The 418,875-nt window shown below is 66.8% G+C and carries 364 protein-coding genes, 11 tRNA genes and 3 pseudogenes (2 of these 378 running past the window's edge); 166 read left to right on the top strand and 212 right to left on the bottom strand.

Annotated features, from left to right (window positions below; all coding sequences use genetic code 11):
- Positions 1-29: the final stretch of an FtsW/RodA/SpoVE family cell cycle protein gene (locus tag LE190_RS10080; protein WP_225238572.1), read on the top strand. The gene continues 2,320 nt to the left of window position 1, outside the view; 29 of the gene's 2,349 nt are visible here — the last part of the coding sequence; the start codon falls outside the window, past its left edge; it ends in the stop codon at positions 27-29.
- Positions 1-1,564, top strand: the 3' portion of a protein-coding gene (locus LE190_RS10085) for a hypothetical protein (RefSeq protein WP_225238573.1). Its footprint begins 11 nt before the window's first position; 1,564 of the gene's 1,575 nt are visible here — the last part of the coding sequence; the start codon falls outside the window, past its left edge; it ends in the stop codon at positions 1,562-1,564. The genes LE190_RS10080 and LE190_RS10085 overlap by 40 nt, the downstream gene beginning before the upstream one ends.
- Positions 1,565-1,572: 8 nt before the next feature.
- Positions 1,573-2,034: an SH3 domain-containing protein gene (locus tag LE190_RS10090; protein ID WP_225238574.1), complete on the top strand. Its 462-nt coding sequence runs from the start codon at positions 1,573-1,575 to the stop codon at positions 2,032-2,034.
- Here the strand turns inward: LE190_RS10090 and LE190_RS10095 are convergent.
- Positions 2,020-2,487, bottom strand: coding sequence for a GNAT family N-acetyltransferase (locus tag LE190_RS10095; RefSeq protein WP_225238575.1), 468 nt, complete (start codon positions 2,485-2,487; stop codon positions 2,020-2,022). The genes LE190_RS10090 and LE190_RS10095 overlap by 15 nt on opposite strands.
- Before the next feature lie 160 nt (positions 2,488-2,647).
- Between LE190_RS10095 and LE190_RS10100 the strand changes: the two genes are divergently transcribed.
- The 4 genes from LE190_RS10100 (at position 2,648) to LE190_RS10115 (ending at position 7,545) form a co-directional block, all read left to right on the top strand.
- Positions 2,648-3,643, top strand: coding sequence for a PP2C family protein-serine/threonine phosphatase (locus tag LE190_RS10100; protein ID WP_225238576.1), 996 nt, complete (start codon positions 2,648-2,650; stop codon positions 3,641-3,643).
- A 99-nt stretch (positions 3,644-3,742) separates the two neighbouring features.
- Positions 3,743-5,302: an FHA domain-containing protein gene (locus tag LE190_RS10105; RefSeq protein WP_225238577.1), complete on the top strand. Its 1,560-nt coding sequence runs from the start codon at positions 3,743-3,745 to the stop codon at positions 5,300-5,302.
- A gap of 381 nt (positions 5,303-5,683) precedes the next feature.
- Entirely contained in the window at positions 5,684-6,913 is a 1,230-nt protein-coding gene (locus tag LE190_RS10110) for an MFS transporter (protein WP_225238578.1), read from the top strand.
- A complete protein-coding gene (locus tag LE190_RS10115; RefSeq protein WP_224944640.1) occupies positions 6,910-7,545 on the top strand; it encodes a helix-turn-helix transcriptional regulator in 636 nt (211 codons plus the stop codon). The genes LE190_RS10110 and LE190_RS10115 overlap by 4 nt, the downstream gene beginning before the upstream one ends.
- A gap of 13 nt (positions 7,546-7,558) precedes the next feature.
- Here the strand turns inward: LE190_RS10115 and LE190_RS10120 are convergent, their stop codons facing one another.
- The 8 genes from LE190_RS10120 to LE190_RS10155 form a co-directional block, all read right to left on the bottom strand.
- Positions 7,559-8,452: a pirin family protein gene (locus LE190_RS10120; protein WP_225238579.1), complete on the bottom strand. Its 894-nt coding sequence runs from the start codon at positions 8,450-8,452 to the stop codon at positions 7,559-7,561.
- A gap of 21 nt (positions 8,453-8,473) precedes the next feature.
- Positions 8,474-10,696, bottom strand: a complete 2,223-nt coding sequence (locus tag LE190_RS10125) for a bifunctional serine/threonine-protein kinase/formylglycine-generating enzyme family protein (RefSeq protein WP_225238580.1) — start codon at positions 10,694-10,696, stop codon at positions 8,474-8,476.
- 19 nt (positions 10,697-10,715) lie between these two features.
- Positions 10,716-12,713, bottom strand: coding sequence for a coiled-coil domain-containing protein (locus LE190_RS10130; protein ID WP_225238581.1), 1,998 nt, complete (start codon positions 12,711-12,713; stop codon positions 10,716-10,718).
- Between the two features lie 76 nt (positions 12,714-12,789).
- Positions 12,790-13,797 (bottom strand): hypothetical protein, encoded by a 1,008-nt coding sequence (locus tag LE190_RS10135; protein WP_225238582.1) that lies wholly within the window; start codon positions 13,795-13,797, stop codon positions 12,790-12,792.
- Positions 13,794-14,870: a hypothetical protein gene (locus LE190_RS10140; protein WP_225238583.1), complete on the bottom strand. Its 1,077-nt coding sequence runs from the start codon at positions 14,868-14,870 to the stop codon at positions 13,794-13,796. The genes LE190_RS10135 and LE190_RS10140 overlap by 4 nt, the downstream gene beginning before the upstream one ends.
- Before the next feature lie 2 nt (positions 14,871-14,872).
- Positions 14,873-15,433: a hypothetical protein gene (locus tag LE190_RS10145; protein ID WP_225238584.1), complete on the bottom strand. Its 561-nt coding sequence runs from the start codon at positions 15,431-15,433 to the stop codon at positions 14,873-14,875.
- On the bottom strand, positions 15,430-16,725 hold the full coding sequence (locus LE190_RS10150; protein ID WP_225238585.1) for a hypothetical protein: 1,296 nt from the start codon (positions 16,723-16,725) through the stop codon (positions 15,430-15,432). The genes LE190_RS10145 and LE190_RS10150 overlap by 4 nt, the downstream gene beginning before the upstream one ends.
- 90 nt (positions 16,726-16,815) lie before the next feature.
- Complete coding sequence (locus LE190_RS10155) at positions 16,816-19,908, bottom strand: penicillin-binding transpeptidase domain-containing protein (protein WP_225238586.1); 3,093 nt, start codon at positions 19,906-19,908, stop codon at positions 16,816-16,818.
- Positions 19,909-20,143: 235 nt separating this feature from the next.
- On the opposite strand from LE190_RS10155, the gene LE190_RS10160 reads away from it, so the two are divergent.
- Together LE190_RS10160 and LE190_RS10165 are read left to right on the top strand one after the other, a co-directional pair.
- The gene (locus tag LE190_RS10160; protein WP_224944618.1) at positions 20,144-20,359 is read left to right on the top strand and encodes a hypothetical protein; all 216 of its coding nucleotides are present in this window, start codon (positions 20,144-20,146) and stop codon (positions 20,357-20,359) included.
- Between the two features lie 200 nt (positions 20,360-20,559).
- A complete protein-coding gene (locus LE190_RS10165) occupies positions 20,560-21,141 on the top strand; it encodes a YXWGXW repeat-containing protein (RefSeq protein WP_225238587.1) in 582 nt (193 codons plus the stop codon).
- 115 nt (positions 21,142-21,256) lie between these two features.
- On the opposite strand, the gene LE190_RS10170 is transcribed toward LE190_RS10165, so the two are convergent.
- Positions 21,257-23,194 (bottom strand): S9 family peptidase, encoded by a 1,938-nt coding sequence (locus LE190_RS10170; RefSeq protein ID WP_225238588.1) that lies wholly within the window; start codon positions 23,192-23,194, stop codon positions 21,257-21,259.
- A gap of 34 nt (positions 23,195-23,228) precedes the next feature.
- Here LE190_RS10170 and LE190_RS10175 point away from each other — a divergent pair, with 34 nt between their 5' ends.
- The 4 genes from LE190_RS10175 to LE190_RS10190 all read left to right on the top strand — a co-directional run bounded on the left by LE190_RS10175 (position 23,229) and on the right by LE190_RS10190 (position 26,738).
- Complete coding sequence (locus tag LE190_RS10175; RefSeq protein WP_225238589.1) at positions 23,229-23,981, top strand: reverse transcriptase-like protein; 753 nt, start codon at positions 23,229-23,231, stop codon at positions 23,979-23,981.
- Complete coding sequence (locus LE190_RS10180; protein ID WP_225238590.1) at positions 23,962-24,639, top strand: HD domain-containing protein; 678 nt, start codon at positions 23,962-23,964, stop codon at positions 24,637-24,639. Before LE190_RS10175 ends, LE190_RS10180 begins: the two co-directional genes overlap by 20 nt.
- An 89-nt stretch (positions 24,640-24,728) precedes the next feature.
- The gene (locus tag LE190_RS10185) at positions 24,729-26,006 is read left to right on the top strand and encodes a TCR/Tet family MFS transporter (RefSeq protein ID WP_225238591.1); all 1,278 of its coding nucleotides are present in this window, start codon (positions 24,729-24,731) and stop codon (positions 26,004-26,006) included.
- Between the two features lie 114 nt (positions 26,007-26,120).
- Positions 26,121-26,738, top strand: a complete 618-nt coding sequence (locus LE190_RS10190; protein ID WP_225238592.1) for a hypothetical protein — start codon at positions 26,121-26,123, stop codon at positions 26,736-26,738.
- A gap of 114 nt (positions 26,739-26,852) precedes the next feature.
- Here LE190_RS10190 and LE190_RS10195 read toward each other — a convergent pair whose 3' ends face one another.
- Complete coding sequence (locus tag LE190_RS10195; protein ID WP_225238593.1) at positions 26,853-29,069, bottom strand: TonB-dependent receptor plug domain-containing protein; 2,217 nt, start codon at positions 29,067-29,069, stop codon at positions 26,853-26,855.
- A gap of 234 nt (positions 29,070-29,303) precedes the next feature.
- On the opposite strand from LE190_RS10195, the gene asd reads away from it, so the two are divergent.
- Positions 29,304-30,134 (top strand): archaetidylserine decarboxylase, encoded by an 831-nt coding sequence (gene asd, locus LE190_RS10200; RefSeq protein WP_501039616.1) that lies wholly within the window; start codon positions 29,304-29,306, stop codon positions 30,132-30,134.
- On the opposite strand, the gene LE190_RS10205 is transcribed toward asd, so the two are convergent.
- On the bottom strand, positions 30,067-31,056 hold the full coding sequence (locus LE190_RS10205) for a LysR family transcriptional regulator (protein ID WP_225238594.1): 990 nt from the start codon (positions 31,054-31,056) through the stop codon (positions 30,067-30,069). The two genes, asd and LE190_RS10205, sit on opposite strands and share 68 nt — an antisense overlap.
- Positions 31,057-31,162: 106 nt before the next feature.
- Between LE190_RS10205 and LE190_RS10210 the strand changes: the two genes are divergently transcribed.
- From LE190_RS10210 to LE190_RS10220, 3 genes are all read left to right on the top strand, one after another.
- Positions 31,163-31,759: an FMN-dependent NADH-azoreductase gene (locus LE190_RS10210; protein ID WP_225238595.1), complete on the top strand. Its 597-nt coding sequence runs from the start codon at positions 31,163-31,165 to the stop codon at positions 31,757-31,759.
- Between the two features lie 82 nt (positions 31,760-31,841).
- Complete coding sequence (locus LE190_RS10215) at positions 31,842-32,705, top strand: pirin family protein (protein ID WP_225238596.1); 864 nt, start codon at positions 31,842-31,844, stop codon at positions 32,703-32,705.
- A gap of 51 nt (positions 32,706-32,756) precedes the next feature.
- Positions 32,757-33,230 carry a hypothetical protein gene (locus LE190_RS10220; protein WP_225238597.1) on the top strand — a complete coding sequence of 158 codons (474 nt, stop codon included), beginning with the start codon at positions 32,757-32,759 and terminating at the stop codon, positions 33,228-33,230.
- Here LE190_RS10220 and LE190_RS10225 read toward each other — a convergent pair.
- Positions 33,211-34,353, bottom strand: a complete 1,143-nt coding sequence (locus tag LE190_RS10225; protein ID WP_225238598.1) for an acyltransferase family protein — start codon at positions 34,351-34,353, stop codon at positions 33,211-33,213. The two genes, LE190_RS10220 and LE190_RS10225, sit on opposite strands and share 20 nt — an antisense overlap.
- 117 nt (positions 34,354-34,470) lie before the next feature.
- On the opposite strand from LE190_RS10225, the gene LE190_RS10230 reads away from it, so the two are divergent.
- The 5 genes from LE190_RS10230 (at position 34,471) to LE190_RS10250 (ending at position 40,449) form a co-directional block, all read left to right on the top strand.
- The gene (locus tag LE190_RS10230; protein WP_225238599.1) at positions 34,471-35,442 is read left to right on the top strand and encodes a succinylglutamate desuccinylase/aspartoacylase family protein; all 972 of its coding nucleotides are present in this window, start codon (positions 34,471-34,473) and stop codon (positions 35,440-35,442) included.
- Between the two features lie 111 nt (positions 35,443-35,553).
- On the top strand, positions 35,554-35,850 hold the full coding sequence (locus LE190_RS10235) for an ArsR/SmtB family transcription factor (RefSeq protein ID WP_225238600.1): 297 nt from the start codon (positions 35,554-35,556) through the stop codon (positions 35,848-35,850).
- Positions 35,851-35,861: 11 nt separating this feature from the next.
- Entirely contained in the window at positions 35,862-36,917 is a 1,056-nt protein-coding gene (locus tag LE190_RS10240; protein ID WP_225238601.1) for an alkene reductase, read from the top strand.
- Positions 36,918-37,056: 139 nt separating this feature from the next.
- A complete protein-coding gene (pepN, locus tag LE190_RS10245) occupies positions 37,057-39,720 on the top strand; it encodes an aminopeptidase N (RefSeq protein ID WP_225238602.1) in 2,664 nt (887 codons plus the stop codon).
- 12 nt (positions 39,721-39,732) lie between these two features.
- Positions 39,733-40,449, top strand: coding sequence for a hypothetical protein (locus tag LE190_RS10250; protein WP_225238603.1), 717 nt, complete (start codon positions 39,733-39,735; stop codon positions 40,447-40,449).
- Positions 40,450-40,510: 61 nt separating this feature from the next.
- On the opposite strand, the gene LE190_RS10255 is transcribed toward LE190_RS10250, so the two are convergent.
- The 3 genes from LE190_RS10255 to LE190_RS10265 all read right to left on the bottom strand — a co-directional run bounded on the left by LE190_RS10255 (position 40,511) and on the right by LE190_RS10265 (position 41,974).
- Entirely contained in the window at positions 40,511-40,999 is a 489-nt protein-coding gene (locus LE190_RS10255) for an Imm44 family immunity protein (protein ID WP_225238604.1), read from the bottom strand.
- Positions 40,996-41,493 carry a hypothetical protein gene (locus tag LE190_RS10260; protein ID WP_225238605.1) on the bottom strand — a complete coding sequence of 166 codons (498 nt, stop codon included), beginning with the start codon at positions 41,491-41,493 and terminating at the stop codon, positions 40,996-40,998. Before LE190_RS10260 ends, LE190_RS10255 begins: the two co-directional genes overlap by 4 nt.
- 82 nt (positions 41,494-41,575) lie before the next feature.
- Positions 41,576-41,974: a hypothetical protein gene (locus LE190_RS10265; RefSeq protein WP_225238606.1), complete on the bottom strand. Its 399-nt coding sequence runs from the start codon at positions 41,972-41,974 to the stop codon at positions 41,576-41,578.
- Between the two features lie 238 nt (positions 41,975-42,212).
- On the opposite strand from LE190_RS10265, the gene LE190_RS10270 reads away from it, so the two are divergent.
- Entirely contained in the window at positions 42,213-42,656 is a 444-nt protein-coding gene (locus LE190_RS10270) for an acyl-CoA thioesterase (protein ID WP_225238607.1), read from the top strand.
- A 207-nt stretch (positions 42,657-42,863) separates the two neighbouring features.
- A complete protein-coding gene (locus tag LE190_RS10275) occupies positions 42,864-44,063 on the top strand; it encodes a right-handed parallel beta-helix repeat-containing protein (protein WP_225238608.1) in 1,200 nt (399 codons plus the stop codon).
- 47 nt (positions 44,064-44,110) lie between these two features.
- On the opposite strand, the gene arsC is transcribed toward LE190_RS10275, so the two are convergent.
- Positions 44,111-44,458 carry an arsenate reductase (glutaredoxin) gene (gene arsC / locus LE190_RS10280; RefSeq protein ID WP_307734697.1) on the bottom strand — a complete coding sequence of 116 codons (348 nt, stop codon included), beginning with the start codon at positions 44,456-44,458 and terminating at the stop codon, positions 44,111-44,113.
- A 178-nt stretch (positions 44,459-44,636) separates the two neighbouring features.
- On the opposite strand from arsC, the gene LE190_RS10285 reads away from it, so the two are divergent.
- Positions 44,637-45,269 (top strand): 1-acyl-sn-glycerol-3-phosphate acyltransferase, encoded by a 633-nt coding sequence (locus tag LE190_RS10285; RefSeq protein ID WP_225238609.1) that lies wholly within the window; start codon positions 44,637-44,639, stop codon positions 45,267-45,269.
- A gap of 39 nt (positions 45,270-45,308) precedes the next feature.
- Here LE190_RS10285 and LE190_RS10290 read toward each other — a convergent pair whose 3' ends face one another.
- The gene (locus LE190_RS10290; RefSeq protein ID WP_225238610.1) at positions 45,309-46,961 is read right to left on the bottom strand and encodes a SulP family inorganic anion transporter; all 1,653 of its coding nucleotides are present in this window, start codon (positions 46,959-46,961) and stop codon (positions 45,309-45,311) included.
- Positions 46,962-47,039: 78 nt separating this feature from the next.
- The gene (locus tag LE190_RS10295; protein ID WP_225238611.1) at positions 47,040-48,515 is read right to left on the bottom strand and encodes a GGDEF domain-containing protein; all 1,476 of its coding nucleotides are present in this window, start codon (positions 48,513-48,515) and stop codon (positions 47,040-47,042) included.
- Between the two features lie 171 nt (positions 48,516-48,686).
- Here LE190_RS10295 and LE190_RS10300 point away from each other — a divergent pair, with 171 nt between their 5' ends.
- The 5 genes from LE190_RS10300 (at position 48,687) to LE190_RS10320 (ending at position 54,078) form a co-directional block, all read left to right on the top strand.
- Entirely contained in the window at positions 48,687-49,652 is a 966-nt protein-coding gene (locus tag LE190_RS10300) for an SDR family oxidoreductase (protein ID WP_225238612.1), read from the top strand.
- 14 nt (positions 49,653-49,666) lie between these two features.
- The gene (gene ku / locus LE190_RS10305; RefSeq protein WP_225238613.1) at positions 49,667-50,773 is read left to right on the top strand and encodes a non-homologous end joining protein Ku; all 1,107 of its coding nucleotides are present in this window, start codon (positions 49,667-49,669) and stop codon (positions 50,771-50,773) included.
- A 3-nt stretch (positions 50,774-50,776) separates the two neighbouring features.
- Positions 50,777-51,013: a hypothetical protein gene (locus LE190_RS10310; protein WP_224944534.1), complete on the top strand. Its 237-nt coding sequence runs from the start codon at positions 50,777-50,779 to the stop codon at positions 51,011-51,013.
- Positions 51,014-51,069: 56 nt separating this feature from the next.
- Positions 51,070-52,524 (top strand): App1 family protein phosphatidate phosphatase, encoded by a 1,455-nt coding sequence (locus LE190_RS10315; protein WP_225238614.1) that lies wholly within the window; start codon positions 51,070-51,072, stop codon positions 52,522-52,524.
- Positions 52,525-52,614: 90 nt separating this feature from the next.
- Positions 52,615-54,078 (top strand): catalase, encoded by a 1,464-nt coding sequence (locus LE190_RS10320; RefSeq protein ID WP_225238615.1) that lies wholly within the window; start codon positions 52,615-52,617, stop codon positions 54,076-54,078.
- 16 nt (positions 54,079-54,094) lie between these two features.
- Here LE190_RS10320 and ligD read toward each other — a convergent pair whose 3' ends face one another.
- Positions 54,095-56,770, bottom strand: a complete 2,676-nt coding sequence (ligD, locus tag LE190_RS10325) for a DNA ligase D (protein WP_225238616.1) — start codon at positions 56,768-56,770, stop codon at positions 54,095-54,097.
- Between the two features lie 134 nt (positions 56,771-56,904).
- Between ligD and LE190_RS10330 the strand changes: the two genes are divergently transcribed.
- Positions 56,905-57,852 carry a D-2-hydroxyacid dehydrogenase gene (locus LE190_RS10330; RefSeq protein WP_225238617.1) on the top strand — a complete coding sequence of 316 codons (948 nt, stop codon included), beginning with the start codon at positions 56,905-56,907 and terminating at the stop codon, positions 57,850-57,852.
- 2 nt (positions 57,853-57,854) lie between these two features.
- Here the strand turns inward: LE190_RS10330 and LE190_RS10335 are convergent, their stop codons facing one another.
- On the bottom strand, positions 57,855-61,823 hold the full coding sequence (locus LE190_RS10335) for a sensor histidine kinase (protein ID WP_225238618.1): 3,969 nt from the start codon (positions 61,821-61,823) through the stop codon (positions 57,855-57,857).
- Positions 61,824-61,931: 108 nt separating this feature from the next.
- On the opposite strand from LE190_RS10335, the gene LE190_RS10340 reads away from it, so the two are divergent.
- The 3 genes from LE190_RS10340 (at position 61,932) to LE190_RS10350 (ending at position 62,589) form a co-directional block, all read left to right on the top strand.
- Positions 61,932-62,008, top strand: a tRNA-Arg gene (locus LE190_RS10340).
- A 185-nt stretch (positions 62,009-62,193) separates the two neighbouring features.
- Positions 62,194-62,270 (top strand) — tRNA-Arg (locus LE190_RS10345).
- Positions 62,271-62,512: 242 nt separating this feature from the next.
- Positions 62,513-62,589 (top strand) — tRNA-Arg (locus LE190_RS10350).
- A 1,454-nt stretch (positions 62,590-64,043) separates the two neighbouring features.
- Here the strand turns inward: LE190_RS10350 and LE190_RS10355 are convergent.
- Genes LE190_RS10355 through LE190_RS10365 form a run of 3 tightly spaced genes read right to left on the bottom strand, consistent with a single transcriptional unit; the run spans position 64,044 to position 68,521 of the window.
- Positions 64,044-65,939 (bottom strand): sensor histidine kinase, YfiR-like protein-associated, encoded by a 1,896-nt coding sequence (locus tag LE190_RS10355; RefSeq protein ID WP_225238619.1) that lies wholly within the window; start codon positions 65,937-65,939, stop codon positions 64,044-64,046.
- Positions 65,936-66,562, bottom strand: coding sequence for a TOL_0243 family YfiR-like periplasmic protein (locus LE190_RS10360; RefSeq protein WP_225238620.1), 627 nt, complete (start codon positions 66,560-66,562; stop codon positions 65,936-65,938). The genes LE190_RS10355 and LE190_RS10360 overlap by 4 nt, the downstream gene beginning before the upstream one ends.
- 15 nt (positions 66,563-66,577) lie before the next feature.
- Complete coding sequence (locus LE190_RS10365) at positions 66,578-68,521, bottom strand: TOL_0244 family TonB-dependent receptor (protein WP_225238621.1); 1,944 nt, start codon at positions 68,519-68,521, stop codon at positions 66,578-66,580.
- A 371-nt stretch (positions 68,522-68,892) separates the two neighbouring features.
- Here LE190_RS10365 and LE190_RS10370 point away from each other — a divergent pair, with 371 nt between their 5' ends.
- From LE190_RS10370 to LE190_RS10385, 4 genes are all read left to right on the top strand, one after another.
- Complete coding sequence (locus LE190_RS10370; protein ID WP_439847486.1) at positions 68,893-70,068, top strand: ISL3 family transposase; 1,176 nt, start codon at positions 68,893-68,895, stop codon at positions 70,066-70,068.
- A 172-nt stretch (positions 70,069-70,240) separates the two neighbouring features.
- A complete protein-coding gene (locus tag LE190_RS10375) occupies positions 70,241-71,095 on the top strand; it encodes a response regulator (protein WP_225238622.1) in 855 nt (284 codons plus the stop codon).
- Between the two features lie 195 nt (positions 71,096-71,290).
- Positions 71,291-74,359: an ATP-binding protein gene (locus tag LE190_RS10380; protein ID WP_225238623.1), complete on the top strand. Its 3,069-nt coding sequence runs from the start codon at positions 71,291-71,293 to the stop codon at positions 74,357-74,359.
- Positions 74,360-74,487: 128 nt separating this feature from the next.
- Complete coding sequence (locus tag LE190_RS10385; protein ID WP_225238624.1) at positions 74,488-75,483, top strand: GGDEF domain-containing response regulator; 996 nt, start codon at positions 74,488-74,490, stop codon at positions 75,481-75,483.
- A gap of 138 nt (positions 75,484-75,621) precedes the next feature.
- Here the strand turns inward: LE190_RS10385 and LE190_RS10390 are convergent, their stop codons facing one another.
- Positions 75,622-76,071 (bottom strand): hypothetical protein, encoded by a 450-nt coding sequence (locus LE190_RS10390; protein ID WP_225238625.1) that lies wholly within the window; start codon positions 76,069-76,071, stop codon positions 75,622-75,624.
- 250 nt (positions 76,072-76,321) lie between these two features.
- Between LE190_RS10390 and LE190_RS10395 the strand changes: the two genes are divergently transcribed.
- Positions 76,322-77,974 (top strand): response regulator, encoded by a 1,653-nt coding sequence (locus LE190_RS10395; RefSeq protein WP_225238626.1) that lies wholly within the window; start codon positions 76,322-76,324, stop codon positions 77,972-77,974.
- Positions 77,975-78,004: 30 nt separating this feature from the next.
- On the opposite strand, the gene LE190_RS10400 is transcribed toward LE190_RS10395, so the two are convergent.
- Positions 78,005-78,460 (bottom strand): hemerythrin domain-containing protein, encoded by a 456-nt coding sequence (locus LE190_RS10400; protein WP_224944486.1) that lies wholly within the window; start codon positions 78,458-78,460, stop codon positions 78,005-78,007.
- Between the two features lie 198 nt (positions 78,461-78,658).
- Between LE190_RS10400 and LE190_RS10405 the strand changes: the two genes are divergently transcribed.
- Entirely contained in the window at positions 78,659-79,390 is a 732-nt protein-coding gene (locus tag LE190_RS10405; protein ID WP_225238627.1) for a sensor histidine kinase, read from the top strand.
- 19 nt (positions 79,391-79,409) lie between these two features.
- Here the strand turns inward: LE190_RS10405 and LE190_RS10410 are convergent, their stop codons facing one another.
- A complete protein-coding gene (locus tag LE190_RS10410) occupies positions 79,410-80,723 on the bottom strand; it encodes an NAD(P)/FAD-dependent oxidoreductase (protein ID WP_225238628.1) in 1,314 nt (437 codons plus the stop codon).
- 170 nt (positions 80,724-80,893) lie between these two features.
- Between LE190_RS10410 and LE190_RS10415 the strand changes: the two genes are divergently transcribed.
- Together LE190_RS10415 and LE190_RS10420 are read left to right on the top strand one after the other, a co-directional pair.
- On the top strand, positions 80,894-81,877 hold the full coding sequence (locus tag LE190_RS10415; RefSeq protein WP_225238629.1) for an aldo/keto reductase: 984 nt from the start codon (positions 80,894-80,896) through the stop codon (positions 81,875-81,877).
- A gap of 91 nt (positions 81,878-81,968) precedes the next feature.
- Positions 81,969-82,283: a hypothetical protein gene (locus tag LE190_RS10420; RefSeq protein WP_225238630.1), complete on the top strand. Its 315-nt coding sequence runs from the start codon at positions 81,969-81,971 to the stop codon at positions 82,281-82,283.
- A gap of 21 nt (positions 82,284-82,304) precedes the next feature.
- On the opposite strand, the gene LE190_RS10425 is transcribed toward LE190_RS10420, so the two are convergent.
- The 3 genes from LE190_RS10425 to LE190_RS10435 all read right to left on the bottom strand — a co-directional run bounded on the left by LE190_RS10425 (position 82,305) and on the right by LE190_RS10435 (position 84,952).
- Positions 82,305-82,802 carry a hypothetical protein gene (locus tag LE190_RS10425; protein WP_225238631.1) on the bottom strand — a complete coding sequence of 166 codons (498 nt, stop codon included), beginning with the start codon at positions 82,800-82,802 and terminating at the stop codon, positions 82,305-82,307.
- A gap of 103 nt (positions 82,803-82,905) precedes the next feature.
- Positions 82,906-83,676 carry a LytR/AlgR family response regulator transcription factor gene (locus tag LE190_RS10430; RefSeq protein WP_225238632.1) on the bottom strand — a complete coding sequence of 257 codons (771 nt, stop codon included), beginning with the start codon at positions 83,674-83,676 and terminating at the stop codon, positions 82,906-82,908.
- Positions 83,669-84,952: a sensor histidine kinase gene (locus LE190_RS10435; RefSeq protein ID WP_225238633.1), complete on the bottom strand. Its 1,284-nt coding sequence runs from the start codon at positions 84,950-84,952 to the stop codon at positions 83,669-83,671. The genes LE190_RS10430 and LE190_RS10435 overlap by 8 nt, the downstream gene beginning before the upstream one ends.
- Positions 84,953-85,177: 225 nt before the next feature.
- Between LE190_RS10435 and LE190_RS10440 the strand changes: the two genes are divergently transcribed.
- Positions 85,178-85,864: a hypothetical protein gene (locus LE190_RS10440; RefSeq protein WP_225238634.1), complete on the top strand. Its 687-nt coding sequence runs from the start codon at positions 85,178-85,180 to the stop codon at positions 85,862-85,864.
- A gap of 12 nt (positions 85,865-85,876) precedes the next feature.
- Here the strand turns inward: LE190_RS10440 and LE190_RS10445 are convergent, their stop codons facing one another.
- On the bottom strand, positions 85,877-86,845 hold the full coding sequence (locus LE190_RS10445) for an IS1595 family transposase (RefSeq protein WP_225238635.1): 969 nt from the start codon (positions 86,843-86,845) through the stop codon (positions 85,877-85,879).
- Between the two features lie 168 nt (positions 86,846-87,013).
- Here LE190_RS10445 and LE190_RS21820 point away from each other — a divergent pair, with 168 nt between their 5' ends.
- Together LE190_RS21820 and LE190_RS10450 are read left to right on the top strand one after the other, a co-directional pair.
- Complete coding sequence (locus LE190_RS21820) at positions 87,014-87,142, top strand: hypothetical protein (RefSeq protein WP_267875311.1); 129 nt, start codon at positions 87,014-87,016, stop codon at positions 87,140-87,142.
- A gap of 82 nt (positions 87,143-87,224) precedes the next feature.
- Positions 87,225-88,472 (top strand): DEAD/DEAH box helicase, encoded by a 1,248-nt coding sequence (locus LE190_RS10450; protein ID WP_225238636.1) that lies wholly within the window; start codon positions 87,225-87,227, stop codon positions 88,470-88,472.
- A 42-nt stretch (positions 88,473-88,514) separates the two neighbouring features.
- Here the strand turns inward: LE190_RS10450 and LE190_RS10455 are convergent, their stop codons facing one another.
- The 6 genes from LE190_RS10455 to LE190_RS10485 form a co-directional block, all read right to left on the bottom strand.
- A complete protein-coding gene (locus tag LE190_RS10455) occupies positions 88,515-91,187 on the bottom strand; it encodes a bifunctional acetate--CoA ligase family protein/GNAT family N-acetyltransferase (protein WP_225238637.1) in 2,673 nt (890 codons plus the stop codon).
- A 139-nt stretch (positions 91,188-91,326) separates the two neighbouring features.
- Entirely contained in the window at positions 91,327-91,728 is a 402-nt protein-coding gene (locus LE190_RS10460) for a hypothetical protein (RefSeq protein WP_225238638.1), read from the bottom strand.
- Positions 91,729-91,815: 87 nt separating this feature from the next.
- Complete coding sequence (locus LE190_RS10465; RefSeq protein WP_225238639.1) at positions 91,816-94,464, bottom strand: ATP-binding protein; 2,649 nt, start codon at positions 94,462-94,464, stop codon at positions 91,816-91,818.
- Between the two features lie 246 nt (positions 94,465-94,710).
- A complete protein-coding gene (locus tag LE190_RS10475; RefSeq protein ID WP_307734699.1) occupies positions 94,711-97,233 on the bottom strand; it encodes a heavy metal translocating P-type ATPase in 2,523 nt (840 codons plus the stop codon).
- Positions 97,234-97,366: 133 nt separating this feature from the next.
- Positions 97,367-99,235, bottom strand: a complete 1,869-nt coding sequence (locus tag LE190_RS10480; protein ID WP_225238640.1) for a PAS domain S-box protein — start codon at positions 99,233-99,235, stop codon at positions 97,367-97,369.
- 202 nt (positions 99,236-99,437) lie between these two features.
- Positions 99,438-100,016: a flavin reductase family protein gene (locus LE190_RS10485; RefSeq protein WP_225238641.1), complete on the bottom strand. Its 579-nt coding sequence runs from the start codon at positions 100,014-100,016 to the stop codon at positions 99,438-99,440.
- Positions 100,017-100,262: 246 nt separating this feature from the next.
- On the opposite strand from LE190_RS10485, the gene LE190_RS10490 reads away from it, so the two are divergent.
- The 3 genes from LE190_RS10490 to LE190_RS10500 all read left to right on the top strand — a co-directional run bounded on the left by LE190_RS10490 (position 100,263) and on the right by LE190_RS10500 (position 102,463).
- A complete protein-coding gene (locus LE190_RS10490; protein ID WP_225238642.1) occupies positions 100,263-101,096 on the top strand; it encodes a PP2C family protein-serine/threonine phosphatase in 834 nt (277 codons plus the stop codon).
- 317 nt (positions 101,097-101,413) lie between these two features.
- Positions 101,414-101,938 (top strand): M23 family metallopeptidase, encoded by a 525-nt coding sequence (locus LE190_RS10495; RefSeq protein ID WP_225238643.1) that lies wholly within the window; start codon positions 101,414-101,416, stop codon positions 101,936-101,938.
- Between the two features lie 105 nt (positions 101,939-102,043).
- Complete coding sequence (locus tag LE190_RS10500) at positions 102,044-102,463, top strand: hypothetical protein (RefSeq protein ID WP_225238644.1); 420 nt, start codon at positions 102,044-102,046, stop codon at positions 102,461-102,463.
- A gap of 58 nt (positions 102,464-102,521) precedes the next feature.
- Here the strand turns inward: LE190_RS10500 and LE190_RS10505 are convergent, their stop codons facing one another.
- The 17 genes from LE190_RS10505 to tssA (LE190_RS10585) all read right to left on the bottom strand — a co-directional run bounded on the left by LE190_RS10505 (position 102,522) and on the right by tssA (LE190_RS10585) (position 124,872).
- Entirely contained in the window at positions 102,522-102,935 is a 414-nt protein-coding gene (locus LE190_RS10505; RefSeq protein WP_225238645.1) for a hypothetical protein, read from the bottom strand.
- A gap of 154 nt (positions 102,936-103,089) precedes the next feature.
- Complete coding sequence (gene tagF / locus LE190_RS10510; protein ID WP_225238646.1) at positions 103,090-103,749, bottom strand: type VI secretion system-associated protein TagF; 660 nt, start codon at positions 103,747-103,749, stop codon at positions 103,090-103,092.
- Positions 103,750-103,763: 14 nt separating this feature from the next.
- Positions 103,764-107,309, bottom strand: coding sequence for a type VI secretion system membrane subunit TssM (tssM, locus tag LE190_RS10515; RefSeq protein WP_225238647.1), 3,546 nt, complete (start codon positions 107,307-107,309; stop codon positions 103,764-103,766).
- Positions 107,310-107,366: 57 nt separating this feature from the next.
- Positions 107,367-108,680, bottom strand: a complete 1,314-nt coding sequence (gene icmH / locus LE190_RS10520; RefSeq protein WP_225238648.1) for a type IVB secretion system protein IcmH/DotU — start codon at positions 108,678-108,680, stop codon at positions 107,367-107,369.
- Between the two features lie 6 nt (positions 108,681-108,686).
- Positions 108,687-110,018 carry a type VI secretion system baseplate subunit TssK gene (tssK, locus tag LE190_RS10525; protein ID WP_225238649.1) on the bottom strand — a complete coding sequence of 444 codons (1,332 nt, stop codon included), beginning with the start codon at positions 110,016-110,018 and terminating at the stop codon, positions 108,687-108,689.
- A gap of 27 nt (positions 110,019-110,045) precedes the next feature.
- Positions 110,046-111,686: a type VI secretion system-associated FHA domain protein TagH gene (tagH, locus tag LE190_RS10530; protein WP_225238650.1), complete on the bottom strand. Its 1,641-nt coding sequence runs from the start codon at positions 111,684-111,686 to the stop codon at positions 110,046-110,048.
- Between the two features lie 31 nt (positions 111,687-111,717).
- On the bottom strand, positions 111,718-113,586 hold the full coding sequence (locus LE190_RS10535) for a type VI secretion system Vgr family protein (protein WP_225238651.1): 1,869 nt from the start codon (positions 113,584-113,586) through the stop codon (positions 111,718-111,720).
- A 13-nt stretch (positions 113,587-113,599) separates the two neighbouring features.
- A complete protein-coding gene (locus tag LE190_RS10540) occupies positions 113,600-113,989 on the bottom strand; it encodes a DUF4280 domain-containing protein (RefSeq protein ID WP_225238652.1) in 390 nt (129 codons plus the stop codon).
- Positions 113,990-114,097: 108 nt separating this feature from the next.
- Entirely contained in the window at positions 114,098-116,812 is a 2,715-nt protein-coding gene (tssH, locus tag LE190_RS10545; RefSeq protein WP_225238653.1) for a type VI secretion system ATPase TssH, read from the bottom strand.
- Positions 116,813-116,825: 13 nt separating this feature from the next.
- Positions 116,826-117,854, bottom strand: a complete 1,029-nt coding sequence (gene tssG / locus LE190_RS10550) for a type VI secretion system baseplate subunit TssG (RefSeq protein WP_225238654.1) — start codon at positions 117,852-117,854, stop codon at positions 116,826-116,828.
- Positions 117,839-119,707, bottom strand: a complete 1,869-nt coding sequence (tssF, locus tag LE190_RS10555; protein WP_225238655.1) for a type VI secretion system baseplate subunit TssF — start codon at positions 119,705-119,707, stop codon at positions 117,839-117,841. Before tssF ends, tssG begins: the two co-directional genes overlap by 16 nt.
- Positions 119,704-120,216 (bottom strand): type VI secretion system baseplate subunit TssE, encoded by a 513-nt coding sequence (tssE, locus tag LE190_RS10560; protein ID WP_224944374.1) that lies wholly within the window; start codon positions 120,214-120,216, stop codon positions 119,704-119,706. Before tssE ends, tssF begins: the two co-directional genes overlap by 4 nt.
- The gene (locus tag LE190_RS10565) at positions 120,209-121,030 is read right to left on the bottom strand and encodes a type VI secretion system accessory protein TagJ (RefSeq protein ID WP_225238656.1); all 822 of its coding nucleotides are present in this window, start codon (positions 121,028-121,030) and stop codon (positions 120,209-120,211) included. The genes tssE and LE190_RS10565 overlap by 8 nt, the downstream gene beginning before the upstream one ends.
- Before the next feature lie 95 nt (positions 121,031-121,125).
- Complete coding sequence (locus tag LE190_RS10570) at positions 121,126-121,623, bottom strand: Hcp family type VI secretion system effector (protein ID WP_224944370.1); 498 nt, start codon at positions 121,621-121,623, stop codon at positions 121,126-121,128.
- Positions 121,624-121,724: 101 nt separating this feature from the next.
- The gene (gene tssC / locus LE190_RS10575; RefSeq protein ID WP_225238657.1) at positions 121,725-123,212 is read right to left on the bottom strand and encodes a type VI secretion system contractile sheath large subunit; all 1,488 of its coding nucleotides are present in this window, start codon (positions 123,210-123,212) and stop codon (positions 121,725-121,727) included.
- Positions 123,213-123,234: 22 nt separating this feature from the next.
- On the bottom strand, positions 123,235-123,735 hold the full coding sequence (gene tssB, locus LE190_RS10580) for a type VI secretion system contractile sheath small subunit (RefSeq protein WP_224944368.1): 501 nt from the start codon (positions 123,733-123,735) through the stop codon (positions 123,235-123,237).
- A gap of 87 nt (positions 123,736-123,822) precedes the next feature.
- Positions 123,823-124,872, bottom strand: a complete 1,050-nt coding sequence (tssA, locus tag LE190_RS10585; protein WP_225238658.1) for a type VI secretion system protein TssA — start codon at positions 124,870-124,872, stop codon at positions 123,823-123,825.
- 738 nt (positions 124,873-125,610) lie between these two features.
- Between tssA (LE190_RS10585) and LE190_RS10590 the strand changes: the two genes are divergently transcribed.
- Positions 125,611-127,404 carry a serine/threonine protein kinase gene (locus tag LE190_RS10590; protein WP_225238659.1) on the top strand — a complete coding sequence of 598 codons (1,794 nt, stop codon included), beginning with the start codon at positions 125,611-125,613 and terminating at the stop codon, positions 127,402-127,404.
- 6 nt (positions 127,405-127,410) lie between these two features.
- Here LE190_RS10590 and LE190_RS10595 read toward each other — a convergent pair whose 3' ends face one another.
- Entirely contained in the window at positions 127,411-127,953 is a 543-nt protein-coding gene (locus tag LE190_RS10595) for an OmpA family protein (RefSeq protein ID WP_225238660.1), read from the bottom strand.
- A gap of 509 nt (positions 127,954-128,462) precedes the next feature.
- Here LE190_RS10595 and LE190_RS10600 point away from each other — a divergent pair.
- Genes LE190_RS10600 through LE190_RS10610 form a run of 3 tightly spaced genes read left to right on the top strand, consistent with a single transcriptional unit; the run spans position 128,463 to position 131,066 of the window.
- Positions 128,463-129,992 carry a pilus assembly protein TadG-related protein gene (locus LE190_RS10600; protein ID WP_267875312.1) on the top strand — a complete coding sequence of 510 codons (1,530 nt, stop codon included), beginning with the start codon at positions 128,463-128,465 and terminating at the stop codon, positions 129,990-129,992.
- The gene (locus tag LE190_RS10605; protein ID WP_225238662.1) at positions 129,989-130,468 is read left to right on the top strand and encodes a TadE/TadG family type IV pilus assembly protein; all 480 of its coding nucleotides are present in this window, start codon (positions 129,989-129,991) and stop codon (positions 130,466-130,468) included. The genes LE190_RS10600 and LE190_RS10605 overlap by 4 nt, the downstream gene beginning before the upstream one ends.
- Before the next feature lie 10 nt (positions 130,469-130,478).
- Positions 130,479-131,066, top strand: a complete 588-nt coding sequence (locus tag LE190_RS10610; protein WP_225238663.1) for a TadE/TadG family type IV pilus assembly protein — start codon at positions 130,479-130,481, stop codon at positions 131,064-131,066.
- On the opposite strand, the pseudogene LE190_RS21910 reads toward LE190_RS10610, so the two are convergent.
- From LE190_RS21910 to LE190_RS10625, 4 genes and pseudogenes are all read right to left on the bottom strand, one after another.
- Positions 131,015-131,332: pseudogene (locus tag LE190_RS21910) on the bottom strand (hypothetical protein); the annotation flags it as partial. The gene LE190_RS10610 and the pseudogene LE190_RS21910 overlap by 52 nt on opposite strands.
- A 1-nt stretch (position 131,333) precedes the next feature.
- Positions 131,334-131,618: pseudogene (locus LE190_RS21915) on the bottom strand (benzoate/H(+) symporter BenE family transporter); the annotation flags it as partial.
- Positions 131,619-131,861: 243 nt separating this feature from the next.
- Entirely contained in the window at positions 131,862-133,607 is a 1,746-nt protein-coding gene (locus LE190_RS10620) for a peptidoglycan D,D-transpeptidase FtsI family protein (RefSeq protein ID WP_225238664.1), read from the bottom strand.
- Entirely contained in the window at positions 133,607-134,245 is a 639-nt protein-coding gene (locus tag LE190_RS10625) for a trimeric intracellular cation channel family protein (RefSeq protein WP_225238665.1), read from the bottom strand. The genes LE190_RS10620 and LE190_RS10625 overlap by 1 nt, the downstream gene beginning before the upstream one ends.
- A gap of 155 nt (positions 134,246-134,400) precedes the next feature.
- On the opposite strand from LE190_RS10625, the gene argP reads away from it, so the two are divergent.
- On the top strand, positions 134,401-135,294 hold the full coding sequence (gene argP / locus LE190_RS10630) for an HTH-type transcriptional regulator ArgP (protein ID WP_225238666.1): 894 nt from the start codon (positions 134,401-134,403) through the stop codon (positions 135,292-135,294).
- Positions 135,295-135,432: 138 nt separating this feature from the next.
- On the opposite strand, the gene LE190_RS10635 is transcribed toward argP, so the two are convergent.
- From LE190_RS10635 to cysS, 7 genes are all read right to left on the bottom strand, one after another.
- Complete coding sequence (locus LE190_RS10635) at positions 135,433-135,666, bottom strand: hypothetical protein (RefSeq protein ID WP_225238667.1); 234 nt, start codon at positions 135,664-135,666, stop codon at positions 135,433-135,435.
- An 845-nt stretch (positions 135,667-136,511) separates the two neighbouring features.
- Positions 136,512-136,604 (bottom strand) — tRNA-Ser (locus LE190_RS10640).
- 100 nt (positions 136,605-136,704) lie between these two features.
- Positions 136,705-137,952: an aspartate kinase gene (locus LE190_RS10645; protein WP_224945452.1), complete on the bottom strand. Its 1,248-nt coding sequence runs from the start codon at positions 137,950-137,952 to the stop codon at positions 136,705-136,707.
- Positions 137,953-138,093: 141 nt separating this feature from the next.
- Entirely contained in the window at positions 138,094-139,536 is a 1,443-nt protein-coding gene (gene tilS, locus LE190_RS10650; RefSeq protein ID WP_439847481.1) for a tRNA lysidine(34) synthetase TilS, read from the bottom strand.
- Complete coding sequence (locus LE190_RS10655; RefSeq protein ID WP_224945453.1) at positions 139,533-140,510, bottom strand: acetyl-CoA carboxylase carboxyltransferase subunit alpha; 978 nt, start codon at positions 140,508-140,510, stop codon at positions 139,533-139,535. The genes tilS and LE190_RS10655 overlap by 4 nt, the downstream gene beginning before the upstream one ends.
- A 122-nt stretch (positions 140,511-140,632) precedes the next feature.
- Positions 140,633-141,301 carry a DNA-3-methyladenine glycosylase family protein gene (locus tag LE190_RS10660; RefSeq protein ID WP_225238668.1) on the bottom strand — a complete coding sequence of 223 codons (669 nt, stop codon included), beginning with the start codon at positions 141,299-141,301 and terminating at the stop codon, positions 140,633-140,635.
- On the bottom strand, positions 141,301-142,686 hold the full coding sequence (gene cysS / locus LE190_RS10665; protein WP_225238669.1) for a cysteine--tRNA ligase: 1,386 nt from the start codon (positions 142,684-142,686) through the stop codon (positions 141,301-141,303). The genes LE190_RS10660 and cysS overlap by 1 nt, the downstream gene beginning before the upstream one ends.
- A 207-nt stretch (positions 142,687-142,893) precedes the next feature.
- Here cysS and LE190_RS10670 point away from each other — a divergent pair, with 207 nt between their 5' ends.
- The 3 genes from LE190_RS10670 to LE190_RS10680 all read left to right on the top strand — a co-directional run bounded on the left by LE190_RS10670 (position 142,894) and on the right by LE190_RS10680 (position 144,892).
- Positions 142,894-143,565, top strand: a complete 672-nt coding sequence (locus tag LE190_RS10670) for a peptidylprolyl isomerase (protein ID WP_225238670.1) — start codon at positions 142,894-142,896, stop codon at positions 143,563-143,565.
- Positions 143,566-143,627: 62 nt separating this feature from the next.
- Entirely contained in the window at positions 143,628-144,119 is a 492-nt protein-coding gene (locus LE190_RS10675) for a peptidylprolyl isomerase (protein ID WP_225238671.1), read from the top strand.
- Positions 144,119-144,892, top strand: coding sequence for a UDP-2,3-diacylglucosamine diphosphatase (locus LE190_RS10680; protein WP_225238672.1), 774 nt, complete (start codon positions 144,119-144,121; stop codon positions 144,890-144,892). The genes LE190_RS10675 and LE190_RS10680 overlap by 1 nt, the downstream gene beginning before the upstream one ends.
- 29 nt (positions 144,893-144,921) lie before the next feature.
- Here LE190_RS10680 and LE190_RS10685 read toward each other — a convergent pair whose 3' ends face one another.
- A complete protein-coding gene (locus LE190_RS10685; protein WP_225238673.1) occupies positions 144,922-145,311 on the bottom strand; it encodes a type II TA system antitoxin MqsA family protein in 390 nt (129 codons plus the stop codon).
- A 189-nt stretch (positions 145,312-145,500) separates the two neighbouring features.
- On the opposite strand from LE190_RS10685, the gene LE190_RS10690 reads away from it, so the two are divergent.
- From LE190_RS10690 to LE190_RS10705, 4 genes are read left to right on the top strand one after another with little or no spacing between them, the layout of a single operon-like run.
- Positions 145,501-145,890, top strand: a complete 390-nt coding sequence (locus LE190_RS10690; RefSeq protein ID WP_224945473.1) for a GntR family transcriptional regulator — start codon at positions 145,501-145,503, stop codon at positions 145,888-145,890.
- The gene (locus LE190_RS10695; RefSeq protein WP_225238674.1) at positions 145,887-146,759 is read left to right on the top strand and encodes an ABC transporter ATP-binding protein; all 873 of its coding nucleotides are present in this window, start codon (positions 145,887-145,889) and stop codon (positions 146,757-146,759) included. The genes LE190_RS10690 and LE190_RS10695 overlap by 4 nt, the downstream gene beginning before the upstream one ends.
- Entirely contained in the window at positions 146,756-147,721 is a 966-nt protein-coding gene (locus tag LE190_RS10700; protein ID WP_225238675.1) for a hypothetical protein, read from the top strand. The genes LE190_RS10695 and LE190_RS10700 overlap by 4 nt, the downstream gene beginning before the upstream one ends.
- Positions 147,722-147,726: 5 nt before the next feature.
- Positions 147,727-148,650 carry a hypothetical protein gene (locus LE190_RS10705; RefSeq protein ID WP_225238676.1) on the top strand — a complete coding sequence of 308 codons (924 nt, stop codon included), beginning with the start codon at positions 147,727-147,729 and terminating at the stop codon, positions 148,648-148,650.
- Here the strand turns inward: LE190_RS10705 and LE190_RS10710 are convergent.
- From LE190_RS10710 to rnr, 4 genes are all read right to left on the bottom strand, one after another.
- Entirely contained in the window at positions 148,610-149,284 is a 675-nt protein-coding gene (locus LE190_RS10710) for a YceH family protein (protein WP_225238677.1), read from the bottom strand. The genes LE190_RS10705 and LE190_RS10710 overlap by 41 nt on opposite strands.
- Positions 149,285-149,292: 8 nt before the next feature.
- Positions 149,293-150,039, bottom strand: coding sequence for a serine O-acetyltransferase (gene cysE / locus LE190_RS10715; protein ID WP_225238678.1), 747 nt, complete (start codon positions 150,037-150,039; stop codon positions 149,293-149,295).
- A 136-nt stretch (positions 150,040-150,175) separates the two neighbouring features.
- The gene (gene rlmB / locus LE190_RS10720) at positions 150,176-150,919 is read right to left on the bottom strand and encodes a 23S rRNA (guanosine(2251)-2'-O)-methyltransferase RlmB (RefSeq protein WP_225238679.1); all 744 of its coding nucleotides are present in this window, start codon (positions 150,917-150,919) and stop codon (positions 150,176-150,178) included.
- A 3-nt stretch (positions 150,920-150,922) separates the two neighbouring features.
- Complete coding sequence (gene rnr, locus LE190_RS10725) at positions 150,923-153,499, bottom strand: ribonuclease R (protein ID WP_225238680.1); 2,577 nt, start codon at positions 153,497-153,499, stop codon at positions 150,923-150,925.
- 319 nt (positions 153,500-153,818) lie between these two features.
- Here rnr and LE190_RS10730 point away from each other — a divergent pair.
- From LE190_RS10730 to LE190_RS10740, 3 genes are all read left to right on the top strand, one after another.
- A tRNA-Leu gene (locus LE190_RS10730) sits at positions 153,819-153,903 on the top strand.
- A gap of 62 nt (positions 153,904-153,965) precedes the next feature.
- Positions 153,966-154,050 (top strand) — tRNA-Leu (locus LE190_RS10735).
- A gap of 62 nt (positions 154,051-154,112) precedes the next feature.
- Positions 154,113-154,197, top strand: a tRNA-Leu gene (locus LE190_RS10740).
- A 58-nt stretch (positions 154,198-154,255) separates the two neighbouring features.
- On the opposite strand, the gene cueR is transcribed toward LE190_RS10740, so the two are convergent.
- Positions 154,256-154,672: a Cu(I)-responsive transcriptional regulator gene (gene cueR, locus LE190_RS10745; RefSeq protein ID WP_307734700.1), complete on the bottom strand. Its 417-nt coding sequence runs from the start codon at positions 154,670-154,672 to the stop codon at positions 154,256-154,258.
- 101 nt (positions 154,673-154,773) lie between these two features.
- Between cueR and LE190_RS10750 the strand changes: the two genes are divergently transcribed.
- Positions 154,774-154,974: a hypothetical protein gene (locus tag LE190_RS10750; protein ID WP_225238681.1), complete on the top strand. Its 201-nt coding sequence runs from the start codon at positions 154,774-154,776 to the stop codon at positions 154,972-154,974.
- A gap of 48 nt (positions 154,975-155,022) precedes the next feature.
- On the top strand, positions 155,023-155,574 hold the full coding sequence (phaP, locus tag LE190_RS10755) for a TIGR01841 family phasin (RefSeq protein ID WP_225238682.1): 552 nt from the start codon (positions 155,023-155,025) through the stop codon (positions 155,572-155,574).
- A gap of 70 nt (positions 155,575-155,644) precedes the next feature.
- Here the strand turns inward: phaP and tssA (LE190_RS10760) are convergent, their stop codons facing one another.
- Complete coding sequence (tssA, locus tag LE190_RS10760) at positions 155,645-156,610, bottom strand: type VI secretion system protein TssA (RefSeq protein WP_225238683.1); 966 nt, start codon at positions 156,608-156,610, stop codon at positions 155,645-155,647.
- 13 nt (positions 156,611-156,623) lie between these two features.
- Positions 156,624-157,163, bottom strand: a pseudogene (locus LE190_RS10765) (AAA family ATPase); the annotation flags it as partial.
- 63 nt (positions 157,164-157,226) lie between these two features.
- On the opposite strand from LE190_RS10765, the gene LE190_RS10770 reads away from it, so the two are divergent.
- The 3 genes from LE190_RS10770 (at position 157,227) to LE190_RS10780 (ending at position 162,002) form a co-directional block, all read left to right on the top strand.
- Positions 157,227-157,943 (top strand): hypothetical protein, encoded by a 717-nt coding sequence (locus LE190_RS10770; RefSeq protein ID WP_225238684.1) that lies wholly within the window; start codon positions 157,227-157,229, stop codon positions 157,941-157,943.
- Between the two features lie 113 nt (positions 157,944-158,056).
- Entirely contained in the window at positions 158,057-159,712 is a 1,656-nt protein-coding gene (locus LE190_RS10775) for a VRR-NUC domain-containing protein (protein WP_225238685.1), read from the top strand.
- 10 nt (positions 159,713-159,722) lie between these two features.
- Positions 159,723-162,002, top strand: a complete 2,280-nt coding sequence (locus tag LE190_RS10780; RefSeq protein ID WP_225238686.1) for a helicase C-terminal domain-containing protein — start codon at positions 159,723-159,725, stop codon at positions 162,000-162,002.
- Here the strand turns inward: LE190_RS10780 and LE190_RS10785 are convergent.
- From LE190_RS10785 to LE190_RS10815, 7 genes are all read right to left on the bottom strand, one after another.
- Positions 161,999-162,736 (bottom strand): LytR/AlgR family response regulator transcription factor, encoded by a 738-nt coding sequence (locus LE190_RS10785; protein WP_225238687.1) that lies wholly within the window; start codon positions 162,734-162,736, stop codon positions 161,999-162,001. The genes LE190_RS10780 and LE190_RS10785 overlap by 4 nt on opposite strands.
- A 3-nt stretch (positions 162,737-162,739) precedes the next feature.
- Positions 162,740-163,810 (bottom strand): sensor histidine kinase, encoded by a 1,071-nt coding sequence (locus LE190_RS10790; RefSeq protein WP_225238688.1) that lies wholly within the window; start codon positions 163,808-163,810, stop codon positions 162,740-162,742.
- A 13-nt stretch (positions 163,811-163,823) separates the two neighbouring features.
- The gene (locus LE190_RS10795; protein ID WP_225238689.1) at positions 163,824-164,537 is read right to left on the bottom strand and encodes a LiaI-LiaF-like domain-containing protein; all 714 of its coding nucleotides are present in this window, start codon (positions 164,535-164,537) and stop codon (positions 163,824-163,826) included.
- Positions 164,527-164,919 carry a LiaF transmembrane domain-containing protein gene (locus LE190_RS10800; protein WP_225238690.1) on the bottom strand — a complete coding sequence of 131 codons (393 nt, stop codon included), beginning with the start codon at positions 164,917-164,919 and terminating at the stop codon, positions 164,527-164,529. The genes LE190_RS10795 and LE190_RS10800 overlap by 11 nt, the downstream gene beginning before the upstream one ends.
- Positions 164,920-165,111: 192 nt before the next feature.
- A complete protein-coding gene (locus LE190_RS10805; protein ID WP_225238691.1) occupies positions 165,112-165,285 on the bottom strand; it encodes a hypothetical protein in 174 nt (57 codons plus the stop codon).
- 71 nt (positions 165,286-165,356) lie between these two features.
- On the bottom strand, positions 165,357-165,518 hold the full coding sequence (locus tag LE190_RS10810; RefSeq protein ID WP_225238692.1) for a hypothetical protein: 162 nt from the start codon (positions 165,516-165,518) through the stop codon (positions 165,357-165,359).
- A 286-nt stretch (positions 165,519-165,804) separates the two neighbouring features.
- Positions 165,805-168,804, bottom strand: coding sequence for a TonB-dependent receptor (locus tag LE190_RS10815; RefSeq protein WP_225238693.1), 3,000 nt, complete (start codon positions 168,802-168,804; stop codon positions 165,805-165,807).
- A gap of 256 nt (positions 168,805-169,060) precedes the next feature.
- Between LE190_RS10815 and LE190_RS10820 the strand changes: the two genes are divergently transcribed.
- Positions 169,061-170,032: an N-acetylmuramoyl-L-alanine amidase-like domain-containing protein gene (locus LE190_RS10820; RefSeq protein ID WP_225238694.1), complete on the top strand. Its 972-nt coding sequence runs from the start codon at positions 169,061-169,063 to the stop codon at positions 170,030-170,032.
- Positions 170,033-170,417: 385 nt separating this feature from the next.
- Positions 170,418-172,382 (top strand): polysaccharide biosynthesis protein, encoded by a 1,965-nt coding sequence (locus LE190_RS10825; RefSeq protein WP_225238695.1) that lies wholly within the window; start codon positions 170,418-170,420, stop codon positions 172,380-172,382.
- Positions 172,383-172,508: 126 nt separating this feature from the next.
- Here the strand turns inward: LE190_RS10825 and LE190_RS10830 are convergent, their stop codons facing one another.
- The 5 genes from LE190_RS10830 to LE190_RS10850 all read right to left on the bottom strand — a co-directional run bounded on the left by LE190_RS10830 (position 172,509) and on the right by LE190_RS10850 (position 177,283).
- Complete coding sequence (locus LE190_RS10830) at positions 172,509-172,652, bottom strand: hypothetical protein (protein WP_225238696.1); 144 nt, start codon at positions 172,650-172,652, stop codon at positions 172,509-172,511.
- Between the two features lie 62 nt (positions 172,653-172,714).
- Positions 172,715-173,875: a polysaccharide biosynthesis/export family protein gene (locus LE190_RS10835; RefSeq protein WP_225238697.1), complete on the bottom strand. Its 1,161-nt coding sequence runs from the start codon at positions 173,873-173,875 to the stop codon at positions 172,715-172,717.
- A 104-nt stretch (positions 173,876-173,979) separates the two neighbouring features.
- The gene (locus LE190_RS10840; protein ID WP_225238698.1) at positions 173,980-175,722 is read right to left on the bottom strand and encodes an energy transducer TonB; all 1,743 of its coding nucleotides are present in this window, start codon (positions 175,720-175,722) and stop codon (positions 173,980-173,982) included.
- Between the two features lie 124 nt (positions 175,723-175,846).
- On the bottom strand, positions 175,847-176,785 hold the full coding sequence (locus LE190_RS10845) for an MBL fold metallo-hydrolase (protein WP_225238699.1): 939 nt from the start codon (positions 176,783-176,785) through the stop codon (positions 175,847-175,849).
- Positions 176,786-176,947: 162 nt separating this feature from the next.
- Positions 176,948-177,283, bottom strand: a complete 336-nt coding sequence (locus LE190_RS10850; RefSeq protein WP_225238700.1) for a DUF5710 domain-containing protein — start codon at positions 177,281-177,283, stop codon at positions 176,948-176,950.
- Positions 177,284-177,580: 297 nt separating this feature from the next.
- Between LE190_RS10850 and LE190_RS10855 the strand changes: the two genes are divergently transcribed.
- From LE190_RS10855 to LE190_RS10880, 6 genes are all read left to right on the top strand, one after another.
- Positions 177,581-178,837: a tyrosine-type recombinase/integrase gene (locus LE190_RS10855; protein WP_225238701.1), complete on the top strand. Its 1,257-nt coding sequence runs from the start codon at positions 177,581-177,583 to the stop codon at positions 178,835-178,837.
- Positions 178,827-179,348 carry a hypothetical protein gene (locus tag LE190_RS10860; RefSeq protein WP_225238702.1) on the top strand — a complete coding sequence of 174 codons (522 nt, stop codon included), beginning with the start codon at positions 178,827-178,829 and terminating at the stop codon, positions 179,346-179,348. Before LE190_RS10855 ends, LE190_RS10860 begins: the two co-directional genes overlap by 11 nt.
- A gap of 147 nt (positions 179,349-179,495) precedes the next feature.
- Positions 179,496-179,693 carry a helix-turn-helix domain-containing protein gene (locus LE190_RS10865; protein ID WP_225238703.1) on the top strand — a complete coding sequence of 66 codons (198 nt, stop codon included), beginning with the start codon at positions 179,496-179,498 and terminating at the stop codon, positions 179,691-179,693.
- Between the two features lie 70 nt (positions 179,694-179,763).
- Positions 179,764-180,453, top strand: a complete 690-nt coding sequence (locus LE190_RS10870) for a hypothetical protein (protein WP_225238704.1) — start codon at positions 179,764-179,766, stop codon at positions 180,451-180,453.
- A 52-nt stretch (positions 180,454-180,505) separates the two neighbouring features.
- Complete coding sequence (locus LE190_RS10875; RefSeq protein WP_225238705.1) at positions 180,506-183,187, top strand: bifunctional DNA primase/polymerase; 2,682 nt, start codon at positions 180,506-180,508, stop codon at positions 183,185-183,187.
- A 1,171-nt stretch (positions 183,188-184,358) separates the two neighbouring features.
- Positions 184,359-185,467, top strand: a protein-coding gene (locus tag LE190_RS10880) for an IS3 family transposase (protein WP_225238706.1) whose coding sequence is annotated in 2 segments (ribosomal slippage) — positions 184,359-184,611 and positions 184,611-185,467 — 1,110 coding nt in all. Because the reading frame shifts where the segments join, the coding sequence is not laid out codon by codon here.
- Between the two features lie 101 nt (positions 185,468-185,568).
- On the opposite strand, the gene LE190_RS10885 is transcribed toward LE190_RS10880, so the two are convergent.
- Entirely contained in the window at positions 185,569-188,097 is a 2,529-nt protein-coding gene (locus tag LE190_RS10885; RefSeq protein WP_225238707.1) for a hypothetical protein, read from the bottom strand.
- A 201-nt stretch (positions 188,098-188,298) separates the two neighbouring features.
- On the opposite strand from LE190_RS10885, the gene LE190_RS10890 reads away from it, so the two are divergent.
- From LE190_RS10890 to hsdR, 6 genes are all read left to right on the top strand, one after another.
- Positions 188,299-188,889 carry a recombinase family protein gene (locus tag LE190_RS10890; protein ID WP_225238904.1) on the top strand — a complete coding sequence of 197 codons (591 nt, stop codon included), beginning with the start codon at positions 188,299-188,301 and terminating at the stop codon, positions 188,887-188,889.
- Between the two features lie 200 nt (positions 188,890-189,089).
- Positions 189,090-190,619: a recombinase family protein gene (locus tag LE190_RS10895; RefSeq protein ID WP_225238708.1), complete on the top strand. Its 1,530-nt coding sequence runs from the start codon at positions 189,090-189,092 to the stop codon at positions 190,617-190,619.
- On the top strand, positions 190,613-192,130 hold the full coding sequence (locus LE190_RS10900; protein ID WP_225238709.1) for a recombinase family protein: 1,518 nt from the start codon (positions 190,613-190,615) through the stop codon (positions 192,128-192,130). Before LE190_RS10895 ends, LE190_RS10900 begins: the two co-directional genes overlap by 7 nt.
- Positions 192,131-192,605: 475 nt before the next feature.
- Entirely contained in the window at positions 192,606-194,057 is a 1,452-nt protein-coding gene (locus LE190_RS10905; RefSeq protein WP_225238710.1) for a class I SAM-dependent DNA methyltransferase, read from the top strand.
- Entirely contained in the window at positions 194,054-195,292 is a 1,239-nt protein-coding gene (locus tag LE190_RS10910) for a restriction endonuclease subunit S (RefSeq protein WP_225238711.1), read from the top strand. The genes LE190_RS10905 and LE190_RS10910 overlap by 4 nt, the downstream gene beginning before the upstream one ends.
- A 12-nt stretch (positions 195,293-195,304) precedes the next feature.
- Positions 195,305-197,620 (top strand): EcoAI/FtnUII family type I restriction enzme subunit R, encoded by a 2,316-nt coding sequence (gene hsdR, locus LE190_RS10915; protein ID WP_225238712.1) that lies wholly within the window; start codon positions 195,305-195,307, stop codon positions 197,618-197,620.
- Positions 197,621-197,689: 69 nt separating this feature from the next.
- Here the strand turns inward: hsdR and LE190_RS10920 are convergent, their stop codons facing one another.
- The 12 genes from LE190_RS10920 to LE190_RS10975 all read right to left on the bottom strand — a co-directional run bounded on the left by LE190_RS10920 (position 197,690) and on the right by LE190_RS10975 (position 212,503).
- Positions 197,690-198,313 carry a hypothetical protein gene (locus LE190_RS10920; protein ID WP_225238713.1) on the bottom strand — a complete coding sequence of 208 codons (624 nt, stop codon included), beginning with the start codon at positions 198,311-198,313 and terminating at the stop codon, positions 197,690-197,692.
- 709 nt (positions 198,314-199,022) lie between these two features.
- Positions 199,023-200,666, bottom strand: a complete 1,644-nt coding sequence (locus LE190_RS10925; RefSeq protein WP_225238714.1) for a hypothetical protein — start codon at positions 200,664-200,666, stop codon at positions 199,023-199,025.
- A complete protein-coding gene (locus LE190_RS10930) occupies positions 200,663-202,171 on the bottom strand; it encodes a hypothetical protein (protein ID WP_225238715.1) in 1,509 nt (502 codons plus the stop codon). The genes LE190_RS10925 and LE190_RS10930 overlap by 4 nt, the downstream gene beginning before the upstream one ends.
- A gap of 24 nt (positions 202,172-202,195) precedes the next feature.
- The gene (locus tag LE190_RS10935; RefSeq protein WP_225238716.1) at positions 202,196-203,650 is read right to left on the bottom strand and encodes an ATP-binding protein; all 1,455 of its coding nucleotides are present in this window, start codon (positions 203,648-203,650) and stop codon (positions 202,196-202,198) included.
- A gap of 2 nt (positions 203,651-203,652) precedes the next feature.
- Positions 203,653-206,148 carry an Hsp70 family protein gene (locus LE190_RS10940; protein ID WP_225238717.1) on the bottom strand — a complete coding sequence of 832 codons (2,496 nt, stop codon included), beginning with the start codon at positions 206,146-206,148 and terminating at the stop codon, positions 203,653-203,655.
- On the bottom strand, positions 206,145-206,594 hold the full coding sequence (locus tag LE190_RS10945; RefSeq protein ID WP_225238718.1) for a hypothetical protein: 450 nt from the start codon (positions 206,592-206,594) through the stop codon (positions 206,145-206,147). Before LE190_RS10945 ends, LE190_RS10940 begins: the two co-directional genes overlap by 4 nt.
- Before the next feature lie 585 nt (positions 206,595-207,179).
- Positions 207,180-207,256 (bottom strand) — tRNA-Arg (locus LE190_RS10950).
- Positions 207,257-207,327: 71 nt separating this feature from the next.
- Positions 207,328-207,404, bottom strand: a tRNA-Pro gene (locus LE190_RS10955).
- Between the two features lie 62 nt (positions 207,405-207,466).
- On the bottom strand, positions 207,467-208,807 hold the full coding sequence (gene glmM, locus LE190_RS10960; protein WP_225238719.1) for a phosphoglucosamine mutase: 1,341 nt from the start codon (positions 208,805-208,807) through the stop codon (positions 207,467-207,469).
- 19 nt (positions 208,808-208,826) lie between these two features.
- The gene (folP, locus tag LE190_RS10965) at positions 208,827-209,675 is read right to left on the bottom strand and encodes a dihydropteroate synthase (protein WP_225238720.1); all 849 of its coding nucleotides are present in this window, start codon (positions 209,673-209,675) and stop codon (positions 208,827-208,829) included.
- A 71-nt stretch (positions 209,676-209,746) separates the two neighbouring features.
- On the bottom strand, positions 209,747-211,630 hold the full coding sequence (ftsH, locus tag LE190_RS10970) for an ATP-dependent zinc metalloprotease FtsH (RefSeq protein ID WP_225238721.1): 1,884 nt from the start codon (positions 211,628-211,630) through the stop codon (positions 209,747-209,749).
- 225 nt (positions 211,631-211,855) lie between these two features.
- Positions 211,856-212,503 (bottom strand): RlmE family RNA methyltransferase, encoded by a 648-nt coding sequence (locus tag LE190_RS10975; protein WP_225238722.1) that lies wholly within the window; start codon positions 212,501-212,503, stop codon positions 211,856-211,858.
- A 41-nt stretch (positions 212,504-212,544) separates the two neighbouring features.
- On the opposite strand from LE190_RS10975, the gene yhbY reads away from it, so the two are divergent.
- The gene (gene yhbY / locus LE190_RS10980) at positions 212,545-213,015 is read left to right on the top strand and encodes a ribosome assembly RNA-binding protein YhbY (protein WP_225238723.1); all 471 of its coding nucleotides are present in this window, start codon (positions 212,545-212,547) and stop codon (positions 213,013-213,015) included.
- Between the two features lie 198 nt (positions 213,016-213,213).
- Here the strand turns inward: yhbY and LE190_RS10985 are convergent, their stop codons facing one another.
- From LE190_RS10985 to alr, 16 genes are all read right to left on the bottom strand, one after another.
- Complete coding sequence (locus LE190_RS10985; RefSeq protein WP_225238724.1) at positions 213,214-213,684, bottom strand: DUF4149 domain-containing protein; 471 nt, start codon at positions 213,682-213,684, stop codon at positions 213,214-213,216.
- The gene (greA, locus tag LE190_RS10990) at positions 213,684-214,163 is read right to left on the bottom strand and encodes a transcription elongation factor GreA (RefSeq protein ID WP_224945633.1); all 480 of its coding nucleotides are present in this window, start codon (positions 214,161-214,163) and stop codon (positions 213,684-213,686) included. The genes LE190_RS10985 and greA overlap by 1 nt, the downstream gene beginning before the upstream one ends.
- Positions 214,164-214,275: 112 nt before the next feature.
- Positions 214,276-217,506, bottom strand: a complete 3,231-nt coding sequence (gene carB, locus LE190_RS10995; protein WP_225238725.1) for a carbamoyl-phosphate synthase large subunit — start codon at positions 217,504-217,506, stop codon at positions 214,276-214,278.
- Positions 217,499-218,689, bottom strand: coding sequence for a glutamine-hydrolyzing carbamoyl-phosphate synthase small subunit (gene carA / locus LE190_RS11000; protein ID WP_225238726.1), 1,191 nt, complete (start codon positions 218,687-218,689; stop codon positions 217,499-217,501). Before carA ends, carB begins: the two co-directional genes overlap by 8 nt.
- Positions 218,690-219,008: 319 nt before the next feature.
- Positions 219,009-219,422, bottom strand: coding sequence for a GlcG/HbpS family heme-binding protein (locus tag LE190_RS11005; RefSeq protein ID WP_225238727.1), 414 nt, complete (start codon positions 219,420-219,422; stop codon positions 219,009-219,011).
- A gap of 10 nt (positions 219,423-219,432) precedes the next feature.
- Positions 219,433-220,347 (bottom strand): patatin-like phospholipase family protein, encoded by a 915-nt coding sequence (locus LE190_RS11010; RefSeq protein WP_225238728.1) that lies wholly within the window; start codon positions 220,345-220,347, stop codon positions 219,433-219,435.
- Positions 220,348-220,501: 154 nt separating this feature from the next.
- Entirely contained in the window at positions 220,502-221,818 is a 1,317-nt protein-coding gene (phoR, locus tag LE190_RS11015) for a phosphate regulon sensor histidine kinase PhoR (RefSeq protein ID WP_225238905.1), read from the bottom strand.
- 13 nt (positions 221,819-221,831) lie between these two features.
- Positions 221,832-222,518 carry a response regulator gene (locus LE190_RS11020; protein WP_225238906.1) on the bottom strand — a complete coding sequence of 229 codons (687 nt, stop codon included), beginning with the start codon at positions 222,516-222,518 and terminating at the stop codon, positions 221,832-221,834.
- A 2-nt stretch (positions 222,519-222,520) separates the two neighbouring features.
- Positions 222,521-223,222: a phosphate signaling complex protein PhoU gene (phoU, locus tag LE190_RS11025; protein ID WP_225238729.1), complete on the bottom strand. Its 702-nt coding sequence runs from the start codon at positions 223,220-223,222 to the stop codon at positions 222,521-222,523.
- Between the two features lie 33 nt (positions 223,223-223,255).
- Positions 223,256-224,029, bottom strand: a complete 774-nt coding sequence (pstB, locus tag LE190_RS11030; protein ID WP_225238730.1) for a phosphate ABC transporter ATP-binding protein PstB — start codon at positions 224,027-224,029, stop codon at positions 223,256-223,258.
- 17 nt (positions 224,030-224,046) lie between these two features.
- Positions 224,047-224,907, bottom strand: coding sequence for a phosphate ABC transporter permease PstA (pstA, locus tag LE190_RS11035; RefSeq protein WP_225238731.1), 861 nt, complete (start codon positions 224,905-224,907; stop codon positions 224,047-224,049).
- A complete protein-coding gene (gene pstC, locus LE190_RS11040; protein ID WP_225238907.1) occupies positions 224,907-225,839 on the bottom strand; it encodes a phosphate ABC transporter permease subunit PstC in 933 nt (310 codons plus the stop codon). Before pstC ends, pstA begins: the two co-directional genes overlap by 1 nt.
- A 114-nt stretch (positions 225,840-225,953) precedes the next feature.
- Entirely contained in the window at positions 225,954-226,991 is a 1,038-nt protein-coding gene (pstS, locus tag LE190_RS11045; protein WP_225238908.1) for a phosphate ABC transporter substrate-binding protein PstS, read from the bottom strand.
- Positions 226,992-227,447: 456 nt separating this feature from the next.
- The gene (locus LE190_RS11050; protein WP_225238732.1) at positions 227,448-227,804 is read right to left on the bottom strand and encodes a PilZ domain-containing protein; all 357 of its coding nucleotides are present in this window, start codon (positions 227,802-227,804) and stop codon (positions 227,448-227,450) included.
- Positions 227,805-227,824: 20 nt separating this feature from the next.
- Entirely contained in the window at positions 227,825-229,201 is a 1,377-nt protein-coding gene (gene radA, locus LE190_RS11055; protein WP_225238733.1) for a DNA repair protein RadA, read from the bottom strand.
- Positions 229,194-230,300: an alanine racemase gene (gene alr, locus LE190_RS11060; protein WP_225238734.1), complete on the bottom strand. Its 1,107-nt coding sequence runs from the start codon at positions 230,298-230,300 to the stop codon at positions 229,194-229,196. The genes radA and alr overlap by 8 nt, the downstream gene beginning before the upstream one ends.
- A 148-nt stretch (positions 230,301-230,448) precedes the next feature.
- Between alr and lplT the strand changes: the two genes are divergently transcribed.
- Positions 230,449-231,699: a lysophospholipid transporter LplT gene (gene lplT, locus LE190_RS11065; RefSeq protein ID WP_224945668.1), complete on the top strand. Its 1,251-nt coding sequence runs from the start codon at positions 230,449-230,451 to the stop codon at positions 231,697-231,699.
- Positions 231,700-231,743: 44 nt separating this feature from the next.
- On the opposite strand, the gene LE190_RS11070 is transcribed toward lplT, so the two are convergent.
- Genes LE190_RS11070 through tsaB form a run of 4 tightly spaced genes read right to left on the bottom strand, consistent with a single transcriptional unit; the run spans position 231,744 to position 234,796 of the window.
- A complete protein-coding gene (locus tag LE190_RS11070; protein WP_225238735.1) occupies positions 231,744-232,727 on the bottom strand; it encodes a DUF1853 family protein in 984 nt (327 codons plus the stop codon).
- On the bottom strand, positions 232,711-233,604 hold the full coding sequence (locus LE190_RS11075; RefSeq protein WP_225238736.1) for a uracil-DNA glycosylase: 894 nt from the start codon (positions 233,602-233,604) through the stop codon (positions 232,711-232,713). The genes LE190_RS11070 and LE190_RS11075 overlap by 17 nt, the downstream gene beginning before the upstream one ends.
- Positions 233,605-233,612: 8 nt before the next feature.
- The gene (gene rimI, locus LE190_RS11080; protein WP_225238737.1) at positions 233,613-234,083 is read right to left on the bottom strand and encodes a ribosomal protein S18-alanine N-acetyltransferase; all 471 of its coding nucleotides are present in this window, start codon (positions 234,081-234,083) and stop codon (positions 233,613-233,615) included.
- Positions 234,080-234,796: a tRNA (adenosine(37)-N6)-threonylcarbamoyltransferase complex dimerization subunit type 1 TsaB gene (tsaB, locus tag LE190_RS11085; protein ID WP_225238738.1), complete on the bottom strand. Its 717-nt coding sequence runs from the start codon at positions 234,794-234,796 to the stop codon at positions 234,080-234,082. Before tsaB ends, rimI begins: the two co-directional genes overlap by 4 nt.
- 67 nt (positions 234,797-234,863) lie before the next feature.
- Here tsaB and LE190_RS11090 point away from each other — a divergent pair, with 67 nt between their 5' ends.
- Positions 234,864-235,280 (top strand): thioredoxin family protein, encoded by a 417-nt coding sequence (locus tag LE190_RS11090; RefSeq protein ID WP_225238739.1) that lies wholly within the window; start codon positions 234,864-234,866, stop codon positions 235,278-235,280.
- Between the two features lie 26 nt (positions 235,281-235,306).
- On the opposite strand, the gene LE190_RS11095 is transcribed toward LE190_RS11090, so the two are convergent.
- Together LE190_RS11095 and LE190_RS11100 are read right to left on the bottom strand one after the other, a co-directional pair.
- Positions 235,307-237,640, bottom strand: a complete 2,334-nt coding sequence (locus tag LE190_RS11095; RefSeq protein WP_225238740.1) for a xanthine dehydrogenase family protein molybdopterin-binding subunit — start codon at positions 237,638-237,640, stop codon at positions 235,307-235,309.
- Entirely contained in the window at positions 237,597-240,779 is a 3,183-nt protein-coding gene (locus LE190_RS11100; RefSeq protein WP_225238741.1) for a bifunctional diguanylate cyclase/phosphodiesterase, read from the bottom strand. The genes LE190_RS11095 and LE190_RS11100 overlap by 44 nt, the downstream gene beginning before the upstream one ends.
- A 183-nt stretch (positions 240,780-240,962) precedes the next feature.
- Here LE190_RS11100 and LE190_RS11105 point away from each other — a divergent pair, with 183 nt between their 5' ends.
- Positions 240,963-241,469, top strand: coding sequence for a DUF1993 domain-containing protein (locus LE190_RS11105; RefSeq protein WP_225238742.1), 507 nt, complete (start codon positions 240,963-240,965; stop codon positions 241,467-241,469).
- Positions 241,470-241,485: 16 nt separating this feature from the next.
- Here the strand turns inward: LE190_RS11105 and LE190_RS11110 are convergent, their stop codons facing one another.
- A complete protein-coding gene (locus LE190_RS11110) occupies positions 241,486-241,719 on the bottom strand; it encodes a DUF1289 domain-containing protein (RefSeq protein ID WP_439847482.1) in 234 nt (77 codons plus the stop codon).
- Positions 241,679-242,248 carry a DUF1415 domain-containing protein gene (locus LE190_RS11115; RefSeq protein ID WP_225238743.1) on the bottom strand — a complete coding sequence of 190 codons (570 nt, stop codon included), beginning with the start codon at positions 242,246-242,248 and terminating at the stop codon, positions 241,679-241,681. The genes LE190_RS11110 and LE190_RS11115 overlap by 41 nt, the downstream gene beginning before the upstream one ends.
- Before the next feature lie 328 nt (positions 242,249-242,576).
- On the opposite strand from LE190_RS11115, the gene LE190_RS11120 reads away from it, so the two are divergent.
- Both LE190_RS11120 and LE190_RS11125 read left to right on the top strand, forming a co-directional pair.
- Positions 242,577-243,908 carry a transglycosylase SLT domain-containing protein gene (locus LE190_RS11120; RefSeq protein ID WP_439847483.1) on the top strand — a complete coding sequence of 444 codons (1,332 nt, stop codon included), beginning with the start codon at positions 242,577-242,579 and terminating at the stop codon, positions 243,906-243,908.
- 416 nt (positions 243,909-244,324) lie between these two features.
- Complete coding sequence (locus tag LE190_RS11125; RefSeq protein ID WP_225238744.1) at positions 244,325-245,974, top strand: DEAD/DEAH box helicase; 1,650 nt, start codon at positions 244,325-244,327, stop codon at positions 245,972-245,974.
- An 87-nt stretch (positions 245,975-246,061) separates the two neighbouring features.
- On the opposite strand, the gene LE190_RS11130 is transcribed toward LE190_RS11125, so the two are convergent.
- Positions 246,062-246,319 (bottom strand): hypothetical protein, encoded by a 258-nt coding sequence (locus LE190_RS11130; RefSeq protein ID WP_225238745.1) that lies wholly within the window; start codon positions 246,317-246,319, stop codon positions 246,062-246,064.
- A 158-nt stretch (positions 246,320-246,477) separates the two neighbouring features.
- Between LE190_RS11130 and senB the strand changes: the two genes are divergently transcribed.
- Both senB and selD read left to right on the top strand, forming a co-directional pair.
- Positions 246,478-247,476: a selenoneine biosynthesis selenosugar synthase SenB gene (gene senB / locus LE190_RS11135; RefSeq protein WP_225238746.1), complete on the top strand. Its 999-nt coding sequence runs from the start codon at positions 246,478-246,480 to the stop codon at positions 247,474-247,476.
- The gene (gene selD / locus LE190_RS11140; protein WP_225238747.1) at positions 247,473-248,528 is read left to right on the top strand and encodes a selenide, water dikinase SelD; all 1,056 of its coding nucleotides are present in this window, start codon (positions 247,473-247,475) and stop codon (positions 248,526-248,528) included. Before senB ends, selD begins: the two co-directional genes overlap by 4 nt.
- Before the next feature lie 19 nt (positions 248,529-248,547).
- On the opposite strand, the gene LE190_RS11145 is transcribed toward selD, so the two are convergent.
- The 5 genes from LE190_RS11145 to egtD all read right to left on the bottom strand — a co-directional run bounded on the left by LE190_RS11145 (position 248,548) and on the right by egtD (position 252,446).
- The gene (locus tag LE190_RS11145; protein WP_225238748.1) at positions 248,548-248,907 is read right to left on the bottom strand and encodes a hypothetical protein; all 360 of its coding nucleotides are present in this window, start codon (positions 248,905-248,907) and stop codon (positions 248,548-248,550) included.
- Between the two features lie 107 nt (positions 248,908-249,014).
- Positions 249,015-249,191, bottom strand: a complete 177-nt coding sequence (locus tag LE190_RS11150; protein ID WP_225238749.1) for a hypothetical protein — start codon at positions 249,189-249,191, stop codon at positions 249,015-249,017.
- Positions 249,192-249,325: 134 nt separating this feature from the next.
- Positions 249,326-250,255 (bottom strand): YihY/virulence factor BrkB family protein, encoded by a 930-nt coding sequence (locus LE190_RS11155; protein WP_225238750.1) that lies wholly within the window; start codon positions 250,253-250,255, stop codon positions 249,326-249,328.
- Positions 250,252-251,487 carry an ergothioneine biosynthesis protein EgtB gene (gene egtB / locus LE190_RS11160; RefSeq protein WP_225238751.1) on the bottom strand — a complete coding sequence of 412 codons (1,236 nt, stop codon included), beginning with the start codon at positions 251,485-251,487 and terminating at the stop codon, positions 250,252-250,254. Before egtB ends, LE190_RS11155 begins: the two co-directional genes overlap by 4 nt.
- Positions 251,487-252,446, bottom strand: coding sequence for an L-histidine N(alpha)-methyltransferase (gene egtD / locus LE190_RS11165; RefSeq protein WP_225238752.1), 960 nt, complete (start codon positions 252,444-252,446; stop codon positions 251,487-251,489). Before egtD ends, egtB begins: the two co-directional genes overlap by 1 nt.
- A gap of 203 nt (positions 252,447-252,649) precedes the next feature.
- Here egtD and LE190_RS11170 point away from each other — a divergent pair, with 203 nt between their 5' ends.
- The 6 genes from LE190_RS11170 (at position 252,650) to LE190_RS11195 (ending at position 257,112) form a co-directional block, all read left to right on the top strand.
- Positions 252,650-253,537: a putative selenate ABC transporter substrate-binding protein gene (locus tag LE190_RS11170; RefSeq protein WP_225238753.1), complete on the top strand. Its 888-nt coding sequence runs from the start codon at positions 252,650-252,652 to the stop codon at positions 253,535-253,537.
- A gap of 18 nt (positions 253,538-253,555) precedes the next feature.
- On the top strand, positions 253,556-254,383 hold the full coding sequence (locus tag LE190_RS11175) for a phosphonate ABC transporter ATP-binding protein (protein ID WP_225238754.1): 828 nt from the start codon (positions 253,556-253,558) through the stop codon (positions 254,381-254,383).
- Complete coding sequence (locus LE190_RS11180) at positions 254,383-255,207, top strand: PhnE/PtxC family ABC transporter permease (RefSeq protein ID WP_225238755.1); 825 nt, start codon at positions 254,383-254,385, stop codon at positions 255,205-255,207. The genes LE190_RS11175 and LE190_RS11180 overlap by 1 nt, the downstream gene beginning before the upstream one ends.
- A complete protein-coding gene (gene phnE / locus LE190_RS11185) occupies positions 255,207-255,989 on the top strand; it encodes a phosphonate ABC transporter, permease protein PhnE (RefSeq protein WP_225238756.1) in 783 nt (260 codons plus the stop codon). Before LE190_RS11180 ends, phnE begins: the two co-directional genes overlap by 1 nt.
- 13 nt (positions 255,990-256,002) lie before the next feature.
- Positions 256,003-256,647 carry an ABC transporter ATP-binding protein gene (locus LE190_RS11190; protein WP_225238757.1) on the top strand — a complete coding sequence of 215 codons (645 nt, stop codon included), beginning with the start codon at positions 256,003-256,005 and terminating at the stop codon, positions 256,645-256,647.
- Between the two features lie 177 nt (positions 256,648-256,824).
- Positions 256,825-257,112: a hypothetical protein gene (locus LE190_RS11195; protein WP_036211798.1), complete on the top strand. Its 288-nt coding sequence runs from the start codon at positions 256,825-256,827 to the stop codon at positions 257,110-257,112.
- Here the strand turns inward: LE190_RS11195 and LE190_RS11200 are convergent.
- The 6 genes from LE190_RS11200 to LE190_RS11225 all read right to left on the bottom strand — a co-directional run bounded on the left by LE190_RS11200 (position 257,109) and on the right by LE190_RS11225 (position 264,418).
- A complete protein-coding gene (locus LE190_RS11200; RefSeq protein WP_225238758.1) occupies positions 257,109-257,678 on the bottom strand; it encodes a hypothetical protein in 570 nt (189 codons plus the stop codon). The two genes, LE190_RS11195 and LE190_RS11200, sit on opposite strands and share 4 nt — an antisense overlap.
- Before the next feature lie 93 nt (positions 257,679-257,771).
- Positions 257,772-258,893, bottom strand: coding sequence for a response regulator (locus LE190_RS11205; RefSeq protein WP_225238759.1), 1,122 nt, complete (start codon positions 258,891-258,893; stop codon positions 257,772-257,774).
- Positions 258,890-261,976, bottom strand: a complete 3,087-nt coding sequence (locus LE190_RS11210) for a response regulator (RefSeq protein ID WP_225238760.1) — start codon at positions 261,974-261,976, stop codon at positions 258,890-258,892. The genes LE190_RS11205 and LE190_RS11210 overlap by 4 nt, the downstream gene beginning before the upstream one ends.
- A complete protein-coding gene (locus tag LE190_RS11215) occupies positions 261,963-262,874 on the bottom strand; it encodes a substrate-binding periplasmic protein (protein ID WP_225238761.1) in 912 nt (303 codons plus the stop codon). Before LE190_RS11215 ends, LE190_RS11210 begins: the two co-directional genes overlap by 14 nt.
- 84 nt (positions 262,875-262,958) lie before the next feature.
- The gene (locus LE190_RS11220) at positions 262,959-264,131 is read right to left on the bottom strand and encodes a GGDEF domain-containing protein (protein ID WP_225238762.1); all 1,173 of its coding nucleotides are present in this window, start codon (positions 264,129-264,131) and stop codon (positions 262,959-262,961) included.
- Positions 264,132-264,142: 11 nt separating this feature from the next.
- Positions 264,143-264,418 carry a hypothetical protein gene (locus LE190_RS11225; RefSeq protein WP_225238763.1) on the bottom strand — a complete coding sequence of 92 codons (276 nt, stop codon included), beginning with the start codon at positions 264,416-264,418 and terminating at the stop codon, positions 264,143-264,145.
- 127 nt (positions 264,419-264,545) lie between these two features.
- On the opposite strand from LE190_RS11225, the gene LE190_RS11230 reads away from it, so the two are divergent.
- The 3 genes from LE190_RS11230 to LE190_RS11240 all read left to right on the top strand — a co-directional run bounded on the left by LE190_RS11230 (position 264,546) and on the right by LE190_RS11240 (position 268,743).
- Positions 264,546-265,316 carry a spermine/spermidine synthase domain-containing protein gene (locus LE190_RS11230; protein WP_225238764.1) on the top strand — a complete coding sequence of 257 codons (771 nt, stop codon included), beginning with the start codon at positions 264,546-264,548 and terminating at the stop codon, positions 265,314-265,316.
- Between the two features lie 108 nt (positions 265,317-265,424).
- Positions 265,425-268,370, top strand: coding sequence for a bifunctional diguanylate cyclase/phosphodiesterase (locus LE190_RS11235; protein ID WP_225238765.1), 2,946 nt, complete (start codon positions 265,425-265,427; stop codon positions 268,368-268,370).
- Between the two features lie 136 nt (positions 268,371-268,506).
- Entirely contained in the window at positions 268,507-268,743 is a 237-nt protein-coding gene (locus tag LE190_RS11240; RefSeq protein WP_225238766.1) for a hypothetical protein, read from the top strand.
- Positions 268,744-268,809: 66 nt separating this feature from the next.
- Here the strand turns inward: LE190_RS11240 and LE190_RS11245 are convergent, their stop codons facing one another.
- On the bottom strand, positions 268,810-269,181 hold the full coding sequence (locus LE190_RS11245) for a hypothetical protein (protein WP_224945704.1): 372 nt from the start codon (positions 269,179-269,181) through the stop codon (positions 268,810-268,812).
- A 149-nt stretch (positions 269,182-269,330) separates the two neighbouring features.
- Here LE190_RS11245 and LE190_RS11250 point away from each other — a divergent pair, with 149 nt between their 5' ends.
- Positions 269,331-269,537: a hypothetical protein gene (locus LE190_RS11250; RefSeq protein ID WP_225238767.1), complete on the top strand. Its 207-nt coding sequence runs from the start codon at positions 269,331-269,333 to the stop codon at positions 269,535-269,537.
- 337 nt (positions 269,538-269,874) lie between these two features.
- Here the strand turns inward: LE190_RS11250 and LE190_RS11255 are convergent, their stop codons facing one another.
- Positions 269,875-270,057, bottom strand: a complete 183-nt coding sequence (locus tag LE190_RS11255; protein ID WP_225238768.1) for a hypothetical protein — start codon at positions 270,055-270,057, stop codon at positions 269,875-269,877.
- 160 nt (positions 270,058-270,217) lie between these two features.
- On the opposite strand from LE190_RS11255, the gene LE190_RS11260 reads away from it, so the two are divergent.
- Positions 270,218-271,150: an alpha/beta hydrolase gene (locus tag LE190_RS11260; protein WP_225238769.1), complete on the top strand. Its 933-nt coding sequence runs from the start codon at positions 270,218-270,220 to the stop codon at positions 271,148-271,150.
- 4 nt (positions 271,151-271,154) lie between these two features.
- On the opposite strand, the gene LE190_RS11265 is transcribed toward LE190_RS11260, so the two are convergent.
- Positions 271,155-271,457, bottom strand: a complete 303-nt coding sequence (locus tag LE190_RS11265) for a 2Fe-2S iron-sulfur cluster-binding protein (RefSeq protein WP_225238770.1) — start codon at positions 271,455-271,457, stop codon at positions 271,155-271,157.
- Positions 271,458-271,569: 112 nt separating this feature from the next.
- Here LE190_RS11265 and LE190_RS11270 point away from each other — a divergent pair, with 112 nt between their 5' ends.
- Both LE190_RS11270 and LE190_RS11275 read left to right on the top strand, forming a co-directional pair.
- Positions 271,570-272,580, top strand: a complete 1,011-nt coding sequence (locus LE190_RS11270) for a L,D-transpeptidase family protein (protein WP_225238771.1) — start codon at positions 271,570-271,572, stop codon at positions 272,578-272,580.
- A 33-nt stretch (positions 272,581-272,613) separates the two neighbouring features.
- The gene (locus tag LE190_RS11275) at positions 272,614-273,330 is read left to right on the top strand and encodes a M23 family metallopeptidase (protein WP_225238772.1); all 717 of its coding nucleotides are present in this window, start codon (positions 272,614-272,616) and stop codon (positions 273,328-273,330) included.
- 4 nt (positions 273,331-273,334) lie between these two features.
- Here the strand turns inward: LE190_RS11275 and LE190_RS11280 are convergent, their stop codons facing one another.
- On the bottom strand, positions 273,335-275,464 hold the full coding sequence (locus tag LE190_RS11280; protein ID WP_225238773.1) for a TonB-dependent receptor: 2,130 nt from the start codon (positions 275,462-275,464) through the stop codon (positions 273,335-273,337).
- A 119-nt stretch (positions 275,465-275,583) separates the two neighbouring features.
- On the opposite strand from LE190_RS11280, the gene LE190_RS11285 reads away from it, so the two are divergent.
- Positions 275,584-276,813 (top strand): PepSY-associated TM helix domain-containing protein, encoded by a 1,230-nt coding sequence (locus LE190_RS11285; RefSeq protein ID WP_225238774.1) that lies wholly within the window; start codon positions 275,584-275,586, stop codon positions 276,811-276,813.
- A gap of 88 nt (positions 276,814-276,901) precedes the next feature.
- Here the strand turns inward: LE190_RS11285 and LE190_RS11290 are convergent, their stop codons facing one another.
- The 4 genes from LE190_RS11290 to LE190_RS11305 form a co-directional block, all read right to left on the bottom strand.
- Positions 276,902-277,531, bottom strand: coding sequence for a hypothetical protein (locus LE190_RS11290; RefSeq protein ID WP_225238775.1), 630 nt, complete (start codon positions 277,529-277,531; stop codon positions 276,902-276,904).
- A gap of 9 nt (positions 277,532-277,540) precedes the next feature.
- Positions 277,541-278,725, bottom strand: coding sequence for a zinc-dependent alcohol dehydrogenase (locus LE190_RS11295; protein WP_225238776.1), 1,185 nt, complete (start codon positions 278,723-278,725; stop codon positions 277,541-277,543).
- A 190-nt stretch (positions 278,726-278,915) separates the two neighbouring features.
- Positions 278,916-279,776, bottom strand: a complete 861-nt coding sequence (gene ypfJ, locus LE190_RS11300; protein WP_225238777.1) for a KPN_02809 family neutral zinc metallopeptidase — start codon at positions 279,774-279,776, stop codon at positions 278,916-278,918.
- Positions 279,777-279,820: 44 nt separating this feature from the next.
- Positions 279,821-280,018: a hypothetical protein gene (locus LE190_RS11305; protein WP_225238778.1), complete on the bottom strand. Its 198-nt coding sequence runs from the start codon at positions 280,016-280,018 to the stop codon at positions 279,821-279,823.
- Positions 280,019-280,207: 189 nt separating this feature from the next.
- On the opposite strand from LE190_RS11305, the gene LE190_RS11310 reads away from it, so the two are divergent.
- The gene (locus LE190_RS11310) at positions 280,208-281,143 is read left to right on the top strand and encodes a N5-glutamine methyltransferase family protein (RefSeq protein ID WP_225238779.1); all 936 of its coding nucleotides are present in this window, start codon (positions 280,208-280,210) and stop codon (positions 281,141-281,143) included.
- Between the two features lie 20 nt (positions 281,144-281,163).
- Here LE190_RS11310 and LE190_RS11315 read toward each other — a convergent pair whose 3' ends face one another.
- Entirely contained in the window at positions 281,164-281,862 is a 699-nt protein-coding gene (locus LE190_RS11315; RefSeq protein ID WP_225238780.1) for a YjjG family noncanonical pyrimidine nucleotidase, read from the bottom strand.
- 218 nt (positions 281,863-282,080) lie between these two features.
- Here LE190_RS11315 and LE190_RS11320 point away from each other — a divergent pair, with 218 nt between their 5' ends.
- Entirely contained in the window at positions 282,081-283,271 is a 1,191-nt protein-coding gene (locus tag LE190_RS11320) for a family 1 glycosylhydrolase (RefSeq protein WP_225238781.1), read from the top strand.
- 210 nt (positions 283,272-283,481) lie between these two features.
- On the opposite strand, the gene LE190_RS11325 is transcribed toward LE190_RS11320, so the two are convergent.
- From LE190_RS11325 to LE190_RS11365, 9 genes are all read right to left on the bottom strand, one after another.
- A tRNA-Ser gene (locus LE190_RS11325) sits at positions 283,482-283,571 on the bottom strand.
- Positions 283,572-283,781: 210 nt separating this feature from the next.
- A tRNA-Ser gene (locus LE190_RS11330) sits at positions 283,782-283,871 on the bottom strand.
- A gap of 95 nt (positions 283,872-283,966) precedes the next feature.
- Positions 283,967-285,259 carry a serine--tRNA ligase gene (gene serS, locus LE190_RS11335; protein WP_225238782.1) on the bottom strand — a complete coding sequence of 431 codons (1,293 nt, stop codon included), beginning with the start codon at positions 285,257-285,259 and terminating at the stop codon, positions 283,967-283,969.
- Positions 285,260-285,432: 173 nt separating this feature from the next.
- Positions 285,433-285,630 (bottom strand): hypothetical protein, encoded by a 198-nt coding sequence (locus tag LE190_RS11340; protein WP_225238783.1) that lies wholly within the window; start codon positions 285,628-285,630, stop codon positions 285,433-285,435.
- A 224-nt stretch (positions 285,631-285,854) separates the two neighbouring features.
- Positions 285,855-286,520 (bottom strand): hypothetical protein, encoded by a 666-nt coding sequence (locus tag LE190_RS11345; protein ID WP_225238784.1) that lies wholly within the window; start codon positions 286,518-286,520, stop codon positions 285,855-285,857.
- 18 nt (positions 286,521-286,538) lie between these two features.
- Positions 286,539-288,659, bottom strand: a complete 2,121-nt coding sequence (locus LE190_RS11350) for a hypothetical protein (RefSeq protein WP_225238785.1) — start codon at positions 288,657-288,659, stop codon at positions 286,539-286,541.
- Positions 288,659-290,410 (bottom strand): hypothetical protein, encoded by a 1,752-nt coding sequence (locus tag LE190_RS11355; RefSeq protein WP_225238786.1) that lies wholly within the window; start codon positions 290,408-290,410, stop codon positions 288,659-288,661. Before LE190_RS11355 ends, LE190_RS11350 begins: the two co-directional genes overlap by 1 nt.
- Positions 290,411-290,428: 18 nt before the next feature.
- A complete protein-coding gene (locus LE190_RS11360; protein WP_225238787.1) occupies positions 290,429-290,956 on the bottom strand; it encodes a hypothetical protein in 528 nt (175 codons plus the stop codon).
- Positions 290,957-291,106: 150 nt separating this feature from the next.
- The gene (locus LE190_RS11365) at positions 291,107-291,640 is read right to left on the bottom strand and encodes a hypothetical protein (protein WP_225238788.1); all 534 of its coding nucleotides are present in this window, start codon (positions 291,638-291,640) and stop codon (positions 291,107-291,109) included.
- 146 nt (positions 291,641-291,786) lie between these two features.
- On the opposite strand from LE190_RS11365, the gene LE190_RS11370 reads away from it, so the two are divergent.
- Positions 291,787-292,143, top strand: coding sequence for a winged helix-turn-helix domain-containing protein (locus tag LE190_RS11370; RefSeq protein ID WP_225238789.1), 357 nt, complete (start codon positions 291,787-291,789; stop codon positions 292,141-292,143).
- On the opposite strand, the gene LE190_RS11375 is transcribed toward LE190_RS11370, so the two are convergent.
- The 3 genes from LE190_RS11375 to LE190_RS11385 form a co-directional block, all read right to left on the bottom strand.
- Entirely contained in the window at positions 292,140-293,444 is a 1,305-nt protein-coding gene (locus tag LE190_RS11375; protein WP_225238790.1) for a replication-associated recombination protein A, read from the bottom strand. The two genes, LE190_RS11370 and LE190_RS11375, sit on opposite strands and share 4 nt — an antisense overlap.
- 91 nt (positions 293,445-293,535) lie before the next feature.
- Positions 293,536-294,171, bottom strand: coding sequence for an outer membrane lipoprotein chaperone LolA (gene lolA, locus LE190_RS11380; RefSeq protein ID WP_225238791.1), 636 nt, complete (start codon positions 294,169-294,171; stop codon positions 293,536-293,538).
- Positions 294,172-294,253: 82 nt separating this feature from the next.
- Positions 294,254-296,764, bottom strand: a complete 2,511-nt coding sequence (locus LE190_RS11385; RefSeq protein ID WP_225238792.1) for a DNA translocase FtsK — start codon at positions 296,762-296,764, stop codon at positions 294,254-294,256.
- Between the two features lie 205 nt (positions 296,765-296,969).
- Here LE190_RS11385 and trxB point away from each other — a divergent pair, with 205 nt between their 5' ends.
- The 4 genes from trxB to LE190_RS11405 all read left to right on the top strand — a co-directional run bounded on the left by trxB (position 296,970) and on the right by LE190_RS11405 (position 301,657).
- Complete coding sequence (gene trxB / locus LE190_RS11390; RefSeq protein ID WP_225238793.1) at positions 296,970-297,941, top strand: thioredoxin-disulfide reductase; 972 nt, start codon at positions 296,970-296,972, stop codon at positions 297,939-297,941.
- An 8-nt stretch (positions 297,942-297,949) separates the two neighbouring features.
- Entirely contained in the window at positions 297,950-298,627 is a 678-nt protein-coding gene (locus LE190_RS11395; protein WP_225238794.1) for a Smr/MutS family protein, read from the top strand.
- A 113-nt stretch (positions 298,628-298,740) separates the two neighbouring features.
- The gene (locus LE190_RS11400; RefSeq protein ID WP_225238795.1) at positions 298,741-300,927 is read left to right on the top strand and encodes an ATP-binding protein; all 2,187 of its coding nucleotides are present in this window, start codon (positions 298,741-298,743) and stop codon (positions 300,925-300,927) included.
- Between the two features lie 124 nt (positions 300,928-301,051).
- The gene (locus LE190_RS11405; protein ID WP_224945730.1) at positions 301,052-301,657 is read left to right on the top strand and encodes a trimeric intracellular cation channel family protein; all 606 of its coding nucleotides are present in this window, start codon (positions 301,052-301,054) and stop codon (positions 301,655-301,657) included.
- Here LE190_RS11405 and LE190_RS11410 read toward each other — a convergent pair.
- The 4 genes from LE190_RS11410 to LE190_RS11425 all read right to left on the bottom strand — a co-directional run bounded on the left by LE190_RS11410 (position 301,654) and on the right by LE190_RS11425 (position 307,390).
- Entirely contained in the window at positions 301,654-303,324 is a 1,671-nt protein-coding gene (locus tag LE190_RS11410) for an ATP-binding protein (protein ID WP_225238796.1), read from the bottom strand. The genes LE190_RS11405 and LE190_RS11410 overlap by 4 nt on opposite strands.
- Positions 303,317-304,813: an ATPase domain-containing protein gene (locus LE190_RS11415; protein WP_225238797.1), complete on the bottom strand. Its 1,497-nt coding sequence runs from the start codon at positions 304,811-304,813 to the stop codon at positions 303,317-303,319. Before LE190_RS11415 ends, LE190_RS11410 begins: the two co-directional genes overlap by 8 nt.
- 156 nt (positions 304,814-304,969) lie before the next feature.
- Positions 304,970-305,308 carry a P-II family nitrogen regulator gene (locus LE190_RS11420; RefSeq protein ID WP_224945732.1) on the bottom strand — a complete coding sequence of 113 codons (339 nt, stop codon included), beginning with the start codon at positions 305,306-305,308 and terminating at the stop codon, positions 304,970-304,972.
- 24 nt (positions 305,309-305,332) lie between these two features.
- Positions 305,333-307,390: an NAD(+) synthase gene (locus tag LE190_RS11425; protein WP_225238798.1), complete on the bottom strand. Its 2,058-nt coding sequence runs from the start codon at positions 307,388-307,390 to the stop codon at positions 305,333-305,335.
- Between the two features lie 35 nt (positions 307,391-307,425).
- Here LE190_RS11425 and LE190_RS11430 point away from each other — a divergent pair, with 35 nt between their 5' ends.
- Positions 307,426-308,565 (top strand): GNAT family N-acetyltransferase, encoded by a 1,140-nt coding sequence (locus tag LE190_RS11430; RefSeq protein WP_225238799.1) that lies wholly within the window; start codon positions 307,426-307,428, stop codon positions 308,563-308,565.
- Between the two features lie 67 nt (positions 308,566-308,632).
- Positions 308,633-309,019 carry a response regulator gene (locus tag LE190_RS11435; RefSeq protein WP_224945735.1) on the top strand — a complete coding sequence of 129 codons (387 nt, stop codon included), beginning with the start codon at positions 308,633-308,635 and terminating at the stop codon, positions 309,017-309,019.
- A gap of 38 nt (positions 309,020-309,057) precedes the next feature.
- On the opposite strand, the gene LE190_RS11440 is transcribed toward LE190_RS11435, so the two are convergent.
- From LE190_RS11440 to LE190_RS11450, 3 genes are all read right to left on the bottom strand, one after another.
- Entirely contained in the window at positions 309,058-310,263 is a 1,206-nt protein-coding gene (locus LE190_RS11440; RefSeq protein WP_225238800.1) for an alpha/beta hydrolase-fold protein, read from the bottom strand.
- 190 nt (positions 310,264-310,453) lie between these two features.
- Positions 310,454-310,594 (bottom strand): hypothetical protein, encoded by a 141-nt coding sequence (locus LE190_RS11445; RefSeq protein ID WP_225238801.1) that lies wholly within the window; start codon positions 310,592-310,594, stop codon positions 310,454-310,456.
- A gap of 173 nt (positions 310,595-310,767) precedes the next feature.
- On the bottom strand, positions 310,768-311,661 hold the full coding sequence (locus tag LE190_RS11450; RefSeq protein WP_224945739.1) for a LysR family transcriptional regulator: 894 nt from the start codon (positions 311,659-311,661) through the stop codon (positions 310,768-310,770).
- Between the two features lie 283 nt (positions 311,662-311,944).
- On the opposite strand from LE190_RS11450, the gene LE190_RS11455 reads away from it, so the two are divergent.
- From LE190_RS11455 to LE190_RS11485, 7 genes are all read left to right on the top strand, one after another.
- Positions 311,945-314,233, top strand: coding sequence for a TonB-dependent receptor (locus tag LE190_RS11455; protein ID WP_225238802.1), 2,289 nt, complete (start codon positions 311,945-311,947; stop codon positions 314,231-314,233).
- Between the two features lie 119 nt (positions 314,234-314,352).
- On the top strand, positions 314,353-315,237 hold the full coding sequence (locus LE190_RS11460; protein WP_225238803.1) for an alpha/beta fold hydrolase: 885 nt from the start codon (positions 314,353-314,355) through the stop codon (positions 315,235-315,237).
- Between the two features lie 20 nt (positions 315,238-315,257).
- Positions 315,258-316,460: a substrate-binding domain-containing protein gene (locus LE190_RS11465; protein ID WP_225238804.1), complete on the top strand. Its 1,203-nt coding sequence runs from the start codon at positions 315,258-315,260 to the stop codon at positions 316,458-316,460.
- Between the two features lies 1 nt (position 316,461).
- Positions 316,462-317,268: an ABC transporter ATP-binding protein gene (locus tag LE190_RS11470; RefSeq protein ID WP_225238805.1), complete on the top strand. Its 807-nt coding sequence runs from the start codon at positions 316,462-316,464 to the stop codon at positions 317,266-317,268.
- Complete coding sequence (locus tag LE190_RS11475) at positions 317,261-317,986, top strand: ABC transporter ATP-binding protein (RefSeq protein WP_225238806.1); 726 nt, start codon at positions 317,261-317,263, stop codon at positions 317,984-317,986. The genes LE190_RS11470 and LE190_RS11475 overlap by 8 nt, the downstream gene beginning before the upstream one ends.
- 13 nt (positions 317,987-317,999) lie before the next feature.
- Positions 318,000-319,040, top strand: coding sequence for a branched-chain amino acid ABC transporter permease (locus LE190_RS11480; RefSeq protein WP_225238807.1), 1,041 nt, complete (start codon positions 318,000-318,002; stop codon positions 319,038-319,040).
- Between the two features lie 4 nt (positions 319,041-319,044).
- Entirely contained in the window at positions 319,045-320,124 is a 1,080-nt protein-coding gene (locus LE190_RS11485; RefSeq protein ID WP_225238808.1) for a branched-chain amino acid ABC transporter permease, read from the top strand.
- A gap of 85 nt (positions 320,125-320,209) precedes the next feature.
- Here LE190_RS11485 and ppa read toward each other — a convergent pair whose 3' ends face one another.
- The 5 genes from ppa to hemC all read right to left on the bottom strand — a co-directional run bounded on the left by ppa (position 320,210) and on the right by hemC (position 325,045).
- On the bottom strand, positions 320,210-320,749 hold the full coding sequence (gene ppa, locus LE190_RS11490; RefSeq protein WP_225238809.1) for an inorganic diphosphatase: 540 nt from the start codon (positions 320,747-320,749) through the stop codon (positions 320,210-320,212).
- 132 nt (positions 320,750-320,881) lie between these two features.
- Positions 320,882-322,078 (bottom strand): heme biosynthesis protein HemY, encoded by a 1,197-nt coding sequence (locus LE190_RS11495; RefSeq protein WP_225238810.1) that lies wholly within the window; start codon positions 322,076-322,078, stop codon positions 320,882-320,884.
- A 1-nt stretch (position 322,079) separates the two neighbouring features.
- On the bottom strand, positions 322,080-323,198 hold the full coding sequence (locus tag LE190_RS11500) for a uroporphyrinogen-III C-methyltransferase (protein WP_225238811.1): 1,119 nt from the start codon (positions 323,196-323,198) through the stop codon (positions 322,080-322,082).
- 40 nt (positions 323,199-323,238) lie between these two features.
- Positions 323,239-324,024: a uroporphyrinogen-III synthase gene (locus LE190_RS11505; protein ID WP_225238812.1), complete on the bottom strand. Its 786-nt coding sequence runs from the start codon at positions 324,022-324,024 to the stop codon at positions 323,239-323,241.
- Entirely contained in the window at positions 323,996-325,045 is a 1,050-nt protein-coding gene (hemC, locus tag LE190_RS11510; RefSeq protein WP_225238813.1) for a hydroxymethylbilane synthase, read from the bottom strand. Before hemC ends, LE190_RS11505 begins: the two co-directional genes overlap by 29 nt.
- 117 nt (positions 325,046-325,162) lie before the next feature.
- Here hemC and ppc point away from each other — a divergent pair, with 117 nt between their 5' ends.
- Positions 325,163-328,009, top strand: a complete 2,847-nt coding sequence (gene ppc, locus LE190_RS11515; protein ID WP_225238814.1) for a phosphoenolpyruvate carboxylase — start codon at positions 325,163-325,165, stop codon at positions 328,007-328,009.
- A gap of 79 nt (positions 328,010-328,088) precedes the next feature.
- Here ppc and LE190_RS11520 read toward each other — a convergent pair whose 3' ends face one another.
- From LE190_RS11520 to rpoD, 3 genes are all read right to left on the bottom strand, one after another.
- Positions 328,089-329,687, bottom strand: coding sequence for a methyl-accepting chemotaxis protein (locus LE190_RS11520; RefSeq protein WP_225238815.1), 1,599 nt, complete (start codon positions 329,685-329,687; stop codon positions 328,089-328,091).
- Positions 329,688-329,698: 11 nt separating this feature from the next.
- Positions 329,699-330,472: a transporter gene (locus tag LE190_RS11525; RefSeq protein ID WP_225238816.1), complete on the bottom strand. Its 774-nt coding sequence runs from the start codon at positions 330,470-330,472 to the stop codon at positions 329,699-329,701.
- A gap of 189 nt (positions 330,473-330,661) precedes the next feature.
- Positions 330,662-333,385: an RNA polymerase sigma factor RpoD gene (rpoD, locus tag LE190_RS11530; protein ID WP_225238817.1), complete on the bottom strand. Its 2,724-nt coding sequence runs from the start codon at positions 333,383-333,385 to the stop codon at positions 330,662-330,664.
- 574 nt (positions 333,386-333,959) lie between these two features.
- Between rpoD and LE190_RS11535 the strand changes: the two genes are divergently transcribed.
- Complete coding sequence (locus tag LE190_RS11535; RefSeq protein WP_225238818.1) at positions 333,960-334,466, top strand: ProQ/FINO family protein; 507 nt, start codon at positions 333,960-333,962, stop codon at positions 334,464-334,466.
- Positions 334,466-335,104 (top strand): 3'-5' exonuclease, encoded by a 639-nt coding sequence (locus LE190_RS11540; protein WP_225238819.1) that lies wholly within the window; start codon positions 334,466-334,468, stop codon positions 335,102-335,104. The genes LE190_RS11535 and LE190_RS11540 overlap by 1 nt, the downstream gene beginning before the upstream one ends.
- On the opposite strand, the gene LE190_RS11545 is transcribed toward LE190_RS11540, so the two are convergent.
- The gene (locus LE190_RS11545) at positions 335,079-335,816 is read right to left on the bottom strand and encodes a class I SAM-dependent methyltransferase (protein ID WP_225238820.1); all 738 of its coding nucleotides are present in this window, start codon (positions 335,814-335,816) and stop codon (positions 335,079-335,081) included. The two genes, LE190_RS11540 and LE190_RS11545, sit on opposite strands and share 26 nt — an antisense overlap.
- A 102-nt stretch (positions 335,817-335,918) precedes the next feature.
- On the opposite strand from LE190_RS11545, the gene LE190_RS11550 reads away from it, so the two are divergent.
- Together LE190_RS11550 and LE190_RS11555 are read left to right on the top strand one after the other, a co-directional pair.
- The gene (locus LE190_RS11550) at positions 335,919-336,629 is read left to right on the top strand and encodes a c-type cytochrome (RefSeq protein ID WP_225238821.1); all 711 of its coding nucleotides are present in this window, start codon (positions 335,919-335,921) and stop codon (positions 336,627-336,629) included.
- The gene (locus LE190_RS11555; RefSeq protein WP_225238822.1) at positions 336,626-337,909 is read left to right on the top strand and encodes a c-type cytochrome; all 1,284 of its coding nucleotides are present in this window, start codon (positions 336,626-336,628) and stop codon (positions 337,907-337,909) included. Before LE190_RS11550 ends, LE190_RS11555 begins: the two co-directional genes overlap by 4 nt.
- A 23-nt stretch (positions 337,910-337,932) precedes the next feature.
- Here the strand turns inward: LE190_RS11555 and LE190_RS11560 are convergent, their stop codons facing one another.
- The 4 genes from LE190_RS11560 to LE190_RS11575 all read right to left on the bottom strand — a co-directional run bounded on the left by LE190_RS11560 (position 337,933) and on the right by LE190_RS11575 (position 341,270).
- The gene (locus LE190_RS11560; RefSeq protein WP_225238823.1) at positions 337,933-338,712 is read right to left on the bottom strand and encodes a DUF3108 domain-containing protein; all 780 of its coding nucleotides are present in this window, start codon (positions 338,710-338,712) and stop codon (positions 337,933-337,935) included.
- Positions 338,713-338,799: 87 nt separating this feature from the next.
- Positions 338,800-339,591, bottom strand: a complete 792-nt coding sequence (locus tag LE190_RS11565; protein WP_225238824.1) for a hypothetical protein — start codon at positions 339,589-339,591, stop codon at positions 338,800-338,802.
- Positions 339,575-340,696: a type IV pilus twitching motility protein PilT gene (locus LE190_RS11570; RefSeq protein WP_225238825.1), complete on the bottom strand. Its 1,122-nt coding sequence runs from the start codon at positions 340,694-340,696 to the stop codon at positions 339,575-339,577. The genes LE190_RS11565 and LE190_RS11570 overlap by 17 nt, the downstream gene beginning before the upstream one ends.
- A gap of 100 nt (positions 340,697-340,796) precedes the next feature.
- Positions 340,797-341,270, bottom strand: a complete 474-nt coding sequence (locus tag LE190_RS11575; RefSeq protein WP_224945762.1) for a DMT family transporter — start codon at positions 341,268-341,270, stop codon at positions 340,797-340,799.
- A gap of 214 nt (positions 341,271-341,484) precedes the next feature.
- Here LE190_RS11575 and LE190_RS11580 point away from each other — a divergent pair, with 214 nt between their 5' ends.
- A complete protein-coding gene (locus LE190_RS11580; protein ID WP_225238826.1) occupies positions 341,485-342,258 on the top strand; it encodes a head GIN domain-containing protein in 774 nt (257 codons plus the stop codon).
- 21 nt (positions 342,259-342,279) lie between these two features.
- On the opposite strand, the gene LE190_RS11585 is transcribed toward LE190_RS11580, so the two are convergent.
- Positions 342,280-342,744: a copper chaperone PCu(A)C gene (locus LE190_RS11585; protein ID WP_225238827.1), complete on the bottom strand. Its 465-nt coding sequence runs from the start codon at positions 342,742-342,744 to the stop codon at positions 342,280-342,282.
- Between the two features lie 34 nt (positions 342,745-342,778).
- Positions 342,779-343,321, bottom strand: coding sequence for a YaeQ family protein (locus LE190_RS11590; protein ID WP_225238828.1), 543 nt, complete (start codon positions 343,319-343,321; stop codon positions 342,779-342,781).
- A gap of 116 nt (positions 343,322-343,437) precedes the next feature.
- On the opposite strand from LE190_RS11590, the gene LE190_RS11595 reads away from it, so the two are divergent.
- The 10 genes from LE190_RS11595 to LE190_RS11640 all read left to right on the top strand — a co-directional run bounded on the left by LE190_RS11595 (position 343,438) and on the right by LE190_RS11640 (position 354,543).
- Positions 343,438-344,469: an NADP-dependent oxidoreductase gene (locus LE190_RS11595; protein WP_225238829.1), complete on the top strand. Its 1,032-nt coding sequence runs from the start codon at positions 343,438-343,440 to the stop codon at positions 344,467-344,469.
- Positions 344,470-344,592: 123 nt separating this feature from the next.
- On the top strand, positions 344,593-344,925 hold the full coding sequence (locus LE190_RS11600) for a KGG domain-containing protein (RefSeq protein WP_225238830.1): 333 nt from the start codon (positions 344,593-344,595) through the stop codon (positions 344,923-344,925).
- Positions 344,926-345,065: 140 nt separating this feature from the next.
- Positions 345,066-345,572, top strand: coding sequence for a YgjP-like metallopeptidase domain-containing protein (locus LE190_RS11605; protein WP_225238831.1), 507 nt, complete (start codon positions 345,066-345,068; stop codon positions 345,570-345,572).
- Positions 345,573-345,736: 164 nt separating this feature from the next.
- Positions 345,737-347,032: a hypothetical protein gene (locus LE190_RS11610; protein WP_225238832.1), complete on the top strand. Its 1,296-nt coding sequence runs from the start codon at positions 345,737-345,739 to the stop codon at positions 347,030-347,032.
- A gap of 8 nt (positions 347,033-347,040) precedes the next feature.
- Positions 347,041-347,484 carry a type 2 periplasmic-binding domain-containing protein gene (locus LE190_RS11615; RefSeq protein ID WP_225238833.1) on the top strand — a complete coding sequence of 148 codons (444 nt, stop codon included), beginning with the start codon at positions 347,041-347,043 and terminating at the stop codon, positions 347,482-347,484.
- Between the two features lie 3 nt (positions 347,485-347,487).
- The gene (locus tag LE190_RS11620; RefSeq protein WP_225238834.1) at positions 347,488-350,181 is read left to right on the top strand and encodes a bifunctional diguanylate cyclase/phosphodiesterase; all 2,694 of its coding nucleotides are present in this window, start codon (positions 347,488-347,490) and stop codon (positions 350,179-350,181) included.
- A 50-nt stretch (positions 350,182-350,231) separates the two neighbouring features.
- Positions 350,232-351,341, top strand: coding sequence for a GGDEF domain-containing protein (locus LE190_RS11625; RefSeq protein WP_225238835.1), 1,110 nt, complete (start codon positions 350,232-350,234; stop codon positions 351,339-351,341).
- Positions 351,342-351,442: 101 nt separating this feature from the next.
- Positions 351,443-353,284, top strand: coding sequence for a glycoside hydrolase family 13 protein (locus LE190_RS11630; protein ID WP_225238836.1), 1,842 nt, complete (start codon positions 351,443-351,445; stop codon positions 353,282-353,284).
- A 91-nt stretch (positions 353,285-353,375) separates the two neighbouring features.
- On the top strand, positions 353,376-354,215 hold the full coding sequence (locus LE190_RS11635; RefSeq protein ID WP_225238837.1) for a carbohydrate kinase family protein: 840 nt from the start codon (positions 353,376-353,378) through the stop codon (positions 354,213-354,215).
- The gene (locus LE190_RS11640; RefSeq protein WP_225238838.1) at positions 354,187-354,543 is read left to right on the top strand and encodes a response regulator; all 357 of its coding nucleotides are present in this window, start codon (positions 354,187-354,189) and stop codon (positions 354,541-354,543) included. Before LE190_RS11635 ends, LE190_RS11640 begins: the two co-directional genes overlap by 29 nt.
- A gap of 16 nt (positions 354,544-354,559) precedes the next feature.
- On the opposite strand, the gene LE190_RS11645 is transcribed toward LE190_RS11640, so the two are convergent.
- From LE190_RS11645 to LE190_RS11685, 9 genes are all read right to left on the bottom strand, one after another.
- Positions 354,560-355,705 (bottom strand): DUF1501 domain-containing protein, encoded by a 1,146-nt coding sequence (locus tag LE190_RS11645; protein WP_225238839.1) that lies wholly within the window; start codon positions 355,703-355,705, stop codon positions 354,560-354,562.
- A 1-nt stretch (position 355,706) separates the two neighbouring features.
- Positions 355,707-357,080 (bottom strand): DUF1800 domain-containing protein, encoded by a 1,374-nt coding sequence (locus tag LE190_RS11650; protein WP_225238840.1) that lies wholly within the window; start codon positions 357,078-357,080, stop codon positions 355,707-355,709.
- 150 nt (positions 357,081-357,230) lie between these two features.
- On the bottom strand, positions 357,231-357,770 hold the full coding sequence (locus LE190_RS11655; RefSeq protein ID WP_224945776.1) for an LOG family protein: 540 nt from the start codon (positions 357,768-357,770) through the stop codon (positions 357,231-357,233).
- 15 nt (positions 357,771-357,785) lie between these two features.
- The gene (locus LE190_RS11660) at positions 357,786-358,481 is read right to left on the bottom strand and encodes a TetR/AcrR family transcriptional regulator (RefSeq protein ID WP_224945777.1); all 696 of its coding nucleotides are present in this window, start codon (positions 358,479-358,481) and stop codon (positions 357,786-357,788) included.
- A gap of 76 nt (positions 358,482-358,557) precedes the next feature.
- Positions 358,558-359,025, bottom strand: coding sequence for a phasin family protein (locus tag LE190_RS11665; RefSeq protein ID WP_225238841.1), 468 nt, complete (start codon positions 359,023-359,025; stop codon positions 358,558-358,560).
- A 94-nt stretch (positions 359,026-359,119) separates the two neighbouring features.
- Positions 359,120-359,908, bottom strand: coding sequence for a response regulator (locus LE190_RS11670; RefSeq protein WP_225238842.1), 789 nt, complete (start codon positions 359,906-359,908; stop codon positions 359,120-359,122).
- Positions 359,909-359,972: 64 nt separating this feature from the next.
- Positions 359,973-360,962 (bottom strand): alpha/beta hydrolase, encoded by a 990-nt coding sequence (locus LE190_RS11675; protein ID WP_225238843.1) that lies wholly within the window; start codon positions 360,960-360,962, stop codon positions 359,973-359,975.
- 17 nt (positions 360,963-360,979) lie between these two features.
- Positions 360,980-362,602, bottom strand: a complete 1,623-nt coding sequence (locus LE190_RS11680) for a GMC family oxidoreductase (RefSeq protein WP_225238844.1) — start codon at positions 362,600-362,602, stop codon at positions 360,980-360,982.
- Positions 362,599-363,117 (bottom strand): twin-arginine translocation signal domain-containing protein, encoded by a 519-nt coding sequence (locus LE190_RS11685; protein ID WP_225238845.1) that lies wholly within the window; start codon positions 363,115-363,117, stop codon positions 362,599-362,601. Before LE190_RS11685 ends, LE190_RS11680 begins: the two co-directional genes overlap by 4 nt.
- A gap of 116 nt (positions 363,118-363,233) precedes the next feature.
- Between LE190_RS11685 and LE190_RS11690 the strand changes: the two genes are divergently transcribed.
- On the top strand, positions 363,234-363,854 hold the full coding sequence (locus LE190_RS11690; protein ID WP_225238846.1) for a DUF6058 family natural product biosynthesis protein: 621 nt from the start codon (positions 363,234-363,236) through the stop codon (positions 363,852-363,854).
- 78 nt (positions 363,855-363,932) lie between these two features.
- On the opposite strand, the gene LE190_RS11695 is transcribed toward LE190_RS11690, so the two are convergent.
- Positions 363,933-364,766 (bottom strand): RNA methyltransferase, encoded by an 834-nt coding sequence (locus tag LE190_RS11695; RefSeq protein WP_225238847.1) that lies wholly within the window; start codon positions 364,764-364,766, stop codon positions 363,933-363,935.
- Between the two features lie 176 nt (positions 364,767-364,942).
- On the opposite strand from LE190_RS11695, the gene LE190_RS11700 reads away from it, so the two are divergent.
- The 6 genes from LE190_RS11700 to LE190_RS11725 all read left to right on the top strand — a co-directional run bounded on the left by LE190_RS11700 (position 364,943) and on the right by LE190_RS11725 (position 370,767).
- Entirely contained in the window at positions 364,943-365,722 is a 780-nt protein-coding gene (locus tag LE190_RS11700; protein WP_224945836.1) for an inositol monophosphatase family protein, read from the top strand.
- A 242-nt stretch (positions 365,723-365,964) separates the two neighbouring features.
- The gene (locus LE190_RS11705) at positions 365,965-367,359 is read left to right on the top strand and encodes a DEAD/DEAH box helicase (RefSeq protein ID WP_225238848.1); all 1,395 of its coding nucleotides are present in this window, start codon (positions 365,965-365,967) and stop codon (positions 367,357-367,359) included.
- A gap of 300 nt (positions 367,360-367,659) precedes the next feature.
- Positions 367,660-368,130 (top strand): MarR family winged helix-turn-helix transcriptional regulator, encoded by a 471-nt coding sequence (locus LE190_RS11710; protein WP_225238849.1) that lies wholly within the window; start codon positions 367,660-367,662, stop codon positions 368,128-368,130.
- A 22-nt stretch (positions 368,131-368,152) separates the two neighbouring features.
- Positions 368,153-369,493 (top strand): MFS transporter, encoded by a 1,341-nt coding sequence (locus LE190_RS11715; protein WP_225238850.1) that lies wholly within the window; start codon positions 368,153-368,155, stop codon positions 369,491-369,493.
- Positions 369,494-369,523: 30 nt separating this feature from the next.
- Entirely contained in the window at positions 369,524-370,309 is a 786-nt protein-coding gene (gene hyi / locus LE190_RS11720) for a hydroxypyruvate isomerase (RefSeq protein WP_225238851.1), read from the top strand.
- Between the two features lie 92 nt (positions 370,310-370,401).
- Positions 370,402-370,767, top strand: a complete 366-nt coding sequence (locus LE190_RS11725; protein ID WP_225238852.1) for a VOC family protein — start codon at positions 370,402-370,404, stop codon at positions 370,765-370,767.
- Between the two features lie 25 nt (positions 370,768-370,792).
- Here the strand turns inward: LE190_RS11725 and LE190_RS11730 are convergent, their stop codons facing one another.
- The 4 genes from LE190_RS11730 to LE190_RS11745 all read right to left on the bottom strand — a co-directional run bounded on the left by LE190_RS11730 (position 370,793) and on the right by LE190_RS11745 (position 373,934).
- Positions 370,793-371,350: a hypothetical protein gene (locus tag LE190_RS11730; RefSeq protein ID WP_225238853.1), complete on the bottom strand. Its 558-nt coding sequence runs from the start codon at positions 371,348-371,350 to the stop codon at positions 370,793-370,795.
- An 88-nt stretch (positions 371,351-371,438) separates the two neighbouring features.
- Entirely contained in the window at positions 371,439-372,350 is a 912-nt protein-coding gene (locus tag LE190_RS11735; RefSeq protein ID WP_225238854.1) for a M90 family metallopeptidase, read from the bottom strand.
- A 1-nt stretch (position 372,351) separates the two neighbouring features.
- Positions 372,352-373,119 carry a glutathione peroxidase gene (locus tag LE190_RS11740; RefSeq protein ID WP_225238855.1) on the bottom strand — a complete coding sequence of 256 codons (768 nt, stop codon included), beginning with the start codon at positions 373,117-373,119 and terminating at the stop codon, positions 372,352-372,354.
- A 200-nt stretch (positions 373,120-373,319) separates the two neighbouring features.
- Positions 373,320-373,934, bottom strand: coding sequence for a winged helix-turn-helix domain-containing protein (locus LE190_RS11745; RefSeq protein ID WP_225238856.1), 615 nt, complete (start codon positions 373,932-373,934; stop codon positions 373,320-373,322).
- Positions 373,935-374,339: 405 nt separating this feature from the next.
- On the opposite strand from LE190_RS11745, the gene LE190_RS11750 reads away from it, so the two are divergent.
- Positions 374,340-375,368, top strand: a complete 1,029-nt coding sequence (locus LE190_RS11750) for an OmpA family protein (protein ID WP_225238857.1) — start codon at positions 374,340-374,342, stop codon at positions 375,366-375,368.
- A 114-nt stretch (positions 375,369-375,482) separates the two neighbouring features.
- Positions 375,483-376,433 (top strand): YihY/virulence factor BrkB family protein, encoded by a 951-nt coding sequence (locus LE190_RS11755; RefSeq protein WP_225238858.1) that lies wholly within the window; start codon positions 375,483-375,485, stop codon positions 376,431-376,433.
- A gap of 27 nt (positions 376,434-376,460) precedes the next feature.
- On the opposite strand, the gene LE190_RS11760 is transcribed toward LE190_RS11755, so the two are convergent.
- The 3 genes from LE190_RS11760 to LE190_RS11770 all read right to left on the bottom strand — a co-directional run bounded on the left by LE190_RS11760 (position 376,461) and on the right by LE190_RS11770 (position 378,754).
- Positions 376,461-377,735, bottom strand: coding sequence for an AI-2E family transporter (locus LE190_RS11760; RefSeq protein ID WP_225238859.1), 1,275 nt, complete (start codon positions 377,733-377,735; stop codon positions 376,461-376,463).
- 73 nt (positions 377,736-377,808) lie between these two features.
- A complete protein-coding gene (locus tag LE190_RS11765) occupies positions 377,809-378,123 on the bottom strand; it encodes a BON domain-containing protein (RefSeq protein ID WP_225238860.1) in 315 nt (104 codons plus the stop codon).
- An 82-nt stretch (positions 378,124-378,205) separates the two neighbouring features.
- Positions 378,206-378,754, bottom strand: a complete 549-nt coding sequence (locus LE190_RS11770; protein ID WP_225238861.1) for a hypothetical protein — start codon at positions 378,752-378,754, stop codon at positions 378,206-378,208.
- A 216-nt stretch (positions 378,755-378,970) separates the two neighbouring features.
- Here LE190_RS11770 and LE190_RS11775 point away from each other — a divergent pair, with 216 nt between their 5' ends.
- Complete coding sequence (locus LE190_RS11775; protein ID WP_225238862.1) at positions 378,971-379,438, top strand: outer membrane lipoprotein; 468 nt, start codon at positions 378,971-378,973, stop codon at positions 379,436-379,438.
- Positions 379,439-379,547: 109 nt separating this feature from the next.
- On the top strand, positions 379,548-379,910 hold the full coding sequence (locus tag LE190_RS11780) for a hypothetical protein (RefSeq protein WP_225238863.1): 363 nt from the start codon (positions 379,548-379,550) through the stop codon (positions 379,908-379,910).
- Positions 379,911-380,097: 187 nt separating this feature from the next.
- Here LE190_RS11780 and LE190_RS11785 read toward each other — a convergent pair whose 3' ends face one another.
- The 6 genes from LE190_RS11785 to LE190_RS11810 form a co-directional block, all read right to left on the bottom strand.
- On the bottom strand, positions 380,098-380,484 hold the full coding sequence (locus tag LE190_RS11785) for a hypothetical protein (RefSeq protein WP_225238864.1): 387 nt from the start codon (positions 380,482-380,484) through the stop codon (positions 380,098-380,100).
- 24 nt (positions 380,485-380,508) lie between these two features.
- The gene (locus LE190_RS11790) at positions 380,509-380,895 is read right to left on the bottom strand and encodes a phage holin family protein (protein WP_225238865.1); all 387 of its coding nucleotides are present in this window, start codon (positions 380,893-380,895) and stop codon (positions 380,509-380,511) included.
- An 18-nt stretch (positions 380,896-380,913) separates the two neighbouring features.
- Entirely contained in the window at positions 380,914-381,267 is a 354-nt protein-coding gene (locus tag LE190_RS11795; protein ID WP_225238866.1) for an ElaB/YgaM/YqjD family protein, read from the bottom strand.
- A gap of 42 nt (positions 381,268-381,309) precedes the next feature.
- Positions 381,310-381,843 (bottom strand): ferritin-like domain-containing protein, encoded by a 534-nt coding sequence (locus LE190_RS11800; RefSeq protein WP_225238867.1) that lies wholly within the window; start codon positions 381,841-381,843, stop codon positions 381,310-381,312.
- Positions 381,844-381,894: 51 nt separating this feature from the next.
- On the bottom strand, positions 381,895-382,815 hold the full coding sequence (locus LE190_RS11805; RefSeq protein WP_225238868.1) for an OmpA family protein: 921 nt from the start codon (positions 382,813-382,815) through the stop codon (positions 381,895-381,897).
- A gap of 79 nt (positions 382,816-382,894) precedes the next feature.
- A complete protein-coding gene (locus LE190_RS11810; protein ID WP_225238869.1) occupies positions 382,895-383,320 on the bottom strand; it encodes a DUF4398 domain-containing protein in 426 nt (141 codons plus the stop codon).
- A gap of 194 nt (positions 383,321-383,514) precedes the next feature.
- Here LE190_RS11810 and LE190_RS11815 point away from each other — a divergent pair, with 194 nt between their 5' ends.
- From LE190_RS11815 to LE190_RS11825, 3 genes are all read left to right on the top strand, one after another.
- Complete coding sequence (locus LE190_RS11815) at positions 383,515-385,569, top strand: AsmA family protein (RefSeq protein ID WP_225238870.1); 2,055 nt, start codon at positions 383,515-383,517, stop codon at positions 385,567-385,569.
- Positions 385,570-385,669: 100 nt separating this feature from the next.
- Complete coding sequence (locus LE190_RS11820; RefSeq protein WP_225238871.1) at positions 385,670-386,005, top strand: BON domain-containing protein; 336 nt, start codon at positions 385,670-385,672, stop codon at positions 386,003-386,005.
- A gap of 22 nt (positions 386,006-386,027) precedes the next feature.
- Entirely contained in the window at positions 386,028-386,249 is a 222-nt protein-coding gene (locus tag LE190_RS11825; RefSeq protein WP_224945809.1) for a YMGG-like glycine zipper-containing protein, read from the top strand.
- 108 nt (positions 386,250-386,357) lie between these two features.
- On the opposite strand, the gene LE190_RS11830 is transcribed toward LE190_RS11825, so the two are convergent.
- Positions 386,358-387,086, bottom strand: a complete 729-nt coding sequence (locus LE190_RS11830; protein WP_225238872.1) for a Crp/Fnr family transcriptional regulator — start codon at positions 387,084-387,086, stop codon at positions 386,358-386,360.
- Between the two features lie 207 nt (positions 387,087-387,293).
- Here LE190_RS11830 and LE190_RS11835 point away from each other — a divergent pair, with 207 nt between their 5' ends.
- The 4 genes from LE190_RS11835 to LE190_RS11850 all read left to right on the top strand — a co-directional run bounded on the left by LE190_RS11835 (position 387,294) and on the right by LE190_RS11850 (position 389,479).
- The gene (locus LE190_RS11835) at positions 387,294-388,061 is read left to right on the top strand and encodes an outer membrane lipoprotein (RefSeq protein ID WP_225238873.1); all 768 of its coding nucleotides are present in this window, start codon (positions 387,294-387,296) and stop codon (positions 388,059-388,061) included.
- Between the two features lie 190 nt (positions 388,062-388,251).
- On the top strand, positions 388,252-388,479 hold the full coding sequence (locus LE190_RS11840; RefSeq protein WP_225238874.1) for a hypothetical protein: 228 nt from the start codon (positions 388,252-388,254) through the stop codon (positions 388,477-388,479).
- Between the two features lie 99 nt (positions 388,480-388,578).
- Positions 388,579-388,725 (top strand): lmo0937 family membrane protein, encoded by a 147-nt coding sequence (locus tag LE190_RS11845; protein ID WP_020652694.1) that lies wholly within the window; start codon positions 388,579-388,581, stop codon positions 388,723-388,725.
- Positions 388,726-388,816: 91 nt separating this feature from the next.
- Entirely contained in the window at positions 388,817-389,479 is a 663-nt protein-coding gene (locus LE190_RS11850) for a YiaD family glycine zipper/OmpA-like lipoprotein (protein ID WP_224945837.1), read from the top strand.
- A 75-nt stretch (positions 389,480-389,554) separates the two neighbouring features.
- Here the strand turns inward: LE190_RS11850 and LE190_RS11855 are convergent, their stop codons facing one another.
- Complete coding sequence (locus LE190_RS11855) at positions 389,555-390,391, bottom strand: branched-chain amino acid aminotransferase (RefSeq protein ID WP_225238875.1); 837 nt, start codon at positions 390,389-390,391, stop codon at positions 389,555-389,557.
- A 120-nt stretch (positions 390,392-390,511) separates the two neighbouring features.
- On the opposite strand from LE190_RS11855, the gene LE190_RS11860 reads away from it, so the two are divergent.
- Both LE190_RS11860 and cls read left to right on the top strand, forming a co-directional pair.
- A complete protein-coding gene (locus LE190_RS11860) occupies positions 390,512-392,635 on the top strand; it encodes a site-specific recombinase (RefSeq protein WP_225238876.1) in 2,124 nt (707 codons plus the stop codon).
- Positions 392,632-394,020 (top strand): cardiolipin synthase, encoded by a 1,389-nt coding sequence (cls, locus tag LE190_RS11865; protein WP_225238877.1) that lies wholly within the window; start codon positions 392,632-392,634, stop codon positions 394,018-394,020. Before LE190_RS11860 ends, cls begins: the two co-directional genes overlap by 4 nt.
- Positions 394,021-394,036: 16 nt before the next feature.
- Here the strand turns inward: cls and LE190_RS11870 are convergent, their stop codons facing one another.
- Together LE190_RS11870 and LE190_RS11875 are read right to left on the bottom strand one after the other, a co-directional pair.
- The gene (locus LE190_RS11870) at positions 394,037-394,873 is read right to left on the bottom strand and encodes a metallophosphoesterase family protein (RefSeq protein WP_225238878.1); all 837 of its coding nucleotides are present in this window, start codon (positions 394,871-394,873) and stop codon (positions 394,037-394,039) included.
- A 13-nt stretch (positions 394,874-394,886) separates the two neighbouring features.
- Positions 394,887-395,624: a phosphatase PAP2 family protein gene (locus tag LE190_RS11875; protein ID WP_225238879.1), complete on the bottom strand. Its 738-nt coding sequence runs from the start codon at positions 395,622-395,624 to the stop codon at positions 394,887-394,889.
- Positions 395,625-395,782: 158 nt separating this feature from the next.
- Between LE190_RS11875 and LE190_RS11880 the strand changes: the two genes are divergently transcribed.
- A complete protein-coding gene (locus LE190_RS11880; protein WP_224945818.1) occupies positions 395,783-395,995 on the top strand; it encodes a hypothetical protein in 213 nt (70 codons plus the stop codon).
- Positions 395,996-396,116: 121 nt separating this feature from the next.
- The gene (locus tag LE190_RS11885; RefSeq protein WP_225238880.1) at positions 396,117-397,130 is read left to right on the top strand and encodes a sulfate ABC transporter substrate-binding protein; all 1,014 of its coding nucleotides are present in this window, start codon (positions 396,117-396,119) and stop codon (positions 397,128-397,130) included.
- A 23-nt stretch (positions 397,131-397,153) separates the two neighbouring features.
- Here the strand turns inward: LE190_RS11885 and LE190_RS11890 are convergent, their stop codons facing one another.
- Complete coding sequence (locus tag LE190_RS11890) at positions 397,154-397,696, bottom strand: hypothetical protein (RefSeq protein WP_225238881.1); 543 nt, start codon at positions 397,694-397,696, stop codon at positions 397,154-397,156.
- Positions 397,697-397,886: 190 nt separating this feature from the next.
- Between LE190_RS11890 and LE190_RS11895 the strand changes: the two genes are divergently transcribed.
- The gene (locus LE190_RS11895; protein ID WP_225238882.1) at positions 397,887-398,909 is read left to right on the top strand and encodes an SDR family oxidoreductase; all 1,023 of its coding nucleotides are present in this window, start codon (positions 397,887-397,889) and stop codon (positions 398,907-398,909) included.
- Here LE190_RS11895 and LE190_RS11900 read toward each other — a convergent pair.
- The 3 genes from LE190_RS11900 to LE190_RS11910 form a co-directional block, all read right to left on the bottom strand.
- The gene (locus LE190_RS11900; protein WP_225238883.1) at positions 398,886-399,305 is read right to left on the bottom strand and encodes a hypothetical protein; all 420 of its coding nucleotides are present in this window, start codon (positions 399,303-399,305) and stop codon (positions 398,886-398,888) included. The two genes, LE190_RS11895 and LE190_RS11900, sit on opposite strands and share 24 nt — an antisense overlap.
- A 108-nt stretch (positions 399,306-399,413) precedes the next feature.
- Positions 399,414-400,373 carry a porin gene (locus LE190_RS11905; RefSeq protein ID WP_225238884.1) on the bottom strand — a complete coding sequence of 320 codons (960 nt, stop codon included), beginning with the start codon at positions 400,371-400,373 and terminating at the stop codon, positions 399,414-399,416.
- A gap of 163 nt (positions 400,374-400,536) precedes the next feature.
- Positions 400,537-401,310: a helix-turn-helix domain-containing protein gene (locus tag LE190_RS11910; RefSeq protein ID WP_225238885.1), complete on the bottom strand. Its 774-nt coding sequence runs from the start codon at positions 401,308-401,310 to the stop codon at positions 400,537-400,539.
- A 138-nt stretch (positions 401,311-401,448) separates the two neighbouring features.
- Between LE190_RS11910 and LE190_RS11915 the strand changes: the two genes are divergently transcribed.
- Entirely contained in the window at positions 401,449-402,576 is a 1,128-nt protein-coding gene (locus LE190_RS11915) for a serine hydrolase domain-containing protein (protein WP_225238886.1), read from the top strand.
- Between the two features lie 69 nt (positions 402,577-402,645).
- Here the strand turns inward: LE190_RS11915 and LE190_RS11920 are convergent, their stop codons facing one another.
- Positions 402,646-403,290 (bottom strand): YitT family protein, encoded by a 645-nt coding sequence (locus tag LE190_RS11920; protein WP_224945825.1) that lies wholly within the window; start codon positions 403,288-403,290, stop codon positions 402,646-402,648.
- Positions 403,291-403,647: 357 nt separating this feature from the next.
- On the opposite strand from LE190_RS11920, the gene LE190_RS11925 reads away from it, so the two are divergent.
- The 5 genes from LE190_RS11925 to LE190_RS11945 all read left to right on the top strand — a co-directional run bounded on the left by LE190_RS11925 (position 403,648) and on the right by LE190_RS11945 (position 410,502).
- Positions 403,648-404,127: a DUF1795 domain-containing protein gene (locus LE190_RS11925; RefSeq protein ID WP_225238887.1), complete on the top strand. Its 480-nt coding sequence runs from the start codon at positions 403,648-403,650 to the stop codon at positions 404,125-404,127.
- Positions 404,128-404,160: 33 nt separating this feature from the next.
- A complete protein-coding gene (locus tag LE190_RS11930) occupies positions 404,161-408,420 on the top strand; it encodes an RHS repeat-associated core domain-containing protein (protein WP_225238888.1) in 4,260 nt (1,419 codons plus the stop codon).
- The gene (locus tag LE190_RS11935) at positions 408,417-409,043 is read left to right on the top strand and encodes an imm11 family protein (RefSeq protein WP_225238889.1); all 627 of its coding nucleotides are present in this window, start codon (positions 408,417-408,419) and stop codon (positions 409,041-409,043) included. The genes LE190_RS11930 and LE190_RS11935 overlap by 4 nt, the downstream gene beginning before the upstream one ends.
- A 98-nt stretch (positions 409,044-409,141) precedes the next feature.
- On the top strand, positions 409,142-409,588 hold the full coding sequence (locus LE190_RS22165; RefSeq protein ID WP_225238890.1) for an RHS repeat domain-containing protein: 447 nt from the start codon (positions 409,142-409,144) through the stop codon (positions 409,586-409,588).
- Positions 409,489-410,502, top strand: coding sequence for an RHS repeat domain-containing protein (locus tag LE190_RS11945; RefSeq protein WP_225238911.1), 1,014 nt, complete (start codon positions 409,489-409,491; stop codon positions 410,500-410,502). The genes LE190_RS22165 and LE190_RS11945 overlap by 100 nt, the downstream gene beginning before the upstream one ends.
- Before the next feature lie 62 nt (positions 410,503-410,564).
- Here LE190_RS11945 and LE190_RS11950 read toward each other — a convergent pair whose 3' ends face one another.
- The gene (locus LE190_RS11950; protein WP_225238891.1) at positions 410,565-412,757 is read right to left on the bottom strand and encodes a type VI secretion system Vgr family protein; all 2,193 of its coding nucleotides are present in this window, start codon (positions 412,755-412,757) and stop codon (positions 410,565-410,567) included.
- A 371-nt stretch (positions 412,758-413,128) separates the two neighbouring features.
- Complete coding sequence (locus LE190_RS11955) at positions 413,129-418,009, bottom strand: metallophosphoesterase (protein WP_225238892.1); 4,881 nt, start codon at positions 418,007-418,009, stop codon at positions 413,129-413,131.
- Positions 418,010-418,401: 392 nt separating this feature from the next.
- On the opposite strand from LE190_RS11955, the gene LE190_RS11960 reads away from it, so the two are divergent.
- Positions 418,402-418,656, top strand: a complete 255-nt coding sequence (locus LE190_RS11960; protein WP_225238893.1) for a helix-turn-helix transcriptional regulator — start codon at positions 418,402-418,404, stop codon at positions 418,654-418,656.
- The last annotated feature ends 219 nt before the right edge of the window (positions 418,657-418,875 follow it).

The raw sequence follows: 418,875 nt of genomic DNA on the forward strand, positions 1-418,875 counted from the left end.
TGTGCAACACGAAGTCCTGGCCAAGGTAGGCGATGTCTTCAACGCCGAGGCGCTGTGGCAGGCGCCCGGCCTGGCACTGTTCGCGCGCCGCCCGCTGCTGCGCGACCTGCTCGAGCGCGCGCCGCGCGAGCAGCGCGGGCGCGCCGCCACCCGCTGCTTCTCGCACGTCACCCTGATGCTGCCGCAGGACGAAGTGGACGACGACCGCCACCTGACCCGCGGCGCCCGCGTGCGCGACCTGGCCCAGTCCCTGGCCGCGCTGCACCAGAAGGATTTCGCCGACCTGCTCGGCGGCGACGAGGTGCGCTACCACGTGGTCGGCACGGAGGCGGTGGCGCCGGGCGAGGTCAAGGTCAAGTTCGGCCACGCCGTGTACCTGCCCGCGCCCGCGGAGCAGCTGCTGTACACGGTCAGCGCCTCGCGCGACAGCGCGGTCTGGCAGCCGGTGTGCGCGGTCTATCCGAACCAGCGCCTCACCCTGGTCGGGCAGGACGAGGCCCACGCCACCTTCGCGGTGCCGGGCTGGCCCTTCGGGCTGGACAGCGGCATCCTGCTGGTCAACGACGGCCCGGACGCCGCAATCGAAGTGCAGGTACGTCCAAAGGACAGCCTCGAATGCCGCTTCGACACCGCCAAGGGGTATTACGTGATCCGCGCCAAGCAGCCGGGCGGCCAGCGCCTGCTGCTGCGGGTCAGCCGCGCCGATGGCGCGCCCCTGCAGGCGACTGGGCCTGCGCCCGCCATCGGGCCCGCCGCGGGATCGGCGCCACTGCGCGCGCCCGCCGTCTGGAAGCCGCGCGACGCCGTGCTCGAATCCAGCGGCGCCGACCTGACCGCGATGCCGCTGGCCGCCGGGCAGCCGCACGCCGCGCCCGGGCCCGGCCCGGAAAGCGACGCCACCTACGCTCCGGTGGCGCGCCACCGCATCACCCTGGCCGCGCTGGCGCTGCCGCGCCTGAGCCGCTACCGCGACACGGGCGCGCAGTCGCTCGAGGTCGGCCTGGACACCGCCCTGGCGCCGGCCGCGCCCGGCCAGGACAGCGTGCTGCGTTTCGCCGTCGACGACGCCGACCAGCTGCACGCGGTCAGCGCCGCCGGCCGCCAGCGGGTGCAGGCGCCGGCGCGCTTCGATCCGCTCGACGGGGCCAGCGTGCAGTTGCATGCCGCGCCGCCGCCGATGGCGGAGCGCTATGCGGCCCTGCTGGCGCTGCCGCAAGGCCCGGTGCAGACCGCGCTGGCCGGCACCCGCCAGGTCTTCGGACGCGGCGCCCCGGCGCTGGCCGGCCTGCGCGTACTGGACGCCCCGCACTGCCTGCGCCAGGCCGACGGCAGTGCCGCCCCCAGCGCCGACCGGCTCGGCCTGTCGCGCAGCGCCTTCGCCTGGGAGGCCACGCCGGAAGGCCTGCGCGTGGTGCGCCTGTCGGACAGCCAGGCCCTGTACCACCTCGACCCCGCACTGCGGCTGGTGGAGCAGATTCAGGAGGCGGGCGAGGACCGGCCCTACCTGATCCCGCCCGGACACCATCTCGTGGCCGGCCACTACGTGCTGCGCTACGACGCCTGAGGCCCGCCATGCCTTCCGCGACGGGTATCGCCGCCCATGCCGCCGGGCTGCTGCTGACCCTGTGCCTGGCGGCCTGGCTCACTCCGCGCGCCTGGTGGCGCCGGCCGAACCTGCGCGCGCTGGCGGTACTGGCCGGCGGCACGGCGCTGCTGGGAGGTCTGCTGGGCATGATATGGGGACCGGAACGCGCCGGACCGGCGCGCGCACCGGTGCTCGCCAGCCCGGTCAGCACCATGGCGCCGGTGGCGGGCGCGCGCTACCACGTGCGCGAACACCTGAACCTGCGCGCCGGCACCGGCGTCGGCGCGCGTCGGCTGGCCGTGGTGCCGGCCGGGACCCGGGTGGTCACCACCGGGCGGCGCCAGGGCGACTGGTGGCAGCTCAGCGTCGAGCTTGGCGGACAGCGCCTGGAAGGCTGGGCCAGCAGCCTGTGGCTGCGGCGCGCCGACGAGCAGCTAGCCCGCTTCTGACGCCGAGAGGCGCATCGGATTGAAGTACAGGCCCTTGGCGCACTGGGTCGGGCCGACCCGCACGAAACCGAAGGACTCGTACACCGGCACCGCGAAGTTCGACGAGTTCACCGTGAAGCTGCCATCGCCGCCGCCGGCGAGCGCGGCCGCGCGCGCCGTTTCCCACAGGGCGCGCGCCACCCCGCGCCGGTGCCAGCGCTCACCGACGAACAGGTGGAACAGGTGGCTGCAGTCGCGTACCGCGACGAAACCGGCCAGCTCGCCGTCGATCACGGCCACATGGTAGACATGCCCGCGCGCCAGGAAGCCGCGCACGCCCATCTCGCCGTTCTCGGCAAGAAAGGTGGCCGCGCCCTCCGGCGGCGATTCGTGCACGATGTATTCGCGTGCCAGCGCGTGCAGCAGGGTGGCCACCGCCGGGATGTCGCTGGCCACCAGGGAACGGATCAGCATGTCGGTACAGGATTGAACAGGAAAGCGCACCTTAGCATACAAAATAATTTCTGTGCGGCAATTTTTTCGCGCGGGACGGTTCCGCACGCCCAGCGGATGGATCGTCCTTGCCGGGCTGTCCAGGGTGTACAGTAGCAACATTGCCACAACCAGTTTTCCCATGCCGACCGCTCCACCCGCTATCCAGGCCGAGTTCGACTTCGGCGCCATGTATGACGTGGCGGCCGCCAGCCTGCGTGGCAGCGGCCCGGTCCAGCGTCCCGAGAACCAGGATAACTTCCTCGTTGTCGATGGCCAGGGCCACGCCTGCCACCTGCTCGACCAGCTGCCCCGGCACTGCCGGCTGCCCGGCTGGCCGGCCGGCCACGGCCGCGTGGCGGTCCTGGACGGGATGGGCGGGCACGGCCACGGACGCGAAGCGGCGGAAGCGCTTGTCACTAGCCTGCTCACGCTGCCGCCCTGCCACGGCGTGGCCGATCTGGGACGCCGGCTGGACGTCCTGCACGCCGAGTTGCAGCGCCACTTCGCCCACGATCCGGGAGCCCGTCCAGGCACGACGCTGACCCTGGTCGAGTTGCCGCCCGGCGCCCCGCCCCTGCTCTACCATGTGGGCGACTCGCGGCTGTACGAGATCGGTCCCGAACATGCGCACTCGCTGACGGTCGACCATGTGCCGGCCACGGCCGAGGCCATGGCCGGCCGCATCGACGAGCGCGGCTGGTGGCGCCAGGTGCATGGCCGCCATGCGCCACAGATCGCCCAGGCATTCATCCTCGGCAATGCCTTCGGCGAGCCGGGCCGGCTGTCCGATCCGCTGCTCGCACTGACCCCGCTGAACCTGCCGTCCTGGTTGTGCCACCTGCCGGACCGGCGCGTACTGCGCCTGCGCCAGGGCGCCGTCTACCTGCTGGCCACCGACGGTTTCTGGTCCTGTGCCGCGCCGGACCGGTTCGTGTCGGGCTGGCCGGCACTGCTGCAGGGCGCCACCGACGCCCGGGGCATGCTGGCGCGCCTGTTCGGCAGCCTGGAACAAGCCCCGCCACCGGGCCTGCATCCCGACAATCTCACCGCCCTCGTACTGCGTCCGCTGGCGCCGGCCGGCCTGGAAGCGGATGAGACGGCGCTGCCGGACGGTGCCCGTTCTGAACATTCCTGATAGAAAATAATGTTGCCAATCAATTCGGAGCGCGCCACTGGGACCGAAAACAGCGTAAGCTTGCGCTGTCGACGAATTCCGCACCTGTCCGCCTGACCGATGAACCGCTGCCGCAATCCCGCGCATCCGCACTGCACCGTCTGGGTCATGCCAGGCGCGGACTGCTGCGCGCACGGACATGCCCAGCCGCAAGCCGCGCCGCCCGCGACCGGCGAAGCCCCGGCCGCGCGGGGCCTGCCGTCGGGCTTCGAGGCGATCAGCGCGCTGCGCGCCGCACGCGGCGCCACCACCCTGCCGGGCGCGCAAGCGCTATCGGGGCGTCCGCAGCTGCACATCAGCGGCTTCGACCCGCGCGCCGCCGGCGGACGCCAGGCGATCCGGCTCGACCTGCGCGGCATGCCGGCCGACTGCGCGGCCGAACTGCGCATGCTGGTGCGCTCCGGCCTGCGCCTGGGCGCCGAGCAGCATGCCTTCCAGCGCACCTCGCGCGGCGACTGGCGCCCCGTATTCCTGGAATTTTCCTCGCGCGGCCTGGAGCACGGCCAGTACCGCATCGACATCGAACTGCACAGCCGCCAGCCGGGACATCCCGGCTCGGCGCGCACCTGGAGCTGCTCGCCGGTGATCCTGGTACCGCGTCCCGACGCCAGCCTGGGCGAGATCCACCAGACCTTCCTCGCCACCCACAAGAACGTGCGCGTAACGGCCGACGACGCCGGCATCGCGCGGGTCCAGGCGCCGGGCGGCGGACGTCTCGACATCGAGGTGCATGCCAGCAATGCCTCGATCGCCCAGCTCGACCTGCGCGACCCGCGCGAACAGGGCGGCCGGCTCGACCTCGCCTTTTCCAGCATAGCCTGGGACGAGGACCTGATCGAGATCGACGTGCCGCTGGCAGCGGCGCCCCATCCCTGCCCGGCGGACCGCGCCTGCCTGGTGCACGTGGAGCCGGATTCGGCGGCCCAGCGCCACCTGCGCCTGTTCGCCCTCGACGAGTGCGTGCTCGGCCGCTTCGAGGACATCGAGCCAGACGCCGACCTGCTGCTGGCCCACCATGGCGAGCACGGCCTGGAGACGGGCGGGCTGACGCGCCGCCTGTCGGGCCGCCACGCCCTGATCCGCCAGGGCCGGCACGGCTTCGAGATCGAGGACGTGTCGCGCTATGGCCTGCTGCTGGACGGCGTGTGGCCGGGCAAGCATGCGCCCGTGCCGCTGCGCCTGGGCATGCGCATCGCGCTCACGGCCAGCATCCGTGGCGTGGCCGAGCTCGAGGTTACGGCCTTGTGGGCGCACGGGCTGGTGCTGCACCGCGTGGACGCGGGCGCGCGCGCCGAGGCATTCTGCCTGCTGGCGCCAGAGACCGATCCGGGCAGCGGCGACGCCGCTCAGGCCGGCGTGCAGCCGCGCGCGGCCGCCTTGCCGCCGCTGTTCCACCGCGGCGGCGGCTTCTGGCACCGCGATCCGGCCACCGGCATCGATACCCCGCTGGCCCCCGGCATGGCGCTGGAGCGGCTGCGCGGCCTGGGCGCGGCCCTGCGCTTTGCCGCCCGGCCCTATCCGGAACAGGACCGCGGCCGCGACAGGCGCGCGCTGTCCCATGCGCCGTCCGTCCGGGACCTGCGCAGCCCTGCCCGCTCTCCTTCCTGGCTGGGCGCCTGAGGGAACCGGGGCTCAGCCGCCTGGCGGTCGCAGCACCAGGAAGATCAGCGTGGTTCCGGCCAGCAGCGCCGCCTGCAGCGCGAAGACGATGAACGGAATCCTCAGGTGGTCTGGAATTCTCATGGCGACTCCCTCCCTTGCATGAGCAAGAACACCGGCAGGACCTGGCGACGATCCTTTCGGGGTGTTCCAGTCTACGCCCGCTGCGGACGGCACGCCAGCGCCGCCTCGTTCACGCCGACACGCCCGGCGCCGGCCAGGTTGCGCGCAAGAGGCTCTCTCTTTGGTGGGAGATTCCAGAATAAATAAACTGATCCGTTTACTTATTCTGGAGGCACGCCTACACTCGGGGTTCCTGAGGATTGCCAGCCAAGGAAGTGCATGAAGAACGCCCTGCTCATCGCCAGCGCCTGCCTGCTGGGCCTGCTCTCGACCATCGGGGCTTCGCTCGCCTATCCGCTGCTGCCGCCGCTGTTCGCGGCTGGCGAGGGCGGCCTGGCCGCCTTCCTCGGCCTGCCGCCCAAGCTGCTGTTCGGCGTCGCGCTGATGGCGAATCCGCTCGGCATGCTGCTCGGGAATGCCGTGCTGGGTTCCTGGTCCGACGCGCTCGGGCGCCGCCGCCTGCTGCTCCTGACCACCGCCGGCGCCGCCGCCGGCCACCTCCTGACCGCCTACGCGCTGCTGGTCCAGTCGTATCCGCTGCTGGTGGCGGCACGCTTCGTCACCGGCGTCCTGGAAGGCAATGGCGCGATCCTGCGCGCCCTGCTGGCCGAGCGCCTGGCGGGCGGACTGCGCCAGCATGCGCTGTCCTGGCTGAACGGCGCCTTCAACCTCGGCTGGCTGGCCGGACCGCTGCTGTCCGGGCTCAGCGCCAGCCACAGCATCACCCTGCCTTTCGAGATCGCCGCCGGCGGCCTGCTGCTGGGCGGCCTGCTGGCGGGACTGGTGCTGGATGCGGGTGCGCCGCCGGCCCAGGCGGGGGCTGCGCGCGGATGGCGGTCGCTGCTACGCGAGCGGCATGCCTTCGTGTTGCTGCGCCACCGCCCGCTGCAGACCCTGTTCCTGATCCACCTGGCCTATGCCTGCTGCGTGGCCGGGTTCTACGAATTCTTCCCGCTGTGGCTGGTGGAGAACGGCGGCTACGACGCGCGCGGCATCGCCTTCGTCAACATGGCGATGTGCGCGGTGATGACCTGCACCGCCCTGTTCGCCGGCCGCGCCCATGGCGGCGAGGCGCGCGCGCGCCTGTCGCGGCAGGCGGCCGCGGTGGCGCTGGCGGTGCTGGGCGTGGGACTGGGCTCGCTCTGGACCGGCATCGCCGCCATCATCCTGTTCGGCCTGCCCCATGCCTTCTATAATGCGACCCTGCAGGCCTGGGCCGCCGAACGCTTCGCCGGCCACGGCCAGGGCGCCGTGATGGGACTGCTATCCACCACTTTCTGCCTGGCCCACATCCTGATGGCCCTCGGCGGTGCGCTGCTGGCCCTGGTCGATACCCGGCTGGTGCTGGTGGGCGGCAGCCTGTTGGCGGGCTGGGCCGCGCTGTCGCTGCGGCGCTGGGGCCGCAGCGAGGAGCACTTGCTCGACAAGCACATGAACGAGGCCGCATGAATACCGCTGAACAGATCCTGCTGCTGCTGAAGACCCGCGGCGCCCAGACCGCCCAGGCGCTGGCCGACGTGCTGCACCTGAGTTCGATGGGGGTGCGGCGCCAGCTCGAGGCCGCCGAGGACAAGGGCCTGGTGGCCCACGTCGACCGCCCGGGCAAGGTGGGACGCCCGGTGCGCCTGTGGCAGCTCACCGCCCTCGGGCATGCGCGCTACCCGGACCGCCACGCCGCGCTCACGGTCGAGCTGCTCGGCCAGGTGCAGGCCCTGTTCGGCGAAGCCGCGATCGACCGCCTGATCGACGCCCGCGAAGCGGCCAGCGAAGCGGCCTACCGCGCCGCGGTCGACCCGGCCGCGACGCTGCCGCAGCGCGCCGCCAGCCTGGCACTGCTGCGCGATGCCGAAGGCTACATGGCCGAGGCCGCGCCGCAGGCCGACGGCAGCGTGCTGCTGGTGGAGAACCACTGTCCGATCTGCGCCGCCGCGCGCAGCTGCCAGAACTTCTGCCGCTCCGAGCTGGACGTGTTCCGGCGCGTGCTGGGACCGGACGTGCAGGTCGACCGGGTCGAGCACCAGCTGGCCGGCGCGCGCCGCTGCGCCTACCGCATCGTGCCGCTGGCGCCGGCCGCAGCCTAGGACGCGATCGGCCTCAGTCGCCGCGGCGCCAGGCCGCAGGCCAGGCCGGCAGCGGGATCCGTTCGTGTTCGCCCGGCACCGGCGCGAAGGCGTCCGCTTCCCAGTCGCGCGCGGCCTGCTCGATGCGCTCGCGGCTGGACGAGACGAAGTTCCAGAAGATGTAGCGGCGCCCGTCCAGCGGCGCCCCGCCCACCAGCACGAAGCGCGCGCCGGCGGCCGACGACACCCGCGCCGGCGCACCCGGCGCCAGCAGCGCCATCGTGTTCGGCGGCACCGCTTCGCCATCCACCGCGATCGCGCCGATCGGCGCATAGACCGCGCTTTCCTCGGGCAGGCCATCCAGGTCGAGGAAAGCGCCCGGGGCCAGTTGCACGTCCAGGTACAGGGTGTCGCTGAAGGTGGGCACCGGCGAAGCCCGGCCGAAGGCGCTGCCGACCAGCACCCGCACGGCGGCGCCTTCGAACGCGATCTCGGGAATGGCGTCGGCCGGCGTATGCGAGAACGCGGGCGCGGCCTCCTCGTGCTCACGCGGGAGCGCAGCCCACAGCTGCAGGCCGTGGGTGCGGCGGGTGCGGTCCAGCAGGTCTTCCGGAGTACGCTCCGAATGCACGATGCCGCTGCCGGCCGTCATCCAGTTGACCGCGCCCGGCTCGATGCGCTGGGCGCTGCCCACGCTGTCGCGGTGCATGATGGCGCCCTCGAACAGGTAGGTCACCGTGGCCAGCCCGATGTGCGGGTGGGGCCGCACGTCGTGGCGCGCGCCGGGCTCGGCCTGCACCGGCCCCATGTGGTCGAAGAACAGGAACGGACCGACCGACTGGCGGCTCGCGGCCGGCAGGATGCGCCGGACCGTGAAGCCGCCGCCGAGGTCCTTGTCGTGCGATGGCAGCAGCTGCGCGATGGGCATGGCGAACTCTCCTTAGGGTGGTTACAGCAGCTCGCGCGCGACGCGAAAGCCGACGATGTCGTTCGACAGCACGCTGGAAAAACCGTTGCGCAGGGCCGAACGCAGGTAGCGCGGATTGTACAGCCAGCAGCCGCCGCGCAGGATACGGCGCGCAGGATCGCCGCCGCTGTCCCAGGCGCTGCCGTCCAGCGGCGCGCCCTGGTAGCTCTCGTGCACGACGTCCTGCACCCACTCCCACACGTTGCCGTGCATGTCGTACAGTCCCCAGGGATTGGGCGGGAACATGCCGCTCGGGGTGGTGCCGCGCCGGCTGGGGCCGCGCGGGCCGCCGTTGTAGCTGAAGCCGGCGTCGTAGTTGGCCTGGTGCGGCCCGATGCTGTCGCCGAAGCTGAAGGCGGTGCGGGTACCGGCGCGGCAGGCGTATTCCCACTCGGCCTCGCTCGGCAGGCGGTAGCGCTTGCCGGTGGCGCCGGACAGCCATTCCAGGTAGCGCTGCGCATCGTGCCAGGTAACGCCCACCACCGGGTGCGCGTCGGTCTGGGGAAAGCCGGGCGCGCGCCAGTCGACCTCGCCCGTCGGCTCCCAGCCGGTGGCCTCGGCGAACACGCGCCACTCGCCCACCGTCACCGGATAGCGTCCCAGCGCGAAGGGCCGTTCGATCCCGACCCAGTGCGGCGGGGTCTCTCGCTCCAGCCATTTCTGCTGCGACCCGGCCGCCATCGCGATCTTGCGCTCGTGTTCGTGGGAGCCCATCTGGAAGCGCCCGGTCGGGATCAGAACGAGCGACGGACCGCTGCCTTCGCCGTCCAGCAGTGGATCGCACAGCACGCCGTCGCCGTCGGCCACGGGGCTGGCCGCGCCGGGCAGCAGCTGCGCCAGCTCGGCCGCGCTGCGCGCCGCCTGCAATTCGCGCGTGCGCTTCTGCTCGTCCAGGTAAGCCGCCGCCGCGCGCGCCTGCTCCGCCTTGCGCGCCGCTTCTTCCTGCGCCAGGCGGGCCTTGGCGGCTTCCTCCTCGCGGCGCGCCAGCAATTGCTGGCGCAGGGCTTCCTTGCGCGCCGCGCGCGCCGCTTCCTGGGCGGCGCGCTCGCGGCGCTGCTGTTCGCGGCGCTGGCGTTCCAGCTCGGCGCGGGCGGCGGCGCGCGCCCCTTCCTCGGCCTGGCGCCGCGCTTCCAGCTCGCGGGCACGGCGTTCCTCTTGGGCGCGCGCGGCCGCCGCCTGCGCCGCCAGTTCTTCCGGCGAAGGCCCGCGCGCCGCTTCCAGGCGCGCCAGCAGCGCGCGCACGGTGGGCGGACGCGCCGCCGGGTCCGGCGCGAAACCGCTGCGCAGCACTTCCCACTGGTGCGCCGGCAGCCCGGGCGGGGCCTGCGCCGGCTGGACGGGCAATGCGCCATCCAGCATCTGGCAGGCCATCACGGCCAGCGCATACACGTCGAGCGTGGGCGCCGGCTGCCCCCGGCCGGCTTCGGGGGCGCGGTAGCCGGCGGTGCCGGAGCTGCCCGGGGCGTCGAGCGCCACGCCGCCACCGTGGCCGCTGCCGCGGGCACGCGCCGCGATGCCGAAGTCGAGCAGCTTGACCTCGCCGCGCCGTGTCAGGAACAGGTTGGCCGGCTTGATGTCGCGGTGCACCAGGCCGTGCTTTTCCCAGGCATAGTCGAGCGCCTCGGCGACCGGCGCCAGCAGCGCCAGCACCCGCTCCAGCGGCAGGCGGCCTTCGCGCGCCAGCAGGCTGTCCAGGTCCTCGCCCTCGAGGCACTCCATGATGATGAAGTAGCTGGCCGTGGCCGGATCCTGCGCCCATTCGTAGACGCGCACGATGTGCTCGTGCGCCAGGCGCCGCGCGCGCGTGGCTTCCTGCACCAGCAGCCTGGCCTGCAGGCTGGACGCGGTCAGTTGCGGCGGCAGGATCTTCAGCGCCACCTGGGCGCTGTGGCCCAGCTCGGCCTGGGTGGCCAGGTCGGTGGCCTGCCACACCTGTCCCATGCCGCCGTGGGCGAGCAGGCGTTCGAGCCGGTAGCGCCGGTTCTGCGGTCCCACTTCCTGGCCCGCCATCAGGCCGATCTCGGTACCGGGACGGATCGGTTGTGCGGCGGCGTCCCCGTCCCCCGGCTGCGCGCCGCTGTCCGTGGCGGGACGGTAGGCCGCGTCCAGGATGGCATTCTTGCGCAGGTCGAACTCGGTCCGGCTCAGCAGGCCATCCTCGTGCAGGGCACGCAATTCACGGATCTTGTCGATGGCGGTCTGCATCGCTGGCGGTGCGTGCCCTTCAGTGCGCCAGCGGCGCGCCGCAGGAGGAGCAGAAGCGCTCGCCCGCCGCCGGCGCGCGCACGGCGCAGCCGCAGGCGGCGCGCGCATGGCCGCCCTGCGCGACCGCCAGCAGCGCCACCTGGTGGTGGCGCTCGCGTTCCAGCATGCGCTGCGCTTCGGCCGCACTGCGCGCGGCTTCCTCGCGCACGGCGGCCAGGGCCTCGGCCGGCGCCAGGCTGCCCTCCCGGGACACGCCGGGCAGCGCCGCCAGCTGGTCCGCGTCCATGCCGGCATGCACACGCGTCTTCAGGTAGTCGTTCAGCAGGGCGGCATTCGGCGCGGCCGCCAGCGCCAGCTTGGCACTGTCGTCCAGCGCGCCGAAGCTTTCCATGCGCCGCAATTCGAGCGCATGGCGGCGCTCCTCTCCTTCGAGCTGCAGCTCCTGCCCGGCACGCGCCTGGCGCGCATCGAGCTCGATGGTGCGCTGCAGTTTTTCCTGCTGGGCGAGCGCGCGCTGCGACTCGATCCGCTGGCGCACCTCCTCGTCCTGCCACTCCTGCAGGCGCTCGGCCTCGCGCCGGTGCGCGGTATTGGCCAGCGCCAGCGCCTGGCGCCGCGCCAGGTGTTCTTCCTCGTCGATCTCGCGCGCGCGGCGCGCGGCATCGGCCTCGCTCGCGCGCAGCCGTTCCAGCACGGCCTGGCGCCGCGCGCCGTCCTCGATCAGCGCCGCCTGTTCCAGCTTGTTGCGGATCTGTTGCTGCAACAGCTGCTGCGAAAAGCGCTGGCGCGCGATCGCCAGCGCCTGGCGCGACTCCTGCTGTGCCACCTCGAGTTCGCCGCGCATGCGCACCTGGGCCAGGGCGCGCAGCTGCTGCCAGGCGCGGGCTTCGTCGGCGCGCTGCTCGCCCTTGCGTGCCAGGTCGTGCTCGAGTTCGGCCAGGGCGTCGCCGGCACCGCGTTCCAGCGCCTGCTGGCGCGAGCGGGCGTCGAGGATGCGCGCATACAGTTCGATCTGGCGCGCGCGCACGGCATGGGCGCGGTCGGCGCCCTGCAGCGACAGCTCGGCGCGGGCGATGGCGTCGTCCTGGCGCAGTTCGCGTTCGCGCTGGCGTACCCGTGCCGCCGCTTCGGCGCGGCGCAGGCGCTGCCATTCCTCGGCATCGTACAGCTCGTCCAGGTGCTTCGCGTGCTCGACCTGCACATGGCGCTCGTCGAGCGCCAGCCACAGGCTACCGACGCGGGCCCGGTTGGCGTCGTACTTGTCGTGGCGCAGCTCGACGGTGTCGACCTTGGCCACGGCCAGCCCGTATTCGGCCAGCAGCAGCGCCAGGCCGCCCTGCAGGCGCTGGTCGAACTCGTCGCGCAGGGCGCTGGCCCCGGCCATCTCGCGCATCGAGCGTGCGCCGATGAATTCCTCGGCCAGCTGGCGCAGCGGACGCGCCAGCAGCTCGCGCAGCTCGCGCACGCCGATGGTGCCGGGCTCGGTCATGAAGTGGCGCGCAAAGGCCGGCACGTTCTCGATGCGCAGGCTGACCGTGCAGCGCACGCTGACCGCCAGCTGTTCGCAGGTCAGGACATCGTCGAAACGGAATTCGACCGGCAGCGCGCCGGTGCGGGTGACCAGGATCTCGGCATGCTGGTCGCGCAACAGGTGGTTCAGGCGGGTGAAGAAACCTTCGATCTCGTACTCGCCCTGCGGCACCTCGGTCGCCTTGCCGCCCTGCAGGATGTAGGCGCGCGCCGTGGCCGGCACGCGCAGGGTCTTCACGAACAGGCCGGACAGCGCGCGTACGCCGAAGAACACGGCCAGTTCGTCCGGTCCGGCCACCCAGCGGTTGTCGCGCAGCACCGGCGCCGGGCGCTCCCCGCTGCCTGCGGATACCCTGCCCCGGCCCTGCTCCTGGTCCTGCTCCTGGCCCAGGTCCAGGCCGCAGCCAGCGCAATAGCGCGCCTCGCCGCCATGCTTGCGCGCGCAGCGCGGGCAGCTGGCGCCGCCCTTTCCGAACATCTGCAACATTTCCGACTCCGTTTCCGCTGTCTGCACAGCCCTGCCTGCATATCCCGCCCTGCCGATTCTAGCAAAGCATGACGCTTCAAATGATTCCGATCCGCTCGACGCAGGCCACGCTGGCCCCGCGCGCCCGGATGTCCTCGCGCCAGCCGGGCGCCAGGCCGCCTTCCCACGCGCGCGGCAGCAGGATGCGGTCGCCCGGGGCCGCCTCGCGCAGCAGCAGCGCGCACTTCGGCGCCAGCCCTTCCACCGTCTCGACCCGCCCCGCATGCCAGGACGACGACTGGCCGGTGGCGAGCAGGCGGCCGCGCGCCAGGAATTCGCGCCCGCGCGCCATCCGGTCCGCCATCACCAGCGCCAGTTCGAAGGACGCGCCCTGGAAGCGGCTCTCGCCGAAACGCACCGTGGTGCGCCATTCGCCGCTGCCGCGACCGTCGAAGTGGCGGGCGCCGGCCAGCACGGCGCGTACCCGCGCCTGCAGCGCCGCGTCCACGCCGGGAGCGGCGATGGCGCTGTCCTCGTCTTCCACGCCCGCGGTCCCGGCCGGGCGCACGCTGACCTCGACCCAAGCCAGGGCGTCGCCGGCGCCGCCGCTGTGCAGCGGGAACCAGGCGCGCGCCGACGACACCGCGGCGGCCGGATCCGGATGCCCGTTCAGGGCGCCGAGGTGGGGCAGCCCGTCCGCACCGCCCACCAGCACACCGGGCGGCGGCGCCCCCAGCGCGTGGCCGTCGATGCGTCCCAGGTGCCAGGCGTCCGACCAGCCGTTGGCCACCAGCGGCGCTGGAGAACGCGCCGGCTGCCAGGCGCCGCGCACGATGCGGTCGGCCAGCACGCAGGCCAGCTCCCAGTCGCGGCAGCCCGCGGGAGGAGCGCGGTCCAGGCCCAGCACCACCTGGGTGCGCGCGTCGTAGCGTGCTTCGGTATGGCGCGCCAGGCGCACCACTTCCTGCACGCGCCGGGCCAGCTGCGGCGCGTCCGGCACGTTGCACTTGACCTCGGCCCGGCCGTCGCGCGCGCGGGCGGTGGCCGTCACCGCCAGCAGGCTGCCGTCGGGCGCGATGCTGTGTACCACCACCGGGGCGTTCATGGCGCCTCTCCACCGTCCACCGCGCGGCGCGCGGCGCAGTCGGATGCGAGGTTGGCGACGATACGCTCGGCCTCGCCGAGCAGCACCGGCAGCAGGGCCGCTTCGCCCAGCTCGAGGCGCGCCAGCAGCGCCCAGGCTTCGTCCAGCGACGCGGCCGCGCGCCGGCTGTGGCGCGCGCGGCGCAGCTGGCCGGCACCGTCCAGCGGCTGGCCGGGCGCGGCCAGCTCCAGCGCCGGCATGGTGCCGACCGACAGGCTGACGAGGTCCAGGCGCCGCAGCAGGTCCTGGTGGCGGCGGAAAATGGCGCAGTCGGCCGGCATCACGGCCAGGCGCAGGCCGCACAGCACCGCCGGCAGCTCCAGGAACAGGCGGCGCAGCGCGCGCGCGTCTTCTCGCGCCGGGTCGAAAGCCTCCTGCGCCGGCACGGCCGCCCCGGCCCGCGGGCCGGGCCGCCGCTCCTGCTCCTGCTCCTGCTCCTGCGCCTGCTGCTGCGCCAGCCGGGCCGACAACTGCCCCGCCAGGCTGTGGGTGGCGCCCAGGTCGGCCGGGACGCAGTCGTCGACCATCACCCCGAAGCGGGTGTACAGCAGCTGGTTGAAGCCGCCGCGGAAGGCATTCCACTCGTCGAATCCGGTACACGGCGGCAGCTCCAGCGCGCCCTGGGCCAGGGCGTCCTGCAGGGCCGCCTCCAGCGCCGTGACCATGGCCTCCAGGCCGACCCGCTCACCGGCTTCGCTGGCCAGGAACAGGTCGAAACGCTGCTGCGCCGTGCGCGGGTCGGGCGTGTCGATCGCGAACGCCACCCGCAGCCCGATCTCGGGGGCCGCCGCGAACGGCAGCAGTGCGCAGGCGTAGGGGCCCGGATGCACGCACCAGGCGCGCTCGCCGGGCAGGATGGCGACACGTGCGCCTTCGCTCAGGCGCCGGCTGCGGCCATCGGCGCCGGCCAGCACCGCGAAGCAGCCGGCCGGCACGCTGCAGCCGTCCGGCAGCGGCAGCGCGATCCACGCCGTTCCCAGGCCTGCAAGGTCGGGGGGCGGCTGGCGGAACGGCCTGGTGAACATCTTCAGCATCGCTAGTCTCTCTGGTCGGCCGCGGCCGGCTCCACGCTGAAGCGCGCCCCGCAGCGCTGCAGGTGAACCGCCGGCGCGTCGGCGCAGGGCCAGTCGCCCTCGCACTCGCCGTCGCTGTCGAGCGTCCCCTGCAGCAAAACAGCGCCGGCAGCGTCCACGACCCGCAGCGCTTCCCCTGCGCGCAGCAGCGCCGGCGCCAGCGGCGACTGCGGGTCGAGCTGCAGTACGATGCGCCAGCGCGGGCCGTCCACGAAATGCAGGCGCCAGGCGCCATCGTCGGTCACCAGGGCACCGGGCGCAGCGCCACTGTCGGCGGCGCGCAGCATGCCGGTACTGCCGCGCCAGGCTCCCGCCTGCGCGCGGCGCGCCAGGGCCAGGCTGCGCAAGCGGCGCGCGGTCAGCGGCGAGGCCTGCAAGGCGGCGCGCTCGCCCGCGCTCAGCGGCCGGCTGCCATCGAGCGCCGCCAGCAGCACCGCGTCGTCCAGGCGCAGCCAGTCACCCTCGGCGCGCCGCGTTTCCAGCAGGCGCGCCTGCAGCCTGCGGTCCAGTTCCGTCATGCTCATCGAATCTCCTCCTGTACGCCAGCCGCCGCGCGCAGGCTGGCGATGGCGGCATCGCGCCGTTTGCGCAGGGTCGGCAGCGAAATCCCGTCCAGCAGGGCCAGTTGCGCCATCGTCGGCAGCTCGCCGGTGGCGGGCACCAGCCATTCGCCCGGATAGCTGTCGTCGACAGGCCCGAGCAGCTTCAAGTAGACCGCCAGCCGCACCGGCAGCGAATCGCCTTCCATCACCCGCAGCGCCCAGCTGCCGCGCGCCTGCGCCGCGGCCGCCATCTCCAGGTAGCGGGGGGACAGGCAAAGCTGGCGCGCCAGGGCCTCGTCGAGCGGCGCGGGGGGCGGCTCGGCCGCTTCGGGGCCGGCGTCTTCCTCAAGGAGGCCGGCAGCCAGGTCCAGTTCGTCCTGGCGCGCCTCCAGGATCCGGTCCGGGCCCGGCGTGGCGTGGGCCTGCGATTCGCCCAGCACGCGCCAGTAGTCGTCCAGCCAGGCGCCGGCATCGTGCGCGTCCTGGCGCCAGTCACGGTCGGCGTTGGCCGACAGCGCTTCGTATTCGCCGATCTCGCGCAGCATGGCGCCGATCTTGTCCGGGCTGTCCTTCAGGCTGGCGAAGCGCTTGGAGCGGGTATGCAGGGGCCCGGGCGCGCCGCCGAAGCGTTCCAGGCTGGCGCTCCAGCGCAGGATCCATTCGGGCCGGCAGTCGCCCGCCCCGCGCAGCATGCGCGCCTCGATCGGCTCCGCGTCCACCGCGCGGCCGAGGATGGCGCCGACCTGCTCGCGGTGCTCGCGCCAGGCCGCGAACAGGCGCGCCACCTCGGCCCGGGCCGTATCCAGCATGCGGTAGGCGTAAATCCGGTTCGGGCTGCAGGGGCGGCCGCAGGCGGCCTGGTAGTTGTCGCTGTCGACCTTGTCGCGCAACACCGCGTACAGGTCGTTGAACTTCTTGCGCAGCTGGGCTTCGCCGCCGGGCAGGTCCCAGAAGGCGCCCATGCGCGCGACCTCGCCGGCCACCGCCGCGCACAGCGCGTCCCAGTCGGCGGGGCGTGCCGCCAGCTCGGCCAGCAGGCCCTGGGCCAGCGCCAGCACCGTGTCGCCATAGCTGTTGCCGGGCAGCGCGGCGCGGCCGCCATGGGCCTGCAGCGCCGGCGCCATCGCCTCCACGTAGTCGTCCAGCGACGCCGCGCCGGGCGCCAGCAGCCGGGCCGGGCCGATGCGGGCGAGCGCGGCCAGCGAGCATTGCCCCAGCAACTTGCGGACCTGCTCCCAACCCTGCTCCTGGTACCGGGTTCCCGGCAAACGCATACCTTCCTCATCCTCGATGGCCATCCGCAAGCAGCGGATTGTCAACAGATGATGCCATACAAACACATAACGGAGGCGCCCAGCTGAGCCTCAATTCCCCTTCTGTTCGGGGGAATGGGATGGCATGCTGCGCAGCAGCGCGGCCACCACCGGCGCCGCATGGCCCCCGCCGGTCAGCTGCGAGGCGCTCACGAAGACGGCGAAGGCCAGGCGCCGGTCCTGTCCGGGCAGGCTGCCCGGCTCCAGCCAGCCCATGAACCAGACCGTCGCCTCGCCGTCCTTGCCGGTGGGCGCGGTGCCGGTTTTCCCGAACAGTCCGGCGCGCACCCGATCGAAGGCGGGGCCGCGGAAGGCGGACGCCGCGGTGCCATGCTCGACCACGCCTTTCATCCCGGCCCGGATCCGGTCCAGGCGCACGCCCAGGTCCTCGCCCGCAGGAGCGGCCGCCACGCGTCCGTCCAGTTCCAGCAGCAGGCGCGGCGCCACGGTGCGACCCTGCCCCACCGCCGCCGCCACCAGCGCCATCTGCAGCGGGGTGGCCTGCATGCGCAGGCCGATCGCCATCTGGCGCACTTCGTGGCGGGTCAGGATCGGATCGAGCTGGGCGGGGCTGGCCTGCAGCGCATCCCAGGACGACCAGGGATAGTCGGCCGGCAGCAGGCCGCCATCCAGGCGCAGCGGGCTGCCGAAGCCGAGCCGGCGCGCCATGCCCGCCAACGGGCGCAGGCTGTCGAGCGCACCCGGCTCGAGCTCGCGCACGCCGGGCACCCCGCCCTGCGGACCGCCACCCAGGCTGCGGTCGCCCAGCTCGGCGGTCCAGGCGAACCAGGTGTTGATGCTATGGGTCAGGGCCTGGGCCAGGCCGAGACGGCCGCCGGCGGCGCGCGCGCTCGCCTCCTGCTCGCGGAAATTCGTGATGCGCGCCGCCGCGCCCGACGGATAGCTGGGCGCGCCGGAGGCGAAGCCGTAGCCGGCCGCGCGCGCGCGCGCATCGAGCTCGGCCAGCGGCAGGCCGTCCAGCAGGCGATCGAGCGCGCGGTCGGTGCGCGCGGCCGCCTCCAGCCCGAGGGCGGTGACGACCTTGAAGGTCGAACCGGGAGCGCGCCCGGCCCCGCCGTCGTGCTGGAAGGCGGGCAGGCGCAGCGGGCTGCGGGCCGGTTCGGCGCGGTCGAAATCGCGCAGCTCCGGCCAGCGCGCCGGGTCGGTCGAGGCGCCGCCGGTCCCGGCGCCGGCCGCGGCCAGCAGCTCGCCGCTGGCGGCGTCGAGCAGTACCAGCCCGGCCTGGCGCCCGGCCGGCGCGGCCTGGGCGTCGTGGCAACGCCCCTGCTCCCAGTGTCCCTGGCGCAGGCCGACGCAGTCGAGCACGGCCTGGGCCGCGGCCTGCAGGCCCAGGTCCAGGCTGAGGCGGGCGGCGTGGGCCCGGCCGGGCAAGCGGCCCAGCATGCCGGCCACGCTGGCGCTGTGATCTGGCCGCAGGCCCAGCAGCGGCGCCAGACCCGCCGCCTGCGCCGCGGCGCTCGGCGCCCCGGCCTGCCACAGCGCGGCGCCGTCGCGCGCCTGCAGCCGGACCTCGGCCAGGACCGCGCGCGGCGCCATCCCCGCGTCGGGCAAGGCCTGCCAGGCCAGGCGGCCGTTCTCGGTGCGCAGGTGACGGTAGGCGGCGTCGGCGCCGCCGGTGAGCGCGGCCAGGTCGAGCGGCGCGAGCTCGAGCTCGATGCGGCGCGCCCCCGGCAGTGGCGCCAGCCGCAGCAGCTGGACGGCGTCGCGGTCGCGGCAGGCGCGCCCGTCGCAGGCCGGGCTGGCGCTGGCAACCGCGCCGCGCACGTCCAGCAGGCGTCCGGCCACCAGCAGCTCGACCGGCTGCGCGGGGGGATCGTCCAGGCTCAGCCGCGCGCTGGCCGCCGCGCCCTCCCAGGCACCGATCCGGCGCCAAGGCTCCCAGCCTTGCGGCAGGCGTGCGAACAGGCGCATCGCCGCCACCGGCAGGCCACCGTCCTCGCGCACCGGCGCGGCCCCGGCACTGGCCTGCCAGCGGTCCTGCCCACCCGCACGCACGCGCCAGGCCAGCAGCCGGCGTTCGCTGTTGAACACACGCAGCTGCTCACGCACGAAGGCGCCGTCGGCGCGGTAGTAGAGACGCTCGAGCAGGCGGCGTCCGCCTTCGTCCAGGTGCAGATGCTCCCAGCCCGGTAGCGGCGCGCGGCTGGACGGCGCGGCGGCCTGCCAGGCCGCCAGGTCGCGCGGCGCGATCTCGGCAAGGCCGTCCGTTCCGAGCCGCACCAGGCCGCGTTCCTGCAGCTGCGCGAACAGGCGGGCGTCTTCCAGGCCACGCGGCGCGGCCGCCGGTACCTGATGGCTACCGGGCGCCAGCTGCAGCAGCGGCAAGGCCAGGCCGGGGCCGAAGGCCTGTACCAGCCCGCCGGCCTGCGGATCGGGCAGCACCCGCTGCAGCAGTAGTTCGCCGGCCTGCGGGCAGGCACTGGTGGCGCGGCGCGTGAAGCGCAGCGCGCCGCCCTCCCACACCAGCCAGCCGGCGCGGCCCAGCAGGCCGGTGGCGCGGGAGCCGCGCGGACTCACCCCCGGGCCGGCATCGCCCGCCCAGGCGGCGCTGCCCGCGCCCGCGTCCCAGGCCAGGCGCAGCGCGCCGTCCACCGCACCGGACAATTCCATGCGCGGCATGGCCGAACCGGGCGCCGCCAGCAGGACGGTGCGGACCGGGGCCGCTGCCGATTTTGCCGTGCCGAACGGCTGGCCGATCGGCAGCGGCAGGATGCGCTTCGCCTCCGGATAAGGCAGCTGGGCGCACAGGTCGATCCGCAGCGGCGCCGCGAGGCGCATGCCGGAACCCACCACCAGCGCGGCCGGGCCGTGGCGCTGTACCGTGATGCCCGCTTCCTGCGGTACCCGCAGCGTGACGCCGCCGAGCAGGGGCCGCAGCAGGTCCAGCCGCGCGGCGTCGGCGCCGCCGGCCGTGGTCCCGGGCGGCAGGCCGCGCGCGGCCTGCGCCAGCACCACCGCGCCAAGCAGCGCCGCGGCGCAGCCCAGCAGGGTCCAGGCGGCGGGCGGCGCGGCCAGCCGCAGGCGCGGCGTGCCGGTGATGCCGAGGCGCAGGTTGCGCGCCCGCCGGCGCGCGGTGCGGCCGGCGGCAAGGTAAGCCATCAGGGAGGCGAAGGTGGCACTCATCGGATGCGTAGTGGCTGCATGGGTGGCGGCGTAGTGCGGCCAGGCGGCCGCTTCTCCCGGGCCTAGCCGGGGGCGGGTGAAAGCCCGGCCGCGCAGCACCGGCCCGGCGCGGGTTCGCGCGCCGTTTTCGACAGGTCATGCCGCGATTTTCGCGGCCCGTCGCACGCCGCTCGCGCAGCGCCGGCCACGCGCCTACAGTGCACACATCGACCACCCACCTGCAAGGAGAAACACCATGAACATCATCAAGCACATGGAAGCCGTCTTCGTCGTCGCGATGGGCCTCGCGGTGTCCGGCAGCTACCTGATCGACGCCATCCCCGAAGCCCGCGCCCGCAGCTACAGCGCCGACCCGGCCATGGTGGCGAACGGCGACCGGATCGCCGTCGTCAAGGTCACCGCCAAGCGCCTGTCGGCGGCTGAAAAACAGGCGGCCGAGGTGCGTGGATGAGCATGCAAACGACCGTGGCCGGCTGCCGCGCTGTCGCACCCGGGCGACAGCGCACCGACTGCGGCGGCGCCAAATGTATCCGCCCACTGCGCAGTCCGCAGGCCGATCTGTTTCAGTTGTAAGCATCTGCTTCAGGGCCCCCTTTTCTGCGGCGCCCGGCGATATAGTGGGTCATCCGCTTCCGGATCTGGAGACCCGACATGAAACCGACCCTCACCCTCTCTGCCCTGATCGCCCTTGGCGCCGCCCTCGCGCCCCTGCCCTCGATGGCGCAGACCGACATCCAGCTGTACATCGGCTCGGCCCCGCCCGCGCCCATCTATGAATACGTGCCTGCCGCGCGCCCCGGCTATGTCTGGGCGCCCGGCTACTGGGAGTGGCGCGGCCGCCGCCACGCCTGGGTGCCCGGCTACTGGATCGCCGCCCGTCCCGGCTACGTGTATGCGCCGCCGCGCTGGCACCAGCGCCAGGGAGGCTGGTACATGGAACCGGGACGCTGGGACCGCGACCGCAACGGCATTCCCGACCGCTATGAACAGCGCGGCTATGCGCCGGTGTACGCCGGCGGCGGCTACGGCTACCGTGACGGCTACTACCGCGACGGCCGGCGTGACGACCGTGGCCGTGGCGGCTATCGCGACACCGACCGCGACGGCATTCCGAACCGCTACGACCGCGACCTCGACAACGACGGCATCCGCAACGACCGCGACCGCGACCGTGACGGCGACCGCGTGCCGAACCGCTACGACAGCCGGCCGGACAATCCCTACCGCCGCTGATTGCAGCGGTCCGGAAACGGCGAAAGGCAGCCACGGCTGCCTTTCTTCGCTTCCGGCGCACGCCATGGCGCGCGCCGCCCCCGTCACGTCATCAGTTCATCACGTCCTCACTGCCTCACTTCTTGAGGTGCTTGTCAAGGAAGGCCAGGATCCGCGCGCTCGCCTCGATCTGGTTCTTCTTCTTCGAGAAGCCGTGCCCCTCGTCCGGGAACACGACGTACTCGACCTCCACGCCGTTCTTGCGCACGCTTTCGACGATCTCATCGCTTTCGGGCTTGATCACGCGCGGGTCGTTCGCCCCCTGGATCACCATCAGCGGCTTGCGGATGTTCGATGCGTGGAACAGCGGCGAGGTCGCCACCAGGAACTCCTTGTCCTTCACCGGGTCGCCGATCTCGTCGTACAGCGCCTTGCGCTGCGCTTCCCAGTAGGGCGGGATGCTCTCCAGCGTGCGCACCCAGTTGCTGACCCCGAAGATGTCGATGCCGACCTTGAAGGCTTCCGGCCGGAATGCCATGGCCGCCAGCGTCATGTAGCCACCGTAGCTGCCGCCCATGATAGCGATGCGCTCCGGATCGACGTAGCCCAGGCTGGCGAGCCAGGTCTTGGCCTCGACGCAGTCCCACAGGGGCTCGCGCCCATGCTTGCGGTCGTCGGCGGTAAAGAAGGTCTTGCCATAGCCCGAGCTGCCACGGTTGTTAATGCCGAGCACCGCGTAACCGTGGTTCACCAGGTACTGGATCTGGGCGTTGTAGCCGCGCGTGGTCTGCCCGCCCGGCCCGCCGTGCACGTAGACGATGGCCGGCACCTTGCTGGTGGCCGAGGCGCCTTTCGGCTTGTAGTAGATCGACGGGATCACCATGCCGTCGAAGGAACGGAAGCGCACCACCTCGGCCTCGACCAGGTCGGCCGGGTCGATTTCCTTGTTCAGGCTGCGGGTGAGCTGGGTGGTCTTGTTGGCGCGAAAGTCGTGCACGTACAGGTTGTTCGGCGAACGGTCGCCGTTCAGGTAGAAAGCCACCAGCCTGCCGCTCGGCGAGAAGGTGGTCTGGCGGATCTCGCCGCCGGGCAGCTTCGGCATCGCCACCGGCCTGCCGGCCGCATCGACCACCCGCACGTCGATGCTGCCGTCGCGGTTGACCACGCTGACGCGATGCTGGCCGTTGCGCGAATAACTCGTTCCCAGCAGGTCCCAATCGGCCTTCTCGACCTGCGCCACCTGGCCGCTGGCCAGGTCGTAGCTGGCGATGCGCGCGAATTCGCCGCCGTCGTTGGTGGTGAACAGCAGGCGCTTCGATTCCGGGTCGAAGGTCGCGGCCGCATAGCTGGCCGTGCCCTTGTGCGGCGTGATGTGCTTCATCTCACGGGTGGCGACGTTGTACAGGTAGACGTCGCTGTCGGCGGTGGTGTTGGGCTTGTCGAAGGCCAGCCACTTGCTGTCGCGGCTGATGGCAGACACGTTCATGCCGCTGTCGTTCCGGTACACCACGCTGCGCTTGTAGTCGCTGGCGTCGTAGAAGTAGAGGTCGAAGAACTTCGGGTCGCGCTCGTTGGTCGCCACGTAGAAGCCGCTGCCGTCCGGGCGCCAGCCGGCGAACATGGCGCGGTGCTTGTCACCCGGGGTCAGGTCGCGCTCGCTGCCGTCGAGCTCGCGCACGTAGAGATGGTTGCGTTCGTTGCCGCCGCTGTCGCGCGTGAACAGGATGCGGTCGTCGTTGTAGAAGTAGCCGATCGCATAGGTGCTGTCGGTGGTCGAACGGGTCATGGGGGTCGGGGCGCCGCCCGTGACCGGCATCGCGTAGACATTGAAGATGCCGGACTCGTTGCTGCTGAACAGGATCCGCTGCTCGTCCTTGCTGAACGAGGCGCCGGTCACCGAGGTGGTCGCCATGAACTGTTCGATGGTGTACTGCTTGTGGGCGCGCGGTGCCTTGGACGCCGGCGCGGCTTTCTGGGCCTTGGCGGCGGGAGCGGGAGCTTGTGCCTGGGCGTGGGCGGCATGCAGGCACAGGGCCAGCACGGAGAGGCGGACGGCGGTGCGGATCGACGGCATGGTTTCTCCTGTTAGCATCAAGAAAGATTGCCGGATGAGTGTTGCAAAAGCCACCACGCCTGTCAACACGGAAAAAAGCGGTTATGCTGCCGCCATGATCGAGTACGACGAACTGGTGCTTGCCGCCTCCAAGGGGGAGCGCGCGGCGAGCCGCAAGCTGGCCGAACGCCAGGGCATCCCCGAATCCGAGGCGCTGCGCGCCACCCTCCTGCTGCGCGCCGGCGCGGCCGGGCTCGCGCACCTGCTGGCCGAACGGGCCGCGCGGCGCCAGCGCGACGCGCAGGCCGCGGACGTGCGCCGCGCCCTCGCCAGCGCCGCCCAGGCGCGGCGCGCGGGTGGCGCCGCACCGTCCGGGAGCGCGTGGCGCGCCTGGTTCGACGGCTCCGCCCATCCGAACCCGGGACGCTGCACGCTGGGCGCCGTGCTCGAAGGGCCGGACGGCCTGCAGGTCGAGCTGTCGCGCGCCGCCGGCTACGGCAACAGCAGCGAAGCGGAGTACGCGGCCCTGGTCGCGCTGCTCGAAGCCGCTGTCGAGCATGGCGCCTGCGCCCCCGCCATCCATGGCGACAGCCAGGTGGTGATCGACGACGTCGAGGCCCCGGACTGCGCCAGCGCGCCTTCGCTGCGGGCCTGGCGCGCACGGGCGCGCGCCCTGCTTGCCCGGCTGCCGGGGGCGACGCTGCGCTGGATTCCGCGCCACAGGAACGGCCGCGCCGATGCCCTGTCGCAGCGCGCCGCGCAACAGGCAATCCCGATGGAAACGATGCATGAACGAAGCGACGACTGATCTTGCCGGCTGGCGCCCGCGCCTGGCGGCCCTGGCGGCAGGCGCCGCCGGTGGCGACGGCGCCCATGACGGTGCCCACGATGGCGCCCACCTGGAACGGGTCTGGCGCAACGCCCAGCTCCTGCTGGCGCGGCATCCCGAGGCCGACGCCCTGGTGGTGATGGCGGCCTGCTACCTGCACGACCTGGTGAACCTGCCGAAGAACGACCCGGACCGCGCCCAGGCCTCGACCCGCTCGGCCAGGCTGGCGCGCCACCAGCTGGCCTGGATGGGTTTTCCTCCCGAAAGACTGGACGCGGTCGCCCACGCGATCGCGGCGCACAGCTTCTCGGCCGGGATCACGGCCGCGTCGCTGGAAGCGAAGATCGTGCAGGACGCCGACCGCCTCGACGGCCTGGGCGCGATCGGCCTGGCGCGCATGTTCTACATCGCCGGGATGATGGGCAGCAGCCTGGCCCACCCGGATGACCCCCTGGGCCAGGCGCGCGATTTCGACGACCAGCGCTACGCCCTGGACCACATCATGGTCAAGCTGGCGAAACTGCCGGGCATGATGCAGACCGACGGCGGCCGCGCGCTGGCCGGCGAACGGCTGGCGCGCCTGCTTGCCTTCCGCGCGGAATTCGCCGCCGAGAGTGGCGTTCCCGTGTCGCGCTAGCGCTTGCCGGCGCCCGTGCGTGGCAGCGCGCCGGAACGGGGCGCTTGCACGATGTTAAGATCGACCTTCGTCATCTTTCGAGGCACGCCATGGCAAGTTCGACCCCTCCCCGGTCCGCACCCGTCGATTCCGGCAGCGGCAAGCTGAACTTCGTCCTGGTCTGCATCTTCATCGACATGCTCGGCATCGGCCTGATCATTCCGGTGATGCCGCTGCTGGTCGGCCAGTTCGTGCCCGGACGCGACGACCAGGCCCTGTGGTTCGGGGTGCTGGCCTCGACCTTCGGCGTGCTGCAGTTCCTGTTCATGCCCGCGCTGGGCGCGCTCAGCGACCGGGTCGGGCGCCGCCCGGTGCTGCTGTATTCGATGGCCGGCATGTGCATCAACTTCCTGGTCACGGCCTGGGCGCCGAGCCTGTTCTGGCTGTTCGTGGGGCGCGTCATCGGCGGCATGTCCTCGGCCAGCATGTCGGTGGCCTCGGCCTACGCCTCGGACATCTCGACCGCCGACAACCGCGCCAAGAGCTTCGGCAAGATCGGCGCCGCCTTCGGCCTCGGCTTCATCTGCGGTCCGGCGCTGGGCGGCCTGCTGGGCGACAGCGACCTGCGCCTGCCCTTCTATGTCGCCGCGGCGCTGGGCGCCGCCAACCTCATCTATGGCTACTTCATGGTGCCGGAATCGCTCGCGCCTGGCCAGCGCCCGCCCTTCGCGTGGGCGCGCCTGAACCCGCTCGGCGCCCTGCTGCGCCTGGCGCGGCGCCAGGACATCCGCGGCCTGGTGCTGGCCATCAGCCTGGTCAGCCTGTGCCAGATGATGCTGCAGTCGACCTGGGTGCTGTACACCACCTTCCGCTTCGGCTGGACCCCGCGCGACAACGGTCTTGCCATGTTCTGCATCGGGCTGGTCTCGGCCGTGGTCCAGGCCGGGCTGCTGGCGCTCTTGATCCGGCGCTTCGGCGAGCGCCGCCTGGCCCTGCTCGGCATCGCGTCCGGCGCCCTCACCTATGTCGGCTACGGGCTGGCAAGCCAGGGCTGGATGATGTACGCCCTGATCCTGGCCAATGTGCTGGCCTTCGCCGCCGGTCCGGCGCTGCAGGCGATCGTGTCGCGCAGCACGCCGGCCAGCGCCCAGGGCGAGCTGATGGGCTCGCTGCAATCGATCAACAGCCTGGGGGTGATTGTCAGCCCGGTCATCGGTACGGCGATCCTGGCCAGGGTGAGCCACCTGCCGGCGGGCGACTGGCGGCTCGGGACCCATTTCCTGCTGTGCGCGGGCATGCAGGCGCTGGCGGTGCTGGTGGCCTGGCGCTATTTCCGGCAGCACCGGACGCGCGACAGCCAGGACGAGGCCCGCAGCGTACAGGCGTGAGAAAAGCGCTGCTGCTTGTTCCAAGGGCAACAAGCCCGTACACTGCGCCATTCCCATTGTCCGCTGTCGACCGGCGGCGGACAGTCCTTTCCTTACCTCCTGGATTGGCCCGCCATGTTCAAATCCGCGATCGGTGTCTTGTTGGCGATGTTCTGCAGTACCGTTTCTGCGCAAGAAGCCGTCCCCTTCAGCGAATTGCTGTTCCAGGGGCCCAGTGCCTATCGGCCAGGTATCAATCAGGAATATTTTTTGTTCGGGCGCGGATTTCCGCCAGGCGTCGGTCCGGACGAAGAGGCTGCCCTGATTGCTGAATGGAAAAGCCAACACCCGCGTGCCAAGCTGGTGCCGGTATCGATTCTGGGCGAACGATCGCGATTGCCCATCGTCTATGTCTGGGCGGTGGACGGCGAGGCCACGCTCAATCTGGTCCTGGTCAGGAATGGGGTCTATCCCGGCATCGCCATGCTGGACGGCACCCATTTCAGCCAGGTCTTGCAGTCATCCAGGGGGCTACCGTCTGTCGATGTGCTCGACGCGCAGCAGCGTCTGGGGAATCCAACCCGGATACCGGCGCGCAGGCTTGTTCCCGACACCAGCTACGAAAAATTCCTGAAGCAGCTGATGACTGCCGAGTCGCAGGCCCGTGCCGAGCTGAAGGGAATCTGGTCGGACCGATTCAAGCAGCAGCGGCATCGCCTGGGCATCGTTCCGCTGGACGCAGTACGGCTATAGGAGCGACGCCAGCCGCAAGGACCTAGAACTTCATCTCGAGCGTCGTACGCAGCTTCACCCCTTCCGGATAGATCCAGCGCCGTTTCTCCAGCCCCGACACCGGATCCTGGTAACTCAGAACTTCAGCTCATAGGTCGCGCGGTAGCGCACCCCCTGCGGGAACACGAAGCTGCGGGTCTGGGTGCCGAAGCGCGCATCCTCGTAAGTGTTCTCGGCCAGGAAGTCCTGGCGCAGTGCGTTGCTGATGGCAAAACGCAGCTGGCGCTTGGGATCGAACTTCCACAGCGCGTACAGGTCGAGGTCGCGGCGCGCCCAGGCGTAGGCGCGCTGGTTGACCGAGACGCGCGTCTCGCCGCCCTGGCGGAACACGAAGCTGCCTCCCGTGGTCAGCTGGCCCACCTTGTAGTCCGCGCTGAGGTTGATGGTGAGCGGCGTCTGCTGGTCCAGGCGGTTGTCCGGGCCCGGCACCGATTCGACGCGCGACCAGTTGCGGTTGATGCTGGCGCGCAGGTCGACCGCCGGGGCGTTCTCCATGATGGCCTTGAGCGGGAAGCGGGTCTCGATTTCCAGCGAGCGCGTGACGGCGCTGTCCTGGTTGGTCGGCATCGCGATCCAGCGTCCGTTCTCGAAGAACACCAGGGTGCGGGTGAAATCGCTGATGCGGCGCGAGGACACGCTGACCGACACCAGGGCCCCTTCGGCCCAGTAGTGCTCGTAGGCGGCGTCGATGCCGAAGGCCAGTTCCGGCTTCAGGTTCGGGTTGCCCTGGAAGTCCGGCTCGGTCGAGCTGTTGTTCTCGTTGGTGACGCGGCGCGGGCTGAGCGACTGCAGGCCGGGGGCCTTGTAGGTGCGGGTCAGCGCCAGGCGCAGCTGGTCGCCGCCCTTGCCTTTCGCGGCCGGGAACTTGTACAGGGTCTGCATGATCGGGCTCCACACGCTGGAGCGGTTGTCGGCCACGCCGAAGGTATTGCCCTCGGCATGGGTGCGGATGCCTTCCCAGCGCGCGCCCAGGTACATCGACCATTGCGGCGTGATGTTCCACTCGTCCTGGGCGAACATGGCCAGGCGCTTCACGCGTGCTTCCGAGCGTTCGTCGGCCGGCTGCGGGGCCGCGCCGCGCAGCGCGTCGCGTTCGGTGCGCAGGTCGTCGCGGGTGTCCACGCCGCCGTCCCAGCCGAAGGCCAGGGTGTGGCCCTTCTGCAGCGTGCGCGCGTACTTGCCGGTCGAGTTCAGGCCGCGTTCCTTGCCCTCGATGTCGATGTCGGTATCGAGGATGGGCGCATTGTTCGCGGCCCAGGCGGCGCGGTGCGACCGCGAATCGCTGGTACCGAACGAGACGCCCAGTTTCAGGTCGAGCTTGGCGCCATCCTCGAACTTGCGCGCCCACATCAGGTCGGAACGCAGGTAGTTGCCTTCGTTGTCCGGCTCGGTCAGCAGGTTCGGGTACAGCGGCGGCGGGCCGATCAGGGTGGTGGTCGGCTGGAAGAAGCGGTTGTTGAAGCGGTTCAGGTTGATGAAGGTCTGCGAGGTCAGGGTGTTGTCCTGGCCCAGGGTCCAGTTCAGGCGCGGGCTCAGGTTCAGGAAGCTGAACTTGCCCTTTTGCGGCAGGACCATGGTGCGCAGCATGTTCACGCTGCCGTCCGGCGCCGTGCCCCGTTCCACGCCGCTGGACTCGAACTCGAAGCGGTCCTGGGCGGCATTCGCCGAGACCGAGTACGAGAAGCCGCCGTCGCGGTCGGACAGCTGCAGGTTGGCGTTCGGCCCCCAGCCGTTGCTCGAGCCCTGCATCGCCAGCTTCAGTTCGCGCATCCGGTTCTTCACCGAACGTTTCAGGATCACGTTGATGGTGCCGGCCACCGACTGGGTCGAGAACTCGGCGCTGGCCGCGCGCAGCACTTCGATGCGCTCGATCGAGTCCGGCGCCAGCGACTCCATCGAAAAGCCGGCCGGGGCGCGTTCGCCGTTCACCAGGATCTGGGTATAGCCGGCGCCCAGGCCGCGCATGCGGATCTCGCCGCCGCGGCCGTTCGAGCTGTTGACCGTGATGCCGGGCACGCGCTTGAGCACATCGAGCACGCTGGTGTCGCCGTACTTGGTGAGTTCCTCGCTGTTGATGACCACCTTGGTCGCGGTGTCGTCACGGCGCGGATCGTAGCTGTCGGCCGCGCCCTTCACTTCCACCTGCTGGATCTTCTTGCCCTGCTCCGCCTTGGGCGGATCGGCGCGGACCGGCGCCTGCTCCTCCTGCGCGGACACGCCATGGCTGGACAGGGAAAGGCTGATGGCGGCGGCAAGCGCGGTCAGACGGAACGGGCTGAGAACTGGAGACATGGCTACTTCAAAAGTGAGAGTGCAAAAAAGGATGCCGATTGTCTCAGAAGCAATGTGGACTGTCTGCAAGAATCGAATATGCATGTGGCAGCTATCCGCGCCGCATACGCCCTGTACCGACAGCCGGTCCGCCCGGCCCGGGGGGCGATAAACATGTCTGCTTTACATGTTCGTCGCTATAATGCGTTATCGATTCCACAGCGAGAGGCCTGTCAAGTGTCCCGGATTAAAGTCCTGCCCCAATATGTGATGCCGAAGACGGCGCTGACCAACTTCGCCGGCCGCGTGGCTGGCGCCAAGGGCGGCGCCATGACCACGCGCCTGATCCGCTGGTTCGTGGCCAAGTACGGCGTCAACATGGACGAAGCGGCCAATCCGGACATCGCCAGCTACACCAGTTTCAACGAATTCTTCACCCGCCCGCTGCGCGAGGGCGTGCGCCCGCTGGCCCAGAGCGATTTCGTGTGCCCGGTGGACGGCGCGATCAGCCAGTTCGGCGACATCGACGACCATCACATCTTCCAGGCCAAGGGCCACAAGTTCACCAGTGCCGAGCTGGTGGGCGGCGACGCGACGCTGGCAGCCCACTTCCAGCACGGCCACTTCGCCAACCTCTACCTGAGCCCGAAGGACTACCACCGCATCCACATGCCGTGTGACGCACGCCTGACCCGCATGATCTATGTGCCCGGCGCGCTGTTCTCGGTGAACCCGACCACGGCGCGCGGCGTGCCCGGCCTGTTTGCGCGCAACGAGCGCGTGGTGTGCGTGTTCGACTCCCCGGAACACGGCCCCTTCGTGATGACCCTGGTGGGCGCCACCATCGTCGGCAGCATGGCCACCGCCTGGCATGGCGTGGTCAACCCGCCGCGCATGGCGCGCATCTGCGAATGGCGCTACGACGACCAGCAGGTGCACCTGAAAAAGGGCGAGGAGATGGGCCGCTTCCTGCTCGGCTCCACCGTCGTCATGCTGTTCCGTAAAGGGACGATCGCCTTCAACGCCGACTGGGCGCCCGAGCGTCCGGTGCGCCTGGGCGAGACGATGGGGAACCGTCCGCGCTGAGCGCTTCGGCGAGGGCGGGCCGGTGGCCGCGCGCCACGCAGGCCTCGTCCATCATGTCCAGGAAGGCCCGGGTCTTGGCCGGCATCAGGCGCCGTCCCGGGAATACCGCCCAGCCGCTCGAGCTGGGCAAGTCCCATTCCGGCAGCACCCGCACCAGTTCTCCCGTCTGCACATAGGGCCCGGCGAAGGTCAGCGAACTGGCCGCGATGCCGGCGCCGTGCGCCGCGATGCGCGCCAGCAGCTCGGGCGAATTGGCGTTCAGGCGCGCCGGCAATGCGCGCTCCCAGCGCAGCTTGCCGCGCTGGAGCACCCAGGGCACGGCCCCGCCATGGCGGCTCAGGAGGCACAGCAGGTCGTGCCGCAGCAGGTCGTCCGGATGCTCGGGCAGGCCGCAGCGCCCCAGGTAGGCCGGCGCCGCGTACAGGCCGAACTGCTCGAGCATGATCGGCCGCGCGTTCAGCGAGGCGTCGTCGGGCAGCTCGCCCATGCGGATCGCGATGTCGAAGTTTTCGGCGATCAGGTCGACCCGGCGCGGCGACAGGTCCAGTTCCAGCGACACCGCCGGATAGCGCGCGATGAAGCGTGCGATCACCTCCTGCAGGCCGCTGTTGGCGAAGTCCCCCGGTGCCGAGATGCGCAGCTTGCCGCTCGGCTCGCCCTGGCGGTGCTGGGCCAGGGCGCCGGCCGCCTCCACTTCCTCCGCCACCTTGCGCGCGTGCTCCAGCAGGATCGCGCCGAATTCGGTCACCACCAGCTTGCGCGTGGTGCGCTGCAGGAGGCGCTCGCCCAGCTTCTGCTCGAGCAGGGCGATGCGGCGCGAGACGGTCGATTTCGGCTGCTGCACGCGCAGCGCCGCGCGGCTGAAACTGCCTGCCTCGACGATGCGGGCGAAGAGCAGCAGGTCGTTCGGTTCGACATCCATGATTGTTCCACCAGTAGGATAATGTTATCCATTCTACTGTCTTCCGCGCGGGTTTTGGAACCATTAAAGTAGGTCCATCGAGAACCCACAGCGAAGGACAGCCACCATGAACATCCTGCACATCACCTCCAGCGTCCGCGGCGCCGATTCCGAATCGAGCCGCGTCACCCAGCGCATCGTCGACCGTCTGCTGGCCAGCCAGCCCGGCGCGCAAGTCGTGCGGCGCGACCTCGGCGCCCAGCCGCATCCGGAACTGGACGCGGCCGCGGTCGGCGCCCTGTTCACCCCGGCCGCGCAGCGCAGCCCGGAGCAGGCGGCGCGGGTGGCCCTGGACGACGCGCTGATCGCCGAAGCGCAGGCGGCCGACGTGATCGTGATCGGCGCGCCGATGTACAACTTCGGCATGCCGGTGCAGCTGAAGAACTGGTTCGACGCCATCGCCCGCTCCGGCGTGACCTTCCGCTATACGGAGAACGGTCCGGAAGGCCTGCTGAAGGACAAGAAGGTATTCGTGGCCACCGCCCGCGGCGGCGTCTACCCGGTGGAAGCGGACCCGCAGGTGCCGCACATCCGCATGCTGCTGAACTTCCTTGGCCTGACCGACCACAGCTTCATCTATTCGTCCGGCCTGAACATGGGACCGGAAGCGGCGGCCAAGGGCCAGCAGGCAGCCAACGACGCCGTCGAAGCGGCGCTGGCGTAACATTGCGCCTGCGGGCGGCGCGGCAGCGCGAACACCCGAACACCGGCAGCAGCACGGACAAGCACACAACCAGGAGAGCAGCATGAGCAAGCAAGTTTCCATCACCAGGTCGCGCGGCGTCGAACGCCTGGTCCAGGGCCAGTTCGTGATGGACGGCGCCGGCGTCAAGATCAACCGGGTGCTGACCGGCACCCTGCAGCGCCGCCTCGATCCCTTCCTGATGCTCGATGCCTTTGGCAGCGACAAGGCGGGCGACTACATCGCCGGCTTTCCGGAGCACCCGCACCGCGGCTTCGAGACCGTCACCTACATGATCCACGGCCGCATGCGCCACCGCGACAGTGCCGGCAACGAAGGCCTGGTGAGCGACGGCGGCGTGCAGTGGATGACGGCCGGGCGCGGCGTGATCCACTCCGAGATGCCGGAACAGAGCGAAGGCCTGATGGAAGGCTTCCAGCTGTGGCTCAACCTGCCGGCGCAGGACAAGATGATGGCGCCCTGGTACCGCGACATCCCCTCGGCGGAGCTGCCGCGCTTTACCGACGCGCAGGGCGTGACGGTGCAGGTGATCGCCGGCGAGACCCACGGCGTGGCCGGCGCGGTGCAGCGCCCCCGTACCGAGCCGCTCTACCTCGACCTGACGATCCCGGCCGGCGCCAGCTTCGAGCAGCCGATCCCGCAGGGCCACAATGCCTTCTTCTACGTGTACCGTGGCGAGGCGGTGGTCGAGGGCAAGGGCGTGGGGCAGGCGCGCATGGCGCTGCTGGACAACGCGGCAGGGGCCGACGGCGTGCGCATCAAGGCGCTGCAGGAGACCCGCCTGATCCTGCTGGCGGGGCGCCCGCTGAACGAGCCGATCGCCCAGCACGGGCCGTTCGTGATGAACAGTACCGACGAGCTGTACCAGGCCTTCGAGGACTTCCGCGCGGGGCGCTTTGCAGCCTGAGCCTCCGTAGCTGATAGACTGGCGGGATGACATTCGTGCATCCCGTTTCTTATGCCCCTGATCGATACGGCGCTTGAACTGCTGGCGCGTGCCAGCCGCGCGCTCGGCTTCGAGACCGCCGACGCCTTCCCTCCCGGCCATGCCTACGCGCGCACGCGCTGGAACAAGGCCTATTTCGACATCCCCTCGGACATGAAGCCCGAGGCGATCGAGCAGCGCATCTGCGAGGCCATCGCCAACACCCCTTCCCTGTTCGGCGAAATCCTGAACCCGACCCCGCGCATGCAGCGCACCCTGCTGGGAATCATCGAGGCGCGCCTGCGCCGCGGCCAGGGCGCGCCGGTCGACCTGGCGCAACTCCTGGTGGCGGCCTACCGCAGCCCGCACACGGCCGAAACCGTGCCGGGACTGCGCCGGGCGATCGCGGACACCTCCGCCTACGAGCCGCAGGTGCAGGCGAACGCCATCCTGGCCTACCTGGCGGACGCGCCGGCCGCGTTCGGGGTCATCGAGGCGCGGGGCTGAGCGCGGGCGCCGCGTTGCCCGGAACGTAGCGCTCGCGCAGCAGCATGAAGGGCGTCTCCACCAGCCGGTACAGCAGCCAGCCGCCCAGCACCGACAGCGCCAGCAGCGTGGCGATCGTCAGCGGGTGTTCGGCGCCGAAGCCCAGCTCCCGCATCCACCCCGCCGCCAGCACGCACAGCGGCTTGTGCAGCAGGTAGATCGCATACGACCACAGCGCGAGCGGCCCGGCCCCGGGCACGCGCAGGTCGCGCAGCAGCGAACCCGGCGCCACGGCGCTGACGATCAGCAGCGCGAAACCCAGCCCCATCAGCGGGAAGCCGAACACGGTGATGCCGAAGCCGTAGCGGTCGTCGAGATAGAAGTAAAACGCCAGCGCGCAGGCCAGCAGGCCGAGTGCACCCATCAGGTTGCCATGCCGGGTCAGCCGCGCCCAGGCGCCCGCATGGTGGGTGCGCAGCAGGGCCAGCGCCACGCCGGCCAGCAGTTCGTCGAACCTGCATAAGCTGGAGTAATAAATGTACTTGAAATAGAAGTAAAGCTGATGGTCTTGCGCCGCCATCTCCCGCCACAGCGAGGCGCGCACCAGCATCCCGGCCAGGAAGGCGAGCGCGATCGCGCCCCAGGCCAGGCGCAGCGAGCGGCCCAGCAAAGCGCCCAGCATCGTGCCGAGCAGGGCCAGCGCCGGCAGCAGCAGGTAGAACTGCTCCTCGATCGCCAGCGACCAGCTGTGCGAGAAGGCGCTGCCCGGCTCCAGCGCGAAGTTCTGGACGAAGGCCGCGTATTCCCATAGCGGCAGCAGCGGCGCCGTACCGCGGAAGGCCGGCCACAGGAAGTACAGGGCCAGCACCACCCAGTAGTTCGGCAGCGTGCGCAGCAGGCGCCGGGCATAGAAGCGCCGCAGCGAGAAGCCGCCGGGGCGGCTCAAGCCCGCGAAGATCTGCCGGCCGATCAGGTAGCCCGACAGGGCGAAGAACAGGTCCACCCCGACCCAGCCGATCTCGCCGACCCAGCCGAAGGTCGGCGCGTCGCTGACGAACAGCACGTAGTGGTGCAGCACGACCAGCGTGACGGCGAGCGCGCGCAGCGTGTCGAGGCCATGGATGCGGGTGGAGGAAGCCGTCATGCGAGAGGAACCGTGAAATGGCGGATCATGCCACGCCGCCCTTTCCGGCGCCAGCCTCGGGCGTGCATTGTCCGATAAAATACCGCCACCCATTCTTCTACCCGGATCAGCACCGCCATGACTTCCCCCAGCCAGTACCAGTTCAAGTCCGTCAACTACACCGGCCTGCAGCCGGGCCCGCGCGTCATCATCATGGGCGCAACCCATGGCAACGAAGTCTGCGGCACGATCGCGATCCGCCGCGTGATGGAAGACATCGACGCTGGCCGCCTGCACATCGCGGCCGGCAGCGTGACCTTCGTCCCCGTGGTGAACCCCAAGGCGTATGAACAGAACACCCGCAACGGCGACCGCAACCTGAACCGCAACCTGTTTCCCAAGGACGACCCGCAGGACTTCGAGGACCACATCGCCAATTGGCTGTGCCCGCTGCTGGCCCGGCATGACGTCCTGCTCGACCTGCACTCCTTCAACGCGGTGGGCGGCGAGCCTTTTGTCATGGTCGGGCCACTGGACAACGACGGCGCGCTCCAGCCCTTCAGGCATGCGCGGCAGGAACGCGCGTGGGCGCGCCGCCTCGGCGTGAAGCGCTTCGTGGACGGCTGGATGATCGCCTACGGCGACGGCGTCAAGCGCCGCAGCCGCAGCGTCGACGAACTGGAAACCGTGCTGCGCTACGGCGTCGGCACCACCGAATACATGCGCAGCACCGGCGGCTACGCGCTCACGCTGGAATGCGGCCAGCACCTCGACCCGGCCGCCCCGGAAACGGCCTACCGCGCCATCATGAACACCCTGGCCCACTTGAAGCTGATCGATGCCCCCGACCCGGCGCCGGTGCCCTTCGATGAGATGGAGGCGCTGTCGATGGTCGTGGTGCACGACAAGCTGCACCTTGACGACCGCTTCTCGCGCGCCTGGGCCAGCTTCGACCCGGTGGCCGAAGGCGAGGAGATCGGCGTGCGCGCCGACGGCAGCAAGGTGGTGGCCGAGTTCAGCGGCCGCATCCTGTTCCCGGACGTGAAGGCGGTAGCCAACGCCGAGTGGTACTACCTGACCCGCCCGAACCCGTCGTTCGGGCGCGAATAAGGCAGGGCGTCGCGTTCCTGCGCGGCGCCAGCAGGATTTCCGTATATATCGTAAGATGGCGATATTCGGATCGAAAGAACCCGATAAACACAGTACGTGAAGGAAGAGCGGATGGACATCGACGCGATCCACAAGGCCCTGGCCAACCCGGTGCGGCGCCAGATCCTGCACTGGCTGAAGGAGCCGCAGCGCCACTTCGCCGACCAGGAACACCCGCTCGACATGGGCGTGTGCTGCAAGCTGATCGACCAGCGCGCCGGACTGTCGCAATCGACGGTCTCGGCCCACCTGGCGACCCTGCACAAGGCGGGGCTGGTGAGCACGCGGCGCGTCGGCCAGTTCATCTTCTTCCAGCGTAACGAGGAAACCATCCAGGCCTTCCTCGACCAACTGAACGACGGACTTTAGGAGTACCCCATATGACGACGATGTTTGACCCGATCAAGGTAGGCGCCCTCGAGCTGCCGAACCGCATCATCATGGCGCCGCTGACCCGCGCCCGCGCCGTCGGCCCGAACCGCGTGCCGAATGCGCTGATGGCCGAATACTACGTGCAGCGCGCATCCAGTGGCCTGATCCTGTCGGAAGCCACGGCCGTGACCCCGATGGGCGTCGGCTATGCCGATACCCCGGGCATCTGGTCGGACGAACAGGTGGAAGGCTGGAAGATCGTCACCGAGGCCGTGCACAAGGCGGGTGGACGCATCGTGCTGCAGCTGTGGCACGTGGGCCGCATCTCGGACCCGCACTTCCTGGACGGCCGGGCGCCGGTGGCGCCGTCGGCCATCCAGCCAAAGGGCCACGTCAGCCTGCTGCGCCCGATGCGCGACTACGCCACCCCGCGCGCACTGGAAACCGATGAAATCCCCGCCATCGTCGCCGCCTACCGCAAGGGCGCCGAGAACGCGAAGAAGGCGGGCTTCGACGGCGTCGAGATCCACGGCGCCAACGGCTACCTGCTCGACCAGTTCCTGCAGGACCGCAGCAACCAGCGCAGCGACCAGTATGGCGGCCCGGTCGAGAACCGCGCGCGCCTGATGCTGGAAGTGACGGACGCCTGCATCGCCGTGTGGGGCGCCGACCGCGTCGGCATGCACCTGGCGCCGCGCGGCGACTCGCACGACATGGGCGACTCGAACCCGCGCGAGACCTTCGGCTACGTGGCGCGCGAACTGGGCAAGCGCGGCATCGCCTTCATCTGTGCGCGCGAAGCGATCGGCGACGACAGCCTGCGCGCCTACCTGAAGCAGGAGTTCGGCGGCGTCTACATCGCCAACGAAAAGCTGACCAGGGAAAGCGCGGAGCAGCTGATCGCCTCGGGCGAGGCGGACGCCGTGGCCTTCGGCGTCTGGTTCATCGCCAACCCCGACCTGCCCAAGCGACTGAAACAGGGCGCGCCGCTGAATGCGCCGAAGCCGGAACTGTTCTACGGCGCCGGCCCGGAAGGCTATACCGACTATCCGGCCCTGCACTAGGCCTGCGCAGCGCGGCTCCGCGCGGGGAGTACATGTCTTCTACAAACGGATATGTATGTGGTGTAAATGACAGCGCGGCCATGCTATTCTTGCGCGATTATTCTTATCGCGCACGATGCTGCGCCGCCCTGGAGACCACGTGAAACAGTTCGCCCCCCGCGTGATGGCCTGCGCCATCGCTTCCGCCTTCGTCCTTGCCGCCACCACCGCGCAGGCGGCCCCGGCGCCCGCCCGCGCCGAGAATGCCTACCTGTCGCAAGCCGACGCCATGGCGCGTTCGGCGCGCGTGTCGAACGTGGACTACGTGCTCGACTTCACCCTCACCAGCAAGGAAAGCTTCGCCGGCACCACCACCGTCAGCTTCGACCTGAAGGACACCGACACGGCCCTCACGATCGACCTCGACAAGGCCACCATCAAGTCGATGAGCGTGAACGGCAAGGCCGTCACCCCGGTCTACAACCATTGGTTCGTCACCCTGGCGCCGCAGGATCTGGTCAAGGGCCGCAACAGCGTCACCATCAGCTACGAACGCCTGCACAGCACCAATGGCGAAGGCCTGCACCGCATGGTCGACCCGGTCGACCAGCGGGTGTACACCTATTCGCATTTCGAGCCGGCCGCCGCGCACCAGATGTTCGCCGTGTTCGACCAGCCCGACCTGAAGGCCACCTACACCGTCACCGTCAACGCGCCCGCCGACTGGCACGTGATCACCACCACCCGCGAGTCGGACGTGGCCGATGCCGCCGGCGGCAAGCGCTGGACCTTCCCGCGCACGAAGAAACTCAGCCCCTACAACTTCTCGCTGCACGCCGGTCCCTACCAGGTGTGGGAAGACAAGAGCGGCAAGTATCCGATGCGCCTGTTCGCGCGCCAGTCGGTGGCCGCGCAGGTCACGCCCGCCGACTGGTTCCGCTACACCAAGGCGGGCCTGGCCTTTTTTGATGACTACTTCGGCATCCCCTACCAGTTCGAGAAATACGACCAGCTGCTGGTGCCGGACTTCCTGTACGGCGCGATGGAAAACGCCGCGGCGATCACCTTCGCCGAGGGCGGCTTCCTGTACAAGTCGGCCATGACGCCGGCCCAGAAGGCCAGCCTGGCCGAAGTCATCATGCACGAGATGGCGCACCAGTGGTTCGGCGACCTGGTCACCATGAAGTGGTGGAACGGCCTATGGCTGAACGAGAGCTTCGCCTCCTTCATGGCGACCCTGGCCACCGCCGAGGCCACCGAGTTCAAGGACGCCTGGCAGTCCTTCTACCAGCAGGACAAGCAGGGCGCCTACGCCCAGGACCAGCGCGTCTCGACCCACCCGATCGAAGTTCCGGTGCCCTCCTCGGCCAACGCGTTCGACAACATCGACGCGATCACCTATTCGAAAGGCGCCTCGACCCTGAAGCAACTGCGCCACATGCTGGGCGAGGAAACCTTCCGCAAGGGCGTGCACAACTACCTGGTCAAGTACGCATGGCAGAACGCCAGGCTGGAAGACTTCATCGGCAGCCTGGGCCAGGCGGCCGGGCGCGACCTGGGCAAGTGGACCCAGGACTGGCTGTACCAGGCCGGCGTGAATACCATCAGCGCCAGCTACAGCTGCAGCGCCGGCAAGATCAAGGACTTCGCGCTGCTGCAGACGGCGCCGAGCAAGGCGCTGCCGACCCTGCGCGAGCAGCACGTGCAGGTGGCCGCCTTCAAGCTGGAAAACGGCAAGCTGGTGCTGGCCAAGAACGTGCCGGTCACCTATGCCGGTGCCAGGACCAGGGTGCCGGCCATGGCCGGCGCGGCCTGCCCGGACCTGGTCTATCCGAACTACCAGGACTGGGGCTTCGTGAAGGTCAACCTCGACGGCCGCTCGTTCCAGACCGCGCGCAGCACCCTGGGCAGCGTGGACGACCCGCTGCTGCGCGCCATGCTGTGGCAGGCGCTGTGGGACGGCGTGCGCGACGCCAAGCTGCCGCTCGACGAGTTCATCGAGGTGGCCCTGGCCAATGCGCCGCAGGAAAAGGACTACACGCTGCTGGGCGACGTGCTGGGCAAGGTGGGCAGCGCCAAGTACTACATCGACGCCATGGGCCTCGACGCCGGTCCGAACCGCGCCTGGGCCCAGCGCACCGGCAAGGCAATGGAAGACATGGCCTGGCGCGGGGTGGTGGCGCACAAGGGCAACGAGAACTTCCAGCGCCGCTGGTTCAGCACCTACCTCGGCCTGGCCAGCAGCCCGGAAGCGCTGGCGCGCCTGGCCGGCATGCTGGAGGGGAAAGGCACGGAAGGCCTGCAGATCGGCCAGGACCAGCGCTGGTCCATCATCAAGCACCTGAACCGCTACGCCTATCCGGGCGCCGATGCCCTGCTGGCGGCGGAAAGCGCGCGCGACAAGTCCGACACCGGCCAGGCGGCCGCGCTGGCCGCCACCGTGGTGCGTCCGGATCCGAAGGTGAAGGCCGAGTGGCTGGCGACGATCGAAGACCTGCAGACCAAGCTGCCGTTCTCGCGCGTGCGCACCGCCATGGGCAGCCTGTATCCGAACGAGCAGAGCGCCCTGGCCGAACAGAGCGCGGCCGCGCGCCTGGCGAAGCTGCCGGCGATCGACAAGGCGGCCGGCCCGGTGTTCATGCGCAGCTACGCCGGCACCATGATCCCGTCCGGCTGCACGCCGCAGAGCGTGCAGCGCCTGCAGCGCGCCGCCGACAGCATGAAGGGCTTGAGCGCCGGCACCCGCCGCGCGCTGCTCGACACGCTGCAGGAAGACCAGCGCTGCGTGGCGATCCGCAAGACCCTGGGCACGCCGAAGTCCTGATCCGGCGCCCCGGTGCTGCTGCCCTACCGGCGCTCCCACCCCGGCTGGCCGCTGCTGGCCACGCTGGGCGTGCACCTGCTGCTGGCCTGGAGCTGGCGGATCGCCCATGCGCCGGCGCCGGCGCCCGATGGCCGCAGCGAGCGGCTGATCGAACTGCTGGCGCTGCCGGCACCCACCCCGGCGCTGCCGCGCGTGCGGCCCGCGCCACCGGAACGCCCGAGCGCCGCCCCGCGCCGGCCAGCCCCTGCCCCGGCGCGGGTGCCGGCACGCGACGGGGAGACGCCGGTAGCACCAGCCGCCCAGGCGCCGGCGGCGCCGGCCGATCCCTTCGGTGACACCGCACAGCCAGCGCCCACGTCGGCGCCGCCCGGCGACCTGCTCGGCGCGGCCAGGCGCGAGGCCGGCCGCATCGACCGGGAACTGCGTCAGGGCAAGCCGGGCATTCCCGATGCGCCGGACACGGCCTGGGCCCGCTTCCAGGGGACGCTGGAAGGCGCCCACAGGGAGCGCGGCCTTGGCGTGACGAGCCAGACCTATACGGCGCCCGATGGCCAGGTGATCTACCGCTTCATGCGCGGCGGGAAGTTCCGCTGCCGGGCCGGTGGCGGTGTGCGGCCGAAGATCGGCGGGGCGGTGGGCGGCGGCGCCGAGTTGTTCGACGTGCGCGGCGGCGAAGGCAGCGCGGGCGAGGTGCGCTGCCCGAACCATGTGGAGTGGAAGAACGACTAGGCACGTCCGGGGAGGGGCCGCAAGAGGGATGCATGGTCCAGGCCGCTCAGGATGCGTCGGTTCAGGCCGTTACCTCCGATACATCGCATGCATCAAGGGCTTCGCGTAAAACACGCGCGAATCCCGCATGGTCGAAGTCCCTTGGCCTTCGCTTGGCAATGCCGACCCGCTCCACCGCCGCAACCAGCGCATCGCCAATGGCGCGTAATTGTGCTTGAGCAGACAGTTCCTTGACCGCTTTCCACTCGACCTGGCCAACAGAGATGAAGAGTTTGCTTTTCGGTCGATAGCTCATGTACTCGCGCGTCTCCCGGAACCATCGGCCCCATTCCTCGAGTTCGGCGATTTCGAATCCAAAGATAAACGCGTCGATCGATGCGCCAAACGAGTGGTGCTCCAGCTTGCCTGAAATGTAGTCTTCGAGCTTCGGAAGATTGATTTTCCAGATGCCCGTTTCAGGCGCGGCGCCATGATAGATCGGCCGGTCAGCCTGCGACTGGCCTGCAAACACCACTTCGCCGCCGGACGTTGTCTCGATACGAAACTTCATGGCCAGTCCGGCTCCTGATCCGCTTCGTTGACAATGCGCGCGTAGCCGGCGAATTCGGTACCGGCAAGGTCCTGCGCGACGACCGCCCTGGCAAGCGCGAAGTCAACGACGTGGCAACAGACTTCCATCGAGCCGCTACCGATGCTGCCTCCGTCGCACATCCCCAAACCAGTCCATCCCAGGGTCTCGCTCATCCGGTCTTCGAGCCGGTGCCGTTTTTCGACGTCGCCGGCTGAACCCATGCCATCGACGGTGTACTGGATCAGCAAGGTGTGGTGATCCTCCAGGTCGATCGGACGAAACCCCAGCGCAAGCAAACGATCGATTTCTTTTTGAATCCTCTTCCCGGCCTTGGCGAAAAGAGATGGACGAACATTCCTGGATGCTCCGCGATCGCCCAGTTCGCCCCAATGAATGGTGTGGGTACCACGACCGTCTTCCCAGGTTTCCCAATATTCCTGTTTGCCGTTGGCAAATCGATACAGCTTCAGCACAGAGATTCCTTTCGGCTTTGGACGGACGGAGCGGCAGGAGCGGGAGGGCGCCGCACCGCCTTGCATGCGGCTGTGTTCCAGCTCAGTCCGGGTCATCCTGCAGCGGGCCCTTGAAGCTGGCAGGCCTGGGCACCAGCTTGCGCCGCGCCTTGCGCAGCAAGGCCGACGTCGGCGGGGTCCCGTTCATGCCGCGCAGGAAACGGGATTGCAATGTCCGCGCGACGTAGTCACCCAGCGCAGCGTCCGGAATCTTGCGCCAGGTGTTCCGCGCCGTTTTCCGGATGAGCGGATCGGCCTCGTCGAGCATGGCGGCCGCCCTGGCCGTTGCGCTGTCCTGTGCATGCCTCAGGGCCCGGTGCGTCAGCGCCTTCCTCTTGGCGATGGCGTTGCGGCTCCGGGCGCGCGACTCGGCATGGGTATTTCTACGGTCCTTTTCATAGCGCAGCACTTTCTTTTCCTGCGGTGTCAGGAAGCGTTTCATCGTATTTTTTCCTGGTCGCCCGACACGGCGTTCGGGTTGGATCGGTGCCCCTGGATCAGGCGCGGACGAGGAGGCATGGGCTCGCCTGCGCAGCGGTAGTATGGGGCCAGGTGGCGCCCTGGGCAAACCTTCTTGCGTCCGCGGCAAGGTGCCCTGGCTGACCCGGCGACGCCGCAGCACGTACAATGGCGTCCTGGCGGCAGCGCCGCCTTCCGATTCGCTTTGACAAGGACTACGCTTGGACTGGGACTACGCGCATCCATTCACCCTGCCCGTCACGCCGGGCGCCGCCGATATCGACGGCCTGGACCATACCAACAACGCCGTCTACGTGCGCTGGTGCGAACAGGCAGGCTGGGCCCATTCGCAGCGCCTGGGCCTGACGCTGGACGACTACCGGCGCCTCGACCGCGCGATGGCGATCCGGCGCGGCGAGTACGACTACCTGCTGCCCACCTCCGCCGGCGAGGCGCTGACCCTGGGCACCTGGCTGGTGGGTGGCGACGGCAAGCTCGCGATGGAACGCCGCTTCCAGCTGCGCCGCGACAGCGACGGCGCCACCGTGCTGCGCGGGCGCTGGGACCTGGTCTGCATCGAGATCAGCAGCGGCCGGCCGCGCCGCATGCCGGCCGAGTTTCTCGACACCTACATGCCGGCGCTCGCGCAAAACGCCGGCGGATAGGGCAAACGGGAACGCGTACCTGGCGTATTGAGAACGCTCAAGGGAGAGATTGAGCCAGGCGTCCCCGCTCCCCCTTGTGCCGGGTCAAACTGGCCGGGTCACGTCCTCCGCCCCGAGGGAAAGATGCGCCACCCTGCCAACGCCCCCCATGCTCTTGTCCGCCCAGCGCCGGGCACCCAGGATTCACCGCTTGCGTCGCGATGGGCCATGCCGTGGCCCCTGCCGTGGTCCATGCTGTGCTCCACCTTGTGGGCCATCCTGCTGGCGATCCCGCTCGCCAGCTGCAGCCTGAACGAGAGCGGCCAGGAAGACCTGGTGATTCCCGAACTGGTGCGCACCCACCTGTACGTCTCGCCCTCGGGCTCGGACAGCAATCCCGGCACCCGCGACGAACCCTTCCGCACCCTGGGCCGCGCCGCCCAGGCGCTCACCCCCGGCACCACGGTGCACGTCGCCCCCGGCACCTATTTCGGCGGGGTGCGCACCAGCACCCACGGCACGGCGGAAGCGCGCATCGTGTTCGAATCCACCGAGCGCGGCGGCGCACGGCTGGTGCCGCCGCTCGATTCGCGCCAGCCGGCGGCCTGGGACAACCGCGCCAACTACCTCGACATCATCGGCTTCGAGATCGACGGCAGCCAGTACCAGAGCGGCATGAAGTGGCTGAGCGGCATCTACAACGGCGGTTCGCACAACGGCATCCACCACAACACCGTCCACCACATCGGCAACGACGTGCCCTGCGAAGCCAGGGGCGGGGCCGGCATCGGCATCGACAGCTACTACAAGGGCATCGATGCCGAAGTGACGTCCAACCGGGTGTACGACATCGGCCCGCCCGGCTGCCGCTACATGCACGGCATCTACGTGAGCACCAGCGCCAGCGTGCGCGCCAACATCATCTACCGCGCCGCCGGCGCCGGCATCCACCTGTGGCACGACGCCAGCCATGTGACGATCCGCGGCAACACGGTGGCCGGCTGCGGCACCGGCATCGTGGTCGGGGCCGGCGACTTCTACCACAGCAAGGGGCCGAACGAGCACACGCACACGGTCAACAACATCGTGTACGACAATGGCTACGGCATCCTGGAACAGGGCGCCACCGGGAGCAACCTCAGCTACCGCAACAACCTGGTATTCCAGAATCCGGGCGGGGACTGGAAGCTGCCGCCAGGACGCCAGCACAGCGGCACGGTGAGCGCCGCGCCCCTGTTCGCCGACTACGGGCGCACGGTGGCCGCACCGGATTTCCGGCTGCAGCCGGGTTCGCCCGCGATCGGCAAGGGCGCGCCTGCGCCGGACGGCGATGCGATCGCGCTGCGGCCGCCCCGCCCCACCGATATCGGCGCGGTGCCCTACACGGAGGCTGAACCGGCAGGCCTGCCCTCGCCCGCCGCCAGGTAGCGCAGCAGCGATAGCGGCGGCAGCGGCATGGCGCAGGCGATCAGGGCCTAGAGGATCTCGTGCACCAGTTCGAAAGGACGGCACAGGCGCACGCCCTTGGGCGTGACCACGAACGGACGGTTGATCAGCACCGGATGCGCGACCATGGCGTCGAGCAGGGCCTCGTCATCGACGCCAGGCTGGTCCAGCCCGAGTTCGGCGAACGCGGCTTCCTTGCTGCGCACGGCGTCGCGCACCTCGAGGCCGGCGGCGGCGATCAGTGCGCGCAACTGTTCGCGCGAAGGCGGATTGGCCAGGTAGTCCACCACCGTCGGCACATGGCCCGCCTGCTCGATCGCCGCCAGGGTATTGCGCGAGCTGCCACAGCGCGCATTATGATAAATCGTGATATCCATTCGGAGACAACCCATCAATATTGATTATATGGTGGCGGCATCATAACCAGAGTGAATCGCCGACGCCAGTATTTTCCCTTGTTCCATGGCTTGGCTCACTATAGAATTCCTCGCTTAATTTTCTGCAGGCACACAAAACCTGTTGAAAATACAAGAACTTGATTGCGACGGAGACACGATGAGCGACCACCTGATGCGCCCCGCAGCCCTGCCTACCTGGGGCCAGCGCACCGCCTTGCGCCTGCTGAACCTGGCTGGCTGGCAGCTGCACTACAAGCCCCTGCCGGGTCCGCACGGGATCGCCGTGGTCTACCCGCACACCTCGAACTGGGATTTCCCGATCGGCCTGCTGAGCAAGTGGGCACTCGGCCTGAAGTTCCGCTGGGTGGCCAAGGATTCGCTGTTCCGCGGCCCGATGGGCAGGCTGATGCGCTACTGGGGCGGCATCCCGATCGACCGCCGGGCCTCGATGGGCGCCACGCGCCAGCTGGCCCAGACCATGCTCGCCGCACCCTGGTGCTGGGTCGCGATCACGCCGGAAGGCACGCGCGGCTACCGTCCGCACTGGAAGAGCGGTTTCTATCACCTGGCCCAGACCGCCAAGGTACCGCTGCTGCTGGTCTACATCGACTACGGCAGCAAGGTGCTGAGCGTGGTCGATACCCTGGAACTGAGCGGCGACACCGAACGCGACATGGCCGCCATCGCCGCCGTCTACGAAGGCCGGCGCGCCCTCTATCCGGAGAAGGCCGCCCCGATCAAGCTGGCGCCGCCGCGCGACCCATCCGAACCGCAGCGCCGCCGCGCCTGAGCTTGCTGGTTCCTGGCATGTGCGTCAGGCGTCCTGCCTTCAGCGGGCTTCCCGGGCCAGCTGGTCCCAGGCCATCGCCGCGCTCAGGAACACCCGCCCGTTCAGCGCCGCCAGCAGGGTGCTGTCCCTGAGCCGGTCCATCACCGGCCCCTTCACTTCCGCCAGGTGCAGCAGTACGCCGCGCTGGCGCAGCGAGGCATTCAGTTCGCCCAGGCCGAACAGGGCCGAGGTATCGATTGCGTTCACCGCCGACAGCACCAGTACCAGGTGGCGCGTCTCCGGCTGGGCCGCCAGTTCGTCCTCGATGCGCGCATTCACCGCTTCCACGTTGCCGAAGAACAGCCCCGCATCGATACGCAGCATCAGCAGGCCGGGCGCGGTCTCGGTCGTGTAGCGCTCGACGTTGCGGAAATGCTCGCTGCCCGGAATCCGCCCCAGCACCGCGATGTGGGGGCGGCTGGCGCGCCAGATCAGGGCCCCCATCGACAGCGCCAGACCCACCACCACACCCGCCTCCACGCCCAGCACCAGCACGCCGGCCGCGGTGGCCAGCAGCGCGGCGGCATCGGCGCGGTCGTAGCGCCAGGCAGTGTGCAGGGTAGACAGGTCGAGCATGCCCAGCACGGCGATGATGATGGTGGCGGCCAGCACCGGCAGCGGCATCAGGGCCAGCCAGCCGCTCGGCACCACCAGCGCCAGTCCCAGCAGGGCCGCCGTGACGATGCTGGCCAGCTGGCTGTTGGCGCCTGCCGCGAAGTTCACGGCCGAGCGCGACATGCTGCCGGTCACCGGGAAGCCGCCGCTCAGGGCGCTGCCGAGATTCGCCGCGCCCAGGGCCACCAGTTCGCGGTTGCTGCTCAGCTTCTCGGCACGCTTGAGCGCCAGCGCCTGGGCGCCGGACATGCTGATCAGGAACACCATGAAGCCGATCAGGAGCGCCGGCTGCAGCAGCGCCTGCCAGTGGGAGGATGACGTCGCCAGGTTCAGCCCCGGCAGGCCGGCCGGTACGGCACCGGTGGTGGCCACGCCGCGCGCCTCCAGGCCGAGTCCGGCCACGAGGGCGACGCCGCCGAGTACCACCAGCATCGGGGCCAGCTTGGCGCCGATGTCGGCCGCCACCGGCGCCAGGCCGAGGCGGCGCAGGGTGCCGGCCAGGTAGCGCCGCGCCCACAGCAGCGCGAGCAGCGCGCCCAGTCCCAGCGCCGCGCTGGGCCCGTGCGGCGCGTCCGGCCAGCCCGGCTCGCTGCTGCCCAGCAGCGGACGCAGCTGGCCCCAGGCGATCAGCAGCGCCGAGCCGATGGTGAAGCCGCTCATCACCGGACGCGAAAAGAAGTTGGCCAGGAAGCCGATGCGCAGCAGCCCGCAGGCCAGCAGCACCGCGCCCGACAGCAGGGCCAGCTGCGCGGCCAGCACCCCGTACAGCGCGCTGCCGGGCGCGGCCAGCGGCGCCAGGGTGGACGCGGTCATCAGCGAGATGATCGCCATCGGCCCCACCGACTGGGTGCTGCTGGTACCGAACAGCGCGTACAGCACGGGCGGCACGATGCTGGCGTAGATGCCGACGACCGGCGGCAAGCCGGCCACCAGCGCATACGCCATGCCCTGCGGGATCATCATCATGGCCACGACGATGCCGGCGCTGATATCGCCGGGCAGCATCGCGCGCCGGTACTGCTGCAGCCAGTGGAGCATGCTTGGGTCTACCTGGAAGGACGGAGTCGAAAAAGGCGCTAGCCTAGCACAGCGGGCGCGGTCTGCCGCCCCCCCTGCTTACTGCATCGCCAGCTCGACGCAGTTGCGCCCGGCCCGCTTGGCGCGCGCCAGCGCGGCATTCACGCGCACCACCAGCGAATCGGCGCTCTCGGTCTCGCCCAGCTGGGCCACGCCCAGGCTGACGGTGACGTGGTCGCAACCGGGGATCACGGCGTCGGCGATGGCGGCGCGCAGCTTCTCGGCCATCCGCAGGCCGTCCACCGCGCTGGTGTGCGGCGCGATCACCTGGAAGTCCTCGCCGCCGGAACGCACCAGCACGTCGCTCGAGCGCAGCAGCGCGCGGGCGGTGGCAGCCACGCTGCGCAGCACGATGTCGCCGACCGGGTGGCCGTAGGCATCGTTGACGTTGCGGAAGCGGTCGAGGTCGAAGGCGATCAGGGCCAGCGGCAGGCGGTAGCGGCGCGCGCGCCGGATTTCGCCCTCCAGCAGGAATTCACCATGGCGCCGGTTGGCCACGCCGGTGAGCGCATCGAGCGTGGCCAGTTCGGTCACCCGGCCCAGCAGCGCCTCGTTCTCGCGCGCCAGCTCGGCCGTGCGCAAGCCGAAGGCGGCCAGCTGCGCCAGGTCCGACAGCGTGGCCAGCTGGGCGCGGCCGAAACGCTGCGCCGCGCCGAACATCAGGCACAGGGCGCCGCGCGGCGCACCCGGGCCGGCCCCCGGCAGCGGCAGTCCGAGCACCATCCGCACCCCGTGGCCGCGCAGGGCCGCCGCCAGTTGCGGGACGTCCGCCTTGGCGGGGTCGTCGAGCAGCACGGTCTCGCCGCTGGCGGCGGCCAGCAGGCCGGGAAAGGCATGCTGCAGCGGCGCCGCGCGGGCGCTGCCGTCGACGATGGCCCCCAGGTCGATCCCGGCAGCCGACGGCGCCGCCGCCCGGGCCTGCAGCCGCGGCCGCGGCCCGGCCCCGGTCCCGAACAGGGAGACATGGCACACGCCGGGCCAGCCCAGCAGCGCCGCGCACAGGCGCTCGCCAAAGCCGGCGCCCCCGTCCGCCTCGTCCGCCGCGTCCGCCTCGGCCAGCGCCGCCTGCGCCGCCGCGCGCACCGCCAGCAGCGCGCACGGGTCGGCGGCTTCCGTTTCCGGCACCAAGGCGCGCAGGAAAACGCCGAGCTCGCGCCGCAGCGCCTCCTCCGCGAGCGGTTCGATCAGATAGGACAGCGGCCCGTATGCCATCAGCGCCGGCAGCCAGCGCGCGCCCGCATACGGGCACAGCACCAGCACCGGGGCCCCGGCGCGCGCCGCGACCAGCTCCCCAAGCGCGGCCAGGTCGATGCCGATCTCGAAGCCGTCCAGGTCCAGCACCAGCAGGCTGTCCGGCGCCCCTGCCAGCAGGCGCGCCGCATCGCCCGCGTCGCCGGCCAGGCGCAGTTGCGTGAACAGGCCGGCGCAGGCTTGCGCGAACGCGGCGCGGCGCGGCGCGGCCGGATTGAGGTACACGCCGCTGAGGGGACGCTGTACGCCTTCCTGCTCGGACATCCAGGCTCCTTTCGTCGGGTGGGTCGGGGTGGAAAACGATGGGGAGTTTGCCATAAAGACACAGGCCGGGATAGCGAAGAATTGTCGCCGAGTGTGTGGAAGCGCACCGTCGGCAAGCCCGCCGGCGTTGAATACTCACCCGGTCGATGGCAACGATCACGGGAGTGGAAGATGGCAAACGAAGAGGATGTGGCGAACAAGCAGAAGGCGATCCAGAACCGCCAGGACCAGCGCGACGGCAGCATGCAGAAAGGCGGCGGCGACGAGCCGGTCCAGACCGGCGTGCAGCAGCCGGCGCCGCCCATGCCCGAGCAGCACCTGGCCAAGCCCGGCATCGAAGCGCAGATGGCGCTCAAGCCGAAGTTCATGGCCGAAGGCTACAAGGGCAGCGGCAAGCTGGAAGGCATGGCGGCGATCGTCACCGGGGCCGATTCCGGCATCGGGCGCGCGGTCGCGGTGCTGTTCGCGCGCGAAGGCGCCGACGTCGCGGTGATGTACCTGAACGAGCACGAGGACGCCGAGGAAACCCGGCGCTGCATCGAGGCCGAGGGCCGGCGCTGCATCACCATCGCCGGCGACGTGAAGGACGCCGCCTTCTGCAACGATGCGGTGGAGAAGGTGGTGGCCGAGTTCGGCCGCCTCGACGTGCTGGTCAACAATGCCGCCTTCCAGGAACATGCCGGTTCGCTGCTCGACATCACCGAGGAGCGCCTCGACGAGACCTTCCGCACCAACATCTACGGCTACTTCCACATGGCGCGCGCCGCCCTGCCGCACCTGAAGGAAGGATCCTCGATCATCAACACCGGCTCCGTCACCGGGCTGAAAGGCTCGGGCAAGCTGCTCGACTACTCGGCCACCAAGGGCGCGATCCACGCGTTCACGATGTCGCTCGCGGCCAGCGTGATCGACCAGGGCATCCGCGTCAACTGCGTGGCGCCCGGGCCGGTCTGGACCCCGCTGAACCCGGCCGACCAGTCGCCGGAACAGATCAAGGAATTCGGCGCGAACACCACCTACAAGCGCCCGGCCCAGCCGGAGGAACTGTCGCCGGCCTACGTGTTCCTGGCCTCGCCCGTGTGCTCGGGCTACATCACGGGCGTGATCCTGCCGGTCACCGGCAAGGTCGGCGAATAAGGAAGGAGCAGCCTATGCCGCGCAGCATGTGGAAGGGTGCGATCAGCTTCGGGCTGGTGCACATCCCCGTCGATATGTACCCGGCGGTCGACAACAAGGGACTCGACCTGACCATGCTCGACCGGCGCGATTTCTCGCCGGTCGGCTTCAAGCGCTACAACAAGGGCAACGGCAAGGAAGTGTCCTGGGACGACATCGTCAAGGGCTACGAGTACAGCAGCGGCGAATACGTGGTGCTGTCCGAGGAAGACCTGCGGCGCGCCAACCCGGAGGCCACCCAGACCATCGACATCGTGGCCTTCGTCGATGCCGCCGATGTCTCGCTGCTGTATTTCGAACAGCCCTACTACCTGGCCCCCGGCAAGGGCGGCGACAAGGTGTACGCGCTGCTGCGCGAGACCCTGCGCAAGGCGGGCAAGATCGGCATCGCGCGGGTCGTCATCCGCGTCAAGCAGCACCTGGCCGCGCTGGTGTGCGTGGGCGACGTGATCGTCATGAACACGCTGCGCTATGCCGACGAGATCCGCGACGCGGGCGAGCTCAAGATTCCCACCGCGCACGACAGGAAGGCCGCCATCACCGACAAGGAACTGCGGATGGCGATGGCGCTGGTGCAGGGCATGGCCGAGGACTGGGAACCGGAGCAGTACCACGACACCTACCGCGAAGACGTGCTGGCCCTGATCGAGAAGAAGGTCAAGGCGCACCAGACCAAGACCATCACCATGCCGGAACCGGGCGAGCAGAAGCGCGAGACCGGCAAGGTGATCGACCTGGTCTCGCTGCTGCAGGCCAGCCTGGGCAAGAAGCCGTCGAAGGCCGCGGCCGAGGACGAGGACGACGACGACGAACCGCCGCCGAGCAAGAAGCGCCGTCGCGCCGACGAACAGGAAGAGGAAGAGGACGAGGAAGCAGCGCCGCCACGGGCACGCAAGACCGCCGCGCACGGCACCGACCGGGTGGCCGCCAGCGGCGCCGCGCCCAGGCGCAAGAGCGCCAGCAAGGCCGCGGCCAAGCCGGCGGCGAAGCGGGTTTCGACAGCGTCGAAAACGAGCGCAAGCGCCGCCAAGTCCACCGGCGCACCATCGACGGCCGCCCCGCGCCGAAGGAAGGCGGCGTGACGGATGGATGAATTCATCGACTTCCTCCAGTGGCCGGCGATGCTGGTCACCCTGTTCGCCGCCTACCTGATCGGCTCCAAGCGCGCCGAGCGGCGCGTGTTCGGCTTCTGCATGTTCATCCTCAGTAACGTCTTGTGGATCATCTGGGGCATCCACGACGAAGCCTGGGCCCTGATCGCGCTGCAGGCCGCGCTGATGGCGACCAACGTGCGCGGCATCTTCAAGAACGAATCCGGCTAGCGCGGATGGCCGCCGGGAGCGATACTTGCCATCACCACCATCATCGACCTGCGCCCATGCCAGCCACCTCCCTGCCCTTCCTCGTATTGAGCCGCGCCGGCTTCGACGACATCGCCGCCCGCGTAGACCTGGGCAAGGCCAGCCTCTTCCTCAACCCGGGCCTGCTGACCGAAACCGAGATCGCGCGCCTGCGCGAGCGCGGCACCGTCGTGCACGTGATGGCGACCACGGTCGATCCGGGCAAGGCGCAGGACGTGCAGCAGGCCCTGCTCCTGACCCGCAACGAGGCCGGCGGCATCTGGGTCGAACGTAGCGCGCCGCGCAGCGTCGCGGCGGCCACCGACCAACTGCGTCCCCTCGATACGGGCGTCGTCCCGGCCACCCCGTTGCGGCGGCGCCTGGCGCACGGCGCCGGGGCGCTGGCCAGCGCCGCCCTGGCGCGGCTGCGCACACCCGGGCGCGGGCGGCGCCTGATGGTCCTGCCCTACCTCGGCTTCGGCAACACCGGGCGGGTCTGGGTCAAGGGTCGCCTGCTGGACGAAGCGGACTTCCGTGAGCAGGACAGCGCCGACAGCGGCTGGCAGAACCTGGTGGCCCTGTACCGGCGCCTGGAATCGGACGAAGTGGCCGGCGCGCGCGTACTGGCCCATTTCGGCGGCGCCACCCACGCCACCGAGACCGACGGCGGCGGTTACTTTGCCTTCGACTTCGTGCCGCCCGCGCCGCTGGCGCACGGCTGGCACGAGGTCGAACTCGAATTCCCCGACAGTGCCGGGCCGGACGGCGGCACGCTGCGCGCACGCGCCGGGTTCAAGGTGGCGGCGCCGGGCGCGCGCTTCGGTATCATCAGCGACATCGACGACACCGTCCTGTGGACCAACGTCACCAACAAGCTGAACATGGCGCTGATGCTGGCGCGCAGCAACCACCACACGCGCAAGCCCTTCAAGGGCGTGGCCGGCTTCTACCGCGCGCTGCGCGACGGCATCACGGGCAACGAGGACAATCCGCTGTTCTATGTCTCGAGCAGTCCCTGGCACCTGTACGGGCCGCTGGTGGACTTCCTGAAGCTGCAGGACATTCCCCTCGGTCCCCTGCTGCTGCGCGAACTGAGCGTGCGCCAGGTGCTCAAGATCGGGGAACATGGCAGCCACAAGCTGGAACAGATCGAGCGCATCCTCGGCTTTTACCCGGAGCTGCAGTTCGTGCTGATCGGCGACAGCGGCGAGCAGGATCCGGAAATCTATACCGAGATCGTGCGCCGCCACCCGCAGGCGGTGCGCATGATCTACATCCGCAACGTGAATCCGGACCCGGCCCGCATCGACGCCCTCGACGGCCTCATCGCCGAAGTCAGCGCCACCGGGGTGCAACTGGTGCTCTCGCCCGACAGCGTGTTCGCCGCCGCGCACGCGGCTGCCGAGGGGCTGATCGCGGTTGACCGCCTGGCGCAGGTACGCTCGGACAAGCGCGAGGACGACCTGGCACCGCCCACGAAGGCTGGATTATGAAAATCTATCAAACCGATATAATTAATTATATTTATTAATTTCTCGTGGAGCCATAGAATCTCCCTATCAATATTGCCGAGGAGATTCAAAATGCATCCAGCCCGCCACACCACCGCATCCGGCATCCCGGTTGCCGATGACCAGAATTCGCTCAGTGCCGGGCCGCGCGGCCCGCTGCTATTGCAGGACTTCCACCTGATCGAAAAACTGCAGCACTTCAACCGCGAGCGCATTCCCGAGCGCGTGGTGCACGCCAAGGGCTCGGGCGCCTACGGCACCTTCACGGTGACCCACGACCTGCGCGCCTACACCAGGGCCAGGCTGTTTTCCGGAATCGGCAAGCAGACCCCGGTATTCCTGCGCTTCTCGACCGTCGGTGGCGAAAAGGGCAGCGCCGATACCGAGCGCGACCCGCGCGGCTTCGCCCTGCGCTTCTATACGGAGGAAGGCAACTGGGACCTGGTGGGCAACAACACGCCGGTGTTCTTCATCAAGGACCCGATCAAGTTCCCGGACTTCATCCACACGCAGAAGCGCGACCCCCAGAGCAACCTGAAGTCCGCCAACATGATGTTCGATTTCTGGAGCCACGCGCCGGAAAGCCTGCACCAGGTGACGATCCTGTTCTCCAGCCGCGGCACGCCGGATGGCTATCGCCACATGGACGGCTTCGGCAGCCATACCTACAGCCTGGTCAACGAGGCGGGCGAGCGCGTTTATGTGAAGTGGCACTTCAAGACCCGCCAGGGCATCCGCAACCTGAGCGCGGCCGAGGCCGTGCGCCTGGCCGGCACCGATCCGGACCACGCAGGACGCGACCTGTTCGAGGCGATCGGGCGCGGCGCGTTCCCCCAATGGGACGTCAAGGTGCAGGTCGCTACCAGCGCCCAGCTCGCCGAATGGGAGGCGCGCACCGGCTGGAATCCCTTCGACCTGACCAAGGTCTGGCCGCATGGCGACTTCCCGCTGCTGCCGGTGGGCGTGCTGGAACTGAACCGCAACCCCGACAACTACCATGCGGAGGTCGAGCAGGCCGCCTTCTCGCCGGCCAATGTGGTGCCGGGCCTGGGCTATTCGCCCGACAAGATGCTGCAGGGCCGCCTGTTCGCCTACCACGACGCCCAGCTGTACCGGGTCGGCGCCAATCACCAGCAGCTGCCGGTGAATGCCCCGCGCTGCCCTTTCCACAACGGGCAGCGCGACGGCGCGATGGCGTTCACGAACGGCGGCGCCGCGCGCAACTACGCCACCGTCGATGCCGGGCGTAGCGGCGCCTTCGGCATGGGCCACGGCGAGCCGGGGCTGGCGCTCGATGGGGAAGCCGGCCGCCATGATCCGCGCGGCACGGACGACGACACTACCCAGGCCGGCAACCTGTTCCGCCTGATGGCGGCGGGCGAACGCCAGATCCTGTGCGACAACCTGGCGGCGGCCCTGGCCGGCGTGGACGAGGACATCCTGCAGCGCCAGCTGCGCCAGTTCGACCGCGCCGATCCGGGCTACGGGCACGGCGTGCGCGTGGCGCTGGCGGAGCGCGGGCGCCACGCCGGCTGACCGGCGCCGGCCAGCGCTACTCCTCGAAGCCGAGGATCTTCATTGCACGGGTGATCCCCTTGGCGGCCTTTGCATAGCCGGCCCAGGGGGCGTTGCCCTTGTCCAGCCGCGTATGCACGTTGGCCACGGTCCACTGCGTGCTGGACTTGAGGCGCATGAGTTCATCCCATTCGAGCGGCACCGAGATGCCCATGCCGGGCCGGGCGCGTGCCGCCCAGGCGCAGATGGTGGTGGCGCCGCGCCCGTTGCGCAGGTAGTCGATGAAGATCTTGCCGACCCGGTTCTTGGGCCCGCTCTTGAAGGCGAAGCGCTCGGGCAGCGTGGCCGCCAGGTGGCGCACGATCGCCTGCGAGAAGGCTTTCACGGTGTCCCAGCCGTACTCCGGCTTGATCGGCACCACCACGTGCAGGCCCTTGCCGCCGCTCGTCTTCAGGAAGGACGGCAGCCCCAGTTCGTCGAGGAAGGCATGCATGATCTGCGCCGCCTCCTGCATGGCGCGCCATTCCACGCCCTCGCCCGGGTCGAGGTCGAACACCATGCGGTCCGGCGTCTCGTAGCTTTTCGCCAGCGCGTTCTGGGTGTGCAGCTCGATCGCGTTCCACTGCGCCACCGACAGCAGGCCCTCGATGCTGGCGATTTCCAGCATCGGTGGATTGTCCGGGTCGAGCGCCGGATCCATCTGCTTCACGCCGGGCAGCTTCTTCACGTCCGCATGCTTCTGGAATACCAGCTCGGCGCCGATCCCGGCCGGGGCCCGCACCAGGGTCAGCGGGCGGCGTTTGAGGTGTTCCATCATCAGCTCGCCCACCAGCGCGTAGTAGCGGATCACGTCCAGTTTCGTGATCCCGGTGGAAGGATCGACCACGCGTTCGGGATTGGTCACGCGCAGCTTGTCGGGCAGCTTGCCGTGCAGGCCAGGCGGTGGCGGCGAGACCGGCTCGTCGGCCAGGGCCGGCTTTTCGACCTCCTCGACCGGGCGCGGCTCCTCGCGCGTGATGCCCTTGGCCGGCTTGTCGCTGCGCAGGCCCTGGAACACCGGATGGCGCACCGAGCCGGTACTGGTCCATTCCGAGAAGCTCACTTCGGCCACCAGCACCGGTTTGACCCAGTGGTGCTGGCGCCCGGGCACGGCGCGCGGCGGAAAGGGGCTGTCGTCGCTGCGCAGCGCTTCCAGGCGTTCCTTCAGGTCCATCAGGGACGCGTGGTTGAAACCCGAGCCCACATTGCCCGCGTAGCGCAGCACGCCCTCGCGGTCGTAGGTGCCGAGCAGCAGCGAACCGACGCCCTTGCGCGAGCCCTTCGGGTCGGTGAAGCCACCGATGACGAATTCCTGGCGCAGTCCGCACTTGAGCTTGATCCACTCGGGCGAGCGCCGCTCCACGTAGCGCGAATCGCGCCGCTTGCCGATCACGCCTTCGAGGCCGATCTTGCAGGCGGCCACCACCAGCTGGTCCGGGTCGGTGCCGAATTCGGCCGAGAAGCGCACCTTGTCCGACTTCGCCTTCTTCAGGACCTGTTCGAGCGCGGCGCGCCGTTCGACCAGCGGCACGTCGCGCAAGTCGTAGCCGTTGCAATAGGGAGCGTCGAACAGGAAGTACACGATGTCGGCCGTGCGCACGCCATCGAAGGCCAGCTGCAGCAGGCCGAAGTTCGGCTTGCCCTGCTCGTCGTGGACCACGATCTCGCCATCGTACCAGCCGTCCGGCAGCCCCATGCGCACCAGCTCCTCGTGCAGCGGCTGCAGCCTGTCGGTCCAGTCGTTGGCGTTGCGCGTGATGAGCCGCACTTCGCCGCCCTCGACCCGGGCCAGCATGCGGTAGCCGTCGAACTTGACCTCGAACAGCCAGTTTTCCGGATCGTGCGGAGGGGCGTCGACCAGCGTTGCCAGTTCCGGTGTGAAGTGTTCCGGCAGCGCGGCCGGTTTCACGCCGTCCGGCAGCGCAGGCGCGCGTTTTTTTCCGGATTTCGCGCCGGTTTTTGCACTGGATTTCGCGGCGGATGTTGGCGCGGACCTGGCGGCCGGCTTTGCCGTGGATGCTGCAGCCGGCTTGGCGGCCGCGCGCTTGCGGGCCGGCTTGCGCCCTTCTTCGACGTTCGCCTGCGCCTTCAGCGCCGCCACCTTGGCCCGGCCGCGCTTGGGCATCGGCAGCTCCTTGACGCTGTCGGGCATCTCGTCCACCACCGAGAATTCCTCGGCCGGGCGCGCGTATTCGTCGTTTTCCTTGATCAGGAGCCAGGCTTCCTGGCGCTCGCCGGCGCGCGCCTTCATCCGAACCAGCGCCCATCTGCCGCGCATCTTGTGACCGTGGATGGCGAACTTCAGGCTGCCCTTGCGGTAGCCCTCCTGCGGGTCGCCCACGGGCTCCCAGGTGCCCTTGTCCCAGATGATCACCTTGCCTGCGCCGTACTGGTTCGGCGGAATCGTGCCTTCGAAGTCGGAATACGAGATCGGGTGGTCCTCGACATGCACCGCCATGCGCTTGTCGTGGGTATCGTAGCTGGGTCCCTTGGGCACGGCCCAGCTCTTCATGGTGCCGTCCAGCTCGAGGCGGAAATCGTAGTGCAGGCGGCTCGCCCAGTGTTTCTGGATGACGAAGCTGAGCGCCTCGGGACTGGCCGTGCCGCCTTCGGCGGGCTCGGACGTGATGTCGAAATTGCGCTTGGCCTTGTACAGTTTGAGCGCGTCTGGCATGTGGCACCTCCCGGCTATCGGCGTGCAACCAGTGTAGGCCGGGCCAGGGGACGCGACTGTACGCCAGCTAACCCAGCCCGCGCCGGCGGCCGCGCCGCGGCTACAATGGGGCTTTCCCACGCCGCGAGGCTGCCATGCACCGTATCGTCTTCCTCGACCGCGACAGCCTGCAGGCCCGGCTGCGCCCGCCCGCCTTCGCCCATGCATGGCGCGACCATCCGAACACCGCCGCGGACGACGTTGTAGCGCGCCTGCAGGGAGCCACGGTGGCGGTGACCAACAAGGTGCCGCTGCGCGCCGAGGCCCTGGCGCGCCTGCCCGGGCTGAAACTGGTGGCGGTGGCTGCCACCGGCACCGATCACGTCGACCTCGCGGCCTGCCGCGCGGCGGGTATCGCAGTCGCGAACATCCGCGACTACTCCGTGGTATCGGTGCCGGAACACTGCTTCGCCCTGCTGCTGGCCCTGCGCCGCAACCTGCGTGCCTACGCGGCCGACGTCGAGGCCGGGCGCTGGGAGCGCTCGAGCCGCTTCTGCCTGCTCGACCACCCGATCGGCGACCTGGCCGGCAGCAGCCTGGGTATCGTCGGCTACGGCGCTCTCGGGCGCCGCGTGGCCCAGCTGGGGCGCGCCTTCGGGATGCGGATCCTGGCCAGTTCGCGCTCGCCGGTCGCCGACGGCGACGTGGTCCAGCTGCCCCTTGGCGAACTGCTGGCCGCCAGCGACGTCGTCAGCCTGCACCTGCCGCTCACCGCCGAGACCCGCCACCTGATCGGGGCACGCGAACTGGCCCGCATGCAGCCGCACGCGCTCCTGATCAATACCGCACGCGGCGGCCTGGTGGACGAGGCGGCGCTGGCCGAGGCCCTGCTGGCCGGACGCATCGGCGGCGCCGGCTTCGACGTGCTGGCACAGGAACCGCCCGATCCGGCCAATCCGCTGCTGCGCCTGCGCCAGCCGAACTTCATCCTGACCCCGCACGTGGCCTGGGCCAGCGCGGGAGCCATGCAGACCCTGGCCGACATGCTGGTCGATAACATCGAGGCCTGGGCCGCCGGCCGGCCGCGCAACCTGGTGGCCTGAACTCAGGTCCTGGCCGGCTCCGGCGGCCCGGGCGGTGCTTCCGGCGCCAGCGCCACCAGCGGCAGCTCGAGGATGAAGGCGGCGCCCTGGCCGGGCGTGCTGTCCACCCGCAGCGTGCCGCCCAGCAGCGTGGTCGCGATGTTCCAGCTGATGTTCAGCCCCAGGCCGCTGCCGCCCTGTCCCATGCGGGTGGTGAAGAAGGGGTCGAAGATGCGCGCCAGGTGCTCCGGCGCGATGCCGCGTCCGTCGTCGCGGAACACGATGCGCACCGCCGCGCCATCGAGCGGCGTGGCCGACAGCAGCATGCTGCCGCCCGGTCCCGCGAAGGCATGCGCCAGCGCGTTGTTGATCAGGTTGATCAAGACCTGGCCGAGCGGGCCGGGGAAGCTGTCCATCACGATTCCCGCCGGCAGCGCCAGTTCGAGCCGGTGCCCGGCCAGGCGCACCGTGTTCATCATGGTGGCGACGATCTCCTGGCAGGCCTGGGCCAGGTCGAAACGGCGGCGCTGGGCGCTCGCCTGGTCGACCGACACCTGGCGGAAGCTGCTCACCAGTTCGGCCGCATTGTGCAGGCTGCGCATGATCAGGGCCGACGCTTCGCGCGAGGCGGCCACGTAGTCGGCCAGGTCGGAACGGCGCAGGCTGGCGCTGTCGAAGCGCGCCGCGATGTCGCCCGTGCGCTCCTGCAGGGTACTGGCCATCAGCAGGCTGTTGCCGATCGGGGTGTTCAGCTCGTGGGCCACGCCCGCCACCAGCGATCCGAGCGAGGCCAGCCGCTCCTGGGCCGCCAGCTGGGCCTGGGTATCCTTCAGCTGGCGGTAGGCGCTGGCATTGTCGAGCGCTACCGCGGCGTACGCGGCCAGGGTTTCCAGCATGTCCAGGTGGACCTGGCCGTAGGCCGCGGCGGCCGGGCTCAGCACGCACAGCGCGCCCAGCACCCGCTCGCCCACCATCACCGGCACCACCAGCAGCGAGCGCGGCGCCAGGCCGGCGCGCCAGGCGCAGGGCAAGGCCCGCGCCCGGGCCAGCGCATCGTCCGCCGCCAGCTCCGGCAGGCAGGCGTGCAGCGCCTCCTGCACCGAATAGCCCTCGCCGGCGTGCACTTCGCGCGCGTGGGCGATCACCCAGGCAGCCAGGTAGCGGCGCGGATCGTCCGGCACTTCCAGGCCCGGGCAACGCACCCCGTCCGCCATCGCGAAGGCATACTCCAGCGTGCCGCGCCCGGGCTGGCGCAGCACCACCGCGAACAGGCCGGCGTCCATCAGCGCACGCACCTGCTCGTACAGGGCGCGCAGGATCGCTTCCTGGTCCAGGTTCGCGGTCAGCGCGCGTCCGATGTCGGACAGCAGCGCGATGTTGCGGTGCGCCTGCTCCACGACCTCCTTCTGTTCCTCGACTTCGCGCTTGCGCCGTTCCACCGACGCGTTCTGGCGCCGCAGTTCCTCGGTGCGCGCGCCGACCTCGCGCTCGAGCAGCAGCTTCTGCGCCACCAGCGCCCGCACCCGCAGCCGGTAGCCGGCCGTGGCCAGCGCCAGCACGGCCAGCACCGCCAGCGCGCGGAACCACAGGGTCTTCCAGAATGGCGGCGTGATGCTGATTCTGAGTGTCGCCGGGTGCTCGCTCCACACGCCGTCCTTGTTGCTGGCCCGTACCCGGAAGGTGTAGTCGCCCGGATCGAGGTTGGTATAGCTGGCGAAGCGGCGGCGGGCGTCGGTGTCGACCCAGTCGCGGTCGAAGCCGTCGAGCTGGTAGGCGTAGCGGTTGCCGTCCGGGTCGGCGTAGTGCAGCGCCGCGAACTCGAGCGCGAAGACCGAATCGCGGTGCGACAGCGTCAGGCTGGCCTGGCCGTCGATGTCGGACGCGGCGCGCGAGCGGTTCATGACCAGGAAGTCGGTGATCACGACTTCCGGCGCGTAGGGATTGTCGCGCACCCCGTCCGGCCGGAGCGCACTGAGGCCGTTCACGCCGCCGAAATAGAACTGGCCGTCGCTGGCGCGCAGGCCGGCGCCGACGAAATACGAGCCGTCCACCAGGCCGTCCTTGGCGGTGTAGTTCTTGGCCAGGCCGGTGGCCGGATCGAGCCGGGTGATGCCGTTGGTGGTGCTGGCCCAGATCTGGCCGCCGCCGTCTTCCAGCACCGCGCCGATCGGCAGCGCTTCCCGGGAGGCGGTGAAGGGATAGAAGCGAAAGCTGGCGCCGTCCTTCCCGTATTGCATGCGGTGCAGGCCGCCGGCCGTGCCCACCCACAGCTCGCCGCGCGCCGATTCCATCAGGTAGTAGATGCGGCTATGGCGCAGGCTGTCCGGCCGGGACGGGTCGTGCCGGTAGCGGCTGAAGCGGCCGCTGGCCGGGTCGAAGCGTTCCAGGCCGGTCTCGGTGCCGATCCAGACGATGCCCTGGTGGTCTTCGAGGGCGGCGAAGCCATAGTTCTCGCCCAGGCCGGCGGGATTGGCCGGGTCGTGGCGCCAGCTGCGCACCTGGTCCTGGCCCGGCCCGAGCGCGGCCAGGCCGCCGCGCGTGACGATCCACAGCGTGCCGCTGCGCCCGGCGTGCAGGGCCTGCACGTAGTTGGCGCCTGGGGTGGTGCCCAGGGCCACGTGGCCATAGCTGCCGGCGCCGTCGCGCCAGACCAGGCCGGTCGGGGTGCCGATCCAGGTGCGCCCGTGCTGCCAGGCCAGCGCGCTGACCACCTCGCCCGGCCTGTCGCGCCGGCCGATGCGTTCGATCGGTCCGCCCGGCCGCGCCATCCGCATCAGGCCGTCGCCGGTGGTGCCGATCCAGATCGCGCCACCCGGTTCCTCGGCGATGGCGCGCACCCGGGCCCGCCCCAGGCCCTCGTTGCCGCCGTAGCGCGCGAAGCCGCCGCTGGCCAGGTCGGTGCGGCTGAGGCCACCGAACATGGTGCCGACCCACAGGGTGCCGGTACGGTCGACCAGCATGCTGGTCACCTGGTTGTCGGACAGGGTATGCGGGTCGGCGCGGTCGTTGCGGTAGCTGAGGAAGCTTCCGCTGGCCGGGTCGAGCCACTTCAGGCCACCCATGTCGGTGCCGACCCAGAGCGTGCCGCCGCCGTCGTGGTACAGGGCATTGATGCGCAGCTCGCCCAGTCCTTCCTCGCCGCCGATGCGGCGCCGCTGCGGCTGGGCGAAGGGCGCGCCATCGGCAAGGCGCCAGGCTTCCAGGCCAGCCGCAGTGCCGACCCACAAGGTGTCGCGCGGTCCCATCGACAAGGCCAGGACGGTATTGCGCTGCAGGTCGACGCCATCGACATCGATGTGCTCGAAGCGGGAAGCGCCAGGCGCGAGCCGGTCGAGGCCGGCCGCGGTGCCGATCCACAGGTTGCCGCGCCCGTCCAGCGCCAGGGCGTTGACACGGTTGTCGCGCAGGGTGCCGGGATCGGCCGGATCGTGGCGGTAGCTGCGCATGCGTCCGCTGTCCGGATCGAGTTGCAGCAGGCCGTCTCCGGTAGCCAGCCACAGGCCGCCGCCGGCGGCCGGCTTGATGGCGAGCACGGCCGGGTTGGCGGTGCGCGCGGCCGGTCCCGTCCCTCGGTCCGGTCCCCCGTCCGCCGCCGGCGCGGCCGGCGCATACCGGACGAACTTGCCGCTGGCCTGGTCATAGCGGGTCAGGCCGCCCTTGGTGCCGAACCACAGCCGCCCCTGCGCGTCTTCGTGGGAGGCCAGCACGTAGTTGTCGGGGATGCTGCCTGGCCGGGCCGGATCGTTGCGGAACACGGTGACCCGGTAGCCGTCGTAGCGGTTCAGTCCGGCCTGGGTGCCGAACCACATGAAGCCGCGCCGGTCCTGCAGGATGGTCAGCACCGACTGCTGCGACAGCCCCTGCTCGATCGACAGGCGTTCGAAGCGCAGGCTGCGCGGGCTTGCCAGCGCACTTGCGCTGCAGATCCAGATCAGGATGAGCGCGCCCAGGAGAGTGCGCAGGGCTTGGCGTCGCGGCGTGCGGGAAAACATAGGACTCCAGTGTCGATCCAACCCGCCTAATCTACCAGAGCTCATTGGCGTACGGAAAAAAATGACACTTCCGCAAACAACAAGGCGCTGCTATAATGCGTGCATCGGGCGGCTGTAGCTCAGCTGGATAGAGTACTTGGCTACGAACCAAGGGGTCGTGGGTTCGATTCCTGCCAGCCGCGCCAGAATATGAGGGACCAGATTGAAAAATCTGGTCCCTTTTTTCGTTGTGCCGCGGCCGCGCCGCATGTCCATGCCTGGTCCGGCGCCTCGGCCGCCACGCCCGTCGAGCAGGATGAGGACCCGTTCGTGCACGGTGCCAATGAGGCTTTGCCAATGCGGCATACCCCTGCTATAATGCGTGCATCGGGCGGCTGTAGCTCAGCTGGATAGAGTACTTGGCTACGAACCAAGGGGTCGTGGGTTCGATTCCTGCCAGCCGCGCCAGAATATGAGGGACCAGATTGAAAAATCTGGTCCCTTTTTTCGTTGACCCATCCTTCCTCTGCCGCTGCTCGCCCCTGCCGTACACGCGGCGCCGGCGGCGAAAGCACGCTTCGCGTCCCCATCGTCGCATGTCGTTCGTTGCGGCGTCGTGAGGCCATTTGCCTGTCGCGGACATGCCCACTATCAACGTCCCCACAAAGATTTTGCCATTTCCCGAGGTGCTGCTATAATGCGTGCCTCGGGCGGCTGTAGCTCAGCTGGATAGAGTACTTGGCTACGAACCAAGGGGTCGTGGGTTCGATTCCTGCCAGCCGCGCCACTTCTTTAAAATGGCTCAGAAGCGATTCTGAGCCATTTTTCTTTTGTAATGCGATGCTGCGCATCCAGGACCCACGCTGCTGGGCAGGCACCTGCTACGGCTGCGCTCCAGTTCGGTCTGGCCCGCCCAATAAGTGATCGTCCAGAACGCCAACGAGGCTGAGGCGGCGTACCCAGCCGCGAGCAATGCTCCACCAGGTGCGTGTCGAAGTCTCGTCTCCAGTGTTCCGGGGTAGGCCGTCACGACTTCGAACATCAGATAGAAAACCGGCCCGATCAAGGTTCCGAGCACGGCATAGGCCAGCAGGCTCCGGATACGGTGTCGATGCAGGACAAGATACGCCGGGATGCCGAGAACGAGCACTGCAGCGTAAGCGAAAACCGACAATACGTAAGGAAAAAAAAACGGCCGTGTCGCCCATCCCCTTCCAAAAGAAATTGTAGAGATATAAGAGCGCGCTGGGAAACGCTGGCGCTATAAGAAAACCAATCGCCGCACGGACACCTTGGGACATACGCTCCTCATTATCGGCACATCCTGTTTTACACTGTGACACCGACTCGTTGTCTGGCGTGACGCGCAGGCTATCGCGAAGGGCCGGATCCGGCCCACCGCGAACGCTTGAACAGGATGCGCGTTACGCCCCTGAAGAATCGCGCACCTACGATGCCACCGAAGGGCGCTCCACTCAAATTATTGCACTCAGCTTTCAACTTTCCCGGAGACTGCCCACTGCCGTCCTGGGCTGCTCCGGGTTCCCGATGCAAGACGGCTCCGGCAAGGAGAGTGGCTACGCGCCTGCGCACAAGGAATTCCATCTTCGTTCGCGCATCGGGAAAGGCGCATCCTAGCAGATGCGGTATCGTCGAAATACGTGAATTTCCACATCATCCCAGCTCCGGTCTGGCCCGCCACTGGCCTGCGGTAGCGTCCTCCACACACGCAATGGCAGGCATGCCGGCTTTTCAGCTCATGGTCCCGTGCACGCAATCTGCGGGATATCGATGCGCTGGACAAGCCGGTCTGGCGTCGAGAATACATTGGCACGTTCCATGCATGCCGCGGGCAAAGGAAGTTGCCTGCTCCTGGAACAGGTTCTTGAAGGCGCTGGCCGCATCGGGTCGCAGATGAACCCTTCGGACTGCAATGCCGCCACCGCTGCGTCCAGCGGCATGCCGGGCCTCACCAGTGCATGGAGATAGGCCGCGAAGCGTTCATCGTCGGGACTGTAGCAGCCGGCCAGGCAGGCCATGCCCAGGAGCGCAAGACATGATTTCATCATCGTTCTTTCGAACAGGTACGGCCGCCAGGATATACCCCCGCTCCTGGCCGATGGCGGGTAGCCAGGAGCGACCGGTACTCCCGAACGCTGCGGCCGTGGCAACCGGGTTAGCCTTGCCAGACCTTCCCGGGCATGCGGGCACCGTACGCCTGCCCCCGCTCCTGCCTACGCTTCAGGTGCGCAACTTCTTGATGATGCTGCGGTTGCCCAGGATTTCCTCGATCTGCTCGAAGCGCACCGGCTTGACCATGTGGTGGTCGAAGCCGGCTTCGAAGGCGAGCTGGCGGTCCTTTTCCTGTCCCCAGCCGGTCACGGCGATCAGCACCGTGATCGCGCCGCAGGGCAGCTCGCGGATGCCGCGCGCCAGGTCGTAGCCCGACATGTGCGGCAGGCCGATGTCCAGGAAGGCATAGTCCGGGCAGAAGCGCGCCGCGGCGGCCAGCGCATCCGGGCCGTCGTGGGTAATCACCACGCTGTGGCCCATGGCCGTGAGCAGCGCGCCAATGCTGTTGACGAAATCGACGTTGTCGTCCGCCAGCAGGATGCGGTAGCTCTCGGTGCTGATGAAGGCGGCCGGGGTCGGCTTGGCGATCGGTTCCGGATCGACCACGATCGGCAGCCGCACCACGAAGCGGCTGCCCTGGCCCAGGCCGTCGGAATGGGCCTCGATGGTGCCGCCGTGCAGCTCCACCAGCTTGCGCGCCAGCGACAGGCCGACGCCCAGCCCCGCATTGCTGCGCTCGAGCGTCGAATCGACCTGCACGAACATCTCGAACACGGAGTCCAGCATGTCGGGGGCGATGCCGATGCCGGTGTCGGCCACTTCCAGCACCAGGGTGCGGTCCTCGACCGCGCCCCTGAGGGTCACGCGCCCGCCGCGGTTGGTGTACTTGGCCGCATTGTTCAGCAGGTTGGACAGCACCTGGGCCAGGCGGGTGGCGTCGCCATGCAGGAACACGGGGCGATCCGGCAGGTCAAGCACCAGCTCGTGCCCGTGCAGTTCGATATACGAGCGCACCACCTCCAGCGCGTCGTTCACCACCGCCTTCAGTTCGACACGTCCCATCTTGATGGTGAACTTGCCGGTGTTGATGCGCGAGACGTCAAGCAGATCGTCGACCAGGCGCACCATCTGGCGCAACTGGCGTTCCATGATGTCGGTGGCGCGCTGGGTGGCCTGGGCGTCGCCGCTGCGGATGCGCAGGATGTCCAGGCCGGTGCGGATCGGCGCCAGCGGATTGCGCAGCTCGTGCGCCAGGGTGGCGAGGAATTCGTCCTTGCGGCGGTCGGCCACGATCAGGGCCTGCTCGGCGCGCTCGCGCACCGTCATCTCGCGCTCCAGCGTGCGGTTGGCCGCCTGCAGGGCGTCCGAGCGGCGCCCGATCTCGGCCAGCATGTCGTTGAAGGCCTCGACCAGCACCCCGATCTCGCCCTTTTCCTTGCCTGGCACGCGCAGTGTGAAGTCGCGCTGCAGCATCACCTGGCGCGCCACGTCGGTCACGGCCTGCAGCGGCCGCGTGATCGAGGCCTGCAGGCGCGAGGCCAGCAGCGCCGCGATCAGGAGCGCGCCCAGCATCACCCCGCCCAGGCTGGCGCCGTAGCTGAGCACCCGGTCCAGCAGCCCGTAGCGCGAGCGCAGGTAGACCGTGCCGAGCGGCTCGCCATTCTCGACGATCGGCCGGAATACCACCAGCTCGCCCCGTTCGATGCGGTAGCCCGCCGCTTCCGGCCGTGCCGGGAAGACGGCCTTGCCGCCTGCCCGCGCATAGGTGGCGAAGCGCTGCCCGCTGTTGGTATAGATGGCACCGGCCATGACCTGCGGGCGCAGCCGCAGCACCGCCAGGTTGCGGGACGCGGCGGCGCTGTCGTTGAACGACACCGCCGGCGCGGCGACGTCGGCGATGATGTCGGCCTGGGCGGTCAGGTCGTCGACCCAGACTTTCTGGAAGGTGCGCAGGTCCACCACCAGCATGGCGGCGGCGGCCGACAGCAGGGCCACGATGGTGGTCGTCACCGCCATCAGGATCAGTTTGCTGCGCACCGAGCCGGTATCGTGCATGGCCATCATGCACCTCCCTTCTGTACGCGGTTTGCCACCGTCAGCAGGCGCGAGCTCAGTTTCACATTCTTCTTTTCGGCGGCGTCGAGCGAGACGTCGAAGCGCACGCGTTCGTCGACGATGCGGAAATTGATGATGCTGCCGTGGCGCAGGCCGCCGTCGCATTCGGTCACGGTCAGCATGGCCGCCGGCGCCGCGCGCAGTACGCGTCCGGCGCGTTCGGTATCGCTGCCGGCCACGAACAGCAGGTGCACCGGCGGCACCGCGTCCTGCTCGCGCATGCTGCGCACCAGGATCGGGCGCCCGCCCACCGTGCGGCCGCTGGCGATGCGCGCCAGCTCCATCGCCATGTCGTCCGAACCGACCACCGCGATCGACAGCGGCGAGGCGGAATCGGCAAACGCCTGGGCCGGGAACTCGGCATAGCCAAGAAACTTATAGAGGAACGCGGCCTTGACCCGGCGTTCGAGCGCCAGGCTGTCGCCGCCCGCCGGCAAGGCGGGCGGCGCGGCACGTCCGGCCAGCGCGGGCAGCGCCAGGCCGGTGGCCAGCACCAGGGCAAGCGGCAGCGGCAGCGTCAAGGCCCGACGGGCGAGGCGGCGCCGCATGCGGTCGGGGTGGGTGGTCTTCATTCTTGTCATTGGCCTTCAAAAACGCAGCGTTACGCTGGCGAACACACTGCGTTCGGCCAGTTGGCGCACGTCCGCCGCCCCGAACTCGGGGTGGCGGGCATGCAGCAGGTTACGGCCGCTCACGGCCAGTTCGAGCCCGGGGCGCGCCTGCCACGCGATCCGGGCGTCCAGTTCATGATAGCCCGGCAGCGCCGGCTGCGGCAGGCGCGCGACACGGCGCAGCATCAGGTCCGCCGCCAGCCCGGCGGCCAGCTCGTGCGACGAGCGCAGCTGCCAGTAGCTGCGCGGGTCGTTCGGCGCCAGCCCCAGTCGCGCCGAGGCATCGGTGCTGGACGGCGCGACGCCGGTGGCGATGTCCTGCCACACCGCGCCCGCGAACAGGCGCCAGCCGCGCATCGCCTGCCAGCTGCCCCACAGCTCCAGGCCGCGCGCCCGGCCGTGGCCGAGATTGCGGAACACCGCGCCACCCGGCTGGGGTTCGAGCGTGCGCAGGCGCGCATAGTCGCTGTAGAACAGCGTCGCCGCATACGACAGCGCGCCCGTTGGCTGGGCGCGGTAGCCCAGTTCCAGCACCCGGGCCGTCTCGGAGGCCATGTCGGGCCCGCCCGCCACCACGTAGCGCGCGCTGCCCGGTGCGGCCGCATCGGCCACATCGGCCAGACGCAGGTCGCGGTCGAAGCGCGCCGGAGCCCGTACCGTGCGCGAGGCTGCCGCCCATAGCATGGCGCCGGGCGCATGGTCCCAGGCCAGGCGCACGTTCGGCAGGGTTTCCATGCCGGTGTAGTCATTGTGCTCCAGGCGCAAGCCGGCTGTCGCGCGCAGCGCGGGCGTCAGCGCGAATTCGTCCTGGACGAACAGGTTGGCCCAGCGCAGGCGCCGTCCGGTCGGCACGAACTGCAGCACCGGACCGTCCTCGAAATGGTCGCGCCCATGGCGGTAGCCACCGCCCCAGGTCAGCGCATGCCGGCCCAGCTGGGTGGCGAGCTGCGCTTCCAGGTCGGCCATGTCGAGCCCGTGCCGGCCGACCCCGCGCTGCGTGCGCCGCTCCTCGTCGACCCAGGCTTGCAGGCGCAGTGCGGTGTCGCCGGCCAGCCGGGTATCGAAGCGCGCGACCAGGTTGGCGCCGGAAAACGCGGTGCGCGGTTCACGGTTCTGGCGCAGCGCGCCGGCATGCATGTCGCCGCTCACCTGCAGGGCCTGGTCCGCTCCTTCCCAGTCGAGACGGAAGCCGGCCTGGCGCCGCCCTACTCCACCGCCGCGACCGCCCATGTCCTCGAACGGCGCGGCGCCCGCTTCGTCGCGCTTGCCGTAAACGCGCACATGGGCCCCGTTGGCCAGGCGCTTTCCATGGCGTACGGCCACCCCCGCGTAGCGTGGGCCGGCATGCGCCACGACCAGGCTGCCCTGGGTCGCGGCGGCACCCCGCGTGATGATGTTGATGACGCCGTTGACGGCGTTCGTGCCCCAGATCGTGCCGCCCGGACCACTGATCACCTCGATACGCTCGACGTCGGCCAGCACCACGTCCAGCGCTTCCCAGAAGACGCCGGAGAACAGCGGCGAGTAGACGCTGCGGCCGTCGACCAGCACCAGCAGCTTGTTGGCCAGTTGCGAGGAGAAACCGCGCGCGCTGACGGCGTATTCCTGGGTGCTGGCCAGCGCCACCTGCAGGTTCGGGGCCAGGCGCAGGGCCTCGGGCAGGGTGGCGGCCCCGGAACGGGCAATGTCGGCGGCGCTGATGACGTAGACGGAAGCGGGCGCGCTGGACAGCCGTCCTGGCTGGCGCGCGACGGAGGTGACGACGATGTCGGAGAGCTGTTCGAGCGTGTAGTCCTGCAGCGCCGGTCCGGAGCCGCCCTCGTCCGTGGCCTGGCCGGCCGCATGCCCGCTGCGCGCGTGCAGCATGGTCAGTGCCGCAACAACGCAGGCGAGCTGGAAGAATCTTGACATAGTTGCCATGGTAGAACATTTTCTCGCGCGCACCAAGAGCGCACGATTGCTGACGGCATGGCGTCGCTCCCATGCCACGGCAGTGCGGAGCGCCTGGGGGCGACTTGTCATCAACAAAATTGATGACAGTCATTAGCAATATAAATTGGACTGATTTGTGGCAGCGCAGCATACTGCATCCGTCTCCTCTATTCTCCTCCAAGGAAATAGATTCAGCCCGCTTCCCGCAAGCGGGCTTTTTTTTGGTTCATCGCGGATTTCCGGGATGAGCCTGCTGTAAACGCAAGAGAGCAGTAGGAAGAGTTATTGTGTTTGTGCGACCAAACCCAACCAACTCAACCTACCGCTCTCATGCCAGATCATAGTCTCAGCCTCCCGTTCTGGGAAGGTTTTGCCGTCACTTCGTTCACCGAGCAGGGTCAATCGGTATCCATCCGCCTGGAACCCTGTCCATCCGCGCCGCGCATTTGCGGCCATTGTGCAAGCGCGGCCCCCAAGTGCATGACGTCTGTTGGCGCACGGTGCACGATTTGCCTATCGTCGGGCGGTCGTTGGTGTTGTCGGTGGCGGTCTATCGGCTCAGGTGTGATGGCTGTGGACGCACGGCCGGCCAGCGCGTCAGCTGGCTTGACTCGTACTCTCGGGTGACGCGACGCCTGGCCGCGTTCGTCGCACTGTGGAGCGAGCGCATGCCGATTTCGCACGTCTGTCAGCTCACCGGCCTTCACTGGAGCACGGTGCGCCACATCCACCAGCTTGCACTACAGCGCAAGCTGGCGGCGCTGCCCGAGGCGCAACCCACGCGCCTCGTGATGGACGAGTTCGCGCTGTTCAAGGGACACCGGTACGCCACGGTCGTGTTGGATGCGGACAGCAGGCAAGTGCTATGGGTCGGCGAAGGCCGCAGCCGCGAAGCAGTCCGTCCCTTTTTCAAATGGCTCGGCTCCGAACGCTGCGCGCGGATCGAAGCGGTGGCAATGGACATGAACACGGCCTTCGACCTGGAAGTGCGTCAGCACTGCCCGCAAGCGCGGGTGGTCTACGATCTGTTCCACGTGATCGCCAAATACGGCCGCGAAGTCATCGACCGGGTCCGGGTCGATGAAGCGAACCGGCTGCGCGAAGACCGGCCCCAGCGCCAGGTGGTCAAGCGCGCCCGCTGGCTGTTGCTGCGAAACAGGCAGAATGTGCCGCTCGCCCAGCAAGGCAGGATGGACGAGTTGCTCGCCGCCAACCAGGCCCTCATGACGGTGTACGTGATGAAGGCCGCATTGAAGGAACTCTGGCAACCGTCGGGCGCATGGCAGTGGCTCGGGGCTTGGAGAAACTGGCTGAGGATGGCACGCGAGAGCGGTATCGAGCCGCTGCGCAAGTTCGCCAATAAACTCCAGCCCTACTGGCGGGGCATCGCCTCGCGACTACGCTGGCCGATGCACACAGGCCAGCTCGAAGGCATCAACAACCGCATCAAGGTGATGAAGCGGATGGCTTACGGTTACCGAGACAGCAGCTTCTTTTTCCTCAAGATCAAAGCCGCGTTTCCCGGGAATCCGTGAAGAACCTTTTTTTTGGGCGTCACTGCGGATCGTCGATGGCACCCGCACCCTTCCCCGCCCCCTGGCATCGACTTCTGGTAAGCGCCGGCCGGCGCGCACGGATCATGACGCCAGCACTACCCTATTTGGTGTAGGATGACCGCCATATTTTCATTCCTACAACACACGACCCATGCCTGAATTCGATCCGGCCAGTGCCCACTCGCCCCGCTCCGTTAGCTCTTATGACTGGACCGGCAGCGGCCTGGGTGAACCGGGACGCTGGCCTGTCCCGCTGCGCGTGGCAGCCGACCTGCTGCTGAATACGCCGCTTCCCGGCCTGCTGGTCTGGGGCCGCGAGACGGTCCTGGTCTTCAACGAGGCTTACGCGGCGCTGGCTGGCCCGGGCTGTGGCCGGGTGCCCGGCGGCTCGGTGCCCTCGGTACTGCCGCCGCCCCTGTCGAGTGCCGGACCAGCCCTGCAGCAGGCCTGGTCCGGCGAGCCCGGCGTGGCGCCGGGCGTGGAACTGTCCTTCCGCCGCGCCGACGGCCCGCTCGCGCACCGCTGCGACCTGCGCCTGACGCCGGTCGCCGACGGCGCCGGCGGGATCGGCGGCGTGTTCTTGCTGCTGGCGCCGCCGGCAGCCGCCCCGGCGCAGCCCGCCGCCGAGACGGACGACGCCAGCCTGCGCATCCTGGTGGTCGAGGACAATCTCGACTCGCAATACCTGGTCTGCGAAATGCTCAAGGCCTTCGGCCACGAGGCCGATGGCGTCGGCCATCCGGACGAAGCCCTGGCCCTGCTGGAACAGCGGCGCTACCAGGTGCTGTTCTCGGACGTCAGCCTGCCCGGCATGTCCGGGGTCGACCTGGCGCGCCAGGCGCTCGGCAGCCACCCCGGCCTGAAGGTGATCTTCGCCTCGGGCTACGGCGACACGCTGCTGCGCCACCTCGAGTTCCCTTACCTGTCGCTGCAGAAGCCCTACGAGCTGGACCAGCTCCAGGACGCGCTGGCGAAGGTGGCGCGCCAGCCGGCGCCGGCGCGCTGAGACGGACGCGCGCGTGGCGCCCGCTTCCGGCTGGGCTACAATAGGCCGCACGGGCCGGGCGCACGCACGCGCCTCCCGGCGCCCTACCTTGCCAGCGATGATGATTCCGACTGAACCGATCGGCAGCCCTTCACGCCTGTCCCGGCACGGGAAGGCCGGCATCCGCCTTGTCGCCGCGCCGTCGTGGAGGGGCGCATGAACGACGAGCACGACCTCGAGACGGCGCGCCAGGAGGCGCCGCGCGATGCGCAGGGCGTGCTGGCCGCGCGCCAGCGTGCCGAAGCGGAGCTGGTGGGCCCCGAGGAAGCCCTGCGGCGCGCTACCGAGCGCATGGAAAACATGCTCGAGAGCCTGTCGGACGGTTTCTGCGCGGTGGACCACGACTGGCGCATCATCTATATCAACGGGCGCGCGCTCGCCATGATCGCGCCGCTCGACAAGAGCCGCGACGGCCTGGTCGGCAAGAACCTGTGGGACGAGTTCGAAGACCTGCACGGCACGTCGGTGGCGGCCGACTGCCTGCGCGCGATGGAGCGGCGCGAAACCGTGGTGCGCGATTTCTATTACGTGCGCCTGCAGTGCTGGCTCGAGATGCGCCTGCATCCCTCGCCCGACGGCCTGACCCTGTATTTCCAGGACATCACCCAGCGCAAGCTGGACCAGCAGGCGCTGGTCGAGAACAACAACCGCCTGCAGGTGGCGCTGGCCGCCGGCCGCCTGGGCGACTGGCGCTGGGACGCGGCGCGCGACCGGGTGCTGCTGGGGGCGCGCGCCGCCGCCACCCTCGGCCTGCCGGCCGACACCCCGCTGCCCTGGCCTCAGCTGCGCGCGCGCCTGCATCCCGAGCACCGGATCCAGGTACGGCGCGCCGTGCTCAAGGCCTTCAAGGCGCATGCCGACCTGAACATCGAATGCCGCGTCCTGCCGCACGAAGGCGGCACCGGACACGCGGCGCGCTGGGTAGCGCTGGTCGGGCGTCCCGACTATGCCGACCGCAAGGGCCAGGAAGCGCTGCTCGGGATCACCGGCGTGGTGCAGGACATCAGCGGACGCAAGAGCGCCGAGGACACGCTGCGCCAGAGCGAGGAACTGCTGCGCGCCCTGGCCAATACCATCCCGCAGCTGGCCTGGATGGCCGGCACCGACGGCGCCATCGTCTGGTTCAACGACCGCTGGTACGCGTATACCGGGCGCAGCCCGCGCCAGAGCGTCGGCTGGCGCTGGCAGGACGTGATCGAGCCGGACACGCTGCCGGCCGTGATGGCGCACTGGCGCGCCACGATCGGCAATGGTATCCCGTTCGAGATGGAATTCCCGCTGCGCGGCGCGGACGGCAGCTACCGCTGGTTCCTGACCCGGGTCAGCCCGGTGCGCGATGCCGAGGGCCGGGTGCTGCGCTGGTTCGGCACGAACACCGACGTCGACCAGGTCAAGCGCGCCGAGCAGGCGCTGCGCGAGGAATCGCACGTGCTGGAGCTGCTCAACAGCACCGGCAGCATCCTGGCCTCGACCCGCGAGCTGCCCGCCCTGCTGCGCGCCGCCACCGAGGCCGCGGTCGGGGTTAGCGGCGCGCGCACCGGCGCCTTCCTCCATTACGGTGGCGAGGCCGCCGCGCCGGACAGCCCGGCCTGGGCCACCCTGTTCTGGCTGCGCGCCGTGGGCGCGGGCACCGCCAGCGCTTGCGATGGCGTGGACGAGGCGCGCGCAGCCGCGCTGTTCGGGCCCGACCTGCGCGCCGGCGCCCTGGTGCGGGTGGACGATATCGGAACCGACCCGCGCCACCAGGACCGCATTCCCGGGTTCTGCCTGTTGCAGGACGGCAGCGGCAGTGGCGCGGCTGGCGCTGCCGTGCTGCGCAGCTACATGGCGGTGCCGGTCGCGGCGCGCTCGGGAGAATTACTCGGCACCATGTTCTTCGGCCATCCGGAGCCGGGCATGTTTACCGAGCGCAGCGAGCGCATCGTGCGCGGCATCGCGGCCCAGGCCGCGATCGCGGTGGACAATACCCGCCTGTACGAGGCCGCCCGCCGCGCCGCCGAAGAGCGCGAGCTGCTGCTCGAGAACGAACGCGAGGCGCGCGCCGAGGCCGAGCGCAGCAGCCAGATGAAGGACGAGTTCCTGTCCACGCTGTCGCACGAACTGCGCACCCCGCTGTCGGCCATCCTCGGCTGGTCGCAGGTGCTGCGCCGCGGCAGCCGCGACGGCGCCGACCTGCAGCGCGGCCTGCAGACCATCGAGCGCAACGCGCGCGCCCAGGCCCAGCTGATCGAAGACCTGCTCGACATGAGCCGCATCACGTCCGGCAAGGTCTTGCTCGACATGCAGGTGATTGCGCCCGCCGTCTTCATCGACGCCGCCGTCGAGACCGTGCGTCCGGCCCTGGATGCCAAGCACATCAGCCTGACACGGCATGACGCCGCCCCCGGCGCGCTGGTGGCGGGCGATGCCGGCCGCCTGCAGCAGGTGATCTGGAACCTGCTGTCGAACGCGATCAAGTTCACCCCGCGCGAAGGCACGGTGGCGGTCGAGGTGGCCGAACGCGAGGACAATGTGGCGATCACGGTCCGCGACAACGGTGCCGGCATCCGGCCCGAGTTCCTGACCCACGTGTTCGAACGCTTCCGCCAGGAAGATGCCTCGATGACGCGCCGCCATGGCGGCCTCGGGCTGGGGCTGTCGATCGTGAAGCACCTGGTCGAGCAGCATGGCGGCACGGTACGCGCCGACAGCGCCGGCGAAGGCCTGGGCGCCAGCTTCACCATCGAACTGCCGCGCGCAACGGCGCCGGCGACGGCGCGCGGCGGCTCCCTGCCCCCGCCCGCACCGGCGCCGGCACCGGCCACCCCGGAACCGGCCCCGCACGATTTGGCCGGACGCACCGTGCTGGTGGTGGACGATGCGCGCGACGGACGCGAGCTGATTGCGCGTATCCTGACGGATTGCCACGCCAGGGTGCGGGTCGCGGCCAGCGCGCGCGAAGCCTTCGATGCCTTGCGCGCCGACCGGCCGGACGTCCTGATCAGCGACCTGGGCATGCCGGAAGTGGACGGTTTCGAGCTGATCGGATGGGTACGTGCGCTGCCGCGCGAGCTCGGCGGCCAGGTGCCGGCCATCGCGCTGACCGCATTCGCCCGTCCGGAAGACCGCCTGAAGGCGTTAGAAGCCGGATTTTCGACCCATATTTCGAAACCGGTCGAACCGGGGGAACTGATTGCGGCAGTGGCTTCGGTCGCGGCGCCGCCAGCCCGCGGACACGGTCCTTGATGATCCTACCGCGACACGCGGCGCTGTCCTACAAGAAATTTTATAAGCTTTGTTACACTATGAAGAGATGGGATGTGCCTATTCCAAAAGGAAATGGACACGTTCCCGACAGCGTAGACGAGACGAGCATGCCGAGCAGACAAGACATTTTGAACGCGAAGATCCTGGTAGTGGACGACTCGCCCGACAATATCGAGCTGATGGAAGAGATATTGCGCGAGGAGGGCTACACCTGCGTCAGCTCGACGATGCTGCCGGAACAGGTCTGCCCGCTGCACCGTGAACACAACTACGACCTGATCCTGCTCGACCTGCAGATGCCGGGCCTGAACGGCTTCCAGGTCATGAAGGGCCTGAAGGAAATCGAACAGGGCGGCTACCTGCCGGTACTGGCGCTGACGGCCCAGCCGAGCTTCAAGATCGCGGCGCTGGAAGCGGGTGCGCGCGACTTCATCAGCAAGCCCTTCGACCTGCTGGAAGTGCACAAGCGCATCCACAACATGCTCGAAGTGCGCCTGCTGTACAAGGAACTGGCCCAGTATTCGCGCGCCCAGCAGGAGCTGGCGCTGCACGACGCCCTCACCGGCCTGCCCAACCGGCGCCTGCTGGAAGACCGCATCGAGACCGCCCTGCAGCACGCCAACCGCAGCCACGCCAAGGCCGCCATCATGTACCTCGACCTGGACGGCTTCAAGGCGATCAACGACACCTACGGCCACGCCTACGGCGACGAGATCCTCAAGATGGTGGCGCAGCGCCTGCTGGCCAGCTCGCGCAAGGAAGACACCGTGGCGCGCCTGGGCGGCGACGAGTTCATGGTGGTGCTGGGCGACATCCACAGCCTGGCCGACGCCCAGGGCCCGGCTGCCAAGCTGGTGGAAGCGATCTCGGAACCCTATTTCATCAAGGACCTCACCCTGCGCCTGTCGACCTCGATCGGGATCAGCATCTATCCGGACGACGCCGAATCGGTCGACGCCCTGATCAGCATCGCCGACTACGCGCTGTACGAAGCCAAGCGCGCCGGCAAGAACCGCTTCTGCTCGCCAGCCGCCAACCGGCCGCCGGCCGCCAAGGGCGCCGCCGCCACGTCCAACACGGCCGAAACCGCCGCTCACCGCTGAATCCGCCTGTACGGCCTGCCGCCTTTGCCCTCGGCCGGCGGACGGGCCACGCCGTCTTTCCTCATTTCCCATGTGCCACGTAAAATGGCCACCGGCAGCCTGCGCCACCGGTGGCCTTTGCTCGACGGCGCGCGCCAGTCAGCGGTTGCCGCCCTCCTGCTTCTGCAGGTAGCGGGTGTCGATTTCTGCGGTGCGCAGCATTTCCTCGTTGTGCGCCTCGATCGCCTGGGCATGCTGGTGGTCGCGGCTGGCATCGACCTTGTCCGGGGCGACTTCGATGCGCGTGATGCTGGACTGGACCGAAACCGGGTCACTGGCCGGGAAGGTCATCTCGACGGCGTCATCGAGCAGTCCTTCCTCTGCCTGCTCCTTGCTCGAAGCGCACTCGCAGCTGGACAGCGCCTTGATCGCCATGGCGTAGTTCACCGCCCGCAGGTTGGCGAGATCGGCGATGGTATGCACGCCGGCGGCGGCGAAGGCACTGGCCTGGGTGTCGGTGACATCACGCAGCGCGCTCAGGGGCGCATTCACCAGCTCGGTGAGCGATTTGCCGTGGTAATCCTGATTTACGATAGTGTCGATATTCATTGCGTGTCCTTTCATATGGCAGCCCCGTCTTCCATCGATACGGTTGAACTGACGCTTCCACTATCGCACAGCCCTTTTGTCGCGTATGTGCGGCACCGTACGTGGTGGCCGCGCACGATTGGGTTTTGCCCATTAGCATTTTATTCAGCGTGCTATGATCCGTTGTTATTACACAAGGTGCTCATGTAACCGGTCGACGTGACAACCCGACCTGACTGAACGACGTAGCGACCCTCGGACTGACATTACCGTGGCCCACACCGATAAACCAAAAATCCTGGTCGTCAACGACGATGCCGCCAGCCTGCTGGCACTGACCAGCCTGCTCGACCAGTGGGCCGAGGAAAGCAACTATACGGTGCATGCGGCCCGCTCCGGCCAGGACGCCTTGCGCCAGGTGCTGCTGCACGATTTCGCCGTGATCCTGCTGGACGTCAACATGCCTGGCATGGACGGCTTCGAGACGGCCGAGGCGATCCACCAGCGCGCCCGTTCGGCCGACATTCCGATCATCTTCGTGACCGCCTTCCTCGCCGACGAGATCGACCGCCTGAAGGCCTACCAGCGCGGCGCCGCCGATTTCCTGTTCACGCCCGTGATCCCGCAGATCCTGCGCGCCAAGGTCTCGGTGTTCGTGGCGCTGGCCATGAAGAACGAGCAGCTCAAGCGCCAGGCCGAGAAGCTGTCCCAGCGCACCACCGAACTGACCGCCACCAACCGGCGCCTGGTGCGCGAGATGGAAGAGCGGCGCGACGCCGAGCGCAAGAGCCACGCCAAGGACGAATTCCTGGCCATGCTGGGGCACGAACTGCGTAACCCGCTGTCGGCGATCAGCAGCGCCTCGTCGCTGATCGGCCTGCCCGGCGCCAGCAGCGACACGGTCGGGCGCGCGCGCCAGATCATCCAGCGCCAGAGCCAGCACCTGTCGCGCATCGTGGACGACCTGCTCGATCTGTCGCGCGCCATGTCGGGCAAGATCCTGCTTGCGCGCAAACCGGTGGACATGGCCGGCCTCGTCTCGGGCTGCCTGGAAACCTTCCGCGCCACCGGCCGCAGCGCCGGCTACCACGTCAGCGTCGACCTGGCGCCGGGCTGGGTCGATGGCGACCCGACGCGCCTGGAACAGATCGTGTCGAACCTGATCGACAACGCCCTGAAATACACGGCCAGCGGCGGCAGCATCGACATCCAGCTGGCCGAGGCCGGCGCGGAAGTGGTGCTGACCGTACGCGACAGCGGGGTCGGCATTCCAGCGGAACTGCTGCCCCAGGTGTTCGACGTGTTCGTCCAGGGAGCGATCTCGATCGACCGCTCCCAGGGCGGGCTCGGGATCGGCCTGTCGCTGGTGCGGCGCATGGTGGAACTGCATGGCGGCAGCGTCAGTGCCCACAGTGATGGCTGCGGCAAGGGCAGCACCTTCACCATCCGCCTGCCGCGCACCGAGGCCGAGCCCGCCGCGCCGGCACAGCAGTCGCATGGCGACAACAGCGGCAAGCCGGCGGTGCTGCTGATCGAGGATAACGAGGATGGCCGCGAGATGATGGCGGCGATGCTGGCCGCGCACGGCTATCCGGTGGACCAGGCGGCCGACGGCCTGCAGGGCGTCGCCGCGGCCCAGGCGCGGCTGCCGGCGCTGGCGCTGGTGGACATCGGCCTGCCCGGCATCGATGGCTACGAGGTGGCGCGCCGCCTGCGCGGCGACCCGGCCACCAGCGCGATCCGCCTGATCGCGCTGACCGGCTACGGCCTGGCCGAAGACCAGCGCCGGGTACTGGAAGCCGGTTTCGACCAGCACCTGGTGAAGCCGGTCAGCATCGAGCAGTTGCTGGCGGCGCTGGCGGGAGCGCCGGAGCAGGCGCAGGCGCCGCTGCGCGACGGGGTGCGGGCGGCCAGCGCGGCCTGAGGCCCGGCCCGGACCCGTGCGCCGGAAGAATTACTGGAGCTCGGCTGCGCGTGCGGCCATCTGTTCGCCCAGGGCCTGCAGGTCCAGCTTGAGTTCCTTCATCTTCGGGAACATCTCCTTCTCTTCTTCCTCGACGTGGTGATCGACCTGCTCGCCCAGCACCTTGACCTTGGCGTCGTACAGGTCGTCGCCCGGGTCCATTTCCTGGATCTGGGCGATCAGCTCCTTGGCCGACGCATGCTCGACCACGGCCTCGTCGACCATGTCTTCGGTTTCCTTCGTGGCCTCGCGCACGGCCGGGTACAGGATCTCTTCCTCGATGGTGGTATGCATGACCAGGGCCTGGCAGATCTCGTCGGCCAACTTTTTCTTGCTCACCTTGGCGCGGTCGGTCATGTTCTCGAATTTCTCGAACATGGCGTGGACTTCGCGGTGCTGCGCGGTCAACAGCGTAATGGCATCCTGCGGTTTGGTAGTGCTTGTCATGGTGGTCCCCCGTGGTGAATTGAAGCGGCATGCGCCCAGTGCAAGGGCATGTGCCAGGCTCCAGCTTCGCCCGAAACTGCTGGGCAGACTGTTCGGGAACGCACGCTGACCCGGCCAGCCTGTCTGTACAATCGCCATGCTTGCGCCGCCGCCGGCCCAACTGTTGTATGATTTGGGAAACATTTAACCGAGCCTACGATGACCGAACCGGCCCATCTGCAGCCTGCCCCGGCCTCTGGAACGTCCAGCGCGCCGGGCGTGGACCGCACCGCTGAACTCACCGACATGCTGGGATACCTCGCGTCGTGCTGGGACGAGGAACGCCGCCTGCTCGCGCGCCGCCTGCACGACAGCCTCGGCTCCTCGATGACGGCGCTGAGCATGCACCTGGCACTGCTGAGCCAGCACATTCCGGCCGAGAACGGTCCGATGCGGGAGCGCAGCGCGCAGATGAAGTCGCTGCTGGCCAACATCATCGACACCAACCGCAAGATGCAGCTCGAGCTATGGAACGACAAGCTCGAGTTCCTCGGCCTGAAGGCGGCCCTGGCCGAACTGGTGACCGAATTCGGCGCCGCCCACGGCCTGAAGGCGCGCGCCAGCCTGCCCGACGAGGACGGCGACTACACCCGCACCCAGGGCGTGGTGCTGCTGCGCTGCGCCGAGGAAGGCCTGCGCAACGCGCTCGCGCACGCGGGTGCGACCGCGGCCGAGGTGGTGCTGGACGACGATGGCGAGCAGGTGATGCTCACCGTGCGCGACAACGGTGCCGGGCTGGCGCACGGGCGCGTGCTGGAATCGGGCGGCTGCCACGGCCTGCGCCTGCTGCGCGAGCGGGCCCGCTTCCTGGGCGGCTCGCTCGAGCTGCGCCGCGCGGAAGATGGCGGCGCACTGCTGTGCATGACCCTGCCGAAGACGCCCCCCAGGTAAAGGCCGGGCGCTCCCTACCTCAATGCAGCTTCACCAGCGGGGTGGCGCGCCGCACCAGGAAGCGCGCCAGCGCCAGCACCCCGGTACGCATGGTGCCCAGCACCGCGCGGTGGTGCATCAGGTGCAGGCTGGTGTACATCAGGCGCGCCATCGTGCCCTGCACGAACCAGCTGGCACCGCGTAGGGAGCCCATCAGGCTGCCCACGCTGGTGCTGCGCCCGACCGATACCAGCGAGCCGTAGTCGCGGTATTCGTAGGGGCGCTCCTGGGCCGGCTGGCCCTTGGCGCGGCGCAGGAAGCTGGTGACCAGGTAGTCGGCCTGCTGGTGCGCGGCCTGGGCGCGCGGCGGCACCGCGTTGCCGCTGCCGTCCACGCAGGCGGCGCAGTCGCCCAGCGCGTAGATGTCGTCCGCGCCTTTCACCCGCAGGTGGGCGTCGACTTCCACCTGCCCGCCTTTCGCGGTCGGCAGGCCAAGGGTGGCCAGCAGCGCCGGGGCCTTGATCCCGGCCGCCCACACGCACAGCTTGGCCGGATAGACCTTGCCGTCCTTGTCGATCACCTTGTCCCTGTCGATCTGCGTCACCCGGCAATTGGTAACGACCTGGATGCCGCGCTTGGCCAGCAGGTCGGCGGCCGCGGCCGACACCTTTTCCGGCAAGGGTGCCAGTACCCGCGGCGCGCCTTCGAGGATCGTGATGCGCACGTCGCGCTTGACGTCGAGCTGGTCGAAGCCATAGGTGACGTAGGCGCGCGAGGCTTCGCGCAGTTCGGCCGCCAGCTCGACCCCGGTGGCGCCGCCGCCGATGATCACCACGTCCAGGCCGCCGCCCTGCCCCGGCTCGGCGTGTTCCTCGTGTTCCTGCTCGGCCGCCAGCATCAGGCGCAGCATCCGCAGGCGAAAGCGCTCGGCGTCCTCGGTGGCGTTCAGGGAGATGGTATTCTCCTGCGCGCCCGGCACGCCGAAGTAGTTGGAGGTGCTGCCCACCGCCAGCACCAGCGCGCCGTAGCCGACGCGGCGCTCGGGCAGCACCTCGTCGTTGCCGGCGGCGGCGACGACCGCCCCCACGGTGATGAGCTTCGCAGCGGCATCGAGCGCCGTCATCGGCCCGAACACAAAGTTGAAGCCATTGTCGTGCGCCAGCATCTGGTAGGACAGGCCTTCCTGGTGGATGTCCAGGGTGCCGGCCGCCACCTCGTGCAGCGAAGGCTTCCAGATGTGGTACAGCCGGCTGTCGACCAGCGTTACCTTCGACGGGCCCAGCTTGCGGCCCAGTTTGCAGGCCAGTTCCAGGCCGCCCGCACCGCCACCCACGATCACGAATTCGCTACGCAAAGCATGCTCCTCTCATGGCGCCCGTCCGGCAATGCCAGCACATGGGCGATGTGGCAATCTTACTACGTTGGCGCGAAGCGCGCGGGCGCGGCCCTGGCGCGCACCGGTGTAGCATGCGAGGGCAGCGCCGGGCGGCGCCCGGCTTCGCACACACGACGCGAAAGGACCACATGAACCAGCGCTACCGACCGATCACGCGCCTGGGCCTGGGCGGCACCGGGCTGGGCGACATGTACCATGCCACCGGCGATGAGGCGGCCCGCGGCACGGTCGATGCGGCATGGGACGCCGGCATCCGCTACTTCGACACCGCACCCCACTACGGCACCGGCCTGTCCGAGCACCGCTTTGGCCAGGCCCTGCGCAGCCGGCCGCGCCACGAGTACACGCTGTCGACCAAGGTCGGGCGGGTCCTGGTGGCGGATCCGGGCGGCGACCTTGCCCTGCCCTTCGTGTCGTCGCTGCCGTTCCGGCGCGTGGTCGATTTTACGGCGGCCGGCGCGCGCCGCTCGGTCGAGGACAGCCTGCAGCGCCTGGCGCTGGGCAGCATCGACATCGTCTATGTGCACGACCTGTCGGTGGATGCCTTTGGCGACCGCTTCGAGCACTACTACCGGATCGCCGCCGGCCCCGGGGGCGCTTTCGGCGAACTGGTGCGGATGCGCGAGGAAGGCCTGCTCAAGGCCTGGGGCCTGGGCGTCAACACGGTCGAGCCCTGCCTGCGCGCGCTGCGCGACTCCGATCCGGACATCTTCTTGCTGGCCGGGCGCTACACGCTGATGGAAACGAGCCCGCTGGAGGAGCTGTTCCCGCTGTGCCTCGCGCGCGGCGCGTCGGTTGTGCTGGGCGGACCCTACAACTCTGGCTTCCTGGCCGGCGGCGCGCATTACGACTACCAGCCTGCCAAGCCCGAACACCACGCGCGGCGCGAGCGACTGCGCCAGGTGGCGGCGCGCCACGGCGTCGACCTGGCAGCGGCGGCACTGCAGTTCGGCGCCGCCCATCCGGTGGTGTCGGCGACCATCCCCGGCGCCAGCAGCGCGCAGCACCTGGAGCGCAATGCGGCCCTGATGGCATTGCGGATTCCCGCCGCGTTCTGGCAAGAGCTTGCAAACGAAGGCCTGCTGCCACCAGAAGCGCCCTTGCCGCAATAGATTGCGTGGAAATCCGCGCATCTTGAAGGTGAGCGCGACTGCTAGACTGCCTTTCTCAAGTCAGGCGAATGAAAGAAAGACGATGCACTGTTTGAAGATGCTGCTGGCCACGGCCTGCCTGCTCGCCACCCCGGCCCGCGCGCAAGACCTGGAGGCGTTTCGTGGCATGAAGCCGTCCACCCGCCCGGTTTGCGAAGACCGCTGCAGCCGCGTAGCCTTCGGGGAAAACACCAACCTCGCCGAGCAGGAGGCGAGGATTGCGCAGGTCCGCTACCAGCAAAAGCAGGAAACGGATCCGGACAAGCTAAAGTCCCTGAGGGAACAGGAACAGCAGATGACGCACAGGCGCCAGCGTCAGGTCGCGCGCATGTGTCAGCAGATCTGCAGCCACAATCCCGAGCGCTGACGGCGGCGCGCTGGCGCGGAATCAGTCGTGGCCGCGGCCGTGGCCCTTTCCGTGGCCATGCCCGCGATCATGGTCGCGGTCGTGACCACGCCCATGCCCCCGATCGTGGTGGCGGTCAGGCCCACGGCCGTGGCCATGGCCATGGCCGCGATCGTCGTGGCGCGCACGGTAATGCACTTCGCGGTAGCGCGGCGCGTACACGTCCTGGTACCAGCGGTCCTGGACGAACAGTACCGGCTGGCCGCAGGCGCCGTACTTGCGGCAGTGCTTGCTCCAGTTCTTGCGGTGGCCGGGCGGTACGCGCAGGTAGATCGGCTCGGCGCGCACATGGCGGCGGTAGTGGCGCTCGACGATGATGGGCTGGGCCACATAGACCGGCGGCGGCCCATAGTAGGCGCGGTCGCCGAGGTCGATGCGGCCATAGAAGCCGGGCTGGCCGACGGTGATGCTGACATTGGTCTGGGCCAGGGCCGGGAAGGATGCAGCCGCCAGGGCGGCACAGAGGATCAGGGCTTTCATGGGTGTTCTCCCGCTGGTTGATGACCGAACTTTATCATCGGAAATTGCCAGATTCAGTGAACCACCCCACACTCTTACACTCTGTGCACCCTTTCACATCTCGTTACATGTTGCGGAACAAGGCCATGAAGGGCTGGCTCACGCTCAAGGTCTCGGGACGGTTCTTCAGGCGCAGGCTGCCGCGCCCGCTCTCGTCGCGCGTCACCCCCGCCACAGCGCGCAGGTTGACGATGGTCGAGCGGTGCACCTGCTTGAACATGTTCGGATCGAGCACTTCAAGCAGGTCGCGGATCGGCTTGCGCAGCAGTGCCTCGCCGTCGGCGGTCATGACCACCGTGTATTTGCTGTCGGCCTGGAAGTAGGCAACATCGTCCACCAGGATCAGCCGCGTCTCCTGGCCGCGGCTGGCCGTCAGCCAGACCAGCGGCGGCGCCTTCGGCTGGGGCGGCGCCACCGCCGCCAGCTGCTGCAGCAGCGCCTGCAACCCTTGCAGGTCCGGTCCGCCGCGCGCCAGGCGTTCGCGGACCCTTCCGACGGTGCCGGCCAGGCGCTCGCGCGCCACGGGTTTGAGCAGGTAGTCCACGGCGCCGCGCTCGAAGGCGTCGATCGCGTACTGGTCGTAGGCCGTGACGAACACCACTTCGGTGCGGATGCCCGCCTCCACCAGGCTGGATGCCACCTCGAGTCCGGACAGGCCGGGCATGCGGATGTCGAGGAACACGACTTCCGGCCGGTGCGCGGCGATCGCTTCCAGCGCGCTGCCGCCATCCTCGCAGGCGGCGACGATCTCGAGCTCCGGCCATACCTGCCCGAGCAGCTGCACCAGCGCTTCGCGCAGCAGGGCTTCGTCTTCGGCGATGACACACTTAAGCATGATGGACTCCCGCGCCGACGCTGCCGCCCTGGACCTTGGCACCGGCCACGTTCGGTACCGTGATGGTGGCCGCCACCCCGCTCGGGAAATTGGCCACGATCGAGAACGAGGCCGCGCTGCCGTAGGCCAGGCGCAGGCGCTCGCGCACGTTGCGCAGGCCGACCCCGGTGCCGCCGCCTTCGGCGGTGAAGCCGCGGCCGTCATCGGCCACCGTCACCGCGACCGCACTGTCGACCTGGCGCGCCAGGATCCACACGGTGCCGCCGCCCGGCTTCGGCTCCAGCCCGTGCTTGATGGCGTTCTCGACCAGGGTCTGCAACATCATGGTCGGGAACAGCACCCCGCGGAGCAGGTCCGGCACGTCGACCTGCAGCTGCAAGCGCGGGCCCATGCGGATCTTGAGGATGTCGAGGTATGCGCGGGCCCGTTCCAGCTCTTCGCCGAGGGTCGAGGGCGCGTCCTCGGTGCGCGGCAGCGAGTGGCGCAGGTACTGGATCAGGTTGCCCAGCATCTCGTCGGCGCGCGCCGGGTCGCTACGGGTCAGGACTTGCGCACTGGCCAGGGTGTTGTACAGGAAGTGCGGCTCGACCTGGGCGTGCAGCAGGTTCAGCTTGGCGACCGTGAGTTCCTTCTCGGTGGCGGTCTGGCGAACGCCGGCGGCCTCGGCCCGGCGGCGCTCGGCCACGCGGCGGGTGATGGCGCGCACGATCGCTTCCGCATTCTCCAGGTTGGTGCCGTGGTCGACCAGGAACAAATCGGTCCAGACCGCGCCTTCCGGCTCGCACAGCAGGGTCACGCTGCCGGCGTCGTCGCCGTTCGGGGTGACGGTGGCCAGGATCTGGTTGCGGCGCGAACCGAAATGGTCGAGCGCCCAGGCTGCCACCGGACTGTCGCCGCGCGGTTCGCCGCCATAGGGATCCACCCGCCTGAGCTTGGCGCGCACCTGCAGGCTGTCGCGCGCGCTCTCGGCCACCACCGCGCCGGGCAGTTCGCGGATCGCGGCCTCGATCAGGTCGAAGGCCTCGCCGGCCTCGAACGGAATCTCGATCTGGCGCCGCTGGCGGTTCGACAGCGCGCTGGCATTGACGGTGCCGGCCACCAGGCGCACCCGGCGGATGTGGGTGAAGGCGACCGACAGCACCCAGGTGCCCAGCCCCAGCGCGACCAGGGCGTAGTAGCCGCCGATGTCGCGTCCACGCGGCTCGTAGATGGTCTCATTGACGACAATGCAGAAGACCAGGTAGCAGGCCAGCCAGGCGGCCAGCAGGCGTGCCATGTGAAAAATGCTTGAAATCATGTTGTTCTCTCGGTTGTCAGGGCAGCGCCAGAATAGTCCCAGGTTCCGTTGCCGTGGCACATTATGCGACGGAGCGGGGATGCGGGCGACGAAACCGGCCATGGCCGGTACAAATATCGCGCATGGGGCTCGGCGGCAGTCGCTATTTCGCCTGCACTCCAGTTACAATGCTGAGCTATTTTGTTACTGAAAGGTTTTACGAGCATGGCACGCAAGCACAGCTTCTTCGCCCTCGCCCTGGTGGCGGGTATGGCGGCCCAGATCCCAGCCCAGGCCCAGATCGGCGCCGCGGTTACCGCCGACCTCGGCACGACCGGCGCCGGCCTGCACCTGGTGGTGCCGATGGAAAGCACCCTGAACGGCCGCTTCGGCGCCAACTACCTGCAGCACGACTTCGACAAGCGCTCGGGCCAGGTCGACTACAAGCTGGACGGCAAGCTGGCAACCTTCGACGTGCTGTTCGACTGGTACTTGCTGTCAGGCAGCAGTTTCCACCTGACCGGCGGCCTGGTCTACAACGGCACGAAGTTCAAGGCGACGGCGGTGCCCGGCCCCGATGGCAAGTTCAACTTCAACGGCAACACCTACACGACCGCCAACCTGGGCGTGCTCAAGGGCGACGTCAGCTTCCGCCGCGCCGCGCCCTACCTCGGCATCGGCTGGGGCAATGCCCTGGCCCCGAACAGCCGCTGGAACTTCATCGCCGACATCGGCGCGATCTTCCAGGGCCGTCCCAAGGTCAACCTGATTCCGCTCGGCTGCACCACCTCGAACACCGTGTGCGGCAAGCTGGCTACCGACGTGGCGGCCGAGGAACTACGCCTGGCCGAGGACGTGTCGGACTTCAAGGTCTATCCGGTGCTGCGCGCCGCCATCTCGTACAATTTCTAGGCGCTGTCACTGCTATCTGTTGATGGCTCCGATCGCGATCCGCAGCAATTGTTCTGTAGTCGTGATGCGTTCTCCGTCGAGCGCCCAGCGCCAGCCCAGGTAGTTGGGCAGGTAGCGTGAGGCCACGCCGCGGAAGTGGCTGAGCCACTGCCGCAAGCGCGCGTGATAGGCGTTGACGTTCTGGACGTGGATGGCGCCGGCAGCTCGGCGACGAACCCGTATGCCGGCCTGCAAGTTGACCGCCTCATGCGCAATGCGGTGCTTGCGGGCGAACGCGCGGTAGGCAGCGTGGGAATCGCTCACCAGCAGCACCTGCCGGTCGAGCTTGGGCAGCAGATGGCGCTCCAGCTGCCCGGCTTTCAAGGGACCTCGGCCTACGACCGCATCGATCGTCTGTCCGCTACGGTCGCGCGCCACCAGGATGCAGTCGAGCTCGCTTGAAATTCCGCGCTTGTGTGCCCGACCACCGCGCTTGCGCGCCGGCCTGTCCAGCTTGCGCGACCCCTTTTGCGATTCGAGGATGAACATCTCGTCCGCTTCGGCGATGCCGCTCAAGGTCTTGGGACGATCGTGCCTGGCCTGGTCGAGAAAGCGGTGGCGCCACCGGAAGGCCGTGTTGCGGTGTACGCCGACCTCCCTGGCCGCTTTGCGCACCGATTTCGAATCGAGCATCGTGTTCAGGTAGTCGAGCCACTTCTCCCGTAGCCGCAGGTGCGCCAGTGGCGTTCCGCTCAGGTCGTTGTAGGTGCGGCCGCACTCACGGCAGCGGTAGCGCTGCAGGCCGTTGGCCTGGCCATGCCGGTAGTAGCGCTCGCAAGCGCAGGCGGGACAGCGGCGCTTGCGTTCCTTGACCTGGGCAATGAGGGCGATGATGCGGTCGAGTCCGGCAGCCGGATGCAGGGCCGAGAGCGTCTGCAGGCGCTGCGGCACGTTCAGTGCGGGCAGCTGGGCGAACCACTTCCTGAAGCGGGGAGCGCGCATGATCGGTTCCTGTCGAGGGAGACAGGGGTTCGACCGCCGAACTGCTCGGCAGTTCAGACCTCATCCATAGGTCCGGTTGACTGCGCCAATTTCTAAGCTTCCGGGCGGCGCGCATATGTACATTCGCGCGAAGCGGCGTATCATGGTGCTACTGTCCGAGGAGCCACCATGCCATCGCGCCGCTTCCTGCCCGTCACCCTTGTCCTTGCCTGCGTCCTGATGGGCGGCTGCAAGGACCAGCGTGAGCCGGTCAAGCCGATCGTCGACCTGTCGGCCGCCATCTCCTTCGCCTTGTGAGCGCCGGGCCTGCGCGGCGGTTCGACGCTCGCGCTCCGGCAGGGTAAACTACGGCCTGTACATTTACTCGCCGCAGGTTCCCATGTCCTTCCCTTCCCTTGGATTGATCGACCCGATCGTCCAGACCCTCGCCACGCTCGGCTACGCCACGCCTACCGCCGTCCAGCAACAGGCGATTCCCGCCATCCTGTCCGGCAAGGATGTCATGGCCGCGGCCCAGACCGGCACCGGCAAGACGGCCGGCTTCGCCCTCCCCGTCCTGCAGCGCCTGTTCAAGCGCGACAAGAAAGTCGGCAGCAACGCGGTCCGTGCCCTGGTCCTGGTGCCGACGCGCGAACTGGCGGAACAAGTGCACGAGAGCTTCCGCGCCTATGGCGCCGGGCTGGAGCTGCGCACCATGGTGGCCTATGGCGGTGTCAGCATCAACCCGCAAATGATGAACCTGCGCAAGGGCGTGGACGTGCTGGTCGCCACACCCGGCCGCCTGCTCGACCTGCACCGCCAGAATGCGGTCAAGTTCAACGAAGTCATCAGCCTGGTGCTGGACGAGGCCGACCGCATGCTGGACCTCGGCTTTTCCAGGGAGCTCGACCAGGTGTTCGCCGCCCTGCCCAAGAAGCGCCAGACCCTGCTGTTCTCGGCCACCTTTTCCGACCAGATCCGCGCCATGGCCAACCGCCTGCTGCGCGAGCCGGTGCGCATCGAGGCGGCGCCGCGCAACAGCACGGTGTCCGCGATCCGCCAGTGGCTGGTGCCGGTGGACAAGAAGCGCAAGTCCGAGCTGTTCCTGCATTTGCTCGGCAAGCACGGCTGGACCCAGGTCCTGGCCTTCGCCCGCACCCGCAAGGGCGTGGACGAGCTGGTCGGCCTGCTGGACGCCAGGCGCATCGCGGCCGACGCGATCCATGGCGACAAGCCGCAGCCGGCGCGCCTGCGCGCGCTGGAGCGCTTCAAGGCCGGCGAAGTGAAGGTGCTGGTGGCCACCGACGTGGCGGCGCGCGGCCTCGACATCGACGATCTGCCGGTCGTGGTGAACATCGACCTGCCGATCGTGGCCGAGGACTACGTGCACCGCACCGGCCGCACCGGCCGCGCGGGCGCCTCGGGCGAAGCGGTATCGCTGGTGGCGGCCGACGAAGTCGAATTCCTGGCCGCGATCGAGGCGCTGACCCGGCAGACCATCGAGCGGGTGGAAGAAGATGGCTTCGCGCCGGAACACCGCGTCCCGGCAACGGAAGCGGGCGGGAAGATCGTCAAGAAACCGAAGAAGCCCAAGAAACCGAAAGGCGACGCGAAGGTGGTGCAGGAGGACGTGCGCTTCAGGCGCTAGACATTTCGCCTGGCGCGGGCGGGTCTCCCGCCCACGCTGCCCCTACAGCACCAGCCGCATCTCGCGCATGCCTTCGAGCCCGGTCGACGTCACCGTGAACCCCAGCTTCTTCACCATCCCGGTAATGCGCCCGTTCTGCGGCAGCGCCTCGCCCACGATCTCGCGCGTGCCGCGCGCGCGGCAGTAGTCGATCAGCTTGCGCATCATGATCGTGCCCAGCCCCATCCCCTTCAGGTCCGAGCGCACCGTCACCGCGAATTCCGCCGTGATGTTGTCGGGATCGGCCACCACCCTTCCCACCGCCAGCGTCTCGGCCACGCCTTCGGCATTCGGCCGGGTCGCGATGAAGGCCATCTCGCGGTCGTAGTCGATCTGGGTGAAGCGTGCCAGCTGCGAAGGCTGCAGCTCGCGGATGCGCACGAACATCCGGTAGCGCACGTCGTCGGGGGTGAGCGCGTCAAAAAAGGCCAGGTGCGCCGGGCCGTCCTCGGGCCGGATCGGGCGCAGCAGCAGCGGCGCGCCCTGCCAGTCGATGGTCTGTTCCAGCTCGCGCGGATAGGGCCGGATCGCGAGCCGGTCCAGGGTGCTGCCGGAACGGTCGGCCAGCGCCAGGCGCATGCGCGCATCCAGCACCACGGCGCCCTTGCTGTCGGCCAGCAGCGGGTTCAGGTCCAATTCGACCAGTTCGGGGATGTCGGACACCATGCGCGACACCTGCACCAGGCTGGCCAGCACCGCATCCATGTTCACTGCCGGACGGTTGCGGTAGCCGGCCAGCAGGCGCGCCACGCGGGTACGGTCGACCAGGTCGCGCGCCAGCACCAGGTTGAGCGGCGGCAGGCCCACCGCATGGTCCTGCGTGACCTCCACCGCCACGCCCCCCTGTCCGAACACGATCACCGGCCCGAACACCGGGTCGAGGGCGGCTCCTGCGATCAGTTCGTGCGCGTGGGTGCGCCGCACCATGGCCTGCACCGAGTAGCCCTCGAAGCGCGCGCCCGGAAACAGCTCGGCCAGGCGGCGGCGCATGCGCGCCGCGGCAGCGCGCACGCCCTCGGGGCTGTCGAGGTCGAGCGTCACGCCGCCGAAGTCGGACTTGTGCATCACGTCCGGCGTCAGGATCTTCACCGCCACCGGAAAGCCGATGTTCTGGGCCGCGGCCACCGCTTCCTCGATGCCGACGGCCTGGCGCGTCTCGACTACCGCCATGCCGTAGGCGCGCAGGATGGCCTTGGTTTCCGGATCGGACAGCAGATAGCGCCCTTTCGCCAGCGCCTCGCGCACCAGCGCGCGCGCCGCGGCGCGGTCGGGCGCCACCGTGCCCGCCATCGAGGGCGGCACTTCCATCAGGAGGTTCTGGTTGCGCCGGTAGTGCACCAGCTGCAGGAAGCCGGCCACCGCGTCTTCCGGCGTGCGGAAGGCCGGCAGGCGCGCGCCGGATGCGATCGCGCGCGCCTCCCGCACCGCGGTTCCGCCCAGCCAGCACGAGAGCAGGGTCTTGGACGCGCTGCGCGCCAGCGGGGCGATGGCGTCGGCCACGTCACGGCTGGCCACCGGGGCGGTGGGTGACTGGATCGCCAGCACCGCATCGACGCCGGGATCCTGCAGCAGGATCTCGAGCGCCTCGCGGTACAGCGCGGGCAGCGCGCCACCGCGCAGGTTGACCACGTTACCGCGCCGCCAGCCGGGCGCCAGCAGCGCATCCAGGCGCGCGCAGCTGCTGTCGGACAGGTCCGCCTCGACCCCGCCTCCACTGGCGAGCGCATCGCGTGCCAGCACGCCGGGGCCGGCGCCGTTGCTGACGATGGCCAGGCGCTCGCCATGCAGCGGACGGGCATAGGCCAGGGTCTCGGCGGCCGAGAACAGCTGCTCGGTGCTGTCCACGCGCAGCATGCCGGCGCGCCGGATGGCGGCGTCGAACACGTCGTCCTGCCGGGCCAGGGCCCCGCTTTCGCTGGCGGCCGCGGGTGCCGATGCCGCTCCCCCGCCGCGGCCGGCCTTGAGCACCAGCACCGGCTTGCTGCGCGCCGCGGCGCGCGCCGCCGACATGAACTTGCGCGCGTAGCGCAGGTCCTGCAGGTAGAGCAGGATGGCGGAGGTGGCGCCGTCGCTGGCCAGGTAGTCGAGCACGTCGCCAAGGTCGACATCGGCCGCGTCGCCCAGCGCAATGAAGTGCGAGAAGCCGATGCCGCGCATGCGCGCCCAGTCCAGCACGCCCACCATCAGGGCGCCGGACTGCGACACGAAGGCGATCCTCCCGGGCAGCGCACCGCTGGAGGCGACGCTGGCGTTCAGGCCCAGGCCGGGCACCAGCAGGCCCGCGCTGTTCGGACCGAGTACCCGCAGCAGATAGGGCTGGGCGGCGTCCAGCATGGCCTGGCGCAGGCCGCGTCCGCTCTCGCGCAGGCCGCTGCTCAGCACCAGCGCAGCGCGGCAGCCGCGCTCGCCCAACTGGCGCACGATGGCGGGAATGGTGGCCGGCGGCGTGCAGATCACGGCCAGCGCCGGCGCCGCAGGCAGCTCGGCCACGCTGGCGTAGCAGCGCCTGCCGCCGAGCTGCGCGTGTTTCGGATTGACGGGCCAGACCTCGCCCGCGAAGCCGCCGGCGAGCAGGTTGTGCAACAGCGTGGCGCCCAGGCTGCCGGGCCGTTCGGATGCGCCGACCAGGGCCACCGAGGCGGGGGCGAACAGGTGTCCGAGGTTGCGTACGCTCATGCCGGAGGCCTCATGCCACTATCCTTTCATCGCACGTTTCCGTGGCGCCGCTGCGCCCCGCATGGCTAGGATAGCGCCGCCGCGCGCACTGGCGCGCACCGGACCGTTGTGACGGGGATGTGCTTCGGGAAGCCCGCGCTCAGGCCGCGCGCAGGTCGGTGCGCCGCTCGCGGCGCGCGGCCGGCAGCGCGCGCAGGGCCGGCGACTGGGTGCGCAGTTCGCGCAGGATGGCGTCCGCCATGACGCGCGCCTGGCGCTCGAGCGCAGGGGCGTCGATACCGGCGCGCAGGACGTGGGCGTGGAAAGCCCGGGCTTCTTCCAGCTCGCGCAGGGCGATGCTGGCGATGGTGTCGCCCGAAGGCTGGGGCGGCGCCCCGTAGAAACGGATGCGGAACTGGCGGTCGAGCACGACCGTGCCTCCCAGGAAACGGGCAAGGCCGATGTCGAACAGCACCTGCACGATCACTTCGGCGGCGCGGATGGCGATGTCTTCCTGATTTTTCCTGCGGCGCGGACCGAACAGGCGAAAGAGCATGTGCATTGCGCGCTCCAGAATGAACCCGCACGCATACTAACAGTAGAGCTTGGCGCATGCAATACAGTCTGCATGACTGCGCAGGCTTGCACCCTACAAGCGGGCCAGCAGCGCGATCAGCTGCTGCGGCGCCACCGGTTTGGTCAGGTGCTCGTCGAAGCCTGCCGCCAGCGAGGCGGCCCGGTCTTCCTGGCGCCCGCGTCCGGTTACCGCCACCAGATAGGGGCGCGGGCGGCGCTGCGCCAGCACCGCCGCCAGTTCCAGCCCGTCCATCCCGGGCATGCCCAGGTCGAGCACCGCGATCTCGGCCGGCCGGGCGTCGAACAGGCCCAGGGCTGCCGCGCCGTCGTGCGCCACCTCCACCGTCGCCCCTTCCGAACGCAGCACCCAGGCCAGCGATTCGGCGGCGTCGACATTGTCGTCCGCCACCAGGACGTGGCGGCGCACGCGCGTCCCGGCGCCGGCCAGTTGCTCGATCGCTTCCGGCGGCGGCGGCGCCCCGATCGAGGGCAGCCGCACCACGAAGCGCGACCCGTGTCCGGGGCCTTCGCTGCGCGCCTCGATGTGCCCGCCGTGCAGCTCGACCAGCCCCTTGGCCAGCGACAGCCCGATTCCCAGGCCGCCCTGGGCCAGGTGACTGGCGCTCGGGACCTGGACGAAGGGATCGAACACGCGCGCCAGCATCGCCGGCTCGATCCCGATCCCGTTGTCGCTCACTTCGACCCGCGCCTCGCCATGGTTTTCCTTCAGCACGATCGCGATGCGCCCTGCCGGCGGCGTGTACTTGGCCGCGTTGTTGATCAGGTTGGCCAGCACCTGGGTCAGGCGCAGCGCATCGGCCTCGACCCACACCGGCTGTTCGCACAGGTCGAGCGTCACCCCATGGCGGCCGGACTCGATCAACGGCATGCTGGTCTGCAGCGTGTCGCGCAGCAGCCGGCCAAGTTCCACCGGCGCGCGGTGCAGTTCGATCTTGCCGCGGCTGATGCGCGTCACGTCCATCAGGTCGTCCAGCAGGCGCGCCATCTGCGCCGTCTGGCGCCCGACCATGGCGGCGATCCAGTCGATGCGTTCCTGCGGCAGGGCCTTCCCGCGCAGCAGCGAGGCGGCGTTGGCGATCGGTGCCAGCGGGTTGCGCAGTTCGTGCGCCAGGGTCGCGATGTAGACGTCCTTGCGGCGGTCGGCTTCCTTCAGGCCGTCCATCGCCTGTTCGCGCTCGCTGACGTCGAGCACCAGCGAGAACACCCGGTCGATCTGCCCGTCCTCGCCGTGCAGCACCGAGTTGTACCACTCGCAGCACAGGACACGGCCGTCGCGCGTGCGGTTGCGGTTTTCCGACTTCACGTAACGGGTGGCCGAATCGAGCAGGCGCGCGATCGAGGCCGCCACCTTGCCGGCATCCTCCTCGTGGATCACGGGCAGCGCATCGATGCGGCGGCCGATGGCTTCCTGCGCGCTCCAGCCGAACAGTTCCTCGGCGCGCCGGTTCCACAGGCGGATCACGAAGTCGCGGTCCCATTCGATCACGGCCAGCGGCGTGTTCTCGATGAGGTAGCGGGTCTGGTCCAGGGCGCGCCCGAGCGCGGCGCTGGCTTCGGTACGTTCGGTGATGTCGTCCAGAACGATCACGGCCGCTGCCAGATCGGTGGCGGCGTCGCGCAGCGGCGCACCGCTGACGGCGTAGACCCGGCGCCCGTCGCGGGTCTGGCTTTCCAGCTGGGCGCCGCGGAACGCTTCGCCGGCGATCGCGCGCCGCACCGGGGCGCCGAGCAGGGACAGCATGGTGGCCGGGCCATCCTGGCCATCCGCTTCCTGGCGCGCGAAACTGGCGGCCATCTCCCCGGCCTGGTCGTTGGCCATCACGCAACGCCCCTCGCGGTCGACGATCAGGACGCCGTCCGGCAGCTGGCGCAGCACCGAACCGAGCAGGCTTTGCCACTGGGCCCGGGCGCGCGTCTCGACCATTTCCTCGAAGGTGTCACGCAGGCGCGCATGCAGCGCGATGTTGTCGATCGCAACCGCGCCCAGGACGAACAGCGAAGCGGCCAGCCCGTACAGCCGGCCCGCGTAGAAACCAAGGTCGTAGCGCCCGCCATTGAGGATGCAGGACAACAGCAGCTCGAACACCCAGGCCGCCAGCGCGATCGTCAGCCAGACGTCGAGGGCCGCACGCGGACGCTTGCGCGCCGTCTTCCACAGCGCGGCCAGCGTCACCGCCAGCACGGCCAGGCCCAGCCAGCGGTAGGCCGGTCGATAGCGGTGCCCCTCCATCAGCTCCGGCAGATAGGGCGCGCCACGGACGCACAGCAGCACCAGCAGCGCGGCGAACAGCGCCACCAGCAGGGTGCCAAGGCGCAGGAAATGCGCCGGCAGCGGACGCCGGTAGCTGCCGGCGTAGGCGCCCACGAAGACCGGAAACAGGCCATGCCAGATGAAGAACAGCCAGGGCGCGGTCTGGCCGTTGCCGCCCAGGACACCCTGCGGCGAAAACAGGCCGGGATAGGTCAGCATGTAGGCCAGTGCGATCAGCGCGGTGCACAGGTAGCCCAGGGTCAGGATGCCGAGCGACCAGGAACGGCTGGTCTGCACGTGGCCCAGCAGCAGGATGGCGGTGAGCAGGTTGCTGCCGATCAGCACCGACTGGTACATCGGGACGAATTCCAGCGCCATCGGCAACTGGACCCGGACGAACGGGGCCAGCAATGCAAACAGCGACGCCAGTACTGCGAGCGTGACGAGCACGCTGCGCAGCTGCGCCGCGGATGGAGGGTGTTTCGCGAGGTCTGCCGGTTCCGCCAAAACACCAAATTGCATGAATCGCCCCGGTGAATACTGCGTGAAAGCCCGCACGGCACGCGTGCATGCCCTGCCGCGCCCTGCCCCTGCTAGCGCAATGTCCTGATTGTCTGTATTTGCTGACCTTATTCAACCTACATAAAATATATCCCAAATGCGGCGTTTGAACAGCTTGTTTTTTGACCCCAGGAATCAGGTTTGCGTCCTGGCGCTGACCGGATAGCCGGCTGCATCGATCGCGGCCACGATCCGCTCCAGGTCGGCTTCGCTGTCGATCCGCACGCGCTTTGCTGGCAGGTCCACCGCCACCTGGGCTGCCGGATCGACGCCCTGCACCGCCTTCGTCACGCGGCCCACGCAATGGCCGCAGCTCATGTCTTCCACAGTCAATTCAACCATCTTTCCTGCTCCTTTATGGATGGGCGCGGGGGCCCGGGTGATATCCTGTCGTGCTTCCTGTTCTGCTTCCTGCTCCGGCGCGTGGCCGGCCGGCGCCGCTTGCGGCCGCCAGCCGCGCAGCAGCAGCGCGTTCGCCACCACGCTCACCGAACTGAGCGCCATCGCGGCGCCGGCCAGCATCGGGTTGAGCAGGCCAAAGGCCGCCAGCGGGATGCCGACCAGGTTGTAGACGAAGGCCCAGCCCAGGTTCTGGCGGATCTTGGCATAGGTGCGGCGCGAGATCGCCACGGCGTCCGCCACCAGCGCCGGCTCGCTGCGCATCAGGGTGATGCCGGCGGTCTGCATGGCCACGTCGAGGCCGCTCGCTACGGCGATCCCGACATCGGCGGCGGCCAGCGCGGGGGCATCGTTGATGCCGTCGCCGACCATCGCCACCCGCCGTCCGGTCGCCATCAGGCCGCGCACGATCTCGGCCTTGTCGCTGGGCAACACGGCCGCATGGTAGCGCGTGATGCCGGCCTGGGCGGCGACGGCGCGCGCCGCGCCCTCGCTGTCTCCGGTCAGCATCATCGCCTCGATGCCCATTGCCGCCAGGCGCGCCACCGCCTGCGGCGCCTCCGGCCTGAGCGTGTCCCCGAAGGCCAGCAGGCCAAGCAGTTCGACCCCGTCCGCATGGCGCAGCGCCAGCCAGGACACGCTGCGCCCGGCATCCTCGTGGGGAGCGGCGCCAGCGTCCAGTACAGCGGGCGCGATCCCCTGTTCGCGCATCAGGCGCGCATTGCCGAGCAGGAGGGTCAGGCCATCGACCTCGGCCTGCACGCCGCGGCCCGGGAGGGCGCGCGCCTGCGTCGCCGGCGGCAGCGCCAGCGCACCCAAACGGGCGGCGTCCAGCACGGCCTCGGCCAGCGGGTGGGCGCTGCCCTGCTGCACGGCGGCGGCCAGGCGCAGCACGCGCTGCGGGTCCTGGCCGTGCGCCGCTTCCAGCGCCAGCAGCCGTGGCCGGCCCTCGGTCAGGGTGCCGGTCTTGTCGAACACTACCAGGTCGATCGCATGCGCCGTTTCCAGCGCTTCCGCATCCTTGACCAGGATGCCGTGGCGCGCACTGGCGCCGGTGCCGACCATGATCGCGGCCGGGGTGGCCAGGCCCAGCGCACAGGGGCAGGCGATCACCAGCACCGCCACCGCGTTCAGCAGGGCCGCCTGCCAGTCGCCACCGGCCAGGCCCCAGCCCAGCAGCGTGGCCAGCGCCAGCAGCAGCACGGCCGGCACGAACAGCGCGCTGACGCGGTCCACCAGGCGCTGGATGGGCGCCTTGGCCGCCTGCGCGTCCTCGACCATGCGGATGATCCGCGCCAGCATGGTTTCGTGCCCCACGGCGCTGGCGCGCACCAGCAGCAGGCCATCGATGTTCACGGCGCCGCCGGCCACGCGCTCGCCCGCTTCGCGCGCCACCGGCAGGCTTTCGCCGGTGAGCAGGGATTCGTCGAGGTGGCTGCGGCCCTCTTCCACCACGCCGTCGGCCGGTACCCGTTCGCCAGGGCGCACCACCATCAGGTCGCCGACCCGCAGCGCGGACAGCGGGATGCGCTGCTCGGCGCCGCCGCGCCGCACCAGCGCCTCGGTGCTGCGCAGCGCTTCCAGCGCGCGTATCCCGGCCAGCGCCTGGCGCTTGGCGCGCGCTTCCAGCCATTTGCCGAGCAGGACCAGGGTGATGACCACCGCCGAGGATTCGAAATACAGGTGCTGGGCGCCATGGCCGCCGCGCAGCAGCAGGTAGAGCGAAAGCCCATAGGCGGCGCTGGTGCCAAGCGCGACCAGCAGGTCCATGTTGCCGCTCCCGGCGCGCAGGGCTTTCCAGCCGGCCCGGTAGAAGCGCGCGCCCAGCCAGAACTGCACCGGGGTGGCCAGCGCCAGTTGCAGCCAGCCCGGCAGCAGCAGTTCCAGGCCGAAGGGCTGGAGCAGCATCGGCGCCATCAGGGGCAGGCTCAGGAGCGCGGCAGCGGCGACCGGGACCCAGGCCGGCAGGCCTTTCCCGGCTTGCGGATGGCCCGGGGCATCGGAAGCGCCTGGCACCGGCTCCACCGCGACATCGTAGCCGGCGTCGCGCACGGCGGCGAGCAGCGCCTGCGGCGCGGCCGCCCCCTGCACGGTCGCCTTCTCGGTGGCCAGGTTGACCGAGGCGCTGCGTACCCCTGGCACCTTCTGCAGGGCCTTCTCGACGCGGGACACGCAGGAGGCGCAGGTCATGCCTTCGATCTGCAGCACGGTGGCGGATCCCGGGTCCCCCGGCTTGTCGGTGTCGGTCATCGTCATCATGGTTAAAGGATATTCCTTACCATGGTGGGAAGGTCAAGCGTGGCGTGGGGTGCGCTGACGTGGACGGGACGCGTGGGCGGGGATTCCCCGCCCACGCAAGGCGGACGCGGGATGGAAAGCAGCCGCGCAGCCTCTAGCAGGGATGGCGCGCGGAACAGACGCGGCCACGGCCGGCTTTCTTGGCCTGGTACATGTAGTGGTCGGCCTCCTTGAGCAGCTCCTCGGGCGAGCGGCCCGGCTTGCCCGGGTCGAGCGCGATACCGATGCTGGCGCGCACGCGCACGGCGCGGCCCGGCAGTTCCACCGGCTCGGCGATGCTCGAGATCAGCTTCTCGGCCACGGTGTGGGCGTCGTCGTAGGTGTCGGCCATATCTTCCAGCAGCACCGTGAACTCGTCGCCGGCCAGGCGGTACACGCTGTCGGTGCGGCGCACCCCGGCGCGCAGGCGCTCGGCGATCACGCCCAGCAGGATGTCGCCCGCCTCGTGGCCCTGCGAGTCGTTGACTGCCTTGAAGCCGTCCAGGTCGATGAACAGCATGCCCACCGTCTTGCCGTTGCGGCTGGCGCGGGCCTGGGCCAGCGGCACCGTCTCCAGCAGCGCGCGGCGGTTGAGCAGGCCGGTGAGCAGGTCGTGGCGGCTTTCATATTCGCGCTGGGTCTGCTCCTGCTTGCGCGCGCTGATGTCGTGCAGGAAGGCGCTGAACATGGTGCGGCCGCCGATCTCGAGCGCGCGGATCCGCACCTCCACCGTGAGCGCGCTGCCGTCGCGCCGCAGGGCCGGCAGTTCCAGGCGCTGGTCGACGGCGTGCGCGATACGGGTGCCGAGGAAGCGCGCCATGCCCTTGTGGTGGCGCTCGCGGTGGTCCTGGGGGATGATCAGGGCTTCCAGCGGCTGGCCGAGCGCCTCGGCACGCGGCCAGCCGAAGGTTTCCTCGGCCTGGCGGTTCCAGGCAGTGACGAGGCCGGCCTCGTCCAGGCAGATATAGGCGTCGTTGGCGTTTTCGATCACGCTGCTCAGTTCCGCTTCGCGCGCGTGCAGTTCCTCCTTGACGGCGCGCTGGCGCTCCAGCGCGTCGAGCAGCTCGCCGGTGCGTTCCTGCACCCGCCGTTCAAGCTCGGTGTTCAGGCTTGCCAGCTGCTGCTGGGCCAGCTTCTCGGCATCGATGTCCTTGATCACCGAGACGTAGTACTCGACGGCCCCGGCCTCGTTGCGCTTGGGCGAGGCGTTCAGGTGGATCCAGACCGTCGTCCCATCCTTGCGGATATAGCGTTTCTGCATCTGGTACTGCTCGAGCTCGCCCCGCTCCAGGGCGCGCATCTGCGCCACGTCGCCCGCCACATCATCGGGATGGGTAATCTGCTGGAAGGTCAGGCGCCACAGTTCTTCCTCGCTGTAGCCGACGATGTCGCACAAGGCCTTGTTCACGCTGATCCAGCCGCCGTCGGGTGCCACCAGGGCGATGCCGACGCTGGCGATGTCGAAGATGGTACGGAAGCGTGCTTCGCTCGCCACCAGCACCTGGCTCGAATGGGCCAGCTGGTCGCGCGCCAGCGCCAGGCGCTCGCGGTACTGCACTTCCTTGGTCAGGATTGCCGCGAGGTCGGCCAGCGCCTGGGCTTCTTCCGCGCCCAGGGTGCGCGGCCGGGTATCGAGCGCACACAGGGTACCGATCGCCAGGCCGGCCGTGGTGCGGATCGCTACCCCGGCATAGAAGCGGATTCCGGGCGCCCCGGTGACCAGCGGGTTGTCGCTGAAGCGCGGGTCTTCCCTGGCGTCGTTGACGACCAGCGGCGCGCTCACGCCAATCGCGTGGGCGCAGAAGGCGTGCTCGCGCGGCGTCTCGGGCACGTCCAGTCCGACCCGCGACTTGAACCACTGGCGGTCGGCATCGACCAGCGAGAACAGCGCCATCGGTACGCCCAGCAAGCGACCAGCGAGGCGGGTGACGCGGTCGAACACGGGCTCGGGCGGGGTATCGAGCAGGTGGAGGGCGTCGAGCATCGACAGCCGGTCAAGTTCATCGGGAGGCAAGGCAGCGGCAGGCATAAACATCCGTACAAGTCAGGGGCGGACGGCATGGTTTGCTGTCCAGCTTGAACTGTAACAGATATCCAATTGCCAACACAAAACTTCAGTATCTCGCATACAACAATGTGTCTGAAAGGCGCGCCAAAGTGACAGTTTTAGCAAGTCCGCCACGGTGCTAGCGGCCTTGTGCCCCCATCGCTTCGCCAATCGCATAGAAATGCCCGCCTGCCACGTGGTGGATGCTGCGCCATCCCGGGTCGGCCGTCTCGAAATGCCAGCGGCCGTCGCGGAACACGCGGACGTCGGCCCAGGCGGCAGTGACTTCGCCGATGAACAGGTCGTAGGCCTGCTGGTTGTGCGGCTCCGGCAGCAGGCGGCAGGCCAGCCATGCCGAACAGCCCTGTACCAGCGGCGCAGCCACGCCCTCCATGCGCATCAGCGAGACACCGGTGCGCGCCAGCTTGTCCGGTTCGACATGCAGGGAGTGGTGGCCGAGTGCCTGGGTCAGTTCCAGCTGGCGCACGGTGGGCAGCTGGATCACGAAGCTGCCGCTGGCTTCGACCAGGGCCCGGGTGCGGGTCGACTTGTCGAGCACCACGGTCAGCCTGGGCGGCGCGAAGTCGAGCGCGCAGACCCAGGCCGCCGCCATCACATTGTCGACGCCGTCGTGGCGGGCCGAGACCAGCGCGGTCGGCCCATGGTTCAGCAGGCGGTAGGCCTTGTCGAGGGGAACCGGGAGAATGTCGTCGTGCATGCGTGCTCCGCTACGGGGGAGATCGCAGTCTGCCATGAAGCGGCGCGTGGGGGCGCCCGCACGCCTCGCCTGTCGATGCCGGAGCGGCGTTGCAGGAACGTGAACGGGTGCTTAACTTCCTGTTGCGGTCGCCATACAGTCATGCTAATTTTGAAGCCGACTCTCCTGTCCGCCAGGCCGCCAGGCGCCGCCGCCCGCGTCTCGCCCGCGCTGACGCCGGACAGACACCATGATCGGGACGCCACGATGACCCGCACCATCCCGCTTTCGCCGCCGCGCGTGCACCGCTTGCCCGGGATGCTGGTCTTCGGCGCCACCGACGTCGGCACGGTCCGCAGCAACAATGAAGACAATCTCCTGATCGACGAAGCCATGGGGCTGGCAATGCTGGCCGATGGCATGGGTGGCCACGCGGCGGGCGAAGTGGCCAGCGCCGGCGTGCTGACCGAAATGCGCGCCTATCTCGCCCAGCACGCTCCTGCCCTGCCCGCCTTCTTCGCCGATGGTGGTCCCGAGGCCGATCCCGACGCCACCTGGTCCGATCCCGCCGCCGGCGCGCTGCGCCTGCTGCACGGCGCCGTCACCCATGCCAACGCCCGCCTGTATGCGCACAACTGCGCGCGTGGCCGCACCGAGGGCGATGGCATGGGCGCGACCCTGACCGGGTTCTGGCGCGCCTCGGCGGTGGCGCCGTTGGTGGCCTTCCATGTCGGCGACAGCCGCCTGTACCGCCTGCGCGGCTGCGTGCTCGAGCAGCTCACGCGCGACCAGACCCTGTACCAGCAGGCGCTGGAAGCGGGCATGCGCGACCGTCTGCCGGCGCGCAACGTGCTGCTGCAGGCCATGGGGCCGGCGCCGGCGGTGACGCCGGAGCTGCGTTCGCACCAGGTCGTGGAGGGGGACGTCCTGATGTTGTGTAGTGATGGATTGCATGGGACGGTGGCGCATGCAGAGATCGAGGCGACCTTGGCACACGCAAATTCCTCCACGCTCGGCGCAATATGTGAACGCCTGATCGCGATGGCGAAAGAATCGCATTCGCGCGACAACATCACGACTGTGGTCGCCCTCTGCGTCTGAACTGATGGTGGATGCAGGGACGTAAACCGGCTGGATCGCGTCCTTTCCATTTCCAATAGAAAACAAGCTCAAAAAAATAGGCACCAATCGGAACGCGCAGCGAGTGAAATGGGGCGCGAATTCCGGGAACACAGGAATCGATTTTAGCGGCCATAACAAATAGAAGCGCACTATCGGCCGCAAGAACGCACCCAAAGATTATTCATGCAGTTTGAAAAACCCGCATGCTAGTATTTACTTGACGTCCTGATCAATCAAACACCGAAAATCGGCACGGAATGGAATCCGCCGGTATCGTTCCAGCACGGGAGTTAATCATGCAAGGTGTTCAATGGCCGCTCGACTACAATATTATCCGCGGCAGGAAACTGTCCAATACGTATGGGCGCTTCAAGGAACGGTTTGCAGGTTGCCACTGGGGTTGGGATTTCTACGCAGGCGTCGGCACGCCTTGCTATGCGATCGCTGATGCGATTTCAATTCAAACCTATCAAAGTTCAAGCTTTGGATTGGTGCTCGTGCTCGAGTTCGACCACGAGGGCCGGCGCCTGTTCGCGGCTTACTGCCACCTGGACAAGGCAATCGTGCAGGGCGCCGGGCCAAGGAACCAGATCAAGGCCGGCGATTTCGTGGCCTATACGGGAAGTTCAGGAAATGCAAGCAACCTCAAGGGCGAAGAAGAACACCTGCATTTCGAACTCAGGACATCCGTCCGTCCACTCCCTGGCGAGAAAGGACGCCTTTCGCCCATCGAAATATTCAGGAAGTGCCCATTGAATAGCCCGATCATTACACCGCACCGCACGTCGGAAATGCCGAAGCGCCAGGGAATGGTTGCGTGAACCGCTGACATGCTACGGCTCCATCATTGTCGATATGTGGTTTATGCGGTTCTCGGACTGCAGTTCCAGAACTGCCCTGCGAAAAATCCAGGGGACGGATCCGGGGTGGACGCATTCACGCGGCATGCGCAAGCAATACCCGACCATTGCAAGGAATACACCGATTACCCGGCATCGGAAGAATTTTCCGTGGTATCAGCAAAATGCGGGAAGCAATATATCTTGTGGCTAACCAAGGCCAATATGAACAAAGGCAATGATCAAGTAGCAAGCAACATTGCCGACCGGCGCCTTATCGGGGTACTGAAGCGTGGTGACGTTTTTGTCAGCGGCCCTTTTTGCTATGACAAAGGCGATAAAGAGATCTACCTGTCAGCGGTAATGCGATGGCATGGACAAAAGAAAATAAGGCCCGGGAACGAAGTTATCATCGATGCTTGGAAACCTGATCTCGGCCAAGGTCGTTTCGTCAGGATTCCAAGAGCCGACATGAAGGCCATCAGATGCACGATCAGCGACGACTGATCGTATCAATCCAGCCATTTCTCATCATGCACCGCAGCGCCTTGCTGCCCTGCGACTATCACTGCGGCGAGACGAGCATCGACAAGCTAAAAGGATCGCGATGATTGTCGATTCTAATCGACGCTTTTTCCTGAAGCTGGGTCATCAGGGTCGGCGCGCTGACAACGTTCGGGCCTTTATACACCTTGCCTTCGATCCGTATATCTTCAGGCGTTTTGCCTTTATATACCGTCATTTCCAGGCGCCAGTCACCCGAGATAACGGCGAACGTTTCTTCTGCCCTGACCTGCACACGATGCGCAGATCGTTCACCGCCTGCCTCGAACGTCATCGCCAGCGTGTACCGTGGTCCGCCATCGACTGGCGCTGCACGTGCGCCTGACGCAGCGGTGAACGATCCCGCGGCCAGCACGGCAGCGACACAACAAGCGACGAGTCGGCGCATTCCCGACGGGGGCACATGCAAGCTCATGGAAATCTCCTGGTAGACGATAAATAGGCAAGCCAGCGTCGTCGTAGTATAAGGGCGGCGCCATCCCATCCATTCCCGCACCATCGCATTTATTTCATGTTTGGTCGAGCGCGGATAGCGGCATGCTGGAATGGACAGGGAGCGTGTCACCCGTTCAGCCTTCCCAGTGAGCGTCAAGCATGGCTGAAAACCGCTCCACGCCTGGCAAGCCGTCATGGATGAACAAGCGCGGCGCCATGCTGGGACTCCCCAGGGTCCACCAGGCGCTCTTCCCACCGAGGGAGACGCCCGTTGACTCGCGAAACGCCTCCCAAGGCTGTACGGACGGACGGGAAATCGGACAGCCCTGGCCTGGAGGGCAGCCTGGCGAACCGCCTCCAGGCGGGACCTCGTCCATTGTCTTCAAGGCGGCATCGAAGCGGCTCACTGAAAAGCCATCGGCGAGTGCCGACAAGGCCAGGTTTTCCAGTTGCGCGAACCAGGGATCGTAGCGCCCGAAGCAGTCACGCAGCACAGGCATGCCGTCCAATGGTGCGGCCAGCAGCAAGGGAAAGCAGCGCCCCACGCGATCGTGGCTTGGCATCATCACACCTGCCCATGGCTGGTCGCCGCAAATGCCGGGTGCGGCAAGGTAGCGCCACAATGGACTGTGGAGCCAGGTTTGTAGCCAGGCACTGCCCAGGTCTCGCTTGCTCTGCACCAGCGCCCCCTGCAACCAGTCATCGAAACATGCGCGGACTTCGGGCGCAAGACGGCGCCAGATAAAGTCCCCATGGCTGGGCAACTTGCCAAAGAATCCCGGAGCCTGCTCCATCTGGCGGTCGGCCTCTACCACCCCGCCGGACAGCGAAAGCCCTCCAGGGCCTCGCGCCGGAACGGATTGATCACGCTGCCCGCCGTCAGCACATAGCTCATCCTGCGCCCATCCAGGTCGAACCCCAGCTGGAAGCGTTCGGGTTGCGAGCCGGGCTGCAGCGTGCCGCGGTCGACCATGCGGAACCAGGCCCACGGTCCTTCGGTGCGCAGTTCGGTGCGTAGCGGCGGCGTGGTCTCGAACTGCACTAGTCCTCCCCCCTTCCCGGACGGCAGCACGATCGGCACCGGGCGCGCCGGCGTGCCCGGTGCGTACGGCACCGGCTGCCCGTCGATGTCGAGTATCACCCTGGCCAGGGACGGATCCGCCGCCTGCGGCGCCAGCTCGAAGCGCAGCGACGGCTGGCGTCCGCCCCCGGCGAAGAACATCTCGCGGATGCGCGCGGCGCGCTGGAACTGGTTCAGGACTTCCTGCCCGATGCCGGCCGGCGCCATGCCGCTGTCGCGCCAGCGCCACTGGCGGCCGGACTGGTCCACCTGGGCCGCCAGGTGCCGGGCGAAGAACTCGTCCATGATGCCGCCCGGGCCGAAGAACTTGCCGAAATCATCCAGCGTGGCGTCGCGCCCTGCTGCGCGCACCAGCGGATAGCGGCCGGCAATCGCGGCGCCGCAGAAGCGCGCGCCCTCGGCCGCCCACAGGGCGCGGATGCGGGCGCGCTCGCTGCCCAGCGTAAGGCTGGCGCCGGCGCTGTCCACGGTCTGCAGCATGGTGCCCAGCGGCGCCGGCGTGCCTTCGGCGGCGCGCTTGATCCGCTGCAGCGTTTCGCCGCCGGGGGCCGGTGTGCCGGCGCGACGCGCCTGGTCGGCGGCGTCGAAGAATTGCGAGGCGTCCTTCAGCAGGGCCAGCTGGGCGTCCAGGGTGCCGGGCGTCTTCTCGCTGCCCACCAGCCGGTGCAGCGGGGCGAAATGCTGGTCCACCGGAGTGCCCGCTTCCGCCGCGGGGGCCGGCGCCTCTTCCTCCGCGCCCAGGGCCGCTTCGAGCTTGCGGCGCGCCGCCGACAGCTTGCTGCGCACCGCCGCGTCCAGGGCCACCGCCGATCCGGGTCCGGCCCCTTCCAGCGTGGTCTCGCGCGCCGCGACGGTCAGGAAGGCCTTCAGCGGCGAGTCGGCGCCGGCCAGCGCATTGGTGATGCGCGCACCCTGGTCGAGACTCGAGAACGGCGCGATGCGCACATCGCCCAGCAGCGCGTCCCAGGCCCGGATGTAGTCCGCGTAGTAGAGGCGCAGCACCGCGGCCTGCATGTCCTGCGCGCTCAGGGCCGCCACCGCGCCTTCCGCCTCGCGCCGGTCGAGCACCCAGCTGTCCTTGGCGATATCGGCCAGGGCGGTCGGCGCCTGGCGCAGCAGCTCCCGGTAGCCAGCCACGCTGAACAGGCCGGGCACGCCGCGCGTCAGCGGCTCGCCGCTGGTGCGGGCCAGCAGCGAGGAGACGTCGCGTCCGGCCGCGCGGTTGACGCTGATCTCGGGCAGCCGCGCCTGCGCCACCTTGCGCCGCAGGCGGTTGTAGACCCGTTCCGGCAGCGGCATCAGCGCCAGCTTGGCACGCACCTCGCTCACCAGTCCGGCGTCCAGCGGCGGCGGGTCGGCCGCCGCGCCGCCCGGATCGAGCAGCGCGCCGACGTGGGCCGCCAGTGCGTCGCGCTGGGCGGCGCTGGCCTGGGGCAGGCTGCGGCGCCAGTCGAGGTCGAGCCAGGCCTGGACCGACTCCGGCTCCAGGTGGCGCGGCTGGCCCAGCATCAGGTAGACGCGCAGGGTTTCGTACAGGCGGTCCTGGTTGTTGGCCTCGCCCTGGCGCAGCACGTCCTCGAGCCGCCCCATCACCTGGGGCAGCAGGGCCGAGCGCAGCAGGCGCTGGTAGGCCAGCTGCGCCCCCGCACCCAATTTATCCGACTGGTTCAGGCCGACCCGGTTCAGGAGCGGCACACCGGCCTCGCGCTCCTCGAAACCGCCTGGCAGCGTGCGCGCCGCGTTCAGCATCGGCAGGGCCTCCAGCAGCGAGGCATCGGCCGGCAGCGCCCCGACCATGCGCGCCAGCGCGTCGCTGCGCGCGTCGGCCTCGCGCACCACGCGTTCGTTGCGCAGGTAGCTGGTGGCCAGCGCCGCCGCGAAGCCCGCCACCAGCAGCGCCGCGGCACCGGTTGCCGCCCAGCGCAGGTAGCGCCGGCGCTGCTCGTGGCGCGGGTCGAGCCCGGCCAGGCCGGCTTCCTTGAAGATCAGCTCGCGCAGCAGGCCGGTGATGAAGTAGCTGCGCCCGCTCGCGGCGTTCGGCGCGAGTACCTTGCGATCGAGCCCGAAGCTGGCGGCCAGCCCCGCCATCACGCGGTCGATCGGATTGCCCTCCTGGGTGCCGCTGGTGAAGTAGACACCGCGCAGCTGCGCGCCCTGCTCGTAGCGCGTCGGCGCGAACACCGTGTCGAGGAAGCCTTTCAATACCTCGCCCAGGCCGGCGAACTGCTGCGGGAAGCGGTACAGCAGGGCGCGCCGCTGCAGGTCGCGCTCTTCCCCCATGCGGCCCAGCACGCGCGCCTGCAGGCGCTGCTCGAGTTCGTGAAAGCGCACCGGGAACCCGGCCAGTGCCGTTTCGGCCGGCCCGATGGGAAAGGTCATGCCCCATACCTGGGCACGCTCTTCGCGGCCGAAGCTGTCGAAGAACTCGACGAAGCCGGCCAGCAGGTCGCACTTGGTGACCGTCACATAGATCGGGAAGCTGCTGCCCAGCCGCTCGTGCAGTTCCTTGATGCGGGCGCGGATCGCGCCGGCCTGCGCCTGGCGCGCGGCCGGTCCCTGCTGCAGCAGGTCGGACACGCTGAGCGCCACGATGATGCCGTTGATCGGGCGCCGCGGGCGGTACTTCTTGAGCAGGCCGAGGAAGCCGTGCCAGCCGGCCTGGTCGACCTCCTGGTCGCTGTCCTGGGTCGTGTAGCGTCCGGCCGTGTCGAGCAGCACGGCGTCGTCGGTGAACCACCAGTCGCACAGGCGCGTGCCGCCCACGCCGCCGATCGCGCCGGCGCCCATGGTGTCGGCCAGCGGGAAGCGCAGGCCGGAGTGCGTCAGGGCCGTGGTCTTGCCGCTGCCGGGCGCGCCCACGAACATGTACCAGGGCAGCTGGTACAGGTATTGGCTGCCCCAGGCACGCCGCCCGGGCGCCGCGCGCCGCAGCACCGCCAGCGCCTGCTGCATGCGCTGCTGCAGCGCGGCCTGTTCCTGCAACGCGGCCGGCGCCGGCATCCCGGGCCCGGGTTCCGGCGCATCCGCCGCGGCCAGGCTGGCCATCAGGCGCCGGTTGGCGAGATGCGCCTTGAGCAGCTTCGCGCCATACCAGCCGGCCCAGGCGGCGAACATCAGGAGGATCACCGTCCAGCGCGCGGCGCGTCCGGCGAAAGGTTCCTTGCCGTCGAAAGCCAGCAGCGGCGCCTCGAACCAGAACACCAGCGACAGCAGCAGCACGCCGACGAAGGCTAGCACCGGGCGCTTGAACAACCAGGCAAACAGACGTTTCATGATTCCCCGCCCTCGTGGACTGCGTTGGAAAAGCGCGTACCTTGCTACGAAGCGCTGCTAGGAAGCGCTGCTTGGTGCCAGCACCACCACGTCGACCCGACGGTTGCGCGCGCGCGCGGCCGGACTGTCGTTCGGCACCAGCGGCTCGGCCTCGCCACGGCCTTCGACGCTGTAGCGCGCAGGCGGGCCGGCGCGCGCCGCCAGCATCGCCATCACGCTCTGCGCGCGCGCCTTGGACAGGTCGTAGTTCGACGGGAAGCGCGCCGACAGGCCCGGACGGGTGTTGTCGGTGTGGCCGACCACGATCACCTTGCCGGGCAGCGTCGCGAGGGCCTCGCCAATGCGCACCAAGAGGCCATGCAGGCGCGGGTTGACTTCGGCGCTGCCGGAATCGAACATGCCCTCCCCGCGCAGCGTGATGGTGGTGCGCCCGGCCGTCTCGTGCACCGTCACCAGGCCCTGCGCCACCTCGGGTGCCAGGAAGCCGGCGACCCGCGAAGGCGCGGGCGGCATCGCCGCCGGGGCCGGCGCCGCCGCCTGCGTCTGGCGCAGCGCCGAGAGCTTGGCGAACACCGGGTCCGAACGGCGGTTCAGTGCGTTCGAAGCGAGCAGATGCGCCGCCAGCAGCAGCACCCCGGCCAGCGCCGCCAGTACCCATACCGGCGTGCGCCGCAGCGGCGAAGCCTGGGGCGCGGCGGCCCCGCGCCAGTGCGGCGACAGGTCTGTCTCGGCCGGGCCACGGTGCTGGCGGATCAGCTGCAGCAGGCGCTCGCGCAGCGTGGCCAGCTGGGCCTGGCCCTGGTCGGCCAGGCGGAAACGCCCTTCCAGCCCAAGCGCCAGGCACAGGTACATCAGTTCCAGCAGGTCGAGGTGGCGCACCGGGTCCTGGCTCAGGCGCTGCAGCACCAGGAAGAATTTCTCGCCGCCGAAGGCTTCGTTGTGGAAGGCCACCAGCAGGCTGCGCGAGCCCCACACCCCGCTGCCCCAGGCGGTGCCGGAAATCGCTTCGTCGAGCAGGGTGCACAGGGCGTAGCGCGCGGCCGCAACCGATTCGGCCGGCACGCCGGCGGCGCGCGCCTCGGACTCGAAGCGGCGCAGGGCCTGGGCGAGGCGTTCGCGCAGCTGGCCCAGGTCGGGCGGCTGGGTCATGTGGCGCAGCGGGACGACCAGGTCGAGCAGCGGATTGGCGGCCCGCACCAGGGGATTCAGACCGCTGCCCGGCGGCGCCTCGTGCAGCGGCAGCGCACTGTCGATCGCGGGCGCGGATGCCGAGCTGGCTGGCGCCGGCGCCGGCCGGCGTCCTCCCGGATTCAGCACCAGCATGGTGGCGTCGCCATCCGGCGCCGGCTTGGGAGTCCCCTGGGTGTCCATGCGCACTTACCTCCTGATGGCCCAGAACTGCATCTGCAGTCCCGGGAAGTCGCCGGCCACGTGCATCGCGAAGCCGGCCGACTGGTGCAGATGCTGGAAATATTCGCTGCCGCCGTCGAGTTCGAAATAGGTGTAGCCGGCATAGAACGGCAGCTGGCGCGGCGCCACGGGCAGCGGGCGCAGGCCGATGCCCGGCAGCTGCAGGTTGACCAGGTCGCGGATCTTCTCCACCGAGCCGATCTTCACCTGGGCCGGGAAGGCGCCGCGCAGCGCTTCCGGCGGCAGGTGGGCATTCACCGCCAGCACGAAGGTGGCCGAACGCAGCAGCTCGCGGTCGGGCACCACCGCCACCCGGATGCCGAACTGGCGCTCTTCCAGCGCGATCGGCACCGCGTGCGTGTCCATCACCGTCGACAGCGCGCGCCGCAGGTCGGCGATCACCGGCGCGAAACTGTCGGCCAGCGCGTCGTGCCGGTATACGGGATAGCCCGCCGCGCGCTTGCCCGGATCCGTAAAGGTGGCCAGCTCGCCGGCCAGCGCGGCCAGGGTAGCGTACAGGGTTTCCGGATGCACGCCGCTGGCCGTGGCCAGGTGGGCCGCGAGCGGCTCGGCGCGGTTGATCAGCTGCAGCAGGAGGAAGTCCGCGATCTCGGCCGCCCCGGCCGCCCCCGGCTGCGACAGGCGGCCGGCCAGCAGGTCGCCGCGCGCGTGCAGCAGGCCGACCAGCTCGTCGGCAAAAGCGGCCAGGCGCGGCGCCACCCGGTAGTCGAGGCAGGGCGGGCTGTAGTCGGGGTCGAGCACCAGGCGGTCGTCGGCGCGGCGCTCGACCACCCGCGCCACGCCCATGGTGGCGTAGGCGTTCGCCACCTCCGCCGCCGGCGCCAGGCGCAGGCGCAGCTTGCCGACCTGGAGCAGCGCGCTGTTGTCGAGGCCATTGCTGTCCCAGGCCTCGTAGTCCTCGGTGCGGTGGCGCGCGAAGTTGTCCGGCCCCGCGCCATCCCCCACTTCCGCGATGCCGTGGCGACGCAGCGGCAGCGCCAGCACCACCATCAGGTTGCGTGCATCGGACGCCACGTCCAGCGGCAGCGGCAGGTCGTCATCAAGCGGCAGTGCGAACGGGGTGCCGTCGGGTAGCACGCCGCTGCAGGCGCGCAGGGCGATCTTGCCGAGCGCCAGCTGGTGCTCGTCGATCTTCAGCTCGGAAAATCCCCAGCCGTAGGGACGCAGGCCGGCGACCCGGCTTTCGAGCTGGCTTTGCCAGTAGCGGTCGTGCTGTTGAAGGTGCTGCGGCTGCAGCAGCATGCCCTCGGACCAGACCACCTTGTTCTTCCACGCCATGTTGCTCCTTCGGGTAATGGGCGCGTGCTAGCGCCTGGCCTGGCGCAGGCGTTCCACCTGCTCCTCGTACGCTTCCGAAAATTTTTCGCCGTACAGGCGCTGCAGGTCGTCCTCGGCCTCGCGCGCGATCTCGCCGTACAGCTCGACCAGCCGGTCCCACATCCGCGCCTTGCGGCTGGAGACGAGCAGCTTGTCCAGCGCCTTCGGCTCGGCCAGGCGCGCCTCGATGCTGGCCGGGTCGAAGCGGTGCAGCACGGCCGCCAGCGCCGCGCGCATGCCGGCGATCACCGCCAGTTCGTGCGCGCGCAGGTCGTCGAAGGCGCCCGCCACCGCCTCCACCGGCTCCAGGTAGCCGCTCATCGACCCGGTCAGCATCTGGGTCAGCGCCCCCTCGGCATGGGGGAAGAACTTGAGCGGATTGTTGGCGCGCACCGACAGCATGGTCATGTCGATCCGGCTCTCCTTCTTGGTGAGCGCGCGCGCCATCAGCACGTCGATGGTGCCGGCGGTCGCTTCGCGCAGCATGGCGCCCACGGTCTCGGCCACCTCGATGGCGGGACGCTGCAGCTGCAGCCCCGGCAGGCCGAGGCCGCGCAGCAGCGCGGCCAGCACGGCGTCGCCGGAGGCGTCGGCCGCGCCCGGTGCTGCCGGTGCTGCCGGTGCTGCGGGAGCGGCGGGAGCCGCGGGAGGCGATGCGGACGGGGCGTGCGGCGCCTCGCGCCAGGGTTCGGAGTCGACAGCAGGCTGGCTGGCTGCCATTGCCTCCGGCACGGGCGGCGCTACGGCGTCCGGTGCCGGATCGCATGGCGGAACGTCGGGGAGCACGGAGACATCCGCCAGCGGCGGCTGCGGCGCTGGCTCCGACGGTGTGCGCGGCGCGAGCAGGTCGGCCAGCGGATCGTAGTCGTCGGGAATGGCAAAGCCGCCACGCGGCATTCGCGGCACCAGCGGCGCGGACGGGGCCACCGGCACCGGATGCCTTGCCTGCGCCGGCAGCGCATGCCCCAGCGCCGCCAGTTCGGGCGACACGTGGTCGCTCTCGGCCGCACGCGCGGGCCTGCCTGGCGCCGGCGCCGGCGCGAACAGGTTCAGGCCCAGCGGATCGTCGTGGCCGGCCAGCTGTTCCGGGGCGACGTCGAGCAGGCTGCCGCCGGCCAGCGGGTCGAGGAAAGCGGGTTCCGCGAATGTCGCCGCTGCCGCTGCCGCTGCCGCTGCCGCTGCCGCATGCACCGTTGGCGCCGGCACCGGTTCCAGCGGCGGCAGCGGCAGCCGCGGCGCCGGGGCCGGCGGCTCGAACAGCGGCAGCGCGGTGTCGTTGGGCGGGGCCGGGGCCAGGGCTGGCGCTTCCGGCATCGCCTCCAGCACCGCCTGCAGCAGGTAGTCGCCGATCTGCACCCGGTCGCCGTGGGCGAGCGCAACCTGGCAGCCCTTGCCCAGCGGGCGGTCGTTGACGACGCTGGGGTTGCTGCCCAGGTCCTCGAGCACGAAGGCGCCGTCCTGCACACCCACCCGGGCATGGATGCGCGAAATGTACTTGCTGGGGTCGTCCAGTACCAGGGTGTTGTCGGGCGCGCGGCCGATCTGGCCGCCCTGGGCATCGAAGCGCACGGCCGGCGCGGGGGGCACCGGCTGGTGCCGATAGGTCAGGATTCTCAGGGTCAGCAGCATCGCATCCTTGCCTGTTCCGGTCCGCGTTCCGTCAGTTGATCTTCACCAGCGCGCCGCCGATCGTGACCAGCGCGCCGGCCTTGAGCGTGGCATTCGCATCGGCGGCAAGCTCGATCTCGGGCGACTTGATGGTGACCTTGGCCGCCTCGATCTTGATGCTGCTGGCGCCCACCTTCAGCTCGATCGAAGTGCCGGCCTCGATCACGATGGTGGTGCCGACCTTGACGACCTGCTTGCCGTCGATGCCCACGGTCTGGTCGTTGCCGATGGTTAGCGCCTGGTCGTTCTTGATGTCGATCGTCTGGTTGCCCTGGTCCGCCTTCTCGAAGCCGACCTTCAGCGCGTCGTTGTTCTGCACCACCCGCAAGAAGTCGCGCTCGGCGTGCATGTACACCTCTTCCTCTCCCTTCTTGTCCTCAAAGCGCAGCTCGTTGAAGCCGCCGCCGCCTTTCGAGGACTGGCTCTTGACCGTCGCCCGGGTCTGGTGCTGCGGCAAGTCATAGGGCGGCATGGTGTCGGAGTTGTACACGCAGCCGGTCACCAGCGGCCGGTCGGGGTCGCCCTCGAGGAAGCTGACCACCACCTCCATGCCGATGCGCGGCACCGCCATCGCGCCCCAGCCCTTGCCGGCCCAGCCCTGAGCCACCCGCACCCAGCACGAGCTGCGGTCGTCGTCCTCGCCCACGCGGTCCCAGTGGAACTGCACCTTGACGCGGCCATACCGGTCGGTCCAGATCTCCTCGCCCGCCTTGCCGACCACGATCGCCGTCTGCGGCCCGTAGACGCGCGGCCGTGGCACGCTGGGAAGCGGCCGGTAGGGATGCTGGTTGCCGATGGCGCCGATCCGGCAGGAAAACACGAAGCCGCCCCCACCGCTGGCGTAGGCGTTGCCAACGATGTCGTACTGGGCCGAGGTGAGCAGGTAGGCGCGGTTCTGGTCGTCGCGCGGATGCTCGGCCAGCGTGAACAGGCCGCCCGGATACAGGCCGCGGGCGTCGGTCGTCGCCTCGATCCGTTCGCACTGGCCGTGCAGGCATTCGATGCGGGCGCGCGCCCGGGCGCCGCCATCGGCGGCCGCCGTGTACCCGCCCGGGTAGTCGAATATCTCGTAGGAAGGCTGCTCGAAGCCGGCGGTGATGTTCGCCGAGGCCAGCAGGCCGCCGCTGCGGCAACTGCCGGTCTTCTCGAAATCGAAGTCCTGCAGCACCACCTTGCTACTGGCGATCTCGCCGCCGGTCGACCATGCCGACACGCTCTCCTCGGCCCACTTCTCGCGGCGCGCGGCGCGCGCGAACTTCAGGCCGCCATAGCCTCCGATCGCCGCGTGCGCGCTGCCCGAGTCGGCCAGCACCATCGTGTGCCGCTCCGCGCTATGCGTAAAGTAGAAATAGATGCCGGCGCCTTCCAGCAGGCGGCAGACGAAGTCGAAATCGGTCTCGCGGTACTGCACGCAGTACGGCAATGGCGGATAGTCGCCGCTGAGGGCCGTCACCGACAGGCTGGCCGCGCCGCCATAGGCCGCGCACACCTGCTTGACGATGTCCGGCACGGTCATGTCCTGGAAGATGCGGCAGTCCGCGCTGCGCGTGAGCAGCCATGTCCAGGGGTGGACGGTGGCTTCGTAGCTGGCGAATTCGCCCTGCCAGCCGGTGTTCGCGAAGCGTGTGACGATGCCGTTGAAGTGGCGCAGCTCGCCATGCTCGCTGGTGGCGACCGACACCGTCAGCGGCTTGCCCAGCACCGCGCCGATATCCAGGCTGGCGTCGCTCGAGAGCAGCTGCACGCTGAACTCGGACAGCCGTCCCAGCGCCTCGGTTCCGCGCATGCCGGCGAACAGCAGCACGTCGTCCCCGAGCCCGGTCCTGACGCTGACTTCGCGATTCGCCTGGATGGCATCCATGTCGGTGCGCCCGTCAAGGAATCATGGTGATGGCGGTGCCGGGGTGGATGAAGCTGATCACCCCGCCCCAGTTGCAGAAGCACTTCGCCACGTTGTCGAGCGCGGGCATGCCGGCGATGAGGACCGTGGGCGCCCCCGTCACCCATGGCGCGCCGGTGGCCGGCACGCAGGGCATCGGCGTGAGCGCGCCCATGGCGGCCGCGGTGGCGGACGCCACCGCCGGGTTGGCGAGCGAGCTGCACATGCCGAAGGGAAGGATGTTGAGCATCGGCTTGTGGTCCATGATGTTGGCCGCGGGCGGACCTTCGCACAGTACCTTGTTGTTGGGCGGGACCACCAGCGAGGAAGGCGCCGCGCCGAAGCTGCAGCTCATCATCGCTCCCATCGACACCTGATTCGGCATGATCGTCTCCCCTGTGCCGTGCCGCATTTTGTTCATGAAGTATGGAGCAAGATCCTCAAGGCTGCAACGCCTTGCTGGCGGATGCAACAGCTCGTTCCCACCCCGGCTTCAACCGAACCGGTAGGCCAGCGCACCGTCCTGCGCGTCGACCGCGACCGCGCCCACCGCTTCGCCCTGCATCATCCGGGTCAGGAATTCGCGGCTGATATCTGGCAGCATGGTATTTGTCAGGATCGCATCGATCATCCGACCTCCCGATTCGCTCTCGGTACAGCGCGATACCACCAGCTTCACCACCGCGTCGGTATAGGTGAAGGGGATCTTGTAGCGCGCCTCGACCCGCTTCTTGATGCGGTCCAGCTGCAGGCGCACGATGCGGCCCAGCATCTCGTCCGACAGCGGGTAGTAGGGAATCGTCACCAGGCGTCCCAGCAGCGCTGGCGGGAACACCTTCAGCAGCGGCTCGCGCAGGGCCTTGGCCATGCCTTCCGGGTCGGGCATCAGGTCCGGATCGCGGCACAGGCCCGCAATAAGCTCGGTGCCCGCGTTCGTGGTGAGGATGATCAGGGTGTTCTTGAAGTCGATGAAGCGCCCTTCCCCGTCTTCCATGAAGCCCTTGTCGAACACCTGGAAGAAGATCTCGTGCACGTCCGGATGCGCCTTTTCCACCTCGTCGAGCAGCACCACCGAATACGGCTTGCGCCGCACCGCCTCGGTCAGCACCCCGCCCTCGCCATAGCCGACGTAGCCCGGCGGCGCACCCTTCAGGGTGGACACCGTGTGCGCTTCCTGGTACTCGCTCATGTTGATCGTGATGAGGTTCTGCTCGCCCCCGTAGAGCGCTTCGGCCAGCGCCAGCGCGGTCTCGGTCTTGCCCACGCCCGAGGTGCCGGCCAGCATGAACACCCCGACCGGCTTGCCCGGGTTGTCCAGCCCCGCGCGCGAGGTCTGGATGCGCTTGGCGATCATGTCCATCGCGTGGTCCTGGCCGATCACGCGCTCGGCCAGCGTGGCGGCGATGTTGAGGATGGTCTCCATTTCGTTCTTCGCCATGCGCCCGACCGGAATCCCGGTCCAGTCGCCGACCACCGCGGCCACCGCCTGGTAGTCGACCGTGGGCAGGATCAGCGGGTGCTCGCCCTGCAGCGCGGCCAGCTCGGCCTGCACGCCGCGCAGCTCGTCGAGCAGGCCGGCGCGCCCTTCCGGCGCCAGTGGCGCCTCCGCCTGCGCCGCGCTTTCCAGCCGGCTGCCGGTGCCTTCCACCGGCTGGCCGCCCTCGCGCAACCGGGCGCGCAGGGCCAGCAGGCGGTCGACCAGGGCGCGTTCGCCGTTCCAGCGTTCTTCCAGCGCCGCCAGGCGCGTGCGCTCCTCGCCCAGCAGGTCGTTGGCGTCGGCCGCGCGCCTGGCGGTCTCGATCCCGATCGCTTCCTCGCGGCGGATGATGGCCAGCTCCGTTTCCAGCGCCTCGATGCGCTTGCGGCTGTCGTCGACCTCGGGCGGCGTGGCGTGCAGGCTCACCGCCACCCGCGCGCAGGCGGTGTCGATCAGGCTGACCGCCTTGTCGGGCAGCTGGCGCGCCGGGATGTAGCGGTGGCTCAGCCTGACAGCCGCTTCCAGCGCTTCGTCCAGGATCTGCACCTTGTGGTGGCGTTCCATGGTGGAGGCCAGGCCTCGCATCATCAGGATCGCCCGCTCCTCGCCCGGCTCGTCGACCTGGATCGACTGGAAGCGCCGGGTCAGGGCCGGGTCCTTCTCGATGTGTTTCTTGTACTCGGCGAAGGTGGTGGCGCCGATGGTGCGCAGGGTGCCGCGGGCCAGCGCGGGTTTCAGCAGGTTGGCGGCGTCGCCGGTGCCGGCCGCACCGCCCGCGCCGACCAGCGTGTGGGTCTCGTCGATGAACAGGATGATCGGGCGGCTGGCCGCCTGCACCTCATCGATCACCGAACGCAGGCGCTGCTCGAACTCGCCCTTCATGCTGGCGCCGGCCTGCAGCAGGCCGACGTCGAGCGTGCGCAGCTCGACCTCCTTCAGGGAGGGCGGCACGTCGCCGCGCGCAATGCGCTGGGCGAAGCCTTCGACCACCGCCGTCTTGCCCACCCCAGCCTCGCCGATCATGATCGGGTTGTTCTGGCGCCGCCGCATCAGGATGTCGACCATCTGCCGGATCTCGTCGTCGCGTCCGACGATCGGGTCCATCTTCCCTTCCCGGGCCTGCGCCGTGAGGTCGACCGTAAATTTTTTTAGCGCCTCCTGCTTGCCCATCGCGGCCGGGGCGATCGCGCCCGATGCTTCGCCCGGCGCCGCCGCGGTCCCGCCGGTGTAGCCGTCGGTGGCCCCCATCTGCGCTTCCGGCGACGCCGCCAGCAGCTGCGCGAAACTGTCGCCCAGCTGCTCCGCCTTGATGCGTTCGAACTGCTTCGACAGGCCGTACAGGGCGTTGCGCAGGGAACTGGTCTTGAGCATGCCGACCACCAGGTGGCCCGAACGCACTGCCGACTCGCCGAACAGCAGGGTGCCGTACACCCAGGCCCGCTCGACCGCTTCCTCGACCTGCGAGGACAGGTCGGTGACCGAGCTCGCGCCGCGTGGCAGGCGGTCGAGCGCGGCGGTGAGGTCGCGCGCCAGGACCGCGCCATCGAGCTCATAGTGCTTGATGATGCGCAGCAGGTCGGAATCGGGCAGTTGCAGGATCTGGTGCAGCCAGTGCACCAGCTCGACGTAGGGATTCCCGCGCAGCTTGCAGAACACGGTACTGCTTTCGATCGCCCGGTAGCATAGGCCGTTCAACTTGCCGAACAATGCGACGCGGCTGATGTCCGCCATGATCTTCCCCTGTCTAGTGTCGTGATTCGATGCCGGCGCGGCCGATGCGCATGCCGTCCAGCGCGCCTGCCGCCGCGGTGCTGGCCAGCCAGCTGCTCCAGCCGAGCCGGGTCGGCCCGCCCAGGCGCAGCGGCGGGCGCTCGTCCCGCTCCAGGACCAGGCGCACCTCCCAGTCGAGCGCCAGGCCGCAATAGCTGCGCACCCAGGCCAGCAGGCGCCGCAGGCTGTCCCCGCCGGGCATGAAGCGCTGGTAGTCCTCGTAGCCGAGCGGCCCGAGCACGATGCGGAACTTGTTCTGGCAATCCCACACCTTGCGCCCGAGTACCAGCGAGCTGCCCAGCCGGTTGCCCTCGCCGGCAGTGCCGGCGCCGATGCGGCTCTGCACCTCCTCCGGCAGCGCCATCCAGTGGCCGACGAACTGCTCGATGCGCAGCGGCAGCCCGAAGTAGGCGCGCAGGATGCAGGCCAGGCCGGCGGCCGGGCGCGCGCGCCTGGCCAGCAGGCCAGCGAAATGCAGCTTGGCGAAGTCGCCGATGGCGTCGCGCTCGCGCAGGGCCGGGCTGCCGATGCCGAACAGGCTGCCGACGAACACCGAGAAACGGTCGCCGTCCGGGCCCGCGCGGTCCAGGCTGACCACCGGCTCGGCGCTGGCGCGCGCGCGGTAGAACAGCGACAGCAGCCGGTGGTGGAACACGTCGAGGAAGGCCAGCAGGGTCGGATCGCCGCCCTGACGCAGGCGGTCGCGCACGTATTCGGTCAGGTGGAGTGGCAGCGGGCCGTTGGCGCCCAGCAGGCCGAAGAAGTTCACCGCCAGGCGCGCACGCGCGTCGGGGCCGCTCCTCAGGAATTGTCCGAGCGCCGCCGGGTGGAAGCACAGCGAAGGGTCCTGGCCGAGCCGCAGCGCATCGTCGCGCGGGCGCAGCGAGCTGCCGATGCGCGGCAGCTGCGGATGCGCATTCTCGACCAGGCGCAGCACCTGGAAGAAATCCATGCGGGCGGACCTTGCTTCGAGCTCGGCCTCGAGCGCTATAGGATCGCGCATGCGCCTCCCCTGGCCGGCCAGCGCATGATGGGACCGCGCGCCAGCGTCCTGACCACCGTCTCGGTGAAGGCGTTGACCGACACGTATTCGGTGAAGAACTCGGACAGCACGGCGCCCAGCAGGAAGGCATTGCTGCCCTCGAAGGCGGCGTCGTCGAAGAGCAGGCTGATTTCGATCCCGCGGCCGAAGGTGATCGGCCCCGGAGAAGGCATGCGGCGCGTGACCGCTTTCGCGCTCACCGAGCGCAGGCCCTCGACCTGGCGCTGACCGTGCAGGTCGGCCGGAGCGCAATACAGGGCCAGCAGCTCGCGCAGGGCCACCGCGCCCTGCTCGGCATCGGTATCGAGCAGCGACAGGTAGTTCAGCGACAGGTGGTTCAGCAGGCGCCAGGTAGCGCTGCCCTCGGCGAAGGAAGGCAGCGGCTGGCTCGGTCCTGCCACGCAGCGCACGGCGCTCACCGGCGCTCCGGCATCGAGGATGAAATCGGTCTTGCCGGTCCCGATCGGCATCGCCAGCGGCAGGTCGCGGTTGGTGCACAGCACGCCCAGCCCGAGCTGGCGCAGTGCGCTCGAATAAGGTGCCTGGGCCGCATCAACGATCGCGACGAAGGTCTCGCTGCCGACGTAGCTCGAGCGCGGCCCGTCGCGCCGCTGGCGCTGGGACAGCATGCGCGGCTCGCGGCGCACCTGGAAATAGGCCTGGGCGGCGTCGCCGCCGGCCAGGTCGCGCGCCGTGTAGAAGGGCCGGAAGCCCTGCTCGGCCTCCGGCCCGCTGCCATAGCCGGTGACCGATTCGACGCTGTACACCTCGTAGTCGAGCGGGCGGGTACGGTCCACCAGCACGTGGTACTCGAACTGCTCGCCGGTCAGGTTGATACGGTCGGCGCGGCGCTCGAACAGGTTGACCACCGGCGTGCAGTGCAGCGCCAGGTGGCTGGCATCCAGGGTCTTTTCGAGCTGGGCGTCACCCTGCCTGAGCAGGATGGTGAGCTCCACTTCTTGCTCAGGACAGCGCCGCAGCGCCGCCTGCAGCCCGCACAGGTCGACGAACTGGTAGCGCTGGGGGAAGGCGAAGTATTCCTGCAGCAGGCGGTAGCCGGCGAAGCTGCGGCGCGCGCCGGGCAGCAGCGCATCCTCGTCCTGGAAGCCGCGGGCGCGCAGCGCCGTCTTCGGCAGCAGCACGTGCCAGGCGGCGGGCCGCGCCACCGGCGTGACCAGCACCCCTTCGATCGCGCCCAGCAGCAGTTCGTAGATACGCAGCGGCAGCGCATCGGCCCCGCGCAGGTGCAGGCCGAGGCAATCGAGCGGCAGGTCGCGGAAGGCGGGGGCGCTGGTGCGCAGGCGCAGCCGGATCCCGGCCTTAGCCGCCGGCGGCAGCTGCACGCCCGCCTGCAGGCCGCCGATGGTGAAGAACCTGGCCTCGAGCAGTTCGACCGGCCACAGGGTCAGCGCATGGGCGCTGCGGTATTCGCAGGCGGTGTTGTCGCCCTTGCCCAGCACGCTGCGCATGGCGCTGCCACGCGGCACCCGGAAACCCTTCTGCAGGGCCGGGTTGCCGAGGTCGGGCTGCAGCTGCACCACCGCCATCGAGGGCGTGGGCGCCAGGAACTGCGGATACACCAGCTCGGCCAGGTGCTGGGTGAAGCGGGGAAACTCGGCGTCGATCTTCATCTGTACCCGCGCGGCCAGGAAGCTGAAGCCTTCCAGCAGGCGCTCGACGTAAGGGTCGGCACACTCGAAACCGTCCAGGCCGAGGCGGCCGGCGATCTTCGGATAGGCCTGGGCGAACTCGCCGCCCATCTCGCGCAGGTGCTGCAGTTCCTGGCTGTAGTAACGCAGCAGGCGCGGGTTCATGCGTGGCTCCTGGCGCCGCTTTCGACCAGGGTCACGGCGCCGCGTTCCAGGTCGAGCTCGGTCTTGAGATAGAGCCGCTCCGGATAGGGCTGGGCCCACATGTCGGCCTCGATCTCGAAACCGAGCTTGTTGTGCTCGACGCCGGCGTCGGCCAGCGCGCGCACGCTCACGGTGCCGCGCACCAGGCGCGGCTCGAAGTCCCAGATCGCCTGGCGGATCGCGCGTTCCAGGCGCGGCAGGTTCAGGTTGGCGATCGAATTGCCCGACAGGTCGGGCACGCCGTAGTTGAGCACGGAATTGGACAGGTGCGGCAGGCGCGGCGCATCCATGGACGACAGCAGGCAGGTGGTATTGAGCAGCCAGGCCAGGTCGCGCAGCACGCCTTCGCGCAGGGTGCGCAGCGACAGCACGCGGCGTTCGCGCGGCTCGGCCTGGGTACCGGGCTCCTCGTCGGTGAGGCGGTCCAGCAGCGAAGGCTGCAGCCGCTCCCTGGGCGCCAGTTCAGCCATGCTGCGCCACCTCGGCCTTGTCGGTATCCGCGCCGTCCTCCAGCACGGCATCGAAGGCGATCTCGCGTGCATCGAGCAGCGGATGGTCGCCGGCATCGCTGACGAACATGCGCTGGCCCAGCACTTCCTCGCCGCGCCATTCGGTGCGGCGCCCGAGCAGCAGGCCGTCGTCGCCGCTGGCGGCGGTGCCGCTGTAGCGCGCCGGCACCAGGCCCACGCTGCCGGCGCCATTGGACCAGGTGAAGCTGGCCGGGCTCCAGACAGTGTCGCGCAGGTCGGCCGGCGCTTCGAAAGCGATGTGGCGGATGCGGCACAGGGGAATCCAGAAATAGCGGCCATCGACGATCGCTTCCAGCACCGGGCCCAGGCGCAGGTCGGCGTCGGCCAGCCAGGCGAAGCGGGTGCCGTCGATGCTCCCCGCCGAGGCGGGGGCCGCGTCCAGGGCCTGGGCACGCGCATCGGCGGCGCGTGCCGGGTCGGACGCATCGTGCTTCAGGGCCTCGATCAGCTGCGCCAGCCAAGGCTGCGGTTCGCCGAACACGAGCGGCATGCGCAGGCCTGCGAAGATGTCGGCGCGCAGGGCCTCGCACTGGATCGCCGCCCGGTAGGTCTGCACCATCGGCAGGGTGGCGGCATCGAGCTCGCCGGCGACCTTGAGCTGGACCAGGGCGCGCGGCCACTGCCCCATCACGGCCAGCAGCTGGAACAGGAACACGCGCAGCTTCGCGTTCGCGGCATCCTTGCGGACCGCGTCCTGCAGCGCGGCCAGCGCGGCGCCGAGATCCCCTTCACGGACAAGCTGTTGCGCAAGCATTCGAATCTCCCGGCCGCGGCGCGGCCCATGGTGGATGGTGCTGGAGTCGCCGCGCGCCCCGCCGCCTGCGGGCGCAGCGCGCGGAATCGGGCCGCTCAGGCCACGTTGCCGTGGTTCTCGGCGATGTTCCAGGTGAAGGTCTTGTCGCCCGCCACCGTGCCCTTGCTGTCCTGTGGCGTGTAGGCGAAGCTGACCTTGCCGAAGTTCAGGGTCACGTTTTCGGTGAGGCGGTCTTCGCCGCCGCTGCCGCCGGTCGAGATCGAGGTCACCAGCACCTCTTCCATCGTGATCAGGATGTACTTGTGCTGGCCCTCGCCTGCCTTGCGCACCAGCAGCTCCGCCTTCTCGATGTGGCTGCCCTTGGCCAGCGCGTTCATCAGCGCGTTCGACGAGCTGTCGATGTACTTGGTGAAGGACAGGTCCTGGAAGTTGGCCTTGCCCGCGCCGCCGCCGCCGCCCGTGTGGGTGGTGCCCGACTGGCTCATTCCCCAGCTCCAGGCGAGGATGTCGATGTCGCCCTTCGCACCCTGCTCCTTGTCGCGCGACTCGCCCTTGATGGCGCCGCCCATATTGATGAACATATCCAATGCCATGTCACTCTCCGGTTATTGCCGGGCGCACGAAGGCCCGGCGTGGTTGCACACCCCTATGCGCGGACGGCCCACCCGCCCGCGCCCACTCGACAACAGGTAATTCAGGCCTTGGCCGACGGCAGCTTCGAGACCAGCCGCAGCGACACGGTCAGGCCCTCGAGCTGGTAGTGTGGCCGCAGGAAGAACTTGGACGTGTAGTAGCCCGGGTTGCCTTCGACTTCCTCCAGCACGACCTCGGCCGCCGCCAGCGGCTTCCTGGCCTTGGTCGATTCGCTCGAACTGGCCGGGTCGCCATCGACGTACTGCATGATCCACTTGGTCAGCCAGCGCTGCATCTCGTCCTTTTCCTTGAACGAGCCGAGCTTGTCGCGCACGATGCATTTCAGGTAGTGCGCGAAACGCGTGGTGGCGAACAGGTAAGGCAGGCGCGCCGCGAGGTTGGCGTTGGCGGTGGCATCCGGGTCGTCGTACTCGGCCGGCTTGTGCATCGACTGGGCGCCGATGAAGGCGGCGAAGTCGGTGTTCTTCTTGTGCACCAGCGGCATGAAGCCGTTGGCGGCCAGCTCGGCCTCGCGCCGGTCGGAAATCGCGATCTCGGTCGGGCACTGCATGTCGACGCCGCCGTCGTCGGTCGGGAAGGAATGCACCGGCAGGCCCTCGACGGCGCCGCCCGACTCGATGCCGCGGATGCGCGAGCACCAGCCGTATTCCTTGAACGAGCGGTTGATGTTGACCGCCATCGCGTAGGCGGCATTGGCCCAGGTGTAGTTCCTGCTGCCCGCGGCCGAGGTGTCTTCCTCGAAGTCGAATTCCTCGACCGGGTCGGTGCGCGCCCCGTAGGGCTGGCGCGCCAGGAAGCGCGGCATGGCCAGCGCCACGTAGCGCGCATCCTCGGACTCGCGGAAGGAACGCCAGGCGGCGTGCTCCGGGGTCTGGAAGATCTTGGTGAGGTCGCGCGGGTTGGCCAGTTCCTGCCACGATTCCATCAGCATCACCGAGGGCGCGGCGGCGGCGATGAAAGGCGCGTGCGCGGCCGCGGCCACCTTCGACATCGCAGTGAGCAGCTCGACGTCGGGCGCGCTGTTGTCGAAGTAGTAGTCGGCCACCAGCGCGCCATAGGGCTCGCCGCCGAACTGGCCGTATTCTTCCTCGTACATCTTCTTGAAGATCGGGCTCTGGTCCCAGGCCGTGCCCTTGAACTTCTTGAGGGTCTTGCCCAGTTCGTTCTTCGAGATGTTCAGCACCCGGATCTTGAGCATCTCGTCGGTCTCGGTATTGCTGACCAGGTAGTGCAGGCCGCGCCAGGCCGCCTCCACTTTCTGGAATTCGGGCGTGTGCAGGATCAGGTTGATCTGCTCGCTCAGCTTGCGGTCCAGCTCCGCGATCAGTCCTTCGATCGTCGCCAGCACGTCGCCCGATACCACGTTGCTGCCCTGGAGGGCCTGCTCGGCCAGGGTGCGCACCGCGTTCTCGACCGATTCCCGGGCCTTGTCCGACTGCGGCTTGAATTCCTTCTGCAGCAGGCTGCCGAAATCGCTCAATTCGGTCCCGGCCTGGTCCCGTTCCATCACTTCCTGTAGTTCAGCCATCGTGTTCTCCCCGCTGTTCTGGTTATGCCTGCGGCTTGGGCGCCGAGGTCAGGGCCTGCATCAACGCCGGTTCCGCCAGCAGCCTGGCGATCAGGTCTTCGGCCCCGGTCTTGCCGTCCATGTAGGTCATCAGGTTGGACAGCTGGGTGCGCGCCTCGAGCAGCTTGTTGAGCGAGCCGACCTTGCGCGCCACCGCGGCCGGCGTGAAGTCGTCCATGCTCTCGAAGGTCATCTCGACCGCGAGATTGCCTTCGCCGGTGAGGGTGTTCGGCACCTGCACCGCGACGCGCGGCTTCATCGCTTTCAGGCGCTCGTCGAAATTGTCGACATCGATCTCGAGGAACTTGCGCTCGGCCACCGGCGCCAGCGGATCGGCCGGCTGCCCCGACAGGTCGGCCATCACCCCCATCACGAAAGGCAGCTGGATCTTCTTTTCCGCGCCGTATACCTCGACGTCGTATTCGATCTGCACGCGCGGCGCCCGGTTGCGCGCGATGAACTTCTGGCTACTCTCTTTACCCACGATTGACACCCCCCTGTGTAAACGGCACGTTGTCGTTGCTGCCCCGGCCCTGCAATACCCGTCGATTGTTCCCCGCTATTTTCACGATCACGTTTCGCTATCCTGCCGTGCCAGCTCGGGGCCGCGGATCACGGCCATCTGCGCCACGCCGTCCGGCGCCAGGTCCTGCAGGATCTCGAAGAAAGTCATCGGCACCAGCCGCCTGGCGCGTTCGAGCAGGATCGGCACCGGGCTCGAAGGCTCGTGCTGGCGGTAGTACTGGACCAGGCGCTCGAGCGTGCGCAGCACGTCGTCGCGGGTGGCGATATCGGTCCCGTTGCCGCCGCGTGCGCGCGCGGCCGGCGCGCTGCCGGCGGTGGCCGGCGTCGCTTCCTGCGCGATGGCTACGGGCGCCGCGGCGCCCTGCTGGCGCGCCAGGAACTCATGCGCCTTGCGCAGCGGGCGCACCAGCGGATCCAGGTTCAGGGCCTGCGCGCTGCCCACCTGGCGCACCAGGCCCACCTCGATGTTGACCGCGGCGTCCAGCGCACGGCCGAGCGTCGCGAGTGCCGCCGGCAGCGCACCCGGCGCGAGGTCGGCGATCGCACGCTCGATCGAGGCCGGCGCGACGCGTTCCGCCTCGTCGCCGGCGGCGGCTTCGCCGTTCGCGATCTCGAGCAGGCGGATGCTGAGCGGACCGAGCCCGGGCAGGACCAGCAGGCTGGCCTCCTTCAGCTCGCGCACCAGGGTACCGGCATCGGCCAGGATGGCGAGGGAATTGATGCGCAGGGTCGGATCGTTGCCGTCGTCGCTGTCGAGCATCGGATGGACGCTGTCCCAGCGCTCGGCCAGCAGGCGCTCGATCAGCACCAGGCCGTCGGCCAGGCCGGCGATGCCGTCCAGCGCCAGCTCGGCGCGCAGCAGGTGGAGCGCCAGGCGCAGGTCGCGGCTGCGTCCGAGCAGCTCGCCCGCCATGCGGCGCACCGCTTTCCAGTCGGGCGGCACGGCCGGCGTGATGGTCGCGCCGTATTGCACTTCGGGCTTGCCGACCGCCTCGCGCTCCAGGGCCAGGAAGGCCGGGTCGTATTCCAGGTCGGGCCCGCAGGGCGCGCCGGGTTCGACTTCCAACAGCAGGGCCTCGAGGTCGATAGTGCTCATCCGTACTCCACGACATGCAGCGTTGGCGAAACTGCCGATGGAACCAGCCCCGGGGCCTGCTCCTTTATTGGTGAACCTTTACCGCAGGCTCTTTATCGCTAAAAATCCTATACCAACAAGCGATCAAGAATAAAGAAATATTATTGGTTTTTGCAGAAATTAATTGCAGAGATATTAATCATTGATTTCCCCTTTCTTGGCCCGGCCGTGCGGGCGCAAATAGCGTTCCGGCTGCGGCGGATAGCCGCAGAACAGGACACGAAAGGAAGGGAAAATGCGCAGCGCCGCTATCGCTTGCGGCCGGGACGGACCTGGGTGGAATGGTGATGGCGGCCGTGCAGGAAATGGCCGGCCTTGCCAGGCAGGTTCTCGTACAGAGAGAAACATGCCGGAACACGGCCCTGGACGCGGACAGGGCCGGAAAGAACATCGCTTGCATGGACGCGCATTATTGTTCTCCTGATGGAGCTGGGCCGGCGAGCGCTGATGCGCCGGCTCGCCGCCATGCACATGGCATGACGTTCATTATCTGGATATTTACATTGCAATTCAAGAGAATGTTCGTATTTGTATATTTACAACGAAAAATAGAGTATAGGAAATACCATTTGTCACTATTTACATGGATTTCATCCACCCATCTGTTTGTTGACAGTTGATCCCGCATCATGGCGCAAAAGATCTGGCTTGGTGTTATCAACTAGCTCATAATGCACGCATCAGCCAGCGACCTCTCCCATGAGCACTTCACCCGAAGACGACCGCACTGTGCTTTCCAGCGCCCCGCCGCCAGGGCCGGCGCCGGCCGCCGCCGGAGCCCACGAGCGCAGCAATGCCTTGCCGCCCGGGACCCGCCTGGGCGAGTTCGAGATCACCGGCATCCTGGGCGAAGGCGGCTTCGGCATCGTTTATCTCGCCTACGATAGCTCGCTCGAGCGCCAGGTTGCGCTCAAGGAGTACATGCCCTCCTTCGCCGCGCGCTCGACCGAGGTCCACGTCAGCGTGCGCTCGGCGCAGAATGCGGAGAGCTACGAGGCTGGGCTGCGCAGTTTCGTCAACGAAGCGCGCCTGCTGGCGCAGTTCGACCACCCCTCGCTGGTCAAGGTATACCGCTTCTGGGAAGCGAACGGCACCGCCTACATGGTGATGCCCTACTACCGCGGGGCCACGCTGAAGCAGACCCTGAAAGACCTGCCCGCCGCGCCCGACGAGGCCTGGCTGCGGCAGCTGCTCGCGCCGCTGCTCGACGCGCTCGACCAGATCCACCAGCATCAGTGCTTCCACCGCGACATCGCTCCGGACAACATCCTGATGCTGGAAGAAGGCCGCCCGCTACTGCTCGATTTCGGCGCCGCGCGGCGCGCGATCGGCGACATGAACCAGGCCTTCACCGTGATCCTCAAGCAGAACTACGCGCCGATCGAGCAGTACGCGGAAATGCCGGGCATGCGCCAGGGGCCCTGGACCGACCTGTATGCGCTGGCCTCGGTGGTGCACTTCGCGATCGACGGACGGGCTCCGCCGCCGGCCGTCAGCCGCATGATGGCGGATCCCTACGTACCGCTCGCCGCCCGTTATGCGGAGCGCTACAGCGGCGCCTTCCTGGAAGCGATCGACCGCGCGCTCGCGTTCCGGCCGGAAGACCGGCCCCAGGACGTGGCGGCGCTGCGTGCCCTGCTCGGGCTGGACACGATAGCGGTGCGCGCAGCGCCGCCCGCAGCACCGCCCCATGCTACGTCGGCACCGGACCCCGATCGCCGGCATCCGCGCTCCGACACCGCGCAGCCGGCCCGCGCCGCGCCGCGTGGCAGCGCCATGCTGCTCGGGGCCGGCGCCGCAGTCGTGCTGGGCGCGGCTGGGTGGTGGGCCTACGCGGAGATGCAAGGAAAGCCGCCAGGCGCGCATGCGGGCAGGGCCGCGGAGACGGTGCCGCCGCGCGCGTCCGCGCTGCGGCAAGCACCCGCACCCACAGCGGCGCCGGCGCAAGTGCCTGCGCCCGCGCCCGTACCGGCTGCGTTGACGCCGGCCCTGGCCCTCGATGCCGTGCTGGCGGGCGCCAGCCCCGAACGCCAGGTGAGCGTACGGGTGGAGAACCCGCGCCTGCGGATCAACCGCGACATGATCCGCTTCTCGGTGCGTTCCTCGCACGCCGGCTTCGTGTACGTCTACATGGTGGGTGCGCAAGGAAACGACTTCCACCTGCTGTTTCCCAACGCAGTGGACCGCAAGAACCGCATCGGCGCCGGCGCGACGCTGGACCTGCCGCGCCCGCGCTGGCCGCTACGGGCCAGCGGCCCGGAAGGCACCGACCGCTTGCTGGTGATGGTGTCCGACAGGCCGCGCGACTTCAGCGCCACGGGCATGGCGACGGAAGGCGACTTTTCCGCCTTCCCGTTCGCGCGCGCCGCCGAGCTGCAGCGACGGCATACCGGGGCCGCGCCGCTGTATGCCGGCACCCCGGTCTGCCTGGAGATGCCCTGCCCAGGCGACTACGGCGCCGCCGCCTTCACCGTCGAGGAAGTCCGGGAATAGGCACCGTCAGCGCGTCAGGTTGACGATGGTGACGCGCCGGTTTTCCGGAGCCTGCGGGTTCGCCTTGTTCATCGGTTCCCGTGACCCCTTGCCGACCGCATCCAGCCGCGCCGCATCGATCTGCAACTGGTTGACCAGGTAGTCGCGCACCGACTGGGCGCGCAGCTGCGACAGCTTGAGGTTGGCGGCCGCGCCGCCGCGCGGATCGGCGTGGCCCTCGATGGCGAAGCGGGCTCCGGAAAGCTTGTCCGAGCTGAGTGCCTGCCCGACCGCGTCGAGCGAGGTCTTGGCGCGTTCCGACAGGTTGGCCGAGTTGGTATCGAAGGTGATCAGGAGATGCGCCTTGGCCGGTGCCGCGGCGGGCGCCGGCGTGCCGGCGTCCTCGCGCACGATCTTGAAACCGCGCATGCGGACCGGCTTCTTCGGCGTCAGGGCGTCGACCAGCGTGTTCACATCCGCCTCGCCTTCCTTTAGTACGGGACCATCCTGCGCACCGGCAGGCACGGCGGCCAGCATGGCGCAAAACACGAGCATGGAACGGACATTCATGGTGAGCTCCTCGGGAAGTGATGTTCTGGCGCACAAGACAGGGATGGAAGCGCGCGCACGCGCTTGAGGACGAGCGGCCCGCCGGCAGGGTGCGGGTGCGGCGGAAGCCACCAGTCCGGCGCCACGAGGACGGCGCCACCTGCCGCGGCACCGGGTGCGGCGGAGCCATCGGTCCGCCGGCGCGACTGGATAGGTGACGCCGCTTGCTCCACCATCGTTTCACCTCAGAAAACGACCCAGGAAAGAAGAAGCGCTCCGGCTTGCGGACTGCGCAGTACGTTCAAGACTACGTTCAATTTTCTCGAATGACAACCAGTTTCTTTGGACTTGTGCCGCTTCTGCGCAACGGCTTCCGTGCAAGTTTCAGGACGCAAGAATCATCACTCAAGGTTTCAGCGTCAACATCTCTGCCAAGCATCAAGGCTGCCGGTCTTGCCGCCGCTAGAATCGGTCCGACCGAGCCGGATCCGCCGCGACTCGACATTCGTGCATGGGAGACAGCAAGCATCATGGCGTTCCGGCAGCATCCAACTGGTTCAGGGCGGTCGCGCCAGGACGGCGCCTTTGCGGTCATGTTCGTTCCGCTGCTGCTGGTGGTCATCGGCCTGTGCGGGCTCGCCATCGACATGGCCCGGATCTATAACCGCAAGGTCGACATGCATGGAATCGCCAAGGCCGCGGCACTCGCGGCGGCGCGCGAACTGAACGGCACGCCGCAGGGCATCGTGGCGGCCAAGCTGGCTGCCGCCGAGGCAGTCGGCAAGCTGCGCTACCAGCATTTTTTCGAAGGCACGGCCCCCGTCTGGAGCGATGAAGCGCTCAGTTTCAGCGATGCGTCCGCGCGCTCCGGCACCTGGCTGCCGGCTTCCAGCGTCGGCACCGGCATGCCCCAGGTCCAGGCGGCCGGGCTGTTCTTTGCCCGGGTCGATACGGCCGCCCTCGGCGCGGCGGCCAGCCGGGTAGACACCTATTTCATCAAGGTCCTCGCGCGCGTCCTGCGCGACGACCTGGCTGCGGTGGATGTGTCCGACAGCGCCATCGCGGGACGCAGTGCGATCAAGATCACCCCACTGGCCGTATGCGCCATGGCGCCCGATGCCGCCGCCGTGCGCGAAGCGGACGCGCCTTCCGGCGCCAAGCTCAAGGAACTGGTGCAGTACGGCTTCCGGCGCGGCGTCAGCTACGACCTCATGCAACTGAACCCGAAAGGCATGGCGCCGGCGCGCTACGCGGTCAATCCCGTGCTGGAACCCGGACAGACCGGTCCCGAACTGGACATCCGGACGCTGGCGCCCTTCGCCTGCACCGGTTCGATGTGGGTGAGGCGGATCACCGGCGGGGCGGTGCGCGTCTCCGAGCTCCCCGCCGCCGAGCCGCTGGCCGCCCTGCGCAGCGCGCTCAATACCCGCTTCGACACGTATTCCGGCACCACCTGCACCCCTGATGGCGGGGCGCCGGACACCAACATCAGGCTGTATTCCTACGACCAGGCGAATGGCGCCGCGTGGATGAGTCCCGGCACCGGCAGCGTTGCCGCGCTCTCCACGACCGTGCGCGGCCGGCTCGAAACCGTGGCCGACCTGCCAGCGCCGCCGCCCGCGCCGGGCGACTACGGTCCGCTATGGTCGTATGCGCGGGCAGCGCGCGCGCCCTCCTCCGCGCAGGAACAGGAACCGGAGGACGGGTATGCCACGTTCGCCACCGCCGACTGGCCGGCGCTCTACCCTTCCGGGCCGAGCGCGCAGGGCTACCCGGCCGCTCCCGCCGCGCCCTACCAGGCGCGCTCGGCGCCCAGCGCCTTTTATGCGCCGCCGCGCACCGCCCACAAGCTGCTCGCGCTACCCGAGCGGCGGGTGCTCAACATTCCGCTGCTCGACTGCGCCGCCGGTGCGCCATCCGGTGCGAACACGGGTGCCCATGTGGTCGGGGTCGGCAGGTTCTTCATGACCGTGATGGCCACCAACGAGCGCCTGGTGGGCGAATTCGCGGGTTTGCTGCCCCCGCAGGCAGTGGCGGCGCAGGTGGAGCTGTATCCATGAACGAGTCCTTGTCCATCCCCGGATGCCGCGGCGAGCGGCGCCAGCGCGGCCTGGCCGCGATCGAATTCGCCCTGTGCTTGCCGGTACTGGTCGCGCTGCTCGTGCTTCCGGTGTTCTTTGCCCGGGCATTCTGGCATTACACGATGGCGCAGAAGGCGGCGCAGAACGCCGCCCGCTACCTGGCCGGGGCATCGGCCGCCGAGCTGGGCGCGGCGGACGCGCCGCAGGCGGCCGGCAAGGTCGCGCGCGAGATCGTCCAGCGCCAGATCGCCGAGATGGCGCAGGATGCGGTGGTGAGCGGGATCGACGTCGCCTGCGACGAGTCCAGCTGCGCCGGCACGCCGGAAGGAAAGCTTCCCGCCACGGTGCGCGTCAGTTTCCAGGTCACGATGTCCGAGCCTGGCGGCCTGGCCGCCTTCGGCTGGTTCGACCTGCCGATCAACGCCAGCTATACCCTGCGCCATGCCGGCAACTGAGCTGCCACGCGTGCGTCCGCCACGCCCTGCGCGGACCCAGGCCGGGGCCACCGCGGTGGAGTTCGCGGTACTGGCCCTGCTTTTCTTTACGGTGGTGTTTGGCCTCGTGGAAACGGCGCGCCTGCTGTTTGTCTACAATACCCTGCAGGAGGTAACGCGGCGCGCGGCCGAGGCGGCGGTGAGCGCTTATCCGCGCGAGCATGGCGTGCTGAACGCGGTCCGGCAATATGCGGTCTTCCGCACGGACCCGGGCCAACTCATCATGGCGCCCCCGGTGACCGATGCCCACGTGCGGCTGATCTACCTGAACGCCGACCTGGCGGTGGTCCCGCAAGGAAACTGGCCGGCAAGCGCCGCCGCGAACCGGCTGATCTGCATGCTCAACCCACGCGCCAAGACCTGCATCCGGTTCGTCCAGGCCAGCATTTGCGACCTTACCGACAGCGAGGACTGCCATGCCGTCCAGTCGCAACTGATGGTGCCCCTGGTCGACCTGCGGGTTCCGCTGCATCGGGCCACGACCATCGTGCCGGTCGAGTCCTTCGGCTACGTGCCGGGTACGCCGCCGCCGCTGCCGCCGGTCTGCGGTTGTCCGTAAGTCCGATCGCTACACCCGCTCGAGCACATCGTGCACAGCGCAAAGCGCCCCTCGCTGCGCTGCAGCTGGCAGCTTGCGGTGGCAACCAGGCGCGCACCGCTCATGCCGAGCGGGTGCCCCAGCGCGATCGCCCCGCCGTTCGGATCGACGCGCGTATCGTCGTCCTGCAACCCCAGCATCCGCAGCACCGCCAGCCCCTGCGCGGCGAAGGCTTCGTTCAGCTCGATCAGATCGAACTGCGCGAGCGTCATGCCGAGCTGGCGCAGCGGGGAACAGGGTGATCAAGAGCGCGGTTCCCGGCGCCGACCACGCGGTGATGACCGGGACCTTCAGCCGCCAGCTGAGGAAGATACCGGCGACCGCCGCCCCGACCGCGATCCCCCATACCCAGGACGCGAACATGTCGCTCGACACCTGGGCCGCCTGGGCCGCCTGGTAGAAGATGGCCAGCGGTGCCGAGAACGACACCAGCACCGTGAGGAAACCGGCGGCGATGGCCGGCAGCAGCGCGCCGGCAGCGGCGGAACCCGGCTGCGTCGCCCTGGGCGACACGGCCGCTTGCGCATCGGCGCGGACCGCTTGCCCCGCGTGCCCGCCGGTCGGGGTCTGGCCGCCAGTCTGCATCGTGTCTCCCGTCGTTGATCGTTCGGTGGCGAGGTCTGTGCCGCCTCGTCTTGATTGCAGCGTAGATAAGCCAGGCGACCGCGTCCAAGACTGATTGGGTATTCGCTCGATACCCGCCGGGTATCGCGGGGGCGGCCGGCGCCAGGACGCGCGCGGAGGTGCCGGCACGCGCTAGGGCTGGTCCGGCGCGATGATGTCGCCGACCGGTGCGTCCGGGTGCACGTTCAGCGCGCGCAGCACGTCCTGCGTCACGGCTGCGAACACCGGCGCCGCCACCAGCCCACCGTAATGGCCGCCGGCGGTCGGCTCGTCCACCATCACCGCGACGATGATGCGCGGGTCGGACACCGGCGCCAGGCCGACGAAGCTGGCCACGTAGCGGTTGACATAGCGTCCCGCCTCGACCTTGTGCGCGGTGCTGGTCTTGCCGGCCACGCGGTAGCCCGCCACGCGCGCGCGCGAGGCGGTTCCTTCCGGCCCGGCGGCGCGTTCCATCATGGCGCGCACTTCGCGCGCGATGGGGCCAGGGATGACCTGGCGCGCCGCCGGCGCGTCGTGGCGCTTGAGCAGCGTGACCGGCACGATCTCGCCGTCGCGCGCGAACACCAGGTAGGCGCAAGCCAGCTGCATCAGCGAGGTCGACAGGCCATGGCCGTAGGAGATGGTGGCCTGCTCGATCGGGCGCCAGCTGTGGTGCGGCCGCAGGCGGCCGGCGACGCTGCCGGGAAAGCCGAGGTCAGGCGCCTGCCCGAACCCGACCTCGGTGAAGAGCGTCCACATGCTCTCCGGCCGCATCTGCAGCGCCAGCCTGGCGGTGCCGATGTTCGACGATTTTTCCAGCACCTGGGACACCGTCAGTGTGCCGTGGCGGCTGGCGTCGCCGATCGACGCGCTGCCGATGCGCAGTCGCCCGCCCCCGGTCTCGACCAGCGTGTGCGGCGTGGCGATGCCCTGCTCCAGCGCCAGCGCGATCGTGAACGGCTTTACCACCGAGCCGGGTTCGAAGGTGTCGGTCAGGACGCGGTTGCGCAGCTGCGCCCCGCTCAGGCGCCCCCGGTCGTTCGGATCGTAGTCCGGCAGGTTGGCCAGGGCCAGCACTTCGCCGCTGCGCACGTCGAGCACGACGATGCCGCCAGCCTTGGCCTGGTGCCGCTCGAGCGCGGCGGCCAGGTGGGTGCGCGCGATATGCTGCAGGTTGCGGTCGATCGACAGCGACAGGTCGCGGCCGTCGATGGCGGGCCGCATGGTGCCGAGGTCCTGCGCCAGGTGGCCGAGCCGGTCGCGGATCACGCGCCGCGCACCGGGCCTGCCCAGCAGGTCTTGCTGCCTGGCCAGCTCCATGCCTTCCTGGCCGGCGTCTTCGATGTCGGTGAAGCCGACCAGGTGCGCCGCGATACCGCCTTCTGGATAGTGGCGGCGCGTGTCTTCCCGGGTCGCGATGCCGGGGATGCCAAGCGCCAGGATGCGCCGCGCGGTCTCGACGTCTACCTGCCGCTTCAGGTAGACGAAGGACCGGTCCGAGGCCAGGCGGGCGCGCACCGTCCCCTCGTCCATCTCGAGCAGGCGCGCCAGTTCGCGCAGGCTGGCGGGATCCGCGCCGGCGGCATGCCCCGGATTGGCCCACACCGTGCGCGCCGGAATGGACACCGCGAGCACCCTGCCCTGGCGGTCGAGGATGCGCCCGCGGCTGGCCGGCAGCTCCAGCGTGCGCAGGTAGCGCGCGGCGCCCTGCTCCTGCAGGAAGCCTTCCGACACCGCCTGCAGCCAGGCCGCGCGCGCGGCCAGCAGCGCGAACAGCGTCGAGATCACGAACAGCACACAGCGCGAGCGCCAGGCGGGCAGCGCCGGCGCCAGCAGACGACTGGTGGTGAATGCGACGCCATTACCGGTGGCCACCCGGGCGCTGCCGCGCGCCATCAGCCTTCGCCGCCGGCGGCGTCGAGCGCGCCCGGCCTGCCGCGGCCCGGCACCGGCAGGGCGAGCGACATGCGCAAGGCGGCCAGGCGCAGGCCGAAGCCGGCCGCCAGCGCGACCAAGGTCGCCACGTCGCGCCCGACTCCGTAGTGAAGCTGCGCCATGTAGAGCGCGCCGGTCGCCAGCGCCACCGTTGCGTACAGGTCGCGCCGCAGCACCAGCGGTACCTGGTTGCATACGATGTCGCGCAGCAGGCCGCCGGCCGTTCCGGTAATCATTCCCATCAACACCACCACCGCCACGTGCACCCCGGCGGCGGCCGCGACGTCGCAGCCGATGATCGAGAACGCCACCAGTCCCAGGGCATCGAGCAGCAGGAAGGCAGACTTCAGGCGCTGCAGCAGTTGCGCGGCCGCCGCCGCGGCCAGCGCCGCGCCCACCGTGAACAGCAGGTATTCGGGATGCTGCACCCAGCCGAGCGGATAGTGGCCGAGCAGCATGTCACGAACCGAGCCGCCGCCCAGGGCGGTCACGGTGCCGACCAGCGCGACGCCGAACACGTCCATCTTGCGGCGCATGGCCGTCAGCGCGCCCGATCCGGCCTCGGCCGAGATAGCGATCAGGTAAATAATGTGGAGCATCAGCGTTGTTCCCGACGAGGTGGAAGCGCCGATTCTGGCTTGGCCCTGGCTTTTCATGAAAGCGGCCTGAAGAGTTTTACTGTATGCGTAAAATTTCTTCGTTTGCAGTACGGCCCGCCGTTTGCCGCTACCATGGTCGCTTTTCCAAAGAACCGATGGATCTCGACTCCAAACAAGCCGAAGCGTTCCTGGCCGTGGCGGAAACCGGCAGTTTCGAGCGTGCCGGCGCGCGCCTGAACATCACGCCGTCGGCGGTCTCGCAGCGCCTGCGCGTTCTCGAGTCATCGCTCGGCAAGCCCATGATCGTGCGCAGCCGGCCATGCCGGCCGACGCCGATGGGGCAGCGCCTGCTGCAATACCTGCGTCGCGCCCAATTGCTCAAGACCGACTTCGAGGCCGACATCCGCAATGGCGAGGCCGGCGCGACCACCGTGTCGATGGCCCTGAACTCGGACAGCCTGGGCACCTGGTTCTTTCCGGCCCTGGCGGGCCTGCTGGCGCGGGACCAGTTCATCCTCGACCTGGTGGTCGAAGACCAGGACCATACATTCGCCCTGCTCAAGACCGGGATGGTGATCGGCTGCGTGAGCACCGTGGCCGAGCCGATGCGCGGCTGCAGCGTCGAGGCGCTCGGCACCATGCGCTACCGGCTGGTGGCCAGCCGCGCCTTCTGCCAGCGCTGGCTGCCCGATGGCCTGACGCGCGAGGCCGCGCGGCGCGCCCCGGTGGTGGCCTATACCCGCAAGGACACGCTGGGGTCGAACCTGCTGCTGGAGCATTTCGGGCTTCCTGAAGGCGCCTATCCCTGCCACTACGTGCCGGGGACCGAAGCCCATTTCCAGGCGGTCCGCTATGGCATCGGCTATGCGATGGTGCCGCAGTGGCTGCTGGACAAGCACGACGACCGCGCCGACCCGCTGGTCGACCTGGCGCGCGCGCATCCGACCGATGTCGCGCTGTACTGGCATACGTGGAAGCTGCAATCGCCACGGATGGACGAGCTGTCGCGGCATATCGTTACGGCGGCGCGCGCGATGCTGGACGGCTGAAGGGGTGGAACGGGACGGCGCTACGGCAAGCTTGCGGGGCGGCGCCGCCCCTGCCTCAGAAGCCGGCCTCGCGCCAGAACAGTGTCGCTAGCGCACGCGCGAAGCGGATGCCCGGCGCCTCCCACTCGCGCTGGATTGCTAGCGAGCCTCCTCGCCTGGAATAGTCGCCGCAAGACCCTTGCGGGCAAGTCTGAACACAGCGGCCAAGATCAGCAGAACAAGCCCCGGTAGCCATGGATTGAATCCATCAAACGTGGGATCAGCTTCCCGTTGCTGGTTCCAGCTTATGAAGAGATAGACTGTCAACAAAACACCAAGTATGGAACAGGTATATTGACCGAATACCAAGGCGACACTCAAGAGCTTGTTCATAGGTTTCCCCGTTACTGGATTCGGATAGAGCGGTGGCTTTGGCCCTGCTGTTTCAGTGACCGAGATGATTCCTGATGAAGTGATAGAGGGGCGTCGCGTCCAATACGCTAGATACATGAAGGAGCCCTGCAATCAAACACAGTACAATTCCCGCGGACAAAATGAAACCGATCAGCCTGAGTGCAACATAAACGGCAGCGCCCAAGACTGCTCCAGCACATGCAAATACACCGGTGTAGAGAACAAATTCTGGTACAGACCAGTTAGCTTGTGTGAGACCGTACCAGCAACCAAGGCCGAAGAAGACAAAGCCAAAAAACTTCGCCCATCCACCTACCGTTGGCCTGCTAGCACTGTTACCGCTATGACGACTCCAGGCTGAAGTGAACGATGTCTTGTCCGGACTCCACTGGTCCCGAAACTGCTGCTCTCGCTCGGCCTCCTCGCGAGCTCGGCGCCTTTGACGCTCAGCGGCCTCGTCGAGTCGCTGTAGATTTCCTTCATGCCATCCCGGAGAATCCCTTGCAGGCCCACCTATTCGGCCCGCCTTGAAATCACTTTCATAGGACATGTTCAACTCCCCGGGTATGAATTGAGAAGATTCATCACCCATTGTAGTTGGCTTGGACAGGGAGCGCGTTCTGTCTTCGCGAATACCAGAGTCTTTGCAATAGTACGCTTCTATCGATGATTGACTCCGCCTGGCTAGCGCTGGTTTGGGCCCACGACCACGAGCGACCCGACAACTATTTTGGCAGAGACGGCAGGCAGCGCAGGCACTTGCCCGCCTGTGCGGCCGCAGAAAAGAAAAAAGCTACCTTGCGGTAGCTTTTTTCTTTGAAACTTGGCGGAGACGGTGGGATTCGAACCCACGATACGGGTATAAGCCGTATGCTTCCTTAGCAGGGAAGTGCCTTCGGCCACTCGGCCACGTCTCCCATCAGGACCAACCGGCTTGCCAGTCAGCGCTGAGTGCACGCATCTTAAGGGCTGGTGTTCGTTGCGTCAAGGACGCACGCCCTAAAATTTTGAAAATTGTTAAGCTTGCTCGAGGTTAAAAGCTTTGTGCAGGGCACGCACCGCGAGCTCCATGTATTTCTCGTCGATGAGGACGGAAATCTTGATCTCGGAGGTCGAGATCATCATGATGTTGATGCCCTCTTCCGACAGGGTGCGGAACATCTGCGAGGCCACGCCCACGTGGCTGCGCATGCCCACGCCCACCGCCGAGACCTTCGACACCTTGGCGTCGCCCAGCACCTTGGTCGCGCCCAGCTCCTCGCGCTGGGCCTCCAGCACCGCCATCGCCTTGGCATACTCGTTGCGCGAGACGGTGAAGGTGAAGTCGGTCTTGCCATCCACCGACTGGTTCTGGATGATCATGTCCACTTCGATATTCGCATCGGCGATGGGACCGAGGATGTGGAAGGCGACGCCCGGCTTGTCCGGCACGCCCAGGACGGTGATCTTGGCTTCATCGCGATTGAAGGCGATACCGGAGATGACGGCTTGTTCCATATTGCTTTCTTCCTCAAACGAAATCAGGGTGCCGGACTTCGCTTCTTCGTCCAGCGGCATCAGGGGATCGGTCAGCGACGACAGCACGCGCGTCGGGACCTGGTAGTTACCGGCAAACTCGACCGAACGGGTCTGCAGCACCTTCGAGCCCAGCGATGCGAGCTCGAGCATTTCTTCGAAGGTGATCTTGGACAGGCGCCGCGCCTCGTGCACCACGCGCGGATCGGTCGTATACACGCCGTCGACGTCAGTGTAGATCAGGCACTCGTCGGCCTGCAGCGCGGCAGCGATCGCCACTGCCGAAGTATCCGAACCGCCGCGGCCCAGGGTGGAAATGTTGCCGTCTTCATCCATCCCCTGGAAACCCGTGATGATCACGATCTTGCCGGCTTCCAGGTCGCCGCGCACGCGGGTGTCGTCGATCGACTGGATGCGCGCCTTGGTGAACGAGGAGTCGGTGCGGATGCCCGCCTGCCAGCCCGTATACGACACCGCATCCTTGCCGATCGCCAGCAGCGCCATCGCCAGCAGGCCGACCGACACCTGCTCGCCGGTCGAGGCGATCATGTCCAGTTCGCGCGGGTCCGGTTGCGGCATGATTTCCTTGGCCAGTGCGATCAGGCGATTGGTCTCGCCCGACATCGCGGAAGGCACCACCACGATCTGGTGACCGGCATCATGCCACTTGGCCACACGGGCCGCGACATTCTTGATACGGTCCGTCGAGCCCATCGACGTACCGCCGTATTTGTGGACAATTAAAGCCATAGCAGCGAGGTTCCAACCTGTTGATAGATCAAAAGAGGACCTTTACTCTAGCATGCTGCAGCGCACTATAACAAGCTGAGGGAAGAGAAAAAGCTATACGAAAAGAAAATAAAGTAATACTGTTTTTGTATAGAAACTTTATCAATCCGGGAGCCAGCTCAGGACAATGCGCCCGCCCTGCCCCTGCCCCTGACCCTGACCCTGGTCCGCCTGCCCCGCCCCTATATGGCGGCAATCCATGCCGATGCCGGCGGCGAACAGGAGTTCCTGCCCGGCCCAGACCAGCGGGGCGCGCTCGCGTTCCCAGGCCGGCACGCCAAGCGCCTGGTAGTGCGCCTTCAGGCCACGGGTGGGCCGGTTGGGCGCGGGCTTGAGACGCTCGCCGCCCTGGCGGAAATCGATGGTGAGTGGCCGGCTGCGCAGCCAGGCCGGATCGAGGCCGATGCCATCCGCGGCCCGTTCGAAGTGCAGCACACCGCCGTAGGCGGGAAAGGCCAGGCTGTCCTCGCCGTTCCAGCGAAAGCCCTGCCCTTCCTTGACCAGCACGCCTTCGTCGTCGGGGTCGCGCATGCCGGCCAGTTCGGGCAGCCTGGGCGTGATGTGGAGTTTGCCGCGGTGGCGGCGAATGTCGCAGGCCGGATGCGTCACCTTCAATTGCGCGTCCTCGCGCGCCGAGAACAGCTGCGACGTCATTTCGGCCAGCCAGGCCGTCGAGGGCATCGCCAGGCCGCGCACGGCGAACAGGTGGCGCAGCAGGTTGTCGATCCGCTCGGGGCTGAGGCGGCGGGCACGCGCCAGGTCCAGCGCTTCGCCGTCGAGGCAGGCCGCCAGGTCCTGCGCCGCCACCTCGTCGAGGATGCGCTGGGCCGCCTGCACGTGAGCGGCCCCGCGCGCCAGGCGCTGCTGGTAGCCGGGGAAGCTGGCCGCCAGCGCCGGCATCACGCCGTGGCGCAGGGCATTGCGCGCAAAGCGCGGATCGCTGTTCGATTCGTCCTCGACCCAGGCCAGGCCGGCTTCGGCCGCATAGGTTTCCAGCTGGCCGCGCGCGACCGAAAGCAAGGGGCGCGCCATCACCAGTTCGGCGCTGCCCAGCAGGCCGGGCGCGCGGTTGGCCGACTCCATGCCCGACAGGCCGGCGGGGCCGGAGCCGCGCAGCAGCTGCAGCAGGATGGTCTCGGCCTGGTCGTCCAGGTGGTGGGCGGTCAGCAGCAGCGGCGCGCCATGGGCCAGGCACAGGTCGCCCAGGGCCCGGTAGCGCTCCTTGCGCGCCGCTGACTCCAGGCCGTCCTTGCCCCGTGCGACGGCGACGCGGCAGTGATCAAACGCGATGCCGAGCGCCGCGCAGGCGTGCGCGCAATGCGCCAGCCAGGCGTCGGCGTTCGGACTGAGCCCGTGGTGGACGTGGAAGGCATGCAGGGGGATGCCATGCTGCGCGCTCCAGGCGTGCGCCAGCGACAGCAGGGCCATCGAATCGAGGCCGCCGCTGCAGGCAAGGGCAATGGAGCTGGGGGAATACGTTTCGCGCAGGCAGGCCATGGCCTGCGCAAACACGGCCGGCACGCTGCCGGCGCGGGGGGAACTCACTCTTCTTGCGGCAGGGTTTCCTTGAACTTGCCATAGCTCATCAGCTTTGCATGACGGGCTTCGAGCAGGTCCTTGGTCTTGACGCCCTGGAACTGGCGCAGGGTGTCGGCCAGCGCGCGCTTGAGCAGCTGGGCCATCTGCGCCGGGTCGCGGTGCGCACCACCCAGCGGTTCGTTGACGATCTTGTCGATCAGGCCCATCGCCTTCAGGCGGTGCGCGGTCAGGCCCAGGGCGTCGGCCGCGTCGCTGGCACGCTCCGAGGTCTTCCACAGGATCGAGGCGCAGCCTTCCGGCGAAATCACCGAATAGGTCGAGTATTGCAGCATCAGCACCGCGTCGCCCACGGCGATCGCCAGTGCGCCGCCCGAGCCGCCTTCACCGATGATGGTGGCGATCAGGGGCACTTTCAGCTCGGCCATGACGTACAGGTTATGGCCGATCGCTTCCGACTGGCCGCGTTCCTCGGCGTCGATGCCGGGAAAGGCACCCGGGGTGTCCACGAAGGTGAAGATCGGCAGGCCGAACTTCTCCGCCAGCTTCATCAGGCGCATGGCCTTGCGGTAGCCTTCCGGACGGGGCATGCCGAAGTTGCGCGCGGCGCGCTCCTTGGTGTCGCGGCCCTTCTGGTGGCCGATGACCATGCAGGCCTGGCCATTGAAGCGGGCCAGGCCGCCGATGATCGACTGGTCGTCGGCGAAGCTGCGGTCGCCGTGCAGTTCGTGGAAGTCGGTGAAGATCGCGTTCACGTAATCCATCGTGTACGGGCGCTGCGGGTGGCGCGCGATTTGCGATACCTGCCACGGGGTGAGCTTGGCGTAGATGTCCTTGGTCAGCTGCTGGCTCTTCTTGGCCAGGCGGTCGATCTCTTCGGAGATGTCGACGGCGGAATCGTCCTGCACGAACCGCAGCTCTTCAATCTTGGAATCCAGCTCGGCGATCGGCTGCTCAAAATTGAGGAAAGTTGTTTTAGTCATTGTACCTCCGGATTATTTCGTGGCTGCGGCGTGCATGAAACACATCCCTGCGCGCGTTCTGGCCATGTTTGGGCATCATTTTACCGTACCCGCGGCGAATATCGGATATTCGCCGGGGCCGTTCAAGGTCCTGCTTGCGGATCCAGGCTGCGCCACAGATACCAGGTCGCCACCGTGCGCCAGGGCTCCCAGTTGGCCGCCACCTCGCGCGCATCGCTGCGCGAAACTGGCTCGCCGGAAAAATAATTCTGGCTGATGCCCTGGATCAGGCCAGGGTCGTCGAGCGGCAGCACGTTCGGCCGGAGCAGATTAAATATCAAAAACATCTCCGCTGTCCAGCGGCTGATGCCACGGATCTGCACCAGTTCCGCGATCACCGCTTCGTCGTCCATCTCGGACCACAGGTCGGCATGGACGCGCCTTGCCTTGAAATGGTCGGCCAGGTCGAGGATGTATTCGGTCTTGCGCTTGGACAGGCCACAGCCGGCCAGCTCGACCGCGCCGGCCTTGATCACCTGGCCGGGAGAGAGCTTCGGACAGATCGCCTGCAGGCGGCCCCAGGCCGCGTCGGCCGACTTCGGCGTCACCTGCTGGCCGACGATCGAACGTGCCAGCGTGGTGAAAGGGTCGGGATGGCCGCGCAGGTGCAGGTCGCCGAACTGCGGGATCAGCTTGGCCATGATGCGGTCGCGCCCGATCAGCGCGGCTTTCGCCTCGGCCCAGTAGGCCGGCACCGACAGTTCGTCCCCGGGTCCGGCGTCGGCGCCGGACTTGTCCTGGTCGGCGGCCATTATGCGCGGCGCCAGGTCGTCGTTCCGTCCGGCTTGTCTTCCAGGATGATCCCGGCGGCAGTCAGTTCGGCGCGGATCGCGTCCGCCTCGGCGAAGTCGCGGGCTTTCTTGGCGGCGGCGCGGCGCGCGATCGCATCCTCGATGCCGGCGTCGCCCTCCTCGCTGCCGCCTTGCAGGAAGGCCTGCGGCGCGCGCTCGAGCAGGCCCAGCACGCCGGCCAGGGCTTTCAGCTGGCGCGCGGCGGCGATCGACTTGCTGCGGTTGACTTCGCCGGCCAGGTCGAACAGCTCGGCCACCGCCAGCGGGGTGTTGAAGTCGTCATCCATCGCTTCGCGGAAACGCAGCCCATGGGCTTCGTTCCAGTCCACTTCCGGGGTCTCGCCATCGATGTCGACAGTGGACAGGGCGGTGTACAGCCGGGTCAGCGCGCCCTTGGCGTCATCGATATGGACGTCGGAATAGTTCAGCGGACTGCGGTAGTGGGCGCGCAGGATGAAGAAGCGGATGACTTCGGCGTCATACTTCTTGAGCACGTCGCGCACAGTGAAGAAATTGCCCAGCGACTTGGACATCTTCTCGTTGTCTACGCGCACGAAGCCGTTGTGGATCCAGTAGTTGACCATGTTGCCGCCGAAGGCGCCTTCGGACTGGGCGATCTCGTTCTCGTGGTGCGGGAACTGCAGGTCGGCGCCGCCGCCGTGGATGTCGAAGTGCTCGCCGAGGGTGGCGCAGGACATGGCCGAGCATTCGATGTGCCAGCCCGGGCGGCCCGTGCCCCACTTAGATTCCCACTTGGCCTCGCTTGGCTCGGTTTCCTTGGCGGCCTTCCACAGCACGAAGTCGAGCGGATCGCGCTTGCCGCTGCTGACGTCAACGCGCTCGCCGGCGCGCAGGTCGTCGAGCGACTTGCCGGACAGCTTGCCATAGCCTTCGAAGCCGCGCACCGCGTAATTGACGTCGCCGTCCTCGCTGCGGTAGGCCAGGCCCTTGCGTTCGAGCTGCTCGATGATCGACAGCATCTGCGGCACGTATTCGGTGGCGCGCGGCTCGACCGTGGGCGGCAGCATGTTCAGGGCGGCGATGTCCTCGTTCTGGTATTGCAGGTTGCGTGCCACCAGCTGGCCAATGGTCTCGCCGTTCTCGACGGCGCGGCGGATGATCTTGTCGTCGATATCCGTGATGTTGCGGACATACTTGACCTCGTAGCCCGATGCCATGAGCCAGCGGTAGATGACGTCGAAGGCCATCATCATGCGCGCGTGTCCGATATGGCAGTAGTCGTAGACGGTCATGCCGCACACATACATGCCGACCTTGCCGGCTTCCATCGGGACGAATACCTGCTTGTCACGCGCAAGCGTGTTGTAAATCTTCAGTTGGCTCATGGGTGTGGTCTGGCGAGGGAGAGGATCGGCACGGCGGGGATGCGCCGGGATCGTCTGGCCCCTCTGGTGTTGTTCTTCTTTGATAGAATGGGACGTTCTGCGCAAAGTATAGCATTGATAAAATCACGACTGGCCGCCTACGGCCCAGCTTTATTTTTCGGGAAAAGACTTGACAGCGCCTTGCGCGAGGTCCACCAGAGGAGAGCCATGAGCACCACCACTTCCTTCCGCCGTTCGCTGCTTCATTGCATGGGCCTGGGCCTGGTCCTGGGCGCAACGACCCTGCTGGCGCCTGCCGCGCTGGCGCAAACCGAAGGCCAGGCCGAACCGGCCGCCGAGGCCCAGCCCGCCGCGCCCGTCGTCAAGGGCCCGCAGGTCGCGCTCAAGACCACGATGGGCACGATCGTGCTGCAGCTGGACGAGGAACGGGCGCCGAAGACGGTGGCCAACTTCATGCAGTACGTGAAACAGGGCTTCTACAAAGGCACGATCTTCCATCGCGTGATCGACGGCTTCATGATCCAGGCCGGTGGCATGAACGAGAAGTTCGAGGGCCGCAAGACCAACAAGCCGGTCAAGAACGAATCGAACAACGGCCTGTCGAACCAGCCGTACACGGTGGCGATGGCACGCGAGGACCATCCGGATTCGGCCACCTCCCAGTTCTTCATCAACGTGGCCGACAACTCAGGCATCGACTACCCGTTCTACAAGGGCTCGGGCTACACCGTGTTCGGCAAGGTCGTACGGGGGCAGGAAGTGGTGGACAAGATCAAGGGCGTGATGGTGGACGACGTGCGCGGCATGCAGAACGTGCCGGTGACGCCGATCTTCATCCAGTCCGTGAACGTCCTGAAAGGCGACAAGCTTGTAAAATAGCGGATGTGCAATCTCGCGCTGCAACACATTCTCACGATAAACAACAAGGAACAGGACCGCACATGACCAGCGTACGCATGACCACCAATATGGGCAACATCACCATCGAACTCGACGCCGAGAAGGCGCCGAAGACGGTTGCCAACTTCCTCGACTACGTCAACAAGGGTCACTTCGCCAACACCATCTTCCACCGCGTGATCAAGGACTTCATGATCCAGGGTGGCGGCTTCGAACCGGGCATGCAGCAGAAAGCCACCGACGCCACCGTCGAGAACGAAGGCAAGAACGGCCTGAAGAACGACAAGTACACCATCGCCATGGCCCGCACCTCGGCGCCGCACTCGGCGTCGGCCCAGTTCTTCATCAACACCAAGGACAACGCCTTCCTGAACTACCCGGGCCAGGATGGCTGGGGCTATGCCGTGTTCGGCAAGGTGACCGAAGGCCAGGACGTGGTCGACCAGATCAATACCGTCAAGACCAGCCGCAGCGGCATGCATTCGGACGTGCCGGTGGAACCGGTCATCATCGAGAAGGTCGAAGTCCTCTGATGCCAGCGGTGCGCCGGGGCGATCCAGCAAGCCCGCCCCAGCGCACGTTCGCGCTGTTCGTCTCGGACCTGCACCTGCAGGCCGCCCACCCGCGCACGGCCGACGCATTCCTGCGTTTCCTGGCCGTTCACGCGGTCCATGCCGAGCGGCTCTACCTGCTCGGCGACATCTTCGAATACTGGGCCGGCGACGACGACCTGGCCGAGCCTTTCCACCAGCAGGTCATCGGCGCCATCCGCGCCGTGGCCGAGGGCGGCACGGCGGTCTACTGGCTGGCCGGCAACCGCGACTTCCTCGTGGGACCGGGCTTCGCCGAGGCGGCCGGACTGCAACTCCTGGAAGAACCCCATGTGATCAGCGCCGGCGGGCGCCGTATCGCGCTGGTGCACGGCGACGCCCAATGCACGGCCGACCACGCCTACCTCGCCTTCCGCACCCAGGTGCGCGACCCCGCCTGGCAGCGCCAGTTCCTGGCCATGCCGCTGGCGCAGCGCAAGGCCATCATCGCCGGCCTGCGCGAAGGCAGCCGCGAAGCCCAGGCCGGCAAGGCCTACGAGATCATGGACGTGGCTCCGGCGGCGGTCGAGGCGCTGTTTGCCGGGACCGGCGCCAGCGTCATCATCCACGGGCACACGCACCGGCCCGCGCTGCATGACACCCAGGGCCGGCTGCGCTACGTGTTGCCGGATTGGGAACTCGATACCGAGCCGCGCCGCGGCGGCTGGATCGCACTGGCGGCGGACGGGACGCTCACGCGCCACGACCTGGCGTAGTCACGCAGCGTGGGCGCAAGCCCCCTACCCTACAATTCGTCCAGCAGCGCCGGGTGCTTGCCCAACAGGCGCAGCAGCTTGAGCAGCGCCGCCGGCGCCGGCGCCTCGCCTTTTTCGAAGCGCGCGAAGTCGCCCGGCACGTCGCCGAACAGCGCATCGGCCCGGTCCCGGGTCAGGCCCAATGCCTTGCGCAATGCGCTGACCTGCTTGCGCTCCTGTGCATCGACCTGCTGGCGGAAGGCGGCGATCAGCGCGCCGTAATGCTCCTGCTCGCCCTGGGCGAACAGCACTTCCTTGCAGCCAGCACAATGCTCGACGACGAGGTCCGGAATCGTCGTACTGCGCCCCTTGTAGGTGTACTGCATGTCCCTGATCGCATGCGCCAGGGGCGAGATGCCACAGTTCGGGCACGTCAGCATCGTTTCCTCCTCCGCTTGTTGGTATCCCATCCTACCAAAGCCAGGCGCCGTGGCGCGCCCGCACGAAATGTGGGATATGCATGTTTACATTTGCAATACCACTGTTATACTTCACTACACCACCACCTCAATGCAGCACCAACACGGAGAGAAACATGATCAATGCAACATGCCAGGGGAGGACTGAACATGACAGTCGGCTGGAATGACAACACACCGATCTACCGCCAACTCAAGGAGCGCGTGGTCGGGATGATGCTCGACGGCCTGCTGAAGGCCGGCGACGCCCTGCCCTCGGTCCGCCAGATCGCGGCCGAGTATCAACTCAATCCGATTACCGTCTCGAAGGCCTACCAGGAACTGGTCGACGAGAACCTAGTGGAAAAGCGAAGGGGAATAGGCATGTACGTTACCGAAGGCGCGAGCGAAAAACTGCTGGCTACCGAGCGCGAACGCTTCATCCGCGAGGAGTGGCCGGCCATGGTCGAGCGCATCCGCCGTCTCGGCCTGAACCTGGAGCAGCTGTTGCAGGCATCCGGCCCGGGCGCGCCGAAGCTGGCGCCGGGAGCTTCGGCATGAGCGCCGTGCTGTCCGCCCGCGGCCTGAGCAAGCGCTATGGCAAGCGCACCGCCGTCGAAGGCATCGACTTCGAGGTGCCGGCCGGCCGCATCGTCGGCCTGATCGGCCCGAACGGCTCCGGCAAGACCACCACCCTGAAGGCCGCGCTTGGCCTGATTCCTTTCGAGGGCCAGCTGTCGGTGCTGGGCATGGACCCGCGCACCCAGCGCGACGACCTGATGAAGGAAGTCTGCTTCATCGCCGACGTCGCCATCCTGCCGCGCTGGCTGCGGGTAAGGGACGCGATCGACTTCGTCGAAGGGGTGCACCCGCGCTTCAACCGCGAGAAGGCCGAGCGCTACATCGCCGCCACCAAGCTCAAGCCCGGCATGAAGGTCAAGGAGATGTCGAAGGGCATGATCGTCCAGCTGCACCTGGCGCTGGTGATGGCGATCGACGCGCGGCTTCTCGTACTCGACGAGCCGACGCTGGGCCTGGACATCATCTACCGCAAGCAGTTCTACCAGAACCTGCTGGAAGACTATTTTGACGAGCAGAAGACCATCGTGATCACCACCCACCAGGTGGAAGAGGTCGAGCACATCCTGACCGACCTGATGTTCATCCGCGAAGGCAGGATCGTGCTGGCCGCCTCGATGGAGGAGATCGGCGAGCGCTATACCGAAGTGATGGTCCCGGCCGAGAAACTGGGCGCCGCCAACGCGCTGGCGCCGATCGACAAGCGCACCGTGTTCGGCAAGGCCGTGATGCTGTTCGACTCGGGCGCGCCGGGCGGCGCCTCGCGCGCCCAGCTGGCCCAGCTCGGCGAGACCCGCAATCCCAGCGTTGCCGACCTGTTCGTGGCAACCATGAAAGGAACCTACGCATGAAAACAATGAAATGGCTGCTCCGGCGCGAATTCTGGGAGCACAAGGGCGCCTTCTTCTGGGCCCCGGTCGCGGTGGCCGTGGCGATGATCGTGCTGGTCGGCGGCGGCTTCATGTACGCCATGGCCTTCGGCGGCAGCGAACACATCCAGATCGACGGCCGCAACGTGGTGGCGATCAACGGCATTCCGCCCGACCTGCGCTACAAGATCGCCCATGTGGCGGCCTCCGGCTACCTGGGCCTGGCGGCGCCGCTGTTCCTGGTGCTGACGGTGGTGGTGTTCTTCTACTGCCTGGCCGCGCTGCACGACGACCGTCGCGACCGCAGCATCCTGTTCTGGAAGTCGCTGCCGCTGTCGGACCGCGACACCGTGCTGTCGAAAGTCCTGACCGCGCTGGTGGTGGCGCCGCTGATCACGATCGCGGTCGGGGTGGTCACCTCGCTGGTGCTGCTGGTGCTGGGCATGATCAGCGCGGCCGGCAAGGGCGTGAACCTGTTCGCCCCGGTGCTGATGGAACCGAACCTCTACCTCGGTCCCCTGTACCTGCTGGCCTTCCTGCCGCTGTACATCATCTGGGCGCTGCCGACCGTCGGCTGGCTGCTGATGGTCTCGAGCTGGGCCCGTTCCAAGGTTTTCCTGTGGGCGGTCGGGACGCCGCTGGTGGCCGTGGTAGTGCTGAAGTGGTTCAACTTCATCGTCGGCCACGTGTCGAACCGCGTGTTCGACATCGACTGGTTCGTCAGCGAAGTGGTGGCGCGCGGCCTGGGCGGACTGGTGCCGGGGATCTGGCTGTCGCAGGGCGACATCGGGGTCATCAACCAGCAGTACGGGCTGGATCCGAATACCCTGCTGGGCCTGTCGTACGCGACCCTGGCCAGCCCGGGCGTGTGGGTTGCCGCCGCCGTTGGCGCCGCGATGATCTACGCCGCCACCCGCCTGCGCCGCTGGCGCGACGAAGGTTGAACGCGGTGCGTAGGTTTGTCGGCCGCCCCGCGGTCCTGATGCTCGGCGCCCTGCTCCTGTGCGGTGCCAGCGGTGCCAGCACTGTCAGCACTGCCACCGCTGCCACTGCGCCCGCTGCGGCCGATGCCGCGGCCGCGGCGGGCGCGAAGCCGACGCGTGAGCTCGAACCGGTGCATGTGAATGCGATGCGCAATCCGGAGGTACGCAAGTACAAGGTGATCCTGGCCGGGCTGGATGCCTTCGACCGCCACCACGGGCTGGCGCCCGCCTCCGAGCGCCTGCGGTTCCGCCTGGTGGCGCGCAAGAAGGACGAGGCCGCGGAGCCGCTGGCGGCGCGCCTGGTCGGCGACGGCGGCTTCCGGCTGCCGGTGGCGATCGACGCCGGCCTGCGCTTCACCGTCCCGCGCAGCGAAGCGGCCGAGGATGCCGACAGCGAGCTGGAACTGAACCGCAAGCGGCGCGTCTACCGCACCGAGCCCGAGGTCCGTACGCCGGGCCTGGCGGAAGGACGGCGCCGCCTGGGCGACCTGCGCCTGGAATGCAAGGTGACGATCGCCATGGCCAAGGCCGAGATCCCGACCTTCTGGGTGCTGACCATCAACACGCTGCTGTTGCGCACCGACTGGTGCGGCTTCTTCGGCGACCCGGACGATTTCCGCTGGGAGAGCGCGAGCAGGACGGCGCACTTCCCGTTCTTCGCCGAACGTCCGCTGCGCGAGGCCGTGCTGGTCGACGGCAATCGCTCGGCCAGGCTGGAAGTGAACGGCGAGACCTTCCACGTGCCGGTCGGGAACGTCGGCTGGAGCGACGACGCGGTGATCGAACTGAAGTATGCGGACCAGGCCGATACCGGCAGCGTGGCCGGCGCGGCCGGACCGCGCACCGATGCTACTGGAACTGCTGGCGAAACGCCTCGAACTGCGCCTTGAGTTCGTCCAGTTCGCCGCGCAGGATCGCGACTTCCTGTTCCAGCTGGCCGACCCGGCCGCCACCACCGCCGGCCATGGCGCCGGCGGCCGGCGCTTCGTAGGCCGGGAGTTCGCCGCCCAGCAGGTGGCCGTAGCGCGGCTCCTTGGTGCCGGGTGCGCGGTCCAGCCGCGCCACCAGCGGCGGATATTTATCGATCAGGAACTGCAGCACGGTCTCGACTTCCGGCACGCTCCGGAACTCGTGCAGGCGGCCGGTGCGGGTGCGGATCTCGCCCGCGGTCTGCAGGCCGCGCAGCATCAGCACCGCCAGCACCGCCACCTTGTCCTGTTCCAGCGTCCACTTGATGCGCATGCGGTGCTCGTACTTCGGCACCCGCGCGCCGGCCTGCGAGATCGCGCTGACCAGCTTTTTCTCGATCAGGCGCTGCAGCGTGTCCTGGACCATCTCGTCGGTGAACTGCATGATCGGATCGCGGCTCGACAGCTGGTTGCAGCCGTTGACGATCGCGTTCACCGACAGCGGGTAGTTGTCGGGCGTGAGCGCCTCTTTTTCGGCCAGCACCGCGAGCACGCGGATCTCTTCCGGGTCCAGCATGGCGCCAGTATCCTGCGCGCCCATCGCATCCATCGTCATTCGCTTCCTCAGTCGACCAGTCGGTTCAGTTGTTCCGAATCGAGTTTATCACCCTCGACCACCTTCGGACAGCACAGGCCGGCCTCGCGCATGGTGTCGGTCAGGCGCTCGATCTGTTCGTCCTGGCGCGCCACGTGGTCCACCAGCGCGCGCAAGGCCTTCGACAGCGGATCGTCGCCGCTTGCCGTCACCCCATAGGCGGCGAACAGCTGGGCGCTGCGCGACTGGTCTTCCTTGCGGATGATGTGGGCCGGATTGCCGACCGCCGTGGCGCCGGCCGGCACCGGCTTGACCACCACCGCGTTCGAACCGACCTTGGCATACTCCCCCACCGTGAAGGCGCCCAGCACCTGGGCGCCGGCGCCGACGATCACCCCGCGTTCCAGGGTCGGATGGCGCTTGGTGCCGGCCACCAGCGTGGTGCCGCCCAGGGTCACACCCTGGTAAATGGTGCAGTCGTCGCCGACCACGGCGGTTTCGCCGATGACCACGCCGAAGCCGTGGTCGATGAAGACCCGGCGCCCGATGGTGGCGCCGGGATGGATCTCGATGCCGGTGAGGATGCGCGCCAGGTAGGAGATGAAGCGGCCGACCCACTTCAGGCGCAGCTGCCAGCAGGCATGCGCCCAGCGGTGCAGGATCACGGCATGCAGGCCGGGGTAGCAGGTCAGGACCTCCCAGCCGTTGCGGGCGGCGGGATCGCGCTGGATGATGCTGCGGATGTCGTCGCGCAGCCGGGAGAATGGGGAAAACATAATCGGGATGTGTGCAGGCCAGGGAGGATGGTAGCGCATGTCCACCGGCTTTGCTGGGAATGCCGCAGGAATGGCGGCCGGATGGCGCGATCCCGGCGCAGGCCGGGATCGTTCGCGAACGCAAGGCTGGCGGGGATCAGCCTTCGCGCGCGATGCGCTGGCGGCGCGCCTCGTACAGGCAGACGCCAGATGCCACCGACACGTTCAGGCTTTCGACCGAGCCGAACATCGGGATGCTGACCAGGAGGTCGCAGGTCTCGCGCGTCAGGCGGCGCATGCCCTCGCCTTCCGAGCCCATCACCAGCGCGGCCGGCCCGGTGAAGTCCGCCTCATACAGGCCCTTGTCGGCGTCGTCCGAGGTGCCGATCAGCCAGATGCCGCGCTCCTTCAGCTCGCGCATGGTGCGCGCCAGGTTGGTGACCGTGATGTAGGGGACGGTCTCGGCGGCGCCGCTGGCGACCTTGGCGGCGGTGGCGTTCAGGCCGACGGCGCGGTCCTTGGGCACGATGACCGCATGCGCGCCGACGCCGTCGGCCACGCGCAGGCAGGCGCCCAGGTTGTGCGGGTCGGTGATGCCGTCGAGGATCAGCAGCAGCGGCGGGCCTTCGATGGCGTCCAGCAGCTCGTCCAGGTTGCGCGCCAGGGCCAGTTGGCTGGCGAAGGCGATCACGCCCTGGTGGCGGCGGGTGCCGGTGATCTTGTCGAGACGCGCGGCATCGACCGGCATCACGCGCACGCCCGCTTCCTTGGCGTTGGCGATCAGGTCCTGCATGCGGCGGTCATTGCGCGACGCGTCGACGAAAATCTCTTCCACCGATTGGGCCTCGTGGCGCAGCCGCGAGGTCACCGCGTGGAAACCGAAAAGCATTTTGTTCTTCATGGATTACTTCTTCTTCCTGCTAGTTTTGGCAGCGGGGGTCTTGGCCTCCGCCTTGGTTTTTGGTGCGCCTGCGCTGCTGCCGCGCGCGGCACGCTTGGCGGGCGCCTGGGGGGCGGCATTGTTTGCGGCATTGTTTGCGGGCTTGCCCTTGTCCTTGGCGGCCGGCTTGCGCGCCGTGCGCGGCGGCGGCACGTAGACCACATCTTCCTCGCTGCCGCCGGCTTCTTCTACCTCGGTGCCGGTGACGCGCGACGCTTCGAGCGCGGCCCGGGCCTTGCGGCCCTTGGGCGGCTTCGGCTCCAGCGCCTCGACCGCCGCCTGGCGCGCCCGTTCCAGCGGCGCCGGCACCAGCTCGGCGCCGTCGGCCAGCGCCAGGTCGATCTTGCGCGATTCCAGGTCCACGCGCGCGACCTTCACGTTCACCTTGTCGGTCAGCTTGTAGACCTGGCCGCCGCGCTCGCCGCGCAGCTCATGGCGCGCCTCGTCGTACTGGAAGTAATCGGTACCCAGGCCGCTGATGTGCACCAGGCCTTCGACGTACAGCTGGTCGAGGGTAACGAAAATGCCGAACGGGGTCACGCCGGAGACGGTGCCGGTGAAGTCCTCGCCCAGCTTGTCCTGCATGAAGTAGCACTTGAGCCAGTTCTCGACGTCGCGCGAAGCTTCGTCGGCACGGCGTTCGTTGGCCGAGCAGTGCACGCCGAGCGCGTCCCAGATGGTGAGGTCCTTTTCATGTTTCTGGGTGCCGGCCGCCTTGTCCTTGGCAGCCTGCTTGCGCGCCGAGTTCGACAGCGTCGTGTTCAGCCCCGCCAGGTCGATGCCTTTCGGCTCGTACTTCTTCCCTTGCAGGATCGCCTTGATGGCGCGGTGGGTCAGCAGGTCCGGGTAGCGCCGGATCGGGCTGGTGAAGTGGGCGTAGGCCTCGTAGGCCAGGCCGAAGTGGCCGACGTTGTCGGGGCTGTAGACCGCCTGCTGCATCGAGCGCAGCAGCATGGTCTGGAGCAGCGCGGCGTCCGGGCGCTCCTTGATCTTCTGCATCACCTCGGCATAATCGCGCGCGCTGGGCTTGTCGCCTCCGCCCAGGTTCAGGCCGACCAGTTTCAGGAAGGTGCGCAGCTGGTTCAGCTTTTCCTCGGTCGGCGTGGCGTGGATGCGGAAGGTGCCCGGATGCTTGTGGCGGATCAGGAGGTCGGCGGCGCACACGTTCGCGGCCAGCATGCATTCCTCGATCAGGCGGTGCGCATCGTTGCGGGTGCGCGGGATGATCTTCTCGATCTTGCCGACGGCATTGCAGACGATGTAGGTCTCGGTGGTCTCGAAGTCGATCGCGCCGCGCTCCTGGCGCGCCTTCAGCAGCGCGCGGAACACCTCGTTCAGGTGCAGCAGGTGCGGCACGATGGCCGGGCGGCGCTGGGCTTCGGGACCACTCGTGTTGCCGAGGATCTCGGCCACTTCGTTATACGTCAGGCGCGCGGCCGAGTGCATTACCGCTGGGTAGAACTGGTAGGCCGCGACTTCGCCGTCCTGGGTGACCACCATGTCGCACACCAGGGTGCAACGGTCCACCGCCGGGTTGAGCGAACACAGTCCGTTGGACAGCTTCTCCGGCAGCATCGGGATCACGCGGCGCGGGAAGTATACCGAGGTGCTGCGTTCGATCGCATCGGCATCGAGGGCGTCGTTGGGCTTGACGTAGTGGCTGACGTCGGCGATTGCCACCAGCAGGCGGTAGCCGCGCGCACGGCCGATCTTCACCGGTTCGCAATACACGGCATCGTCGAAGTCGCGTGCGTCCTCGCCGTCGATGGTCACCAGGGGCACGTCGCGCAGGTCGACGCGGTTGGCCAGGTCGGCATCCACGACTTCGTTCGGCAGGCGGTTGGCCTGCTTCAGCGCAGCGGCGGAAAACACGTGCGGCACGCCGAACTTGCGCACCGCGATCTCGATTTCCATGCCGGGGTCGTCCAGCTCGCCCAGCACCTCGACGATCTTGCCGGTCGGCTGCTGGAAGCGGGAAGGCTGCTCGATCAGCTCGATGCTCACCACCTGCCCGGCCTTGGCCTTGCCCGGCCCGCCGGCCACCAGCACGTCCTGGCTCATGCGGTTGTCTTCGGGCGCGACGATCCAGACCCCGCCCTCGTTCATCAGGCGGCCGATGATGTGGGTGTTGGCGCGCTCGACCACCTCGACGATCGTGCCCTCCTGGCGGCCCCGGCGGTCCTGTCCGGTAACGCGCGCGCGGACGCGGTCGCCATGGAGCACCTTGTTCATTTCCTTGTCGTTCAGGAACAGGTCGTCGCCGCCCTCGTCCGGAATGACGAAACCGTAGCCGTCGCGGTGCGCGCTGACGCGCCCGGTAATGAACCCGGACTGGTCGGCCAGCATATAGGTGCCGGACGCGTCGGCGTGGATCTGGCCGTCGCGCTCCATCGCGTTCAGCCGGCGTCCCAGGACTTCCTGGGCGGCGGGCTTGACCTTCAGTGCGCGCGCCACTTCGGCCGCGCCGAGCGGACCCTTGGCACTACGGAAGACGGCGAGGATTTCCTCGCGGCTAGGAATAGTATGAGTAGGTTGCTTCAAATCGTTTTCTTGTTTCTCTTGATGAAGGAGGGCATGGCGCCCCGGAAGATTGACACCTTGACAGGCGTAGTGTAACGGAGAGGCGCGTGATTCGCCTAACGCTTGCGGCGAAGCGTGCCAACGGGGTTTCTCGCTGGCGCTCACCGCGGCTCTTTGACTTTTACAATCCTTCCGCTATAATCTCGGTCTCTTCAGCAAGCAGCTCGCTGCAGCGGGAGAGAAGGCAGTAGCAGGTGGCGTGTTCGGCGCGGCGAACAACGAAAGTTGATCTAGCGAAAAATGACAAAGCCTGATATTGTAGCAGAGTTAGCAGTTCAGTGCCCACGTGGCGGAATTGGTAGACGCGCATGGTTCAGGTCCATGTGCCGCGAGGTGTGGGGGTTCGAGTCCCTCCGTGGGCACCACTCTACCGGAAGGTCTCCGCAGCAGTATCGCAGGAAGCAGCACAGCAGTCAGTAGCACACATGCCCACGTGGCGGAATTGGTAGACGCGCATGGTTCAGGTCCATGTGCCGCGAGGTGTGGGGGTTCGAGTCCCTCCGTGGGCACCATCTACTGGATGTAGATCCGCAAGCAGTATTGTCGTAGACGTTTTTGCAGTAGCAGTATCAGTGCCCACGTGGCGGAATTGGTAGACGCGCATGGTTCAGGTCCATGTGCCGCGAGGTGTGGGGGTTCGAGTCCCTCCGTGGGCACCAAACTCTACCTGTCAGGATCGATCGGATCCCGCAAAACGCCGTAAGCTTTGAAAAAGGCTTACGGCGTTTTGCGTTGCGTCGCCAGGTCGTCGAGTATTGGGCAATCCGGACGCGCATCGCCATGACAGGACGCGGCCAGGCCCGCCAGGGTACGGCGCATCGCCTGCATTTCCGCGATCTTGCGGTCGAGTTCATCGATGTGGCTGCGCGCCAGGGCGCGCACGTCGGCGCTGGCGCGCCCCTTGTCCTGCCACAGGCCGAGCAGGGTGCCGATCTGCTCCAGCGAAAAGCCGAGCGCGCGGGCACGGTGCACGAAACGCAGCTGGTGCACATCGTCGTCGCCATAGACCCGGTAGCCGGATTCCGTGCGCCTGGCGGCAGCCAGCAGCCCAATCGCTTCATAGTGGCGAATCATCTTGGCCGATACGCCGGAAGCCCGGGCGGCATCGCCGATCGTCAGCGTCCTCGCTTGCATCACTCCTCCTGTTGTTTCCTGGCGCAGCATACACCTTCCCACAGTAGGAAGCGCAAGGCCGTGCTTGACTTGGCGCGCAGGCGCGTTAAGCTCGGTGCGTCATGAAGAAGACCGCCCTCCCCCTCCTGATCGCCTCCGTCATTGCCGGCGCCGCGCTTGCCGGTCCGGCCCCGTGGTACCAGTGGCGCAGCAAGCTCGATGGCGCCCTGGCCTGTTCCCAGACGCCGCTCGGTCCGGGCTGGGAAAAGTCAGGTGGCCCCTACCGGGACGCGCGTTGCGAAAAACCCATGCTTGCTAAATAATGGGGTGGCAAGGCTCATCCGATCTATTCCAATACCAAGGAGACACCGATGTTTACGAGTCCGGAGCAGTTCGCCAACGCCACCAAGACCCTGTTCGACCTGCAGATGCAGACCTTCAATACGCTTGCCGACAAGACCGTGAAAGGCGTGGAACAGGTAGTGGCCCTGAACATGCAGGCAGCGAAAAGCTCGATGGAAAGCTCGATCGCGGCCGGCCAGGAAATGAGCAAGGCTGGCGACCCGAAGGCCGCCATCGCCGCCCTGCATGCCCGCATGCAGCCGGGCGCGGCCGGCGCCGCGGAGTACCGCGAGAACCTGAAAGCCATCATCGACGAAATGCACCAGGAATTCCGCCAGGCCGCCGACACTCACGTGGCAGAAGCGAAGAGCACCCTCTCGGCCCTGATCTACGACGTGACGCAGAACGTCAAGCCCGGCTCGGAGAACGCGGTCGAGATCATCAAGGCCGCGATCGACAATGCCTTCAAGGGCTACGAACAGGTGACCCAGGCCACCCGCCAGGCGGTGCAGACGGTCGAGGCGCAGATTGCCAAGGCCAGTTCGCTGGTGCAGCCAGGCGCGCAGAAGCAGGCTGAGTAGTTTTTGGCCGACGCCCTTTTGAAAGAAAATTTCAAAAACTTAACTGAAAATGAAGTTTTCTTTCATGCTTTTATCGTGCTTCGCTCTCGATCCCCAGTAATTCCTCCAGCCGCGCCAGCGACGTCTCATCCTTGATGACCGAGCGCAACCACGCATGCAGCGGCTGTTCTCCCCAGCGCGCGGCCTTTTCGGCCAGGTAGGCCACCGGGCTGTGCGGCTCGGTGCGGCGGAAGAATTCGGCCACGCCGCGCAGCTGGGCCAGGGCCTGCTCCCGGCTGTGCAGGGGGCCGTCGAGCAGGCGCAAGCCGGTACCGTGGGCCGTCATGGCCAGCCCCGGCGGCGGCGCCACCGCTGCCAGCGGCGGCGTCACCATGTCGATCAGATCGCGTAGCGCCGCGCTTCCCGCGCCGAAGCCGGGACCATCGGCGCCGAGGCGCGCATCGGCCACCCGTTCCAGCTCCTGCAGCGCGGCCAGGCAGTCCTGGGCGGCGTCAGCCAGCGCTTGGCGTGCCTGCGGCGTGACCCGCGCCCAGGCTGTCTCGAGCTCGGCCATGCCCTCGGCGCCGCGCGCGCGCGCCGCTTCGCGCGCCAGCATCGTCACGCCGTCGGCCAGCGGCACTTCCTTCACCAACGGCGCGATGCGCGCGGCGATCCAGGCGAGGTTGCCGACGCGTCGTTCCTGCCCGTCTTCGTCGGGCAGCGGGTGCAGCGCATCCCAGAAGCGCTCGCACAAGGCGGCCAGCAGCCGCAAGCCGTTGGCCAGGCCCGCGAGGCCGCCGGTCCTGGCGCTTGCTTCGGCCAGCCAGACCGCGAGTTGCAAGTCCTTGCTGCGGGTCTCGATCAGTTCCGCGCAGCGTTTCGCCACGAACTTCCAGTCGGCTTCCTTCAGGTTCGTCACCCACGCGCCCTGGTCGATCGACGGATCGTCGGCTTCGCGCGCGCGGCTGATCGCATCGAAATCTGGCGAGAAGGCCAGGTCGTCGCCGCAGGGCTGGCCGGCGCTGATCGGCGCCAGCAGGGCTTCCATGTCGCGCATGGGCTGTCTCCTCTTATTCGATGGCGTACTTGAACTTGCCGGCCTTGGTGGCGCCCACCTTGACCCGGGTGAGCTTGCCGCCCTCGGCCATCCGCGCCAGCACGCTGTCGGCGATCTCGGGCAGCAAGCTGCCGTTCAGGATATGGTCGACATTGCGCGCGCCGGAGTCGACCTCGGTACAGCGGTTCAGCACCGCGTTCACCAGCGCATCGTCGTACTCGAAGCGGGCACGGTGGTTGTCCAGCACCCTGGCCTTGATGCGGTCGAGCTTGAGGCGGATGATGTTGGCCAGCACCTCGTCGCGGATCGGGTAGAAAGGCACCACCGTGAGCCGCCCCAGGAAGGCCGGCTTGAAGTGCTTCATGAGCAGGGGCCGCAGCATTTCGGCGAGTTGCGCTGGCTCGGGCAGTTCATTGGCCTGCTTGTTCAGGCAGGCCTGCATCAGCTGGGCCGAGCCGATGTTCGAGGTCAGGATGATGATGGTGTTGCGGAAGTCGATCTGGCGGCCCTCCGCATCGTCGAGCACGCCCTTGTCGAATACCTGGAAAATCAGCATCGCTTGCTCCAGGATTGCTTCTAATCAGCGTAGACAGCATCCCATCTTAGGAGTATTGCCGTGCAGCCCACAGACGAAAATCAACCCGAGCCCATGCGTCCGAACCTGATGGCAGTGCGCCGCACCGGTACCCGGGGCGAAGACAGTATCCTGGCGATGCTTGAACGCGAGCGTGACGGCGAGCGCGGCGTTGGCGTGGCGCATCCACGCCTGGCCCGCTACGGCGCGGGGGCCGCGCTGGCGCTGGCCCTGGCTGCCACGCTGGCGTGGATGGCTGCCGACAGGCAGGGCAAGCGCGCCGGTCGGCCGGACCTCGCCGAGGCCGCACCCGCGCAACTGCGGCAAGTCCCCGCCATGCCGCCTCTCCGGCCGGCCGGCGCCGCGATCGTGGACCAGCCGCTCCATGATGATGGCGCGCCGCCGCTGCGCCTTCTCAAGCCGGCCCTGGCCGCGGCCGAACCGCCGGCGCCCGCCCTCATCACCGACCTCCTGCCCTCCCGGCCGCTGGCCCAGGCCAGTCCGGATCCAGCCGCCTGCCTGCCAGCACCGGTCGCCAGGCCCAGTTCCGTGTCACTGGCCAGCAACACGGTGCGCCCGCGTCCATCCAGGCCCCTGCGCAGCGCGATTCCCGGCCGGGCTGCCGAAGCGCCCGACCCGGACGTACTCCTGATCTCGGCCGTCATCACCCACGCCAACGGCCACGCCGCGCCAGGCTCGGCCGCGACCGAACTGCTGTGCCCGAACGGCGCGTGCCGCCCGCGTTCGCCACGCCGCTAGCGTGGTGAAAAGCACGCAACGCAAGGGAGAAGCAGGCGAAAAATCCTGATACTGCTGGGCTATTGCCATCATCAAGGCGTATACTGTACATAAGCACAGTATGGCAATACGAGATGATCAGGGTCCTGGAAAACGAGTTTTATTATCTGGACAATTTCCAGCGCGTTCTTGACTGGATTGGTGAGCGGTATCGCGACCTGCTCGACGAGGATGAGCTGGCCTTTATCGGCGCTTTTCCAGCCCAGCCGCGAAACGCCCGCGCCCTGTTCGTGCGGATGGTGATGCGCAAGGGCGACCTCTTCCGCGCCAGCAAGCTGGACTATCCCGAGATCGGCTGTCCGGTCGAAGCCTTCGCCCCACTACTGGCGGCGGGCTGGGTCGAGTCCGATCCGGTCCTGGCACTGGACGAGCTGTTCGACCTCCTGTCCAAGCCCGAGCTAGCCGCAGCCTTTCGCGCGCACCTGGCAACGCCCCAGCTGAAGAACGCGCGCAAGGCCGAGCAGCTGGAAGCCCTGCGCCTGGCATTCGGCGAAAGCCGCCCCTACTCGGCATGGCGCCCGGACAGCCCCGAGCCGCTCGTGCGCATCCTGGTCAAACCGCTGTGCGAGCGGCTGCGCCTGATTTTCTTCGGCAACCTGAGCCAGGACTGGACCGAATTCGTGCTCTCCGACCTGGGCATGTTCCGCTTCGAGCAGGTCGACATCTCGCAGGCCTCGCGTGGATTCCGTTCGCGCGCCGACGTCGACCATTACCTGCGCCTGCATGCCTGCAAGGAGCGCTTCCGCGCCGGCGAAGCGCTCGACGACGTCGTGCGCGACCTGCCCGCGCACGCGTTCGACAACGACTGGCTGGCCGGCCGCCGCGAAAAGCTCCTGTTCCAGCTCGCCCAGGGCTACGAAAAACTGAAGGATTGGGACAACGCACATGCCCTCTACACGCGCTGCCGCTTCCCGGGTGCGCGCGGGCGCGCCATCCGCGTGCTTGAAAAGCACGAACGGTTCGACGAGGCCTATGCGCTGTTCCAGCTGGCCCAGGCCGCGCCGGAGAGCGAGGCCGAACGCCAGCACCTGGCGCGCATCGGCCCGCGCCTGGCGCGCCGCCTGGGCCATGCCAGGCTAGCGGCGCGGCGCGCCGCGCCTATCGAACGCCTCGACCTGCGCCTGCCGATGCCGAACGGTGAATGGTGGGTCGAAGGGGTCGTGCGCGCGCACCTGGAACGCGGCGAGGCGCCCGTGTTCTATGTGGAAAACGCGCTCGCCAACTCCCTGTTCGGCCTGCTGTGCTGGCGCGCCGTGTTCGCCGCCATCCCGGGTGCGTTCTTCCACCCTTTCCACCGCGGCCCGGCTGACCTCTACAGCCCCGATTTCCACCAGCGCCGCAGCGCCGAGTTCGGAGCCTGCCTGGCCGAACTGGACGACGGCCGCTACCGCGACAGCATCCGCCGCACCTACCGCGACAAGGCCGGCATTGCATCGCCCTTCGTCTACTGGGGCGCCTTGAACGACGAACTGCTGGAGCTGGCCCTGGCCTGCATTCCGGCCACCCACCTGCGCAAGTGGTGCGAACGGATCCTGGCCGACGTGCGGGCCAACCACACCGGTTTCCCCGACCTGATCCAGTTCTGGCCGGCCGAAGGGCGCTATACCATGATCGAGGTCAAGGGCCCGGGCGACCGCCTGCAGGACAACCAGCTGCGCTGGATCGACTACTGCGCCGCGCACGGGATGCCTGTCGCGGTGTGCTACCTGCAATGGGAGCAGGCCACGTGAAGGCGCGCGCGTGAAGTACACGGTGGCAGTGCGCGCCCTGTGCGAGTTCACCGCCAAGCAGGGCGACCTCGACCAGCGCTTCACGCCTTCGCCCAGCGCCCAGGAAGGCATCGCCGGCCATGCGGCGGTACAGGCCCGGCGCGGTGCCGGCTACCGCAGCGAAGTGGCGCTCGAGGGCGGCTGGGGCGATCTGCAGGTGCGCGGACGGGCCGACGGCTACGATCCTGACCAGAACCTGGTCGAGGAGATCAAGACCTACCGTGGCAAGTTCGACGCCATTCCCGACAACCACCGCCATCTGCACTGGGCCCAGGTGCGCGTCTATGGCCACCTGCTGTGCCGCCAGCTGGACCTGGACCGGATCCACCTGGCGCTGGTCTACTACGAGATCGGCAGCGGCCAGGAAACGGTGCTGCGCGAAACGCAGGACGCGCCAGCGCTGGCCGCCCTGTTCGCGGGGCTGTGCGAGCGCTTCTCGGACTGGGCCCGCAGCGAAGCGGCACATCGCGCAGCGCGCGACAGCGCCCTCGCGGCCCTGCGTTTTCCACATGCCGATTTCCGTCCCGGCCAGCGCCAGCTGGCCGAGAACGTCTATCGTGCCAATGCCAGCGGACGCTGCCTGCTGGCGCAGGCGCCCACCGGCATCGGCAAGACGGTGGGCAGCCTGTTCCCGGCACTGAAGGCGCTGCCCGAGCAGGGACTGGACAAGCTGTTCTTCCTGGCGGCCAAGACGCCGGGGCGGCGCCTGGCGCTGGACGCCGCGGCCAGCCTGGGCGCGGGCCGCACGATGGCGCTGCGGGTGCTCGAACTGAGCGCCCGCGACAAGGCCTGCGAACATCCGGACAAGGCCTGCCAGGGCGAGTCCTGCCCCCTTGCCAGGGGCTTCTATGACCGCCTGCCGGCGGCACGCGCGGCCGCCGTGCAGGCCGCCGCCGCCAGCTTGCTGGACCGCGAAGCGCTGCGCGCGCTGGCGCTGGCGCACGACGTCTGCCCCTATTACCTTGGTAGCGAGATGGCGCGCTGGAGCGACATGGTGGTGGGCGACTACAACTACTATTTCGACGGTGGCGCCATGCTGTACGCGCTGGCGCAGTCCAACGGCTGGCGTGCCAGCGTGCTGGTGGACGAAGCCCACAACATGGTCGCCCGCGCACGCGCGATGTACAGCGTGGAGCTGGATCGCGCCGGCCTGCGCGCCGCGCGGGCGAATGCGCCGGAACCGGTCAGGAAGGCGCTGGAGCGCGTAGGCCGTGCCTGGACCGGCGTCGACAAGGATGCCCCGGCGCCCTACCAGGTGCTGCCCGAGCTGCCGGGCAAGCTGCTGGACACGCTCCAGAACGCGACCAGCACCGTCAACGATTTCCTGGCCGAGTTCCCCGGACCGCTTGATCCGGAACTGCAGCGTTTTTACTTCGACGCCCTCGGCTTCATCCGCCTGGCGGAATCCTTCGGCGACCATTCCCTGTGCGACCTGGTGCGTGCCGGGGTGCGCGATTCGACCATCAGCATCCGCAACGTCGTGCCGGCACCCTTCCTGGCGCCGCGCTTCGCCGGGGCGCATTCGGCAACCCTGTTCTCGGCCACCCTCGGTCCGTGGCATTATTTTTGCGACCTGCTCGGCATGCCGCCCGACACCGCCTGGGCCGATGTCGCCTCGCCTTTCAGTGCCAGCCAGCTCGAGGTCCACGTTGCCACCGGCATCTCGACCCGCTACCAGCAGCGCGCCGCCTCGCTGGTGCCGATCGCCGACCTGATCGCACGCCAGTACCTCGCGCGCGAAGGCAACTACCTGGCCTTCTTCAGCAGCTTTGACTACCTGGAACAGGTACTGGCGCAACTGGCCGCACGCCATCCGCAGGTGCCCGCGTGGCGCCAGGAGCGGCGCATGAGCGAGGCGGAGCGCGCCGAGTTCCTGGCGCGCTTCGTACCCGGCGGGCGCGGGGTCGGCTTCGCGGTGCTGGGCGGCTCTTTTGGCGAAGGCATCGACCTGCCCGGCGAACGCCTTATCGGCGCCTTCGTGGCGACGCTCGGCCTGCCGCAGGTGAATCCGGTGAACGAGCAGCTGCGCGAACGGATGGGAGCGATGTTCGGCGCCGGCTACGACTACACGTACCTGTATCCCGGCATGCAGAAGGTGGTGCAGGCCGCCGGCCGCGTGATCCGCACCGAGACCGACCGTGGGGTGGTGTGGCTGATCGACGACCGCTTCGCGCGCGCTGAAGTGCGCGCCCTGCTGCCCGCGTGGTGGGATGTGGACAGGCGTCCCGCCGCTTCCACCATTGCCACCTAGCGCATCAGCTCGCGCACTCTCTGGTAGCCGCTGCGGCTGATCGGCAGCCGGGTGCCGTCCTTGAGCACCGCGCAGTAGTTGTCCTTGCTGGCCGGTTCGATGCGTGCGATCGCGCCCACGTTGACGATGTAGGAGCGGTGGATGCGGATGAAGACCTGCGGGTCGAGCTGGGCCTCGAGCTCGGACATGCGCTGGTTCTTGAGATGGGCGCGCCCCCCCGCCATCACCTGCACGTAGTCGTCCTGGGCCTCGATGTAGTCGATGCCGGCGCTTGCCACCACGTGCACCCGCGCGCCCTCCTTGATCAGCAGCCGTTCCAGGTAACCGCGGCGCACTGCCGCCTCGCTGACCACTGCATCCAGTTGCGCCTGCGGCCGCCGCGCACGCGCATGCTCCAGCGCCTGGGCCAGGCGCTCGCGGCTGAAGGGCTTGAGCAGGTAGTCGATCGCATGCACCTCGAAGGCCTTCAGCGCGAACTGGTCATAGGCGGTGGCGAAGATGTAGTGCGGCGCGCCGGCCACCGTTTTCCCGGCCAGCTCGACCACCTCGAAGCCGTCCAGCTTGGGCATCTGGATGTCGAGGACGACGAGTTCCGGCGCCAGCTCGCCGATCGCCTTGACCGCTTCGAATCCGTTCGCGCATTCGCCCACGATCTCGAGATCCGGATGCGCGGCCAGGTATTCGCGCAACAGGGCGCGCGCCAGGTGTTCGTCATCAACGATCAGTACCCGCATCTTCTACTCTCTTTCCGTCTCGGCGGGCAGCACCAGGTCCACCCGGAATCGATCGTCCACGCGTGCCCAGTGCACGCTGGCTTCCCTGCCATAGGCCGCCGCCAGGCGCTGGCGCACGTTGACCAGCCCGACGCCTCGTCCGGCGGTCGCTGCCCCGCCTTCCGGATCGGCGTCGTTTTCGACACGGATCCGCAGCAGCGAACCGGCGCGCTCGGCGCAGACACGGATGCTGCCGCCCTCCAGCCGCTGGCCGATGCCGTGCTTGACCGCGTTTTCCACCAGCGGCTGCAGGATCATCGGCGGCAGCAGGCAGCTGCCTGCCCCCTCCTCCACCTGCTGTTCGAAGACCAGGCGCGGACCGAAGCGCACCTGTTCGATCTCCACGAAGCGCCCGAGCAGCGCAAGCTCCTCTTCCAGGAAGACCTTGCGATGCGCCTCCAGTCCCAGCGTCTGGCGGAAGAAGCCGGCCAGCTGCAAGGTCATGTCGCGCGCCCGGCCGGCATCGATCGCGGTCAGCGCGCTGATCGAGTTCAGGCTGTTGAACAGGAAGTGCGGATCGACCTGGGTGCGCAGCATGCGCAGTTCCGCATCCTGCGCCAGCAGGCGCGACTCCAGCGCGCGCGTCTCGGCGCGGCGCGTGCGCTCGAATTCCAGTACCAGGTAGTGCGCCACCGCAGTCATCCAGTACAGCAGCATGCCGATACCCAGCATGATGACGGCGAAGGGCCGCGTGATCACCAGCGCTGCCCCTTGCGGCAGGACCAGGGCGCACAGCGCGGCCCAGGCGCTGCCGGCCGCGCACCACAGCAGCGCCGCGCCCAGGCCGCCGCAGAAGAACACCGACAGCACCGCCCACAACGAGCGCTGGGCCAGCGGATAGGCACGGCACAGGTAGTAGGCCGAGAAGCCGCAGGCACAGGCATAGAACAGCGCCAGCGGCAGCGCGAACAGCAGGGCGGCAATCGGTCCGGCGCCGGCACCGGCGACAATCAGGCCTGCCAGCAGAAGGCCCAGCAGCAGCCAGGCCAGCAGGTAAAGTGCGAGGCCGCGACGCGCCCAGGAGCCACCGCTCACCGCGCCCCCGCCATCAGTTGCGCACCTCGACGCCACCCATGATCGCGTAGCCACGGACGATCAGGCGCTTGCTGTTGTCGGGCGGCGCGATGGTCTTTTCCTCGAAGCCTCCCATGATCGGCGTGCCATTCAGGACCACCGTCCAGTCGGGCGGCACCTTCAGGGTCACGCCGCCCCAGAAGGCGAACACGTTCAGCACCGCCTCGCCCTGGATCGAGGACGCACGCAGGTCGAGCGAGCAGCCTCCAATGAAGGCGGTGACTTCGCCGCCGCGGAAGTCCGGGGTGAAGACGCGCCGCTCGAAGCCGCCCAGGATCGCCGTGATATCCACCACGCCCTCGCCCCCCAGGTCCTGCTCGCCCTTGACGCCGTCGATCATGATGCGACGGCGTCCGGTACGCGCCGTGTACAGCGTGTAGACGCCGAAGCCGATGAAGAACAGCGGCCACATGGTATGCACATTGAAGTCGATGATGTGCATCCGGTCCAGGGTCAGCAGGATGCCGAGCGCCACCAGGCCGCCGCCCAGCAGCTGGCCGCCGCGCGACTGCGTGTCGTACAGCTTGACGATGCCGGCAATGACGAACACGGCGGGCCAGAAGCCCAGGACGCGGCGCGTTTCGATGATGTCGAGGTTCCCGAGCAGGAACAGCACCCCCAGCACGATCACGGACAGGCCGAGCACCACTTGCGCGGTCACGCCGCGCGACTTGAGATTATCCTTCATGCTTGTGCTCCGGGCGATGTGCGCTGGAAGGCGGCGCAAGACGCCGTTCCAGCAGCGGCTGGCACAGCAGCTTGACGCCCCAGGCCAGCAGGAACAGCGGCCAGCTGTTACGGAAGTTTAGACCGAACAGGTGCGTGAAGCAGGCGAACAGCCACAGGCCGATGAAGATGGTCCACAGGCCGTTGCCGAATTCGCGCACGGCTGGAGAGCCGATCGCCTGGTTGATCCCCACGATCACCAGCAGCAGCGGTGTGTAGCGCCAGTAGGCGCCGGCATCGATGTAGTCGAGCCGGTCGAGCAGGATGACCGTGCCGATCACGATCATCAGGATTCCCCAGACCGCCTGCTTGCGCGAGCGGTATGCGTCTTCGTCGGTATGCATTGCGCGACTCCTCATGTGTCGTTGGAATGGACACACGATACCGGAGCGCCGGGGAGCGTGAAAGCGCCTTTCGGCGAACGGCAGCGCGGCGCCGGTGAATGGCGAAGAAGTCGGCGGACGGCGATGGCGAAAAAAAGCCCGCCTCGAAAGGCGGGCCGTCTAGGCTGGCTTGACTGCCTCGACAGGCAGGATTCAAGCCTGGGCGGACAGTTCCATCTGCGGGCGGCCCTTGGCCTGGTTGCGGTACTTGGCACGGGCCTCGGCCATCTTGACGGCTTCGCGCGCGATGTTGGTGCGGCGGATCTCGAGCCGCTCCTTCTTGCCGCGGTGTTGTGCTTCGTGTTTGTTGCCGATACTCTTGGTCATGAAGGTCTCCTCGTTGACACCGTTTGCACGGTGAGATTCCGCGCCGTCCTGGCGCAGGGATCGGGGGTGAATCAGGAACGGCTGCCGCCCATCTTGAGATCGGTCGGCATCAGCATGCCCCATCCCAGCTGGCGGCGGATTTCTTCCGGCGTCGGCGGGGGTGCGCTGTCGCGCGCACGGCGCTCGAGGTATTCGCGTACCAGGTGCTTGGGTGGCTGTTTGATCTCGGACATGGTGGCCTCCGCTCCCGTTTGGCCGGCGCAACGCGCCGGCCGGAGTTGGTGCCGGTCCTCGAGGCGACCGGCTAACCTGTCGAGCTGTTGGTACCGTGCGTCTGCCGCACAGGTGCCTCACTCGGACGACTCCATGGTAGCGCTGCGGGGCGCTGAGCACCGTTAGCTGCCGCACACTTTTCGATAGGCCCTCTCCTACAGGAGCGCGAGCCGGGACGGAAAGCTGTGGCGGCGGCATGAAAAAAGGGGAGCCGAAGCTCCCCCTTGGTCGGGACTACACCAGCGCTCAGAACTTGTAGCGCAAGTTCAGGAAGTACTGGCGGCCGCTGACATCCAGCTTCTGCTGCTCTTGTTCGCTGTAGCGATACTGGGCGCGCTTGGCGTTGGTCAGGTTGGTCGCGCTAAAGGCCAGCTCGATGTTCTGCGTGATGTAGTAGTTCAGGTTGAACGCGAGCGTAGTCACGCCGTCGGCATAGGTTGGCGCCGTCGGCATCAGGACGCCGTTGATGGTCGACAGGCCCTGGCTGTTGGCGGTCGGCGAAGGCGCGGTGCTGCTGTTGACGTAGTCGCCGCGGTAGTTCGCCACCAGGCGCGTCGACAGCTTGTCGTCTTCGTAGTACAGGCCCAGGTTGCCGGCCCACTCGGACGCCCCCACCATCGGACGGCCGTCATCGACCTTGGTCTTGGCGCGGCTGACGTTCGAGGTGAAGCCGAAGTTGGTCTTGCCGAACGGCTGTTCGTACGACAGCTCGATGCCGCTGATCTTCGCGCCCTGCTGCGAGGCGGTGTTGATGGCGAAGGTCTTGACCTGGTTGTCGCGCGGATCGGTCAGTTCGACCGTCGATCCGCCCGTGGCGCCGGTCTTCGGATAGCCTTTCAGACGCGAATGGAACACGCTCACCGTCACCGCCGAACGCGGCGCGAAGTACCAGCCCCACGACAGGTCGAGGTTATCCGCGGTCATCGGTTCCAGGTCCGGGTTCGGGCCGGTCACGCGGCAGCCGTTGGCGTCGCAGGTCGGCACGCCGAAGCCGCTGCCCAGGATGTTGTAGTTCTGGCGGCCGATGGTGCGGCTGGCGCCGAAGCGGCCGATCATGTCCTTGGTGATTTCATAGCGCAGGTTCACGCTCGGCAGCCAGTTGTCGAAGTCGCGGTCGGTCGGGGTCTTGTAGTACATCGTGCCCGACGACGGATCGAACGGCACGCCGTCGTAGTAGGCCACGGCGTCGCCCGCGGTGGTGATGGTGCCCGGGAAGGCGGCGCAGGTCACCGCAGGCTTGCCCGGCTCGACGCGCAGGCAGGCGGTGCGCGGCGCCACCGGCGTCACGATGTTGGCCTTGACGTTGGTGCGCACGAAGCGCAGGCCGACGTTGCCCGACCAGCGTTCGCCTTCCAGGTTGGCCATCAGGTAGCCGGCGCTCTGGCGCTCGCGCATGTCGATCTCGGAGCTCACGCGGCGCTCCCATTCCGGACTGGTGACCTTGGTGTTGGCCGCGATGTAGGCCTTGGTCGCTTCGCGGGTATAGGTGAAGCCGCTGTTGTCCCAGAAGCCACCGCCCAGGCCGTCGCCGAAGTCGCCCGGATACGGCGCCCAGCCGGTGGTCGGGGTGATCGCGCTCGGGGTCAGGGCGCCCGTGGTGCCGTTGATCAGGCCGGCGCGGAAGGCCGGGCCCCAGCGGCCGCTGGTGCGCTTGTGTTCCGCGATGCGCACGCCGCTCTCCAGCGACTGCAGCACGCCACGCCCGAGCTTGTACTCGGCGTCGAACTGGGCGCTCCACTCCTTGTCCTCGGTGCGGATGCCGGAGGCCGCGCGGTCGACGATGCGGTAGCCGCTGCCGTCCGCATTCAGGCCCGGCTGGTTGCTGCCGGCGCCCTGGTACTTGACGTAGGGCGCATCGTGCAGGCCGCCCAGCGCGTACGAGATGCCGGTGCCGTAGCGGGCCAGGGTCAGGCCCTGGTCGAGATCGGTCCTGCCGATGCCGCGGCTGGCCGACAGCAGGGTCTTCACGGTGAGGTCGTCGTTGACACGGTATTTCGCATCCAGGTCGAGGAAGGAACTGGTGGCGTTGGCGCCGTCGCGGAAGAATCCTTCCGAATTGCCGACGTACTGCGGCGGGGTCCCGTCCGGGAACACGATGTCGGCGGCCTTCAGCACCTTGAGCTGGTGGCCGTAGACGGTGGTCTCGTTGACGATCACCGGGTTGCGGATCTGGGCATAGACGCGCTGGCCGTCGACACCCGCGGTATTGATGGCGGCGGCACCGGTGTTGCCGAGCGGGTGATTCTTACCGAGCAGCATGGAGTAGATCGCGCTCGAGGTCAGGCGGCCGTGGTTGTCGGCGTCCAGCGAGGAGTGGAAGCCAGTAAGGTTGACGTCGAGCTGGTTGTTCGGCTTGTACTGCAGCGCGATCATGCCGCCCTTGCGGTCGCGCACCGATTCCACGAACTCCGAGCTCATCGAACCCGGCAGGCGCACGCCATTCAGGTCCGAGGCCTTGTAGCCGGTACCGGCCAGGGAGGCATCGGTAATGCCGAGCATGGTCGTGGTATTGATCACGTCCCAGCCGCTGCTGGTGCCATAGGCGAAGCGCGACACCGAGTCGCGCCGCACGAAGCGCTTTTCCGAGAACAGCGAGGCGATCACGCCGAAGGTATTGGCTTCGTTCTTCCAGGTGACCGAACCGTTCATGTCCGGCGCGTACTTGTCGGCCAGTTCGACATAGCTGCCGCCAACGCTGATCACGCCCGACACGCGCTCCTTCTGCGACAGCGGCTTGCGGGTAGTGACGTTGATGGTGCCGGCCAGGCCGCCGTCGACGATGTTGGCCTGCGAGGTCTTGTACACGATCGCCTGGTTCAGCACATGCGACGGCATCAAGGAAAGGCTGGTCGAGCGCGAGCTCGAGCCCTGGTCGGCCACATACCAGTCGGCGCTGGAGACCGCGTGGCCGTTGAAGATGATCAGCGACATGTCCGGGTTGGTGCCGCGCATCGAGACCTTCTCGGCCTCGTCGTAGTCGGTACGCACGGCCACGCCGGCAAGGCGCTGCAGCGAATCGGCCAGGTTCTTGTCCGGCATCTTGCCGACGTCCTCGGCCGTGATGACCTCGACGTTGGCGGTCGCGTCACGCTTGACGGCCAGGGACTTGGCCATCGAGGCCCGGATGCCGGTCACCTCGACGGTCTGCATCGGGACGGGCGCTGCGTCCTGGGCAATGGCTGGCACGGTGGCCAGGCTCCAGACCGCCAACGATACCGCCGCGGCGAGCGGCTTTTGTTTGAACATGGGTTTCTCCTGGTTTGTCGCTGCGAAGTGAATCAATTGGAATAGGAATGAGCGGGACGCGGACGCCGCCATGCCGGGAGTATTGATGAAGTCAACATTGCTGAATAATCACTTGTTTTCGAGCCTATATAACTTCGAGGAATGCATGTTCCGCCTGCCGGGATAGTTATGGTGAATCAACGAAATTTCATTGGTCCGGCTCGCCCCGTAATGCTAGGGTCGAGGCGTTGACCACGCCAGCGAGTGACTGCCTGCCATGTCCCATTCCCTGCCATTCACCCTGCGCTTCAGCGGCCTGCTGCTCGCTGGCGCCTGCCTCGCTGGCTGCGCCAGCACCGTCCCCGGCACACCCGCCGCGGCACTTCCCGAGACACCGTTCGCCGGCGTGCTGCAGAAGCAGATCTATCAAATGAGCCCGCAGGAAGCGGGCCGCTATATCGCCCATATGCATGCGAGCGAGCCCGACCTGCGTAAGCGTATCGCGGCCATTGGCCGCAAGAACCTGGGCCAGCCCTATTCGCTGCACCTGCTGGGCGAGTTTCCCTTTGAGATACACGACATGCTACCGCTGTTCAGCTTGAAGGAAAGCGACTGTGTTGTATTCGTGGAACATACTTATGCGATGGCATTGTCGCAGTCGTGGGAGGAATTCTTCTGGATGCTGCAGCGCATCCGCTACCGCGACGGCGTGATCGGCGTCGCCACCCGTAACCACTACACCGAGATGGACTGGAACGTGGCCAACCGCTGGCTGGTGACCGATGTCAGCGCCGAACTGGCCGGCTCCGATGGGCCGTCGTATACGATGACCGTGGACCGCGCACGTTTCCTGCGCATGCGCCACAACACGGTGCGCGAGATCCCGGTCGAGAGCAGCCGCCAGCCCTACGTCGCGAAGGAAGGCGTGGCGGCGGTCGCCAGCCGCCTGCAGGAAGGCGATTTCGTCAACGTCATCTCGACCCGCAACGGCGAATACTGGGCCTCGCACGTGGGCCTGGTGGTGCTTGGCCCGGATGGCGAACGGCGCCTGCTCCACTCCCAGTCCCCCCAGGTACGCGAGGAAAGCTTCGACGCCTTCATCGCGCGCGCCGCCGAACGGGAAGCGCGCAATGCACGCGACGGTAAACCTGGCCAGGTCCTGGCCGGATTCAAGTTCCTGCGACTCAATGAACAGATGGTGGTGCCGCCCATGGCACCGCAGCCGCGGCCGGGACGTCCGGCCTACTGATCCCGACTGCCGGCATCGTCCGGCAGCCATTTTTCCGGCGCGACGCAGTTTACGCCGGGGCATCTCTCCCCTACCTACCGCGCTGGCCGGCACTCGCCGGTCACAATCCTCGTTTTTTCCCCAATCAATCATTGAAAGAGAAAAGATTTTCAAATCAATTTCTTTTCAACACTTCCATTCTCCATTCCTCGCATTTCCGAAAAATTCAATTCCGGCCGTTGAGTCAGGTCAAGCGCATCTGGAAGTGGTCGCCAGATTATAAATTCAATAAATCCCATCAATTCCAAATGCATTTTCTTTTGCATTAATCCGTTTACGTATTACCCGCGCCTTTCCATAACTAAGTAATTTCAATTCATTTCAATTCCAGACAGCAGCGGATGCCATGCCAAACTTCCGACCCGGCCTTTCCGGCCAGCTGTGCGCCCGAATGGTCTCGATGAGCCGCACCAGCAAGATCACCATGATGGTTGTCTGCGATTTGCTGGCATTGCCCGCCTGCTTCCTGATCGCGATGATCCTGCGTGGTGGCGACCTGCAGCTGGCCAGGAGTTTCGGGCCCGCTTCTTATGCATTGGTCACGGTTGTCACGATCGCCGCATTTTCGGTGTCCGAGCTATACCGGGCGGTGATCCGTTTTATCGACCAGCGCCTGCTGAGTTTTACCGGCGCGGCGCTCGCATTCGCCATATTGTGCGTGTATATCGTTTTAATGGTGATGAACGAACCGCGCTTTCCCCGCAGCGCACTGGCCATTTACTGGTTTGTCGTGTTTTCCTATGTCGTCATTTCCCGTATCGGCCTGCGTAACCTGCTGCGGGCACAGGCGGGACGACGCACTGCGAGGTCCGACGCCGTTGCGGTCTACGGTGCCGGAGACGCCGGCGCCAGCCTGGTGCAGGCAATGCGCCACAGCGATGAATACCGCCCGGTCTGCTTCTTCGACGACAAGCGCGCCCTGAACGAACGCACCATCGCCGGCCTGCGCGTTTTCGACACCGTGCGCCTGGCCGACGTGGTCAAGTCCCAGGGCATTCGCAGCATCGTCATCGCCCTGCCTACCGCCCCGCCGGAGCGCCTGCGCGACATCATGCAGCGTCTTGGCCAGGCCGGCGTCGCGGTCAAGATCCTGAGCCGCCTGGTCGACCTGCACGACGACCGTCCGCCGGGCCGCGGTTCGATCCGCGAACTCAGGTTCGAAGACCTGCTCGGGCGCCCACCCGTGCCGCCGAGGCTCGACCTGTTCGCACGCTGCGTGCGTAGCAAGAATGTGCTCGTTACCGGTGCCGGCGGCTCGATCGGCAGTGAGCTTTGCCGCCAGATCGTTACCTTGAGTCCGCAGGAACTGCATCTGCTCGACCACTCGGAGTACGCCCTCTACACCGTGCGCCAGGAATTGTGCGCGCGCTTTCCAGCCCTTGCCATCCACGCCCACCTTGGGTCGGTGTGCAACGGAGACCTGGTTGAGCGCATCCTACGCGAGGGAAAGATCAAGACGGTCTACCACGCGGCCGCCTACAAGCATGTGCCACTGGTGGAAACGAATATCGTCGAGGGATTGCGCAACAACGTGCTGGGCGCCCAGGTCGTCGCCAGCGCCGCCGCCCGCCACCAGGTCGAAACCTGTGTACTGATTTCGAGCGACAAGGCGGTGCGGCCGACCAATATCATGGGCGCCAGCAAGCGCATCGCCGAGCTGATCTTCCAGGCCGCATCCGTGCGCCATGGCGCCCAGACCACCTTCTGCATGGTCCGCTTTGGCAATGTCCTCGGCTCCTCCGGATCGGTGATTCCCCTGTTCCAGCGCCAGATCGCCCGTGGCGGCCCATTGACGATCACGCATCCGGAAGTGTCGCGCTACTTCATGCTGATCGCTGAAGCGGCCCAGCTCGTTATCCAGGCGGGTGCCATGGCCAAGGGCGGCGACGTGTTCGTCCTCGACATGGGGGAGCCGGTCAAGATTGTCGATCTTGCCCGCACCATGATCGCCATGTCGGGCCTGACGGAACGCACGCCCCAAAACCCGCGGGGCGACATCGAGATTCAGTTCGTTGGCTTGTTCCCTGGCGAAAAACTGCATGAGGAACTGCTCACCGAGGGCACCGTGTTTCCAAGCGAGCATCCACGCATCATGCGCATGAAGGAAAGCGCATTGCGTCCCAGTGTGCTGGAGACCTGCATCACCTGCCTGATGATGGCCTGCGAAACCCACGAGCGCGGAACCATCGAATCGATGGTCAAGGCCATCGTCGCCGAGTACGTACCGACTTCGCCAATCGCGCCACCGGATATCGTGGTGGACGCCCCGGCGCCCAGTCTGATCAAGAAGTTCGTGCCCTTCCGTATCTAGGCCCTATTCCCATAGTTACTGACCGACGAGGAAACACATGCGCGACGAAAATACCTCCCCTCACCTGGCCCGGCTGCTGGCGAAGTTGCAGGACCGACGCGCCGTCATTGGCATTGTCGGCCTCGGCTACAGGATATTGAAATAGCCTTTCAGGTCGACGGTAGGTTCTTCGGGCAAGGGCTCGGGTGGGCGCGGGTCGAAGGGGACCGACAGCACCGGAGGACTGTGCGGCACATGGGTCAACGGAAGGGCATCGGCAGGATTGCTCATAGTACGGGCCTCGCGCAGGGTGCTTGGATCGTGTGGGGCGAATGGCGCTCAGGAAGGGACATTCATGGGCGGGTCGTCACGCCGACGGCGGACGTCAGCGCGCCGGGGAACAGCAGGCTCAGGTGGCGGTTCCAGTTCGCCAGGGGCGAGGCTGCCACGTACACCACGTCTTTCGGCCGCAGCTCGAAGGACTCCGCCATCGCCAGCGCGCCGCTCACGCGCGCATCGAGCTGGAACACACGGGTACGCTCCCCGGCCTTGCGCACGACGTAGATCTGGCGCGCATCGCCGCTGAGCGGGCTGACGCCCCCGCTTTCGCCCAGCGCCTCGTTCAGCGTCAGGCGTCCGTTGTGCATGGTGAGCGCGCGCGGCGTGACCACCTCGCCCGATACGAAGACCTTGCTTTCGTCGCGCGAGTGGACCCGGACGACGTCGCCATGGGCCAGCAGCACGGCGCCCGGGTTGACACCCTTCTGGACCAGGTCGCGCAAGTTGATCAGGTAGCGGCTCTGGCCGCGCTCGACAACGATACGACTCTGGTCTGCACTCGGCAGCATGCCGCCAGCGCGGTTCAGCGCCTCGACCAGGGTCATGGGGATGTCGTTGATCGCCTGCAAGCCCGGCTCCTTGACCTCGCCATCGATGTAGACCCGCTTGCTGCGAAACGCCTGGATGCGCAGCGTGACGCTGGGTTGGGCGAGGTAGCGCGCCAGTTTCTTCGAGAGCATCGACCTGGCCTGTTCCTCCGTCAGCCCCTCGACAGGCAGCAGGCCGACGAGCGGGAACTGGATGCGTCCGAGGTGGTCTACGGCGAAGCCGGGCGGGGTGGCATTCGGCGCAACCGTTCCGCCATCGGCGATGGCGGCCGCTGCGGTCATGCCGCCTCCGGCGAGTTCCGGGTGGTCCCAGACGACGATGGAGAGCACGTCGCCCCGGCCGATGGTGTACGGGGCCGGATGCGGCACGATCAACGGCGACAAATCCTGTCGCGCCTGCGCGGCCTGAAGCCTACGCTCGGTCTCGATGAGCTGTTCGGTGATCATCTCGGTGGGAGGCGCATCGCCCCCTGCCCCGGTGCCAGCGGCGGCAAACTGGACACCGGTGGTGCACGCCCCCAGCATCAGGCAGCAGGTCAGGTAGGCGATCAGGTAGAGCAGCGTGTAGCAGCGCAGGCCAAGGTCGCGCAGCCAGCTGGATGTTGCATCAGAACAAATCCAAGCCATGATTGTTGCCTATCAAAAAAAGACGCTTCACTGGAACGATCAGTCCAGCGTACGGCGTCCATCAGGCTTGGCTTTGTAGCGGATCAAACGGCGCCCATGGCCGTTCAGCGTATCTCTTCGAGCAATCTGAGGCCGTCGGCAAAGCGCCAGACACGGCGGATTTCGATGATGTCGAAGCGTGCGGCGACGTTCGGCGGAAAGGCGGCATACCGGGCATTGAGCTGGACGAAGCGGCGCACCGCGTCGTCCATGTCGGCCCGCCCACTGGAGCGCACGATGGTCACATCGTCCACGCTCCCGTCGCTGCGCAGGATCAGGCTGACCAGCGGATCGATGCGCACCTCGCGCGCTGAAAACCGGGCGCCTCCCAGGATGGCGGTACGCTCCAGTTTCTGGCGCACGCTGTCGACGTACATGCGTAGTGGCACGTCGCGTTCGCCGCCATCGGCCAGTACCCGCCTTCCGCCCGCATCGGCCGGACGCGCCGGCGGCGCCACGTTGGGCAGCGTCAGCCCACGCAGGAGTTCGCGCGCACGGCTCGCCATGGCGCTTCCCGGTTCACCTGCGCCGGCCGGGCCGCGCTCTCCGCCCGCGCCACCCCCCGCGGCGCCTGGTGTTCCCGGCCCGCCCGGCCCGGGATTGCCCGCACCCGGCAGCGCCTGCGCGCGCAGCCGTTCGGCGGCTGCCCGCCTCCCCTCCTGCTCGGCAAGCTCGCGCGCCAGGCCTTCCGCGCGGGCACGCTCTTCGGCCAGGCGGCGCGCCGCCTCTTCGGCGGCCTGGCGCTGCCGAAGCTCGTCGGCATACTGACGCTCGCGCGCTTGCGCCAGGCGGCGCTCGGCTTGAACGGCTTCTTCTTCCGCCTGTCTCGCCTGTTCAGCAGCCAGCCGTTGCGCCGCCCGCTGCTGCGCCTCGCGCGCCAGGGCCTGTTCACGCTCGCGCAGCGCGGCCAGGCGCTGCTGTTCGGCGTCGGCGCGTTGCCGTTCGTCCAGCTGCTGGCGTGCGAGGCGTGCCTGTTCGGCAGCCTGCTGCTCGGCCAGGCGCTGTTCTGCGGCGGCCTGCTCCCGCACTTGCGCAGCCAGGCGCTCGGCTTCGCGCTGAGCCAGTGCCGCCCGCTCACGCTCCTCGGCCTGGTGCTGGCGCTCGGCGCGCTCGGCTGCCAGCCGCTCTTCCGCCTGACGCAGCAATAGTGTGTCCTGTCGCTGCTGGCGCTGCGCTTCCTCGGCGGCGGCCAGGCGCGCAGCTTCGCGCTGAAGCTGGAGCGCCCGCTCCGCCTCTTCCCTGGCTACTTGTTCCTCGCGGGCAGGAAACGCGCGCTCGGCTTCCTCCGGCCTGCTCTCCGTGTCCTGCGCCAGGGCATCCGCGTCGCCACCGGGTTCGATCTCGGGCAGCGGCGGCGGCGCCACCGCGAACGGCGCGTCCTCGCTGTTCGACGCGATCAGGGGCGTCGTCGCCGGAGTCCTGCGTTTCTTCAGCCGTGGCCGCACGTCCTTTATGCCTGGCTTCAGCGCCGGCGGCACTTGCGCTAGCACGGGAGGTGGCGGAAGTGGATCGAGCAGGCGCATCCCCGAGGCAGGAGGCCGGGACAACGGGACAGGCGCCGGGAGTGCCGGTGCCGGTGTCGACACTGGGGCCGCGTCGGGTACGGGGGCTGGCGCGGCCGGCGCCGGCGGGAGCGGTGCCAGACTGACCTGGATCGCCCCGCCCGCGCGCCCGTCGCCACCCGGCATTCCGAACTGCAGTGACAGCAGCAGGCCGTGCAACAGTGCCGAAACGATGATGCCGGTAACGAGCCGCCGCTCGCGCCGGGCCGGGATGTCGTTCGGACTGGAGTCGTGCGTTCGTGGCATGCCGTGGCCTGGGAACGAATATTGTCAGGCTGGCATCATAGCGTTTACTCAGCAGTATGGCGAGGCGCGCACGATTGGCCGGCGCCGTCCCGTCAGCGCAGCCGGCCCGTCGCGAAACGCCATGCTAGCGCTGGGTACGTCCAAAGGTATAGGTCTCGCCGTGCGCGAGATAGACCACGTCCTGTTCCAGGCCAGCCGCCTTCACTTCGCGCGCAAAGTCCGCGAGCGGCGACTTAAACACATCGTAGTCGTTGTAGTGGATCGGCACCGTCTTCTTCGGCCGCACGACCTGCATCATGCGCACACCGTCCTTGCCGTCCATTGTGACTTTCAGCACGCCCAGGATGCGGGTGCCGCCCAGGTGCAGCAGGGCGAGGTCGATGTTCGGGAAGCGCTGCGGAATGGCGCGGATATCGTCGTAGACCAGGGTATCGCCACTGATGTACATGCGGTAATCCGGCACATCCGGGTTGGCGCCGAAGTCGAGCACCGAGCCCATCACCGTGGGCAGCAGGATCGCCACCCCGGCCGGGCCGTGGCGCCCCGGAGCGGCGCTGATACGCAGACGGGCGGCGCCCTTCCTCACTTCAAGGCGGTCCCAGGTGCCCATGCCGAAGGTGCGCGTGAAGCCGAGGCGCTTGAGCCGCTCGCCTGCTTCCTTGGTGCTCACGATCGGGGTGGCGCGGTTGAGTCTTTCCTGCACCAGCTGATCGAAGTGGTCGCCATGGAAGTGCGACAGCAGCACCAGGTCGATCGGTGGCAGGTCTTCGAACCGGATGGCAGGATTGGTCCTGCGTTCGGAAGTAAGCCCATAGCCGAGATGCACATGATCGCCCTTGTGCAGGAAATTCGGGTCGGTCAGGATGGTGAAGCCCTGGTAACGGATGATGACCGTCGCCGTACCGATGAACTGCACCGTGCCGGCTTGCGCATCCTGTTCCTGTGCGCCATCCGCGGGGAGCTGCAGGCTGAAGGTTTCGCCCGTTGGCGGTGGCGTTGGCGCCTGCGCGCGCGCCTTGGCAACGCCGCCGCACAGCAGCGCAAGCAGCAGCGCATGCAGCAAACAAAGGCCGGCCTGGAAGCGGTTGGCGGATCGAGAACGAAACGGGCATAGGAAGGGCATGGGCGGTCTCCGGAGATACGCCTCCCGGTGCGGAACGCGTGCCAGAACGTTAACACGGTAGCGCGGCGGACGGCGTTCGCTTGCCACCGGGGCGGCGCCGCGTTACAGGCTGGAGACCAGGACGGCCAGTTGCTGGCGTACCTTCAGCCAGGCGCTGCCGGCGAGCTGCTCGCCGCAACGCGCGCAAGGCTCGAAGGGGTTGCAGTCGTGCTCGAGCAGCAGGTAGTTCGTGCCCACCACGGTCTTGCCCGTGTAGCCGTCGCTGCGCGCCGGGCCGGCTGTCGGGCTGCCTGCCGCAGCGCCCTGCCCTGTCCATCGCGCAAACGGCTCGGTGGCAACACCATCGGGCACATACCAGCGGCGCCTGGTGGGATTCCAGCGCGCGCCAAGCGCCTTTGCTTCGTCTTTCTCGGCATACGGAACGGTCAGGAAAAGCATCGTCTTCGATCATCCAGGGCAAGGGGTCGGTCGTCAGCCGCTCGGGAGCATGATCTTACTGCACCGAAGACCATGACGGCAGGGCTGACTTACGGGAACTGATATGGCCTGCCCAGCTGGGTTCGAACCAGCGACCCTCAGCTTAGAAGACAAAGGGTCATATTATTAACTGAGATTTCTCATCCTCGGCCATGGTGAATTTCCCTATCGAGATCCCGAATATGACGTTAACACAGGGGTTTCAATCTTTCCAAAATTTACGCTAGACTGTAACCCCTGCGTAACCCCACAACCCAAATGCCCTCTGACCGCTTCAACTTTACCAAAGCTTCCATCGAAGCCCTGCCCCTGCCTGCCGCCGGGGAGCGTACCACCTATCACGACCAGCATACTGCGGGTCTCCAGCTCCGCGTCACGGCCAGTGGCAAAAAAACGTTCAGTCTGTACAAGCGCGCCAAGGGTGGAAAACCTGAGCGTATCACCCTCGGATCATTCACCGATGGGGTCACGGTTGAGCAGGCCCGTACCAAGGCGCTGAAACTCAAGAGCGCGATGAGCGAGGGAGTCAGCCCAACGATGGCGCTCCGGGCTGCCCGCGCCGAGTTGACGTTTGGTGAGGCATTCGATATGTACATTCGCGATCACGCGGTGCCTCATGGCCTGAAGTCGATAAATAACATGCGCGGCGATTTTGAGCGCTACTTGGGGGCCCTACCCAAGGTGCCAAAGAAAAAGCACGGCAAGGAACGGGGGAAGTCCCCCGGTTCCGTGAACTGGCAGGATCGCAAGCTATCCACGATCAACCAAAGCGAGGTTAAGGATCTTAGGGCATCGCTGGCCAGGGAGTGCGGAAGCGCGGCAGCTAACCACGCACTCAAGCTGGTGCGGGTGGTGTTCAATAAAATGGGGGAGTGGGGCGAGTTCCAGGGGAAAAATCCTGCGCTCGATGTGGGGCTGTTGAAGATCGCATCAAAGGACAGATTCTTGCAAAAGCAGGAATTACCGCCGCTCTTCGAGGCTCTCGCCAAGACCACGAACACCAACATCCGTGACTTCATCCTGCTGAGCATCATGACGGGGGCCCGGCGCAGCAATGTGCTGTCCATGCGGTGGGCCGATATCAACCTGGAGCGCGCCGAGTGGCGCATCCCGGATACAAAAAATGGTGACCCCGTAATCATCCAGTTGTCGCGTGAAGCAGTCGAGACCTTGCGGACCAGGGCGTCGAGTGTCCCTTCCGCCGAATGGGTTTTCCCTGGATCTGGCAAGACTGGCCACATGGTGTCCCCTAAGAAAGGGGTGAACACGATCCTGAAGTCCGCCAAGATTGAGAAGCTGACTATCCATGATCTGCGCCGTACGCTCGGAAGTTGGCAGGCGATTACCGGGGCATCGCTGCCGATCATCGGCAAATCGCTTGGGCACAAGAGCATTGCAGCCACCCAGATCTATGCGCGCCTGAGTGCCGACCCCGTGCGGGAGTCGGTCCAGCGTGCCACAGGCGCAATTTTTGAGGCGGCAACCGCAAAAGGGAAGCAGATCAATGAGCAATAACGAAGGTAGTCTTTTTGACGCAAAAGTGAGCGAGCTGGCAGCAGAGAAGATCGAGGAAAACGCACACGAATCCGGCACATGCAGCGCAAAGCTTGGCGTCCCCCTCGATTTCAGCGTGGCAGTTCATGAGCTGCTGAGCCGGGCCGAAAGTGACCCAGCCAGTGCAATGAAACTGCTGGAAATGCTGGCCAAAGATCTACGGGCGCGCACTCTCCCCAACCGCATGCTTGCAGGCTACGTGGCAGACGCCATCGAGGCGGCAGCGGCCAAGCCTACGACCTACCAAGCGCGCGCGCTGACTGACGAACTCCACCTAACCAGTCAAGATCGCCGCCCCGCCCACTCCTGGCTGGAGATAGGCCACGCCATGCACATGCTCATCAGCGAGGGAAGTTCGCAGACGAAGGCAAAACTCGAGGTCGCGGTTGAGTATCACATCGATGAGGGGACAGCGCTGAAATATTACAAGCAGTACGTGGCTGCCAAGCAAAGGCACGACAGCATCGAATAGTACCAAACACGCCCCATACCGCATGGGGCGTTGTCTTGTCAAGGGAACTCCCCCCGCCCTTGTTCCTCTACCCCAGGCCACTTTTCCCGGCATTGTCTCTCCTAGATGGCCAGCACACCGCTGTCCTCGACATTAACGGAGAAAACCATGTTCGGACCCCAAGAGCAAGCAGAACTGCTCACCCCTGCACAGATGGCCCAAATGCTGGGTGTCTCGGTCGGCACCTTGGCCGTCTGGCGCTGCACCAAGCGCTACCCCCTGCCCTACGTCAAGGTCGGGCGTTCGGTCCGCTATACCCGTGCGCACGGTGACGAGTTCATCAAGACGCGCACTGTCAGCGCCTAAGCACATTCAGGCCTTTTCGGATAACCGCTTCAGGCGTGTAACCCACCATCAATCCAATTGTAAAACCATCATGACCACTAATACCGCATCTAATTTTATGTTGCAGAACCTGGCTGTTAAAGCCACTGCAATGAACGGCCAAATGCAGCAGCGCGCGTTGAGGGGCAGCATTGCCAGCGTGGCTTATGACTCGACCACGCCGGAGAATGTCCGCATTAAGCTCCGCACGGCGATGCAGAAGTCCGTTGAAAACGAGTACCGCCAACTGCATGCTGAAGCTAAATCGAGCATGATCCCGGTGGATCAGCAGATTGCCGCCCTGCGGGCCGCGCCGCTGACCGAAAAGCGCGAGCTGCTGGATGCCCTGCCAATCATTCCCGTGCCGGTCGGGGCCGCCTTCCTCGGAGTTGCCGAGGCCGACCTGCACGACGTCAATTCCCAGGGTTACGGCGTGTTCGGCGACGCCTACTTGCGCCGCCGCTGCAACTCGATGAATGAACTGCTGCTGATCTCCCAGAATCCTGGTTGGTTGCGATACCACCCCGAAGGGTCGCCGGCGCTCGTATTGTCGGACACGGTGATGTTGTATGCAATCACCTACGTGGATGTCCAGACTGCTTGTGCGTACCTCAACATGCGGTGGGACGAGGTGACAAAGCAGGTCCCTGCCAACGGCCGCTATTACCGTTACGACCGCACCTACCGTGTGTCCGACCTGGAAGAGTTCCGCGTCGCCAAGTTGAAGGCGAAGCAGGTGTAAGCCTCCCGTTATCGAATGCGGGCTGATTTGCCCGCATCATCACATTAGACCGATGAATGCAACCCTCGAACTCCAAGACCAAAACGGTGCGCAAGTAGCCGAACTGGAATTGTCCTCCATCGCCATTGACTGCCCGACGAGCGACGCGTCAACCAGCAATGCTGCCCCGACTGCTAACTACTTCATTTTGCAGACCAAGGCCGAAGCCCATGAGGCCGGCGCGGAGTGCATGACTACCACCGCAGCACCGCCGGAAACTGATACCACTAGCTCCTCCCAGCCCGATACCAATGCGAACAATGCTGAGCAAGTAGTTCGCTATCCGCTGGCATGCGCTGCCGTGCGTAACACGCCTACTGCGCCTGTTGTGGCGCCCCAAGGCAATCCCTACGATACATCCGCCGCTGTCTCGCCGGCCCACGCACAGGCACTCCAAATGGCATCGCTGGGCCACCCTGTGTTTCCGCTGTACGGCATTAAGAACGGCACGTGCACCTGCGGCAACGCCACTTGCGCCGACTCCGGCAAACACCCGCGCCGCTCGAATTCCTTCAAAGAGGCCACCACCAATCCGACCATCATCAACATGTGGTTCAAGTATGAACCCGAGCTGAACTACGGCGTGCGTCTGGGCCAAGAGATCGGCCACACCGGCAAAATGGCCGTGGTGGTGGACGTGGACCGCTACAAGGTCGGCGGTGCGGAGGCTCTGGAACAGCTGGAGAAGGTCCACAGTCGCCTGCCGGCAACCGTCGAGGTGCTGACCGGCGCGGGCGGTAGCCACTACTACTTCATGACCGATTGCTCCCTCAGCTTCGCTGGCAAGATGGGAAACAACATCGATCTGAAGGTCAATGGCTACGTGGTTGGCCCCGGTTCCGTCCACGCATCTGGCCGGCGCTACGAGATGGAAGCTTCCAGCGACCTGTTCGAGGGCCAGGTGATGGCAGACCTCCCGCAGTGGGTGCCCGACAATTTCAGCAAGTCCGCAAAGTTGACGGAGTGCGGCGTGGAGATCGCACCCAACGCTGAACCGCTGCTGCCTCACGAGCGTGCGTCTATCAAACACGACCTGGCCGTGATCTCCGCCGCGTGCAGCCGGGACACATGGCTCAAGGTTCTGATGGGTCTGCACAGTCGCAACCAGTCCAAGGAGATGTCCGATATTGCCGACGAGTGGAGCCAAACCTGCCCCGAGAAATACGATGCCGGTGCTGTGACCAAGGTTTGGAACAGCCTCAAGCCAGGCGGCGGCATCACGTACGAGACGGTCCGCATGATGGCCGAGGAAGAACGCATCAAGGATGTGGACATCAGCAAGCTGCTGGAGAGCCTGAACGGCATGCCTGTCGCCAAACCAAAGTCCGCTACGGCCGCAAATCCCATCGTCGTACCCGATGAAGTTCCTATGCCTGCCAAACCCGCGTGCGACATCCCTCCCCACCTGCTGACGATCCCCGGCAAGCTGGGCCTGATGGTTGACTGGACCAACGCCACGGCGATGAAGCCGCAGCCGATGTTCGCTGTGCAGGCGGCGCTGGCGCTTGGAAGCGTCGCCATGGGCCGCAAGTTCCGCACCACCAATGACAACTGGCCATCACTGTACTTCCTCAACATCGGAGTTTCGGGCGCCGGAAAGGAGCACGCGAAAACGGCAATCGAGCGCGTCCTGCGTGCCGCCAAGTTCTCTTCGATGGCTCCGGCCTCAGAGTACACGTCCGACAGCGCCATCGACTCGATGCTGCGCGTGCATCCCACCCATATCGCCATCATCGATGAGTTCGGCTACATGCTGAAGGCTGCGAACGCGAAGAATAATACTAATGGTGGTACGGCGCGCAAACGGCTCATGGAAGTGTTCGGCCGCTGCGGTGGCACGCTCCAGCCCAAGGCTTTCTCCACCGCGACCCAGACCCAGGCGCAACGAGACGGGATGGGGCCGCGCCATGTGGAGAATCCGGCACTGACCGTGCTGGGTATGACCACACCCACGCCGTTCTACGAGGCCGTCGGATCGGGCGCATTGACGGATGGCTTTCTCAACCGCCTCATTGTCGTTGAATCCGATCTGGGGCGCCAGCCATCTCGCTTTGTCGATCATGTCGAGGTGCCCGAAAATCTGGTTCGCTGGGTCCGCAAGTGCCGCGTTAAAGACAGCGGGGATATGGCGGATATCATCGACACGGCTCACAACGAGATGGCGGTTCCGGCCATTCTGGATTTCTCGGGCGAAGCGCGCAAATTGTTCACCGAACTGGAGCTGCGCTGCATTGATCGCATGGACGAGCTGGAAATGCACGGTATGGCCGAAATGTACAGCCGCGTGCGGGAAATCGCCATGCGCGTCTCGCTGATCGTCGCGCACTCCAGCGAGGTGGACGTGATCGGCACCGAGCATGCGCAATGGGCCATCGACTACGTGACCTTCTGGGCTGACCGGGCGATCAGCCGGATGGCCAATAACATCGCCGACTCCCCATTTGCAGCTCTCTGCAACGACGTCGCCAATCTGATCTTGAAGGCTGGCCGCCGTGGCCTGACCGTCTTCGAGCTGGCAAGGAAATCCGCCAAGTTCAAAGGAGCCGATACCCGCATGCGCCGTAGTGTGTTCGAGAATCTGGAATCGGACCGTCACATCCGCCGCTACGATACGAAGTCGGCCAGTGGAAAGGGTAAGACGCGCGCGGCCTACATTGCATTTGAGTTCGTCGAGCAGGCAGACCAAGAGCACTAACGGCAATAAAAGCAATAAAAGCAGTACCGCCCTCTGACGTGGCGTAGGGCCACGCGAAAAAGAGATGTATAAGAAAAAGGGGTATCTTTTTTATATACTATTTAACCTGAAAGCCGCACGTGGCCTAGCTTATAGACCGCAAGCGGCTTTTGCTTTTGATCGCGACTTATTGTCTAGCCGGTTGCTCACGTGCCTCTGCGAGGGCCGCACGCTATGAGTATTCGCCCCACAAGTAGCTTCAACCAGCGGGCGCTATACGGTGGTGCTTGCAACGTTCCCCAGCTCCATACAGATGCAATAGCGCTCGCCTACACTGACTGCTATCGAACTGGTAGAGAAGTAGCACGGGATACGGCTAGACCAGGCAGACGAATTATTTTTAGTCCGGTACCCTATCTGTGTCCCTGTAGCCAACCACAGACGCCTGGATTTCTCGTTCCGATCTCCTACCCCATCCATGAACCGCGCATGCAGGTGCCCGGTTTGCTTTTCTTTTAGGTATCCGAAATGAAAAAAGCAAAGGCGCCAAGAGTGCCAGTCCTCGAAAATGCATTCGAGGTGAACCTGCCGAAGCTGATACGGGCTGCGAAGGCCACAGGATCGTCCAGGCTTGTCTTGGACGATGGGGACGTGCGGACCGTTGCCGTGCTTGCTGAGGGCCGCCTAGCGGTCCTCTTGGGAGGTCGGTATTGGGTGGTGGGCATCGTGCCCGTCCAATGCCTCCAGGGCCGTGTACGGCCCCTCCTAAAGTGCCCTCGCGCGCATGAGGGGAATTTTCAGTCGCTCTACTTCCGTGGCGACGAGCTAGCCTGCCGGCACTGCCATGCGTTGCGATACCATACGAATGTTGCAGCGTCAGCGGCCGATCGGGCGCGGATCGCGCGATTGAAGTTGTTGCGCGAGATGGAAGCGGAAGCAGGCGAAGCCGTGCCAGCACGCAAGCCATACGAATGGCGCAAACGCCACCTACGCAAGGCTATTCGTTTAGCACACCTTACCAGCGTCCACGTCGGCGATCTTCGCGCTTGGCTCGATCGCCAACGTGATTGACCAGCTTAAGGCATGGCCTTCATACCTCTCTCCAAAAATACTACATGATCTGCATTGGCGAAATTAGACACTTCCGGACGCGAGTTTTTGGTCAATAATTCCTTTGCGGGAGGGCTTGACCATGAAGCGCAAACATTTTCCAGCGGAACAGATCGTATCGGTCTTGAAGCAGGCCGAACTGGGCATGGCGGTCGGCGACATTGTCCGGCAGCTTGGCATTTCTGAGCAGACGTTTTACCGCTGGAAGAAGCAGTACGGCGGTATGCAATCCGAAGGCGTGCGGGAGCTCAAGATCCTGCAAGACGAGAACGCACGGCTGAAGAAATTGGTAGCTGAGCTGAGTCTGGACAAAGCGATCCTGCAGGACGTCGCATCAAAAAAGTGGGGCGGCCCGCGCTGAAGCGTGAGGTGGTCGATTACATCGTCGATCACTATGGATTGAAACTGGCGCGGGCCTGCCGGCTGATCAAGCAAGTGCGTAGCACGCAGTATTTGTCGAGCAAGAAGGATCCGAAGCTGGCACTGCGCCAACGCTTGCGCGAGCTGGCCCAGGTACGTGTGCGTTGGGGCTACCGGCGCCTGCATGTACTGCTCAAGCGCGAAGGCTTTCAACTGGGCGTCAATCAGACCTACCGCTGGTATTGCCTGGAGCAGTTGCAGTTGCGCGCCTGGCGCAAGAAGCGGCGCAAGAGCGCAGTGGCCCGCCAGGCGCGCATGCAGCCACGTCGAGCGAACGACGCATGGAGTATGGATTTTGTAGCGGACCAACTCGCAGACGGCACGAAAATTCGACTGCTTACGATTATCGACATTTACAGCCGGGAGTCCTTGGCTATCGTAGCCGGCCATCGCTTGCGCGGAGAAGACGTCGTAACTGCACTCAACCGGATCATCGCAAAACGCATGGCCCCGAAATGCCTGTTTGTCGACAACGGCAGCGAGTTTTCGGGACAGATGCTGGACCTGTGGGCCTACTATCATCAGACCAGGATCGATTTCAGCCGGCCCGGAAAGCCGACCGACAACTGCTTCATCGAAACGTTCAACGGATCGTTACGTGATGAATGCCTTAACGTCCACTGGTTCACCTCCCTGGCCGAGGTACAGTCAGTCGTAGAGGCATGGCGCATTGACTACAATGAGATTCGGCCTCACATGGCTCTCAAAGACCAAACCCCGATGGCTTTCGCTCGGAGCGCGGTTTCTGGAGGGCCGGAAATAGGCCATTGACCGACCAAATCCTCAGCTCCAAAGTGTCCATGGAATCCAAGCGGATCACTACAACCATACTTACGAGGGGCAGACTGTCCATCGATCCCATAGCGATAAATTTAACTTCTTTGTGTAATTGCTCGTCTTGCAGTTTTAAGATCTCGAAGAAGATTATTGATCGAGCGATCCCCTTGCCTAGCCGTCAGCTCAGTATTGAGCCAAGTCACTGCTTGATCTAAATATTCTATTGCAGTCGGCAGATGCGGGAATTTTTCCGCATATTTTACCGCCTGGTCGGAAAAAACTTTGGCATGGTATACCTTGCGCAAGTCGTCAGAATAGCACTTTTGCAAGATAGTCATGCTTTCATCTAACGTCGCCATTACATCAGGCGCCGTTTCCACCTTGTCATAATTTGCATTGAATAAAATTACAGCATAAGTATTTCTTACTGACGCACTGCGGGGGCCAGCGATTCCTTTCGCTTCGTCAATCCAACTAAAGGCAAGTTCGAATTGTTTTTTTCTCGACAAATAAATTGCGCCCTGCTGTTTGAATGATGCAGAACTATCGCGACTGAAGCATCGCTCGTAAAATTGGAGTCCTTCTTCCCAGTTTGCAAAAGCACGTTGCATCAAGTTTGCATCATACGCGCTACGCCGGAAGATGTCGTAGCGCGGGATCTTTGTCGGTGATACGTCAGCATGAAATTTAGTAAGCAACGACCGCAAGTCCGATGGGTTTACTCTTCGCATCACAGCTTCAGAGACAGAGCGAGATCTAGGAACAAAGAATGCCTGCTCCGAATCCGCGAGGCTTCCTTCATATACACCTAAGAGAGTATTCATGCTGGTGAGAAGTTGATAAACCTCCGTCACGTCGCTTACTCGGTCCCCTAGGAAGGCACTTGCGACGTCTACAGATGTAGGAACGCGACACGAATAGAGATAGCAAACGAGAAGCAGCAAGTCATGCTTTTCCGGGGCTTGATTTTTTAATTCATGCAAGGCCTCCATGAACCGATCCGCGAGTAAGTGCCCAGCAATGCAGGAGTCGAGCACCTCGAAAAATGTGGGGTCTAGCTCTCCGCGTAGCGGATCATGCTTTAACGGCCGGGTTTGCCTCTGTACACCTGCCGGGATCTTATCCGTTACTGCCTGCGCATCCAAAGGGTTTAGTCCAGAGACAGAGAATATTTGGAAACCTCGGCGCGGAAAACGATGGGAAACGCTATCAAAAATATAGTCGCGTTCGGCTGCGACGATTTGAATATTAGGACTTGTTGCCAGAATGCTTATGGCTTCCCAAGCATCAGCAGCATTGTCAATAAACGCAATAACCTTTACGCCTTCCTTGTCGATATCTTTGACAAGCAACGTCGCCTTCTCTGGCGTGATGTCATCAATTACCAGAGCTTGAGTAGGGGGCGGTACGCTGTTGGCGAGTAATTTCAGAAGTGTTGATTTGCCAGTTACAGCAGCACCAATTAATAGGCAGTTTTTCCCGCCATTAATCGAATTTTCTGCAATGCCGAAATGCTTAGTCTTGTGCAAATCGCCCAAATATACGTCGTACCAACTTGGCTCCGCTCCAAGGTAGAATTCAGTAAGACTACGCACTGGCACCTTATTCAAGTCTGGCGGAAAGTATTCCTGAAATCGCTTTGTTATTAATCGCTTTGGAGCGCCGGCGCTTTTTTCAATCCGCAATTGGCCAATATATTTCAACAGTTCGGCAGTGTCCGCCACAATGATCTGAAATCCTAGCGACGAATAGTATTCGATAGCCTCTTCGTCTTCTTCTCGTAACGTGACCCACGCTGGAGCACGATCTCGGCCGTTAGTAGTTTCCCGCGCAAGAGCTTGAAGAACGCCAGCATCAGACATGCTATAACCCCAGTACAGAGTTGGCGTTTTTTGAATGCGTCCAAGATAGCCGAACCACTTGTCCTTATCCCGCTCGAAAGCTGAGGCCATTTCCACCGGTGAAAAATCAAGTACTTCTGTTGGGGAATGTGTTATTGAGCCATGCAGCGCAATATAATCGATGGCACTCGCCCCCACTATTGAGGGCCCCCTGAGTGAGATGTCGTTAATATAATATTGAGTTCCGGCAGCGAATATCTTGAACGCCAGGTCATCAATATTCGTCGTAAAGATTGAATTGATCTTAACGCGTTCAAGATTCATATATTCACTGTCAAACTCAACAACTGCGAAACGCGAACGAAAAAAATCGTTTAAGGCGGCTCGCTGTGTTTTTGAGATGATTTGACAGAGTTGCGCTAACGGAAGCTTTGATTCGGGATCGCGACCAAAGTGGTGGAGCAGCTCCTTCCGAAGCATATCCCCGACCGGCATCGACTTTAGCTTTCCATCAAGCATTCCCCGTGCCTTCACCGAAAACCCGGCCCCAAGGAAAAGGTTGACGCCATTTTGCAAACTACGCTTGAACGAATCTTCGTTTTCAATCTTCAATTTGGAACTCCATGGCGGCAGTAAGCCCATGTAAGGATGCTGCCCGGTTTTCAGATAGGTCGTGTAAGTCGCCGCGCCGTTGCGTTGAGTTCGAACACTATCCAACAGTGGTGATGAGAAAGCATAATTGCACAAAAACAAAGAATGAACAACGCTGGTGAAGGCGTGCAAGTCAGAAAGAGCCTACTTTGAGTAGGGCTTTGATCTTTTTGAACGCATGCATGCTGATGTTTTGATGCTGTCGAGGTGAAAAAAGGACCGTTTTCCAACACCCTGTTGCTCGTCTCTTAAAACATGTTGGAAAAATAGCCTTTGTATTTATTAACATGTTGATATATATTGATGAGGTTTTTCAACACTCTGGGGGCGGCGATGGCGGTGTTTGGGTATGGGCGAGTATCAACAGTAGAGCAAACGGCGGACAACCAACGGCTTGAGATCGAACGCGCAGGCTATGCAGTAGAGTACTGGTTCGCTGACGTAGTTAGCGGCAAAGCGCACGCATCGCAGCGGGCACAGTTCAGCGCCATGCAGGCGAAATTGAGAAAGAAGGACACGGTCGTAGTGTCGAAGCTAGACCGTCTTGGCCGCGATGCCCCAGACGTCCTCACAACCATTAAAACGCTTGCCGGCCTCGGCGTTGAGGTCGTTGTCCTCCAGCTCGGCAAGCTGGATCTGGCGTCGCCTGCCGGGAAGCTTATGCTTGCCATGTTGGCTGCTGTGGCTGAGATGGAGCGCGATCTGATTGTCGAGCGTACTCAAGCTGGACTAGCTAGGGCCAAGGCGGAAGGCAAGTCCCTAGGACGGCCCTCTAAGCTGACGCAAGAGCAGCGCCGAGCGATAGTGGAGAGTCATGCTAGGAAGCAGAGTATCAGCTCCCTGGCGAAACAATTCGGTGTCTCACGCTCCACTGTCCTGACAGTTGTGACCCCACGTCTGGCAACTTCGCTGGCGAGCGTGTAAGCAGATCTATGGCCACCTGGATGCTGACGCCACATTCATGCAAGTAGGCGGCAGCATATTGAACCCCGTGAAGCCGTGACAGCTCGACGGCGGTTGCCAACACTAAAGGACTCATAATTCACTCGTGCGCTGTGGTTGTTCTTATATAGTCTTTTAACAGCCGTTGTTCATATTGAGCTGGCTCAACGTTGGAGACGAATATGATGCACGAGGTCAAGGACCGCGCTGTGATGTACGTCAGGATGTCGACGGAGAGTCAAGACTATTCGACAGATCACCAGCGCGCGCGAATCCAGGAATATGCTCGCAAACATGGCATCGTGATCATTCGTGAGTATGCAGATGACGGCAAAAGCGGTCTCGACATCAAGCGGCGAGCTGGCCTGCGTGCACTTATGAGTGATGTCCAATCTGTCCAACCTGATTTCAGTCGTATCCTCGTATACGACATCAGCCGCTGGGGGAGATTCCAGGATATTGATGAGGCGGCCTATCACGAGCATACCTGTCGGCGGGCAGGTATCGAGGTCGTCTACTGCGGCGAGCAGTTCTCAGGCAATGGCGGCCCTTACGATTCTCTTCTGAAAAGCATGAAGCGGGTGATGGCCGCTGAGTACAGTCGCGAGCTGTCCGAGAAGGTATTCGCTGCTCAGTGCCGGTTCATTGAGATGGGGTTTAAGCAAGGCGGCCACGCTGGGTATGGCCTGCGCCGCCTTGCCATCAAAGCCAGCGGCGAACCAAGGGCTGTGCTTGAATATGGTGAAGCCAAAATCTCAGCTACGGATCGGGTGATTCTTATTCATGGTCCTGATGAAGAAGTCGCGACGGTGCGCAGGATTTACTCGTGCTACTTGAACGACCAACTCAGCGAAGCAGCCATCGTCAGGTTGTTGAAGAGCGAGCAGGTGCCAAGTGAGTTCAGACGGCCTTGGACGCAGGCCATGGTGCACTCTGTGCTATCCAACATTAAATACTGCGGTGCTCTTGCTTATAACAGGCGCTCATCCAAACTATCTAATCGGCGCATACGCAACGCTCGTTCTGACTGGATTGTGAATCCTGATGCGGTCGAGCCGATCATTCCGCTTGATTTCTTTGAGCAAGTTCAGGCAGAGCACGCTCGCCGACTGCGCCGATACAATCGCCCGGAGCTGGTTACCCTTCTACAGGATTGCTATCAACGGCATGGGAAGGTCAACGCGAAGGTGATTGCAGCGGACTCAGCAATGCCAGACCCGCAACTCTTCGTGCGGTCGTTTGGCTCACTGGTGAAGGCGTACACAGCAGCCGCCCTGCCGCGATCTCTGACGTATGCGTTCGTCGAAACAAAGGCGAAGTTGTCGGTCATGCGACATCGTGTCCTGGCGCAGGTAGAGGCGCTTGTACAGGCCGCAGGGGGTAACATCGAACCTACCTTAACGCCATTTAGGGTGGTACTCAATGGAGACATACGTGTGCAAGTTGAGGTAGCTGTACCTCGGACGCCCCGGCGTGGCTTGCAGAGCTGGAAGATTGGCTTAAAGCCCGGCGTAGACTTCGTCATCGCCGGGCGAATGGACCCAGCGCGTGGTGAAATCACTGACTACTTCCTGATCTCGTCCGCTAACCTGGCAAGCGGACCTATATATCTCAAAGCATCAAACCTTGATCGCTACGCCGCGCTACGATTTGAGACGATCGATGCGATATTTGGCAATCCAACTGCCACTCATCAGGCGACCAAATGCTAGGCCGCGAGACAAATAGGGCCGCGCTCTACGTCCGTGCATCGACAGAACATCAAACCTACTCGACCGCACACCAGGAAGCGGCCTTGAGGGAGTACGCGGCCCAGCACGGTCTAGATGTCATCAAGACGTATCGAGACCAAGGACGAAGCGGACTGACTCTAGAGGGCCGTGTCGGCCTACTCGAACTCCTAACCGACATTCAGTCAGAGCGTGCCGACTTCAGCACAGTCTTGGTCTACGACATTAGCCGCTGGGGTCGCTTCCAAGACGTTGATGAAAGCGCGTACTACGAGTATGCCTGCCGCCGCGCTGGCATTGCAGTCGCCTACTGCGCCGAACCGTTCGAGAACGATGGGTCGCCGCTGGCGGCCGTGCTTAAGGGCCTCAAACGAGCGATGGCGGCCGAATACAGCCGAGAGCTATCCGCTAAGGTATTCCGAGCACAGTGCCGGCTTACCCAGGCAGGATTTAAGCAGGGAGGTACAGCCGGCTACGGGTTGAGGCGCATTTCCGTCTCTGCTTCAGGGCAAGCGAAAAGTGTACTTGGGCCAGGTGAGCGCAAGAACATGCCTACTGACCACGTCACATACACGCTCGGCCCGAAGAACGAAGTCGAAGTAATCAACCGCATCTATGACATGTATTTGACTGAACGGCTATCTGACACCGGCATCGCTCGGCGCTTGAATGACGAGGGGACAGCGAACGAGTTTGGCAGGCCCTGGTCACCGTTCCATGTTAAGCAGATCCTCACGAACGACAAGTACGCAGGTACGCTTGTATTTAATCGCAGCACGCAGCGATTGAAGAGTTCAAAACGATCAAACGCTTCAGCCAACTGGGTAAAAGTAGATGATGCGTTCGAGGGCATTGTCTCACGAGATAAGCTAGAGGAGGCTCGCCGGGAGCGGCAACAACGGAGACGGCATTGGACCGATGATGAGATGCTCGACGGCTTACGTGCCATCTTCGTTGAGCACGGGAGGGTTACTCCTGACCTCATCAATTCAAGCGGTGGCCCGGCTGTAAAATCGTATGCCTTTCGCTTCAATGGGCTTACCTCTGCGCTTGGCCTCGCTGGGGTTAGCTGGCCCTCGATGTCACGCAGTGTAATCACACGGTATCGCATGCGATGCATCACCCGCGATATGACAATCGAACTTGAAAGGTGTGCTGCCACGGCAAAGGCTACGGTGACGAAGCTCAGTCCGCGCACTTACATCTTGAATGGTGTCACAGTTCGCCTCCTGTGTACTCGGTGTCGGTTTGAGCGAAGCCATCCGTGCTGGAAGGTTACTTTGGCCCATGAACCTGCTGCCGACTTTGTCATATGGGTTCGCGTAGACCAAGCGAACCAGCACGTTGAGCAAATCTACCTCTTACCTGTAGCTGACTTTCCTACGCATCTGTTCGTTTGGCCATCGACGCTCACACTACACAAGTACAAACGATATGCGCACACTTCGCTGCGCAGCATTTTTGGAGTGGAGAATGATTCAAAGCCGCGTTGAAAATGAGTCAGACGGTGCCCCTCCCCCCCGGGGGAGGCAAAGGTCGCCCCCCCTCTATCAAGCAAGCGATTGGTCGACTCGTCAAAAAATTTTTTTTTAGAGCTGGTGAGATTTTTTCTTAGCAACATGATGTCTCAGAAAGCCTACCAAATCCTTTAGTTCCTTCGCAGGCAACAGCCGGGTAAACTGAGCCGTGCCGACCGTCCGCAATCGGCAAAGAGCAGACGTTGACGAAGTCACAAGGCCCACCTGATGTTGACGATCGCTCTCGGCGAACTCGAATCTCACCGAACTTCAAGGATGTTGGTGGGCAGTTAAACAATACGCATCCTTGGTCTATGGGGTAGCCAAATTTTGCAAGCCTGCAACCATACGGTATGCTAGGCAACTAAATGCGGTGCTGTGAAGCAGTCCCAATAGACCAGATGAATGGCACTTTGCCTAAGAGTTACAACAGAATTTAGACTTTGATTAAATGTTTCAGCAGACCTTTAAGAATATCGATGACATCCTGCACAAAGATTCCGGCTGCACGAGCGAACTCGACTACACAGAGCAATCATCTTGGCTTCTTTTTCTCAAGTATCTCGATGCCTTAGAGCAAGACAAGGCTTCGGAAGCAGAGCTTGAGGGGCGTGAGTACAACTTCATCATCGATCAAGCCTTCCGCTGGGAAGCCTGGGCTGCCCCAAAAAACGCTTCAGGAAACCTTGATCACAACGTCGCCCTGACGGGCGACGATCTGCGCGATTTCGTCAACCAAAAGCTCTTCCCCTACCTAGGCGGCTTTAAGCAGCGCGCTAGCGGACCGAACACCATCGAATACAAGATCGGTGAAGTATTCGGCGAGATCAAAAACAAGATCCAGAGCGGCTACAACCTCCGTGACGTAATCGAATTGGTGGACGAGCTGCGCTTTCGGTCACAAACCGAAAAGCATGAGCTGTCGCACCTCTACGAGGCCAAGATCAAGAATATGGGCAATGCAGGGCGCAATGGAGGCGAGTATTACACGCCACGTCCCTTGATCCGCGCGATGATCAAGGTGATCGAGCCCAAGATTGGCGAGCGCATTTATGACGGTGCATGTGGGTCGGCGGGATTCTTGTGTGAGGCTTTTGAGTATCTGAGCCCCAAGGCAGCCAAAGCTGCCGACCTGATTACGCTGCAAACCAAGACCTTCTACGGCAAAGAAAAGAAGAGCTTGGCTTATGTAATTGCGATCATGAACATGATCCTGCACGGTATCGAGGCTCCTAACGTCATCCACACCAACACGCTCGGCGAGAACATCAATGACATTCAGGAGAAAGACCGCTACGACGTAATCCTAGCTAATCCGCCTTTTGGCGGCAAGGAACGCCAGGAGGTTCAGCAAAACTTTCCGATTAAGACCGGCGAGACCGCATTTTTGTTCATGCAGCATTTCGTCAAGTCGCTCAAAGCCGGTGGCCGAGCGGCCATCGTTATCAAGAACACATTTCTCAGCAACACCGACAATGCCAGCGTGAGCCTGCGTAAGCAACTCCTGGAAAGCTGCAACCTGCACACCGTGCTGGACTGCCCCAGTGGCACCTTCCAGGGCGCAGGTGTCAAAACCGTGGTGCTGTTTTTTGTGAAAGGTTCGCCGACTAAAAAGGTTTGGTACTACCAGCTTGATCCTGGCCGTAACCTAGGCAAGACCAATCCGTTGAGCGATGCGGACCTGAATGAATTTGTAGAGCTGCAAAAGACGTTTGTGGATTCCTGCAAAAGCTGGAGTATTGAGGTGGAAAGCATCGACCATGCCACGTTTGACCTATCAGTGAAAAACCCCAATGGCGGCAAAGCGGTGGTGCACCGCAGTCCGCAGGACATCATGGATGAAATCACGGCGCTGGATCTGGAAGCCGGCGAGGCACTAGCGACGATTCGGGAGCTGCTATGAAAGCCGGTTGGATGATCAAACCGCTTGGCGAGGTTTGCGAATTCCAGCGTGGACTTACCTATGCAAAGTCAGACGAAGTCGACGTCTCAAATAATGTCATCTTACGGGCCACCAATATCGACCTTTCAACCAATTTACTTGATCTGCGCGAACTGAGGTATATCAACGATGCGGTGACTGTTCCCGCTAGCAAAAAAGTCAAAAAAAATTCACTTCTGATTTGCACAGCAAGCGGGAGCAAAAGTCACCTTGGCAAAGTGGCCTACATCGATGATGACTACGATTTCGCATTTGGTGGTTTTATGGGAATGTTGACACCAAGTGAAATTTTGCTTCCACGGTACTTCTTCCACTTGATGACTTCTGGCGTTTACAAGGATTTCATCGCGACTTTGGCTGATGGCGCAAACATAAATAACTTGAAATTTTTTGACTTGCAGCGGTTTGCAGTTCCGATCCCTGCTCTCGCCGAACAACACCGTATCGTCGCTATCCTCGACGGAGCTTTCGATGGCATCGCAACCGCCAAAGCCAATGCCGAAAGGAACCTTCAGAATGCGCAGGAGCTGGTAGGCATCGGGTTCCATTCCATTACGGAAAACCTAGGCCGCACCCAATGGCCAATTCGACAAGTCGCCGCGCTTAAAGCATCGCACAAAGGGGCGATGCGCACGGGACCTTTCGGTAGTCAGTTGCTGCACACCGAGTTCGTAGATGACGGAATCGCTGTCCTAGGAATTGATAATGCTGTCGCCAACGAGTTTCGATGGGATAGGCGCCGCTACATTACTAAAGAAAAGTATGAGCAGATGGCTCGATACCGTGTATTCCCAGGAGACGTTCTCATCACGATCATGGGCACTTGTGGGCGTTGTGCCGTAGTACCTGAAAACATACCCCTGGCTATCAACACAAAGCACCTTTGCTGCATCACCTTAAATCGTCAAGCGTGTCTGCCTGAATACCTGCATATCTACTTTCTACACGACCGTACGGCGAGGGATTACCTTAGTGCTCAGGCTAAAGGTTCGATCATGGCCGGTCTAAACATGGGAATCATTTCTGAGTTACCAGTTCGACTTCCTTCGATTGAAATCCAGGCAAAGATTGTTGATCAGTTTGATGCCTATCGCTCTGAATGTGAGCGACTCGAAAGTACGCAGAGGCAGAAGCTCATTGCCCTCGACAACCTGAAAAAATCCCTCCTTCATCAAGCATTCACCGGCCAACTTTGAGAGACAGCGCCCATGAACGAAGCCGAAACCCGCGCCGAACACATTGACCCAGCCCTCAAGGCCGCAGGCTGGGGCGTGGTTGAAGGCAGCCGCATCCTGCGCGAGCATAGCATCACACTAGGGCGCTTGCAGGGTGGGGGCAAGCGGGCTAAGGGTGACATTGCCGACTACGTGTTGGTGTACCGCAATACCAAGATCGGTGTGGTGGAGGCCAAGGCTTGGGACAAGCCCTACACCGAGGGAGTGGCTCAGGCCAAGAGCTATGCGGACAAGCTGGCTGTGCGCTTCACTTACTCAACCAACGGCCAGCAGATCTATAGCATCGACATGGGCACCGGCAACGAGAGCGACATCGCCATGTTTCCGACGCCTGATGAGCTGTGGGCGATGACCTTTGCTGAAACCAATGCTTGGCGCGACCGCTTCGCCGCGATTCCATTTGAAGACAAAGGCGGCACCTGGCAGGGGCGCTACTACCAAAATGTGGCCATTACGCGGGTGCTAGAATCAATTGCATCAGGACGTAACCGGATTTTGCTGACGCTGGCAACTGGTACTGGCAAAACGTTCATCGCGTTCCAGCTTGCCTGGAAGTTGTTCCAGAGTCGCTGGAATGTTCCGGACTGGAAAAGCCAGAACGAGCCAACGCGTCGCCCGCGCATTCTGTTTTTAGCTGATCGCAACATTCTGGCCGATCAGGCGTACAACGCCTTCTCGGCATTTCCGGACGATGCGCTCGTGCGGATCGATCCTGCCGACATCCGGAAGAAGGGCCGTGTGCCGAAAAACGGCAACATCTTCTTTACCATCTTCCAGACCTTCATGAGCGGCCCCGGTGGCTCGCCGTATTTCGGGGATTACCCGCAGGACTTCTTCGACTTCATCGTGATCGATGAATGCCATCGCGGCGGCGCGAATGACGAGAGCACCTGGCGCAAGATCCTCGACTACTTCTCGCCTGCGGTTCAGCTTGGCCTCACCGCAACGCCCAAGCGAACCAACAATACGGACACCTATGCATATTTCGGGGAGCCGGTGTATGTCTACTCGCTGAAGGAAGGCATCAACGACGGCTTTCTGACGCCATTCAAGGTTAGGCAGATCGCGACCACCCTCGACGACTATGTCTATACCGCTGATGACGATATCGTTGAAGGGCAGATTGAATTCGGCAAGCGATACGAAGAGAAGGACTTTAACAAGATCATCGAGATCAAAGAGCGTGAAACGTACCGCGTCAAGCTCCTGCTGGACATGATTGACCAACGCGAGAAGACCATCGTTTTCTGCGCCAACCAGCCTCACGCGTTGGCGGTGCGCGATCTGATCAACCAAATGAAGACCAGCATCGACCCGCTGTACTGCGTGCGAGTCACGGCCAACGATGGCTCTCTTGGCGATCAATACCTGCGTGAATTCCAGGACAACGAGAAGACGATCCCCACGATTCTCACCACCTCGATGAAGCTCTCGACCGGCGTCGATGCACGCAACGTCCGCAACGTCGTCCTTATGCGCCCAGTCAAATCTATGATCGAGTTCAAGCAGATCATCGGACGCGGTACGCGGCTCTACGATGGCAAGGACTACTTCACGATTTACGATTTCGTGAAGGCACATCACCATTTCAACGATCCTGAATGGGACGGCGAGCCGATCGAGCCGGAACCGCCGAAAGGCGGCGGGGGCCAAGGTGGCCCTTCGCCTGAACCGCCCGGCCCCTTGCCAGAGCCGGAACCACCGCGTCAGAAGGTCAAGGTCAAGCTGGCGGACGGCAAGGCTCGCAGCATCCAGAGCATGACGGCAACGACGTTCTGGAGCGCTGACGGGCGCCCAATGTCGGCGGCGCAGTTCTTGGAGGTTCTCTACGGCACTTTGCCAGAATTCTTCAAGGACGAAGACGAGCTTCGCAACATTTGGTCAACACCAGATACGCGCAAAGCTCTCCTCGCTGGTCTGGCTGAGAAGGGATTCAGCAAAGAGCTGCTCGCTCAAATGCAGAAAATCATCGAGGCTGAGAACAGCGATCTCTTCGACGTGTTGTCGTTTGTAGCCTTTGCTGCCGCCCCTGTCTCACGCGCGGAACGCGCGGCGGCAGCCAAGCTCGCCAGCGCCGCCGCGTTCACTGACAAACAGACCGCCTTTGTTGATTTCGTCCTAGCTCAATATGTTGAGCAGGGCGTCGATGAGCTTGACCAGGAAAAGCTCTCGCCGCTACTGAAGCTCAAATACAAGAACGCTCTTGCCGACGCCTTCGCAGAACTGGGCAAGCCGGAGCAGGTGCGGCGTGTGTTCGTTGATTTCCAGAAGTACCTGTACAGCGACTGACGACCACCGCTCTTAAGTATCTGCTTTGGGTCGAAACCGGACTTTGAAGTTTGGCCGCAATTGGATCTATCACCATGTCGCGGGATGCAACTCCCGCACTTGGGAATCGCCTCTCCCTGCAAGTTGTTCGATCTTGATCGCCCTAACCTCGCTATGTCCGTCTGCCGGTACGGCTTTCAACATTGCGATCGCCTCGTCGAAACGGCCAAGCTCGCGAAGTAATTCGCCTTGCTCGATCATGTCCGTTGGGTGCCCATCGCCTTCACGCAGCATGGCCAGGATAGCCTCCATGTTGGACCGCTCCAAAGCCTGCGGCCAAGTCGGCACATCGGGAATTGGCGAACCATCCTGACGGGTGCGGTAGCGGTCGTTCAAGTCCCACCAGATGCGCTTGCGGAGCCAGAGCACCCGTGCCCTGCTGATCCCTTTAGAGCGGGCCAGTACGTACATGACGTCGTCGAACTTTACGCTGCCGATGTAGCCAGCCTGTCCCCAAGATGCCATGGCCCGACCCCATTCCTCTTCGCTGTGAAGCAGCCCTTGCGGGTCGCCGCGCCAGCGCAGCCAGGCGCGTATAAACCGGCCAATCGGCCGTGGGGCATCGGGCATGATCCCGACAGGCTCAATATCCTCCAGCCAGAAGAGCGCAGCGCAAGCGCTGCAACGGACCAATGGTTCCTGGCGCCACCACATGCTCGGTACGCCATCCGACCAGTCTCGAGCACCGAAAAAATTAAAGCTGCGAAGTCGCCGGCGAAGGAAGAAGACGTCGCAGCCAGGGCATGCGTGAACGGACGGAGATGAGAAACTGGTCATAGCAAATACTCTAACTCTTCAATGTCAGTCTGGCTACAATCACAACCTATTGCAGTGTGCTTCCCATTGGTTTAGCAAGAGAAAACGACTGTAACTATGCGCCGAGCCTCATGCCCCGGCCGTTTCTCAAACAGCGGTGACTAAGCTAAGGTTGAGTCAATCGGGTTACACAACGGTTACACACGGCGCGCTGAACTCAAAAAAATGGGGTTACACGCCGAAGCATGTACCCCTTTTATCTAGCTGCTTATTCTTAATACCGCTAGTCGGAATCAAATTTGCCCGCGCTTGCCGCATAAAACTCCGGATCTTGGCTCGGACAAGGAAAGGATACCAACAAATATTACAAGTAGTGCCGCTGTCGGTGGTTAACAACACATCGCCCCCCAAAATTGAAGGTGCGTGATCCCACATTTGCCGCTATGGTTCTTGACCCAAAACGGGGTCCTCAGGCAGTCAGTATAGGTTGCTAGTGGTGCCGAATGTGCTGGTCAAGGAGCACCAAGGCTATGACGAGATTTACTCTTAAGCCGGACCTAGTATGAAGTACCGTTCAACTTGCCGATGGCATGGTGTTCCAATACTCCTAGTTCGACAGGACGTCGCTCAGGCGGCTCACGCCCTTCTTGAATCCTAATCGCACCACCTGCTCCAGTGCATGCGTATTCCATTCCTCGATATAGCTGCTCATCCCATACACTTTCTTGTCGCCCTTCTTGCCAATGACGAACTGGCCGTTTGCGCTCCAAACCTCAACGTCGTCCCAGCCAACGCTCACCTGTTCGTTCGACACCAAGAAACGGTGCCGGTATAGGATTACGCCATTATCTTTGACCGTTATGGAGCCGAACCTGTACTGCTCGCCGGATCGCAGCTTCTGCAGCAGATCAATCATGATCTGAGGGCCGACGGCCTTCCACAAGGTTGAGACAAACCCAGTGTACGTGGGCGTCTTGCGCAGCTCAATCACTTCAGACCTGCGCAAGGTGCCAAAGCCGATCGTGTAGTTCGTGCCGGTCGGAATGCCATTCACCGAGTTTGAGATGCCGCCATAGCGAATTCTCGTAATGTCTTCAAGCGAATAGGTCGAACCCTTCCAAGTGATCCCTTCAGGACCTATCGATAGCTCATCCTTGACCAGCATGCCGATCTTGGCTGAGAACGTAATGTCACGAACTTGTTGGGCGCGCGCGCTTTCCGCTTGGCGGGCCTGTTCCCACAGGTCGTCAAGTGTCTCGGCATCGGCTTCGAGGCGCTCGACAACCTCGGGCAATTCGGCAAACAGCTCTTGCAGCAGGGCTGTCATGCGCTGAGCCTGCTCGAGCATCTCATGTTCGTTGAATAGGGCGATGCCAAGTGACCGCATGGATTGAGCGATTTCGGTACTCGGCTCGTGATCTGTTCCGCGGGATTTGGCGCTGACCTGAATAGGCTGGGCGACGCTATCCCAGTTACGGGCAACCTGCTCCAGCTTGTCCAGCAATGGATCGACCGCATACGCTCCCCGCGTAGCCGCCTCCTGTATGCGACCAATCAACTTGTCGATGTTCTCCGCTTCCTGCGTCAGGAATGTCTGCGTCTCGACCTCGTAGGCGTCCACCAGTTCGTCAATCAGCGATGGCGCGTGAGAGTCACCATCTTCGGTAGCCAGCGCCACCACGTCCGTCATAATTGTGACTAGCTTGTCTGACTCGAACGAGTCAAGCAACCCCTTCAGAACACCGCGATAGGCCTTCCTGCGAGCGGTCAGCCCCTCTTTGAGGAATTCAAGGCCTCTGATCTCCGGGAAGCCTGCGATGACGCGATCCTCATTGATATCGCGTAACACCACATCAAGATCGACTTTGTCCACCACATCAGCGAAGTCGAGGATGAATTCGGTGATTAGCCGCGAGTCATACTTTTCCCCGAGCAGTTCGGCAGCGGCCGCGAACAAGTTCGCCTGGGCCAGCGTCGGTAGGCGCCCTGAGGTACGTATGTCCATCGGGGCACGCGCAAGGTTGTCGATAAGCTTCTGCGCCGCGGATGGGGCGACACCTGGCAACCAAGCCATTTCGGCCAGAAGCCGGGACTTCGGGTTGGTCAATTCCGCCCGGGCCTGCTGGCATAGGTCGTGATCGAGGTGCAGCGCCCGCTCTTCCGCCTTCTCGACAATGGTATGGCGATTGTCTCTGGAGCTGACTGCGAGCAGGTTGAATGGATTGGCGTGCAGTTGGGTAGTATGCGTCATGATCGCAACTGTTTGAGTTGATTCGTCAAGCACTGGTTGTAGGCGGCCGGGCCTTCAAGTAAATGGGGGGTCGAACATGCACTCTTGATCGATTCCCGCTCTTCGAACTTTAGCGAGGACAGGTCAATGTTGCGTGGCCCTGCCTTCCAGGCGGCCAGTTTTTTTGACAGACATTCGTTATAGGCAGCAGGGCCGTACAACAGCTTTGGTTGTGAGCATGAGCTTTGAATCGATGCGCGCTCGTCGCGATTCAAGCCGGACAAGTCAATATTGCGTGGTACGGTGTTCAGGGCCGCCAAGTTAGAGGATAGGCATTGGTTATAAGCGGCAGGGCCGTACAGCAACTTCTGTTGAGAGCATGAGCTCTGGATCGATTCGCGCTCATCACGGTTTAAACCGGACAGGTCGATGTTGCGAGGCGCGTTCTTCAAAGCCTCTATCTGCGAGGTAAGGCACTGGTTATAGGCTGCGGGGCCGTACAAAAGCTTTTGTTGTGAGCACGAACTTTGGATCGATTCCCGTTCTGCGCCATTCAATCCGGACAGGTTGATGTTGCGTGGAGCGTCTGCAAGCGCAGCGAGCTGGTTTTCCTTGCAGCGAGCATAAGCGGCCGGGCCCTCGAGCAGTTTCGCGCTAGAGCACGAACTTTCAAGCGATTGGCGCTCTTCAGAGTTGAGGGATTGAGTTGAAGGGATCTGTTTCTGTGGTCGAGGATTTTCAGGAGCGCGGGAGGCGCTATGGTCCTCAGCCTCTTCAATCTCGGGGTCCTCCGGATCCATCTCGTTATCCTTGTCCAGTCCCAGAATGAAGCGCACCCAACCCGATTGGGCTTCGCTCTTCATGCGGGCGCGTTCAGGTTCAAATTCGCGATCCACCTGTTCGACGTTGCCGCGGCGGTAACGGAAGTTCCCGCAGCGTGAGTTGTAGTCCTCGACAATGTCGTTGTAGGCAGCCACCTCCTTCTGGCGCTCGCCGTCCAGGATACCCTCAACCGACTCGAGCTCGATCTGGCGGCGTTTGCACCACCGAATTTCTGGCATGTTCAGAACAGCACCTTGTGCAATTGCAGGCATGTTCTCCGGACGGGCAGGAGTTTGTTCGACTTCTGCCTGTGCTGGCGTTGGGCTATGGCCGACTTCTTCGGTTGCCGGTGAGCCGTAGTCGCCGCTGAGTGAAGATACTTCAACGGAATCTCGAGAGCGACTGCTTGACCCGTCGCCCATGACCCAAAACGCGAAAACGATGACGGCGACCGTCCCCCAGAATAAGGCGGCGGTCTTCGTCGCTTTCGAGTCGTCCTTTTGTGTCGGCTCGTACGACTTGTGCGCCTCGGGGCGTGGTGTGGATGCAGCCGAAGCACTCGCTTGTGGCTGGGAGGGCTTTAAGAGTGGCTCCGCCTGCGGCTTTGGCGCGAGCGTGGGCGCGACGCTCTGCGCGGTGTCGATGTCTGATACGTCGGATACCTTGTTGCCAAGACCGGCAAAGCCCTTGCTTGTATTTTTCATGTGGGTGTCACTTCAGCTTGTACTTCAGGTAAAGCCAATCTTGCGCTCGACGGCCGCTTCTACTCGGGATGGGCACAGCGCCAGCGCGTCGAGCAGGTGCTGCTGGCGCAGACAGCTTTCCCCTGCCCTTGCCGCCAGGCGCGCGCCTTCGCGCACAACGAAGGTCACGTCAGACAATGGCCGCCTGGCCAGCGAGGAAGCGAGAGCGACCGGGTGCACGGTTTCATCCTTCGGCAGGGGCTCCAGCAGGTGCAGCAAGAGGCCTTCAACCTCTTCGGCACTCGCGTAATCCACTTCAATGATGTGGTCGAACCGCCCGCGGCGCAGTATGGCCGGATCAATCATGTCAGGGCGATTGGTCATTCCTATGATCAGCACCCCATTTTTGATGGCCTCCGGGATCCGGCGCAAAAATTCGGCCACCTCCTCCACCCGGTAATGGCTAGAACTGCCGGCAGCGGCCCGGTCAGCGAGGAAGGCTTCCATCTCGTCGATCACCAGCACCGACGGCGCACTGTTCATCGCCTTATCGAACACCTCCGCAACCTTCCGACTGGTCTCGTGGATGTAAGGGCTGGCAACGCTCGATGCGTCGATCTCAAAGCACGGCCAGTCAAGGTAGGTCACAAGCTCCTCCACAGCGAAGGTCTTGCCGCAGCCGGGTGGGCCATGCAAAATCACTGCCGACGGAGAGTCGATGCCGAGCAATCGGTAGCGCTCCTGGTTTGCCACGATGTCGATGATGTGCTCGTTGAAGAATGCGGCAAGACGCGGGCGGCCGGCGAGAACAAATGGTGTCACATACTTCGATGCCCCGTGGTTCGTAGAACAACTCTTGAGCGCCGTACCTTCTTTTACGTACTGTTCGCGTCTTTGAGCGTCGATCCCATCGTTGGCACTACGGTGCATTCGCCGGGCCTGACCACTGGCTGCAAGTCCTGCGACCTCTATAATTTCCTCTACATCCTTTGGCGTTAACCACGACGACAGACCGCACAATCGGTCGATCGACGCCACGTCAATGCTCACACCACCGGAGAGCCACCTGCCGAGAACGAGTCCGTCTTCTTGCGAATCAGGGCCATAAACAGGCAGCAGGCGCTCGATCTGTGCCACATACAGTGCGTCATGCAGGGAGACAGTGATATCGCACGCACGTGTCGACTGCAATGCCCGCGCAAGGGCAAGTGCCTCCTTCTGTCCATCCGGTGTACTGCAGCGCCAGAGTGGGGCCAGTACGGCGCCACTGGCGCATTTGATCATGCCGTACTCAGCACCGCCAAACGTGACCAACTCGATCTGCTCATCGGTCACGATGTCGGCAGTGTGCCAGCGCCGAGCCAGCGTTGCAGCAGTCAGCAATGCGGTGCCGTGGTCGGTAGCGATGATCTGCCAGTCCGCTCCGCCATGCAGCACGCGGCCGCACGCTGCGCCGCCGGGCAGCACAAAACCAATGGGCAACCAGTTCTCAAGCAACACGATTACCCGGCCAGGATGTTCGAGCTGATCGTCATGTCGTCTTCGCCGCCGGTGTTAAATCGGATCGAATCGAGTTCGAGCACGATCCGGCGCAGTGCATCGATGTCACCGGATTCTAGCGCCCGTCTGCCCTTGGCGCATTGGGCTGCGTGTTCGTTGGCGTCGGGGAACCGGTGCGCACTCTGCGCCAGCCATTTGAATTTATCGACGATGAACCAGTCCTGGCGCCACAGGATTTCGATGTTCTTGGAGCGCATCTCGTCCAGCAGGCCGTCGAATTCCGGGCCGTCCTTGTCGATGGCCCGATGCGCAGTTCGCGAGAGGTTGTCGAAAGCACTGGTCTCGGCTGGACGGGCATTGTTGCGCAGATGCGAGTCGAAGAAATCGATTACCTTGTCGAGGTCGATTTGACGGATTTCTTCCTGATTGGCCTTACGCGCGAGCGAGAGGAGCCGCTTCGCTTCCTGCACATCATCCATCGCCTGCTTTGCCGCTTCCGGATCGGCATCTTGAGTGCCGTCTTTCTGGACTCGTGCGAGGCGTTCCTGCGCTTGGTCAAGCCGCGGATCGCTGACCTTGCCTACGATCTCTTTCAAGCGAGTGCTCACCCGCTCGGCCTCCTCTTCGATACGCTTGGCGGCCTTCGAGTAGTCGACCTGCCCTTCGTCACGGGAATAGAAGTTGCGCCCGCTATGGAAGGTGCCACCAATGGACGGGACAGTCACGTCGAGAACGATGTTGCCGGAGTCGAGTACTTCGTAATCGCAGATCAAATCAGAACCTCTCGCGATCGCACCATCGCCGATATCCGTGCCCTTGATCTCGAACATTCCGACAAAACGGTTGTCAGAGACCGGATGGTCAATCTCTCCTTCCCAGACCTTAAACTTGAGCGAGCCCCGGCTGCCGGCTGCAAGCGCTTCGCCAGCCTTGAAGGTCTTTTTGCCACGTTTCGGCAACTGGTCGCCTTCCCTCACAAGGAAGTCTAGGATGGTGCGGCCACCGACCCTGTCCAGTACTTCGACTGCGATCGAGTGCGACGCTGGAATAGCATCGATCTGGGCTGCGGTACGGACAATGACGATACGGTCCTGCGGCAGGGAGATGCCGCCGCCGGCGGCGTCGTAAACGAATACCTTAAAGACGTTCTCGCCAGGTTTGCTGAGCGTGACGTCGACGATGACACCGTCGCGCAGCGCCATCCGGCCCGATGACCAGCCAGTATCAAGGCTATCGATCTGGAACGCCATGCCATCGGCTGCGCTAGAGCCCAGCTTGGCGACGACTTTTGCGCGGTGGTCGGGCGTGCGAGCCTGGAAACTGAACGACAGCGCCAACTGCCCACCCATGGCCAGCGCACCGCGGCCACTCTTGCGGGAGCGGTTTTCGCTCGACCAGTCGATTGATTCGGCAAACAGCGCGGCGCCCTCGGCTACAGCAGTCATGGGATTCACGTCGGTCGAGGCGGCTATGCCAAGCTCGAACGCCACCTTGTCGCGCAGCGGCTTGTACTGGGTAGGGCCACCCACAAACACGATACGGCCAATGTCATGTGGGCTCAAGCCAGCTTTTTCCATGGTGTCGCGCGCTGCGGCGACCGATTCCTCGACCTTCTCAGCGATCAGGCCGTCGAACGTGGTGCGAGTAATTGTGATGTCCAAATAGATATCGGCACCGCTTTCATCGCGCACACGCAGTTCACTGTCATCGAGCGTGATGATCGCCTCGTCGCCAGATGACAGTTCGATCTTGGCCTTCTCGGCCGCCCATGTGGCCATGTGACGCAAGGTCGCGTAGCGCTTGTCAGTTGAAAAATCCTCGGGTAGATCGAAGTTCTTGTGCAGCCAGGGCTTAATGACACGGTCAAGCAGGAGACGATCGAAATCGCGTCCGCCACACATCGCAATCCCGCCGTGCGCCAGCAGGCTCACGCGGCCGTTGATGCTCTCCGCGATTGCGATATCGAGCGTACCGCCGCCCAAGTCATAGACGAGGAACATGCCATCGCTTGCGCGCTGTCGCATAACGCTCATAACGGCTGCAACCGGCTCTTGCATCAGCGCGACGCGCCCCAGGCCAGCCATTTCGGCGGCAGCCATGGTGGCGTCCTTCTGCATCTGGTTGAAGGCTGCAGGGACGGTGATGACGGTGCCGGTGTCTGGATCGTTTCGGACTTCTTCAGGCAGGTAGCCAAAGAGCACGCGCAGGATCTCGGCGCTGCACTCTTCCGGCGTCATCTCGAGATCGACGGCCGGCAAACGGATTGGCGTGCTGGTGCCGATCAGGCGCTTGAACAGGGTTGCGGCGTTATCGGGTGCGCGGGCGGCGTTGTCATAGGCGCGCTTACCGACATACTTGTTGCCTCGCTTGTCGATAAAGATGGCCGACGGGGTGACGTCATTCTGATCTGGGCTTTTAAACAGACGCAAGGTTTCACCGTCGTACGTGCTGATGGCGCTGTTCGTCGTTCCGAGGTCGATGCCGATATAGTTCTTCACAATTGAAGGGCTTTCGCTAACATCACGGTACCGCCGCGTACTAGACCTTCCGGCCCCATCACGACGGGCTCAACTACTTGTTCGATATACAGGACGTCATCCGCCCCGAAGTCGCCGATGTTCAATGCGGAGACAGCCAGGCCAGGGTCGTAGGGTTGTCCCGTGAGATTGACGATGCGTAGTCCGAAGCGTTCCAGCCCGTCGTCCACTTTCTTGAGAAAATAGCGGGCTTGGTTAATATGACGGGGAGCTTCCGAGGGCGGCAGCTTGAGGATGGCGCGCTCAAAAATCCTAGCAAAGCGCCATCCCTCGACGCACACATCAATTAACGCCTGTCGCTCTTCTGCCGCAGTTGAAGGAGTGTTCATTGCTTTGCGTTCTACCCTGCGTACCATAGGATGGGCGCACTGAATGCCGATCTGCTGGCTGCTAGTGATGTTGACCAAATAAAAGTTTCCAATTGTACACAGCGCGCACTCGCGAGATATACACACAAAATCACCAGTGACGTAATCGCAACAATAGTTATCTTGCGTACAAGTGGGACGTACTAGATGAGGGAATCGCATCTCAACCGCTTTTTGGCCGATAGCGCAACGCTCGGCGCGGCTCAGTTCGACCGAACGTTGTCATTAGAATGACCTTGAAATATTCTGGCGGGGACCAAGCAGGATAGCAAAGGCGAGCATACTAGACCGACGCCCTTCATTCACTCAACCTTTCACATGTGGGCCTGAATAGGCGCTGAATGCCGGGCTGAGCACTACGAACGGAGGAACTTCCTCAAGCTAACGTTGGCTGCGGCTATGACTAGGCCGTAGGCCACTTGAGAGCGCTGCCTGTTTTCGATTACCCGTTCACCGGTGGCTTGTTCCAGATTGAGTATCGCTACTTCATGCCCCTGAGAGAACAAAGCTAGCAAAAAGAATCCAACCGGTGCAACTTTGACCAACATTACTGCAGAGTGTAACCCCTACGTAACCCGAGAAGAAAATCAGGGATCATTATTATTCGTAAGTCGTTGATTTATTTGGCCTGCCCAGCTGGGTTCGAACCAGCGACCCTCAGCTTAGAAGGCTGATGCTCTATCCAACTGAGCTATGGGCAGATGAAGGCGGAGGCGTGGCGCGTCCGCACAAATGAAACGGGCTGTCGAACGACAGCCCGCTAAAGAAGCCTTGGTCGGAGTACAAGGATTCGAACCTTGGACCCCCTGGTCCCAAACCAGGTGCGCTACCGGGCTGCGCTACACTCCGATGTGGAGCCGATGATACTCCCGCCAGCGGTGGGCGTCAAATCGGCGTCCGTGCTGCGGTGTTCAGGCGGCCAGCTTGTCGGCGATGCGGCGCGCCATGCTTTCCGCCACCGCGGCTTCCTTCGCTTCGACCATCACCCGGATCAACGGTTCGGTACCGGAGGCGCGGATCAGCACCCGGCCGCTGTCGCCCAGCTCGCGCTCGACCGCTTCCTTCTCGGCCACCAGGCCCTGGTCGCTGGTCCAGTCGAAGCCGGGCGTGACGCGCTTGTTGATCAGGGTCTGCGGGTACAGCTTCAGGTCGCTGCAGCATTCGGCCAGCGACTTGTTGCTGCGCCGCAGCGCCGAGAGTACCTGCAGCGCCGAGACAATGCCGTCGCCGGTGGTGTGCTTGTCCAGGGCCAGCAGGTGGCCCGAGCTTTCGCCACCGAACAGCCAGCCGCGTTCCTGCATTACTTCCAGCACGTAGCGGTCGCCGACCTTGGCGCGGGCGAAGCCGACGCCCATTTCCCTGAAGGCCACTTCCAGCGCCATATTGGTCATCAGGGTGCCGACAGCGCCCGCTACCGGGCCGGTCGCCATGCGGTCGCGCACCATCAGGTACAGCAGCTCATCGCCGTTGTAGACACGCCCGGCACCGTCGACCATGATCAGGCGGTCGGCGTCGCCATCCAGCGCAATGCCGAGGTCGGCCTTGTTGGCCACCACCGCTTCCGACAGGGCCTTGGGCGCCGTGGCGCCGACACCGTCGTTGATGTTGAAGCCGTCCGGCTGGGCGCCGATCGACACCACTTCGGCGCCGAGTTCGTGGAACACGTGGGGCGCGATGTTGTACGCAGCGCCGTGGGCGCTGTCGACCACGATCTTCAGCCCGCGCAGATCCAGTTCGTTCGGGAAGGTGCCCTTGCAAAATTCGATGTAGCGGCCCTGGGCGTCGCGCAGGCGCGTCGCACGGCCCAGCTTGTCGGAGTGCACGCAGCCCATCGGCTGGTCGATGGCATCCTCGATTTGCTGCTCGACCGCATCCGGCAGCTTGGTGCCGTGCTCGGAGAAGAACTTGATGCCGTTATCCTGGAACGGATTGTGCGACGCCGAGATCACCACGCCTGCCTGCAGGCGCAGCGCGCGGGTCAGGTAGGCGATGGCCGGGGTCGGCATCGGGCCGGCCAGCATCACGTCCACGCCAGCGGCCGAGAAGCCCGCTTCCAGCGCGGCTTCCAGCATGTAGCCCGAAATGCGGGTGTCCTTGCCGATCAGGACGACCGGACGGCCGCTGCTCGATTTACCGCCCTTGGCCAGCACCGTGCCGGCCGCATAGCCGAGGCGCATGACGAAGTCGGGGGTAATCGGTGCTTCGCCCACCAGGCCGCGCACTCCATCGGTACCGAAATATTTCCGTGCCATTCTTCTTCACTTTCTCGAATTAATCTTGGGTGCCGGCGTGCCATACCTTCAGCGCATCGACCGTTTCTGCTACATCGTGCACACGCACAATTTTAGCGCCATGCGCCACGGCAGCCAATGCCCCGCCCAGGCTGCCTGCCACCCTGGCCTCGACCGGACGGCCAGTGATGGCGCCAATCATCGACTTGCGCGACAGGCCGGCCAGTACCGGCAACGCGAGTTCGGCGCCGATGCGCCCTAACTGGCGCAGCAGCGCGTAGTTGTGTTCCACCGTCTTGCCGAAGCCAAAACCCGGGTCGACGCAGAGACGCTCGCGCGCGATGCCGGCGCGAACCAGGCTGTCCACGCGCTCGTGCAGGAAGGCGATCACCTCTCCCACCACGTCGGCATAGCCCGGGGCTTGCTGCATGGTCTGGGGCGTGGCCTGCATGTGCATCACGCACAGGCCGCAGTCGCTGTCCTGCACCGCCTCGATGGCGCCGGGCGCGCGAAAACCATTGATGTCGTTGATCATGTCGGCGCCGGCAATGATCGCTTCGCGCATGACTTCCGGCTTGCAGGTATCGACCGACAGCGCCACGTCCAGCGTGCGCAGCGCGTACAGGGTCGGCATGACGCGCGCCAGTTCTTCCGACACCGGCACGCTTGGGGAGCCGGGACGGGTCGATTCACCGCCGATGTCGATCATGGCCGCGCCATCGCGGATCATCTCCTCGGCGTGTGCGAGCGCGAACTCGAGGCCCTGGAAGCGGCCGCCATCGGAAAACGAATCGGGGGTAACGTTCAGGATGCCCATCACGAGTGGATGGTCAGCGCCTGGGCCTTCCAGCGCGAAGCTGTACTGGCCGCAATGCAGATTCTTGGGCATGACAGAGAGAGGAGTGTTAACGTGAAAAAGGCATCCGTCGGGATGCCTTTTTGCTCAAGCAGGGCAGCTGATCAAGCCGGTGCCGTCGCGTTCGGCGCCACGCCGCCGCCGCTGTCGCTCGGCGGGTTACGCTTGGTCAGCAGGCCGGTCTTCGGCTGGCGCGGCTCGCGGCCCGCCATGATGTCGTTGATCTGCTCGGCATCGATGGTTTCCCAGTCGAGCAGCGCCTTGGTCATCATCTCGACCTTGTCGCGGTTTTCCTCGAGCAGGCGGCGCGCCAGGGCGTACTGGGTGTCGAGGATGTTGCGGATCTCGGCATCGACCTTCTGCTGCGTCGCTTCCGAGATGGTCTTGGTGGCGCCGCCGAAGAAGCCTTCGTTCTCGCTGTCTTCGTAGACCATCACGCCCATGCTCTCGGACATGCCGAAGCGGGTCACCATCGAACGGGCCAGCTTGGTGGCGCGGGCGAAGTCGTTCGAGGCGCCGGTCGACATCTGGCCGACGAAGATCTCTTCGGCGATACGGCCGCCGAACAGGATCGAGATTTCTTCCAGCATCTTGTCCTTGTAGCCCGACAGGTTGTCGTGCTCAGGCAGCTGCCAGGTCAGGCCGAGCGCATAGCCGCGCGGCATGATCGTGACCTTGTGCACCGGGTCCGCCTTGGGCAGCAGCTTGGCGACCACCGCGTGGCCCGACTCGTGGTAAGCCGTGTTGCGGCGCTCTTCCTCGCGCATGACCATCGACTTGCGCTCCGGACCCATGTAGATCTTGTCCTTCGCATCTTCGAAGTCGATCATCTCGACCAGGCGCTTGCTGCGGCGCGCCGCGAACAGCGCGGCCTCGTTGACCAGGTTGGCCAGGTCGGCGCCCGAGAAGCCCGGGGTGCCGCGCGCCAGGATGTCGGCCTTGACGTCGGTACCGATCGGCACCTTGCGCATGTGCACGTTCAGGATCTGCTCGCGGCCGCGGATGTCCGGCAGGCCCACCATCACCTGGCGGTCGAAACGGCCCGGACGCAGCAGCGCCTTGTCGAGCACGTCGGCGCGGTTGGTCGCGGCGATGACGATCACGCCCGAGGAGGCTTCGAAGCCGTCCATCTCGACCAGCAGCTGGTTCAGGGTCTGTTCACGCTCGTCGTTGCCGCCGCCCATGCCGGCGCCGCGGTGGCGGCCGACCGCATCGATCTCGTCGATGAAGATGATGCAAGGCGAATGCTTCTTTGCATTTTCAAACATGTCGCGCACGCGCGACGCACCGACGCCGACGAACATCTCGACGAAGTCGGAACCGGAGATCGAGAAAAACGGCACCTTGGCTTCGCCGGCGATGGCGCGTGCCAGCAGGGTTTTACCGGTACCCGGAGGACCGACCATCAGCACGCCACGCGGAATGCGGCCGCCCAGCTTCTGGAACTTGGTCGGGTCTTTCAGGAAGTCGACGATCTCGGAAACTTCTTCCTTCGCTTCGTCACAGCCGGCGACATCGGCGAAGGTGACGGTATTGTTGGTTTCATCGAGCATGCGCGCCTTCGACTTGCCAAAGGAGAAAGCGCCGCCCTTGCCGCCGCCTTGCATCTGGCGCATGAAGAACACCCACACGCCGATCAGGAGCAGCATCGGGAACCAGGAGATGAAGACCTGTTGCAGGAAGCCCGGCTCTTCGGGCGGCTTGACGTCGAAGCGCACGCCGTTCTCGCGCAGGTCGCCGATCAGGCCGCGGTCGAGGATGGTCGCGGTGGCGCGGACCTTGCTGTCGTCCTGGCGGGTAGCCGTGATGTTCGAGCCTTCGATCACCACGTCCTTGATGCGGCGTGCCTTTACCTCGTCGAGGAGCTCGGAATAAGCGATGGTCTTGCTGCCGCCGGCGACGCTGTGGTTGTCGAACTGCTTGAACAGCATGAACAACAGCAGCGCAACGACCACCCAGATGGCGGATTTGGAAAACATATTATTCACGAAAACTCCTCCGATGCGAGCGCATCTCTACTGATTCAGTATGACGATTTTAACCGCAATAAGCCGACGCCGCCACGCAACGTAAGCAATAGTGCTTAAATGCCATTTTTTAATGCCAGGCAGGCTACGCAGGGTGCGCGCGACCCGCCTCACGCGGCTGATGTGCGGTTGCCGCGCCGAATATCAAGGGTAAATCGGCGTTTCGTGACGCATTCCGTTCCGTTTTCAGGCCGCCGGATTCTTCAGGCCACGCCCGAGCAGGAAAATCTCGGACGATTTGTCCCGGCTTGCCTTGGGTTTGACCTGCTTGACTGTCTTGAATTCTGTACGAAACTTTTCCAGTATCTGGGTAAATCCCATGTCTTTAAAGCATTTCACCAGCAGCGCGCCGCCGGGCTTCATGTGAAGTTGAGAAAACTCAATGGCAAGATCGATCAAGTGTTCCATTCGTGCCGCATCCGCCGTTGGAATGCCCGACAGGTTGGGCGCCATGTCGGACAGGACGAGGTCGGCCTTGCGGCCCTGCAGCAGGACGTCGAGCTGGTCCAGCACCTCTTCTTCACGAAAATCGCCCTGGATATACTGGACATCGGCGATCGGCTCCATGGGCAGCATGTCCAGGCCGATGATGGTGCCGTGGATACCGCCACCGTCCGCACCGGCCAGCTTGCGCCGGGTGTACTGGGCCCAGCTGCCGGGCGTACAGCCAAGGTCGACAATGACCTGGCCCGGCTTGATCAGCTTTTCGCTTTCATCGATCTCCTTGAGCTTGTAGGCCGCGCGCGCGCGAAAGCCATCTTTCTGGGCCAGTTTGACGTAAGGGTCGTTAATATGGTCGTGCAACCAGTTTTTGTTTAATTTGTTCTTGGCCATTCGCGTAGAATACTGCTTTTAAAGGTACTTCCAAACTAATTATGCTTAAACTCACTCCGGCCGAGCGCAGCGCACTGCGTGCCGAAGCCCATGGACTCAATCCGGTCGTCATGATCGGCGAATCGGGCCTGACCGAATCGGTCATGAAGGAAATCGCCGCCAGCCTTGACGCGCATGGCCTGATCAAGGTGCGTGTGTTCGGCGACGATCGCGAAGCCCGCGTTGCCATGTACGAACAGATCTGCGGCGAACTCGACGCCGCGCCTGTCCAGCACATCGGCAAGCTGCTGGTGCTGTACCGCCCGAAGAAGGAAACCGTCAAGGAACGCAGCAGCAAGGCTGGCAAGGGCATGCGCGAAGTTACCATCGTCAAGGCCAGCGCCAGCGGCACCAAGAAGCCGAGCGTCACCAAGGTCATGCTGAAGGGGAACGAACGTGTCACCGCGGGCGGCAACATCAAGCGCGCCAAGCCGCGCCAGGCGTCGACCAAGAAGAATTCACTGAACAAGTGATCGGAACCGGGGTGACCCGGTTTTTTTTCGCCGTTTCTTTCGGAACGAGCATCAGCCATCCAAGCTGAGGATCGTAGGGTGGGCGGGTCTCCCGCCCACGCGTTCAACTCATGCTTGAACAAAAGTAAATATACTTGGGTGCACATAGCGTATTTGACCGCGTGGGCAGGACACCTGCCCACCCTAGCAAACCCTGTGTCAGCGGCTCTTCAGCACCAGCACCGCGGCAAGAACGCTCTCGATCACGTGAAACAGCTGCGACACGCCATGCATGACGGCGAATCGCGTCCAGTACGGCGAAGCTTTCACCCCGCCCTCACCCGCCAGCGCGCGCAGCTCCGCCATGGCCGGCTGCAGTCCGGCCCACATCACCAGGGCGCAGGCCAGCATCGCCAGCACCAGCAGCTTCAGGCTGCGCCGCCGCGCGCCATCGAGGTCGCCGGAAAACCGCACCAGCATGACCATCAGGGCCCCGCAGCCGAGCGAGATCCAGCCCAGGCGCTGCAGGAAGCTGCCGACCACGTCACCCGCCACAGCGCTCGGCACCGTGGCGAACACGGCCGGCGCCGCGATATAGCCCAGCACCCACAGCGCTCCCGCCCATAGCACCGCCACCAGCAGCCTGGCGGCGGCGACACGGGAAGCGGAACGCGGGAGGCTGTCCGCCATCAGACGTAGCGCACTTCGAGGATTTCGTATTCGCGCGGACCCGAAGGGGCCTGCACTTCGACCACGTCGCCGGCATACTTGCCGATCAGGGCGCGCGCGATCGGCGAGGTCACCGATACCTTGTTCAGCTTGATGTCGGCTTCGTCGATGCCGACGATCTGGTAGCTCACCTTCTGGCCGCTTTCCAGGTCTTCCAGGTCGACGGTCGAGGCGAAGACAACGCGGCCTTCCGCATCCAGCGTGGCCGGATCGATGATCTGCGCGGCGCTCAGCTTGCCTTCGAGTTCCGCGATGCGGCCCTCGACGAAGGCCTGGCGCTCTTTCGCGGCGTCGTATTCGGCATTTTCGGACAGGTCGCCGTGCGAGCGCGCCTCGGCGATCGCGTCGATCACGTTACGGCGCTCCTTGGTCTTGAGCTGGTGCAGCTCTTCCTTCAGGAGTTCGGCGCCGTATTTGGTCAGTGGTACGCTAGTGTTCATGTCGCTCTACGTTGATTCGTGATTGGACGCACCAAGTGAAAACCACAGAGGCGCGCGGCGCTGCCGCGCGAGCTCTGTGGTCCTTGGTGCTACTCAGTTCTTACACTGATGCTTAGTTTAAGGTTTTATGAAGGCCTTGTAAATCGTAGACGCGCAGCTCGTCCAGGTGGCGCATGCCTTCGATCGCGGCTTCCGCGCCGGCGATAGTCGTGTAGGTGACCACGCGCGACTGCAGGGCCGAGGTCCGGATGGTGCGCGAATCGGTGATCGCCGAACGCTTCTCTTCCACGGTGTTGATCACCATGACGATTTCGCGGTTCTTGATCATGTCGACCACGTGCGGACGGCCTTCCAGCACCTTGTTCACCTGGCGCACCGGAATGCCGGCCGCCTCGATGACGGCGGCGGTACCCTTGGTGGCCACCAGCGAGAAGCCCAGCGCCACCAGTTCGCGCGCCGCGGCGACGGCACGCGGCTTGTCCGCACCCTTCACCGACAGGAACACCGTGCCCTTGGTCGGCAGGATGATGCCGGCCGCCAGCTGCGATTTCACGAAGGCTTCGCCGAAGGTCTCGCCCACGCCCATCACTTCGCCGGTCGACTTCATTTCCGGTCCGAGGATGGTGTCGACGCCCGGGAACTTCACGAACGGGAACACGACTTCCTTGACGCTGTAGAACGGCGGTGTCACTTCTTTCGTGATGCCCTGTTGCGCCAGGGTCTGGCCCACCATGCAGCGCGCCGCGATCTTGGCCAGCTGCAGGCCAGTCGCCTTCGACACGAACGGCACGGTGCGCGAGGCGCGTGGGTTCACTTCCAGCACAAAGACCGTGTCCACGGTCTTGCCGTCGACTTCCGACTGCTGGATCGCGAACTGCACGTTCATCAGGCCGACCACATTCAGGGCCTTGGCCATCAGCGCGGTCTGGTGCTTGAGCTCATTGATGGTCTCTTGCGACAGCGAGTACGGCGGCAGCGAACAGGCCGAATCGCCCGAGTGCACGCCGGCCTGTTCGATGTGCTCCATCACGCCGCCGATGAAGGTGGCTTCGCCGTCCGAGATGCAGTCGACGTCGACTTCGATGGCGTCGTTCAGGAAGCGGTCCAGCAGCACCGGCGAATCGTGCGAGACCTTGACCGCTTCGCGCATGTAGCGCTCGAGGTCGCGCTGCTCGTGGACGATCTCCATGGCGCGGCCGCCCAGCACGTAGGACGGACGCACCACCAGCGGGTAGCCGATCTCGTCGGCCAGCGCCAGGGCGTCGGCTTCGGTGCGCGCGGTGCGGTTCGGCGGCTGGCGCAGGCCGAGCTTTTGCAGCAGCTGCTGGAAGCGCTCGCGGTCTTCGGCCGCGTCGATCATGTCCGGCGAGGTGCCGATGATCGGCACGCCGTTGGCTTCCAGATCCAGCGCGAGCTTCAGCGGAGTCTGGCCGCCGTACTGCACGATCACGCCTTCCGGCTTTTCGAGGTCGACGATTTCCAGCACGTCTTCCAGGGTCAGCGATTCGAAGTACAGGCGGTCCGAGGTGTCGTAGTCGGTCGACACGGTCTCCGGGTTGCAGTTGACCATGATGGTCTCGTAGCCGTCTTCGCGCATGGCGAGAGCCGCGTGCACGCAGCAGTAGTCGAACTCGATGCCCTGGCCGATACGGTTCGGGCCACCGCCCAGCACCATGATCTTCTTCTTGTCGGTCGGGTTGGACTCGCACTCCTCGTCGTAGGTCGAGTACATGTAGGCCGTGTTGGTCGAAAACTCGGCCGCGCAGGTATCGACGCGCTTGTACACCGGACGGATGCCCAGCGCATGGCGGCGCTCGCGCACGGCCTGCGGCGTGGTCTGCATCAGGAAGGCCAGGCGGCGGTCCGAGAAGCCCTTCTGCTTCAGCTTGTACAGCAGCGGCTTGTCCAGGCTGTCCAGCTTCTGGTGATCCAGCCACAGCTCGATGTCGACGATCTCCTTGATCTGCACCAGGAACCACGGGTCGATCTTGGTGAGGTTATGCACCTCTTCCAGGGTGAAGCCCTGGGCGAATGCGTCACCCACATACCAGATGCGCTCCGGGCCCGGCTCACCCAGTTCCTCTTCGATCTTCTCGCGGTCGCGGGTCTTTTCGTTCAGGCCGTCGACGCCCACTTCCAGGCCGCGCAGGGCTTTCTGGAAGGACTCCTGGAAGGTGCGGCCCATCGCCATCACCTCGCCCACCGATTTCATCTGGGTGGTCAGGTGCTTGTCCGCGGTCGGGAATTTCTCGAAGGTGAAGCGCGGGATCTTGGTGACGACGTAGTCGATTGACGGCTCGAACGAGGCCGGGGTCGCGCCGCCGGTGATCTCGTTGCGCAGCTCGTCCAGCGTGAAGCCGACGGCCAGCTTGGCCGCCACTTTCGCGATCGGGAAGCCGGTGGCTTTCGAGGCCAGCGCCGAGGAACGCGACACGCGCGGGTTCATCTCGATGACGATCATGCGGCCGTCCTTCGGGTTGATCGCGAACTGCACGTTCGAGCCGCCGGTGTCGACGCCGATCTCGCGCAGCACGTTGATCGACGCGTTGCGCATGATCTGGTATTCCTTGTCGGTCAGCGTCTGCGCCGGCGCGACGGTGATCGAGTCGCCGGTGTGCACGCCCATCGGGTCCAGGTTTTCGATCGAGCAGATGATGATGCAGTTGTCCTTCTTGTCGCGGACCACTTCCATCTCGTACTCTTTCCAGCCGAGCAGCGACTCTTCGATCAGCAGCTCGTTGGTCGGCGAGGCTTCCAGGCCGCGCTTGCAGATCGCTTCGAATTCCTCTTCGTTATAGGCGATGCCGCCGCCGCTGCCGCCCATCGTGAAGGACGGACGGATGATGGTCGGGAAGCCCAGTTCGCGCTGCACGGCCCACGACTCTTCCATCGAGTGCGCCACGCCCGAGCGCGCCGAACCGAGGCCGATCTTGGTCATCGCATCCTTGAACTTGGAGCGGTCCTCGGCCTTGTCGATCGCTTCCGGGGTCGCGCCGATCAGCTCGACCTTGTATTTTTCCAGCACGCCGTTGTGGTGCAGGTCGAGCGCGCAGTTCAGCGCGGTCTGGCCGCCCATGGTCGGCAGGATCGCGTCCGGACGCTCCTTGTCGATGATGCGCTCGACGACCTTCCAGGTGATCGGCTCGATGTAGGTGACGTCGGCCGTTTCCGGGTCGGTCATGATGGTCGCCGGGTTCGAGTTGACCAGGATGACCTTGTAGCCTTCTTCGCGCAGGGCCTTGCAGGCCTGGGCGCCCGAGTAGTCGAATTCGACCGCCTGGCCGATGACGATCGGACCCGCGCCGATGATCAGGATGCTTTTGATATCACTACGCTTAGGCATTTACTTCTTCTCCTGCAGTATTTTTTCCAGCTTTCGCATCCATCAGCTTGATGAAGCGGTCGAACAGGTAGGCGACGTCGGTCGGGCCGGGCGAGGCTTCCGGGTGGCCCTGGAAGCAGAAGGCGGGCTTATCGGTACGCTCGAAACCTTGCAGCGAACCGTCGAACAGCGACACGTGGGTGACGCGGCAGTTGGCCGGGAGGGTCTCCGGGTCGACCGCGAAGCCGTGGTTCTGCGACGTGATCAATACCTTCTTCGAATCGAGGTCCTGCACCGGATGGTTGGCGCCGTGGTGGCCGAACTTCATCTTCATGGTCTTGGCGCCGGACGCCAGCGCCATGATCTGGTGGCCGAGGCAAATGCCGAAGGTCGGGACGCCCTTCTCGATCAGCTCGCGGCTGGCCTGGATCGCGTAGTCGCAAGGTTCCGGGTCGCCCGGGCCGTTGGCCAGGAAGATACCGTCCGGATTCAGGGCCAGCGCGTCGGCGGCGGTTGCCTGGGCCGGCAGCACGGTCACCTTGCAGCCGCGCTCGGCCAGCATGCGCAGGATGTTGCGCTTGACGCCGTAGTCAAACGCGACCACGTGGTACTGGGGATTGTCCTGCTTGCCGAAGCCTTCGCCGAGCTTCCACTCGGTCTCGGTGAAGACGTAGGGCTCTTTCACGGACACGACCTTGGCCAGGTCCATGCCGGCCAGGCCAGGGAAGGAACGCGCCAGCTCCAGCGCCTGGCTTTCCTGCGGCTCCTTGCCCTGGATGCCGGTCACGATGGCGCCGGCCTGGGCGCCCTTCTCGCGCAGGATGCGCGTCAGCTTGCGGGTGTCGATGCCGGCGATGGCAACCACGTTTTCCTGCTTCAGATAATCCGACAGCGACTGGGTGGAACGGAAATTCGATGCCAGCAGCGGCAGGTCGCGGATGATCAGGCCGGCGGCGTGCACCCTGGAGGCCTCGACGTCGGCCGGGTTGACGCCGTAGTTGCCGATGTGCGGGTACGTCAGGGTAACGATCTGACGCGAATAGCTGGGGTCGGTGAGGATTTCCTGGTAGCCGGTAATCGCGGTGTTGAACACCACTTCACCAGTCGTATGACCGGTGGCACCAATGGAAACTCCTTTGAAAATCGTTCCGTCAGCGAGAGCCAGGATGGCCGGGACGGCTGGGCCAGAAAAAAATGGCGGCAAGGGTAACTCCCAATAAAGTTACCGTAGCTTCGCCACGTCAGACCGGCATCCAACACACCCGGGCGGAGACTGCCTGCCGGTAGCTGGACATCTAGTTGAATGAGGGATGGTGGGTAGGCGCTACGGCAAATGTGTGAATGGTTAAACTTCCGAATTATAGCGCGGGAAGGGCTTATTCGGCAATGCAGCAATTTGATAAAAGTGGCCCTGATTTTGCTCAAAAACGCGCAAACGCGGCGCGCGCTCGGGTCGATGCTGCCTGGGCGAAACAAAAAGAAAAGGCGCCGCAGCGCCTTGTCTTCCCGTGCTGGTACGTGACTCAGCCGCCGATCCCCAGGGCCGCGATGCCCGCCTTGGCGATCTGCGCGTCCTCGTTCGATTTCACGCCCGACACGCCCACCGCACCGATCACGTGTCCGTCCACGATCACCGGCACCCCGCCTTCCAGCATGCCTTCGAGTTCCGGAGCCGACAGAAAAGAGGTGCGACCGTTGTTGATCACGTCCTCGTAAAGCTTTGATTCGCGACGGCCGAGCGCGGCGGTGCGTGCCTTGGCCGGTGCGATGTAGGCCGAGCTCGGCGCGGCGCCGTCCAGGCGCTGCAAGCACAGCAGGTGTCCCCCGTCGTCCACGATGGCGAACGACACCGCCCAGTTGTTGCGCAGCGCTTCGGCTTCGGCGGCGGCGGCGATCTTCTTGACGTCTTCCAGGATCAGGTAAGGCTTCGTTTGCATGGGGGTTCCCTTATTGTCCTTGTTGCTTGGCCTTGAGTTTGGCCTTGATTTGCGGCATCACCGCAGCCGCCGCCTGTTCTCCGGCAAGGATGGCCTGGTTGCGGCTGGTGAAGTCGGCACTGCCCATGTTGCCAAGCTTGGGCGTGATGACGACGTCGGCTTCCTTCAGTTCGAAGTGGTTCAGGCGCTGGCCCATGATGCTGAAGGTCTGCATCAGGACGTCGAGCGAACTGGCCGTGGCCGCCCCTTCGGTGGCGCTGGAAATATTTACCGCAATAATGAACTCGGCGCCCATCTCCTTGGTGAACTTCACCGGCACCGGTGCCACCAGTCCACCATCGACATAGGTATTGGCGCCGATCTTAACCGGCTGGAACACGCTCGGCACGCTCGACGAGGCTCGCACGGCCATGCCGGTGTTGCCCTTGTTGAACAGGATCGGGCTGCCGGTCTTGAGGTCGGTGGCCACGGCGCCGAAGCGCAGCTTCAGGCGCTCCATCGGCACGCCACCCACGGCCTTGTTCACGTAGTTCTGCAGCGCCTCTCCTTTCAGCACGCCGGTCGATTTGCCGAACAGCGGCAGGGCCCAGTCCGAGATGGTCGACTCGTCCATGCCCATCGCGGTCTTCTGCAGTGTAAAGCCGTCCATGCCCGACGCGTACAGCGCGCCGACCACCGAACCGGCGCTGGTGCCGACCACGATCTCGGGCACGATGCCCTGGGCTTCCAGCGCCTTGATGACGCCGATGTGGGCAAAGCCGCGGGCGGCGCCGCCGCCCAGCGCCAGGCCGATTTTCACCTTCCGCGGTGACGGTGGTGTGACCTGCTGGGCGGCAGGCGCCGCGGGAGGCTGGGATGGGGTACTGCCGCAAGCGGTCAGGAACAGCGCGGCGCAGGCGATCAGGGAGCTACGGCGAGAGAACATAAGGGGTGCTTGAGGGAACGAAGCACGATTGTACCGCGACCGAAGAATGAAGGGGGCCAGCATCGGATGATCCGGACATGCAACGGAGATGCCCGACAATTCGACCCAGACCTCATCGGGCAGAACCCGGTTCGGAGCCCGCTGCCAGGAGATATCACGGGTTTTCCGACGAATTCGACTCCGACCCCAATGAGGTGTTGGGCAGCACCGCCGTGAAGCTGCTTCCCTGCCCTGGCACCGAACTGATCAGGAGACGCCCGCCATGGCGCAGCAGCACGTGCTTGACGATTGCCAGCCCCAGCCCCGTCCCCTGGGTCTCGCGCGAGCGGCTCTTGTCGACGCGGTAGAAGCGCTCGGTCAGGCGCGCGATGTGGATCGGCTCGATGCCGATCCCGCTGTCCGTCACCGCGAAGCGCAAATCGTCGGGCCCGCGCTTCCAGGACAAGCGGATCGTGCCGCCATCCGGTGAATAGCGCACCGCATTCGAGGCCAGGTTGGCGAAGGCGCTACGCAGCTCTTCCTGGCTGCCCATCACGTCGGGTCCCTCGCATTCGACCTCGACCGCATGGCGCCCGCCCGACAGGGCCCGGGTCTCTTCCGCAACCGATTCCACCAGCGCGCGCATGTCGACCCGCTCGCGCTTGAGCGGGAATTCGTCCGATTCCAGGCGCGACAGGGTCAGCATGTCGCCGATCAGGCGCTGCATGCGCTGCCCCTGTTCCGTCATCAGGTGCAGGTGCGCCGTCCGGGTAGCCAGGTCCATGCCGGGATCGGACAGCGCGATCTCGAGGAAGCCGACGATCACCGTCAGCGGCGTGCGCAGTTCGTGCGAGGCGTTGGCGATGAAGTCGCGCCGCATCGCGTCCAGTCGCTCGGACTCGGTGGCGTCGTGGGTGACCAGGATCTGGCGCCGGTTCTCGAAAGGGATGATGCGGCATTCGAGCTTGCGGCCGCGGAAGGACAGCGTCAGCGGCTGCTCGTAGCGGCCCAGCACCACGTAGTCGATGAACTCGGGGTGGCGCACCAGGTTGGTCACGCGCAGGCTCTTGTCGCGCGCCAGGCTCAGGCCAAGGTGGCGCTCGGCCGCCTCGTTGCACCACTCCAGGAACAGCACGTCGTCCATGATCGCCACACCTTCCGGCAGCAGCTGCATGGCCTGGCGAAAGCGCGCCAGCCATTCGGCCATCTCGGCCTGGTGGCGCTCGTCCTCGCGCCGCAGCCGGTATAGGCGCGCGAACACCTCGGTCCAGGCGCCCCAGCCGTCCGGCAAGCGGCCCGAGCGCGGGTCGTTCAGCCACTCGCCCAGCGCGTGCAGGTAGCGCAGCTGGATGAACAGCGCGACCGCCAGCGCCGACAGCGCGAACACCAGCGCGGAAAGCGTGCCCGCCATCCACCACACCAGGCCTGCGGCACCGAACAGCAAGGCCAGGCGCAGGATCGCCGGCACCCAGAACAGCAGCTTCGGACTCATCGAGCTCATTGTTCTACTTCTCGGACAGCATGTAGCCGACGCTGCGCACCGTGCGGATCAGTCCATCGGCGCTTTTCAGGGCCTTGCGCAGCCGCAGCACGTGCACGTCGACCGTGCGCTCCTCGATCACCGCGTGGTCGCCCCACAGCTTGTCGAGCAGCTGGGCGCGCGAAAACACACGCTCGCGGTGCGCCATCAGGAACTTGAGCAGCTTGAATTCGGCATGCCCGATCTCGATCGGCTGCCCGTCGACCGTGACGGTACAGCTGCCTGGATCGAGCACCACGCCGCCGGCGCGCAGCGGCGCTTCGGCCAGGTGCGGGAGCTTGCGGCGCAGCAGCGCGCGCGAACGCGCCAGCAGTTCGCGCGGCGAGAACGGCTTGGTGATGTAGTCGTCGGCACCCGTGTCCAGGCCGGCGATCTTGTCTTCTTCCATGCTCTTGGCGGTCAGCATGATGACCGGGATGTCCTGGAAGTCGCGGTCGCCGCGCAGGCGCGACAGCAGGCGCAGGCCGCTCTGGTCGGGCAGCATCCAGTCCAGCAGCACGAGGTCGGGCCTGGCGTGGGTGATGCTGTCCCAGGCCGCGCCCACCGTGTCGGCGCTGCGGATGTCCCAGCCGGCTTCGCGCAGCGAATACCTCACCAGCTCGACGATCGCGGGTTCGTCCTCGACCAGCAGCACGCGGGTGTTGTCCGCCATGCTCAAGCGCCCGCTCCTTCGGCCGCCGGCGCCTTGCTGTGGCGGATGTCGCGCCCTTCGACCACGTAGACCACGTATTCGGCGATGTTCTTGGCGTGGTCGCCGACCCGTTCGATGGCCTTGGCCACCCACAGCGTGTCGAGCGCCGTGGAGATCGTGCGCGGGTCTTCCATCATGAACGTGATCAGGGTGCGCATGATGCTGCGGAATTCGTGGTTGATGGTCTCGTCGACCGCGATCAGTTCGTGCGCCGCCTTGCCGTCCAGACGCGCGAAGGCGTCGAGGGCGCCGTGCAGCATGCCGACGGCGGCGCGCGCGATGCCGCGCACCATGTCGTAGTGGGCGAAGGAGGCGTTGCCCCGCTCGTGCAGGCCCTTGGCGCTGCGTGCGATCTTGGTGGCTTCGTCGCCGACACGTTCGAGGTCGGTGATGACCTTGATGGTGGCCATCACCGTGCGCAGGTCGTTGGCCGCCGGCTGGCGGCGCACGATCAGGTGGCCGCAGGCGTCGTCCAGCTGCACTTCGAGCTGGTTCACGGCCCCATCCCCGGCGATCACGCGCTCGGCGCGCGCGGTGTCGCCCACGCGGAAGCATTCCAGCGCTTCCTCGAGCTGGGTTTCCACCATGCCGCCCATCAGCAAGACCTTGGAACGGATCGCTTCCAGTTCCTGGTCATACTGCTTGGATGAATGCTCGCCTGTCATTGCTTGTCTCCAGTTCGGGTTCGTCTCGGTCGGTCAGCCAAAGCGGCCGGTAATATAATCTTGGGTTTCCTTGCGCGCCGGGTTCATGAAGATCTGGTCGGTCTCGCCGAATTCGATCAGCTCTCCAAGATACATGTAGGCAGTGTAATCGGAACAGCGCGCGGCCTGCTGCATGTTGTGGGTCACGATGACGATCGTGTAGTCCTGTTTCAGTTCGCTGATCAGTTCTTCGATCTTGGCGGTCGAGATCGGGTCCAGCGCGGAGGTCGGCTCGTCGAGCAGCAGCACATCGGGTTTCACCGCCACGCCGCGCGCGATGCACAGGCGCTGCTGCTGGCCGCCGGAGAGCGACAGGCCGCTCTTGTTCAGCTTGTCCTTCGCCTCTTCCCACAAGGCCGCCTTCTTCAGCGCCCATTCGACGCGCTCGTCCATCTCACCTTTCGACAGGTTTTCGTAGAGGCGCACGCCAAAGGCGATGTTGTCGTAGATCGACATCGGGAACGGGGTCGGCTTCTGGAACACCATGCCCACCTTGGCGCGCAGCATGTTGACGTCCACGCCAGGCGCCAGGATGTTACGGCCGCGGTACTGGATCAGGCCTTCGGCGCGCTGGCCCGGGTACAGGTCGTACATGCGGTTCAGGGTGCGCAGCAGGGTCGACTTGCCGCAGCCCGAGGGACCGATGAAGGCGGTCACCTGGCGGTCGTGGATGTCGAGCTTCACGTTCTTCAGGCTCTGGGTCTTCCCGTAGAAGAAGTTCAGGCCCTGGATCTCGATGGTCTTGCTCTTGGTCGTGGTCTGGTTCATGACGTGGTAAGAATGGATTAACGCGGAGCCTTCTGGCTGAACAGGGTGCGCGACAGGATGTTCAGCAGCAGCACGGCAAAGGTCACCAGCAGTGCGCCGCCCCAGGCCAGCGCGCGCCAGTCGTCGTAGGGGCTCATGGCGAACTGGTAGATCACCACCGGCAGGTTGGCCATCGGCGCGTTCATGTCGGCGCTGAAGAACTGGTTGTTCAGGGCGGTGAACAGCAGCGGCGCGGTTTCGCCGGAAACGCGGGCAACCGCCAGCAGCGCACCGGTCACGACGCCCGCCTTCACCGCGCGCAGGCGCACCGTCGTCGCCACCTTCCAGTGCGGCGCACCAAGGGCGTAGGCCGCTTCCAGCAGGCTGTTGGGCACCAGGCGCAGCATGTTGTCGGTGGTGCGCACCACCACCGGGATCGCGATCAGGGACAGCGCGATGCTGCCGGCGTAGCCCGAGAAGTGCTGGACCTTGGCGACGTAGATCGCGTACACGAACAGGCCGATCACGATCGAGGGCGCCGACAGCATGATGTCGGTGACGAAGCGCGTCACCTGGGCGAAGCGGTTGTTCTCGCCATACTCGGCGAGGTAGATGCCGGCCAGGATCCCGACCGGAGTGCTGACCAGGGTCGAGATGCCGACCATCATCAGGCTGCCGACGATGGCGTTGCGCAGGCCGCCCCCTTCGCCGCCCGGGGCCGGGGTGTCGGCCGTGAACAGGTTCCAGGATAGCGCGCCGAAGCCGTTGATCAGCAGGGTCGCCAGGATCCAGGCCAGCATGGCCAGGCCGATGCCCATGGCCAGCACCGACAGCGCGATGCCGGCGCGGTGCGCCAGCAGGCGCCGGCGGTACACGGGGTTGCTTGCGGTGGCCTGCATTATTTGCTTCCTTCCTGGCGGGACATCCCGGCCAGCATCAGTTTGGCTGCCGACAGCACGATGAAGGTGATGGCGAACAGGATCAGGCCCAGCGCAAACAGCGAGGACGAATGCAGCGGCGTGGCCGCTTCGGCGAACTCGTTGGCCAGGGTCGAGGAAATCGAGTTACCGGCCGAGAACAGCGACCAGGACAGCTCGTGGGCATTGCCGATCACGAAGGTCACCGCCATGGTCTCGCCCAGCGCGCGGCCGAGGCCCAGCATCACGCCGCCGACCACACCGTTGCGGGTATAGGGCAGCACCACCTTGCGCACCACCTCCCAGCGGGTGCAGCCAAGGCCGTAGGCCGATTCCTTGAGTACCGTGGGCACGGTCTCGAACACGTCGCGCATCACCGAGGCGATGAAGGGGATGATCATCACGGCCAGGATCAGGCCGGCTGTCAGGATGCCGATGCCCATGGTCGGGCCCTGGAACAGCTGGCCGATCACCGGCAGCTGGCCGATGGTCGACTTGAGCAGGGGCTGCACGTACTCGGCGAACAGCGGGGCGAACACGAACAGGCCCCACATGCCGTAGATGATCGAAGGCACGCCGGCCAGCAGTTCGACCGCGCTGCCCATCGGGCGGCGCAGCCAGGCCGGGCAGATCTCGGTGAGGAACAGGGCGATGCCGAAGCTGACCGGGAAGGCCACGGCCAGCGCCACCAGCGAGGTGGCGAGCGTACCCCAGATCGCGATCATGGCGCCGAACTGGTCGCCCACCGGATCCCATTCAACGCGCGACACGAAGCCGGCGCCGAATTCCCGGAACGCCGGCGCCGCGCCGATGATGAGCGAGACGATGATCCCGGCCAGCACCAGCAGGACCGAGGCCGCGAACAGCAGCGTGAGCTTGTGGAAGAAGAAGTCCTGCAGGCGCTGCCTGCGCATCGCGGCGCGCAGGGCCGGGTTGTGGTCAGCGCCGCTCGCCTCCCCTCCTTCCGGCTTGTTCAATGCAAGGGAAGCGTGTGCACTCATCATGTCTCGTCGATGGCTTCGAAAGTCTTACCAGAGCGCCTTGCCGGCGCCGTCTTTCATCCTGGCGCGCCAGGCGTCCGCCACCAGCTTGCTGACGCTGTCCGGCATCGGCACGTAGTCGAGTTCGGCCGCGGCCGCATCGCCGTTCTTGTAGGCCCAGTCGAAGAACTTCAGCACTTCCTTGCCCTTGGCGGCATCGGGCTGGGTCTTGTGCACCAGGATGTAGGACGCGCCGGTGATCGGCCAGCTGTCCTTGCCGGCCCCGTTGGTCAGCACCACCGCGAAACCCGGGGTCGCGGCCCAGTTGGCGCCCGCGGCGGCGGCCATGAAGGCTTCGTCGCTCGGCTGCAGGTAGGCGCCGTCGCGGTTCTGCAGCTGGGTATGCTGCATGCGGTTCTTCTTGGCATAGGCCCACTCGACGTAGCCGATCGAACCCTTGATGCGCTGCACGTTGGCGGCCACGCCCTCGTTGCCCTTGCCGCCCACGCCCACCACCCATTTCACGGCGGTGCCGGCCCCGATCTTGGACTTGAATTCCGGGCTCAGCTTGGACAGGTAATCGGTCCAGAGGAAGGACGTGCCGGAACTGTCGGCGCGGCGCACGACGGTGATGTCGTCGGCGGGCAGCTTGAGGCCGGGGTTGAGCGCCGCGATCTGGGGCGCGTTCCACTTGGTGATCTTGCCGAGATAGATGTCGGCGACCACGGCACCGTTCAGCTTCAGCTGGCCGGGCGCCAGGCCAGGGATGTTCACGACCGGCACCACGCCGCCCATGATGGCCGGGAACTGGAACAGGCCCGCCTGTTCCAGCTCGGCCGCGGCCAGCGGCATGTCCGAGGCGCCGAAGTCGACGGTTTTTGCCTTGATCTGCTTGATGCCCGCGCCGGAGCCGACCGACTGGTAGTTCATGCTATTGCCGGTGGCCGCCTTGTACATCTCGGCCCACTTCGCATAGACCGGATAGGGGAAGGTCGCGCCGGCGCCGGTGATGTTGGCCGCATTGGCGGTCAGGCTTGCCGCCAGGCTGGCGGTGGCAAGGGCGATCGGGACGAACAGCAGCTTCATGCGCATGATGGATCCTTGTAAGGTCTGGGCCGGGTGTGGCTGGCCCGATTCATTGACGCTGCGAAGTCTACTGGCCGAATATGACAGCTTGATGACAGCCGGTCATGCCAATGTGACGTGAAATACGCCTGCCGCGACCCATGCCGTTCCTTGTAAATACCACCGGGTCTGCTAAGCTGGAAATGTGTCCACTACCAGGGAGGCAATGCTGAAAAGCGTTTGTGAATCATGTTCAGTTTGATGGTGTTTGGCATACTCAGCGGCCTGGCCGGGCTCGTCGCTTTCGAGATCTGGCAGGAGGTGCAGGGTAGCAGTGACGGCTTTTACGACCACTATCACGAATAGTGTCGGCCCGGATTACCGGGTCATCAATAAGCGAAAAAAGCGGCGAGGCCCGATGGGCGCTCGCCGCTTTGTATGTATACCCTGCTGGGCGCGGCGCAGCCGGTGCTGGCGCTAGCGCAGGAAGCGCGCCACCGCCGTCATCGCCGCCAGTTCCAGGTTCAGGAACTGGAACCCGACCTTGAATTCGCCGCTGCTGAAGATACAGTACAAGGCCTTGGCACGCGCACTGACCGGCACCAGCTTGCCTTCGACCATCAGGTCGAAGCTGACCTGGCCGGTTTGCCCGACCACCAGGGGTTCGGGCAGGTTGATGCTGACGCCATTGGCGCCGAGGTCGCTGGTCCTGCCACTGGCCGGCGCGGCGCCTTCCATGACGACGCGGGCGCGCGTGCGCAGCACCTTGCGTTCGGATGTTCTCTGTTCTGTAAACACGTGAAGCGGAATAGTGATTGATGAGCCAGGCGGCATTATACGAGCGCGTGCCCGGCTCAGTCCAACTCGCGCAGCTTGGTAAACGCTTCGTCGATGCGCTCGACGGCAACGATGGTCATGCCTTCGATCTTCTGCTTGGGCACGTTGGCCTTCGGAATCACCGCGACCGAGAAGCCCAGCTTGGCCGCCTCGCGCAGGCGCTCCTGGCCGCGCGGCGCGGGACGGATCTCGCCGGCCAGGCCAACCTCGCCGAACACCACCAGGCCGCGTGGCAGTGGCTTGTTGCGCATCGACGAGTTAATCGCCAGCAGCACCGCCAGGTCGGCCGCCGGTTCGGTGATCTTGACGCCGCCCACTGCATTGATGAACACGTCCTGGTCGAACGCGGCGATGCCGGCGTGGCGGTGCAGCACCGCCAGCAGCATGGCCAGGCGATTCTGTTCCAGCCCAACGGAGAGCCGGCGCGCGTTCGGCAGGTGGCTGGCGTCGACCAGGGCCTGGATCTCGACCAGCAGCGGGCGCGTGCCCTCCTGGGTCACCATCACGCACGATCCCGGCACCTGGCTGTCGTGCTGCGACAGGAACAGCGCCGAAGGATTCGACACGCCCTTCAGGCCCTTCTCCGTCATGGCGAACACGCCCAGCTCGTTGACGGCGCCGAAGCGGTTCTTGATCGCCCGCACCAGGCGGAAGCTCGACTGGGTGTCACCCTCGAAATACAGCACGGTGTCGACGATGTGCTCGAGCACGCGCGGGCCGGCCAGCGCGCCCTCCTTCGTCACGTGTCCCACCAGGATGATGGTCACGCCGGTCTGCTTGGCCACCCGGGTCAGCTGGGCCGCGCATTCGCGCACCTGGGCCACCGAGCCGGGGGCCGAGGTCAGCGCATCCGAGTACAGGGTCTGGATCGAGTCGATCACCGCCACTTCGGGCTTGAGATCGGCCAGGGTGCCGAGGATCTTCTCGAGCTGGATCTCGGCCTGCAGTTTCAGCTCGGCCGAATCGACCGACAGGCGGCGCGCGCGCAGCGCGATCTGGGCGCCGGATTCCTCGCCGCTCACATATAAGGTGTTGCGGGTGGCGGCCAGGTTGGCCAGCGCCTGCAGCAGCAGGGTCGACTTGCCGATGCCGGGGTCGCCGCCGATCAGCACCACACCGCCCGCCACCAGGCCGCCGCCCAATACGCGGTCGAATTCCTCGATGCCGGTGCCAAAGCGCGGCACGTCGAGCGCCTCGATGTCACGCAAGGACAGCACCGGCGCGGTCTGCGCCAGCGCCTTGTGCGCGGTCTGCGACATGCGGTTCACGCCCGGCGCGTCCTGCACGGTTTCGATCATCGTGTTCCAGGCCTTGCAGTCCGGGCACTGGCCGGACCAGCGGCTGGCGACGGCGCCGCACTCGCTGCAGACGTAAGAGGTGCGTGCCTTAGCCATCGCTGCCCATCCTTCCTTCCTGCACCCGCACGCGCGGCGCGAGTGCGCACATCAGTTCATAGCCGATCGTGCCGGCGGCCTGGGCCACCTCGTCGATCGGCAGGCCATCGCCCCACAGCAGCGCCTTGCTGCCCACCCGGGCATTCGGCACCGGGGTCAGGTCGACCGTCATCATGTCCATCGAGACCCGGCCCACCAGGGTGGTGCGCACGCCGTCGACCAGCACCGGGGTGCCGTGCGGCGCGTGGCGCGGATAGCCGTCGGCGTAGCCGCAGGCCACCACCCCCACCGTCATCGGCGCGTCCGCCTCGAAGCGGCTGCCGTAGCCCACCGTGTCGCCTGCCTCGATATGCTGGATGCCGATGACTTCCGAACGCAGGGTCATGGTCGGCAGCAGGCCGTAGTCGGCGGCCGGGCGTCCGCCCGGGGTGCCGCCGTAGAGCATGATGCCGGGCCGGACCCAGTCGTTGCTCAGGAGCCCGCCCAGCTCGGCCGCGTGCAGCACGCCGCCGGAATTCGACAGGCTGCGCTCGCCCGGCAGCCCGCCCGCACCGAACTGGAAGCGGCGCACCTGTTCGGCGATGGTCAGGCGCGGGTGTTCCAGTTCGTCGGCATTGGCGAAGTGGGTCATGTGGGTGATGTTGCGCACACCGGGAATGGCGCGCAGGCGCTGGTAGGCGGCCGCGTACTCGTCCGGGCGGAAGCCGAGCCGGTTCATGCCGGTGTTCATCTTCAGGTGCACGTCGATCGGCCGGTACAGCTGGGTATATTCCAGCATCTTGACCTGCTCGATGTTGTGCACCGCCGTGCCGATGTCATGCTCGGCCAGCAGCGGCAGGTCGGAGGGGTCGAAAAAGCCTTCCAGCAGCAGGATCGGCTTGCTCCAGCCGAGCTCGCGCAGGCGCAGCGCGTTCTCGGTCTCGACCAGGGCCAGTCCGTCGGCCCCGGCAAAGCCGCGCATGCCGCGCTCCAGTCCGTGGCCATAGGCGTTCGCCTTGACCACGGCCCAGATCCGGGCCAGCGGCGCACAGGCGCGCGCGCGCTGCAGATTATGCTGCATCGAGTCGAGATGGATGGTGGCGGTAAGCGGGCGGGGCATGCTCAGGAACCGGCGGTGCGGCATCGTGGGGACAGCCCGTTATTTTACCGGAGCGGGCAAAACCCTGCTGCTGACAAGGCGCGTTTTCTTTTAGCGCAGGGATCATTCATGGTATAAAGCAACTCGAACCAGCTTTTACTCTTTTCGAATGAACCGTGGCTTTTATACCATCATGGCGGCGCAGTTCTTCTCGTCGCTGGCAGACAATGCGCTCCTGTTTGTTGCGATCAGTCTGCTGACGTCGATGAACGCCCCGGCTTCGCTCACTCCGCTGCTGAAGCTGTCATTCGTCCTGTTCTACGTGCTGCTGGCCGCCTTCGTGGGCGCCTTCGCCGACTCGCTGCCCAAGGGCCGCGTGATGTTCATTGCCAACCTGATCAAGATTGGCGGCTGCGCACTGATGTTCCTGAGCGTGCATCCGCTGCTTGCCTATGCCGTGGTCGGCTTTGGCGCGGCCGTGTATTCGCCCGCCAAGTACGGCATCCTGACCGAATTGCTGCCGCCCGAGAAACTCGTGCCCGCCAATGGCTGGATCGAGGGCCTGACCGTGATGTCGATCATCCTCGGCACCGTGGCCGGCGGCGCCCTGGTGGGCGAACGCGGCGCCAGTTTCCTGCTCGGTCTCGGCCTGCCCGGCATCGACAGCGGCGCCGAGGCGGCGATGGCGGTGGTGGTCGGGGTCTACGTGCTGGCCGCCCTGTTCAACCTGCGCATTCCCGATACCGGCGCGCGCTACGAGCACCAGGAACGCAACCCGGCCAAGCTGATCGCCGATTTCGCCAACTGCTCGGCCACCCTGTGGCGCGACAAGCTGGGCCAGATCTCGCTGGCCGTCACCACCCTGTTCTGGGGCGCCGGCGCGACCTTGCAGTTCATCGTCCTGAAGTGGGCCGAGCGCTCGCTGCACATGCCGCTGGACAAGGCCACCAACCTGATCGGCGTGGTGGCGATCGGCGTGGCCCTGGGCGCGGCGATGGCGGCGCGCATGATCCCGCTGCGCAAGTCGCTGACCGTGATCCCGCTCGGGATCATCATGGGCCTGGTGGTGTGCAGCATGGTGTTCGTCACCTCGGTCAGCCTGGCCTACCCGCTGCTGGCCCTGATCGGCTTCCTGTCGGGCTTCTTCGTGGTGCCGATGAACGCGCTGCTGCAGCACCGCGGCCACGTATTGATGAGCGCCGGGCACTCGATCGCAGTGCAGAACTTCAACGAGAACCTGTCGATCCTGACCATGCTGGCGGTGTACGCGATCATGATCACGCTGAACCTCGACCTGGACATCATCGTCGTCCTGTTCGGACTGTCGGTGGCCGGCATCATGTACTTCATCGGACGGCGCCATGCGGCCAACCAGCGCGAGCACGATTCGCTGGCGCTGATTGGCGAAGAAAAGCACTGATACGCACGGCGTATCACAGCCCTCTCAAATTCGCGTCGTAGATATCAATCGGCGCGGCCGGCCGTGTTCCGACGCGCGGCCGCGCGTCCGCGCCAGTCGTTCGGCACGATGAAACCGCGCTCCACCTCTTCCACCAGGCCCAGTGCCGGCACATGGCGCACCACCGCCACCAGCACCGGCGCGGACGCGGTCTCGAACTGGGCCGACAGCTCGGCGTGGAGCTGGGCGCGGTCCAGCATCCATGTCGCCGAGGCGGCGCGGAACGGCGCCAGCCATTGCAGGCGCGGCAGCGGCAGGAATGCCTCTCCGGCCAGGGCGTCGATCTCGTCCAGCGCACACCAGAAGCCGCGGCAATGGCCGGCAGCGATGCCCCGCATGCGCGGCCAGCTGCCGGCCGGATAGAACAGCCAGCCCTTGACCAGCGCGCGCGCCTGCGCCACCGGTCGCGGCAGCAGGGCCTGTGCGGCCGGATGCCGGCCCAGGTCCAGCTGCTGCGCGAACACCTTGCGCATCTTGCGGCCCAGGCTGTCGGCAAGGTTGGGGCCGACCAGCATGTCCAGCCCGCCCTCGCGTCCCTGGCCGCCGGCGGCGTCGTCGTCGAGCAGGTAGAACTTGGTGGCGAACTCGATGTGTTCGACCGCATCAGGGCCGTGCTCCAGCAGGAAGTCGAATTCGCCGACCGTGTCGTTGGGACTGGCGCGCACCTGCAGGCTGTGCGCCACCAGCCTGCCCTGCGCGGCGAAATAGAAGGCCATCAGCTTTTCGGCGTACAGGCCGAGTCGGGTCGGCTTGCGCTCGCCAAAGGCCGCATCGAGCGCGGCCGGGTCGTGGTCGAGCCGCGCCAGCCATTGCGCCGTCGCGGCATCGACCGGGGGCAGGCTGGCGATGCGGCCGGACCACAGCGGGTCCTGCTCGTCGAGCAGGCCGGGCGCGTCGAGCAGCCAGGCCAGCGCCCGCACCCGGGCCCGCCGCAGGTGGCCCCAGCGGCGGTGGAAGCCCTGCTGGTAAGTTTCAGCCGGCGTGTCCATCGCCGGAGGCGCCGGTGCGCCGCGCCAGGCACAGGTCGGCCCAGGCCAGCGCCTTGTCGGCGCCGCGCCGCAACAGCTCGGCCGGGTGCAGGGTCGCCACCATCGGCACTTCGCCCAGGCGGTGCGCGACGCCGCGGCTGCCGGCCAGCGGCTCGGACAGGGCCTGGCCGCGCAGGCCGTTGGCGGCCACCTGGCCCAGGGTCAGCACCAGCGCCGCACCGGCCAGTTCGCGCTCGCGTTCCAGGAAGGGACGGCAGGCCGCCACTTCCTCGGCGCTGGGCGCGCGCTCGCCGCCGCGCGCATTCGCGGGCCGGCACTTGACCAGGGTGGTGACGTAGACATCGGTCGCGCGCGACATGCCCACCGCCTGCAGCATGTTGTCGAGCAGCTTGCCCGGCTCGCCCGTGAGCGGCTGTCCGGCCTGCTCGTCGGCGGCGCTGGCGGTGCCGGCGGCGACCAGCCAGCGCGCCGTCGTCGCGCCGGCGCCAGGTACCGGCTGGCGCCCTTCGCTGCAGGCGCTGCAATGGCGGCAGGTGGCGATCGCCTGGCGCAGTTCGGTCCAGTCCATGCCGGACGCGTCGATGCGCACGGGCTCGGCCGCCGGCGCGGTGTCGGCGGCGGGCGGCGTCCACGCCTGGCGCGCCGCCGGTTCGGCCACCTGGCGCGGCATCGGCGGCGGCGCCAGCGGGCGGGCCTGGACCGGTGCCGGTGCCGCCGGCGCGGCTTCGGTGCCGGCGTCGACCGCCCCGGCTTCGGGCGGCATTGCCTCCGGCGCCGGCGCCTCGGCTTGCGGCGGCGGCGCCGCGCGCAGGCTCCACAGCGGCCCGATGCCCATCTCGGCCAGGAAGGCCGCCTCGCGCGCACCGATCCGTTTCATGGCGCCGTTCACAGGTCCATCCTCATCACGATCGCATCCTCGCGCTGGCCGCCGTGGGCCGGGTAATAGGCCTTGCGGCGGCCGATCTCGCGGTAGCCGTAGCGGCGGTAGAAGTCCAGCGCGCGCCCGTTGGACGGGCGCACCTCGAGCAGGACCGAGGCCATGCCCTGCTCCTTCGCGCGTGCGCCGATCCGGTCCAGCAGGCGGCGGCCCAGTCCCTGGCCCTGGCGCGCCGCGGCCACCGCCACGTCCAGCAGGTGGGCTTCGTCCACCGCATACATCACGAGGTAGTAGCCGGCCAGCGCGCCCGCGGCGTCGCGCGCGGTCCAGGCGTCATAGCCGCTGGCCAGCGAGTCCTGGAAGTTGCCGCGGCTCCAGGGATGGGGGAACACGCTGCATTCGAGCGCGTGCACCTCGTCCAGGTCGGCCGGCCGCATCGGGGCGAAGCGCAGCGCGGCGGCTTCGGGCGCCAGGCTCATGTCCCGGCCTTCGCGGCATTGATGGCCTGCCGTTCGGCGCTGGTATACGCGACCTTGTTGCGCAGGTAAAGCGGCTGGGCCTGGGCCGCCGGCAGCGCCAGCCCGGCCGCGAGCGCGGCTGCGCCCAGCAGCGCCAGCTCGCGCGCATGCGGCAGGATATCGTCCAGCGCGCCGGCGGCGAAAGCCTGGCCGGCGAAGGCGTCCGGATAGGCGGCGAAGCCGTTGCCGCAGGCCGCCAGCTGCGCAGCCGGGAGCGGCCGCAGGTCCTGCGGTGGGCACAGCGCGGGGGCGGCGACTTCTTCCCAGGCGCCACGCGCCGCGTCGTAGCGGTACTGGGCCCAGTAGACTTCACCCATGCGCGCGTCCAGCACCGCCAGCACCTCGTGCGCGCCGGTGCGGGCGCGGCAGCTCTCGGCCATCGCCGCCAGCGTCACCAGCGGCAGCACCGGCAGGCCGGCGCCATAGGCCAGGCCCTGGGCCACGCCGCAGGCGGTGCGCACGCCGGTGAACGAACCGGGACCGGCGCCGAAGGCGATGGCATCGCAGGCGGCCAGCGCGATGCCGGCTTCGCCCAGCAGTTCCTGCACCATGGGCAGGACCGATTGCGAATGGGTGCGCACGCCGGCGCTGGAACGGACGTAAACGTGGCCCCCGGCCAGCAGCGCGCAGGAAGCGAGCTCGGACGAGGTTTCGATGGCGAGAATGGTGGGCATGCCGGTATTTTACCCGCTCGGCAGCGCCGCTGGCCACGGCGCCGCGACAGCCTGTACAATCCGGCACATGCAAAGCCTGACCCTGGATTCCGACAACCGCGCGCAGTTCGCCGCCGCCATCGAGGATGATGCGCTGACGGTCGCCTGCCTGTGCGCCGCCTGGTGCGGCACCTGCGCGTCCTACCGCGCCACCTTCGAGGAGCTGGCGCGGCGCCACCCGGACATGCGCTTCGTGTGGATCGACATCGAAGACCAGGCCGACGTCGTGGGCGACCTCGATGTCGAGAACTTCCCCACCCTGCTGGTGCAGCGCGGCGACAGCGTCGCCTTCTTCGGCACGGTGCTGCCCGACGGCGCCGTGGCCGAGCGCCTGCTGCTGGCCCAGGCCGCGGCCAGTCCGGAGGAGCTGGCGCGCCTGGCCATGTCCAGCGACGAGCGGCGTGCCTGGCAGCGCGACTGCAATCTGCGCGTGCTGCTCGGGTAGGATGGGCAGCTTCCTGCCTGAGCGCTCTACGCCAGGCGCAGCGGCAGGCTGCGCAGCCGCTGCCCGGTCAGCCTGAACACGGCCGCGGCCACCGCCGGCGCCACCGGCGGCACCGCCGGCTCGCCCACGCCTTCCGGATGCGCGCCGCTCGGCATCACGATGGTTTCCACCTGCGGCGCCTCGTGCATGCGCAGCACCGGATAGTCGCCGAAGTTCGACTGCTGCACGCGGCCGTCCTGGATGGTGATGTCGCCATGCAGCGCGGCCGACAAGCCGAACAGCACACCGGACTCGACCTGCTGGGCCACGATGTTCGGGTTCACCGCCAGTCCGCAATCGATCGCGCACACCACGCGGTGCACCAGGATGCGCTTGTCCTGCACCGAGACCTCGGCCACCTGGGCCACCGTGCTGCCGAAGGAGCGGTGCAGCGCCACGCCGTGCGCCCGCCCCGCGGCCGGCTGGCCGGCCCGGACCACGGCAGTATCCAGCACGGCCAGCGCGCGCGGCTGCCCGCGCAGCAGCGCGCGGCGCAGCGCCACGCTGTCGCGCCGGGCGGCGTGCGCCACCTCTTCCAGGAAGCCTTCCTTGAAAAAAGCATTGTGAGAATGCCCCACCGAACGCCAGTAGCCGATCGGCACCGGGCTGTCCACGGTCACGTGGGCGATGCGCTGGTTGGCGATCGCATACTGCATGTCGTACGCGCCCTCGGCGGTGGTCTTGTCCGGCCCGATCCCGGGCAGGCCCAGGTTGCGCGGGAAGTACTGGTGGCCGATGGCGCCGCCGGCCGACTTGCTGTCCCAGGCCAGGATGTCGCCGCGCGCGTCGAGCCGGGCACGAAAGCGCGCCAGCGCCGCCGGGCGGTACACGTCGTGGGTGGTATCGTCCTCGCGCGACCAGATGAGCTGTACCGGCCGCCCGCCGGCCGCGAGGGCCACCGCGACCGCCTGCGCCACCATGTCGGTCTCCAGCCGCCGGCCGAAGCCGCCACCCAGCAGCATCACCTCGATCGAGACCGCCGCGCGGTCGACCCCGGCCACGCGCGCGGCCACGTCGACGGCCATGCTCGGCACCTGCGTCGACAGCCACAGGCGCACCTTGCCGTCCGCCACCTGGGCCGTGCAGTTGATCGGTTCCAGCGCCGCATGGGCCAGGAAAGGCGCGCGGTATTCGGCGCTGACGGTGAGCGCGGCGCCGTCCACGTCCTGGGTGCCGGCCTCGTGGTATACGTAGCCGGACTCCTCGTCGAGGGCGCGCGCCAGCTGCGCGAACACGTCCGCGCTGGAGAGCGAGGCCGCCGCGCCCTCGTTCCAGCGCACCGGCAGGGCTTGCGCCGCCTGGCGCGCCTGCCACCAGCTGGTGGCCAGCACGGCCACGGCGGCGCCGGCGCCGTGGCGCTCGCCGGGCACGCCCGGCACCGGCACCACGCCCAGCGCGCCCGGCATCGAGGCGACGGCGGCGGACTCGAAGCCGTCGAGGGTCGCGCCGATCACCGGCGCCATCTTCAGCGCCGCGTACACCATGCCGGGCGGGCGCGCATCGATGCCGAAACGCGCCGTGCCGTTCACCTTGGCCGGGCTGTCCAGGCGTGCCAGCGGCTTGCCGATCAGGCGGAAGGCGCCGGGCTCCTTCAGGCGCACGTCGCCCTCATCGATGCCGGCGCCGGTGCGCGCGGCCGCTGCGGCCAGCGCCCCATAGCCCAGGCGCCGGCCGTCGGGATGCAGCACGAAGCCATCCTCGGTGCGCAGGCGCGCCACTGGCGTGCGCCAGGCCTCGGCCGCCGCCTTGAGCAGCATGGCGCGCGCCACCGCGCCGGCCTCGCGCATCGGCATCCAGGCATCCTTCATGCTGGTCGAACCGCCGGTAAACATGATGCCCAGTTCGCGACCCAGCTTGGCCATCAGCCACTGCGCGCCCTGGCGCGTGCGGCCGGCGTCGTCCGGGTGGAAAGGGAGGTTCTCGCGCAGCAGCGCCAGGTTGGCGAAGATCGGGTCGATCGGCGCCTGGGCGATGCGCACGACGCTCATCGGCAGGTCCATCTCCTCGGCCACCAGCATCGGCAGCGCCGTGTGCACGCCCTGCCCCATCTCGCTGCGCGGCACCACCACCGACACCGCGCCGTCGGGCGCGATCGCGATCCAGCCGTTCAGTCCGACCATGCCGCCGCCCAGGGCCAGCGGACGCGCCGCGTGCAGTCGCTGGCGCGGCGGCTGCACGCCCCAGCCCACCAGCAGCGCGCCACCGGCCGCCAGGCCGCCCAGCAAAAAGCGGCGGCGGCCGCGCGCGGGCGCGCCCTTGCCGCGTAGTGTACGTTGTTCAGGCTTCGCTTGCGGCGGCTGCACCAGCCTCATTCGATTCATCGTCGTCCCGTTCCCCTGCGTGCCCCGGCGGCACGTTCCAGCGCAGCAGTATATCGCCTGGCGCGGCCGGCCGGCTGTAGAGGTAGCCCTGGGCCTGGCGGCAGCCGTGGCGCAGCAGGAAGGCGGCCTGGGCGGCCGTCTCGACGCCTTCCGCCACCACCGCCAGGTTCAGGCTCTTGCCGAGCTGGATGATGGCCACCGCGATCGCCGCGTCGTTGGCGTCGGTCGAGATGTCCTGGATGAAGCTGCGGTCGATCTTCAGGGTCTGCACCGGCAGCTGGCTCAGGTAGGCCAGCGAGGAGTAGCCGGTGCCGAAGTCGTCGATCGCCAGGCCGACGCCCACCGCGCGCAGGTCGTTGATGTAGTCGAGCGCATCGCCCGTATGCATGATCACCGATTCGGTCACTTCCAGCTGCAGGCGCTCCGGCGCCAGCCCGGTGTCGCGCAGCACCCGGGCCACGGTGGGCGCGACGCTGCCGCGCTCGAACTGGCGCACCGACAGGTTGACCGCCATCTTCGGCACGCGCAGCCCGGCCCGCTCCCATTCCACCATCTGGCGGCAGGCCTCGGCCAGCACCCAGTCGCCCAGCTGGCTGATGAAGCCGGTGTCCTCGGCGACCGGGATGAAGCGCACCGGCGGCACCAGCCCCAGCTCCGGATTGTCCCATCGCACCAGCGCTTCGACCCCGACCAGCTGGCCACTGCCGATGTCGACCTGCGGCTGGTAGTGCAGGAAGATTTCCCTGCGCTCGATGGCGCGCCGCAGCAGTGCTTCCAGGCGCAGGCGCTCGACGCCCTCGCCGCTCATCGACGGCGCGTAGAACTGGTAGCCGTTGCGCCCGCGCGCCTTGGCCTGGTACATCGCCACGTCGGCATTGCGTATCAGCATGTTCAGGTCGGCGGCGTCGCGCGGGAACAGGCTGATGCCGACGCTGCCGGTGACGAACAGCTCGTGGCCCGATACCGTGAACGGCTGCTCGAACAGGGCGATCAGCTTCGCGGCCACGTTGGCCGCGCCGGGCGTGCCCTGCACCGCTTCGAGCAGCACGATGAACTCGTCGCCGCCCAGGCGCGCCAGAGTGTCGCCTTCGCGCAGGCAGCCCGCCAGCGCCGCCGCCACCTGCTTGAGCAGCTCGTCGCCCACGTGGTGGCCGAGGGTGTCGTTGACGTTCTTGAAGCGGTCGAGGTCGATGAACAGCACCGCCAGTTCCTCGCCCTCGCGCGCGGCGCGCACCAGCGCATGCTGCAGGCGGTCGTGGAACAGCAGGCGGTTGGGCAGCGCGGTGAGCGGGTCGTGGTGGGCCAGGTGGTCGAGCTTGTCCTGCGATTCCTTGACCCGGGTGATGTCGCTGAACACGCACACGTAATGCGTCAGCAGGCCCTGGTCATCGCGCACCGCGGACACGGTCAGCCACTCGAGATAGACCTCGCCGTTCTTGCGGGTTTCCCACAGTTCGCCGCGCCAGAAGCCGATGTCGGCCAGGGCGCGCCATACCTCCCGCTGGAAGTCCTCGTCGTGGCGCGCGGCGCGTGTCAGGCCGACCGGCTGGCCGAGCGCCTCGTGCTCGGTGTAGCCGGTGATCTGGGTATACGCGGGATTGGTGGCGACGATGCGGCCGGACGGGTCGAGCACCATCACGCCGTCGGCGATGTGCTCGAGCACCGTGGCCGACAGGCGCAGCTTTTCCTCGGCCAGCTTGCGCTCGGTGATGTCGGCGAACACCCAGATGCTGCCGTCGTCGGGGCGGGCCGGGTCGAGCGCGCAGCCGCTCACCAGCATCCAGAACAGGCTGCCGTCGTGGCGGCGCAACTGCAGCTCCTCGCCGGTATCCGGCGCGTCCGCGATACGCGGATAGGTCGCGCTCCACATGCGCTCGTACTCGGCGCGCCCCGGGAACAGGATGCCGGTGGAACGTCCCACCATGCCGCCCTCGGGATAGCCGAACAGGGCTTCGGCGCGTGGGTTGGCCGAAACGATGCGGCGCTCGCGCACGAACAAGACCCCGAACATCACGTTGTCCAGGATCGCGCCCTGTTCGGTGAGCAGGGCTTCGATGCGCATCTCGTCGTGCTTGCGATCGCTGACGTCATAGATGATGCCGTCGATGCGGAAGGTCTCGCTGCCCCAGCTGCCCTGCGGCTGCCCGGTCTCCAGCACCCAGCGCTCGACGCCGGCCGCATCCACGATCCGGTACTCGACTTCGTAGGCGCTGCCCGATTCCAGGGCCGCGCGCGCCACGCGGCGCTGCATGCGCCGGTCCTCGGGGTGGACGATGTCGGACCAGTCGTCGGTGGTGGCCAGCATGAAGCGTCCGGCCGGGTAGCCCGAGATTTCCTCGATGGCGTCGCTGACGAAGTCGATCCGCCCTCCCGGGCTGGCGCGGAACACGGCGCCCGGCACCTGCGAGACGATGGTGCGGAACTGTTCCTCGCGGCGCGCGATATCGGCGAACAGCTGGCCGATCGCCATCCGCATGCGCTCCATCTGGCTGCCCAGGCGTCCCAGCTCGTCACCGGTATCGAGCGCCAGCGGGGTGTCGAAGTCGCCGCGCGCCAGGCGGTCCGAAAAGCCGGTCAGCGTGCGCAGTGGAGACAGCAGCCGGCGCCTGAGCAGCAGCGCGATCAGCAGTACCGACACCGCCAGCTGCAGCGCCAGCACCAGCGCATAATTGCGCTGCTTGTTGCGCAGGTCCTGCTGGTACTCGTGGTCGTCCATTTCGATCGCGACGCGGCCGATGGCCTGGCCGCGCACCACCACGTCGCGCTCGGCGCGGTAAGCGCGCGCGCCCGGCTGCGGTGGCATGCGGCGGTTGATGAACTCGGCCTGCGACAGGTCGCGCACCCCGACGTGGACCACGGCCGGGTCGCGCATGAAGGAATCGGCCAGGGCGCGCGCGGCCTCCGGGTTCATGTCCCACAGGGGTTCCTGGATGGCGAGCGCCAGCAGGTCGGCGTTGCGCTGCAAGGCAGCGTCGAGGCTGCGGGCGGTCGAGCTGCGTTCTTCGACGCCGATCAGGAAGTAGCCGCCCACCGCGGCCGGCACGCCCAGTCCGCCGATCAGGACCAGCAGCAGGGTGCCGTAGATGGAACGCCCATACAGGCGGCGCAGTGCATGGAAGGGATTGCGTGGCAGGGACATCGCGTTTTCGGGCTGTGCCCCGCCACCCGGCAGGGATTTAATATATCGTAAGGAATCACTTGATTATGCATGTGAGATTGCTATGCGTCATCAAATTGCGCGCCCGATCCACCCGAATCGTCCCGCGGCTGTCGGCGCAACGCGACAGGACTTGCTATGATTGAATCTTTCAAAGGAGATGCCATGAGCCTGTCGATGTATGCCGCCTCGGTGCCGGTGTTCCAGAAAATGCTGGGCGCGCTGGCCGCGGTGCTGGAAAAAGCCGAAGCCCACGCCCAGCAGCACCGGATCGAGCCGGCCGCCCTGCTGCAGGCGCGCCTGTATCCCGACATGTTCCCGCTGCTGCGCCAGGTGCAGGTGGCCAGCGACTTCGCAAAAGGCGCCGGCGCGCGCCTGGCGGGGCAGGAGGCGCCGCACTACGAAGACAATGAACAGGGTTTCGCCGAACTACAGCAGCGCATCACCAAGACTCTCGGCTATCTCGCCACGCTGGCGCCAGCGGACTTCGATGCCGCCGCCGAGCGCGCCATCACCCATGGCGCCGGCGAACGGGCGCGCCACTTCGCGCGCGGCGACGATTACCTGACCGGCTTCGTGCTGCCGAATTTCTTCTTCCACGTGACGACGGCCTACGCGATCCTGCGCCACAACGGGGTGCCGCTCGGGAAGCGCGACTTCCTGGGGCTGTGACGCCCCGCCTGAAGGCCTAGGTATTGCGGCGCGGGTAGCCCTGCGCCAGGATGCGCACCCAGACCCGCTCCTTTTCCTCGGCGCTCATCGACACCCAGTGCGCCACTTCGGCCACGCTGCGTCCGCAGCCGCGGCAGATCTCGTCGAAGGTGGTCGAGCATACCGCCACGCACGGAGTGTCGGGGCGCTGCGGGAGCGCACCCTCGTCTTCAGCGCGCGGGGCCGACATCGAGCTGGTCCCAGCCTTCATGGCCGAGCTTTTCCATGGTGTCGATATTCTTCTCGAAGATCTCGGCCGCTTCCGGGAAGGCCTCGACCGCGCGGTCGATGCTGTCCTCGCGCAGCAGGTGCAGGATCGGATAGGGCGCGCGATTGGTGTAGTTCGCGATGTCGTTCACATCGGTGTCCGCGAACTGGTACAGCGGATGGAAGCTGGCCACCTGCAGTTCGCCATCCAGACCCATGTCTTCCACCGCCGCGTCGGCCACATCGAGGAATTCGTTGTAGTCCTCGAAGTCGGCGAGCACGAATGGATGGATCAGCAGGGTCGTGTCGACCTGCTCGGCCGGGGTATCGGACAGGTGCTGCAGCTCGTCCATCAATTGCTCGAGCAGGGCTTCGGGAGTAGTGGCCGGCGAGACCACGTAGCGGACCTGCTCTTTCACGTAGACCGATTTCGCGAAGGGACACAGGTTCAGGCCGATGACAGCCTTTTCCAGCCAGCGGCGGGTGGCGGCGACGACCGCGTCGTCGTCGGCATGCGGGTTTGCGGTACTCATGTTCTGGACTTCTTCCATGCTTGCGGGCGGATGCAGGATTGTACGCATACTTTGTCGCGCCTCATAGATACCCCCGCGCGGCCGGCTAGGCTAGACCGGGATGGACCCTGATGGAAAGCTTTGCGCAGCCCGGCCACCCAGCAGCCATGCGCAGCGAATGCACACGCATCTTCGTGCAACATCCGTGTTCATGATGTCAATTCACCGATAAATGGCCCTTCAAGTATTTTGTAACGAGGTGGACATATTTCTTGACTGACTCAAGCATGACTACGTACACTGCCCCCTTGACCAGTACGTCCGTTCCTGGACGCAACATTGGAAAGCGATGCACGACATGATCCGCAAGACCTTAGTGACTGCCGCGCTGGGACTCCTGGCCACCACCCCGCTGACCCACGCGATGGACAATGCGCCCTCGCCCGTGGCCGCGGTGAACAGCACCCCGGCCGCCCGCAGCACGGCGCCACTCGCACCCGGCCTGCTCAAGATCGACGACTACAAGGAAACCGACTTGTGGAACCGCATCCGTAGCGGCTACGCGATTCCCGACGTCGACAGCAAACTGGTCGAGCGCCATACCGGCTGGTACAGCAGCCGTCCCGACAGCCTCAAGCGCATCTCGGGCCGCGCTTCGCCCTACCTCTACCATATCGTGCAGGAACTGGAAAAGCGCGGCATGCCGACCGAGCTGGCCCTGCTGCCGGTGATCGAATCGGCGTTCAATCCACAGGCATTGTCGAGCGCCGACGCGGCCGGCCTGTGGCAGTTCGTGCCGGGCACCGGCAAGGACTACGACCTGAAGCAGAACATGTTCAAGGACGAGCGCCGCGGCGTGCTGGCCTCGACCGACGCGGCCCTGACCTACCTGCAGCGCCTGTATACGATGTTCGGCGACTGGCACCTGGCCCTGGCTGCATATAACTGGGGCGAAGGCAATGTCCAGCGCGCCATCAAGAAGAACCAGGCGCTCGGCAAGGGCACCGATTTCGACAGCCTGGCCGAACTGATGCCGGCCGAAACCCGCAACTACGTGCCGAAGCTGCAGGCGGTGAAGAACATCGTCGCCAACCCGGGCCAGTTCAACGTGGCCCTGCCGGCGATCGACAACCAGCCCTACTTCACCGCGATCGACAAGACCAGCGACATCGACCTCGCCGTCGCCGCCCAGCTGGCCGAGATGTCGCTCGACGAATTCAAGGCGCTCAACCCGCAGTTCAAGAAGCCGGTCATCACCGGCGGCGAGAAGACCAAGATCCTGCTGCCGAAGGCGAACGCCGAGAAGTTCCAGCTGAACCTGGCCCAGTGGAGCCGCGACCTGTCGTCCTGGACCACCCACAAGATCACCAGCGCCCGGGTCAGCATCGGCGCGCTCGCCTCGAAGTTCGGCACCACGCCGGAAGTGATCCGCCAGGCCAACAACATCCCGGCCAAGTCGACCGTCAAGGCCGGATCGACCATCCTGGTGCCGAAGATGTCGGCCTCGCATGCCGGCGACATCGCCGAGAACATCATCGAGAACGCCGTGGTCGCCTTCGAAGCCGAACGCAGCCCGCGCGTGAAAGCCTCGGCCAAGGGCGCGCGCTACAAGGCCAAGGCCGGCAGCGCGGACAAGAAGCGCATCGCGCGCAATACCTCCTCGAAGCGCAAGCACCGCTGAGCGCCAACCGTGTCAGGGCCGCATTGGCCCTGACGCTTCACCCTGGCGGCCGCCTATTCGTGCGGCCGTGCAGACTTTTCCAATCTCCTGTATAGTATCGTTTGTGCGCTGCAATAGGGCGTCCGAACAGAGCGGACCCGGCAAGTCGCCAGCTGGCAGTCAAGCAGCAGCAAACAAATCCAAGCAGCAAACAAGTATTAACCAAGCAGCATCGCAAGCCCTGGCGACAGTGATCGCCCTTCTAAAAGCCCTCCCGCCCTGCGTGTCAGCCATCCAGACACCGTCCCGGCGCAAAGCTTTTGTGCCGAAATTTCTTTTCAGTTTCTAGTCATTTCGTAGTGTTGGTTCGCGTTGCTATTTTGCGCTCGTCGTTTCGACACGCGCGATCATGATTTATTCCGAAAGTAAAAGTACACATGAGTTTTGAAGCACTAGGTTTACACGCGTCGCTCGTCAAGGCGGTTGCTAGCGCCGGCTACACCAAGCCGACCCCGGTCCAGGAACAGGCCATCCCTGCCGGCATCGCCGGCCGTGACCTGCTGGTGTCCTCGCAGACCGGTTCGGGCAAGACCGCGGCCTTCATGCTGCCGGCCCTGCACAAGCTGGCCAATGCCGAGCCGGCGGCGCCCGCACGCACCCCGGCGCAGAACGCGCAGTCGGCGCGCGCCCGCGGCGAACGCGTCCGCTTCACCCCGGCCCAGCCGAAGATGCTGGTCCTGACCCCGACCCGCGAACTGGCACTGCAGGTGACCAGCGCGACCGAACAATACACGACCGACATGCGCCGCATCCGCGCCGTGTCGATCCTGGGCGGCATGCCCTATCCGAAGCAGATGCAACTGCTGTCGAAGAACCCGGAAATCCTGGTGGCGACCCCGGGCCGCCTGATCGACCATATGGAGTCGGGCAAGATCGATTTCTCCCAGCTCGAGATCCTGGTGCTGGACGAAGCCGACCGCATGCTGGACATGGGTTTCATCGACGACATCGAGAAGATCGTCGCCGCGACCCCGGCCACCCGCCAGACCATGCTGTTCTCGGCCACGCTCGACGGCGTGGTGGGCAACATGGCGCGCCGCATCACCAAGGATCCGCAGACGATCCAGATCATGAGCGCCGCCAACCGCCACGAGAACATCGTGCAGAAGGTACACTTTGTGGACGACCTGTCGCACAAGAACCGCCTGCTCGACCACCTGCTGCGTGACGAATCGATGGACCAGGCCGTGGTGTTTACCGCGACCAAGCGCGACGCCGACATGATCGCCGACCGCCTGAACATCGCCGGCTTCGCGGCCGCCGCGCTGCACGGCGACATGCACCAGGGCGCGCGCAACCGCACCCTGGACAGCATGCGCCGCGGCCAGGTGCGCGTGCTGGTGGCGACCGACGTCGCCGCGCGCGGCATCGACGTGCCCACCATCACCCACGTGGTGAACTACGACCTGCCGAAGTTCCCGGAAGACTACGTGCACCGCATCGGCCGTACCGGCCGCGCCGGCCGCAACGGTCTCGCGATCTCGCTGGTGAACCATGCCGAAGGCATGAACGTGAAGCGCATTGAGCGCTTCACCAAGCAGCTGATCCCGGTCGACATCGTGGAAGGTTTCGAGCCGAAGCGTTCGGCCCCTGCCCGCTCGGGTTCGCGTCCGGGCTGGAAGCCGGGCGACGGCCGCAATGCCGGCAAGCCGGGCCAGCGCAGCTTCGCCAAGCCGGGTTACGGCGACCGTGCGCCGCGTGAAGGCGGCTTCGGCGCCCCGCGCGAAGGCGGCTACGCACGCCCGGCGGATAGCCGCCCTGCCGAAAGCCGTTACGCCGACCGTGGTCCGCGTGAAGGCTACGCACCGCGCAGCAGCTACGGCGACCGTCCGCAGCGCGAAGGCGGCTACCGCCGCGACAGCGCCCCGCGCGAAGGCGCACCGGCAGCGGCGCCGCGTGAAGGCGGCTACCGCGGCAACCGCCCGGAAGGCGCGCGCTTCGGCGAGAAGCGCGAAGGCAGCTTCAGCAAGTCGTCGGCGCACCCGCGTTCGGCTGACGGCGCGCGCCGCAGCTTCGGCGACTACTGATCGCTGAATCACCCCTGACAATGGCTGCTCCGGCAGCCATTTTCTTTTGGGGCGCGTTCATTTCTTGGAACCGGTGTCCGGGGTGGCCTAGTCGCCGCCGCCATCCCCACCATCGCCACCATCGCCACCATCGTCGCCGCCATCACCGGGGACCCAGCCGCCGCTATCTTCGCCCCCCTGCGCTGCATGACTCGCGCGCCCGTATTTCCGGCCAAGCCAGAAGCCGGCGATCAGCAGCAGTGCCCCGAACAAGACCCACCAGTAGGCGTGCTTGCTCCACGCTACCATCAACACGATCAAGCCGGCCAGCATCAGCAACAGATCCGGCATCTTGCGCGCTCCCATGAAAGCTCCCCTCTCTCCGTTGGGCCAGGCATGGCGGCCTGTCCATGCGGGAGTGTAGCTGCAGAGCTGCGCCAGCGCTAACCGCAGCGCATGACATGGCGGCGAGGGGCGGCAAACGGCGGCGTATAATCGCCGTCCCATCACTTGAGAAACCGCCTGTGCGCAAGCGCATCCTCATCGTCAGTCCCGCGACCGCGCGCGACAACAACGGCAACTGGCAGACGGCCAGCCGCTGGGCGCGCTTCCTGCGCGACCTGCACGCGGTGGACGTCGCCGCCGGCTGGGCGCTGCAGGATCCCGCGCCGGACCTGATGATCGCCCTGCATGCGCGCCGCTCGGCCGCCGCGCTGGCCGCCTTCCGCGCCGCCCATCCCGAACGGCCGTCGGTGCTGGTCCTGACCGGGACCGACCTGTACCGCGACATCGCCACCGATCCGCATGCGCGCGCCTCGATCGAACACGCCACTGCCCTGGTGCTGCTGCAGCCGGCCGGGCTGGCCTTGCTGCCCGGGGCGCTGCGCAGCAAGGCGCGCGTCATCTACCAGTCGGCCCCGAGCCTGCGTCCGTGGCGGCCCGCGCGCGCGCCGCGCTACCGCGACGTCTGCATGGTTGGCCACCTGCGCGAGGAAAAAGACCCCTTGTGCTTCATCCATGCCGCCGGCCTGGTCACCCACCCGGCTGCGCGCCTGCTGCACATCGGTGGCGCACTCGACCCGGCGCTCGGCGCGGCCGCCCGGCGCGCGCAGGCGGAGAACCCGCGCTACCGCTGGCTGGGCGCCCTGTCGCATGCGGATGCGCGGCAGCGCCTGAAACGCTGCCACGCGATGGCCATCACGTCACGCATGGAGGGCGGCGCGAACGTCATCATCGAAGCCGTCACCTGCGGCGTGCCGGTGCTGGCATCGAGCATCAGCGGCAACCGCGGCATGCTGGGCGAGGACTACGCCGGCTACTTCGCGGCGGGCGACGCGGCCGCCCTGGCGCGCCTGGTCGACCGCTCGATGACCGACGCCGGCTTCGCCGCCCTGTTGCGCCGCCAGTGCGCGGCGCGCGCCCCGCTGTTCGCACCTGGCGCCGAGAAAGCGGCGCTGCGCGACATGGTGGATAATCTTTTCCTTCGCGCCCCGCGCACAACCCTGGATACGGAATCACGATGAGCACGACGACCGAGCAACCCATCAAACTCACCTCCTTCTCGCATGGCGGCGGCTGCGGCTGCAAGATCGCGCCCGGCGTGCTGGCGGAAATCCTCGGTAAATCGAAAGGCTTCCCCGTGCCGAAGGAGCTGCTGGTCGGCATCGAGACGGCCGACGATGCCGCCGTTTACCTGCTCAACGACGAGCAGGCCCTGATCGCCACCACCGACTTCTTCATGCCCATCGTCGACGACCCCTTCGACTTCGGCCGTATCGCCGCCACCAATGCGATCTCGGACGTGTACGCGATGGGCGGCACCCCGATCATGGCCCTGGCCCTGGTCGGCATGCCGGTGAACAAACTGCCGCTGGAGACGATCGGACAGATCATCCGCGGCGGCGAGTCGGTGTGCGCCGAGGCCGGCATTCCGATCGCGGGCGGGCATACGATCGACTCGGTCGAGCCGATCTACGGCCTGGTGGTGATGGGACTGGTGCATCCGTCGAAGGTCAAGCGCAACGCCGATGCCCGTGCCGGGGACGTGCTGGTGCTCGGCAAGCCGCTCGGCGTGGGTGTGCTGTCGGCCGCGCTGAAGAAGGATGTGCTCGGCCCCGATGGCTATGCGGCGATGATCGCCAACACCACCAGGCTGAACAAGCCGGGCCGCCTGCTGGCCGGGATGCCGGGCGTGCACGCGATGACCGACGTCACCGGCTTCGGCCTGCTCGGCCACCTGCTGGAACTGGCGCGCGGCGCGCAGCTCTCGGTCACGCTCGAGATGGACCGGGTGCCGCTGCTGCCCGGCGTGCTGCAACTGGCGCAGGACGGCTATTTCACCGGCGCCTCAGGGCGCAACTGGGAAGCCTATGGCAAGGACGTCGCGCTGGGCGACGCCGTCACGCCGGCCCAGCGCGCCCTGCTGACCGATCCGCAGACCTCCGGCGGCCTCCTGGTGTCCTGCGACCCGGCCAGCGTGGACGAGGTGCTGGCGCTGTTCGCGCGCGAAGGCTTCGACGCGGCGGCGGTGATCGGGCGCATGGAGGCGGGCGCGCCGCGCGTCACGGTGGCCTGAGCCGGATACGCCGGCGCGGCTAGCGCAGCACCGCCACCGCCTGTCCGCTCAGCCTGACGTCGATCGCCGCGGCATCGGCGGCGCCCTTGCGCCTGATCGAAATGGCGCCGTCCAGGGTCCTGAACTGGCCATCCCTGCCGCCCTGGAGCTGCTGGCGCGGGCGCTTGTCCAGCTGGACGTAGACCTCGGTGCCGTCGAAATCGACGGACATGCGGCGCCCGTCGCTCAGCTGGTAGTCGCCGGCGATCTCGGACATCTGCTGGGCGGTGGGCGGCGCATCGGCATCCACCGGGGCGGCCAGCATCGCGTGGGCGAGCGGCGACAGGACGGTAGCGGAAAAGGCGGCGGCAATCAGGACGGGCGACAGGGAACGGCGCATGGTGGGCTCCTTGGTGGTGAAGGGATGATGGCCACGACCCGTGGCCAGGAGCCCACTGTAGAGCGCACCCGACAGTCGTTTATTGCGCAACGTTAATTTTAGTTTCTCTATGGAACAAATTCAGCCTCCGTTTGATCCGCGCCATGCGGGTCGACAGGGCCGGTCCAGGACGCCGGAAGTCGCGGCGAGAGCGCAAGCGCGCCCAGCACCAGCATCACGCACAGCAGGCAGACAAGGGCGAGCACGACCGGCAGGGGAAGGACGATGGTGGGTAGAGGATCCATGGCAAGCTCCGGGGTTGTCAGGCGGTGCGACGCTTGCGCTATCCCAAACGTCGCCCGCATTACCCACTGTGCCATTTCCTGTAACAATAAAAATTGATTAGACGCAATTCGTCATGCAATCCGGCACCATTGCTTCACGGACCGGTGCGCAGACCCTCGGGCGGCTGTCCGGCCAGGCCGTGTCCTACGCGCTCGTACTCGGCGATCACCTGGGCGCCCAGCAGCAGCAGCGTGGCGGCGATCTCGAGGCTGAACATGACCACGATCGCCGTGGTCATCGAGCCGTATACGACATTCACTTGCGACAGGGTGGAGAAGTACCAGACCAGCACGTGGCGCGCGAGCTCCCACAGCAGTGCCGCGCTGACGCCGCCGACCAGCGCGTGCCAGATCGACAGGCGCCCCACCGGCATCACCAGGTAGATCGAGGTCAGCACCAGGATCTCGCCGAGCAGCCCGAGCAGGTAAAGGAGCACGCCGGAGACCCCGCCCAGCGACCACTGGTAGCCGAACAGCCAGACGGTCTCCTCCCCCATCACCTCGAGCGTACCGGCGACCAGGGTGACGATCATCACGCCCAGGCCCAGCGCCAGGATGTAGCAATACGGCAGCACGGCCGACACCACGAAATGGCGGCGCCGGTCCGCCACCCGGTGAATGAAGATCACGCTCATCGCGTTCTCCAGCACCGTGAAGGCGAGCGAGCTGAAAAACAGCATGGTCGCCCCCAGCAGCCAGGTGATCAGTTCGCGGTTCTCGAGGAAGTGCGCGACCTCGGCCACGATCGGCGCCGACTGGGCCGGCACCAGCATGCCGAGGTAGCGGTTCAGGGTTTCCAGCAGTTCGGCCTGGTCGATGAAGTGCGACAGCGCCACCACCACCAGCATCAGGAAGGGAACGATCGACAGCAGCGCGTAGTAGGCCACGGCGCCGGCCAGCAGCAGGCCCTGGTTGGCGCGGAAGCCCTTCACCACCTGCAGTACGAAGGCGAACGGATGGGCCAGGATCCAGGCGTTGGCGCGCTGGTCCAGCAGGCGCTCGCGCCAGCTGCGGCGGCGGCTCATCGCGCCAGCCTGATCCCGGTGAACTGCCAGCGCGCTGCGGCCGGGAAAAAGTTGCGGTAGCTGGCGCGCGCATGGCCGCGCGGCGTGGCGCAGGAGGAGCCGCGCAGCACATACTGGTTCACCATGAACTTGCCGTTGTATTCGCCGATCGCCCCCGGCGCGGGCGCGTAGCCCGGATAGGGCGCGTAGCTGCTGGCGGTCCACTGCCAGCAGGCGCCGAACATCTGGACCAGGCCCTCCCCTGCCGCCGCCTGCGGGTGCAGGCTGCCCTGGCCCAGGTCCAGTGCAGCCCGGCGCGCGGCGAATTCCCACTCGGCTTCGGTGGGCAGGCGCGCTGCGCGCCAGCGGGCGTAGGCGTCGGCCTCGTACAGGCTGACGTGGGTCACCGGGCGGCGCAGGTCGAGCGGCTGCAGGCCGTGCAGCGTGAATTCCTGCCAGCCACCGCCGCCGTGCGCGACCCAGTACAGCGGGTGCGCCAGCTCGCCGGCGCAGACCTGGTCCCAGCCCTCGGCCAGCCACAGGGCCGGATCGCGGTAGCCGCCGGCCTCGATGAATGCGAGATAATCACCGTTCGTGGCCAGGCGCGAGGCCAGCGCGAACGGGGCCAGGTAGCTGCGGTGGCGCGGCAACTCATTGTCGAAGCAGAAGCCGCCGCCCTCGTGGCCGATCTCGGCCAGGCCGCCCTCGAAGCCGATCCAGGCCAGCGGCGGCGCGTCGGCAGCGCCTGGCGCCTGGGTCGCTTCATACGCCGGATACAGGGGATTGCGCGACAGCAGGTGCTTGAGGTCGGTGAGCATCAGCTCCTGGTGCTGCTGCTCGTGCTGCAGGCCGAGTTCGAGCAGCGCCGCCAGCGCGGGCGAAGAAGCGCCGCCCGCCAGCAGGCGCGCGATGCGGCGGTCGACGTCGTGCCGGTAGGCGCGCACCTCGTCCAGCGCGGGACGGGTGAGCAGGCCGCGCTGCGGGCGCGGGTGCTTGGCGCCGATGCCGTTGTAATAGGAATTGAACAGTACCCGGAAGGCCGGGTGGAAGGGCGCGAAGCCCGCCTCGTGCGCTTCCAGGATGAAGGTCTCGAAGAACCAGGTGGTGTGCGCCAGGTGCCATTTGATGGGACTGGCGTCCGGCATCGACTGGGCGCAACAGTCCTCGGCCGAGAGCGGCGCCGCGATCTCGAGCGAGCGCGCGCGCACCGTGGCATAGGCGTGCAGCAGGTCCGGGTACTGGCGCGCGCCCATCAGCCGTTCGCCTGTGCGTGGATCACCGCGAACCAGCGCTGCGGATCGGTCCAGACCTGGGTGGCCTCGAAGCCGGAACGCTCCAGCAGCGCGATCGCGTCGGCCTGCTGGTACTTGTAACTGTTTTCGGTGTGGATGCGGTCGCCCGCCTCGAACACCCGGCCGCCGCCGTTCCAGCGCACTTCCTGGCGCCGCACTGCTTCCAGGTGCATCTCGACCCGTCCCTGGGCGGCATGGTAGAACCCGTGGTGGCGCCAGGCGCGGATGTCGAAGTCGGCGTCCAGCAGGCGGTTCACGTGGCGCAGCACGTTCAGGTTGAAGGCGGCGGTGACGCCCAGCGCGTCGTCGTAGGCGGCGTCCAGCACGGCCTTGTCCTTGGCCAGGTCGATCCCGATCAGCAGGCCGCCGTCGCTGCCGCACTGGGCGCGCAGGCGGCGCAGCAGGCCCTGCGCCTCGTCCGGCGTGAAATTGCCGATCGAGGAACCGGGGTAGAAGAACAGGCGGCGCGCGGCGCGCACCTGGGGCGGCAGTTCGAAGCGGCTGGAAAAGTCCATGCCCAGGCCTTCCATGGCGATCCGGGGAAAGCGCTGGCGCAGGCGCGCCAGGGCATCGCACAGGAACTCGGCGGAGATGTCGACCGCCACGTACTGGGCCGGCGCCAGCAGCGGGAACAGCGCCGCCGCCTTGGCGCAGTTGCCGGCGCCGAGGTCGACCAGGGTGGCGCCGCTGCCGGCCGCGCGCGCGATCTCGGCGCCGTGGCGCGCGAAGATCGCCGCCTCGACCCGGGTCGGATAGTACTCGGGCAGCTCGCAGATGGCTTCGAACAGCTTGGAGCCGAGCGCGTCGTACAGGAACTTGGGCGCGATCCAGGCCTGGGGCGCGGCCAGGCCCGCATGCAGCTCGCCGGCCACGTGGGCATTCGGGGCGCGCGGGGGGGCTTCCGTGCAGGAGATGTGCATAAGCGTTATCATTCGTGCCGCCACGCCGCGGCATGCGTCATGGCATGAGTTGAGCTGCAGTTGAGCTGAAGTTCGGCCGGTCCGTCCGCCGAGTTGCCGTTTTGGCCATGATAGCGGAATCCCGATTTTGGCCGCATTCCGCTGGCGTGCGGGCACGACGAACCCGGTTCACCATTTCCATTTACCTGACTAGAAAGCCAAGCATGATGTCCTTCTCGCCTTTGCGTGTTCTGAAAACCATGTTCACCGCCACCGCCGCGGCTGGCCTGATGTTCGCGGCCGCTGGCGCCGGCGCCCAGAACACGCCGGGCGTGCTGCGGGTCTCGGCCATCCCGGACGAAGCCCCGACCGAACTGCAGCGCAAGTTCAAGCCGCTGGGCGACTACCTGGCCAAGGCCACCGGCCTGAAGGTCGAGTTCACCCCGGTCACCGATTACGCGGCCTCGGTCGAAGGACTCATCAACCGCAAGATCGACATGGTCTGGTTCGGCGGCTTCACCTTCGTGCAGGCGAACGTGCGCAGCAAGGGCCAGGTCACGCCGCTGGTGCAGCGCGCCGAAGACGAGAAGTTCCGCTCGGTCTTCATCACCACCAACCCGGCCATCCAGAAACTGGAAGACCTGAAGGGCAAGACCCTGTCCTTCGGTTCGGAATCCTCGACCTCGGGCCACCTGATGCCGCGCTCCTACCTGCTGGCGGCGAAGATCAACCCGGACACCGACCTCAAGCGTGTAGCGTTCTCGGGCGCGCACGACGCCACCGTGGCCGCGGTCGCGGGCGGCAAGGTCGATGCCGGCGCCCTCAACATCTCGGTATGGGAAAAGCTGGTCGAGGCGAAGAAGGTCGATCCGAAGGTCGTGCGCGTGTTCTACACCACCCCCGGCTACTTCGACTACAACTGGTCGGTACGCAGCGACATGAGCCCGGCCCTGCAGAAGAAGATCACGGACGCCTTCCTGGCGCTGAACGACGGCACCCCCGAAGGCAAGCAGATCCTCGACCTGCAGCGCGCCAGCAAGTTCATCCCGACCAAGACTGCCAACTACGGCGCGATCGAGGCAGCGGCGCGCAACGCCGGCCTGCTCAAGTAAGACCTGCGCGGGCTCCCGATGAGCTTCCTGCTCGAGCAACTCACGGTGCGCCACCTGGCGCCCGGACGCGCAGCGGCACAGGCGCCGGCCGCCCTGCACGCGCTCGACCTGGCCATCGCGCCGGGGGAACAGCTGGCCCTGATCGGCCCTTCCGGGGCCGGCAAGACCACCCTGCTGGCCACCCTTGCCTGCGCCCACCGTCCGGCCGGGGGCCGCTTCGAGGTGTTCGGCCAGGATCCCTGGGCCCTGTCCCAGGGCGCGCGCCACCGCCTGCGCGCGCGCCTGTTCCTGGCACCGCAGACCCCGCCCCTGCCGCCGCGCCAGCGCGTCGTGACGGCGGTGCTGGCCGCCCGCCTGCCGCACATGAGCCTGTGGCAGGCCTTCGCCTCGCTGCTGCATCCGGCCGATCCGGACGCGGCCCATGCCGCGCTGGTGCGCTTCGGCCTGGGCGACAAGCTGTATGCACGCGTCGACCGCCTGTCCGGCGGCGAGCGCCAGCGCTGCGGCCTGGCGCGCCTGCTGCTCTCCAGCGCCGAGGCGCTGCTGGCCGACGAGCCGATTTCCGCGCTCGACCCGGCCCTGGCCCAGCACACCCTGGCCGCCCTGCAGGCCGAGGCGCGCAGCCGCAACGCGGCCCTGGTGTGCAGCCTGCACCAGGTCGACATGGCGCGCGCCCATTTTCCGCGCCTGGTCGGCCTGCGCGCCGGCCGCATCGTGTTCGACGCTCCGCGCGAAGCCGTCACCGATGCCATGATCGCCGCGCTCTACGAGAACGACTCGGTGCAGCCGCTCCCGGCCCAGCCGCACGAATCCCCCGACCGCATCGCCGTCGGCGCCTGCTTCTGATGGCGGCCAGCCTGCACCCCGATCCGGCCTGGCGCGGCCGCGTCACGGCCGCCCTGGTGTGCCTGTTGCTGCTATGGCCGATGCTCACGGCCAGCGAATTCAAACCCTGGATCCTGTTCGACCCGCAAAGCCTGGCGGCGGCCGGGATGTTCCTGTCCGACTTCCTGCATCCGGCCACGGAGGGCGAATTCCTGGCCATGGTGCTGCGCGAGACCTGGCAGACCGTGGCCATCGCCACCGCCGGCCTGAGCCTGGCGCTGCTGGGCGCGGTGCCGGCCACGGTGCTGGTTACCGAGCGCCTGTCGGTGTCCCTGCTCGGCACCGGCCGCATGCGCCCGGCCGCGCGCCTGGTCCGCCAGCTGCTGCGCTGGGTGCTGGTGCTGCTGCGCAGCGTGCCGGAACTGGTGTGGGCGCTGCTGTTCGTGCGCATCGCCGGCCTCGGGCCGACCGCCGGCGTGCTGGCCATCGCCCTCACCTATTGCGGCATGCTGGCCAAGGTCTATGCCGAGATCCTCGAGTCATCCGACGCCCACGCCACCGAAGCGCTGCTGGCCAACGGCAGCGCGCGCCTGCCGGCCCTGCTGTACGGGGCCCTGCCGGAATCGAGCGCGGAACTGGTGTCCTACACCGTGTACCGCTGGGAATGCGCGATCCGCGGCTCGGCGGTGATGGGCTTCGTCGGCGCCGGCGGCCTTGGCCAGCGCATGGACGAATCGACCAAGATGATGGCGGGCGGCGAAGTGTCGACCATGCTGATCATGTTCGTGCTGCTGGTGGCGCTGGCCGACCTGGTATCGAAACTGCTGCGCCGGAGGCTGGGCTGATGGCGCCCACGCCGCCGCCGCGCGCGCCCGGTACCTGGCTGCTGCTGGCGGCCCTGCTGGCGCTGGTGGTGGCCAGCTTCGCCTCGCTGCCGCTGCAATGGGCTGCCTTCTTCGCGCCCGAGGCCCTGGATTCGGCTGCGGAGTTCCTCGGTGGCTTCAGCCCGCCCGAGACCAGCCCGGCCTTCCTCGCCAGGACCGCGGGCGCATTATGGGAAACGCTCGCGATGTCGCTGGTCGGCACCCTGCTGGCCGCGCTCGCCGGCCTGGCGCTGGCCCTGCCCGCCGCCGGCCGCCTGGGACGCTCCCTGCGCGCCCTGGTGCGCGTGCTGCTGAACGTGCTGCGCTCGATCCCGGAACTGGTGTGGGCGGCGCTGCTGCTGGTCGCGGCCGGCCTCGGCCCCTTCGCCGGCACCCTGGCGCTGGCCGCGCACACCAGCGGCGTGCTGGGGCGCCTGTTCGCCGACGCGCTGGAAAACGTCGAACCGCTGCCGGAAAGCAGCCTGCGCGCCAACGGCGCCGCGCCCCTGGCCGCCTTCCTGTACGCTACCCTGCCGCAGGCCCTGCCGCAGATGCTGTCGTACACGCTGTACCGGTGGGAGAACAATATCCGCGCCGCCGCCGTGCTGGGAGTGGTCGGCGCCGGCGGCCTGGGCCAGATGCTGAAGTACCATCTGTCGCTGTTCCAGATGCCGAGCGCGGCCACCGTGGTGCTGGCCATGCTGCTGCTGGTGGCGGCCGTGGACGCGGCCAGCTACGCCCTGCGGCGCTCCCTCACCCGTTGACCAGGAAGAAACCATGCTCGTCCTCGACAAGCTGAGCAAGTCTTACGGCGGCCGCGACGTGCTGGCCGGCCTGTCGCACACCTTCCGCGCCGGCGAATTCGTCGCGATCATGGGCGAATCCGGGGTCGGCAAGTCGACCCTGCTGAACCTGATCGCCGGCCTGGACGCCCCGGACAGCGGCCAGGTGCTGGTGGACGGCACCCCGATGGCGGCGCTGGACGATGCCGCCGCCACCCGCCTGCGGCGTACCCGCATGGGCTTCATCTTCCAGGCCTTCCACGTCCTGCCGCACCTGAGCCTGCGCCAGAACGTGGCGCTGCCGCTGCTGCTCAACGGCGCCATCGACGGCCGTGCCGACGAGATGCTGGACGCGGTCGGCCTTGGCGGGCGCGGTGCCGATTTTCCGCGCCAGCTGTCCGGCGGCGAACTGCAGCGGGTTGCGATCGCGCGCGCCCTGGTGCACCGCCCGGCCCTGCTGCTGGCCGACGAGCCGACCGGCAACCTCGATCCCGACACCGCGCAAGGCATCCTCGAGCTGCTGCGGCGCGAAACCCGGCAAAGCGGCGCCGGCGCCATCATGGTCACCCACTCCCACGCCGCGGCCGCCATGGCCGACCAGGTCCTGCTGCTGACACGTTCTGGTTTGAAATTAACGTAAGTTCCTCGCAGAAAGACGCGCGTTACCCGCCGTTACGTTCAATTTTTGAATCGTGTGTGACGCAATCGTAGTAATATCACAACGACCCGCCACCCAAACATTCCACAACAGGCAGGGCAAATTTCCAGAACAAGTCGATCTGTCCCGAATCCATGTATTCATATTCGGAGAAGCAACATGAGTGTAAGACAGAAAAAACAGGAAATGCTCGCCGCGATGCACCGGGCCCGCGCTCTGGAACCGTCGAGCTTCGTGCCCAACAAGCTGCTCGACACCCTGATCGAGCGCATGCAGCTGAAGAATGACGCCGAGCTGTGCCGCGTTCTGGAGGTGCAGCCGCCCATCATCAGCAAGATCCGCCACCGCAAGCTCAACGTCGGCGCCACCATCCTGCTGCGCATGCACGAAAAATCGAACATCCCGATCCGCGAGCTGAAGGAGCTGACCAGCGCCTCGATCCACTAGGATGCCGGCGGCCGTCCGGTCTTGAGCTGGGGCAGCGCCGCCAGCACGGATTTCAGGGTGGCAAGATCGACCTGGCCCAGCAGGGCCACGCCGATGCGCAGCAGCTCGCTCTTCTTGACCTCGATCCCGGCGCGCAGGCAGGCCTGCTTGACCTCGGCAAGTACCGCATACTCCTGCTCCGGCATGGTGAAGCTGTCGCGCACCAGGACCGGACGCGCGGCCGGAGCTGGCCCTGACGCCGCCACGGCGGCGGGCGTGGCCTTGAGCGCGGCGCGCTTCGGCGCGGCCACCGGCGCGGCCAGCGCCAGCGCGGCGGCCCTGGCGGCCGCTTTTACCGTGGTCTTCGCGCCCGCCCTGGGCGGCAACCGGGATGGCTTGACCGCGCCGGCGCGGCCAGCCGCGGCCATGCCCGCCGCCGGCTTGGCGGGCTTGGCGGGCTTGGCGGGTTTGGCTGGGCTGCCCTTCTGCGCGTTGCTGGTCTTCGCGCCACCCTTCGCACCGGTCGCTTTCCTGGCGCGCGCGGGGCCCTTGGCTGGCAGCTGGGCGGCGACGGACTTGCTGGGCATGACAGACTCCATTGTTTCATTGAACTAAACAATATAGTCGATTTCCGCCGTCCCCGCCAGGCGCGCCCGCCGCGTGACCTCTCCCCGTCCGCGCTAGGACGCCGGCCCCGGTTCGTCCGCATGCTCGCGCGCGATGCGGGCAAACTCCGCCTCCAGCGCGAAAAAGGCGTCCAGCACGTCAGGGTCGAAGTGGGTGCCGCGTCCCTGACGCATGATCTCGAGCGCCTGCGCATGGCTGAAGGCCGGCTTGTAGCTGCGGTGCGAAATCAGGGCGTCGTACACGTCCGCCACCGCCATCAGGCGCGCCGCCAGCGGGATGTCCTCGCCGCTCAGGTTTTCGGGGTAGCCGCTGCCATCCCATTTCTCCTGGTGCGAATGGGCGATCTGGCGCGCGAACATCAGGAAGGTGTTGGTGCCGCCCAGGTGCCGCTCGGCCAGCATGATGGTGTCGCGGCCGTAGGCGGCGTGCAGCTTCATTACCTCGAATTCCTCCGGGTCCAGCCGCCCCTGCTTGCGCAGGATATGCTCCGGGATGGCGGCCTTGCCGATGTCGTGCAGCGGCGCCGACTTGACCATCAGCTCGATGTTTTCGTCGCTCAGGCTGGCCGCGAAGCGCGGATGCCCGCGCAGCGCCATGGCCAGCGCCCGCAGGTAGTGCTGGGTGCGGCGCAGGTGCTTGGCCGGTTCGCCGTCGCGCCCCTCGGCCATCGCCGCCATCGCCAGGATCAGTGCCTCCTGCATCAGGAGCAGCTGCGCGGTGCGCTGCTGTACCAGCCGTTCCAGGTCCTGGTTGTGCGCCTCCAGCTGGCGGCGCGCGGCGCGTAGGGTCAGGTGGGTCGCGACGCGGGCGAACAGGATCGGCGGGCTGATCGGCTTGGCAAGATAGTCGACCGCCCCCGCGGCCAGGCCCATCGCCTCGTCCTCGACCTGGTTCTTGGCGGTCAGGAAGATCACCGGAATGTCGGCGGTGGCCGGATCGGCCTTGAGCGCGCGGCAGGTCTCGTAGCCGTCCATGCCCGGCATCATGACGTCGAGCAGGACCAGGGCGAGGTCCGGGGTGGCGGCGGCCACCTGCAGCGCGGTGCTGCCGTTGGTGGCGACCTTGGTCTGGTACTTGTCCTTCAATAGACGCGACAGCAACATGATGTTGTCCGGCGTGTCGTCCACGATCAGGATGGTCGGACGCGAAGGCCGGTCCTGCGGTGCTGCGCTCATATATGTTCCGCCATGGATGAAGGGGCGCCACCGGCCTGGGCCAGCACCTGGCGCGCTTCTTCGAATTCGTAACGCGACAGGTGCGCCTCGAGACGCGCCAGCGCGCCCGGACCGAGCAGGCGGCCGAGCGGCGCGCGCACCGTGTCGAAATAATCGGTGGCTTCGCCGGAGAACTCCGCCAGCAGGTTCTCCAGCGTGGCGATGGCGGCGCGGCCATCCTCGGGGCTGGGGGCGCTGCCCGCGGTGTCGGGCCAGGGCAAGGCGGCCGGCACCTCCGGCGCGTTCGCGAAGTAGCAGTCGAGCGCGTCCATCAGGCCGGCCACTTCGCGTTCCAGGTCGGCGCCACTGCGCAGCAGGGCCGGCAGGTCGGGCACGGGGCGGCCGGCGCCCTCCTCGATCTCCTGCGACAAGCCCTGCAGCGCGCGCGCGCCGATGTTGCCGGCCACGCCACGCAGCGAATGGGCGCGGCTGGCCGCCTCGCGCAGGCGTCCGGCTTCGAGGTCGGAGCGGATCGCGCCGCCCGCATCGCGCTGGGAGGCGCGGAAGCGGTCGAGCAGCTCGACGTAGAGCGCACTGTTGCCGCCCACGTTGCGCAGCCCGAAGCTGGAGTCGATCCCTGCCAGGCCGGGCAGCGGGGCCATGTCGGCCGCCGGCAGCGTGGCGAGGGGGCGCGCCGGCATCGCCTTGCCCATCCAGCGCGCCAGCGTGGCGTACAGTTTTTCCGGGTCGACCGGCTTGGTGATGTAGTCCTGCATGCCTTCGGCCAGGCAGCGTTCGCGGATCTCGGCCAGCGCGTGCGCGGTCATGGCGATCACCGGCAGCTCGTCGAAGCGCGGATCCTGGCGCAGCTCGACCGTGGCCGCATGGCCGTCGAGCTGGGGCATCTCGAGGTCCATCAGCACCAGGCGGTATGCGCCGGGCCCGGCCTCGGCCAGCTTGTCCAGCGCCTGGCGGCCGGTGGAAGCGACGTCCACGTCCATGCCCTGGGCTTCGAGCAGTTCGCGCGCGATCTGCTGGTTGACCAGGTTGTCCTCGACCACCAGCACGCGCGCTCCCTGCTGGTGGGTACGCGCCACCCCGGCGCCGGCCGCGCCGGCGGGCGCCGCGGCGAACAGCTTGGCCAGGGTCCCCGACAACGCCGACTGCACGAAGGGCTTGAACAGGAAGCCGTGCACGCCGGCCTGCTCGGCCCTGGCCTGCACGTCTTCGCGGCCGAATGCGGTCACCAGCACGGTCAGTGGCGGCGCACTCAGATCCTTGTTGGCGCTGATGCGGCGCACCAGCTCGATCCCGTCCATGCGCGGCATGCTGCAGTCGGTCAGCACCAGGCGGTAGGGCATGCCGGCGGCGTCGGCCGCCACGATCGCCCCTTCCGCGTGGCGCGCGTCGGAGGCGCATTCGACCCGCAGCGGCAGCGCCGCCAGCGCCTCGCGCAGGATGGCGCGCGCTAGAGCGCTGTCATCCACCACCAGCACCCGCGCCCCGTTCAGTTCGGGCGGCGCCACCAGCGTCGACTCGGGCTCGCCCGAGAGCGCGAAGTCGAGATCGAAATGGAAGGTGGAGCCGGCGCCGGGCGCGCTGTCGACCGCGATGCGCCCGCCCATCAGGCCCACCAGCTGCTGCGAGATCGAGAGCCCGAGCCCGGTGCCGCCGTACTCGCGGGTGGTGGAGCCGTTGGCCTGGCTGAAGGCGCGGAACAGCTTGGCCTGCTGCTCTTCGCCGATGCCGATACCGGTGTCACGCACCGCGAAGCGCAGCTTGACGCGGCCCGGTTCGGCGCCCTTCAACGGAATGCAGGACAGCTGCAGTTCGCCGCTGGGCGTGAACTTCACCGCATTGTTGACCAGGTTGATCAGGACCTGGCCCAGGCGCAGCGGGTCGCCCACGAGCTTGCGCGGCACCGCGTGCGGCACGTGGAACAGGTATTCGAGGCGCTTGTCGGCGGCGCGCTGGCTGGTCACGCTGGCCACGTTGCCGAGCACCTCGTCGAGGCAGAACGGCACCTGCTCGACGTCCAGCTTGCCGGCCTCGATCTTGGAAAAGTCGAGGATGTCGTTGATGATGCCGAGCAGGGACAGCGCGGCGCGGTGGATCTTGCCGACGTAATCCTGCTGCTTCGGATTGAGGTCGGTGCGCAAAGCGAGGTAAGCCATGCCGATGATCGCGCTCATCGGGGTGCGGATCTCGTGGCTCATGTTGGCCAGGAACTCCGACTTGGCGACGTTCGCGGCTTCGGCGCGCAGGTTCGACTGCGTCAGTTCCTCGGTGCGGGCGGCGATCTTCTGTTCCAGGTCCTCGTTCAGCTCGCGCAGCTGCTGCTCGATGCGGCTCTTCTCGCGCAGCAGGCCGTTGGCCACCTGCTCGGCCTTGCGCAAGCGGTTCAGGGTATCGCGAAAGCTGCGCACCGCCGAGGACAGGCGCCCGACCTGGTCGCGCCGTCCGATGCCGGACAGGCGGATATCGGTCTCGCCACGCGCCAGCTTCTCCAGCGCGTCCTGGATGTCGGCGAAGGGCTGCGACATGCGGCGCCCGACCACGAACACGCAGGCCACGATGGCCAGGGTCAGCAGGATGTGGGCGGCGGCCGTGTGCACGATCTGCTTGCGCAGGTCCTGGTCGATCTGCTCGCGCGAGAAGGCCAGCTCGATCGCGCCTACCGGATAGTTGCGGATGCCGTCGTTGTAGCTGATGCGGCGCCGCACCCGTACCGCCGCCGGCTCGCCGCCGCCGCGGTTGCCGAGCGAGGCAATCAGGCTGCCGTCGGGGCCCAGCACGCGCAGGGTCTGGACGTCGGGCGTGGCGCCGAGCGCGTCGACCACCGAGTACACGGCGGCGCTGTTGATGTCGAACAGCGGCCGCGCCAGCGCCTGGCGCAGCACCTCGGCCTGGCGTTCGACGCGCTCCTGCAGGCGGGCATCGGCATCCTGGCTCATCGTGTGCAGGGTGTAGGTGGTGTACACGCCGGTCGACAGCGCGACCGCCAGCACGATGCCGGCCCCAAGGCGGAACACGATATTCTGGCGCCAGTTCTCGATCAGGCGCCGCGGCACCGTGCGCAGCCAGGCGTAGCTAGCGAAGCCCATGCCGGCCTCCGTCCGCGGGCAGGCCCGCACCTGCACCCGCGTGCGGCATCGACGCCGCTTCGCGCCCTCCCAGCGCCTGCTGCTCGCGCCGGCGGTAGGACGGGCTGGTGCGCACCTGCTCGATCGCGTCCCACAGACGCGTCGCCAGCTGCGGCTGGCGGGTGGCCAGGGCGCGCGACAGCACCAGGTAGTAATTCTTTTCGACCAGCGGCACCGGCACCACCTCGAGCTGGGCGCCGAAAGGGCCGCGCATCAGGCGCGCGCTGTCGCCGCCGCCCAGCGCGGCGCCGGCCAGGCGGCCTGCGGTCAGTTTCCGCGCCAGCTCGTCGGCGCGCTGGCTGCCTTCGTCCACCGCCACACCCTGGGCGCGCAGGAAGTCGCCCACCGAGTAGCCGAGCTGGACGCCGATGCGTCCGTCGAGGTGGCGGAAGCGCTTGCCATCCCACTCCAGGCGGCTGCCGCGCCGGCGCACCAGCACGTAGGTATCGACATGCATGCGCTTGGACGGGTCGGCCTGGGGGTCGCGCGCGCCTGGCGACACGCCCGGGTAGGCACCGAGCGCCATGCGTTCGGGGTTGAAGCTGACGGCAAAGGCGCCACCGACCTGGTTCGCCTTGAGCTGTTCGAGGCAGCGCTTCCAGGGCATGCTCTGGTAGTCGAAGCTGACGCCGGTGCGGCGCGCGACCTCGGCCAGCAGCTCGAAGTTCAGGCCGCCCCCGTCCAGGCTGCGCCACGGACGCACTTCCTGGCGCTCGAAGCACAGGGTGACGCGTTCGCCCGGGGCGGCCAGGGCCGGCGCGCTGGGCGCGGCCAAGGCGACCAAGGCGGCCAGGGCGGCCGGGGCGAGGGACAGGAAACGGCGCATGGCAGACAAGGAACGGGCATGTTGTTCAGACAAGGGAAGTATGCCACCAGTAGTTGCCAAACAACAGTAAAACCGGCGCCTTGGCGAGGAAACGACAGTGCGCCGGCGCCGCCAGGTTCAGGCTTCGAGTGCGGCCGGCAGCGCCCCGCTGACGCGGTTGCGCCCCCCGTCCTTGGCGTCGCGCAGCGCATCGTCGGCGCGCTGGAACAAGGTCACGGTGCTGTCTTCCGGGCGGATCACGGTGACGCCGAAGCTGGCCGTCATGGCGATCATCGCGCGCTCGCTCTTGACCGGCGAACTGGCGATGGCGGCGCGGATGCGCTCGGCCACCAGCAGGGCTTCCTCGAGCCGGGTGCGCGGCAGCAGGATCGCGAACTCGACGCCCACCAGGCGCCCCAGCAGGTCGGAATCGCGCAGCTGGCGCCTGCACAGTTCCACCACATGGCGCAGCACGGCGTCGCCGGCCGGGTGGCCGTAGGCGTCGTTGACGCGCTTGAAGCCGTCGAGATCGAGCACCACCAGCGCGGTCGGCTGGCCCGGACGGCGCGCCAGCGCCATCCAGGGCGCCAGGGCGGCGAAGAAGCCGCGCCGGTTCGGCACATTGGTGAGCGGATCCACCACCTCCAGGCGCGCCAGTTCGCGCCCGGCGCGTTCGCGTCCGAGCAGCAGCATGCCGAAGGCGTTGGCCAGCATCAGGAGATAGAGCGCCGCGCTGGACAGCTGGCGCAGCAGCTCGCTCGACAGCCAGCGCCAGCCGCCCGGCAGCAGCAGCACCGACAGCCCGCGCGCCGCCACCACCAGCGCCAGCACGGCGGTGAGGACGGCCAGGAAGCGGCGCAGCAGGCTGGCCCCGGCCCAGCCGGCGCCCAGCGCCGCCGCCACGTTCAGGTACAGGGCGCCCAGCAGCAGCGAGGCCGCCAGGCTGCGCAGGCCGCCCTGGTCGACCAGGTAGCAGGCCAGGAACACGCCGATCGCCAGCGTTCCCGCCACCAGGGTGGGCCGGCGCCAGCCGTCGCGGCCGGCTTCTTCCCAGCCGGCGCCGGCCTCGATGGCGACACCGGCGAACAGCAGCGCGAAGCCGGCCGGCAGCGACAGCGGCTCCGGCAAGACGCTGGCGCCACCCAGCGCCAGCAGGGTCCAGGCGCCCGCCTGCACCTGGCGCGCCAGCGCCCATACGCCAAGCGCGGGCGGGCGCGCCGTGCCGTGGTCGAAGAAGGTCAGCAGCGCACACAGGGCCAGGTTGCCCAGCGCGAGCACCAGCACCATCGTGGTGGGATCGAGGTTGCTCATCGCGGCGCCGCTCAGTATTCGTGCTCGACCAGGGTGGTGCCGTCGCCTACCTTGCTGGTCCAGGCGCGCGCGAAATAGTCGCGCTCTTCTTCGGACGGCGCGGCGTGCCAGAACACGATCAGGGTGCCCTTGTGGTCGTGCAGCTGGACCAGCTTGTCGACGAAATCGGCATTGCCGGCGCTGTCGGCCAGCGCCATCGCGTAGCCGTACACGCGTTGCAGGCGCTCGAGGCGGTCGGCTTCGGTCTGGGCGTTGGTGGCGGTGATGGAAGGATGGTCGAGGAACATGGGAGGCTTCCGGTTGTTCGAACGACCAGCTTATCAGAAAGAGATGCCGTACAACAAGCGACCGCGGGGGGGGGCGAAGAGCCCGCCTGTCATGGTTCGACGTGGCGCGGCTGTATATACTGGCGCCATGCCTGCGCCACCCGAGCTTCCATCGCCCCCGCCCCCGATCGTCTCCACCCGCGGCGACCGCCGCACCCTGGAATTTACTCCCGGCGACATCCAGAGCGAAATGCGGCTGTCGCGCCCGGCGTCGCTGGTGCTGGCCTATGCGCGCGCCATGATGTGCTTCGCCCTGCTGGTGCCGCGCCCGCGCCACATCGTGATGGTCGGCCTGGGCGGCGGTTCGCTCGCCAAGTTCTGCCACCGCCACCTGGCCGAGGCCCGGATCACGGTCCTGGAAGTGCGCGCCGACGTGATCGCGCTGCGCGGCCAGTTCGGGGTGCCGCCCGACGATGCCCGCTTGCGGGTGCTGCAGGCGGACGCCGCCAACTGGCTGGCCGAGGCGCCGGGCAGCGCCTGCGACGTGCTGCTGGTGGACGGCTTCGACGCCACCGGCCTGCCGCCAGGCCTGTCGAACGCCCGCTTCTACGCTGACTGCCGGCGCGCGCTGCGCCCGGGCGGGGTGCTGGTGGCGAACATGTTCGACTACGATCCCGACTATGTGACTGCGCTGCAACGCCTGCAGGCCGCCTTCGACGGCCAGGTCTGCTGGCTGCGCGGCATCGCCGGCAGCAACCAGATCCTGTTTGCCCAGCGTCCGGCCGTGCGCAGCGCCACGCCCGGCGCCATCCTGCGCCTGCTGCGCGACGGCTGCCGCAACCGGGGGCTGGGCGTGGGCGCGCTCAACCGTTTGCTGGCGCGGCTGGTGCTTGTCTGGCTGGCATGGCGGCCACGCTGAGGCTGCGCCGGCGCGACATTTCGTTTGCCGAAGCGCGACAGGTTGTGACACACTTCCGGTATTGATGCCTACTGGCAAGCGTTCCCTACGGAAATTCTGAACCCATCCATGCTGCACCGCCCATCCCTGTCGCTGACGCTTGCGGCGGCCCTCACGCTGGGGGGCGGCCTGGCCGCGTCCGCCGCGCTGTTTCTCGGGGTGAGCCAGCTCGAGTACGACAACATGGCGCTGGCCTTCACCCAGCGCACCGACGAGCGGGTGGCGGCGGTGCGCCAGGGGATCGACCAGGCGGTCGAAGTGCTGACCGTGACCAACCAGCTGTTCGCGCGCGGCGAGCCGGTCAGCCGCGAGCGCTTCCACGACTTCACCACGGCGCTGCTGAAACGCCACGGCTACATCCAGGCCTTCAATTTCCACCGCAGCGTGCCGGGCGAGGCGCGCGCCGCCGTCGAAGCCGAGCTGCAGCGCATCCGCCCCGGCACCGTGTTCACCGAGCTGGCGCCAGGGCGCCTGGTGCCGGCGCCACAGCGTCCGCGCTACCACATCGTCGACTACATCGTGCCGATGGCCGGCAACGAACGTGCCCTGGGCCTGAATATCACCGAAAACGTGCAGGTGATGCGGGCACTGGCGCAGTCGCGCCGTGAAGGCCGCGCCGCCACCGAGCTGTTCCCGCTGGCCCAGGACGAACGCCACCAGCCGGCCTTCGAGCTGATCATGCCGGTGTACGACCGCGACGGCGCGCTGGCGGGCGACACCGCGCTGGTGATCCGCGCGCCGGAGCTGGTGCGTGCCTCGCTGGCCGGCGCCGGCCTGCTCGATGCGCGCGGCACGGCCAGCGAAGTGTTCGTGTCGGTCTACGCCGACCCGCACGCGACGCCGTCCAGGCTGCTGTTTTCCACCGGCGACACCCGCACGCCGCCGCAGCCGGGCTGGCTGGGCGCCCTGCTGTACCCCGAGCGGCACGGCCACAGCGCCAAGCTGCTGGACATCGCCGGACAGCGCTGGCGGATCGAGGTGGCCAGTGCGCCACGCTCCTTCCTGCACGACCACATGGCGTCGACCGCGCTGCTGGTGGGCGGCATCCTGATGAGCCTGTTGGGGACGGCCTTCGTGCAGGCCTCCGGGCGGCGCGCGCACCAGGTCCAGCAACTCGTGCGCCAGCGCACCGCCGAGCTGCGCCGCACCAACCGCCGCCTGATCGAGGACATGGCCGCGCGCGGACGCGCCGAGCGCGCGCTGCAGCAAAGCGAGCAGCGCTTCCGCCAGCTGGTGTCGATGTCGTCCGACTGGTACTGGGAACAGGACAGCGAGCTGCGCTTCACGATGGTGACCGGCGGTTTCACCGAGAAAGCCGGCGTGGCGGTCGAGACGGTGCTGGGAAAGACCCGCTGGGAATACGTGCCCGCGCTGCTGGAAACGGAAGAGGGGCGCGCCCACATTGCGCAGGTCAAGGCGCACGAGCCCTTCGCCAACCTGGAATACAAGGTGATCGACGAGCACGGCGACACCCGCTGGTTCTGCGTCAACGGCCAGCCGATGTTCGACGACACCGGCGCGCTGCTGGGCTACCGCGGCACCGGCAGCGACATCACCGAGCGCAAGCTCACCGAGCAGCGCGTGCACCACGTGGCCCAGCACGACGTGCTGACCGGCCTGCCCAACCGCTCGCTGCTGCAGGACCGCCTCGGCCAGGCGATCGCCTATGCCAACCGCAGCGGCCGTCCGATGTGGGTGATGCTGATCGACCTCGATCGCTTCAAGTTCGTCAACGACTCGATGGGCCACAAGGCCGGCGACGTGCTCCTGATGACGGTGGCGGCGCGCCTGACCGGTTCGCTGCGCGACACCGACACCGTGGCGCGCCTGTCGGGCGACGAATTCGTCGTGATCCTGTCCGAACACCATGACGAGCCGCTCACGCCCGAGATCGTGCAGCGCGTGATGGATTCGGTGGCCCAGCCGGTCCTGCTCGGCAACAAGGAATTCTTTGTCACCTGCTCGATCGGGGTGGCCGTCTACCCGAGCGAAGGCACCCCGGCCGACAGCCTGATCGAGCACGCCGACATCGCCATGTACAGCGCCAAGAAACTGGGCCGCAACAACTTCCAGTTCTATACCCCGGCCATGAACGAGGAATCGCTGGAGCGGGTCCGCATCGAAAGCGCCTTGCGCAACGCCCTCGAGCGCAACGAATTCGTGCTGCATTACCAGCCGCAGCTGGACCTGACGTCCGGGCAGATCGTCGGGATGGAAGCGCTGCTGCGCTGGCAGCATCCGGAGCTCGGCATGGTGCCGCCTGGCCGCTTCATCGGCATCGCCGAGGAAACCGGCCTGATCGTGCAGATCGGCGCCTGGGTGCTGCGCACCGCCTGCGCCCAGAACAAGGCCTGGCAGGATGCCGGCCTGGGCCGCCTAAGGGTGGCGGTGAACCTGTCGGCGCGCCAGTTCGGGGCCGCCGACCTGATCGCCAGCCTGGAGTCGGTGCTGGCCGACACCCGCCTCGATCCGGAATGCCTGGAAATCGAACTGACCGAAAGCCTGTTCATGAGCGACGTGACGCCGGCGGTGGACCTGCTGCACCGCATGAAGTCGCTCGGCGTGAACCTGTCGATCGACGACTTCGGCACCGGCTATTCGAGCCTGTCCTACCTGTCGCGCTTCCCGATCGACGTGCTGAAGATCGACCGTTCCTTCGTGGCCGACATCACGCACGATGCCAACGACGCCGCGATCGTCACCTCGATCATCGCGCTGGCCCACAACCTGAAGCTGGCCGTGATCGCCGAGGGCGTGGAGACGCTCGAACAGCTCGACTACCTGCGCAGCCACGGCTGCGACGAAATGCAGGGCTATTACTTCAGCAAGCCGCTGCCCGCGGCTGAATTCGAGCAGTTGCTGGTCCAGCGCCGCGCCCTGCCGCCGCGCCAGGTGGCGGACGGTGGCGCGTCCGGCACTGCGTCGGAACCTGCATGCGAGCCAGCGGGGACCTGCGTCCCGGCCGGTGTCAACAACAGCGGGCAGGATAGCGAATCGGACGCCCTGGTTGCCTGAACGCACGGGCAGCAGTTTGCCCAAGCATAATAAGCTGCTATAAATCAATTTATTTGTGGCTTTTTTTTTATTATTCGCCGTAGAATGACCGTATCTTCTTAGCAATCTTACGGTTGGAACAACGGGGACTACGGATATGATGATCTTGAATGAAAGCACCGAACAGGCAAGCCTGGCCCCGGCAAGCGGCGAAGCCGGCGGCGTACGCCGCCAGCGGACCGACCTGCGCACACGCGACCTGGTGAACCAGGCCGTGGCCTCGGTGCCCACGCTGGGCCTGCAGCGCGCAGCCGAATTCCTGGCCACGATGAACGTGCCGGCCGAAGTGGCGGTGCGGGTGCTGGTGTATCCAAGCCGGCGTCGCGCCGGCTAAAAGCACTGCGCCGGACTACGCCGGCCATAAAGCACTGCACCGGACCGCGCCGGCGCAGTGGCCGGCTTAGCGGCGCTGCTGCTGGCGCGTGATGTCGTCCAGCGATTCGCGCCCCTTGTCGGTCAGCGCATAGCCGCCCTCCGCGCGCGGCGCGACGTGCGACTTGAGGCTCAGGAAGCGCAGCACCTCGGCATCCAGCGGCGCCTGCGGATCGGCCGCGAGCGCGGCCAGCGACTGGATGCAGCGGCGCAGGAACAATACCTGGCGTCCCTTCTCCGTGAGCACGATGCGCCCGTCGCGGGTATTCTCCAGCATCTTCAGTCCCGACAGCTTCTTGGCATTGCGCCCGACGCAGGCACCGGCCGTGTCGCGCTTGACACCGCGGCCTACCAGTTCCAGGGCGTCGTATTCGTCCGTCGTCAATTGTTCGTTCTTCATGGGGTCTTCATTTCTGCCAGGGCGCGTCATGGTAACCGGGGCGCCGGCGCAGGGCAAGCCTCGGCGCATGCCCGGCCCTCCCGTGGCGCGCGCCGGCGCACCTTGTGGCCTGCTAGGATCATGCAATTGATCATCGATTGGAGCAGGCCATGAACGACCCCACACGCAAGCCGGACCCAGCCGCCAAGGGCGGCCACGTGTTCCATGAAGCCGACATCGGCAGTGGCGAAAAGTCGCCGGGAGAACTGGAAACAGAGGAAATGATTCGCGAAATTCCGCCGCTGCCGCCATCGGGGGGCCAGCCCAAGCAGCCCAAGGGAGAGCAGGCCGGCGCGCGCGACGCCTCGCACGCCTGAGGCCCCGGCGCCATCACGGCCGGCCGGCGCTACTCAGCAGGAGCGACGCAGCAGGAGCGACGCCGCAGGAGCGGCTCAGCCGGCCCGGATCGGCGGCTCCGGCAGGCGCGGTTCCTCGACCGGCGCATTGGCCGGGTCCGGCACGTCGTCCGGCACCGGCGGACGTGGGTCGGGGGTGGGCATCGGATTCGGGACATCCGGATCCGGGGTACTGTGGGCATGCACGGGGAATGCCCCGTGCGGCGGTCGGTCTTGCACAAGCATGGTCATGGTCGAACTCTCCGGATGGATGCGGACGCCCTGCCGGCAGACGCGGCGCGTCGGCCGGCAGCGGCCTTCAGCGCTTGGCCTTCTGCTTGGCGCCGCCACCGGCGCCCTCGCCCTTGCCAGCCTTGACGCGCGACATGTGATCGTGGCTGCTCTTCTCGTCCTTGCCCGCGCGCTGCTTGGCCAGGTCTTCCTCGGACAGGTTGTCCGACTGCTTGTTGGTCTGGCTGCCGCCCGATTTCGATTGGCTCATCGTACTCCTCCTTCTTGCCTGGTTGACGTTGGAAACAGCCTAGCATGGATGCCGGCGCCGGGTCTTCAATCGTGCGCCGCACCGGCCGCCTGGCCTGGCGCGCGTGGCTCGGCTATAGTGGGCGTCCAGCCACCGAATCCTAGCTCCCTGAAAGCCGACCATGCCGCTTCGTCCATTCCCGCCGGCCGCCCTGCCCCTGGCCCTGCTGCTCGCCTTCGGCCCGGGTGCCGCCGCGACCGCCAGCGCCGCCGCCCCGATGACCCTGGCCGACTACCTGGCCCTGGAAGGCCCGGCCCCGACTGCCCGCTTTGCCTACGGTAGCGCAGCGTCGCAGTACGCGGAGCTGTTCCTGCCCTCCGGCGCGGGCCCGTTCCCGGTGGCGGTGCTGGTGCACGGGGGCTGCTGGACCAGCCGCTTCGGCGGCATCACCCAGCTGCGCAACATGGCCGGCGCACTGGCCGCGCGCGGCATCGCGGTGTGGAACGTGGAATACCGGCGCAGCGACGAAGCCGGCGGGGGCTATCCCGGCACCTACCAGGACATGCACGCCGCGCTGGCGCTGCTGGGACAACAGGCCGCGCGTCACCGGCTCGACCTGGAGCGGCTGGTCGCGGTCGGTCACTCGGCCGGCGGCCAGCTGGTGCAATGGATGGCCGGACGCGCGCGCATTCCGGCCACCAGTCCGCTGTACGCCGGCAGCGCGCCGCCGGTGCCGGTGCGCGCCGTGGTCAGCCTCGGCGGCCTGGCCGACCTGCGCGCGCAAGCACCCCTGATCAAGGCCAGCTGCGGCCGCGACACGGCGGAACTGGCGGGCCTGCCGGGACCGGACCGCCCCGACGTGTTCGCCGACACCAATGCGGCCGAGCTGGTGCCCAACGGCAGCCGGACCTGGCTCGTCACCGGGGAGCGTGACACGATCTCGCCGCCGCGCGTGGCGCACGAGTATGCGGCGCGGGCGCGCCAGGCGGGCGATGCCGCCGAAGTCGTGATCCTGCCCGGCGCCAGCCATTACGACGAAGTGGCCGCCAGCTCGCCCGCCTGGCCCCGGGTGCTGGACGTGATCGAGCGTGCCCTGGGCCTGGCGCGGCCTTGAGGGCCTAGTCCTCCGGCCAGGCGATGCGGCGCGCCAGCGGCGCCTCGAGTTCGAGCGCTCCCTGCGCCGCCGCCACGCAGGGCAGGATCCAGCCTTCGCGCTTTTCTTCGAGCGACAGGCCGGGCCACTCGATGAGATGGACCGCCGTGCCGTGAAGCACCCGGCAGATGCAGCTGCGACAGGTGCCGTTGCGGCAGGAGCTGGGCAGCGCAATGCCGGCGCGCTCGGCGGCTTGCAGGATGCTGGCGTCGGCGTCCGCCTCGAAGGCGAGCGCGGCGGGATGCAGCAGGATCGGATGGCGGCTCATGCCGGCATTGTAGCGCCGCCGGGCCCGCCCCCTTGAGTTCGTTCTCGCACAGACCCGCAGGCGCTGCGGCACTACGCTGGGGTTTCCAAAAGCAAGCATTGCAGGAAACCACATGAACAAAATCACGCTCCCCACCCTGATCGCCGCCGTCTCGCTGGCCGCGCTGCCTGTGGCGCAGGCAGCCGCGGTGCCGCCGCCACAGACCCAGCAAACCCAGCAGGCGCAAGCGCCGCAGCAGCCCGCGGCAGCGGCGGCTGCCCCGGCCACCGCCAAGCAGGCCGAATTCGAACGCAACCTGCGCGCCCAGGTCCTGCTCGACCGCGCCTATTTCTCGCCGGGCGAGATCGATGGCGCCTACGGTTCCAACATGCGCCAGGCCCTGAGCAGCTTCCAGGCCGCACGCCAGCTCCCCGTCACCGGAAAGCTCGACGAAGCGACCTGGAACGCCCTGAACGCCGACACCACCGCGCACCTGGCGACCTATACCCTGGTCGAGGACGACGTGGCCGGTCCGTTCCGGCCGGTCCCGAACGACATGATGGAAAAGGCCAAGCTGCCGGCGCTCGGCTATGCCAGCGTGACCGAAGGCCTGGGCGAGAAGTTCCACGCCAGTCCGGCCCTGATCGAGCGCCTGAACCCGGGCAAGAACCTGCGCCGTGCCGGCGAGCAGATCATGGTGCCGAACGTCCATGGCAAACAGCCGCTGCCGAAGGCGGCCAAGGTCGTGGTCAGGAACGAAGCCAAGGTGCTGCAGCTGTACGACGCCGGCGGCGCCCTGCTCGCCCAGTATCCGGTCTCGACCGGCAGCGAGAACGATCCGCTGCCGATCGGCACCTGGAAGATCGAAGGCATCCATGCCAACCCGACCTACCACTACAACCCGAAGCTGTTCTGGGACGCGGAGCCGGGCGACAAGAAGGCGAAGATAGCGCCCGGCCCCAACAACCCGGTGGGCGTGGTCTGGATCGACCTGTCCAAGCCGCACTATGGCATCCACGGCACTCCGGTGCCTGGCCACGTCGGCAAGACCGAATCGCATGGCTGCATCCGGCTGACCAACTGGAGCGCCGCCGAGGTCGCGGGCGCGGTGGCGGCCGGCCTCGAGGTCGTGCTGCAGGAATGATGCCCGGGCATTCTTAACCCCACGGAGGATGAGATGAAATGGTTGATGAGCTTCCTGCTCGGCGTGCTGGTCGGCGCCGGTGGATTGTTCGTGCTGCTGCGCGCCGTGCCCGACGAACCCGCGCCTGTCGCCAGCGCGCCGCCCGCGGGCGTGCCGGCGGCGCAGATCGAGCCCCAGCTGCCTGGTCCGCCGGTGGTGCAGGCCGACCTCAGCGAGTTCGACCTGCCCCTGCGTCCTCCATCGGCGGCCGCCGCGGCCGCCGGCCCGCAGTCGCCCGCCGATGCGGTGGCGGCAGCCGTGCACGGCAAGCTGCTGGTGCCGGTGCAGGGCCTGAAGCAGGCCAGCCTCACCGATACCTATGACCAGCCGCGCGGTAGCCAGCGTCACCACGAGGCCCTAGACATCATGGCGCCGAAAGGCACGCCGGTGCTGGCGGCCGCGGACGGCAAGGTGGCCAAGCTGTTCACCAGCAAGCCGGGCGGCACCACCCTGTATCAGTTCGATCCGAGCGAAAAGTATGCCTACTACTACGCGCACCTGGACCGCTATGCCGACGGCATCAAGGAAGGCATGGAAGTGAAACGCGGCGACGTGATCGGCTATGTCGGCGTGACGGGCAATTCCGATCCGAACGCGCCGCACCTGCACTTCGCCGTGTTCGAACTCACGCCCGAGAAGCAATGGTGGAAAGGGACGCCGATCAATCCCTTCCCCCTGATGACGGACGGACAGGCCGTCGCGGCCCAGTAAGACCTCAGAAGCCGCGTGTCCAGCTGAGTGCCAGCGTGCGCCCGCGGCCGGCGTAGGTCGCATTCGGATCCACGCTCGATGCCGATTGGGAGTAATAGCCGACGTAGTACTTGTCGAACAGGTTTTCCAGGCTTAGGCCAACACGTCCGTAGGCAGTGTCCCAGGTGACGGCGGCGTCGGCCAGGGTGTAGCCCTTGAAGTGCTCTTCGAGGTTGCTGGTGCCGACGCGGCGGCCGATATTGATGTCGCGGTCGCGCAGGTGGGTGGCCTGCAGGCGCAGCTGGGCCTTCGGGCTGAAGCTCCAGTTGGCGCCCAGCACCGCCTTGTCCGGCCCCTGCGAACGGGCGCCGAGGTCGAGGTCCATTGGCGCGCCCTGCGTGGCGGCGGTCTTGCCGTCCAGCGTGGCCCAGGTACCGAACACGCTCAAGGCCCTGGTCGGACGCCATTCGGCATTCGCTTCCCAGCCCTTGACGGTGGTCGGCACGCGCTCGACCAGGCCGATGCCGCTGGACGTGATCCGGATCACGCTGCCCAGCTTGGAGCGCGAATCGTAGCGCGACAGGCCGAACTGGCCGGTCGCACCGCGCCAGTTGACGCCGACCTCGTTATTGCGGGTCACGATGGGCTGCAGGCTGATCAGGCTCGAGACCGACTGGTTCGGCACCGCCACGCCGCGCAGCACCAGGCCGGCGTCCGGCAGGCCGAAGCCTTCCGAGCTGCCGGCGAACACCGACCAGCCGGGGGCCAGGCGCCAGACCGCGCCGATGTTCTTCACCGCCTTCGTGAACTCGGCCGAGCCGCCCTGCACCCTGCGGCTGCCATAGGCGGCCAGGGTGGTATAGGTATCGACATCGAGCTTGGCGTCTTCGTAGCGCACGCCGCCGCGCACCGTTACCGGGCCGAGCTCGTACTCGAGCTGGGTAAAGGGCGCCAGCGAGCGGAACTTCAGCTCCGGCACCCAGGTACGCCCGGTGCCGGCCAGGCGTTGCTGCGGGTTGTCCTGCAGCCAGTCGACGCCGGCCGTCAGTTCCAGCCCGTCCACCCACAGGTCCGGGCGCACCCAGGTGACGCGTGCACCGCGCTTGTCGGTCACCACCTGCGACTGGTCCCACAGGCTCCCGCTCGGGGCGATCGCCACGTCCTGGAAGGTCGCGGTGTTGGTCGCGCCATACAGGGCCGAGAATTCGTGCCCGAACAGCTGCACGCTCAGGCTGCCTCCGCCCAGGTTGTGATGGCGGTAGTCGAGGCTGGCGCTGCGTACCTTGTTGCGCGGTGGCATGCCGATCGGCGTGCCCGGCACCGAGCTGGTCGGCACGCCCTGCGCCAGCTTGCCCGGCACGCTGCGGTAGTCGCCGTCGCCGGCCAGGTCGAAGCGGTTCAGGGTCAGTTGCAGGCGCTGGTCGCCGAAGGACTTGCCCATCTTCAGGAACAGGTCATTGCCGTGCGAATCCATGGTGTCGCCCTGGACCGCGTCCACGCCCAGGCGGCGGCCACGTCCGTCGTAACCCATGCCACGGCGCTGCACGCTGGCAAAGGCCAGCAGGTCGAAGTCGCCCGCCTTGTGGCTGACCGTCAGGCCGGTCTTCCAGTCCAGGCTGTCGGACTCGAACTGGCTGGCGAAGCGCGTGTTGACGGTATACCGCGTGCCTTCGACGCGCGGAGTCTTGGTGATGTAGTTAATGATGCCGCCGGTCGCGCCCATGCCCTGCATGGCGGAAGCGCCGTTGATGACCTCGATACGCTCGATGATGGCGCTGTCGGCGAAGTAGCCTTCGCGCATCCCGGCGCGCAGCGGGTTCGATTGCGGGATGCCGTCGAACAGGATCAAGGGCTGGCGGCCACGCAGCGATTCGCCGGTCGAGGTCATCTTCTGGCGGCTCGGGGCATAGCCCGGCACATAGGTCGACAGGGCCTGCGACGGGTCGTCGGCGATCAGGTACTGGGTCGCCAGCTCCTGCTGGGTGATGACCGAGACGGCGCCCGGAATCTTGTCGATCGCCTTGGCCGTGCGGGTGGCGGTGACGACGACCGTCGCGGTCGCGTCCTCCCCGGCCCGCTCCGGCACCTGTTCCTGGGCGGTGGCATTCGCCATCAGCATGCAGGCAAGGGATACCGCGGCGGCGGCGGGCTTCATCAGGTTTTTCTTGTTCATAAGGAGCGCTAGGCTTGCTGTGACGAATGCCCGTAATGATAATCGTTATCATGTAACGACGCAAGATCGAGAATCATTCTCATTTCGGTTATCATTCACCCATGAAACCGCTCATCCGCTCCGTTCACCTCTGGGCCGGCCTCGTCTTCGGCACCATCCTGGTCCTGCAGGGCCTGACCGGCACCGTCATCGGCTGGCGCCACGAGCTCGACGCGTGGCTCAATCCGGGCCTGCTGCGGGTGGCGCCGCCGCCCGGGACCATCGCCGGCGCCGAGGCGCGTCCCTCGGCCGCACAGGTGGCTGCCGTGAGCACGCGCCTGGCGGGCGATCCGGCCTATGGACGGCCAGATACCCTGTTCCTGCCGGAAGTGCACGGCGATGTCTATGTAGCCTGGTATCGCCCGGAAAAGCCGGCCTCGCGCTGGTCGCAGGGGGTGACGCGCCAGGTCATGGTCGACCCGGCCAGCTTGCGCGTGCTGGGCGAGCGTAACTGGGGCGAGGCCGGCCTGTCACGGCCGCTCCTGATGCCTACCCTGTTCCACCTGCACCGCTACCTGATGTCGGGCGACGCCGGCAAGCTGGTGATCGCGGTGCAGGGCGTGGCCCTGATGCTCCTGTGCCTGAGCGGCATCGTCGTGTGGTGGCCCAAGCCGACCCTGGCCGCGTTCTGGCATGCGGTGACGGTACGGCGCGGCGGCAACTGGCCGAAGTTCAGCTTCCAGCTGCACCGCGCAGCCGGTTTCTGGGTGGCGCCGGTGCTGCTGGTGCTGGGCTTCTCGGGCGTGTATTTCAATGCGCCGGAGTGGCTGACGCCGGCGATCCGCGCAGCCGCGCCGCTTGCGGAGAACGTGAAAGTCACAAATGCCAGCCCGAACGACGGGCCGCGCATCGACGCCGGCGCGGCGCTGGCCGCGGCCCAGGCACGCTATCCGCAAGCGCGGGTGTCGCGCATCGGCATCCCGACCAAGCCGGAGCAGCCCTACGAGGTGCGGGTACGCCAGCCGGGCGAATTGCGCCACGGGCCTGGCGCTACCCGCGTGAGCGTGGATGCCGGCAGCGGCGAGGTGCTGCGCACGGTCGACCCGCTGGCCGCGCGCGGCGGCGACTGGTTTGTCAGCACCCTGTATCCGCTGCATACGGGCGAAGCCTTCGGGACCGCCGGCCGCGTCCTGATCAGCGTGGTGGGAATGACCCCGCTCGTCTTCTTCATCACCGGGCTGGTCGTGTGGATCAAGTTCCGCCGCAAGCCGGCCAGGCGCAAGGCTCCAGCCGGCAGGGCCTTGCAGGATGCGGCACCCGTCATGGCGCGCACCCGGCAGGCGCAGCCCTGAACGGGCGGGCCCGGCAGGCTGTATCGGCCTGCCGTGCCCTTCACGCGCTACTCGGCGCAATACTCAACGCAATACTCAACGCAAATACTTAGCGCGAATATGGCCGCCCCTCGCGCTCGCCCTGGTAGCGGCCGGACCGATAGCCCGCGTCGTCGCGATCGCGCCGCTGCATCAGGTACACGGCGGCGCCCACCACGGCCGTGGCAATCAGGGCCTTCTTCGCCAGGCCGGCCGGATTGTGCTTCATCTCGGACTTGATGCCCATCTCGCCCAGGATGTTCGGCACGTGGCCGCGCGCCAGGTCTTCGACCACGCCTTCGACCACGTTGACGCGGTCGGCCAGCAGCAGCAGCATCCAGTGGCGCAGGTCGTTCTCGGTGGACTTGAAGGCCAGCCGGCGGATCATGCCCGACAGCCCGGAAGGCGGCTGGGCGGTGCCGAAGATCGGCGTGATGCCGGGCCGCTCGGGCGAGACCAGGATCTCGACGGTTTCCGGCTGCTGGGGCGGATCGCCCGGCTTGGCGTCGATGAAGCGTGGCGGCGTGCGTTCCATCGGCACCGCGGGACGGTTTTTGCGGTCGAGGTCGGCGCCCCAGCCCTGGATGTGCGACAGCTCCTCGCGCGACGGACGGCGCGGCACGAGGTGCCCCTGGGCCGGATGGCTGTGCAGGTGGTCATGGTCATGGTCGTGACCGTGGTGGTGTTCGTGTGCTTGCATGGTCGCTCCTTAATGCGTGGTGCTGGCCTTGACCGCGCGCACCTGGTTGGCGCTCGGCGGGATCAGGATGGGCTTGATGCAGTTGTCGAGCTTGCTCGAGAAGATGTGGTAGGCGTCGGACACTTCTTCCAGCGGGATGCGGTGGGTGATGATCTGCTTCGGATCGATGTGCCCGGCGCGGATGTGCTCGATCAGGCGCGGCAGGTGGCGCTTGACGCTGGCCTGGTTCATGCGCAGGGTCAGGCCCTTGTTCAGCGCGTTGCCGATCGGGACCATGTTGGTGGTCGGGCCGTATACGCCCACGATCGACACGTTGCCCCCCTTGCGCACCGAATTGATGCACCAGTGCAGCACGGTGGCCGCGCCGCCCTGGATCTTCATCAGGCGCCCGGTGATGGTCTGGCTGATGTTGCCCGAGGCGTCGCCGCCGACCGCGTCGATGCAGACGTCGGCGCCCATCCAGTCGGTCATCTTCTTGATGTGCAGCGCCATGTCGTTCACTTCGAGGAAGTTCACGGTCTCGCACTGGGCGTAGCGCTTGACGAACTCCAGCCGGTAGTCGACGCAGTCGACCACGATCACGCGTCCCGCGCCCATCAGCCAGGCCGACTTGGCGGCGAAGATGCCGACCGGGCCGGCGCCGAACACCACCACCGTGTCGCCCTCCTTGATGTCGCCCATCTCGGCCGCCTGGTAGCCGGTCGGCAGCGCATCGGTCAGCAGCACGGCGTCGTCGTCCTCGATGTCGTCCGGGATCACGTAGGGGCCGACGTCGGCCATCGGCACGCGCACGAACTCGGCCTGGCCGCCATCGTAGCCGCCGGCCGTGTGCGAATAGCCGTAGATGGCGCCGACCGCGGTCGCTTCCGGGTTCGTGTTGTGACAGTTGCCGAACAGCTCGCGCTGGCAAAAGAAGCAGGAACCGCAGAACAGGTTGAAGGGCACCAGCACGCGGTCGCCCACCTTCAGGTTCTGCACGCTGGAGCCGACGTCCTCGACCACGCCGATGAACTCATGTCCGAAGGTATGGCCGACACGGGTGTCGGGCACCATGCCATGGTAGAGGTGCAGGTCCGAACCACAGATGCACGAACGGGTGACGCGCACGATGGCGTCGCCGGGATGCTCGATGACAGGGTCGGGCTTGTGGTCGGCGCGGACACGATAGGGCCCGCGGTAATTCATTGCCAGCATAACTCCTCCTCGAAAGTCACATGAGTGTTTCACGACAGGATGTCACGGTGCCCGCCGCTCGGCGGGCGATGTGGATGCACGTTATGTCAAAACGCTAAGGATTGCGATACGCGCACGGAAACGAACGGGGCGTTTCTACGCGCTTTCGAACGTCGCGGGGGCTCGACGGGAGCTTGTCCTACACGGCGCGCTAGAGCTGGCGCGCTTCGAAGGTATTGCACTGCTCCACGCTGCCGCTCTCCAGGCCGCGGCGGAACCAGCGCACCCGCTGCGCCGAACTGCCATGGGTAAACGAATCCGGCACCACTGTCCCCTGCGACTGGCGCTGCAGCGCATCGTCGCCGATGGCGGTTGCCGCGGCCAGCGCCGCCTCCACGTCGCCGGGCTCGATCACCTGGCTGCGCTGGTGGGCCCAGATGCCGGCAAAGCAGTCGGCCTGCAGCTCGAGCCGCACCGACAAGCGGTTGCCTTCGGTCTCGGACATGGCCTGCTGGGCGCGATGCACCTGGTCCGAGATGCCGAGCAGGTTCTGCACGTGGTGGCCGACCTCGTGCGCGATCACGTAGGCCTGGGCGAATTCGCCTTCCACCCTGAAGCGCTGCTCCATCAGGCGGAAGAAGCTGAGATCGATGTACACCTGGCGGTCCGCCGGGCAATAGAAGGGGCCGGTGGCGCTGCGCCCGGTGCCGCATGCGGTGGGCGTGGCGCCTTCGAACAGCACCAGGCGCGCCGGCTGGTATTGCGCGCCCTGGCCGGAGAACAGCTGGGCCCAGGCATCCTCGGTCGAGCCCAGCGTCTTGCGGACGAACACCGATTGCTCGTCGTTCGCCGGCGGCCCCGCAGGCTGGCGCTGCTGGACCGGTACCGCGCCGCCCCCGCCCGAGAGCAGGGCCAGGATGGTGCCCGGATCGACGCCGAAGATCGCACCGCCGACCAGGGCAATCACCAGGGTGCCGATGCCGACGCTGCGTCCGCCCAGCCCGCCGAATCCACCGCCGCCACCGCGGCGGTCCTCCACATTCGTGCTTTCGCGTTCGCCTTCCCACTTCATGGCCTGTCCTCCCCGCCTGTCCTGTGTATGCGAATGCGGGCGGCTCAGCGTTCAGGACGCCGCTTCAGCCCGCACGTATCGGCGCGCTCGCGCGCGTCCTTGAGCCGCAATTCTTCCTCCTGCGGCGCCAGCCCGGCGCGCACCGCGTCGTGCTGGCTGCGCGCCTGGCGTTCGCGCGCCAGTTCGCGTTCCAGCTGGCGCCGCGGCGTTGCCAGACCTTCGTCGCCGTCCCTGTTTGCCATGCATCCTCCGACTAGTCGAACCGAGTATGGACGCGGGGGCGAGCGCGCACTGTTCGCATGCGCACACAGCAGGGATATTCGACGCGAAATCGGCAACGGGCCGGGGACATGGCAGGGAATTGGCAGCTGTACGGCAAGTATGTTCGCTGCCGCACAGCCACGCCGGGCCCGATGACGGATGCTGGCGGCATGACAAGCCACCATGCCCAAGCCCTGCTCTCCCTAGGCACCTACCTGCGCGCCCACGACTACCGTTTCATGACGGTGACGCCGTCGACCCACCGCCGCATCAACCGGCGCCCGGGCAACGAGCGCGCGCTCGACCTGCGCGGCATCTTCGGCTGGAGCCGGCCCTTTGCCGCGGACGACGTCGCCCCCGAGCTGCTGGCCCTGATGCGCGAAGCGCGCATCCTGGCGCAGGACGGCAGCCTGCTGCGCTCGACGCTGCGCGCCTCCAGCCTGGGCGACATGCTGGTGTTCCACTCGGCCTTTCCCACCGACGAGCATGACGCCGTGTTCTTCGGGCCGGACACCTACCGCTTCGTCGGTACCATGGGGCGGGCCTTTCCCTGGCTCGGTTCCGGGCCGGTACGGGCGCTCGACATCGGCTGCGGCGCCGGCGCCGGGGCGCTGGCGATTGCGCGCCACTTCCCGCACGCCGAGGTGGTCGGCGCCGACATCAATACCCGGGCGCTGGCCTTGAGCGTGGTGAACGCGCGACTGGCCGGCCTCGACAACCTGACCGTCCAGCACAGCGACCTGTTCGACAGCCTGGAAGGCGACTTCGACCTGATCGTTTCCAATCCGCCCTACGTGCTCGACCCGAGCGAACTGCCCTACCGCCACGGCGGCGGCATGCGCGGCGCCGAGCTGTCGGTGCGCATCGTCAAGGAAAGCCTGGCGCACCTGCGCCGCGGCGGCAGCCTGATGCTCTATACGGGGGTGGCGATCGCCGGCGCGCGCGACGATTTCCTGGAAAGCATCCGCCCCGAGCTGGAGCGGGTTTGCGACCACTGGACCTATGACGAGCTGGATCCAGACATCTTCGGCGGGCAGCTGGGCGAACCCGGCTACGAGGACGTGGAGCGTATCGCGGCCGTCTGGCTGCACGCGATCAGGCGCTGAGCCGGCAACCGGGCGGCTATTCAGGCGGCCAGCCGGTACAGCGCCGGGATCACCGCATCCAGGCTGGCGACTTCGCAGCTGGGCCGAGCCCCCGTGTCGTTGGCGACGCGGCCCGGATTGAACCAGCAGCTGTCGATGCCGAAGCGGTTCGCGCCGAGGATGTCGGCGTCGAGCCGGTCGCCGACGACGACGGTCTCGTGCTGCGCGAACGCGCGCGCCATGCGCACCGTGTAGTCGAAGAAGCGGCTGTCGGGCTTGGCGTGGCCGCAGGCTTCCGAGGTCGCGACAAAGGCGATGTACTCGCCCAGTCCTGAACTGGCGATGCGCCGGTGCTGGATATGGTGCACGCCATTCGTGATGATCCCGATTTCGCCGATCGCGCTCAGGCTGGCGCACAGCTGGCGCGCGCCATCGACCAGCACGACCGTATCGGACAGCGACTCGAGATAGCACGCGCTGGCCGCTTCCGGATCGAGGTCGAGGCCGTTCAGGGCGAAGGTCTGGCGGAAGCGCTCGACCTTCAGCACGTCCTTGGAGACGGTGCCGGCTTCGAAGGCCCGCCACAGGGCCAGGTTGATGGCCTGGTATTGCTGGAACAGGGCGTCCACGGTGCCATCGAGGCCGAGCGCGCGCATGGTGCGCGCGAAGGACAGCTGCTCCGAGGCCCTGAAATCGAGCAGCGTATCGTCCAGGTCGAACAGGAATAAGGTGTGTCTCACTGCGTCCATCTCTTCATGCATGACCGGGCATCTTAGCATGGGCATCCCGCCTTCCCTTCGGCGCGCCCATGGGCGGGACCGTTGCGCGCGCGCCAAACGGATACAGTTGGATACATCTGCGCGCACCATTTGTCTTGCATGGCACCGGCGTTGGCAGGAAGATGGATTGGCCGGCTGGAGTCAGGGCCGGCGAAAGGGAGCATGCCATGCAGGGATTCATGTTTGCGACCGGGATCGAGGGCAGCTATCCGGTGGTCACCGGTGGCGATGGCAGCGCCCTGCGCATCGACGAGATGGAAAAGACCGGCCACTACCGCCACTGGAAGGAAGACCTGGCCCTGGTCAGCGCGCTCGGGATCGACGCGCTGCGCTACGGCCCGCCCTACTACCGGGTGCACCTGGGCCCGGGCCGCTACGACTGGGACTTCACCGACGAGGTCTTCGCCGACATCCGCGCGCGCGGCATCAAGCCGATCGTCGACCTGTGCCACTTCGGCCTGCCCGACTGGCTGGGCAACTTCCAGAATCCCGAGTTCGTGCCCTTCTTCACCGAGTACGCGGCCGCGTTCGCGAAACGCTATCCCTGGGTCGACCTGTACACGCCGATCAACGAGATCTACATCACCGCCAAGTTCTCGGCCCACGAGGGCCTGTGGAACGAGCGCCTGCGCTCGGACCGGGCGTTCGTCAACGCGATCCGCCACCTGGCGCGCGCCAACATCCTGGCGACCGAGGCGATCATGATGGTGCGGCCGGACGCCAAGTTCATCCAGAGCGAATCGTCGGAATACTTCCACCCGTCCGGCCCGGACGCGATGGAGCTGGCGCGCCACATGAACGAGTTGCGCTTCCTGGCGCTCGACCTTACCTACGGCCACGACGTCAGCGGCCGCATGTACGAATACCTGTTCGACCACGGCATGACGCGCAAGGACTACCACTTCTTCCTCAACCGCAGCGTCAAGCCGGTGTGCATCATGGGGAACGACTACTACGCGACCAACGAGCATGTAATCCACCCGGACGGCAGCACCAGTTCCTGCGAGCTGTTCGGCTACTACGTGATCACCCAGCAGTACTACCACCGCTACCGGATCCCGGTGATGCATACCGAGACCAATAACCGCGACGCGGGCGCCGGATCGAAGGATGCGCGCGCCTGGCTCGACAAGCAGTGGTCGAACCTGGTGCGCCTGAAGACGGACGGCGTGCCGATCCTCGGCTTTACCTGGTACAGCCTGATCGACCAGGTGGATTGGGACAGCGCGCTCACGGCGAACGTCGGCACGGTCAACGAGTATGGGCTGTGCGACCTGGAGCGGCGGGTGCGGCCGGTGGGGGAAGCATATCGTCAGCTGATCGAGACTTGGCGGCCGAGGGTGGGGAACGATTTCATCTTTCTACGCTAGCCGCTGCCAGGACGCCGCCGCATAGCGAAAAGAGCTCCCGAGGGAGCCCTTTCATTTACTGGCGGAGAGGGTGGGATTCGCCCACATCCCGCGGGCCGCCCGTGCGCAAGTATGCGCACGGCTTCGCATCCCACGCGAGCGCCCCACAGGGGGCGCTCTCCTCACCGCCCGAAAACAAAAAGGACTCCCGAGGGAGCCCTTTTTATTTACTGGCGGAGAGGGTGGGATTCGAACCCACGGTACGGTCACCCGTACGCCTGATTTCGAGTCAGGTACATTCGACCACTCTGCCACCTCTCCTGATTCGGTGCTGCGTGGTCGCGTAAGCGAGGCCGCATTATAGCGGCTGTTTGGGGTTTCGGGAAGGTGCAAGTAAGCTCGAGACAGGCGTGAAAGGAAATTACATTGATAGCTACAAGATGAAAGGAAATTTCATCAGGCAAAGCATGAGCATCGCAGACTGCCCAACGCAAACAAAAAGGACTCCCGAGGGAGTCCTTTTTGTTTTACTGGCGGAGAGGGTGGGATTCGAACCCACGGTACGGTCACCCGTACGCCTGATTTCGAGTCAGGTACATTCGACCACTCTGCCACCTCTCCTAAATCGGTGTTGCGGTCGCTGCAAGAGACACGCATTATAGCGATGCTCTTGCAAAAACGGAAGAGCAAACATTCTTCCCAACCGCAAAAACTTTTCAGGCCGGCGACAGGCGTTCCAGCCCGCCCATGTAGGGACGCAGCACTTCTGGAATGATCACGCTGCCGTCCGCCTGCTGGTAGTTCTCCAGCACCGCCACCAGCGTGCGGCCCACGGCCAGGCCGGAGCCGTTCAGGGTGTGCAGCAGTTCCGGCTTGCCGGCTGCGTTGCGGAAACGGGCGCCCATGCGGCGCGCCTGGAAGGCTTCGCAATTCGACAGCGAGGAAATCTCGCGGTAGGTGTTCTGGGCCGGCAGCCAGACCTCGAGGTCGTAGGTCTTGGCGCTTGAAAAGCCCATGTCGCCCGTGCAGAGCAGCATCACGCGGTAGGGCAGGCCCAGCGAGGTCAGGATGAACTCGGCCTGGCCCACCATCTCTTCGAGCGCCGCATACGACTGTTCCGGATGCACCACCTGGACCAGCTCGACCTTGTCGAACTGGTGCTGGCGGATCATACCGCGCGTGTCGCGGCCGTAGCTGCCCGCTTCCGAACGGAAGCAGGGAGTGTGCGCCGTCATCTTCAGCGGCAGCTGGTCGAGCGCCACGATCTCGTCGCGCACGACATTGGTCAGCGAGACTTCCGAGGTCGGAATCAGGTAGAACTGCTCGCCCTCGCCTTCCGCGCCGCCCTTCTTCACCGAGAACAGGTCGGCTTCGAACTTCGGCAGCTGGCCGGTGCCGCGCAGCGAGTCGGCGTTGACCATGTACGGGGTGTAGCACTCGGTATAGCCGTGCTGGCCGGTGTGGGTGTCGAGCATGTACTGCGCCAGCGCGCGGTGCAGGCGCGCCATGCCGCCCTTCATCATCGAGAAGCGCGAACCGGTCAGCTTGGTCGCGGTGTCGAAGTCCAGGCCCAGCTTCTCGCCGATGTCGACATGGTCCTTCACCTCGAAGTCGAAGACGCGCGGCGTACCGACCTTGCGCACCTCGACATTGCCGCTTTCATCGAGGCCCTGCGGGGCGCTCTCGTGCGGCAGGTTCGGCACCGCTTCGATGAAGCGCGCCATGTGCTCCTGCACCTCGGCCAGCTTCGCCTCGTTGGCCTTCAACTCGTCGCCGAGGCCGGCCACTTCCGCCATCGCGCCGGCGGTGTCCTCGCCCCTGCCCTTCATCATGCCGATCTGCTTGGACAGCGAATTGCGCTTGCCCTGCAGTTCTTCGGTGCGCGTCTGGATCGTCTTGCGTTCGGCTTCGAGGGCGCCGAAGGCGGCCACGTCGAGCTGGAACTTGCGGGTCGCCAGGCGCGCGGCGACGTTGTCGATGTCTTTGCGGAGAAGTTGGATGTCAATCATGTCAGGGACGCTTGCGTATGTCGAAAACACAATTGTACCAAGCCGGGAGCCGTTTTCTCCTGTTCTTGGCGAGATTCGCAGGCGGGATCGGTTACGCCAGCCGGGCCGCTCGCCGGGCCCTGTCAATCAGCTCCGGTCGGCGCTCCGGGGCCGCCTTCCTGTTGCACGCCTGCTTACTGCAGACCTGCCTTCTCGGCCACGCTCAGGCGCGGCGCCTTGACCACGACCACGTGGACGGTCGAGTCGACCATGACCGCCGAAGAGGCCTGCAGGATCTCGACAGGGCGCGCGGCGGCGGTGGCGTAGCTGGCGACCAGGCCCAGTGCGGCGGCGGTGAGGAAGATTGCTTCGAAGTTTTTACGGATGTTCATGGTGTGCTCCTTGGGCTCAAAAGTGATTCGGTATGATTGAACTTTACCGATCGCCAGGAGCTGTCGCCATCGGGATGCGACGAAGCGCGAAAAACAGGGGATGGAATGCGCAAAGCCCGGAACAGGCATGCGAAGCAGGCGCGTTCGCCGACGTTACGTCGTATTCCGCAAGCACCAGTGAAAAGGATGGCGGCATAAGCGCCGCCATCCATGCGGGAACAGGCTTAGAACACGCCCAGGTCGACCGGCTTGGAATCGGCCTTTGGCTGCTGGACGTCGATCTTCGCGCCCTGGGCCAGCTTGATGACGCCGGCGATGAAGCCACCGGAATCACTGACGACCTTGCCCAGCATCGGCAGCGAATCCTTGACCGGCAGGACCTGCGGCAGCGCCATCGGATTCGCGCCGGCCTTGGCGATCAGCGACTGGCCAGTCTTGGTCAGCGCCGCGGCCTGCAGGGCCCCAATGCCGTAGTTCAGCAGTGCGTCGCCGACCTGTTTCTTGCTGGCTCCGTCGAGCGTACCCATGCGGGCCTTCATCTCACCGGAATCATACAGACGCTTGGCTGCCGCGGACTGCGATTCCACCAGCGCGGCGGTGCGCGCCTTCTGCTCCTTCGGATCGGTCAGTTTGGCAATGGCGTCGAGCTCGGCCTTGGTCTGGTCGCGCTGCTCGGCGTTGGCGAAAGCTATGTTGATCGCGATGACCGCGTTGCCGGTGAGCTTGCTCAGCGCCGTGCTCTGGTTGATGAAGGTCGTGACATCGCCGCCGATGTCGCTGCCGCTGCTCTTGGCGCCCAGCAGGCCGCCCAGCCCCCCGAGTTGGGCATGCGCCGCGCCCGCGCCCATCAGGCAGGCGGCTACCATCACTGCTTGTGCGATCTTCTTCATGTTTCAGGTTCCTTTGTTTTAGTTATCGAGTTTCTTGAGCAGGTCCGACTGCATGGACAGTCCATTACCCAGCTCCCTGTATCCGTAGAATGCCGCACGGCTGGCCGCCGGCATGCCACTGAATTCCGTCCGCAGTCCGGTCGTCACGGTCTTCGCCACCTCGCTGCCGTTCTTGAAGCGCGCCATCAGGCCGAGCGTCACGGTGGCACGGCAGGCTTCGCCCTCGCACTGCGCCGCGTCCTCCCGGATCACATAGCCGGGCTGCACGCACAGCGCAATCGCCGGCGCCTGCAATGCGAGCGAGAACATCCCTGCCTTGAGCAGTCCATTGGCTTCGTCATAGAAGGCAGGATCGCCCACGTGTCCCGCGTGCTTGCGCGAGCGGTACAGGACGTGACGCACCAGCGGCGCCGCATATACAGCCTCGGCCTGGTTGTTCTGTCCGACGTAGACCGGTTCCTGGCAATCGACCACCGGGGTCACGCCCGGCAGCTGCTGGTCGAAAATGCGCACGATGTCACCGCGCTGCGGCTTCGGCAGCGCAGGATTGGTGGCCGAGTAGGACAGTCCTACCAGCGCCCCTTCGCCGAGTGGCGCAGTAGAGCCCCCAGACACGTCGAGGTCGAGCAAGGCCGGATTTCCATTCGCCTTGGCCGACAGCGGGTGCAGCACCGCAAAGCTCGGACGCTGTCCGGGCACGCCATCCATGCCCTCGACCCACAGGCGCTCGCCGTCCACCTTGGCGATACGCAGTTCGCGCGGCGTGAAGCGCACATTGGCCAGGAAATTCTGCGCCAGCCTGGCGGTCGCATTCTTGAGCGCCACTTCGCGCGCCTGGTCCAGGTGCAGGCCGCTTCCCCGCACGCGCTCGATGCTGTAGTCGTCGTCGCCCAGCTCCGAAAACACCACTTTGCCGAAGCGGTCCACGACCTGCGCGCTCACCAGCGTATGGAAACGCTCTTCGGTCTTGGTGCCACCTGCCCCGCTGAGCCGCACACTCGGCGTCGACACAGGCGTGAAGCGCAGGAAGAAATCGGGCGGGTCGGTGCGCACGCCCGAGGCTTCCGACATGCTCGGCAACTTGCCCCAGTCCACGCAGTTGGCAGAACGCGTGATCAGCTGGCGGGTCTGGGCAAAGTGCACATCCACGGGACTGAGCTGGAACGATGCCTTGAAACCGATCGCGCGTCCAAACATGTCGGCCACCGCATTCGAGGCAGCGTCGGCGGCACCAGCCACCGGCATCAGGCGCGGCTTGCGGCTGTCGTCACCCGTACCCTCGAAAGTGAACTGCAGGGTATCGCCTGGCGAGGCGCCGCCCATCGCGGCGCGCAGCACGGCGTAGCCGCTGTCAGCATACAGCACGTCGAAGATGCTCGCCTTGCCGTCCCGGGCGCGCGCCTCGACCTGTTCGCCCTTCACGAACCCGGCTTCCACGCCACGCTCGGCAACCAGGAACTTGCCGTCGCGGTCGGCGATCTTCACATCCAGCGCCTTCGGGTCGAACCCGGCGCGGGCGACCGCCACCAGGGAATCGACCTGGGCCTCGACGTTCTTGAGTACCTCGGCGCGGATCGTCGCGTCCATCGCACCGGATGCATACTCGGCGCGGCTGAAGCGGAAGGGTGTATACACGGTCTCGCTCATCGTGTAGACGACCTTGGCCAGGCTCGGGCGTACGAACTGCAGGCTCAGGGTCACCGGCACGAGTACTTCGACGTTCTCGCCTCGCTCTACCTCGTAGAGCGAGGCGCGGGTCACGCCCAGTACGACAGCGTAGGTGTCGGTCACCGCGAACGATGGCGTGGCGCGGCACTGCAGGCTGCTATCGTTGACAAAGCGGTAGCCGCTGCCGATGCGGTTGTCGGCCACCTGCTTGGCATGCACCAGCGAATCCGGGTAGACAGCATGCAACTGGCCAACGAAGCGCTTGAGCAGCGCGGCCTGCGCCGCCTGCCCGTCGGTGCCGTCGAACAGGCGCCTCATCACCTTGGGATCGAGCAAGCTGCGGGCCTGGCGCGCTTCGGGTGACATGCCTTCGAGTTCCTGTACCGGGAACAGGTAGAACGACGCGGCTGCGGCAGGCAAGGCTGCGCCCATGCCGGCCAGCAGGCCGGTTGCAAGAAGCAGGCCGCGCATTAGATCTGCTCCGGGCACTTGCCTTCGATACAGAACAGCAGGCGATTGCCACGGCGCTCGAAGCGGCCATTGCGGAAGGCGCTGTTGTCCGCTTCGATGTACTCGTCCACCAGGTCGTTGACCTGGCTGCTGAAGTTACCCTTGGCGACGACCTTCCAGCTGCGCAGTTCGTCGGTAGCATTGTCGCCTTCGCCGAATTCGACCACGCCAGTCAGCTCTTGCACGCGGCGCTCGAACTCGCGGCGCAGCTTGCCTGGGACGCGTTGCGGGCTGTACACCTGCACGAGGTAGGGCGCGCCCAGAGTAGTGGCCTGCAGCAGGTCGCGCTGGGCCTTGGTGCCGATGGTGTCGGCCAGCGAACGCGCCAGGGCGTCGGCAAGGTTGGCGCGGCAGTCCTGGTCGCTGGTTCCCACCGCGCGCTTCGGGATGGTGCCGGACGCAAAGCCTTCGCCGGTGTCGACGTCGGACGAGGTCAATGCCAGCTGGCCTGAACACTGCACCTGGCCGCTCGGCGACATGCCTTCCGAATGCATGGTGGCCTGACCATAGACGACGTAGCGGGCCTTGTAGTTGCCGCTGGCGGCCTTCTGCAGGTAGCTGTCGAATTTCTGCATGCGGGTGATGTCGGAGATGGTCAGGCGGCGCCCTGCTTCGACACGGAAATCCCGCTCGTCGGTGAACGACAGGCCGAACTCGCTGACGACCTGCTGCAGCTTCTGATTGATCAGAGACGCCTCGGCCTCGGCCGGCTTGGCATTGTCGATGCCGGCGAAGACCTGGCGCACCTTGAGGTTGACCACGTCGTTCTGGCGCTGGATGTCATTCTGCTTTTCCGAATGACTGGCGCTGCTGGCCGACTTGGCCGCGCTGGCGCTGGAGTAGCTGGCGCTGACCGCCGCCTGTGAGGACGAACTTGCCGCCACCGCCGACTTCTGCGCCCCTGCGAACTGGGTGTCGCGCGCGCCTGCCACACTGGTCTCGCGCGACCCGCTCGCCTGGCTGTTCCGGGCGCCGGCAGCCGCGCCACCGTAGCCGTCCTGGACCGCCAGCGCGGCGCGGTCGGAACCGCTGAACGATGCCTTGTCCGAGCCGGCGAAGGATGTGCGGTCGCGAGCTGCCACCGACGAGGCCGAGCTGGCCGCGTATGCGGCCTTGTCGGACGAAGCCGCCGCAAAGCTGCCCTTGGCGGCACTGGCCGAGCTGCTCGACGCGCTCCGCGCGGACGAGCTGGCCGAGCTGCGGTCCGACATCGAGCTCTTGTCGTGCGAGTAATCGATTTCGGTGAGCAGCGGCTTGGACGGATCGAGCCTGGTGCCGACACCATAGTATTCGTCGATCAGGAACAGGACCTTGGCACCGCCGCTGGCCAGCTTCGAGCCAAGACCGTAGGAGCGAGTCATGTCGAGGAACTGGTTCGATTCAACGTTGAGCACCGTGCGCGCGGTCAGGATATCACCCTCGGCGAGAAAGGAAGTGCGCAGGTTGTCCGCCAGCTGCTTGCGCAGCTCCTCGACGGCGTTCTTCACTTTCGGGTCGTTCAGGTTGGCGCTGAGCTTCATGCGCAGCACGCTGGCCACCGCGTCCTTCTCGGCCTGTTCGCGTGCGAGCCGACGGGCATTGACCAAGTCGCCGCTGGCCTTGATGCTGAGTTCCTTGACGCCGTTGGCGGAGAAGGTTTCGGCCAAAGCAGGCAAAGCAGTGCTGATGGCGCCGAGCGCGAACAGCGCTGGCAGCAGGAGATTCTTTTTCATGGGTGTGGGAAATGTGGATTACTGGGGAAGTTCGACCGAGACGTCACCGGCGCGTGCCTTGACCCCGGAAGCATCGATGGTGGCTTCGGCATCGGCCGGGACGCTTGCCTGGGTGCGCGCCACGGCCGCTCCCTCGGCGCCGCCTGCTGCGAGCGCCACCAGGCGCAAATCGGTACGCACCGGCTCGAGCAGTGGCTCGGCCATCAAGTCCACGCCCGAAATGGCGCCCCCCTTGATGGCCAGCTCGGCAAAGCGCACGGCATCATCCGCTTTTCCCGCTTGGGCACTGGCCTTGGCGGTCTCCCACGCAACTACGCCCGCCGCATCCTGCTTGTCATTCAGGAAAGCCACGCCTTGTGCCCCAGCTTCGGCGAACTTCCCCTGCGTAATCTGTGCGCGCATGGCGCTCGCGACATCGGCGGCACTGGCGGGCTTGATGGCCGTTGCCAGGCTCTCGCGTGCGCCGTCGCAGGCTGTCAACTGCGACATGGCCGCACCCATCGCCAGTGCGAGCGCGAGCACAAGCACTCTCCGTTTGTTCTGCATGATCACCCCTATCGTTATAATTTTTAAAGCGGTTGGAACTGGGCGATCCTACAGAGTCAACACATTTCTGTAAAGAAATCTTGTTTAGTGCTTTCCAATATTATTCAGGTCGCATATTCCGCTAGCGCGGGCGGTTTTCACCGCAAAGCCCTACGGGCGGCGCAGGAGCAGCAGCAACTTGGCGCCATACAGCACGATGAGCGTGCCCACCAGGTCGCCGCTGGCCATGACCAGGAAGCTGTCGAGCAGGCCCTCGCGCTGTCCGCGCAGCGCGAACCAGAGGTGGTGCAGCGCCGGACTGGCGAGCGAGAAGGCGAGCGCGCAGCCGAGCAGGCGCCAGGGCCCCAGCCCGGCCAGCGAGGCATCGATGCGTCCCGCCACCAGCATCCGGTAGGTCAGGTAGGGCGCCAGCGCGGCCAGGATGCCGCCGATGAAGGAGCGGATCGGATCGTCGGGGAAGAAGTAGAAGAAGCAGATCAGCCAGGACGCGGCGAGGATGCCGAGCGCGCCCGCTTCCGCGAACAGCAGCGTGCACAGCAGGCGCACGCCGGCCGGCAGGTAGACCCAGCTGATCCCGCGCGCGAACTCGAAGCTGGAGAACAGCAGCTCGTTCAACGCGATCGCACCCAGGAACAATAGTGCCGTGCCGGCGCCGGCGGCGAACTTCCACTGCATATCAGACATGACTTCGGACGCGAGGTAGGATAAGCTTTGCTCTTCAGTGCACGATCATATCAGCGAATGCCACACCATCCAGAACATTCCGACCGGTCCGGCCCGGGCCCGGCGCGCCAGGCGGGGATGCATCCCGCGGCAGGGAGCGCAGCAGCATGAGCAAGTCCAGCCGCCCGGCCGACATCTACCTGCGCTTCCTGAACCTGCTCGATGCGCTGCGCGCCCTGCCCGCGTTGCCGCCGCTCGACCCGCTCGAGGAACGCATTCTGGCCGTGGTCGGACGCGCGCGCCAGCTGCAAGAGCGCCTCAGCGTGCGCGACCTGATGGCGCAGGAAGGCCTGGGTGCGCCGGCCACCGTCCATACCCGCATCAAGTCGATGCGCAGCAAGGGCTGGCTGGTGCTGGCCGATACCGAGGACAGCCGCCGCAAGCAGGTCGACCTGACCCCGGCGGCCCTCGCCTACTTCGACCAGGTGTCGGGGCTGATGCTCAAGGCCACCGAGGGCAGCTAGGCCGCCCCGGCCTCGTCGTCGAGACCGCGCAGGAAGGCGAGCTTCTCGGCGATCTTCGACTCCACGCCGCGCGGCACCGGCTGGTACCAGCCCGGTTCCGGCATCCCCTCGGGCAGGTAGGCCTCGCCCGCCGCATAGGCATGCGGCTCGTCGTGCGCGTAGCGGTAGGCGTGGCCGTAGCCCAGTTCCTTCATCAGCTTCGTCGGCGCATTACGCAGGTGGACCGGCACCTCGCGCGACTTGTCCTTGCGCACGAACGCCATCGCCGCGTTGAAGGCGTTGTAGCCGGCATTGCTCTTGGCCGCGATGGCCAGGTAGATCACGGCCTGGCCCAGGGCCAGTTCGCCCTCCGGGGAACCCAGGCGCTCGTAGGTGGTGGCGGCGTCGTTGGCGATCTGCAGCGCGCGCGGGTCGGCCAGGCCGATGTCCTCCCAGGCCATGCGCACGATGCGGCGCGCCAGGTACTTGGCGTCGGCGCCGCCATCCAGCATGCGGCACAGCCAGTACAGGGCGGCATCCGGATGCGAGCCGCGCACCGATTTGTGCAGGGCCGAGATCTGGTCGTAGAAATTATCGCCGCCCTTGTCGAAGCGGCGCGCATTCAGGGTCAGCGCGTTCTCGACGAAGTCCGCGGTGATATGGGTGACACCGGCCGTGTCGGCGGAGGTCTTGGTCTGCTCGAGCAGGTTGAGGAAGCGGCGCGCATCGCCGTCCGCATAGCCGACCAGGGTGTCGACCGCGACCTCATCGAACGTCAGGTGCTGCAGCACGCGTTCGTGGGCGCGCTGCAAGAGCTGGCGCATCTCTGCGTCGCTCAGCGCCTTCAGCACGTACACCTGGGAACGCGACAGGAGCGCCGAGTTGACCTCGAACGAGGGGTTCTCGGTAGTGGCGCCGATCAGCGTGACCAGGCCCGATTCGACGAAGGGCAGCAAGGCATCCTGCTGCGCCTTGTTGAAGCGGTGGATCTCGTCGATGAACAGGATGGTGTGCTTGCCGCGCGCCAGGTACTGCTCGGCCTGTTCGATGGCGGCGCGGATGTCCTTCACGCCCGACAGCACGGCCGACAGCGCGATGAACTCGCAGTCAAAGGCGTGCGCTGTCAGGCGCGCCAGCGTGGTCTTGCCCACGCCCGGCGGACCCCACAGGATCATCGAATGCGGCTTGCCGGACTTGAACACCAGGTTCAGCGGCTTGCCGGGGCCGAGCAGGTGGCTCTGGCCGATGACGTCGCCGATCGTGCGCGGGCGCAGCGCCTCGGCCAGCGGGGGCGCGGGTTCGGTCTTGAAAAGGTCGTCCATGCGCCTAGTGTAAACGATAGACGCACCGGAAGATGTGCACGGCCGGCCTGCGCGGCGCCTTCCGGTTGCCGCTGCCGGCTTATCGGCGCACTTATTGGCTGACGACGTCGGCGCCCTTCGGCACCTCGAACCTGAAATGCTGCGCGCCCAGCGCCGGATTGCGCTGGAAATTGGTGAACTTGAGCAGCGAGACCTGGCCGAACTGGTCCTTCAGTTCCATCGCCACCGGCACTCCGCCCTTCAGGCCAATGCCGATCTGTTCGAAGGCCGTGTCCTTCGCCTTCGGCACGGCGGTCAGCCACTCGGCACCGTCACGCTCGCCCGCTTCGCTCAGGGTGAAGTTCTTTTCCAGGTCGTTGCTGCCGAACAGGATGGCGGCCGGGGACGAGCCCAGCGCGTTGCCGAGCTTGCGGGTGGTGACCTGGTTCAGGTCCTTGTCGTAGATGTAGAGCGTCTCGCCGTCGGCCTGCAGCAGCTGTTCATAAGGTTTCTGGTAGGTCCAGATGAACTTGCCGGGGCGGGCGAACACGAAACTGCCGCTCGAGACGGGAGCGGCCTTGCCGCCTTTCGACTTGCTCAGCTGCTGCTGGGTGAATTCGCCCCTGGCGGACTTGGTGCCGGCGACGAAGCTCTTGAACTGGTCGAGGGCGGCGGCCTCGGCGTTCGCCGTCAGGGCGATGGCGGCGCTTGCGATCAATGCGGCGACATGGGTGCTCGTAAATTGCATGGGCATTCCTCTTGTTGTGGTCCCTCGCCGTGCGTTGAACGCGTGGGCGGGAGGACCCGCCCACCCTACGGGAGAGCGACGGTTATTCGGCGGTGGTGGCCGGCACCAGGATGTCGCGGTTGCCGTTCGACTGCATCGGCGACACCATGCCGGCGTGTTCCATCTGCTCGATCAGGCGGGCCGCACGGTTGTAGCCGATGCGCAGGTGGCGCTGGACCAGCGAGATCGAGGCCTTGCGGTGCTTGAGCACCACGGCCACCGCCTGGTCGTAGAGTGCGTCGGACTCGCCACCGCCCTCGCCAGCCGGGATACCCTCGGCATTGCCTTCTTCCAGCGTGCCGCCTTCGAGAATGCCTTCAATATAGTTCGGTTCGCCGAGCGACTGCAGATGTTTTACAACTCGATGCACTTCGTCGTCGGACACGAAGGCGCCGTGCACGCGGATCGGCAGGCCGGTCCCCGGCGGCATGTAGAGCATGTCGCCCATGCCGAGCAGGGTCTCGGCGCCCATCTGGTCGAGAATGGTGCGCGAGTCGATCTTCGAGGATACCTGGAACGCGATGCGGGTCGGGATGTTGGCCTTGATCAGGCCCGTGATCACGTCCACCGACGGGCGCTGGGTCGCCAGGATCAGGTGGATGCCGGCCGCGCGCGCCTTCTGTGCGATTCGGGCGATCAGCTCTTCCACCTTTTTACCCACCACCATCATCAGGTCGGCCAATTCGTCGATGATGATGACGATGGTCGGCAGCTTCTCGAGCGGCTCGGGATTGTCCGGCATGATCGAGAACGGATTCGGGATGTGTTCCTCGCGCTTCGCCGCTTCCATGATCTTGCCGTTGTAGCCGGCCAGGTTGCGCACGCCGAGCTTGCTCATCAGCTTGTAGCGGCGCTCCATCTCGTTCACCGCCCAGTTCAGCGCGTGGCCGGCCTGGCGCATGTCGGTCACGACCGGCGCCAGCAGGTGCGGGATGCCCTCGTAGACCGACATCTCCAGCATCTTCGGGTCGATCAGGATCAGGCGCACGTCGGCCGGATCGGATTTATAGAGCAGCGACAGGATGGTCGCGTTGATGCCCACCGATTTACCGGAACCGGTGGTACCCGCCACCAGGAGGTGCGGCATCTTGGCCAGGTCGGCGCACACCGGCTTGCCGGCGATGTCCTTGCCCAGGGCGACGGTGAGCGCGGAAGCGCTGTCGCCGTACACCTTGGAGCCGACGATCTCCGACAGGCGCACGATCTGGCGCTTCGGGTTCGGCAGTTCCAGCGCCATGTAGTTCTTGCCCGGAATGGTCTCGACCACGCGGATCGACGTCAAGGACAGCGAACGCGCCAGGTCGCGCGCCAGGTTGACGATCTGGCTGCCCTTCACGCCCGTGGCCGGCTCGATCTCGTAGCGGGTGACCACCGGGCCCGGATACGCGGCCACCACCTTGGCCTCGACGCCGAAGTCGGACAGCTTCTTCTCGATCAGGCGGCTGGTGAATTCCAGGGTCTCGACCGCCACTGTTTCCTGCGCCGGCGGCGCTTCGTCGAGCAGCGCCAGCGGCGGCAGCGGCGAGTCGCCGTTCAGGTCGTGGAACAGCGGGGTCTGCATTTCCTTCTGGGCCCGCTCGGACTTCGGCACGCTGGTCATCTGCGGCTCGATCTTGATCGACGGGACCGGGGCCTGGGCCGAAGGCGCCGGCGAGGACGCGGGCGGCATGGCCAGCGAGGCCGGCATCGAGGGCGGCAGGATCACGGGTTCGGCGCGCGCCCCGGCCTGGGACGCGGCCTGCGGACGCGGCTCGAGCACCGGCTCGGCCTTGACGATGGCCGGCGGGGCCGGATGCTTCTCTGTGTATTTCTGGCGTTCGTTCACCACCAGCTCGTCGCGCTTGACGGCCGCGGCCTCGCCCTGCCTGCGGTCTTCGTGGTCTTCCATGCGCAGGCGGAACCAGTCGATCGTGTTCTCGACCGCTTCGCCGATGCGCTCGGCCACCGCCAGCCAGGACACCTGGAAGAACAGGGAGAAGCCGAGCCCGAACAGCAACAGGAACAGCAAGGTGGCGCCGGTGGCGCCAAAGGCGGCCAGGGCCGCCAGGCCGAGCTCCTGGCCCAGCACCCCGCCCGGCAGGCGCGGCAGCTCGACCTTCCAGGCATGCATGCGCAGGAACTCGAGTCCGACGCTGCCGATGAACATGATGGCGAAGCCGGTCCAGCGCACGTACATCTCGCCGGCATGCACCGGTTCGGCCGGCGCCAGCGCGTCGCTCAGGCGGCGCCATCCCTTCCACACCCCGCGCAGGAAGATCACGCCCCACCACCAGGCCGAGAAACCGAAGATGAACAGCAGCAGGTCGGACAGCCAGGCGCCAGCCTTGCCGCCCAGGTTGGCGATGCGCGGCACGGCATTGGCGTGTGACCAGCCCGGGTCGGCCTTGTTGTAGCTGAGGAGGATCAGCACGAAATACAGGAAGGCGCCGGCCATGGCGATCCAGCGCGCCTCCAGCAGGAGGCGCGACAGCCGGCCCGGCAGGGGCTGGCGGGCATGCGTGGATTGCGCGGTGCGGGTATATCCTGAAGTGCTGGCTTGGCTATTCTTGCTCATTGCTTGGTGCTGCAAAATGTCTGCAAAATGTCCGCAGAAGTGTACGCTATCGACAATCCGCCCATTCTAAGCCATATACGGCTGGGCCGGACCACGATTCATGCTGGCATGCATCATCGTCTATAATCTTGTGTTGCAAAGCAGGCCTTGATCTGGAGAAGGCCGCCCCCAGTTTCCGCTTGTTCATCTCTTATTGAAGCCTTCCATGACTACTTCCAAACACGCCAAAGTCCTGATTCTCGGTTCCGGTCCTGCCGGCTATAGCGCCGCCGTGTACGCCGCGCGCGCCAACCTGCAGCCGATGCTGGTGACCGGCGTCGAGCAGGGTGGCCAGCTGATGACCACGACCGACGTCGAGAACTGGCCGGGCGACCCGCTGGGCGTGCAGGGTCCGGAACTGATGCAGCGCCTGCTGCAGCACGCGGAGCGCTTCAATACCGAGATCGTGTTCGACCACATCCACACCACCTTCCTGAACGAAAAGCCGATTCGCCTGGTGGGCGACGCGCACGAATACACCTGCGACGCCCTGATCATCGCCACCGGCGCCTCGGCCCAGTACCTCGGCCTGCCGTCGGAACAGGCCTTCATGGGCAAGGGCGTGTCGGCCTGCGCCACCTGCGACGGCTTCTTCTACCGCAACCAGGAAGTGGCGGTCATCGGCGGCGGCAACACCGCGGTCGAGGAAGCCCTGTACCTGGCCGGCATCGCTTCCAAAGTGACCCTGATCCACCGCCGCGACAAGTTCCGCGCCGAGCCGATCCTGGTCGACCGCCTGATGCACAAGGTTGGCGAAGGCAAGATCGAACTGGCGCTGAACCACACCCTGGACGAGGTCCTGGGCGACAACAGCGGCGTGACCGGCCTGCGCATCAAGTCCACCGGCGACGGCGCCACCCGCGACCTGGCCGTGCACGGCCTGTTCGTGGCGATCGGCCACAAGCCGAACACCGGCATCTTCGAAGGCCAGCTCGAGATGAAGAACGGCTATATCCTGACCCGCTCGGGTACCGAAGGCATGGCCACCGCCACCAGCGTGCCGGGCGTGTTCGCCGCCGGCGACGTGCAGGACCACATCTACCGCCAGGCGATCACCAGCTCGGGCACCGGCTGCATGGCCGCGCTCGACGCCCAGCGCTACCTCGAAGCGCTGGAGGACTCGCCGCAACAGGCTTGAGGGGACCGATGGCGGGCATGAAGGACTTTTCCGAACTGAAGGGCTTGCGCGACAAGCTCAAGGAAGACGAGCGCCTGCGCGCCATCGAACAGGCCGAGCGCGAGCGGCGCGAGCGCATCGCGCGCGAGCGCGCCGTGGAATTTCGCGGCGCGATGGCAGGCGTGAAGAAGCTGCCGGAGTCGGACCGCTACGTTTACCGCCCGGTCTACGTACCGTCCGAGCGCAGCTTCCACGACCGCAAGCCGGGCACGCCCTTGTCCGAGGAAGAAGAAATCCAGGCCGTGCTGCGCGAGTCGCTGTCGGACCTGTTCGACGTCGAAGGCCTGCTCGACGAAGACCCGTCGCTGAGCTACGCCCAGCCGGGCGTGGGGCCGGACGTCGTCAAGAAGCTGCGCAAGCGCCACTGGCCGGTACAGGACGAACTCGATCTGCACGGCATGAACCGCGACGAGGCGCGCGACGCCGTCACCGATTTCCTCCACCGTGCCAACCGGCGCGGCGTGCGCTGCGTGCGCATCGTGCACGGTATCGGCTATGGTTCGCCCAAGGGCGAACCGGTGCTGCGCGGCATCGTGCACAGCTGGCTGGTGCAGAAGACCGAAGTGGTCGCCTTCTGCGTCGCCGGCAAGAAGGACGGCGGGCGCGGCGCCCTGGTTGTCCTGCTGCGCCCCGCCCTCCAGGACTGAACCGGCGGCAGCGCCCGGTTCTCCTGTGAATTAAATGTGTCCCGCCATGCATTACATGTAAAATGTGCTCAACCGGCAATTGCCGGATTTGACGAGAAGGGAATGGTGGCGAATTGAAGGGTACTTCCGTGATTCCCATGGAGCACGGCCGCCAGGTCGACCTGCTCAACTGTGCCGACGAGCCGATCCATCTTCCCGGGTCGATCCAGCCACACGGCGCCCTCCTCTTCTTCACTGCCAGCGGCCTGCTCGAAGGCTGGAGCGCCAACGCTCCCGGCCTGCTCGCCGTCGATCCTGCTCCTGGCATGCCCTACGACGCGCTGCCACTCCCGCAACCCGTGCTCGACCTGCTGGGCGAGTATGTCGGCACCGGCGAAACGGAGAGTTCGCCCTCGATGGTCCCGGTTGGTATTCGGGGCCAGGACTTCGACTGCATCGTGCACGCCGCCTGCGGACGCGTGGTGGCCGAGTTCGAGGGGCGCGACGTGGGTGCGGACCAGGTGGCGCTGTTCGCGGTCAAGGCGCATGCCTCGATCGACCGCCTGCGCCGCCAGAAATCCATCGAGGGCCTCCTGGCCAGCGCGGTCGACCAGATCCGCGCATTCACCGGCTTCGACCGTGTGATGGCCTACCGCTTCCGCCCCGACGACAGCGGCGACGTGGTGGCCGAGAGCCGGCGCGACGAGCTCATGCCCTACCTCGGGCAGCGTTACCCGGCCTCGGACATCCCGGCCCAGGCGCGCCGCCTGTACATCCTGAACACCCTGCGCTCGATCGTCGACGTGGACTACCAGGCCGTGCCCCTGCTCGGCCCGGCGGGCACGCCGACGCTGGACATGAGCCATGCGGTGCTGCGCAGCGTTTCGCCGATCCACATCGAATACCTGAAGAACATGGGCGTGGGTGCCTCGATGAGCGTGTCGATCGTGATCAATGGCCGCCTGTGGGGATTGATCGCCTGCCACCACATGGCGCGCAAGCCGGTGCCCTACTCGATCCGCATGGCGGCCGACGTGCTGGCCCAGGTGATGGGCTCGACCATCCACAGTATCGAATCGCGGCTGGAAAGCCAGCTGATCGAACGCTCGGCCTCGAACCGCACCAATCTGGTCGAGGACCTGCTGCTGGAAGACGACCCGCTCGAGACCTTCAGCCGCTTCGCCGGGTCGATCCTGTCCGCCACCGATGCCCAGGCGCAGATTACCAGCTGCTACGGCAGGCTGCGCGTGCACGGCGAGGTGCCGGCCGGCCTGGCGCAGGCCATCGTCGACTCGCTGCCGGAAGGCGGCCACGACCTGATCATGCGGGAAAAGCTGGACGACTGGCCCGAGCCGGTCCGCAGCCGGCTCGGCAAGTGGGTGGGCCTGATGGCCCTGCCCTTCGATCCGCCGGCGAACGGCTGGAACATCGTCCTGCGCGTCGAGCAGATCGAGCAGGTGGCCTGGGGCGGCCGTCCCGAGAAGACCAGTACCTTCGGCCCGCTGGGCGAGCGCCTGACTCCGCGCGGCTCCTTCGACGCCTGGTACGAGACGGTGCGCGGCCACGCGCACCCGTGGGAAGCGACCATCCAGGCCAACGCGCGCATGACGATGGCGGAACTGGTGCGCGTGATGACCGCGCGCCGCACCCAGACCGAGGCCACCCGCGCGCAGCTGCTCGCCATGCTCGGCCACGACCTGCGCGACCCGCTCCACTCGATCAACATGGCCGGCATGGTGCTCGAAAAGGGCGCCGCCCAGCCGACCCTGGGCAAGCGCATCCAGTCCTCGACCAGCCGCATGCAGCGCATGATCAGCCAGGTGCTGGACATGAGCCGCATCGACGGCGGCCTTGGTCTGGGCATGAGCCTGGAACCGGTGGACCTGGCCGCGCTGGTCGAAGACCTGCTCGACGAAGCGCGCTTGGCCTATCCCGCGATTCCCTTCCAGTCCGGTCCCAGCGAACCGGCAATCGTGAATGCCGACAGCGGGCGCCTGGGCCAGGTGCTGTCCAACCTGCTGAGCAACGCGCGCCACCATGGCGAAGCGGGCACGCCGGTGCGGGTCAGCGTGATGGCGGACGGACGGGAAGCGGTGGTCGAGGTCAGCAACGTGGGCGCGCCGATCGCGCCGGACATCGTGGCGACCCTGTTCAATCCCTTCAAGCGCGCCTCGCTGCACAATCCGCGCAACCGCACCGGCATGGGCCTGGGCCTGTACATCGCGCAGCAGATCGTGCGCGAGCACCATGGCGAGATCGCTTACCGGCACCAAGACGAGGAAGTCGTGTTCTCGGTACGCCTGCCCCTGCTCGACAGCTAGGGGCCGCCGACCTGGCCGCGCCGCGCGGCCGGGCCGGTCCTCATCCCTCTGTCCGGCTGACTGCGCCTTTCGTAAATGCCCAGCGGCATGGTAGTCTAGCAACACCCCGGCTCTCCCCTAGCGCATGACCCTCATCAAGTTCATCGAAATCATGGCGATCCTGGTTGGCGCCTTTTCCGGCTTCATCGAGGCGCGGCGCAAGCGCATGGACCTGGTGGGCGTGTTCACGGTTGCCTTCATCACCGCCTTCGGCGGCGGTACCCTGCGCGACATCCTGCTCGACCGCCGCCCCCTGTTCTGGGTGATCCACCAGGAATACGCGATCCTGATCTTCGTGCTGGCGCTGGTGGCCTCGCCCCTGATCCGCACCCTGCGCCAGATCGTGTCGGAACGCCTGATCGTGATCGCCGACGCGGTCGGCCTGGGCCTGTTCTCGATCGCCGGCACCTCAGCCGCGCTGGACGCCAACATGCCGATCTTCATCGCCTCGATGATGGGGGTGATCACCGGGATCTTCGGCGGGGTGCTGCGCGACATCGTCTGCAACGAAGTGCCGATGGTATTCCGCGACGGGAAGCCTTATGCGATCTGCGCCTTCCTCGGCAACTGGCTGTTCCTCCTGATGGGCAAGTACGGCGTGGCGCACGACTTCGCACTCTGGTCGAGCGCCCTGTTCATCAGCAGCCTGCGCCTGCTGACCTGGAAGTTCGACCTGCGCATGGGCCGCTAGGGAGCGCCCTTGCCGGCGCCGCGCGCCAGCAGCCGCGCCAGCATCCGCCGCAGTTCCTCCTGCGTGTAGGGCTTGGCCAGCACGCTCACGTCGAGCCCGCGCAGGCGCTCGGGCGCCACCACGTAGCCGCTGGCCAGCAGCATGGGCAGGTCCGGGTGGCGCTCGCGGATGTGGCGCGCCAGGCCGATGCCGTCCATCGCCCCCGGCATCACCACATCCGAGAACACCAGGTCGAACTGCTCCAGCGGCTGGCGCAGCGCCTCTTGCGCGTCGCGCGCCAGCCGCGCCTCGCAGCCGAGGTTGGACAGCAGCGCAAGAGTGGCGTCGGCAACCTCCGCGTCGTCCTCGACGAACAGCACGCGCGCGCCGGCGGCCAGCGGCGGGGCCAGTGCGCCGTCGTCCTTCTCCTGCACCCGTTCGGCCGCGCTGCGCGGCAGCAGGATCGACACCGCCGTGCCTTGCGCCGAGCTGTCGATCCAGGCCATGCCGCCCGACTGGCGCGCAAAGCCATACACCTGGCTCAGGCCCAGGCCGGTGCCGACGCCGACCGGCTTGGTGGTGAAGAAGGGGTCGAAGGCCTGGCGCACCACGTCGGGCGCCATGCCGGCGCCGGTATCGCGCACGGTCAGCCAGATGAAATCGCCGCTCAGCCCGAGCTGCGGCAGTTCCGGTGCGGGCAGGCTGCAGTTGCGCGCCCGGATGGTGACCGTGCCGCCGTCCGGCATGGCGTCCTTGGCATTCACGGCCAGGTTGAGCAGCGCCACTTCCAGCTGGGTCAGGTCGGCCTCGGCCAGCCACAGGTCCGGCTCGACCTCGATCTGCAGGACGATCCGTTCGCGCAGCGACTGCTGCAGCAGGTCGCGCATCTCGTCGAGCTGGCGCGCGATGTCGAGCGCGCCGCCGCTCAGCGCCTGGCGCCGGCCGAAGGCGAGCAGCTGGTGGGTCAGCTTGGCGCCACGCGCGGCCGCGCGCTGGATCGCATGCAGGGCGCGCTCCCAGCGCTCGCTGTGCGGCTCGACCAGCGGCAGCAGGGTGGTCGAACCCTGGATCACCTGCAGCAGGTTGTTGAAGTCGTGGGCCACGCCGCCGGTCAGGCGCCCGATCGCTTCCAGCTTGCGCGCTTCGTTCAGGGCGCTCTCGACCCGCTTGCGGCTGTCGGTTTCCGCCACCAGCTCGGCGGTCCGTTCCAGCACCCGCTGCTCCATCAGCGTCGCCGCCGCCGACAGGGTCGCCATCTGCTCGCGCACGGTAAACTGCCAGGCGCGCGCCCGGCAGGCGGCGTCAAAGGCGGTGCGCAGCACGTTGGCGGACCCCGGCCGCCCCAGCACCGTGATGTTCGCGAACTGGCGCAGGAAATTCCATTGCAGGTGCGAACCGCTGCTGCTGGCCTGGGCACTGAGCACGATCAGCGGCATGTCCGACCATGCGGGCTGGGCCTGCAGCGCGGCGGCCAGGGGCGTGGCGTGGGTTTCCAGGGCATCGTCGGTGAGCAGCAGCAGCCAGACGCCGGGGTCTTCCACCGCCGCGGCCAGCGCGGCCCCGTCGGCGCAGGGCCGGGCTTGCGCACCCCACTCCGCCAGCAGGCCTGCCAGCGCCCGCTCGTCGTGGCCGAAGGGCGCGCAAACGGCGGCGACCACGCTGGCGCCGGGTTTGCGCGGATCAGTCATGTTGCACCGGCGGCGGCGTGTCCGGTGCGGGCGCCCCGGAAGCCTCGGCCGCCGTGCGCGGCGCGCCGCCCAGCACACCCTGGAACTCGTCCAGCGCGGGCCCGACCGCGACCCCGGCGGCCGTGAGGGAAAGTTCGCGGATGCTCGTTTCATGCCGTCCAGGGCGCTTCTTGACGACCGAGATCGCCTTGCGCACATTGCCTTCGGCCTCGAAGTAGCGCATCAGGATCACGGTGTCGCTGATGAAGGCGATGTCGAGCGGGTCGCCGACGTCGTTCAGCAGGCCGCTCTGGCCCACGATCAGGATCGACAGCACGCCCTGGTTCGACAGGTAGCTGAGCAGCTCATGCATCTGCAGCATCAGCGCCTTTTCCTCGTGCATGGTCTCGAGGTAGGAATTCAGGCTGTCGATGACCACCACGGCGGCGCCCTGGTCCTCGACCTGGCGCCGCACTTTCCAGATGAATTCTCCGGGCGAGATGCGTGAGGGATTGATGCGTTCCCAGTAGATGGTGCCCTTGTCGATGGCGTCGGCGGCGCGCATCGACAGCCCGTTGGCGCGCTCGACCAGGGTGTCGCGCGACTCGTCGAAGGCGAAATAGGCGACGTGCTCCTTGCGCTCGGCCGCGACGTTGGCGTACTGCAGGGCCAGCGAAGACTTGCCGACCCCGGTGGGGCCGAGGATCAGGACCGAGGTGCCGCGCGCCAGGCCGCCGCCCAGCATGCCGTCCAGGGCCGGGATCTCGCTGGTGATCGCGCCGTGGCTGCGTTCGCCCTTGTGCTCGTCCGCAATCAGGCTCGGGAACACGTAGACTTCGCGCGCGGTGATGGCGAAGTCGTGCCAGCCGCTCTGGAATTCGGCGCCGCGCATCTTGACCACCCGCAGGCGCCGGCGCGCGGCGCCGAATTCGCGCTCGCGCTGTTCGAGGGTGATCACGCCATGCACCGTGCCCTGCAGGTCGTACTGGCGCGGGTCGTCGGTGAGGTCGTCCATCAGCAGCGTGGTGCAGTCCTGCCGCAGCAGGAAGCGCTTCAGGGCCACGATCTGGCGCCGGTAGCGCATCGGATCGTCGGCCACCATGCGCAGTTCCGACATCGAGTCGATCACCACCCGCGTGGGCGCGATGTCCTGCACCGCGCCGGTGATCGCCGCGATGGTCTCGCCCAGCTCGACCTCGGACGGGAACAGCACGCTCTGCTGGCGGCCGAGCTGGACTTCGGCCGGCACGACTTCGCGCAGCGCGATGCGCTCCAGCGACCAGCCGTGGCTGGCCGCGGTGGCGCACAGTTCCTCGACGGTTTCGGACAGCGAGACGTACAGGCAGGTTTCGCCCTTTTCGGCGCCATCGATCAGGAAGCGCAGGCCGATGGTGGTCTTGCCGGAACCGGGCCGGCCTTCGATCAGGTGGATACGCTGTTTTGGCAGGCCGCCGCGCAAGACCATGTCGAGCTCGGGGATGCCAGTATGGATTTTTTCCAGGTCGCTCATGTTGTTCTCACTTGGGTTGACGAAAGAGCGAACTACAGCTTACATGCCATAAATACAATCTTTAAGCATGATAGCTCAGGCCAGACCGCGCTTCACTGGCGGGCTGGCTTCTCGTCAAGCAAGAATAGGACTACAACGGATGAGCGCTGGGTCGGGTCAGACGGCGTCCGGGCCGGTTTCGCCGGTGCGGATGCGGATCACCTGCTCGACGTTCTGGACGAAGATCTTGCCGTCGCCGATCTTGCCGGTGCGCGCCGCCTTGATGATGGCATCGACCACCCCGTCCGCCATGGCGTCGTCCACCACCACCTCGATCTTCACCTTCGGCAGGAAGTCCACCACGTACTCGGCGCCGCGATACAGCTCGGTATGGCCCTTCTGGCGGCCGAAGCCCTTCACTTCGGTCACCGTGAGGCCGGTGACGTTCACTTCGGCCAGCGCCTCGCGCACCTCGTCCAGCTTGAAGGGTTTGATCACGCAGGTAATCTGTTTCATCTTGTTCTCTCTCTACACAACAGGTTATCGGGCCTGGTCGGGAATATTGTCCAGGTCATCCATCCATACGGTGGCCTCGGAATCGGACGGTGCGCGCCAGTCGCCGCGCGGGGACAGCGAGCCGCCATTGCCGACCTTCGGCCCGTTCGGCACGCAGGTGCGCTTGAACTGGCTGGTCTTGAAGAAGCGCCACAGGAAGATGCCGAGGTTCTTCTTGATCGCATCCAGCCCGTACGCGTTGCGCACGTTTGCCGCGCTCGGCCAGCTGCCTTGCGCGCTGTCGTGCCAGGCGCACCATGAAAGGAAGGCCACCTTGCTCGGCTTGAAGCCGTAGCGGAGCAGGTAGTACAGGTTGAAGTCCTGCAGCTCGTAGGGTCCGATCGTGTTCTCGGTGATCTGGGCCGGCTTGCCATCCTTGTCACCGCCCGGCACCAGCTCGGGGCTGATCTCGGTATCGAGGATACGCAGCAGCACGTCCGCGCCATCCTGCACGACGGCGCCGGTCTCGGCGACCCAGCGCACCAGGTAGGAGATCAGGGTCTTCGGCACACTCGCGTTGACGTTGTAGTGCGACATGTGGTCGCCCACGCCGTAGGTGCACCAGCCCAGCGCCAGCTCGGACAGGTCGCCGGTGCCGATCACGATCCCGTTGTGGAAGTTCGCGAGGCGGAACAGGTGGTTGGTGCGTTCGCCCGCCTGCACGTTCTCGAACGTGATGTCATAGTCGGCCTTGCCTTCCACATACGGGTGGCCGAGGTCCTTGAGCATCTGGAGGCAGCTCGGCCGGATGTCGATCAGCTGGGCGCTGCAGCCGACCACGCGCATCAGCTCATTGGCCTGGTGCAGGGTGCGTTCGCTGGTGGCGAAGCCCGGCATCGTGTAGGCGAGGATGTTGGTGCGCGGCAGGCCGAGCCGGTCCATGGCCCTGGCGCAGACCAGCAGCGCGTGGGTGGAGTCGAGTCCGCCCGAGACGCCAATCACCACTTTCTTGATGCCGGTGCTCGACAGGCGCTGGACCAGGGCCTGCACCTGGATGTTATAGACTTCCTGGCAGCGCTCGTCGCGCCGCGCCGCGTCGGCCGGCACATAGGGAAAGCGTTCGACCGTGCGCGCCAGCGGCAGGTCGCGCGCCACAGGCAGGTCGAGCGCGAACGCGACGCGCCGGAACTTCGCGACTTCGTCCGCATGGCGCCGCACCGACTGGGCGAAGGTGGTCGCATGCATGCGCTCGTTCGACAGGCGCTCGAGATCGACGTCGGCGTAGATCACGTGCGAATCGTCGCTGAAGCGTTCCGACTCGGCCAGCAGCTCGCCCTTTTCATAGATCAGCGACTGGCCGTCCCAGGCCATGTCGTTGGTCGACTCGCCGCGCCCGGCCGAGGTGTACAGGTAGGCCGCCAGGCAGCGCGCCGACTGCTGGCTCACCAGCTGGTGGCGGTAGCCGCTCTTGCCCACCACGACGTTCGAGGCCGACAGGTTCACCAGCACCGTGGCCCCGGCCATCGCCGCGAACGAGGATGGCGGGATCGGCACCCAGACGTCTTCGCAGATCTCGACATGGAAGCGCAGCAGCGGCAGGTTCTCGACCTCGAACAGCAGGTTGGGGCCGAATGGAACGGTGGCGCCGAACAGGTCGATTTGCTCGACCGCCGCGCAATCGGCGGCACTGAACTGCCGGGATTCGTAAAACTCGCCATAATTAGGCAGGAAACTCTTGGGCACCACGCCCAGCACGCGGCCGCCGGCGACCACGGCGGCGCAGTTGAAGAGCTGGTGGTTGACCTTCAGCGGCAGCCCGACGACCAGCGCCAGCGGCAGGGTGCGCGAAGCCTCGATGATCCTGGCCAGGCCGTCCAGGCAGGCCTCGAGCAGGGCCCCCTGGTGGAACAGGTCGTCGCAGCTGTAGGCCGACAGGCCCAGTTCCGGAAAGGCGGCCAGCACGGCGCCCTCGGCCGCCGCCTGGCGCGCCAGATCCAGGGTCTGCTCGACGTTGAAGCCGGGGTCGGCGATCCGGCAGCGCGGAATGGCGACCGCGACGCGGGCGAAGTGGTGCGTGTAGAGGTTGAAGAATCGCTTGTTCATTGGTGGTCCGCCATTATCCAAATGTTACGGAAGTCATGTCGAATTATCGCACGCATATCGTTTCCACTTTGTCCGAGATTGGCCAGCAAGCCTGGGATGCGCTGCTGGCGAGCCAGGACAATCCGAACCCCTTCCTGTCCTGGGCCTTCCTGCATGCATTGCACGCATCCGGCAGCGCCGCGCCGGAGACCGGCTGGCAGCCGCAGTACATCGTGCTGTACCAGGGCGAGCGGCTGGCGGCCGCCCTGCCCCTGTATGTCAAGGATCATTCGTATGGCGAGTACGTGTTCGACTGGGCCTGGGCCGATGCCTACCGCCGGCACGGCCTGCCCTACTACCCCAAGCTGCTGGCCGCGATTCCGTTCACGCCGGTAGCGGGCCCGCGCCTGCTGGCAACCGATGCCGCGGCGCGCGCGGCCCTGGTCGAGGTGCTGGTCGCGACGCAGGAGTCGGCCGGCGTGTCGTCGACCCACGTGCTGTTCCCGCCCGAGGAACAGGCGCGCCAGCTGCGGGAAGCCGGCTTCATGCTGCGCAGCGGCGTGCAGTTCCACTGGCTGAACGGGGGCTACGCCTCGTTCGACGCGTTCCTGGCCACGCTGGAACAAAAAAAGCGCAAGAACATCCGTGCCGAGCGGCGCAAGGTGCGCGAGGCGGGCGTGACGCTGCGCCGCGTGCGCGGGCGCGACGCCGTGGATGCCGACTGGGTGCTGTTCAACCGCTGCTACCGCCGCACCTACCAGGCGCACCACTCGACGCCCTACCTGAACCTGGATTTCTTCCGCCGCATCGGGGACACCATGCCCGACAACATCCTGCTGGTGATCGCCTCGCGCGCGGGTCGCGACATCGCCGCCTCGCTGGTGATCCACAACGAGCGCACCCTGTTCGGCCGCTACTGGGGCGAGCTGGAACATGTGCCCTGCCTGCACTTCGAAGCCGCCTACTACCAGCCGCTCGAGTTCTGCATCGAACAGGGCATCGCCGTCTTCGAAGGCGGCGCCCAGGGCGAGCACAAGATGGCGCGCGGCTTCCTGCCGACGCGCACCTGGTCGGCGCACTGGCTGGCGCATCCCTCGTTCGCGGATGCGGTCGAGCGCTTCCTGGAACGGGAACGCGACGGGATCGACGACTACCTGGACGAACTGAACGAGCGCAGTCCATTCCGCCCGGGATAAACGCGCAGCGCCCCATGGCAGAATGTAAACTTTAGACACAATTAACAATCGCGGTTACACTGCGCGGATGAAAGCCCTGATCGTAGATGACCTGCCGCTGGACGCCGAACTGACCCAACGGGCGCTGCACCGTTGCGACAGCGCCTATGAAGTCACCGTGGTGTCCGACGGCGAAGCCGCCTTGACGACCTTGCGCGAAACCTGTGACTTCGACCTGATCCTGCTCGACCTGGCCCTACCCAAGGTCGACGGTTTCGAAGTGCTGAAGGAACTCTCGTCGAAACCCTTCCTGTCCGACGTTCCCATCATCGTGCTGTCGAGTTCCCGCAAGGGCTCGGACCAGGTGCGCACGCGCATGCTGGGCGCCTGCGGCTTCGTCGAAAAAGCCCTGGACTTCGCGGTCTTCCACGCCGACCTCGCCACTACCCTCGAACGCAACGGCCTGCGCGCCTGAAGCCGCGACGCCGGCACGCGAGGCTCGCCCGCCGGCCCTTACCGCGCCTGCGCGTTCAGCGCCGTGATCGCCGCATTCCACACATTGACCCAGGTGTTCATGCTGTGGCCACTCGGGACGTAGCGTTCGCCGACCTCGGCGCCGCGCGCCCTCAGGTCGGCGGCCAGCGCCACGGCTTTCGCATGGAAACGCGGCTCCATGTAACCGGCGCCGATGAACACGCGGTGGCCATCCAGGCGCTGGGTTTGCGGCGGCGCGGTCATGGCAGGCGACATCACGATCGCTCCATCGAACCAGCCGGGATGGGCCTGCATGGCTTCGAAGGCCCAGGCCCCGCCGTTCGAGTAGCCGGCCGCCAGGCGGCGCCGCGGCCTGGCGCCGCCTTCGATGCGGGCCGGCAGCTGCTCCACCATGAAGCGCAGGTAGGCCTGGTGGCGCGCGGGCTCCTGGCCGGCCAGCAGCTCGCCGATGCGCGATCCGATCGGATCGGTCTCGGCATTGTGCAGGCCGACGACCACGAAACCGTGCATGTCGGCGCCGTTGTCCTGGGCATTGCGCACCAGGCTGGCCGTGCTCCCTCCATCCGGCATGTAGACCACGGTGCAGCCGTCCAGCGTGGCGGTACAACGGGCACCGGTGGCGACCGTCAGCTTGCGCCGGCCAAGCACGGGCCCGGCGTCGATGGTTTCGGTGACCACGGCGATGCCGGCCGCGGCCAGTGCTTGCTGCGCCGGCCCGGCGGCGGGCATGACAAACGCGGGCGAGCCGCGGTGGCGAACGATGGCGTCGGGTCTGTCCTGCACGTCCAGCAGATGCAGGTCGAGCAAGGCTTCCGGCATCCGGTTCCAGCGGATCCGGGCGGCATGCAGATCGGTGCCCGCCGGGTCCAGGTAGGCCTGGATCTCGCAGCAGATGTACGGACCGCGTGGATAAGGCAGCGCGGATGCGGCCATCTTCAGCACCAGCAGCAGCGAATCGCCCTCGACGGAGTAGGCGAAGCCGCGCTCACCGAGCCTGCCTGCCAGCGCCGCCCGTTCCGCACTGGACAGCGGCGCCTTGCACGGCATGGCATAGCCGTCCGCGGGAAGCTGGGGCGCGCAGGCGCGCAGGTCGTCGGGAATGAAGCGCTCCTCGGCCTGCGCGCCAGGCGGCGCGGAACACAGCGCGGCCAGCGACAGGCAACAGGCGGCGAGCGCCTTCAGGAAGCGGGCAGATGGCGCTGGCAGGGGTGGCGGCAAGGTCATGGCAGGGGCTGGGGCTGGGGCTGGGCTAACATCAGGGCGATGGAACGAGTATAGCCAGCCGAGCACCGTCAATATCCTCGCATTTCCACGCCCCGCAGCTCGACGCCGATGCCGGCGCCGTGGGCCGGCGGCCGTCGCGAAAAGGGCCGGAACGCGATGCGGCCCGGCCCTTCTCCAGCTCCCTGCAGTATCAGCGCCAGCCGTCCGGCCAGGAGCGGAACTCGACGTGGAAGGGCTCGGACAGCGCGGCGCCCTTGCGCAGCACGCGCATGACGGGGCCATCGGCAGCCGACACCAACATGCCTGCGGCGGCCTTCAGGATATGCCTCATGATCGACTCCTCGGTATTGGTGCGGGGCCAGGTCGGATGCGGCCCCGCTGGGATTCGGCAGGATCCAGCAAGGATCGCCGATAAGCACCTTTATAGGCCTTTGCCGGCTACATTGCCAATTCCGGTTCGCCATACCAGTTATTTATATGATGAATATTTATTTCATCTGGTATTCACACGAACAAGTCCGGATGGCTCTCGGCACATTCGCGCAGCAGGTTCCACACCACCTTCACCCGCCGTAGCCGGTACAGGTCGGTGGGAGCGGCGAGCCAGAACGAGCGCTCGGCCTGGAAGCCGGGCAGCACCCGTACCAGCCGCCCGTCGGCCGGGATCGCATAGGGTGGCGCCATCATCAGGCCCATGCCGAGCGAGGCCGCTTCCAGCTGCCCGGTCATGCCCGAGCAGCAGATGCGGCGCCGCGGCGTGAAGCCGAGTTCGTTCAGGTAGGACAGTTCGCGGCTAGCCAGCCGGTCCTGCACATAGTCGACGAAATCGTGGTGGGCCAGGTCGGCCTGGGTGCGGATCGGCGGATGCCGCGCCAGGTAGCCGGGCGAGGCGTACAGGTAGAAGTGGAAGGAGGCCAGGCGCGTCACCATGTAGCGGCCGGTGGTGGGCGGATCGAGCATGACGCCAAGGTCTGCCTCGCGGTTGGCCAGGTTGGCGAAGCGCGGCAGGTTCAGCAGGTCGATCGACAGGTCCGGATGCTGCTCCAGCAGGGTCGCCAGCAGCGGCGCGACCACCCGTACCCCGAACACTTCCGGCACGCCCAGGCGCACCACCCCGTGCGCCGCCACTTCGGCGCCGCCGATCTGCTCGGCCGCCGCCAGCGCCGCCCCTTCCATCGCCTCCGCATGCGGCAGCAGCGCCTGGCCTACCTCGGTCAGCTCATAGCCTTCGCGCGAACGGTCGAACAGGGTGGAGCCGAGCTGGGTTTCGAGGCGATCGATGCGGCGCGCCACGGTCGTATGCTCCACTTCCAGCCGGCGCGAGGCGCCGGACAGGGTGCCGGCGCGCGCCAGTTCCAGGAAGAAGCGCAAGTCTGTCCACTCGGGCAACGTATTCATTTGGCTATTGTCTGATGTCAATGTGACATATTGTGCACCAGTGCACATTGCCCCTGCAATCCTCCGGTGCACCTGCCTTCCTGCCGCCTGCAAACGGTGCACTACCGCAACTGCATACGCCGTCCTCCTGTGTACGGGCTCGCACGGGCCTGGTGCAGTAGGCTGTGCATTTTTGCACAAAGGGGTGGGCGATTGTTGACTATCTAAGCAGACTCGAGCGAGGCACACTGCCGGTCATGCGAAAACCTGAACGCATGCCGCCATCAAAAATTAGGAGACAAGAATGCGTCTGACCAAGAACAAACTGAAGCTGCTGAACCCCGCCATCCAGTCCGCCGTCGCCCTGCTCGTGCTCTCCGGCGGCAATGTTGCCCTGGCCCAGGAAGCGACCGGCGCGCCGCCGGTGGCCACCAGCGAAGAAGGCGTGAACAAAGTGGTCGTGACCGCCCGCCGCCGCGAGGAATCCCTGCAGGACGTCCCGGTCTCGGTGACCGCCTTCAGCGCCGACCAGCTGTCGAAGACCGCCACCCCGGACATCACCGCCCTCGCCCTGGCACTGCCGAACACCACCCTGAAAGCCTCGCGCGCCACCAACTCGACCCTGACCGCCTTCATCCGCGGCGTCGGCCAGGCCGACCCGCTGGCCGGTTTCGAGGCCGGTGTCGGCATCTACATCGACGACATCTACCTGGCCCGTCCGCAGGCCGCGGTGGCCGACATCTACGACGTCGAACGCATCGAGGTCCTGCGCGGCCCGCAAGGCACGCTGTACGGCCGCAACACCATCGGCGGCGCGGTCAAGTACGTGACCCGCAAGCTGGCCCCGCAGCCGGATGCGCGCCTGCGCGCCACCATCGGCCAGTACGGCCAGAAGGAAATCGTCGCCACCGCCAGCACCCCGATCGCGGAAAGCGCACGCATCGGCGGCACCTTCGCCCGCTTCAAGCGCGACGGCTTCGGCAAGAACCTGACCACCGGCGGCGAAAACTACGACAAGGATGTCACCGCGGCGCGCCTGTCGGCCGAGTTCACGCCGAACCAGGACCTGTTCATCCGCATCGCCGGCGACATCACCCAGGACGATTCCAGCCCGAAGAACGGGCACCGCCTGATCGTCGGCCGCACCAGCGGCGCACCGATCCTTTCGAATGTCTACGACACCCGCGCCAACCTGATGAAGGCGCTCGGCCATGACCAGGAAGTCAAGGCCCACGGCGTGTCCGCGACCGTCGAGTACACCCTGAGCGACGACTGGACCTTCAAGTCGATCACCGCCTCGCGCAAGGACAAGTCGTACGCCCCGATCGACTTCGACTCGCTGGCCGTGGTCGACATGGAAGTGCCGGCCCTGTACACCAACAAGCAGTTCAGCCAGGAATTCAACCTGACCTATACCGGCGAGCGGCTTGCCGGCGTGGCCGGCATCTACTACATCGACGCCAACGCCTTCAACCACTTCGACACGATCCTGGGCGGCGCCGTCCCGACCTCGACCTACACGATGGGCAACATCGACACCAAGGCCTGGGCCATCTACGCCGACGGCAGCTACAACGTGACCGACGCCTTCAGCGTATCGCTGGGCGGGCGCTATACCGTCGACCAGCGCGATGCCGAAGTGCTGCGCCAGATCTACCTGGGCAACCGCGGCACGCCGGCGCTGGGCGCAACCGGCGCCATCCTGTTCCGCACTGACACCGACCTGCGTGGCGGCGTCCTGAGCCGCAAGGACAAGAAGTTCACCCCGCGCCTGGCCCTGAACTACAAGCTGAACCAGGACCACAACGTGTACGCGTCCTACTCCGAGGGCTTCAAGGGCGGCGGCTTCGAGCCGCGCCTGAATATGGTCGGCACCAACCTGCCGCTGGCGGTGGCCAAGCGCGGCTACGAGCCGGAAACCATCGAGACTTACGAGCTGGGCCTGAAGTCGGCCTTCTACAAGGGCCGCATTACCACCAACGCGGCGGTGTTCTACAGCGACTACCAGGACGTGCAGATCCCGGGTTCCGTGGCGATCGACACCAACGGCGACGGCAAGGACGACAGCTTCGCGGGTGTCACCACCAACGCCGGCAAGGCCAAGATCAAGGGCGCCGAACTGGAAGCCGTGGCCAACCTGACCCCGAACTTCATGGTCGCCGGCATGTACAGCTACATCGATGCCGAGTACAAGGAATACTTCGCGGGTGGCGTCAACGTGGCCAGCCAGCGCCGCTTCCAGAACACCCCGAAGAACTCGGCCAACCTGCGCTTCAACTACGACATCCCGATGCCGGTGATGGGCTACGGCGGCAAGCTGTCGCTGATCGGCAGCGCCGCCTACAAGGGTGCCACCGCCCAGTTCGAGACCGCCTCGGCCCTGGACCAGGAATCGTACAAGCTGTACGACGCCAGCATCGTCTGGACCCGCAGCGACGGCAAGGTGCGTGCCGGCCTGCACGGCAAGAACCTGAGCGACAAGCACTACCGCACCGGCGGCTACCTGTTCCCGACCCTGGGCTTCGAAGGCACCCTGACCGCCTTCTACGGCAACCCGCGCCAGGTCTCGGCGACGCTCGAGTACCGCTTCTAAGCTTCCCGGCCACACCGGCAGTTCCCCTGGCTGGCGCCCGCGCGGCGCCGGCCGGGGCGGGTGCCGCCCTACGGAACGGCTTCGGCCGACCCAGAACGACTCACAGGATATAAGCCAGCGTGTCCACTTTTACTCCCATCAGGTACACCAGCAGCGACGGGCTGGCGCTGTATGCGCGTGACTATCCGCCTGCGGGCACGGATCACGGCGCCGAGGCGCGCCTGCCGGTGATCTGCATCCACGGCCTGACACGCAATTCGGCCGATTTCGACGAACTCGCGCCCGCACTGGCCGCCAGCGGCCGCCGCGTGATCGCGGTCGACGTGCGCGGGCGCGGCCAGTCCGCGCACGACCCCGATCCGGCCAACTACAACGCCATGGTCTACGCCGGCGACATCATCACGCTGATGGACGAACTGGGCCTGGGCCAGGCGGTCTTCATCGGCACCTCGATGGGTGGCCTGATCACCATGACCCTGGCCGCGCGCCGGCTCGACCTGATCGCCGCCGCCGTGCTCAACGACGTCGGCCCGGTGCTGTCGGTACGCGGCCTGCGGCGCATTGCCGGCTATGCGGGCCGCTGCAGCACGCTGTCGTCGTGGGAGGAAGCGGCCGCCTACCTGCGTGACATCAACGCCTGCGCCTTCCCCGCCAACGGCGACGAGGAATGGGACAAATGGGCGCGGCGCGCCTTCGCCCCCGGGGATGACGGCAGGCTGGCTCTGCGTTACGATCCGCATATCGCGACCGCGATCCAGACCGGCGCGTTGCGTCCGACCTCGCTCGCGGCGCGCATGGCCTTCCGCCGGCTGGCGCGGCACCGTCCTACCCTGCTGGTACGCGGCGCGCTGTCCGACCTGGTCGAGACCGAACAGGCCGAATGGATGCGCAAGGCGGCGCCGGAACTGCACTACGTGGAAGTGCCGGACGTCGGCCATGCGCCCATGCTCACCGAGCCGGAAGCGCTGGAGGCGATCCGCGCCTTCCTGTCCAAGCTACCGTAAGAGAATCACGAGGAGACTACATGAAGCACCTGATCACCCCCCTGGCCGCAGCCATGCTCGCGGCCTTCGCCGCCGGCGCCGCTCCAAGCGCGCAGGCGCAGGGCAAGGACCTGAAGATCGCCCTCATCGCCGGCAAGACCGGCCCGCTCGAAGCCTACGCCAAGGAGACCGAGACCGGCTTCATGATGGGCCTGGAGTACCTCACCGGCGGCACCATGCAGATCAATGGCCGGAGAATCAAGGTCATCGTCAAGGACGACCAGTCCAACCCGTCGCTCGGCCGCACGCTGCTGGCCGAAGCCTATGGCGACGACAAGGTCGACCTCGCGGTCGGCACCACGTCCTCCGGTTCGGCGATCGCCATGCTGCCGGTGGCGAAGGAATACAAGAAGGTCCTGATCGTGGAGCCGGCCGTGGCCGACGCCATCACCCAGGAAAAGTGGAACAAGTACGTGTTCCGCACCGCGCGCAGCTCGATGCAGGACGCGCTGGCGGCGGCCAGCACCTTCAAGAGCGGCAGCGTGGGCTTCCTGGCCCAGGACTACGCGTTCGGACGCGACGCCATCGCGGCCGCCAAGGAAGCGCTGAAGACGACCGGCAGCAAGGGCGTGGTGGTGCACGAGGAATATGCGCCGGCCACCGCCACCGACTTCACCGCCCCGGCCCAGCGCCTGTTCGACAAGCTGAAGGACAAGCCGCAGCCGCGCGTGCTGCAGATCGTGTGGGCCGGCCCGAACCCGCTGAACAAGCTGGCCGACATGAAGCCCGAGCGCTATGGCATCGCGCTGGCCCCGGGCGGCAACATCCTGCCGGTGATGAAGACCTGGAAGAGCTTCGCGGGCACCGAAGGCACGATCTATTACTACTACGGCTTCCCGAAGAACAAGATGAACGACTGGCTGGTAGCCGAACACACCAAGCGCTACAAGATGCCGCCGGATATGTTCACCGCCGGCGGCATGGCGGCGGCGGGCGCCGTGCATGCGGCGCTGTCGAAGGCGCCGAACGCGAAGAACGGCGACGAGCTGGTGGCGGCGATGGAAGGCATGGCCTTCGACACGCCGAAAGGCCGGATGAGCTTCCGCAAGGAAGACCACCAGGCACTGCAGCCGATGTACCACTTCCGCATCAAGAAAGACCAGAAGAGCGAGTGGGATCTGCTGGAACTGGTGCGCGAGATCCCGGTCTCCGAACTGCCGCTGCCGGTGCGGAACAAGCGCTGACATGACGGTTCACAGCACTGCGCAAGCCAGCGCCGCGCCGGCGCTCTCGACCCGCGACCTGACCGTGCGCTTCGGCGGCCACGTCGCGGTGAACGCGGTGACGGCGGACTTCTATCCCGGCACCCTGACCGTGATCGTCGGCCCCAACGGGGCCGGCAAGACCACCTACTTCAACCTGGTCTCGGGCCAGCTGCCCGCCACCTCGGGCCGCGTGCTGGTCAAGGGCCAGGACCTGACCCGTGCCGGCGCCGCCCGCCGTACCCGCATGGGCATCGGCCGCGCCTTCCAGCTGACCAACCTGTTCCCCAACCTCACGGTGATGGAGAACGTGCGCCTGGCGGTGCAAAGCCGCGCCGGCCTGGGCCTGAAGCTGTTCTCGGTCTGGTCCAGCCACCACGAGCCGATCGCGCGCGCCGAGCACTACCTGGAGCGCGTGGGCCTGGTCAAGCGCCGCGACGCCTGGGTACGCACCCTGTCGCATGGCGACCAGCGCAAGCTGGAAGTGGCGATCCTGCTGGCGCTGGAACCGGAGATCATGATGTTCGACGAACCGACCGCCGGCATGAGCGTGGACGAAGTGCCGGTGGTGCTCGACCTGATCCATGCCGTCAAGGCCGAGCGCAACAAGACCGTGCTGCTGGTCGAGCACAAGATGGACGTGGTGCGCGCCCTGGCCGACCGCATCGTGGTGCTGCACAACGGCACCCTGGTCGCGGACGGCAAGCCGCAGGAAGTCATGCAATCGAAGATCGTACAGGAAGCCTATCTTGGAACACCCGAACCCGCACCGGACGCCGCCCATGCCTGAACCGATACTGCGCCTGGCCGGCGTGCATACCCACATCGGCCAGTACCACATCCTGCAGGGCGTCGACCTGGCCGTGCCGCGCGGCGGCCTGGCGGTCCTGCTGGGCCGCAACGGCGCCGGCAAGACCACCACCCTGCGCACCATCATGGGCCTGTGGAAGGCGTCGAGCGGCTCCATCGTGTTCGACGGCCACGACATCACGAAGATGGCCACGCCCGACATCGCGCGCCTGGGCATCGCCTACGTCCCGGAAAGCATGGCCGTGTTCTCCGACCTCACCGTGCGCGAAAACCTCTACCTGGCCGCCCGCAACGGCCCGCTGGACGAGGCGCGGGTGGACTGGATCTGCCGCTTCTTCCCGGCCCTGAAGAAATTCTGGCACTACCCGGCGGGCAACCTGTCCGGCGGCCAGAAGCAGATGGTGGCGATCGCCCGCGCCATCGTCGAGCCGAGGAAGCTGCTGCTGGTCGACGAACCCACCAAGGGCCTGGCACCGGCCATCGTGCAGAGCCTGATGGCGGCCTTCCGCGAGCTGAAGGACACCAGCACCAGCATCCTGCTGGTCGAGCAGAACTTCAATTTCGTGCGCACCCTGGGCGACACGGTCGGCGTGATGGACGACGGCCACGTCGTGCATACCGGCGCGATGGCCCAGCTGGCCGGCGACGAGGACCTGCAGCAGCGCCTGCTCGGCCTGTCGCTCGACTCCCACCAATGAGGACCGATCCACCATGAGCGCTTCCCTTCCCGTCCCCGCCACGGACACCCCGCAGCAACAGAGCGCGCCCCTGCCGAAGGCGCCTCGCGACCTGGCGCCGCTGCTGCTGGTGCCGGCCCTGATGCTGGCCATGCTGCCCCTGGTCGGCAGCTTTCCCACCTGGGTCACCTTGAGCGTCGCCGGCCTGGCGATGGGCATGATGATCTTCATCATGGCCAGCGGCCTGACCCTCGTGTTCGGCCTGATGAGCGTGCTGAACTTCGGCCACGGCGCCTTCGTGTCGGTCGGCGCCTTCGCCGCCACCCTGGTGCTGCTGCCGATGCGCGGCTGGCTCGAGGTCGACTCGCTGCTGCTCAACCTGGGCGTGCTGGCGCTGGCGATCACGGTCGCGATGCTGGTCACCGCCCTGATGGGGTGGGCGTTCGAGCGCCTGATCATCATGCCGGTCTACGGCCAGCACCTGAAACAGATCCTGGTCACCATGGGCGGCATGATCGTGGTCGAGCAGCTGATCCACGTGATCTGGGGCGCCGAGACGGTGGCCCTGCCGCTGCCGACCGCCCTGCGCGGCGCCATCTTCCTGGGCGACGCCGCCATCGAGAAGTACCGCCTGGTGGCGGTGGTAATCGGCCTGCTGGTCTTCGTGGGCATGTTCCTGCTGCTGAACCGGACCAAGATCGGCCTCCTGATCCGGGCCGGCGTGGAAAACGGCGAGATGGTGGAAGCGCTCGGCTACCGCATCAAGCGCCTGTTCGTCACCGTGTTCGCGGCCGGCTCGGCGCTGGCCGGCATGGGCGGCGTGCTGTGGGGCCTGTACAAGGAAACCCTGACCGCCGCCATGGGCGGCGAGATCATGGTCATGATCTTCATCGTCATCATCATCGGCGGCCTCGGCTCGGTGGGCGGCTGCTTCATCGGCGCCCTGCTCATGGCGCTGGTGGCCAACTATGCCGGCTTCCTGGCGCCCAAGATCGCGCTGGTCTCGAACATCATCCTGATGATCGCGATCCTGCTGTGGCGTCCGGCCGGCCTGTACTCGAAAATGCGGGGTTGAACACATGCTGCACCGACTTCTTTCCGCCGACATGCCGCGCAGCCGCCTGCTGTCGGGCGTCCTGCTCCTGATCCTGTTCGGACTGGCCTTCGCGCCCTTCCTCACCTCGGGCGCGCGTCCGCTCAACACGGCCGCCACGATCTGCATCTACATCGTGCTGGTCGCGTCCTACGACCTGCTGCTGGGCTATACGGGCATCGTCTCCTTCGCCCATACCATGTTCTACGGTATCGGCGCGTATGGCATCGGCCTTGGCCTGGCGCGCGTGGACGAGCCGACCTGGAGCGCGGCCCTGACGGGCCTGGGCATCGCCCTGCTGCTGGCACTGGCGCTGGCCCTGGTGGTCGGCCTGTTCGCCCTGCGCGTGCGCGCCATCTTCTACGCCATGATCACGCTGGCTGTCGCTTCTTCCTTTGCCGTGCTGGCCTCGCAGCTGTCGGACTTCACCGGCGGCGAGGACGGCATCACCTTCAGCGTGCCGGAAGTGCTCACGCCCGGCTTCACGCTGATGGAAAACGAGGTGTTCGGGCGCTCGATCGACGGCAAGCTGCTCAGCTACTACCTGGTGTTCTTCGGCTGCCTGGTGCTGTTCCTGTTCCTGCTGCGGGTGGTGAATTCCCCCTTCGGCCGGGTGCTGCAGGCGATCCGCGAGAACGAGTTCCGCGCCGAGGCGCTGGGCTACCGCACCATGACCTACCGGATCTGGGCCAACTGCCTGGCGGCGCTGGTGGCGGCCCTGGCCGGCGCCCTGATGGCGCTCTGGCTGCGCTACGTCGGACCGGACACTTCGCTCGGCTTCAAGGTGATGACCGACATCCTCCTGATCGTCGTCATCGGCGGCATGGGCACCATGTACGGCGCGGTGGTCGGCGCGGTCCTGTTCATCCTGGCCCAGAACTACCTGCAGGGCCTGATGGGCGCCGGCTCGGAAGCGCTGGCCGGCGTGCCGCTGCTGGCGGCCCTGCTGCATCCGGACCGCTGGATGCTGTGGCTGGGCGTGCTGTTCATCCTGTCGATCTACTTCTTCCCGGTGGGGATCGTCGGCAAGCTGCGCCTGCGCAGCCTGGCGGCACGGCAGCCTTGAGGCCGGCCACGGCAAAGCCCGACAAAAAAAAACCGGCGCCCCTTGCAAGGGCGCCGGTTTTTTTCATGGCCGCGCTGGCAGCGGCTTATGCCTGGCCCTTGCGCTTGAACGCCTCGACGCCATTGGTGATCTCGGCCTTGGCCGCTTCGGCATCGGCCCAGCCTTCGATCTTGACCCACTTGCCCGGCTCGAGGTCCTTGTAGTGCTCGAAGAAATGCTGGATCTGCTGCAGGCGCAGCTCTTCCAGGTCGTCCAGCTTCTGGATCTTCTTGTACATCGGCAGCACCTTCTCGACCGGCACCGCGATCACCTTGGCGTCGCCGCCGCCGTCGTCGGTCATCTTCAGCACGCCCAGCGCGCGGCAGCGCACCACCACGCCCGGCGGCAGCGGGAACGGGGTGACCACCAGCACGTCGCAGGGATCGCCGTCGTCGGCGATGGTCTGCGGCACGTAGCCGTAGTTGCACGGGTAGTGCATGGCGGTGCCCATGAAGCGGTCGACGAAGATCGCGCCGCTGTCCTTGTCGACCTCGTATTTGACCGGATCGGCGTTCATCGGGATCTCGATGATGACGTTGAAGTCGTTCGGCACGTCTTTGCCGGCTGGGACGTTATTCAGGCTCATGGGATTCCTTGCTTGCGGAAGTTTGGATAAAGGGCGTCATTATAGCGAATCCGGCAAGACCTGGGCGCGCTGCGCGGGGCGTCTGGCCTGCCGGTGCTGGGCGGTTCTGGGCGGTTCTGGCGCCGGCCAGGTTCAGAGGATGCTGGCCAGCGCGCACTGCCGGTAATGCCTGGCCGCTTCCGCTTCCTGTCCCAGCGCCTCGTGCATCTGCGCCAGCTTGAGGTGCGCCTCGCGCACCATGTCGCCTTCGGTGGCATCCGACAGCGCCTGCTCCAGGTAGCGCTGGGCCTTGCCCCACAGCTTCTGCTTCAGGCAGAGCGAGCCCAGGGTCAACGCCAGTTCGGCATCCTGCGGACGCTCACGGAGCCAGGTTTCGCAATGTTCGATCTGGGCCAGCAGCGAGGGCGAGCCGGACGGGCCCGCCGCCTCGCGGTAGGCACGCACCACGCAGTCGTCCCAGTTGGCCTTGAGCGCTTCCTCGGCGACGACTCTTGCCTCGTCGTGCAGGCCGCAGGCATTGAAGGCATTCGCCGCGCGCGCGGCGATGGTGGGGATGGTGCGTTCGGCGGGCGGCACGCCGGCCCACACGCGCCGGATCGACTCGGCATCGTGGCCGCCCTCGCCCAGCAGGGATTCGTGGGCCAGCTCGCGCAGGCGGCTGGAAAGCGCCGGATGCAGGGCCTTGCGCTTGTCGAGGATACGCACCAGGCGCAGCACCTCGGGCCAGTTGCGGGCCTGCTGGTTGGCCTTCATCGACCATTGCAGCGCGTGGATATGGCGCTGGCCGCTGGCATTCAGTTCGGCCACCGCCTCCAGCGCCGCTTCCGGCTGGTGATCGTCGACCAGCAGTTCGGTCACCGTCATCAGGCGCGCGGTCTTGAGCGCGTTGTCGTGGGCGATGCCAGCCAGCCAGGCATCGCGCCTGCTTGGCTCGCGCATGCGGTGCGCGGCGCGGGCCCCGATCAGGGCCGCCAGGCCGGCGTTTTCCGGCAGCTCGGCGGCGCGCATGGCCGCCTTTTCGGCGTGTCCGAAGCGGCCCTCGAACAAGGCCTTGAGCGCATCGCGCAAACCCTTGTTGCCTTCGCGCTCGCGCTTGCGCTGGCGGTAGGCGGCCACGCGCTGCGGCATGTTCATGGTCGACTTGACCGCGCGCACCAGGCCGTAGACCAGCGCGAACAGCAGCACCAGCAGCACCACGAACAGGTTGAGCGACATGTCGAGCCGGTGCGGCGGATAGAACAGCACCACATTGCCCGGGTTGAAACGCGCCGTCACGGCGATGCCGATGGCGGCGGCCATCAGGGCGACGAGCCAGAGAAGGAGCCGCATCTTATTGCTTCGCCTTGTAGTTGCGCACCGCGTTCAGGCTCTCGGACAGGGTCGGCATCTCGATCGTCAGGTTGTTCGCCTGCACCTGGCGCAGCGCATTCTGCGCCGACTGGGTGGCGCGGGCGCGCGTGTCGAAGTACTTGAGCAGGATGGCCTGGGCGCTGCCCAGGTCGTCGCGGAAGGCCGCTTCGTTACGCGACAGCAGGGCCAGGCGCGCGTTCAGCAGGCGCAGCTTGAGATTCTCGCGCACGAAGAAGGACTCGGTGGGCGAGAGCATCAGCGCCTCCGGCGTATCGACGCTGCGCACGCGCACCAGCTGGCGCACGTCGTCCCACATCTCCTGGCTCCAGTTGCGCCAGGTTTGCAGCATGCGCTGGCCCAGGCCGAGGTTTTCCGGCGCGGCGGGAGTGGCCGAGGCGCCCTGGCGCATGCTGCGCACCGGCGCGGCCGGCAGCAGCGGCTTTTCGTCGGACAGCATCGGCAGCGTGTCGACCTGCGCGATCACGTTATCGAGGCGCAGCGCGACACCGGCCAGGTCGACCGCCGGCATCGCCTTCAGGCGCTCGATGTCGGCGCCGATCGCGCGGCGGATGTTCAGGAACTGCGGCTTGTCGGAACGACCCAGCGAGCGGTCGGCGTTCTGCAGTGCGATCAGGGCGCCCTGCACGTTGCCGGCCAGCTGCAGCTGCTGGCTGGCCGTGTTCAAGACCTGCTCGACCTCCGACAGCGCCCACTCGTCGCGGTTCTTCGACAGGTCCTGGTAGAGCTGTTCCAGGGCCAGCTGCTGGGTCTGGGCTTCCGACTGGCGGCTTTCGAGCACGCCGACCTTGATCTGCAGCTCCTTGGCGGTGTCGGAAACCTCGCGCGCCAGCGCCGCGGTTTCGGCGTTCACCGCATTGCCCTTCTGCAGGCTCTGCGCCATGTCGCGGCGCAGCGTGTTGATGCGGCTGTGCGAGCTCCAGGCCTGCACCGCAAGCAGCAGGGCGAGGATGGCGACCGCGGCGGGCAGCGGGCGCTGCAGCGTTTGCAGCAGGCCTGGGCCGGCCGGCGGCTGGATCGCCGCTTTCTGCGGGGCGCTGGCCGGGATGTTCTGGTCTGGTGGGTTTGCTTGTTCGTTCATACCGTGATTGTAGCGCGGCGCCGGGCGCCTCAGTGCATGCTCAGTGGAGTGCCTCAAGTAAGCGGAGGTCGCCGGAACCGGCCAGGGTGACCTGGGTGCAGCCCAGTGCGCGCGCCGTCTCGGCGATGCGCGCATGCGGCACGATCAGGTGCTGGGCGCGCAGCGCCTCCATCCCGGCGCGGGGATCGAGTTCGCGCACCAGGCCGGCCAGCCCGCGCAGCGCTTCCGAACTCGTGATTATCCAGTCGTTCGTGCCGCCCAGCAAGGCGGCCAGCCGGGCCGCCAGCGCGGCGTCCAGGCGCGGCACGCTGCGCCGGTAGGCGGCGACCGTCTCGACCAGGGCGCCAGCCGCGCGCAGCGTGTCGGCCATCAGCGCGCGCCCGCCGTCGCCGCGCACGATCAGGACGCGGCGGCCGGCCAGGGCAGCCAGGTCGAGGCTGGCCAAGAGGTGTTCGGAATCGCTGCAGGCCGGATCCTGCGGCGCGTGGATCGTGGCCTGGTCGCCCGTGACGCCGTGGCGCGCCAGCGCGGCCCGGCTGCCCTCCCCGACCACGCCGATCGGCACCCCGGCCGGCCAGGTGGCGAGGTGGGCGAACGCGGCATCGACCGCGTTCGGCGACACGAACACCACCAGTGCGCACGAAGCCAGCGTGGCCAGCGCGGCGCGCAGCGGCGCGGCATCCTCGACCGGCGCGATCTCGAGCAGCGGCAGCACCACGGCGCGGCGCCCGCGCGCGGCGACGGCCTGTGCCAGGCCTTCGGCCTGGGCCCGCGGCCGGGTGATGACGACCGCCCGTTCAGGCATCCTGGCCGGGGGAGCTGGCATCGTCGGCGGCGGCTTCCTGGCGGCAGGCGTCGAGGATCGCGTGCGCATCCTGGTCCTCGAGCAGGATCGCCACCTGCTCGCCCAGGAATTCCGGGTGTTCCCAGGAGCCGGCCACTTCGGCGCGCGCGGTACGCCCGCCGTCGGGAGTGGCGACCATGGCGCGCAGGCGCATTGTGGCGCCGCTCACGGTGGCGAAGGCGGCCAGCGGGATCTGGCAGCTGCCGCCGAACAGCTTCGAGACCTTGCGCTCGGCCGCGACGGCGCGCGCGGTGGCCTCGTGGTTCAGCGGCGCCAGCAGCGCGCGCAGGTCGACGCCGTCGCTGCGCGGAGCGTCCAGGATCTCGATCGCCATCGCGCCCTGGCCGGCCGCCGGCAGGCTGTCCTCGGGTTCCAGCAGCGCGCGGATGCGCTGTGGCAGGCCGAGGCGCTTGAGGCCGGCCGCGGCCAGGATGATGGCCGCGTATTCGCCGCGATCGAGCTTGCCCAGGCGGGTGTCGAGGTTGCCGCGCAGCGGCTTGATCACCAGCTGCGGATAGCGCGCCGCGATCAGGGCCTGGCGCCGCAGGCTGCTGGTGCCGACCACCGCGCCCGGCGGCAGCTCGGCCAGGCTGGCGTAGTCGTTCGACACGAACGCGTCGCGCGGGTCTTCGCGCTCGAGCACGGCGGCCAGCCCGAAGCCCTGCGGCAGCTCCATCGGCACGTCCTTCAGCGAGTGCACCGCCAGGTCGGCGCGGCCTTCGGCCATCGCCACTTCGAGTTCCTTCACGAACAGGCCCTTGCCGCCCACCTTCGACAGCGCGCGGTCGAGGATCTGGTCGCCCCGTGTTGTCATTCCGAGAATTTCGACGCTACACTGCGGATACAGGGCGGCCAGGCGCTCGCGCACATGCTCGGCCTGCCACATTGCCAGGCGGCTCTCGCGGGATGCGATAATCAGCTTTAACGGCGTCAGTTTCGCAGGCGCCAGGGGCGCTACTGGCGCCGGTTCATTTGCATTCAACACGGATTCTTTCACTGTCATCTGGCCCACCAGGACGATGCCGGTAACGGCCCTTGCATAAGATCACAAATTTTAGCATGGGCCCTCTCGCAGACGATGGCCCATCGGCCATGCCCAACAATTTAACTTGTGGTCCATATGGAAAATCCAGCCTCATCCTCCAAGCTTGCCGTACCCGACGCTTCCCAGCCTTCGCCGGACAAGGACGCGCCGCTGAAAGAAGACATCCGCCTGCTCGGCCGCCTGCTCGGCGACGTGCTGCGCGAGCACGAAGGCGAAGCCGTGTTCGACGTGGTCGAGACGGTACGCCAGACCGCCGTGCGTTTCCGCCGCGACGCCGACCCGGTGGCCGGCGAAGAGCTCACCACCCTGCTGCACCGCCTGACGCGCGACCAGACCATCTCGGTGGTGCGCGCCTTTTCGTATTTCTCGCACCTGGCCAACATCGCCGAGGACCAGCACCACATCCGCCGCCGCCGCACCCACCTGATGCGCGGCGCGCCGCCGCGCCGCGGCAGCGTGGCCCACGCCCTGGGCCAGCTGCGCGCGGCCGGCGTGGAGCAGGACGAGGTCGAGGGATTCTTCCGCGAGGCCCTGATCTCGCCCGTGCTCACGGCCCACCCGACCGAAGTGCAGCGCAAGAGCATCCTCGACGCCGAGCACGACATCGCGCGCCTGCTGGCCGAGCGCGACCGTGGCCTGACGCCGAAGGAGTTGCAGCGCAACACCCAGCTGCTGCAGGCGCGCGTGGCCACGCTGTGGCAGACCCGCATGCTGCGCTACTCGAAGCTGACCGTGGCCGACGAGATCGACAACGCGCTGTCCTACTACCGCATCACCTTCCTGCGCGAGCTCCCCGGCCTGTACGACGACATCGAGGACGAGATCGCGGCCTGCTACGGCCGCCAGCCGCAGCTGGGCGAAGCGCGCTTCCTGCAGATGGGCAGCTGGATCGGCGGCGACCGCGACGGCAACCCGAACGTCAATGCCGACACCATGCGCCATGCGCTGGTACGGCAGTCCACCACCATCATCGACTTCTACCTGGAAGAAGTGCATGCGCTGGGCGCCGAGCTGTCCAGCTCGACCCTGATGGTGCCGGTGACGCCCGAGATGCAGGCCCTGGCCGACGCCTCGGTCGACCATTCCCCGCACCGCAGCGACGAACCGTACCGCCGCGCGCTGATCGGCATCTACGCGCGCCTGGCCGCCACCGCGCGCGTGCTGGGCGTGGACCACATCCTGCGCAAGGAAGTCGGCGAAGCGCCGCCCTACCACGAGGCGCGCGACTTCGCGGCCGACCTCGACGTACTGGTCGATTCGCTGCGCGCCAACCACGGCGCGGCGCTGATCGAACCGCGCCTGTCCGGCCTGACCCGCGCGGCGCGCATCTTCGGCTTCCACCTGGCCTCGCTCGACATGCGCCAGAGCTCGGACGTGCACGAGCGCGTGCTGGCCGAGCTGTTCGCGCGCGCCGGCACCGAGCGCGACTATGCAGGCCTGGACGAGGACGCCAAGCGCGCCCTGCTGCTGGCCGAACTGGCCCAGCCGCGGCCCCTGTACTCGCCGTTCGAACACTATTCCGACGAGACCAACTCGGAACTGGCGATCCTGCGCACCGCGCGCGAGATCCGCCAGCGCTACGGCAGCCGCGCGATCCGCAATTACATCATCTCGCACACCGAGACCGTGTCCGACCTGCTCGAAGTGCTGCTGCTGCAAAAGGAGACCGGCCTGCTGCAGGTGTCTTCCGGCAGCTGCGACGCGATGGTGATTCCGCTGTTCGAGACCATTCCCGACCTGCAGCGCGCCAGCGCCATCATGGACGAATGGATGGCGCTCCCGCTGGTGGCCGGCATCGTCGAGCGCCAGGGCCGGCTGCAGGAAGTCATGCTCGGCTACTCGGACTCGAACAAGGATGGCGGCTTCCTCACCTCGAACTGGGAGCTGTACCAGGCCGAGCTGAAGCTGGTGGACGTGTTCGCCGCGCGCGGCGTCAAGCTGCGCCTGTTCCACGGCCGCGGCGGCACCGTCGGCCGCGGCGGCGGCCCGAGCTACGACGCGATCCTGGCCCAGCCCCCGGGCACCGTCAACGGCCAGATCCGCCTGACCGAACAGGGCGAGATCATCGCCTCGAAGTTCTCCAATCCGGAGATCGGCCGGCGCAACCTGGAGCTGCTGGTGGCGGCGACGCTGGAAGCGAGCCTGGGACGGCGCCCGGCCAGCGCCGGCGCCGCGAACGCCGCAGGCGAAGCGGGCGGCCGCCTGGCCCGCTTCGAAGCCGTGATGGCCGAACTGTCGGCGCGCGCCTATCGCGCCTACCGCAAGCTGGTCTACGAGACCCCGGGCTTCACCGACTACTTCTTCAGCGCCACCCCGATCGCCGAGATCGCGGAACTGAACCTCGGCTCGCGCCCCGCCTCGCGCAAGTCGACCCGCCGCATCGAAGACCTGCGCGCGATTCCCTGGGGCTTCTCGTGGGGCCAGTGCCGCCTGCTGCTGCCGGGCTGGTACGGTTTCGGCAGCGCCGTCGGCGGCTGGCTGGACGAGGCCGGAGCGGACGGGCGCGAGGAGCGCCTGGCCCTGCTGCGCGAGATGCACCGCGACTGGCCCTTCTTCGCGGCCCTGCTGTCGAACATGGACATGGTGCTGGCCAAGACCGACCTGGCGATCGCCTCGCGCTATGCCGGCCTGGTGGCGGATGCGGCGCTGCGCGAACGGATCTTCAGCCGCATCACGGCCGAGCATGGCGAAACCCTGCGCTGCCTGGAAGCGGTGACCGGGGTGGGCGAGCGGCTGGCCGGCAACCCGCTGCTGGCGCGCTCGATCCAGAACCGTTTCGCCTACCTCGACCCGCTCAACCACCTGCAGGTGGAGCTGATCCACCGCCGCCGCAAGCTGGGCGAGAACGTGGATCCACGCGTGCACCGGGGGATCCACCTGTCGATCAACGGGGTCGCGGCGGGCCTGCGCAACACCGGCTGAGCGGCGCGGCGGACCTTGCCGGGTGAATGCCGCTTCCCTGACAGGCCCGCCCTACAACCTGCGGCGCCGGCCGGGATGCCTACTGCAGCGCAAGCGGGCGCGCCGCGCCCGCCTGGCCGGCGCGTCCGGCCTGGCCGCCCTCCGCCAGGCTGAATACCCCGACCAGGCTGGCCAGGCGCGCCGCCTGCTCCTCCAGCGCACTGGCGGCGGCCGAGGCTTGTTCCACCAGGGCCGCGTTCTGCTGGGTGGCGGCGTCGATCTCGACCACGGCCTGGTTGACCTGGCCGATACCCGCCTCCTGCTCGCGCGACGCGGCGCTGATCTCGGCCATGATCGCGCTGACGCGCTGCACGCTGGCCACCACTTCTTCCATCGTACCGCCGGCCTGGCCGACCAGGCGGTTGCCCTCCCCCACCGTGCCGGCGGTGCTGTCGACCAGCCCCTTGATCTCCTTGGCAGCCGCATTCGTACGCTGTGCCAGCGCGCGCACCTCGCTGGCTACGACCGCGAAGCCGCGTCCCTGCTCGCCGGCGCGCGCCGCTTCCACGGCCGCATTCAGGGCCAGGATATTAGTCTGGAAGGCGATGCCGTCGATCACCCCGATGATGTCGCCGATGCGGCGCGAGGCGGCGTCGATCGCGCCCATGGTCTGCACCACCTGGCTCACCACCGCGCCGCCGCGCAGCGCGACCTCGTTGGCGCTGGCGGCCAGCTGGCTGGCCTGGCGCGCATGCTCGGCATTCTGGCGCACGGTAGCGGTCAGCTCCTCCATCGAAGAAGCGGTCTCTTCCAGCGAGCCGGCCTGGTTCTCGGTGCGGCGCGACAGGTCGAGGTTGCCGGCCGCGATTTCCTGCGAGGCGGTGCCGATCGAATCGGTACCGTCGCGCACCGCGCTGACGATGCGGTGCAGGTTGGCGCGCATGGTCTCGAGCGCGCGGCCCAGGCGCGCCGTCTCGGTGCGGCCTTGCGTGGCGGCGGACGCCCCTTCCCCGGTGCCCAGGTCGCCGGCGGCGATGCGGTCGGCGAAGGCGATCGCCTGTTCCAGCGCACGCACGATGCCCGCTATCAGGACATTGCCCATCACGAAGGTCGCGAGCATCGCCACCAGCGCCACCAGCCCGATCTTCACGTGCGACGCGTCGACCACGGCATCGCCGGCGGCGCGGGTGGCTTCCGAATCCTTTTCGATCAATTCACTCACTTCGGCCATTCCCGCTTCCAGCTTGCGGAAATCGTCCATGAAGCCGCCGAAGGCCTGGCGCGCGGCGGCCTGGTCGCTGGCGGCCAGCGCCACCAGCCTGGCGGCGCTGGCCAGGTAGGCCTCGGCGCGCGGACGGACCCGTGCCGCCGCGTCCCTGAGCACGGCCCGAGTGAGGGCGCCGTCCAGTGCTGCCAGGGTGCGCCGGAAGCTGGCCACGTGCTCGGCGGTGTCGCGGCGCGCGGCCTCGTGCTCCTCGGGGCTGGCGGCCGCCAGCGCCGCCAGCACGTCGGCGCGCAGCGCGTCGTGCATCATGTCGGCCTGCATCTGGTGGCGCAGCGCGCTGCCGTTGACGCTGATCGCATCCATCGCGCGGTCGAGCGCGCCGATCGAGAACACGCCGATCAGGCCGACGGCGCCGCAGAACAGCAAGGTGACGAGGTAGGAAAGGCGCAGCTGGTGCTTGATGCTCAGTTTCATGGCATACCGGGTCAGCGTTTGAAGGAGAGGCCGATGGTCAGCGCCAGGTCGGGCGTACGGCTGTTCAGGCCGCGCGACAGCATCGCATCGAGCTGCACCGTGCTCGAGAGCAGGTAGGCGCCGCCGAGGTCGAAGCTGGCCTGGGTGCCGCCATGCGCGCTGCGCGCGATCTGCGGCAGCGCCACTTCGGCGAAGCCGCGCAGGCGCTCGCCGAAGGACTTGCCGAGCACGACGCCGAGGATGCCGTAGCGGTAGCGTCCGCCTTCGTCGCGTTCCACGCCGATGCCGGGCATCAGGCCGAGCGAATAGCCGTCATCGGGTTCCCACTCCCCTACCACGCGCAGCGAAGGACGCAGGCCCTGGCCGCGGAATGCGCGCGAGCCGCTGTCGAGGTCGGCATGCAGCAGCACCCCGACCGAGGGCATGGCACCGGCGGCATCGAGCGCATGCCACTTCAGCCCGAGCGCGGTATCGGCATAGCCGCGCTCGCGCTCGCGCAGGCCCGGGGCGGACAGGCGCGCATCGACGCGGCCGTCGGTTTCGAGACGCAGTTCGAGGCTGTCGCCGATGCCGTAGCGCAGCAGGGTCGGCGTGGCCAGGCTGCGTGCGCGGACCGGCCCCTGGCGGTCGCGTTCGAACAGCACGCTGGTCTCGACCTGCAGCCGGCCGTTGCCAACCACATTGCTCGACTCGACGAAGTCGGGGCGGTCGGTGGCGATCGTGTCCTGGGAATGGGCGGGGGAAGTGGCGCACAGGAGAAGCGCCGCGAGAAGGAGTGGCTGCATGGATAGGTAAAAAGATCGATGCGGCACGAGCTGCCGTGCTGCATATTCTTCTGTCTACGAATCCACAGTCAATACATTAGTTTTACATCAATGCAATTCTGCTAAGAAAGTGTTGTTGCTCTGCCGCATCGGGTAATAAAAATGCCGCCGGGCGCGGGCCGGGCGGCATTTTTTACCAACTGGTAAAAATTACTGGTTGTGCAGGAAGGTCTTGAGCTTGTCCGAACGCGAAGGCTGGCGCAACTTGCTCATGGCCTTGGCTTCGATCTGGCGGATGCGCTCGCGGGTCACGTCGAACTGCTTGCCGACTTCTTCCAGCGTGTGGTCGTTCGACATCTCGACGCCATAGCGCATGCGCAGCACCTTGGCTTCGCGCGGGGTCAGCGAATCCAGCACTTCCTTGATCACGTTGCGCATCGAGGCGTGCAGCGCCGCGTCCAGCGGGGCCAGGGTGGTGTTGTCCTCGATGAAGTCGCCCAGCTGCGAATCGCCGTCCTCGCCCATCGGGGTTTCCATCGAAATCGGTTCCTTCGCGATCTTCATGATCTCGCGAACCTTGTTCTCTGGCATTTCCATCTTGGCAGCCAGGGTCGGCAGGTCCGGCTCGGTGCCGGTTTCCTGCATGATCTGGCGCGAGATGCGGTTCATCTTGTTGATCGTTTCGATCATGTGCACCGGCACGCGGATGGTCCGGGCCATGTCCGCGATCGAGCGCGTGATGGCCTGGCGGATCCACCAGGTCGCGTAGGTCGAGAATTTATAACCGCGGCGGTACTCGAACTTGTCCACCGCCTTCAGCAGGCCGATATTGCCTTCCTGGATCAGGTCGAGGAACTGCAGCCCGCGGTTGATGTATTTCTTGGCGATCGAGATCACCAGGCGCAGGTTGGCCACCGTCATTTCACGCTTGGCCTGGCGCGCGCGCTTCTCGCCCGCCGCCATCTGCTTGTTGATGCGGCGCAGGTCGGCCAGCGGCAGCGCCACGCGCGCCTGCAGGTCGATCATGCGCTGTTGCAGTTCCTTGATCGCCGGGAGGTTACGGCTCAATACCGCACTGTACGGGTAGGCGCAGTCGACTTCGCGGTCGCCCCATTGCAGGTCGGTCTCGTTGCCCGGGAAGACCTTGATGAAGTGGGCGCGCGGCATGCCGCAGCGGTTCACGCAGATGTCCAGCACGGCGCGCTCGATCGAACGCACTTCGTCCATCTGGCCGCGCAGGGTGTCGCACAGCTTTTCCACGATCTTGGCGGTGAACCGGATGCCCAGCAGCTCGTTCGAGATGATGGCCTGGGCTTCCTCGTACTCGCTTGACCCGTAGCCGGCCGTCTTGAAGGCATGGCCCATGCGGTCGAACTGCTTCTCGATCAGGGCGAACTTCTCCAGCGCGCTCTTGCGCAGCTGGGCCAGCTGCTCGGTCGAGTAGCCGGCCGCGCCGCCGCCGACGGCGCCGTCTTCTTCCTCTTCCTCGACTTCCTCTTCCTCTTCCTCGTCGTCGCTGGCGCGTGCCGGCGCCGCGGCGGGCGCAGGGGCAGCATCGTTCAGGTCGACGAAGCCGTCCACCACGTCGTCGATCTTCATCTCGTCGGACGCGATCTTGTGCGACAGCGCGATGATTTCCGAGATCGTGGTCGGGCAGGCCGAGATCGCCTGCACCATGTCCTTCAGGCCGTCCTCGATGCGCTTGGCGATCTCGATCTCGCCTTCGCGGGTGAGAAGCGACACCGCGCCCATCTCGCGCATGTACATGCGCACCGGATCGGTGGTGCGGCCGAAATCGGAGTCGACGGTCGACAGCGCTGTGGCGGCGGCCGCTTCCACTTCGTCGTCGCTGGTCGCGGTCGGCACGTTATCCGACAACAGCATCATTTCCGCTTCCGGGGCGCGCTCGTAGATCGCGATGCCCATGTCGTTGAAGGTTGCGATGATGCCTTCGATCGCCTCCGGATCGACGATGTTTTCCGGCAGCTGGTCGTTGATCTGGGCATGGGTCAGGTAGCCGCGCTCCTTGCCCAGGTTGATCAGGTTCTTGATCTGCTGGCGGCGCTTTTCCAGTTCCGCTTCCGAGAAGCCGCTGTCGCCGCCCAGCATGCCGGCCAGGCCCTTGGCCTTGCGCTCGCGCAGCTTGGACGCCGCCTTCAGTTCGGCGCGCTCGATGGTGTTGAGCGCCGCGACTTCGTCGTTTTCCGGCACGAACTCGCTTGGCTTGCGGCCGCGGCGGCCCGGAACCTTCACTTGCGGCAGCAGGTAGCCCGAGGTATCGATCGCGGCCAGCGCGGCGGCGTCGGTGGTGGCGCTGACGGCGCCCACGGCGCTCGGCGCTGCGGGCGGGGCGGAGGCGGCGGCCGCATCGGTGCGGCGGGTGCGGGTGCGCACCACTTTCGGCGCCGACGCTTCCTCGGCGGCGGCAAGCGGCGCGACAGGAACGGCCGGGGCGGCGGCCACTTCGGCCTGCGGCGCGTCGGCGGCCACGGTGGCCTTCAGGGCGGCCAGCTTCGAGCCGCGCTTCTTGACCACCACGGTCGCGGCGGCGTTCGGCGCGGCGGCCGTGTAGTCCTCGAAGGGCGCCGGCTCGGCGGCGGGGGCCGCGGCCTTCGGCACCGGGGCAACGACAGGGGCCTCGGCGGCCGGCTCGGCCACTGCAGGCACTGCCTGCGCGACAGGTTCGGACACGGGCGCCGCCGCTTCCACCGCCTCGGCCGCCGGCGCTTCCGCCACGGTATCGTTCGCCGCATCCGCCAGCGAGGCGGCCTTGGCCGCGGCCAGGCGCGAGCGGGTCTTCACCACCGTCACCTTGGCGGCCGCTTCCGTCTCGAGGAAGTAGGACGTCGCGGTTTTCGGCACTGCCAGCTGTGCCGAAGCCTTGGCGGGCGTTTTCTTGGCGGTCAGTGTCAGTGTCTTGGCGGTGTTTTTCATAGTGAAGCTCTCTCCAGTCGAGGCGCGCGGCGCGTCTGAGAATCAATGTCGGCAGGATCCGCGTGCGGATCCGGGCGTGGGTTTCGGGAAGCGGAAGTGGCCCTACCTGAGGGCGGACACGCGGACTTCAAGCATCCATTGCACGGCGCCGCCCACGGTCTCGGGGAGGGAGCGGAAAGCTGGCGAAGAATGGACGATGGTCGAAATCACGGTGTACATGTCGGAACGAAAAAAAGCCCGTCGCGTGAAACGGGCTTGCATCTCATGTTCAGGGAACAGAAGGAAGGCGATATTATGCCGTATTGCAAGAATCGGTGATAATTGAAATATCCCATATGGGATATCACCATATCGAATATGAGCATTCCTCCCCTGGCCCGCGACGACTTCGCCGTGCGCAAGGCAAGAGGCGGATCATACACGATTTCAGGCAGGATTTCATGGCCGCGGCCATGACGTGCGCACGGTTTCCCTGCGGCTTGGTATCAAGATCAATGAAACAAGTACAATACGCCCCGCACTGGCGTCCGGGCGTCGTGCTATCCTTCGCTTTCCCGCTCTTACAATGAAGTCAATGAATACCACTACCGCTGCCGAGACCGCCGACCAATCCGCATCCAGCACTGCCACGACGCCGGAGGCGCCGCCCGCGGCTGCGCCAGCCCCGGTGGCCGCCGGCACGCCGGCACCGTCGGCGCGCGCCCTGCTCAAGCAGCTCCAGCAGGAATTCCCTGCCTTCCGCGACTGCCTGCCGCTGGCGATCGGCATCGACAAGCAGCTGCTGGCGCGCATGCCCGGCCTCGACCGCAAGACCATGCGCGCCGCGCTCGGCATCCACACCGGCTCGATGCGCTACCTGCGCGCGATGGAAAAGGCGAAGCAGCGCTTCGACCTCGACGGTACCCCGGGCGCCGAAGTGACCGACACCCATCGCCAGCACGCGAAAGAACAGCTGCAGCAGCGCTTCAAGAAGGAAGCCGAGCGCAAGAAGGCCGAGCGCGACGCCGCCGCTGCCGAAGAGGCCAGCCGCCAGCGCCAGGAAAAGCTGAACGCCCTCGCCGCCAAGTTCTCGCGCAGCTGATGGCAGAACCGAGCGCCGCCGACCCGGACGCGTCCCTGCCCCCTTACGACGGCATCCGCCTGGCCGACGTGCGCCTGGTGCGTACCCCGGCCGAGGCCGCCGCGGCGCTGGCGGCGCTGGCGCAGGCCGACGTGATCGGCTTCGACACCGAATCCAAGCCCACCTTCGCCAAGGGTGAAGTCTCGACCGGCCCGCACCTGGTGCAGCTTGCCACCGACGAACTGGCCTACCTGTTCCAGATCGGCAGCGCGGCCAGCGCCCAGACCGCGCTCGAGGTGCTCAAACCGGTGCTCGAATCGGAATCCATCCTGAAAGTGGGCTTCGGCCTGGTGGACGACCTGAAGCGCCTGCGCGCCAAGCTCGGGATCGAGGCCCGCAACGTGCTCGACCTGGCCACCGCGATGCGCCGCCGCGGCGAGCGCAACTCACTCGGCGCCAAGACGGCAGTCGCGCGCTTCTTCGGCCAGCAGCTGCAGAAGTCGCGCCGCATCACCACCACCAACTGGGCCCTGCCCCGGCTGAGCGACAAGCAGGTGCTGTATGCGGCCGACGACGCCCACGTGGCGCTGCGCCTGTACCGCTACTGGCGCGCCAATCCGCCGGCCGACGCCGCTAGCCGGCCGCGGCGCGCTTCCTGACCACGAAATAGGCTTCCGGGCACAGCGCCGTTCCCAGCAACGGGAACGGGCTGGCGCTGGCCTTTGCCAAGCTGAATTCCTGCGCCAGCGCGCGCCGGAAGGTCCGGTGGTCGAACCCCATGTGCTCGTTGTGCACCTCGACGTCGGGCGGCAGGCGGCCCACCGGCCGGTCCTGCGGCGGCATGCCGAGGGTCGCCATCAGCACGTGCTTCGGACGGGCGTCGTAGGCGCCGTAGCGCCGGCTCATGCGAAACAGGCCCTTGTACAGCGCCGGCAGTCCCACTTCGACCGGCACCCCGAACACGGCTTCGGCATCCTCCGCCAGGAGCGCGCCGACCTCGGCCAGCGAACGGGCGCGCATCGACAGCGGGATGTGCTCGAAGACTTCGAGGCAGAACAGCAGGTCGGCCTGTGCTGGCGCGATGCCGTCGAAGGACGCATGGAATTCGACCCGCGGCAGGCCGGCCAGCTCGATCCGGGCTTCTTCCAGCAGGTCCGAGCAGGGCTCGTAGCAGACGATGCTGGCGTTCGGGTAGGCCTGCACCAGGTACTTGCACAGTTCCCCGCTGCCGGCGCCGAAGTCGATCACGCGGCGCACCGCTTCCCGGTCCTGGCGCGCGAAGCCGAGCGCGCTGTGCAGGCGCTGCTGCTGGAGCCAGCGCTTGACCGGATTGCGGTCCCTGAATACCCCTTCCGTGTAACTGACACCCATCCTGCTTCCCGCCGGTTTAAAGAATGGGGATTATAGCAAGGCACTGCCACCGGACACCGCTTCCGCGTTATCATTCCGGCATTGCCACTGCCGGGTTCGTCCATGCATCTTCGCTCCGTGCTGTCCGCCGTCCTGCTGCTCTGCGCCGCTGCCAGCCATGCCGCGCCCCAGGCCGTTCCGGACACGCTGGCCCAGCGCCTGCTGGCCTGCACTTCCTGCCATGCGCGCGTGGACGCGCGCGGCAATCCGGTCAACGACGCCTACTTCCCGCGCCTGCAGGGCAAGCCGGCCGGCTACCTTTACAACCAGCTGCAGAACTTCCGCGCCGGACGGCGCCAGTATCCGCTCATGACCTACCTGGTCGAACACCTGCCCGACGCCTACCTGCGCGAGATCGCCGGCCACTTCGCCAGCCAGGCGCCGGCGCCGCATGCCGCCGAAGCGACCGGCATGGCTGTCTCGCAGCTGGAGCGCGGCCGCCAGCTCGTGCTGCAGGGCGACCGCGCGCGCGGCATCCCGGCCTGCGTGGCCTGCCACGGCCAGCGCCTGACCGGGGTCGAGCCGGCCATCCCTGGCCTGCTCGGCCTGCCGCGCGACTACGTCAACGCCCAGTTCGGGGCCTGGCGCAACGGTACCCGCCGTGCCCATGCGCCCGACTGCATGGCCGCGATCACGGCGCGCCTCGGCCTGGACGAAGTGAACGCCGTCTCGGGCTGGCTCGCGGCGCAGCCGCTGCCGGCCGACCCGCGTCCCGCCGCCGGCATCGCGCGGCCCCTGCCCCTGGCCTGCGGCAGCGCCCCGGAACAGCCATGAAGCGCCTCGCCCTGCTCGCATCCCTTGCCGCGGCGGCGGCCGTCGCCGCCGTCGCCGTCGCCGCGGTCTCCATCGCTTGGCCGCGCGAGGAATTCATCCCGGCGGGTTCGCCCGCCGCCTGGGCCGCCACGCCCGACAACATCGCGCGCGGCGCCTACCTCGCCCGGGCCGGCGACTGCGTGGCCTGCCACACGGCGCGCGGCGGCGCCGAGTATGCCGGCGGGCGCGCGCTCGACACGCCCTTCGGTCGCCTGTACGGCCCGAACCTGACGCCGGACCCGGAGACCGGCATCGGCCGCTGGTCGGCCGACGACTTCTGGAACGCCCTGCACAACGGCAAGTCGCGCGACGGCCGCCTGCTCTACCCGGCCTTCCCCTACACAAACTACACCAGGGTCACGCGCCCGGATTCGGACGCGCTCTACGCCTACTTCCGCAGCCTGGCGCCGCAGCGCCAGGCGAACAAGCCGCACGAACTCGACTTCCCCTACGACCAGCAAGCGATGCTGGCCGGCTGGCGCCTGCTCTACTTCAAGCCGGCCACCTTCAAGCCGCAAGCGGCGCGCGGGCAGGAGTGGAACCGCGGCGCCTACCTGGTCGAGGGGCTGGGCCACTGCAGCGCATGCCACAGCACGCGCAACCGTCTCGGCGCGACTGGCGACACCCTGTCGGGCGGCCTGATGCCGACCATCGGCTGGTACGCGCCTTCGCTCACCGCGAGCGGCGAAGCGGGACTGGGCGATTGGAACAAGGAGCACATCGTGGCACTGCTCCAGACCGGCGTGTCGCCGCGCGGCTCGGCGACCGGGCCGATGGCCGAAGTGGTGGCGCGCAGCCTGCAGCACCTGGCGCGCGCCGACCTGGAGGCAATGGCCACCTACCTGCAGGCGCTGCCGTCCACCGGTGCCACGCCGCCGGACAGCGGCGCGCACGCCCCCGAACCGCTGCTGGCGGAGGGACGCCGCCTGTACGCGGCCCACTGCGCGGCTTGCCACGGCGAGGACGGCAAGGGCAAGGCGCCCGCCTATCCGCCGCTGGCCGGCAACCGCGCGGTGACGCTGACCCCGGCCGTGAACGCGATCCGCACCGTGCTCCACGGCGGCTTCCCGCCCGGCACCGCGGGCAACCCGCGTCCCTACGGCATGCCGCCCTTCGGCCACGAGCTGGACGACACCCAGGTCGCGGCACTGCTGACCTATGTGCGCGCCAGCTGGGGCAACGCGGCGGCGCCGGTGGCGGCGCCGGAAGTGAACCGCTACCGCAGCGTGCCGCTCGACTGAAGTAGCACGGCTGCGGGACGCGCCTAGTCGATCAGGGTCTTGACCATCACCCGCCCGTCCGGCATCGAGCTTTCCTGACGCAGCATCAGCTGGCTGCCCTTGGCGAACCAGAAGGTCGATTCGCTGCCAGGACGGTTGTAGTCGGTCTTCACCACCCAGCACTCGACCGGTCCGGCAGGACCGGCGATGGTGGCCGAGCCGGTCACGCGGAAGCGGTAGCGCTGCGGCGCCGACGGGCCGCCCGGATGGTAGAAGTTGATGCGCGCATCGTAGTCCTCCGCCAGCGGCAGCGCCTGCAGGAATTCGATGTCGGTCTCGAAGTTGTAGGTGGGCTCGTTCGAGGCCACGACCAGGTCCTTGTGCGCATTGTCGGCCAGCTCGCGCATGCCGGTAATGCGCTCGGGCGCGAACACGAAGCCTTCGACCAGGCGCTTGCCATCGCGCTCGCTGATGCGCTCGTGGGTCAGCGGCCGGAAGCTTTCCGGCTCGAACCAGGAGTCGAGCGTGCGCGTGGACAGTGCCGGCCACACGCCGTCCCAGCGCTGCACCACGCGCATCAGGCGCTTGCCGCCACGTTCCTCGAAGCGGATCTCGCGGGTCCAGATGTCGATCGGCTGGTTCTTCGTCCCTTCCGACCCGGCGGCCGGAGTACGCATGAAGCGCAGGTAATGGTGGGTGCCCGGCTTGAGCAGGCCGAAGCGCGGCAAGGGCTTGCCGACCTCGAGCTGCTCGACGGCGGCCCGGGACGACAGGGACAGGCTGGCAAGGAAGATGGCCACGAGGGCCAGGGCAGGACGACGCATGAAGACTCCACTTCGGACAGGAGCGCAGAGTATCGGCCAGCGCCGCTTGGCATGGCAACAAGAAATGGATATGCATGCCAGCACAGCTCAGCCGCCGTGGCTCCTGCCCTGCGCCGGCGCCGGCGCCGTCACGATCCAGCCATCGAGCGTGGCGCGCGCGGCGCGCATCACGCTGGCCGACTTGCGCAGCACCTTGCCCGGTCCGAAGTCGAACATCGCATGCGCGCCCGGCCGCCAGCGCCAGTAGCCGCGGCAGGAATACGCGACCTCGACGTCGGGCAGCTGCGCCACCGGATGGCCGACGAAATCACGGTCCCCGCAGCTGAACGAGGTGACGTATTCGCTGTCGTCCACGATCTCGAAGCGCGGCCAGAAAGCCAGCACCGGCGCCTCCGGCTTGGCCTGCGCCCACTGCGGGCACATTCGCAAGCCCAGTTCCGGGTAATGATGGACCGGCGTCTTCGCCGCGCAGGTATAAGGCCGGTAGGGCGCGGCGTCCATCGCGGGCGGCCTGAAGCTCAGGGCGAGCCTGAGCGTATCGTAGCGCTCTGGCCAGGCGATGCCGGCCCGGCTCCGGTCCTTCGGCTCGTGCGGAATGGGCAGCAGGCGCCCATCGATCCAGGCGAAGTCCAGGATCATCGATTCCACCTCGCAGCGCGCGTTATAGGTGGTTTCGAAAGCCGACACGTCGGTCCACGCCGGCACCGCGAACCGGAAGCCGGCCGCCGTGGTGTAAATAACATCCTCGCCGGCCGGCTGGCGGCACGCCGCATGGGTGCGCAGCTTGCGCTCCATCGACTGCGTGGGCGATTCGCGCTCCTTGCAGGCGGCCAGCAGGCAGGCTGCCAGCAGGAGCGCGGCGCTACACCATGTCGGCAAAGCCGATCCGGTCGGTCGTCGCGTTGCGCGCATCCTCGACCCGCACTTTATGCGCGGCCAGCAGGCGCTCGAGCGCCGCGTTCATGGTGTGGCAACCCGGATCGCGCCCCAGGTTCATGTGGGCGCGGATGGCGCCCACGTCGCCCGCCTCCAGCATGCGCATCACGGCCGGGCTGGGGGTCAGGCATTCGGTGGCGAGGTAGTAGCGGTTGTCCTCGCGCGACGGCAGCAAGGCCTGGCACAGCACCCCGCGCAGCGCGTGCGCCAGCGCTTGGGCCTGGGCTTCCGAATTGCCCAGCAGGCGCAGCATCTTCTGCAGCCCAAGTTCGGTGGAGCGCGCATGCAGCGTGGCCAGCACCAGCGGGCCGGATTCGGCCAGGGCCAGGGCTTCCTGCGCCGTCTCGGCGTCGCGGATCTCGCCGATCACGATCACGTCCGGGCGCTCGCGCAGCGCGTCCAGCGCGCCCAGGTAATAGCTGGCCACGTCCGCGTCCTCGCCCACTTCGCGCTGGGTGACGATGCACTTGCGCTGCGGGATCAAGGTCTCGACCGGGTCCTCAATGGTGATGATGTGGCCCGAACGCTGCCTGTTGATCTCATCGATGATCGAGGCGATGGTGGTCGACTTGCCCTGGCAGGTGTCGCCGATCACCAGCACCAGCCCGCTCGTCAGGCGCGCGAACTCCTGCTCGTCCGGCCACAGGCCCAGTTCCGCCAGCGCCAGTGGCTCCTTCGGGAAGCGCCGGATCACGCAGCCCAGGCGCTTCCTGCCCTGGAAGCTGAAGCAGTTGGCGCGGATGCGCGCGGTGTGCAGGTCGATCGAGCGGTCGAAAGCGCGCAGCGCGATGCGCTCGGACCAGTTGGGCTCGATGACGTCGAAGAACTCTTCCAGCTCTTCGCGGGTGATCGGCGAATCGGTCACCGCCACCAGGCCCTTCGGCTGGCGCAGCATCAGCGGGCTGTTCTGGTGGATGATGATGTCCGAGAACACCAGGCGCGAATTCAGCAGGTGCAGGATCTGCTCGACCAGGGTCCCGAATACCGGGTGGTCTTCGTTCTCGATGTAGGACAGGGTGGGAATCTGCGAGGACTGGTGGTATTCCATCTGGCCGGCACGTAAAAAATGGTTAAACGGTGCCGGCCATTATAGAACCATGCCTTTCCCAAAAATTGCAAAACTGAAATAAAAATGTTCAGTTTGCCATTCAGCGTCCGAAACCCGCAACGATGCGGTCGCCGAACAGGGTGATGGCCACGCCCAGCGCCACCACGGCCGCGCCCAGCATCCGCACGTTCGACACCTTGCGTACCGCCATGTTGATCAGGCCGAAGTGGTCGATCGCCATCGAGGTGAGCAGCTGGCCGGCGATCACCAGCACGATCAGGCTCAGCAGTCCGATGCGGGGTGCCAGGAACACGGTGCCGAATACGAAGGCCGCTCCCAGGAAGCCGCCGGCGAACTTCCAGGCCGGCTGGGTGGCCAGGGCCGCGAAGGTGGGGCCGAGGCCGCCGCGCGAGAGGGCGACGCCGGCCAGCACGATGGTGCCGCAGGCAAAGGACACCAGGGCGGCGACCACGGAATTGGCGCCGATCGAGGCGGCCAGCTGGGTGTTCACGGCGGCCTGGATCGACATGGCCATGCCGACACAGAAGGCCATCATCAGGAAAATCAGGTTCATTGCGCTCTCCACCGGCAGGAACCGGGCAAAAAGCGCACGATTCTAGTGCAATCCGGGCGTTCCGGATAGCCATGTGCCGCCCATCCCGGGCCGGCAGCCTGTCCCGCCAGCCTGCATTCTGGTGCGGCGACCCGGCAGTCCGTCGCATCCGGCGTGCGCCGGACGCCGTCTGGGCCTAGGATGCGGCCATCGACAACACCACGAGGAGACCACCATGAGCACCCCTTCCTTCCTGCGCACCCTGGCCCTGCCGGCCGCCCTGGCCGCCGCCCTCGCCTGCGCCATGGTGCCGGCCGCGGCCGGCGGCTGGCCTTTCGGCGGCGAACAGGTGCAGGGTAGCGGGACCGTCAAGCGCCAGGCACGCCAGGTCGCGCACTTCAACGGCCTCGCCTTCGAGATGCCGGGCAAGCTGGAACTGCGCCTGGGCGACAGCGAAGGCGTAACCATCGAGGCCGATGACAACCTGCTGCCGCTGGTCGAGACCGTCGTCGAGAACGGTACGCTGAAGATCCGCCCCACGAAGCGCAACATGAACCTGCGCACCAGGAACCTGAAGGTAGTGGTGCAGGCGCGCCAGATCGAGCGCCTGGCGCTGGGCGGGTCCGGTTCGATCGACGCCGACAGCCTGCGCGCGCCGCGCCTGAACATCGACCTGGGCGGCTCGGGCGAGATCCATGTGCACAAGCTCGACAGCGACGCGGTGGCCGTGACCCTGGGCGGCAGCGGCGACTTCAAGGCCGGCGGCGGCAGCGCGCGCAAGCTGTCGGTGTCGATCGGCGGTTCCGGCACGGTCGACATGGGCCGGGTGCAGTCGGATAGCGCGAGCATCAGCGTGGCCGGTTCGGGCGAGGCGACCGTGTGGGCGCGCAACGAGCTGAACATGACCATCGCCGGATCGGGCGACGTCAATTACTACGGCGACCCGCGCGTCAGCAAGTCGGTGGTCGGATCGGGGGATGCGCGCCGGATCGCCGCGGCGCCGCAGTAAGCCGGGCGGCCCCGGTGGTTCCTAGTGGCCCTGGTGGCCGGCGCTGGCGCTGTAGCCGAGCGGCCTGACCGGCACGCTGAGCTTCACGTCCTGGCGCTTGCCGGCCGCGTCTTCCACCTGCAAGGTCAGGTCGACGCGCTCGCCTTCCTTTACCTGGCGCTGCAGATCCATCAGCATGATGTGGTAGCCGCCGCTGGCCAGGTCGACCGGCTTCCCGGCCGGCAGGGCGATCGCGTCGACCCGGCGCATGCGCATGGTCTGGCCTTCCATCGCCATCTCGTGCAGCTCGGCGCGGCCGGCCACGCTGGATTGCACGCCGACCAGGCGCGCCGGCGCAGCGGACTGCACGCGCATGAACGCGCCGGTCACTTTCTGGGCCGGCACGGTGGCGCGGATCCACGGCTCGGTAACGCTCACCTGGGCGTGGACAAGGGAGGAAACGGCCAGCAGGCCGCCGGCGATCAGGGCAAGGAGGGGCGTTTTCATGGCGCCGATTATAGTCCGAATCGGGGCGCGCGGCTCAGGGCGCGCCGCGCAGGGTCTGGCGCTCGACCAGCACGGTATCGACGCCGTCGGTCAGCCACACCTGGCCGTCCTGGATCGTGCATTGCAGCTGCATGTTGCGCTTGGCCATCTTCTCCAGCTGGACGCTGGCCTCGTTCGGGATGTTGACCACACCCACGTTCCTGGCGCGCTCGATCTTGTTGGCGATGCCCTTGAACCAGATGTCGCTGGTGGCGCTGTAGCTGTACACCAGTACCCGCTCCGAGCGCCCGGCCGCCTTCAGCAGGCGCTTCTCGTCCGGCTGGCCGACCTCGAGCCACAGATCGATGGCGCCGGTCAGGTCCTTCTGCCACATGGCCGGTTCCTCGACGTCGAACAGGTCCTTGGTAAAGGCCAGCGCCGGATCCGCATGCAGCGCGAAGGCCAGTACGCGGATCATCACCCGCTCCTCGGTCTCGGAGGGGTGGCGGGCGATGGTCAGGGCATGGTCGCCGTAGTAGTTGCGGTCCATGTCGGCGATCGACAGGTCGGCCTTGTAGATGGTTGCCTTGAGAGCCATAGATGAATGCGGGTAAGGGTGCGGGTGGTGGATAGCCCGCTATTGTCGCACGCGTCCTGCCTGCATGGACAAGAGGCGGTATAGTCTCGTTGCCAAGAAACCCACGGAGACCAAGGATGACCAACGCATTTCCCCCGAACCAGCAGTTCCGCCTCGCCGCCCGTCCGCTCGGCATGCCGCGCCACGAAGACTGGCAGTTCCACGAAGAAGCCGTCGCCGAGGCGCAGGACGGCGGCATCGTGGTCAAGGTGCTGTACCTGTCGCTCGACCCGGCCATGCGTGGCTGGATGAACGAGGGCAAGTCCTACATCCGCCCGGTGGCGATCGGAGAAGTCATGCGCGCCGGCGGGCTGGGCATCGTCGTGGCCTCGAAGTCGCCGCGCTTCCAGGAAGGCGACTACGTGGTCGGCGGCACCGGCGTGCAGCGCTACTGGTCGGGTCCGGCCGACGACAAGACCGCCGCCTTCACCAGGATCGACCCCGCGCTGGCGCCGCCCACGGCCTGGCTCAATACCCTCGGCATGCCCGGCATGACCGCCTTCTTCGGCCTGCGCGAAGTGGGCCAGCCGAAGGCCGGCGAGACGGTGGTGGTCTCGGGTGCGGCCGGCGCGGTCGGCATGACGGTCGGCCAGGTAGCAAAGAAGATGGGCTGCCGCGTGGTCGGCATCGCCGGCGGCGAGGACAAGTGCCGCTTCGTGGTCGAGCAGCTCGGCTTCGACGCCTGCATCGACTACAAGGCCGGTCCGGTACACGCCGGCCTGAAGGAACACTGCCCGCAGGGCGTGGACGTCTATTTCGACAACGTCGGCGGCGACATCCTGGACGCGGTCCTCACCCGCATCAACATGAAGGCGCGCATCGTGATCTGCGGCGCGATCTCGCAGTACAACGCCACCAGCCAGGTCAAGGGGCCCGCCAACTACCTGTCGCTGCTGGTGAACCGCGCACGCATGGAAGGCATGGTGGTGTTCGACTATGCGCCGCGCTATGCCGAAGGCGTGGCCACGCTGGCGCAATGGATGCAGGAGGGTAGCGTCAAGAGCATCGAATACGTCACCGAAGGCTTCGAGCGCTTCCCCGAGGCGCTCCTGATGCTGTTCGAGGGCAGGAACCTGGGCAAGCTGGTACTCAAGGTGGCCGAAGCCTGAAACCGGCCGGCACCAGGACGGCCGTTCCCGGCGAAGGAACTAACGCTTCAGCCTCCTCTCTAAACGGCACGAGCGCAGCCATACGCGCTCGTTTCGATATCCAGGGCACACAAGGAGAGCGACATGGCGACAAGCAAAGAGAACGGCAAGGGCGGCCAGGTACCCGCCAAGCGCGGTTTCGCGGCGATGGACCAGAACCAGCAGCGCGAGATCGCCAGCAAGGGCGGGCAGGCGGCGCACCAGAAGGGCACGGCGCACGAGTTCGACTCGGAAGAAGCGCGCCGCGCCGGCCAGAAAGGCGGCGAGGCGGTCAGCCGCAACCGGGCGCACATGGCCGACATCGGGCGCAAGGGCGGCGAAAGCCGGCAGTCGGCCCAGCGCGCGGCCGCCGCGGCACGCAATGCCGGCAACCGGCAGGGAGGAAAGGAAGCGGAAGGAAAGCAGAAGGACAGCTGAAGGAGAACCGCGCCGGCCGGCCGGCTGGCGGGCGGCCGGCGCGGCAAACGCGGCCTGCGCACCTGGCTGCCGCGCCTGGGGAGCGGTGCCACGGCCCCATCTCGTGCACATGTGGCGGCGCCGTGCTACATTGCTGCCCCATGCACCCCCTCCCCTACCTGGCCGCCTATCCCGACGCCCTGCGTGCCCGGGCCGCCGCCCTGGTCGACGCCGGCCAGCTCGGCGCGGTGCTGCTGCGGCGCTACCCCGACGCGCACGGCATCCGCACCGACAAGGCCTTGTACGCCTATGTGCAGGAGCTGAAGGAACGTTACCTGCGCCAGGCCGGCACCGTGTCGCGGATCGCTTTCGACAGCAAGATCCAGGTCGTGCAGCATGCGCTGGGCCTGCATACGGCGATCTCGCGGGTACAGGGCAGCCGCCTCAAGGCCAAGCACGAGATCCGCATCGCCAGCGTGTTCAAGGACACCCCGCTGCCCTTCCTGCGCATGATCGCCGTGCACGAGCTAGCCCACCTCAAGGAAAAAGACCACGACAAGGCCTTCTACCAGTTGTGCTGCTGGATGGAGCCGCACTACCACCAGCTGGAGCTCGATATGAGGCTCTACCTGACTTGGCTCAAGTTAGGTGGTGAGCGGCTGTGGTAAGCCCTATGAAGCTCGTTGCCATCAAACAACACAAATTGTCAGATTGACTTATTTCCTAGTGTAAACATCTCGACTTTGTCAGGAGCCTTCGGTAGAGTTTGACTGCATGCTCGCGCGCTCGGGCAGCCCACGCTCTCCAGGCCATCGCAGCCGCAACCGACATCATGATCACTCCGTTTTCTTACCTGGCGCACCCGGCGCCGGCCACCCTGCGCGCCGGCAGGATCGCCTGCGGCCTGCTGGCCGCGACGCTGGCCGGCACCGCCGCGGCGGAGGCATCCCCCGCGTCCGCCGACGCGCCGGCGGCGCCGCGCTGGAAAATCTCCGGCTTCGGCACCGTGGGCGCGGTACACGCCAGCACCCGCAGCGCCGACTTCAGTTCCACTGTGCTGCACGCCACCGGCGCCGGTGCCAGCGAACGCTGGAGCCCGGACGTCGACAGCCGCCTGGGCGCCCAGCTCGACCTGACGCTGGGCCGCTGGTCAGCTGTGCTGCAGGTGCTCAGCGAACAGGACCTGGAAGGCAGCTACCGCCCGCACGTGGAATGGGCCAACATCAAATACCAGGCGACGCCGGACCTGGCGCTGCGCGCCGGGCGTATCGCGCTGCCGGTGTTCCTGGCCGCCGACTACCGCAAGGTCGGCTACACCCTGCCCTGGGTACGCCCGCCGGTCGAGGTCTATGGCGCGCTGCCGATCTCAAGCAGCGACGGCGTCGACGCCACCTGGCGCTGGGGCGCCGGCGCCACCCGCCACGCCACCCAGGCCTTCTTCGGCCGCACCGATACCCGTTTGTATGACGATCGGCGCCTGAAGGCGCGCAAGATCGCCGGCCTGTCGCACAGCATCGAGCACGGTGCGCTGAGCGCCCGCGTGTCCGCGCTCAGCGCGCGCCTGACGGCCGGCATCGGCACCGAAGTGTTCACGCCGCTGCGCGCCTTTGGTGCCCCCGGCGCCGCGCTGGCCGAGCGCTTTGCGATCGACGACAAGCGCGTTTCCATGCTCAGCGCCGGCTTCAGCTACGACCCCGGCCAGTGGTTCGTCAGCGCCGAGGCCGGGCGCGCCCATACCCGCTCGCTGCTGGGCAGCACCACGATGATGTACGCCGGCGCCGGCTACCGCATCGCCAGCCTCACGCCCTACCTTGGCCTTGCGCGGGTGCGCGCGCATGGCGCCACGCGCGATCCTGGACTGCCGCTGGCCGCGCTGCCGCCGCAGCTGCAGCCAACTGCCGCCGCCCTGAACGCCGGCCTGAATGTCTACCTGTCGACGATTCCGGTGCAGTCGAGCTTCAGCGCGGGCCTGCGCTGGGACCTGGCAAGCAGCGCCGCGCTCAAGCTGCAGTACGACCGCGCCCGGCCCACCGATGGCTCGCGCGGCACCCTGATCAACCAGCAGCCGGGATTCCGTTCCGGCCAGGCGGTGCACGTGGCCAGCGTCGCACTCGACTTCGTGTTCTGAGGCCGGCCATGGTGAAACGCATCCGTCTCGGGAAGACGCGTGCCCTGGCCGCGCTGGCGCTGGCGCTGGCGGCCGCGGGCGCCGCCCGCGCCGAACTGGTGGTGATCGTCTCGGCGCGCAACCCGCTGCCGGCCCTGTCGGGCGACCAGGTGGCCGCGATCTTCCTTGGCCAGTCCGGCCGCTTCCCGGACGGCGCCGAGGTGGTGGCGCTCGACCAGCGCCTCGGGTCGAACGAACGCAACCAGTTCTATTCCCAGGTCACCGGCAAGACCCCCGCCCTGCTCAAGGCCCACTGGTCGAAGATGGTGTTTACGGGACGCGGCCAGCCGCCGCGCGAACTGTCCGACAACGCCGCCGTGCGCCGCCTGGTGGCCGAGAACCCGGCGATGATCGGCTATATCGACCGGTCCGCGCTCGACGCCAGCGTGCGTCCGGTGCTGGTGCTGCGCTGAGCGATGGGCAGCCTGTCGCCGCCGTCAAGCCTGGCTTCCGTCCCGCCGCCCGACCGGCGGCGCGCGGCCCTGGTGCGCTGGCTCGGGCGCGGCCTCGAGACCCATGTCGCGCTGCCGCTGTTCGCGCTGTTCCTGATGGCAGTGCTGTGGGGTGGCGCGCTGCACATGATCGACGCCGAGGAACGGACCGCGGACGCGGCCGCCCGCGCCGCCACGCGCGAGCTGGTCGATACCTACGAAGCCCAGATGGCGCGCAGCCTGAGTGCGATCGACCAGACCCTGCGCGTGCTGCAGTACGCGGTCGAGATGAACGGCTCCGGCGCCGCGCTCGACATGCTTGCCGCGAAGGGCCTGCTGCCGCCCGGCCTGGTGTTCCAGGTCGCGATCATCGACGCGGACGGCCGCGTGCTGGCCAGTAATCCGCGCGCGCGGCGCGGGGCCGACGTCTCGCGCAGCGCCTGGTTCACGTGGCAACGCAGCCATGCAAGCGACATTCCCTTCGTCAGCGAAACCATCGGCCGCCACGAACCGCACGTGGTGTTCACGCGCCGCATCAACGACGCCGGCGGCCACTTTGCAGGGGTTGCCAGCGTAGCGGTTGATCCAGCCTATTTCACCAGTTCCTATGAGCGCACGCGCCTGGGCGCGCGCGGCCTGCTGGGCGTGGCCGGCACCGATGGCGTGGTGCGCGCGGCGCGCACCGGCGAGGCGCTGAGCTGGGGCCAGCGCGTAACTCTCGGCAAGGCGGACAGCGTGGCGCTGCACACCAGCGCCATCGACGGCGAACTGCGCTATGCCAGCGCACGGCCGCTGGGCGCCTTCCCGCTGGTGGCCGTGGTGGGCCTGTCGGAGTCCGAGCAGATGGCGGCCAGCCGCGACCGGCGCCGCGCCTGGCTGCTGGGCGCGGGCGCCGGCAGCGCCCTGCTGCTGCTGGTAGTCGGCCTGGTCAGCGCCTGGTCGTGGCAGCTGGCGAAGGCGCGCCGGCGCGAGCGCCGCGCACACGAAACCTATGCCGCTGCCTCCGAGGCCAGCCTGGACGCCTTCTTCGTGCTGCGCACCGTACACGATGTCGCCGGCCATGTTGCCGACTTCGTGGTCGACACCACCAACACCCGCGCCGAGCAGCTCACCGGCCTGGCCAAGACACGCATGCAGGGCCGGCGCCTGTCGGCCCTGCTCCCCCCCGCGTTCGGCCGCGACATCTTCGACGACATGGCGGCCGTGGCGACTGACGGGGTGGCGCGCGAGGCCGAGTGGCAGGCGCGTATGGATGCCGCGCCTGAGCGCTGGCTGCACCGCCAGGTGGTCCCGGTCGAGGGGGGGGTGGTGGCGATCGTGCGCGACATCACCGAGCGCAAGCAGACCGAGGAGCGCATCCGCCACCTGGCCCACCATGACGACCTGACCGGCCTGCCCAACCGCAGCCTGCTGCGCGACCGCCTCGGCCAGGCCATCCGCGACGCCGAGCGCAAGGGCAATGCGGTGGGCCTGGCCTTCATCGACCTGGACGGCTTCAAGCTGGTCAACGATGGCCTCGGCCACAATGCGGGCGACGAACTGCTGAAGGTCGTCGGCGAACGCATGGGCCGCTGCCTGCGCCGCAACGACACCCTGGCGCGCTTCGGCGGCGACGAATTCGTGATCCTGCTGCCGGACCTGTCGGGCGACCCGGGCGCCATCACGCCGCTGCTGGACAAGGTGCGCCAGGCGGTCACCGAGCCGGTCGAGGTCGAGGGCCAGGAGGTGCAGGTCAGCTGCAGCATGGGCGTGGTGCTCTACCCGCGCGATGGCCAGGACGCCAATACCCTCATGATGAATGCCGACGCGGCCATGTACCGCGCCAAGGAAAACAAGGACAGCTTCCAGTTCTATGCCAGCGAGATGAACGCCAGCATCGAGGAGAAGCTGGTGCTGCTCGAAGGCCTGCGCGGCGCGCTCGAGGCCTGCGTCGATCCGGCCTGCCAGGACCCGGCGGCCTGCCAGTTCCAGCTGCTGTACCAGCCCAAGGTCGACCTGCGCAGCGGCCGCCTGTTCGGGGTCGAGGCCCTGATTCGCTGGCAGCATCCGGAACAGGGCCTGATCTCGCCGCTGCGCTTCATCGGCCTGGCCGAGGAGAGCGGCCTGGTGGTCCCGCTGGGCGACTGGGTGCTGCGCACCGCCTGCGCCCAGGCCCAGGCCTGGCACGCCGCCGGGCTGCCGCCGCTGACGGTGTCTGTCAACGTGTCGGCCCGCCAGTTCGAGGACAAGCGCCTGGTCGAGCGCGTCGCCGGCGCGCTGCGCGACAGCGGGCTGGCGCCGGCGGCGCTGGAGCTCGAAGTCACCGAGAGCGCGATCATGCGCGACCTGGCGCGCTCGGTCGAGACGATGCGCGAACTGGAAGCGATGGGCGTGTCGCTGTCGATCGACGATTTCGGTACCGGTTATTCAAGCCTGTCGGCGCTCAAGTCGTTCCCGATCAGCAGGCTTAAAATCGACAAGAGCTTCGTCCGCGATCTGGCCCACAACCCCGACGACCAGGCCATTGCGATGGCCGTCATCTCGCTGGGCCACAAGCTGGATCTGCGGGTCATTGCCGAAGGGGTCGAGACCGAGCAGCAACGCGACTTCCTGCGCGCCAACGACTGCGACGAGATGCAAGGCTACCTGTTCAGCCGTCCGGTCCCGCCCGGGCAGATCGCGGCACTGCTGGCGCGGTAGGGCGATCCAGGCCGCGCCAGGTCGCCGATGCCAACCCAACTGGAGATGCCATGTCCCTGCTGCGCCGGTTCATCGTCCTGCTCTGCGGTACCGATCCCGGCCTGCGCCGCATGCTGCAGTACTGGGTCGCCACCGCCGTGCTGTACACGGCCTGCATCGTGCTGCTGCTGGTCCAGGTCGAGCGCGGCATCACGGCGCCGGCGGCGGCGGGCCGGCTGATCGCCTTCAACGGCTGCGGCGCGCTGGCCTTCTGCGTCCTGGTGCGCGCCGGCGCCCGCCTCGGACTCGCGCCCGACCAGCTGGCCGTGTCGCAGGCCATCTTCTCGCTGGTGTGCGGCATGTGGCTGTACGCGATCTCCGGCCCGATGCGCGCGGCCGTACTCCTGATGACGGTGGTGATCCTGGTGTTCTGCATGTTCGCGGCGCGTCCGCGCCAGACCATGCTGCTGTCGATCGGCGCCCTCGTCTGCGCCGGCGGCCTGATGTGGTGGCTGCAGGACAGCGACCCGGCCAGCTTCCCACCCCTGACCGAGGCGATCACCTTCAGCTACCTGGCCAGCGCGCTGCTCGCCACCGCGGTGCTGAGCGGCGAGATGCACAAGCTGCGCTCGCGCCTGAAAAGCCAGCGCCACGAACTGAGCGAGGCGCTCGACACGATCCGCGTCCTGGCCACGGTGGACGACCTGACCTCGCTGGTCAACCGGCGCCACATGCACGAGGTGCTTGCCGCCGAGGAGCGGCGCCAGGCCAGCGATCCCGCCAGTGGCCGGCCGAGCTGCATCGCCCTGCTCGACATCGACTTCTTCAAGCAGGTCAACGACCAGTTCGGCCATGCGGTGGGCGATGCCGTGCTGCGTGGCTTCTCGGCGGAGGCGCGCGCCGCGCTGCGCGTCAATGACGTGCTGGCGCGCTGGGGCGGCGAGGAATTCCTGCTACTGCTGCCGGATACCGCGCCCGAGGACGCGCGCATGGTCCTCGAACGCATGGCCGAGCGGGTCAGCGTGATGACGGTGCCGGGCCTGAACGGACGCCGCATCAGCTTCTCGGCCGGCCTGGCCACCCGACAGCTCGGCGAACCGTTCTCGGACGCCATCCAGCGGGCCGACAAGGCCTTGTACCAGGCCAAGGAAGCGGGGCGCGACCGGATCGTACTGGCCTGAACGAAACGCGAAGGAAAACTACTCTCTCCCGGAAGAGTTCGTTGCCGAAGCCACGTTCTTCTGTTACTTTACTACATCGACGACTTCCTGCCGGAGATGTGGTGTTCAGATCCCTCCTTCTCATCGCGGCCCTGCTGCCCGCCGCCTGGGCCGCCGCCGCCCCTTACCAGATCCAGCACGTAGAGCCGCCTCACTGGTGGGCCGGCATGAAGCGCCCGGGCCTGCAACTGATGGTCCATGGCGAGAAGATCGGCGAACTGGCGCCCTCGCTCGCCCATCCGGGCGTGCGCATTACCGGGGTCGAACGCACCGACAACCCGAACTACCTGTTCGTCAACCTGGACATCGGCAAGGATGCCCGGCCGGGCGAATTCACGCTGCTGTTCCGGCGCGGGAAAGAACTGGTGACCAGCCACCGCTACCGGCTCGAAGCGCGCCGCCCCGGCTCGGCCCAGCGGCGCAGCTTCGGCGCCGCCGACGCCATCTACCTCCTGATGCCGGACCGCTTCGCCAACGGCGACCCGGCCAACGACCGGGCCGGGATGCTGGAAGGCGCCGAGCGCGCCGACCCGGTGAAGCGCCACGGCGGCGACCTGGCCGGCATGCGCGCCCATCTCGACTACATCCGCGGCCTCGGCTTCACCATGGTCTGGCCCACGCCCCTGCTCGAGAACGAGCAGCCGGCCTACTCCTACCACGGCTACGCGCTCACCGACTACTACCGGATCGATCCGCGCTTCGGCAGCAATGCCGATTACCGCGACTACGTGGCCACCGCCAACGCGCGCGGCCTCGGCGTGATCCAGGACATCGTCGTGAACCACATCGGCACCGGCCACTGGTGGATGCGCGACCTGCCGGCGCGCGACTGGATCAACCACGGCACCACCTTCAAGCCCACCAACAACCAGCACACGGTGGCCCAGGACATCCACGCGGCGCCGGAGGAAAAGGCGCGCTTCTTCGACGGCTGGTTCGTCGAGACCATGCCCGACCTGAACCAGCGCAACCCGCTGGTGGCGCGCTACCTGATCCAGAACACGCTGTGGTGGATCGAGTACGCCAACCTGTCGGGCATCCGCGAAGACACCTATTCGTATTCCGATCCGGCTTTTCTCAACGACTGGAACCGCGCCGTGGCCGCGGAATACCCGCGCATGAACGTGGTGGGCGAGGAGATGGACGCGCGGCCACACATGGTAGCCTACTGGCAGAAGGGCGTCGTCAACCGCGACGGCTACGCTTCCGAACTCCCCACAGTCATGGACTTCCCGCTGTCCGACACCGCCGCCGAGGCGCTGGCCGAGCCGGAGTCGCATAACAAGGGCCTGATCCGGATCTACGAGATCATCGCGGCCGACTACCTGTACGCCGATCCGATGCGGCTGATGGTCTTCCCGGACAACCACGACCGCCCGCGCATCCTGGCGCAGGTCGACGACAAGCCGGAACTGGCGAAAACCAACCTGATCCTGATGGCGACCACGCGCGGCATCCCGCAGATGTTCTACGGCACCGAGATCCTGATCTCGAGCCCGAAGGAGCGCAACGACGGCGTGCTGCGCGCCGACATGCCGGGCGGCTGGGCCGGAGACCGGGTGAACGCCTTCACCGGCGCCGGCTTGAGCCCGGCCCAGCGCGACATGCAGGCCTTCGTGCGCACCCTGTTCAACTGGCGCAAGACCAGTTCCGCCGTGACAAAGGGCAAGCTGACCCACTACTTGCCGCGCGACGGCAGCTACGTCTACTTCCGCCACGACGGCAAGCAGACGGTGATGGTGGTGCTCAACAAGAATGCCAAGGACAGCACGCTCGACCTGGCGCGCTTCGCCGGCATGACCAAGGGCGCGCGCCGCGCCACCAACGTGCTTACCGGCGCGGCGGTCGACCTGGGCGCGCCGCTGGCGCTGCCGGCCATGACCTCGGTGGTGCTGGCTTGGTAAGCCAGGCCGGGAGCCCGGCCAGCGGGCGCGTGCTGGTGGCCGGCGGCGTCGGCATCGACACCATCGTGCGCGTGCCCGCCTGCCGCTGGCGATGGCCGATTCGGTCCAGGTGCCGCCCGTGTGCGACTACGTGGCCCATACCGGCAACGACGTCGCGCCCGGCCTGCTGGCCCTGGGCCACCGTCCGCTGCTGATCGACTTCATCGGCGCGGACGCGCAGGCGGCGCTGGTCCATGCCCGCTACCGCGAGCGCGGACTCGACGTCGATTACCTGGTGCACGAGAGCGGCACCCGGCGCAGCGTCAACCTGGTGGCCCCGGATGGCCGCCGGATCTCGCTGTACGACGGCCGCCATCCGCATGACTTGCGCATGCAGCGCAGCTTCTACCTGCCGTGCATGCAGCAGGCCGAGCACGTCCACCTGAGCATCCTGCCCTGGGCTGCCGAGCTGTTCGACGATGCGGCGGCGCTTGGCCTGCCGGTATCGACCGACCTGCACGACTGGGACGGCAGCAATCCCTATCACCATCCGTTCGCCTGGCGCGCCGACCTGGTGTTCCTGAGCGCCGCGGCGCTGGGCGACGGCGTATTCGAGACGATGCGCGGCATCGTACGCAACGGCCGGGCGCAGGTGGTGGTGGCCACCAGCGGCGCGGCCGGCAGCCATGCGCTGGCGCGCGGGGACGACATGATCCGCCACACCGCCTGCGCGATGCTGGGTGGGCCGGTGGTCGACAGCAACGGCGCCGGCGACGTCTTTTCGTCCGCCTTCCTGCACGCCTGGTTCGCGGGCGCGCCGCTGGAAGCCTGCATGCGCACGGGCGCGATCGGCGGCGCCTTTGCCTGCCGCTTCCACGGCACCGCCGAACGCAGCCTGGGGCTGGCCGAGCTGGCGCGCTACCGTGCGGCCGCGCCGGCTGCGCACGGCTAGCGTCGCCCTGGCCGACTGCGCGGTCGAGCACGAGATCACGGTGGCGAGCGATGGCGAGGAAGCCGACCGGCTGGCCGGCCGGCATTGCTTCGACCTGCTGCTGCTCGACATCAAGATGCCGCGCGTGGACGGATTCGAACTGATGGAGCGCCTGCGCGAGCGCGCCGCCTGCCGGCTGCCCGTGATCGTCCTGTCCGGTTCAACGCTGTTCACCGACCGCGCGCGCGCCGACGCGCTGGGCGCGATCGAGTTCGTGCACAAGGCGCTGGACTACGACGAGTTCAGGCACGGGTTGAAGGCCGCGCTGGGCCGCCACCGCTTCTGCTAGGTGGCACTTCCTTCTATCAGGCCCTCAGCAGGCGCGGCAAGGACTTGCCCGGCACCATGTGGGGGAACAGGGCGCGCGCCACCTTGTCCGGTTCCACCCGGAACAGCTCGGCGCAGGTTTGCGCGATGAGCGTCTCGAGCGCCAGCGTGGGCCGCAGGTCGCGTCCATCGAGCAGGTCGCCCGGCCCCAGGCCGGGCCAGTCGGCCAGCACCCGGCCGCCCTGCACCGCGCCGCCCACCAGCATCGCCGCGGCGCCGGTCCCGTGGTCGGTCCCGCCAGTGCCGTTGGTCGCCACGGTCCGCCCGAATTCGGTCGCGACCAGCACCACGGTCTGGCTCCAGGCAGCCCCCAGTCCCTGGCGCAGGCCTGCAACCAGGCCATCCAGGTTGCGCAGCTGGGCTGCCAGACGGCCATGCTGTCCGCTGTGGGTATCCCAGCCGCCGGTGTCGATCATTGCGATGCGCGGACCGTCGGCGCGGGCCAGGAAGCTGGCCGCCCTGCGGCCGGTCTCCTGGGCGTTCTGGCGCTTGCCGCCCTCTGCGGAACCGGCCATGTTGCGGGCTTCCAGCGCTGCCGACCACAGGGCATGCAATTGGGCGTCGTCGGCATACAGCTGCTCGACCCGCATCAGGAGATCCTCGTTGGCTTCGGGCAGCGCCGACGGCGCGTACGAGGTGACCGCCACCGGGCCGCGCAAGGCCATCGGCACCGTGGGCGCAAAGGCAATCGCATCCCTTCCAGGGCGCGACAGCATGCCGACCAGGCGGTTCATCCAGCCATCCTTCAGCTGGTACGGCAGTTGTCCGCCGGTCTCCAGCACGTTCTGCCCGTCGAAGTGCGAACGTTCGCGGTAGCTGGAAGCGACCGCGTGAAAGAGGCTGGCCTGCCCCACCCGATAAAGTCCTGCGAGCTCGGACAGTGCCGGATGCAGCGCGAAGCTGCCGTCCAGCTTGTGTGCCGAAGCCGGGTCGATGGCGAGGGCGCCGCGCAGGGACGCATAGGCAGGTTCCGCATACGGGATCAGGATATGCAAGCCATCGGCGGCGCCGCGCTGAATGACGAAGATGAAGCGACGCTCGGTCGCCGCCTGCGCGAAGCTCACGCGTGGGGCGCCCAGCAGTGCCACGGCGCCGGCAAGAAATTGTCGTCGGTCGAGTGTCATGTTATCTCCGCAGGAATTCGGGTGACGCGAGCAATAGCGCAAGGGCGGTCGCCGGGCTCTCCGCACGCGCCAGCGCGGTGCGGGTACGCTCGCCGAGCGCGCCGGGCAGGATGCGTGGCGCCAGCGTCCTGGCATCCACGCCGGCGCCGGACTGCGCCGCCAGCCGCTGCGCCAGCTCGACGCGGCGCAGCAAGGCATCGGGCGCGGCCCACGCCGAGGCCGTGTCGCCCCATCCTGCCGGCGAGCCGGGGCGCCAGACAGGCTGGCCCAGCTGGTTCATGAAGTTTGCCACCTGGGTCGGCGGCAGCTCGCGCCGGCCCAGCGCCCGCATCGCGGACACCGTCCATTCCCAGGGCGATTTGAACTTGCCCGGACCGGGCGCCCAGGCTTCCGGCGCCATCACGAGCTCGCGGTACAGGCTCGGCAGGTCACCGCCGCTACGCGCGAAGCTGTCGGCCAGGCGGCGCACCAGGCTCGCCGGCGGATCGTCGGCGACGAAGTGGCGCGCCAGCTTGGTGGCGATGTGCGTGGCGGTGGCCGGCGCCTGCGCGAGCTCGCGCAGGACGGCGCGCGCCTGTTCCTCCCCGCCAGACGCATAGCTGCGTCCCAGCACGGTCCGGTCGCCGGGCTCGTGCAGGCCCGCCACGAAGCGGAACGTGGCCGGCGTTGCGTCGGCCGGCTCGTCGCCGGGCAGCGTCCACCCGGTCAAGGCGCGCGCCAGTTCAGTGACATCGGCCTGCGAATAGCCGCTGCGTACGCCGAGGGTATGCAGCTCGAGGATTTCGCGCGCCAGGTTTTCGTTCAGCCCCCCGCCGCCGGCCTGGCCGTCCCGGCGCATGGCGGCGCGCCGCCCGGCGGGACTGTTCGGACCGGTGGAGCGGGCCTGATCCAGGTAAAGCAGCATCGCCGGGTGGCGCACCGCGGCCAGCAACAGGTCTTCGAAGCGGCCCAGCACGTGCGGACGGATGGCATCAAGCTCGAACGCGCCGGCCAGGCCGATCACCAGCAGCTTGTCGACCGAGACGGCGAAGTGGTTGGCCCAGAAATGGACGAGGCGTTCGACAAAGGGGGTGGCGCTTTGCAGCGCGCTGGCGGCACGGGCGCCGACGGCCGCCTGGTAGGCCTGGCGGCCGCTTCTCAGGTAGGCTTCACGGATGCCGCTCCTCTGGTCCTCGGGTGCGGCGCGCACGGCGCGCTGCTGCGCCGCCCACGCGGCGGCCAGGGCCGGGGTGCGCGGCAGCGCTTTCCAGGGGGCCGGCACGGCCTCGTAGCCGTCGAGCTGCGCGAGCAGCCAGCGGCGCGCATCGCGCGGCAAGGCGTCGGCTGGCTGGACACCGAGGCCGAAACGGTTCAATGCAATCGATTCAGGGGTCATGGGCTCCGTTCGGCGCACCGTGGCGCGGCGCTCTCGCATACCGATCAAAAATGTGCTGACAAGCCTATTCCACTAGGCAATGGAAAAAGTTCCAGCAATTTTCAAGACGGTGCGGCGGGCCCGGAGACCGCACCCGCTCCTTGCCCCGACCTAGCGGGTGCGCAGGCGCCGGATCAGCGCGTCCGGATCGGCATCCACCTGCATCAGCTCGAGGTGCTGGCTGCGGACGAAGCCTTCCGCGCACTGGTGGCGCACGAAATCCACCAGCCCGTCCCAGAAACCGTTGGCGTTGAGCAGGCCGATCGGCTTGGCATGAATGCCCAGCTGGGCCCAGGTGAGCATCTCGAACAGCTCTTCCAGCGTGCCCATCCCGCCCGGCATGGCGATGAAGCCTTCGGACAGTTCGGCCATCATGGCCTTGCGCTCGTGCATGTCCTTGACCACGAACTGCCGGGTCAGGCCGGCGTGGCCGACTTCGCGCTCAAGCAGCGCCTTGGGGATCACGCCGGTGGCTTCACCGCCCAGGCGCAGCACTTCATCGGCGATCTCGCCCATCAGGCCCACCTTGCCGCCGCCATACACGAGGCCGATGTTGTGCTCGACCAGCGCGCGGGCCAGCAGCCGCGCGGCCTCGGTGTAGATCGGGTTGACGCCATGCGAGGCGCCGCAGTAGACGGCAAGGGTTTTCATGGATCGCTTTGCGTGTTACAGGAAATCGGCGCCGGGCCTGGCCTCGGCGGACAGCTTCTTGAGGTATTCCTCGGACAGCTTCTCGAACAGCAGGCGGGTATCGCCGCGCAGGTAGGGTCCGAGCATGGAAAGCACCTGGTAGCAGCCGCGCGCCAGCGCATCGGCGATGGCCTGCTGCTCGCTGTACCTGCGCGGGTTGCGCACGTATTCGTAGGACAGCCAGTAGGTCGCCACCACCACCATGTTGGTCGCCATGGCCGCGATCTGCTGCTCACCCGCTTCGAGCGAGCCTTCGCTGCGCAGGTCCTCGCACAGCTGGCGCGCGACCTTGATCTTGTGCGCCAGGATCGCCTTGAAGTGCAGTTCCAGCTTGCGGTTGCGCGACAGCAGGTCGTTCAGGTCGCGGTAGAAGAAGCGGTAGCGCCAGATCAGCTCGAACATCAGGTGCAGGTAGAGCCACACGTCCTCCATGTTGGAGCGGCGCCCGGCCGGCACGGTGAGAATGCGCTCGATCTCCGCCTCGAACTGGTTGAAGATCGAATTGACGATGTCGTCCTTGTTCCGGAAGTGATAGTACAGGTTGCCGGGCGAGATATTCATCTCCTCGGCGATGACGGTCGTCGTGATGTTCGGCTCGCCGAACTCGTTGAACAGCCTGAGCGAGAGCTCGAGGATGCGTTCACGGGTCCGGCGCGGAGCTTTTTGTTGCATGAAGGGCGAAGTTTGTGGTTCCAGGCGGGAGAATAACATCAAATGCTGTCAAGCAGACAGCATTGGCAGGCCCCTTTCAGGCTTCGCCGTCCTGGTCCGCTGCCGCGCGCGCTTGCGGCGGACGCTGCGGCTGCCCTTGCAGCTGTTCCTGCAGTTGCGCCAGCATCAGTTCGAGCGCGTCGACGCGGCGCCGCAGCGCCTCGACCTCGCTCGCGGCGGGCACGCCGATGGTGGCCAGGGCGCGCGCCACGCGTTCCTCGAACACCTGTTCCAGCTTGCCCCAGGATCCGCCACTGCGCCCGCTCTTGCGGGTGGCCCGCTCGGCCACGCGCGCGACCGTGCCGCCGGTGTCTTCGACCTCGCGTGCGCGGCGCGCCAGCACGCCGCCGTCGCGCACCAGGCGTGCGAACGAACGCCCCCCCTCGCCCGCTTCCTGGGCCTGGGCGAAGGCCCCCAGGCCGGCCTGCCAGATCTGCTGGGCCGAGGCGCGTACGGCGCGCGCCAGCGCCTCGTCGTCGTCCTCGGGCGGGAGTTTCCTGCTCATGCATGGTCCTTGTGAACTGCTTCGGGCCATTGTAAGCACGCACGCTAGAAGCCGGATTCTAAAGCGCCGTGCCCAGTGGGCGCCGGCGCCGGCTTCAACGCCGCTGGCGCTGCGCCGCCAGCTCCAGCGCGGCGCGTATCCGCTCGCGCAGGCTGGCCGCCGACACCGGCTTGGCATAGTGGGCATCGGCCAGGCCGCTGCGCAGTGCCGCCTCGATCTCGGCCAGGTCGTGCTGGCCGCTGAGCATCAGGCGCACCGTGTCCGGATGCGCGGCCGCGACCCGGGCCAGCAGCTCGGTGCCGCGCATGCCGGGCATGGCCTGGTCGCACAGGATCACGGCAACCGGCTCGCGCGCCAGCAGGTCCAGCGCCTCCGGTCCGGAGGCGGCGCACAGCACGCGCAGCGGCTCGTCGCCGAGCATGTCGGACAGCACGGCCAGCATGAAGGGATCGTCGTCGACCAGCAGGATGGCGGGCGGCTGGGCGGTGCCGCCCCCCGCCTGCACCGCGCCGGCGTCGGCTGCCAGCAGGAAGACCTCGAGTTCGGCCACGAAGCTCTCCGGTTCGATCGGCTTGCTGATGTAGCCGTCGAAGCCGCCGGCCAGCACCTTCTCGCGGTCGCCCGCCATCGCCAGCGCGGTCACGGCCAGCACCGGCACCCGCGCCAGCCGCGCATCGGCCTTGAGCGCCGCCACCACATCGTAGCCGCTCATGCCGGGCAGGTTGACATCGCAGGCAACCAGGTCGGGCGGCGCGGCGCGCGCGCTGGCGATGCCGCGCGGTCCGTCGGGCGCGCTCAGGGCCGTGTGCCCGTGGGCGGTGAGCAGGAACGCCATCAGCTCGACGTTCGCGGGATTGTCTTCGATGATCAGGATGCGGGCCAAGGCGGCGCTCCGGTGGCGGCGTTGCCTCTACTGTAGCACGCGCAACGTCAATACAGCTGCCGTCTCACTGCGCTTGCCCGCCGCGCCGGGCGCGCGCGCGGGACGCCGCGCCCGTCCCGGCGTTCAGCGCCGCCATCAGCTCCGCCATCAGCGCGTCCAGCACGCGCCGGTTGCGTCCCAGCGCGACATGGCCGACTCCGCCGAACGCGATGTTGCGCGCCCCCGGCAGCATGCTCGAGCTCTGCGGCGCGACGATGTTGTCGTGGTGCGAATAGATCGAGGTGACCAGGGCGCGCGCGGCCGCATCCTCGGCGCCTGCCAGCGCGCGCAGCCAGGCGCATTCCGGCGGCTCGCCGGTATCCGCCACGGTACGCCGCATCTGGGCGGCGTTGCGCCCGATGCCGAAGGCCGCGAGGCAGGTGCCGTGGTGCGGCGTACCAAGCGTGATCACGCGCGCCACGCGCGCGGTGCCGCAGGCGCGCATCCAGGCGCGTGCCACCAGTCCGCCCATGCTGTGGGCCACCAGCACCACCCGGTCGGCGCCGCTGGCCACGCACAGCGCATCGACCGCTTCCCCGACCTGGGCCACGTAGCCGTCGATGTCGCCGGTCAGCGGCGCCAGGTCGAGCGTGGCGTGGCTGATCCCGGCCGCCTCCAGGCGCGGCAGCAGGTGCGACCAGTAGCCGCTGTTGCAGCCATAACCGTGCAGCAGCAGCACCGGGATGCCGGCGCCGGGATGGATGCGGATGCGGGCCCTGGCACGCGGCATGGTCCAGGACGACTGCAGCATGCTGGCATAGAACTCCTCCAGGAACATGCGCAGCCGCGCGCCGCCCCCGATCCGGCAGTCGTCCGGGGTCGGGCTGGCGTAGCGCGCGCTGAGCCGGAAGTTGTTCGCGTTGATCAGGAGGCGCACCAGCAGCACGCTGCCCAGGCCCGCGCCCAGCGCCCCCCAGCGGCTGGCGCCGAACAGCTGGAGCGCGGCCAGCCCGATGCCCAGCGCGGCCAGCGCCTGCACGGCCAGCAGCAGCTGCAGCAGGCGGCGCGCACTCATGGTGGTCCTGGCCCGCCTCAGGCCGCCGGGCGGGCCGCCGGCCGTCCCGTCAGCGCCTCTGCCAGCCCGCTCGCCAGCCGGGCCGTGAGGCCGTAGATCGTCAGCTGCGGATTGGCGCCCAGCGAGGTGGGGAAGAGCGAGCCGTCGTGCACCGACAGGTTGTCCAGGCCGCGGTAGCGGCCGTCGGGCGCGGTGACGCCGAAGCGCTCGTCGCCCGCCATCGCGCAGCCGCCCATCACGTGGGCCGAAGCCACGCGCGTGAGCTGCAGGCCCTGGGGCAGCGCAGCGATCGCGGCCTTCGCCTCGCGCCAGGACGTGTAGCGGCGCGCCATCTCGTGCGCCGGCTGCACCGCAGTGGCGCCGGCCGCGAACTGGATCTCGGCCATCGCCAGCTGGGCGCGCCGCGCGCCGTCCCACAGGTAGTCGGTCAGCGGGTAGTCCAGCTCGGGGCTGCCGTCGGCGCGCAGGCGCACGGTGCCGCCGGACGCGTCTTCGTGGAAGCCGTCGCGCAGCAGCGCCAGCATGCCGTGCATGTAGGGGTAGTCGCGCATCATGCGCGCATGCGCTTCGCCGAAGCCGCTCATGGTGGTGGCCAGCAGCAGCGGGTGCAGCGGCGGCGCTTCCAGCTTGAAGCCGATCGGGCCGTCGAGCGGGCCGGCCAGGAAGTGGTCGGAATACACGGTCTGCGGCGCGCCGGCCCAGGCCTGCACCGGCTGCGGGAAGAAGGCGGCCGAGATCACGCTGGGGTGCAGGAAGGTCCGGCGCCCCAGCAGGCCGCCGGGATCGGGCGCCTTCGAGCGCAGCAGCAGCGCGGGCGAATTGATGGCGCCACCGGCCACCACGAAGTGGCGCGCGCGTAGACGCAGCTGGCGGCCGCTGGGCACGATGCCGCCGGCGTCGAGCGCCTGGCACAGCAGCTCTTCGGCGCGTCCGCCGCGCAGCACGATGCGCTCGGCGCGCGCGCGCGTGACCAGCAGCGCGCCCTGTTCCAGCGCGGCCGGGATCGTGGTCACCAGCATCGACTGCTTGGCATTGGTCGGGCAGCCCATGCCGCAGTACCCAAGGTTCCAGCAGCCCTTGACGTTACGCCGGATCAGCCCCGTACCGATGCCGAGCCGGCCCGCGCCGCGGCGCAGGATGTCATTGTTCTCGTTGGGTGCGCCCGGCCAGTCGGCGATGTGCAGGCGCGCCTCCATCATCGCGAACCAGGGCGCCAGCGCGTCCGGCGTGCTCTCAAGCAGCGCGTAGTGGCGGCGCCACCAGTCGAGGGTGGCGGGCGGGGTGCGAAAGCTCGAGGTCCAGTTGACGGTGGTGGAGCCGCCCACGGTGCGGCCCTGCAAGATGTTGATGCCCTTGTCGAGCGTCTTGCGCGCAGCCGATTCCTGGTACAGCGAGGGATAGGCCTCGGCCTCGCGCATCCTGAAGTCGCTCGAGGACTTCAGCGCGCCTTCTTCCACCACGATCACCGACAGGCCGGAGTGTGCCAGGATCTCGGCGCTGACGCCGCCGCCGGCGCCGCTGCCGACGATGACGACGTCGGCTTCCAGCGTGCGGTCGCGCTCGAGCGCGGCGGCGTCGAGGAGCTTCCAGCCGCGCGCCACGCCGTCCCGGATCGGATCGGGCACGATCGAGGCGCTCATGCCAGCTCCTTCATCGGGCCCGGGTAGCCGGTCGCCGCCCAGCTGGCAGGTTGCGCGTACCAGGCGCCCAGCACCAGGTCGTGCAGCGCGTGGTAGGCGCTGCGCAGCAGGCCGAAACGGTGCAGGCGCCAGTCCTGCAGGAAGGCGCTCACCTGTTCGCTGCGCGCTCCTTCCCAGCCGCCGGACACGCCGGTGAGCAGGCGGCGCGTGGGCGCCAGCGCGAGCAGGCCGAACAGGTCCTGCACCTCCTTCTGGGTGGCCGGCGGCAGGCCGAGGATGGCCTGGTGCACGCCCTCGATGGTGGTGGCGAGCGCCGTCGTGCGGCCCGGCCCCTGCGGCAGCGCGCCGTCCAGGATCGCCGGCGCGATCGCGTGCAGCGCCGCGCGCGCTTCGCCATCGAGGGCGAAGCGGTGCGGCGCGTTGCCGTGCGTGGCGCGGTAGAGCGCGCCGCCAGCGCCCAGCGCCAGCGCGGCCAGCGCCCCGGCCTTCAGGAAAGTGCGTCGTGATGTTCCCATGTCCCCACTTCTGCCTCTTGTGTGCCGGCTAGTGTAAGCCAAAGGCGGGACCTGCCGGGCATGGAAACTAGAGGGGAAAGTCTAGGCCCGGCGGCGCTCTTGTAGAATGCCGGCCCATGGAACTCATCGACTACCTGAACACCCATTTCCTCACCCGTGCGCAGCTGCTGGCGGCCAGCGGCATCGATGGCGCCCGGCTCGACGCCCTGACCAGCGCGGGCGGCATGCCGCAGCCATCCTACCGGCTGCAGCTCGATGTCCGCTGCGCGTCCTTCTTCGGCGAGCACGTGGAAGCGCACACGGTCGACTACTACGCGCCTGGCACCCCGTCGTGGATCGGCGTGCTGGAAGCGGGGACGGAAGATCCCTTCACCGTGTTCGCGCGCCGCTACCGCGCCGCACTGGCGGCGCTGCCGCTGGCGACGCGGGATGCAAAGCTGGGAGACGGGCTGGACGCGCACCTGCGCGAGGAATGGGGCCACTTCCTGTCCGGAACCTACGGCCTGTGCACCCGCACCGGGCTGCCCGAAGACATCGCCGCCAAGGAACTGGCGATCTGCGTGATCAAGGAGCTGACCGCCGACCAACAGCGTGCTCCCGAGCTGGAGCGCCTGCGCCAGGCGGTGGACCTGCTCGACCGCGCCAGCACGCCGTTCGCGCCGCACGAACGCGCGCGCAGCTCGCGTCATCGCTACGTGGACGCGGTACGCAGCCACTACGGCCTGGCGGCGGCTTGATGAAAACATTTGCCTTGCGGGCCATGGATGCAAACGATATTTGCACCCCGTGCCCTGCAGGCAAACATCCTTTGCACGCTACCGTTTCGGCGCCTGTTCGAGGATAGCGCGCGCGATGCCGCGCAGGATGTTCACTTCTTCGGTCTCGAGGCCGGTGCGCGCGAACAGGCGCTTCAGGCGCGGCATCAGCTTCTTCGGGTTGCTGGCGTTGAGGAAGCCGAGCGCCACCAGCGCTTCTTCGAGGTGGGCATACATGCCCTCGACCTGGGCCAGGCTGGCGGCGTCGCCCTGGAAGCCGACGCCGCGCGCCGCGACCGTGCCGCCCGCCTCGCCCAGCGCGGCAAGCCGCGCTTCGTAGGCCAGTACCTGGGCCGCCTGCGACAGGTTCAGCGACGAATAATCCGGATTCGAGGGAATGTTGATCAGGACGTTGCAGCGTTCGACGATCTCGTTCGGCAGACCGACCCGCTCGTTGCCGAGAAGCAGGGCCGGCCACAGCGCGCCCTGCGGCGGGCGCGAGTCGCCCTGCGGCGGGCGCAAGTCGTCCTGCGGCTGCTGCAAGTCACCCTGTCCCGCCACGTGGGCCGCAAAGGCACGCGGCGTCCATACCGGCGGCGAGAATTCGCGCAGGCGAGCCGACACGGCGGCGGCGAAATTGCAGCCCTCCAGCGCCTCCCCGATGCTGCCGACGATGCGCGCACCGGCCAGCACGTCGCCGGCGCCGCTTGCGAAGGCGACCGCTTCCGCGTCGTGCAGCGGGTCGTCGCAGCGCGGCGCCACCAGCACCAGTTCGCTGAATCCCATCGTCTTCATGGCGCGCGCCACCGAGCCGACATTGCCTGCGCGGCTGGTCTCGACCAGCACGAATCGGAGCCTTTTGAAGAGAGATGTGTTGATTTCGGTCGGGTTCATTTAAAATAGCGCCATCGCGCGGTGCGGGCGCTTAATATCCTGGAAAGGTGTTTCCGGGATTTTAACGGGTTCGGCACCGCTTTGCTCTTTGTCATCCTCAATTCAGCAGACCGTTCACGGCGCTTCCATGCGTGGTGGGCGTTCGCGTTTTTTCCACGGAAAGCCCCATGCACCCAATGCTCAACACGGCCGTCAAGGCCGCCCGCCGCGCCGCCACCGTCATCAATCGCGCGTCCTTCGACCTCGATCGGATCACCGTTTCTGAAAAAAACCACAACGATTTCGTCACCGACATCGACCAGGCGGCCGAGGCGGCCATCGTGGAAACCCTGCTGAAGGCCTACCCCGACCACGCGATCCTGGCGGAAGAATCGGGCGCATCGAAGAACCTGAATGACGAGAGCGAAAACGTGTGGATCATCGACCCGATCGATGGCACCACCAACTTCCTGCATGGCTACCCCAACTTCTGCATCTCGATCGCCCTGCAACAGCGCGGCGTGATCACCAATGCCCTGGTCTACGACCCGGTGCGCAACGACCTGTTCACCGCCACCAAGGGCGCCGGCGCCTACCTGAACGACAAGCGCATCCGCGTCAGCAGCAAGGACCGCATCGGCAAGGCCCTGCTGGCATCGGGCCATGGTCCGGATCCGCGCGCACTGGCCGAATACCTGCGCATGTATGAAACCGTTGCATCGCGCTGCCATGGCGTGCGCAGCGGTGGCTCGGCCGCGCTGGAACTGGCCAACGTGGCCGCCGGCCGCATCGACGGCTATTTTGAAAAGGGCCTGAAGGTGTGGGACATCGCCGCCGGCGCCCTGCTCGTCACCGAAGCGGGCGGCATCGTCGGCGAATTCAATGGCGAGTCGGAATACCTGCACAAGGGCGACATCATCGCCGCCGGCCCGAAGGTGTTTGGCGCCATGGTCCCGCTGCTCGCCGCTTTCGCGTAAAATACCCGCTGTGCTTCCGGGGCATGCGCTGCATGCCCCGCTTCACCGGACGGAAAGTCCCGGTCAGAAACTTTCCATAGAGAAATAACTTCTCTATAATCCCCGGCTGGTTTGCCCGTGACACGACACGGGCGGCAGCGTCCGGCGTTCCCGCGGAATCTACCGCGTCCCGCCTGCAATGACTAATCCGATTTCCAGGACTCGCGCCGCGTGGCGGCGGGCCACTTTTTGCGAAAAAATTTATGTCATTTTCTACTCTCGGTTTGTCCGAAGCGATTGTCCGCGCGGTCACTGAACAAGGCTATACCAACCCGACCCCGATCCAGGCCCAGGCGATTCCCGCGGTCCTGAACGGCGGCGACCTGCTGGCCGGCGCCCAGACCGGCACCGGCAAGACCGCCGGCTTCACCCTGCCGATCCTGCAACTGCTGGCGAACGACAAGGCCGGCCAGGCGCTCAAGAACAAGTCTGCCCCGCGCGCCATCCGGGCCCTGGTGCTGACCCCGACCCGCGAGCTCGCGGCCCAGGTCGAGGAAAGCGTGCGCGTGTACGGCAAGTATACCCACCTGAATTCGGCCGTGATCTTCGGCGGTGTCGGCATCAACCCGCAGATCAAGCTGCTCAAGCAGGGTGTCGACATCCTGGTCGCCACCCCGGGTCGCCTGCTCGACCACGCGGGCCAGGGCACGGTCGACCTGTCGAAGATCGAGATCCTGATCCTGGACGAAGCCGACCGCATGCTGGACATGGGCTTCATCCACGACATCAAGAAAGTGCTGGCGCTGCTGCCGCCGAAGCGCCAGAACCTGCTGTTCTCGGCCACCTTCTCGGACGACATCAAGGCCCTGGCCGACCGCCTGCTGAACAACCCCGCTTCGATCGAAGTGGCGCGCCGCAACTCGACCGTGGAAGTGATCGCGCAAAAGATCCACCCGGTCGACCGCGACAAGAAGCACCCGATGCTGTCGCACCTGATCAAGGAAAACAACTGGCACCAGGTGCTGGTGTTCACCCGCACCAAGCACGGCGCCAACAAGCTGGTGGAACAGCTGGGCCGCGACGGCATCGGCGCGATGGCCATCCACGGCAACAAGAGCCAGTCGGCGCGCACCAAGGCGCTGGCCGAGTTCAAGGACGGCAGCCTGCAGGTGCTGGTGGCGACCGACATCGCGGCGCGCGGCATCGACATCGACCAGCTGCCGCATGTGGTGAACTACGACTTGCCGAACGTGCCGGAAGACTATGTGCACCGGATCGGCCGTACCGGCCGTGCCGGCGCCACCGGTGAAGCGGTGTCGCTGGTGTGCGTGGACGAGCACCAGATGCTCAAGGACATCGAAAAGCTCATCAAGCAGACCCTGCCCCGCCAGGTGATCCCGGGCTTCGAGCCGGATCCGACCGCGAAGGCACAACCGATCCAGCTGCGCAGCGGCGCCCCGGGCCATGCCAACCGCGGCGGCGGCCGTCCGGGCGGCAACCGTGGTGGCCAGGGCCAGCCCCGCGCTGCCGGCGCCGGCAACGGTGGCGGCAATGGCGGCCGTCCGGCCAATGGTGGCGGTGCCCGCGGCAATGGCAGCAATGCCAGCCGCGGCCAGCGCTCGGGCTCCGCCCCGCGCCAGGGCGGCCGCGACCGCTAAATCCTGCCGGGCAGCGCGCCCGGCCAGGGGCTGACTTCGATAGGGGTCAGAGTCAAATTGTTCAGAAACTTTCGAAAGTTTCCCGAAAATTCGACTCTGACCCTATTTTTTTGTCCGTGCAGCCTCAGCACCGGCCTTCGGGGTCGGAGTCAGATTATTAGGAAAGATTGTGACATTTCCCGAAAATTGGACTCTGACCCCATATACAACTGACCCCAGATAATTGATAAATCAAGTAGTTGAAAAGTATTGTGATTGAGTATATATTTGACTAATCAACTTTCTGCATGGGAGCACAACATGACCGACCAGAACGATCTGCCCGCCGACGCGGACGCGCCGCTGGACAGCCCAACCAGCGAATTCTGCCTGCGCATGGCGCGCGCCTGGGCGGCGCTCTCGCGGCGCCTCGACAGTTCGCTCGGCAGCCTGCATGGGATCAGCTTCGTCGACTACCAGCTGCTGCTCAGCCTGCAGCGTGCGCCGGGCGGGCGCCTGCGCCGGGTCGACCTGGCCGAAGCGCTCGGCCTCACCGCCTCCGGCGTGACCCGCTCGCTGCTGCCCCTCGAAAAGATCGGCCTGGTGGGCCGCCAGAGCGATCCGCGCGATGCGCGCGTCGGCTATGCCATCATCACGCCCACCGGCAGCGAGCTGGTCACGAACGCCAGCGTGGTGGTGCACAACGTCAGCCGCATGCTGCTGGGCGCACCGTCGCGCGCGCAGGTCGAGGCGACTTCGGCACTGCTGGCCCAGCTGGGCAACGGCAAATAAGGCGCAACACAAGACAGCAGGCATGCGCCGCTCCCCTGGCGCGCTCACCATCGCGAGTCCACACATGAACGACACCAGGGCGCTGCGGCGCGATCCGAATTTCAACTGGCTGATGAGCGGCAGCCTCATTTCCGCGCTGGGCGACCAGTTCACCCTGATCGCCCTTCCCTGGCTGGTCCTGCAGCTGACCGGCGATCCGCTGGCGCTCGGCATGATGGTGGCCGCGATGGGGATCCCGCGGGCGGTCCTGATCCTGTTCGGCGGCGCCGTGGTGGACCGCCATTCGCCCAAGCGCGTGCTGATGCTGACCAAGCACGCGAACACGGGGCTGCTGGCGATCCTGGCCGCGCTGGTGCTGGCGGGACAGGCCAGCCTGCCGCTGGTGGCGCTGCTGGCCATCGGCCTGAGCCTGGCCTCGGCCTTCAGCATTCCAGCTGGCACATCGATGCTGCCCCATGCCGTACCGGCCCGGCACCTGGCGGCCGCGAACGGGACCATGATGGCGGTGCGCCAGCTCACCATGCTGGCCGGGCCGCTGCTGGCGGGCCTGCTGTTCGCCCTCGCCGGCGACGGCAGCGCGGGGATGCAGGATGCGCACGGACTGGGCATCGCCTTCGCGCTCGATGCCCTGAGCTATGCGGTCTCGGCCTGGACCCTGTCGCGGGTCAGGCCGCTTGCTGCGGCCACTGCCGGCAAGGCGCGCGAGCCGGTCCTGCAGGCCGTCGGCGCCGCCCTGGCCACGGTGTGGCGCACGCTGCAACTGCGCACGGCCTTCCTGTACTGGGGCCTGTGCGCCTGCGTGGTCGGCGGCGTCATGCAGGTGGCGCTGCCCCTGCTGGCCAGCGAACGCCTGCATGGGGCATCCGCCCTCGCGCTCCTGATGGGCGCCCATGGTGCCGGCACACTCGCCGGCATGGCCCTCTCGGGCGCGCTCGGCAAGCGTCGCGTCGTGAACCTCGGCGTGACCTTGCTGGTGGTGGATGGCGTGGTCGGCCTGCTGCTGCTCCCGATCGGCCTGGTGACCCAGTCATGGCAGGGCATGCTGCTGCTGGCGGCGATCGGCGTGCTGGGCGGATTCGTGCAGGTGGCCGTGTTCACCTGGATCCAGCAGGCCGTGCCGAAGCCCATGCTGGGCCGGATGATGGCCATCTTCATGTTCGTGTTCATGGGCCTGGCGCCGCTGGCCGCGGCGTGCGCCGGCTGGCTGGCCAGCCGCCTCAGCCTGGACCTGCTGTTCGCCGCGGCGGGCCTGTTCCTGGCTGCCGCAGCCGTGCTGGCCTGGCTGTTCACGCCGATGGCAAGCCTGGCCGACGGGCCCGTCGCGCAGGGGCAGGGGGTGGAACCCGATGCCACGATCGGCTAGCATGGCCGGTCCTGCCACCCGAGCCCGCCCATGCCCAAGTTCGCCGCCAACCTGAGCCTGATGTTTACCGAGACCGGCTTCCTCGAGCGCTTCGGCGCTGCGCGCGCCGCCGGCTTCGAGGCCGTCGAGTTCCAGTTCCCTTACGCTTTCGCACCCGGCGAGATCGCCGAACGCCTGCGGCGCCACGGGCTGCAAGCCGTGCTGCACAACCTGCCGGCCGGCGACTGGGAAGCGGGCGAGCGCGGCCTGGCTTGCGACCCGCGCCGCAGGACCCAGTTCGAGGACAGCGTCGGCCTCGGCATCGCCTATGCCCGCGCACTCGGCGTGCGCCGCCTGCACTGCATGGCCGGCCTGCTGCCGCCCGATGTCTCCCGTGAACAGGCCCATGCGACATACGTGGCCAACCTGCGCTACGCGGCCGCCCGGTGCGCCGCCCACGGTATCGCGCTGCTGGTCGAGCCGATCAACCACCATGACGTGCCCGGCTACTTCCTGACCGGCACGCGCCAGGCCTGCGCGGTCATCCAGGAAACCGGCGCCGGCAATCTCTACCTGCAATACGACCTCTACCACATGCAGCGCATGGAAGGCGAGCTGGCCACCACCCTGCGCCGCTGCCTGCCCGTCATCGGCCACATCCAGCTGGCCGACGTACCGGGACGCCACCAGCCCGGCACCGGTGACATTCCCTTCCCCCGTTTGTTCCGCTTACTGGACGAGCTCGGCTACGACGGCTGGGTCGGCTGCGAATACGTGCCGCGCGGTCCCACTGCCGACTCGCTCGGCTGGCTGGAAGCCGAACGCCAGCGCGAATAAGCGCGAATAAGCGCACCGAGCGCACCGCCCCATGCTGGACAGGACATGGACGTTCAGGCAACATGGATTTTTCACTACGATGGAGCAGCGCGATGATCCAGGGTTTGCGTACCGTGATCTATCCAGTAGGCAATCTATCCGAAGCCAAGGCCTGGTACGGGCAGGTACTCGGCAAGCCGCCTTACTTCGATGAAGTCTTCTACGTCGGTTTCGAGGTCGGCGGTTTCGAGCTGGGCCTGGTGCCGGACGGCCAGCCCGGCAGTGCCGGCGCCACCGCCTACTGGGGCACCCAGGACATCGAACAGGAAGTCGCGCGGCTGTCCGCGCTGGGCGCGCAGGTGGAGACGGCGGTAGAGGATGTCGGCGGCGGCATCCGGGTCGCGACGGTGCGCGACCCGGACGGCAACCTGTTCGGCGTCATCCAGAATCCCCATTTCGACCCGGCCAAGGTCGCCTGAGGCCTGCGCAGCCGCAGGCGCAGGCTCAGGAAATGAGCACCGGCCGGCTGGCGGGGTCGAAGTCGGCCCAGTCGCCGTCGACGATATTGCCTTCGGCCCGTTCGATGTGGTGGGCGCCGAGCTGGCGCAGTACGTCCGCCGCACGGTCGGCCAGACCGTCGTCGTCGAAGGCCACCGCCACCAGCATGCCGGCTTCGCGCGGCGGCACGCGGTTCTCGCGGCTGCCCTCCTCGCTTTCGCCGCGTTCCTTCATCTTCGAGAAGCTGAACAGCGAGCCGACATGGCCGCCGACCAGGCCGCCAACGACCGGCCCTAGCGGTCCGGTGACCGGCGCGGTCGCCGCGCCGATCACGGCCCCCACCGCGCCACCGGTGGCGACACCCTTGACCACGCCTTCCGGCGTCTCCTTGGCGCCTGGCGACTGGATATGGTCGCCGCCGATCGGCGTCTGGTCGTGCTGCCCGGGCTGGTTCAGGTAGAAGCCGCTGATCCGGCCCGCGTCGAAACCTGCGTCGGCCAGCGCGGCGCGCGCGCGTTCGACATCTTCCTGAAGCTGGAAACGTCCTGCAATGATGATGGACATGGATCTCTCCTGGATCGTGGTTGGCTCGACTATACCGGCGCTGCCTGCTCCGCTCTGTACGCGGGCGCACGCAGCCCGCGGCAGCCGCTCAGCGCCATTGTCCGTAGGCGATGCCACCGTCCAGCACGTCCGGTTGCGGCACGGGTTCGGGCAGCCAGCGCCGCGGATCGACCCGGAAGTACTTCAGGAATTCCTCGTACAGGTCGGGATGGCGCGCTGCCAGTGCCCAGGGCTGCTCGAAGAAACTCTCGGTAGCCACCGCGAAGAACTCGGCCGGGCTGCTGGCGCCGTAGTGGTCGAGCACGCCCTGCTGCCCCCACATCGCGTCGCGCCGCAGGCCGGCGAAGTTGCGCGACAGTACCTCGGACCAGCTGCGGTAGCGTTCCGTGCTGCCCAGGTAGGGCGCACCATTGGTGCTGCCCGATTCGCTGTCGAGCTGGTGGGCGAACTCGTGCAGGACGACATTGTGGGCGGGCCGCGCAGCATCGTCCGCATCGCCGGCAACAGCGCCGGCAAGCGCGCCCTCGCGCCGCACGTGGTCCCAGGACAGGATCACGCGGCCATCGCCCCAGGATTCGCCCAGCAGGTCCTGGCGCTGCTCGGTGACCACGCCGGCGGCGTCGACTTCGCGGCGCGGCACCAGGAAGGCGCCCGGGTACACCAGCACCGCATGCAGCGAAGGATAGGCGCGCGCCGCCTCCCCGGCCCGCCCCAGCACCAGCAGGCAGGCCTGGCCGGCGATCGTGGCGCGCATCTCGTCCGTGATCTCCAGGCCGGCGCAGCCAACGAATGTTTTCTCGTGCAGGAAGCGCTGTACCAGGCGCTGCAGGCGCAGCCGTTCGTCTCCGTCCATGCCGGCATACTGGGGAATGTTTCGTGCCAGGACGGCGACCAGGTCCGGCGCCAGCGGACGCGCCAGGGCGCGCCGCAGGCGCCACTTGGGTAGCAGGAATGCCGCCAGCAATCCGGCCCCGAGCAGGCCGGCGATGATGCCTTCCATGTCAGGCTTTCCGTGTCGTCGCGACCCAGTCCAGCACCTCGTCCGCGCCGCCGACCAGCCGGCCGCCGACGAACACCTGCGGCCAGGTCAGGCGCCCGGTCAGGCCGCGCAGGACGCTGGTCGTGATTTTCTGGTCTTCCGGGATATCGGTGAAGACAATGCCATTCTCGCGCAAGGCGGACTCGGCGCGCGCGCAATGCGGACAGCCGGGGCGCGAGAACATTACCACCGGTTCGGGAATCCGGGCCCGCGGATTGATATACCTGAGCATGGTGTCGGCATCGGACACCTCGAACGGGTCGCCCTCGCGCTGCGGCTCGATGAAGACTTTCTCGATGACGCCGTCGCGCACCAGCATCGAGTAGCGCCAGGAACGCTTGCCGAAGCCGAGTTCGCGCTTGTCGACCAGCATGCCCATGCCTTCGGTGAAGTCGCCATTGCCGTCAGGAACCAAGGTGATGTTGCCTGCGTCCTGCCCAGTCTTCCACTGGTTCATCACGAAGGCATCGTTGACAGCGATGCACACGATGTCGTCGACGCCGTTTTCGCGCAGCACGGGCGCCAGTTCGTTGTAGCGTGGCAGGTGGGTCGAGGAACAGGTCGGCGTGAAGGCGCCCGGCAGGGCGAACACGACCACGGTCTTGCCCTTGAACAGCTCGTCCGTGCTCAGGTCGCGCCACGCGTCGTCGGGCCTGGCCTTGAAGGTCACGCGCGGGACCGGCTTGCCTTGCAGAGATTCGGGTGTCGGTAGTGCGGGACTGGTGGACATCGGTCTTCCTTTCCTTGGGGCGGCCCCTCGGCCGCATGGGGAGGCAGGTAAGGACTATTGACCGGTTTTCAACGCGCCACCCGAAAAAATTGTCAGCTTGAAAAAAACAATGCCGCGCACAGGGCGCGGCATGCATGACGACAGCGATCGTCGAACCGGGTGCGCCGCGGGTCTCGACCGCGGCACACCGGCAACGCGGCTCAGGCGCGTTCCTTGGCGGCCTGGCCTGGGGCCGGGCCGAACAGCGCGGCGACCAGCGGATCGCGGGTGACCGGGCTGCGGTTCACGCGGATCGCGTAGTGGGTGTCGTCCGCCAGGATGTGGAAGTGGCGGCCGCTGCCGGCCATGTTCTGCTCGCGCAGGCCCGGGCGCTCCTTGCGCGGGGCGGCGCCTTCGCGCTTCGGCTGGCAGATCGCGGCCAGGAAGGCCTTGACGCGCTCCTGGTCGGGGCAGATCTGGTAAACGGCCTTGCCGAGGTAGGTGGCGGTGCCCTCGATGTAGCGCGCCAGCTCGATGACGCCGGCTTCGCGCAGGTCGCGGATGTACTTGCGTGCGCCGGATGGCGAGAATTTGAGGAACCATGCGATCTCGTCGGCCAGCATCTCGTGGGTCGACAGCTCGTTGATCAGCTTCTGCATGTTTTCGATCCGGCGCTGCGTGGCCGAGGTCGAACGGACGCGTTCGATCGGCGCCAGCGAGATCGGGGCGCGCTCGGTCGGCTGGGGCGGGACGCGTTCGATCAGCGCAGATTTGCTGGAAGTGTGCACTGCGCCGATGTCGCCTTGCACCGCGTTGTGATGGGTCGTTGCATGCATATTGGTGAGCTCCGTTGAGAGTGAGACTGTGTGGTCCGGGTCGCTGTGTGCCCTATGACACCCTGACAACACCTCGGGTTCCGCTTAACTGGTATCAAGATTGCCTGCCTCAGGCACCCCGGTCTGTGCGCCATCCAACATTCAAGAACATTCCTGAAAGCATTTTTAACAAGCGCCAGTTTCTTCTCACGGTTCATCTGTTGCGGCGCACCAAATCCATGTAACTGTTGCGCACAATCACAACGTATCCATATGGCATTTCCAGCACTGTTGTAAAATCACACAGGTTCGTTCCCTTGGGTGCGCTACCGCACCGAGCGAGCGGAACTTGCACTGTTATTCTTTATCCAACATCTGTGTCAAGGCATGCGATGTCAACAACCCTTCACCTTATGGGAGTCACCTGTGAATAATACGAAGAAGATCGCCCTGGCCGCCGCTATGCTCTGCGCGGCTGGCACCACCATGGCCCAAGAAATCAACCCATCGTGGTACATTCAGCCGAATGTCATCTACGCCAAGCCGGACAGCCGCTTTGGCGTCGGTGACCGCGACTGGGGCGGCGGCCTGAAGTTCGGCAAGGCCGTGTCGCCCATGTGGGACATCCAGTTCGGCGGCAGCCAGGTCCGTTTCAACGATGGCCCGGCACGCTACCGCCAGACCCTGCTGGGCGCTGACGCCCTGCTGATGTTCTCGCGCGACCGCTTCCGTCCGTTCGTGCTGCTGGGCCTCGGCCTGGAGCGCGACAAGGTGGTGAACCCACTGCGCAACGTCGGCAAGAACTCGCCGTACGCCACCGCCGGCCTGGGCTTCCAGGCATCGCTGACCGACCAGTGGTCGCTGCAGGCTGACCTGCGCGCCGTGCGTGGCTTCCTGCGTGACCACGAGCAGTTCGGCTTCCGCCGCAGCACCAACAAATACCTGACCGTCGGCCTGAACTACGCGTTCAACCCGCCGCCAGCACCGCCGGCACCGGCTCCGGCACCGGTCGTCGAAACCCCGGCACCGGCACCGGCACCGGAACCGGTCGCTCCGCCGCCAGCGCCGCCGCGCTTCGAAAAAGTGACCCTGGAAGCGACCAAGCTGTTCGAGTTCGACAAGTCGGACATCATCATGCCGTCGCCGAAGCTGGATGAAATCGCCGCCGCGCTGCAGGCCGACCCGAGCATCACCGACGTCGACATCACCGGCTACACCGACCGCCTGGGTACCGAGAAGTACAACCTGCGCCTGTCCGAGCGCCGCGCCAACGCCGTGCGCGACTACCTGGTCAGCAAGGGCGTCGACGGTAACCGCCTGAAGGCCTACGGCAAGGGCGAAGCGAACCCGCTGGTCCAGTGCGACCAGAAGAACCGCAAGGCGCTGATCGACTGCCTGGAGCCGAACCGCCGGGTCGAGGTCGAGCAGATCACGATCGAGAAGCGCGTCCAGTAAGGTACGGCATCCATGTCCTGGCCTCCGTCCGCTCCGTGCGGCCGGAGGCGGGCATGAAAGCCGCCATGAGCATGCGAGGGGGCTACGGCCCCCTTTTCAATTGGAGGATCGACTATGGCTGTCAACAAATGGCGACCGTTTTCGCGCCAGCTGCTGCAGGTAATGCGGTGCTCGGTGACCGAATGGCTGGAGCATCGCGCATCCAGCAAGGGCGCCGCGCTCGCCTTCTATACCCTGTTCTCGCTGGCCCCGGTGCTGGTGCTGGTGATCGCCGTCGCCGGCTTCTTCTATGGCGCCGAAGCGGCCCAGGGCCAACTGATGAATCAGCTGCGCGGCCTGGTCGGCGCCCAGGGCGCGGAAACCATCCAGGCGATCCTGGCTGGCGCCCGCAACAAGGAAAGCGGCATGATGGCCACCATCATCGCCACCGTGCTGCTCCTGATCGGCGCGACCACCGTGTTCGCCGAGCTGAAGGATAGCCTGGACGAGATCTGGGATGTGCCGCCGCCGCAGGACGCCGGCTTCTGGAACCTGGTGCGCACCCGCCTGCTCTCCTTCGGGCTGATCCTGGTGCTCGGCTTCCTGCTGATGGTGTCGCTGGTGGTGAGCGCGGCCCTGACGGTGGTCGAGGAATACATCGGCGGCATGTGGAAGGAAGCGGCCGTGGTGATGGGCTGGGTGGCCTGGGCCGTCAGCTTCCTGGTGATCGCCACCCTGTTCGGCGTGATCTACAAGCTGCTGCCGCGCATCAAGCTGTCGTGGCACGACGTGGCCATCGGGGCGCTCGGCACAGCGGCCATGTTCACGCTCGGGAAGTTCGGGATCGGCCTGTACATCGGCAACAGCGGCGCCGCCGACAGCTTCGGCGCAGCCGGCTCGCTGATCGCACTGCTGCTGTGGGTGTACTACTCGGCCCAGATCTTCTTCCTCGGCGCCGAGTTCGCGCGCCAGTATGCATTGCAGCTCGGCAGCCTGAGGCACCGGCCGGCGCATGAGACCGGCGACAAGAAGAAGGCCGAGCGCGAAGCGGGCAGCGGCACCTGGAAGAACGGCCGCGCCGTGTAAGGAGGGCCTGGCGGCCACGCCGCCGGGCTATTCGCCGAGCAGCTCGGCCACCACGTCCATGCCTTCGACCCGTTCGGCCACCACCTTCAGCACCATCACCACCGGCACCCCCAGCAGCAGTCCCCACATGCCCCACAGCCAGCCCCAGAACAGCAGGCTCACGAACACGGCCGCCGGGTTCATCCTGGCGATGCGGCCGGTCATCCAGGTGGCGACGACCATGCCGACCAGGGTCGCGATGCCAAGCGAGGACCCCGCCACCAGGATCACCATGCGCAGCGACTCGAACTGGAAGAAGGCAACGGCCCCGGTCGCGAGCGTGATCAGGAGCGGCCCGAAGTAAGGAATCACGTGGGCCAGGCCGGCAAACGCCGCCCAGGCGCCGGCATTCTCGAGCCCGATGGCGCGCAGCGCGCCCCAGGTCAGCAGGGCCAGCAAGACATTGGTCACCAGCAGCATGAACATATAGCTCTGGATCGCATTGTTGATGTCGTCCAGGATGTGCACGGTGACCTTCTTGCGGGTCAGCGAGGGGCCGGTCAGCTTGACCAGCTTGCGCTTGAAGGTGTCGCCCGCCAGCAGCAGGAAGAACACCAGGAACACCACCATGGTCGCCTGTGACAGGAAGGTGGCCAGACCCACCGAGCCGGCCAGCACCCAGTCCATCACGCGGATGCTGGAAGCGCCCGCGGCCGCGGCCGGCGGCAGGGAGTTGGTCCGTTTCTGGATGGCGCGGCGCTGCTCGCCGCCAGTGGCACTGGAAGCGGCGCGCTCGATCTCCGCGGCCGCGGCCTGCACCTGCTGGATGGTCGAGCGCTGGCCGTCGCCGCTGGTGAAGATGCGGGTCACCTTGTGGGTGAGCGTCGGCAGCTCGTCGATAATGTTGAAGAATTCCCCCTGCAGCCGGTACAGGGTGCCTCCCATGGCGCCCAGGATCAGGGCGGTCACCAGGGTGGCGCCGATCACGCGCTTGACGCGCCAGCGTTCCAGCCAGCGCACCACCGGGTTCAGCGTATAGGCGATGAAGATGCCAAGCAGGAAGGGAACGAAGAATTTCTGCGCCCACTGCAGCGCGAACACGCAGGCCAGGGTGGCCAGGATGCCGAGCGAGAGCCCGCGCGCATGGACATGGATCGGCAGGCGCAGGCCGCCCGCCTGGAGCGTGAGCTCGTCGCTGGCGGCGCCGGCACCGGAATCGGGGACGGGGTCGGGCTCCTTGCGGGCGGGAGCGCCTGGCCCCGTCCCGGATGTGCTCGCAGCCTGGGCAGCAGGTTGTGCCGGTTCGGAGGGTGCGAGCTGCATGGATCGTGCCTTGACTGAGTACGGGGTGCCGGGAGCCGGAAAACCGGGGAGCCCGGCTGCCCCGGCCCATGGATTACTTGACGCGGATATCGTTCTTCACGGAGGTTACACCGTTTACGCCACGCGCGATTTCCACGGCGCGCTGGGCGTCACGCGGTTCGGCCACGAAGCCCGACAGCTGCACGTCGCCTTTGTAGGTTTCGACGTTGACTTCGGTTGCCTTGACGGTCGGGTCGGCCGCGAAGGCTGCCTTCACCTTGGTGGTGATCATGGCGTCGTCGACGTATTCGCCGGCGGTTTTCGAGGTCGGGTTCGACGAGCAGCCCACTGCGGTGATGGCGACGACGGCGGTAAAGGCGGCGGTGACGAGACGTTGTGCAATTTTCATGATAGCTCCTTGTTGAAAGTCAGACTACTTAGGCAAGCCCATGCGGGCGGTGTGGGCGGTACCGGCACGCCGGCCCGCAAAATCATTTCCGGAACGCGGTCTTGGCGGCGTCAACGCACTGGTCCTTGACCGCGCCGGCATAGGCATCGCACTTCTCGATCGCGACGCGGTACTGGGCGGCGAGCTTGTCCTGCTGCGCATCCTGGCGCGCCTCGATGCTCTTGCGGTCGGCCTTGGCATCGGCCTGGGCCGCGATCAGGCTTGCCTTGGCCTGTTCCAGGCAGACGTCGCGGTCGTTGCCGGTGACGGCGGCGCAGCGCACGCGGTCGCGGTCGTAGTTGGCCGAGGCGATGCGCATGCGCGCATCGGTGTAGGCCGACAGGGTGTTCTTGTAAGCGGCGCCCGCTTCTTCCTCGGTGCGCACGCGCGCCGCGCGCGCTTCGGCGATGCACAGCGCGTGCGGATTGCCGGCGATCTGGTCGCAGCGGGCCTTGGCGGCCTTGTAGTTGGCCTCGGCCATGGCCTTGGCCTGTTCGAATGCCGCCTTGGCGTCGGGCACGGCCTGGGCGCGTGCCGAACCTGCCCAGGCGAGCGCGGCGCCAACGAGCAGGAAAGCATGGGTTCTTTTCATTTTTTGTTCTCCGTTTGTCAACACGCTAATGACGTTTTACACGTCGTCCGGTCCAGCTTCCGTTCGGTGCCGAACATAGCAAAACTCACAACAACAGTCCCACCGTTTTCCTCGTGGCGCGGCTGCTCAGGATGGCAATCGGGACGGTTAGTCAACGCACAGACCCCCGTTGCCGCCGTGTTTATGCTGAACCCATACTTTTGTCAGGAGAACAACATGAAAGCAACCCGTACCCTCGCTGCTGCCGTGCTGGCCACTACCGCCCTCCTCGCCGGCTGCGCTTCGCAGCCCTACGACAGCGGCTATAACACCGGCTACAACAGCGGCTACAACAGTGGCTATAACAATGTGTCGATGGGTTATGGCACGATCGAATCGATCCAGGTGACACAGGCCAACCGTACCAGCGGCACCGGCGCCATCCTGGGCGGCGTGGTCGGCGCCCTGGCCGGCAACCAGGTGGGCAGCGGCAGTGGCCGTACCGCGGCCACCGTGGCTGGCGGCGTGGCGGGCGCGGCGATCGGCAATAGCGTCGAACGCAATCGCAACAACGGCCAGGAGCTGTATCAGGTCAATGTGCGCATGGATAACGGCGAATACCGCACCGTGACCCAGGACAGCGTCTACGACCTGCGCGTGGGTAACCGCGTGCGCATCGTGGACGGCCGCGTCTACCGCTACTGATCCGCGTTGCCGGCCCCGGTGCCGCGCCAGCCGCCATGCTGGCGCGGCACCGGGGCGCACCTGCAGCCGCGGCCCCGTGCCGCGGCTTGACCATCCGCTGGAGGATGCCATGCGACTCATCTCCATCATGCTGAACGGCGCCTGCGCCTGCCTGCTTGGCAGCAGCCTGCTGGCGCACGCCCAGGTCCAGACCGCAACCCACGGCGACGCCGTCGTCGATCCCGTCGCCGCCCAGCAACAGGCGCGCGAGATCGCCAAGGGTGACCCGGCGCGCTGGTACCGCGAGGACAAGACCCGCCAGGAACGGCTGCGCACCCTGCACAAGGAAATCGGGGCGGCGCTGCAGGAGGCCAGGAACGCCTGCAAGAAAGTCCCCGCTACCGAACGCAAGGCCTGCCTGCAGGAAGCGCGCGCCACCTACCAGCGCGACATGGCGCAAGCCAGCGCCCAGCTTGAAGCGCCGGCGCCCTGAGCGCCGCCCGCGCCCCCCACCGCAGAAACGGCCGCCCAGGGCCTGGTGCCATGGGCGGCAGTACGCCTGGGCTTCCAATTGCCCCGTCCGCAGCTGCCTCAGCGGTCCCGCCATAAAAAAACGGCGTGCAATCGATGATTGCAACGCCGCTCAAGCCCCACCATATTCTTCCGTCTGTCGCGCCTTGTCAGCCCAGTCCTTGCTGCTGCACGCGACGCTTGTTCATGTACCAGGCACCCACCCCAAGCAGGATGGCTGCGGCGCCCGCCTGTTTGCCGAGGCGGCGCTGGCGGATAAAGTTCAACAGCGCCAGTCCGTAGGGCATCAGGACCGATACGCTGGTGCCGGTCGGCTTCAGCAAGGCGTCGGCGCGTGCGCGCAAGGCCCAGGTGGCGTGATCGATCGCGCCGTGCAGCATCACCTCGGGACGCGCCGCGTGCCGGATCTGGGCCCGCGCATGGGCAACGCTGCTTCGGAAAAACTCGCCCTCGCGCAGCAGTTCCTGCTTGCGCTGCGCCGGATCCGCGCTGTGCTTGTGGCCGGCCAGTCCGGTCCGTTCATCTGCATTGTGCATGGTTCCCCTCTTTCGTGTCGCCGCCTAGAGCAGCATGTCGCGATCGTTCTTCAATTCGTTCATGGTCGCCGGCAGCGAGAGCTTGTCCTGTTTCAGCAGCGCCAGGCCCTTCGCCACCAGCACGCCGGTAATGACCAGGAACACGACGAACAGGATCAGCAGGATCTTCCAGCCCATCTCGTCCCAGGCCAGCGCGACAATGGTCGCGGTGCCGTAGGCGATGGTGAACCAGATGCCAAGGATGGCTGCCCCGAACAGGGCCACCAGTTCGATCACGTGCTTGCGCACCTCGGACAGCTCGAGCGCAGCCAGTTCCACCCGCGATACGACCAGGCCGAACAGGCTCTTCATGAGGGTGGACACCCCGCCCATCAGGCCAGGCGTATGCACCACGGTTTCGTCATTCTGCATGGCGGCCCCCGGTGCCGCTCATTGCTTGCGGCTGAGGAGGACGCCGAGCAGCACGCCGATGCCTGCGGCGACGGCCAGCGTCCGGTAGGGATTGTCCTTCACATAGATATCGGCCTCGTGCGCCAGCTCGCGGCCCTTTTCCAGCGCCTGGTCCTGGTAGCGGCTGGCGCGGCCCAGCGCGCGGTCCAGCAGCTCCATGCCGCGGCTGCGCAATTCCTCGGCCTTGTCGCCCGACAGCGCGGCGGCGGCGGTCAGCATCGACTGGGCGTCGCGCACCAGCGCCTTCAGGTCCGACGAGGCATCGGATGCGTGGCTGTCGAACTCGTAGCCGCGGGCCGTGGATTTGATGTTGCTGCGGGTGGTGTCTAGCATGGTCTACTCCGGTTTGTCGTGGTTGTTGAATGATGCCTGGCCTCAGGCCAGCAGGTCGCGCATGTCGTCGGCATGCTCTTCTTCGACGGCCATGATGTCGACCAGCAGTGCACGCGTGGTCGGATCCCGGTCGCCGATCGCCGCGATCATCTGGCGGTAGGATTCGATGGCGACGCGCTCGGCGATCAGGTCGGCGCGGACCATCGCCTGCACATCGTCCGAGTCGTCGTACTCGGCATGGCTGCGCGCGGTCAGCGTGGCCGGGTTGAAGTTCGGCGATCCGTTCAGCTGCACGATGCGCTCGGCGATGCGGTCGGCGTGGTCCTGCTCCTGCTGGGCGTGCTCGAGGAACTCGGCCTTGATATGGCCGGTATTCGGACCGCTCACGGTGTAGTAGTGCCGCTTGTAGCGCAGCACGCACAGCAGTTCGGTGGCGAGCGCATCGTTGAGCATCGCGATCACCGCTTCGCGGTCGGCCTGGTAGCCCTCGGTGACGGCGCCGTCGTCGAGATTGGCGGCGGCGCAGCGGATCGCCGCCACGTCGAAGCCATGGGCCAGCTTGTTGGTTTCTTCCATCTGTTACCTCGATACGTGGTTCGGTTGCGTGCGCGGGTGACGCCGGCCCGCTCAGCGCCCTGCCGAGCGCGGCGGAATCTGCGCGTTCTCGTTGGACAGCACGATCTCGACGCGACGGTTGAGCTGGCGGTTCGACGCCGTGTCGTTCGGCGCCACCGGGAAGGCTTCGCCATAGGCCTTCATGGCGATGCGATTACGCGGCACGCCCATCGAGCCGAGCGCCGAGGCCACCGCTTCGGCGCGGCGCTGCGACAGTTCCTGGTTGTACGAAGAGCTGCCGGTGCTATCCGTAAACCCTTCGACCAGCACGGTACGGTTCGGGTTCTGCGCCATCACGTCGGCCAGTTTGCGCAAGGTCGACATGCCGTTCGGCGTGAGCTCGGCCTTGTCGTGGGCGAACAGCACGTCGCCGATGGTCACCACATAGCCACGCTCGGTCTTGACGGCCTGCAGCTCGACCAGCAGCGCCTCCAGCACCGCGGCGCGCTGCGCCAGCGCGGCGTTCTGCTGCTGGGTGGCGGCGGCCTGCTGCTGGGCGGCCTGGGCCTGCATCTGGGCCTGGGCAGCGGCGGCCTGGGCCGCCTCGGCTTCGCGCTTGGCGCGATCGGCCTCGAGCGTACGCGCTTCCAGCCGCACCTGGTCGCGTTCGCGCGCCGCGTTCGCCATGTCGGCCTCGGCCGCCTTGGCGCGTGCCACCTCGACCGCGGTGGCGACGCGCTGCTTGGCCAGGTAGGCCAGGCGGTCCACATCGGCCACGGCTTCGCGCCGCGCCGCGGCGGCATTCGCCTGGTCGAGGGCCTCGCTGGCCTGCCTGAATTCCAGCGGCGCATATTGCGACACCTGCGGGTTGTTGTTGGCGGCCACGAAGTCGGCGCGCGCCTGGTCCAGCGTCGGCGTGCTCATCGGGGCAGTGGCGCAGGCGGTGGCCAGCACGGCGGCGGCCAGCAGCGACATCATCGAACGGTTTTTCATGCTTTTGTCCTTTTTTCCTGGGCGCCGCGCACGGCGGCGGTCAATGAAGGGAACTTCTTCTTGTCGCGACAAGCGCTGCTTATTGCGGAGTCGTGGTCGGGGCCGGCTGCGAGTTGGCGCGCTCGACCTCTTCGCGCAGCACGCGCAGGTCTTCGTTCAGCGCGTTCGATGCCGCGGTCGCCTTGGCCGAATTGGCTTTGCTCTGGGCCAGCTTGGCGTCGGCCTGGGCCTGGATCGCCAGTTCGCGCGCCAGCTTGTAGTCGCGCGCGGCCAGGGCCTGGTTCGCGCGCAGCATCTTCTCGCGCGCCACGGTGATCTCGGCCGGGGCCAGCTCGGCGGCGCCGGCCGACACGGCATTCTCGACCGCATTGCGCGACACTGCCACGTCGGCGGTCGCCGGCGCCTTTTGCGGACTGGCGCAGCCGGCCAGTACCAGCGCGCCTGCCAGCGCAGCTGCCGTCGTCAGGCTGCCCAGCATCCGGGTCATCGGGTGTTGTTGGTCCATCGCTGCTTCTCCTATTGTTGAGGAAATGTCCTTGGTAACGTTATAAACCTGTTATCTCCTGGTTTCGGTTCGCTGGCGCACATTGCTGGACCGGTGCCGGCCGGCGCACGGGCACAGGGTTAGGCAGCGCACATTGGCCGCGCCGTCCTTTGCGCTAAGCTGGACCGGAACAGTCACTACAATGAAAGTCCGCCATGGCCGAGACCGAAAAGCCGGCGGCGCAAGGCCATCATCCGTCGCGCCGCAACAAGATACTGCTGGGCATACTGGGCATCCTGGTGACGATCCCGGTGATCGCCATCATCTTCATCCTCACCTTCGACTGGAACCGGGCCCGTCCCTGGATCAACGCCAGGGTCAGCGAGGCGATCGAACGCCCGTTCGCCATTCGCGGCAAGCTCGACGTGGAATGGGAGCGCCCCGCGCGCACGATGGCGCCGTCAGAGCGCAGCTGGCGCGACCACATTCCATGGCCGCACCTGATCGCCAACGATACCCACATCGGCAACCCGGCCGGGCTGCCGGCCCGGGACGCGGGCAGCGCGCGCCAGTTCTCGTTCTCGCTCAACCCGTTTGCCCTGCTCTCGCGCACCATCCACATCCCGCTGTTGCGCTTCGACGGTCCGCGCATCGACCTGCTGCGCCTGGACGAAAAGCGCAACAACTGGACCTTCAAGCGCCAGGACAAGAAGTCCGGCTGGACCCTCGACCTCGACCGTGTGGTACTGACCGACGGCATCGTGCACTTGGAGGACGCGGTGACGAAGTCCGACGTCACCGCCCGCGTGCGCACCCTGGAGCGCGATGCCCGCTACGGCGTGGGCTGGACCCTGGACGGCAGCTACAACGGCGCGAAGGTGAGCGGTGGCGGCAAGGCCGGCGCGGTGCTCTCGCTCAAGCAGCAGTCGACCCCGTATCCGGTGCAGGCCGACATGCGTTCCGGCGCCACCCACATCGCGGTGGAAGGCACGGTCACCCGCCCCGCGAAGCTGGCGGCCATCGACCTGCGCCTCGAGCTGGCCGGCCCCAGCATGGACCAGCTGTATCACTTCACCGGCGTGGTGCTGCCGACCACCGGACCATTCTCGACCTCTGGCCGCCTGACCGGGACCCTGGGCGAAGAGAACAGCCGCTGGGTCTACGACGGCTTCAAGGGCAAGGTCGGCGCCTCCGACATCGGCGGGCGCCTCGAGTACACGACCGGCGCGCCGCGGCCCAAGCTGTCGGGCAAGGTCAGTTCGCGCCAGCTCGTGTTCGCCGACCTGGCACCCCTGATTGGCGCCGACTCGAACGCCGCCAAGAAACAGCGCAATGCCGACGTGCTGCAGCCCAGCGGCAAGGTGCTGCCGGTCGAGGAATTCAAGACCGAACGCTGGAACAAGCTCGATGCCGACGTGCGCTACTCGGCCGAACGCATCGTCCGGGATACGGCCTTCCCGATCAGCAAGCTGTCGACCCACCTCAAGATGAACAACGCGGTGCTCGACCTGGAGCCGCTCGAGTTCGCGATGGCAGGTGGCACGGTGCGTTCCAATATCCGCCTCGACGGCCGCGGGCGCGCAGGGCCGAAGGCGATCAAAGCCCAGGCCAAGGTCACCGCGCGCAAGATCGAGATCAAGAAGCTGTTCCCGAAGATCGAGCAACTGCAGGCGACGGTGGGCAGCATCAACGGCGACGCCAGCCTGAGCGCGCAAGGCAATTCCGTGGCCAGCCTGCTCGCCGGCGCCAACGGCGAACTGAAGACTCTGATCAACCAGGGACAGGTCAGCAAGATGCTGCTCGAGATGATGGGCCTGAACGTGGCCAACATCATCGTCACCAAGCTGTTCGGCGACAAGCAGGTGCAACTCAACTGCATGGCCACCGATTTCGACGTGCGCAACGGGGTGGCGCGCACGCGCTACTTCGTGGTCGACACCCAGGAAGCGCTGATCAACATCAGCGGCAGCATCAACCTGGCCAACGAGCAGATGGACCTGCGCATCGATCCGAAGACCAAGGGCCTGCGCCTGTTCTCGCTGCGCTCGCCGTTCTACGTGCGCGGGCCGTTCAGCCAGCCGGACGTCTCGGTCGACAAGGGCGTGCTGGCGATGAAGGCCGGCAGTGCCATTGCCCTCGCCGCGGTGGCACCGGTGGCGGCCCTGATCCCCCTGATCAATACCGGACCGGGCGAGGACAGCCACTGCGCGCGCCTGCTCGCGGAGTCGCGCGAGAAGCCGCGCGCCCCGCCGCCCGGCAAGACGCGCTGACGCCGGGGAGCGGAATTTACGCGCAATTGTGAGTTGTCGAACAGACCAGACCGATACGAAAACCCTATCCTGCATCCATGAACTCGACGAACACTGCCGCATGACGCGATTCAACCAGCAGCACCGTATCGCCAGCGCCGTGCTCGCCACCCTGCTCGCCACCCTGCTATCGGGCCAGCTTGCCGGATGTGCGGTGACGGAAAGCTTCAGTGTGGCGGCGAGTCCGGTCGACGATGCCGCCATCACTGCCAGTGTCAAGGCGGCCCTTGCCGGCGATCCGGCGCTGAAGGTTTCCGACCTTGGCGTCGAAACGGCGCAGGGCGTGGTGCGGCTGAGTGGATTTGTCAGCTCGGCAGACAGCGTCGCGGCAGCGGCCTCGGTTGCACGTACCGTCCAGGGCGTGAAATCGGTCAGGAATGATTTGCGATTGAAATAACCCACCGTTAAGGAGAATGACCATGAAAACCATCAAACAACTGGTAGTGACCGCAAGCCTGGCAACCGCCGCACTCGGCCTGGCCGGCTGCTCGGGCATGTCGCAACAGGACAAGAATACCGCCATCGGCGCTGGCGCCGGTGCGGTCATCGGTGGCGCCCTGACCGGCGGCAGCGCCGTGGGCACCGTGGGTGGCGCAGCGGTGGGTGGCGTCATCGGCAACCAGGTCAACAAGACCAACTGAGCACGACCAAGCGTTTTTTAATCCGACTCCGACACGAGAAGGCCTGGCATCCGCCAGGCCTTTTTGTTGGTGGGCCCGGCATGCGCTGCCGATGCCCGCCATCCGGGCTTACCGCAGCCCGGCCACCGTTTGGGCGCCGGCGTCCTTGACGATCGCGTAGCAGGTGCAGGAGGCAGCCGCCAGGCCGTCCGGATCGAGGATTTCGATATTGCCGCGGCTGTAGATGATCAGCCCCTGCTGCTGCAGCGCGCTGGCGGCCTTGGTGACGCCAACCCGGCGTACGCCGAGCGCATGGGCCAGGAACTCATGGGTGAGGTGGAATTTGTCCGATTGCAGCCGGTCACGGGTGATCAGCAGCGAGCGCGCCAGGCGCGCCTCCAGCACGTGAAAGCGGCTGCAGACGGCGATCTGGACCGCCTGCGCCAGCAAGGCTTCCGTGTAGCGGTACAGTACCCGCTGCAGCGAAGGGTTGCGCGCCGCCTCCGTGCGGAAGCGGGCGGCCTCCATCCGGCTGGCGCTGCCGGCGCGCTGGACCACCGCCCGCACCTGGGTGCTGTCGTGGTCCGGTGCCACGCTGGCGCCGACCATGCCCTCGCGCCCGACCTGGCCAACCTCGAGCGTCATGCGGCCTTCGGCCACGCCCATCAGCGAGACCAGGCAATCGTGGGGAAAGTACACGTGGCGCAGCGGTTCGCCTGCTTCGCACAGGACATCTCCGACCTCGACCGTGACCGGATCGAGCAGCGGCAGGATGGCTGCCAGTTCCTGCGGCGCCAGCGCGGCCAGCAAGAGGTTGCTGTTGTGTTCGACGATGGGCGGCGGTACGGCAAAGTTCATCGGATTCTCGCGTGGTGACTGCATGGCGCAAACCGTCTGGCGGATACATTTGCAAACAATTTAGGTCAGCGTAACCCCTGCCCTCCGCATGGGTATGTACGGTGACGCACGGAACCGCCTGTTGTTCCTGAGGACAATCCGAACATGCAAGGAGCACCCGTGCCGGGCACGGACGGGCCCGACAAGACAAGCCGAAAAGGACGCACCATGACTACCTCCCCTACTTCGTCCCCGCGTGGACGCATGCACCCGCTGATGATGCTGGCCGCCCTGGCGGTCCTGCTGTTCTGCCTGGTCGGCACCGCGGCCATCCTGGGCTGGATCCCCGCGTCGGTGGGCAGCACCGGCGAGCGCCAGCTGAGTGAATCCGAGCGCCTGGCGCTAGCCTCCACCCTGCCCCAGGGTCCGCAGCCGGCGCCGGCCCTGGCCGTGCCGGGCCAGCAGCTGGCCCCGGGCTACACCGAACCGGCCGCCTATCCTGCGCAGCCGACCCAGCCAGCCCCGGCGGCGCAGGCCTACGCGCCGGCCACCTATCTGGCGCCGGCCGCAGCCGCGGCCGCCACGGTCCACGACAGGCCAGCCGCCAAACCCGCCAGCAAGCCGGTACAGGTCGCCGCCGCGGACAGCGAGCGCAACTGGTGTTCGAACTGCGGCAACGTGGAATCGGTACGCACCATCAAGCAGCGCGCCCAGGGCAGCGGCCTGGGTGCGGCCGGCGGCGCCGTCATCGGGGGCCTGCTGGGCAACCAGGTCGGCGGCGGCAGCGGCCGCACTCTTGCAACCGCGGCCGGCGCGATCGGCGGCGCGGTGGTCGGCAACCAGGTCGAGGGCAACATGAAGGCCACGACCAGCTACGAAATCAAGGTGCGCCTCGACGATGGCAGCGTGCGCACTTTCCGCCAGAGCAAGGCGCCCCAGTGGCGCAGCGGCGACCGGGTTCGCATCGTCAAGGGCCGCCTGCGCGCCGTGAGCTGAGCCCGGCTCAGCCGCCGCCCGGTATGCCAGGGAGAGTCACCGCTAGGTGCCTCTCCCTTATTTTTGCGTAGCAACTTTCTTAAATGCAATGTGCGGCAGCGCACGGAACAATGGATGAGCTCACCCGACAATGGCTTCACGCGGATAGTGCGTGCGGTGCTAGAGCAACCATTGAACAGGGGAACGCATCATGAACAGCATGGCATGGATCGGCATCATCGTATGGGGAATGATCGTGGCGGCATTCGGACTGCTCTCGGCCCATCCGCCGGGCGAAGCGGCTGCCGGCGGGCTGCAGGCACAGGACGTGGTCTTCCTGGTGGCGGGCGGCCTGCTGACCTGCCTGATTGGGATCACGGGACTGCTCGGCTTCATGGGCTGGATTCCCGGCTTGCGTAAAGACAAAGCTTGCACCTGATTCACGCTTCCGTACGCCATCGTACAGAGGGCGGCCAGCGGCGGCAGGATACTGGAACCACGACGCCGAAGCGCGTGATTCAAGTAAAGGAGCAGCATCATGCTATACACCATTGCCGTCATCCTGATCGTCCTGTGGCTGCTGGGCCTGGTAACTTCCTATACCATCGGCGGCTTCATCCACATCCTGCTGGTCGTCGCCGTCATCATGATCCTGGTGCGCCTGATCAGTGGACGGGGCATCTAGCCGCGCGCTACCATTCGCCCCCAATCCGTTTCGCAGTCTTGCCCGGGACGGGCTTGAGCGCGAAGCGGATTTTTTATTCAAGGAGAACATGATGCATACTAAACTGACGAAATCCGTACTGGCCGCAGCCCTCGTGGCCCTGACCGCCACCGGCTGCGCCGACATGAGCCCGACCCAGCGCGGCACCGCGCAGGGCGCCGGCATCGGCGCCGGCCTGGGCGCCGTGATCGGCGCCACCACCAGCGGCGGCGGCAGTGGTCGCGCCACCCGCGGCGCCGTCATCGGCGGCGCCCTGGGTGCGGTCGCCGGCAACATCTGGTCGAAGCGGATGGAAGCCCAGAAACAGGCCATGGAACAGGCCACCCGCGGCACCGGGGTGCAGGTCAGCCAGACGGCCGACAACCGCCTCAAGCTCGAGATTCCGAGCGACGTCTCGTTCGATACCGGACGCTCGGACATCAAGCCGAACTTCCAGCCGGTGCTCGACCGATTCGCCAGCACCCTGAACGAGAACCCGGCCACCACCGTGATCATCATCGGCCACACCGACAGCACCGGCACGCCGGAAATCAACCAGCCGCTGTCGGTCGACCGCGCAGCCCGTACCCGCGACTACCTGGCGGGACGCGGCGTGAGCCCGTCGCGCATCACCATCGAAGGCCGCGGCGAACGCGAGCCGATCGCCTCAAACAACGATGCCGCCAGCCGCGCGCGCAACCGCCGCGTCGAGATCTACGTCGCCGAACGCGGCTAAGCGAAGTGGCGCGCAGGCATGCGCGCCGCAAGCCACCAAGGGCCGACGCTGTCGGCCCTTGTTCCGTGCAGGAAGTCAGCTGGCGTCGGTGAATGCCAGGTAGAGCTCGCGCGCACGACGCGCCACCGGACCGGCTTCCAGCACCCGCTCCTCGTAGCGGGTGCAGGGCGTGACCTTGCCAAAGTTACCGGTGCTGAAGATTTCGCGTGCCGACAGCAGTTCGGCCGGCGCCACGCTGCGCTCCTCGACCCGTACGCCCTCCCCCGCCAGCAGCGCGATCACGCGCGCCCGCGTGATACCGGCCAGGAAAGTGCCATTCAGCCGGGGCGTCACCACGGCGCCATCGGCGCTTACCAGGAACAGGTTCGATGTGGCGAACTCGGCCACGTTGCCATCGGCATCCAGCATGATGGCCTGGTCGAAGCCGCGCGCTTTTGCCTCGCGCATCGCGCGCGTCGAGTTGGCATACAGGGCCGAGGCCTTGGCATCGGTCGGCGCCATGCTCGGCTGCGGACGCAGCAGCGTCGACAGGCAGGCCGAGAAGCCGCTGAATGGCGGCAGCGGCGCGTCGAAGATGGTCAGCGCGAAGCGGCTGGCCTCGGCGACCGGGATCAGGAAGCCGTCGGTACCGAACACGAGCGGACGGATGTAGAGTTCCGCATCGGCGGGAAACTTTGCTACGCCTTCGCGCACCAGCGCCTCCATCTCATCCACGTCCAGGGGACAGCGCAGGCCCAGCTTCTCGCTCGAGGCAATCACGCGCTCCAGGTGCGGACGCAGGTCGGGCAAGTGGCCGCGCAGGGCGCGGGCGCCGTCGAATACCGAGGAACCCAGCCACAGGCTGTGGTCCATCGCCCCATACAGTGGGATATTGCCTTCGCTCCAGCGGCCATCGAAATAGGTCAGGTACATGCTTGTCTCACGGTGACATCGGCCCGCCAGTGTACCGCTTTCAGGAAGGCCATTGTTCGGTGGCGAACCATGTGGCATCGATGCCTCGCGTACACTACGGTTTTATAAGATCAACTGCCCATGCTTGCCATTCTCGAACGGATCCATCCTGACAGCGACCGGATCGACCTGCTGGTCGACCTGGTCGATTGCCTGCGCCCGCGTCATCGCTGGGTCTGGCAAAAGGAGGACGATCCGGCGCGGCAGGTGCGCACCCTGACCCAACTGCTCAAGGGCAATCCGTCGCAGGCCTGGGCCCTGCGGCGCTACCTCACCACCCTGCTCGAGCAGCGCCGCCATACCAGCCTGTACAGCGATATCGGGATCCTGTCCAACGATGGCTTCGTCACCGAACTGAAGCGCCGCATCAGCTACCGTTTCCTGCCGCCCGCGTTCAACGACCTCTACCTGTCCGACGCGCTCAACCAGGTGCTATACGACGAGGACGACCACGCCTGGATCCGCGCGGTGCCGAACAGCGACTGGATGGTGCTGTTCGATGTCATCGCCAACGCGCCGCCGCCCCAGGACGCGGCTCCGGACCGGGCCCGCTACGTCACCCTGATGGGCCTGCTCGACGCGATCCGTACCCTGTCCTGCCGCATCTGCGCCCTTGGGCTGGAGCCGCGCCTGGTCCACAGCTACGGCGAGATCGAGGAATTCGACTCGCCCTTTCTGATGCAGAACATCGAGGTCAACCACTACCTGGACGAATACGCGCGCTACCTCGACGGCAAGATCGCGCAGCCGGAACCGGCCCGCCACCTGCTGGTGATGCTCGACCAGTGCGAGGCGGTGGTGCTGCGGATCCGGCGTAGCGCATTGGCCAGCGGCACCAGCGTGGCCCTGACCTATCTGCTGGTGGCCCTGCACCAGAGCATCGACCGCCTGCACAAGCTGCTCTACCTGGTGGATGTCAGCGGCGAGCTGCCGAGTGCGCCCACGGTCGACCTGCAGGAAGTGGCCAACCGCAGCGCCAATCCGGGCAGTCCGGCGGCCAGCGCGCGGCGCCTGGCGGCGATCGCCCTGGCCGAGGAATTGATCGAAGCACACAACACGAAATACCAGGTACGCGGCCTGCTGCGCGACAACGTCGACCTGCTGGCCCGCAACGTCACCGAGAACGCCAGCCGCACCGGCGAGCACTACATCGCCGAAACCCGGCGCGACCTGCGCCACATGCTGGTGGCGGCCTCGGGTGCCGGCTTCATCGTCGGCTTCATGGCGATGTTCAAGATCATGCTGGGCTACCTGCGCACCGCACCCCTGGTCGAGGCCTTTTTGTTCAGCATGAATTACTCGCTGGGCTTCATCCTCATCTACGTCCTGCATTTCACGGTGGCCACCAAGCAGCCGGCCATGACCGCCCAGCACATCGCAGCCTCGCTGCACAAGGCCGACAACGGGCGCGGGCTGGATGTCGATAGCCTGGCAGATCTTGTCACCAAGGTATTCCGTACCCAGATAGTAGCTGTGCTCGGCAACGTGCTGCTGGCCTTCCCGGTGGCCTGGGCGATCGCGGTGGGCTACAAGGCCATCAACGGCAACCACATCGTCGATCCGGCCAAGGCCCACCACCTGCTGGCCGACGTCGATCCGCTGCACAGCCTGGCCCTGTTCTACGCGGGGATCGCCGGCATCTGGCTGTTCGTGGCGGGACTGATTTCCGGCTACTACGACAACAAGGCGCTGTATACCCGCATGGGGCAGCGTGTGCGCCAGCTGCGGCGCCTGCGCCGCCTGCTCGGCGAAGAACGCCTGGGCCGTTTTGCCGACTATATCGAGGACAACCTGGGTGGCCTGATGGGTAATTTCTTCTTCGGCATCATGCTGGGCATGACGGGCACCGTCGGCTACCTGCTCGGCCTGCCGCTCGATATCCGTCACGTCACCTTCTCCACCGCCAACCTGGCCACGGCCCTCGTCGGCCTCGACTATGCGCTGCCGCTGGAAGACGTCGCCATCGCCGGCGCCGGCGTGCTGCTGATCGGCGCCGTCAACCTCCTGGTCAGCTTCGGCCTGGCGCTGTGGGTGGCGATGCGCGCCCGCAAGATCCGCTTCAAGCGCGGCATCCTGCTGGTGCAGGCGCTGGGGCGCCGCATGCTGGCCTCGCCCATCGATTTCTTCCTCGGCCCGAAGACCCGTCCTCCCACCCCCGTCCAGGACGACCCTAGCAGCGAACTCATCGTGAAGGACACGAAATGAAGAACAAGCGCCTGAGTACTTTCCTGGCCTTCCTGGCCTTTGTCTGCGTGGTCGCCTCATGCAAGAGCCTGCCCGATGCCGGCGACCTGCCGGACAGCCCGCACAAGGCGGTGCCGACGGTGGCCACGCCGCGCGGCATGCTGCAGCCGAAGCAGGCGGCCCAGCTGCTGGCCAAGCGCTGGGCGAATGCCTCGCCCGACCTGAAGCAGCTGGCGCTGCTGGAGGAGCAGGCCACCGGCGCCCCGCTCATCCCCGGCAACAAGGTCACCCTGCTGTTCGACGGACCGGCCACCATGCGCGAGATGATGGCGGCCGCGCGCGAGGCGAAGTCCTCGATCAACCTGGAAACCTATATCTTCGACCGCGATCCGATCGGCCTGCAGTTCGCCGAACTGCTGGCGGAAAAGCGGCGCCAGGGCGTGATCGTCAACATCATCGCCGACGGCGTCGGCACCCTGGCCACGCCCAAGGAATTCTTCGAGCGCATGCGCGCCGCCGGAATCAATGTCCTCATCTTCAATCCGGTCGATCCGACCAAGCGCCCCGGCAAGTGGCAGCTGAACAACCGCGACCACCGCAAGATCATGGTGGTCGACGGCCGGGTCGGTTTTACTGGCGGCATCAACATCAGCGAGACCTATGCCAACAGCTCGCTGTTCCGTTCGCGCAAGAAGCCGGAGACGGTGGACAGCGAGCAGGTGGGCTGGCGCGACACCCACATCCGCATCGAAGGCCCGGCCGTGGCCGCGCTGCAGTACGCCTTCATCGACAACTGGGTTCGCCAGGATGCCGGCGACCTGCCGCAGGCCGACTACTTCCCGCGCCTGGCCCCGGCTGGCGACAAGGTGATGCGGGTGCTGGCCACCACGCCGGACCGCGATTCCGAAATCTATAAATCGCTGATGGTGGCGATGAACGAGGCCAAGAAGTCGATCCACATCACCTCCGCCTACTTCGTGCCGGACCAGCAGATCGTCGATTCGCTGAAGGCGGCGGCGCAGCGCGGCGTCGACGTCAAGCTGGTCCTGCCGGGGGTGTCGGACCACGACCTGATCAAGCACGCCGGGCAGGCCTTCTATGACGAACTGCTCCAGGGCGGGGTCAAGATCTACCAGCTGCAGGTGGCCGTGCTGCACGCCAAGACAGCCGTGATCGACGGCATCTGGTCGACCATCGGCTCGGCCAACATCGACCGCCGCAGCTTCATCCACAACTACGAGCTGAACGTGGTGGTGCTGGACCCGGCGTTCGGCCAGGACATGGAAAACGCCTTCAACGAGGACCTGCGCAGCTCGAAGCAAGTGACGCTGGAACAGTGGCGCGACCGGCCCTGGAAGGACCGGCTCCGCGAATTCATGGGCCGCCTGGCCGAATACTGGATCTAGGCCGGCTCCCCTGCGCCTATAGCCCGGCGGCCAGCAGGCCGTCGTTGTGCGGGGTCCAGACGTTGCCGGCACGCAGGAACTTGTCGGTGTCGGCCACGTCGAAGCGGCCGTGCACCACATCCCAGCCGTAGCGGTCGACCTCGACCCGGTCCGGCGTGACCCGCAGCACATTGAAGGAATTGACTTCGCCACGTCCGCGGGTCGAGGTCGCCGTCCCCGCCTGGATCACCAGCGCCGCGTATTCGCTGATCTCGTAGCGCGCCGCCGTGCTGCCGGCGTGGCTGGCGTGCATGTGGCCGCCCATCAGGATGTCGATGCCGCATTCGGAAAAGGCCTGCATCGCGCGTCCGGCACGGTTGACCAGGTCGCGCTCCTCGAAGTGGTCCGGCAGGTCGAAGGGATGGTGGGCCACCACGATGCGCGTTACCGAGGCCGGCAGGCCGGCCAGGCGCGCGCGTACCGCCGCCAGCTGCTCGCGGCTCACGCGGCCGTCCTTGATGGTCAGCGAGCGCGCGGTATTGACGCCGACCACCGCGATCTCCTCGTCGATGTAGACCGGCTCGAGCTCGTCGGTGATGTAGCGCCGGTAGCGTTCGAGCGGCTTCACGAAGCGGCGGAACACGTTGTACAGCGAGATGTCATGGTTGCCGGGCACGATGATCTGCGGTCCGGGCAGGGTGTCGAGGAAGGCGCGTGCTTCCTCGAACTGTTCCGGCCGGGCACGCTGCGTCAGGTCGCCCGAGACCACCAGCACGTCCGGTGCGATGCGCTCGACCAGCTCGCGCAGCGGCGCCAGCAGGCGGTGGTCGACCCGCCCGAAATGCAGGTCCGACAGGTGTACCAGGGTGCGCATCCGTTCTCCTTTCTCAGCGTGGGCTGTCCTCCGGCACGGCGGCGCCTGCACGCCCGGCAAGGTCCGGGCGCCGGCGCGCGAGGATGGCAACGCCGGTGAGGCAGAGCGCCAGCCAGGCGCAGCCCTCGGCCAGCCCGGCCACGACGTCGGACAAATAATGGACTCCAAGATACATCCTGGAGAAGGAGACCGTCGCCACCATGGCCAGCGCCAGCACGAAGGGCAGCACCCGGCCCGCCCGCGAGCGCGCCTGGCGCGCCGCGTAGCAGGCCAGCACGCCGTACAGGACGGTCGCGCCGAGCGCGTGGCCACTCGGGAAGCTGTAGGTAGCCAGCTCCAGCAGCGGCTCGGCGAACTGTGGCCGGACGCGCGCGAACATCTGCTTGAGCAGCGCGTTCAGCAGCTGGCCTCCGGGCACCGCGGCCACCAGCGCCAGGATCCAGTAGCGCTGTCCCTGGCGATACAGCCAGATCGCGGCGACAACGGCCAGCGCCAGGATGCCCGGGGTGCTGTGCACATGGGTCAGCAGGAGCAGCGCCCCGCGCAGGCTGCTGTTGGCGTGGGCATGCACGTGCAGCCACTGCGCGACATCCGCATCCAGCAGCGTGATCGGAGCGCCGGTGGTGACCGCGACCGCCAGAAACGCGAACACGGTGCCGGCGAACAACAGGACCGCCAGGGCGGCGCGCGGGTGGAAGGCCGGTCCGCCTATGGATCGGGAAGGGGTATGCAGAGTGGAGGAAGTCGGCATGGGTCCTTGGTCGGGGGCTGCAAAGCGCATCTGGTGATGCTTGGCGAAAAAACCACAGCGCAAAAAAATTACTGTACATCCACACAGTAACTGTAGATTTATACAGTGGTTATGTTATTCTTTACTCACTCCAACGATTTTAATAAAAGGAAAACACCATGACCACTCTGAACAGCTCTTTCGGCCTGGAATATGCACCTGTCCCTTTTATGCTGCGCATCGGTCGCCGCGAAGTCCTGATCACCCGTGATTTCCGCAAGCGTTTCTATGCCGTGAACCCGGTCATCGAATGCGACACCGGCGTCGAGCCCGGCCATATCGAAATCCTGCTGCTGCGCCGCTGGCTGCTGATCCTGTCGAAGGCGCACTGAGTATTAGCCGTCCTCCATTGCGCGCCATAAAAAACGCATATTGTTAAGCGAATAAATTCGTTCCTTCAGGCGGAGCCCGGCCGTACGCTAGCGGCTCCACACTGCTCCCTGAAAGAACGACATGCTTCGCAAGACTTTCCTGCATTCGCTGGCGGCACTGAGCCTGCTGGCCCCCCTGCTGAACGGTTCCGCCGCCGCCGCGGACCTTACCCTGCTTAACGTCTCCTACGACCCGACCCGCGAACTTTACCAGGACGTGGACGCTGCCTTCTCGCGCTACTGGAAGGCGAAGACGGGCGACAATGTCACCGTCAAGCAGTCGCACGGCGGTTCCGGCAAGCAGGCGCGCGCCGTGATCGACGGCCTGCCGGCCGACGTGGTGACCCTGGCCCTGGCCTACGACATCGACGCCATCAGCGCGCGCGGCCTGATCGCGCCGGGCTGGGAGAAACGCCTGGCCTACCGCAGCGCCCCCTACACCTCGACCATCGTGTTTCTCGTCCGCAAGGGCAATCCGAAAGGCATCCGCGACTGGGGCGACCTGGCCAAGCCGGGCGTATCGGTCATCACGCCGAACCCGAAGACCTCGGGCGGCGCGCGCTGGAACCACCTGGCGGCCTATGGCTACGCGCTGCGCCAGCCGGGCGGCTCGCCGGCCACGGCCAGGGATTTCCTGGGCAAGCTGTACAAGAACGTGCCGGTGCTCGACTCGGGCGCGCGCGGCGCCACCACGACCTTCGTGGAACGCGGCATCGGCGACGTGCTGCTGGCCTGGGAAAACGAAGCCCTGCTGGCCTTGCGCGAATTGGGCCCGGGCAAGTTCGAGATCGTCGCGCCTTCGCTCAGCATCCTGGCCGAGCCGCCGGTGGCCGTGGTCGACAAGACGGTCGACAAGCGCGGCACCCGCAAGCTGGCCCAGGCCTACCTGGAATTCCTGTACAGCGATGAAGGCCAGGACATCGTCGCCAGGAATTACTACCGTCCTGCGGTAGAGCGCCATGCGAAGAAGTATGCATCGCAGTTCCCGAAGATCACATTGTTCCCGATTACCGAGCTCGGCGGCTGGACCCAGGCCCAGCAAGCGCATTTCGCCGACGGCGGCTTGTTCGACCAGATTTACCAGCCGGGCAAGTAGGCCGCGCCGGGAGCAGACAGCCTCTACGCGCCCGGCAGCTTCCACTGCGGCCCTGCTTCCTGCAGGCCGCAATAGGCGGCGATGCGGCCGGCCACGGTGCGGGCGCCGTTCTCGTCCAGGCCAGCCCCGAAGCGGTAGCAGCCGTCCGCGGTCCCGATCTCGATCAGTCCCGGCCCGACGCCGAGCGCGGCGAACTTGCCTTCGGACGAGGTCGGCTCCGGCACCGGACAGACGCGCAGCGTGCGCACGCAGCCAGCCTCCAGCACCAGCATTTCCTCGCTTCCTTCGGCCCAGTCTTCGGGCCGGTCCCGGTACAGGTACAGCGTGTCGCGCACGCACAGGTTGCGGTAGACCAGCGCCGCCAGTGCCGTCCCCATCAGTACGATGACCCAGGCCGTAAACCAGGAAAAGCCCTTCGGGTCATTCACCAGCTTCGCGCTCGCCATGGCCAGCACCCCGAAGGCCGCGCAGGACAGGACCAGCGCCAGCGGCTCCTTCGGGTGCTGGCAGCGGATGTGGAGCGGTGCCGGCGTGGTGGGGGTGGACTGGGTAGGTGGGCTGTGCATGGTCGATGGATGAGCGGCGTCGCCGCTACTCTACGGCCCGCTGCCGCGGGCGGCAAGTCAAAACTGTCCGCAAGGCAAGCGAAACCGGCGGATTCGCCAGCCGGGCTAGCATAGCGCCATCCATCCAGGCCTGTCCCTGCGGCCCACGTCGCGGGCAGTCCTCCTCTTCCACCTTGAAAAGGATCACGTCATGGCAATCAGACTGCGCAAACTTCACGACCAGGTCATGGTCATCACCGGCGCCACCAGCGGCATCGGCCTCACGACGGCGCGCATGGCCGCGGCGCGCGGCGCGCGCCTCGTGCTGGCCGCGCGCAGCAAGGAAGCGCTGGCCGAACTGGCCGATGAGTTGCGCGGCAGGGGCGTCGCGGTCGAGACCGTGGCGGCCGACGTCGGCGAGATCGCGGATGTCGAGAAGATCGGCGAGCAGGCCATTGCCCGCTTCGGCCGCATCGACACCTGGGTCAACAATGCCGGCATCTCGGTGTTCGGCCGCCTCGAAGAAGTCAAGCCGGAAGACCATCACCGCCTGTTCCAGACCAATTTCTGGGGCACCGTGAATGGTTCGCTGGAAGCCGCGCGGCGCATGAAGCGCCGCGGTGGCGGCGCCATCATCAACGTCGGCAGCGAGGTGTCGGAGCGCGCGATCCCGATGCAGGGCATGTATGCGGCGTCCAAGCACGCGGTGAAGGGGTTTACCGATGCGCTGCGCATGGAACTGGAGAAGGAGGGCGCGCCGCTGCAGGTGACCCTGGTGCGTCCGGCCGCGATCGATACCATGTTCGCGGTGCACGCCCGCAACTACATGGACCGGGAACCGGCGCTGCCGCCGCCGGTGTATGCACCCGAAGTGGTGGCCGAGACCATCCTGTACTGCGCCGAACATCCAAAGCGCGATGCCTACGCGGGCGGCGCCTCGAAGATGATCGCGGCCGGCGCCAAGCTGATGCCTGCCATGTTCGACCGCTACATGAACGCCAGCATGTTCAAGCAGCAGAAGTCGAGCCGCCCTTCCCCGCCGAACCGCCGCGACGCGCTGTATAAGCCCGACCCGGCGACCGAACTGCGCCAGCGCCAGGGCATGCCGCAGAACGTCCATGAGCGCAGCCTGTACACCCAGACCAGCCTGCGCTCCTCGCCCCTGATGACCGCCCTGGTGGGCGGCGGGGCCTTGCTGGCCGCCTTCAGCCTATCGCGGCGGTTTGCTCGTTAGGAACTCGGTGTCCTCCTCGGTCAGCGGCAGGTCGGGGATGGACACCACCTGGTCGGTGCCGATGTCGGCGCCGTCCTTCGCCACGCTGTCGCGTCCGGCCGCGGCGCGCTCGCCAGTGCCGCCCAGGTCGCTGTCGCCCGAGAAGTCGGCGTCGCCGACATCCGGCCCGGCGGTGCCGCCCGCGTGGCCCTGCTCCATGTCCGAGGTGGTGCCGCGGTCGAAGTCGAGGGTCTGGTCCGGGTCCAGGCCCTCGGCGAAGCCGGGGCCGCCGACCACGTCGCTGCCAGTGTCGGAAATGTCGCTCGGGCCGAGTGCGTCGATGCCATGCCCCTTGCCGAGGCTGCGGTCCGGGCCTTCCGGGAAGTTGTCCGGATCGAGTGTGCTTGCGCCTGTCATACGTACCTCCAAAAACGGTGATTGATCTGAACGAATGGCCATGTCAGCCCTGGGAACAGGCTAGCCTGTTTTGCGGGGGCGCGTCGCCCCGGATGCGGGCCGGACGGCTCAGAAGGCGCGCCGCATGCCGAGGTTGATCGCCCCGCCGCCGCCCTCGCGCACGTTGGCATTCCGGATCCCGCTCTGGTGCCGGATGTGGGAATACGCCGCATAGAAATCGAGCTTGCGCGAGACCGCATAGGTGGCGCCGATCGCGACCTGGCGCGCATCGCGGTCGGCCGGGTCGCGGTCGTTCTTGCGGATGTACGAGGCCAGCAGCGTGGTGGCGCGGCTGATGGGGACGGCCACCCCGGCCAGCACGTCGCGGCTGTCGGTGGACGGCACCGTGGTGATGCCGGCGCCGTACGGGTTGTCCGGGTTGAACAGGGGCGAGCTGCCCCAGCCGCGGCTGGCGCTGTAGGCCGCGTAGGCCGTGCCCCAGCCGAGCCGCAGGTTGGCCGCGACGATCGAATTCTTGGCCGCCATCGTGATGCCGACCTGGTCGTAGCGCGTGACCTTGGCCACGTTGCGGTTCTGGTGCGCCGCGCGCAGCGTGAACGGACCGGCACTGAAGCCCACCGACATGCCCCAGGCGCGGCCCGAGGGCGAGCCGTCGAGGTCGCCCTTGCCCCAGGACGAGCCGGCGCTGAAGCGGCCCGATTCGCTGCGGTAGGTGACGCTGTCGTCGACCCGGCGCAGGGCCCCGGCGGGGTTGGCGCTGCCGGCCAGGCCGCCGTGGAAAGGGTCGCCCACATCGGTGAGCGCCAGGAATTCGAGGTTGTACTGGCGGCCGACGGTCAGCGTCTGCGCAGCCTGGGTGCGCCGCTGTTCCGCCTCGTGCACCGTCTCCAGCGTGAAGATCGCCGGGGTGTCGGTACTCCGACCGGTACCGGCGGGCAAGGGCTTGCAGTCGGCGCTGCAGCCGGTTTGCTGGACCACCCCGGCATCCGTGGATGCGAACCCGTCCTGGGCCGAGGCGCAAGCCGCGCTCGCTCCGAGCACGGCGCATGCGACGATGGACATCTTCATGGCGACATTCCTCTCTGGCACCATGATTGCCCGCTTTGACGGGCTGATCTGTCTAATACCTCACATAAAGCGCGACTTGTACATATGTTTGCCCGTGAAGCACGTCGCAAGCCCGCCGCGCATGCGTGGCCGATGCCAAGGGAACGGGGGATGGCTCAGCGGATCAGGGCGAGGACGGCATCGCGGCCGGCAATGCGCGCGCGGGCGCGCGCCGCAATTGCGCGAAGGCGGCCGGCTCCCATTCGCGCAGGGCCAGCAGCAGGCCGGTGCCGCGGCGCTGGGGCAGCGGCGCGGCCAGGCTTTCCTCGTGCAGCAGGGCGAAGCGTGCCCGCAGCTGGCGCAGTTCGGCCTGCAGCTTGGCGCGCGCGCTTTCGGTCAGCATGCCGTGCACGAAGTCGAGCGACTCGCCACCGCGCCCGAAGGCGCTGTCGATGAACTCGGGCATGCCCTGCTCGCGGAAGTACTGGCGGATCGGCCCGCCCGGCAGCCAGTCGAAGTCGCGCGCCACGTTCAGGCGGATGCGGTTGGCCGGCAGCAGGGTGATCAGCTTCAGGCGGTCCAGGCGCAGCAGCAGCTGCACGCATTCGGCCTCGCCCAGGCAATAAGCCTGGAGCATCTCGGCCATGGTCCAGTGGTTCAGCGCACACACCGTCACCAGCAGCAGGCGCGCATCCGAGACCAGCTCGCGCTCCTGCGCCGGGCTCAAGGTGCGCAGGCGCTGCTGGCCCTGCCCCGCCTCCTGCGCCAGCTCGGCCAGCGTCAGGCCCAGCAGCGCGCAGACCTCGACCAGGCGCTCGAGCGTAAACTGTTCGCTGGCAAACAGGCGCTTGACGCTCGGCTCGGACAGCTTGAGCGCGGCCGCGACGTCGCGGTAGGTCTTGCCCTGCCGCTTGAGTTCGCGCTTGAGGGTGGCGATAAGTTGGGTGATCTCGGACATGCAGGGCATCGGCGGTAGTCAGGGTGCGGCGATGGTAGCGCCGCCCCGCCCGCCGGGCAAGTCCGCTTGCATACTGGCCCCCTGCCAGCGCGGGCGGTGTACGATGGCTCATACAAGCCACCTCAGCCGGAGCACACGATGAACGCCGCCATCCTCCTGTTCGCAGTCCTGCTGGCCGGATGCGCCGCCGCGCCGCCCGCCGCCATGCCGTCGGACGACGAGGTGCGCCGCCTGATGGCCCGCGAACAGGTGGCAGGGCTGGCCCTGGCCGTGATCGACCGGGGCCAGGTGGTATCGGTCCGCGCCTATGGCATGCGCAGCGTCGAACGCGGGCTGCCGCTCACGCCACAGACCGTCATGTATGGCGCCTCGCTGACGAAGGCCGCGTTTGCCTACATGCTGCTGCAACTGGTGGATGAAGGCAGGCTCGACCTTGACACGCCCGTCGGCACCCTGCTGCCGCAGCCGCTGCCCGCCTATCGCCAGGCTCCCTGGGACTTTTCCGACCTGGCGGGCGACCCGCGCTGGCGCGCGCTGACGCCGCGCATCCTGCTCACCCATGCGGCGGGCTTCGCCAACTTCCGCTGGCTCGAGCCGGACCGGAAATTGCGCCTGCACTTCGATCCCGGTACCCGCTACGCCTATTCGGGCGAAGGCTTCTACATCCTGCAGTTGCTCGTCGAGCGCGGCCTGGGACTGGACACCAGCCAGGAAATGCAGCGCCGCGTGTTCGACCGCTTCGGCATGCGCAACACCAGCATGCAGTGGCGCGCCGATTTCGCGGACAACCTGGCCGACGGCTACACCGTGGACGGCAGGATGGCGCCGCACGACGAACGCAGCCGTCCCAGCGCGGCAGGCTCGATGGACACCACGATCGAAGACCAGGCGCGCCTCTGGGCAGGTGTGATGCTTGGCGAAGGCTTGACGCCGGCGTCGCGCGCGCTGCTGGTAAGGGCCCAGCTGCCGATCGCCAGCGCGACGCAGTTTCCGACCCTGTCGGCACCTGTCGCGCACTGGCCGCAGTCGCTGGCCGCCGGCCTGGGCGTGGTGGTCTTTCGCGACCGCAGCGGATCGGCGTGGTTCAAGGGTGGGCACAACGACAGCACCGGCAACATGCTGCTGTGTCTGGAACGTGGCCAGCGCTGCGTGCTGATGCTGGCGAACGACGTGCGCGCCGAGCGGATCTATCCGGAACTCGCGCGGCGCGTGCTGGGCGAGACCGACATGCCGTGGCGCTGGGAATATGGCTGGTACCGGCCCTGAGCGAGGCCATGCCGGACGACAGGGGCCCGCCGCCGGACCGGAATCCTGGAGGCGGCCCGGCCGGGAGCGTCAGTTGCCGAAATAGCGGCCCGGACGGTGCCAGGCCATGACCATGCTGCTCATGGCGATCGCGCTCAGCGAAGACCAGCCCACCAGTTGCGGCTTCACCATGGCGAGCGCGGCCAGCAGGATCACCGCGTCGATCGCCACCTGCGTACGGCCGGCGTTGATCGCATAGCGCTTCTGCAGCCACAGCGTGACGATGCCGGTGCCGCCCACACCCGCGCCATGGCGCGCCAGCGCCAGGATGCCCATGCCGCAGAAAGTGCCGCCGCCGAGCGCCGCGACCATCGGATGCACGTGGCCGATTACCAGTCCGCTCGGGATCAGCTTCAGCATGGCCATGATCAGGACGCTGCCAGCCAGCGACTTGACGGTGAAACGCGCGCCCATGAACAGGTAGCCGAACAGGAAGAACGGCAGGTTGATGAGCATGAACAGCAGGCCGACCGAATAGCCCGACAGGTAGGACACCAGCAGCGAGATACCGGCCACGCCACCTGTGATCAGCCCGGCAGCCTGCAGCAGCAGGACACCCATGACGACGAACAGCACACCGACGGCAATGCCATACACGTCGTCAAACAGCGTGTGCGGTTCGACCTGCACCGGCCGCGCCGGCCCTGCAGCGGATTGCAGGCGGCCCTGCATCATGGCAGTAGCTCCGCGGACATGGCGGACTGGAACATCGGGGAACCGGACAGGAAGCGACGCTTCATTTTCCTCACAGTTATCAAGAATGACAATGTTGCGCTGACGCACAATCAAGAATGCCGATGGCGCGGCAAAACGGGGGAATCTGGATAGTACTGCTGGGTACAGCCCGTTATTATTACCCATGTTGCAGCGCAATGAAAGTGCGTGCGCGCGCATGTCGGTCATTCGTACGGCGCATAACTGCTGTCCGCCCGCAGGCACGGGACAAGAGCGGCCCCTGTCCACGATCAAGGTACACGACCGCCACGGCCAATAGAGTTCAGGGTTCCTCCCATTGACGATCACGGCGAGCCCATGAACCCTGAGCGCAACACAGCATCCGGACGCGTCACGCTGCCAGAAGGCAGCATCGGCCTGCCACAGGGCTTCGACGACCGGACCACCAATGTCTTCGTTCCCGCCGATCCGCAGCACGCGCCCAACCTGAGCATCACGCGCGACCGCCTCAACGAAGGGGAAAGCCTGCCCGCCTACGTCGACCGCCAGCTGGCGCTGTTGAAGCGCCGCCTGCCCGGCCACAAGCTGCTGGGCCAGGACACGGACACGCTGGGCGAAGGCGAGACGGCACTGAGCGGCGAGCGCATCGACTGCCAGTACCGCAACGGCGCCCAGGTCCTGCGCCAGCGCCAGGCGGTGTTCCTGGTTGCCCCGGGCCGGGCCCTGATCGTCAGCGCGACCACCCCGCGCCAGGCCGACGCCGGCTTCGACACCTTGTGGCGCGGCTTCCTGCGCAGCTTCGCGCATGCGCAGTCCACCGACGCCGCGGCCGGCTGATCCCGTTTTGCCTTCCTGCATTCCATCACAGCCATGACTGAAGCAGCACGCCTCGGCGACCCCATTGCGCACACCAGTGCGCTGACCGGCTTCCTGATCGGCGCGGCGATCGGAATCGCACTCATCGTCGCAGCCGCGCTCACCATCGCCAGCTGCGGCCTGCTTGGCGTCGTGCTGGCCACGCTGGCGGGCCTGGCGGCGCCGGCCATGGCCATGCTCGGTGAAATGATAGGGGGAATGTTTTCCACGCCCTCGGGCGCCATCAGCAGCGGCGCATCGAACGTCTTCGTCAACGGGCTTGCCGCCGCCCGCGCCATCGTCGACACCGCCCTGTGCGACAAGCACCCGCCGGTACTGAACATCGCGGAAGGCTCGTCCTCGGTGTACATCAACGGCTTGCCCGCAGCGCGCAAGGCCGATGCGATCACATGCGGCGCCAAGATCGATGCCGGTTCACCCGACGTCTACATTGGCGGCGGCACCAACGCGGAACTGCGCCTGCCGGTGGCCGACGAGATCCCGGAAGCGATCCGCATGCGCGCCGATCTCGCCTTCACCGTCGCCGCCTTCGCGACCGGCCTCGGCGGCATCCTGCGGACCGGCCTGTCGCGCGCCGTCCTGCCCTGCGTCGCCAAGTACACCGCGGGCTTCGTGGCGGGCGAAGCCATCGGCCGCTACGTGGCCGCGCCGGTCGTCAGCCGTGCGATCGGGGGACTGTACGGCCACCCGGTAGAGGTGACGACCGGCCGCAAGGTCCTGCTTGCCGAGGAAGAAGTCGACTTCGTCCTGCCCGGTGCGCTGCCGTTCACCTGCAACCGCTTCTACGCCAGCAACCTCGTCCATGAAGGCAGCCTCGGCCGCGGCTGGGTGCTGCCCTGGGACCTACGCCTGACGCTGCGCGATGGCAAGGTATGGCTGAGCGATGGCCAGGGACGCGAAAGCGGCTTCCCTGCCCTGCAGCCCGGACAGTCGGCCTACAGCGATACCGAGCAATGCTACCTCGTCCACGCCAGCGACGGCCGCTACATCCTGCACGATCTCAACGACAGGTTCCACGACTTCGGGCCGCTCGGCGGCGACGCCGGCGACACCGCATGGCTGCGCCGAATGGAAGACCGCTGCGGCCAGTGGCATGCCTATACCCGCGATGCGGCGGGTCAGGTGAGCATGATCGACACCAGTGCCGGCCAGCGCCTGCGTCTGCACTACGCCGGCCCGCATGCCCGCCTGAGCGGCATCGAATGCCTCGAAGGCGGCAGCCCGGGCTTTCTGGTGCGCTACGGCTACGACGAGCAGGGCCAGCTCGCGTCGGTGACCGATGCCAACGGCAGCGTGGTACGCCAGTTCACCTATACCGACGGCCTGATGAGCAGCCATGTCAACGCGCTCGGGTTTCGCTGCAGCTACGCGTGGGAGCAGATCGACGGACAAGCCCGCGTCGCCACCTGCGGCACCAGCGAAGGCGCCCACGCGCGCTTCCGCTACGATCCCAACCAGCGCCAGACCTGGGTCGAGGACGAGCTAGGGCGCCAGGCCCACTGGACCTACGACGCGCAGCACCAGGTCATCGCATGCACCGACCTGGACGGCGCCGAGTACCGGATCGACTACAACGCCAGCGGCCAGCCGGTCGCGCTGCACCTGCCCGGCAAGCGCCGGGTCGCGTTCGAATATGACGACCTGGGCCGCATCATCGCCGAAACCGACCCGCTCGGGCGGGTCACCCGCACCGGCTACGACGGCCACAGCCTGCGCGTGGCCGACCTGCGCCTGCCGGACGGCAGCCGCTGGCAGGCGAACTACGACCACTTCGGACGCCTGCTCGCTACCCGCGATCCGCTCGGGCGCAGCGAAGCCTACGAGTACGACGATGCACCCTCCCCGCAGCCGCTGGCGCACATCGACGCGCGCGGCGGCCGCCGGCGCATGGCCTGGGACCGGCGCGGCCTGCTCACCGCCTACACCGACTGTTCCGGCAAGATCACCCGCTACGACTACGACCTTGACGGCCACCTTGCCGCGGTGACGGACGCGCTCGGACACACCACGCGCTACCAGAGACGGCGCACGGGCGAAGCGCTGCAGGTAACGCTGCCGGACGGCAGCACCGAACAATACGCATACGACGCCGCCGGCCTGCTGGTCGAGCACCATGCACGCGGCCGCGTGCAGCGCTGGCTGCGCAACAGCGGCGGCCAGGTGCTCGACGCCACCGACCCGGCCCAGCGCCACCTGCGCTACCGATACGACAGCCAGGGCCGGCTGGTGGAGCTGGCCACCGACAGCGACACCCACTACCGTTTTAGCTACGACCACGGCGACCGCCTGGCGTGCGAGGTCCGCCCGGACGGGGTCGAACGCCACCTGCGCTATGACGGCGCGGGCAAACTGTCTTCACTGGAAACGCTCGGCGCGCCGCTTGCCGGTACGGCAGAGCGCGCACGGCGCAGCACCCGCTTCGAGCGCGACAGCATGGGACGGCTCCTGTCCCAGGCCACGGCTACTGCCTTGACCAGTTATACCTGGGACGACGGCGACCGCCTGCTTGCCGCCGAGCGCATCCCGAGCGGCGCGGGCACCGCACTGGGTATCAAGCCCGACAGCGTGCGCTTCACCTACGACCAGGCCGGCCGCCTCGTCGCCGAGCATGGCGCCAACGGCACGGTCGACTACACGCTGGACGAACTCGACAACCTGACGAGCCTGGGCCTGCCGCATGGACCGCGGATCGACACCCTCACCTACGGCTCCGGCCACGTGCACCAGATCCGCAGCGGCGAGCGCGTCATCAGCGACTTCGAGCGCGACGACCTGCACCGCGAAGTGCGGCGCACCCAGGGCAGGATCAGCCAGCGCAGCGGCTACGACCTGCTCGGCCGGCGTACGTGGCAGGCAGCCGGTGCAGCGGCGGAATCGGATCTACTCGGGCCGGGTCAAGGCCGGCTGTGGCGCAGCTACCGCTACCATCCGTCGGGTGAACTGGCCGAACTGCGCGACAGCGTGCGCGGGGCGATTGCGTTTGGCTACGACCCGGCGGGCAACCTGCTGCTGCAGAGCCGTACTCTTGACGGCAGCCAGGAACGGTTTGCCTGGGATGCGGCGGGAAACCTGCTGGACGACATCTCGCGTAAAAGCCGCGGGCATGTGGCGGGCAACCGGCTGCGGGTGTGGCAGGACCTGCGTTTCGATTACGACCCGTGGGGCAACCTGAGCGAGAAGCGCAAGGGTGCGCATCAGGTGCAGGAGTTCGTGTTTGATGCGGAAGACCGGCTCATCGCGGTGACGACGCGCTCGCCGCATGGCGTGGTGGAGAACCATTTCGATTATGACGCACTGGGGCGGCGCATCGGTGTGACGGAAACAAGCCGCGCGCATGACGGCTCGGCGCGCACCGAGCGCAAGCGTTTTGTCTGGCAGGGCTTGCGCATGGTACAGGAGGTGCGCTCGAGTGGCTACAGCACTTATGTATACAGCCCGGATGAAGAGTACACGCCGCTGGCCAGGGTCGATGCTGCGACCGGTATCACAACGTCAGGCAATATAACAGGCGCCGCGACGATCGGGTCGCGGGTGCTCTACTTCCATACTGACCTCGTTGGCACGCCGCTTGAAGTGACCGATGAGGCTGGAGAGCTTGCGTGGGCTGGGAAGTACTCGGCATGGGGAAAGGTTGAGCGAGGCGAAGAAGTTGCCTTATTGCCGAAGATCGAACAGGCATTGCGCTATCCGGGCCAGTATGCCGATCAGGGTACGGGGCTGCATTACAACACGTTCAGGTATTACGATCCGGATGTGGGAAGATATATCGGTCAGGATCCGATAGGACTATCAGGCGGCACGAACCTTTATGCATTTGCCGCCAACCCGACGGGGAATGCAGATCCACTAGGCTGGTGTTCGACGGCACTGGGCAGGAGCATGGGAGCAAGGCCCGGCGATCGCATGGCGAATCACCATCTGATCCCCGAGGAGGTCATGAAAAATCCTCTTTTCGCCGACATGTTCAAACGTCTCAAGTCGATGGGATTCAACCGGGATGGGGCATCCAATGGCGCGTTCTTGCCAGGTAGTTCCCAGCTTGCGAAGCAGCTCGACTTGCCCGGGCACTGGTCGAATCACCCGCAGTACACTAGACAAATACATGCGGAGGTCGCGCGGCTCAATGCGATGTTCAAGCGCGAACTGAGCGACACCCAACTGGCACTGGGCATCCGGAATATCCAGGCAACCGCACTGCGCAAGCTGGAGTCTGGGCTGTTTGCGGTTGACCCAACGACAGGACGGCTACTATGACGAAGTATTACGCAATTCAATACGCACCGGATGGCAAGGCGCTTCCCTATTATCTGTCCGGCGACTACGATCCCGCAGAATGGGAGTTCTCCGGTGTCGAGGCGCGTCCGCTCGACATCAACACCACGCAAGCGTACCGGCTCAGGCTTTCCGACCCCGCCATCAAAGAGCTGGGCTTCGATTACTACGATAACGAGCCACGGCTCGTTTCGTCCCGCTTCCTCGAGGTATGCCGCGCGCTGCAGGTCGGGTTCAAGGCGATACCGATCCAGATCACGCTCCCATCGGGGCAAGCTGCCAGGCAGGACTATTACATCTTCTTTGCTGCCGACAACATCAGCCTGCTGGACCAGGAACGATCCGTTTACACACTCGAGCGGGTTATCGAAACCGGCAAAGTCATGATCGATGCGATTTTCCCGCCCCATCCCGTCTACAGTACGATCGAGAAATTCGCCTGCAAGCAGATCGGCACGGCTCCGCTGTTTTATTGTATCGAGATCATGCGTCTGGTATGTACGGAGACATTTCGCGAGCGCGCCGTCGAGTCCGGCCTGAAAGGGCTGCAGTTCGTACCCATCGATGAACATTACGGTTACGATCTGTGGAGCGATATCTCCTGAACGGGAGCTAGCGGACGGGATGCAGCTACGCGTGGGTCCAGACCAACGGACAAGCCCGCGTCGCCACCTGCAGCACCAGTGAAGGCGCGCACGCGCGCTTGCGCTACGATCCCACGGCGCGCCAGACCTGGGTCGAGGACGAGCTGGGCCGCCAGGCCCACTGGACCTACGACGAGCAGCACCAGGTCATCGCATGCACCGACCTGGACGGCGCCGAGTACCGGATCGACTGCAACGCCAGCGGCCAGCCGGTCGCGCTGCACCTGCCCGGCAAGCGCCGGGTCGCGTTCGAATATGACGACCTGGACCGCATCATCGCCGAAACCGACCCGCTCGGCCGGGTCACCCGCACCGGCTACGACGGCCACAGCCTGCGCGTGGCCGACCTGCGCCTGCCGGACGGCAGCCGCTGGTGCACATCGACGCGCGCGGCGGCCGCCAGCGCATGGCCTGGGACCGGCGCGGCCTGCTCACCGCCTACACCGACTGTTCCGGCAAGATCACCCGCTACGACTACGACCTTGACGGCCACCTTGCCGCGGTGACGGACGCGCTCGGACACACCACGCGCTACCAGAGACGGCGCACGGGCGAAGCGCTGCAGGTAACGCTGCCGGACGGCAGCACCGAACAATACGCATACGACGCCGCCGGCCTGCTGGTCGAGCACCATGCACGCGGCCGCGTGCAGCGCTGGCTGCGCAACAGCGGCGGCCAGGTGCTCGACGCCACCGACCCGGCCCAGCGCCACCTGCGCTACCGCTACGACAGCCAGGGCCGGCTGGTGGAGCTGGCCACCGACAGCGACACCCGCTACCGTTTTACTTACGACCACGGCGACCGCCTGGCGTGCGAGATCCGTCCGGACGGGGTCGAACGCCACCTGCGCTATGACGGCGCGGGCGAGCTGTCTTCACTGGAAACGGTCGTCGCGCCGGTTGGCGGTACGGCAGAGCGCGCACGGCGCAGCACCCGCTTCGAGCGCGACAGCATGGGCCGCCTCCTGTCCCAGGCCACGGCCACCGCCTTGACCAGCTATACCTGGGACGAGGCAGACCGCCTGCTTGCCGCCGAGCGCATCCCGAGCAGCGCCGGCACCGCACTGGGTATCAAGCCCGACAGCGTGCGCTTCACCTACGACCAGGCCGGCCGCCTCGTTGCCGAGCATGGCGCCAACGGCACCGTCGACTACACGCTGGACGAGCTCGACAACCTGACGAGCCTGGGCCTGCCGCATGGTCCGCGGATCGACACCCTCACCTACGGCTCGGGCCACGTGCACCAGATCCGCACCGGCGAGCGCGTCATCAGCGACTTCGAGCGCGACGAGCTGCACCGCGAAGTGCGGCGCACCCAGGGCAGGATCAGCCAGCGCAGCGGCTACGACCTGCTCGGCCGGCGTACGTGGCAGGCAGCCGGCGTGGCGGCGCCGTACTCCCCTCAGATGTCTCTTCCTTGACAGCTTTAGACGTGAGCACAAGACGACTCACTGTTCCGCACATTCTCTACTTCGTACCTCACCTACTTGTTCAAATCAATCCGATTACTTCCAAGAATCTCGACATTCACACCTTCGATCGTGATCTTGCCATCCGCTTTCATCACAATCCGACTCGCCCCGACCTGCAGCGTAATGTCGGTCTGAGCAGTAAGGTGGATATGCTCGGTCTGCGACGTCATGTCGATCTTCTTCTTGACGGTCGTGACGTGGCATCCGGCTGATACCGTGTTGATCTGGTGAGCTCCATGGACCAATGTCGTATGGTTGTTCTGGACCGTCGTCACCATGTCCTTTTGAGAATGGATATTGATCAGCTCCTGACCTGCGCGGTCATGGATCACCATTTCGCAATACCCATTCCCCCCTGGCGTGGAACGGCTCCTGAAACCCATCATGTGTGCCGCGGCCGGCAAGGCATAGGGCACCGGCTGCTCGGCGTTGTACACGCGGCCGGTGCAGATAGGCCGGTCCGGGTCTCCTTCGAGATAGTCGATGATCACCTCTTGCCCTACCCTGGGAATCGCAATGGTGCCCCAGTTCTGGCCCGCCCATGGCTGGGAAACGCGGATCCAGCAGGAGCTGCGTTCGTCATGGCGGCCGTAGCGGTCCCAGTGGAAATGTACCTTGATCCGCCCGAAACTGTCGGTATGGATTTCGCTACCTTTCGGACCGACCACGGTCGCGGTTTGCGGTCCCGGCATTTTCGGGGCCCGATGGGCGCGCCGCGGACGGTAGGGAATCTTGCGGCGTACCGCCGTGAACGTGTTCGTATAGACGTCCCGCCTGTCGCCATCGAAATAGTTATTGCGCGCGTTGTACTGAACGGAGATGACCAGGAAATCGGGATCGTTATTCCCGTTGTCGAACCAGTGGTGATCATGCAGTTTGAAAGTATGTCCAGGGATGAGACCGCGACAATTCGACGCACCCAGGAAGACCTTGGCTTGCCACTCCAGCACCTCCATCCGCTGGCGCGCATCGTGCTCGCCAGCGCCCTTGTTCTTGTATGCAAACGCCGGGTTACCGTCGTAGATCTCCATCGGCGGTACGTCGCCCTGCTGCGCAACAGTCGGCATTTCCAGGCATTGCCAACTGCTGGGCGCCTTGAAGTCGAAGGTGTTCAACACGACTTTGCTTGGCTGTACGGTGCGCTGCGCGGCGAAGGCGGTGATACTGTCGTCGTCGTGCGACCGGTCGCCCGCATTGAACTGGATGTCGGGATGCGCACTGTGCGGAGGACAAAAGCCGCTATGGCAGGAGTCGTCGCTGATGACCATCAGGTGCCCTGATGCGCTATGTTCGAAGTAGTAGAACAGCCCATATTTTTCCATCAGCCGGCTGGTGAAATGCTCGTCGGACTCCTGGTACTGGACGATATAGTCTTCCTTTGCATAGGACCGGTTGGTGAGGAATTCGTAGACGGCCAGGCTGCCGTAGTCTCCCCGATAAATGGTCTCGAGGACCTCCAGCACGTTCATGTTCTGGAAGATGCGTGAATTGATGCGCAGCTTCAAGTAGGACAGCCAGGGAACGATTTCGGCGTGATAGAAGGCGAAACCGCCGTCGGCATGGGTAAAACCGAAGGTCCTGACATAGCCATTGATGAAGTGCTCGCTACCATCGGCCAGCTGTACACCGACGCTGACGCTTTTTGCCATCACATCCTGTAGATCGATGCTGGCATCGGTCGACAGCAGATTCAGGTGAAAGACATATTGCTCGGACAGTGCTGCCGATCCTGTCATGGAATCGATCAGCAAGGTTTTATCGGCCGGCAGTGGCGAATAGAATCGCAGCAAACGCGTGCCCTCGCCAAAACTCGGGGTGCCCCCTCCCCCACCTTCGCGCGCTGCTTCCGGCTGCGGATCGAGCGCCGCCGGCACAAAGGAAGGAGTCGGGCTGGTAAAGTCGTTGACGGCCTGTCCGGCCAAAGGATGTTCCGCGATGATCAATGGCGGCGTGGACGCCGGGGCCTGGACTGCGTCGGCATCCGGGCCCGCCATGCGCCCGACCTCGTTCATCAGCCCCGTTACCGCCCGCATTTGGGCTGCCGCCCTGGCCTCGGCCGCCAGCCCGGCAAGTGCAGGCAGTGCGCTGGCCGCGCCAGGCCTGGAAGCGGGCGTGCTCCCCTGGCCTGACGCATCCGGACGCGTAGAACCAGGAATATACGGCGCGCCGCTTGCCACGCCTCCATCGATTGGTTTGAAAGACATCTGGCACTACTCCCACGACACTGGTACGGGTTATGAGGGCTGAGTGGGTGATCCATCTCTGGCGTCGACTAAGGCGAGCGCTGCATCAGCGGGAGGATGCCAGCCTGCACGCCCGGCGGCGCGAGGCAGATCAAGGACCGTGATTGTGGGAAGTCGTCAGGCGGGATTTGGCAGCAGACGAACGCCTGCCATGGGATCGGCACACTGGGCGAGGGAGAGCGCAGAACGGATTGGCGGAAGCGGTGTCCGGCGAACTGTACTATGAAAATCGCATCCTCGGGATGTAGTACCCACCCCTGCACCCATACCATTTTTGGCTTATCAACGCGAACCAAACGCACACAGCACTTCAATCTACGCCCGACGTAGATTTATTTTAGCATTGGCGCGCTAGTTGCTCGCTCGGCGAATTCTTCATAAGCCGCAGTTAAATTTTCGATCTCGATAATTGCTGCTCTAATATCCCTCGGTGCAATCGGATCAATGGATTCCAACGACGCACTAGTTTCACGCACCCACGCTTTCTCAAGACTTGTCTTAAGCGATTCTAGTGATCGATAGATTCGTCTTACGTACTCAACCTTTCCGCTCATCCTCTTGATAAATGAAGTTACGGAAGGATAAATCGCCTCTTTCAATTTGAAGTCATTCTTATCTAAAAGGATGCATAATGTTTGGACATTCGGCAATGTTGCATCTGCAAGACGGCCAAAAGCACGGATTGCCTGACGACGAATTCTATCAGGAACTTTATAATTCTCACCCAATGCCAACATTTTTTGAGCGGCTTGCTGATTGGTTCCTCCTATCGACTCGCAGACAAACAACATCGTCCGTATATGCTCCTGATGGTTATCATCTCCAAACGACGAGTCAATTGCAGGGATAAATGATAGAACCAACTCCAGTATTTCGGCTTTAAGCTTTGGATTTCTTCGAACATGCTTGGCTAGAGCTTTTGCCGCTTCAGCTGCTTCATTCCGCCGTTCACGTACCGCGTCTGGCGCACGCAAGACTTCCCGTAGCGTTTCCACCACCTGCTCATCGTCAGGCAACTCACCCATTAACTTTAATGCCGATAACCTAACATTTCGTTCTTTATGATCAATCAAACGACAAACAAAGTCAGTGTCCGCAATATTGAAAAGAGTAATTGCATCAGTGGCGGATCTAAACGAATCCATGCACGCTGCAATTATTCGACTATTACTACTAGTTCGCATGGTTCGGCTCAAAGTTCTGTGAACATATGCTGCTTCGTCTTTAACTAACGCAACATATCGGACCGCCAACTCATTTGCTGCCGCACTTGTGGACGCTAGAAGTTGCTCAACTACAGCATTATCCAAAGTCACACCCGACACAGCAATTGGAGACTCTTGGTCACTCTGAGAAAGCTTTACTAAGACCCTTTCACGAATAGCAAAATCTGATGGCGACTCTGGATCGCTCCAACTTCCGGAGCGAAGACCGTTCAAAAGCACACTATTCGCAGCCAATTCCGAAATCAACGGGTTTGTATCGTTGAGAAGATCCTGTACTTTCTGCGTATACAGCCCCTGGTATTCTGGCACCGCGCACAACACCTTTAACGCACTATGTCTCTCAGTAAGGTTACCATTAAGGGCACGACCTACTGCGTTTTGCGCTTCTTCATCACGGAGTTCACAGTGCTTCTCGATAGCAAGCATAGCAGCAGAGTTAACACTAGGGTGATCTAGCTTCAAAGCATTTACGAATGCGGACCTTACATTAGTAGAAACGGTCACATCTTGATCCATGGCGGCAATTAAATGACAAAATGCTGCCACGACTAGCGGATTCTCATGCGCTAGACCTTTCTCGAGTGCCATTTCAACTCGACGCCCAGAATTGGTCATAAACGCCTGAATTTTGCTAGCTAAGCTTTCCCTAAGTTCACCGGAGAAGCGTCCGGCACCATTAGAAATGCAAGTGACGATTGCTTCTGCCAATAACTCCTGAGCACCTTCTGGAGGTACATCGCATTCACTAGCGCAATCCAGTGCGAGTAGCAGCCGGTGTTGGGTAATTCGATCTGCTTGAGAGTCCTCATGCAGTAAGGTTTTAATGTCCATCGTAATATCACGATAGTCGGACAAAATACCAAACATCAAAGTAGTAACATCTTTCCAGCGAGGATTACGACACAACCGAGTCAAAACCGTCGTATGACCGCGGGCAATTAAGCCGGCGGCTGCATAATACTCTAAGAAGGAGAAATGCATGAACGTAATTAGGTCATCCTCAGACGGTTGTTCGCCTTGAGAATGAATGCTTAGCAGACCGGTTGCTTCTGCAACCTCCTGCAAAAACTTGTTAATTCCTTCGATAGCATTTCCGCCCCGTTGACTCATAGCTGAGGCCAGAATTCGGGCCACATCTTCGCGACGCGGTATTTCGTCAATTTCTCTGCTAAAGATCGCCACCGCTACGGCTCCAAGGCGAGTGCGCAAATCAGCTTCGGATATCGGATTCTCTCGATATTCTCGACCTCGAACACTCACTAGAGTTTTAATTGCTTGAGTGTATATGACATGGCGCTTCGCCGATAGCGCACCTGTGTTGGCATAAATTAACACCAGAAGCGTTAATAGCAAGGGGTTCTTTGCGATACGTGCAATACCAGAGTTGTTTTTTGTATCTGCGAGCAAGCGTTCAACAAGATCGCTCTCATCCTTCTCCAAAGGTTCTTCACTTACTTCGCCGAGCCTAGCAGTTAGAACTCGGCTAGCTAAAACTCGCATCTCTGACTCAGTTAATCCTTTTAACTGAACATAGGTGAAGACATCCGGCACATCAACTGGTTGAACAGCGGCAGGACGAGACGCAATAACAAATCGGTTTCCATACTTTGAGTAAGACTTAACTAAGCGCCCTATTTCGGCCATTAAGCCAATACGCTTATCGATATGCCCGACTTCATCTAATCCGTCGAAAAAGAATGCCACTGTGCCACGAGCAAGCTCTTCCTCGATGACAACTCTAGGCAGGTCAATACCGCGACGCACCGACTGCTTTTCGCATATGCCTAGCATATCTTCGCCTTCACTACTCAGGCGAGCCGCATCAGCCAAAGAGACATACACCGGTAGATGTCCGGAATACCATCCCTCATCCTCTTTCCCTAAACAATAAGACAGAATTTCGTGTTTAAGAAAACACGTTTTACCCGAGCCTGGGTCTCCTAACACTACGATATTATTATATCGCTGGTAAAGCTGTGTCGCAGCGCCTACCTCTACAGTACGCTCTAGTCCATACCGAGCGCGCATCTGCGCCTCCAACTGTTCGCGATGAGCAGCTGGCAACCTTAGCGACTCTAAAAGCTCAGTTAGTGCGCGCGTCGCATTTTGGCTCGTTTTAGTGCTTCCACCAACGTCGGCTGACGCCGCCACATACATTTCGGACAACGATCCAGATTTGAATTTCAGTCCTAGAGCAGCAAGGGGAGCGTACCGAACATCGTCAAAGTGAGCATGGCTCTTAGATAGATACTCATCTCTGTCGAACACTACAATGGGAACGCACACTTGCTCTTCCGAATTTGAACCTATAGTACTACTTATAAATTGCATTCGCAAAAGCGATGGAATTGTTTCACGCAATTGACGAACCAGTGAATCCGACTCGGTTAATACGTGCCCAGACTCACCAACAATTGTGAACCATTCTTGCCGAGTGGCATCCTCAAAAAGAAGCGCCAATCCATTATCGGTGATCACTAATGACACATCAGTTAACTGTGGATCTGAAGTAGTAAGCGCCTGCCTCTGACCAGCATTGAGTGAACGCAGTAAAGCCTTTACAATTTCCGTACGCTCAAAAACACGCAAATTTTTCCTAACTGACAACTGATCAGCTAAAGTTTTTGCGTCCCGCCCTAGCGCGCCCATGGTTGATACGAAGCAACCATCATAATCACGAGTATCTAATTCGGTATTGATGTTTTTTAGCTGTTCTGGATTTAGCATATCGCCATTTGCGGCGACTGCGTGGACAAGATAGCTACCTCGTGAATCACGCACCCTAAACTGAACGTGTCCGGACGCTAGAACTTGGGCGGGTAATTTGTACGATTCCGAACCTATAGTTAGATTACCCATCAAGGTAAGAATATCCGTCCATCTCTGGACTTCATTATTTGCCACCCAGATGACACGATCAATGCGCACCTCACCTTTCACAGCCGAGGCGAGCTGTCCGAGAGGCGACATCGTTTGAGACCCAATAACAGTAGTCGGCAGCTTCAGTTTATATCCACCTTCTAGACGCTCACTATCGTCAGAAAAATCGACAGGCAGGTGCTGTTCTGGTTTCCACACGCCATTCTCACCATCCCACGATATGACTTGCACATGCAGATGATCATCTAGCTCGCAAATTGCAAATGAGTTTCTATAATAGGTTTTCGCTGACGAATCAAGACTCCCAGGATAAACAGCGCCAAAGCCTAGAGAAGTCAGCCCTCTCCCAGAAAATTTTGGTGTTACTAAATGTTCATGACCATGCAAATACAGTGCATTCTCTTCATACATCAGAGAACCAAACCTGCGATCGGTATCACTTAGAAACCAGTTGCTCGGATGGTGTCCTAATACGATAGTATTTGCAAGATTGACGGCCCGATCCTGCAAAACTGCACGGATTGGCTGAACAGGCATCGGCGCTTTCTGATAGTCCTTAACCTCTTTATCAGAGAAATAACATGTGACGAGCGTTATCAGAGCAAATTTTCGCTCTCTGATTTCAATGATTTTTAGCTCTGCCGGTACCTTGAGCGGGTCTACACTTGTAATATTCGCCCGCTGCACAAACTCGCTGTACTCTGCGAATGCGGACGCTCGACCCTGCCTTACTTGTTGCCCCTTAGAGTCCAAGTTAAAAAATATATCTTGACGGCTTTGTCCTATACCACTCCAATTCAAAGGACAAGAAATATCGCAATCCAAATCGTGGTTACCAGGAACCGCAACAAAAAGTGCATCCTTACACAACTCCAAATCTCTTAACGGCGTGATTAGGGTATTGATTAGTGAATCAAACTCTGCGCGTTTTCCTGAGTACACTAAGTCGCCAGTTAAGATCACGAGATCGAAGGGCCGTCCTCCAGAGTGATTCTCAATTGCCCGGACAAGTGACTGCATAGCGATACGCTGTGTCTCGACATTGTTGCCGATGTGCAAGTCAGTCAGGTGTAACCAACGTAAGAACGGAGCGGAGTTCAATGACATGGGAGCAGAGATAGTCTTAAGGAATCAATATTGTAATACTTCCTTGTTGCAAGAAATAAACTTTTTTTGAACAACTGCAACTCGAAGGGTGGGCCACTAGATCTTATGTGTGACACCTCCCGCAAACCTTAAGTTTGTAAGACGTCCGTCTATCCTGCCAGAAGAACCAAACCCTCAAAGGCAGTATTCAACGCATTCGATCCGCATGCGAACGGCGCCGAGACCGGGATTTGCGCAATACCTCAGCAGTCACCGGAAGGCAAACTGCCGTTCATCGCCTGCACCAGATGACCTGCCAGCCGCTCTTACACATCTGCCAAGCGACGCAATACTGAATCGATTTGGCCCGCGCGACCATAAGGCAACTTCTCAATTCACACTTGGAGGCATACATGGATCAGCAAGCGATTGACACCGTTATCGAGCGTCGCGCGTCAAGCAACCGTGCCGACATTCGGTTCATCAGGTTGAAGGAGGTGATAGCGATCTGCGGGAAGTCGCGCAGCAGTGTCTACGACGCGATCAAGAGGGGCGCTTTCCCGAGGCCGGTAAAGCTCCAAGGTCGATCGGCGGCATGGATCAAGAGCGAAGTCGAGCAGTGGGCGGTGCAGTGCATTCGTGCTAGCCGCCGAGACTGCAACTCCTAGCCTGCCGCCCCACTGTCGAGTAATCCCAAGAGACGCCGCAATTCCGCTGTCACTTCTGCTAAGTCCGGCGCCATAAGTTTGCTCTTCGAGAGTGATCTTGCCCCGCTTTTCCCGGACACAGCCTGATGCCTATTTAGCGTCAGTTTCCAGAGCCTGACGGCGTCGCTCTTTCCTAAACATCCGTGGCGATTTGTAGCCGAGCGCCGAATGCGGATGCAC

The sequence above is a fragment of the Massilia hydrophila genome, from assembly GCF_020208145.1.
Lineage (GTDB): Bacteria > Pseudomonadota > Gammaproteobacteria > Burkholderiales > Burkholderiaceae_D > Telluria > Telluria hydrophila.

What these genes read in the sequence shown, in the direction of transcription:
- LE190_RS10475 (WP_307734699.1), bottom strand. Translation starts at nt 97,233, where the DNA reads ATGATGACGATGACCGACACCGACAAGCCGGGGGACCCGGGATCCGCC.
- selD (WP_225238747.1), top strand. Translation starts at nt 247,473, where the DNA reads ATGAGCACGACGACCGAGCAACCCATCAAACTCACCTCCTTCTCGCAT.
- LE190_RS11505 (WP_225238812.1), bottom strand. Translation starts at nt 324,024, where the DNA reads ATGCCAGCTCCCCCGGCCAGGATGCCTGAACGGGCGGTCGTCATCACC.
- LE190_RS11540 (WP_225238819.1), top strand. Translation starts at nt 334,466, where the DNA reads ATGGCAGAACCGAGCGCCGCCGACCCGGACGCGTCCCTGCCCCCTTAC.
- LE190_RS11285 (WP_225238774.1), top strand. Translation starts at nt 275,584, where the DNA reads ATGAAACCGCTCATCCGCTCCGTTCACCTCTGGGCCGGCCTCGTCTTC.
- LE190_RS10205 (WP_225238594.1), bottom strand. Translation starts at nt 31,056, where the DNA reads ATGGATGTCGAACCGAACGACCTGCTGCTCTTCGCCCGCATCGTCGAG.
- LE190_RS11595 (WP_225238829.1), top strand. Translation starts at nt 343,438, where the DNA reads ATGACCAACGCATTTCCCCCGAACCAGCAGTTCCGCCTCGCCGCCCGT.
- LE190_RS11580 (WP_225238826.1), top strand. Translation starts at nt 341,485, where the DNA reads ATGAGCACCCCTTCCTTCCTGCGCACCCTGGCCCTGCCGGCCGCCCTG.
- LE190_RS11280 (WP_225238773.1), bottom strand. Translation starts at nt 275,464, where the DNA reads ATGAAGCCCGCCGCCGCCGCGGTATCCCTTGCCTGCATGCTGATGGCG.
- LE190_RS10675 (WP_225238671.1), top strand. Translation starts at nt 143,628, where the DNA reads ATGACCAGCGTACGCATGACCACCAATATGGGCAACATCACCATCGAA.
- LE190_RS10405 (WP_225238627.1), top strand. Translation starts at nt 78,659, where the DNA reads ATGACCGAACCGGCCCATCTGCAGCCTGCCCCGGCCTCTGGAACGTCC.
- LE190_RS10175 (WP_225238589.1), top strand. Translation starts at nt 23,229, where the DNA reads ATGAGTGTTGCAAAAGCCACCACGCCTGTCAACACGGAAAAAAGCGGT.
- LE190_RS11305 (WP_225238778.1), bottom strand. Translation starts at nt 280,018, where the DNA reads ATGGCAAACAGGGACGGCGACGAAGGTCTGGCAACGCCGCGGCGCCAG.
- LE190_RS11125 (WP_225238744.1), top strand. Translation starts at nt 244,325, where the DNA reads ATGAGTTTTGAAGCACTAGGTTTACACGCGTCGCTCGTCAAGGCGGTT.
- LE190_RS11130 (WP_225238745.1), bottom strand. Translation starts at nt 246,319, where the DNA reads ATGGGAGCGCGCAAGATGCCGGATCTGTTGCTGATGCTGGCCGGCTTG.
- LE190_RS11155 (WP_225238750.1), bottom strand. Translation starts at nt 250,255, where the DNA reads ATGAGCCGCCGCCGCAGCTGGCGCGAGCGCCTGCTGGACCAGCGCGCC.
- LE190_RS10645 (WP_224945452.1), bottom strand. Translation starts at nt 137,952, where the DNA reads ATGGCTTTAATTGTCCACAAATACGGCGGTACGTCGATGGGCTCGACG.
- LE190_RS11800 (WP_225238867.1), bottom strand. Translation starts at nt 381,843, where the DNA reads ATGGAAGAAACCAACAAGCTGGCCCATGGCTTCGACGTGGCGGCGATC.
- LE190_RS11600 (WP_225238830.1), top strand. Translation starts at nt 344,593, where the DNA reads ATGGCGACAAGCAAAGAGAACGGCAAGGGCGGCCAGGTACCCGCCAAG.
- alr (WP_225238734.1), bottom strand. Translation starts at nt 230,300, where the DNA reads ATGCCCCGCCCGCTTACCGCCACCATCCATCTCGACTCGATGCAGCAT.
- LE190_RS10815 (WP_225238693.1), bottom strand. Translation starts at nt 168,804, where the DNA reads ATGTTCAAACAAAAGCCGCTCGCCGCGGCGGTATCGTTGGCGGTCTGG.
- LE190_RS11180 (WP_225238755.1), top strand. Translation starts at nt 254,383, where the DNA reads ATGGCGGCCAGCCTGCACCCCGATCCGGCCTGGCGCGGCCGCGTCACG.
- LE190_RS11700 (WP_224945836.1), top strand. Translation starts at nt 364,943, where the DNA reads ATGCTCAACACGGCCGTCAAGGCCGCCCGCCGCGCCGCCACCGTCATC.
- LE190_RS11075 (WP_225238736.1), bottom strand. Translation starts at nt 233,604, where the DNA reads ATGAAACGGATCGGTGCGCGCGAGGCGGCCTTCCTGGCCGAGATGGGC.
- LE190_RS11790 (WP_225238865.1), bottom strand. Translation starts at nt 380,895, where the DNA reads ATGCAGAATGACGAAACCGTGGTGCATACGCCTGGCCTGATGGGCGGG.
- LE190_RS11320 (WP_225238781.1), top strand. Translation starts at nt 282,081, where the DNA reads ATGTTTGCGACCGGGATCGAGGGCAGCTATCCGGTGGTCACCGGTGGC.
- LE190_RS11895 (WP_225238882.1), top strand. Translation starts at nt 397,887, where the DNA reads ATGGCAATCAGACTGCGCAAACTTCACGACCAGGTCATGGTCATCACC.
- LE190_RS11115 (WP_225238743.1), bottom strand. Translation starts at nt 242,248, where the DNA reads ATGAGTACCGCAAACCCGCATGCCGACGACGACGCGGTCGTCGCCGCC.
- LE190_RS11455 (WP_225238802.1), top strand. Translation starts at nt 311,945, where the DNA reads ATGCGTCTGACCAAGAACAAACTGAAGCTGCTGAACCCCGCCATCCAG.
- phoU (WP_225238729.1), bottom strand. Translation starts at nt 223,222, where the DNA reads ATGACAGGCGAGCATTCATCCAAGCAGTATGACCAGGAACTGGAAGCG.
- ku (WP_225238613.1), top strand. Translation starts at nt 49,667, where the DNA reads ATGCCGCGCAGCATGTGGAAGGGTGCGATCAGCTTCGGGCTGGTGCAC.
- LE190_RS11525 (WP_225238816.1), bottom strand. Translation starts at nt 330,472, where the DNA reads ATGCAGCCACTCCTTCTCGCGGCGCTTCTCCTGTGCGCCACTTCCCCC.
- LE190_RS10805 (WP_225238691.1), bottom strand. Translation starts at nt 165,285, where the DNA reads ATGACCAAGAGTATCGGCAACAAACACGAAGCACAACACCGCGGCAAG.
- LE190_RS11385 (WP_225238792.1), bottom strand. Translation starts at nt 296,764, where the DNA reads ATGAGCAAGAATAGCCAAGCCAGCACTTCAGGATATACCCGCACCGCG.
- LE190_RS21820 (WP_267875311.1), top strand. Translation starts at nt 87,014, where the DNA reads ATGCCATCGCGCCGCTTCCTGCCCGTCACCCTTGTCCTTGCCTGCGTC.
- LE190_RS10110 (WP_225238578.1), top strand. Translation starts at nt 5,684, where the DNA reads ATGAAGAACGCCCTGCTCATCGCCAGCGCCTGCCTGCTGGGCCTGCTC.
- LE190_RS10660 (WP_225238668.1), bottom strand. Translation starts at nt 141,301, where the DNA reads ATGGCCGCCGACCAGGACAAGTCCGGCGCCGACGCCGGACCCGGGGAC.
- LE190_RS10540 (WP_225238652.1), bottom strand. Translation starts at nt 113,989, where the DNA reads ATGCCGAATCAGGTGTCGATGGGAGCGATGATGAGCTGCAGCTTCGGC.
- LE190_RS11765 (WP_225238860.1), bottom strand. Translation starts at nt 378,123, where the DNA reads ATGAAAATTGCACAACGTCTCGTCACCGCCGCCTTTACCGCCGTCGTC.
- LE190_RS10255 (WP_225238604.1), bottom strand. Translation starts at nt 40,999, where the DNA reads ATGAAGTTTCGTATCGAGACAACGTCCGGCGGCGAAGTGGTGTTTGCA.
- LE190_RS10590 (WP_225238659.1), top strand. Translation starts at nt 125,611, where the DNA reads ATGAGCACTTCACCCGAAGACGACCGCACTGTGCTTTCCAGCGCCCCG.
- LE190_RS11090 (WP_225238739.1), top strand. Translation starts at nt 234,864, where the DNA reads ATGCAAAGCCTGACCCTGGATTCCGACAACCGCGCGCAGTTCGCCGCC.
- LE190_RS10215 (WP_225238596.1), top strand. Translation starts at nt 31,842, where the DNA reads ATGAGCAAGCAAGTTTCCATCACCAGGTCGCGCGGCGTCGAACGCCTG.
- LE190_RS10315 (WP_225238614.1), top strand. Translation starts at nt 51,070, where the DNA reads ATGCCAGCCACCTCCCTGCCCTTCCTCGTATTGAGCCGCGCCGGCTTC.
- LE190_RS10625 (WP_225238665.1), bottom strand. Translation starts at nt 134,245, where the DNA reads ATGCTCCACATTATTTACCTGATCGCTATCTCGGCCGAGGCCGGATCG.
- LE190_RS10190 (WP_225238592.1), top strand. Translation starts at nt 26,121, where the DNA reads ATGTTCAAATCCGCGATCGGTGTCTTGTTGGCGATGTTCTGCAGTACC.
- LE190_RS10195 (WP_225238593.1), bottom strand. Translation starts at nt 29,069, where the DNA reads ATGTCTCCAGTTCTCAGCCCGTTCCGTCTGACCGCGCTTGCCGCCGCC.
- LE190_RS11910 (WP_225238885.1), bottom strand. Translation starts at nt 401,310, where the DNA reads ATGTCCGAGATCACCCAACTTATCGCCACCCTCAAGCGCGAACTCAAG.
- LE190_RS10795 (WP_225238689.1), bottom strand. Translation starts at nt 164,537, where the DNA reads ATGAAGGATAATCTCAAGTCGCGCGGCGTGACCGCGCAAGTGGTGCTC.
- LE190_RS11710 (WP_225238849.1), top strand. Translation starts at nt 367,660, where the DNA reads ATGACCGACCAGAACGATCTGCCCGCCGACGCGGACGCGCCGCTGGAC.
- LE190_RS11805 (WP_225238868.1), bottom strand. Translation starts at nt 382,815, where the DNA reads ATGAAAAACCGTTCGATGATGTCGCTGCTGGCCGCCGCCGTGCTGGCC.
- LE190_RS10435 (WP_225238633.1), bottom strand. Translation starts at nt 84,952, where the DNA reads ATGGCACGCCTGCTGGCCGCCTGGCTGGCCTGCTACCTGGTCTTCTGC.
- pstC (WP_225238907.1), bottom strand. Translation starts at nt 225,839, where the DNA reads ATGCGCAGGCAGCGCCTGCAGGACTTCTTCTTCCACAAGCTCACGCTG.
- cysS (WP_225238669.1), bottom strand. Translation starts at nt 142,686, where the DNA reads ATGAGCCAACTGAAGATTTACAACACGCTTGCGCGTGACAAGCAGGTA.
- LE190_RS11900 (WP_225238883.1), bottom strand. Translation starts at nt 399,305, where the DNA reads ATGACAGGCGCAAGCACACTCGATCCGGACAACTTCCCGGAAGGCCCG.
- rimI (WP_225238737.1), bottom strand. Translation starts at nt 234,083, where the DNA reads ATGAGCCTGGCGCCCGAAGCCGCCGCGCTGCGCTTCGCCCCGATGCGG.
- tssC (WP_225238657.1), bottom strand. Translation starts at nt 123,212, where the DNA reads ATGGCTGAACTACAGGAAGTGATGGAACGGGACCAGGCCGGGACCGAA.
- LE190_RS10115 (WP_224944640.1), top strand. Translation starts at nt 6,910, where the DNA reads ATGAATACCGCTGAACAGATCCTGCTGCTGCTGAAGACCCGCGGCGCC.
- LE190_RS10900 (WP_225238709.1), top strand. Translation starts at nt 190,613, where the DNA reads ATGCTAGGCCGCGAGACAAATAGGGCCGCGCTCTACGTCCGTGCATCG.
- LE190_RS10375 (WP_225238622.1), top strand. Translation starts at nt 70,241, where the DNA reads ATGCCTGAATTCGATCCGGCCAGTGCCCACTCGCCCCGCTCCGTTAGC.
- LE190_RS10750 (WP_225238681.1), top strand. Translation starts at nt 154,774, where the DNA reads ATGAAGAAGACCGCCCTCCCCCTCCTGATCGCCTCCGTCATTGCCGGC.
- LE190_RS10975 (WP_225238722.1), bottom strand. Translation starts at nt 212,503, where the DNA reads ATGGCCAAGAACAAATTAAACAAAAACTGGTTGCACGACCATATTAAC.
- LE190_RS11005 (WP_225238727.1), bottom strand. Translation starts at nt 219,422, where the DNA reads ATGCAAACGAAGCCTTACCTGATCCTGGAAGACGTCAAGAAGATCGCC.
- LE190_RS11960 (WP_225238893.1), top strand. Translation starts at nt 418,402, where the DNA reads ATGGATCAGCAAGCGATTGACACCGTTATCGAGCGTCGCGCGTCAAGC.
- LE190_RS10920 (WP_225238713.1), bottom strand. Translation starts at nt 198,313, where the DNA reads ATGTGGTGGCGCCAGGAACCATTGGTCCGTTGCAGCGCTTGCGCTGCG.
- LE190_RS10620 (WP_225238664.1), bottom strand. Translation starts at nt 133,607, where the DNA reads ATGGCGCGCGGCAGCGCCCGGGTGGCCACCGGTAATGGCGTCGCATTC.
- pstA (WP_225238731.1), bottom strand. Translation starts at nt 224,907, where the DNA reads ATGCAGGCCACCGCAAGCAACCCCGTGTACCGCCGGCGCCTGCTGGCG.
- LE190_RS10820 (WP_225238694.1), top strand. Translation starts at nt 169,061, where the DNA reads ATGTCCCATTCCCTGCCATTCACCCTGCGCTTCAGCGGCCTGCTGCTC.
- LE190_RS10210 (WP_225238595.1), top strand. Translation starts at nt 31,163, where the DNA reads ATGAACATCCTGCACATCACCTCCAGCGTCCGCGGCGCCGATTCCGAA.
- LE190_RS11290 (WP_225238775.1), bottom strand. Translation starts at nt 277,531, where the DNA reads ATGCAAGCACACGAACACCACCACGGTCACGACCATGACCATGACCAC.
- icmH (WP_225238648.1), bottom strand. Translation starts at nt 108,680, where the DNA reads ATGGACACCCAGGGGACTCCCAAGCCGGCGCCGGATGGCGACGCCACC.
- LE190_RS10800 (WP_225238690.1), bottom strand. Translation starts at nt 164,919, where the DNA reads ATGCATACCGACGAAGACGCATACCGCTCGCGCAAGCAGGCGGTCTGG.
- LE190_RS11920 (WP_224945825.1), bottom strand. Translation starts at nt 403,290, where the DNA reads ATGATGCAGGGCCGCCTGCAATCCGCTGCAGGGCCGGCGCGGCCGGTG.
- LE190_RS11730 (WP_225238853.1), bottom strand. Translation starts at nt 371,350, where the DNA reads ATGTCCATCATCATTGCAGGACGTTTCCAGCTTCAGGAAGATGTCGAA.
- LE190_RS11200 (WP_225238758.1), bottom strand. Translation starts at nt 257,678, where the DNA reads ATGCCCAGCAAGTCCGTCGCCGCCCAGCTGCCAGCCAAGGGCCCCGCG.
- LE190_RS11675 (WP_225238843.1), bottom strand. Translation starts at nt 360,962, where the DNA reads ATGAGTGCGCGCCGCCTGCTGCAGCTGCTGCTGGCCGTGCAGGCGCTG.
- LE190_RS11625 (WP_225238835.1), top strand. Translation starts at nt 350,232, where the DNA reads ATGTCCCTGCTGCGCCGGTTCATCGTCCTGCTCTGCGGTACCGATCCC.
- LE190_RS11250 (WP_225238767.1), top strand. Translation starts at nt 269,331, where the DNA reads ATGAACGACCCCACACGCAAGCCGGACCCAGCCGCCAAGGGCGGCCAC.
- LE190_RS11425 (WP_225238798.1), bottom strand. Translation starts at nt 307,390, where the DNA reads ATGAACAAGCGATTCTTCAACCTCTACACGCACCACTTCGCCCGCGTC.
- LE190_RS10870 (WP_225238704.1), top strand. Translation starts at nt 179,764, where the DNA reads ATGACCACTAATACCGCATCTAATTTTATGTTGCAGAACCTGGCTGTT.
- LE190_RS10535 (WP_225238651.1), bottom strand. Translation starts at nt 113,586, where the DNA reads ATGGATGCCATCCAGGCGAATCGCGAAGTCAGCGTCAGGACCGGGCTC.
- LE190_RS10925 (WP_225238714.1), bottom strand. Translation starts at nt 200,666, where the DNA reads ATGACGCATACTACCCAACTGCACGCCAATCCATTCAACCTGCTCGCA.
- LE190_RS10155 (WP_225238586.1), bottom strand. Translation starts at nt 19,908, where the DNA reads ATGAGTGCCACCTTCGCCTCCCTGATGGCTTACCTTGCCGCCGGCCGC.
- LE190_RS11950 (WP_225238891.1), bottom strand. Translation starts at nt 412,757, where the DNA reads ATGTCTTTCAAACCAATCGATGGAGGCGTGGCAAGCGGCGCGCCGTAT.
- LE190_RS11860 (WP_225238876.1), top strand. Translation starts at nt 390,512, where the DNA reads ATGCTTGCCATTCTCGAACGGATCCATCCTGACAGCGACCGGATCGAC.
- cueR (WP_307734700.1), bottom strand. Translation starts at nt 154,672, where the DNA reads ATGCAAGCGAGGACGCTGACGATCGGCGATGCCGCCCGGGCTTCCGGC.
- LE190_RS11840 (WP_225238874.1), top strand. Translation starts at nt 388,252, where the DNA reads ATGAACAGCATGGCATGGATCGGCATCATCGTATGGGGAATGATCGTG.
- LE190_RS11775 (WP_225238862.1), top strand. Translation starts at nt 378,971, where the DNA reads ATGAAAGCAACCCGTACCCTCGCTGCTGCCGTGCTGGCCACTACCGCC.
- rpoD (WP_225238817.1), bottom strand. Translation starts at nt 333,385, where the DNA reads ATGAAAAACACCGCCAAGACACTGACACTGACCGCCAAGAAAACGCCC.
- LE190_RS10835 (WP_225238697.1), bottom strand. Translation starts at nt 173,875, where the DNA reads ATGGCTTGGATTTGTTCTGATGCAACATCCAGCTGGCTGCGCGACCTT.
- LE190_RS11545 (WP_225238820.1), bottom strand. Translation starts at nt 335,816, where the DNA reads ATGGGTGTCAGTTACACGGAAGGGGTATTCAGGGACCGCAATCCGGTC.
- LE190_RS11435 (WP_224945735.1), top strand. Translation starts at nt 308,633, where the DNA reads ATGAAAGCCCTGATCGTAGATGACCTGCCGCTGGACGCCGAACTGACC.
- LE190_RS11550 (WP_225238821.1), top strand. Translation starts at nt 335,919, where the DNA reads ATGCATCTTCGCTCCGTGCTGTCCGCCGTCCTGCTGCTCTGCGCCGCT.
- LE190_RS10905 (WP_225238710.1), top strand. Translation starts at nt 192,606, where the DNA reads ATGTTTCAGCAGACCTTTAAGAATATCGATGACATCCTGCACAAAGAT.
- LE190_RS11415 (WP_225238797.1), bottom strand. Translation starts at nt 304,813, where the DNA reads ATGAGCGACCTGGAAAAAATCCATACTGGCATCCCCGAGCTCGACATG.
- tagH (WP_225238650.1), bottom strand. Translation starts at nt 111,686, where the DNA reads ATGCTGCTGACCCTGAGAATCCTGACCTATCGGCACCAGCCGGTGCCC.
- cysE (WP_225238678.1), bottom strand. Translation starts at nt 150,039, where the DNA reads ATGTTTTCCCCATTCTCCCGGCTGCGCGACGACATCCGCAGCATCATC.
- LE190_RS10860 (WP_225238702.1), top strand. Translation starts at nt 178,827, where the DNA reads ATGAGCAATAACGAAGGTAGTCTTTTTGACGCAAAAGTGAGCGAGCTG.
- LE190_RS11355 (WP_225238786.1), bottom strand. Translation starts at nt 290,410, where the DNA reads ATGAAAAAGAATCTCCTGCTGCCAGCGCTGTTCGCGCTCGGCGCCATC.
- LE190_RS11560 (WP_225238823.1), bottom strand. Translation starts at nt 338,712, where the DNA reads ATGCGTCGTCCTGCCCTGGCCCTCGTGGCCATCTTCCTTGCCAGCCTG.
- LE190_RS10865 (WP_225238703.1), top strand. Translation starts at nt 179,496, where the DNA reads ATGTTCGGACCCCAAGAGCAAGCAGAACTGCTCACCCCTGCACAGATG.
- LE190_RS10680 (WP_225238672.1), top strand. Translation starts at nt 144,119, where the DNA reads ATGCCAGCGGTGCGCCGGGGCGATCCAGCAAGCCCGCCCCAGCGCACG.
- LE190_RS11740 (WP_225238855.1), bottom strand. Translation starts at nt 373,119, where the DNA reads ATGTCCACCAGTCCCGCACTACCGACACCCGAATCTCTGCAAGGCAAG.
- LE190_RS11655 (WP_224945776.1), bottom strand. Translation starts at nt 357,770, where the DNA reads ATGAAAACCCTTGCCGTCTACTGCGGCGCCTCGCATGGCGTCAACCCG.
- LE190_RS11570 (WP_225238825.1), bottom strand. Translation starts at nt 340,696, where the DNA reads ATGGAATACCACCAGTCCTCGCAGATTCCCACCCTGTCCTACATCGAG.
- LE190_RS11420 (WP_224945732.1), bottom strand. Translation starts at nt 305,308, where the DNA reads ATGAAACAGATTACCTGCGTGATCAAACCCTTCAAGCTGGACGAGGTG.
- hemC (WP_225238813.1), bottom strand. Translation starts at nt 325,045, where the DNA reads ATGACAGTGAAAGAATCCGTGTTGAATGCAAATGAACCGGCGCCAGTA.
- LE190_RS11680 (WP_225238844.1), bottom strand. Translation starts at nt 362,602, where the DNA reads ATGAGCGCCTCGATCGTGCCCGATCCGATCCGGGACGGCGTGGCGCGC.
- LE190_RS11450 (WP_224945739.1), bottom strand. Translation starts at nt 311,661, where the DNA reads ATGAATACGTTGCCCGAGTGGACAGACTTGCGCTTCTTCCTGGAACTG.
- LE190_RS10320 (WP_225238615.1), top strand. Translation starts at nt 52,615, where the DNA reads ATGCATCCAGCCCGCCACACCACCGCATCCGGCATCCCGGTTGCCGAT.
- LE190_RS11935 (WP_225238889.1), top strand. Translation starts at nt 408,417, where the DNA reads ATGACGAAGTATTACGCAATTCAATACGCACCGGATGGCAAGGCGCTT.
- LE190_RS10565 (WP_225238656.1), bottom strand. Translation starts at nt 121,030, where the DNA reads ATGCTTGCGCAACAGCTTGTCCGTGAAGGGGATCTCGGCGCCGCGCTG.
- rlmB (WP_225238679.1), bottom strand. Translation starts at nt 150,919, where the DNA reads ATGAAGAACAAAATGCTTTTCGGTTTCCACGCGGTGACCTCGCGGCTG.
- LE190_RS11590 (WP_225238828.1), bottom strand. Translation starts at nt 343,321, where the DNA reads ATGGCTCTCAAGGCAACCATCTACAAGGCCGACCTGTCGATCGCCGAC.
- LE190_RS10670 (WP_225238670.1), top strand. Translation starts at nt 142,894, where the DNA reads ATGAGCACCACCACTTCCTTCCGCCGTTCGCTGCTTCATTGCATGGGC.
- LE190_RS10890 (WP_225238904.1), top strand. Translation starts at nt 188,299, where the DNA reads ATGGCGGTGTTTGGGTATGGGCGAGTATCAACAGTAGAGCAAACGGCG.
- LE190_RS10225 (WP_225238598.1), bottom strand. Translation starts at nt 34,353, where the DNA reads ATGACGGCTTCCTCCACCCGCATCCATGGCCTCGACACGCTGCGCGCG.
- LE190_RS11175 (WP_225238754.1), top strand. Translation starts at nt 253,556, where the DNA reads ATGAGCTTCCTGCTCGAGCAACTCACGGTGCGCCACCTGGCGCCCGGA.
- LE190_RS10635 (WP_225238667.1), bottom strand. Translation starts at nt 135,666, where the DNA reads ATGAACAAGCTCTTGAGTGTCGCCTTGGTATTCGGTCAATATACCTGT.
- LE190_RS11240 (WP_225238766.1), top strand. Translation starts at nt 268,507, where the DNA reads ATGATGATCTTGAATGAAAGCACCGAACAGGCAAGCCTGGCCCCGGCA.
- LE190_RS11120 (WP_439847483.1), top strand. Translation starts at nt 242,577, where the DNA reads ATGCACGACATGATCCGCAAGACCTTAGTGACTGCCGCGCTGGGACTC.
- LE190_RS10785 (WP_225238687.1), bottom strand. Translation starts at nt 162,736, where the DNA reads ATGCGGGTACTGATCGTTGATGACGAACACCTGGCGCGCGCCCTGTTG.
- LE190_RS10180 (WP_225238590.1), top strand. Translation starts at nt 23,962, where the DNA reads ATGAACGAAGCGACGACTGATCTTGCCGGCTGGCGCCCGCGCCTGGCG.
- LE190_RS10840 (WP_225238698.1), bottom strand. Translation starts at nt 175,722, where the DNA reads ATGCCACGAACGCACGACTCCAGTCCGAACGACATCCCGGCCCGGCGC.
- LE190_RS10290 (WP_225238610.1), bottom strand. Translation starts at nt 46,961, where the DNA reads ATGCTCCACTGGCTGCAGCAGTACCGGCGCGCGATGCTGCCCGGCGAT.
- LE190_RS11500 (WP_225238811.1), bottom strand. Translation starts at nt 323,198, where the DNA reads ATGAACGAACAAGCAAACCCACCAGACCAGAACATCCCGGCCAGCGCC.
- yhbY (WP_225238723.1), top strand. Translation starts at nt 212,545, where the DNA reads ATGCTTAAACTCACTCCGGCCGAGCGCAGCGCACTGCGTGCCGAAGCC.
- LE190_RS10595 (WP_225238660.1), bottom strand. Translation starts at nt 127,953, where the DNA reads ATGAATGTCCGTTCCATGCTCGTGTTTTGCGCCATGCTGGCCGCCGTG.
- LE190_RS10100 (WP_225238576.1), top strand. Translation starts at nt 2,648, where the DNA reads ATGCCGACCGCTCCACCCGCTATCCAGGCCGAGTTCGACTTCGGCGCC.
- LE190_RS10450 (WP_225238636.1), top strand. Translation starts at nt 87,225, where the DNA reads ATGTCCTTCCCTTCCCTTGGATTGATCGACCCGATCGTCCAGACCCTC.
- LE190_RS10850 (WP_225238700.1), bottom strand. Translation starts at nt 177,283, where the DNA reads ATGCTTTTCCTGACCGTTCCGTATGCCGAGAAAGACGAAGCAAAGGCG.
- LE190_RS10125 (WP_225238580.1), bottom strand. Translation starts at nt 10,696, where the DNA reads ATGCAGACCGCCATCGACAAGATCCGTGAATTGCGTGCCCTGCACGAG.
- LE190_RS10150 (WP_225238585.1), bottom strand. Translation starts at nt 16,725, where the DNA reads ATGCGTTTGCCGGGAACCCGGTACCAGGAGCAGGGTTGGGAGCAGGTC.
- LE190_RS11070 (WP_225238735.1), bottom strand. Translation starts at nt 232,727, where the DNA reads ATGGACACGCCGGCTGAAACTTACCAGCAGGGCTTCCACCGCCGCTGG.
- tssA (WP_225238658.1), bottom strand. Translation starts at nt 124,872, where the DNA reads ATGAGCACTATCGACCTCGAGGCCCTGCTGTTGGAAGTCGAACCCGGC.
- LE190_RS11245 (WP_224945704.1), bottom strand. Translation starts at nt 269,181, where the DNA reads ATGAAGAACGAACAATTGACGACGGACGAATACGACGCCCTGGAACTG.
- LE190_RS11690 (WP_225238846.1), top strand. Translation starts at nt 363,234, where the DNA reads ATGGAACTCATCGACTACCTGAACACCCATTTCCTCACCCGTGCGCAG.
- LE190_RS11340 (WP_225238783.1), bottom strand. Translation starts at nt 285,630, where the DNA reads ATGAACATCCGTAAAAACTTCGAAGCAATCTTCCTCACCGCCGCCGCA.
- LE190_RS10895 (WP_225238708.1), top strand. Translation starts at nt 189,090, where the DNA reads ATGATGCACGAGGTCAAGGACCGCGCTGTGATGTACGTCAGGATGTCG.
- LE190_RS11105 (WP_225238742.1), top strand. Translation starts at nt 240,963, where the DNA reads ATGAGCCTGTCGATGTATGCCGCCTCGGTGCCGGTGTTCCAGAAAATG.
- LE190_RS10930 (WP_225238715.1), bottom strand. Translation starts at nt 202,171, where the DNA reads ATGAAAAATACAAGCAAGGGCTTTGCCGGTCTTGGCAACAAGGTATCC.
- LE190_RS11265 (WP_225238770.1), bottom strand. Translation starts at nt 271,457, where the DNA reads ATGAGCCGCCATCCGATCCTGCTGCATCCCGCCGCGCTCGCCTTCGAG.
- pstS (WP_225238908.1), bottom strand. Translation starts at nt 226,991, where the DNA reads ATGAAGCTGCTGTTCGTCCCGATCGCCCTTGCCACCGCCAGCCTGGCG.
- phaP (WP_225238682.1), top strand. Translation starts at nt 155,023, where the DNA reads ATGTTTACGAGTCCGGAGCAGTTCGCCAACGCCACCAAGACCCTGTTC.
- LE190_RS11890 (WP_225238881.1), bottom strand. Translation starts at nt 397,696, where the DNA reads ATGCACAGCCCACCTACCCAGTCCACCCCCACCACGCCGGCACCGCTC.
- tssK (WP_225238649.1), bottom strand. Translation starts at nt 110,018, where the DNA reads ATGGCGTGGAAGAACAAGGTGGTCTGGTCCGAGGGCATGCTGCTGCAG.
- LE190_RS11755 (WP_225238858.1), top strand. Translation starts at nt 375,483, where the DNA reads ATGGCTGTCAACAAATGGCGACCGTTTTCGCGCCAGCTGCTGCAGGTA.
- LE190_RS10365 (WP_225238621.1), bottom strand. Translation starts at nt 68,521, where the DNA reads ATGGCAACTATGTCAAGATTCTTCCAGCTCGCCTGCGTTGTTGCGGCA.
- LE190_RS11555 (WP_225238822.1), top strand. Translation starts at nt 336,626, where the DNA reads ATGAAGCGCCTCGCCCTGCTCGCATCCCTTGCCGCGGCGGCGGCCGTC.
- ypfJ (WP_225238777.1), bottom strand. Translation starts at nt 279,776, where the DNA reads ATGAAGTGGGAAGGCGAACGCGAAAGCACGAATGTGGAGGACCGCCGC.
- LE190_RS11145 (WP_225238748.1), bottom strand. Translation starts at nt 248,907, where the DNA reads ATGCGCCGTTCCCTGTCGCCCGTCCTGATTGCCGCCGCCTTTTCCGCT.
- LE190_RS11495 (WP_225238810.1), bottom strand. Translation starts at nt 322,078, where the DNA reads ATGCGGCTCCTTCTCTGGCTCGTCGCCCTGATGGCCGCCGCCATCGGC.
- pstB (WP_225238730.1), bottom strand. Translation starts at nt 224,029, where the DNA reads ATGAACCAGACCACGACCAAGAGCAAGACCATCGAGATCCAGGGCCTG.
- LE190_RS11815 (WP_225238870.1), top strand. Translation starts at nt 383,515, where the DNA reads ATGGCCGAGACCGAAAAGCCGGCGGCGCAAGGCCATCATCCGTCGCGC.
- LE190_RS11955 (WP_225238892.1), bottom strand. Translation starts at nt 418,009, where the DNA reads ATGTCATTGAACTCCGCTCCGTTCTTACGTTGGTTACACCTGACTGAC.
- LE190_RS11480 (WP_225238807.1), top strand. Translation starts at nt 318,000, where the DNA reads ATGAGCGCTTCCCTTCCCGTCCCCGCCACGGACACCCCGCAGCAACAG.
- LE190_RS11760 (WP_225238859.1), bottom strand. Translation starts at nt 377,735, where the DNA reads ATGCAGCTCGCACCCTCCGAACCGGCACAACCTGCTGCCCAGGCTGCG.
- LE190_RS10490 (WP_225238642.1), top strand. Translation starts at nt 100,263, where the DNA reads ATGACCCGCACCATCCCGCTTTCGCCGCCGCGCGTGCACCGCTTGCCC.
- carB (WP_225238725.1), bottom strand. Translation starts at nt 217,506, where the DNA reads ATGCCTAAGCGTAGTGATATCAAAAGCATCCTGATCATCGGCGCGGGT.
- LE190_RS10495 (WP_225238643.1), top strand. Translation starts at nt 101,414, where the DNA reads ATGCAAGGTGTTCAATGGCCGCTCGACTACAATATTATCCGCGGCAGG.
- LE190_RS11470 (WP_225238805.1), top strand. Translation starts at nt 316,462, where the DNA reads ATGACGGTTCACAGCACTGCGCAAGCCAGCGCCGCGCCGGCGCTCTCG.
- LE190_RS10185 (WP_225238591.1), top strand. Translation starts at nt 24,729, where the DNA reads ATGGCAAGTTCGACCCCTCCCCGGTCCGCACCCGTCGATTCCGGCAGC.
- LE190_RS11170 (WP_225238753.1), top strand. Translation starts at nt 252,650, where the DNA reads ATGATGTCCTTCTCGCCTTTGCGTGTTCTGAAAACCATGTTCACCGCC.
- LE190_RS10425 (WP_225238631.1), bottom strand. Translation starts at nt 82,802, where the DNA reads ATGAAAGCCCTGATCCTCTGTGCCGCCCTGGCGGCTGCATCCTTCCCG.
- LE190_RS11605 (WP_225238831.1), top strand. Translation starts at nt 345,066, where the DNA reads ATGCACCCCCTCCCCTACCTGGCCGCCTATCCCGACGCCCTGCGTGCC.
- LE190_RS11745 (WP_225238856.1), bottom strand. Translation starts at nt 373,934, where the DNA reads ATGCATGCAACGACCCATCACAACGCGGTGCAAGGCGACATCGGCGCA.
- tagF (WP_225238646.1), bottom strand. Translation starts at nt 103,749, where the DNA reads ATGGAGCAGGCTCCGGGATTCTTTGGCAAGTTGCCCAGCCATGGGGAC.
- LE190_RS11195 (WP_036211798.1), top strand. Translation starts at nt 256,825, where the DNA reads ATGAGTGTAAGACAGAAAAAACAGGAAATGCTCGCCGCGATGCACCGG.
- LE190_RS11360 (WP_225238787.1), bottom strand. Translation starts at nt 290,956, where the DNA reads ATGCAGAACAAACGGAGAGTGCTTGTGCTCGCGCTCGCACTGGCGATG.
- LE190_RS11150 (WP_225238749.1), bottom strand. Translation starts at nt 249,191, where the DNA reads ATGGATCCTCTACCCACCATCGTCCTTCCCCTGCCGGTCGTGCTCGCC.
- LE190_RS10355 (WP_225238619.1), bottom strand. Translation starts at nt 65,939, where the DNA reads ATGATGGCCATGCACGATACCGGCTCGGTGCGCAGCAAACTGATCCTG.
- LE190_RS10265 (WP_225238606.1), bottom strand. Translation starts at nt 41,974, where the DNA reads ATGAAACGCTTCCTGACACCGCAGGAAAAGAAAGTGCTGCGCTATGAA.
- ligD (WP_225238616.1), bottom strand. Translation starts at nt 56,770, where the DNA reads ATGCCAGACGCGCTCAAACTGTACAAGGCCAAGCGCAATTTCGACATC.
- arsC (WP_307734697.1), bottom strand. Translation starts at nt 44,458, where the DNA reads ATGGATATCACGATTTATCATAATGCGCGCTGTGGCAGCTCGCGCAAT.
- LE190_RS11930 (WP_225238888.1), top strand. Translation starts at nt 404,161, where the DNA reads ATGACTGAAGCAGCACGCCTCGGCGACCCCATTGCGCACACCAGTGCG.
- LE190_RS11925 (WP_225238887.1), top strand. Translation starts at nt 403,648, where the DNA reads ATGAACCCTGAGCGCAACACAGCATCCGGACGCGTCACGCTGCCAGAA.
- LE190_RS11445 (WP_225238801.1), bottom strand. Translation starts at nt 310,594, where the DNA reads ATGAGGCATATCCTGAAGGCCGCCGCAGGCATGTTGGTGTCGGCTGCC.
- LE190_RS10700 (WP_225238675.1), top strand. Translation starts at nt 146,756, where the DNA reads ATGAAAACAATGAAATGGCTGCTCCGGCGCGAATTCTGGGAGCACAAG.
- LE190_RS10390 (WP_225238625.1), bottom strand. Translation starts at nt 76,071, where the DNA reads ATGAATATCGACACTATCGTAAATCAGGATTACCACGGCAAATCGCTC.
- LE190_RS11310 (WP_225238779.1), top strand. Translation starts at nt 280,208, where the DNA reads ATGACAAGCCACCATGCCCAAGCCCTGCTCTCCCTAGGCACCTACCTG.
- LE190_RS11395 (WP_225238794.1), top strand. Translation starts at nt 297,950, where the DNA reads ATGGCGGGCATGAAGGACTTTTCCGAACTGAAGGGCTTGCGCGACAAG.
- LE190_RS10775 (WP_225238685.1), top strand. Translation starts at nt 158,057, where the DNA reads ATGATCAGGGTCCTGGAAAACGAGTTTTATTATCTGGACAATTTCCAG.
- LE190_RS10875 (WP_225238705.1), top strand. Translation starts at nt 180,506, where the DNA reads ATGAATGCAACCCTCGAACTCCAAGACCAAAACGGTGCGCAAGTAGCC.
- LE190_RS10145 (WP_225238584.1), bottom strand. Translation starts at nt 15,433, where the DNA reads ATGAGCATGACGGAACTGGACCGCAGGCTGCAGGCGCGCCTGCTGGAA.
- LE190_RS10295 (WP_225238611.1), bottom strand. Translation starts at nt 48,515, where the DNA reads ATGTCCGAGCAGGAAGGCGTACAGCGTCCCCTCAGCGGCGTGTACCTC.
- LE190_RS11475 (WP_225238806.1), top strand. Translation starts at nt 317,261, where the DNA reads ATGCCTGAACCGATACTGCGCCTGGCCGGCGTGCATACCCACATCGGC.
- LE190_RS11585 (WP_225238827.1), bottom strand. Translation starts at nt 342,744, where the DNA reads ATGAAAACGCCCCTCCTTGCCCTGATCGCCGGCGGCCTGCTGGCCGTT.
- LE190_RS10170 (WP_225238588.1), bottom strand. Translation starts at nt 23,194, where the DNA reads ATGCCGTCGATCCGCACCGCCGTCCGCCTCTCCGTGCTGGCCCTGTGC.
- LE190_RS11835 (WP_225238873.1), top strand. Translation starts at nt 387,294, where the DNA reads ATGACTACCTCCCCTACTTCGTCCCCGCGTGGACGCATGCACCCGCTG.
- ppa (WP_225238809.1), bottom strand. Translation starts at nt 320,749, where the DNA reads ATGAGCCTGAATAACGTCCCAGCCGGCAAAGACGTGCCGAACGACTTC.
- LE190_RS10685 (WP_225238673.1), bottom strand. Translation starts at nt 145,311, where the DNA reads ATGCTGACGTGCCCGAACTGTGGCATCTCGCCCCTGGCGCATGCGATC.
- egtD (WP_225238752.1), bottom strand. Translation starts at nt 252,446, where the DNA reads ATGCACATCTCCTGCACGGAAGCCCCCCCGCGCGCCCCGAATGCCCAC.
- LE190_RS10330 (WP_225238617.1), top strand. Translation starts at nt 56,905, where the DNA reads ATGCACCGTATCGTCTTCCTCGACCGCGACAGCCTGCAGGCCCGGCTG.
- LE190_RS11830 (WP_225238872.1), bottom strand. Translation starts at nt 387,086, where the DNA reads ATGAACTTTGCCGTACCGCCGCCCATCGTCGAACACAACAGCAACCTC.
- LE190_RS11190 (WP_225238757.1), top strand. Translation starts at nt 256,003, where the DNA reads ATGCTCGTCCTCGACAAGCTGAGCAAGTCTTACGGCGGCCGCGACGTG.
- LE190_RS11270 (WP_225238771.1), top strand. Translation starts at nt 271,570, where the DNA reads ATGAACAAAATCACGCTCCCCACCCTGATCGCCGCCGTCTCGCTGGCC.
- LE190_RS11665 (WP_225238841.1), bottom strand. Translation starts at nt 359,025, where the DNA reads ATGAGCAGGAAACTCCCGCCCGAGGACGACGACGAGGCGCTGGCGCGC.
- LE190_RS10855 (WP_225238701.1), top strand. Translation starts at nt 177,581, where the DNA reads ATGCCCTCTGACCGCTTCAACTTTACCAAAGCTTCCATCGAAGCCCTG.
- LE190_RS11645 (WP_225238839.1), bottom strand. Translation starts at nt 355,705, where the DNA reads ATGACACTCGACCGACGACAATTTCTTGCCGGCGCCGTGGCACTGCTG.
- LE190_RS11275 (WP_225238772.1), top strand. Translation starts at nt 272,614, where the DNA reads ATGAAATGGTTGATGAGCTTCCTGCTCGGCGTGCTGGTCGGCGCCGGT.
- tssE (WP_224944374.1), bottom strand. Translation starts at nt 120,216, where the DNA reads ATGGCTGAACTGGCGCCCAGGGAGCGGCTGCAGCCTTCGCTGCTGGAC.
- LE190_RS10825 (WP_225238695.1), top strand. Translation starts at nt 170,418, where the DNA reads ATGCCAAACTTCCGACCCGGCCTTTCCGGCCAGCTGTGCGCCCGAATG.
- lolA (WP_225238791.1), bottom strand. Translation starts at nt 294,171, where the DNA reads ATGCAATTTACGAGCACCCATGTCGCCGCATTGATCGCAAGCGCCGCC.
- LE190_RS10460 (WP_225238638.1), bottom strand. Translation starts at nt 91,728, where the DNA reads ATGCACATGCTCTTTCGCCTGTTCGGTCCGCGCCGCAGGAAAAATCAG.
- LE190_RS10400 (WP_224944486.1), bottom strand. Translation starts at nt 78,460, where the DNA reads ATGACAAGCACTACCAAACCGCAGGATGCCATTACGCTGTTGACCGCG.
- LE190_RS10440 (WP_225238634.1), top strand. Translation starts at nt 85,178, where the DNA reads ATGGCACGCAAGCACAGCTTCTTCGCCCTCGCCCTGGTGGCGGGTATG.
- tssG (WP_225238654.1), bottom strand. Translation starts at nt 117,854, where the DNA reads ATGCGCGATCCTATAGCGCTCGAGGCCGAGCTCGAAGCAAGGTCCGCC.
- LE190_RS10335 (WP_225238618.1), bottom strand. Translation starts at nt 61,823, where the DNA reads ATGTTTTCCCGCACGCCGCGACGCCAAGCCCTGCGCACTCTCCTGGGC.
- LE190_RS11705 (WP_225238848.1), top strand. Translation starts at nt 365,965, where the DNA reads ATGTCATTTTCTACTCTCGGTTTGTCCGAAGCGATTGTCCGCGCGGTC.
- tsaB (WP_225238738.1), bottom strand. Translation starts at nt 234,796, where the DNA reads ATGCCCACCATTCTCGCCATCGAAACCTCGTCCGAGCTCGCTTCCTGC.
- LE190_RS11610 (WP_225238832.1), top strand. Translation starts at nt 345,737, where the DNA reads ATGATCACTCCGTTTTCTTACCTGGCGCACCCGGCGCCGGCCACCCTG.
- LE190_RS11880 (WP_224945818.1), top strand. Translation starts at nt 395,783, where the DNA reads ATGACCACTCTGAACAGCTCTTTCGGCCTGGAATATGCACCTGTCCCT.
- LE190_RS10385 (WP_225238624.1), top strand. Translation starts at nt 74,488, where the DNA reads ATGCCGAGCAGACAAGACATTTTGAACGCGAAGATCCTGGTAGTGGAC.
- LE190_RS11855 (WP_225238875.1), bottom strand. Translation starts at nt 390,391, where the DNA reads ATGTACCTGACCTATTTCGATGGCCGCTGGAGCGAAGGCAATATCCCA.
- LE190_RS11410 (WP_225238796.1), bottom strand. Translation starts at nt 303,324, where the DNA reads ATGACTGATCCGCGCAAACCCGGCGCCAGCGTGGTCGCCGCCGTTTGC.
- LE190_RS11905 (WP_225238884.1), bottom strand. Translation starts at nt 400,373, where the DNA reads ATGAAGATGTCCATCGTCGCATGCGCCGTGCTCGGAGCGAGCGCGGCT.
- LE190_RS10130 (WP_225238581.1), bottom strand. Translation starts at nt 12,713, where the DNA reads ATGTTGCAGATGTTCGGAAAGGGCGGCGCCAGCTGCCCGCGCTGCGCG.
- LE190_RS11430 (WP_225238799.1), top strand. Translation starts at nt 307,426, where the DNA reads ATGTCGAATTATCGCACGCATATCGTTTCCACTTTGTCCGAGATTGGC.
- LE190_RS10480 (WP_225238640.1), bottom strand. Translation starts at nt 99,235, where the DNA reads ATGCTCGACGCCCTCCACCTGCTCGATACCCCGCCCGAGCCCGTGTTC.
- LE190_RS11230 (WP_225238764.1), top strand. Translation starts at nt 264,546, where the DNA reads ATGCCTGCGCCACCCGAGCTTCCATCGCCCCCGCCCCCGATCGTCTCC.
- LE190_RS11345 (WP_225238784.1), bottom strand. Translation starts at nt 286,520, where the DNA reads ATGAAGAAGATCGCACAAGCAGTGATGGTAGCCGCCTGCCTGATGGGC.
- LE190_RS10605 (WP_225238662.1), top strand. Translation starts at nt 129,989, where the DNA reads ATGAACGAGTCCTTGTCCATCCCCGGATGCCGCGGCGAGCGGCGCCAG.
- LE190_RS11770 (WP_225238861.1), bottom strand. Translation starts at nt 378,754, where the DNA reads ATGAAAAGAACCCATGCTTTCCTGCTCGTTGGCGCCGCGCTCGCCTGG.
- LE190_RS11050 (WP_225238732.1), bottom strand. Translation starts at nt 227,804, where the DNA reads ATGCCGCCTGGCTCATCAATCACTATTCCGCTTCACGTGTTTACAGAA.
- LE190_RS10095 (WP_225238575.1), bottom strand. Translation starts at nt 2,487, where the DNA reads ATGCTGATCCGTTCCCTGGTGGCCAGCGACATCCCGGCGGTGGCCACC.
- LE190_RS11660 (WP_224945777.1), bottom strand. Translation starts at nt 358,481, where the DNA reads ATGCAACAAAAAGCTCCGCGCCGGACCCGTGAACGCATCCTCGAGCTC.
- LE190_RS10455 (WP_225238637.1), bottom strand. Translation starts at nt 91,187, where the DNA reads ATGAGCGTACGCAACCTCGGACACCTGTTCGCCCCCGCCTCGGTGGCC.
- radA (WP_225238733.1), bottom strand. Translation starts at nt 229,201, where the DNA reads ATGGCTAAGGCACGCACCTCTTACGTCTGCAGCGAGTGCGGCGCCGTC.
- LE190_RS11635 (WP_225238837.1), top strand. Translation starts at nt 353,376, where the DNA reads ATGGCCGATTCGGTCCAGGTGCCGCCCGTGTGCGACTACGTGGCCCAT.
- LE190_RS10310 (WP_224944534.1), top strand. Translation starts at nt 50,777, where the DNA reads ATGGATGAATTCATCGACTTCCTCCAGTGGCCGGCGATGCTGGTCACC.
- LE190_RS11875 (WP_225238879.1), bottom strand. Translation starts at nt 395,624, where the DNA reads ATGCCGACTTCCTCCACTCTGCATACCCCTTCCCGATCCATAGGCGGA.
- lplT (WP_224945668.1), top strand. Translation starts at nt 230,449, where the DNA reads ATGAACCGTGGCTTTTATACCATCATGGCGGCGCAGTTCTTCTCGTCG.
- LE190_RS11375 (WP_225238790.1), bottom strand. Translation starts at nt 293,444, where the DNA reads ATGGACGACCTTTTCAAGACCGAACCCGCGCCCCCGCTGGCCGAGGCG.
- LE190_RS11405 (WP_224945730.1), top strand. Translation starts at nt 301,052, where the DNA reads ATGACCCTCATCAAGTTCATCGAAATCATGGCGATCCTGGTTGGCGCC.
- LE190_RS10910 (WP_225238711.1), top strand. Translation starts at nt 194,054, where the DNA reads ATGAAAGCCGGTTGGATGATCAAACCGCTTGGCGAGGTTTGCGAATTC.
- tssF (WP_225238655.1), bottom strand. Translation starts at nt 119,707, where the DNA reads ATGAACCCGCGCCTGCTGCGTTACTACAGCCAGGAACTGCAGCACCTG.
- LE190_RS11735 (WP_225238854.1), bottom strand. Translation starts at nt 372,350, where the DNA reads ATGGAAGGCATCATCGCCGGCCTGCTCGGGGCCGGATTGCTGGCGGCA.
- LE190_RS10235 (WP_225238600.1), top strand. Translation starts at nt 35,554, where the DNA reads ATGGACATCGACGCGATCCACAAGGCCCTGGCCAACCCGGTGCGGCGC.
- hyi (WP_225238851.1), top strand. Translation starts at nt 369,524, where the DNA reads ATGCCCAAGTTCGCCGCCAACCTGAGCCTGATGTTTACCGAGACCGGC.
- LE190_RS11210 (WP_225238760.1), bottom strand. Translation starts at nt 261,976, where the DNA reads ATGGGCTTCGCTAGCTACGCCTGGCTGCGCACGGTGCCGCGGCGCCTG.
- LE190_RS11825 (WP_224945809.1), top strand. Translation starts at nt 386,028, where the DNA reads ATGAAAACCATCAAACAACTGGTAGTGACCGCAAGCCTGGCAACCGCC.
- LE190_RS10285 (WP_225238609.1), top strand. Translation starts at nt 44,637, where the DNA reads ATGAGCGACCACCTGATGCGCCCCGCAGCCCTGCCTACCTGGGGCCAG.
- LE190_RS11685 (WP_225238845.1), bottom strand. Translation starts at nt 363,117, where the DNA reads ATGGGAACATCACGACGCACTTTCCTGAAGGCCGGGGCGCTGGCCGCG.
- LE190_RS10360 (WP_225238620.1), bottom strand. Translation starts at nt 66,562, where the DNA reads ATGAAGACCACCCACCCCGACCGCATGCGGCGCCGCCTCGCCCGTCGG.
- glmM (WP_225238719.1), bottom strand. Translation starts at nt 208,807, where the DNA reads ATGGCACGGAAATATTTCGGTACCGATGGAGTGCGCGGCCTGGTGGGC.
- LE190_RS11885 (WP_225238880.1), top strand. Translation starts at nt 396,117, where the DNA reads ATGCTTCGCAAGACTTTCCTGCATTCGCTGGCGGCACTGAGCCTGCTG.
- LE190_RS11225 (WP_225238763.1), bottom strand. Translation starts at nt 264,418, where the DNA reads ATGTTCCTCGACCATCCTTCCATCACCGCCACCAACGCCCAGACCGAA.
- hsdR (WP_225238712.1), top strand. Translation starts at nt 195,305, where the DNA reads ATGAACGAAGCCGAAACCCGCGCCGAACACATTGACCCAGCCCTCAAG.
- LE190_RS10810 (WP_225238692.1), bottom strand. Translation starts at nt 165,518, where the DNA reads ATGTCCGAGATCAAACAGCCACCCAAGCACCTGGTACGCGAATACCTC.
- LE190_RS11615 (WP_225238833.1), top strand. Translation starts at nt 347,041, where the DNA reads ATGGTGAAACGCATCCGTCTCGGGAAGACGCGTGCCCTGGCCGCGCTG.
- LE190_RS11795 (WP_225238866.1), bottom strand. Translation starts at nt 381,267, where the DNA reads ATGCTAGACACCACCCGCAGCAACATCAAATCCACGGCCCGCGGCTAC.
- LE190_RS11465 (WP_225238804.1), top strand. Translation starts at nt 315,258, where the DNA reads ATGAAGCACCTGATCACCCCCCTGGCCGCAGCCATGCTCGCGGCCTTC.
- folP (WP_225238720.1), bottom strand. Translation starts at nt 209,675, where the DNA reads ATGCCCAAGAATCTGCATTGCGGCCAGTACAGCTTCGCGCTGGAAGGC.
- LE190_RS10655 (WP_224945453.1), bottom strand. Translation starts at nt 140,510, where the DNA reads ATGACTAAAACAACTTTCCTCAATTTTGAGCAGCCGATCGCCGAGCTG.
- LE190_RS11095 (WP_225238740.1), bottom strand. Translation starts at nt 237,640, where the DNA reads ATGAATCGAATGAGGCTGGTGCAGCCGCCGCAAGCGAAGCCTGAACAA.
- egtB (WP_225238751.1), bottom strand. Translation starts at nt 251,487, where the DNA reads ATGGGCGCGCGCCAGTACCCGGACCTGCTGCACGCCTATGCCACGGTG.
- tssM (WP_225238647.1), bottom strand. Translation starts at nt 107,309, where the DNA reads ATGAAACGTCTGTTTGCCTGGTTGTTCAAGCGCCCGGTGCTAGCCTTC.
- LE190_RS10380 (WP_225238623.1), top strand. Translation starts at nt 71,291, where the DNA reads ATGAACGACGAGCACGACCTCGAGACGGCGCGCCAGGAGGCGCCGCGC.
- LE190_RS11915 (WP_225238886.1), top strand. Translation starts at nt 401,449, where the DNA reads ATGAACGCCGCCATCCTCCTGTTCGCAGTCCTGCTGGCCGGATGCGCC.
- LE190_RS11945 (WP_225238911.1), top strand. Translation starts at nt 409,489, where the DNA reads ATGGCCTGGGACCGGCGCGGCCTGCTCACCGCCTACACCGACTGTTCC.
- LE190_RS10690 (WP_224945473.1), top strand. Translation starts at nt 145,501, where the DNA reads ATGACAGTCGGCTGGAATGACAACACACCGATCTACCGCCAACTCAAG.
- LE190_RS10695 (WP_225238674.1), top strand. Translation starts at nt 145,887, where the DNA reads ATGAGCGCCGTGCTGTCCGCCCGCGGCCTGAGCAAGCGCTATGGCAAG.
- LE190_RS10090 (WP_225238574.1), top strand. Translation starts at nt 1,573, where the DNA reads ATGCCTTCCGCGACGGGTATCGCCGCCCATGCCGCCGGGCTGCTGCTG.
- LE190_RS11870 (WP_225238878.1), bottom strand. Translation starts at nt 394,873, where the DNA reads ATGCGCACCCTGGTACACCTGTCGGACCTGCATTTCGGGCGGGTCGAC.
- LE190_RS11440 (WP_225238800.1), bottom strand. Translation starts at nt 310,263, where the DNA reads ATGACCTTGCCGCCACCCCTGCCAGCGCCATCTGCCCGCTTCCTGAAG.
- LE190_RS10165 (WP_225238587.1), top strand. Translation starts at nt 20,560, where the DNA reads ATGAAACCGACCCTCACCCTCTCTGCCCTGATCGCCCTTGGCGCCGCC.
- tssA (WP_225238683.1), bottom strand. Translation starts at nt 156,610, where the DNA reads ATGCGCGACATGGAAGCCCTGCTGGCGCCGATCAGCGCCGGCCAGCCC.
- LE190_RS11220 (WP_225238762.1), bottom strand. Translation starts at nt 264,131, where the DNA reads ATGAGCAACCTCGATCCCACCACGATGGTGCTGGTGCTCGCGCTGGGC.
- LE190_RS10505 (WP_225238645.1), bottom strand. Translation starts at nt 102,935, where the DNA reads ATGAGCTTGCATGTGCCCCCGTCGGGAATGCGCCGACTCGTCGCTTGT.
- LE190_RS11110 (WP_439847482.1), bottom strand. Translation starts at nt 241,719, where the DNA reads ATGAAGGCTGGGACCAGCTCGATGTCGGCCCCGCGCGCTGAAGACGAG.
- LE190_RS10430 (WP_225238632.1), bottom strand. Translation starts at nt 83,676, where the DNA reads ATGCTTAAGTGTGTCATCGCCGAAGACGAAGCCCTGCTGCGCGAAGCG.
- LE190_RS10600 (WP_267875312.1), top strand. Translation starts at nt 128,463, where the DNA reads ATGGCGTTCCGGCAGCATCCAACTGGTTCAGGGCGGTCGCGCCAGGAC.
- LE190_RS11535 (WP_225238818.1), top strand. Translation starts at nt 333,960, where the DNA reads ATGAATACCACTACCGCTGCCGAGACCGCCGACCAATCCGCATCCAGC.
- LE190_RS11715 (WP_225238850.1), top strand. Translation starts at nt 368,153, where the DNA reads ATGCGCCGCTCCCCTGGCGCGCTCACCATCGCGAGTCCACACATGAAC.
- LE190_RS11010 (WP_225238728.1), bottom strand. Translation starts at nt 220,347, where the DNA reads ATGTTCTCTCGCCGTAGCTCCCTGATCGCCTGCGCCGCGCTGTTCCTG.
- tssH (WP_225238653.1), bottom strand. Translation starts at nt 116,812, where the DNA reads ATGGCGGACATCAGCCGCGTCGCATTGTTCGGCAAGTTGAACGGCCTA.
- LE190_RS11370 (WP_225238789.1), top strand. Translation starts at nt 291,787, where the DNA reads ATGAGCAAGTCCAGCCGCCCGGCCGACATCTACCTGCGCTTCCTGAAC.
- greA (WP_224945633.1), bottom strand. Translation starts at nt 214,163, where the DNA reads ATGAACACTAGCGTACCACTGACCAAATACGGCGCCGAACTCCTGAAG.
- ppc (WP_225238814.1), top strand. Translation starts at nt 325,163, where the DNA reads ATGGAAAATCCAGCCTCATCCTCCAAGCTTGCCGTACCCGACGCTTCC.
- LE190_RS11100 (WP_225238741.1), bottom strand. Translation starts at nt 240,779, where the DNA reads ATGTCCCTGCCACGCAATCCCTTCCATGCACTGCGCCGCCTGTATGGG.
- LE190_RS11295 (WP_225238776.1), bottom strand. Translation starts at nt 278,725, where the DNA reads ATGCTGGCAATGAATTACCGCGGGCCCTATCGTGTCCGCGCCGACCAC.
- LE190_RS10570 (WP_224944370.1), bottom strand. Translation starts at nt 121,623, where the DNA reads ATGGCATTGGATATGTTCATCAATATGGGCGGCGCCATCAAGGGCGAG.
- LE190_RS10120 (WP_225238579.1), bottom strand. Translation starts at nt 8,452, where the DNA reads ATGCCCATCGCGCAGCTGCTGCCATCGCACGACAAGGACCTCGGCGGC.
- LE190_RS10445 (WP_225238635.1), bottom strand. Translation starts at nt 86,845, where the DNA reads ATGCGCGCTCCCCGCTTCAGGAAGTGGTTCGCCCAGCTGCCCGCACTG.
- LE190_RS10220 (WP_225238597.1), top strand. Translation starts at nt 32,757, where the DNA reads ATGCCCCTGATCGATACGGCGCTTGAACTGCTGGCGCGTGCCAGCCGC.
- LE190_RS11520 (WP_225238815.1), bottom strand. Translation starts at nt 329,687, where the DNA reads ATGAAACTGAGCATCAAGCACCAGCTGCGCCTTTCCTACCTCGTCACC.
- LE190_RS10135 (WP_225238582.1), bottom strand. Translation starts at nt 13,797, where the DNA reads ATGAACGCCCCGGTGGTGGTACACAGCATCGCGCCCGACGGCAGCCTG.
- LE190_RS10485 (WP_225238641.1), bottom strand. Translation starts at nt 100,016, where the DNA reads ATGCACGACGACATTCTCCCGGTTCCCCTCGACAAGGCCTACCGCCTG.
- phnE (WP_225238756.1), top strand. Translation starts at nt 255,207, where the DNA reads ATGGCGCCCACGCCGCCGCCGCGCGCGCCCGGTACCTGGCTGCTGCTG.
- LE190_RS10415 (WP_225238629.1), top strand. Translation starts at nt 80,894, where the DNA reads ATGAACCAGCGCTACCGACCGATCACGCGCCTGGGCCTGGGCGGCACC.
- LE190_RS11350 (WP_225238785.1), bottom strand. Translation starts at nt 288,659, where the DNA reads ATGCGCGGCCTGCTTCTTGCAACCGGCCTGCTGGCCGGCATGGGCGCA.
- LE190_RS11785 (WP_225238864.1), bottom strand. Translation starts at nt 380,484, where the DNA reads ATGCACAATGCAGATGAACGGACCGGACTGGCCGGCCACAAGCACAGC.
- LE190_RS11575 (WP_224945762.1), bottom strand. Translation starts at nt 341,270, where the DNA reads ATGAACCTGATTTTCCTGATGATGGCCTTCTGTGTCGGCATGGCCATG.
- LE190_RS10830 (WP_225238696.1), bottom strand. Translation starts at nt 172,652, where the DNA reads ATGAGCAATCCTGCCGATGCCCTTCCGTTGACCCATGTGCCGCACAGT.
- phoR (WP_225238905.1), bottom strand. Translation starts at nt 221,818, where the DNA reads ATGAGTCCGAAGCTGCTGTTCTGGGTGCCGGCGATCCTGCGCCTGGCC.
- argP (WP_225238666.1), top strand. Translation starts at nt 134,401, where the DNA reads ATGGATCTCGACTCCAAACAAGCCGAAGCGTTCCTGGCCGTGGCGGAA.
- LE190_RS11485 (WP_225238808.1), top strand. Translation starts at nt 319,045, where the DNA reads ATGCTGCACCGACTTCTTTCCGCCGACATGCCGCGCAGCCGCCTGCTG.
- LE190_RS10985 (WP_225238724.1), bottom strand. Translation starts at nt 213,684, where the DNA reads ATGGCGGACAGCCTCCCGCGTTCCGCTTCCCGTGTCGCCGCCGCCAGG.
- LE190_RS11205 (WP_225238759.1), bottom strand. Translation starts at nt 258,893, where the DNA reads ATGAGCGCAGCACCGCAGGACCGGCCTTCGCGTCCGACCATCCTGATC.
- LE190_RS11780 (WP_225238863.1), top strand. Translation starts at nt 379,548, where the DNA reads ATGCGACTCATCTCCATCATGCTGAACGGCGCCTGCGCCTGCCTGCTT.
- LE190_RS11695 (WP_225238847.1), bottom strand. Translation starts at nt 364,766, where the DNA reads ATGAACCCGACCGAAATCAACACATCTCTCTTCAAAAGGCTCCGATTC.
- LE190_RS11650 (WP_225238840.1), bottom strand. Translation starts at nt 357,080, where the DNA reads ATGACCCCTGAATCGATTGCATTGAACCGTTTCGGCCTCGGTGTCCAG.
- serS (WP_225238782.1), bottom strand. Translation starts at nt 285,259, where the DNA reads ATGATTGACATCCAACTTCTCCGCAAAGACATCGACAACGTCGCCGCG.
- LE190_RS11020 (WP_225238906.1), bottom strand. Translation starts at nt 222,518, where the DNA reads ATGGCGGACAACACCCGCGTGCTGCTGGTCGAGGACGAACCCGCGATC.
- LE190_RS11850 (WP_224945837.1), top strand. Translation starts at nt 388,817, where the DNA reads ATGCATACTAAACTGACGAAATCCGTACTGGCCGCAGCCCTCGTGGCC.
- LE190_RS10300 (WP_225238612.1), top strand. Translation starts at nt 48,687, where the DNA reads ATGGCAAACGAAGAGGATGTGGCGAACAAGCAGAAGGCGATCCAGAAC.
- LE190_RS11725 (WP_225238852.1), top strand. Translation starts at nt 370,402, where the DNA reads ATGATCCAGGGTTTGCGTACCGTGATCTATCCAGTAGGCAATCTATCC.
- LE190_RS10140 (WP_225238583.1), bottom strand. Translation starts at nt 14,870, where the DNA reads ATGCTGAAGATGTTCACCAGGCCGTTCCGCCAGCCGCCCCCCGACCTT.
- LE190_RS11260 (WP_225238769.1), top strand. Translation starts at nt 270,218, where the DNA reads ATGCCGCTTCGTCCATTCCCGCCGGCCGCCCTGCCCCTGGCCCTGCTG.
- LE190_RS11255 (WP_225238768.1), bottom strand. Translation starts at nt 270,057, where the DNA reads ATGAGCCAATCGAAATCGGGCGGCAGCCAGACCAACAAGCAGTCGGAC.
- LE190_RS11845 (WP_020652694.1), top strand. Translation starts at nt 388,579, where the DNA reads ATGCTATACACCATTGCCGTCATCCTGATCGTCCTGTGGCTGCTGGGC.
- LE190_RS10230 (WP_225238599.1), top strand. Translation starts at nt 34,471, where the DNA reads ATGACTTCCCCCAGCCAGTACCAGTTCAAGTCCGTCAACTACACCGGC.
- LE190_RS11365 (WP_225238788.1), bottom strand. Translation starts at nt 291,640, where the DNA reads ATGTCTGATATGCAGTGGAAGTTCGCCGCCGGCGCCGGCACGGCACTA.
- LE190_RS11235 (WP_225238765.1), top strand. Translation starts at nt 265,425, where the DNA reads ATGCTGCACCGCCCATCCCTGTCGCTGACGCTTGCGGCGGCCCTCACG.
- LE190_RS10275 (WP_225238608.1), top strand. Translation starts at nt 42,864, where the DNA reads ATGCCGTGGCCCCTGCCGTGGTCCATGCTGTGCTCCACCTTGTGGGCC.
- LE190_RS11620 (WP_225238834.1), top strand. Translation starts at nt 347,488, where the DNA reads ATGGGCAGCCTGTCGCCGCCGTCAAGCCTGGCTTCCGTCCCGCCGCCC.
- LE190_RS10710 (WP_225238677.1), bottom strand. Translation starts at nt 149,284, where the DNA reads ATGACGATGGATGCGATGGGCGCGCAGGATACTGGCGCCATGCTGGAC.
- LE190_RS11820 (WP_225238871.1), top strand. Translation starts at nt 385,670, where the DNA reads ATGACGCGATTCAACCAGCAGCACCGTATCGCCAGCGCCGTGCTCGCC.
- trxB (WP_225238793.1), top strand. Translation starts at nt 296,970, where the DNA reads ATGACTACTTCCAAACACGCCAAAGTCCTGATTCTCGGTTCCGGTCCT.
- LE190_RS10160 (WP_224944618.1), top strand. Translation starts at nt 20,144, where the DNA reads ATGAACATCATCAAGCACATGGAAGCCGTCTTCGTCGTCGCGATGGGC.
- LE190_RS10105 (WP_225238577.1), top strand. Translation starts at nt 3,743, where the DNA reads ATGAACCGCTGCCGCAATCCCGCGCATCCGCACTGCACCGTCTGGGTC.
- cls (WP_225238877.1), top strand. Translation starts at nt 392,632, where the DNA reads ATGAAGAACAAGCGCCTGAGTACTTTCCTGGCCTTCCTGGCCTTTGTC.
- LE190_RS10240 (WP_225238601.1), top strand. Translation starts at nt 35,862, where the DNA reads ATGACGACGATGTTTGACCCGATCAAGGTAGGCGCCCTCGAGCTGCCG.
- LE190_RS11810 (WP_225238869.1), bottom strand. Translation starts at nt 383,320, where the DNA reads ATGGACCAACAACACCCGATGACCCGGATGCTGGGCAGCCTGACGACG.